Genomic DNA, 389,343 nt, shown 5'->3' on the forward strand with positions numbered 1-389,343 from the left:
TTAAATGATTTACCTTTTTTAAAGGGATTGTTAGATGAATTTCAGATAGAATTTGAAATACCAGAAGATGATTTTAAACGTATTCCTAAAGAAGGTCCGTTTATTACAATATCTAACCATCCTTTAGGAGGTATAGATGGAATTTTATTATTGCGATTGTTGGTAGAGCACAGACCAGATTATAAGATTATTGCTAATTTCTTGTTGCACAGAATAGAGCCGTTAAAACCTTATGTAATGCCAGTAAATCCTTTTGAAAACCATAAGGATGCAAAGTCTAGTGTTTCTGGTATTAAAAATGCATTATTACATTTACGAGAAGGGAAACCTTTAGGTATATTCCCAGCAGGTGAAGTTTCAACCTATAGAGATGGAAAACTAATGGTTGATAAAGAATGGGAAGAAGGAGCTGTAAAGTTAATTAAGAAAGCAAAAGTACCAGTAATTCCTATTTATTTTCATGCTAAAAATAGTCGTCTATTTTATTTCTTATCAAAAATTAGTGATACATTAAGAACAGCTAAACTTCCATCAGAATTATTATCTCAAAAGAAGCGAGTAATAAAAGTAAGAATTGGTAAGCCAATTTCAGTTAAAGATCAGGATACATACAAAGAAATACCTGCTTTCTACGAGTTTTTAAGAAAGAAAACTTACATGTTAGCGAATCCTTTTGAAACGAACCAGAGATTAATCTCTACACAAAAGCTAAAACTTCCTAAAAAAACAAAAAACATTAGTAATCAGAGAAATCCTGAATTATTTGTAAAAGAGATTGATAGCTTGAGAGATCATGGTAAACGGCTATTAATAAGTAAAGATTATGAGGTGTTCTTTACAGATACTAAAGAAATACCAAATATCTTACATGAAATAGGACGTTTACGTGAAATTACATTCAGAGAAGTAGGAGAAGGCACAAATAATGCGTTAGATTTAGATAAATTCGATAAATACTATCATCATTTATTATTGTGGGATAACAATGCAAAAAAAGTAGTTGGAGCTTACAGAATGGGATTAGGAAAAGAGATTTATAAACGTTATGGAATAAATGGTTTTTATATTCAAACATTATTTAAAATTGAACCCGAGTTGCACCCTATGATGGAAAATACCATTGAAATGGGGAGAGCTTTTATTACTAAAGAATATCAACAAAGACCAATGCCGTTATTTTTACTTTGGAAAGGAATTGTACACGTTACGTTACGTTATCCTAAGTATAAGTATTTAATGGGAGGAGTGAGTATTAGTAATCAATTTTCGGATTTTTCTAAATCATTAATGATTGAATTCATGAAATCACATTATTATGATCCTTATGTAGCACAGTATATTCATCCAAAGAAAGAGTTTAAGGTAAAGCTTAAGGATGGTGATAAAGATTTTGTTTTTGATGCAACACAATCAGACATGAATAAGTTTGATAAAATTATAGATGAAGTTGAACCAGGTGCTTTAAGAATTCCTGTTTTAATTAAAAAATATATCAAACAAAATGCTCGATTAGTTGCATTTAATGTAGATCCAAAATTTAATAATGCTATTGATGGTTTAATGTATATTAAAGTTGCAGATTTACCTGAAAGTACTGTAAAGCCAGTTTTAGAAGAGTTTCAAGCCGAGCTAGAACGTAAAGCTTTAGAAAATGCTAATAAATAAAGTGTGATGATATAAATTAGTATTTTGTCACATTAAACTTTATACAAATGCTACTCTTTTAAGAGTAGCATTTTTTATTTGTATAATATTTAGGTAAAGCTTCCGTTAAAGTAACAACCAATTAAATTTTAATAATGAGAAAAGCTATAATCCTCCTAGGTGTTTCTACATTAGCGTTTGCATCATGCGTTTCTAAGAAGAAATATGTAGAATTACAAAAACAGTATGAAGATACTAAAGGAAATCTTCAAAAAACTGCTTTCGAGAAGAAAGAGCTAGAAGCAAAATTTGCAAAAATTGAAAAGCGAGTTGATAACTACAATGAAAAAATTAATTCACTTAAAAATTATAATTCTTCATTAAAAGAAGAGAATAATGTAAAATTAGATATGGTGGGTAAAACTGCTGTAATGTCTAATTCTATGAAAAAGAAAATGAGAGAAACTTTAGCTAAAGTAGATCCTGCAGAGTTAGCAAATGCTAAAACATTAAAAGATTCTATGGATGTGGCTATAGCATATAACTTAAAGAAATCAATTAATACTTCTGAATTAGAAAACTCTGAAGATATTAATGTTGATATTGATCAAACAGTTGTTATGATTTCTGTTTCTGATGAGTTATTATTCAATACAGCAAGTTATAGAGTTAAGAAAAAAGCATATAAACTTATTGAACAGTTAGCAAATGTAATTAACTCAGAGCCAAGTATGGATGTTATGATTGAAGGACATACAGACTCTAGATCAATTAACAATGCAGTGATTCAAGATAACTGGGACTTAAGTGTGAAAAGAGCGACTTCTATAGTTCGTTTACTAGAGAAAAAATATAATGTAGATTCAAACAGGCTAATTGCTGCAGGAAGAGGAAGTTCAGTGCCTTTAGTGGATAATTCTACAGCTAAAAATAGAGCGAGAAACCGTAGAACAAGAATTGTTATTTTACCAAATTTAGATAAATTCTTCGGATTGTTAGCTCAAGAAGAAACAATTACTCCTTAGTAGTAATTTAACTTGGATAATCCCTAGACTTTGTAAAAACTAATCCTTGAAAAAGGATTAGTTTTTTGTTTTATTACTTTTTTCCAAATAATCTTTGAAATAGGTTTTTTGCTTTACCTTTTACTTCTCTTAATTCCTCAACAGCATCTTCAGCTAAATCTGCTGCTTTTTCTGCAGCGTCATCTAATGCCTCTTTAGCATCTCCAGCAAATTCACTAGCTTTAGTTTTTATGTTTTGTACTTCTTCACTGGCTAAGATTTCATTAACTTTTTCTTTCGCATTTCCTAGAGCTTCTTTAGCATCGTCGGCTAAATCAGCAAGTTTTTCACTAGCATCACCAGCAAAATCAGAAATTTTTTCTTCAGCAACCTTTGCATATTCACCTGCTTTTTCTGCAGCATCATTAAAAGCTTCTTTGGCTTCCCCAGCTAATTCAGTGGCCTTATCTGCTGCTTTATTAAATGCTTCTTTAGCAGATTCTTTGGTTTCGTTGGTTGTTTCTTCAGCAGTATTTTCAATGTTTTCTGTTGCTTCGTTTGTTTGGTCTTCTAAATTCTTATTCTCTTCAGACATTTTTATTGATTTAAAGTGAGTTACTTCTCAAATTTAAAAAAAATAAAAAGAAAACCCAGCAAAATTATGTTGCTGGGTTTTTTGATCAGCTATGTAACTAATCGAACTATCAAAACAAATCTTTCTGATTGTTCTTTTGATTTCTTTCGATAAAAGCAATGTCTCTTGTGTTTTTTTGAGCGGCAATTGCAGCATAAATACTTAACATAAATGATATTGCATAAAACCCTTTTTCACTTAATTCTAATTCGGCATTCCATAGTCCTATAATTAAAAGAAGTATAGAAATGATAGTAGTTGCCCAACTTATACTGTAATACATGTTAGTTACTTCTATTCCTTCTAGTTTATCTCTCACAGCTTTCTGAACGGAGATTACAGAGAATAATCCGAATAACAAAATAGTAAAGTAATATCCTTTTTCATTTAATAACATATCGGCATTCCATAAACCGATACAAAAAGCAATTGTTCCCACAAATAAAGATGCCCAAGATGCACCTACAAAAGCACTTGTTGGCTTTTGATCGTAAATTTTAATTTCTTTTCCTTTTTCTTTTTGGTTTGTAGCGTCTTTGTTTGTAATTGTTGTTTGATAATCCATAATAATTTATTTTAAATAATTACACTACAAAGATGAGAAGTGATCGAGAAGTATAGAAAACTAAATTTCATTAAAACTGATGATATATAAATTTAAATATTTTAATTAATTGTTATATTTATTGAGTTTTTATATTTAAAACTGACGATTAAAAATGAGTTTAAATGCAATTATTTCTTCGTTTTCTACGGAAGATTATACGCGGTTTATTAGTTTTTTAAGTAAAAAAAATAAAAGAACTGATGTGAAAAATATTCAACTTTTTAAGTTGATATATGCAAATGAACTCTCATCAGAAGAAATGTGTGAAACATTATATTCTGGTGGTAAAAAAGATGCGTATCATGCCCTTAGAAAACGGTTGTATGAAGCTTTAATAGAGTATTTAGCAGCTTTAAATTTAGAAGAAGAGAATTCAGAGAAAGTAGCTGTGATAAAATACATTTTAGTTTCACGTTCTTTTTTGCAGCAACAACAATATGCTTTAGGATTTAAATTATTACAAAAAGCAACTAAAATTGCTGAAGAATATCAATTATATCCTTACCTGAATGAAATTTATCATTTAAGAATTCAATTTTCACATGAGAATGAAAAAGAAAATTTAGAAGACTTAATTGAAGCGTTCAGAAAAAATAAAAAACAAGCAGAGTTAGAAGAAGAACTGAATATTGTATACGCAAAAGTAAGAGTAATCTTACATCAAATTTTTGCAAAAGGAGAAGTTATTGATTTTCAAAAAATTGTTTTAAAAATATTACATGAGCAAAATATAGATATTAATAAAACACTTTCTTTTAAATCGCTTTATCAGCTATTAACCATTGCTAGTATTTCTGCATTTGTAACTAAAGATTATTTAGAAATAGAGTCTTTTATGTTGGATATGTATGAGTTTTTAAAAGAGAAACCAAATAAAGAAAAAGAACGGTTTTATCATATTCATGTATTGTATATGATTGCTAATACCTTGTTTAGAACAAAACAATTTGAAAAATCTTTAAGTTTTTTAAAGATTATGGATACTGAAATTTTAAAAAATAAACGTAAGTATGAACGTACATTCAGATTAAAATATGAGTTGTTGTATACGCTAAATTTGAATTATATGAATAATCAAAATGAGGCTATTGAAAGATTAGAGTTTGTTTTAAAAAAGAAACATTCAGATGTGGTTGGAGCATTGGATCTTCATTTAAGTTTAGTGGTATTTTATTTTCAGAAAGGAGCAATAAAAGAGTCATATAAACTATTGACTAAATTATATCATACAGACAAATGGTATTTGGAAAAGGTTGGGAAAGAATGGGTGATTAAAAAGAGTTTAATTGAAATATTATTACTTGTTGAGTTGGATAATTTTGATGTTTTTGAAAATCGATTGTTAAGATTTAAAAGACAATACGGTATTTACTTAAAAGAAATAGGGCAGGAGCGTGTATTAATTTTCTTAAAATATGTAGCGCTTTATTATGATAATCCGAAAGAGATTGCTTCAGAAAAATTCTTTCAAACTGTAGAGAACTCTTTTGAGTGGATTGGAGCTAAACAAGAAGATATTTTTGTGATGAGTTTTTATGCTTGGTTAAAAAGTAAAATGATAAATGAACCAATTTTCGAAGTTACTTTAGGTTTAATAACTCAGGCTCAAGAATTATAAAAAAGCCTCGTCTATTGGTTCCCAAAGCTCAATTTTATTACCATCTAAATCAATAATCCAAGCAAACTTACCGTAGCTATATTCTTCAATTTCTCCAAGAATAGTTACACCTTCATTTTTAAGTTGTTCTAGTAAGTTTTCTAAATATTCAACTCTGTAATTAATCATAAATCCTTTTTTCGAAGGAAGAAAATGATCTGTATCTTTTTTAAACGGACTCCATTGTGTCGATGCTTTATTTCCATCATTATCTTTCCACCAAAATGTACATCCCCAATCATCTGTATTAAAGCCTAAATGTTTTTTATACCATTCTTTAGTTGAATTTACATCTTCAGTCTTAAAAAATACGCCGCCAATTCCTGTTACTTTACCTTTTTTCATTTCTTTACATTTTTTTCATAGGTTGAAATCCAATCTTCAACTGTTATTTTACTACATAATTCTCCAATTAATTCATACGGAATATCATCTAGCTTTTTAAAGCGAACACAACTTTTACCCATATCGAGTTTTTGTTTACAATGCTTCGGGTATTCACTTACAAACCAATCATGTATTTCTGGATTAGCGTAAATTCCACTATGATATAAATTCACAGAGTTTTTCTGAGAAGCGATATTCATAAAAGGTAAAGGTAATTTTGGATCACAATGATAACCGTCTGGATATATTGAATGTGGTACATAATATCCGATCATATTGTAATTAATACCTTCTTCAAAACCTTCAGGAAGATGTTTTTTAATAACGTCTCGTAATTGCTGAATAACAGATTGACGCTCTTCCGGAAGTTGATCTATATATTCTTGTGGAGTATTTGCTTCGTATTTCATTTTGAATAAAAATTGAAATTATGCTGAAACTAATATACAAAAAAGAGAAAAGCAAGTTCGTTTCTGATTGGTAGACTAGCTCTTTATAATTTTTTATGAAGATAAATGAATCGATTTTAAAAAGCATTGATTAGTTGAGGTTTTACTTATGTGCAAATGAATTATACTTTTAACGAAGTTATTATTTATAGTTGGAGCATTTTGTGTAAGTATGGGTTGTTTAAAAAATATAACTCAAATAAAACTTTCCTTCAGAATAAAAAAAGGAGGCTTAAAAGCCTCCTTAAATATAATTAACCTCTTCTATGTTTTTAGTATTGAGTGATTTACTTAGTTTAGTTTTTGATAAATTTTTTCATATAACGATTCGAATTTTCATCATACATTAAAATATAGTAAATACCTCTTTTTAAATTGTTTATGTGTATTTTTTCTTTAAAATCATTTTTTAGTATTACGCTACCGTTTAAATCTATAACTTCATAATAATCAATTTTAATGCTATTATTTTTTGATTTTATGTTTAAAAAATTAGTTGCTGGAATAGGGTAAACAAATAGATTTTTTTCAGAAAAATTAAGGTTTTCATTATTTGAAATTTCTCTAAAATTTATTCCTTCTTTAATTTCAATAGTATAATCCTCTACTTCTCCATAAGTAAAAGATTCACAAGAGTTTTGTTTGTTGTCGTATTTCATAGAAACTCTCATTCTTGTTTTTCCTTTTAAAGCATTATTAGGAATATTTATAGAATACTTTTGATTAGTATTGTTGTTGACAGAAGTGTCAATAATTCTTTCATTATCTTCAAACACTCCATTTTGATTATAATCTATCCAAGCACCAAGGTGTTCTTTATAGCTATAGTCATTATAACCTGCTCTAATAATAAGTTCATTAACGCTACCCAAATTAACTGTTGCTGTTTTGTTGGTAAAATCAGCATAACCATTATTATTCCCTGATGAATTACTCATTCCTCCAAAAGAAACAAAATCAATCCATTCATAATTTGTGTTATAACCTTTAGAATCACAATAACTTTGATTATTATTTTCTTCAACAATTATTTCAAAATTTTGTGTAGTTGTATTAATACCGTCTGTTAATTCTAATACAATTGAAGTTTTTCCTAAGCTTGATGTAGTTGGAGTTCCTTCTAATACAAAAACTCCTTTTTCTTTTTTATTAATAGATAACCAGTTAGAACCTTCTTTTATAGAAATGCTTAATTGATCATTTCTGTTTTCGTCGCTTACTTTGATTACATATTCATAAATTTGATTAATCTTAATATGATTTAATAAAGGTTTTGTTTCAAAAACAGGAGCTAAATTTGTTGGATATAAATCAACAATGGCTGAATTGTAATCAATCCAATTATATTTCCCACCATGAGTTATCATTTCAGTTAAGTAAAAGTATCCATTACTTCTTCCTGCCCAACCCCAATTAATATGGAAAAAATCACCTTGTTCTGTAACCTGATATCCATCCAATGCAAATAAATGGCCAGCACTCCCAGCGTTTGGATCTTGAAGATTTTTACTTCTTCCTGAATATAAAACTGGTCGTTTTAAATTTAACTCATTTTTTAATAATTGACTCCACTCTTGGTCTGAGTAATAATGTCTATACATCATTTTTGCGCCACTATTATATTTGAAGTTAGTTTTTAACGCCTTTAAAGCATTAGTGGTATATGCTCCAGATCCTCCATTTGCAGAAGTACCATAATTCATTTTTACTGCTACTCCAGTGTGGTATGAAAGCTTTGCATTTTCATTATCTGCTATTGTTTTAGACATGTTATCCCAATCATACAATTGATTTTCAAAATTAACACTTAAGGTACCATATTTCTGGTGTGTATAAGTAGTTTGAGATTTCCCAGTTTTAGGAAATTCCCAGTATCTCATTACTTGTGACATTGCGGTAGCCACACATCCAACAATCGCTTGACCATCATCATCACTAGGACAAAATCTTTCAAAACCATTTGATTGAGTGTATAAAATATCATCCATAAATGGTTCAACCGATTTTACTCTAAACTGTTTGGATGTTTTATTGTTTAAAATATTATCCCAAGCTCTTTTTGTAGCTTTTCTACTTTTATTTTTTTTAGTGAAAGAACTTTCATAAACAAAAGATTTATAAGCATCAAGTAAATTATTAGTAGGTAAATTTTCAGAAATAGCCTCAAAATTAGAAGTGTGAGAATAACCTAAAATTGGTTTAGTTGAGTCATCCGCTGAAACAATTACAAAACCACCTTGTTTAAAATTTATAATGTAATAAACAATTTTATTTTTGTACTTAACTTCATTAATGGATAAAGTTGTGACTTTTTGTTTTCTTAAAAAACTTTGTTTTCCTTGAATCCAATTACTAGCAACTGCTATTGCTTTTGCTTTGTCTACAGGGTTTGCAAAAATATCTTTTGCAAAAAATAATAAAAAGATACTTAAAAGGGTAATTTTTTTCATTTAATTGATTTTTAATATAGAGGTTAATTATTTTCGAATTCCACCTTTGATAAGGTGTTTTGTTTTTTAAAATCTGGTTAACCAGATTTTGTTTAAAGTTTCACAAAAGTATTTTAGCTCAATTAATTTTTAAGTCAATAAAAATTAAATTAAGGTTAATCTACTTTCGTTTTTTTAAGTTGTTATTTTGAATTAAAATAATTGATGTTTAAGGGGATAAATATGGAGCTTTTTTTATTCTTTAATTCTTGAGAAATAAACAAAAAACACATGTTAATAAAGTGTTATTTTTAAATAAAAATAATTTTTGAGTTGTATTTAGAAAATGGGGGTATAAAAGTAATTTTTATCAAATAAGATTTTTTAAATAGTTAAATCTATTAAAAGAAACTTAAGGATTAAGTTCTTTTATTTTGTCTACAATAGTTTGTGCCAATTTTATTTTGCTTTCTACAGTCCAACCAGCTACATGTGGTGATAGTAATACTTTGTCGGAATCAATTAAATATTGAAAAGCTTCTGGAATGTCGCTTTCAGTAAAAAGATTTTCAAAAGACTTTTTTTCGTATTCTAATACATCTAAACCTGCTCCTAAAATTTTACCGCTTTCTAAAGCGGAAACTAAATCTTTTGTAATAACAGATTTTCCTCTAGCTGTATTAATTAACCAGAATGTTTTTTTAAAGTTATTAATGAACTCTTCATTAACCATATTAATGGTTAATTCAGTTTGTGGCGTATGTAAACTCAATACATCAGCTTTTTTTTGAAGTTCTTGTAAAGAAACTTGTTTACAATTTTCATCACCAACTCCATCCTTAATGTCATAACAAAGTACCTCAACATCAAAACCACGAAGTTTTTTAGCAAAAGCTTTTCCCATGTTACCGTAACCAATAAGTCCGACTGTTTTACCATCGAGTTCTATTCCTCTATTTTCCTCACGAAGCCATTTTCCTGAACGTACTTCTTGATCGGCTTTATTTAGTTTATTAAATAAAGATAAAAGCATTCCTAAAGCATGTTCTCCTACAGCGTTTCGATTTCCTTCAGGAGCAGAAATAAGTTGAATACCTTTTGAAATGGCATATTCACAATCAATATTTTCCAACCCAGCTCCAACACGACCAATGAATTTTAGGTTCGTAGCTTTATCTAAAAACTGTTTGTCAATAGTAAAACGACTTCGAATTATAAAACCATCGTAATTATGAATTTTAGCTTCGATTTCTTCTTTAGAAGAAGTGTAATCTTCATGATTTTCGTAACCTAATTCGGTTAACTGTTGAATCATTAAATCGTGATTGGTATCTAAATGGAGTATTTTCATTTAAAAAGTCTAGTCAAAGGTTACAACAACAGAATTAATTACTAGTTTAATACTGCTCATTTTCATTAGGGAAATCTACACTTTTAACATCACTAATATATTGTTTAAAAGCATTGGTCATTTCCGTATGTAAATCTAAATATCTGCGTAAAAAACGAGGATTAAATTCATGTGTCATTCCCAACATATCGTGCATTACTAAAACTTGTCCATCTACACCGCTACCAGCGCCAATTCCAATTACAGGAATAGTTAAACTTTCAGCAACTTCTTGAGCTAATTTTGCAGGAACTTTCTCTAAAACTAAAGCGAAACAACCTAATTCCTCTAGTAATTTAGCATCCTCTTTTAGTTTTTTAGCTTCAGCTTCTTCTTTAGCTCTTACAGTATATGTTCCGAATTTATAAATAGATTGAGGAGTTAAACCTAAGTGACCCATTACAGGAATTCCAGCAGTTAATATTCTTGAAATTGACTCAGAAATTTCACTACCACCTTCAAGTTTCACTGCATGCCCACCAGTTTCTTTCATAATTCTAATAGCAGAATCTAATGCGTTTTTAGAATTTCCTTGATAAGTACCGAAAGGTAAATCAACTACAACTAAACAACGATCTATAGCACGAATTACAGAACTTGCATGGTAAATCATTTGATCTAAAGTGATAGGTAAAGTAGTTTCGTGTCCTGCCATAACATTAGAGGCAGAATCTCCAACTAAAATAACATCAATTCCAGCACCATCAACTATTTTGGCCATTGTATAATCGTAGGCAGTTAACATTGAAATTTTTTCATTGTTACTTTTCATTTCAATCAACGACTTCACCGTGATTCTTTTATATTGTTTTTTAGCTACAGACATGTGTGATTTGTTATAAATATGGAGTAAAAATATACAAAATACCGCAAACTCGTTAATATTGTGTTAATTTGATTTTGATAGTTTCTTTTTTGTTAGTTTTACATAAAATACAAATATGTATAAGTTTTCTTTTCTAGTTTTTTTATCATTTACTTCATTCACTGTTTTTGCTCAGGATAGTTCTGAAAATCAAAACATAAAACAAGTGATACAACTTTTTTTTGATGGATTGCATAAAGGTGATTCTAGTTTGGTGAATAAAACATTACATAAAGAAGTTAAAATTCAAACTACATTTACAAATAAAAAAGGGAAGAAAGTTTTAGTTGCAGAATCAAGAGAAAAATTATTAAAAGCTATAGCGTCGAAGAAAAAAGAAGATTCTTATTTTGAAAAATTATTATCCTATACTATTAAAGTTGATGGCAATTTAGCTTCAGTATGGACTCCTTATGAATTTTATTTAAATAGTAAGTTTAGCCATTGCGGAGCTAATTCATTTCAACTGTTTAATAACAATGGTTCTTGGGAAATTATATATTTAGTTGATATGAGAAGAAGGCAGAATTGTAAAATTAATCTAGAGAAAAATTAATGTATATTTGACCCTGTGGATAAAGTAAGTAAACATACCTTAAGTCCTGATAAATGGATAGATAACTATTCTGATTATTTGTATAATTATGCAGTAGTTAGAGTAAATAATAGTGATACGGCTAAAGATCTTGTACAAGAGACATTCTTTGCTGGTTTGCGTTCTGCTAAAAATTTCGAAGGTAAATCGACAGAAAGAACTTGGTTAATCTCTATCCTTAAAAGAAAAATAATTGATTATTACAGAAAAATCAATTCAAAAAAAGGACAAGCTGAGGTTAGGATGAGTTTTTATGAAGATGGTGAGAATGAGGGAAACTGGATTGAGGAAAGAGTACCACAATCATGGAATAGTGAAGCTGAGAAAAACATAGAAAATACTGAGCTTAAAAATCAAATAGATCTTTGTATTGATAGTTTACCAGAAAAGTACGCTATGGTTTTTAGAATGAAAACTATACAAGAGTTTGAAACAGAAGAAATTTGTAAGGAACTAGATATTACTCCGTCAAATTTATGGGTAATAATCCATAGAGCAAGAACTCAATTGAGAACTTGTATGGAGAAAAATTGGTTTAATAAATAAAAAGATGTTTAAATTTTTAAAAATTTCATGTCAAGAGGCTAATGAGATTTGTAATAAGTCTCAGTATAATGAGTCTACTTTCTCAGAAAGAATGAAGCTTCAGTTACATATAGCTTTTTGTAAGGCTTGTGCTTTATATACTAAACAAAATGTTAAGCTAACAGGTATGTTTAAGGCTAAGGCTATGGACTGTAGGAATGAATCACACTGCATGAGTGATAAAGACAAAGAGATACTTAAAGAAAAATTAAAGGAGCAAATGTCTTCATAAAGATTTCGGTTTTTATAAAACCGTTTTTTTGATTTTTTGTTAGATTGAACGGAATTTACATCAGTGTGGATTCCGTTTTTTATACTTTATAAAATAATTAAAATGCATTTTTTACCTGAAAAAATAGATAATTATGTAGTTGAACATTCTGAAAAAGAACCTCAACTATTACAGGAGTTAAGTAGAGAAACTTGGCAAAAAGTTTTAAATCCAAGAATGCTTAGTGGAGCTTTTCAAGGGAGAGTTTTGGCTATGATTTCTAAATTAATTAACCCAAATAAAATCTTAGAAATTGGAACTTATACAGGATATTCTGCTTTGTGCTTAGCTGAAGGGTTAGCAGAAAATGGGATGTTATACACCATTGATAAAAACGAAGAGTTAGAGGAATTACAATACAAGTATTTTCAAAAATCTGAATTTAGAGATCAAATCAAACAATATGTAGGAAATGCAATCGAAATAATTCCTACAATTAATGAGAAATTTGATTTGGTTTTTATTGATGCCGATAAATCTAATTATCCTAATTATTTCGAGCTGATTATAGAGAAAATGAACAAAGGCGGAGTAATCTTATCAGATAATGTTTTGTGGAGCGGTAAAGTTGTAGAAGAACTTAACCCGAAAGATATAGATACTAAAATGTTGTTAGAATATAATAAATTATTGGTTACAGATACTAGAGTAGAAACAGTCTTACTGCCAATAAGAGATGGATTAACAATAACTAGAGTGAAATAATTACATATTTCTTTTAATAGGACCTGTTAAGTCATCAATATTATCTTTAACATCATTAATTTCTTTATTGATGTCTGAAACTATTTCAGTGTCAATTCCTTGTTTTTGAGCGCTTTCGTTTATTTCACGCTTAATATCATTTGTTGCGTCTTTAACCTGACGAATACCTTTACCTAAACCTCTAGCGATTTCAGGAATTTTATCAGCACCAAAAACAACCACAACAAATAACATGATTACAAAAATTTCAGGTCCACCAATGAATAAAAAAGGTAATTTCATAACTGCAAAGATAACTAATAAACTGTTTCCTACTTTTTAATTCTAATGAGTTTTGTGTTAAAAACTAAAATTCGTAGTACAAATAATAGCATCGTTAGTAACAAAGGGCATAGGGATCATTTCTTCCGATCTTGGTTTTAAGTTAAATTTTTTATGCTCAAGAAGATCATTAGAAATTTCATTAATTGTAAAGTTTGGTTTTTGATCTTTACTAAAGGAAATTTCAATAGTTAAATTTTTGTCGATATTTGCCATATGAAAAATTAGTAAAGTTTCATTTTTTAATTCTTTTGTACTATTTATTATAACACCAGTATTTGCTTTTAAAAAATTTATAGATAGATTTTTATTATTAAAAATCTCATATTTACTAACTTTTCTGTTAGGAGTTAATTTAAACTTTACATTACGATTATTACCAATTATTGTATCTAAAAGTATATCTATTTTAGAAGTTTCTATAGCTTTAAATTCAGCTTTCTTGTGGTAATTAAATTTAGTGTTGTACTTGCTCTTAGTCTCTGCATTAGGTATCCCGCCTTCAATATAATCAGAATTAAAAATTTGTTTTGTATAGTTATCCAAAGTTTTATTATATGTTCCCCAAAACGCAGTTTTGTTTTTTGAATTTTGAACATAAACTAAACTATTAGGTCTTTTTTTCTCTGTAGAAAATCCATTATTAAAAGTAGCAAGCACAAAAAATAAAATAGATAAAAAACCTACTAAATATTGCCATAAATTTTTTCTTTTATGTTCTTGAAAAGCAGGAACTATTAATCCAACAACTAATACAGAAAAAATTGAAACTATAAATAAATTTTTTAGCCCTAATCCAACAGGAAACATTTTTATTAAAGGACTAAAAATATAAATAGTTGGTATAGATAAAATTGCAAATAATGTTGATTTGGGAGCTCTTTTTTTTCTGAAAATTAAAATAGTTAATCCTAATAATGCCATATAAACAGGAATAATCATAAAAGCAGCTCCTTGTAAATATGTATAAATTAAAATATTAATAATTATCCAGATAAAGATAGGAGCAACTAAAGAATCGAGAGGGTTATTGTTTTTAAATAAATTATAAACCTTAAAAACAATCCATAATGTTAAGAATGTAAAAGCGGCAATGTATTGATAACCATTATAAGTAAAGCCATGTAAAATATCTTGGTAATGAGGATGTACGAAGACCAATAATTTCCATAACCCTATTGATATAGCTACAGAAGAAGTAAAAGAAATTAAAAAAGGTAAAAAACCTGTGGCAATTCCTTTTATTGTTAATCTTTTTTTTCGAATTCCTACCGTAATAATCACTACAAAAAGAACTACAGCTATAACTAACATAGTCAGAATCCAGCTAAAAGGATAAATTAATAAACCAATAAAGGGAAAGTTCACATAAACAAAATCCTCATCACTATAAAAATCAGATAAATCAGCATTAGAAAAATAATTTAATCCGCTCATTAAATATTCTTTCTGATGTACTAGAGAGGCTCTGTCTAATCGATCAAAATTGTCTTGTACTGTATGGTAATCATAATGATCGCCAATAAAAGCAAAATTAAACCCATTAATGTTTCCATCTTCTCTAAAAACGGTTAAATCGGTATCATTAGGGAGCATTTTATAAACACTATACATTAATGAATTTGCAGCAGGATATTTAGGATTAGCTTTTAAAAAGCCTTTTAAGAGTTTACTGTTTTTACCATTAGTTTCCATTAGCATATAGCTTGGACCACCACTTCCTCTAGCCTCAAAATTCAAAACTAAACCAATATTTTTAGCTAATGGATGATGATTTACGAAAGCCTTAGCTCCTAATAAACCTAATTCTTCAGCATCAGAAAAAACAATTATAATGTCATTTTTAGGTTTCTGATTACTTTCTAAAAAAGTTCGAATTCCTTCAAGAATAGTTACAACTCCAGAACCAGCATCTGCTGCACCAATTGAAGAATGTGGATTACTATCATAATGACTTAATAAAACAAGTGATTTTCCATTAGAAGTTCCTTCAATTTTTGCAATAATATTTTCAACAGTTGTGCCCGAGGTCCATTTATCATTAAAGACTGTTTTTGTTTGAATTTCTGTATGTAAATCTAATTTTTTTAATTCTTTAACTAAATAATTTTGTACTTCTTTATGTGCTTTTCTGCCAACATTATGAGGTTTTTGAGAAATTACTTTCAGGTGTTTTAAAGCATTATTTATCGAAAATTCTTTTGAAGTATTTTCTTTTTTATTTTTAGAATAACTAGGAATCATATCCGAGAAACTCCAATAAACAGTAGTAATAATAATAAATAATGATAATAATTTGGTAGAGGTTTTCATGGCTAAATTTTACGATTCTAAAAATAGAAAATTTAATAGAATAATTGTGTTTTTATAATTAACTGAAAATCACTATATTTAAGGTTCTATAAATCAATCAATTATGGCGATAAAGAGTTTTCAAGGTAAAAGAACTGCAGTACTAAAGAAAGAAACGGAACCAATTTTAGTTTCTGATTATATGACGAAAAACTTAATAACATTTTCTAAAAGTCAATCTTTAGAAGATGTTATTGCGACATTAGTTGCTAATAGAATTTCTGGAGGTCCAGTTGTTAATGAGTTTAATGAATTAATAGGGATAATTTCTGAAGGAGATTGTATAAAGCATATTGCTGAAAGTAGATATTATAATTTACCTGTAGATAAAGATAATACTGTTGAAAAAGCAATGGCTACGGAAGTAGAAACTATAGATGGTAATATGAATATTTTCGACGCAGCTAATCAGTTTTTACACTCTAAAAGAAGACGATTTCCAATTTTAGAAAAAGGGAAATTAGTAGGACAAATAAGTCAAAAAGATATATTAAAGGCGGCCTTAAAAATGAAAGGTAACTCTTGGAAATAATATTACTTTCTTTTATTTATTCGCTCTTTAGGTAAATCGGTAATCAGCAATTGTTGATTATCGTTACTTTCTAGTGTTGCAATTTTAGAGTACATGTAACCTTCAATAGGTTCATTTAAAGTTTTCCATTTACCAATTCCAGCAACCGTTATTTCTTCACCAATTTCTACAATAGCTTCGCTATAACGTAAAGATTTATTAAAGCCTAAAAAAGCTTTACTTTTAATGTTATATCTATCTAATAGTTTTTGAAATTCTGGTGATGCACCATTAAAAGTATTAGTAGAATGTTTTTTGTCTACAACCAAATGAGCTTTAAAATTCTTTAAATCCTGTGAAGGTTGAACCATTACGAATTCACCATTTTTGTTTAAAAAGAAAGGTTCAATTTTTTCTTCTTTGGCTACAGTAACCCAAGTAGGAGTATTTCCATTATGTTTTTTCTGTTCTATTTTAATTCTATAAAATACACACTTACGTTTGCTAAAAGGAGCGATTAAAGGCTCGTTCACATGCAAAGCTTTACCAGTAATTTTAGTAAGCTGATTTGTTTTTAAATTGTTTACAGAGGAACTTGGTATTTCTTTTAATTTTCTAATTAAAACTTCTTTGTTACTGTAATGGTTAACTAAAAATATGATTAGAATGATTAAAGGAATTACAATAAAAAGAATATGCATAATATCAATTTTTTAACTATAAGTAGCACTAACTATCAAAATGTTACATGTTTTTTATAACTTAGTGATAATTAAGTTGCTTGCTAATAATCTTCGATGACTATGAAAAATTATATCATTCTTTTATGTTTTATATTTAATGTTTTTTGCATTAGTTCTCAATATAAGAGACAACATCAAGAACTTGAATCTCTGTATATTCAAACTAATAAAGACATTTATACTTCAGGAGAAGAAATAAAGTTTAAGGTAACTGTTTTAAATACTAAAACATTAAAGCCTTCTTACACAAGTAAAATCTTGTATTTACAAATTCTAAATATTAATAAAAAAGTTGAGTTTAGTCATAAGTTTCCTATTGATAGAGGAGTTTGTAAAGGAGTGTATAAATTAAAAGATAATTTTAAGAATGGTTTATATTTTTTGAATGTTATGACTGTACATTCCATAAATAAAAACTTGAATATACGTGCTCAAAAACCTTTTCATATAGAACAAAACTTTTACAAAAGATTACATATAGCTTACGATTTAGTGAGTGATAGTGTTTCTAATCAGTTACTTGCAAATTTTAAAGTATATGATAGAAAATATAAACCTTACAAGAAGTTAAAAACACAATTAGTTTACAAAACAAAATCAGGGAAAAATAAGAAACAAAGAATAAAAACAAATGATAAAGGAATTGCGGTTTTTAAGTTGAAAGATGTTGCTGATATTGATTTTAGTAGATTGGTATTTACAGTTTTTGATGATTCTGGGAAAAAGAGAAGAGATTATAAGTTTACCATCTCCAAATTTTAATAATAAATTCAATGTTCAGTTTTTTCCTGAAGGTGGACAATTATTTTCTGGAATAGAACAAAAAGTAGGTATAAAGATAATTAACGAATGGAATTAACCTGTAAAGAGTAAAGTGTTTTTATATGAAGAAGAAAAGAAACTTCAAGAACTAGATTTACAGGAGAAAGGAATCGCTGCATTCACTTATAATTTTAAAAGAGATAAAAAGTACTTTATAAAATCAAGAGTCAGCAATAAAGAATATAGTATTCCCTTTCCTGAGTTTACAAATGCTGGAGTGTATTTAAAGGTTACAGAAAAAGGCAAAACTTTAAAAGTTGATTTGTTTCCAATTAATTTGAGAAATGACAAAAGTTTTAAAGTAAAAGCGTATAATAATGGAGAAGAAATTCATGAAGAGATAATTACTTCATTACAAAATCTTGTAAGTTTTCCAATCCATGTACAAGATCTTTCATCTGGTGTTGTATTTGTTGAGTTGTTAGGTGTTAATAATAATGTTTTAGCTTCCAGAGATGTGTTTGTTAATCAACATAAAAAACTTTACGTTAAACCGCTAAAAACAATTAGAAGAAGGTATAAACCAAAAGAAAAAATCAAACTTAGATTTAAAGTCTCAGATCATCTTGAAAAAAATAAAAGAGCTGTTGCTACTATAAGAATTTCTAATGATAAAAGTGTTTTATTTGAGAACGGCATGGATCTATGTTCTTACTATCAATTGATAAAAAATTCGAATGAAAGAATTGTGTCATCAGGAAAATATTTTACACAAAAAAGACCTTGGGTTTTAGATGATTTAATGCTAACTAAAACCTATATTAGAAATGATTCTAATTATAAAAAGCATACGAAATCCTATCAAGAAAGTATTTTTGGAAAATTATACGGAAGAGGTTTAGCAAACAATTTAATTGCAGAAAGAAATAAAAGAATTCCTGTTATAGCTGGAGTAAATAATAACTCTATAATTGTAGACTCTCTGGGGAATTTTAAAATATCTCCATCAAAATTAGAACAAATAAACAGTGAATATTTTACAGTAGCTTACGGTAATAGTGATTCTCATTTATTTACGAAAAGTGATTTTCTTGTAGAATCTGAAGAGTTTCTAAAAAAGGACTTTATTAATATATCTAATAACATTTCTTTTTTAAGCAGAAAGAAAATTTCTAAAAAGTATTCTGAAGATTTTAGTTTCGATTACTCAAATTCACTGGATGAAGTTGTTGTGACAAAAAAAGTGAAAAATGTAGAAGCATTTGGAGTTAAAAAACTGCACGAAGGATCTTTTTTCGATTATGTTTGTTACGAGTATGATATTCTAAATTGTGTAAATCATAGACAAGGATATAAACCTGTAGAAGGAGGTGTTTATTTAATAAACGGAGGAGAAAAAATTGTTTACAAAGCACCAAAATCTAAAAGTAAAACAAAAGAAAAAGTAGAGAGTAATATATTAAAGCTAAAAGGTTTTTATAATTATAATAAAAAACAAAAAGTTGAAGGTTTTCAAGATTTACGAACGAATTTATATTGGAATCCGTATTTGTTGAATAACCAAAAAGGAGAGTTTGAGATTGAATTTACAACGAGTGAAGTAAGAGGGATTTACCAAGCAAGTATAGAGGTTAATAGTCAGGATGGATTGTTAGGAACCTATTTTTTTACATTCGAAGTAAAATAACTAATCATCTAGTTTAACTAATAAATACAATTCATTCTCTAACTCTAAATAAGCTTGATTGTAAACGTAATAATATGTATTACCAGTTTTGGTTTGATATAGCGAAGTAAACAGTTTAAAATCGAACCCTTTATCATACAATTTTGTACGAGATACTTTAGTTTTTCCTTTCGTGTTTAATTCAGAAAGTATTTTGTAATTTTTCTTAAGTCTGTTATTTATATTTCTAATTAAGTTTTTGGTATCCTTATCTACTTTATTATTATAAGAATTTCTACAATAATCAGAACAAAACTTTTGATCGGCTCTTCCTCTTAAAGGCTCAGAACATTCTAAACATTTTCTTGCTTCCATAAGTTTCAAAGATACAAATATATTCGAATGTAATCGACTACAAACGTTTACAATCGAAAGTAAATGTTTTGCAACCGAGTCTACCTTTAAATAGGTTGCATCTTTGCAGTGTCAGTTCACTAGAACGGCAAATTAGTCTTAACTGTTTAAAACAATAAATTAATAGAATGAACGCACTTAAAAATCGAGTACAGTTAATTGGTCACTTAGGAAACAAACCAGAAATCATTTATTTAGATTCTGGAAAAAAGCTAGCAAAATTTTCTATTGCTACCAACGAAACGTACAAAAATTCAGAAGGTCAGAAAGTAACAGACACGCAGTGGCATAATATAGTTGCTTGGAACAAAACTGCTGAGATTATCGAAAACTATTTAGATAAAGGAAGCGAAATAATGATTGAAGGAAAATTAACCTCTAGAAGTTATGAAACTAACCAAGGAGAGAAACGCTATGTAACTGAAGTTGTTTGTAACGAACTATTAATGTTAGGAAACAAGTAAGAGGGGAAATTTGCTATAAACGTATTGAATTGAAAAAGAAAAAAGTAAGAGTGTTCATATATATGAACACTCTTTTTTTAAATTTGTCGTACAAAAAATAAATTAAATCATGCTATGATTTTAGCTTTTGATACATTTTATTACGAGAGTAAAGCAAAGACAGTTTGTGTTAGTTTTAATAAGATAACAGACGAAACTTCTATAGCTATCACAGATGAAATTATTGATGGAGTATCAGAGTATGTTCCAGGAGAGTTTTATAAGAGAGAAATGCCATGTATTTTGAGTCTTTTAAAACAATTTGATCTTGAGGGAATAACATTGATTATTGTTGATGGATATGCAATTCTTAATAACGAAGGAAAATTAGGTTTAGGAGGTTATTTGTATGAAGCATTAGAGAAAAAAATTCCCATCATTGGAGTTGCAAAATCTCAATTTAATACTGAAAATAAGTATGCTAGAGAATTATTTAGAGGAGAAAGTAAAAAACCATTATATGTTTCTGCAATAGGTTTAAATTTAAATGAGGCTTATAATGCTATTAAAGATATGCATGGTAATTTTCGTATGCCAACATTGTTAAAAGTTTTAGATACTAAGACGAGGGAAAACACGAAATGAAAATAGATACAGAAACGCATCCAAAATGTAGATTAGAAGAAAAGATTTTTTTGGAGGAAGAATCTTACCTATCTGTTGAACCAATATTTGATTTTGATATATAACAAGAATTAACAGATATTGGATTTTCCGTTGAACTATTTAATAAGAAGATTTTATTTATAAAATCCAGGCTTTAATATTTTATCCATTAATTATTTTCTAGAATTTTAATCAATTTAAATGATTTCAATAGATGAAATAATCCAGGTATAATAATTAATCCACCAACGATTAAAGAAATCCCGAGTACTCGAATTACAGAGTCAGGTGCAACATCTTCAAGAAGACTCATGCTATCGTTTTCAATTAAGAGTAAATGTGGGAAATGAGGAATTAAAGCCACAGCAATAATCAGTATTACTTGGAATCCTGCATAAACTCTACTGTTAATTCTATTTCCTTTTTTTACTGAAAACCATAAAGGAATTAATCCTAAAGCAGAAAGAAGAATCATTCCTACACTAATAGGGTTTTTAATAATTCCATTTACAAAATAAGTATCAGTAACATATCCGTAAGCAATTGTAATGAAACCAAGTAAAACTACAACAATTGTAGCAATTTTAGCTTTTCTAACATATACAGGATATCCTTCTTGATCAGCTTCACCAATTAATAATACAGCAGATAAAAAAGCACACAAACTAGCAAAAAATAGCCCGACTAAGAACGAAAAGATATTAAGCCAAGGTGTAATATAAGCTTCAGCAAATGTTGGTAGAACTTCTCCAGTAGGAAGTACAATTTTACTAGAAATCATTCCTCCAAAAATCATCCCAAGGAAAATAGGCGTAACTAAACTAGAAACACGAAATAGCCAATTGTAAATACGTTGAGATTTATCTACATAAGCATCATAATGTCTAAAAATAAAAGCAACACCGCGTAAAGTAATCCCAATTAACATTAAAGTAATAGGTATGTGTAAAGAAGTAACCATAACTTTATAATATTGAGGAAAAGCAACCCAAAGAATTACAATTAAAATGATAATCCAAATATGATTTGCTTCCCAAACCGGTCCCATTACTCTATAAATTGTCTTTTTAGTGATTTTCTGATTATCTTCAGAAGAAAATAGTTCAATAATTCCAGCACCAAAGTCGGCGCCACCCAACAAAACATACAATAAAAGAGAAAAGGCTAAAAAGAATAAAACAACAGCTATCATACACTTAATTTAGGTGAGTTATTTAACGATTTAATTTGCCTGTTTAACAACCAAGCTACGGTTACAGTTAAAATAGAATACAAGAAAACATACAAATAAAAACTATACTGAATTCCAGGCATAGGAGTTACAGCATCTTTAGTTCTCATAATTTTGTGAATAATCCAAGGTTGTCTTCCAACTTCAGTAACAATCCAACCAGCTTCTAAAGCAATGAATCCAGCAGGAGCTAAAAAAGCAAATAATTTCCAGAACAGTTTTTTATCTAACCACTGTTTTTTCTTGCTGTTTACAAAGAAAAAGAAAACTCCAGCCATGAGTAAAAGTCCGCCTAAACCAACCATAATTTGAAATGCATAATGTACAATAGCTACATTCGGAATTTCATCTTCAGGAAAGTCGTTTAAACCTTTTACTTCAGCATCAAAATCACCAAAAGCTAAAAAAGACAAAGCTTTCGGAATTTCAATTTTATATTTTACTTCTTTTTTCTCCTGATCTACAATCCCACCGATATATAAAGGAACTCCTTTAGAAGTTTCGTAATGCGCTTCCATAGCAGCTAATTTTACAGGTTGGCGTTGCGCAACGTCTTTTGCAGAAATATCTCCGCTAATCGGTTGTAAAATTGCAGCAATTGCACCAAATGTAATGGCTATTTTAAAAGCTTTTTTATGAATTTCAGTTTGTTTGTTTTTTAAAATCTGAAAAGCATGAATACCAGCAACTGCAAATCCAGTTGCAGTAAAAGCAGCTAAAACCATATGTAAAGCTTGTGTGAACCATGCTGGATTAAGTAATGCCTTTACAGGATCAATATTTAAGAATTGTCCATCAACATAATCAAAACCAGATGGAGCGTTCATCCAGCCATTAGCAGAAACTACTAAAATTCCAGATGCAACACCTGCAATTCCAACAATAACTCCTGTAAACCAATGAAATTTTGGAGAGATTTTATCCCATCCATATAAATAAAAACCAAGAGCAATTGCTTCAACAAAAAAAGCCGCTCCTTCAAGAGAAAAGGGCATGCCGATTATTGGTCCGGCATGTTCCATAAATTCGGGCCATAAAAGTCCTAGTTCAAAGGAAAGTGCAGTACCCGAAACTGCACCAGTTACAAAGAAAATGGCAACACCTTTTTGCCATACTTTAGTTAATTTTAAATATACTGGATTTCCTGTATTCAACCACTTTTTGTGAGAGACAATCATAAAAAAAGGCATAACCATTCCGATACAGGCAAAAACAATATGAAAAATTAGCGTGAATGCCATTTGAAGTCTTGCTGCATCTATATTTTCCATAACGAAATGTTTAAAAGATAAGTCTCGTAAATTTACGAAATTCTCCTGTTTTTCGTTAGTATTTTAGTGCTGAAAGACCTTAAAAAATTAGCGTATTGCTACTGAGTTTTTTATAGCTTCTGTTTGGAAATTATTTCCATTCCAAGTAAGTGTTTTTTGAAGTGTAGATGTAGTTGAATTATTTTCAGGATTGTAAATAGATTCAGCCATTATAATCTTATTTTTTTGTCCATTTTTCTGATTAGGGAAAATATATTCTATCCAAGGTTCTGGTCCATCACAATGAGAATTTTCTAGTTGAGGTAGTTTTATAACATTTCCATTTGTTGTGATACACAAATAATGAGAAATTAAAGTGGAACAACATGCAGTATGAGAAGTAGTAATGCGAACAACTTGTTTTATATTATTAAAGTTATTGGTATTTAAAACATGAACTGAAGTTTCATCGTAAGACATTAAGTTTACAGATAATTCTAAGATGGTATTATTGTCTTTATCTTTTAAAAAGATTGGTAAGTTTTGATTTTCATGAGGAAATTTATCCCAATATTCTCTTCGAGTTGTTGAATCAATTTCAGTGATGTAAAAATCATCAGTTTTTTCAAATTGTTGACTAAAAGTATTTAGTCCTAAAAATAAAGCTAATACAATTACTAAATTTTTCATTTTATTATTTTTTAGTAAAAGTATTAGCCTTTAGTTTATTGTGAAATCAGTATTGAGTAATCCTGATCTTTTAATGAGTTAACATGATCACGTAGTTATTTTATTAGTTTTAATTGAATACGTTTTCTTTTAATATCTATTTCTAAAACTTGCACTTGTACTTGCTGTTGTAAGCTTACTATTTTGTTAATATCGTCAACGAAAGTATCAGATAAATTAGAAATATGAATTAGTCCGCTTTCTTTAATTCCTACATCTACAAAACAGCCAAAATTGGTAATGTTATTTACGATTCCTGGTAAAACCATTCCTGTGCGTAAATCGTCAATAGTTTTTACATTATCATCAAAAGAAAATGCTTTTGCTTTTTCTCTAGGGTCTAAACCAGGTTTTTCTAATTCTTTTACAATATCTTTTAAAGTAGGTAAACCGAATTCAGCAGTAACATAATTATTCAATTTAATTTCTTTTAACTGTTTTACGTTACCAATAAGATCTTCAGTTTTTAGTTTTAAATCTTTAGCTATATTTTTAACTAAAGTATAGCTCTCTGGGTGAACACTAGAATCATCTAATGGATTATTTCCTTGTTTAATGCGTAAGAAACCAGCAGATTGCTCAAAAGCTTTTCCTCCTAAACGAGCTACTTTTTTAATATCATTTCTTGTTTTAAAAACACCATGTTGATTTCTATGATTTACTATATTTTCAGCAAGTTTAGGCCCAATTCCAGAAACGTAACTTAATAAAGAAGCACTAGCTGTATTTACATTTACACCAACTTTATTTACACAAAGTTGTACTACAGTATCTAATGATTTTTTCAATTGATTTTGATCAACATCATGTTGGTATTGACCAACACCAATTGATTTAGGATCAATTTTTACTAATTCTGCTAAAGGATCAGCTAATCTACGTCCAATAGAAACAGCTCCACGAACAGTTACATCTTCTTTAGGAAATTCATCTCTGGCAATTTTTGATGCAGAATAAATAGAAGCTCCAGCTTCATTCACAACAAATACTTCCAAAGCTTTAGCAGCTCCAATATTTTTAATAAAACGCTCAGTTTCTCTCGATGCAGTTCCGTTACCAATAGAAATTGCTTCGATATTATATTTCTTAATTAAGTGTTCAATTGTAAATGCAGCTTCTGTAATTTTATTTTGAGGAGCGTTCGGATAAATAGCTGTATTATGTAATAATTCACCTTGTTCATTTAAACAAACTACTTTACAACCTGTTCTAAAACCAGGGTCTAAAGCTAAAATTCGTTTCTCACCTAATGGAGCTCCGAGTAATAATTGTTCAAGATTTTTCTTAAATACTGTAATTGCAGATTCGTCTGCTTTTTCTTTAGCAATATTCATTGCTTCAGTAGTTAAAGAAGGTAGCAATAAACGTTTATAAGAATCGTCAATAGCTAATTGAATCTCAGCACCACATTCATTATTATTTTTAATTAATTTTCGATCTACTTTTTCAAGAACCCTATCATCATCAATTGTAATTTTAACTCGAATAAAACCTTCTTTTTCTGCACGTAAAATGGCTAGTAAACGGTGAGATGGAATTCTACTTAAATTCTCAGACCAATCGAAGTAATCTTTAAATTTTTGAGCATTTTCGTCATCTTTTTTCGTTTTTACAACTTTAGTTTCAATTGTTGAAAAGCGTTCTAATTCTTTGCGGATTAAATTACGGATGTCTGTTCGTTCATTAATCCATTCAGCAATAATATGTCTAGCACCTTCTAAAGCTTTATCTTCATTTTCAACCTTGTCATTTACATATTTAGAAGCTATATAATCTAAATCATCAGATTTCTGACTCATGATGATTTTCGCTAATGGTTCTAATCCATTATTTCTTGCCGTATCGGCCTTTGTTTTACGCTTTTTCTTATACGGTAAATATATATCTTCCAGAGTTGTTAAATCTTGTGTATTTTCAACTTTTGATTGTAATTCTGGAGTAAGTACTTCTTGTTCTTCTAAGGCTTTAAGAATCGCTTTTTTTCTTTTCTCTAACGTTTCAAAAGCTTCTTTTAAAGCAACAATTTCTCCGATTTCAACTTCATCTAAATTCCCAGTTCGTTCCTTACGATAACGAGCAATAAACGGAATAGTACAATCTTCATTCAACAATTCAACGGTATTTTGAATACTTTTTTCTGAATATGAAGTTTTTGAGGCTATATATGAAATTAGCTGCATTGACAGTATGTATTTTTAAAATGAATTTAGAGTTACAAAGAAACGAAAATGCTATTTGATTTAGAAAAATATCTCCTGTACTAATCTATATGTATTGGCATGTGCTTCTACGATGATTTTAATATCTTGAGAATATCCACCGCCCATGCTGCACATCACAGGGATTTTTTGATCAAAGCAAGTTTGTAAAACAAATCGATCTCGTTCTTTACAACCTTCTGGAGAAACACTTAGTTTACCTAGTTTATCACTTTCTAAAATATCTACACCACATTGATAAAAGATAAAATCAGGTTGTTGCTCTTTAATAAGTTTTGGAAGTGTGTTTTTTAGTAAAGAAAGATATTCTTCGTCTTTAGTCTCATTATCTAAAGGAATATCTAAATCAGATTGTTCTTTGTGAAAAGGGTAATTTGTTTTTCCGTGCATAGAAAAGGTAAAAACAGAAGTATCATTTTTAAATATTTCGGCAGTTCCATTACCTTGATGTACATCTAAATCTACAATAAGAATTTTGTTCGCTAATTTTTTCTTTTGAAGATAACGAGCAGCAATTGCTTGATCATTTAACATGCAGAAACCTTCACCACTATTAGTAAATGCATGATGTGTTCCTCCAGCAATATTCATGGCAACTCCATGTTCTAAAGCATATTCAGAGGCTTTCATTGTTCCGTCAGCAATAATCATTTCTCGTGCAATCAATTGTTCGCTTAATGGAAATCCGATTTTACGTTCTTCTTTTTTCGACAATGTAATATTTAATAGATCAAAAAAATATTCAGGAGTATGAACTGTAAAAAAATGTTTGTTATTTGGAATTTCAGGTTCAAAGAAATTGTCTTTTGTACAAGTTCCTTCATACAAAAGTTGTTGTGGAATCAGATCGTATTTCTCCATCGGAAAACGATGTTTATCTGGTAACGGATGATTATAAATTTCGTGATGTGCGATTTTAAGCATTTAGAAAGCTAAAAATTTATAAGTATTTGATGGTTGATGATAATAACTATAAATCATTTCTCCATTGAATTCAAAAATATGACTGTTTTCTTGTTTGCCATTTTCTTGAACATAAGTGTTTATAGTATCGTATACGTTTTTTTCTATAGGAATATCAACAAGATTTAACTCAGTATCTAGTATTGCTTTAAAATATGTAGATTTCTTATTTCTAAAAATGTTAAGAATATATGAATGTGGATCTAAAAATCCCCTGTAATTATTCACAGCATAAATAGATACATTATCTCCCATTTTTAAGCTCATCATAGGATTGTGTAAGGTAGCAGGTTTTTTTCCGCCAACAGTAATTATAAAATTATCTTTTTGCTTTGATACAGTTATTCCCATATCACTATAGTATATTTTTTTTAAAAAAACTTTAGTTTCTTTTGTGTTTACTTTTTTGTATTCTTTACCTTGAATTATAATAGGAGCATTTTTTAAAGGTAAAGGTTTGTTGTTGCCAAAAGTAAATTCTTGAAGTTTTTTATCGGTTTTCAAATCATAAATTGCAATCCCAAGGTTTTTTTTAGAACAAGCAGAAGTGAATAAAAAGTCATTAAAAAGGAAAGAATTTGAAGCTTTGTTTCTACCAGAAACTGTAAATAGAGGTTTTTCTATTTTTTTTAATGTGTAAGTTCCTTTTTTTAAATTTAGAGTAAGAATTTGACTATAGAATTTATTTTTATCAAAAACAATTTTGATTAGATCGTTTTCAGCATAAAGTTTAGTGTACTCTGCTGTGGTTTCTATAGAAATAGGTTGAATTTTATTCGTTTTTTTTGTCCCATATTCAAAAGATTGAATCTTAGTTATGGTATAATCGTTATATAACGAATTATACAAAAGTTTTGTGAGAGAGGTTTTTCTGTTTTTTCCAATAAGTAATCTTTCATTCTTTAATTTAAAAGATTGATTTTTTGCCTCTTTATCGTTGGTGTAAGTTCTAACAATTAATTCAGAACTACTTTTGTTTAAAAAAAGTAAATGGGATTTATTTTCCTGATTGAAATTTTGAAGTAATGTAAGGCCCTTTGTGTTAAATATATCTTTATTAAAAACTACAGTATCATTTTTAAAATCAAAATCAATGATACCAAATTCAGAAACATTGGTGTTAGAAACAATAAAGGAAAAATTATTATTAGTATTGTAAATTTTGCCCACAACGCCTCTGTATTTTGAACTCTTTTTGAATTTAAGTTCCTTTTTTACTTTGAATGTATTATCAGTTAAATATGCGTAAATATATTTTCTATCACTAATAAAAGTAGCAATATCATTAGTCGATTTATTTACAACAGAGAAAGAGCTTTTAACGGTTCTGTTTTTGGTTCTTAAGGAATGATTGAATTCGCCAATACTTTTTTGACTTGTTAAAGTAAAGCTTAAGAATATAAAATAAAGGGAAATAACAGCACTCTTCATATACACATCACTTAATAAGCTAATTTAAGCAATCTTTATGAAGGTTTCAATAGTAAAAAAATAAAAGAGCTACATTTAGCAGCTCTTTTATATGATTAACAAACTTGTCCTCCGTTTTTTACTTTTTGTTGAGGTTCTACAAAAGCTAAAGAACCATCTTCAGCATCTGTCATTAAAATCATTCCTTGACTTTCAACACCTCTAATTTTTCGCGGAGCTAAATTACAAAGTACAGTTACTTGTTGTCCGACAATATCTTCTGGTGAAAAGCTCTCTGCAATTCCAGAAACAATAGTACGAACATCAATTCCAACGTCTACTTTTAATTTTAGTAATTTTTTAGTTTTTGCTACTTTTTCAGCTTCTAAAATAGTACCAATACGAATATCCATTTTAGTAAAATCATCGAACTCAATAATATCTTTTTGAGGTTCTACAACTTTATTAGCAGCTTCATTTGCTTTTTTAGTAGCTTCTAATTTTTCTAATTGATTTTCAATAGTTTTGTCTTCAATCGGATTGAATAAAAGTGGAGCTTTTCCTTCTTTAATCTTATGTCCTTCTGGTAATAAAGCATCTTTTTCTGCGATATCATTCCAACCTAAATTTGGATCGGTTTTTAAAATACCTTTTAATTTTTCAGAAGTAAATGGTAAAAATGGCTCAGATAAAACAGATAAAGCCGTTGCGATTTGTAAAGCAACATACATAATTGTTTTTACTCGCTCTTCATCAGTTTTAACTAATTTCCATGGTTCTTCATCCGCTAGATATTTATTTCCTAAACGGGCAACATTCATAAACTCTTGAGAAGCTTCTCTAAATCTATAACGTTGAATTGATTTTTCTATAATATCAGGGAATTGTTGTAATTGCTCTAAAACTTCTTCATCTAATTCTGTGAACTCATTAGGTGCAGGAACAACTCCATCATAATATTTATTCGTAAGAACAGCCACACGGTTAATAAAGTTTCCGAATACAGCTACTAATTCATTATTGTTTTTCGCTTGAAAATCTTTCCAAGTAAAATCATTATCCTTGTTTTCAGGAGCATTTGCAGTTAATGTATAACGTAATACATCTTGCTGTCCAGGAAATTCTTCTAAATATTCGTGTAACCAAACAGCCCAGTTTTTAGAAGTAGATAATTTGTTTCCCTCTAAATTTAAAAACTCATTTGCAGGAACGTTTTCTGGTAAAATATAATCTCCATGCGCTTTTAACATCGATGGGAAAATAATACAGTGGAATACAATATTATCTTTTCCAATAAAGTGCACTAATTTTGTGTCTTCATTCTTCCAATAATCTTCCCAGTTTTTACCTTCTCTTGCAGCCCATTCTTTTGTAGAAGAAATGTATCCGATAGGCGCATCAAACCAAACGTATAAAACTTTTCCTTCAGCACCTTCAACTGGAACAGGAATTCCCCAATCTAAATCACGAGTTACAGCACGCGGACGTAATCCATCATCAATCCAAGATTTCACTTGTCCTAATACATTGGCTTTCCAGTCATTTTTATGGCCTTCTAAAATCCACTCACGTAAAAACGGTTCGTGTTTATCTAAAGGTAAAAACCAGTGTTTCGTTTGCTTTAACACAGGAACATTTCCAGTAATTGCAGATTTAGGGTTAATTAAATCTGTTGCATTATGACTTGTTCCGCATTTTTCACACTGATCACCATAGCTTTCTTCATTTCCACATTTCGGACAAGTACCAATTACGAAACGATCAGCTAAGAACTGATCAGCTTCAGCATCGTATAATTGTTCAGAAACTTCTTCGATAAATTCACCATCAGCATACATCTTTTTGAAAAAATCAGAAGCTGTTTCATGATGAATTTTATTTGAAGTTCTAGAATAGTTATCAAAAGAAATTCCGAAGTCTTCAAAAGATTGTTTAATAATTGCATGATACTTATCAATAATCTCCGTTGGGGTTACGCCTTCTTTTTTAGCACGCATTGGTATGGCCACACCGTGCTCATCTGAACCACAGATATAAGCAACATCGTTACCTTTTAAACGTAAAAATCGAGAATAAATATCAGCAGGCACGTATACACCAGCTAAATGTCCAATATGAATTGGTCCATTAGTATAAGGCAATGCAGCTGTAATTGTATATCTTTTAGAAGAACTCATTATATCACTTTTTTGAAGTCACAAAAGTACAAAACCCACTGCTATTTTGTTACATTTACGAAAGATAGATTTTTTAGGTTTTTTAAATCATGAAATTAATTACACCACCGTATTTAAAAAGTGGCGACACTGTTGCTATAATTGCTCCTGCTGGTATATTAAAAGATAGAGAAGAAGTAATTAAAAAAGCAATTATACTACTTAATAATTGGGAATTAAATGTTGTTTTAGGAAATCATGTATTTACTCAGTCAAATCATTTTGCTGGTTCAGATGAAGAAAGAATCCAAGATTTTCAAAAAGCGTTAGATGATCCAAGTATTAAAGCAATTTGGTGCGCTAGAGGTGGCTATGGTTCTGTACGAATTATAGATCATTTAAATTTTGATCAATTTCTGAAACAGCCCAAATGGATTATAGGTTATTCTGATGTTACCGTTTTTCATAATCACATTCACAATTTAGGAGTTGAAACCTTACATGCGATTATGGGAACCAGTATGCAAGATGATATAGTTGTAATCAAAGAATCTGTAGAGACTTTTCGTAAAGCTATTTTTGGTGAAGATTTAGAGTATCGATTACCATCAAATCAAAATAATAGAGTAGGAGTAGTGACAGGACAATTAGTCGGAGGAAATTTAGCAATTTTAGCATCAATGTTAGGGTCAAAAAGTCAGCTTAATACAACAGATAAAATTCTATTTATTGAAGAAATTGGTGAGTATGAGTATGCAATTGATCGTATGTTGTTTAGCTTAAAACGAGCTGATTATTTTAAAAATGTTAAAGGTGTAATTATTGGAGATGTATCGAAGGTAAAAGAGAATTCAACAAAATGGGGAATGTCTATTGAAGATTTAATTTTAAATGTGTTGCCTGAAAACATTCCTGTACTTTTTGGTTTTCCTGCAGGACACGAACCAGACAATCGTGCGTTAGTAATGGGAAGAACGATTGAATTATCTATTCATAAAGATCAAGATTCTAAATTAATTTTCTTTAAATAAGAGTTGGTTATAATGGGCAAAAAAATAAAATTATTTATAATATAGCTCTTAACTCAAATTCTAAGTTTTCGATATCTTCAGATAATTGTTTAAATCTATATTTTCTGTTAGTTTGTTCTGCTTCTCGATATGCATAATCTCCACCAATCAACCACCAAAAGAATTTAGATTTTGAACGTTTATTACGATTGTTATTATTTAAGTTGAAATCAATAGAAAGAATTTTTCTTTTGATACTGTTGTTTAAATAATCACTTTTAGAGACGTAATTTATAAATCTATTTATTTCAATGTTTAATTGATTTATCTCGTCATCTGTGATTTCACTATCAGCATTATGTCTTTTACATTCTATAAGTAAGAATGATAAGTATTTAAAAAGTTTTTCTTGATCCATAGTTTAACAAAAATAAATATTTTTGTTAAAAAAGTTATGGCAAAACATAATGAATTAGGAAAAGAAGGAGAACTGCTAGCTTTAGAATTCTTAAAAGAAAAAGGCTATGAAATTCTTGAACAAAACTACAGATTAAGAAAAGCCGAAATAGATCTTATAATAACAAAAGAAAATTGGCTAATTGCTGTAGAAGTGAAAACAAGATCTACTGATTATTATGGTAATCCAGCTGATTTTGTAAATGCAAAGAAAAAGAAAATGTTAGTTGAAGCTATGAATTCTTATGTAATTGAGCACGATTTAGATGTTGAAGTACGATTTGATATTATTGCTGTTCTAAAGCAAAAAAATAATTTTAAAATAGAGCATATTGAAGATGCTTTTTTATTTTTTTAATGCCATGAATGAAAACAATTTTTAGATTGTTTAGCCTTTGGTGTTCGTGTTAATTTATTGCATTTAGAACAATAATTTAAAATGATATTGTTTGAATATTTATCAATAATAATTTTAGCAATTTTTTCTTTTTCTTGTTGAAGTTCTTTTTGATTTAAATAAGGATACTTTAATTTTTTTTAAATTCTAAAGGAACAAGGTGAATGTAATAGTTTATCAAATAATTTACTTTTTCTTTTTCCATTTTTATTTTCCTAATAATGTTTTCTCTACAGCTCTTTTTAAGTTTAGGAATTTTGATTTTTTCGTTCCATTATCAATATAGCTAAACGTACCTGTCTTATCTATAATGAAGTAAGAAGGATATACTTGTTTAGGGTTAAAAGTTAAGCTTGCATCAATAGCAGAATAAGCTGTTTTAAATTTAAAAACAGTTTTTTTAAGAAATGCTTTAACAATTTCTTTTCGATCTAATGCTGGAGCTATAAAAAGAATATCTTTTTTTCTTTATAAACATCAACTAAATCATTCAATAGACTAGTGTCTTCTAAACAGGATAAACAAGAGGTAAACCAAAACTTAAAAACGACAACCTTATTCTGGATGTCGTTTTTAGTAAGCTTACTACCGTTTGTAAGCCAGAATTTAAATTCTGGAACCTGATCTCCTGCTTTAAGATTCTCTTGTGAGAAAGTAATAGTAGAAGAAAAAATAATAATCCAGAATATAAAATATTTCATTAATTATTTAGAAGCTGCTTTCTCTTTGTTTAAGAACTCTTTAATGTCTTCAATAGCATTAGGAACAGCGATAATTTTTTTGTTTTTATCTAGTATAAAATATGTTGGCGTAGCATCAATTCTATATTTTTGAACTACTTCATTGTCAAATTTATAAGTAGGATGCGTACCTAGTACATTATGCCACTTGTATAATTTGTTTTTAGCCCATGAGTTAAAGTCAAGATCATTTTCTTCAATAGCGAAAGCAATTACAGAAGTGTTTTCATATTCTTTCATGAACTCATAAACTTCAGGAATCTCCTTAACACAGTGACTACATTGAGTACTCCAGAAAATCATTAAATAATAGTCTCCGTCGTTTAAAGTAGATAAAGAAAAATCTTTACCGTCTTCTTTCCAAGAAAAATCAGGAGCTGTACGGCCAACAGAAACACTTAATTCACCTAATTTTTTCTCTTTAAATTTAGCATCTTGCAATGCAGTAGGTAATTTATCATAGTATTTAGCAAAAACGTCATCTACAATTTCTGAATTTCTTTGAATTGTAAAACGTGTAATTAAATATTCTAGAATCTCTTTTTTAGTAGCATCATTTTTTACGATGTTCATAATTTTTTCGATAGATTCTTTGTATAATTTTTGTTGCAAGGTTTGACTCTCAGCTATGTTTAAATAAAATACATAGTTGGTGATCTTATCAACAATAAATGGTGAGTTATATAATGTTTTATTAGAAAAGTCAATGTTGTCAAAAAAGCTATTTAAAACATGATTCAAATATTCTTGAGTGTCGTCAAAAATATCGTCAGAGTTAGTTGCTTCAGAAGCTTTAATAAAAGTGTTTACTAACATTCCTTCAGATTTACCTTCGTAAATTTCTTGAACTTCTTCTTGTTCTTTATAAGCTTTTTTATAAGCTTTTTTAGTTTTCTTTTCGTCAGATTTTAAATACTCAACCTGTAAAGAATCTATTGCACGTTGTGTTAAAGATAAAGCATCTAAATACTCTCTGTAAACTTTATTTTCTCTAGATTTTGTAAATACAACAGATTCTTCTGGAAACTGAGGATTAAAAACAAATTCTACATTTTCTTTATTAAAAAAGAAATCAACAAAGCCAGCACCTGTATTTCTATAACTTACTCTGTAAGATCCAACTTTTGCGTCTGCTGGTAATTGTAATTCAAAACGACCAACTTTTTGCGTGCTTCCTCCTAAATCAACATCTTCAAATTTAATAGTCGAATTGCTAATGAATTTTTGTTTAGCACCATCAATTCTATATAATACAACCCAATCACTTTTTTCTGGAGGTGTCATTGTCCCTTTCACAGAAAATTGCGCGTTTGCAATTGAGGTAACAAAAATTAGTAAAACAAAAAATCTTTTCATCATTAATAAGGGATTTTATATTAAAATATATTTAAATTCTACTTCAAGTATTCCAATAAGCGTACCAAAATTACTATTTCTTATTTAATTTAAGTACTTTAGGTTTAAATTTATTGACCATAATGACTATAAAAAACAAAATAGTTTGGTTAACTGGAGCTTCATCTGGTATTGGAAAATCTCTAGCTATCTTACTTTCACGGCAAAATACAAAATTAATCTTATCTTCAAGAAGCGAATCGACTTTAAATGAGGTAAAAGCCTTATGTCTTTTTCCTGAAAATGTAAAAATATTGCCTTTAGATTTAGAAGATTATGAAAATTTATCTGAAAAAGTTAATACAGCAAAAATGTTTTTTGGTAAGATAGATATTTTAATTAATAATGGAGGAATTAGCCAAAGATCTTTAGCAAAAGATACAGGTGTTTTGGTTGATAAAAGGTTGATGGATATTAATTATTTAGGAACTGTGGCTTTAACGAAAGCGATATTACCACATTTCATAGATGAAAATTCTGGGCATTTTGTTGTAACAACAAGTATTGTTGGGAAAATTGGTACACCACTGAGATCTACCTATGCAGCAACAAAACATGCTCTTCATGGCTTTTTTGACAGTTTACGTGCTGAAGTTTTTAATAATAATATAAAAGTAACTTTGATTTGTCCTGGTTTTGTAGCGACGGATGTTTCTAAAAATGCTTTAACTGGTGACGGTTCTCCACAAAACACCATGGATAAGGCAACTAAAAATGGAATAGCCCCTGATCGTTTTGCTAAATTAATGTTAAAAGCTATAGAAGCCGAAAAAGAGGAAGTCTATATTGCTGGAGTTAAAGAAAAATTAGGTGTTTATGCTAAACGTTTTTTCCCTAGTTTGTTGTCAAAAATGATAAGGAAATTAAGTGTTACTTAAAAAAATTAATACTATCAAAGTAAGATATAATTGCCTCTTTCATTAACACAGTTTGTTCGCCTGGTTTTAAGTTCGGTAATTCTGTAAGTGTTTTATAGTGTGGCCAGCCTTCCTCGTCAAAAAAATCAAATTCATAATAACCATATGGTTCTAAAAGTTTACAAATTGCAATATGCATTAAATTAATTTTTTCGTCTTTTTTGAATCTTCTCTGGCCCTGACCTAATTCTTGCACACCAATAAGATATATTACAGCATCTATTGTTAATTCATCACCTTCAGCGAATTGATTAGTTAGTGTGTTTATTATAAAATCCCATTTTTCTTTCAAATTTATAGCCTTCTCCATCTGTATTTTATTTAGGAATGCAAAGATACAAACGAGATACTTATATTTGTTAAAATTCTTAAAACTATGAATACTTTAGATATTATTATCTCAGCATTACTTCTTTTTGGTTTTGTAAGAGGTTTAATGAAAGGTTTGTTTGTTGAAATAGCTTCTTTGGTTGCCTTAGTTGCTGGAGTATATGGTGCAATTCATTTTTCTTATTTTTTAGGAGATTGGTTAAAAGATAGTTTAGATTGGGATGAGAAATATATAACTTTAGTGGCTTTTGCAGGAACGTTTGTTGTTATAATTTTAGTTATTGCTTTATTGGGGAAAATTTTAACTAAAATAGCTGATTTTGCTTCTTTAGGTATCTTAAATAAGATTTTAGGAGGTGCTTTTGGAGCCTTAAAGATAGGTTTAATTTTAAGTGTTATTTTTATTTTTTTTGGTAAAATGAATGATACAATTCCTTTTGTAAAGAAAGAGAGTTTAGAAGAATCAATTTTATTTCATCCTGTAAAAAAAATTGCACCAATGATTTTTCCATCTATAATAAAAGCAGATGATGATGATGATAAAGTAAATGATGATGAAAAATTAATTTAGGTCGACTTTAAAATAAAAAATAAAGAGTGCTTAATTATAAAATTAAGCACTCTTTATTTTTTGAATAGAAGATATGTTTATAACATTGTTACTTTTCCTGTTTGTAAAGAATAAACTCCACCTACGATAGAAATCTCTCCGTTATCTTCCATTTCTTGTAAAATTTTACTTCTTTCACGAATTCTTTCTATGGTTAATTTCACATTATTTTCAACAGTTTTTGCTACAAAAGCAGGGTTAGAAGAATCTGCAACTCCGTCTACTTGTTCAGAAGCCATTTTAGCTGCTGGGGTAATGTTAGCTAGCATTTCAGTTATATTTCCTAACTCTACACCATCACATGCAGCTTTTACAGCACCACAACTTTCATGTCCTAATACAAATACTAATTTACTACCAGCTACAGCACATGAATATTCCATGCTTCCTAAAATATCAACATTTTCGAAGTTTCCAGCTACTCGAGCTACGAAAACATCTCCAATAGTTTGATCGAAAACTAACTCTACAGGTACTCGAGAATCGATACAAGATAAAATTACTGCTTTTGGAAATTGACCTCCAGTAGTTTGTTTAACTAAAGAGGTAACATCAGAAGCTGTTAAGCTATTAGAAACATAACGATTGTTTCCTTCTAATAATTCTTCTAAAACAGAATTTGGGGTTAATCCACCTTGTAATTCTTTTGTTAAAGCTGTATTTCTCATTTTAAATTCTTTTTAATGGTTATCTTTTATATTTTCTTTAACCCAATCTAAACAATCAGAAAAGGTTTTAAATGTATGTTCTTTTGATACTAAATCAGGAATTAATCCAATCTTTTCCATCATGTATCTAGGTTGTTCAAGTACATCTACAAATAATACTTGAACCCCATCTTTTTCTAAATCGATAAGAATATCTTCTAGAGCAAATAAACCAGATTGGTCTACATAAGGCATTTTTCCCATTCTAACAATTACTGTCTTAGCTGTATCTGGGATTTGTTTTGCTAACTGTTGAAAATTACTTGTTGATCCAAAAAATAAAGGCCCATCAATGTGTTTAATAAATACTTCCTCTGAAAGTTGATCTGGAAATTCAGCTTCATCTTCCCAAGCTTCCTCTTGGAGAGGTGAAACATCTGATCTTTTTGCTGAAACATCTCCGATTTTTTTCATAAAAATTAAAGAAGCAATTACTAAACCAATACCTACAGCATAAACTAAATCCCAAAATGTTGATAATAATAATACTACTAACATAATAATAAATTCAGAACTTAATTTTATTGGTCCTAATTTTACATCTTTAGGTAAGTTCGGTATAGCACGTAAACCTTTATAATCCATAACACCAATACCAACAGTGATTAATACTCCCGCTAATACGGCAGCTGGTATTTTAGAGGCTATTGGACCTAAACCTAATAATATGATTAATAGCATAACACCAGCAATCATACCAGAAAGTTTAGTTTTTCCTCCAGATTTAATATTTACAACGGTTCTAATTGTAGCACCTGCACCTGGAATACCACCAAAAATTGCAGCAATACTATTACCAATACCTTGACCAACTAATTCTTTATTTGGTTTATGTTTGGTTTTAGTCATGTTGTCTGCAACAACAGAAGTTAATAAAGAGTCTATAGCGCCCAGTAATGCCAGTGTAAAAGCTGTAAAAATATAAGGCTTTATACTGCCGAGATTAAATCCGGTGAAAATTTCTAGATTTGGAACTGGAAATCCACCTGGTATTTCTTCAATAGGTCTGTACTCTAAATTAAAAATTAGAGCAATAGCCGTCATGATAACTAATGCAACCAATGTGCTAGGTATTGCAGTAGTGATTTTTTTAAATCCGTAAATAATAATAATTGTTCCTAATGCTAAAAGTAGTTCTAAAAGATTGATTTTTTTTATCGCTCTTGGTAATACTTTTAACGCTCCAATTACTCCAGAAGATTCTTTTCCAGCTAAAGTTTTAGCTTCTTTTAAAATAGCTTCTTGAGTAATTTCACTAGAACGTTTAATTGTTTCTTTAAAATCTTCTAATACTAATATTCCTTCTCCAGATTCATCTTTTAAAATGTTTTGTAGAATTATTTCTTGCGCTTTAGGTTTAAATTGTTCCACAAAAGAATTATCTTCCTTAGCATAATACCCTATAGATGGTAAAATTTGAGTAAATAAAATAATGATACCTATAGCAGTCATAAATCCTGAAACTACAGGATAAGGTATATACCTTATATATTTACCGAAACCAAGTAATCCAAGCCCAATTTGTAAAAGACCAGCTAATAAAAAAACTGTAAGGATTGTTGGTAAAGCTTGGTTTATATTGCCATCATTTGCAGCTATAATTGTACCAATAACAACCATGCTTACAGCAGTCATTGGAGCTGTAGGGCCAGATATTTGAGTATCTGTACCGCCAAAAAGAGAAGCAAAAAAAGCGATGATTATTGCTCCGTAAAGTCCAGCTGTAGGTCCTAAGCCTGAAGAAACTCCAAAAGCTAACGCTAAAGGTAGTGCTACAATACCAGCTGTGATACCACCAAATAAATCGCCTTTAATATTAGAAAATAAACTTTTCATTTTCAGATAAATTGAATTTTTAGTTTTATTTTATATTACAAAAAATCATTTTACAAGAATCCGCTTAACTTAACTTAGGGTTAAGTTTAAAAAACTCAATATAACTTGGTGGGTTTTCAACAATACCTCTTTCTGAAATTAATTTGATATTAATATTTCTTTCTTTTGCTTTATATGCAAAGTCTTCTAAAATTTCTATAATATCATTATCTAAGTATCTTGTTTTAGTAACATCTAGTTCTAAAGCTGAATTTTCAGGTAAGCTGTCTAATTCTTTTAATATAGCTCCTTTGTTAAAGAAAGTAACTTCTTCAGCTAATGTCATTTTTATTTTTCCGTCATTAATATCTTCACCTTCTTTGTGTAAGAAGTGCGAGTTTTGAAAACTCTTAAATAAGATAACAAAAATCCCAACAGCTAATCCTAATCCGATTCCTAATAATAAATCACCAGTAATTGCCATTGGTAAAACTGTAGTCATAAATGGTAACCATTGTTTCCATCCTAACTTAAACATTGTTTTGAATGTTGATGGTTTTGCTAATTTAAAACCAACTACAAATAAAACAGCAGCAAGTACAGATAAAGGGATTTTATTTAATAAAGTTGGAATTAAAATAACAGATATTAATAACAAAAATCCATGCATTATAGCAGACATTTTACTTTTTCCTCCAGATTGAATATTTGCTGAACTTCTTACGATTACTTGAGTAATTGGTAATCCACCAATTAATCCAGAAATAATATTTCCAGTTCCTTGAGCTATTAACTCACGATTGGTAGGAGTTACATTTTTATCTGGATCTAATTTATCCGTGGCTTCAACACATAATAATGTTTCTAAACTTGCAACTATAGCGATAGTAAATGCTATTACCCAAACATCTTTATCTCCAATAGCTGAAAAATTTGGAAAACTAAATTGTGCTTTAAAACTATCGAAGCTATCAGGAACAGGTACAGATACTAATTGTTTTTGCAATAACTCTAAAGAACCTCCTTTAGTCATTACATAGAAAATGATTCCTACTACTACTGCAACTAATGGTCCTTGAATTAACTGGAATATTTTTCCTTTTTTTGATAAAATATTAGACCATAATAATAAAATTCCTAAAGCAATAAATCCAACAACTGTTGCTCCAATACTAATGTTACCACTAATTAATGCATTAATTGAATTTAATAACCCGGAAATTAAATTTTTCCATTCAACTTGAAGGAAGGAGTAATCTCCTGTTGGATTTTTCTCCATTCCAAAGAAATATGGAATTTGTTTTAAAATGATAATAATTCCAATACCGGTAAGCATTCCTTTAATTACTGAAGAAGGAAAGAAATATGCAATGATACCAGCTCTGGCAACTCCTAAAAGGATTTGAATAATTCCTCCTAAAACTACTGCAACTAAAAATTTTTCAAAACCTCCGTTTTCTAGCCCTCCTAAAGTTACTATTGCTGCTAATACAATAGCTGCTAAGCCAGCAGCAGGTCCACTTACACCTATACTTGATCCACTGATACTAGCTACTACAATACCTCCAACGATACCAGCTATTAATCCAGAAAATAATGGCGCTCCACTCGCCAAGGCAATTCCCAAACATAGAGGTAATGCCACAAAAAATACCACTATACTAGCGGGTATATCACTTTTTATTGTTTTAAACATGGTGAAATATATTTTTACAACCTGTACATACAAGTTGAGTATTTATAATTAATTTTTAATGTATTTTAAATGGGAAACAGATTAAATTAACTATAAATTTCTGGTGGAGGTGAGTCTAATTTTTTGAAAATAGAGTTATATCTAGTAGATATATAGATTATTGAGTTTTGAATTTTGTTTTTAGAAAAAGTGTTAAAAAGAGGTGAAGGATTCACAATTTTAACTTCAGAATCTTTGGTAACTTCTGTTTCTTCACCATCTTCATCTATATCAATTTCTATAGAAATTTCACAATTAAATTTTGTAATACTAATATAAGTAGGCAACACTATAGATGTTATTAGTACAAGTGAAAAAAAATATGTGTAAAACTGCCTAGTCATTAATATGAAAAAACCAAATATAAGAAACAAAACGTTAAAAATCTTGTTAAAAAAACTTAAATAAGGCTTAGTTCTTTTATAGATTTACTTTTTAACCAGCCTATTTTACCGTCAGCTAAGAGTATTTTTTTCCAATCATCTACTTCGTCAATAACAATTAATTTAGTTCCTTCATGAAGAGTAAAGATTTCATCACCATTTATAGTAGGTTCGTTTTTTACAGAAACTTCATCTGAAAATACAATAGCCTCAATAGTATTGTTATACTTATTATATTGATGATAAGTAATCGAAATAGAAAATATTAACGCAATAAAGCATAAAATGCTTGTAGCGAAAAATATTCTTTTTTTTGTTGGTTTACTCGAGAAGTAATATAAAATGAAAAATAGCGATGTCAAAATAGAAAACATTATTGCTACGACAGCCCAGTTGTTAAAACTGATTTTACTAATATAATTTTCATTAAATTTTTGTAAAACAGACTTTGGTAACTCTTCAATTCTGTCTAAAGTTAAGCGCTTAGCAAACACAAGGTTGTTTTTTGCATCTTTGTTTAAAGGATCTAGCAATAGAGCTTTTTCGTAATTATAAATCGAAGGACCTACTTTGTTAAGCTTATAATAACAATTACCAAGGTTATAAAATAATTCAGAAGAAACGTTTTTAGATTCTATTACACTTTTATATAACTCTACAGCTTGTTCATAAGAACCGTTTTTATATAAGTTATTAGCTTTGTTAAAAAGCTCATCGGAGTTCTGTGCGTTAGTAAAGTTGGTAGTTACAACTAAGGTAAGTAACCAAATTATTCTCTTCATCATAATTGTCTGTCTAATGAGGTTATTACTTGTTTAGCTTTATTATACTCTTCATTCATTTGAGTATTTGTTATTGGAGTGTATCTTGCAAAATCACATTGCTTTAATACATCAATAAAATCATCAATAATTGAAATTTGAACTTTTCTATTATCTAGTAATTCAGTTATTTTTTCTTTACTTATATCTGATGTTTCAACATTTAGTTTAGCTTTAAGGTAATTATGTAAAGCACGTTCTAAAGCTTCATAAAATTCTTCTTTATTACCTAATTGTTGACTAGCTTCGGATAAATATTTTTTTGCTAATTTATCTGCTTTACGTTGTTTGTTTCCTAATATATCAGCATCTCTCTTATTTTTCTTTTTACCAATAAAAATAGCAAATGGTATAGTTATTAAAGGAAGTAAAAGAAGGAAATAAAAAGGAATAGATTTGAAAAATTTAGATGTATCAATTACTCCTAACGATGTAGAAGTTTGTATAAATCTAAAGTTATTTCCTGTTACCTGCACATCTTGTTTTCTTACTTGATTTTCAGTAGTTGATACTAATTCTTTTCCTTCAGTTACATTAACAAATAAGTCATCTGTACTAATCGTATGATATTTATTGTCTTTAGGATTGAAATATGAAAACTCAGTACTAGGTATTTTATATTTTCCTTTATATTGAGGTACAACAGTGTATGTGTCTGTAACAGATCCTTTTAAACCAGAAGTAGAGATTTTTACATTCTCTTTTCTCTCGGGTTGATATACTTCAAGTTCTTTTGGTGTTTCAACCTTCGGAAGTTCAAATAATTTTAAATTCCCTAAACCAGAAACTTCCACTTTTAATTCTGAAGATTCATTAGCTTTTAATGTGTTTTTATTAGAAGTTAACGTATATTCAAAATTACCAACCGCTCCAGTAAAACTATCAGGTTTTCCTTCTTCAGGCAAAGCTTTAGCTTTAATTATTTTTTTTGCAGAGGCGTATTGTTTTCTAACTCTTCTTGTGATTGGGTTTCCAAAGAAGTCTGCTCTTCCTGTAGGAACTGCAACTAATATATCCATCTTCATAGGATCAATAGTTAAGTTCCCTGATTTTGTAGGAATTAATAAAGCCTTATGTAAAACAGCATATCTATATTGTTCACCATTGTACATAGCTGTTTTAAAATCGTAATTGTTGTTTTTTATTTCTTGATTCCAAAAACCAATATATTGTGGAGATTCTGTAATAGCATTGTCGTAAATACCAACATTATTACTAAAATACAGTCGGTATTCTACATAAATACCTTCTCCAACATAAGGCTTCCCTTTTGAGACTTCAGCTACTAAATGGATGTTTTGTTCAGCTATATAATCTGGATCATTAGGGTTTTTAGGTGTTTTTACAGCTGCAGTAACAATAATCTTTACAGGTTCAGATTTTAAAGTTATTCCATTTAGTTGAATACTTGCTGATGGAAGGTTAAATTCTCCTTTTCTTAAAGGTTGAATTATATAGGTATAAGATTGAGAGAATGTTGATTTACCATTAATCCACGATTGACTAACAGATTGACTTGGTCCTCCTACTATTTTAAAATTTTTAAAACTTGGTGGACTGAAATTATCTGCACCTTGTTTGTTTATAGCAAACTCAACTCGTAAGCGTTGATTCACTCCAAGTTTGTTTTTACTTACCGTAGCTGTTAATTTAGCATCTTGAGCAAAAACTGTTAGCGATACTAATGTTAGTATATATGTTATAAACTTCAATTTCATTTGTTATTCAAAAACGCACAAAAATAATTATTTTTCCGAAGTATAAATTAATTGATTTTTAAGATTTTGATCCTTAAAATTTTCTTAATTCTTACCAGTCTTTTTCTTGTTTTATTTTTCTACCTTTTGATTTTTTAACGTTCATTTTCTTTTGAGTCTTCTTTTCCTCGTTATTTAAGCTTTCTAATAGCTGTTTCATTTGTTCAGGTGTCATTTTACCTGGACGAGGTTTGGGTTTTTGTTTGTTCTTATCTTGTTTGTCTTTTTTCGGATCTTTCTGATCTTTATTATCCTTTTGATCTTTATTGTCGTCTTTTTTATCTTGATCTTTCTTATTCTGATCCTTTTGATCTTTGTTGTCCTTTTTCTGATCTTTATTATCCTTCTTGTCTTTTTTGTTCTTGTTCTTGTCGTTTTTATTTTGCTGTTGTTGCTTTTTTACTTGCTTTTGAGCAGCAGCTAAATTATAACGAGTTTCATCATCATTAGGATTATTTCGTAAAGCATTTTTATAAGCTTCTACAGCTTGTTCAAACTGTTTTTGCTCCATCATTGCATTTCCAATATTATGGAATGCTTCAGCCTTTTCTGCTTTAGATTTAGAAGTTTTCGTAGTGAGTTCGTATTGAGATACAGCTTCTTTAAAATTCTTTCCTTGATATAAAGAATTTCCATAGTTGTAACTCGCTTTATCGTATTTACTGTTTTTGCCTAAAGCTTTTCTGTATGCAATAGAAGCTTCATTGAATTTTTCTTTGTTGTATAACTCATTTCCTTCACGCAGTAAAGATCTGGCTTCACGTTGAAGTTTTAGTGTGTCTTGTTGAGCACCAATAAAAGTGCTTGTTAGTAATAAGAAAACAGTACAAAAATTAATAAACAATCTCATGGTTATGATTCCTTTTCGTTAAACAAGTCTACTTTTTTAATCCATTTTGTTTTTCTTTCAAAGAAAAACAAATCTATTACTAAGAATAGTATTCCAATACCGATGAACCATTGAAATTGATCTTTATAATCAGAAAATTGGGTGGTTTCAAACTCACTTTTTTGAGCATTTGAAATAATTTTCTCGATCATTTTTACAGGTTGTTCGGTTTTGTTTCCGTCAATATATTTTCCATTGGCTACACTTGCAATACTTTCTAAAACGTCTGCTTTACGTTTGGTAATTACAGTTTCACCTTGTCTGTTCTTTTTATAACCAATATGTCCGCCATTAAGTTCGATAGGAATCGGACCACCAGTTTCTGTTCCTACACCAATTGTGTATACTTTTACGCCTTCATTAGCTATATCTTGAGCTTTTTGTTTAGTTTCTTCTTGATGATCTTCTCCATCAGAAATAATTACTAGAAACTTATTAGTTTGTTCGTCGTTGTTATAATATGTTTTAGAAAGATCTAGAGCTTCATTAATTGCTGTTCCTTGGCTAGAAACCATATCAGGATTTGCATTTTGCAAGAACATTTTAGCTGCCGCATGATCGGTTGTGATCGGAAGTAAAGGATATGCATTTCCGGCATAAATGATTATTCCAACACGATCGCTTCCTAGCTTATCTATAATTTTAGAGATGATTTGTTTTGATTTCTCTAAACGGTTCGGAGCAATATCTTTAGCTAACATACTTTTTGAAACATCTAAAGCAAAAATAATATCAACTCCTTCGCGTTTTACAGTTTTGAGTTTAGTTCCCATTTTAGGGTTTACTAAAGAAATAATTAAAAAACTTAAACCGACTAATAAAAAGATAAGTTTTAAAATAGGTTTAAATGTAGAGGCATTAGGAGCCAATTTTGTCAATAGCTCTGTATTAGTAAACTTCTTTTGGGTATTTTTTTTCCACCATAAAACCAATAAAAAAATGATAATCATTACTGGAATGATAATGAAAAGGGTAAAATATATTGGTTCTTCTATTTTATACATGTTATATAAAGCTTTTAAATAACGTGTTTCTTAATATGAATTCTAAAATCAAGAATATTCCTGCTAAAATCACTAAAAGTCGATACTTTTCTGTGTAATTATAATATTTGAATTCTTCAATTTTAGTTTTCTCTAACTTGTCTATTTCATCGTAAATTTCTTTTAAAGAAGTATTGTCGGTTGCCCTGAAATACTCACCTTCAGTTTCATCGGCGATAAATTGTAATAATTTTTCGTCAATTTCAACTTTCTGATTTCTAAAAGATAATTTACCAGTTCTTGGGTCTTTTGCCCATGGGAATGGAGCCATACCATTAGTTCCTATACCAATAGTATATACTTTAATTCCTATTTCTTTTGCCAATTCTGTAGCAGTTTTCGGATCTACAAAACCAGCATTGTTTACACCATCTGTAAGTAAAATAATTACTTTACTTTTTGCCTTACTTTCTTTTAGTCTATTAACTGCAGAACCTAGTCCCATACCAATAGCTGTACCACCTTCTAATTGTCCCCATTTAATTTCTGAAATGGTTCTTTTTACGATAGATTTATCACTGGTTATTGGTGTTTGTGTAAAACTTTCTCCTGCATAAACTACAATACCTATTCTATCGTTTGGTCTTCTATTAACAAAATCGATAGCAACTCGTTTTAAAGCTTCAAGTCTGTTAGGTTTTAAATCTTTAGCTAACATACTAGCAGAAACATCTATTGCCATAACGATATCAATACCTCGATTTGTTTTTGTTTTTTTACTAACAGAAACATTTCTTGGTCTAGCTAAAGCAACAATTAAAGCGGCTAATGCTAAAAGTCGAAAAACATGTAAAAATGGTTTTAGTTTTGGTAGTAAAGAACCACTTGTGCCAAAACCTTTTAGGTTAGGTACTGAAAGTAATGTGTTCTCTTTTTTTCTGTTAGAAAAAAGCCACAAAGCTAAAAGTGGTACAATAATTAATAACCACAAAAATTCTGGATTATGGAATTCAAAATTATTGAACATTTGTTACTTGAGGTTTTAATGAGTTTAATTCTGGAGCTGATTTAGATACAGAGTAAATAATAACAGTTATTATTAAAAGTAATACGGTAATAGTAATTATTTTAACAAGTATAGATGGTTTCTTTACTATTGGTTTTTCAACAATAATAATAGGTTCTAAATCCACTTCAGTAGTTTCGGTATCTACACCATTAGGTTTTAAATTGTCAATTACATATTTAGCAATATTTCTATCAGCTTCAATCTCGTGAGCTAAAGGTTTAGATTTTGCGAACTTAACTAAGTCTGCTTGTTTTAGTAAACCGTTTAGTTTATCAATTGTTTCTTTTTCTGCTATAATTGAGTTTGAATCTTTGAAATCTGTTAGGCTTTCTATAAGTCCGTCAGAAGTCGTTTCTAAAGCAGGAATATGAAGTTCACGTTCAATAAAATTTCTAATAATGTGAGTTAATTCACTATAATGTTCTTTAATTTGATTGTTTTGCCACAATAATTTTCCATCAAGTACCTTTAAATTTTTTAAAGCTTCTTGATATGGAGATAAGAGTTGCTCTGAAGTTTGAATTTGATCATCATTAGTTCTTTTTAAAGCGAAATATAATACAGAACCTACTAAGAGAAATATGGCTAAAACCCAAAAAACAATATGCTTGTAATCACTGAAACGAAGAGGTTCTCCTTTAATTCCTTTAATAGCAAACATTTTTACTTGAGTTGTATCTACAGGTACTGTAGCTACATTAACTAATAAACTATCTGTAAAAAAAGTTTGGTTTCTAATAAATATTTGTTGTCTAGGGATATAAAAAGATCCACTATCAAAGCCAGTTAAAATATATTTCTGAACAAGTTTGTTTTTTAATGTATCTAGTTTAAGACTATCTATCATTTCTAAACCATTCAATTCTAGCTTAGGAATGATTACATTTTCTGTACCATCTATAGATAATTTATATTGAAACTGTTCACCTATACGAATATTCGTAGTATCCACTTCAGCCTGAACAGGACCAGTTTGCGAAATAGCTTGAATAGAAAGTAATAATACTATGTATAGTAATAAATTTTTCAAATTATGCCTTGTTTTTAAAGTAACTTAATAGTTTTTTGACGTAATTCTCGTCAACTCTTATGTTAATAGTTCCTAATCCACTTTTCTTAAAAGAAGTTTGGAATTCATCTTTTAAACGAAGTGCATTAGCTTTGTATTTATTTCGTAAAGATTTAGAACTGGTATTAATTAATCGTACTTCCTTGGTTTCATTATCTAACATTGGAACCATTCCTAGATTAGGAATTTCTTCATCAAACTTATCGTAAATTCGAATTCCTGTTAAATCATGTTTATTTCCAACAATTTTTAATGTTTTCATATAGTTTTCATCAATAAAGTCAGATAACATAAAAACAATAGCTTTTTTCTTCATTACACTAGATAAGAATTTTAAGGCTTCGTTTATATTTGTTTTTGAGCTTTTTGGAGAAAATTCTATAAGTTCACGGATAATTCTAAGTACATGGCTTTTTCCCTTTTTTGGAGGTATGAATAATTCAATTTGATCAGAAAACAAGATTAATCCAACTTTATCATTGTTTTGAATTGCTGAAAAAGCTAATGTAGCAGCAATTTCTGTTACAGTATCTCTTTTAAATTGAACTGATGTCCCGAAAGATTCTGATCCAGAAACATCTACCATGAGCATCATTGTAAGTTCGCGTTCTTCTTCAAAAACTTTAACATAAGGTTCGTTATATCGAGCAGTAACATTCCAATCTATCGCTCTAATATCGTCACCATATTGATACTGACGCACTTCGGAGAAAGTCATACCACGACCTTTAAAGGTTGAGTGGTATTCTCCTCCAAAAATGTGATTAGACAAACGTTTTGTCTTAATCTCTATCTTACGAACTTTTTTTAATAACTCTTTGGTATTCATATTAATTTAACCATTCTAATGGTAAAGGTGGTAATTGAATTTCAGTATCAATAGAATCTGATTTTACTGAAAATAAAGGTGCTTCTTGAATAGTAATATTTACATTATTCTTTTTAGCGATTTCTTTAATTACCTCCTTCATACTTCTTTTTTGACACAATACTAAATAGTTCATTTGAACATTTGATTCTGTTTTTAAATCGAAACAATCTACCCAAAACGATGGTTTATCATTTTGGTAAACTATGGCTTGTGTGTTTTTTTGTTGTTTAGTTTCTAAAATTTCTTTTTTTCCTGTTAGTGTTTTGTACGTTGTTAATTTGAAAGTCATTCTTAGCAAAAAATTTAAGGGATTAATTTAGTTTTGTTGAATGGCTAGTTTTGTTGATTTTTAGTTTGGTAATTTATGGAACTTGAACTTCGTTAATAATTGCATTAATAATATCTAAAGAAGTCATGTTTTCTGCTTCAGCTTCGTAAGTAATGCCAATTCTGTGACGTAATACATCTTTTGTCATGGCACGAACATCTTCAGGAATAACATATCCTCTTCGTTTGATAAAGGCATAACATTTAGCTGCTTTAGCTAATGCGATACTACCACGAGGAGAAGATCCAAAACTTATTAAAGGTTTAAGTTTTTCTAGATTATAGTTTTCTGGATAACGTGTAGCGAAAATTATATCTAAAATATATTTTTCTATTTTTTCATCCATGTAAACCTCATTTACAGCTTCTCTAGCCTTAAGAATTTGATCTAAAGAAATAACTGGGTTTACTTTACCAAAGCTATTGTTTAAGCTTTGTCTCATAATTAATTGTTCGTCTTGTAATTTAGGATAATCAATTACTGTTTTTAACATGAAACGATCAACCTGTGCTTCAGGTAACGGATAAGTACCTTCTTGTTCAACAGGGTTTTGAGTTGCCATTACTAAGAAAGGTTCGTCTAATTTAAAAGTCTCATCTCCAATAGTAATTTGTCTTTCTTGCATTGCTTCAAGTAATGCAGATTGAACTTTAGCAGGAGCTCTGTTAATCTCATCCGCTAATACAAAGTTGGCAAAAATAGGTCCTTTCTTAATTGAGAAATCATTATCTTTTATGTTATAAATCATAGTACCAATAACATCAGCAGGAAGTAAATCTGGTGTAAATTGAACTCTACTAAAACTACCTTGTACAGCTTTAGATAATGTATTAATAGCTAAAGTCTTTGCTAAACCTGGTACACCTTCAAGTAAAATGTGTCCATTTCCTAGTAAACCTATTAAAAGTCTTTCAATCATTGTTTTCTGACCTACTATAACTTTATTCATTTCATTGGTCAAAAGGTCAACAAAAGCACTCTCTCTCTCTATTTTTTCGTTAATCGCTCTAACATCTACGTCCATGTGATAAGAAATTATTAGTTATGATTTTAAGTGAACAAAGCTACAATATTAACAATTTTTTTCTTGTTAAAGTGAGGTTAAAGGTATTTGAAGATTTTAATAAATAAAACGATTGTTAATTAAGGGGTTGGAATAATTTTAACATTTTTTAATATTTTATTTTACTAAATTGAGGGCTTAACCGAATATTAATTAAAAACACTTCTTATCTATGAGAAAAAAATCATTAGAAAAAAATCTTTTTTTCTTTTTATTGACGTTTGTGAGTTTTAGCTTATCGTCACAAACTATAAAGGGGAAAGTAATCGAAGCTTCCGGGGAAAGCATTCCTTTTGCAGATGTAATTGAAAAAGGAACTACTAATGGAACTTCAACAAACGGGGACGGGGAATTCAGTATAACTGTAAAAAAAATACCAACTACAATAGTTATATCTTCTTTAGGTTTTGCAAACCAGGAAATTAAAATTACTTCTGCATCAAAATTTATTAACGTAACATTAAAAGAAGATTCAGATGTTTTAGAAGAAGTAGTAATTTCAGGATTAGCAACAACTACGAAAAGATCGAATTTAGCCAATACAGTTGCTAGTGTATCAGCAGCTCAATTAGCGCAAGTAACAAATCAATCTGGATTTGATAGTGCCTTGTCAGGAAAATTTACAGGAGCTGAAATTAGAGCAAATTCAGGAGCTCCTGGTGGAGGAATATCTATGAGGTTAAGAGGAGTAACTTCTGTTTTTGGAAACCAACAACCTTTATTTATTGTAGATGGAGTTTATGTGGATAACTCTTCAATTTCATCAGGTAATAATATAGTGAGTGAAGCAGCAGGAGGAGGAAATACCTCTACAAATCAAGATGACGCTTCAAACAGGATTGCAGATATTGATCCGGAGGATATTGAAAATGTTGAGATTTTAAAAGGAGCATCTGCAGCTGCACTTTATGGTTCAAGAGCAGCAGGAGGAGTTGTTATTATTACTACTAAAAGAGGAAAATCTGGTAAACCTAGAGTTTCTTTTTCTCAAACTGTAGGATTAAGAAGTCCAACAAGGTTGTTAGGTTTAAGAGATTGGGATCAGGCAGAAATAACTGCAGCAGGAGGGCCAGCAAATGCAACTTTGAATGATTATGAAGCAGAGCTTTTCGATCATACAAGAGTTTCTACAACATCAAGATTTACTACTTCTGGAGGAAATGATAAATCGGATTATTTCTTTGGAGTTACTCATAAAGATGAGCCTGGTTTGGTAGAAAATACAGGATATGAAAAAACTTCATTTAGATTAAATTTAGGTCAGAAATTAACAGATTGGTTAGATATTTATGTTACGTCTAATTACATTAATTCTGAGGCTGATAGAGGTTTTTTTAATAATGGTAATGCTAACAGAACTGTTGGTTACGCCTTGGCTTTTACATTCCCTTGGGAAGATTTATCTCCAGTTAATGGTGTTTTTCCAGCAGGAGCCGCTGGATCTAATGTTTTAGAAACTGTAGCGAATACTACAAATAGAGAAAACGTGAATCGTTTTATTGGAAGTGCTAAATCAAACTTACAGATTTTAGATTCTGATATGCATAGATTAAAGTTAACTTTAGAATTAGGTTTTGATCAATATACTTTAAGAACAACAAATATTTTTCCAAGAAGTTTATCATACTTTAGAGATCCAAGCACATTAAGAGGTGCTGCTATTTCTGGTACTACAGTAAATACCAACTATAACCTTTCTGCATTTTTGGTTTATAATTTAGATTTTGAAAATGGTTTAGGGTTTACAACTCAGGTAGGTACTTTCTTGCAAGATTTTGATCGTAATACTGTAATCACTGTTGGAACAGGGTTTAATGGTTCTTTAACTAACTTAGGGCTTGCGGAAAATTCTTCTGTTACTCAAGATATAAGATTACAAGAGGATACAGGTTTCTTTGTTCAAGAAGAAATTAATTATGCAGATAAAATTATTGGAACATTAGGTATTAGAGGTGATAAGTCTACAAATAATGGTAGTGCAGATGAAATTTTCTATTATCCTAAAGCGAGTTTAGCAGTTAATGTCCATAAATTAGGATTATTTGAGTCTGAAATTTTTTCAACAATTAAACCAAGAGTAGCCTATGGTGAGGCAGGAAGATTTCCTCCTTTTGGAAACAAGTTTACACTAACATCTGGACAATTTATTGATGGTAATTCTGGTTTAGCTCCTGGGACATTAAGAGGAAATCCAAATATCAAGCCAGAGCGTCAAAAAGAATTAGAGTACGGTTTAGATTTAGGACTATTTGATAATAGAGTTGTTTTAGAAACTACTTTTTATAACAAAGAAATCGAAGATTTAATTATTCAAGATCAAATTCCTACGTCAAGTGGACAAACAAGAGAGTCTAAAAACGCTGGTGCTTTAGCTAATAATGGTATCGAAATAGGTTTAAACGCGAACATAATAGAGAAAGAAGATTTTTCTTGGAGTGCTAATTTAAAATGGTGGAAAAATACTTCTGAAATCACTCGTTTAGATGTTCCTGCCTTTACAACAGGAGGATTTGCATCATCATTAGGAACTTTTTACATTCAAGAAGGATTTAGTGCTACACAAATTGTAGGTACATACGATAGTACTGGATTAACTCCAGAAGCTATAGCGCAAATAGATCCAGAAGGAGATGGATTTGCTGTGTATGGTAATGCAGAGCCAGATTTTCAAATGTCATGGCAAAACCAGATTAGTTATAAAAACTTTGATTTAACATTTTTGTGGCATTGGAAAAAAGGTGGAGATGGAATTAATTTAACAACTTTACTTTATGATTTAGCAGGTACTACTTGGGATTATGATGATACTGGTTTAGATCCTTTAGGAGTACAAACGAACGGAGAGTATAGATCTAGTTTGGCTTTCGTTAATCCAGCACCAGTAATTGAAGATGCAGGATATATTAGATTACGTGAAGTAGGTTTGTATTACACATTTGACGAAAATGTATTTAAAGGTTTTGAAAGAGTGAAAGTTGGAATTTCTGGTAGAAACTTAATTAATATTTTCGATTATAATAGTTACGATCCTGAGGTTTCTAACTTCGGAAATAATGTTTTAGCAAACAATGTAGAAGTAACTCCTTATCCAGCTTCTCAGTTTATTAACTTTCATTTAAATGTTAACTTCTAAAAAAAATACAATGCTTAAAAATAAAATTTCAATTTTAATATTAGTGTTCACAGCTGTTTTTTTTACAAGTTGTGAATTAGAAGATTTACCTAACGAAAATGCTCCTACTTTAGAGAGTTTTGCAGATGGAGCTTCTCAGGCTGATGTTCAATCTTTAGCAGTAGGATTAGAGGCAGTAATGAGAAATGATTTAGAGTTTCACTATCAGACAATTAGCTATATCGGTAGAGAGTATTATGATTTAACAGGAACAGATCCAAGATATACAGGAGAGTTGTTAAAAGGGCCTTTAGATAATAATGGATTTTTAACAACACGTGCTTATTCTGCTTGGTATAGAGTTGTAAAAGCAGCAAATGTTTTAGTAACTGCTGTTGAAAATTCTGAAGCAGGTTTTTCAGATGCGACTAAACGTTCTTATTATGGATATGCAAATACAATTAAAGCTTATGCGTTATTAATGGTTGCTAATCGTCAATTCAGTAATGGAATTAGAGTAGATGTTGCAGATCCAGATAATTTAGGTCCGTTTTTAGGATACCCAGAAGCTTTAACCGCAATTAGAAATTTATTGAATGATGCAAATTCAGATTTAACAAACGGTGGAGGAACTTTCGACTTTCCTATTAGTTCTGGTTATGATGGGTTTGCTACACCAGCAACATTTGCTACTTTCAATAGAGCTTTAGCGGCTAGAGTAGCATTATATCAAGGGAATAAATCAGATGCTTTATCATTATTAAGTAATTCGTTCTTTGATATTTCAGGAGCTTTAAATGTAGGAGTTGCTCATGTTTTTGGTGCTACAGGAAACGATGTTTTAAATGCTCAATTTTATGTTTTAGGTCAATCTGGTCAAGAGTATATGATTCATAATTCTTGGATTGCAGATGCTGAAGCTGGAGATACAAGAGTTGCAAATAAGTCATTTATGCTATCAACACCAAGAATGTTTGACGATTTAACAGCAACACATCAAATGGCTTTATATACGAGTAATACCGATCCTGTATATTTAATCAGAAATGAAGAGTTAATTTTAATTTATGCAGAAGCTAATATCGGAACTAATAATGCTGAAGCTGTAAATGCAATAAATGTGATTAGAAACGCTGCTGGATTAGCAAATTATTCTGGAGCTACAACAGATACTGCTTTGGAATTAGAGGTGCTAAACCAAAGAAGGTACTCTTTAATTGGAGAAGGACATAGGTGGATTGATTTAAGAAGAACAGGAAGATTAAATGATGTTAATTTCTTGCCTTTAGATAGAATGGGAGATAATGCTTTAGATGCTTTTCCAACTCCATTTAGTGAAAATGTGAATTAAAATAAAAACAGTAATAAAATGAAAAAGTAATCTCGTTTGAGATTACTTTTTTTATTGCTTAAATTTTGATTATGAGTTTAATAAATTTTATTTTTAATGAGTCGTATTGTTTTATCACCTTCAGTTGTACTTATTTTAGCAATGTAAATACCTGAATTTAATCCTTGAGAGTTTACCAAACTTTTTTGGGTGTTTAAGTTTTTATAAGATTTAACCTCTTTATTCAAAATCCTATCATTAAGTTATAAGTAGAAAAATAATAGAGGTAATTCTTTTAATCATATTCATGTTTTTAAGTGAAAATGTGTTATGCAATTTTCATGTTAAAAACAATAGTATGGTCTTGTTAGTTAGTTTTTTATGGGTGAAATCCCTTTTTGTTTTTAGTGAAAAAAGATTAAAAAATAGTTATTCGTATTTGTCGAGTGTAAATTTAGAACTAGCAAAAGTTCCATAAGTGAAATATTGAACCCAGTCACCAAGATTAAAGTATTTACTATTTTTGTTAAGTGTGATATCAAGAGGTAAATGTCGATGTCCGAATACAAAATAATCGTAATGTTTAGTTTCTAGCTTACGTTTGCAATACTGAACTAACCATTCTTTTTCTTCCCCTAAAAATTTAAAATCTTCATCTCCAGAAATCATTTTGTTTTTTACCGACATATATTGACCTAAGCGAACTCCTAAATCTGGATGTAACCATCTAAATAACCATTTAAAAAGAGGAAAAGTAAAAACTTTTTTCATTCTTTTATAACCAAGATCATGTGGACCTAAGCCATCTCCGTGTCCAATTAAAAAAATTTTGTTGTTGATTTTGAATTCTTTAGGCTTAAAGTAAACAGGGATATTTAATTCTGTTTCAAAGTAATCTTTCATCCATAGATCATGGTTTCCAACAAAAAAGTAAATCGGAATTCCATTATCTCTTAGTTGTGCTAACTTTCCTAAAACGCGAACAAATCCTTTAGGAACAACAGTTTTATATTCGAACCAAAAATCAAATAAATCACCTAAAAGGAAAATAGCTTCAGCATCTTTTTCTATTTCATTTAACCAGCTTAAAAACTTCTTTTCTCGAGGAAAGCTTTTTTCTCTTGTAGGTGCTCCTAAGTGTTGATCTGAGGCAAAATATACTTTTTTATCTGTTGGGATATCTATTGAAATCAAACCTAAAATTTTGGTAAAAATAACTATTTTATTTAGCTAACTTTGTAAAAAAGCACTTATATGAAGATTCTTGCTACAAATATTGGAGAACGTAAAGAAATAGATTGGAAAGGTAAAAAAGTTACTACTGGAATTTTTAAATATCCGGTTGAAGAACCTATTTTTTTAGATGTTGAAGATGTTAAAGGAGATACAATTTGTAATCGAGAAAAACATGGAGGTGTAGATCAGGCTGTTTATGCTTTTTCAGAAAAACATTATGCTCACTTTAAAAAAATATATCCAAATTTAGAATGGGAATTAGGAATGTTCGGAGAAAATCTTACGTTAAGTGATTTAGAAGAATCAGAAATTCATGTAGGAGATACTTATAAAGTTGGAGAAACACTTTTAGAAGTAACAAAACCAAGGCAACCTTGCATGAAATTAGGAGTTCGCTTTAATGACATGTCTGTAGTAAAAGAATTTTGGAATACAACAATGAGTGGAGTTTACTTCAAGGTACTGAAAACAGGATTTGTAAAAACAGGAGATGTTTTTGAAAAAATAGTATCAAAACCAGAAAATCCAACTATAGCAGAGGTATATTCAATGAAAAGAAAGAAGAAAATAGGATGAATGTATTCGATGATGCCTACTTCATGAGAAAAGCATTACAGGAAGCTGAATTGGCTTTTGATAAAGGTGAAGTTCCTGTTGGTGCAGTTATAGTTTTTAAAAATCAGATTATTGCGCGAGCTCATAATTTAACAGAACGATTGAACGATGTTACAGCTCATGCAGAAATGCAAGCTTTTACCTCAGCAGCAGATTTTTTAGGTGGCAAATATTTAAGAGATTGTACATTGTATGTAACTCTAGAACCTTGTCAAATGTGTGCTGGTGCAAGTTTTTGGACTCAGATAGGAAAAATCGTTTACGGAGCCAATGAGCCTAAATCTGGTTTTACAATTTTAGGAACAAAATTGCATCCAAAAACTAAGGTTGTGTCTGGTGTTTTAGAAAAAGAATGTGCTGAAATTATGAAGAAGTTTTTTATTCAAAAACGTAATTTGAATTAAACTGTAATTTTATTAAAACAAGCTTTGTTGTTTCGTTCCGTTTTCATGTTCTAAAAGCCATTTTTTTCGCCATACACCGCCTGCATATCCAGTTAAAGAACCGTCAGAACCTATAATTCTGTGGCACGGAATAATTACTGAAATCGGATTTTTACCATTTGCTGAGGCTACGGCTCTTATGGCCTTAATATCACCTAATGCTTTTGATTGTTCTAAATAACTCCTAGTTTTTCCAAAAGGAACTCTTAATAATTCATTCCAAACTTTTTCTTGGAACATGGTTCCTTTAGGAGCTAAAGTTAATTCAAATTCTTTACGGTTTCCAGAGAAATATTCGTCTAGTTGTTGAACACATTTTCTAATTTCTTTTGATGAAATATTTTCTGAGGCAGAATGTTCATCTTCTATGAAATAAATAGAGTGAATTGATTTATCATCTCCGGTTATTTCTACAATCCCAATAGGAGATGAATAATATGCTGTTTCTCTATTCACTTTAGTAGTTATTTAATCTCTTTTTTCTCTTTCAAGAAAGAAAATATTTTCTTATCAACTTCGGAAATAATGTCCATATGAGAAGAATCTAACCATTGTGTTTCTTCAATTTCGTTATCTGTTAGTATGGTTCCTGTAAATTTTGCTTTGTAGCAAGTCATTTTAACTAAGATTCCTTCTTTAGCACCGTCCGATTGCGCCTTAAAAGTTCCAAGATATTCTATAGTGTCTTTTATTATAGAAACACTTAACTCTTCTTTTATTTCACGAATAAGTGTTTCTTCATCAGATTCGTTATGTTCTCTTTTTCCTCCAGGAATATAAAATTTTTCTTTTCCTTTAGATCGAGTACTTAGAATTTTGCCATTCTTAGTTTCTATCCACGCAATTTTATCAATTTCTTTCATATTATATTTTGAAAATTTGTTTCGAGTTTTCTGTTGTAATTTCGGAAATTTCCTGAAATGATTTACCGTAAATATCAACTAATTTACCAACAACTTGAGTGATATAGCTGCTTTCGTTTCTTTTTCCTCTATATGGAGTAGGAGCTAAGTAAGGTGAGTCGGTTTCTAAAACTATATGTTGGATATCTATTTCATTTAAGAACTTATCGATTTTTCCGTTTTTAAAAGTTGCTACGCCGCCAATTCCTAACTTCATATTGTATGAAATTGCTTGTTGAGCCTGTTCAAAAGTTCCTGTAAAACAATGGAAAATTCCATGCAAATCATCTCCTTTTTCTTCCTCTAAAATTTCGAAAATTTCATCAAAAGCTTCTCTACAGTGAATTACAATTGGAAGTTGTTTCTCTTTTGCCCATTGTATTTGAGTTTTAAAAGCTTCTTGTTGTTGAGCTAAAAATGTTTTGTCCCAGTACAAATCAATTCCAATTTCTCCAATTCCATAAAAATCACGTTTGTCAATCCATTCTCTTACGTGAGCTAATTCCTCTTTATAATTTTCCTTAACAGAAGTTGGGTGAAGTCCCATCATTAAGAAAATATCATTGGGATAATTCTTTTCCAATTCGAACATGCTTTCTGTGTGTGAACTATCAATTGCTGGAATAAAAAAACGAGAAACACCAACATCTTTGGCTCTATTAATCATTTCATCTCTATCGTCATTAAATTGCTCTGAATATAAGTGCGTGTGTGTATCTGTAATCATGTGATTTTAACTGTATCTTTGTAGCGACAAAAGTACAAGAAATGGCAAGTTTGAAAAAAGTATTACGAAAAAAGAAATACGTTCGAATAAAGTTGAAAAAAATGAAAACAAATCACCTTGAGTTGAAAGCTGAAATCAACGGTGTAAAAGGTGTTTTTATTTTAGATACTGGAGCTTCAAACTCTTGTGTTGGATTACATTTAGTTGATCAATTTAAGTTGGTTTCTGAGGTTAGCGAAGTTAAGGCAGCTGGTGCAGGAGCAACTGATATGGAAACTTATAAATCTACTGGTAATCGATTAAGAATAGGAGATTGGAAATTGAAAAATTGTGATTTAGTTCTTTTTGACTTAAAACATGTAAATGCTGCATTAACGATGCATAATGCTAAAGAAGTACATGGAATAATTGGTGCTGATGTTTTAGAAAAAGGAAAAGCTCTTATCGATTATGATAAGAAAGTGTTGTACTTAAGAAAAATTAAAAAGAAAAAGCAACGAAATTTATCGTTGCCTTTTTAGAACTATTGAATTTATTTCGAAATCTCGTAGTTAAATTAAGATTTACAACTTTATTCCTTGTTCGATAAGTCTATTAGTTACTTCATCTTGATTATTAATTTCTGAAATATCAATATGAACATGATCATAAAATATTTTTCTGAGTTCTTTCATTAAATCTTCTTTAGAAGTTTCTGAAATATTTTCGAATGTAATAAAGTAACTTGAGCCTTCAGTATTTAAATATTGTCCTAAATAAATATTTTGATAAGTGTTTAAACCAATAACATTATTAATCGATTTGATAAAATCTTTTAAAATAGCTTTCGACGGGTGTTTAAATATTGTGTATAATTCTTCTATTTTTACTTTTCTAGCTTTTAAAGAGGTGTGGTCTAGATTAAGCATTATGTCCTTAGTTACATCAAGACCACCTTTGGAATTTGTTTTTAAACTTTTTAAAGTATTTGTAACTCCGTCTAAAGACCACCAACCAAAAATAAAGGATAATAAGTTGTATTTGAGTGTGTGTGTTTTTTGATCTTCTTTTTTTAGTAAATATGCAGATGATACAGTAAAAATATTACCTACAATTAAAGAGATACTGTATTGATAGACAATAAATCGATATCCGTCATCGATTCTTCGTCGTAAGCTTTGGATGGTTAAATTTTCAACGTTTTTTAATTTACAAACCAATTTATTCATTCTTTTTCGAGCTTTTAAAAACAAAAAACCTGATAATAATAAATCAGGTTTCTTGTTTTATGTTTTTAAGTGTTTATTAAGAAAACTAACTTAATACTTCTTTAATACGCTTTATAGCTTCACGTAATTGTAATTCTGAAGCGGCATAAGACATACGAATACAGTTTGGTGCACCAAAAGCATCGCCAGTTACTGTAGCTACATTTGCTTCTTCTAATAATAACATAGAGAAGTCAGAAGCATTGTTAATTTCTTTACCTTGTATTGTTTTTCCGAAGAAAGCAGAAATATCTGGGAAGATATAGAAAGCTCCTTCAGGAACGTTTAATTTAAAACCTTCGATTTTTCCTAATAAATCAAGTACAATGTCTCTTCTCGATTTAAACTCATCTACCATGTACTGAACAGCACTTGGGTTTGCAGATACAGCTGTAATTGCGGCTCTCTGTGCAATACAATTGGTTCCAGAAGTAACTTGTCCTTGCATTTTAGTACAAGCTTTAGCTATCCAAGCAGGAGCTCCTATATAACCAATTCTCCAACCTGTCATGGCAAAAGCTTTTGCTAATCCGTTTACGGTAATTGTTCTATCGTACATGCTTTCTATAGCGGCAAAACTAAAAGGCTTTGTTCCGTAATTAATATGCTCATAAATTTCATCAGACATCACGAAAATCTCTGGATACTTTTCTAATACTTTAGCTAAAGCTAAATACTCTTCTTTAGTGTAAATTGTACCACTCGGATTGTTTGGTGAGTTGAATAAAATTAATTTTGTTTTTGGTGTAATTGCAGCTTCTAATTGCTCTGGAGTAATTTTAAAGTTTGTTTCAATAGTTGATGGAATTTCAACAGAAACAGCTTCGCATAATGTTGCAATTGCAGAGTAACTTACCCAGTAAGGGCAAGGTAATAAAACTTCGTCTCCAGGGTTTAATAACACTTGCATTACATTTGTGATAGATTGCTTGGCTCCTGTAGAGACTACAACTTGATTTGGAGTATAGTTTAAATCATTATCACGTTTGAATTTTTTACAAATAGCTTCTTTTAATTCTACATATCCGTCTACTGGAGTGTATGAATTGTAATTTTGATTTACTGCTTCAATGGCAGCTTCTTTAATAAAATCAGGTGTGTTAAAATCAGGTTCTCCTAAACTTAAACTGATAATGTCTTTTCCTTGACTTTTTAATTCTCTGGCTTTAGCAGCCATGGCTAATGTTTGCGATACAGGTAAACTATTAATTCTGTTCGATAATGCTTCTGACATTGTTTTAGTTGATTATGCTAGTTGCGGTTTTTTTCCTAGTTCGGCAATATGTCTTAAGTGTTCTAATATTGCTCTTCGTGTTGTTTTATATTCGTGATAAGGTAAATTAAATTCCTTAGCAGTCTCTTTAACTATTTTCGCTATTTTACTGTAATGAATGTGCGAAATGTGAGGGAAAATATGGTGTTCTACTTGGTGGTTTAAACCACCTGTATAGAAATTAATGAACCAATTTTTTGGGGCAAAATTTGCTGTGGTATATAACTGATGAATTGCCCAAGTATTTTTCATATTACCATTTTCATCTGGCAAAGGAGTTTCTGTTGATGGTACGATGTGTGCTAATTGGAAAACAAAACTTAAAATAATTCCAGCAGTATAATGCATCACAAAGAAACCAATTAAAACTTTCCACCATGCAATGTCTAAAACTAATAATGGAAGAACTAACCACATTGCATAATAAATAATTTTAGTAACAATTAATTTAGTCCATTCCACTTTTGGATTAGGAAATTTTCCGTAAGATAATTTTCTCTTTAAATAACTATGCATTTGCTTGAAATCTGTAGTAATTGCCCAGTTTATAGTTAATAAACCATATAAAATTGGTGAGTAATATTTTTGAAATCTATGAAAAGGTCTCCATTCTGTATGTCTAGAAAAACGAATAATTCTACCAGCATCCATATCTTCATCATGATCTTGAATATTGGTATATGTATGATGTAAAACATTATGTTGTACTTTCCAATTATACACATTTCCTGCTAAAATATACATGCTGCTTCCCATAAGATTGTTGACCCATTTTTTACTTGAGAAAGATTCATGGTTACTATCGTGCATCACATTCATACCAACACCAGCCATACCAATTCCTATAACAATTGTTAATAGAAATCTAAGCCAGTTAGGCATGTCAACAGTTAATATAACTGCAAAAGGCGCTAAGAAAAGTGTAAACATGATAATTGCTTTTAAATACAATTTCCAGTTTCCTGTTCTTTTAATGTCATTTTCTTTAAAGTAATCGTTTACTCTTTTGTTTAAAGTTCTAAAGAACTTGGCTTTATCTATTCTTGAAAATTTAATCGAATTCATGTCGTAATTTAATGGGGTAAAAATAAGTGTTTTTCGCTCATGTTTATCTGATAACGAAAGTTTTTAACGATAATTATTGATTTGTAAAAATCTTAACTATATAAACAAATGTTATTACTTTTGTCACGCAAATATAATAGCATGGATATCATTTTAAAATACTTTCCTGATTTAACTGAAAATCAGTTACGCCAATTTACACTTTTACAGGAATTATATGAAGATTGGAACCTAAAAATTAATGTTGTTTCTAGAAAAGATATTGATGAACTGTATCTACGTCACGTATTACATTCTTTGGGTATAGCAAAAGTGATGGAGTTTCAACCTGGAACTAGTGTAATGGATGTAGGAACTGGTGGTGGTTTTCCTGGTGTGCCTTTAGCTATTTTATTTCCTGAAACTAATTTTCATTTAGTAGATTCTATTGGAAAAAAGATTAAAGTTGTAAATGAAGTTGTAGAAGGTTTAGGGGTAGAAAATGTAAAAACTACGCATGGAAGAGTAGAAGAAGTGGATGAAACTTATGATTTTATTGTAAGTAGAGCTGTTGCGCAAATGGAAACTTTTCATAGATGGGTGAAAAATAAAGTTCACAAGAAGCAAAATCATGAATTAAAAAATGGAATTTTATATTTAAAAGGTGGTGATTTAACAGAGGAATTAGCAAAGTTTCCTAAAGCTACTATTTATGATTTACCAGATTTTTTTGATGAAGATTTCTTTAAAACCAAAAAAGTAGTCCACTTACCAATAAAGTTTAAGGGCTAATTTTTAATAAAAATTATACTTTTATAAAGATTTTCTTTTTATACAGGATATAAGCAAATAGTATGTAAAAAAGAATAACAGTTATAGCATAAAGTAAAGAGGATGTTTTAAGGCTTATAATTTCTTGATTAATAAAGAAATTGTTAAACAGCCAATCATGAATGTTTGTTTTAGAATTAATTTTTAATAGATAAAAACATTTAGCAATAAACATTGATGAAAAATAAATAATTATTGGATTGGTTCCAACAGCAATAATTGCTGTGCCAAGATTAATCTTTCTTATGTCTAAAAAATAGTAGAAAAAGGAAAGAATTAGTGTCGCATATCCACTAGTTACTAAAGCGAAGCTACTTGTCCATAGGTTTTTATTAATAGGAAAGGTAAAACTCCAAAGATATCCTATAGATAATAAAATTATTCCTAGTAGTAGAAAAATACGTTGTTTGTTTTTTGTAGTGTGGAAAAATTCACCAATAATTACACCAATACAAGCCGTGGAAATTGATGGGATTGTACTTAAAATTCCTTCAGGGTCATAGTCTGGTAACCAGGTATGTCCTTTTAAAAAAAGCATATCTATGTACATAATCCAATTGTTAGGAACTTGTTCTAAGCTAACAGTTCCGAATTTTGGAATAGGAAGGTATGCGATCCAAAACCAATAGCCAATTAGACTGATTGTGGTTAAGATGTAAAAAGATTTTTTGTTGCAAATTAAATAAAACAATGAAGTGAAAAAGAATACAATTCCTATACGTTGTAAAACACCAGGAATTCGAATAGATTCTAAATTTGTAAAAAAAGGAAAATATGGGATAAATGCATTTAAGAATAATCCAATTAAAATTAGTTTAAAACTCCTAATAGTTATCTTTTTTAATACAGAGGAGTTTATTTTTTTGTTGTTAAATACTATGGATATGGATATTCCCATTATAAATAAAAAAAAAGGAAAAACAAGATCAGCGAAAGTTAATCCATTCCATTTAGCGTGTAGTAAAGGAGCGTAAACATGAGACCAACTACCTGGTGTGTTAACTAAAATCATTAGAATAACAGTAATACCTCTTAAAAAGTCTACAGAAGCTATTCGGTCTCGTTTCATTTTATTACGCTTTAAGAATCATGAGAAATGTATTAATTTTTTTTGAAAAAGAAAAGACTGGATTTTAATCCAGTCTTTAGTAAAAAAAAATATTTTTAAATTATCCTAAAAAAGGATATCTATAATCAGTTGGAGAAACAAAAGTTTCTTTGATTAATCTAGGAGAAACCCAACGTAATAAGTTTTGTGCAGAACCAGCTTTGTCGTTTGTTCCAGATGCTCTTGCTCCACCAAATGGTTGTTGTCCTACAACAGCTCCGGTTGGTTTATCGTTAATATAGAAATTACCAGCGCAGTTTTCTAATGCTTTTGTAGCTTCGGCAATAGCGTATCTATCTGTAGAGAAAATAGCTCCAGTTAAAGCGTATTCAGAAGTTCCGTCTACTAATTCTAATGTCTTAGCCCAGTCGGCATCTTCATAAATATAAATAGTAACTACAGGTCCGAATAATTCAGTACACATAGTAGTATATTTAGGGTTTTTTGCTAAAATAACAGTAGGTTCAATAAAATATCCTTTTGATTTATCGTAATTACCTCCAGCAATAATTTCAGCATCATTATCTGATTTAGCCTGATCAATATATTTAGCTAATTTGTCAAAAGATCCTTCATGAATTACAGCAGTGATAAAATTGCTCATGTCTTCTGGAGATCCCATTTTAAATGAAGCAATATCTTCTTTAACGTAATCTAAAACTTCGTTAGCAATAGATTTTGGTAAATAAACTCTAGAAGCAGCAGAGCATTTTTGTCCTTGGAATTCAAAAGCCCCACGAGAAATCCCAGTTGCAACTTGTTTTGGATTTGCAGAAGGGTGAGCTACAATAAAATCTTTACCGCCAGTTTCACCTACAATTCTTGGGTAAGTTTTGTATGTGTGGATGTTTTCTCCAATTTTTTTCCATAATTCTTTGAAAACAAAAGTAGATCCTGTAAAGTGTAAGCCAGCAAAATCTGGAGAAGATAATACAACCTCAGTAATTTCAACTGGATCACCATAAATTACATTAATAACTCCGTCAGGAACTCCAGCTTCTTTAAATATATCTACAATTACTTTTGCAGAAAATATTTGACTATCTGAAGGTTTCCATACTACAGTGTTACCCATCATAGCAGCAGAAGCAGGTAGATTTGCAGCAATAGCTGTGAAGTTAAAAGGGGTGATTGCGTATACAAAACCTTCTAATGGTCTGTATTCTACTCTGTTCCAAATTCCGTCGTCAGAATTTGGTTGTTCGTTGTAAATATCAGACATGTATTCTACGTTAAAACGTAAAAAATCTATTAATTCACATGCAGCATCAATTTCAGCTTGATGAATGGTTTTAGATTGGGCAATCATTGTTGCTGCATTAATTTTTGCACGGTAAGGCCCAGCAATTAACTCAGCAGCACGTAAAAAAATTGCAGCTCTTTGTTCCCATGGCATTTGAGCCCATTCTTTACGAGCTTCTAAAGCAGTGTCTATAGCTTTTTGCGCATGTGTTTTGTCTCCTATGTGGTATTGACCAACAACGTGTTGATGGTCATGTGGAGGGGTCATGTTTTTAGTGTTTCCTGTTCTAATTTCTTCACTCCCAATATACATTGGTACATCAATAGATCCATTGAAGTACTCTTTATATTGTGCAGATACGCTTTCTCTTTCTGGAGAACCAGGAATGTAAGCTTTTACAGGTTCGTTTACAGCTATAGGTACATTGAAAAATCCTTTTCCCATGGTTGTTTGTTTATTGAATTTATATATGATAATTTTGGTGTAACAAAGTTACAATTTTTAGATCTTTTTGTAATGATAGTTTTTATTATACTACTACAAAAGTGAATAATACGATTTTAAAAACGAATAATAAATGTGTACAGTTACTTACTTACCATTAGGGAATGATGATTTTATATTAACTTCTAATAGAGATGAAGATCCTAAAAGAGAAACTATAGAGCCTCGAAAATATGCCGAAGATAATGTGGATTTGTTTTATCCTAAAGATAAGTTCGCTGGTGGTACTTGGATTGGAGTTAGTGGGAAAGAAAGATTGATCTGTTTGTTAAATGGAGGTTTGGAAAATCATATAAAAAAAGATAAATACAGGTATAGTAGAGGGATTATTGTTAAAAGGTTGTTGAGTTCGGATAATGTTGTTAAAGATGTTGAAGATTATGATTTGTTAGAAATAGAGCCTTTTACAATTGTTTTGGTTGATTGGGGTGTTAATTTAGAATTGTATGAATTAATATGGACAGGAAAAGAAAAGTTTTTTGAAAAATTACCACAAAAACCACGAGTTTGGTCTAGTTCTACATTGTATAGTTCACAAATGAAAGCACAAAGGAAAGAATGGTTTGAAGATTGGTTAAGTGATAAGGAGGTTTTTAATCAAGTTGATATTTTGAATTTTCATCAAAACGAGCATTTAGGAGATACGACAACTTCAATAAAAATGAAAAGAAAAAATGTAGAAACAGTCTCAACAACTTCTGTATTAAAAAATAAAGAAACTGTTTCTTTGAAATATATTGATTATGTTTCTGAGGAGGTATCTCATGTGTTAATTAAGTAGAAATGTTATTAAGGTTAGAACAGACATTCCTAAACTTGCAAGCATCATAAAAGTTAAGTTTACAAAAAAGTACTTTATTAAAGTTTTAAAAAAACCTTGTTTATAAAACCTTTTCATTGCAATAAAAAGGTAAATCATAAAAATTAAAACTAGAATAGAAATTACTGTTGAGCCATTTGTTTCCATTTGTTCAGGTAATCCAATATCAAATAGTACAAACAAAATAAAAATGATAAAAAACACAGTTTGTATGTGGAAGATGAATACTAAATGTTCAACGTATGTAAATTTTCTTCTGATGTAAATTAGCTTAAAAAATAAAGCAAAGATTGGTAATAGTATAAAAAGAGCTACTGATGTTTTAGAGACTAAGTTGTCTATAAAAGATTTAACACCATCTTCATTGTTAATAAGAGAAGAGAATGTTTTTGCTTTAGAATATTTAAGACGGTTACTAAAGTTTTTTTCTACGTTTAAGCTGTCTAATGCTTCATCTGTAGATAATTTAGGGTTTTTAGTATTAAATTTTACGAAGTTATCAAAGCTATTGCCTTTTTTAATGCTATCGGTAGTGGAGCTAGAATCTTTTTTAATTCCATCTTTCATCCCGTTCTTCATTCCAGCTTGTAGGCCTTTTTTGAATCCTCTAAAATCTGTGTTTATGTATTGTTTTTTGCCTGTTTCAATTTCTTTTTTTATTGAATCGGAAACTTGTTTTACGGTTATTTTTTTCTCATTTTTTATATCTGTAGAAGATAATTCTCTATATTCCTTGATTGTATTATTTAAGCCGACAAGAAGAAAAAATAAAACAGAAGTGGTAAGATAAAAACGAAAAGGATTGCTGTATTTCACTCGCTTTCCTTCTATGTAATCTTTCGATACTCTTCCAGGTTTAAATAGTAAAGGTCTTAAGGTTCGCCAAAATTTAGCGTCCCAAGAAAAGAACCCTGCAAAAACCTCTTTAACAAAACTGCCAAAAGTTATTCTTTTATCTTTGTTTTTTTGTCCGCACACAGGACAAAATAGTTCATGTCCTTCGAATTCATAACCGCAATTTAAACAGTTAGTTTCGTTACTTTTAATTAGTTGTTTTTTTTTCGCCATTAATTAAGCGTCGGTGTCGTAGTTAGTTGAAAAGTTGGTATGTTTACTAAAAACTCTTCTTGAGTTTCGGTATTTATCATTTTGTATTTTCCTGTCATAGATCCTACAGAAGAAAGTAAAAAACAGTTAGATCTGTAATTGTATTCTTCGTTAGGTTTTATTATGGGCATCTGGCCAACAACTCCTTCTCCTTCTATGTATTCTTTATTGTTTAAAGCATCAAAAATAGTCCAAAAACGTTCAAGTAGTTGAACAGTTTCATTGGAATTATTTTTTATGGTAATAAAATAACTAAAGGCATAATGTTGCATGTATCCTCTGTAAATTGTACCGTTAAAAGCGGTTTTTACTGATATTTTAATTCCTTTCGTGACCTGTTGAAACATATATTAAATATAATGCTTTTTATTTACAATAGCAATTTCGTGCAAATTACCTGTTTTGATCAAAGTATCCAAGTCCAAGCCCAATTACTCTATCAAAAATACCACCAAAAGGTCTGTAATAAATTATAGCATTGTACACATTTTCTGTTTGAAAAAAAGATCCGTTAATTTCTGTAGGGTCTACTTTTCCATTAGAATCTACTGTGACATAAGTATAATTATAGAATCCCTGTTTTAAAAGGATTTTTGCTTCATAAATTCCTTTATCAAAATTATAGGTCATTTTATTTTCCTCTTCTAATTGAAAATCATTAAAAGCTCCGTACACGTAAACATCTTTATCATAAGGTTGGTATACTTCTAACGAAAAATGCATCATAGCATAATCGGCTTCTGAGGCTTCATCTTCTGCGTCTAAAGTTCTGATAGTAAATTGTCCGTTAATGTCTGGGTAATAAGTGTATGGCCTATCGTTTCTCTCGATATTTGTGTATAAGTAGTTGTGGAAAAGATCTCTTCTTTCTGTTTTTACAATATTTACATTAGTATTTCTTATGTATTTATTGTCAAAATTGAAATACTCATTTCCTCCCCAAAAATTAGTTTTTATGGTGTTGTTGTAAACTAGTTGATTGTTTCTGATAAAAAGAGGGGTTAAGTTAGTAACAGCAGTTTCCCATATGTTGTTTTGTAAAAGTTGAATTTTTACCTCTTGATTGGGGTTGTTAATGAATAAGTTTTCGTGATTTACAATAAATTGAACAGTTTGTTGGGTGTCTACAGTTTTTGTGTTTCTGCTTCTAATAACATTTACGCCTACAGTAGTTAAATCTTCATATAAAACAAATCTTCGCGTAAAAACAACTTCATCATAATCATTTAAAACAGATAATAGATAATTGCCGCTTTTTGTGATTGTGGTATTTTGATTTGGTATAGTTAATTTGTAATGAGTGTAATTTTGTAGCGTGTTAAATGAGTTTGTAACATCTATTATGTAATTTTGATCAAAGCCATTTATATATTGATTAGACTGAAGGTTGCTAGGCTTCCAGTCGTAAGTCATGTGTTGAATTTTATACTGATATTCTTTATTATCGGCTTCTAAGTCATCAAAAGATAATTCTAAAACAGAGCCTAATCTTGCAATTGGAACTGGGTTTTTATTTCCTCTAGGTTTTAGTTGTATGGTTTTAATTTCTTGACCTGCTGTATTAAAGCAGAAAAATAAAAATAGATTTAAAAAAACAATGATTTTTTTCATGCTTACAAAAATATCAAAATGTAAGCCAAAGAACAATCTTTTATTTAGAACAAGTATAAATAAGAGTGTGATTGTAAGATATACCACTAATTCACTACTTGGTCGATTTTAAAATAATTAAATTTGCGTGTTTTTTAAGAAAATCAAATACATTAGTTACTATGTCAAAAGACATCCGTATAAAAAAAGGGCTTGATATAAAGCTCGTTGGTGAGGCAAAGCAAGTAACTACCGAACTTCCATTAGGTAGTGTTTTTGCTGTAAGACCAGATGATTTTCACGGCGTTATCCCAAAAATTTTAGCAAAAGAAGGAACTGAAGTAAAGGCAGGTGAGGCACTTTTTTACGATAAAAGTGACGAGCGTATTTTATTTCCAAGTCCTGTAAGTGGTAAAGTGACAGAGGTTGTTCGTGGAGCTCGTAGAAAAGTTTTAGAGATAAAAATTACAACTAACGGAACGCAAGATCATAAAGACTTTGGTAAGGTAGATGTAGATGCAATGTCTGGTGAAGAGATAAAAAATCACCTGTTTGCTTCTGGATGCTGGCCTTTTATCAAACAACGTCCGTATGATGTTGTTGCTAATCCAAATCAAGCGCCAAAAGCAATCTTTGTGTCAGGGTATAACAGTGCGCCTTTAGCTGCAGATTATGATTATGTTTTAGAAGGTAAAGAGGCTGAATTAAACGCTGCTTTAACTGCGTTAACAAAATTAACTGAAGGTAAAGTTCATGTTTCTGTTGGTTCTGCTAAATCACCTCTAGCATCTGCTAAAGGAGTAGAGTTACATAATGTTAAAGGACCACATCCAGTAGGAAATGTAAGTACTCAAATTGCACAAGTTAATCCAATTAACAAAGGTGAGGTTGTATGGGTGGTTACTCCACAAGATTTAGTTGTAATAGGTGAGTTACTTTTAACAGGTAAGTTAAATATTACAAGAAAAGTTGCATTAACTGGTTCTAAAATAAACGAGCCTAAGTATGTTTCTGTAATCGCTGGAGCACAAATTTCTGATGTAGTAAAAGGAAACTTAAATAACGACAACACAAGAGTTATTAGTGGTAACGTTTTATCTGGTTTAGAAGTTAGCGAAGATGGATTTTTAGGTTTTTATGATAACCAAGTTACTGCTATTCCTGAAGGAGACGATTATGAATTTTTTGGTTGGAATAAACCAATATTTAATAAAATTTCTACTTCTAGAGCATTAACTTTCTCTTGGTTAACTCCTAAGAAAAAGTATGATTTAAATACTAATACTAACGGAGAACATAGAGCATTTGTAGTAACAGGAGCTTATGAGGAGGTTTTCCCGTTAGATATCTATCCGATGCAATTATTAAAAGCTTGTATGTACAAAGATCTTGATGAAATGGAAGGTCTAGGAGCTTATGAAGTTGCGCCAGAAGATTTTGCTTTAACAGAGTTTATTTGTGTATCAAAACAACCACATCAAAAGATTATTCGTGAAGGATTAGACTTGATGATGAAAGAATTAGGATAAGATTATGAGCTTAAAACAAAATTTACATAACTTAAAAGAAAAGTATAAAGGAAAAAAAATAGCACCACTATTTAATGGTTTCCATACTTTCTTATACTTGCCAAATGAGACTACTCACGGAGGAACTCACATTAAGGCAGCAGATGATTTAAAACGTACAATGAATACTGTAATCATGGCTTTAATCCCATGTTTATTATTCGGTATGTTAAATGCAGGTTACCAACATCACTTAGCTACTGGTGAAGTAGAAAGAGTTACAGGTTTTTTTAGTGGTAACTTTTGGAGTTTATCAAACTTATGGATAGGAGCAATTAAAGTATTACCACTTGTAATTGTATCTTATGTTGTAGGTTTAGCAATTGAATTCGTTTTCTGTATTATTAAAGGACACGAAATTGAAGAAGGTTATTTAGTAACAGGAATGTTAGTTCCGTTAATAGTACCAGTAGATTTACCATTATGGATGCTTGCGGTAGCAGTTGCTTTTGGAGTTGTTATTGGTAAAGAAGTATTTGGAGGAACTGGAATGAATATTTTAAACCCAGCGTTAACAATTCGTGCATTTTTATTCTTTGCATATCCAACTTGGATGTCTGGAGATAAAGTATGGGTTCACGATGCTGTAAATAGAGCAGGTACTGCAGATGCTATTTCTGGTGAAACTATTTTAGGTAGTTATGCACAAAATCAAGAAGTAGCATATTCAATGTTTGAGAAATTCTTCGGATTTATTCCAGGTTCTGTTGGAGAAACATCTACATTTTTAATCTTATTAGGAGCTGCATTCTTAATCTTTACGAAGATTGGTAGTTGGAGAATTATCGTTTCTACTTTCATTGGAGCTGCTGTAATGGGATTAATCTTTAATGCGGTTGCAAGTAATGGAATTATTGCAGATACAAGTAAGTTTTACGGATTAATGAGTGCTTCTTGGTATGATCATTTAATGATTGGAGGTTTAGCATTCGGAGCTGTATATATGGCAACAGACCCAGTAACGGCTTCACAAACTAATAAAGGAAAGTGGATTTATGGTTTCTTAATTGGTTTTATTTCGATTATGATTCGTGTATTCAATCCAGCTTACCCAGAAGGAGTATTCTTAGCGATTTTATTAATGAATGTATTTGCTCCAACAATCGATCATTACGTAGTGCAAGGTAATGTGAAGAAGAGATTAAAACGTGCTAAAGTTAAAACTGCTTAATTATGAGTAACAAGACAGATAGTAATTCATATACAGTACTATTCGCCATCGGAATGGTGTTAGTAGTAGGTGCGTTGTTGGCTTTTACAGCGTCATCGTTGCGTCCAATGATTGATGCTAATAAGAAAATAGAAAAACAACAAAACATCTTATACGCTATGGGTGTAAATGAAAACGAAGGAACTAGCGTAGCATTTATATCTAAAGATCAAGTAGAAGATGTATTTAAAAAGCATATCGAAAAGCAATTAGTTATTGAAGGAGATAAAATTTCTGAAAATAATGAAGCTTTCTTAATTGATATTAAAAAGGAACAAGCTGCTGCTAAAAGCGGTAAAGTAAGAAGATTACCATTGTTTATAGGTTCTAAAGATGGTAAAATGTCTTATATCGCTCCAATTAGAGGTAAAGGTCTTTGGGATGCGATTTGGGGATATGTTGCAATGGACAAAAATATGGTAGTTCAAGGAGTATTCTTCGATCATAAAGGAGAAACACCAGGTTTAGGAGCTAACATTAAGCAACGTTTCTTTATGGATGATTTTGCAGGAGAAGATTTAATGAGTAACGGTCAATTCAAAGGAATTGCAGTTTCTAAATCTAATGCAGATCCTAAGAATGAAGATAAAACTGATAATGAGGTAGATGCAATTGCAGGTGCTACAATTACTGGTGACGGTGTTGCAGCAATGATCAAGTCTGAGTTGAAATTGTACGTGCCTTACTTTAAAACATTAAAATAATATGGGACTTTTATCAAAGAAAGACGCAAAACTAATCACTGATCCGTTAGCGGATAATAACCCGATTACAATTCAGGTATTAGGTATTTGTTCTGCTTTAGCAATTACAGCAGAATTACAAGCTTCAATAGTAATGTCTATTTCTGTATTGTTTGTATTAGGAGTAGGTAACGTGGTAATCTCATTAATGAGAAATATTATTCCATCAAAAATTAGAATTATCGTACAGTTAATCGTAGTTGCTGCATTAGTAATTATTGTAGACCAAGTACTAAAAGCTTTTGCTTATGAGTTAAGTAAAACGCTATCGGTATTTGTTGGATTAATTATTACAAACTGTATTATTATGGGACGTTTCGAGGCATTTGCTTTAGGAAATGGACCATGGAGATCATTCTTAGATGGTATTGGAAATGCTTTAGGATATGCAGTAATCTTAATTATTGTAGGATTCTTTAGAGAGTTGTTAGGTTCTGGAACTTTATTAGGCTTCAAAGTTTTAGGAGATCCAATTGAAAAAACTGGTTTATATGCTATCGGTTACGAGAATAACGGATTTATGTTATTATCACCAATGGCTTTAATCGTAGTTGGAATCATTATTTGGGTACAACGTAGTAGAAATAAAGCATTAATCGAAGATTAGTCTAACACACATTAAAAGAAAAAATTATGTTAGAGTACATAGAATTATTTTTTAAGTCGATATTTATAGATAACATGGTATTTGCTACGTTCTTAGGAATGTGTTCTTACTTAGCAGTATCTAAAAAAGTATCAACAGCTGTAGGTTTAGGAGCAGCAGTTATTTTCGTATTAGCTGTAACGGTTCCTGTAAACTGGTTATTAGATCAATATTTATTACAACCAGGAGCTTTATCTTGGTTAGGTGAAGAATATGCAGGTTACGATTTAAGTTTCTTATCATTCATTATGTTTATCGCTACGATTGCAACTATGGTACAATTAGTAGAGATTATCGTTGAGAAATTTGCACCAGCATTATATAACTCTTTAGGTATTTTCTTACCATTAATCGCTGTAAACTGTGCGATTTTAGGAGGTTCTTTATTTATGCAGTCTCGTGAGATTCCAACTTTAGGATTATCTTTTGTTTACGGAATTGGTTCAGGAATCGGTTGGTTCTTAGCTATTTTAGCAATCGCTGCTATCCGTGAGAAAATCAGATATTCTCAAGTTCCAGGTCCATTAAGAGGATTGGGAATTACATTTATCATCACTGGTTTAATGGCTATCGGATTCATGAGTTTCGGTGGAATGTTAACTGGTGGAGATGATGCGCCAAAGAAAGAAGGAGCTACTACTAAAGCAGAAGTGAAGGTAGAGGTTAAAGAGGATGTAGATAAGAAAGCTGAAAAATTAGCAAATAACACTAAAGAAATTACAAAGTAATGATGTTTTTAGAAGTAAGTACAGGAGGAACAGTTGCAATAACCGTAGTCGCTTTTTTAGCAGTTACTTTGTTATTGGTAGCACTGTTATTATTTGTAAAGCAAAAATTAGCACCATCTGGTCCAGTTAAAATTACGATCAATGGTGAAAAAACTATCGAAGTACCATCAGGTGGAACGTTATTATCTACATTAGGTAATCAAAAGATTTTCTTACCATCTGCATGTGGTGGTGGTGGTTCTTGTGTCCAGTGTGAGTGTCATGTAAATTCTGGTGGAGGTGAAGCTTTACCAACAGAAACACCTCACTTTACGAGAAAAGAATTACAACACGGTATCCGTTTAGCTTGTCAGGTTAAGGTAAAGCAAGATATGGATATCTCTATTCCAGAAGAAATTTTTGGAATTAAGAAATGGGAGGCAGTTGTTGTAAGAAATTATAACGTAGCAACTTTTATTAAAGAATTTGTAGTTGAAATTCCTGAAGAAATGGACTACAAAGCGGGTGGATATATTCAGATAGAAATACCTCAATGTGAAGTAAAATATGAAGGTATGGATATTACTGCTCACCCAGATGATCATCCAGGTGAACCAGATAAATTCAAAGCAGATTGGGATAAATTTGGATTGTGGCCATTAGTAATGAAGAATGATGAGACTGTAGAAAGAGCATATTCTATGGCTTCTTACCCAGCAGAAGGAAGAGAAATTATGTTAAATGTTCGTATTGCAACTCCGCCATGGGATAGAGCTAAAAATGCATGGATGGATGTAAATCCTGGAGTAGCATCTTCTTATATTTTTAACCAAAAACCAGGTGATAAAGTAACGATTTCAGGACCTTATGGAGAATTCTTTATTAATGATTCTGAAGCAGAAATGTTATATGTAGGTGGTGGAGCTGGTATGGCACCAATGCGTTCTCACATTTATCATTTATTTAGAACTTTAAAAACTGGTAGAAAAGTAACATATTGGTATGGAGGTCGTTCTAAAGCAGAATTATTCTATATCCACTACTTTAGAGCATTAGAAAAAGATTTTCCAAACTTTAAGTTTTATTTAGCGTTATCTGAACCGTTAGAGAAAGATAACTGGAAAGTTAAAACAGATATTAACGATGAATCAGGTGACGGTTTTGTTGGTTTTATTCACCAAGTTGTAATAGATCAATATTTATCGAAACATGATAGTCCTGAAGATTTAGAATTATATTTCTGTGGACCACCATTAATGAACAAAGCAGTACAAAAAATGGGTGAAGATTTTGGTCTTGATGACGAAAATATCCGTTTTGATGACTTTGGAGGATAAGAAAAAATCACATACAATAAAAAAAACCAGCACGAATGCTGGTTTTTTTTTGTATTTAATACATAAATTTCTAAGAAAGCTATTTTTTTGTTTTTTTAATATCAATTTTAAAGGTCATACAGAAATTAGACTCTACCGTTAATTATGATGTTAAAAAGTGAAATTTGTACTTGATATAGCATCATTTATATAAAAAAGATAACGCTAAAGCTGAATGATATTAGTTACAAGCAGAGAAAATTAAAAAAAAGATGATCTAGTTAATAAAGTTGATGTTTTTAAAAAATAGGTTTGATTTATAGGAATTGTGAAAATTTTAATAAGAGTATGAAGTTTGGAATAGAGTCCAAAAAGCTTTATTATGATTTAAATAACACATTAAAAATAGCCGAGGCTATTCATAATTGAATAATAAATAAGCTGCTAGGCGATTATAAAACATCTGTAGTTATGTTTAAGAAGCACTATGATTAGCTTTATTCAAAAATGATAGTATTATTATCAGTACATCCTATAATGTATTATGAGGTAGCATATATAGGGTTAAAAAAATTGATTCTTCTTTTACTTTCTAACGTAAGGCTATTTCAATTTTCAAAGCAAAAAATGAAGAAAGAAAATGAAACGACTACAAGAGTAATAAAGCCTTAAAAATGCATTTAAAGTATTAAAAATTCAGATGATAAAATTAAGTGTTGCACCAGTATATTCAATTGTAGCTTCTAAGTGTTTTATGTAAAAAAACAGAATAAATCTTTACAATATAAACTGAAAGTTTGTTTTTTTCACTTCTAAATTTATCGATCAAAGTGATTGTGTTATTAAGAAACTCAAGTATAGACGAAATAATAGCTTTGAGGTATAGGATTAGAGGAGAAGTATAAATATCTGTAAGTCAATGATTAGTGTGTTTTATTCATGGTTTGTAAAAGTTTTGTCACTTTTTGTTACCATTAATTTCTTTGAAATTTGCTTACTTCTTATACATTTGTTTCTCAAATAGTTTTAAAACTACAGGGTAATTTCCCTATTTTAATAATCCCTAATTTAATTTGAATTAAATTGCCCAAATTTGTAGTATGCACCAGCAATATTATTGCTGGTTTTTTTTTGAAATTTGTTAAATGTTTAAGAAATATATCATAACAACTTTTTTGTTTGTAGCGTTTTAACTAATGCTCAGAACATAGATTCTACTTATTTAATAATCCGAAAAGATTTAGAAGGAATAAAAGAATATGATAATAAACTCAATTATTTAATTAAAAAAGGAGATTATTTTTTAGAAAAAGACTTAGATAAATCTATAATATATTTTAACGAAGCAAAAAGTTTAGTCTCAAATGAAGATTCTATTCAGCAAGCAAATATTTTACGATTCTTTGGTAGTATAGCTTATAGAAAAGGGAATTATACAGAAAGTTTAATGTATTTTATGAATGCAAAAAAAATATACAATAAACTACAAGATTCATTAAATGTTGCTGATTTATTTTTAAGAGAAGGTAGAGTACAAAAAAATTTGAATGAAAATAGAAGAGCTTTGCTAAGTTATAGAAAATCAGTTTCGTTAGCTTTGAAAATGAACGACTCTACATTGTTAGGTAGATGTTACACCAGTATGGGAGGATCTTTTAGGAGATTAAGACAAATAGATTCTTCATTATTTTATTATAATAAAGCCCTTACTATTTTTAAAAAAACTAATAACGAGCTTAGGTTAAGTAATGTAAACAATGATATGGCAATTCTTTATGCTTTTCAAAATCGTTATGATAAGTCATTAGAGGTTCATTTAAACAACATAGAATATATAAAAAACAATCATAGTAAAAGAAATGTAGCCATAACATATTTTAACATCGCGTATTCGTACTATAAATTAAAAGAATATGAAAAATCACTAAAGTACTTAGATTCTTCTGAAGCTATAGCTAAGAAAGATGGATTTAAATTTAGGTTATCTAAAGTGACAGATGTTAAAGGAAAAGTACTTTATCATTTAAAGCAATATGAAAAAGCATATCAGTACCAGGTTTTACACAAGAAATATTCTGATTCTATTTTTGATTTAAAAAAACAGAAGCAAATAAAAGAATTAGAGTTAAAAAGAGAGTTTGAAGTTAAAAAGAAAGATTTAGAAATATTAGCCAATAAAAAAGAATTAGAATTAAGATCATATGTTTTAATTGTAATTTTAATACTTTTTTTTACATTAATTATTGGTTTATTACTATGGCGAGATTATAAAACTAGAGCTAAAAGAATTAGAGATAAATTCGAAAAAGAAAAGTTAAAAAAAGAAATTTTATCACAGAAAATAAAAGTTTCAGAATCTGAATTAAAAAGTTTAATAGCAGATAATACAATGAGATTAGAGTTTATTAAACGTTTATCTAAACAAATTAAAGACGATAAAAATAAATCTACTTCAGATGATGTAAAGAATTATGCGAATGTGTTATTGCTAAAATTGCAAAATCAAATAGGAACAGAAAATAAGTTATCATCGTTACAAGATAAAATCAACGCAGTTAATCATGGTTTTGATCAAATTATTATTGATAAATTTCCAGAACTTACTAAAACAGAAAGAGAAGTCTGTACTTTTTTAAGGTTAAATTTGTCAATAAAAGAAATAGCATCAATTAGGAATTCAAGTATCGATTCGGTTAAATCATTACGCTATAGAATCCGTAAAAAAATGAAAGTGCCTAAAAATCAAGAATTAGAGAGGTTTATTCAAAGTTTATAGTGATTTGTCACTTTTTGTTACCTTAACTTTGTTTCGTTTTTTGAATTAAGAGGTTACTTTTGTAAAGTGAAGAGTTTTCAAAAACTACACGGGCGTGGTTTCCACCATTTAATAATCCCTAAATTAATTTGAATAAATTATCCCTAGATAAGTAGTTAATCTAAACCAGTAAATTTTTACTGGTTTTTTTATTGGAATAATATTGTGCTAAATTTAAAATATAAGAGAAAATTTTTGCTTTTAGGAATGCTTTTTTTCATGTTTTCTACTTTTGTTTTTAGCGTTTCAATAACAAAAGTAAACTGTTTTTTAACAAAAAAATCTTTGTATCTTTAACGTTTGTAACTTTAAAACAAATCTTATATAATGGATTACGGAAAAGAATTTGAAAAGTATGCTACTAAACACCACGGTATCAGTAGCACATATTATAATAAAATAACAAGTAGCTTAACTCCATATATCATTGAAGAGCGTCAATTAAATGTTGCACAAATGGACGTTTTTTCGCGTTTAATGATGGATCGTATTATTTTTTTAGGAACAGGAATAAACGATCAAATTGCAAATGTGATTCAAGCTCAGTTATTATTCTTAGAAAGTGTAGATTCAAACAAAGATATTTCAATATACATTAATTCTCCAGGAGGTGGAGTTTATGCTGGTTTAGGTATTTACGATACTATGCAATTTATTAAACCAGATGTAGCAACAATTTGTACTGGTATGGCAGCTTCAATGGGAGCAGTTTTAATGTGTGCAGGAGAAAAAGGTAAGCGTTCTGCATTACCACATTCAAGAATAATGATCCACCAACCTTTAGGCGGAGCTCAAGGTCAAGCTTCTGATATGGAAATTACTGTAAAGGAAATAGGAAAGTTAAAAACTGAACTTTACAACATTATTTCTAATCATTCAGGGCAACCTTTCGATAAAGTTCATGAAGATTCTGATCGTGATTATTGGATGAAAGCAGACGAAGCGAAAGAATACGGAATGATTGATGAAGTACTTAGCAGAAAGTAAGCTAAGATTATAATAGAAAATGTAGTAAATTAATATGTCACAAGATCAAAATTTAGAATGTTCGTTTTGTGGACGCAAAAAAGCGGAAACAGATTTATTAATTGCAGGTATGGATGCACATATTTGTGATCGTTGTATCGAGCAAGCACATGGAATAGTGGAGGAGGAAATTGCAGAAGCAAAAACAACAAGTCTCTCTAATGATCTAATCTTAAAAAAACCAATAGAAATAAAATCTTTCTTAGATGAATATATTGTAGGACAAGAGCAAACTAAAAAAGCAATGTCTGTTGCAGTATACAATCATTATAAAAGATTGCTACAATCTAAATCTCCAAACGATGGTGTTGAGATTGAAAAATCAAATATTGTATTAGTAGGAGAAACAGGTACAGGTAAAACATTAGTAGCTAGAACTATCGCTAAAATGCTAAATGTTCCTTTTGCTATTGTAGACGCTACAGTATTAACTCAAGCAGGATATGTTGGAGAAGATGTAGAAAGTATATTAAGCAGGCTATTGCAAGCTGCTGATTATGATGTAGAAAAAGCAGAAAGAGGAATTGTTTTTATAGATGAGATTGATAAGATTGCTCGTAAAGGGGATAATCCTTCTATAACTAGAGATGTCTCAGGAGAAGGTGTTCAACAAGCTTTGTTAAAGTTACTTGAAGGAGCAATTGTAAATGTAGCACCTAAAGGAGGAAGGAAACATCCAGAACAAAAATTTATACAAGTAGATACAAAAGATATCTTATTTGTAGCGGGTGGAGCATTCTCGGGTATAGACAGAATCATTAGTAAACGATTAAATATGCAAGCTGTAGGGTATAGTGCTTCTATAGATGAAGATAAAATTGATGAGGATAATTTACTTCAATATATCATACCTGCAGATTTAAAATCTTTTGGTTTAATACCAGAAATTATAGGTCGTTTACCAGTTTTAAGCTACATGAATCCTTTAGATGCAAAAACATTAAGAGCGATTCTTACAGAACCTAAAAATTCAATAGTAAAGCAATATACAAAGTTATTTTCTATGGATGATGTTGAGTTTTCTATGACAGAAGATGCTTTACAGTATATTGTAGATATGGCTGTTGAATATAAGTTAGGAGCTAGAGGTTTACGTTCATTATGTGAAGCAATTTTAACAGATGCGATGTTCGAATTACCAGGTTCAGAGATAAAAGAGTTTGAAGTAACAAGAGAATATGCAGAAGAAAAATTAACAAAGAAGGCTTTGCAGAAATTAAAAGCAGCATCTTAAAAAGTTTTTATTCAAAAAATAAGTCGTCCTAAATTAGGTTGACAGGTTTTTTAAAAAAAAATATTTAAAGCATTGAGTTTATCTCGATGCTTTTTTTGTTAAATATCTTTGAGACTGAGTTATAAAAGACTAAAAAATATTATTAAATAAGGTTTTATTAAATTTGATTGATTTAAATATTAGTTTTCATAGAAGAACAAAACTATATTTGCGCTTCAATTTTTATAGATGATTACCCAACAAACCATAGAAAAAGTTTTCGAAGCTGCTCGAGTAGAGGAGGTGATTGGAGAGTTTGTTCAATTGAAAAAAGCAGGAAGTAATTTTAAAGGGTTAAGCCCCTTTACAGATGAAAGAACTCCTTCTTTTATGGTGTCTCCTGTAAAACAAATATGGAAAGACTTTAGTACTGGAAAAGGAGGGAATTCGATTTCATTTTTAATGGAGCACGAACATTTTACCTATCCTGAAGCAATTCGATGGTTAGCGAAAAAGTACAATATAGAAATTGAAGAAACAGAACAAAGTGATGAGCAAAAAGAGCAAATGAATGAACGAGAAAGCATGTTTCTGGTTTCAAAATTTGCTAAAGATTACTTTCATGATGTTTTAATGAATACCCAAAAAGGTCGAGCAATAGGACTTTCGTATTTTAAAGAACGTGGTTTCAGAGAAGACACAATAGAAAAGTTTGACTTAGGTTATTGTAAAGATGAATGGGATAATTTTACAAAAGCAGCTCTAGCTAAAGGATACGATTTAAAGTATTTAAAATCTACAGGGTTAACTATTGTAAAAGAAGGTGGAGAAAAAGTAAGAACTTTCGATAGATTTAAAGGAAGAGTTATGTTTCCAATCCATAGTATGTCTGGTAGAATACTTGGTTTTGGAGGGAGAATTTTAACCAATGATAAAAAAGCTGCTAAGTATTTAAATTCTCCAGAAAGCGATATTTATCATAAGAGTAAAATTCTTTACGGATTGTACCATGCTAAGAAAGAGATTGCAAAGCAAGATAATTGTTTTCTTGTAGAAGGATATACCGATGTAATTTCTTTCCATCAATCAGGAATAGAAAATGTTGTAGCTTCTTCAGGAACAGCCTTAACTCCAGATCAAATCCGATTGATAAACCGTTTAACTAATAATATTACGGTACTTTTTGATGGAGATGCTGCCGGTATTCGAGCTTCTTTACGTGGTATAGATCTTATTCTAGAGCAAGGAATGAATGTAAAAGTAGTAACTTTTCCTGAAGGAGAAGATCCTGATAGTTTTGCAAAATCACATTCCGATGCAGAATTAAAAAAATATTTAGAAGAAACAGCTCAAGATTTTATCGATTTTAAAGTATCGTTATTAATTAAAGATGCTCAAAACGATCCGGTTAAAAAAGCAGGATTAATTCGAGATATTGTAACAAGTATTTCAAAAATCCCTGATGGAATTCAAAGAGAAGTGTATGTGCAAGAATGTGCTCGTATTATGGATATTTCCGAACGAGTACTTTTTAGCGAATTAGCACAGTTAATTAATAGGGGAGGTGGTGAAACTAGAGTAGAAAGAAATAGAAATCAAGCTTCTGCTAAACCACAAATGCAACCTGTAAGGGAAAGTTCTAAAAAACCAAAAGTAGATAGCCTTCTTTTGTTGGAAAAGGAAATAATTAGAATTTTATTATTGTATGGAAATGAGGAGGTTGGGTTTGTTAATTGGGTAAATGCACATGATAAACATGGAAGACCAATTTTAGAAAAAGAAGAATATATCAATACAGTTTCTAATGAGTTGTATTTAAATTTGCAAGAAGATGAAATAGAGTTTTCTAATGAAGTTTTTAGAGTGGTTTATTACGAAATTATACATCAGCTAAACCAAGATGAAAAAATCTCTATAGATAAGCTTATAGCAAATGAAAACCCTACAATCGCTGAAGTGGTAACAAATATATTGATGGACGAAGAGAGGTATCAGTTAAGTGATTGGAGTAGAAAGGATATTGTGATTACAGAAGTGGGTAAAATTTTACCAAAATTAGTAACAGATGCTATTCTTAATTTAAGGAGAGTTTTGGTAGAGAGAAAATTGCTGGATATAGTGAGTAAAGGTCAAGAATTATCAAAAACTTCATCTGATAAAGAAGATGAAACTGAAGATACAAATCTATATAATGAACTAAAAGAAGAAGTTGTAAACTACATTGAACTAAAAAAATTATTGTACGAAAAGCTTAGTAGGGTGATTTAACTTTTTGATTTTTAACATTTTTTTATATATTCGTAGTCCGAAAGAAAGAAACAGAAACAAAAAAGAATCAGAAATAAATCTAGAAACTATGAGAAAATTGCTCCAAATTGGTCAATTAATCGTGTTGTTCATTGAATTGCCATTTCAAATTTCAAATGGACACAAGAAAAAAGCATACAAAAAAATTAAACAATTAATGATTTCAGCGAACTTATTATAGTTCCTTTATCGCAAAAAAATAAAAACCATATATTTTTTATATGGTTTTTTATTTGTGTCTTAAGACAGTTTTATTTGTGTAGAAATGAATTCCTATTTTAAGTCATTTGGAATTTCACAAACTGGAATTGGAACCATCTTGTGTTGGTTAATTGTGTTTAATCGAATGTAAATACTAAATACTTCTTTTTCTCTACCAGAAAAATCATCAGCTTTTTTACCTGCATCTTGCATTTTCATTGCCCATTCTAATTCATCATAAGAAGCTCCTATTTGATCTTCATCTGTTCTGCTATCACCAAAAAGTCCATCTGTAGGTTGTGCTTTTTGGATAGATTCAGGTACTTTCAAATATTCACCTAAAGCATATACTTCAGATTTTACTAAATCAGCAATCGGACTTAAATCTACGCCACCATCACCATATTTCGTAAAGAAACCAACACCAAAATCCTCTACTTTATTCCCTGTTCCAGCTACTAGTAAACCATGTAAACCAGCAAAATAATATAAAGTAGTCATTCTTAAACGTGCTCGTGTATTTGCCAAAGCTAAATCTAATTGAGCAGATTGTTCCACTTCTGGAGTTACAGTTTTAAAATCTTCAAAAGTAGATGTTAAATTAACTCTAGCTTCAGAAACATTAGAAAAACGTTCTTTTAATTGTGCAATATGTTCTTGTGCGCGATTTACCTGGCTTTGCGCTTGGTGAATTGGCATTTCTACACATAAAGTTGGTAATCCTGTACTGGCACATAAAGAAGATGTAACAGCAGAGTCAATTCCTCCAGAAACTCCAACTACAAATCCTTTTACTTTCGCATTTTCAGCATAATCTTTTAACCAGTTTGTAATATGTTCAGCAACTTTAGGTGTATTCATGTTATACGATTTTAGTAAATTCGAAGTTTAATATTTAAACGTAAAGATAGCGATTTCATGCGTAAAATTATATGCCTCTTTATTGTAGGATTCATAATATTATCCTGTAAAAAAGAAGAAAAATTTAAAGTAGATGTGTCTAAAATTACAGTAGATTCTAAACTATATCGATTTGATATCGATTTTTATACAGCTACTGAAAAAACATTGCCAAAGGTTAAAGAAAAGTATCCATTACTTTTTCCTCATAATAACGATTCTGTTTGGGTAAATAAAATTCAAAATAAAGATGAACAAGAGCTTTTTACAGAAGTTCAAAAAAAATATACAGATTTTACAGCACAGGTTCAAAAATTAAAATCACTATTTCAGTATGTTACATATTACAACAAAAAGTTTGTAGCACCAGTGGTAATTACTATGCTAACAAATATAGATTATGATAATAGAGTTGTTTATAATGGTGATTTTATGTTGATTTCTTTAGATTGTTATTTAGGTGCATCGCATGAGTTTTATAATGATTATCCGCAGTATGTAAAACAAAATAATACAGAAGATCATATTATAGTAGATGCAGCAAATGCAATAGTTAATGTGCAGTTACCACCAAATACCGAGCGAAGTTTTATTAATAAAATGATTTATGAAGGTAAAAAGTTGTATTTGCTCGATAGATATTTGCCTAATATATCAGATAAAGAAAAAATAGGTTACGCATCTGAAAAGTTTGACTGGGCAGTAAATAGTGAAGAAGATATTTGGAAGTATTTTATAGAGCGAGATTTGTTATATAGTACTGATAGTAAATTGAACAAACGTTTTTTAGATATTGCTCCTTTTTCTAAATTTTATTTAGGAGAAGATAATTTATCTCCAGGCAGAATTGGAGCTTGGGTAGGATGGCAAATAGTTCGTTCTTACATGCGAAATAATGACGTATCTTTGCAGGAACTTTTATCAAAAAGAGGAGACGAAATTTTTAAAAAATCAAAGTACAAACCTAAGCGTAAATAAATGGCAATAGCACATACTTCTGAAATAAAATTTAAAATAGCATTAGATGAAAATAGAGTTCCTGAAGAAATCACATGGAATGCTGAAGATGGAGGCATAAAAGAAGCAGAATCTAAAGCTGTTATGTTGTCTGTATGGGATCATAAGAAAAAAGATACATTGCGTATGGATTTATGGACAAAAGATATGCCAGTAGATGAAATGAAGCAATTTTTTCACCAAACTTTAGTTTCTATGGCAGATACTTTTGAACGTGCTACAGACGATACTAAAATGAGCGCAACTATGCGTGATTTCTGTGATTATTTCGCAGAAAAATTAGAGCTGATTAAAAAGTAAGTCTCAGACTTAATTTTAAAGTATATAGTGCGGATAAACCACATTAAAAGTGTGGTTTACCCGCACTTTTGTTTTGTGATAAATTTATATTTTAGAAGTCTACAAGAGCAACAGCGAATCACAAGGATTTTATCACCCGAAGGCAATTAAGGGAGATATTCAAGCGTATAAAATTTTAAATTTTGGAGATAATTTTATAGAATTAAAAAATACTGAAGTAAATTTTAAACTAATAAAGAATAAGAATTAAAAATTATAGTTATAAAAAATATAAAGTATTATTTATTGATTATTTTAATTGGGTTTTGTTTCTCTTGTAAAAACGGTACAACAATACATGTTATTAATGAAAGTGGGAAAACTTTAGAAAATATTAGTATTGAAACAGGTTTTAGTTCAGAGTTGTTAGAGAAAATTAATGAAGGAGAATCACAAAGTTTTTTCATCGATTTTAATGAGCTTAAAACTAAAACTGATGGAATAATGGGGTTAAAAACTGATGAAACCTATTCTAATCAAATATATTCGTTTGGTTATTATTCCAATGGATTTCCTCCAAATAAAGATATTACAGTGATTCTTAAAAAAGATACGGTTGAGATTAAAGAATTCAATTAAGGACGGTGTTCCTTGATTTTTTTTATGATAGTTTTATAGTGTTCTTTATTTTGAACAAAGTCTAGCTCAGAAACATCTATCACTAAAATATTTAAATTTTGCTGTGTTTTTATAAAGTTACTGTAACCATCATGAATTTTCTCTAAATAAGAAGCTTCAATATTTTGCTCGTATTCACGCCCACGTTTTTCAATATTCTGTAATAATCGATCAGTGTTTTGGTATAAATACACATATACATCTGGCTTTACAATTTCCTTATACATTAAATCGAACATTTTTCGATATAATTTGTACTCATCATTTTGTAAAGTAACTTGAGCAAAAATCAATGATTTGAAAATGTAATAATCAGAAATTACAAAATTTTTAAACAAATCAAATTGTGCTAAATCATCAGAAAGTTGTTGATAGCGATCAGCCAAAAAACTCATTTCTAAAGGAAAAGCATAACGCTCCTGATCCTCGTAAAATTTTGGTAAAAACGGGTTATCAGCAAAACGTTCTAGAACGATTTTAGCATTAAAATCATTAGAAATCATAGTCGCTAAAGTCGTTTTTCCTGCACCAATATTTCCCTCAATAGCAATATAATTATATTGTTCAGAAATAGGAATTGGTCTTTCTAAAATGATATCTAACAGTTTAATTTCAGAAGTATCTGAACATTCTTGTAAACAATTCGCTATTTGTTTTTTAGCTATAGGGTGAATTACATTTTTAGCGATTTCAGCAAGTGGAGCTAAGGCAAATTTACGATCTAACATTCTTGGATGTGGAACAATTAATTCTTGAGTGAAAATAATTTCATCTTCAAATAATAATACATCCAAATCAATTAATCGATCAGCATAAGAATCAGAAGTTTTTCTAATTCTTCCCAACTCTTTTTCTATCCATAAAAGTTTCTGAATAAGTTGTTCAGGAGGTAAATAGGTGGAAACTTTAATACAAGTGTTATAAAAATTGTCGCTATTAAAACCCCAAGAAGCTGTTTCATAAATAGAAGCAATTTTTAAAACTGAACCAACTTCTTCTGCAATTAAATTAATTGCATTTTGAAGATTTTCTGCCTTATTTCCTTGGTTAGTACCTAATGATAAATATGTAATACGTTGTATTCTCAATGCCTTTATTTCAGTAGGCAAAGAAACAAAACCTTATAGGATTAATTTAAATTTTTAGGTTGTTTTTTTAAAAAGAGATAATGTTATTTATTAGATATGAATGAAACAAACAAAAAAACGTCAAGTATTTTTTACTTGACGTTTTTTTGTTATGAATAAAGAAGAGTTTTAAGATTGTTTCTTATCTTCTCTAGGTTTTCTTTCCTCCCTAGGTTTTTTGTCTTCTCTAGGAGGTCTAGGTAATAAAGCTTTTCTAGAAACTTTTTCCTTACGAGTTTTTGGATCAACACCAAAGTATTTTACATCTACTATATCTCCAATATTAACAACATCTGTAACATTGTTTGTACGTTCCCAAGCTAGCTCAGATATATGTAATAAAACTTCATTTCCAGGAGCTTCAGTATATTCTACTACAGCACCAAATTCTAAAACTTTTATAACTTTTGTTTCATAGATACTACCTTTTTCAGGTTTAAAAGTAATTGCTTTAATGCGTTCTAGTACTTTGTCTATTCCTTCTTGGCTTGTACCTAAAATTTCTACGATACCTTCTTCAGTAACTTCATCTTCATTAATTACAATAGTAGTTTCAGTTTCTTTTTGTAATTCTTGAATATGTTTACCTCCAGGTCCAATCATAGCACCAATATAATCTCCTGCAATACGAACAGTAACCATTTTTGGAGCGTGAGCTTTTACTGAAGCATTTGGAGTTGCGATTGTATCTGTTAATTTTTCTAAGATATGTAAACGACCATCACGAGCTTGTTTTAATGCATTTACTAAGATTTCATAAGATAATCCTTTAATCTTAATATCCATCTGACAAGCAGTAATTCCATCAGCCGTACCTGTTACTTTAAAATCCATATCACCTAAATGATCTTCGTCTCCTAAAATATCAGATAAAACTGCATAACGTTCTCCATCAGAGATTAATCCCATAGCAATACCTGAAACTGGTTTTTTAAGTTGAACACCAGCATCCATCAATGCCATTGTACCAGAACAAACTGTTGCCATAGAAGACGATCCGTTACTTTCTAAAACTTCAGAAACTACACGAACAGTATATGGACAATCTTCAGGAACCATACCTTTTAAAGCTCTTTGTGCTAAGTTTCCATGTCCTATTTCACGACGAGAAGTTCCACGAATTGGACGTGCTTCTCCTGTTGAAAATGGAGGGAAGTTATAGTGTAAGTAAAAACGTTCTTCGTCTTGAATTGTTGGAGAATCAATCATATTAGCATCTCTAGAAGTACCTAAAGTAACAGTTGCTAATGCTTGAGTTTCTCCACGTGTAAAGATAGATGAACCATGAGTTCTTGGTAAATAATCTACTTCACACCAAATTGGTCTTATATCTGTAGTTGTACGTCCATCTAAACGTAAACCTTCATTTAATGTTAAATCACGAACAGCTGCTTTATGAGCTTTGCTAAAATATTTAGAGATTAAATCTCCTTTTTCTTCTAATTCTTCTTCAGTAAATAAAGCTAAAACTTCATCTTTTACTTCAGAAAAAGCTTGACCTCTTTCTTTTTTAGAAGTTCCTTTTTTAGCGATTTCGTAACATTTATCGTAAGCTACAGCTTTAATTTTTTCTTCTAACTCTTCATCAGTAACAGCAGCCTCGTATTCACGAGTTTCTTTTTTACCTATTTGATTTACTAATGCTTCTTGCGCTTCACATTGTACTTTAATAGCGTCATGTGCTACACGAATTGCATCTGCCATTTCTTCTTCTGAAACTTCATCCATTTCACCTTCAACCATGGCAACGAAGTCTTTAGAAGCACCAACCATTAAGTCGATGTCAGCTTCCTTTAATTGAGCAGGGCTAGGGTTAATAATAAATTCTCCATTTACTCTTACAACTCTTACTTCAGAAATAGGAGCTTCAAAAGGAATATCAGATAACTGAATTGCAGTTGATGCAGCTAAACCAGCTAAAGCATCTGGCATAACTTCTGGGTCATGAGACATTAATTGCATCATTACCTGAGTTTCTGCATGATAATCTTTTGGGAATAATGGACGTAATACCCTGTCTACTAAACGCATTGTAAGGATTTCTTCGTTACTTGGTCTAGCTTCACGTTTCATAAAACCACCTGGGTATCTACCAGCAGCGGCAAATTTCTCTCTATAGTCTACAGTAAGTGGTAAAAAGTCAATTCCAGGATTAGCTTCTCTTGCCGAAACTACAGTAGCTAAAATCATGGTATCTCCCATACTTACAACAACTGAACCATCTGCCTGTTTTGCTAACTTTCCTGTTTCTAAGGTAATGGTTCTTCCATCTCCAAGTTCAATAACTTGGCTAAATACTTTTGGAATCATAAAGTGTTTTTTTCAAATAAATTACGTTGTTAGTTGTAGTTGTGTTGTGTGTGTTGTTGTTGTTTCAATGGAAGTTTATAAAGTTAAAAAACTTTCGCTAAGATAATAAAAAAAGAGGCTGAAAATTCCAGCCTCTTTTAGATAGGTATTATTTTCTAATTCCTAATTCTTTAATGATTGCACGATATCTGTTGATATCTTTCTTCTTTAAATAGTCAAGTAAGCTTCTACGCTTACCTACCATTTTCACTAGAGAGCGCTCTGTGTTAAAATCTTTACGATTTCTTTTTAAGTGCTCAGTTAAGTGGTTAATTCTGTGAGTAAATAACGCGATCTGTCCCTCTGCTGTTCCAGTATCTTTTCCGTCTTTACCATGCTTTGCAAAAATTTGCTCTTTTACTTCTTTAGTTAAATACATACCAATATTGTTTAAATGATTTTAATGTATCAAATTTTTCATTGAAGTGGCAAAAGTACAACTAATTTTCCTAAAAAAATAATTAAAGTTTATTAAACCTTTTTCTTAATGTTAAGTCCAAGAATCAGATTAACTTTTAAAAACTATTAATTATGACAGCGAAAGTTTTAAAATTTGGATTAATAATGTTGCTTGGAACCATGATTTTTATTTCATGTTCTGATGAAGAGGGAGTTACCATGAATGATTCAGTGGAATTAAGTACAGAAGATATTCAAGATGTAGTGATAGCAGATGATATTACTTCTGATATTGATAACATTTTAGAAGACGATGATATCGATTTTAATTTATTAAGTAGAAGTGCAGGTAGTTCAAGTAGTAGTGTGGCTGATTGTGTAACTAGAACTGTTGAAGCAGATACAACGTCAGAAACATTAACAATTACCCTAGATTTTGGAGATAATTGTATTGGGCCAAGAGGTAAAGAATTATCTGGTAAAATAGTTATTGTATATCAAAAAACAGATACAGGTTACTCAAAAGAAGTTAGTTTCGATAATTTCTCTGTTGATGGTAATGTAATTGAAGGGTCTAAGTCTGTAGTAAAAGTAAAAGATAATGGTAATGGAAATAAAGAAGCAACGCATACGGTAAATATTTCTGTAACATTAGCTACTGGAGAAACTGTAAGTTTAGAAGGAACTAGAGTAAGAGAAAAGATAGCTGGTGACGATACATTAACTAGAGGAGATGATGTGTATTTAATTTCAGGTAATTGGAAGTTTGTAAATAAATTAGGTAATGAATTTACAGGAAATATTACAGAAAAATTAAGAAGAGAGTACGCTTGTAAATTCATAGTAAGTGGAGTTACAGAAATTACAAAAAATGGAGTTGCTTATACTTTAGATTTTGGAGATGGTACTTGTGACAATATAGCTACAGTAACTAATAGTAGTGGAGAATCAAGAGAAATAATGCTAAGAAGAAGATAATTAGGATTTATTTAGGATAAAAAAAAGACCAGCATAACGCTGGTCTTTTTATTTTATTAAGCTCTTACAGGTTGATTTTGTATTAAATCTAAGTATAAATTAACTTGTTTCTTTAAATCTTTACGTTCGTAAATAGCGTCTAAGAAACCGTGTTCTAAAACAAATTCAGAACGTTGGAAACCTTCTGGTAATTCTTTACCAGTAGTATCTTTTACAACACGAGGACCAGCGAATGCAATTAAAGCATTTGGTTCAGCAATATTAATGTCTCCTAACATTGCAAAAGAAGCAGTCGTTCCACCAGTAGTTGGATCTGTACATAAAGATACATATGGAATTTTAGCGTCTGCTAATTGAGCTAACTTCGCGGATGTTTTTACTAATTGCATTAATGATAATGAAGCTTCCATCATACGAGCTCCACCAGATTTAGATACCATTAAGAAAGGAATGTTATTTTGGATAGAATAATCGATAGCGCGAGCTATTTTTTCTCCCACAACACTTCCCATAGAACCTCCAATAAAAGCAAAATCCATACAAGCGATAACTAAGTCTTTTCCTTGAGATTTACCAACTGCAGTTCTAACAGCATCTTTTAATCCTGTTTTATCTTGAGCGCTTTTTAATCTGTCTGGATATTTTTTAGTGTCCTCAAACTTTAAAGGATCTTTAGCAACTAACTTTTCATTAAGTTCTGTGAATTCATTGTTGTCAAAGAATAATTCGAAGTATTCTCTACTTCCAACTCTTACATGATAACCATCTTCTGGACTTACATATAAGTTTCTTTTTAATTCTTCAGTATCAATAATTTTACCGCTAGGCGTTTTATACCACAAGCCTTTTGGTGTGTCTTTCTTTTCTTCGGTAGGGGTATGAATCCCTTTATCTTTTCGTTTAAACCAAGCCATAATCTAGTTTTGTTTGTTTAGTGTCAGTTTAAATAACTCAGCCCTTATTTAGGGATAGGTTAGTTTACAAATGTAAAAGTTTTTTAATTACTGAGTATTCTTTTTAAATTAAAATTAATAATGGTTTGATTTTTAGTCTTTTATAAGGTAAAAAAGCCTCTTAAAATTTAAGAGACTCTTTTGTGTAAAGTTGGTTATAACTTATAAAAGCTACTATAAAGTATTTATGTTATTTAAATCTTCGAAAGCTTGCTTTAAACGAGTTTTGAAAGTTAATTCTCCTTCTCTAAGCCATTTACGAGGATCGTAGTATTTTTTGTTAGGAATATCATCTCCATCAGGATTACCAATTTGAGCAGCTAAATAATCGGCGTTTTTCTTCATATAATCACGAATCCCTTCATTAAAAGCATATTGTAAATCTGTATCGATATTCATTTTGATAACACCATAACCAATTGCTTCACGAATTTCTTCTAAAGTTGAACCTGATCCTCCGTGAAATACAAAATCGATTGTATTAGCTGGTACATTATATTTTTCAGAAATATATTCTTGAGAATTCTTTAAGATTTTTGGAGTTAATTTTACATTACCTGGTTTGTAAACTCCGTGTACATTTCCAAATGCAGCTGCAATTGTAAATTGATCACTTACTTTTAATAACTCTTCGTAAGCATATGCTACTTCTTCAGGTTGTGTATATAATTTAGAACTATCTACATCAGTATTATCTACTCCATCTTCTTCTCCTCCAGTAATTCCTAATTCTATTTCTAAAGTCATACCCATTTTACTCATACGAGCTAGATATTCTTTGCAAATTTCGATGTTTTCTTCTAATGGCTCTTCAGATAAATCAATCATATGAGAACTGAATAATGATTTACCAGTTTCTTCAAAATGTTTTTCACTTGCATCTAATAATCCATCTATCCAAGGTAATAGTTTCTTAGCAGCGTGATCTGTATGTAAAATTACAGGAACACCATAAGCTTCTGCCAATAAATGTATATGTTTTGCACCAGCTACAGCTCCAGCAATTGCAGCTTTTTGATCTTCATTTGATAACCCTTTTCCTGCATTAAATAATGCTCCTCCATTTGAGAATTGAATAATTACAGGAGAGTTAACTTCTTTAGCAGTTTCTAAAACAGCATTAATAGAATTAGACCCAACTACATTTACCGCAGGTAATGCGAATGCTTTTTCTTTTGCTAACTTAAAAATTTCTTGAACTTCGCGTCCAGTGGCTACTCCTGGTTTTATCATTTTTTTGTTTTTTAGTTTGTGTTGTAATTTCAATTGAAACAAAACTACATAATTTTTGTATTAAAAGAAGAAAAACAAAAGTTAGATTACGATTACGTTTTAGTTGTTTAATTTTAGAAAGGATAATTAATTCCAATATTAAATACAGAGTTTGCGAAATTGGTATTTTGAAACCACCTATTGTTTGTTAAGTAAGGTTCTCTTACTTTAAATCCAAGATCTAAACGTGCAACTAAAAATTTAAAGTCGTAGCGTAAACCAAAACCAGTTCCAACAGCCATATCTGTTAATGATTTAATTCCTTGGAATCTAGATTCAGTATCTACTCTAGAAGAATTAGTAATATCCCAAATATTTCCAAAATCTAAAAATATAGCACTTTTTAAACTTCCAGCAATATCAAAACGATATTCAAAAGAAGATAAAAACTTTAAACTACCAATATTATACTCTAATCCTGGAGTTCTTCTACCAGGTCCTAAATCATAAGTTTGCCATGCTCTAATATCATTAGATCCACCAGCGAAATAACTTCTAGAAAATGGAATACTAGAGTCATTATAAGTTAATATAGCTCCTAAAAATGTACGATGTGCTAGAATATTATTGTCTCCTAAATTCCAATATTTTTTGTATTCAATATCCGTTTTAAAGTATTCTGCAATTGGAATTTTAAAAACAGTGGTTTGTCCGTTTCTATTAGTTTGATTAGATAATACCCCCATTATATTTCCAGAATTTGCTAATCTTATTCGGAAGTAAGAAAAGTTAGAATCTTTGATGTTTTCTTGATTATTATATGTAAAAGTATAAGCAATTTCAGGGATTAAGAAATCTGAGGTAATAATGTTATATCTATTTAAGATATTTAAATTATCTCTGAAAGCTTCAGGGTTGTTTGTTCTGAAGTTTTCATCTATAGATATTTCTCTCATTTTGTTAACAATGAGATCATTATTTTCTGGAGCAGGTTGGGGTAAATTGAAAGTTGAATCGAAAATAGAAACAACTTCTTTAAGCTTATTGTATTCAGATCCATAAATATTGAAATAATTCCCAACATTTAAATTTCTAATATATTGAGCATTTAAAAGTTCTAATTGAATAGATTTTCTTTTGTTAAATTGCCATCTATAATCAACTCCTGCAGAAACATTTTGTTTATCTAAAGCAATGTTTTTTTGAATACTTAATCCAGTATTAAAAATGGTTCGGGGCTGCATACGTTTAGGAACGAGTTTATGGAAACCGAAAGGAGCCATAAAACGGGGAACTTCTAATGATAAATTTCCTCCGAATTCCCATCCAGGGCCATTGGCTGAGTTAAAAAAACCTCCTTGAAGAGAAAGTTGAAATATTTCAGCTCCTTTAAATGTATTTCTGTTTGTAATTGAAAACTTTCCAGAAATATCAAAATTTCTAATATTAGAACGAGATAATTCAGCATCAATTCCAATAGAATATTTTTCAATAGGAGTTAAGAAAATATTAGCCTCTAATTCATCATCACTAATAGAGTTATAACGAATAGATGTTGTTTTAAAGTTTTTTAAACCTCTTAAATGTAATTGAGTTAGTCTTCTTAAAGAATCAGTATATACCTGATTGGGCCTTATAAAAATTGATTGAGTTAAGTGTTTAGGATTATATTTTAGCTTATCGTGAGAAAGAAAATTAATTCCTTCGAATTTTGCTTTATTATAATAAGGCTCATTTCTTTTAGTGTAAGTATAGTCAGTGAAAATATTAATGTTCTTTATTTTCTGAATTTTAAAAGGTTTAGATACATATTTTCCATCTATTTCAACTAACTCGTCTTTAATTTCTATTTTAACGTCTGTTTTTTGATAGTTTTTTAAAGTATCTGGTTCAAATGATAAAGAATTTTCGTTGAATTTGTATACTCCTTTGTTTCTAAAAAGTTGCACAATTCTATTTGCCTCTTTGATAAAGTTTTCATCTTTGTATTGTTCTCCTTTTTTTAAGAAATTTTTCTGGGCATGTTTTTTATATATTGAATCTAAAACAGGAGACTTTATATCTGTATAAATTGAATCTAGAAAAGAAGGATTACCTTTTTCTATAAAATAAGTTAGGGTTCCTTTTTTTTGTCCTACTGTATCTTTTCTATAGGAAACTTTTGCTCTAAAATAACCTTCGGTAATGTAGTACGCCAATAACTTATTTGCTGTTCTTCTAGTTTTTTTATCATTAATTATTATTGGTGCTTGTCCATTATTTAAATACCAGTTATTTAATCCTATAAATGTATTAGCTACAGCTATACTTTGTTTTTCTGAAAAGATATTTTTAAAAAGATTATACCATTTTGGATGGTTTTTTTCCCATTCTTCAACATCTTTAGAGCCTTTTGGATTTCCTAAGTTGTAGAAATAAAGAGATAGAGGTAAGCCAATAGCTCTAGCATTTTTTTGTTGAAGCAGTAAACTATTTAAACGTTCGTCTTTTTGTTTAATACTATCAACAATTATTATGTTGTTTGTAAGTAGTAATTCATTTTCAGGAACGTGTTTAATTGTGCTACAAGCACCAAAAAATAAGAATAATAAAAAATAAAAGCTGTGTTTTTTCATTAACTTTACACGTCGAATTGAATTGTCAAAAATACCATTTTTACAATTAAGAGCTGTTAAAAAACTGCCAATGAGCTTGTCAAAAAACCAAATTAAGCTAATCAATAGTTTAAGACAAAAGAAATATAGAAAAATTAATCAACTTTTTATTGCTGAAGGAATAAAAGTAGTTAATGAATTGTTGCAATCTAGTTTAAAAGTAAATACAATTTTTGCTACAGAAGATTACCAATTGGATGAAAAATACGCAAAGATTACAACTATCATTTCTGAAAAAGAATTGAAGAAAATTACAACGTTAAAAACTCCTAATAAAGTTTTAGGTGTTTTTTATATTCCTGAAGAAAGTAAAATTGAAGATAGGGGTTTGGTAATTGCTTTAGATGCTATTAATGACCCAGGTAATTTGGGAACAATTATACGTTTATGTGATTGGTTTGGAGTTCAAAAATTAGTTTGTTCCATAGATACTGTTGATTGTTACAATCAAAAAGTAATTCAATCAACAATGGGGTCTATTAGTAGAGTAGATATTTCTTATGAAGACTTAGGGAATTATTTAGAAACAACTACTTTACCAACATTTATTGCTGATATGGATGGAGAAAATGTTTACAAAACTACTTTACCAAAAGAAGCTGTTTTAGTTATGGGTAATGAAGCAAATGGAGTTTCTGAGTCTATTCGAAAAATCATACAAAACAAACTAACAATACCTCGTTTTGGTGAAAGTAACCAAACGGAAAGTTTAAATGTAGCCACAGCAACATCAATATTAATAAGCGAATTTAAAAGAAATTTAGAATAAACCGTTGATTTGAGAGTCAATTCGATCAATAATATATCCTAAATCTTCAGGATTGTCAACGAAATCTAATTTATCTACTTCAATAATAAGTAATTTTCCTTTATTATAAGTGCTAATCCAAGCTTCATATCTTTCATTCAATCTGCTCAAATAATCGATACTAATTGAGCTTTCGTAATCACGACCTCTTTTGTGAATTTGTCCGACTAAAGTAGAAATATCAGCACGTAAATAAATTAATAAATCTGGTGGGTTTACTAAGTTTTCCATTAATTCAAATAGAGATGAATAGTTACTGAAATCTCTATTAGTCATTAATCCCATAGCATGTAAGTTCGGAGCAAATATATGTGCATCTTCGTAGATTGTTCTATCTTGAATTACATTTTTTCCAGTTTGTCTTAAATCTAAAATTTGTCTGAATCTACTATTTAAGAAATATACTTGTAAATTAAACGACCAACGTTCCATCTCTCCATAGAAATCATCAAGGTAAGGATTTTCATCTACAGATTCAAAGTGTGGTTGCCAATTGTAATGCTTTGCTAATAATTTGGTAAGTGTAGTTTTACCAGCTCCTATATTTCCTGCAATAGCTACATGCATACTATACTTGTTTTTTGATGGGGTCAAAATTACATATTATTCTTCGATTATTAGATATTAACAAGTTAATTTATATCCATAACCTCGAACATTAATAATTTCTACTGCTGGGTCTTTTTTGAGTCTTTTTCGTAGTTTAGAAATAAATACATCCATACTTCTAGCATTAAAAAAATCGTCGTCTCCCCATATTTTTTTTAATATAAATGAACGATCTAAGATTTCATTTTTCTTTTCTGTTAAGTAGTATAGCAATTCGCTTTCTCTATGAGTTAATAGTTCTGTTTCATTCTTAAAATATAATTTTTGCTTTTCGTAATTGAATGTATAATTACCAATAATTATTTTTTCTAGATTCTTTTTTAAGTTAATTCTATCTAACAAACTATGGACTCTAACGATTAATTCTTCCATCGAAAAAGGTTTCTTTAAATAATCATTTCCACCATGTTGAAAGCCATCGATAACATCTTTTGTTTGTGATTTTGCAGTGAGAAATATAATTGGAATACTGTTGTTTTCTTCTCTAATTTCTTTGGCTAAAGTAAAACCGTCTTTTTTAGGCATCATTACATCTAGAACCAAAATTTCGGGTGATTCTTTAGTATACATATCGTAGGCTTCTTCACCATTTACAGCGTGAAAAACTTCAAAATCTCTAGTCTCTAAGCTTTCTTTAACAATTTGACCTAAGCTAGGTTCGTCTTCTGCTAACAATAATTTTATCTTTTTACTCATAAGGCATAGTGATTTTAAATGTTGTTTTTCCAGGAATAGAGTGTAATTGAATGCTTCCGTTATGCTTTTCAATAATTTTTTTAGTGTAATATAAACCGATTCCAAAACCTTTTACATCGTGTGTATTTCCTTTAGGAACTCTATAGAATTTATCGAAGATTTTATCTTGTTGGTTTTTGTCGATTCCTTTTCCGTTATCAGATACAGTAATCTGAAGGTTTTTTGCAGAAGATTCAAATTCAAGATGAATTTCATCTCCTCCATATTTTATTGCATTATCAATTAAATTAGAAACAGCATTTTCTAAATGAAACTCATCAACTTTAATCACTAAATCGTCAGTGTTTGAAATGAAGTTTATTTTTTTATCAGTTGTAAATAGCTGATGTTTTCTACTTAATTTTTCTAATAAACTTACAATTTCAACAGCTTCTTCTTTTAATAATAATTTTTCGCTGTCGAGTGTAGCGGTTTCTAAAAGCTTTTCTACCATTACATGTAATTTCTTAATCTGACTTTCAGAAATAGAAACATACTTTTTAGTTTTCTCTTTATCATCAATAGCATTAAAGTTATTAATAGCTTCTAATGCAGTAGATACTGTAGTAATAGGTGTTTTAAACTCGTGAGTGATATTACTAATTAAATCATTTTTAATTTCTGCTAATTCTTTTTGATCATTAATGATTTTTAATAGATAGAATAAACTAAAAACAACAGCTAAGGATAATAATAAAGACAATAGAATTCCTGTAGAACTTCGTTTTAAAGCTTCAGAAGAAGGGTTGCTATACTTCATTTTGAATTTCTTATCAGGTCCAAGAAATGTTGATTTTGATTCTATAATAGTATACTCTTCTATTGGTTGAGGAGAAAAAATGGTATGAATAGTGTCTTGTTTGTAATATTCGAAAGCGTAGTCTACATTAATTTTTTTTTGACGAAGTTCATTTTTAAGAATAGTGTCAATTTTCCCATGATTCATAGTGTCATTTTGAATCGCAATAAAAAAAGTTTGAATTCCTTTAATTAATTTTAAACTATCTGCAGCCTTTTTTCCTCTAAAAACTCTAATGTCGTTTGCTTTGGTTAAGTTTTGATTTTGTTTACAGTTTATACTATCATAATGAGTATGATTTAAATTACAGTCATTATTTTTTTTAAAAAAATTATCTACTGTAAAAGCTGTATTGTTGTATTCATTCGAACTATCGGTAGTAATAACTAAAGATTGAATAGCTAAACTTGTACTGTCTTTTGATTCTTCTTTAGTTTTTTTACGACCCTTTTTTTTAGGACGATTATTAATGTTATCAATAGATAAAAAAATATCTTTCATAACATTTCTAACTTTTATAGATTTAGTAGAATCATTTTTTGGAGTGATAATTGAAAAATGATTAGCCTTCGTTAAATCTGTAAAATATTTCTCAATAGCATTATCTAAACTTATCTGAATTTCATTCATTACTCTTAGTTTGTTTTGTTGGTAATTTTTATAATTCCAATAAAACTGTACAGTTATAGTCGTGCATATTGTTATAACTATAAAATAAAGAATCCAATTATGTTTTTTAGTATTCATTCTCCAAAGGTACATTTCTAATTCTATAAAAATAAGTCGGTTAACACTCGTTAACACTCGTTAACTTAGAAATACAAATATTGAAAACATCTTTGTGCTGTGAAACAAAAAATTATTTCGTCATGAAAAAAGCAATACTAATAGTGTTATTAATAATAGTAGTAAAAACATTTTCTCAATCTGTTGATAGTGTAAAGATTAAAGCTTCATCATTAATTTATACAGTAGATTCTGTTAATGAACTTGAAACTATTAATTGGAACGAAGCTAAAGAGTTTTTTGAAGGAAATACGGAAGAAGAGGAAGTGACTTTAGGTATAAAAGTAAAAGGGTTAAATAAGAAAAAATCAAAAGTTAAAACAAAGCAAAGTTTTGAAATAAAAGGAAAGGTTAAAGATCTAGACAAGTTGATACATATTATGAAAAAGTATCAAGTAAAAACTACAGCAAAGACAAAACCTTTATCTCTAATTTATACAGTAGACTCTATTGAAGAGTTAAAAACAATTGACTGGGAAGAAGCAAGGACTTTTTTTAAAGATCATGATCAAGACCAAAAAATTACTTTAGGTTGTAAAGTAAAAAGAGTAAAAAAAGAAAAATCAAAATTAGATGTAAAGCAAAGTTTTATTGTTTCAGCTGAAGCAAAAGAGTTAGACAAATTAATTAAAATGATGATGAATTATACGTCATCTCAAGAAAAATAGAAGTAAAACAGTAATATAAAAATATAAAAATATAAAAAAATGAAAATTCAATTTCTATTCTTAGCCGTATTATGTTCATTAACTACAATAGCTCAAGATTTTCAAGGAAGAGCAGTTTATAAGACACATAGAAATGTAGATCTTAAAATAAGTACAGGTGATAAAGCACCAAATTCAGATCTTCAGAAACAGCTTCAAGAAAAAATGAAGAAAATGTTTCAAAAAACATACACTTTAAACTTTACCAAATCTACATCAACATATACTCAAAATAAAGAGTTAGAGCCAGCAGCTCAATCAGGAGGAGTTCAAATAATGATGTTCGGAAGTGGTGGAGGAAACGATATTCTTTATAAAAATACTACTGAAAAGAAGTATGTGAATAAAACAGAAGTGTTTAGTAAAGAATTTTTAATCAAAGACAAGTTGTCTGACGAAGCATGGGAAATGAGTGGAGAAACAAAAAAGATTGGAAAATATACGTGTTATAAGGCTACGAGAACTAGAGAAGAAGAACAAATAAGTCACATAATGACCGATGGTGAAACTGAGGAGAAAAAGCAAATGGTAACGATTAATACTGTGGCATGGTATACACCAGAGATTCCAGTGAGTAATGGACCAGATATGTTTTGGGGTTTACCAGGTTTAATTTTAGAAGTACATGAAGGTAAAAGAACCATAGTTTGTACCGAGATTGTTTTAAATCCTGCCGAGAAAGTAAAAATTAAAGAACCTAGGGGAGGAAAAAAAGTAAATCAAGAAGAATATGAAAAAATAGTGAAGGAAAAAGTTGCTGAAATGAATGAAAGATTTAAAAATAATCGTGGAAATGGAGAATCTATAAATATACAAATAGGAGGGTGATTTTTTTAAAGAAGCGATTTTAAACCTTTACAATTTTTTTAAGTCTTAGTAAAGATAACTAAGGTTATCTTTAACAAGAAAAGAATAAAATTAATCATGTAATTATGAAATCGCTTTTTACTTACCTCTTATTATTTTCAGTAGCATTTGGTTATGCTCAAAAAAACTTTCACGGAAAAGCTGTGTATAAATCGAAAACTTCTTTTGATATGAATCAATGGGGAAATCGTCAGTTATCCGAACAACAAAAGAAAAGAATCATGGAAAGAATGAAGAATATGTTAGAAAAAACATATACGCTTCATTTCAATAGAACTTCATCATTGTATGAAGAAGAAGAAAAATTAGAAGCACCAGGTGGAGGAAGAGGAGGTTTTCGTTTTGGAGGTTTTTCTAGTGGAATTCAATATAAAAATACACAAGACAAAAAGTTTTTAGAAGAGAGAGAGTTTTTTGGAAAGAAGTTTTTAATAGAAGATCCGTCTGAAATGCCAAAATGGGAAATGAGTGGAGAGCAAAAACAAATAGGAAACTATTTATGTTATAAAGCTACCATGGTAAAAAAAACTGATGAGTTCGATTGGCAAAATATGAGAAGAAGAGGAAGAGGTAGAAATAGAGATAAAGATAATAAGAAACCTGATAGTGCAAAAGTTAAAAAAGTTACTGAAGATTTAGAAATACCAAAAGAAATACTAGTTACGGCATGGTATACACCACAAATTCCTGTAAGTAATGGCCCTGGAGAATATTGGGGGTTACCAGGTTTAATTTTGGAAATAAATTCAGGAAAAACTACAATTTTATGTACAGAAGTAACTTTAAATCCTAAAGAAAAGAAAGAAATAGAGCCTTTAACTAAAGGAGACGAAGTTACAAGAGAAGAGTATAATGCTATAGTGAAAAAGAAGATGGAAGAAATGAGAGAAATGTGGAGAGGCAGAAGAAGAGGTAGGTCTTAGTAAGTTTTATGAATTAATCAAACTTTAATAATGAAAAAAATATTTTTTCTGGCGATCGTAATGGTTGCCTGTTATACTAGTGCCCAAATTAAACTGACAGGGATAGTAAAAGACAGCATTGGAAACCCGCTAGAAATGGCAAATATGTTGGCTATAAACCAAAAAGATAACAAAGTAGATTCTTACGGATTTACAGATGCTTTTGGTAATTATAAACTGAATTTGCAGAAAAATGCTAGCTATATCATTAAAGCGAGTTATGTAGGAATGAAAACAGGTGAGTTTAACGTTAGCACTAAAGAAAGTGATATTAAAAAAGATATTGTTTTACTTTTTGATAATACTTTAGATGAAGTAGAAATTATTTCTAAAATGCCTGTAACTGTAAAAGGTGATACAATTGTGTACAATGCAGATTCCTTTAAAAGCGGAACAGAAAAAAAGCTAGAAGACGTACTAAAAAAACTTCCTGGAGTAGAGGTAAACGATGAAGGAGAAATTCAAGTCGAAGGAAAAACAGTAAAAAAGGTAATGGTAGAAGGAAAAGATTTTTTTGATGGAGATTCTAAACTTGCTACTAAAAATATTCCAGCTAATGCGATTGATAAAGTTGAGGTCTTAAAAAATCATAGTGAAGTTAGTCAGATGAGTCGTGTTACTGATAATGAAGATAATATTGTTATAAATCTAAAACTAAAAGAAGGAAAGAAGAATTTTTGGTTTGGAGAGGTTTCTGCGGGAGTAGGAATGGCAACAGAAGATAGCCGATATATCGTACATCCAAAGCTATTTTATTACAGTCCGAAATATAGTTTAAACTTAATTACAGATTTTAATAATATTGGTGAGGTTCCATTTACACGTAGAGATTACTTTAAGTTTACTGGTGGATTTAGAGGAGCCGGAGGAAGAGGTACAGGTTTTAATGTAGCGTCATCTGATATAGGTTTCTTAACACTTCGAAACAACAGAGCTAAAGAAATCGAATCAAGATTCGGAGCAGTGAATTTTAGTTATTCTCCTAAAAAGAATTGGGATTTAAGTGGATTCGGAATTTACTCTGGATCAGAAGTAGATATGGAAGAAAATACAATAAGAAATTATATCAATGAAAATGTTGATGCTTCTGCTTTGCCGCCATTCAATGGAACAGATCCAAATTCGATTAGATTTATTAATACTGAAGAAATAAATAGTGTTTCTAAACAAAGGAGTGATTTAGGTTTACTAAAACTAAGTTCAAGTTATCGCCCAAATACCGATAATCAATTTGATTATGATGTTTTCGCTAAAATTTCAAATCAAGAAGAAATACAAAGTTTAAATTCTACACGTACCTATTTAAATGATGCAGATGAGTCTATTCCAATTCATCAACTATCTAGTCAAAATCCGTATTCAATTAGTCAAAATTTGAATTATTATTATACATTAAACGACAGTAATATATTTGCTTTAGAAGCTCAATATTTATGGCAAAATGAAGATCCTTTTTACAATGCTGAGTTAGAAAACTTATCTTTTTTCAATGTTCTAGGTTTAGTTGATGAAAGTCCTGTTCCTTTTGATGTTTCTCAGAATAAAAGAGTCAAAACAAATAAATTAGATGCTAAGTTAGATTACTTTTATGTGATTAACCCAAAGAGTAATTTAAATGTAACTTTAGGAACTACTGTAAGTGATCAGCAATTCAACTCTAATATTTTTCAAGTTTTAGAAAATGGAACAACGAATTCTATAAGTAATGTAAACTCAATTAATGATGTAAATTATACTTTCGATGATTATTATGCTGGTTTACATTATAAGTTTATTACAGGAATATTTACTTTTAATCAAGGATTTACAGCACATCAGTATTCAGCAAAAAACACACAACTAGGAAGTGTTTTTGATAATAGTTTTACAAAATTATTACCAGATGCTTCTATAAAAGTAGCACTTAAAAAGTCGGAAACTATACGATTAAATTATAGTCAACAAGTAAGTTTTACAGATATAAATAGAGTTGCAGAAGGTTTTGTATTTAATAATTACAATAGGTTGTACTCAGGAAATAGAGAATTAGAAAGTTCTTTATCACACAATGTAAACTTGAGTTATTTCAGTTTTAATATGTTTAATTACACAAACATTTTTGCTAGCGTAAATTACAGTAAACTTATAGATGCGGTAAAAGGATTAACTACGTTTAATGGAGTAGATCAAGTATCAACATCAATCAATTCTATATTCCCAGATGAAACAATTTCAGCGAATGCTAATTTTCAAAAGAGTTATCGAAAATTTAAAGTTACAGTCGGCGGAAATGTAGGTTATTCAGTTTCAAACAACCTGTTTTTTAATCGTTTTACAAATGAAAATGAGAATAGAGAGTCAAATTCATTTACTCAAGCTTATAGAACAAGGTTTAGTACAAACTTTAGAGAGTTTCCAAATTTTGATGTAGGTTATAATGTAAGTATTAATAGGTATGATCAAGGAGGAATTGTAAATACATTTACTACACACAGCCCGTTTATTAATTTCGATGCTTTTATCACCAGAGATTTAATATTTAATACAAAATACACCTATAATAACTACAGAAATCAATCTGAAACACTAAATGATTTTAGTTTTTGGGATGCAAATTTAACTTATCAAAAGAAAGATAGTAAGTGGGAATACAAAATGATGGTGACAAATATTTTAGATACAAAATCTTTAAATCAAGATAGTTCTAATACCATTTTTAATAGCTCTTCAGCTTACATAATCCAACCAAGATATATTACTTTTTCAGTAAAATATAATTTATAATTATTGTTTTAATCAACAAAAAGGACGAGGTATTCCTCGCCCTTTTTGATATATAAAATTAAGAATGCTATTTAATAATAACTTTTCTTACTTCTGTTTTATCATTTTTCACAACTTGTAATAAATATAACCCTGAAGTTATATTATTATAATTAAGTTGTTCAGCAAATTTGTTTGTAGTATTACTAAATTCTTTATTTCCTACTAATCTACCGCTTAAATCAAATAATTGAACTTTTACTGAACTTAAAGCTTCAATATCAAAGACTAAATTAAAAGTTTTGTTTTCTGAAGGGTTTGGGAAGATACTAAAATTTGCAAAGTCAATAACTTCTCCAGTTCCTGCATTCGGATTGTTAATAATTGTAAAATTTGTTGGATTTACATTGTAAAAGATATTATCCACAGCTTCAATCATTATTCTAGCCTCAGTCGTAGCCATATTAGGAATAATAACTGTTTCTATTCCATCATTAGGAGTATTATCAATAATCACAGTTGGAAAAGTAAGACCACCATCTGTAGATAATTTAATGCGTACATTTTTACAATTTATAGGAGCTTGATCTGTTGTAGATTTATCCCAAATAATAGTTTGAGCCGTTGCTCCATCCCAGCTAACCTCTGTGTTTGGAGATGTAACGGTAAAAGGTTTAGCATCTATAACTGTAACTTTCATGTCATCAAAAGCAACAGCTCCACCATTAGGTTGATTGTCTCTTACAGTTAATGTGAAATTCATTTCTCGAGCTACTTCAGGAATAACTTCCCAAAAAGAGAAAAATTCACCTGAAACAATAGTTTCTAATTTAGGTAAATATCTGTTAGGGATAGTTGTTGGAGTAAAAGATCTAAATGATGCCCCACCTGTACTTGTTGAAGAAGGAGGAGAGATGACAATTTCATTATCAACTTGTTCCCAGCAATATGTTAAGTTAGCAGAAGTGTTGTTATCAGATCCATTACCTCTTAATATTAAAGGTGTTCTTTTAGGTACTGTGTAATCTAAACCAGCATTAGCTGTAGGAGCGGTATTTCCCGTACTTGAATTCGAACTGCAAGGAGTGCTATTTTGAATAAAACCAAGCATCTCTTGAATACTTATTGTATGAAAATAGTCATCACTATTATTTTGAATATTATTAGGGTGACAGATGCCTGCGTATGCCATAATTGTAGAGCCACTTCCTGGTTCAATAGCAGTTTCATCATTTCTGTTTCCACCGATACAACTTCCAGTATTACCATTAAACGTATGATGCCCGCCAAATTGATGTCCTAATTCATGTGCAACAAAATCAATGTCAAAAGGATCATTTATAGGAGAATTTAACCCAGTCATAGCCCCAGCTTTAAAACCATTAACACAGACTGATCTAAAACGAGCAATTCCACCATCTCCAGTAGCAAATATATGTCCTAAATCATAATTTTCGGAACCAATGATGTTGTCACATAAATTTTGATTTTGATCGATAAGTGCAATAGAATCATCATTGTCTAAATTGTCAGAAACAGGGTCAAGATTGATTAAAGGATTAGTTCCACCAACTAAAACGATATTCATATGTACAGATAAATCTCTTTCGTAGATTCCGTTTACTCGAGCAATAGTTGTATTCATAGCAGATAAAACTGCTGCTTTTTGTTGAGTTTCAGTTCCTGAACTTAAACCTTGCTCATTTACATGGAATTGAGAATATTCACCAGTACAAGCTAAAGCCAATCTATATGTGCGTAATGTTCCATCATTTATTATTTTTTTATCAAAATAATGAATAGATTCTTGAATTTTGTTTTCTTCGAGCACTGTACACCCAGGATTAGAATTATTTTGATTTAAATCAGATCTATTAAACAGTATATAAACCGAATTGTCTTTTGTGTAAGGGTTTAGATAATATGTTGGTTTATCTAATTTATATAAAGTTATATGAACACCATCGCTACCAATACTTAATTTACCAGTGGTTTTTTTATCTAGTTTACTTATAATTGAATATGATTTGATAAAGTCAAATTCAGGGGCTAAAGATTCTGAAAAATTAGAGCTTTCTTTAATAAAGAATTCAGAAATATTATTATTAGTATCAGGAAGCAGAATTGTTTTTTCTGTCCCTCGACTTTTTAAATTCAGTTGGTTTTTAAAGTTATTAATATTTAATGAAAATAAACTGTACTTCTTAGGTAGATGATTAGTTTGTTTAGTTTTTTTTGTTAACAAACTAGAGTTATTTGGGTTTATTTTTTCCCAAGTATTCTGTGAGTTTACAACATAAATACTAATAAAAAGCAGTAATAGTGTTTTTTTCATGAAATTTTAATTTGAGTGTTTTACGATTTTAATTACTTGTTTTATGGTAAATAAATATAGGACTTTAACAAATGTATAAATAAAAACGCTGTATTGATAAAAATATTCTAGAAAGGAAAATTCAATTTAAATTATATAAAAAAGAGCGCCTTAAGCGCTCTTTTAAATTATTTTATAATTAGTTTTTTTGTTGTTTGTTGATTCCCGTTTTCAATTTGTAACAGATATAGACCAGAATTTAGTTTTTCAAGATCTAATTCTGTAGTAAACTTATTTGAAACATTTTTGTACGCAACATTTTCAACCAAACGTCCACTAAAATCGAAAACCCTAAGTTTTACTTCTTCTGTATTTAAAACATCAAAGGATACATTAAATTTACCATTAGAAGGGTTTGGGAATAAATTAAAATTATTGAAACTAAAATCTTCTACAGAAGCAGTATTGTTAATAACGTTAACTGTGTAATCTTCTGTTTCTCCCCATTCAGATGAATGATCTGTATCACAAGCACCATCAGTAAGAATAAAGGTATTATTGTCAAAGTACTGAATTATTACACGCATTCGAGTGTTTCCATTAATAGCATTTGAAGGAACTGTAATGTCTGCAGTTCTAGCTCCTGGACTTGTTAAACTTCCTAAGTCGTATCTTTCTGTACTTACATCGAAAATAAAATCTTGATTCCAATCAATAAAAACATAACAGTGATCTCTATATCCAGCAGGATCGAAAGATACACTTACAGAGTAATTATCACCTGCATTAATATCTGTTGAAATTGATGTATAGTCTATATATCCATCAACAGTATCATTACCACTAGTGTTATTAATTGTATTAAATGTAACATTAGTGATATGTTCATTTCCTCCAGCTTCATCAGTAAAAGTAGAAGTACAATATGAAGGATTGTTAGTTGTAAAGTTAAATGTACTTGTGTAATTTCCTTCTCCACATGCGTTTTTTCCTCGAACTCTCCAAAAATATTGTGTTAAACCATTTAAAGGAGGAGTAATAGAGAAAGAATTAGTTACAGAATTAATATTAAGTATAATATTATTAAATGCATTATCTGTAGCTACTTGTATGTCGTAAGATTCTGCTTCCGCAATATTTTCCCAAGATAAATTTGGAACTATACTAACATTAGTAGCTCCGTTAGATGGAGCAGTCAAATTAAAACTAGAAAAACTACCATCTGATATTTCTAATTCTGCATCAGTAGATTGATTAACAGATGTAGAAGTACCGTTAATCGTTAAATTGTAGCTATTAGGGGTTATCCCGTTTAAGTTAGTAATAGTCATTTTTACATTTCCGTCACTATTTATAGTATTTGGTGTAAAGGTAACAGAAGCTCCTGAAGGAACGTTACTAGCGTTAAATGAAACAGTTTCATTAAATCCATTAACAAAATCTAAATTTAGATCGTATTCTACTGTATTATTACCGGAATTACAAGTTATTTGTTTAGAAGTGGTATTGTTTAATACAAAAGTTGGAATATTAGAGACTATAGAGAAATTACTAGAATTAACATTATAAAAAATATTATCTATTGCTTCTACCATTATTCTAGCAGAATTAGTTACATTGTTAGGTACAGTTACATTGTGTGAGCCATCATTTGGAGTATTTTCTGCTAAAACTATAGGAAAAGTATTTCCTCCATCAGTTGATAGTTTGATTCTAACATTTTTACAGTTTACTGGAGCTTGGTCTGTTGTAGATTTATTCCATGTAATAGTTTGTGTGCTACCTGCATCCCAAGTTACTCCGGTGAGTTCTGAAGTTACAATAAATGGATCAGTATCAGATACTGTTATTTTCATATCATCCGATGCTGTAGCACCACCTCCAGTTTGGTTGTCTCTTACTGTTAAAGTAAAATCCATATCTCTTGCCACAGATGGCATTACTTCCCATTGATCAGATACAGCTCCTGATAAAACTATTTGCAATCTAGGTAGATACCTGTTTGGAGAACTTGTAGGTGAATATGAACGGAATGTTGCTCCTCCTATACTTGTAGATACCGGTGGTGAAACTACAATTTCATTATCAACTTGTTCCCAACAATATGTTAAACTAGCACCAGAATCAATATCAGAACCACTACCTCTTAGAATTAGTGGAGTACTTTTTGGAACAATATAATCTGCCCCTGCATTAGCTGTAGGAGCAGTGTTACCTGTATTTGTAGTGGAAGCACAAGTTCCTCCTGTTTGAATAGTATTCCAAATTTCTCCAATACTTATTGCATGAAAATAATCATCACTATTATTTTGTACATTCTTTGGAGTACAAATTCCTGCATAAGCCATAATGGTAGTTCCACTTCCAGGCTCTATAGCAGTAGTATTATTTCTATTAGCACCTGCACAACTACCTGTGTCACCATTAAAGGTATGATTAGCACCAAATTGATGTCCGAATTCATGAGCAACAAAGTCTACATCAAAAGAGTCTCCTGTAGGAGAAGATAAACCTGTAATACCCCTACCTTTTTCACCATTAAGACAAACACCTCCTAATGAAGCTAAACCACCACCACCAGTAGAAAAGTTATGTCCTATATCATAACCATTTCTACCAATTTCATTATCACACAGAGTTTGATTTTGATTTATTAATGTAGTAGCATTATTATTATCTAAATTGTCAGTAGCAGGATCTAAGTTAATTAATAAATTACTTCCAGCGATTAAAACAATATTCATGTGTACAGCTAAATCTCTTTCAAATAACCCATTAACTCTAGCCATAGTTGTATTCATAGCAGATAGTACAGCTGCTCTTTGTTGCGCTGCTGTAGCTGAAGATAAACCTTGTCTGTTTACATGAAACTGAGCGTATTCTCCAGTACACGATAAAGCTAATCTATATGACCTTAGGGTTCCATCATTAGGATTTCTAGTACTTAATTTATTTGAATAAGGAATTTTAACATCTTTTAATAAATTACATCCAAATCCTGAACTAGGTTTGTTAATATTAGCTCTACTGTAAGAAATATATGTTTTATTATTTTTGGTATAAGGATCTATGTAATGTGTAGGTCTTTTCCCTGAATATAGCGTAACATGAACACCATCTATTCCTATAGACAATTTACCAGTTTCGCTTTTGTCTTCATTGTTAACGATATTATAAGAGGTAATAAAACCATATTCTTTAGCTACTGGTTCTGTAAAGTTTGAAGATTCAATAATCTGATAATTTATAAGTTCGCCTTTGTGATTTGGTAGCTCAATAGTTTTATTTAATCCTCGAGATTTAAGATTTAATTCTTTTTTGAAATTCTCGAGATCTAAGCTAAAGAGGTCAAATTTAAGAGGGTTCGTATCTCTCTCTAATAATTGGTTACTTCTAAAAAATAACTTATCAGAATCTATTTTTTTCCAAGAACTCTGTGCGTTAGCTATACAAAAAGCTAAAAAAAGTAGAAGAAATGTAATTTTTCTCATGGGGTGAAATTTTTTAAAAAACAATAAAAAACAATAAAAAACAATAAAAAAACATACAGTAGTAATTTATTGATTCTTAAATAAAAAGGTTAATTAAAGAGCACTTAAAGCGCTCTTTTAAATTATTTTATAATTAGTTTTTTTGTTGTTTGTTGATTTCCGTTTTCAATTTGTAACAGATATAAACCTGAGTTTAATTTTTCAAAATCTAATTCTGTAGTAAACTTATTTGAAACATTTTTGTATGCTACATTTTCAACCAAACGTCCGCTAAAATCGAAAACCCTAAGTTTAACCTCTTCGGTATTTAAAACATCAAAAGATATATTAAATCTACCATTAGAAGGGTTCGGGAATAAACTAAAATTATTGAAACTAAAATCTTCTACAGAAGCAGTAGGATTATCTACAATAGTAAAGTTTGTAGAATTTACATTAAAAAATATATTATCAACGGCTTCAACCATAATTCTTGCTTGAGTTGTTGGTAAGTTAGGGATAACAACATCTTGAGAACCATCGTTAGGAGTACTGTCAATTAAAACGGTATCGAAAGTTAATCCTCCATCTGTTGAAAGTTTAATTCTAACATTCTGACAATTAATTGGTGCTTGATCTGTTGCAGATTTATCCCAAGTGATTGTTTGTGTAGTAGCTCCATTCCAACTCACAGCTGTACTAGGTGCTGTAACTTTGAAAGGTAGTACGTTAACTACTGTAACGACTACGTCATCTCTTGAAGTACCACCTCCGCCAAGATTGTTGTCTCTTACGACAAAAGCAAAATTAAATTCTCTAGCAAAAAAAGGTAAAACTTCCCATTTAGATTGAGTTTTACCTTGTAAAACAGTTTCTAATTTAGGAACGTATCTTGTTGGGGTACTAATAGGAGGGAAAGAACGAAATGCAGGTCCAGACGTACTGATATCTGATGGAGGAACAATTGTAGGTTCATTATCAGTTTGTTCCCATGTATAAGTTAATCCTGTGTTATTGGTGTCATTTGCTTCACCTCTTAAGGCAAAAGGTGTTAATTTAGGTATTGTATAATCGCTACCAGCATCTGCAGAAGGGACATTATTTGCTGTGCTTGTAAGATTAGCACAAGAAGTTGTCTCTATGAAACTCCAAATTAAGGACAAACTAACTGCATGAAAATAATCATCACCTCTATTTTGGACATTATGATTAGAAAACCTATCGTTACATCTACCTGCATAACTCATAATAGTTGAACCACTTCCTGGTTCCACAGCAGTAGCTTGTGATCTATTCGAATCATCACAAACTCCTGCATCTGCATTCCATGTATGAGGAGTCCCAAATTGATGTCCAAATTCATGAGCTAAAATTATATCAAACCCATCACCAGATGGAGTAATGTTTTCAGTAACTCCTCCAGCTTTAAAGTTTCTGTCACAGACTGAATTCAAGAAAGCAACTCCGCTACCTCCAGGGTTATCCGCTGCTAAAATATGGCCTACATCATAATTATTAGTTCCTATTAAGTTGTCACAAAGGGATTGGTTTTCAGTTAGTAAAGTGGAAGTGTTGTCGTTTGTTAAATTATCTCTACTAGGATCTAAAAAAATTAAAGGATTGTCGCCACTAATTAGTACTATTTCTAATTTTACACCTATTTCTCTTTCAAAAATTCCATTTATACGAGCAATTGAGGTATTCATTGCCGATAAAACAGCAGCTTTTTGTTCGTTTGTACTTCCTGTTGAAACACCTTGTTGATTAATATGAAATTGAGCGTACTCTCCAGTACAAGATAAAGCTAATTTATAAGTTCTTAAGTTACCATCATTCAAAGGGATAGATTTTCGTTTGTTGAAACTAACCCTTTCATTAAATTCACTTTCAACTTCATTTTTAACTTTACATGAAAAATTATCTTCTAAAATATTATTATTTTCTATTAGAAAACTAATATAAGTTTTGTTATCTTTTGTATAAGGATTAATTAATAAAGTAGAATGATTTCCAGATTTTAGTGAAATATTTATTCCATTAGAACCAACAGTTAATTTACCTGTTTCGGTTTTATCTTTAGTACTAATTATGTTGTAAGAGGTAATTAAACCATATTCTTTAGCTACTGGCTCTGTAAAGTTTGAAGATTCAATAATCTGATAATTTATAATTTCGCCTTTGTGGTTTGGTAGCTCAATAGTTTTATTTAATCCTCGAGATTTAAGTGTTAATTTTTTTTTGAAATTTGCAAGATCTAAGCTAAAGAGATCAAATTTAAGAGGATTTGTGTCTCTTTCTAATAATTGGTTACTTCTAAATGATAAGTTTTCAGAATCTAATTTTTTCCAAGAACTTTGAGCATTAACTATATTAAAAGTTAAAAAAAGTAAAAGAAATGTAATTTTTCTCATGGGGTTAAATTTATAAAAAACAATAAACGAAATAGTTAAGTTTTTGTTTACTACTTGTTTTGGGTTAAATCGGGAGGTCAATATTAGTGTATAAAAAAATAATAACACGTTTTTTTAACACTCCTATTGGTGTTTTTGATTATTCCTGGAAATTCTGATTGGTTAGGGATAGCATCTAAATTTTATAAATTAATTTTTTTCCACGAAATTTGCTCAAACTACACCAAACTAAAATAACTATAAAATGTTAAATATTTTATAACAGATTACAAAAATATGAATAAAAACATCTGTTTAGTAGATTTATCTCAAAAAGATTTCAAAGATACTTGGGATTTACAAACAAAAACCTTACAAAGTATAGTAGATTTAAAAATTAAAAATAGAAGAGAGGAATTAAATATTCCTACTTCAAACTATTTTTTATTTGTTGAACATCCTCATGTTTATACTCTTGGGAAAAGTGGAGATATAAAACACCTTCTGTTAAATGAAAAACAATTAGAAGAGAAAGAGATTTCTTTTTACAAAATTAATAGAGGAGGAGATATCACATATCATGGACCAGGGCAAATAGTCGGTTATCCAATTTTAGATCTAGAAAATTTTTTTACAGATATTCACAAATATCTACGTTTACTTGAGGAAGTAATTATTAAGGTTATTGGTGAGTATGGTTTAAAAGGGGAAAGAAGTCCTGGTGAAACAGGTGTTTGGTTAGATGTTGGAACTCCTTTTGCAAGAAAAATTTGTGCAATGGGAATCCGAACAAGTAGATGGGTAACGATGCATGGTTTTGCATTGAATGTAAATACCAATTTGGGCTATTTTGATCATATTATTCCTTGTGGAATTAATGATAAATCAGTTACTTCTATGGAAGTTGAGCTTGGTGAAAAGTTAAATATAAACGAGGTTAAAGAAAAAATACTCTTCTATTTTAAAGAACTTTTTGAAGTAAATGAGTTTATTAAAAAAGCGAGCTTATAATATGCTCGCTTTTTTAATATTAGCTATATTTATATAATTACTTTCTAGCTTTAATATCGAAAGAGAACTGGATAATATCGTTGATCGCTTTATCTTTTAAACTATCAAAGAACTTACCAGATGCATATTGTACTCCAAAATCAGTTCTATCAACTCCAAAAGTATCACTTTTTAAAGTAACATCGTTTCCATTTTCAGTTAACGTAGCAGGAATTGTAATACTTTTAGTAACCTCTTTAATGGTTAAGTTACCAGTAATGTGTAGTTTACCATCTTTAACCTCAGAACTAGCAACTACAAATTTTGCAGTAGGAAATTTTTCAGTATCGAAAAAATCAGCAGCCTTTAAATGTCCTTCTAATTTCTCTTTACCTTTTCCAGCTTCCAAATCCGAACAAGAAATAGAGTTCATATCTACTGTAAACTCACCAGCTTTTAAAAGACCAGCTTCAACATCAAATAAACCTTTTTCTAGTTTAATAGTACCGTTGTGTGCATCTCCAACTTTTTTATCTCCTTTCCATGTCATTGTAGATTCAGCAACATTTACATTGTAAGAATTGATAGGGTTAGTTATTTTTTTCTCAACTTTAACTTCTTCTTTAGTTTCTACTTTTTTTTCACTCTTACAAGATGTTAAAGCTATAGCTACTACTGCTAATGATAAGATTAGTTTTTTCATTTTTAGATTGTTTTATGTGTATTTAAAATTTATATTCCATGGCAAATATATTTATTATTTCTTGCCTGAAGAATTATTTTTTGTCTTTTGTGTCTATTACAATGGTTACTGGTCCGTCATTTAGTAATTCTACTTTCATGTCTGCTCCAAAGATTCCTGTTTGAACTTGTTTACCTAATTGATTTTCGAATTCTTTTACAAATTTCTCATACATAGGAATTGCGATATCTGGCTTAGAAGCTTTAATGTAGCTTGGTCTATTTCCTTTTTTTGTTGATGCATGTAAAGTAAATTGACTTACCACTATCGCTTCGCCATGTGTTTGTAATAACGAAGAGTTCATCACATTATTTTCATCATTAAAAATTCTTAGGTTAACTATTTTTTTTGCTAACCATAAAATATCTTCATCAGTATCTTCATCTTCAATACCAATTAATATTAACAATCCATTTTTAATGCTTGAAATAACTTTATTTTCTACAGTAACACTTGCTTTTGAAACTCTTTGAATTACAGTTCTCATAACTTAATTATTGTCTTCCAGATAAAATATCAGTTCTATAATTTTCTTCTTCACCTTCAATTATTTGTAAATAACTTTTGTAACGAGACCAAGAGATTTCTTCATTTTCTAAAGCATCTTTAACAGCGCAACGAGGCTCGTTTAAGTGAATACAGTTGTTAAATTTACAATCTTGTTTTAAAGCAAAAAATTCAGGAAAATAATCACCTAATTCATCTTTTTCCATATCAACTACTCCAAAACCTTTAATTCCAGGAGTATCAATAATAGAAGCATTAAAGCTTAAATCGAACATTTCTGCGAAAGTTGTAGTGTGTTGTCCTTGTTTATGCTGATCAGAAATTTCTTTTGTTTTTAAATTTAAAGAAGGTTCTATATAATTTACTAAAGTAGTTTTACCAACACCAGAATGTCCTGAGAACATACTTACCTTATCAATCATCATGTTTTTTATTAAATCAACATTTTTACCTGTAGTAGCAGAGGTTTCAATACATTTATAACCAATTGGTTCGTAAATATCTTTTAAGTATAAAATTTCTGCTTTTTGTTCAATTGTATATGTATCTATTTTATTAAAAATAAGAATAACATCTATAGAGTAAGCTTCTGCAGTAACTAAAAAACGATCGATAAACGTAGTGAATGTAGGAGGATTATCAATAGTAATTAGTAGAAAAACTTGATCTATATTTGAAGCAATTATATGAGTTTGTTTAGATAGATTTACAGATTTTCTAACGATATAATTTTTTCGTTCTAAAATATCTGTAATAATTCCTGTCTCCTCATTGTTTTTTGTTTCAATTGTAAATACAACGTGATCTCCTACAGCAATTGGGTTGGTACTTTTTATACCTTTTATTCTGAATTTTCCTTTGATACGACATTTATAAAAGGTGTTATCACTCTTAACCCAATACCAGCTTCCTGTTGATTTATATACCGTTCCTTTCATAAAACAAAGATGAGAATAAATTAGCGAATCTTAACTATAAGATTATACGGTTAAGTCATTTATTTTTTGAGGAATGCTTCCTTTTTCTCCTAATCGAATTATACCAAAAATAATGTTTGCAATAATTCCAGGATTTGTAATTAAAGAAGCTATTTCTGAAACATTATGATCTCTTTTAGTTATTAATATTTGAATTTGATTCTTTGGAGAATTAGCTAGATTCTCAGCAAAACCCCATGCACCATCTCTAGCTATTTCCATACTAAAATTAACCAAAAAGTTATCAAATTTACTAGTGAGTTTTAATATTTTTCTTAAAAAAGGCCAAATTGTAGCTAAGTCATTTTCAACATCCGATACCAAAGAAGAGAGAATTGTATTTATTTTATTGAAATCGTTTTTTAAGCTTTCAATGTTTTCTCCTTTAGTTACTTCGTAGGCAGCTATTCCTAAATCTAAATTAATGTGCGCATTCATTCCTATTAATAAATGCTGTAGTACAATCGGCCAAAATTTTTCAGATAAGTTAAATGCTTTTTCCCAAGATTGAGTTATAGGGATGTTTTTTTTAAAATTATAATAAGCATCAATATACCTTGTCGCAAAAATTACATCTAGTTTTTCCATTCTAGGTCCATCATCAAAGAATCCTTCGGCAATACCTTCTTTAACTTTTATAGTAACTTTTTTATAAAGAGCAGCAAAATAACCAAGAGTAGAAGAGGTTTGTTTAGATTCGGTAATGATGTTTTCTAGTGTGTTGATAACATCATCGATTGTATTGATGGTTCTCATAGTCGGTTGATTTAGATGACTAAAGAAAATAAAAAAAGCGCAAAACTGCGCTTTTTTTATCCGTTAATAATCTTTTTCTGATGATTAATACTTTCTTGGTGAATTGCTTTAAATATTTTTAAAACAAATTCTTCACTTAAATTATTTTCTTCACCTTCTAAAATCATTTTGCCTAATATTTCGTTCCAACGTTTTGTTTGCAAAATAGCGACATTTTTTTCTTTCTTTAAAGAACCTATTTTATCAGAAATTTTCATTCTTTTTCCCATCATTTCGATTAATTGGTGATCTACCACATCGATTTGAGTTCTTAAAGTATTTAGTGCATTTTTGTAATCGGCTTCAGTATCTGTTTCCTTTCTGATTTTTAAATCAATCATCATTTGGATAAGAGTAGCTGGTGTTATTTGTTGTTTTGCATCACTCCAAGCATTATCTGGATCATAGTGAGTTTCTACCATTAATCCATCAAAATTTAAATCTAAGGCAGTCTGACAAATATCAAAAATGATATCTCTTCTACCAGCAATATGAGAAGGATCGCAAATTAAAGGTAAATCTGGATAACGATTTTGTAATTCGATAGGAATTTGCCAGTTTGGATTGTTTCTATATCTCGTTTTCTCATAAGTAGAGAAACCTCTATGAATAGCTCCTAATTTAGTAATTCCAGCAGTATAAAAACGTTCAAAAGCTCCTAGCCATAAAGGTAAATCTGGATTTACAGGGTTTTTAATTAAAACGATCTTGTCAGTTCCTTCTAAAGCATCTGCAATCTCTTGAACGATGAAAGGACTTACTGTTGTTCTTGCTCCAATCCAAAGAATATCAACATCGTGTTTTAATGCTAATTCTACATGGTTTTTGTTGGCTACCTCTGTAGTTGTTAACATTCCAGTTTCTTTCTTGGCAGTTTCTAACCATTTTAATCCTAAAGCACCAACACCTTCAAAATTTCCAGGTCTAGTTCTTGGTTTCCAGATTCCAGCTCTTAAAACCGTAGCATCACTATCTTTTAATTCATGAGCAATTTTTAATACTTGATCTTCAGTTTCAGCACTACATGGACCTGCTATTACTAATGGATGATTAAGTTTGAAATCATCTAACCATGTTCTTAATTCTTTTTTGTTTTCCATTGTGAATCTCGTTTAATGAAGTTCTACTTCTTGTATTCCGTTTAAAATTTGTTTAATATGATTGGTATTTTCCATCTCAGTGTATATTGCTGAGAAATTATTCTTTTCTAATAATGATTTAAAATATTCTAAATTTTGAATGTATTCAGTTAAGGTTTCTATGACATTTTCTTTGTTTTGCTCGAAAATTGGAGTCCACATTGCAGGTGAACTTTTTGCCAAACGAACTGTAGAAGCAAATCCACTTCCTGCCATATCGAAAATATCTCGTTCGTTTTTTTCTTTTTCGATTACTGTTTTACCTAACATAAATGAACTTATGTGTGATAAATGTGATACATAAGCAATATGCTTATCGTGAGAAACAGGATCCATATATCGGATTCTCATTCCTAAGTTTGAAAAGATCTCTAAGGCTTTCTCTTGAAGTTTAAAAGCTGTTTTTTCAACTTCACAAATAATATTTGTTTTACCTCTGTATAAATTGTTTAAAGCTGCTGAAGGACCAGAAAATTCTGTTCCCGCAATTGGGTGCGTTGCTAAGAAATTTCTTCTTTTAGGATGTTCTTTAATTACTTCACAAACTTGTTCTTTGGTAGATCCTACATCAAAAACTAAACAGTTTTCAGAAACAATATCTAAAACTTTAGGAATTAAAGTCAAAGAAACATCTACAGGAACAGAAACAACAACAATATCTGCATTCTTTAATTCTTCAAAAGAAGCATCTTTATCAACTATACCTTTTTCAATAGCTTCATTAATATGAGCTTCATTATTGTCTACTCCAAATAGTACTGCTTCAGCATATTTCTCTCGAATATCTTTAGCTAAACTACCACCAATTAATCCAATTCCTATAATAAAAACATTCATAATTTTCTTAATTGTTATGATTTTCCAATCGGTTAATAGCTTCTTTAATTTGATCTTTATTTACGCATAAAGAGAAACGTATGTATCCTTCTCCTTGCGAACCAAAAATAGTTCCTGGTGCCGCGAAAATGTGATACTTATATAGCAATTCATTAATAAACTCTTCTGTTGTTTTTCCTGATGGAAGTTTTGCCCAAACAAAAAGCCCGCTTGTATTTTTATTAAAAGTGCAACCTATTTTTTCTGCTAATTGAAAAACAAGTTCTTTTCGTTCTTTATACAATTCGTTTTGTTGTTGAATCCAACTTTTAGAAGTTTTTAAAGCTTCTATAGCTCCTTTTTGTACTCCATAAAACATTCCTGAGTCCATTTGTGTTTTTACTTTGAGTACTTGGTTGAGAAAATTAGCGTTTCCTAACAACATTCCTACACGCCAACCCGCCATATTAAATGTTTTACTTAAAGAATTCAATTCTAAGGCCACATCTTTAGCTCCATCCAACTCTAAAATACTAGTTGGTTTTTCATTTAAAATGAAACTGTACGGGTTATCATTTACAATAAGAATACTATGTTTTTTTGCAAACTGAATTAGTTTTTCGTAGGTATTCTTTTTTGCATTTTCACCTGTTGGCATATGTGGGTAGTTAATCCACATTAACTTTACTTTAGAAAGATTTAAACTTTCTAATTCATCAAAATTAGGTTGGTATCCATTTTCTTCTGAAAGATTATAGTACACAGTTTCTGCACCAATAAGATTTGTAACAGAAGTATACGTTGGATATCCTGGATTTGGAATTAAAACTTGATCTCCTTCGTTTAATAAAGCTAAAGAGATATGCATAATTCCTTCTTTACTACCCATTAAGGGAAGCACTTCATTTGAAGGGTTTACAGTTGTGTTGTAGTGTGTTTTGTAAAATAATGAAATAGCTTCTCTTAATTCTGGGATTCCTTGGTAACTCTGATATTTATGAGCACCATTTTCGTTAATTCCATCTGTAATAGCTTTAATAACTTCTGAAGGTGGTTGTAAATCTGGACTTCCAATTCCAATATTAATAATTGGTTTTCCTTCAGCTATTAACTCTCTAACTTCTCTGAGTTTTCTTGAGAAGTAGTATTCTTGTACGGTATTTAAACGATCTGCAAATTGTATCATGATCTTCCGTTTTTATATTCTCCTAATATTTTAAAATCTGTAGCCATTATCTCTATAATTGCTTTGGCTTTAGCGTAATCGTCATAAGTATCGAAAGTAACATCAACGAAAAAAGCATATTTCCAAGGTGTTTCGATTTTTGGTAACGACTGAATTTTAGTTAAATTCAGTTTACAATCGCTCATTACATTTAACATTGCAGCTAAACTTCCTCGCTTATGATCTAATTCGAATTTTAACGATGCTTTATTAATGTTTTCTTTTCCGTTTTCTGGATTAGATGTCTGTAGAATTACAAAACGAGTAGCGTTATTTTTAATCGTTTGAATTTCATCTTCTAAAACTTCTAAATTGAAAATGTTTGCGGCCATTTTTGGAGCAATTGCAGCTACACCTTTTAATTGTTTATCAGCTATTCTACGAGCTATTGCAGATGTGTCTACATCCTCAACTAATCTGATATGACGATGTTTTTTAAAGAATTCTTTACATTGTAACAACGCCATTGGATGAGAACAAACTTCACGAATTTCTGTTATAGATTGATTCGGTAAAGCCATTAAATGATGATGAATAGGTAAGTAATATTCACCTGAAATATGCAAGTTGTATTTATCTATTAATGCATAGTTAGGTATAATTGAACCAGCAATGGTGTTTTCAATAGCCATTACTGCTTGTTCGGATTTTTGGCTCGTTAAACTTTCTACAAGAGCATCAAAAGATAAACATTTTTCTAAGATAATGTCTTCTTGATAAAACTTCTCTGCAACAATATGATGGTTGCTTCCTTCTATTCCTTGGATGGCTATTTTTTTCATTTTAATCCATAAAAAAAAGCCTCGAAAATCGAGGCTTTATAGTTTATATAATTTAATGTTATTTTTTAAATTTATGATACAAAGCCTCTCCTCTTACTAAAATAGTAAAAGTAAAAAAAGAAACCTTGCCATAAATTTTGTAACATATACTCTTAACTTAAATGTCTGAAACAAATCTATATATTAAAATGATAAAAACAAATAAATGATTTGTCAAAGTTTAATTTTTATGATTTTAATAAAAAAAGTTGTTTAATTTTTGAAAAGTGAAAAAAGTTTTGAGGTATTTATGTGTTTAATAAAAAATTAAATAAAATATTTACGTTCTTCTAAAGATAATAATCTACAACTTTTAGATATAAATTGATGTCGATATTTCGCAATTAGATCATAAACAGGATTACTAATGAAGTTTGGAACATATTTTAAGTAAGAAATGTAATACCATTTAGAGTTTAAATGACTTAAAATTTTTAAAAACCCATTTGCTTTAGTGTAAACTATTTGATTTTCAATTAAAAAAATAGAGTCTAATTGTTCATTAATATTAAACTGTAGCTTAATTTGTTTGCCAATATTAGATTGTTGAGAAATAAATCGTAATCTATCAGAAGGTTTTTTATTTAATATAAATAAGATAGATTGATTGCAAAATCCGCAAGTTCCATCATATAATACAATAACGTATTTTTCTAATAACTTTTTAGTTTCCATAAGTTTTATTTCGATATAGAAGTAAATATGATGCAATGAATAAAACTGAAACAATTATAGTCATTACAAATCCATAACTATAAGAACTATGTAATCCGCCAAAATAATCTAATTCTTTAACTTGGTTTAAGTTGCAGTACACTAAAAAGAAAAAGGTGATTTCAAAAGTTTTTTTAGATTTTGTAAAAGCTCCTAAAAAAACTGCAACTAGAACAATGAAGATAGCGCCAAGTAAAACATTTAATACACTACTAAAATTTAATTCTATTAAATACCTAATTAGTACAGGTAATGCAATAAATAATGAGATAGATAAGCCAGCTATAATTCTTGAAATAGTTAATCTTTTTAATGGATTATACGAAGAGTTGGTAAAGAAATGTGTTCTAAATGTTTGGTCCTTTGTAACTAAATCTGACCATACGGTTACTTGTAAAAACCATAAAATAGGTAATACATATAAATGAGCAATACTTAAAGGTATAAAAAACATACTTGTAAATCCGCATATAGTTAATATCCATAAATACGATGGGTTTTTACGAACAATCATTAATAACTCTGCTTCAATTAACGGAGCTAAGCTGTAAGACATTTCAATATCTTGATTTAAGTTTCCGAGCTTGAAATCAGCACTTTTATATTTAGTTTCTTCAGAAATAGTAATAGTTTTCCTAGGTGATTCCTTATAATTAAATCTATGAAAGAAAAAAGAAGCAATTACAGATACCAAAGCAGCAATTAAAATCCAAAACAACCTACTATATATGTACCAACTAGGAAAAAAAAGCGAGTTCATTTGAAATGTTTTTTCAGGATTTCTACTTCCAGAGACAAAACCAATAGATAATCCAATATCCTTTTTATTAAAAGTTTCTTGTACTTGATTTGCAACACTACTTGTTACATGTTGAATTCCAAAAATGTCTGAAGAAAAAACTGAAGTTTCATTATTAGTTGCTGAAAATAATGTAGCGAAGAATAAGAATAAAAACACTCCATATTGAAGCATTCGTTTAGTTGGAAAAAATATTTCTAATACTACAGCTAGATTAGCAATTAAAAACAATGTTGGAATAGCTATTAATACATAAGGTATAATAAAACTTAAAACATTGAAAGTATGGGTGTTTCCATACAAGAAAAATAATGCAATTCCAGTAATAAAAATTATAAGCAAAATGGTTAATAAAACTAAAAAATTACTTGCTATTTTAGAGAATATATAAGCAATATTTGAGATTTTAGTAGTTCCTATAATGTGACCAATTCTGGTTTCTATATCTTTTTTAATACTTCCATTAACTAAGAAGAATCCACATAAAGATAAAAATGTACTTGCTAAAATGGCTGTTACAAAACCGATCCATTCTGCTGTATAATCTCCAGTATATCCGCCAAAACTAACAGTGGTATAATTTGCTTCTTGAGAAGGCACAAAATTAAAAGCAATAAATAAACTAAAGGCTATAGTTATCAGAAAAGAATAACTTCTAATATATTGTAAATAATTTCCTTTAATAATATTGAAATATTGTAACATCATGGTTTTAGTTTTTAGTTAAATAGATATAGGCATCTTCTAGAGTAGGAGTAACCATTTCTCCAATTTGATTCACTGCATTTGAAATGTAACGTACTTTAAATTCGTCATTCATTCGATATGAACTAACTACGTTAAAATTGTTTTTGAAATTATTTATATTAGCTCTACTTATAGTAGTTTCATAAACTTTACCTTCTGCTAGTTTGGTAATTGAATCTTGTTTGTCTTTAATAATAAGATTACCTTTTTTCATGATCGCAACTTCATCTGCGATAGATTCTATATCAGAAACGATATGAGAAGATAGTATAACGATTCTATTTGTTGCTAAATCTGAAATTAAATCACGGAAACGCAATCTTTCTTCTGGATCTAAACCAACAGTTGGTTCATCAAAAATTAAGACTTTCGGGTCATTTAATAATGCTTGTGCAATTCCAATTCTCTGAATCATTCCTCCAGAGTATGTTTTTAGTTGGTTTTTAGCTGCATCAGTTAAATTAACCTCTTCTAATAATGTTTCAATTCTATAGTGTAAATTTTTTCCACCGACACCTTTCATAGCAGCCATATATGCTAAAAATTCGTAAGCATTTAAGTTAGGATATACTCCAAAATCTTGAGGTAAATAACCAAGTGTTTGACGCATATAATTAGGATGTTTCACCACATCATTTTCATTTAAGAAAATATCACCTTGCGTTGGTTTTGTAATGGTAGAAATCATTTTCATTAATGTTGATTTACCGGCACCATTCGGACCTAAAACTCCTAAGATTCCTGATGAAATATCAATAGAATAATCACTTAATCCTATTTTCTTTGAATTGTATTTTTTCGTAAGATTTTTTATCGTTAACTGCATGTTCTTTAATTTTTAAGGTGAATATTCTATTGATATTTTTGTTTTTTTATTGAAAGACTATCCTTTGCTAATCATACGTTGGAAGTTCTCTTTCTTAACATGTACTTGTGATAATGGAATAGATTTTTGAGTCTTATCTTTTTCGTCTACTTCTTTAAAACGATTGTTAAACTCTTTAGCTGTACAATAAGAAATTGTGTTTGTGTTTGTAGATTCGAATGGACTATTAGTTTCTAATACTAATCCTGGTAATCCGAAGAAAGTATGAGGTCCACCGTTTACTGGAATTTCTGGAGTAAACCAAACATAAATATCAGCATTTCCTTTTAAGTGAGCTTTTTTACATTGGTATCCGTTAATATCTTTTTGCTCATCAGTAAATTCCCACTTAATGTTGTTACTTTTTTCTTGGAAAAAGATGTCTTTACCCATAAAGTTTTCTTTTCCTTTAATTTCTCCTTTTTTGTTCTTTAAAACATAAAAAGTATATCCTGTTGTACTTAAATTTTTAACTTCAGAAACAGAATCTAAAACGAATAACGATTCTTTAGTTTTTGTGTTGATATAATATGTACTATGAACTTTGTAATCTCCCATCATCTTTAAAAAGTTTGATAATTTCTGAGGATCTTGAATTTGCTTTTTCATCATTCCAACCATAAAGTCAGATACACATCCACTGGTATAATTTACTTTAAGTACTTCTTTTTTATTTGATTGAGCGTTAGTGTTTAATGCGAAGATTGCACAAATGATTACTGCTAAAGTTTTAAATGTTTTCATGGTATTAAGTTTTAAAAGGTTATATTTTTTAATTTTTATAAATTGAATTTTATTCCTGCTATGAAATAGTTTAATGATTGGTTATTTACCAGCGTTGTGGTAATACCGTTTCTGATGATGAATTGTGAGTTATAAGCATCGTTTTCAAAGATGTTTAACAATTCTCCTAAGTGTCGTCCTTCTATACTATAAGTGATTTTACCTTTAGTATATTCAAATCCTAGATTAATGTTCTTTCTAGAAAAAGTAGTGTTGTTTATAATGTTATTATCGTATAAGAAACTAATGTTTCCTTTGTAAGATTTATCTTTAAATAAGATTGAAAAAGAACTGCTTGAGTATCTAGAATCGTAAGATAAATTTTCAACTTCATCAGTAATAAAAGATAATCTTGTAGAAAGACTAAAATTTATAAAACTGTCTGTTATTGTTTCTATATTTAATCTTGGAGCTATATTTTGTGTTGTAATATTTACATCTTGTTGCCCGATTTTAGACGGGTATTTAGCTCCAGAATATGATAGAGAAAGATCAACTTTTGTAGGAAACTTAATTGGCGCTACTGTTTTAGAGTAAAAAGTTTCTATAGAATAGTCTTGTGCTTTTTCGGCAATGAAAAAATCATATTCCGAAATACCGTTTTGTTGTTGTACAAAAGCTCTTCTTAAAGAATTATTCTGTGTTTCATAATTAAAAGAGATAGAGAATATTTCTGCATCAAAAAGATTATCGTAATTATAACTCGTGTAAAATTGATCTGAATAGTTAAAGCCTAAAGGAAAAATTGAATTTCCATTCCAGATACTATTAAAAGGTTGAATTGTATTTATACCAGATTCTATTTCGTTGAATTTTCTTTTTCTAGAATAACTAATGTAATATCTATGCATTTTACGATCATAATCTACCCAAAGTGACATTGGTATAAAAGTGTCATTCTGTTCAGTAATGTTGTTTAATGTGTTAGAAAAAACATCTGTTCCTAAAGAAAATTGATAATCTAATCCTTTTTTAATAACATCGTTACCTCTTACTTTTAAGTTTACTATGTAATTATTACGATCTCTTTCTATAAGATTTATACTATTATTTTTGTCGAAGATTTTTTCTTGAGTCCTGTAATAATCCAGTGTTAACCTTGGAATAAAGATTTCAGATACTTTTAATCGTAACCCTAAACCTCCAGAAAATTGATTCTTATTAAACTTATAATCTTGTTCATCGTTAATTGTAGATGAATTATCTGTAACGTTATAATCGTTCAAGAAATTTGTTCCTTCATGATATAATGCTGTATTTGCCTCTAAAATTAAATTCTTTCTAAGTTTACTTTTTAAATTTAATTGATGATATCCTGAGAAAACCTCATTTAAATTACTAGATGAAATATTGTTAGTGCCGCTTGCTGTTCCGTTAGTGAACAACTCATTTTCAATTGTACTTTTATTTGTATCATCTATATAATTTGCATTTAAATTGTAACTTAAAATTGTTTTGTCTGAAACTTTGTATGCTAAACCTAAAGCGCCTAAGAAAGATTGAGTTTTTGTTCTTGTATTATCTGTTGTATTTAATAAATTCTCATTGTTTAATGTGCTTGTGTTTTGTAAAACACTGCTAATTCTATCTGGAGCAAAGTGATAAAATACTCCTGAAGTTTTTAAACGTTGAGTTTGATTTCTTAAAGTTAAGTTTGTGCTTGAAAAGAAATCTTTTTGAAGGTTTTCGTTTGATGCAAATAACATTCCTAAACTCTGAGCCTGATATGGAGAGAAAGGTTGTCCTACACTAAATAATTTCTTTATTTCGTTTGATTTTATTGTTGTTTTACCAATGTTGTTGGTGTTTTGTGTTAAGAATGCGTTTAAAGATTGAGAGAATAAAAATCCTTTTGCACGTATTTCGTATTTGTTGTTGTAGCCGTACTTAGTCTCTAAAGAACCATTCATAATTGTTTGATTCTTATTTTTAGTGTCAATGTTTAATACACTTTCTTCTTCATCTTCAAAATCTAAAGAGAAATCATCACTATAGTTATTAATTACGCTAATTCCTTCTATGATTTTATTTTCAATATTTTCTAAAGCAATACTATTTTGATTTTCAAATGAAGGTTTTTTGTTAACTAAAATTTTATCTATGTTTTTTCCTTTATAAATAATAGTCCCATCATCAGAAAGTCTAAAGTTTGGTATTTTCTTTAGTATGTCTTTTAAATTGTCGTTATCATATAAGTTAAGTTTATCTAACTCTAACTTAACAGTGTCTTTTGCTTTTTTACTAGACACTAGAATTACTTCATCTAAAGAAGTTAGATTTTCTTCTAGTGTGAAATTTTTAATAATTGAGTTTTTGTTTAGATCTTCAGTTGTAAAGTTGTATTGTTTTTTAAGAAAAGCAATGTGAGATACTTCTAATGTATAACCCGAATTTACAGCAGCTTTAATTTCATAGTTTCCTTGTTCGTTGGTTACAGTGTACTCTATAATTTTCTTTTGAGTATTGTAAAGTATTACTGCTACACCTTCTATAGGAAGTTGATTTAAGTCTATCACTTTTCCTGAGATAACCTTACTTTGAGCAAAACCTAATAAGGTTTGCATTAAGAAAATAAGGATGATAATATGTTTACGATTTAAATTCATTTCAGTATGAGTTATACAATGTTGTTTTCATAACCATATACATTGTAAAGCTATGTATATGGTCAAAAAAATTATTCTTTCTTTCTTTTTCTTGTTGTTCTTAGCAGTATAGTTAAAAGAATATATAATGTTAATGCGCTAAAAAATACGGCAGGAATGAACCAATTACCTAGTATTTCTGTTACATTCTCATTTGTCTTTAACATTCCTAAGGCTACAAATTCTCCGTCTTTTAAGAATAAACCAGTATTTTCTGGATATCTAATTTTCAAGTACATTAAAATCCCAAAACCTAATAAAAGAATGTATAGAATAGCAAAAACACTATAAACAAATCCATTTTTTATATTTAAAAATATAGCTTCAAATATATGTTTAGGATTAAAAGTTCTTGTTGCTTGTTTTAATTTTTTGTCAGCAACTAAAGGTTTTAAAACTACCTCTGGATCTCCTAAATCTTGTGTTATTTTTAATATTTTTTCCACTTCGTTTGTGTTGCTATTATTTAATATACCTTCATATATATGGCTATTAAACTCCATTAATACATCTTGTTTATCGCTATCCGCTAACACAGAAATCGTTCTACGAATTCTTCCAAAATAATTATCGTAGATTTTTTGAGCCGATTTGTCTTTAAACTCTATGTTTTTCATTTTGTTAGCTTTTTAATTGATGTTTCAAGTGATTGCCAATACTCAATCATTTCGTCTAATGTTTCAACCCCAATAGCAGTAAGTTGATAATATTTTCTAGGAATTCCTGATTCTTGTTCTACCCATTTAGAAGTCACTAATCCTTCTTTTTTTAGTCGATTCATTAATGGATACAATGTACCTTCAGCAATTTCTATAGTTGTATATTTTTTTACCTGTTCAATAAGTTCGTAGCCATAAAACTCATTATCTCTTAGTACATTTAACAGGATAAAAGCTAATGTACCTTTCTTTACTTGCGACTGCCATTTTTGAACAAATTCTGAATTCATAATTCAAATATATAAAAAAATACATTGTAATGCTATGTATTGTGCTAAAAAATGTTAGACTGTTTGCGTTTTTAAAGACTTTTTATTGAATTTAATATTGATTTTTTCAATGAACTTCAATTTAAGATGTTGTCCGAATGCAATAAAATTTAATAATATCATTATCGAGCCAAAAGTGTAAAATTCCATAAATACCGCGATTCCTACGTGTAATAAAACAACTAACCACAATGTTACTTTTCTTGTGAATTTAGTGAACATTAAAATTGGGTATAGTAATTCTAAAATCACAGTTCCCCACCCCAGTATTTTAAAAAACATTGGATAAGCAATTAAAGGTAATGAGTTTTCAATTACACTATCAGAAGTGTAAGTGTTTATAACGAACCATATTGCATTTCCATCAATCCAATCTGTACCTAAAGCTTTTCCTAGTCCAGCAAAGAAATATACCAGACACAAATGAATTTGTAAAAATCGTATGATAAATGAATACAATGAACTTTGTATGTCTTTTTTAAATAATAAACTAGAACATATAGCTAGATTAATAAATAATGTAAACGACATGAAATAATCTGCTCCGTAAGAGAATAAGTAAGCTGAATTAATTAATGTAAAGTGAACAAACCAAGCTACAAAAGCAAATCCAGTTCTTTTAAAATTAGAAAGTATTGCTATTAAGCTACCAATATACATAAAGATAAACACTAGTAGCGTAGCATTAGCATTTAAGCCGATATAAGAAAAACTTTTAAAGAACCAATTTAGTACTGGTTGGTACCAAAAAGCATATCTTTGATTTACTTGGCTTTTAATAATGCCTTGATCGCTAAAAATATGAAATACATCTGGTAATACTGTAAGTATATTCACTAAAGCAAAAAGAGTAATAAGTTTAATCGCAAACTCTCTGTTTATACTTATAGAATTTTTAAAAATAAAAGATTCAATTTTAGTAATCATAATACTATTATTAATTGTTATTACTTGATTATTTTTTAGCTATTCTCTCCTTTTTTGTTGCAGAAAATCCTAATATACTTTTACGCTTAACACCGTAACCTAAATCTCTTGCTGTTTGTAGATCCATATATTTACTTAAGTGTAAATAAACATCTATTTTATCAATGGTTGGATTAGCAGAGAAAAGATAAGAAGATATGGAGCGCAGTATAACATCCCGTTCTTCCTCATTAAAAATATTAGATTTGAAATGCAAGTTTGCACATTCAAACTTTAATTTAGATTCTTGAGTAAGTAATGGTAAGTCAATTCGTTTTCCATCAGCAACAAAAGTGATATCTACTTTTGTCTCAGCTACATTTGGTGAAAAAAAGGAATATCCTCTGTTTGTTCCTGTAAAAATTGAATAAAAGTATATGAAATCGTTTACAGATTTAGAACATTCAAATATGCTGCTGAAATCAACAATTGATTGACCAACCGGATTTAATGTTTCGTACGATTTTTTGTCTTTAAACTCGGTAAAGCTTGTAAATCCAACAATCAACATAAAAGAAATATGAGTAATAAGGTATCCTAATAGTATGTATTTAAAAGTCTTCATAGAGTTTAATTTTAAAAAGTTTAAAAAAAGGAAAAGGTTACCGGTTGTAACCCTTCCTTATTTTTTAAAAGAATCTTAGTTCTCTGATTTATCAGGAGTAGCAGTTTCTTTAGATCCTTTGTAAACGAAATCTCTAGAAATAAAAGTCCAATCTTCTTTTTCAGCTACAAAAGCTTCAAAACTTTCAGCAGTATTGATGTTTACATCATTCATGTCTACTGGTTGAGCGTTTACAGTTGTAGTTAAAGATCCGATTACTAAAGCAGTTAAAGCGATTCCTCCGATTAATTTTGATACTAAATTTTTCATGTTTATAATATTTAAAAAAGGTTAATTAAAAACAATCATAGTTTTGAGACGTTAATTGATCATCGGTCTAACCTCTGGCCTTCGGTATTTGTTACACTTCAAAGGTAGTAACAATCTCTTCTTTCGATGCTACACAAAAGGGTAGTTGATGTTTAATCTATTGAAAACTACACTTTTGGGTAGTAATTGAGAGTTGTCCTCAGTAGTGTTTATTGTTACTAATGATTTATTTTTATTATAGAAGTCTATTAGTCCCTTATATGGTAATGCTACTGGTATAGTTTCTGACCCTAAATAGTGTATAGGTCTGCCTATTATTTCTGCTTTTATACCTAATAAACGCAATACTCTTAATAATTTACTATCACATTCTGCAAATGCAACATTATTTTCATGTTCACAAACTGGAGCTATGGCGCAAACCATTAATTTTTTAAATAAATTAATATCTCCAACATTTTTTTTGATTGCAAAACGACCAATATGAAATATGTTATTTATAGAGTCATTCTTAACTGCTAAAAATGGATTAATACCAAATATCTTTTGAATGGGTAAAATATCTTTAAAATTCCATTTTAAAACTCGAATAGCTCCGTTTATACTGCCTATGATATCTTTAGATACAAAAATTTCAGAATTATTATAATAGTTTAGTTCTTCATAATAGATAGAGTTGATGTCATCTGTATGATTTTCAGGTAGAGTTTCATTGGTGTGATGATTGTAGTTTTCATGAACAATAAACTCTGCTAATTCTATTATTTGATGTATTTCTAGTTTCTGTAAATAGTTTTTAGATGGTATCATAATTGAATATTTTACCTTAAAACTATCTAGAGATTGAAGCAGTTTTGTTACACTCAAGTGTAGTAATATGTTGATTTACTGAAAACTACACAAAAGTGTAGTTTTGAAAATTGTGAAATAAAAAAAAGATTTATATTTGGAAAATACTAACCAACCTTCTATATATGGCAAATGTTAATGATTTTTTTTACAGCAAAAATACCGTTAACGAAATTTCAGATGAAGATCAAAATCAAACGGTTGACTATCTGGAACCAGTAAAGGCTTTTGCTAGGACTACCTATAAAAGTATCTATATTATAGATTATGAAAAAAAAGGTTTTGAATATGTTTCAGATAATCCACTTTTTTTATGTGGACATACAGCAGAGGAAGTGGAAAAGATGGGGTACGCTTTTTATTTCAAGTATGTTACTGAACCAGATTTAGATCTCTTATTAAAGATTAATACTATAGGTTTCGATTTTTATGAGAAGCTACCGGTAGAGGAACGAAAGAATTATACTATTTCTTATGATTTTCATTTAAAGAATAACGAAGGGAAAATAATTTTGATTAATCAGAAATTAACTCCTTTGTTTTTAACTAATGATGGGAAAATATGGAAAGCTTTATGTATAATATCGTTATCGGCTGAACAAAACTCGGGGAATATTAAAGTTTACAAAAAAGGGGATAATAAAATTTTCAAATATGATCTTGAGGGAGACTTTTGGAAAACTACAGAGAAGATAAAATTAACTAGTAGAGAAAGTGAAATTTTAAGATATTCTATTAGGGGTTACACTATAAATGAGATTGCAGAAGCAATTTTTGTATCTCCAGATACTGTAAAATTTCATAGAAGAAAGTTATTTGACAAACTAGAAGTAGTTAATATCTCTGAAGCAATTGCTTATGCTACAAACAATAGATTAATCTAGTTATTCATAATTGTAGATAAATAAAACTCAGGAAATTCTTTGTGCTCTTTACCGGTTGCAATGTTAAATAAAAGATGTGTACACATTGCTGCTACTGTCCATGATGCTATAGAAAGCTGTGGTGGAGGTAAAGGCTCTTTTTCGTTAATGTATTTTTCAAGGATTTCTTCAATCCAATCGTGTGGGTTACCCCAAAATTTTAGATAACTAGTAGCGTATTTCACTACGTTAACTTCGTTAAAATCTTCATTTACACGTTTAAGGGTTTTTAAAGATAATCCTTTAGGAGATATCACAGTTACTAAACCGCCCCAACCTAAATTGTAAGGGTGAAGTACAGGTATGTTGTTTTCTTGACAAATTTCGTCAAATAATAAAGGGATGTCTGAAGAAAAGTCTAAAGCGTTAATCGCAATTTGATGACCTTCTATACATCCTTTTATATTATCTTCTGTAATAAATTCATTAAATACATTAATTTCAGCATTAGAGTTAATGCTTAATAATCTGTTTTTAATTGCTTCTACTTTGTCTATTGAAATATCTTTTTCCGTGTAATTTTGACGATTTAAATTAGAGTATTCTACTTGGTCTCCGTCTATAATGGTTATTTTCTCAAAACCTAATCGTAATGCACATTCGGCTATTACACTTCCTATCCCAGATCCACCAAGAATAACTGAACAATTTTTAATGATCTCTTGCTCTTGGCTATTTAAATATAATCTATTTCTAATGTATCGTTCATTCATTTTTACTGGGATTTAGGTCAAAAGTACTATCAATTAATAAGATGTTAACTACACAAAAGTTTAGTTGTTTAAAAAGTAAGTCAATTATTTTGAAAATATAAAAAAAGCTTCTCAGAATTGAGAAGCTTTTTGCGGTCTGGACGGGACTCGAACCCGCGACCCCATGCGTGACAGGCATGTATTCTAACCAGCTGAACTACCAGACCGTTGCCTTATTGCGGGTGCAAACTTACTATTTTTTTTTAAATTGATAAAGTATTTATGAAGAAATGTTTAGAGAAAAAATTTTAATGTATAAAAAAAGCTTCTCAAAATTGAGAAGCTTTTGCGGTCTGGACGGGACTCGAACCCGCGACCCCATGCGTGACAGGCATGTATTCTAACCAGCTGAACTACCAGACCGTTGCCTTATTGCGGGTGCAAATATATAATCTTTTTTCATTTCTGCAAAAACTTTTTTTAAAAAAATTACATTTTCTTTCTGCTAATTAAATAGCTTGTTAAAATAGAATTGTATCCATCATGAATATTAACAGGCACATAATTAATTTTATATTGCAAACATTCGTTTTTTAAATCATTAAAAAATAATTCCGTCTGTTTTTTATAATTGTCTTTAACTGTATCAGGATAAAGGTTTATTTCTTGATTAGTTTCTATATCAACAAACTTTTTAGGTCCATCTTCAAAATCAAAATCTAATTCTAACTTTTTATCGTAAGTATGAAATAACACAACTTCATGTTTGTTGTACTTTAAATGTCTCAGTGCATTAAATAATTCTTCTTGATTTTTATTGGTTTGAAACATATCAGTAAAAACAAAAATTAAAGACCTACGGTGAATCTTTTCTGCAATTTCATGAAGATATTTATATGTATCTGTTGACTTTGAATTAGTTTTTGAAGTTAATGTTTTTTCTAATTCATTAATAATGAGTTTTCTATGACGTTCGCTTCCTTTCTCAGGAGCGTAAAATTCATATGTGTCAGAGTAAATACTCAAGCCAACTGCATCTCTTTGTTTTTTTAAGATTTCAATTAATGAAGCAGCAGCCACACAAGAAAATCCAATTTTGTTAAGATCATCAAATTTTTGAACTTGCTTAATCGGATAATGCATCGATGAAGAGTTATCTATAATGATATGGCACCTTAAATTAGTTTCCTCTTCATATTTCTTAGTGTATAGTTTTTCTGTTTTAGCAAAAAGTTTCCAGTCAATATGTCTAGTGTTTTCTCCTTTGTTGTAAAGTTTATGTTCAGAGAATTCCACAGAGAAACCATGAAACGGACTTTTATGCATTCCTGTTATAAAACCTTCTACAACTTGTTTCGCAAGAAGTTCTAAATTTTTTATTTCTGAAGATTGAAGAGATGAAAGTTGTATACTCATAAGTTTTTAAAAATAAAAAAGGTTTGACGATCGTCAAACCTTTTTTATTTAATTTTTCTATAAAATTTATAGTGCAGCATCAATTTTGTCAGTATATGCTTTCTTAGGAGCAGCACCAACTTGCTTAGCTACAACTTCACCATTTTTAAAAACTAATACAGTAGGAATATTTCTAACTCCGTACTTAGCTGCAAATTCTTGGTTAGCATCTACATCTACTTTACCAACAACAGCTCTACCTTCATATTCGCTACTAATCTCATCTATGATAGGTCCAACCATTCTACATGGCCCACACCAAGTAGCCCAAAAATCAACTAAAACAGGTTTGTCAGATTTTAATACTACTTCTTCAAATGATGTATCTGTAATTTCTAATGCCATTCTTTTGTCTTTTATGTATTTATTAACTACAAATGTAATAATTTATTTCACTTTTTTCAATAGTGTTTAAATTGGTTTTTCTTATGTATCAATTGATTTTGTAAATATTAACGGAGATAAATTTTAAAAATGAATATATATATATTAAATTTGACGCTGATTTTTTTGAGGAAAGATTTGTTCTGATTGCGACCTCGTAAAAAAATGCTAAAACAGTAATGTTTGCTATATTTTACGACAACTTCCTCAGAAAAAGTTTATTAATTCAAAACGAAAAAAAGATAACATGCCATATTTTTTCACATCAGAGAGTGTATCTGAAGGACATCCAGATAAAGTTGCAGATCAAATTAGTGATGCATTAATTGATAATTTTTTAGCCTTCGATCCAGAATCTAAAGTTGCTTGTGAAACTTTAGTGACTACTGGTCAGGTAGTTTTAGCAGGTGAGGTGAAGTCTAATATTTATTTAGATGTTCAAAAAATCGCTAGAAATGTAATTAATAAGATTGGTTACACTAAGAGCGAATATATGTTCGATGGAAATTCTTGTGGAGTATTTTCTGCAATTCATGAACAGTCAGATGATATCAATAGAGGTGTAGATAGAGCTAAGAAAGAAGAGCAAGGTGCAGGAGATCAAGGTATGATGTTCGGTTATGCGACTAATGAAACTGAAAACTATATGCCTTTAGCTTTAGATTTATCTCACTTAATTTTAAAAGAATTAGCAGAGTTAAGAAGAGAAGGAAAAGATATTTCTTATTTAAGGCCAGATGCTAAAAGTCAGGTAACTATTGAGTATTCAGATGATAATGTGCCACAAAGAATTGAAGCAATTGTGGTTTCTACACAGCATGATGATTTTGGAGACGATGCTACAATGTTAGATAAGATTAGAGAGGATATCAAAAATATTTTAATTCCAAGAGTAATAGCTAAATTACCAGAGAGTATTCAAAAGTTATTTAACGATGATATCAAATATCATATTAATCCTACAGGAAAATTTGTTATTGGTGGACCTCATGGAGATACAGGTTTAACTGGAAGAAAAATTATCGTTGATACTTATGGAGGAAAAGGAGCTCACGGTGGTGGAGCTTTTTCAGGAAAAGATCCAAGTAAAGTAGATAGAAGTGCAGCTTATGCTACACGTCACATCGCTAAAAACTTAGTTGCTGCAGGAGTTGCAGATGAGGTTTTAGTTCAAGTTTCTTATGCGATTGGGGTTGTTGAGCCAATGGGGATTTTTGTAGATACTTATGGAACTTCAAAAGTAGATTTAAATGATGGTGAAATTGCGAATAAGGTATCTGAGATTTTTGATATGAGACCTCATGCAATTGAATCAAGGTTAAAGCTTAGAACTCCAATGTACAGTGAAACTGCTGCCTATGGTCATATGGGAAGAGTAAATGAAATAGTGTCTAAAACATTTGTTCAACCAAATGGTGAAGAAAAAACATTAGATGTAGAATTATTTACTTGGGAAAAATTAGATTATATAGATCAAGTAAAAAGAGCTTTTAGCTTATAAAAATAATTTGACATTACTATAACGTTAAAAGTCTAGATTACACAAAGTTTTCTAGACTTTTTTTGTTTATTTGTGTACCAATTATAAAATTATTAACTATGAAAAAAATCAATTATTTTTTATCGATTTTAACACTTTCTATTTTAGCTACAAGTTGTAGTAATTCAGTTTCTGATGATTTTGATGACATGAATCAAGATGTTGCAGAAAAAAGATTAAAGAAAATTTCATCGAATCAGAACGGAGAAGATATTTCTGTAAGTTTTTCATATGATGGAAACAATAAATTAACAGGAATTACAGGTGTGTCTAGAAATGAAACAAGCTCTATTCAATATACAAATACAGGTGATTTATTAAATGTTTCTGCTCAAGGACTTAATGAAACATTAAATCTAGAAGAATTGTTTCAATCACCATTTAATGCTTATGAATTAGGACAAGTTGTAAGTTATGATGATAATAGAAACCCTTCTCAAATTTCTTTTGAAGATCAGGTTTATAATTACAATACAGGGCAATATGAAACTATTAGTTTAACGGCAGAAATTATCTACGATGATGCTCCTAATATGTATTTTTATACTTTAAAAGCTGCTGGTATTATTGATATTTTAGATAAAGTTCAATTAGATTTTAGTATGAATGCTCAAGCTTCAGAAATTATTAAGGCAAGTCAGTTATTGCCTATGAACAATCCTGTAAAGTTTGTTTATAAGAATGAAAATGGAGGTGTAGAGGCTTCAATTGATATTAGTTATACTTATGATCAAGATAATTATCCGATTAATGCAATTGCAGTATTAAATGCGAGATCTTCTTCAGAAACAGTTGCGATTAATTTTTCCTACAATTAGAAAATATATTATAAACTATTTAAAAGGTGAGGAAATTAATTTTCTCACCTTTTTTTGTTTAAGTTAAATTCAAATCTTTAAAGATGTTACAAATAGAAGTCCTGAAACATCTAATATGTTGTTTATCAGTATTTTTTTGGGTTTTGTGTTGTGTTACAAATTTTAAACTCTCTGTTGTTTTGTTAATGTATTTTTGTAATAGAATTAATCAAAGGGGATTATAAAATTATAAAATCATGGGGAAAATTTTACTTATTAGAATTAGAGTATTTTATAGAATAGTTTTGAAAGCTTTAGCAGAGTCGGGGAAAGCTGCTAGTTATGCTATCAAACATTAAAATACTAAAAAAAAAGAAAAAGAGCTACATTAAATATGTAGCTCTTTTTGATTCTATTTTGTTTAAAAAAGAAAAAGACGTTTATTTTATGTTGATAATGTAAGGCATTCTAGCTTGAATTCCTTTTAAGTTTTTTAATTGGTTAATCTCATTAAATAAACGATAACTCTCATCTCCAAGTGCTTTTCTCAAAATTTCTTGTTTGTTTACTTTTCCAAAGGGAGAGAATTTAAACATTTCTTTATAGTCTGTTTTGTAGTTAGGGAAGTTTTTAATGCGATAACCTTTGTTTAACTCAGCTAGTTGGGCTGCAGCATTAATAGCATGATCTAATCCACCTAATTCATCAACTAAACCTTTTGAGATAGCTTCTTTTCCAGACCAAACTCTACCTTGTGCAACTGCGTCTACTTGTTCAAAAGTCATTTTTCTTCCTTGAGCTACTCTATTAACAAATGTCTTGTAAATTTGTTCAACACCTTCTTTGGTAACGTCGTAAAACTTTTTATTCATTGGTTCAAAAAGACTGTACTGAGCACTTTTATTAGTTGAAACTTGCTCTGCATTTATTCCCATTTTCTTAGAAAGTTCGTAAGCATTTGGTAGTGCGCCAAATACACCAATAGAGCCAGTAATAGTTGTAGGTTCTGCTACAATCAAATCTGCGTTACAAGCGATATAATATCCACCAGAAGCTGCTAAATTACCCATAGATACTACCAAAGGTTTTTCTTTTCTGGCTAATTCTAATTCTCTCCAAATTAAATCAGACGCTAATGCACTTCCACCAGGAGAGTTTACGCGTAAAACAATTGCCTTAACGTTTTTGTCTTTAACAGCTTTTTTGATAGCTTCATTAATAATTCCTTGACCAATAACATCTTCATTTCCTTGTCCGTACATAATTTGACCTTGAGCGTAAATAACAGCTATTCGGTCTTTTGCTAATGAAGTTTTTCTGCCTTTTCCAGACTTAATATAGTCTTGAATAGATATTGTAGCGTATTTACCATCTTCTACAGCAGCTTTTAACTTCTCTTCATACTCATCTTGATAAATAAAATTATCTATAAGTTTATTTGTTTTTGCTAATTCAGCATTTCTACCTTTAGAATTATCAGCTATACTGTTAACTTCTTCTTCAGTTATTTTTCTAGATTTACTAATATCTGCAGTGATTTCAGACCAAATAGACTTTAAGAAAGAAGTTGTTTGTTCACGGTTAGCTTCACTCATTTTGTTGTCTAAGTAAGGTTCAACAGCACTTTTATATTTACCATGTCTTATAACTTCCATTTTTACTCCGTACTTATCTTCAAAATCTTTATAATATAAAATTTCAGTAGATAAACCAGTGAAGTCTATTTGTCCAACAGGATTTAAATAAACACTATCGGCTACAGAACTTAAATAGTAGTTTTTTTGAGTATATACATCGTTATAAGCATAAATGAATTTTCCTGATTCTTTAAATTCTTCTAACTTTTTTCTCAAGGCTTGAGTTTGGGCAAAACCAGCATTTACAAAAGTTGAATTTAAACTGATTCCTTTAATGTTGTTGTCTAATTGGGCGTTGTCTAATGCGTTGAAGATTTTATTTAAAGCTAATTTAGTATTATCTAATTCTAAAGCCTCTAAAATTGGGTTCTTTTCGTCAGGAGCATAATCTTTAACAATAGAAGTTAAATCTAATTCTAAAATCGAATTTGGTTTAACAACTACAGTTTCTTGTTTTCCAGCTAAAGAAGCTATACCGATAAACAAAATAAAAATTAAAAATAGGCTAATAAAAAAACCTAAAATAGCGGCTAATAAGTTTCGTAAAAAATTCATTTTATTAATAATAATTGCGTGCAAATATACGCTTTTTAAGGTGGTTAATTATCTCAACGTCATGCGGTACTTTCGTTGAGCAAATTGAAAGTAATTAAAGAGTTTGTAATTTACGTCGTATCCATAATTAATATTTGCATTATAATCTATAATATTCTGATAAATATTAGGATTAAATCTCGTTGGATCTGAAACTCTAGAATTCCAAATTGGAACTAAAAAACGATTTCTGTTTTCTAAATAAGCTTGTGTATAATAACCAACAGGTTGAGCTATTGTATTTAAATATTGATTAAAACCGATATCAAGAATTATAATTTCATATTCTAAGCTATCATTTTTAATTACAACAGGTTCTTCCTTTATTTCTGAATTAGAAATTTTTTTTGGAGTATTACAATTACCTATAAAAAGAAAAATCGCTAGTCCTAAAAAGATATAATAGAATTTAGTTTTCATACAAAAATCAATTTACCTTATAAGATACGAAAATTAAGAAGATGTCTTTAATTTTTAATTCGTTAATATTTTGTTATTAGTTAAATTCTACTTGGTTAAATAAGTTATTTAATGTGTTTTTAGATTTCTCTTTTCCATCTTGTAACCAATTAAAGTATTCATCTTCGTTAGGTGTGTAGCCAACAGGTGTGTTTAAAATTTGTTTTCCATCAGAGCTTAATAAAACATAATAAGGTTGTGTATTAGTTTTAAAGAAAACAGTTTGAAAATGCGACCATTTATGCCCGTAGTTAGAAAGTTGTCTTGTACCTCCATTAACTCTATTCACTATAATTTGTTCTTCTTTAGGAAGTTCTTTTTTGTCATCAACATAAAGAGATATTAAAACATAGTCGTTTCGTAATACATTATCTATTTTTTCTGCAGGCCATACATGTTCTTCCATTTTTCTACAGTTTACACAGGCATAACCTGTAAAGTCTAACATGATAGGTTTATTTGTTTTTTTAGCGTAAGCTAAACCTTCTTTTAAATCTTTAAAACAAGTTAAATTATTAGGACACTCGTTAGGGTATATATAACTATAACCCACAGGTGGAGCTAAACCACTTAAAAGAGATAAAGACGAAAAAGTTTTTGTCTCTTTATTTACCATAAATCCTGAAGCTAAATAAACTGTAAAAGCAGCTACTAAAATTCCAAAAGTTATTCTAGAGAAACCAATTTTTTGAAAAGGAGAATCATGCGGAAATTTAATTAACCCAAATAGATATAAAGCTAAACCAGCGAAAATCAAGATCCATAAAATTAAGAAAGGTTCAATTTTTAAAATATTCCAGTGTGCTACTAAATCGGCATTAGATAAAAATTTAAATGCCAAGGCTAATTCTAAGAAACCTAAAACAACTTTAACAGTTGTCATCCAACCACCAGATTTAGGTAGTGATTTTAACATGTTCGGGAACATTGCAAAAAGAGTAAAAGGAAGTCCTAATGCAACTCCAAAACCAGCCATCCCGGAAGTTAATTGCCAAGCACCACCATCAGAAGATAAAGACCCTGCAAGTAAAGAACCTAAAATTGGCCCAGTACATGAAAATGAAACTATAGCTAAAGTTAAAGCCATAAAAAATATTCCTATTATTCCTCCAGAATTTTCTCCTTCAGTAGTTCTATTAGTCCAGCTACTAGGTAATGTAAGTTCATAAAAACCAAAAAATGATCCAGCAAAGAAGACAAATACAATAAAGAAGATAACGTTAAGCCAAACGTTAGTGGAAATTTCATTTAAAATATCAGGATTAATAGAGTCTAATAGATGGAAAGGAACACTTAGTAATAAGTATACGGCCAAAATAAAGAATCCATATAAAAGTGCTTTAGAAATTCCAGAGCTTTTAGAGCTGTCTTTTTTAGTGAAAAAGCTAACTGTAAGAGGAATCATAGGGAAAACACAAGGAGTTAATAATGCAAGTAAACCTCCTAAAAAACCTAAACCGAAAATACTAAATAAAGAAGAGTTGTCATTTTTTTTCTCAATAGTAGCATTCTCATTTGTTACTCCCACAGCATTTAAATCAACAGAAGGTTCTCTAATGTCTTTGCTAGATAAGCCGTATAGTATTGTGTTAGCTTCATCGTCACTTAAATCTGCTACTTTAGCTACTTTATTAACAGCAGAAGCTTTACTTTTTTCAGAAGTGAAGAAAGTTAAATCTTCAGATCGAGGGGGCAAACAACGAGTATCATTACAGACCATAAATTGAACATTAGCTTCAATTTTAGCGTCTTCTTTAAGTAAACGTATTTTTTGTTTGAATGTAGCTTTATTGGCAAAGTACTTAATTTGCATTTTAAACACTTTGTCATCTTCTGTAATACCTTTCTCTTCTGAAGTTTTTCCCATAAGTTCGTAACTATCGTTAGGAGTAAAAGAAAATATTGTTGGTCTTGGTCCTCCTTTAGGAATGTCTTGTGCGTATAAGTGCCATCCATCATCAATAGTGGCAGTAGAAATTAAATAGTATTCGTTATCAGATATTTTTTCAGTTTTAGTTTTCCATTTTACTGGATCTAGGATTTGCGAAAAACCAATATAACTAATTAATATAGTGAATAGAAAAAAGACTTTTTTCATTGTGTTTTAAATTTGTAGCTACGATTTGTAAAAATAACTTTTTTCAAATAATAGACTTGTTCCTGTTTTTGTTAAATTTAAAACAAATTTTAACAATGAAAAAACGTTGCTTTTGGGTTAGTAATGATCCATTATATATTGAATATCATGATAAAGAATGGGGGGGTCCTGTTTACGATGATGAAACATTATTTGAATTTTTACTTTTAGAGTCTTTTCAAGCGGGTTTAAGTTGGATTACCATTTTGAAAAAGAGAGAGAATTTTAGAGAAGCTTTTGATGGTTTTGATTATAAGAAAATAGCAAATTATAACGAAGATAAATTCAATGAATTAGTAGTAAATGAAGGGATCATAAGGAATAAATTAAAAATAAAAGCTGCAATAACTAATGCTAAAGCTTTTATGGAAGTTCAAAAGGAGTATGGTTCTTTTTCTAAATATATTTGGGCTTTTTTTAATGGAAAACCAATAAAAAATAATTTTAAAACTAGAGAAGAGGTTCCTGCAACCACACCTTTGTCAGATGAAATATCAAAAGCACTTAAAAAAAGAGGTTTTAAATTTGTAGGATCAACAATTATTTATGCTTTTATGCAAGCTACAGGTATGGTAAACGATCATACAACAGATTGTTTCAAGTATAATGAAGTTTAAAAGAATAATATGTTAAAGATAATGGCTAAAAAAACTAAAGATCCAGGATTTGGTTATAAATCAGCTAAAAATGTAAAAGGAACTATCAATAAAGATGGAAGTTCTAATATTATTCACATCAATCGTAAGTTTGGTGTTGATGATTTATATAGTTTTTTTATCAGTTTATCTTGGATTCAGTTTTCTATTATTGTGGTTCTAAGTTATACGATGCTAAATGTTTTTTTTGGAATAGTATATACATTAATTGGTATAGAACAAATAACTCCCTCTACAGGAAATGCATTTAGAGATTTTTTAAATGGTTTTTTCTTTAGTGCACAAACATTAACAACTGTTGGCTACGGAGGGATTGCTCCGAAAGGATTAACAGCTAATGTTATTGCTGCCTTTGAGGCTTTAATTGGTTTGGTGAGTTTCGCTTTTGTAACTGGATTACTTTATGGTCGATTTTCTAGGCCTAAAGCAGCTATTCGTTTCAGTAAGAATTTAATCGTTAGAGAGTTTAATGGAGGTAGAGCCTTAATGTTTCGATTAATGAATAGCCGAAAAACAATAATGATTGAACCAAAAGTAACTGTAACATTATCTTTAAATCATAAAGATGAAAGCGGTCAGTATAAAAGAAGTTTTTTCGCTTTAGATTTAGAACGCAATAAGATTATGTATTTGCCAACAGTGTGGACAGTAGTTCACATTATTGATAAAAAAAGTCCGTTATATGATTTATCTAACGAAGAAATTAAAAATTTAGACGCTGGTTTATATATATTAATTCAATATCACGAAGAATCATTTGGTCAAACAGTATATCAAGCAACATCTTACAAGTTTTCACAAGTAGAAATTGATGTGAAATACGCGCCCTCTTCAAGTTTTAATGAAGAAGGTTACACGGTTTTAGATCATGATAAATTAAGTGATGTGGAAAAACTCTAACCTTTCACTAAATATTTTGAAAGAAATAAAAGTCCTATGGTTACTATAATTCCAATAGCAACATAAATAGCAGCATTTTGATAATACTTTTTATTATTCTTAGCGTCTTTTTTATAACTAAAAATCATTAAGGCAGTAAATGCAATAAGGAAAAGTGAAGCAAAAATTATTCTGCCAGTTGTAAACATTTTAGAAGCTATAATTAGCATAAAATTATGTGTTAAATAGATTAGTGTGTACATTCTTTGTACATTTAACAAAAGTACTAAATAAATGAAAAAAGTAGTAATTTTTGGAGCAACATCAGGTATAGGTAAAGTTTTAGTCGATTTGTTTGTTAAAGAAGGCTGTAAAGTTGCAATTACTGGACGAAGATTGGTGAAGTTAGAAGAGATAAAAGCAAAGTACCCAGAAAAAATACTAATTAAACAAAATGATATTCAGGAAATAAATGAAGTAGAGAGAGTTTTTTTAGAAATTGTAAAGGAATTTGGTGCTATTGATATTGTAGTTCAATCTTCAGGAGTTGGTTATGTAAATCCAGATTTAGCATGGGATAAAGAACAGGAAACTATTTTAACTAATGTCTTAGGAGTTACAAAATTGTACGATTTAACTTATAATTTATTTAGAGAGCAAGGTTATGGGCATTTAGTAGGAATTTCTTCCATTGCTTCACTTAGAGGTAATCGAGCAGCGCCAGCATATTTTGCTTCAAAAGCATATCAAAAGGCATATTTAGAAAGTCTTTACATTAAAACCAAAACAATAAAAAGTAAACAAGTCTTTATAACAGATATTCGTCCTGGTTTTGTAGATACAGCTATGGCTTTAGGAGATGGAATATTTTGGATGGTATCTCTTGAAAAAGCCACAGAACAAATATTTCAAGCCATAAAAAGAAAGAAAAGAGTGGCTTATATTTCTAAACGTTGGCGTATTATTGCTTTCGCTTTAAAATTAACACCAAGTTGGTTACTTAAAAAAGTAATTTAAGAATGAAAAAAAAGAATTTAATTGTTTTTGATATCGATGATACATTAACAAGTAGTGAAAAAAAACATACAGATTCATTGCTTTTTGCTATGGATAATATGGGGATTAAAAATGTAGATACAGATTGGAGAAATTATGCTAATGCTACAGATAGTTATATCGTTAAAAAAAACTTTGAAAGAGTTTTTCAAAAAGATTTCTCTTTAGAATTACTTGAAGATTTCGAAAAAGTAATGACAGATCATTTTATTACTTATCAAGATTCGAAGGAGGTTTTAGGAGCAAAAAATATTGTAGATTTTTTTGAGAAAGAAACCGTTTACGGAGTTTGTTTTGCTACAGGATCATTGTTTCAGCCTGCATTATTAAAGTTAAAACAAGCAGGAATATTATTTTCTGAAGAAGTTTTAGAAACTTCAAACCAAATTTATACAAGAGAAGGAATTGTTTCTTCAGCAATAGATAAAGCAAAGAAATATTATGGGGTAACAAATTTCGATCACATTATATCTTTTGGTGATGGTTTATGGGATGTTACAACTGCAGAAAATTTAGGTTTACACTTTGTAGGAGTAAATAAGAGAAATGTTGAAGATTTTAGAAAACAAAATGTATTGTATCATGTTGAAGATTGGACAAGCTTCGATCTGAATAAAGCAGAAGAAATATTTAAAATAAACTAAAAACAAGAATCAAATTAAATGAAAAATAAAATTAAAGCAGTAAAAGAGTTTCATACAGCTTTTGGTTTAGGAATAAATGAAAGTCCCAAAGTTGATATTGGTGATGATAGAAAATTACTTCGTTTCAATTTAATGAAAGAAGAAAATGAAGAGTATTTAGAAGCTGTACAAAATAACAATTTAGTTGAAACCGCTGATGCTTTAGGCGATATGCTATATATTTTGTGTGGTACAATAATAGAGCACGGAATGCAATATAAAATTGATGAGGTTTTTAATGAGATTCAAAGAAGTAATATGAGTAAATTAGACAAAGAAGGAAACCCTATTTATAGAGAGGATGGAAAAGTAATGAAAGGACCAGATTATTTTAAACCAGATATTAAAGCTATTCTAGAAAAATAAAACAATTTAAAAGAAATTATTGATTTATTTCTTCATTAATATCAGGAGCTGACATTTTATTTAAGGTTTCTTTAAGTTCTGTTACACTACCAACCATTTTCTCAACATATCCTTCTTCGTCGATAATTAAATGTGTAGGAAAGTGAGAGATTTCCATTTTGTTTTCAATAAAATCTCTTTGGTTAGGTATTACAGGGTATCTAAATTCGTTTTTAATTAAAAAGTTTTTAAGGTTACTTGGAGTGTCAAAGGCTAAGCTTAAAAAAATTACATCTTCATAAGCTTCGTATTCATCATATAAATTATTTAACTCTTTAAATTCTTTTGTGCTGGCATTGTCGTCCATGTACCAGCATTTCATAATTATAATTTTCCCTTTGGTGTTTTCGCTTGAAAATTTAGTGCCATTTAAATCAGTAAAATTAAACTCAGGCAGTTTAGTTCCCTCTTTTGAATAGTATGAATATATTACTTCTGAAGTGTTTTTTATAATTTCAGAAATGTCTTTTTGAGAGTCGTTTAAACTATAAAGTTGGTACATTTCTTCACCTGACAGAAGTTTAACAGGTACATAGTCTCCGGAAGTTAAGTTAGATAAAAAATCACCTTTATCTATTTCTTCTCCTTCAGAATTTAACGCTATAAAATTACTTGATAAATCAATATTTTCGTTATAATAATCTTTCCAGTTTTTTTCAGAAGTAAGGTTGTTGTTAAAATCTTGAGGAAACATCTCGTTATCTATAATAGCTGTACTTGTATTATTAGAAGGAGTTTCGTCTATTTCTTTGTTATCATCTAGTGAACTTATAGAGTCATCGTTAATAATAGATGTTAAAGTATCATCTTTCTGAATGAAAACATTATCTAATACATAATAAGTAATGCCGAATCCAGCTGCTATGGTAACAATCGTAATGAGTAGATTTTTCATACTAATAACCCCTAATGCTTTTTAACAAATATATGAAAAGCGAAGGGAATGTTAAAAAATTGTTACTTAATAATCAGATGTTAACTAATTTTTAGTCTCCAATTATGTGGGTCTTCAGCTAGATTATATTGAATATTTGTTAGTTTTTCTTTAAAAAATGAAGCGTAAGTATTTTCAATTTTAGGTAAATCGAAAGATTCTCCTTTATGACTAAAACCAATAATTGGATTTATTACTGTTGCTGTACCAGTTCCAAAAATTTCTAATAAAGTTTTGTTTTTTGCAGCTTCTTTAATTTCGGCTACTGAAACTCTTCGTACTTCAATTTCTATATTATTATCTTCAGCTAATTGAATTACAGATTTACGAGTAATTCCATCTAAAATACGATCATTATTAGGTGCAGTAACTAGTTTATCGTTAATTCTAAAGAAAACATTCATAGTTCCTGCTTCTTCTAAATATTCATGAGTGTTAGCGTCTGTCCAAATAATTTGTTGAAACCCTTTTTCGTGAGCTAGTTTTGTTGGGTAAAATTGAGCTGCGTAATTTCCAGCAGCTTTAGCAAAACCAACTCCACCATCTGCAGCTCTACTATATTCTTCAGCTATTAAAACACGAACTTCACCTGCATAATATGCTTGAGCAGGAGAGAGTATAATCATAAATTTATATTCACTAGCTGGTGAAGCAGAAATAGCAGGCTGTGTAGCAATAACAAAAGGACGGATATACATAGAATTTCCTTTTCCTTTTTTTATCCAATCTTTTTCTAAGTTTAATAACTGAGTTAAACCATCCATAAAATACTCTTTCGGAAATTCTGGGATAGCTAAACGACTTGATGATTTATTTATACGGTTAAAGTTTTCCTCTGGTCTGAAAAGAAAAATATCTTCATTTTCATCTTTATATGCCTTCATACCTTCAAAAACAGCTTGCCCATAATGAAATACTCTTGCAGATGGAGCAACAGAAATATTACCATAAGGTTTTATTTCTGGAGTTTGCCATTCTCCATCTTTATATTCACATTCAAACATGTAATCAGTAAAAACAGTACCAAAAGATAAATTATTAAAATCTACACTATCAATTTTAGAATTTTGTATTGGGGTAATTTTAATGTTTGATGATGAACTCATAAATAAATTTTTAGATACGCTAAATTACAAAATAGAGCGCACTTAAATTCTAATTCAAGGAAGGAAAAAACACTCAAAATTGTATCTTTGTATTAAACTATGTTCAAATTATTGTAAATGAGAAACTTAATTATTGCTTTTTTTAGCGCGACTTTATTGTTAACATCTTGTAAAACAGAAAAAAAAGAAACTTCTAAAGAAGTTGAAAAAGAAGTAACTGTTGAAAAGAAGAAAAGTGAATATGCTTTATTTGGTGAAAAAATTTCTGCAGAAGGAGCTTCAACTTCAGAAGAAGCTTTAAAAAAATATCAAGATTTAAAAGTAGGGGATACAGTAACTATCAAGTTTGCTTCTAAGATTAATGAAGTGTGTACTAAAAAAGGATGTTGGATGAAATTACCATTGTCTCAAGATGAAGAGATTATGGTGCGTTTTAAAGATTACGGATTTTTTATGCCTTTAGATAGTCAAGGTAAAGATGTGATTGTTGAAGGAAAAGCTTTTGTGAAAATTACACCTGTAGATGAATTACGTCATTATGCAGAAGATGCTGGTAAATCTAAAGAAGAGATTGAAAAAATTACAGAACCTAAGCAAGAAATGGCATTCTTAGCTCATGGTGTATTATTAAAGTAAACTTGAAGAGAGAAATTATAATTACTTCGGATGGTTCTACAACTATCCATTTACCTGATTGGAATGAACAATACCATTCAAAACATGGTGCTATTCAAGAAGCATATCATGTGTTTATAAAGAATGGATTAGAATTATTCAAAGCAAAGCCAATTTCTATTTTAGAGATTGGCTTTGGTACAGGGTTAAATTGCTTTATTACTTATTTAGAACATACAGCAAAAATCGATTATGTTGGAGTAGAAGCTTATCCTGTAGCTAAAGAAGAGGTGAATAAATTGAATTATGTAAAAGAACTGAAAGCAGAAAAAAGAACTGAAAAATTTCAATTAATTCATGAGCTTGCTTGGGAAGTTAAAAATGAAATAGATTCAGATTTTTTATTAACGAAACGTGAACAGTTTTTTCAAGATATTGATGATGAAAATGCTTTCGATTTAGTTTACTTTGATGCTTTTGGAGCAAGAGTTCAGCCTGAATTATGGTCTGAAGTTATTTTCGAAAAAATGTATAAAGCAACTAAAAAAGAAGGGGTTTTAGTAACGTATTCTGCAAAAGGTAGTGTAAGAAGAGCTATGGAATCTGTTGGTTTTACTGTCGAAAGATTATCAGGTCCTCCTGGGAAAAGAGAAATGTTAAGAGCAATAAAGAAATAATTTTATTGAGATAAACACAAGATTAAAGATAAAGATAATAGTTCTTTATGTGATGGTTTCATTTTTCTTTTTTTACTTTTCAGTTGAAAATATTTTTTGGTTAAAAATCATATGTATTTCTGATACAAAAAAATATAGTTTGACTAATATTTTAAATTTAAGACGCGAATATCATAGAATGATTTTCATGCAGAAAAGTTAGTAATAACAATTAAAGAATATAAAACAATAAAGTATCTTGCAGCTTCCCAGAGAAGAAAAGATTGGAGATTATTTTTAAAGATTTAATAAGATAAAATGAAGTTTCAAAAACGATTTGGTAATAGAAAAAGAACAAATTCCAAAAGAGGATTGTTTTTAGTAATACTTTTAGCTTTAGCATTATACTTGTTTTTTAATGCAGATAAAATCTTATCTCGAATTCTATAATGAAACCATTCAAATTTAAAGAGTTTACAGTTCATCAAGATAAAGCAGCTATGAAAATTGGTACAGATGCTGTTTTATTAGGTGCGTGGAGTGATATTAATTTCTATCCTGATTCAATTTTAGATGTTGGCTCTGGTACAGGAGTCATTGCGCTAATGTTAGCACAAAGAACAGATGCAATGACTATAGATGCTATCGAAATTGAAGAAGAAGCATATGAACAATCTGTAGAAAATTTTGAACGTTCAGATTGGGGAGATCGTTTGTTTTGTTACCATGTATCTTTTCAGGAATTTGCTAACGAAATGCAAGAAGATGAAGAAACTTATGATCTAATTGTTTCTAATCCACCTTTTTACAATACAGATTATCATTCAGAAGATGAGTCAAGAAATAAAGCTAGATTTACAAAAAGTGCATTATCGTTTGAAAGTTTATTAAAAGGTGTAAGCCAACTTTTGAGTCAAGCAGGAGTTTTTAATGTTATAATTCCTTTTGAAGAAGAACAGAAGTTTATTCAACTAGCTCTTAATTATGATCTTTTTAATACTAAAGTTTGTCGTGTTAAAGGAAATGAAACTTCAGAAATAAAAAGAAGTTTACTTGCATTTTCTTTTGAAGAAAAAGAAGTAATTGAAGAGGAATTAATTATAGAAAAAGAAAGACACCAGTATACTGATGCCTATATCGATCTAACTAAAGATTTTTATTTAAAAATGTAGCTCTAAATTATACTGTTTTTTAAAAAGGGTAGGGTTTTTTTGAGGTAAAATGTTTAATAATTATAAAACTATTTTCAAATTAAACTTAACCTCTTTTAAAAAAAATGAATAGCAACTTTTTATACATTATTTTTGTGTCTGTTGCCTTATTTTTAACATCTTGTCAAAATACAGGAGATACAACTATAGTAACTACTCCAGTAAATTTGCAAGCTAATTTATCTGAATGTTTTTGGTCACCTTTTAGTCAGGGAGCAAATTTTATTTTATCTATTGATTTTTCTAATAATAACGTTGTTGTTTATAACAGTGATAAAGAAATGGTAGATAAGGGAAATTGGGCTTTTATAGAAGGGAAATTTGTATTATCAAACTTAGGATATGTCTTAGCTAATTACAATGGAGTATGGGAGATAATTATTAATAAAGAAACCTTTTTTGAATTGCAAAAAGAAGGAGTAAAGATAAATTTCGAACAAGATTGTAGTTCTAATAAAAAAAGTTATTAGGCTATTTAATTAAATAACCTAATAACAATTAAAAAGAAATTTTTTTAAACCAAAGAGAGTATATATTACCCCCTTATACTTTCTGGATTGTATCCTAAATAAGGTACATCTTTTTCAATGAAAATTACACCATAGTCTTCTAGTTCCTTTAAAATAGGCTCATACACTTCTTTATTTATTGGTAATTGAACCCCTGTGGTTGTAATTTTCTTGTTTAATATCTGTAAAGTAGCAATAGCTACAGGAAGTCCTACTGTTTTAGCCATGGCTGTGTAAGTTTGATCATCACCTTTTATAACCATACTACTTTCTATTTGATGCTTTCCTTTTTCATCTTCATAACCAAATTTATGATGCATAACTATCATGTCTTTGTCATCTGGTTGTAAAGTCCAAGAATCCATTAAGATTTTTTGAAGAATTTGAGCAGGGCTAGCATTTACTAAACCAATTTTTTTGTTAGGATTAAAAAGATCTAATTCTATAAATTTAGCCCACATTAAATCATCTTGATCAATTTTTAAATATGAACGAAACTTTAATTCTACAGAGTCGGAAGGAGAGTATGCTAAGAATAAGTTTGTAAAATCTCTGTAACTCATGTGTTCAGAATTTTCTATAGTATATGTGTCGTCCGTCATACCCAATTGCACAAAACTATTCCAAGCTCTAGAAAAACCAACTTTACGAATTGTACCCCTGTACATGGTTGGAATATTTTCTAAACCGTAAATACTTCGATACTTTAAAGAATCTCTATTAGCGTAAGCTTCAAATTTTCCACTTCCATTAATTGTTAAAAATTCAGTTCTTCTAAATAATTTATGGTAAGGAATATATTTATAAGTTCCTTCTTGAATAAACATAGAAGCGCCTCCCTGTCCAGCTAAAACAACATTTCTTGGATTCCAAGTAAATTTATAATTCCATAAGTTATCATCACTTTCAGGAGCAACTAAACCACCGCAAAAAGACTCAAAAAGCAACATTTTTGCTCCTTTTTCACGTATTTTATGAATTACTTGCATAGCACTCATATGATCTATTCCAGGATCTAAGCCAATTTCGTTCATAAAAATTAATCCATTATCCTTAACTTGTTGATCTAGTTCCTGCATTTCTTTGGAAATATATGAAGCAGTAACCATATGTTTTTTAAACTCTAAACAATTTTTAGCTACCTCTATATGTAAGTGTGCAGGCAACATTGAAATTACAATATCTGAATCTTTAATTGCAGCTATACGTTGTTCTTCATTAAAAACATCCAAAGTAATGGCTTTTCCATTAGGATGATTATTTATTTTCTTTTGAGCATTTTCAATAGAAATATCTCCAATCGTTATTTGTAAATTCTCAGAATTAGATTTGTCTAATAAGTATTTTATTAAAGAAGAACTAGATCTTCCAGCTCCAATAATTAATATTTTTCTCATAAAATAATGCAGTACTTTTGTAAAAAGAACTAAGTTTTTTAGTTGTTTAAAGTTTGAAATTTAACAAATATACTAAATATGTATAAAAATTTAACACTAACTTCAATTATTGGTGGATTAGCAGTCGTGTTAGGCGCTTTTGGAGCTCATATATTAAAAAATAAGTTGAATACAGAAGAGATGGCAAGTTTCGAAACAGCAGTACGATACCAAGTTTATCATGTAATAGTTTTACTTATAATTAATTTAAGTCATACTTTTTCATCAAAAGAAAAGAAAATTATGACTTATTTATTTTTATTAGGAATTTTGTTTTTTTCAGGTTCAATTTATGCGATTTACTTAGCAGAAATTTCTTCTAAAAAGATATGGTTTATAACTCCATTAGGAGGTTTAATATTAATATTAGGTTGGCTTTATTTAGGTATAATATTTTTTAAGAAATCAGCCTAAAATTAAAAAAACAATAAAAAAATAAATAGACTAACCTGTTTAAACAAAAAGGTTTATTTTTGTCACAAATTAAACACAACTTAAAATTACAGAGATGAATAATCTTGACACGAAAACGATTTCGTTAGAGTATCTTGGTATCAAGAGCAATAATGTTCGTTATCAATTAACTTCTGAGGAGTTACATAATTTAACTATAGAAAAAGAACAAGGAAAGGAAACTGTATTTGGGGCATTAGCTGTAAATACAGGTGAATTTACAGGTAGATCTCCTATGGATAGATTTATAGTTAAAGATGATATCACTAAAGATGAAATTTGGTGGGGAGATATCAATATTCCTTTTGAATCAAGTAAATTTGATAAACTATATGATAAAGTAACGACATATCTTTCAGATAAAGAAATCTTTGTTAGAGATAGTTATGCTTGTGCAGATGAAGATTATAAATTAAATATACGAGTTGTAAACGAGTATCCATGGAGTAACATGTTTGCTTACAATATGTTTTTACGACCTAGTCAAGAGGAATTAAATGGTTTTTCTCCTGAATGGACTGTAATAAATGCACCAGGTTTTATGGCTGATGCAGCTATTGATGGAACTCGCCAACATAATTTTGCAATTTTAAATTTTTCTAGAAAAGTAGCTTTAATAGGTGGGACTGGTTATACTGGAGAAATAAAGAAAGGAATTTTCTCTGCATTAAACTTTATTTTACCAGTAAATAAGAACACATTGCCTATGCATTGTTCTGCAAATGTTGGTAAAGATGGCGATACCGCAATTTTCTTCGGATTATCTGGAACAGGTAAAACGACTTTGTCTACAGATCCAAACAGAAGTTTAATCGGAGATGATGAACATGGATGGACTGCTGAAAATACAGTATTTAATTTTGAAGGAGGTTGTTATGCTAAAGTAATAGACCTTTCTCAAGAAAAAGAACCTGAAATTTATGGAGCTATTAAAAAAGGAGCAATCCTTGAGAATATCATCATGAACGATAAAGGGGAAGTAGATTTTGGAGATACCTCTATTACACAAAACACACGTGTAAGTTATCCGATTCATCATATTGAGAATATTAGAGTACCATCTACAGGAAAGAATCCAAAGAATATCTTTTTCTTAACTGCAGATGCATTTGGAGTGTTACCTCCAATATCTAAATTAACTCCAGCTCAAGCTGCTTACCACTTTATTTCTGGTTACACAGCTAAAGTTGCTGGAACTGAAGCAGGGGTTACTGAACCTATGCCAAGTTTCTCAGCGTGTTTTGGAGCTCCTTTCATGCCATTACATCCAACTCGTTATGCTGAAATGTTAAGTAAAAAAATGATTGAGGCAAATGTAAATGTTTGGTTGGTAAACACTGGATGGTCTGGTGGACAGTATGGAGTTGGTTCTAGAATTGCTTTAAAATATACAAGAGCCATGATTAGTGCTGTGTTAAATGGTGATTTAGGAGATTATACTTACGAAGATTATCATATCCATTCAGTATTTGGAGTAGCTCAACCTAGAACTTGCCCTGGAGTACCAGATAAGATTCTAAGCCCAAGAGCAACTTGGAATAATGATGAATTATATTATGAAACTGCATTTAAATTATCGAATGCATTCAGAGAAAATTTCAAAAAGTTTGAAGAATATGCTAATGAAGAAATCAGACGTGGAGGACCTCAACGTTATGGTTACTAACATATTTAGTAGTTGTTAAATATAAAAGCGGTTGTAGTAATACAATCGCTTTTGTATTTTATAATCTTAAACAGTGAAAAACTCATTTATTATTGTAATGATTAACGTATAATTATTACTTACTTTTATATTAAAATTCAATCAAATGGTTATTCAAGGAAATATTGTAGATATTTTAAATAAAAAGATTTTTAAAGGAGAAATTGTAGTTGAAGAAGGTAAAATAAAATCGATAACAGAAAGTAATCATAATGTAGAGAATTATATTTTACCAGGTTTTGTAGATGCACACATTCATATTGAAAGTTCAATGTTAGTACCTTCTGAATTTGCAAAAATTGCAGTAACTCATGGAACAATTGCAACTGTTTCAGATCCGCATGAAATTGCAAATGTTTTAGGAGTTACAGGAGTTGATTTTATGATTGAAAATGGGAAAAAAGTTCCTTTGAAATTTAATTTTGGAGCGCCATCATGTGTGCCAGCAACTTCTTTTGAAAGTGCTGGAGCAGTTATAGATTCTGGTGATATTAAAAAACTTTTAGAGAATCCTGATATTAAATATTTAGCTGAAATGATGAATTACCCGGGAGTAATTTATGAAGATGCAGAAGTCATGAAAAAAATAGAATGGGCAAAGCATTATAATAAACCGGTTGATGGTCATGCACCAGGGTTAAGAGGTGAAGATTTAACGAAATATATCTCCGCAGGAATTTATACAGATCACGAATGTTTTACTTATGATGAAGCTTTAGAAAAGCTACAAAAAGGAATGAAAGTAATTGTTCGTGAAGGTAGTGCGGCTAAAAACTTTGAAGCTTTAATTGATCTTTTACCAGAACATTATGAAAACATGATGTTTTGTTCAGATGATAAACACCCAGATGATTTATTATTAGGTCATATCAATCAATTGTGTGAAAGAGCTGTTGCGAAAGGAATTGATGTGTTTAAAGTTTTACAAGCTGCTTGTATAAATCCGGTATTTCATTATAATTTAGATGTAGGTTTATTAAAAGAAGGAGATGAAGCTGATTTTATTGTGGTTGAAAACTTAGAAAAATTTAAAGTGCTACAAACTTACATTGATGGAGAATTAGTAGCAGAAAACGGAAAATCCAATATTACTTCTGTAGATTTTGAGGTTTTAAATAACTTCGATACCGATAAAAAACAAATCACTGATTTCGAATTTCATTCAGCTTCAGAAAAAATAAGAGTTATTGAAGCCTTAGATGGAGAATTAGTAACAAATGAAATTGAAGAGAATTCTTTAATCAAGAATGGAAATCTAGTTTCAGATGTAGAAAATGATGTTTTGAAAATGACGGTTGTAAATCGTTATCAAAACTCAGAACCAGCTATTGCATTTATCAAAAACTTCGGACTAAAAGAAGGTGCTATTGCAAGTTCAGTAGGACACGATTCTCACAATATTATTGCTGTAGGAGTATCTGATGAAGCGATTTGTAAAGCTGTGAATTTAATTATCGAAAATAGAGGAGGAGTTTGTGCAGTTTCAAACACTGAAGCAAAAATAGTATCGCTTCCTGTAGCTGGGATTATGAGTGATTTGTCTGCTGAAGAAATCGGGAAATCTTATGCTGAATTAGATCAAATGGCTAAAGATTTAGGAAGTAAACTAAGAGCGCCTTATATGACTTTATCGTTTATGGCATTACTAGTAATCCCATCTTTAAAACTTTCTGATAAAGGGTTATTTGATGGTAATTCTTTTAAATATACTTCTGTGGAAATAAAATAAAAGAGAGCACTTTTTTAAAGTTAGCTCTCTCTTTATTTGTTAAATTTAAAAACACTTTTTTTTACAAGAGTTACCATGTAGCTATGGTTTTTGTATCTTTAAACACAACTTGACCATACTCGGTAATTTCAAATTTACATTCTAATGTAGAATTTTCAAAGTTAGCATTAAGCTCTCCGCTAAATTGTTGAATTCCTAAATTTTTCCATATAGTTTGGTTTGGGTTTTCAGGAGTCATAGTTCCACTTCCTAAATCAAGTCCATCAAAGTTTAATGAAGTTGTTATGTTGTAAGTAGTAGTGTCAATAGTATATGATATTTCAAGTCTCTCTATATGGCTAGTTCCTTTGATTAGGTTTGTTTGTACATTATTTGACATTGTTTTGATTTTTTACTGTTATTGAATTGTTGAAATTCTAAATTTTATTCAGCAGCCGAATCTAAATTGAAAGTCGAACCTTTTACAGGAACTTTCTCATCATGTTGTCCTTGAAAAGAAAACCCACCTTCACCACTCCAATCTGCTTTTAAAGCCATATTTGCTTCAAAAGGAAATTCTAATGGAGTTAATTTATTCTCAGAAGGAATATGTCCTTGTAAACTAATTACTCTTACAATATCGTTTAAACCAGTTGCATATACTGTTCCGCTTACTTTACCAGAGTATGATTTTTTATCTGTTCCTACGTTGATTTTTACAGTTCCACTTACAGTGTGTTTATCGGAATGAACTAATAATGAAAAATTAACGACTGTTGCTAAAAGGTTAGGAGCAAATCCCATTAATCCTTTGAAATAAACTGTTTTTGTTGCTAAAGCTGTAGTTGCCATAATTTTAAATTTTAAGTTTGGTTAGTATTAAATTTTAGGAGTATTAAATAGCGGCTAAGTTTCCGTGTAATCTTGGATTTAATATTCCTGCTGTTATTGTGTAGATATATCCTTCTGGACCTTTTTGAGCAAAACCAATAATTCCGTATTCACCTTTTTGATAGATTTGATTAACTCTTTCATCAAAAGGTTGAGTATCCCATCCGATTACATCAGATTCTTTTACTACAATTGTTGTTTTTGGATAATTGATGTCAGTAGGACAGAAGATTGTAATTTCAAAACTAGCATCTTTACCTTCTTCAGTTTCTAAAAACCAAGTTGGTGTAGCTGGAGCATCTTTTCCTTCTCCTGGAGGAATTGGTAATTTTACTTCTTCATTAATAGGAAATGATCCTGTTCTTAATGTTCCATTACTAATTGAAGTTACTTCACAGTATAATTTTGATCCGTCTGCAGCTCCTGGGTCGTTTTGACTTAAAGCTGATAATTGAAATGTGTTTTTTGAAGCCATAATAAGTTTTTTGTGGTTAGTAAATATTACATGAAACAAATATGCTAGCGTGTTATTTCTGATGTAAAATTACTGTGAACAAATAGGTTGCAGACTTTAAATGGAATGAAGGACGTTTTCTTTTCCATGTAAAAGGAAAAAAATGGAATAAAAAAATAAGTAGTATGAAGAATGAAGCAATCTATTTTTATAAATAGCTAAATCACTTCAGTAGAAAAAGAAAGAAAAATGTTATTTAAGAGTACGGACTTTTTTAATTAAGTCTTTATAGCGTTCGCTAAGCGTAACATGATGTTTTCCTTGTAATACAATAAGATTATCCGAAGGAACAATTTCAACGATCTTATTAATATTTACGATATAATTTCTGTGTGTTCTACAAAAAGAATTCGGGTCTAAAAGTTTTAAAATCTTAGTAAGGGAAATAAGAATTACGAATTTTTCTTTTTCAGTAATTATATTGCAGTATTTCTCTTCAACTTCAATGTAAATAATGTCTGTAAGTAATACTTTTTTTAAAGATTTTCCTTTTTTAATAAATAAACTATCTCCACTAATTACAGTATCTTCTTCTTCAGTGAAAAACACATCAGACTGATCGTAAAATTTTTCAATTGCCATTTCAATAGCATACAAAACCTCTAGTTCATTAAAAGGTTTTAATAAAAAACTATAAGGTTTGGTAAGTTTTGCACGCTCAAAAATTTGTCGATCTTTTGAGCTTGTTAGAAACACAAACGGTTTTGCAGCTTCCGGAACAGTAGTAATGGTTTCAGCAAAAGTAATCCCTTCAGGAACACCGTTTAAAAAAATGTCTACAATAAGAATATCAACCTTCACTTTATAAAATAAAGCTAGAGCTTCTTGAAAAGTTCTTGCAATTCCACTAACAGTATAATTATTTTCTTCTAAAAGTTTTACAAGCTTGTTGCTTTCTTCAACTGTATCTTCAATAATTAGTACGTTAATGTTATCCATTAGTAGTAGTTTTAGGTAAAGATACAATCATTTTCGTACCTTTTCCTAATATACTCTCAATATTGAATTTTCCATTGTTTTTTTGAATCATAGATTTCACTAAACTTAAACCCAATCCGGTTCCCAAAACATCTTCATGTTCTTTTTTATTAAGTAAAGCAGAATCTTTTAGTAATTCTAATCTAGTGGTTTCACTCATTCCTAAACCAGTATCTTCCACAATTAAATTCCAAAAATTACCAGATTCTTCTGCATAAATAGTTATCGCTCCTTTTGGTTTTGAGAACTTAATTGCATTATCAATTAAATTTCGTAATACAATTTTAATTGATTCTTGATCAATTGCTACAACAGCCTTTTTCGAAACGGTATTTTCAAAATGAATTGCTTTTTCTGAAAGTAAGGCTTTGTAATTATAAGCAACGTGTTCTACTATGATAAATAATCGATGTGTATCTACGTGAAAATAACCGCCATCGGTTTGAAGTAAAGCCCAATTTAATAAATTGTCTAATAAGCCATAGGCACCGTTTACAATACCACTGTTTTTTTGAAGTAAATGCTCTAAAGCATCTAAGTTTTTAGACTGTAAATTATCTAATAAAACAGCATTGCTCCATTTTAAAGCATTTACAGAAGAACGTAAATCATGACTCACAATTGAGAATAATTTGTCTTTAGTAGCATTTAATTCATCTAAGGTTTCTTTTTGTTGAGCAATAATTCTATTGGCTTTTACTTTTTCTCTAAATAAATAAGCACCAACACCTAAAAATGCTAGTAAACTAATAGCTGAGATTAAAAAGATATTTCGTTGTGTTTCCTTTAATTTGTTTTCTATTTGTAAAAGATCTACTTCTTGTTGTTTAGCTGCAACAGCAAATTCTTTTTCTTTTTTAGCAACCTCGTAAATTCTATTTTGATTGTTTAAAGAATCTACCCAGATTTCCATTTCTTTTCTATAAATCAATGCCTTTTCAAAATCCTTACGATTTTGTTCAACTACAGACATGTTTTGAGTAGTATTTTTTTTTAATGTAAAATCATTGGTCTGCTTAGCTAATAAATAAGCTTTTTCAAAATAAGGAATTGCGATGTCATCTTTATATTGCTCATAATAAAAATTTGCAATATCACTATACGAACCTACAAGTTCTGAAGTATCTTTTTTCTGTTCTTGGTATTGTAGACTCTGAATTAAATAAGGTTCAGCTTTACTGTATTTTTTTAGATGTAAATATGCAATTCCTAGATTGTGGATAAGAGATTCTTTATTTATAAACTCTCTTTCATCATCTTTTATGTTTAATACTTCATTAAAAAAAACAATTGCTTCGTTATATTTTTTTTGTTCTAAAGCTATTTCTCCTAAATAAGTTTTTGTTAAAAGGTATAATTTAAAATCTTTTGGTATAAGCAGGTATTCTTTTTTAGATTCTAAGAAGATTTTTTTCGTTTTAAAACTAAACCCTCTCATAAAACGAGTGTAGTTAATTATTTGAGGATCTATGTTTTTTGATAAAGTTTTCTGAGAATAAACTATAACTGAGTCCCATTTTTTTTTAATAAAAAAATTTAAAGTCTTTTCAAAATCTAGATCTTTTTTTGGGGAATTACTAATTAATAAAATCTCATTATCAATTTTTTCTTTGTATTTGTTTTGAGAATAAGTTAAGAAAATATGAAAGAGAAATAGTAGGCTTAATTTAATTTGAAAATTCATGTAACTACTAGTTAAGTTACAAACTTATAAAAAAAAAACCTACTTGATTTCTTAATGAGTTTTTTAATTACCTCCTGTAGTTTTAACAGTAGTAACAGTCCCTCTAGATAATTCAGGATCTAAATCCATTAAAAACGTATTAATAAAATTAATATCATTTAAAGTTGGAGGATTAGGGTTAGAATGAATAGGGTTAGGAGTATAACCATTTTCTCCCCAAACTGTAGTGAAATTAAACTGGTAAGCTTTAAATTTTTGCTTTTTTTTCGGTTTAGAGTCGTAAATAATATAAAAATTTAAAAAAGGATCGCCATTGTTATCATAACTTAAATATTGCTTAATATGAGTATTTTTCTTTTTAATCGTAACAGAGTTATCTATAAATACGATCGAACTTACGTTTAAATTACCTTTGTTGTCTACTTGTGTAGCATTTAGTGGTTGTAAAGGTTTTATAGAATTTCTCTGGAAGTCAAAACTTATTTCAGAATTTAATTCATTAACTGTAAAATCTGTTATACAAATTCCAGCAGGATTTGTGATATCACTGCATTGTCTTATTTTAGTATTTTCCATAATAAAATTGGTGTTTGGTTAAATATTTTTATGTTTAAAAACAAATCAACTAATAATTTAAAGATTTTAAAAATTAAAAAGGCACAAGTGTAGTTGTTTATTGGTACAAACGTTCTTTTTTTAGGAATGAAACTAAAACCGTATGGCAAGTTTTTTTAATAAGCGTAAAGTTTCAACATACAACCAAATTAAAGTGATTAACAATCCCCAAGTAGCTAACCATTCTCGTTCTTTAGGATAACGACCAACTTGTTTGTCTATATGATAGAAATCGAGTAATAAAGAGAATGAAGCTACAATTGCGGCTACTACATTAAAACCAATAGCAAACCACGAAGTCCCCCATAAAGGCAAAGCATCAATTTTTAAAAGCCATAACACCCAACCAATAAAATAGAATAAAAAAATAGTAACAGAAGCACTAATAATTATTGCTCTAAATTCTTTGGTAACTCTAATAATTTTTAAACGATATAAAAAAAGCATTACAAAGAATGTGGTAATTGTAACTGCAATAGCTTGAAAAGGTAAATTAGGAAAACGTTTGTGAGCATAAGCGCTAATGCCTCCTAAAAACATACCTTTTGCAATAGCATAAATTGGGAGTAGGTATTTTACAGTATTATGTTTAAAAGATATAAATAAACTACAGCATATAGCAACAAACATACCAATAGCAGTATACCATTTAATAATAACTCCAGAGAAAAAAAGATGCCAAGTATATGAGGCTGTAATTAGGACAATGATAAGCATAGCAAAAGACTTTATGATTATTCCACTAATACTCATTTTACTTTTGAAATACATCTTCTGTTTTCGCCAGAAATAACGATTAAAAGCTGGGTTAGAAGTTCGTAATCCAAATAAAGGCATTCGTTTTTTATTGATTAGTTTTGTGTTTGTACAAAGTACAATAAATTTGAAGACAGAAAAAATCATATTAGGTATAGATCCAGGAACTTCCATTATGGGATTTGGGATAATTAAGGTCGTAGGAAAGAAGATGGAGTTTGTTCAAATGAATGAATTAATCTTAAAAAAATATACTGATCATTACTTAAAGCTTAAACTCATTTTTGAACGCACTATTGAACTTATCGATACATATAAGCCAGATGAAATAGCCTTAGAAGCTCCATTTTTTGGTAAGAATGTGCAGTCGATGTTAAAATTAGGACGTGCACAAGGAGTTGCAATGGCTGCAGGATTGTCTCGTGAAATTCCTGTAACAGAATATGCACCATTAAAAATTAAAATGGCAATAACTGGTAATGGAAAAGCGAGTAAAGAGCAAGTAGCTTTAATGTTAAAATCATTATTGAATCTAAAAACCTTACCTAAAAATTTAGATGCAACAGATGGACTAGCAGCAGCAGTTTGTCATTTTTATAATTCTGGAACAAAAGTAGGAGGGAAGAACTACACTGGTTGGGCTGCTTTTGTGAAACAAAATCCTAATAAAATAAAATAATAACTACGCTTTTTTTACATTTGTTATTCAACCAATAAACTAAATTCTATGATGAAAAAACTAGCCTTATTTTGCTTAATTTTTATAGTGTTATCATGTAAAGAGAAAAATGAAAAAGAGACAAAAAAGTATTTATCTACAAATAAAAAAGAAATTCAAGCAATGTTTAACGGACAAAAGTTTCCGTTTTCTGTTGTTAATGAAGATCTTTTTTTTCCTTATACCGGAAAAACAAACGAAGTTGGATTTTACTCTGAAAATGATAGTGTAAAATTTAAATTAGCTCCAAAAGATAGTATTCCTTTAACTTTTGTTATTAATAAAAAGGATAGTATTTCTGTATTAGTAATAGGAAAATCTAATTCAGCAGAGTTTTCAGATGCATACATACAAAAGCAAAAAGGAAAATATAAAGTATATGCGCCAAAAGTCCATGAATTAGTAAATATTGCTATCGCATTAACGGAAGTTGGAGCTAAGGATAATAATATGATACCTAAAGGATTTGATTATTATGAGAGAGTAATGGCGTATTTCGAGCCATATAAATCACATCCCTTAATAGATAGTTTAAACAATCATATTACAGAGGCTTATGGAATGAGTGGTAAAACTTATGAGTATTACTACAATATTAGAATGAATGCAAATATATATTCGTATAAAGATGGTAAAATAGTTAATGATTCACCATATAAAAGAATGAGTTTTGGAGAAGATAATTATTTAAACAATTTATTACCTTTATTAGAAGATTTCTCTGAAAAATCTAAATTCAATGAGTTTTATAAAGCTAATGAAACCTATTATAAATCATTAATTGATGATTATTATAAGTTGGTTCCAGTAGATAAAATGTGGCAATGGATAGAGAATAAATTTTCAGTTAAACACGATTCGTATAAAATTTATTTTTCACCTTTAGTGGGAGGAGCTCATAGTACAAAAACATTTAAAGACAATGGTTTTTCGGAAACACTAATGTTTGTTAACGGACCTACATTACCAGATCAATATTCAGAAAAAGAAAAGGAAGCCATATTGTCTAGAATTGTTTTTACTGAAATAGATCATAACTATGTTAACCCAACAACAAATAAATATCCAGAAATTAATTCATTATTAAAACCTTTAAATTGTTGGAATAAAAGCGAACAAGGTTATGGTAGTAGCTATGCTACATTTAATGAATATATGACTTGGTCTGTTTTTACTTTATACTTATATGATAATTTTAATGAAGAAGTTTTTAATAAAAGAAACACAGCTTTAGAAAATTTCATGATGTCAAAAAGTAGAGGGTTTATAAAATTTAAATCATTTAACCGTTATGTGTTAGATTGGTACAAGAAAAACCCAAATGTATCTTTAGAAAAGTTATATCCAGAAGTAATTCAATGGATAAAAAAACAAGAGTGTAATAAATAATTGGCAGGAATATACATACATATCCCATTTTGTAAGCAAGCATGTTATTATTGCGATTTTCATTTTTCTACTTCTTTAAAAACAAAAGAAGATATGATCAAAGCATTAATCTCTGAGTTAAAAATGCGTAAGCATGAATTTGATAAAGAAGAGGTTAAAACAATTTATTTTGGAGGAGGAACACCAAGTGTGTTAAATCAAGTAGAAATTGATTGTATTATTAAAGAAGTTTACGATAATTATAAAGTTATTGCTAATCCAGAGATTACTTTGGAGGCCAATCCAGATGATTTAACTTCAGAGCGAATTGAAAACTTAGCAAGTTCTTCTGTAAATAGATTAAGTATAGGAATTCAATCTTTTTTTGAAAAGGATTTAAAACTAATGAATCGAGCGCATAATGCGGAAGAAGCAAAAAGAAGTTTATCTCATGCGATTCGTAAGTTTGATAATATTTCAATTGATTTAATTTATGGAATTCCAAATACTACAAATGAAGAGTGGCGAGAAAATATTCAAACAGCACTATCTTTTGGAGTTCCACATATTTCAAGTTATGCGTTAACAGTAGAGCCCAAAACTGCTTTAGAAAGTTTTATTAAAAAAGGAGTAATTGATAATGTTGATGATGAATTAGCTCAAGAGCAGTTTTTAATCTTAGTTGATGAATTAGATAAAGCAGGATTTCAACATTATGAATTGTCGAACTTTGGGAAAGAAGGTTTTTTTAGTCAGAATAATTCAGCATACTGGCAAGGGAAAAAATATTTAGGAATAGGCCCTTCTGCACATTCTTTCAATGGAAAACAACGTGGTTGGAATATAGCGAATAACGCTTTGTATATTAAAAAAATAACAAAAGGTGAATTGCCATCTGAAATAGAAAGTTTATCGATTACAGATCGTTATAATGAGTATGTAATGACTGGTTTACGAACGATTTGGGGAGTGTCTTTTCAAAAAATTCAAGAAGACTTTGGGGCTAAATATTTAACATATTTAAAAATGCAATCAGAGAAATTTATTCTTGAAGATTTATTGTATATTGAAAATGAAACACTAAAAACAACGCGAAAAGGAAAGTTTTTAACCGATGGTATAGCTTCCGATTTGTTTAAATTAAATTTATCTTGATTACAACAATTCAATACAACTCAAAAAAATATCAAATAGATTTACTTAATCCAATAGATATTTCTATTCCTATTGATATTTCCAAAGGAAATGTAAACGCATGGTATTTAGATGAACCCAAGATTTATGCAGAACAATTTGGTGATGAGGTAATAAAAGTTTCAGAAGGAGCACCAGTGAATTTTAATTCTATTCAATTTAATCCTCATGCACACATTACGCATACAGAGTGTGTTGGTCATATCACAGAGAAAGTACATTCTGTTAATGAAAATTTGAAACGTTTTTTCTTTTTAACCGAAGTAATTACTGTAGTTCCAGAAACATTAGGGGAAGATGAAGTAATTTCTAAAAAGCAATTACAAATTGCCTTAGGAAATAAAAAAAGAGAAGCAATAGTAATTAGAACTTTACCTAATTTAGAAAATGAAAAAAAATCAAAAAGATATTCAAATACTAACCCACCATATTTGTTAGAAGAAGCAGCTGTTTATTTAAGAGAAAAAGGAATAGAACATTTATTAATTGATTTGCCTTCTGTAGATAAAGAAAAAGATGATGGATTGTTACTTGCTCACAATGCTTTTTGGTTTACTAATGGAAAAGTACGATTAAATGCTACAATTACAGAGTTTATATTTGTAGCAAATACAATAGAGGATGGAGCTTACTTTTTAAATTTAATGATTGCACCTTTTGAAAATGACGCAACACCAAGCAAACCTATTTTATATAAAATTTTAAATTAAACTTTATAGGCTTCTATAGTGCAAGTTAGTTTTTCTGTAACTCCGTTATGTGTTCCATTAATTACTATTTCCCAATAAATTGAAGCGTCTTCAAACTCCATGCTTGCTAATCTTTTGTTTTCAGGGAATTGAAATTCTACTTCAGAACTCCCTCTACTTTTTAAAGGTTTTATGGGTGATTTAAATATAGCTTCTGTATATGTTGTAGAAGAAGTTCCTCTGTTATCTACTACTTTTTCTACAATACGATAGTGAATTTTAGCTTTATTCAAACTAAAATTTCGAGCAGGTTTTACATAGCAAATAAATCCATTTTCTCTATTAGAAGTTTTTAAAGAAATATCTCCAATTCTACTCTTTTTAATTTTGAATTGAACATAACTTATTATTGCAGTCGCAATAACTAGTAAAAAAATATGAAATCCATGAAAATTAAAATTTAAGCCAATCAAGAAAAATATATATAAAGCAGCAATAATTAAAGCAATAATTAATGCGCTCGAAAAGTTAAATGCTAATTTTAAATCACTATGACTTTCCCCGATTTTATATTGTTCTTCGTTATTGAACTTATTAAAATAACCAGATATTTTAGTGGAATAATCTGAAGTGAAAAAAGATTTCATTCTTGTTAACACACCTCGGTCTAATTTTTCTAAATCTTCTTCATTAACATGAATTTTGGCTTCACAACTATATGAAATACTAACATTTTTTCCGGTATAAGATTCAATATAATCCTCATCTAAGTTAAATGAAAAAGGAATTTCATAAGCTTCGTCTTTAGTTAAAACTATTCTGTCATCAATTTTAAAAGTTACCAATTGTTTTTTTACACTCGACATTCTTCCGCGAGCTTCCAAATATACAATTCCATCAATATGGTCGATTATTAAATCTTCTTTAGGATGAATATTTAAAACCCCATCATATACGTTAGATGTTATAGTGCCAAAAACGTTAATACTGGCATTTAATATAGAATTGCTCATTGGTATTTTTCGTATAAATGATTAATAATTCCTCGGTAATTATCTCCAAATTTTTTGATTAGCTTATTTACATCAGTAATGCTAAATAAAGTTTCAGGTGTATTAGAGCTAGAAGCTAACTTTAATCTTTCATTTAAAATAGCTTGAAGTTTTTCTGGCTCAATTCCTTTAAATCGTATAGAATGGTATTCTTTTTTAGCTAATAAACAATCAATTTTTCTTCGCCAATGTGTAGTGTAAATTACTACTTTTTTTTGTTTTAATAATTGAACTCTGTTTGAAAAACTTAAATGATGAATACTATCTACAAAAACAATTTCTGAAGTATTTTTCATAACATCAGAAACTGATGAAGTAGAGTTTAAAAGAAAAATAGGATATTCAGGTAATATATGTTGTAAATATCTTAAATGGCTAGTTTTTCCTCTTCCTTGTTTTCCGATAAACTCAATAGCTAAAGAATTAGAATTCTTAATCTTATGAATTATTTGGTTGATATCAATATTTGGCAGAATTACCTGAGGAATATCTTCATGCAAAACTCCAGAAAATGGATTAAAAAGGAAGTTCTCTTTCAATAGAAATTAATTTACACGAATTTACTGAATTATTGGTAATATAAAAACCTGTGATTATAAATGCTTAATTGTGGGTTGTTATTTGTTCTCAATATATTTTTTTGGAAAAATTAAACATTATAGATTATTTCAGACTAATGTTAAATAAAATTCTTAAGTAATTCTTTATGAAGTTTTTTAATGACAGAATAAAAAATGAGGAATTATAAAATCAAAAATAATTTTAGTATTCTTAACAATACTAAAATGTTTGTGACTTTCATTGTGAAAAATTGGTCTCAATTAATGATATAAACTTATATTTATCCTATGGAATTATTGTTTTTTGGATTGGCTTTAGGTGCTGTGGTTTCTTATTTTGTTTTTCAAAAGTTTTCTCATGTGAAAAGCAGGAACTTAACAGAAAATCAATCTGTAATTTTATTAGATAAGATAAAAAAGGTTACTAAGCTAATTACTGTTGAAGGAGATTTTGCAGAGATTTATCACCATGAAGATACGCAGGGAAAATTTTTAGGATTAATTTCTAGTAAGAAAAAAGCAATTATTTTAATTAACGCAAAAACACATATTGGTTTTGATTTTAGAAAGATTAAAATGGAAGCTGATACAAAAAATAAAACAATTAAATTATCTGAATTCCCTCAGCCAGAAGTGTTATCTGTAGAACCTAATATTCGTTTTTACGATATACAAGATGGTTTTTTAAATAAATTTAATTCAGAAGATTTAACAAAAGTTAATCAAGCTGCTAAAGAACATGTGCTTCAAAAAATCCCGAATAGTAATTTAATGCATGCTGCAAATCACGAAGCGCTAGAGGCAATTGCGTTGATGAAAAATTTAATAGAAGCTATTGGTTGGAAATTAGATTATTCATCTCTTGAATTACCAAGTGGAAACATGAAATTATTAGAATAATGCATATAGAACAACTTAGAGAATATTGTATTCGTAAAAAAGGAATTACTGAAGAATTTCCTTTTGATGAAGTTACTTTAGTGTTTAAAGTAATGGGAAAAATGTTTGCTTTAGTTGGACTTAATCACTGGGAAAAAGGCGAAGAGAAAATAAATCTAAAATGCGATCCCGAAAAATCAGAGGAACTAAGAAGCGAATATGAAGGAATTAATCCAGGATTTCATATGAATAAAAAACATTGGAACACAATAACTATAAATCAAGATGTTCCAGATAAACTAATCTTTGAGTTAATAGATCATTCATATGATTTGGTTGTGAAAGGACTAACAAAAAAATTAAAAGAAGAACTCAAAAAAAGTTAATGGTTTTTTCTATATTGAGAAGGAGTCATTTTTTTTACAGCTAAAAATTTTCGATTAAAATTAGATAAACTACTATAGCCACATTGGTAGGCTATTTCATTAATAGCTACTTCTCTATTTTCTAAAAGTAATTTACAAGCGTTTTCAACACGAAGTTCATTTAAGAAAGTAAAATAAGTTTTATTGGTTCTTTTTTTAAAATAATTACAAAAAGCATTCTTAGTCATGTTTGCTTTTTCAGCAATTGTATTTAAGTCAATATCAGAACTAAAATTATTCATAGTATAGTTCATAATAGCTTGCATTCTTCTACCATGATTCTCAGTATATTTTTTAGGATAAATAAATTTTGAAAGCGGTTTAGAGTTTACTTTATTAAACTCATCTAATAATTTAAAAAAAGCAATAAAGCGATTTAAATCAGAAGTGTTTTTTAGAGAATGAAACAACTGAGTTATAATGATGTTAGGTTTGCTTATTTTTAGTCCGTTAGCTGTTTTTTTTAGTAGGTGTTTTAGAGAGTTAAAATCATCTAAAGAAAAGAAATCTTTACCGAAAGACTCTTCAGTAAAAAAAAGAGAAATCATAAATGAATTGTCTGAAGTCGAAGGGTCACTTTTAAAAAGATGAGGTAAGTTGCTACCTACTATAAGTACATCATTAGTGTAATAATGATGAACAGTGTCTCCAACAACTAAAGTTCCTTTTCCATTTACAATGTATGAGATTTGTATTTCTTCATGTTGATGTAATTTATCATATAAGACACCTTTGTCTTCTTGGTAAATTAAACCTAGGTTTTTCGGTTTGGGAATTTTAAATGGTAACACTTTCATAATAAACAATAAAATACTGTTAAGTATAAAATTAATAGATTTTAACTAATTAAGAACAAAAATGATTAATATAGTATTAGTTTTGAGTAATTTTGATGATTTTACATTTCTAAACCTCTGATAATTTTGTCATAAAAAAAACAAACTATCATGTCAATAGAATGGAACGGAGTTATGCCAGCCGTAACTACAAAATTCACATCAGATGATCAATTAGATCTTAAAACTTTTGAGTTAAATATAAATGCTCAGTTAGACGCTGGTGTTCACGGAATTGTTTTAGGAGGGACTTTAGGAGAGGCGAGTACTTTATCTAATGAAGAAAAAAGCATTTTAACACAAACAACTGTAAATGTAGTTAACGGTAAAGTGCCTGTTTTAATAAATATTGCGGAACAAACAACTAAGTCAGCTATAGCAGCAGCAAAAAAAGCTGAACAAGATGGTGCTAAAGGATTAATGATGTTACCACCTATGCGATATAAGGCCGACGGAAGAGAGACTGTTGCTTATTTTAAAGCAGTTGCAGAAAATACTTCATTGCCAATTATGGTATATAATAATCCTGTAGATTATGGTATAGAAGTAACATTAAGTATGTTTGATGAATTATTGTCTTGTGATAATATAGAGGCTGTTAAAGAATCTACCCGTGACATATCTAACGTTACCAGAATTAAAAATAATTTTGGAGATAGATTAAAGATAATGACAGGTGTAGATACATTAGCTTTAGAAAGTTTATTAATGGGAGCAGATGGTTGGATTGCTGGTTTGGTTTGTGCATTTCCAAGAGAAACTGTGGCGATTTATGAGTTACAAAAAGCAGGGAGAATAAAAGAAGCGATTGAGATTTATAGATGGTTTTTACCATTGTTAGAGTTAGATATAAATTCTAAATTAGTTCAAAATATTAAATTAGCTGAAGTTGCTACAGGAATAGGAACTGAAACTGTAAGAGCTCCTCGATTACCATTAATAGGTGAGGAACGAAGTAAAGTGCTTCAAATTATTGAAGACGGACTTAAAAAAAGACCATCACTACCAAATTATAAAAGTTTATAAAACCATGATTACTGGAAAAAATCATATTGGAAATCAATTATCTTCTCAAGGAAATATCACATTTACAACAATTAATCCTGAATTAAATGCAGAGAATGAATATTCATTTGTTCAGGCTACTGAAGAGGAAGTAAATCAAGCTATAAATTTAGCTGAAGAAGCATTTCATAGTTATAAAAATTACTCAGGAAAGCGAAAAGCTGATTTTTTAAGAGCAATAGCCGATGAGATAGAAGCCTTGGGAGACGATTTAATTAATACTTATTGTTCAGAGACTGGTCTTCCAGAAGGAAGAGCTGCGGGAGAAAGAGGTAGGACAGTTTTTCAATTACGATCTTTTGCAGATTTAGTAGAGGAAGGTTCTTGGGTAGAAGCTTGTATAGATACAGGAATTCCAGATAGAACTCCTGTAGCAAAACCAGATTTGAGGAAAATGAATATTCCTTTAGGACCTGTAGTAGTTTTTGGAGCGAGTAATTTTCCGCTAGCATATTCAACTGCTGGGGGAGATACGGCTGCTGCTTTGGCTTCAGGTTGTCCAGTAATAGTGAAATCACATCCAATGCATGCAGGAACTGGTGAATTAATAGCTTCAGCAATTATAAAAGCTGTAGAAAAAACAGGAATGCCAAAAGGAGTTTTTTCAAATGTTAACTCTAAAGATTATGCAGTTGGTCAACAGTTGGTTAGCCACCCCAAAATAAAGGCTGTTGGTTTTACTGGAAGTATCAAAGGAGGAAGAGCTTTATTAGATATTGCGGCTAAACGAGAAGAGCCAATTCCTGTTTTCGCAGAAATGGGTAGTGTGAACCCTGTCGTAGTATTGCCAAAAGCATTGAAAAACAGAGGGAAAACTATTGCTCAAACTTTTGCAGGTTCTATCACTTTAGGAGCTGGGCAGTTTTGTACAAATCCAGGATTAATTTTAGGAGTTGCTGGAGAGGGATTATCTGGTTTTATTGAAGAATTAGGATCAAAAATTAAAGGAATAAATCCTTCGTGTATGTTACATCCTAATATTTATGAGGCTTACAAAAAAGGAAAATCAGAAGCAATAAGTCAAAACAAAGTTACAGTAATTGCAGATTTAGATGCTGATTTAAAAATAAATTATGGTTCTCAAGCTGTTGCTGTTGTGTCAGGAAAAACATTTATAGAAAACTCTACATTGCATCATGAAGTTTTTGGGCCATTTTCAATTGTAATTCAATGTGAAACCACAAATGAGTTAGAGCAAATTATTGAAAATTTAGAAGGTCAATTAACAGGAACTATAATTTCAGATGATAATGAAATATCAGAGTATCCTAGTTTAGTGGCTAAAATGCAAAACAGAGTAGGAAGATTAATTTTTAATGGAGTTCCAACTGGAGTTGAAGTTTGTCCTTCAATGGTCCATGGCGGACCTTATCCTGCATCAACAGATAGCCGTTTTACAGCTGTAGGAATTAACTCTATAAAACGTTGGGTTCGTCCGTTTAGTTTTCAAAACTGGCCTAATGAATTATTGCCAGACGAGTTAAAGGATGAGAATCCATTAGGTATAACAAGATTAGTAAACGGACAATTAAATCAATTTTAATAAGATGAAAAGTGTTTTTACGTGCATTGATGGTCATACATGTGGAAATCCCGTTCGAGTAGTAAAAGAAGGGGGACCAAATCTTATTGGTAATTCAATGAGTGAAAAACGTCAGCACTTTCTTAAAGAATACGATTGGATTCGTAAAGGTTTAATGTTTGAACCTCGTGGACATGATATGATGAGCGGAAGTATCTTGTATCCACCACAAAATCCAGAAAATGATTTTGGGATTTTATTTATAGAAACTTCTGGTTGTTTACCAATGTGTGGACATGGAACAATAGGTACTATTACAATAGCCGTTGAAGAGGGGTTAGTTCAGCCTAAAACTAAAGGGGTTATTAAAATGGAAGCTCCTGCTGGACTTGTCGAAATAGTTTATAAAGAAAATGAAGGTAAAGTTGAGTGGGTTAAATTAAAAAATGTAAAAAGTTATTTAGCAGCAGAAGGATTAACTGTAGATTGTCCTGAATTGGGAGAGTTAACTTTTGATGTAGCTTATGGAGGAAATTTTTATGCAATTATAGATCCTCAAAAAAACTTCTCAGGAATACAAGATTTTACTGCCTCTAAAATTATACAGTATTCTCAGGTTGTTCGTGATAGAATAAATATAAAATACCCGAATTATTTTGTGCATCCAGAAGATGATACCATTAGAGATGTATCTCATATGTTGTGGACAGGTAGTCCTTTAGATGAAAATTCTTCTGGTAGAAATGCTGTTTTTTACGGAGATAAGGCTATAGATAGAAGTCCTTGTGGAACAGGAACTTCTGCAAGAATGGCTCAATTATATGCTAAAGGAAAATTAAAACAAGGAGAAGATTTTGTACATGAGAGCTTTATAGGAAGCAAGTTTGTAGGTAAGATTGAAGAAGAAACTACAATAGATAATAAGAAAGCGATAATACCAAGTGTTCAAGGATGGGCTAAGATATATGGTTATAATACAATAATTATAGATGATGAAGATGATCCATATGCACATGGGTTTCAAGTGATATAAAAATGAAAAAAAGAGTAGTTATAATTGGAGGGGGAATAATTGGGCTATGCACAGCCTATTATTTACAAAAAGAAGCTGCTGAGATTATTGTGATTGATAAATCAGATTTTTCTTCAGGGGCTTCTTATGTAAATGCAGGTTTAATTACTCCAAGTCATATTATTTCTTTAGCCAGCCCAGGAATAATTACAAAAGGATTACAATGGATGTTTGATGCATCGAGTCCTTTTTATGTAAAGCCAAGGTTAAATTACGATTTCTTAAAATGGACTTGGTTATTTAAAAAATCAGCAACTTCTCAAAAAGTAACCACTTCTATACCTGTAATTAGAGATATTAATTTACTTAGTAGGAGGCTTTACGAAGAAATGATATCTGATAAAAGTTTTAGTTTTTTTTATAAACATAAAGGTTTATTGATGTTGTATAAAACAGACAAGGCTGGAGAAGAAGAATGGAATGTTGGTAAAAAAGCAATTGAATGTGGTTTAAAAGTGGAGCAAATTTCACAAAAACAGTTACAAGAAATAGAGCCAACAGTGAATTCTTCAGTTAAAGGAGCAGTGCACTATTTGTCCGATGCTCATATGACCCCACACCAATTTATGCAACAAATGAAAAGTTTTTTAACAGCTAAAGGAGTAATTTTTAAAGAACATACAGAAGTAGAAGATTTTGAAATACAATCTAATCTGGTTACAGGTGTAAAAACCAATCATGAATTAATAAAGCTTGACGAATTAGTTGTAGCAAGTGGTTCTTGGTCTCAAAATCTATTAAAGAAATTGAAAGTTAATGTTCCTATTCAAGCAGGTAAAGGGTACAGGATAGATGTGGTTAATCGAACCAAAATTAATATCCCGTCAATTTTATTGGAAGCAAAAGTGGCTGTAACTCCAATGGATAGTGTTACTCGTTTTGCTGGAACTATGGAGTTAGGAGGGATAAATCATACTGTAAATAATAAAAGAGTAAATGCCATAGCTAATGCTGCTGAAAGTTATTATAATGAGATTGAAATTAATGAAAAAGAAAAAACTTCAGCTAAATGTGGTTTAAGGCCATGTTCACCAGACGGACTTCCTTATATTGGAAGATTGACTAAATTGAAAAATGTTACAGTAGGTACTGGACACGCTATGATGGGGTGGAGTTTAGGTCCTGCCACAGGTAAGTTAATCACAGAAATTTTAAATGAAAAGAAAACAAGTATGGATATTACTCCTTTTCAAGTCGAGCGATTTTCTTAGTATTTTTGTAGTATGAATAAAAATGAGTTAAGAAAAATTTACAAACAGAAAAGAAATGAACTCTCTAGTGAAACAATACATTTATTAGAAAAAGATATTTACCAGCAGGTATTTGAATATGATTTTTCTACAGTTCATAATATTCATATATTTCTTCCGATAGAAAAACAAAAAGAAATCAATACTTATCCTATTATAGATTTCCTTAGAAATCAAGGGAAAAATATAATTATTAGTAAAAGTAATTTTACGGATGCTACACTAACACACTATCTCTTTGAAAAAGAGACAGTTTTAGAGCTCAATAAATATGGAATTCCAGAACCTAAAAATGCAAAAAGAGTAAGTGTAAAAGTAATAGATTTAGTTTTTGTTCCTTTATTAATTTCTGATGAAAAGCAATATAGAGTTGGTTATGGTAAGGGGTTTTATGATCGTTTTTTAAGTGATTGTAAAGAAAGTGTAAAAACTATTGGGTTAAACTATTATAAACCAATTCATTTTATAGATGATTTAAACGAGTTTGATTTTCCTTTACAAAAAGTAATATATCCTAAAAAGTAAAAATTTGGATAACTAACCATTATCCAAATTTTTATATTTTAGGGGTATCCCTCCATATTTAAACCTTATTTATCTGATATAACACTAAAATTGTACCTAAATTAGTTAATAAAAAGGCTTAATATAGTCCCTTACTCATAATGTAAAATTAAGGCAAATATCTTTTTTTAGTTTAAAGAATAGATGAGATACGATTAAAGTGTCGATAAAATTAACATATGTTAATTTTAATAGTGAGGTGATTTGCTCTAAATAAGTATAAAAACAAAGATTTGGATAATTGTAAATTATCCAAATCCATATGTCAATCGGGGGAATGTGACAATATATTTGAGCCTGTCTATTTAATGTAAAAATGTTAAAATCGCTCCCAAATTATTAAAATGCTTGTGACCAAATATTTGTCCCTTGCTTCTGTTATTAAAGATACTTTAAATGTGAGCTATTGTGCTAAAAGCTTAGATGAATAACCTAAATGTATCGATGAAACAGATGTATGAAAAGGTGAATGGAAATTAACATATGTTAATTAAATAAAAAAAATACCCATTAATGGGTATTTTTTTTATTTAATTTTATTGAAAACTAATACTAACCATTCATAGAAATTAAAAATTCATCGTTATTAATAGAAGTTTTTATTCTTTGTTGGATAAATTCCATAGCTTCTATAGGGTTCATATCGGCTAAATATTTTCTTAATACCCACATGCGTTGAACTGTTTTAGGGTCTAATAATAAGTCATCTCTACGAGTGCTTGATTTAATCAAATCAATTGCAGGGTAAATTCTTCTATTAGCAATATTACGCTCTAATTGAAGCTCCATATTACCAGTTCCTTTAAATTCTTCGAAGATTACTTCATCCATTTTAGAACCAGTTTCTGTTAACGCTGTAGCTATAATTGTTAACGAACCACCATTTTCAATGTTACGTGCCGCACCAAAGAAACGTTTTGGTTTGTGTAAAGCGTTAGCATCTATACCTCCCGATAAAATTTTACCAGAAGCAGGAGCTACTGTGTTATATGCACGAGCTAAACGAGTAATAGAATCTAAGAGAATAACTACATCATGTCCACATTCTACTAAACGTTTTGCTTTTTCTAACACGATATTAGCAACACGAACATGCTTATCAGCAGGCTCGTCAAACGTAGATGCAACAACTTCTCCACGAACACTACGTTTCATATCTGTTACTTCTTCTGGTCGCTCATCTATTAATAAAACGATTTGGTATACTTCAGGATGATTTGCAGCAATAGCATTAGCAACATCCTTTAATAACATGGTTTTACCAGTTTTTGGTTGTGCTACTAACATACCACGTTGTCCTTTACCAATAGGAGAAAATAAATCCATAATCCTTGTAGATAAAGAACTTCCTTTTTCTGCTAAATTGAATTTTTCATTAGCGAAAAGTGGTGTTAAATGCTCGAAAGAAACACGATCTCTAACAATATTTGGACTTAATCCATTAATTTTAGATACTCGAATTAGAGGGAAATATTTCTCTCCTTCTTTTGGTGGACGAACATTTCCTTTTACAGTATCTCCAGTTTTTAAACCGAATAATTTAATTTGAGATTGTGATACATAAATATCGTCAGGAGATGATAAATAATTATAATCAGAAGAACGTAAAAAACCATAACCATCTGGCATCATTTCTAGTACACCTTCGCTTTCAATAATTCCATCAAATTCAAAATCAGGATCGCGGTAACGGTTCCCGCTTTTATGTTTAGGTCCTTGATTTTTATTTTGATGCTTATTATTTTTATTCTGGTTGTTATTATTTCTGTTCTTCTGATGATTGTTTTGAGTTTTATTACTCTGATGATCTCCAGAAGAATTTTTTTGAGCTCTAGTGTTATTATTTTGATTGTTGTTCTGATTGTTATTACTAGTCTGTTGAGGCTTTTTCTGTTCGTTTTTCGTTGTGCTCGGAACAGCATTAGTCCCTTGCTTTACTGTACTTGCAGCTTGTTCAACAGATTTAGAAATACGTTTTCTTTTAGGTCTTTCAGTTTTAACCTCAGTAGTTGTAGGTTTTTCTACTTCTTTTTTCTCAGGAGTAGTCTTTGGTTTAGCCTCAGTAGTTGCAGGTTTTTCCTTTTTTTGCTCTTTAGAAGCCTCTGCTTGAGCATCTAAAATCCTGTAAATAAGATCAAGCTTTTTTAATTGGCTTGTTTTTTTTAAACCAATTTTTTTTGCAATTTCTTGTAATTCAACTAATTTTTTAGCTTTTAAATCCGAGATTTCGAACATTAGAATATTTTTAAATTAAATGTATCTTTTTGAAAATAAGGGGATGTAATTTAGGTCTTCGTTTTTTTGAATAGCTTACTTGTATTTAAGTAAGTAGTGTGAGGTATCCTTACCCGACAAATATATATAAATATTTTGATTTGCAAAGTTTCTTTTTAAAAAAAGAAAATGTAAATTTGCAATCCAATTTTTAAATATGATACAAAGAATTCAAACGTTATACCTTTTTTTAGCTGGAATAATTTCCGGAGGATTAACTTTTGTATTCAATTTATGGAGTACTCCTAAAGAGACAATATTTTCAATAGATTTATTGCAAACAGCATCTTTTTTACAAAAAAGTATTCCTGTATCATTCTTCTTATCGGCCTTATTATCTGTAGTAGCTATATTCTTATTTAAGAATAGACAATTACAATTTGTTATAGGTCGTCTTAATATTTTGACAAACCTTTTTTTATTAGGGGTGTTGGTATATTTATCTCTAACGTTATCTGGAGAAGCTTCGGTTTCTGAGAAAGGTATTGGGATGTTCATTCCTGTTATATCATTAGTTTTACTAGTGTTCGCAAACAAAGCCATTAAAAAGGATGAAGATCTTGTAAAATCAGTAGATAGATTACGATAAACCTAACATCTTAATATATTTAGTGCGAATAAACCGAGAATGATACTATTCTCGGTTTTTTTATGTTATAGTACTATTATGTTAAAATTTAAACCAAACTAGCTTTTTTTGCATTTTTTTTATGCTGAAAAGTAAAATTTTAATCCCTACTTTTGAAAAGCTAATACCAGATAAATAAAGGCCTCCGTAAGACTCATCTAAGGGAAAACCCTTAGGTACTCAGGGTAAACCCTGAGAGGGTTTTCAGGGTGTTTGTAATTTGGCTACATCGCATTAACCTTATAAATTTGTACATGTAACAATGATAAAGAAAATCAAAGTTCATATCGCAGACGATCACCAGATTATTATAGACGGAATATCTGCGTTAATAAAGACAGAAGATCAACTTGAGTTAGAAGGCTACTCACTTACGGGCAAAGATGTTGTTGAATGGGCTCGTAAAAATAAAGCCGACGTTCTTGTACTTGATATTAACATGCCAAAATTAGATGGTATAGGTGTTTTAAAAGCGTTTAAAAATAGAAACGTAGATCAAAAAACCATAATACTATCTGGTTTAAGCGACCCGAAACTTGTTCATGAAATGATAGCACTAGGAGCTAAAGGTTTCATAGAAAAAAGTTCGGCAAGCGACCACATAATTAAAGCTATTAAAGCTGTGCATCGAGGAGAAAAGTATTATAGTGATAATATAAAAGAAAGTTTATTCGACTTATATATTAACGATACTAAAACTGATGATGCTATTAAAAGCAGTTCTGTGACAGAACCGTTAACAGAGCGAGAAATAGAAGTATTAAAACTAATAACACAAGAATTAAGTACTTCTGAAATAGCAAAAAAATTAGACCTAACGGTTAAAACAATAGAAACTCACAGAAGAAACTTATATAAAAAGTTAAAAGTGAAAAATGTAGTAGGTTTGGCAATATATGCTGTTAAGAATAATATAGTTTAATCGACCTCCCTTCAATTTTTATATAGAGGTTCCCCGTCCTTATATATGTTCCCCCCCCAAAGAAGCTGTATTATCTGAAGTATTGTCAAGCCTACTACTTTTTCACTCTTTTTTATAAATAATGTAGTCCCCCCGAGCAACTACCTTTTTTTATAAAAAATTAATATAATCCAATATTCAAAAATTATAGTACGATGATAAAAAGATACTTACCTTTTTTAATGATAGTTGCTACATTAATTTCATCATGTAGCACAGAAGAAAATGATATAGTAAATGCTGAAGTAGAAGGAGTTAACGAATCTCTTTTACAATCACATAAAATAAGCAGAGATGCTTCAGGAAAATATACAATAGATTATACTTTAGCTAAAAATGCGCAAGCAAATTTAGTAAAAGATGATGCTACACAAACTACAAATTTACATGCTTTTGAAAGTAAAAATGCATTATCGTACAAAACTACAAGTAATATATCAGATATTGAATTACAGAATAATAAAATTAAACTAGGTGTTTTTGAAAATGGGGAAGAACGTAATTCGATAACAGTTGAAGATGAGAATATTATCTTAGCAAAAGGAGAAGTAAATATTAATTTTTTACAGACTTATAGTGTTGAAAGTTTTGGAGACGATCAATTCGTTCTTGATTTTACAGTAAGAGAAGGAATTCAAGTAGATTTTAAATATAACTCAGATGAAAATATTTACGAAGTGCATTTAAAAGAGGGTCCTTCTAATGGAACAGCTTTTACTAAATTGTACAAAAAAGCGGAACATTTACCATTAAAAATAGATTTTGTAAATTACATTAAGGTTGTTAGTGATAATGATAATCTAAAAGGAAAAAGCATTGCATACGTTGAAAGAAAAATTCCAAGATACGGGCAAGGTGAATAATAACTTAAAAGTGAAATTATTTTGATAAAAAACATAGTCCCCCTTGTTTTTATATTTTTATGTTTGAAACTAAAAGCTGAGTCTGCCCACTCGGCTTTTAGTTGTTACTATGATTATTATCAGTCAGATGTAAATTTAAGGGAACATAAAATATATGAAGTTGCAGAAATATTATTTGAACAGGCGGATTACATTAAATCTCTAAAAATGATTTTACCTCTTTCGGAAATGGATTTGAAAGACGAAATTTTAGAAGTTAAGGTTAATTTGTTGATTGGCAAGATCTTAAACAAGTATGTTGATTCTAGAGAAGCCAGTCAATTATACAAGCTTACAAAAGGAATTGAACACCATAAAGCATCTTATTATTTAGAAAAATCACTCGAGACACTTAAATCATTGAATGATTTAGAGTTAGGCGAAAATATAGAAAATAAGAGATTGTTAGCACAAAATTATTTATCATTATCTAAGTTTTATATTGGGGCTAAAAGAAAGGATAGTACAGAATATTATGCTAAAAAAGTAGTTGGTATTGAGAGTTTTGATAATGAAGTTTTGGATAAAAAAGCAAGAGCGTATCTTAACTTAGGAATAGTAAATGTTTCTAAAAGAGATTTGATAACAGCTGAAGAAATGTTTTTAAAATCTGTGGAAATTAATGAAAAACTACTAGATGAAGTCTCTTTAGTTAGAGCATTGAACAATTTAGCTAACATATATTTGGAAAAGCAAAATTATAAAGAAGCAAAAAAAATATATGCAAAAGCGATTAAATATTTAGAAAATCAAAGATCATTAGAAGCTGTTCAGAATAAAGAAATGATCTATGAGAATTTTGCTTGGACACTATATAAATTAAAAGATTACACAGCGTACGAGTTTGTAACCGAATCTTATGAAATTAGAGATAGTTTAAAAGAAAGAGAATTAAAAAAAGAAATAGACAGAGTATTGGCAGAGAATGATGTTAAAGTCGTTCAACAAAAAGCTGATCAAAACCAACTAAAACAAAAACAAAAAACTTGGGCTGTAGGTACAGCTGGTGTTGTAATATCTATATTACTATTGTATTTGGCAAACTTATATAAACTACGTCAACGTAACTTAAGTTTAAAACTATCACAAAACGAATTACGTCAGCAACGAAAATTAGAGCGTTTAAATTCACAAGCACAAGTGAAAATTTTAAATGCAACTTTAGATGGTAAAGAAACAGAGCGTAAACAAATTGCTGAAATTTTACACGATAACGTAAGTGCACTGTTATCTTCTGCAAATATGCATTTAGAAGCAACGCAAAAACAATACGGAGATAATATTCCAGAAGAATTACAAAAAACACAACAGATAATTACAGAAGCTTCAGAAAAAATTCGTGATTTATCACACAACTTGGTTTCATCTGTATTATTAAAATTCGGTTTAGAGTATGCAATAAAAGATGTAGCAAAGAAATTCTCTAACTCAGAAATAAAAATAAGCACAGCAATTAGTAATGTATATCGTTATTCTCAAGATTTTGAAATTAAAGTGTTTAATATTATTCAAGAGTTAATTAATAACATTTTAAAACATAGTAAGGCGAAAAACGCTTACATTATGCTAGAAGAAGAAGGAGAAATGATTAACCTTATTGTTAAAGACGATGGTATTGGTTTTGAGCAAGCAAAAGATGAGGATGTGGGTATTGGTTTAAACCAAATAAAAGCCAGAATTAATATGATGAATGGAAACTTTTTTATAGAGTCATCTAAAGGAAATGGAACAAAAGTAATTGCAAGTATTCCTTTAGTTCGCATAGTTCGAAAAAAAGAAATGGCATCGGCTTAAAAAGATCATTAATTTTTCGCTAATTCAATTACTTCCATATTTTCAATTTCACCAGCACGTAATTCAAAACGTATCATAGTGCGTACTTTATGAAAACCATGTTTACCTGCGGCTCCAGGATTAATGTGAAGTAAATTAAAATGTTTGTCGAATTGTACTTTTAAAATATGAGAATGACCACAAATAAAAATTTTAGGTCTATTTTTTTGAAGTTCTCCATAAACACGAGTTTTATATTTGCCGGGGTAGCCACCAATATGTGTCATCCAAACAGAAACACCTTCCACTTCAAAAGCATCATCTAAAGGAAATTCTGCACGAGCTTCGGCATCATCAATGTTTCCATAAACAGCACGTAAAGGTTTGTATTCTTTAATTGTATCTGTAACACGCAAGTTACCAATATCACCAGCATGCCAAACTTCATCAGCTTGTTGTACAAACTTTAAAATTTGATCATCAATATAACTGTGTGTATCCGATAATAATAAGATTTTCTTCACAAAACGAAAGTACAAATAACCAAATAAAATCCGTAGTTTAGCTCTTTAAAAAAAGGATTTCTTTGCGATATTTTTTAGAGCTAGCATACCACGGTAAAAACTATTATGGTTGGCAAGTGCAACCAGATGTAATTTCGGTTCAAGAAAAGCTAACCAAAGCTATTAGTACTATTTTAAGAAAAGAAATTAGTATTGTTGGTGCTGGTAGAACAGATACAGGAGTTCATGCTTCTCAAATGTATGCGCATTTTGATTTTGATAAGGTTTTAGATGAAAACTTTACCTATAAGTTAAATGCAATTTTACCGAATGATATTGTTATTTACAAAACCATTCTTGTAGCAAATGATGCTCATGCACGTTTTGACGCAACAAGCAGAAGTTATGAGTATAAAATATGGTTAGGTAGAAATCCATTTGTTTTAGATACCTCATGGCAGTTAAACTATAAAAATATAAATATTGAAGCCATGAATACAGCTGCGAAATTACTTTACGAGTATGAAGATTTTGAATGTTTTTCGAAAGTAAAAACAGATGTACATACGTTTAACTGTGAAGTAACCAATGCAGAGTGGGTTTTACAAGGAAATGAATTAACCTTTTTTATTTCTGCAAATCGTTTTTTAAGAAACATGGTTCGCGCAATTGTTGGAACTTTACTAGATGTTGGTTTAGGAAAAATAACAGTAAACGATTTTAAAGCAGTAATAGAAAGTAAGAACAGAAGTAAAGCAGGAGTGTCTGTACCTGCAAAAGCATTATTTTTAACAGAAGTAACATACGATTATATTTAAATTTTGAGTAAAAGTAGTTCAGGAAAAGCATTTGATATTAAGATTTTTGCACGCTTAATGAGTTTTGCAAAACAATATCGTTTTCAATTTTGGGTTGCAACAATATCTACCATTTTATTGGCAGTATTTGCAGCAGCTAGTCCAGTAGTATTATACAAAGCGATAGATGATTTTACAGTTAATAAAGACTTAGCAAAATTGTTGTTTTTTACAATGGTTATGTTTGGTGTGTTGTTAGTTCAAGTAATACTACAATTTTTATTTATTTACTATGCTAATTGGGTAGGTCAGCACATTATTAAAGATTTACGAGCTATAATTTTTAAAAATATTTTAGGTTTTAAAATGTCGTACTTTGATAACACTTCAGTAGGAAGATTAGTAACTAGAGTGGTTTCTGATATAGAAACTATTGCAAACTTTTTTTCGCAAGGTGTATTTATGATTGTGAGTGATGTGTTAAAAATGTTGGTAGTTGTAATTGTCATGTTTGTTATTAATTGGCAACTAGCTCTAATAGCGCTAGCAGTATTACCGATTTTAATTTATGCAACAAAATTATTTCAAATAGCAATTAAAAAAACATTTCAAGATGTTCGTAATCAGGTGGCAAATTTAAATGGATTTGTTCAAGAGCGTGTTACAGGAATGAAAATTGTACAATTGTTTAATAGAGAGAAAATAGAATACGAAAATTTTAAAGCTATTAATGAAAAGCATAAAAAAGCTCATGTTAAAACCGTATGGTATTATTCGATATTTTTTCCAATAGCAGAAATTTTGTCTTCTATAGCAATTGGTTTAATAGTTTGGTATGGAGGTTTGCAAGTAATAGCAAAAGATGCAATTACGGTTGGAGCAATTATTAGTTTTGTTCAAATGGCGCAAATGTTATTTAGACCACTACGTCAAATAGCAGATAAGTTTAATCAATTGCAAATGGGAATTGTATCAGGTGAACGTGTTTTTAAAGTAATAGATACAGAAAGTTATATCGATCAATCTGGAACAATCTCAGCTAATTATTTAAAAGGTAATATAGAGTTTAAAGACGTTCGCTTTAGTTATGTCGAAGGAGAAGAAGTGCTAAAAGGAATTTCTTTTCAAGCTAAAAAAGGAGAAACTATTGCAATAGTTGGTTCTACCGGAGCAGGAAAATCAACAATTATTAATTTAATTAGTCGTTTTTATGAAATAGATAGTGGTCAAATAAAAGTAGACGAAACACCTGTTGAAGATTATGATTTAGAAAGTTTACGAAATCAAGTAGCTGTAGTATTACAAGATGTATTCTTATTTTCAGATTCAATTTTAAATAATATTACGTTACGAGATAAAAATATTTCTTTAGAAGAAGTTGAAAAAGCTGCAAAACAAATAGGGATTCATAGTTTTATAGAAAGTTTACCAAACGGATATAACTATAATGTAAAAGAGAGAGGTGCTATGTTGTCTTCTGGTCAGCGTCAATTAATAGCTTTTTTAAGAGCTTATGTAAGTAATCCAAGTATTTTAATTTTAGATGAAGCAACTTCTTCTGTAGATACAGAGTCTGAACAAATGATTCAATATGCTACAGATAAAATTACTAAGGATAGAACATCAATAGTTATAGCACATCGATTGGCGACAATCAAAAAAGCAGATAAAATTATTGTAATGGATAAAGGAAAAATTGTTGAATTAGGTAGTCATCAACAACTTTTAGAGCAAGAAGGTTATTATAGAAATTTGTACGAAAAACAATTTAGTGCAGAAACTATGTAATTCTTAGTGTTAAACTTGTGTAATTCTATTAAAATATTACATTTGTTATTCAATCTTAAACTTAAAATCATAAAACGATGAAAAAAGTAATTTTATCAGTCTTTGTAGTTGGTTCTTTATTAGCTACTTCTTGTAAACAAGCTAAAGAAGCTAAGGAAGAGGTAAAGGAAGCTACTGAAACTGTAGTAGAAAAAACAGGAGATGCTGCAAATACTGTAGTTGAAGAAACTAAAGAAGTAGTTGAAGAAGCTAAAGAGGTAGTTGAGGAAGCAGTAAAAACTGTAGAGTCAGCTATTGAAGGAGTAACAATTCCTGAGTTCAAAGACCCTAAAGTTGGTGAGCATTTAAAAGCATATTCTGAGTATGCTAAAGAATATATCGCAGAAGGTAAAGATGCATATAAAAACGTAGCTTTAGTAAAAAAAGGAGCAGACTTATTAGCTAAGGGTAAAGAAATTGTTGGAGGTTTAGACGAGGAAGCTTCTAAGAAATTTAATAGTGTAATGACGGCTATTCAAGCAAAAATGGCTCCAGCGAAATAAGTATTATGAACTAAAATCTTTACAATAAGATAAAAGTTATAAAAACCTTTGAAATTAATTTCAAAGGTTTTTCTGTTTTTTAAAAGCAAAATTTAAACCGACATCTATTTTAGAATGTCGGTTTTTTATATAAAACCAATGTTGAATTTGTTTGAAAATTTACATGTTACAAGAAAAAAAACTATATTGCAACAATGTTGCATTAAAATAATAGATGTAATTTAAATTTTATAATCAATGATAACAAAAGAGCAAGTTTTAGAAGTACAGAAGAAATGGGGAGATGGAGTTGTTAAAATAGGTAGTTTAAAAGAAAACAGAAAAGCGTGTGAACATTTTACAAAAGATTTTATAGATGAGCGTTATGCTTATTTAAATGGTCCAGTAGTATTTAAACCTACAAAATGTGCTTTAGAGCAATTTAGATCAGAAAAAGAAGAAGCTGTATCGTATTTCATAGCAGGAGAAGATCGTAAATGTGATGAAGATAAAGGCTTTGCTTTGCAACCATGGAAAAAAGTAAGGTTTGAAAATTCAGGTATCATTTTAGAAGAGAAAAGAGCTATAGCAATGGGAAACTATTACTTTACAGATATTGAGGGGAACGAAGCAAAAGTAGAATTCACCTTTGGATATAAATTAGATAATGGAGAGTTAAAAATAGATGTTCATCATTCTTCTTTTCCTTATGTTTTAAATACAATTTCTTAATGTTTAATTGTTTGTGTTTTGTATGTCTTACAGATTTCCTAGAGTCTGTTATTAATAATGAAAGGCTAACTAATTTAAACTATTATTATACGTCTTTAGGGAATTCTGTTTGTTTTACAGAGAACAAAACTCAATACTTTCAAAAATTATAGAGAGAATAAACAAAAACTAAATTCTTAGGGAAGATAGTTTTAGGTCTAGATTAATTAGATAAATCTTGCTTTAAAATATTAGAAAGTTCTTCTTTGGTTTTGTATAAGACAAAACTACCATCTTTAACATATGATATTTCTCCTGTTTCTTCAGAAACAATAACACAAACAGCATCTGTTTTTTCAGTAATTCCAATCGCAGCTCTATGACGAAGACCAAATCTCGAAGGAATTTTAGTGTTATCTGAAACTGGTAAAATAACACGAGTTGCAATAATGTAATTATCTCTAATTATAGTTGCTCCATCATGTAATGGGCTATTCTTGTAAAAAATACTTTGAATAATTGCATCATTTATCTGAGCATTCATTTTATCTCCAGTACTAACTAAAAAATCAAGTTTATTAGTTCGTTCAATAACTAGTAAGGCACCAGTTTTAGATTTCGATAACGTACTACAAGATTTAATAATAGTATCTGTATCTGTTTCGGTATTAATTTCAGATTGTAAAAACTTTAATTGATTTAAAAATCCTCTTTTGTTAGTAAAGTTATTGGTTCCAACCATAAGTAAAAACTTTCGTATTTCTTGTTGAAAAACAATAATTAAAGCAATTACTCCACCAGAAAGTAAATACCCTAAAATTCCACTAAGCATTTCCATATGAAGTGCTTGAGTAGCTTTCCAGATTAAGAAAATTACAGTGATTCCAATAACAATATTAATAGCTACAGTTCCTTTTAATAATTTGTATGTATAGTAAAGAAGTACTGCTACTAAAATGATATCTAATACATCTAAAAAAGAAAAATCTAAAAAATCTAGCATCTAACTATTTGTATTTGCGTAAATGTACTAATAATTTACGTCTCTTTAATTTGTATGGAAGTATAACTTCAGTAAGAAAAATAAAAAACATTAACTAGAGAGTATTAACAAAACTTTAGAGTTTTAGCTGTAGATGTTCTCGATGAGAATTTCGTATTTTAATGAAGTTAAATACAATTAATCATTTTTAATTTAAAACCTTACTATTATGAAAAATCAAATTTCAAGTTTAGGAAAAGCACTTTCTAAAAACGATCAAAAAAACATCAAAGGAGGATTTTTTGGATGTCAGCCACAATTACTTCAATGTGATTCTCACAGAGATTGTCCTCCATGTAGTAGTGGGTGCGGAATTACTATTGACAATAATGGAACTCCATTGTTTATTTCTGGTATTTGTGCATTTTAAAGCTAAATAGAAATAATAAAAATAAAACCAGTTACAAGAAGTAACTGGTTTTATTCTTTAATAAAGATGCAGATTGAGATTATTTTTGAGCCATAGTAGTTTCAATATCTCCAATTAAAAGAGGGTATTTGCTACGAATAAATTTAATTTTCCCAAAAATTTCTTCATCCTTTGTTCGTCTAAATTCTTCTTCCATAGTAGTAAAACTTGTGTTGTAAAGTTTTAAGGCTAGTTTATTACGAAGTTGATTATAAGAGCGGTTTACGTTGTTTAAAACCTTAATATAAGTTTCGTAAGTGGTATTTCTATCGGCAGTAATTGTGATTAAAGCTTTAGAAGGATGATCTGATAAATCTGCTCTTTTTTCACCATCACACCAATCACAAACTTGACCATTAATGTCTTTACCACCACCATTATCAATAAATTTTATGGCTAAATCGGTAATTTCATTAATGTCAACAATAGTATCACCTATTAATACTTCATTGTTTAAATTGATATTAATCTCGAAGAGATTTCTTTTGTGGATATCAATAGGAGGTGGATTATCATTTTTTTCGGCCATTTTTCTAAAAATACCTTTGTCTACATCCATAGTAGTTGTGACAAGGAAAAAAATGAGTAATAAAAATGCGATATCAGCCATAGATCCAGCATTAATTTCAGGAATAGTTCCTCTTTTCATAATTAGTAGTTTTTAAAAATTAATAAATAGTTTAAAAGTTTGGCTACTAGGCAATTTTTGGTATGAAGAGCTATTCGCAAAAACGATGCCGAAGAATAAAAAAGAAAGGTAAGTGCTAGTTTAAAGTTATTATTTAAATTCTTAGATCTTGGTTTTTTTATAAAACTTGTTCTACAATTTTTATAGCTTCTATGGCTTCTTTTACATCGTGAACACGAAGGATATTTGTACCATTTAACAAAGCGATAGTATTAGCAACGGTAGTAGCGTTTAAAGCTTCTTTTGGAGTGATGTTTAAAAGTTTGTATAACATCGATTTTCTAGATACTCCTGTTAAAATTGGAACGTCTAAGTTCTTAAAAAGATCAAGGTCTTTTAAAAGTTGATAGTTATGATCAATTGTTTTTCCAAAACCAAAACCAACATCAATAATAACATCATTGAGTTTTAGTTTACGGAGTTCAAAAATCTTTTCAGCAAAAAAAGAAATTAAATCAGTAATTATATTCTCATATGAAGGGTTTTTCTGCATATTTTGAGGTGTACCTTGCATGTGCATTAAAATGTAAGGCACTTGTAATTTGCCTACTATGCTGTACATTTTGTTATCCATATTTCCTCCAGAAATATCGTTGATAAGACTAGCTCCAGTTACAATTGTTTCTTCTGCAACTTTGCTTCTAAAAGTATCAACGGAAATAGTAATTTCAGGGAAATTTTTTAGTAACAATTCAATTATAGGAACTATACGTTTTAACTCTTCTTCTTCTGAAATATGTTGAGCTCCAGGTCTAGAAGAATATGCACCAATATCAATAAAAGTAGCTCCGTCTGTAAGCATTTTATCTGTTTGATTTAAAATACTTACATCACTTTTATATTTCCCTCCATCATAGAATGAATCTGGAGTAATATTTAAGATTCCCATTACTTTAGGAGAAGATAAATCGATAAGTGTGCCTTTGCAATTAATTGTCATTAATACCTTTTTACTGGTTACTGGTACAAATTTCTATGTAAAAATAACTGAAAACCTAATTGATTTGCTATTTTTACGTAGTTTTTTCTGAATATATAAAATGCATAATACCTCAGAGCAGTACGATTCGGTTGTAAATGAATGCCGAAATTTATTTATAAATAAGATGAAAGATTATGGTAGCGCATGGAGAATTTTACGCTTACCATCGTTAACAGATCAAATTTTTATTAAAGCGCAACGTATTCGTCAGTTGCAAGAAAATGAAGTTAGAAAGGTAGATGAAGGTGAAAGATCTGAGTTTATTGGAATAATAAATTATTCTGTTATGGCTTTAGTTCAGTTAGATTTGGGAGTAGTAGAACAACCAGATTTGTCAACAGAAGAAGCAACTGTCTTGTACGATAAGTATGTTAAAATAACGAAGGAATTAATGGAGAAGAAAAACCATGATTATGGTGAAGCGTGGCGAGATATGCGAGTTTCTTCTTTAACAGATTTAATTTTACAAAAGTTATTACGAGTAAAACAAATAGAAGATAATAAAGGTAAAACATTAGTTTCTGAAGGAATTGATGCAAATTATCAGGATATGATAAATTATGCTGTATTTGCCATGATTCATTTCAATGAAGAGACATCATAAAATCCCTATAATCATGTTAAAAATACTTACACACATTTCAAGAGTTCTTGTTGGATTATTATTTATTTATTCTGGATTTGTAAAATTAGTAGATCCTGTAGGTTCTAAATACAAATTTGAAGAATACTTTAATGCAGATGTATTAAATCTTGAGTTTTTAATACCAGTAGCCTTAGGTTTTTCAATATTATTAATCATCACAGAACTGGTATTGGGTGTAATGCTTTTAGTAGGATATAAACCAAAATTTACTGTTTGGAGCTTGTTTGGTATTAATTTAATTTTCCTGTTTTTAACATGGTATTCTTATGCGTATAATAAAGTAACTGATTGTGGTTGCTTTGGAGATGCAATTAAATTAACACCTAAAGAAACTTTTTATAAGAATATTATTTTTATGGTATTCATAGTAATTTTAATTTTAGGAGTAAGATACATTAAGCCTTTAATTTCAGATAAAATTGCTTCATATACTACGGTTGGATCTTTAGTTATTTCTTCATTAATAGCTTATTATGTATTACAGCATTTGCCTATAATCGATTTTAGAGCTTATGCAATTGGAACTAATATTGCAGACGGAATGGCTTTCGGTCCAAATGGAGAAGATCCTAAAATTCATGATTTCGAAATTAGTACTTCAGAAGGAGATGTTTTAGAAGAGATGCTTAATAAAGATAAAGCAATGCTTATTCTAATGACAACTCTTGAAAAAGTTAATAAAGAAGGTTTAAAAGCTGTTTCTGAAACTGCAGCTAAGGCAAAACAAAATGGGTATGAAGTTTATGTCTTAACTTCAGATATAATGATGGCTGATGTTATTTATGAAGATAACACTGAAAAATTAGATGCTTTTACTAAAGAATATAATTTACCTTATACTTTTGGTAGTTGTGATGAAAAGGCAATTAAAACTGCTATTAGAGCCAATCCGGGTATTATTATTGTAGAAAAAGGGGTAATTAAGAATAAGAAGAAATGGAGAGATGTAGATGAAATAAAGTTTTAATTATCAGTTTAATTCCTATATTTAGGAACTGTTAATCAAAACCTTATACTATGAAAGTCTTAAAATACATCTTGTTACTTATACTAGCTTTAGTGTTAATTGGTTTGCTGTATGTTACAGTTCAGCCGTCAGATTATGATGTAAATCGATCTAAAGTTATAAATCAACCGGTTAGTAAAATTTTCAATACAGTTAACGACCTTAAAACTTGGGAAAAATGGGGGCCTTGGCATGATGAAGATTCTACCATAGTAGTAACTTATGGAGAAAAAACTGTTGGAGTTGGGGCAAGTGATAGTTGGACTAGTAAAGATGGTCCTGGAAGTATGAAAACAATTGCTTTAGAATCTAATAAATCGATTACACAAGAAATTAAGTTTGGAGATAATGAACCTGGAGAAATTCTTTGGAATTTTGAAGAGGTAAAGGATGGTACCAAGGTAACTTGGACTATGAAAGATGATAAGGCACCATTTATTTTTAAAATATTTTCTGCAATTAGTGGAGGTTGGGATAGTATGTTAGGTCCAATGTTAGAAAATGGATTAAATAATTTAGATGAAGTAGTTACATTAACACCAGACCCTTTCCGTTTAGGAGAAATCAGAACTATAGAGCACGAAGATAAATCATTCATTGGTTATCATTATAAATTGAAGATTGATCAAGATGCAATGGAAAAAGCTTTTATGGAAGCATTACCGAAAGCAGGAATCTATGCTGCAAAGTCTGGTTTAAAAGAAGGAGATTATGTTCCTGGAGGTTTATATCATAAATGGGATGAAAAAACAGGAGAAGCAGATTTTCATATTGGTTTATTATTAAATAAAGATATTCCTGCGGCTGATGGAATGGATAAAATTACAGTCTCTGGAGGGAAATATGTGACATTAACCAAATGTGGAGCTTACGGAATTGGTGATGTAGAAGCACATAATAAAATAGGAACTTACATTAAAGATAATAAGTTAACACCTAAATTTCCACTTTATGAATTGTATGTTAATGATCCTTCTAAAGTAAAAGAGCATGACATTCAAACAGATATTTATTATTTAGTAGAATAAAAGATCTTAAAATAAATAGAAGAAGAACCTCACAAAAATGTGAGGTTTTCTTATTTTCGTGATTCATGAAACAGTTATTCTTAGTATTTATTGGAGGAGGTTTTGGAAGTGTTTTACGATTTCTTTTAGGTAAAGCTTTAAATAATTCAGAAACAGGTATTCCTTTGGGTACTTTTTTAGCTAATATTTTAGGAAGCTTACTTATAGGTTTTATTTTAGGTTTAGCTGCAAAAAATGAAATATTAACTCAAAATCACTCATTATTATTAGCCACCGGTTTTTGTGGGGGATTTACAACATTTTCAACTTTCGCTTATGAAAATCATGTGTTTTTAAAATCAGGAGACTTTATGTCTTTTGCGTTATATACGATATCTAGTTTCGTGTTAGGCTTTTTAGCTGTTTTTTTAGGAATTTATTTAATAAAATATATCATATGAGTAATGTAGTACACTATAGTACAGAAGCAAATTATGCGATTTTAAAAATTGTAAATGGAAAAGTAAATGCGATTTCTCATGAAGTTATCGATGAGTTAAATACTTATTTAGATAAAGCAGAACAAGAAGAAAGAGTAGTTATTATTGCTGGGCAAGATGGTATTTTATCTGGTGGTTTTGATTTAAAAGTAATGACTAAATCTCCTGATGCTGCAAAAGAATTAGTAACAAAAGGTTCTAAACTTTCACTTCGATTATTGTCTTTTCCTTATCCTGTTATTATGGCTTGTGGAGGTCATGCGGTAGCAAAAGGAGCTTTCTTATTACTGTCTGCTGATTATAGATTAGGAGTTGCGGGAGATTTTAAAATCGGATTAAATGAAGTAATGATCGGAATGACGATGCACAACGCTGGTGTTGAAATAGCTAGAGGAAAATTAACTCCAGTATATTTCCAAAGAAGTGTAGCTAATGCAGAAATGTATAATCCTGAAGATGCTGTTACAGCAGGATTCTTAGATAAAATTGTGTCTCAAGAACATTTATTACCAACAGCAACTAAAGTTGCGCAAATGTTCGGCCAACTAAATAAAAAAGCACATAGAGATACAAAACTAAAAGTTCGTAAAGAATCTTTAGAAAGATTAGAGAAAGCAATAGAAGAAGATATCGCTCAAGAATTATCTTTTGATGCTTAAAAAAACAAACCCCATTTTTAAATAAGTGGGGTTTTGTGTTGTTTTTTTAAAAATATTCTAAATGATAATTCATCTATTTTATTCTTTTAAGATTTTCTAGTTTATAAATTAAAGATAAAGAAGGGTTAACTAATTTTTGTTTATCATTATAAAATTTCCATTTTTTAGTGTCAATTTTAGAATATTTATAAGGATAAAAACAACCACCATGACCTTTAATTGTATCTGTTAAAACATCAAATGTTCCTTCGGCAACCAATTGCTTTTCTTTGTTTAAGAATTTCCAATCTCCTTTTTTATACCAGTATTTTACAGAATCAGCTTCAAGTCCACAAAAAAGATAAGTGTGTTTTTTAAATTGTCCAATTCCATAAAAATCTCCAAACTTTTTATATTCATTAGCTTCACTACCAAGAAAATTTAAAGAAAAAATTTCTTCGTAATGGATATTTTTAATAAGTCTTACATGTTTGTTTTCCTTAGTTAAATATTCAATTCCTAATTTTTCATAATTAAGACTAAGTTTAAAACTATCGCTTATAATAGTATATTTTGGTTGAAAATTAATGCTGTTAGTAGTTTTTAAACTATCTAATTCTGAAATATATTTTTCTAACTCTTTATAGCTCTTAGAGTTTTTTAGTATGATTTTATTCTCTTTTCTTCCCATTTGTTCAAGACCGAAAGAATAGAATTCTAAATTCTCTTTTGGAAGTTTTAGTTGTGTATATTCATCTTTATTACAAGATGTTAAGGAATACAAACAAATAATTAAAAGTGTAAGCCGATAGAATTTCATAAACTATTTTTTATAATCCATCACTCCAGCTTCAATAGCAATAGCTAAAGAATTATTTCTTGGTGTAATCGGGCAAGAATATCTATCACTGTAAGCACAATAAGGATTGTATGCTGTATTAAAATCTATAGTAACCGTTCCATCTTCTTTAATATCTGTAGTTAAAACATCAATAAAACGACCACCACCATAAGAACCTTTTCCGTTAGTTTCATCTAAAAAAGGAAGGAACAAGTGATTTATATAATCAGGCTCAGGGTTGGGGTCTTTATAAATATCTAATTCAAAACTTTGTCCGTCTATAGAAAAATTAATAATACCATATTTTTTATATTTAGCTATTCTTGATGTGGTAGTAGGAAAATTAAATGTTTTAGCTTCTGGAGTTTTAGTAAGTTGAGCAATTACTTTAAACTTATTATTAATAGGGAAAAAGTCTAATCCTTTAAAATTTTTCAATCCACTCTTGGTTAATGGAGAGGTTGAAGCATCTTTAAATTTGGCGTTCATTTCACGTTGAAATTCAGATTTTCCTTGAGGTATTCTTTTTCCAGAATTACATGATATAATAAGTGTATAAACAAAAAGAAATATAATAATTTTCTTCATAAATGAATTTAATAAAAATTGAGATGTGATTAATTTAATTTAAATTTTCGTTCTTCTTCAGTTAAAAAACCTAAAGAACCACTACTGTAAGTAGAACCAAAGGTTCTTACGCTAGAATAAAGTTGAGATAGTGCATCTATTATTTGATGTTCTGTTAGTTCTTTTAATGGATGAATAAAAGCTGACCATAAAATATTGTCTGAGATAGCATAACGAACATCTAATGTTGTGTGAAAATTAGCTTCCATACATTTTTTTAATTGCACACCTGTTAAGTCGCTTGCTTCAGAAATCGGAGCAATGATTCTCATTCTGTTATGAAGCTTATCGGTTAAACACATAAATGTAATTTCATTAATTTGAAAACTCCAATATCCTTTGTCTCCTTCTATTTGATCTGCATAATGTTTCAGAATGCTTAAGAGTTTTTCATTATTCATAACATTGTTAACTTTAGTTGCTATCATAATAAATTATGGTAGTAACGAAATTACTCGAAATAGAATTAAAAACAAAATAAGTGTTTCATATACAACCTATTTGTTTTTTTTCTATGTTTGTACGGTAATTAAAAAGTAAACATGAAAAACATTTGTACATATAAGCAGTGGACGTCGGTTGTAAGACCATCGTCATGTCGGGCTATTTATGTGTAAATGTTATATTAATATAAAAATATACAATTGCAAAAGTCCGGCTATTTAGCCGGACTTTTTATTTTTTATTACGTCAACTTAAAACAAACAATTATGAAAAAGTTATTTAGAAATTACTTAGCAACTTTCAAAGGACTCTCTAAAGAGGTTTGGTGGTTATCTTTAATTACGCTCATTAACAGAGCCGGAACAATGGTAATTCCATTTTTATCATTGTATCTAAAAGAAGGATTAGGTTTTACCTTTTCTGATGTGGGATTAATTATGGTTTTTTTCGGACTAGGTTCTGTGGCTGGATCAAAATTAGGGGGATATTTAACCGATAAAATCGGGTATTATAAAGTAATGCTCGTAAGCTTGTTTTTTACAGGGGTATTATTTGTTTTACTACAATATGTAACAACATTATTTGGCTTTTGTATTTCAATTTTTGTGTTAATGACAGTAGCAGATACATTTCGTCCAGCAATGTTCGTAGCTTTAAGTTCTTATAGCAAACCAGAAAATAAAACAAGGTCGGTAACATTAATCCGTTTAGCAATTAATTTAGGGTTTTCTGCTGGACCAGCGCTAGGTGGTTTAATTATTACAACATTAGGATACCAAGGATTATTTTGGGTAGATGGTGTTACTTGTGTTTTAGCAACAATTTTATTGGTAAATGTTTTGCACCCTAAAAAGGCAAGAGTATTGGATAAGATAGAGAATGAAAATCCCGTTTCTATATATACTGATAAATTATTTTGGGTGTTTTTTGTAGCTATGGCATTATTTGGAATTGTGTTTTTACAATATTTCTCTACAATTCCTTTATATTATAGAGATGTGCATCATTTGTCAGAATTAGAAATTGGTTTGTTGCTAGGAGCAAATGGATTTATTATTTTTTTATTAGAGATGCCCTTAGTTAAATGGTTAGAAGATTCTAAACAAACTAAAATTACTCTTATGTTAGTTGGTGGGGTTTTAGTCACTTTGAGTTTTATTGTGTTGAATATGACTAGCTGGGTTGGAATTTTACTTGTTGGAATGTTTTTTATGACAATTGGAGAAATGGTAATGTTCCCTTTTTCTAATGCTTACGCAATGGAAAGAGCAAAAAAAGGAAATCAAGGGCAATATATGTCTTGGTACAGCATTTCATTTTCTTTAGCTCATGTTTTTGGACATTTTTCAGGAATGCATTTAATTGATAAAATAGGTTTCGATAATACTTGGTATATCATATTTGGTTTGTCTTTACTAAGTGGAGTATTTTTATTAGTATTACATTATAAAACCAAACAAATAGATAAAATATAGAAGTTATTCTTTCATAACAAAGTTTTTTAAATATTAAATTAAATAGTTGATATAAATCTAAAGTGAAGATTTATTTTTAATGATAAGTATAGTATTTTTGAAAGTGAAAATTCAATATAAATATGAATATACAAGACGCTCAAAAACAAGTAGACGATTGGATTAAAAATCACGGAGTTCGTTATTTTAATGAATTAACGAATATGGCTCAGCTAACAGAAGAAGTAGGAGAGGTAGCTAGAATTATTGCTCGTAGATATGGAGAACAAAGTGAAAAGGAAAGCGATAAACAAAAAGATCTTGGTGAAGAGTTAGCAGATGTAGTTTTTGTAGTATTGTGTTTGGCGAATCAAACAGGTGTTAATTTACAAGAAGCATTTGATAAGAAATTAGATATAAAAACAAAACGAGATCACGATCGTCATCATAATAATGAAAAACTAAAATAATGGGAGTTGTAGATAAATTAAAGAATCCATTATTTTGGAAAAATGTAGTTAAAGTTGCTATTCCTTTTTTCATTTTTGTAATTATTTTTTCACTGCTTTTTTATAACGGGAAATTGGTTTTTTCAGGAGATTTCGATGCAGTATTGGAAAAAGAGTTTAAAAATGGAAAATGGATCAATTTTTTAGTACCAAGGCTTATTATAAGTTTTGGGTATGGTATGTATACTACGATGAAAAAAATGAAATAATTTTCAAAAAAAATAGTATTAATTTAAAGAAGCAGACTCTTTTAGGGTCTGCTTCTTTATTTTTTTTGATAAAATTTATGTTTTTTAAATTGAAATATATTTTGATTTTAACTTAATATTTTGATTTATATGTATGTTTAAGGTTAAAAATATGTGTAATAACTCATTAATAGTCTATTGTTTTGGTAGATTAATAATTATTCAATAAAAAAGGTATTTTAATGAGAATAATTTATTGTTTTTGTATTTTTAGTGCTTTAATTATTAAAAATTAAGAAAATAGTTAAAATATTTTCTTATTGAAGTTAATCGCTAAAAACCCTTTATTACAATGAAAAGTAACTTTAAACTTTTAATTGGAGGTTTGTCATTATCATTAATTGCTACTTTAGGTTATAAGAGATATGAATCTTATAAAGCTGAAGAAGAGATTGAGAATAAAAGACAAACTCATGCAAAATTCTTAAACAAAAGCCCATTTAATGAAAGATTACAATGGGATAAAAAAACAAGAAAATTAAATGGACTTCCACCTAATAAGTATTTCGAGCAAATGTGGGAGTTAACAATTAACCCAGCAACGGGAAGATTGGAAAATGAAAATGTAATTAAACTTCGTGAAGAATTAACGGCTCAACGTATAGCTCGTAGAGTGCCTGGGGATAATAATTCGCCTTGGGTAGAAAGAGGACCTAATAACGTTGGAGGTAGAACTAGAGCGATGTTATTCGATCCCAACGATGCAAATAACAGACGTGTTTATGCAGGAGGAGTTAGTGGTGGTTTATGGGTAAATAACGATATAACTAACGCAAATTCACAATGGCAACGAGTACAAAATGTTCCAGGAAATTTATCAGTAACTTCAATCACAGTTGATCCTAGAAATTCAAATAATTGGTATTTAGGTACAGGAGAACAATATACTGCTGGAGATGTTGTAGGTAATGGTGTATATAGAAGTACAGATGGTGGTACAACATGGGCTGCTGTTAATATTCCTGCTGCAGGAGCTGCTACATTCGATTTTAATGCAAATAATGTTTTTTTATCAGGAATCAACTATGTAAACGATATTTTAGCTTGGGATAATGGAAACTCTACAGAGTTATTTGTGGGAGTTGGAGCTAATGTGTATGCAGATGCTAGTTCTCCTACAAACTGGTTAGGGTTACAATCTGCCGGATTATATCGTTCTACAGATAATGGAAATACTTGGAATAGAGTAGAAAATGCAGGTATGAGTTTTGAGTTTAGCGGAGCTAATTATTATTTTATTCCTAACGATTTAGAAATTGGATCTGATAACAGGTTATGGATGGGAACAATTACTACTCCTGGTTTAGGACAAGGTGGAGGAAGGGTATTTAGTTCTACAAATGGTGCTACTTGGACAGAAGCTGCTGCTTCTCCTTTAGTAGAGTCTAATAGAGTAGAATTAGAGCCTTCAAGTTCAAATCCCAATCGATTATATGCTTTAGCACAAGGAACAACAAATGCAACACCAGTGCGTATTTTTGAAACTACAAACGGATTTAATACAGTGACAACTTTGAATCTTCCCAATGATGCTGATAGAGATATTCCTGCAAATGATTTTACAAGAGGACAAGCGTTCTATGATTTAGTTATTGAAACAGATCCTAATGATGATGATGTTCTTTATGTTGGAGGTATCGATTTGTTTAGAAGTAATAATGGTGGTGGAACTTGGACACAAATATCTCAATGGAGAAATTTAGGACTTAGAAATGCAAGCATAGTACATGCTGATCATCATGCAATTGTTTTTGCTGGTAATTCTTCAACTAGAATGTTATTTGGTAACGATGGAGGTGTGTATTTTTCAGATAATGGTGGAGGAACAATAAGTGTAAGAAACAGAGGGTATAATGTTACTCAGTTTGTAAAAGCAGGAATTGGCCCTGATGGTGCTGGAGATATTGATGGGATTTTTACGGCTGGGGCTCAAGATAACGGAACTCAGGTGTTTAGAAATGCTAATGCAGGAATAAATAGTTCTACTGAATTGAGCGATGGAGATGGATTCTACACGTTTGTTGATAAAGATGGTCAATTTATGATCTCGACATTTACAAATAACGTAATTTATCGTTTTGATTTGCCATGGAATGGTAGAAGTAGATTGCAAGGTGGTGCAACAACTTTATCAAATAGTCGTACTACAGGTGATTTTGTGAATCCTATGGATTATGATAGTGATGCTAATCGCTTATTATCGAATAACTCAACTCGAGCTACAAGTACTACACCTGCTGCTTTTTCAATTTTAAGTATTAATGTAGCTGCAAATTCTAGAGGAACATTAACAAATGATTTGTTAAATACATCTCCTACAGCATTTAGAGCTTCTCCTTTCACAAACAACAGATGGTTTGTTGGTTTAGCTAATGGTAGATTATTAAGACTTTCTGGAGTAAATAATAGTAATGCAACATTCACTCAAATAAATACACCTTTCGTAGGTTCTATTTCTTCTGTAAGATTTGGTGCTACCGAGAATGATATTTTTGTAACAATGCATAATTACGGAGTTGTGAGTGTTTGGGTTACTACAGATGGTGGAACAAATTGGATAAATAAAGAAGGAAATTTACCAAATATTCCTGTTAGAGATATCTTACAAAATCCATTAGATAGAGATGAAGCAATTTTAGCTACGCAGTTAGGAGTTTGGTCAACTTCAAATTTTAATGATGCTGCTCCAAATTGGACGCAAGCTTATAATGGAATGAGTGATGTTAGTGTTACTGCTTTTGATTACTGGAATATTAATGGAAACCATACAGAAAATAAAATTATTGCATCTACCTACGGTAGAGGAGTGTTTACAGGAGAGTTTACAGCAAATGTTGTAGCAGATACTCAAGCACCAAGTAGCCCAAATAATGTTACAGTTTCTAATATAACCTCTACTTCATTAACTTTAAGTTGGGGTGCTTCAACAGATAATGTCGGAGTAACTGGGTATGATGTGTATCAAGGATCAACCTTAATAGGAACTACAGCAACAACTTCTACAAATATTACAGGTTTAACTGCAAATACAGCTTACACATTTACAGTGATAGCAAAAGATGCAGCTAATAACGAATCTAACGCAAGTGCTGCTGTGAATGTAACTACGTCTGGAGGAGCTAGTTCATCATGTACTTCAACAGTTGCTTCTTTCCCATACAGTGAAAGTTTTGAAACGAATGATGGATGGACTCAAGTTACTGGTGATGATGGAAACTGGTTAAGAGATAGTGGAGGAACTCCTTCAAATGGAACTGGACCAAGTAATGGAGCTGATAGAAGTTTTTATTTATTCTTAGAAGCATCAACAAATAATAGTGTTGGACAAATAGGGAATAATGCTACAGCAATCTTACAAAGTCCTTGTTTTGATCTTTCTGGAGAATCTTCTGCAAGTTTTTCTTTCAGTAATCATATGTTTGGAACAAGTGTAGGTTCTTTAACTTTACAAGCGTCTACAGATGGGACTTCTTGGGTGAATTTATGGACAGATTCTGGTAACCAAGGAAACCAATGGAATGATGTATCTGTAGATTTAGCGGCTTACTTAGGAGGAACGGTTAGTTTACGTTTTGTAGGAGTTACAGGAACAAGCTGGTCTAGTGATATTGCAATTGATAATCTAGCTTTAACTACTGGAGGAGATTCAGGAACTCCAACAAATCCTGCTTGTGAGGCTTTAGATTTTAATAATTTTACAGTGTCTAGTTTTTCAAATCAGGATAATGCAGGGAATTTCTCTGTAAGTACTGATGGTTCTTCTATAACATTAACAAACAATACTTGGAAATCTATTCCTTTAGATTATACAGTAACAGCTAATACAGTAATAGAGTTCGAATTTAGCAGTACTTCTGAAGGTGAAATTCACGGAATTGGTTTTGAAACTGATAATAACCTATCGGCTAATAACTATTTCAAACTTCATGGAACCCAAAATTATGGTATTACTAATTTTGATAATTATGCTGGAGGAACTCGTACGTATGCAATTACTGTTGGAGCTTCTTACACAGGAGCTATGAATAGATTAGTTTTTATTAACGATAATGATGGAGGTTCAGGAAATACTTCTACGTTTACTAACGTAAGAATTTACGAAGGATCTTGTTCGTCTGCTGCTGCTGTGGTTTCAGCTCAAGATTTTGATGTAAGAAATGATCTTTTAGGAGATGAAGATGAAGATTTATTAGCTTCAGTTAAAATAGGACCAAATCCTGTTGTGAAAGGAAATGTTTTAAGAATAATTTCTTCTAAAGAGTTAACAAACACTTCTTACACAATCTTTAATACATTCGGACAAGCATTAAAAACCGGAAGATTAGAGAATTCAGAAATAGCTACGGATAATTTAGCTACAGGAGTTTATTTATTAAACTTAAGCAATGATTATTCGAAAATTACAAAGCAAATTATAGTTAAGTAATTATATAAATAATCCTTAAATAAAAAGGCTGTTTAAAATATTTTAAACAGCCTTTTTTATAGGTTAAAAGTTTTTTTTAATCTAATTGAATGAAATCAATTTGACTAGCTTTAACTTTTTGATTTAGATCTTTCACTTTGTTATTGAAAATATCGTATAACTTATTTAATTCTATGTCTATTTGCTTAGTGATTTCATTTTTAAATGCTACAGCTTGATCTGTGGGTTTATAATCACCAATACGAGATAAAGAATTTAAATGTCCTAATTTGTTGTTTAACTTAATAGGAAAGTTTAAAGGATCTTGATTACTCTTGCTTTTTGTTTGATATAAGTTGTTTTCAACAACAGTCATATCTTTTACCAATTGATTCGCAAAATCTAATAAGTCTTTATGTTTCTTTTTATCTTTAATAGATTTCTTTAAAGTATTTACTTGAGCTCTAATTTTCTTCACATTCTTTAATGCTTTATGAATTTCAGTCATTTTAGAATTGATACTATTAATAAAATCAAATTGCGCTTTTAAGTCAGCTGGAGTTGATTCAGAGTTTGGCTTATTTTTAATAGTAAAGTTTTCAGATTTAACTTTTCCATTTACCGTTAAATCAACTCTATATTCACCAGGTAAAGCCATTGGTCCACTTAAAGAAGCCCACCATAAAATCATGCCTTTCACTCGGTCTGCTCCAGTATACATCATATCCCAGTAAAATACATTATCACCTTGTTTTACTTTTAATTTTCCTTCTTTTTGTTTTTTGTCAGGATGGGTACTAAATACACGAATCAAATTTTTAGAACTATCATAAAACTTAAGAGAAACAGTATCTTTTTTGGTGTAATTTTTAACATAAAAGTTCACAGGAATACCTCCATGATAGTTAGTTCCATTTCTTCTAGATTTAGCTCCGTTTCCACCACCCATTCTATAACTTTCTTTTGGTTTATAAACAAAGAAATCTTGGTTTGTAAGTTTGCTGTTTAATTGATGTAGTGGGGTTAAATCATCAATAATCCATAAAGAACGACCTTGAGTAGCTGCAATTAAGTTATTTTCCTTAATAGCTAAATCTGTAATAGGAACTAAAGGTAAATTCAATTGGAATTTTTGCCAGTTTTTACCATCGTTAAAAGAAATATACATTCCTCTTTCTGTACCAGCATATAATAATCCTTTTCTTTTAGGATCAGCACGTAAAGCCCTTGTGAAATCCTCATTACCAATTCCAGAAGTTATTTTTCTCCAAGACTTTCCGTAGTCTTCCGTTTTATAAATATAAGGTTGATAATCTCCTGTTTTATATTTTGTTCCTACAATATATGCACCACCTTTTGTATAAGGATCAATTTCAATACAATTAATCATCATCCATTCTGGCATTTTTTTAGGAGTAATGTTTGTCCAATTTTTTCCGCCATCTTTAGTAATATGAACTAAACCATCATCTGAACCAGTATAAATAACTCCATCTTCACCAGGAACTTCAGCAACTGCGAAAATAGTTCCATAGTATTCAACACCAGTGTTGTCTTTAGTAATTGGTCCTCCTGAAGGTCCTAAAGTTTTAGGATCATTTCTTGTTAAATCTGGACTAATAATATCCCATGACTGCCCTTCATTCGTAGTTGCATGCAAATGATTTGAAGCAGCGTATAATTTCTTTTTGTTGTTAGGAGAAAATAATACAGGGAAATTCCATTGGAAACGATATTTGAAATCTTCTGCTCCATGTCCCATAGGATCATCTGGCCAAACATTAATTGCTCTAAATGCACCAGTTTTATGATCAACACGTGTTAATAATCCACCATAACTTCCACCATAAGCGATATCATTATTTAAAGGATCTACAGCGATGTGAGCACTTTCTCCACCTGCAGTAGATTCCCAATCTTGTGAAGTAATATATCTTCCTTCTGTTCTATGCGCAATTCTAATAGTAGAATTATCTTGTTGAGCTACATAAATTCTATATGGAAAATGATTGTCTGTAGTAACGCGATAAAATTGAGAAGTAGGCTGGTTTAAATAAGTAGACCAGTTTTCACCAGCGTCAAAAGATATTTGTCCTCCTCCGTCATCAGCAATAATCATACGCTGATTATCTTCCGGCGCAATCCATAAATCATGATGGTCTCCATGTGGAGCGTTGTATGTTTTGTAGGTTTTTCCACCATCAGTAGATTTATGATAACGTACATTCATAACATATACAATGTCTTCATCTTTTGTGTCTGCATAAATTCTTGTGTAATACCAAGCTCTTTGACGAAGTTTACGCTCGCTATTAATTAATCGCCAAGTTTTTCCACCATTTAAAGATTTGTACACACCACCTTTTTCATTTTCTATAAGTGCGTAAACAATTTCAGAGTTTACAGGAGAAACAGCTAAACCAGAAATTCCCCAAATACCTTTCGGTAATCCAGAGTTTTTAGAAATGTTTGTCCATGTTTCACCTTCATCGGTACTTTTCCAAATTCCAGAACCTTCACCGCCACTAGATAAACTATAAGGAGTTCTTCTTACATTCCAAGTAGAAGCATATAAAGTTCTAGGATTATTTGGATCGATAACTAAATCTACTGCTCCAGCATCTGCATTGCTGTATAAAACTTTTTTCCAAGTTTTTCCTCCATCGGTAGATTTGTAAACACCTCTTTCTGTGGTAGACTTATATAAATCTCCTAAAACGGCAGCATAAACAATATCTGGGTTTTTAGGATGAATACGCATTCTAGGAATATGTCTAGAATTTGGTAGTCCCATATGTTTCCATGTTTTACCAGCATCTTCAGATTTCCAAACACCGTCACCAGAAGAAACATTACCACGAACAGTTTTTTCTCCCATTCCAACATAAATAATGTTATTGTCCCATTCGCTAACAGCTATAGAACCTACAGAACCACCAAAAAATCCATCAGAAATATTCTGCCAAGTATTTCCAGCATCAATCGTTTTCCATATACCACCACCAGTAGTTCCCATGTAGAATAAATTCGGTTTTTTTGGAACTCCAGTTACAGCACAACTTCTCCCTCCACGGTGTGGACCAATGTTTCTCCAATCGATTGCGTTAAAATATTCTTCAGAAAATTGGCTATTGTTATTTTGAGCATTAACTTTGATACTCAAGAAAAGGAGCAGTATTACTCCTCCAAAAAGTAGTTTTTTCATTTGATTTAGTTGATTAAGAAGCTAAATATAAAATTTTGTTAATGGACTTATTGTTAAAGATTCCTAAAAATCAATTATTTAAAAATAGTATAGTGATCTCAGGTTCTAAAAGTGAATCGAATAGATTGTTAATTCTTCAGCAGTTATTCCCAGAATTGGTTATTGAAAACCTTTCTAGTTCGGATGACTCTGTACATATGCAAAATGCCTTAAATAGTAATGAAGAAGTTGCAGATATAGGACACGCAGGAACAACAATGCGATTTTTAACAGCACTTTTTGCCTCGCAAGAAGGAACTACAAAAGTTTTACAGGGATCTGAAAGAATGCATAACAGACCAATTAAAATTTTAGTAGATGCGTTACAAGATTTAGGAGCAGATATTACCTATTTAGAAAAAGAAGGATATCCTCCGCTAAAAATAAAAGGGAAAGCTTTTACAAAAGATCATGTTGCTATTGCAGGAAATGTGAGTAGTCAATATATTTCAGCTTTACTGTTAATTGCACCAAGTTTACCTAATGGATTAAAGTTAGAATTAACTGGAGAAATTACATCTATTCCTTATATCAAAATGACTTTAAGCTTATTGAATCAGCTTGGAATTGAAACAAAGTTTGAAGGAAATACAATAGAAGTTTTCAATAAAAAAAGTGTTTCCTCAAAAAATATTATTGTTGAGGCAGATTGGAGTTCGGCTTCGTATTACTATTCTTTGGTTGCTTTAAGTGAAGTAGGTACAGAAATTACGTTGTCTTCATACAAAAAAGAAAGTTTGCAAGGAGATAGTTGTTTGGCTTCAATTTATGAACATTTTGGAGTAACTACCGAATTCAATAATCATACAATTACGCTAAAGAAAGAAAGATTAGGAAGTAAAGATAAATTAGTATTAGATTTAGTAAAAGCACCAGATATTGCTCAAACTATTACTGTTACTTGTTTTGCTTTAAAAGTTCCTTGTGATTTAAAAGGATTGCACACCTTAAAAATAAAAGAAACAGATCGTTTAGAAGCGTTAAAAGAAGAAATTACTAAATTAGGAGGTGATATTTCTGTAACGAATGAAGAGTTATTTTTAAATACTTCAAATTCAATACAAGAAAATGTAACTATAAAGACGTATCACGATCATAGAATGGCAATGGCTTTTGCTCCATTAGCCTTAAAAGTTCCAATAAAAATAGCAGATGCTACCGTTGTAACAAAGTCATACCAAGATTTTTGGTCTGATTTTGAAAAGGTTGGAATTGAACAAGAAGTCTTAAAATAAAAGATGAAACGCTTGACAAGCCCTATGTTGAAATCGTATATTTGCCGCCATTAATAAATAACTATAATGAAATTATCTCAATTTAACTTTGATTTACCTAGTGAATTATTAGCAGAATATCCTTCTGAGCACAGAGACGAAGCTCGTTTGATGGTATTAAATCGTAAAGAGCAAACTATTGAACATAAGTTGTTTAAAGATTTAATTAATTACTTTGATGAAGGAGATGTAATGATGTTGAATAACACCAAAGTATTTCCTGCTCGTATGTACGGTAATAAAGAAAAAACTGGAGCAAGAATCGAGGTTTTTTTATTAAGAGAGTTAAATGCAGAGCATAGATTATGGGATGTTTTAGTTGATCCAGCTCGTAAAATTCGTATCGGAAATAAATTGTTTTTCGGTGATGATGAAAGTTTAGTAGCAGAGGTAATCGATAATACAACTTCTAGAGGTAGAACATTACGTTTCTTGTTTGATGGTTCTTACGATGAGTTTAGAAGAAAGCTTATCGAATTAGGTCAAACACCATTACCAAAATATATTAAGAGAGATGTAGAGCCAGAAGATGAAGAGCGTTATCAAACTATTTTCGCAAAGCATGAAGGAGCTGTAGCTGCACCAACTGCTGGACTTCATTTTTCTAAACACTTAATGAAGCGTTTAGAAATTAAAGGTGTTGATTTTGCAGAAATGACTTTACACGTTGGTTTAGGTACTTTTAATCCAGTAGAGGTAGAAGATCTGTCAAAGCATAAAATGGATTCTGAACAAATAATTATTCCACAGGAATCTTGTGATACTGTAAATAAAGCTTTAGATCAAAAAAGAAGAGTATGTGCTGTTGGTACAACCGTAATGAGAACAGTAGAATCTTCTGTTTCTGCTAGCAAAAGATTAAATGCTTATGAAGGGTGGACGAATAAATTTATTTTTCCTCCATATGATTTCAGTATAGCAAACTGTATGGTTACTAATTTTCATACACCAAAATCTACATTATTAATGATGATAGCTGCTTTTGCTGGGCATGATTTTGTAATGGAAGCATATCATGAAGCAATAAAAGAAAAATATAAATTTTACTCGTACGGAGATGCGATGTTAATTATATAAAAAGTAAAGAAAGTATTGTTCGTTCTTTTGTGAAAAAACAGCTCATTAATTGAAATGAGCTGTTTTTTTATTTTAGGTGTTTAATTATTTTTAAACTTTTAGGATGAGTTGTTGAATAAAAATAATCAATTAAATTTCCTTGTTCATCAACTAAATACTTTTGAAAATTCCATCGAACTTTTGAGTTTTTTTTTCCGTTTAAATTTTTAGATGTAAGCCAGTTGTATAAAGGATGTTGTTGACTACCTTTTACTTTTATTTTCTCTGTTAACGGAAAAGTAACACCAAAATTGATATCACAGAATTCTTGAATTTGCGTTTCGTTTCCTGGTTCTTGACTTCCAAATTGATTGCAAGGTAAACCAATTACAGTAAGTTGATCTTTATAGGTTTCACTTAATTCTTGTAATTCTTTATACTGTTTTGTAAATCCACATTTTGAAGCAACATTTACAAATAATATTTTCTTTCCTTTAAACTCTGAAAGTGAAATAGGTTGATTACGAATATCGTTAATCTGAATATCATAAATAGATTGTTTTTTTACTTCAGAAGCAGATGAAAATAATTTTGCCTTGTTTAAGATTTTCATATTCAGATGTTTTAAAGTTGTTGTTAATACTTTTGAAATATAAATTTAATTGTTTTTTGTGTTATGAAAATATTTTGAATTGTTATTTCAACTATTTTGAAATATTCTAAGTATTAGTTTTTCTAAAGATTTTGGCTTTAGAATCAATACTGTATTTTTGCAGAGATGAAATCACAGAAAAAAGACATTAGGGCGCTTACGAAAGAACAACTTAGAAATTTCTTTGTTGAAAATGGAGATAAAGCTTTTAGAGGAAATCAAGTATACGAATGGTTGTGGAATAAAGCTGCACATTCTTTCGATGATATGACCAACCTTTCTAAAGCTACACGAGAAATGTTAGATACAAATTTCGTGATTAATCATATCGAAGTCGATACTATGCAACGTAGTAACGATGGTACCATTAAAAACGCGATTAAACTTCACGATGGTTTAATTGTAGAATCTGTTTTAATTCCAACAGAAAAAAGAACCACAGCTTGTGTTTCTAGTCAGGTTGGTTGTAGTTTAGATTGTAAATTTTGTGCAACAGCTCGTTTAAAACGTATGCGTAATTTAAATGCAGATGAAATTTACGATCAGGTGGTAGCAATCGATCAACAAAGTAGATTGTATCATAATCATAAATTAACAAATATTGTTTTTATGGGAATGGGAGAGCCGCTGATGAATTATAATAACGTAATCAAAGCAATAGATAAAATTACATCTCCTGAAGGTTTAGGAATGTCTGCAAAACGTATTACTTTATCAACTTCTGGTGTACCAAAAATGATTAAAAAAATGGCTGATGATGAGGTAAAGTTTAATTTAGCAGTTTCGTTACATTCAGCTATTGATGAAGTTCGAACGTCAATAATGCCATTTAATTCTACATTTCCATTAGAAGATTTAAGAGAAGCATTAGAATATTGGTATGAGAAAACAAACAGAAAAATAACCTATGAATATGTTGTTTGGCAAGGGATTAATGATAGAAAAGAAGATATTGATGCTTTAGTGAAGTTCTGTAAATATGTGCCTGCAAAAGTGAATCTGATTGAATATAATCCAATTGACGATGGTGAATTTCAACAAGCTTCTCAAAATGCATTAAACAATTATATTTCAAATTTAGAGATGCATGATATTGTTGTAAATGTTCGAAGATCTAGAGGAAAAGATATAGACGCAGCATGCGGACAATTAGCCAATAAATCGTAAATGAATCTTTCTAAAACATTATTTGGGCAAACTATTCAGTCTATTGGATGGTTAATTTTTATCATCTTTTTAGGACTGTTTTTGGATAGTAAATATTTTGAAGAAGAAATATATCATAAAGGTCAATTGCTAAATACAATTTTAGTAATTGGAGTTTATATTTATCTTTTTAAAACAGGAACATCAAGGGTAAGAGAACAATTAGTTTACGCTTTTATAATTGGAGTAATTGGAGAATATATCTTTTCAATTGGTCTAGGAATGTATACTTATAGACATCATAATATACCACATTATATTCCTTTTGGGCATGCTGTTGTGTTTTTAGGCGTATATTTCTTTTCTAGAAAATCTAAAGTAAAAGAGTTTAGAAAACAAATAGAGTTATTCTTTACAATTAGTATTGTAGCTTATGCATTTATATTCTTATTGTTTAAAAATGATGTTTTTGGTTTTGTGTTAACAGGTTTAGTTTTTTATTCGTTAAGAAAGTATCCAAAGGAAAGATTATTCTATTTAGCAATGTATTTTATTGTTGGAATTATTGAGATTGTAGGAACATCTTTAGATTGTTGGTTTTGGCCCTCTAAAGCTTTTGATTTTTTCGAATTTTTACCGAGTGCAAATCCTCCTTCTGGAATTTGTTTCTTTTATTACGGATTAGATAGAGGAACACTTTCAATATATAAAAGAAGAAATAAACAAGTCTGGACTAGGTTTAAAACTATTCGAAACTTAACTCAATAAATATTTGTACTTTTAATAGATTTTAAAAATCTATTATGAAAAGTAAAAGCGTATTATTCTTACTGTTATTCAGTATTGTAAAATTAAGTGCTCAAAATAAAAATATTGATAGTGTTTACGTGAAATATTTTCAATATGAAAGAGAAATTCCTTATTTACATTTAAATAAAATAAGTTTTGCCGTTGGTGAAGAGGTTTGGTTTAAAGCTTATGTTTTAAATACAAATACACAAAAACTACATCCGTATACTACAAATTTACATTGCACAATTTATGATGATCAAGGTGTTTTTAAAAAAACAGATTTGATTTATATAAAAGATGGTGTGGGTAATGGGAGCTTTAAAATTGACTCTACATTTACAGGAAAAAGTTACTATATAAAAGCCTCTACAAACTACATGAAAAATTTTGAGGAAAATCAATCTTTTGTTCAAAAAATAACTATTGTAGATGGTAAAGAAGAAACCGTAAAACCTGTAAATAAAGAAAAGGAATATGATTTACAGATTTTACCTGAAGGTGGACATTTACTAGCAAATACAACAAATTCTTTAGGGATTATTTTAAAAGATGCTACAGGGAATCCGATAGGTTTTAAAAAAGGAGAACTTGTCGATCAATTTGGAAAAGTGATTAAAGAGTTTGTTTTAAACCAGTTTGGAATGGTTAAAGTATCTGTTTTTATTTCACAAAAGGATCAGTTAAAAGTTCGAGTTAAAAGAAGTGAAAGTCAAATAATAGAAACTTTTTTGCCTCCAAAAGAATTACAAGGAGTCTCTTTAGCTTTTGAAAACATTAGTAGTAATATGGTTAAGGTTATTGTGAAAACAAATCCGGAAACAATTAAAAACCTACAAGGAAAGAAATATTATGTCTTGATTCATAATACAAACGCTTTTCTAAAAAGGGAAATAGAGTTTAAACCTGAACTGTTAACCTATTCTTTATACTTAAATAAAAAACTATTTAAAGCAGGAACAAATATTGTTACCTTATTTACAGATGCAGATAAACCTATTGGTGAACGAGTTTTTTTTAACTATCAAAAATCATTATTTGATGCAGTTGAAGTAGAGTTTAAACAAAAAAAAGACAGTGTTTCTTTAATCATAGGCAAAGAAGAATTATCAAATGAATATCGATTAAGTGTATCGATTTTACCTGCTCAAACAAAAGCTTATAAGCCTTCACAAAATATTTATTCTAAATTTCTTATTCAACCCTATATTAAAGGGAATATAAATGATGGGGCTTATTTTTTTAAGGATATAACTAGAAAAAAACTATGGGAGTTAGACTTGTTATTATTAACTCAAGGATGGTCTAAGTACAATTGGTATGATGTATTTAATAATCCACCAATTGAACGGTTTCCTTTTGAAACTGGAATACATGTAAAAGGTACTTTAAATGTTTCGGGATTAGGAAAATCAGTAGATGTTTATATTAGAAGTGATCAAAATAAGTTGTTTGTAAATGAAAAGACTGTTAATAATAAATTTGAATTTAAAAATTTAAAGCTGAAAAATAATTCTTCAATTTTCATCTCATATACAAATAAAAAAGGGGAGTTTATATCTCCAAATCTTTATGTTAGTTCATATCCAGATTTCGATAAATCGAATATCAAATTACCCCTTAAAAAAGAACAAGAAGTAGGGAGAACCAAGGAAGTTCAAAAAATATTTTTAACTGAAACAGAGGAAGTTTTAGATGAGGTAGAAGTGAAGGGGAAAATTAAGTTTAATCACACGCCTTTAATAGGAGATAGAACACGAGGATATAAGGTTAGTGAAGATTATTCGGTTCATCAAAATTTATTAAGTTTTCTTAGAAATCAAGGATTAGAAGTTCGTTCAACTCTTGAAACGTTAGAAATTAGAAGGATCAGACAGAGTGCATTTAATTTTCGACCAAACCAGAGAGAAATACTTGTTTCTAAGACAAGAGTTTTTTTAGATAATCAAGAAATAACAAGAGATAATCATCGATTATTGAATTTAAAATTCACAAAATTAGGGGAGTATGAAGAGATTTTTATTACAGATGTTTTCGATCTTCAAATTTACTTATACAGTAAAGATAAAGCTGAGTTTATAGATAATTCAAACGGCTTTTATGAATATAAAATACCTTTAGGATTTCATGTTTCAAAAGAATATTATCACCCCAAATATTTATCAACAACAAGTGACACCTTTAAAAGCTATGGAGCTATTTATTGGGAACCTAATGTTAACTTAGATGAGAATAATAAAAAACAAATATTTACTTTTCCTAGTTTAAAACAAAATGAGATTACAGTATTCCTAGAAGGTATAACTAAAGAAGGAAAACTAATAGCTATAGAAAAGCTTATAAAAATTCAAAAATATTAGAAGAATAGTTGTGTTTGTATAGTAGTCAGTGTGTTAGTTTGTTTTTTGTATCTTTAGATAGACCAAAAATTCTAATATGAAAATTAAAAAATTGTTGCTGCTATTTATTAGCTCTGTTTACACATTGTTAGCTCAGGATAAGGTTCTTGATAGTGCTTATGTTAAGTACTTTGGATATGAGAGAGAAATCCCCTATTTACATTTAAATAAAACAACTTTTGTGCAAGGAGAAGAAATATGGTTTAAAGCTTATGTATTAAACACAAATACACAAAAATTGCATCAATCTACATCTAATTTATATTGCTCTATTTACGATGATAAAGGAGTTTTTAAAAAAACAAAACTCATTTATTTAAATGACGGGGTAGGTAATGGTAGCTTTAAAGTAGATTCAACTTTTGCGGGGAAGAATTTTTACATAAAAGCTTCAACAAATTATATGCAGAATTTTCAGGAGAATCAGTCTTTTATTCAGAAAATAAAAATTATAAATAAGGAACAAACAAAAGAATCTACTATTACTAATCAAACAAAATATGATTTGCAAGTTTTACCTGAAGGAGGACATTTACTTGCCAATTCAACAAATAGTGTAGGGATTATTTTAAAAGATCAACACGGAAATATCCCTGAGGTTGAAAAAGGACAAATTATTGATAGTAAAAATGAAGTGATAAAAGACTTTACTTTAAATCGATTCGGAATGGTTAAAATTCCTGTTTATATTAATTTAGAGGAAGATTATAAAGCAGAAATAAAACTTAGAAATGGAGAAAAAATAACAACTAAATTTCCAGTAAAAAACAATAGAGGAGTTTCTTTGGCTTTCGAGAATATTAGTAGTAATATGACTAAAGTGATTGTTTCAACAAATAAGGAAACAATAGATGAATTAGTAGATAGAAAATATTATGTTTTAATTCATAACACGAATTCATTTCTAAGAAGAGATATAGAATTTAAAGAGAATTTATTAACCTATTCTCTATTTATAAGTAAAAAACTTTTCAAGCCAGGAACAAATATTGTTACTTTATTTACAGATGATGATCAGCCTATTGCAGAACGTTTATTTTTTAATTATCAAAAGTCATTATTTGATAATGTGATAATCAATCTTAATGAAGGAAAAGATAGTGTGTCATTAAATGTTAAGAGTACAAATAATTTAGGAGAATATAAATTAAGTGCATCTGTTTTACCATATGATACTAAGGCATATAAACCTTATCAAAATATTTATTCTAAATTTCTTTTAGCACCTTATATTAAAGGGAGCATTAAAAATGGAGATTATTTCTTTACAGATATAAATAGAAAAAAATTATGGGAGTTAGATTTATTGCTTCTAACTCAAGGATGGTCTAAATACAGTTGGTATAATATTTTTAATAATCCACCTACAGAAAGGTTCGATTTTGAAAGAGGAATTAAAGTAAAAGGAACTTTTAATATGACTGGCTTAGGTAATGATGTAGATGTATTTATTAGAAGTGGACAAAACAAGTTGTTTACGAGTAGAAAATTGAAAGGAAATAAATTTGAGTTTAATAACTTATTTATTAAAGATAACTCTAAAGTATATATATCATATTCAGATAAAAAAGGGAAGTTTAAGATGCCGAATTTATATGTTCAGCCGTCTCAAATAATAAATAAAGGAAAAATTAAAATTCCAGAACAACAAGATCAAATAGAAAAGCGAGACGAAGGCCAAGATTTAGCAGCTCTTTTAACAGAAACAGAAGAAGTATTGAATGAAATTGAAATTAAAGGCAAATTAAAATTTAATCATACTCCATTAATAGGTGATAGAGCTAGAGGTTATAAAGTAAGTGAAGATTATTCTAAACATCAAGCTTTGTTTAGTTTTTTAAGATCTGTTGGTCTTGATATTTTAACAAACCCAGAAACAGTTCGAATAAGAAGATCTAGACAAAGAGCATTTAGTTTAAGAAATAATCCTGCTGATGAAGGCATTGTTGCACGATCTGGAGCTAGTGATTTTGGAGTGAATATGACTAAAGAAAGAGCTTTTGATTCAACTGCAGATCAAAGAGAGATTTTAGAATCAAAAACTAGAGTGTTTTTAGATAATCAAGATATTACTTTAGATCCTAAAAGACTTTTAAATCTTAGGCATACAAAGTTAGGTGAGTATGATGAAATCTTTATTACAGACGTTTTTGATTTACGCATTTACTTATACACTAAAGACAGGGTTAAAACTGAAAACTATGTTAATGCTTTTTATGAATACAAAGTTCCAATAGGTTTTCATGTTCAAAAAGAATATTATCAACCAAAATATTTAAATACTAATAGTGATAGTTTTAAGAGGTTCGGAGCAGTACATTGGGAACCTAATATTTATTTAGATGAAAATAAAAAAGAACATTCAATTACTTTTCCAAAGCTAAAACAAGAATCTGTTCGAGTATTTATAGAAGGAATTTCAAAAGATGGGAAATTGATTTCAATGGAAAAAGTGTTTAAAATTAATTATAAAAACAATTAATTTTTTTTGCTTAAGGTCGCTTTTTGAAATACATTTATTGGGTAACCAAAAACTTTTGGAATTTCCTTAGATGTTCCGCCAGTAATTGTTTTACTCTCTAGGCGAGAAAATAAAATTTCAAATTCTACCTGATTTAAATTAAAAGCTAATCGTGTACTTAAAATATTTCCTTGTACTTCAAAAATGCTATGAAGCACATTTTTATGAAAAGATGCAGGGAGAATGATACCATTATTTTCATCAATTTGATAAATTCCTTTTTCTACATCAACTATTTTTAAAAAATAATTACGAGGTGATTTGTTGTAAACAATAGTGTAGTTATAAGTGGAATCTTTTTCGGCTTTAGTGAGATGAAATTCCATTGGGATTTTTTGTGTCCCTTTTTTAGAGAATATCTCAAGTGTACCACTGTATTTACCTAAAAATGAATTAGGAAAAGTCTCTTTTTTCTTTTGTGATATAGCCAAAATAGAAGAGAGAAATATTAAAATAGAAATGACTCTTTTCATTAATTAAACTTTATAATCAAATATAAGCATCTTAATTTATTTCTTTATTTTTGACGAGTATAAGGAAGGCTTAATGAAACCTGTTGAACAAATCAAAATTCCAATAGCAAAGGAGATGGAACTATTTGAATCTAAGTTTAAAGATTCAATGCTTTCTAAAGTTCCATTATTAAATAGAATTACATATTACATCGTAAGAAGAAAAGGGAAACAAATGCGTCCGATGTTTGTTTTTTTAGTTGCAAAAATGGTTTCTAATGGAGGCTTCGATGAAAGAACATATAGAGGAGCTTCCATTGTAGAGCTTATTCATACGGCAACATTAGTTCATGATGATGTTGTAGATGATAGTAATAGAAGAAGAGGTTTCTTTTCTATAAATGCGCTTTGGAAAAATAAAATTGCAGTACTTGTTGGTGATTTTTTATTGTCAAAAGGCTTGTTATTATCTATTGATAATGAAGATTTCGATCTATTAAAACTCATTTCAATAGCAGTTAGAGAAATGAGTGAAGGAGAATTACTTCAAATTGAAAAGGCAAGAAAATTAGATATCACTGAAGATGTATATTTTGAAATTATTCGCCAAAAAACAGCAACTTTAATTGCAGCATGTTGTGGAATTGGTGCAGCATCTGTAGGTTGTAGTAACGAAGTTGTTCAACAAATGAGAAAATTTGGAGAATATATAGGAATAGCTTTTCAAATTAAAGATGATTTATTTGATTATACTGAAGAAAAAATAGGAAAACCTACAGGTATAGACATTAAAGAGCAAAAAATGACTTTACCTCTAATTTATACATTGAACAATTGTAGTGAGAAGGATAGAAAATGGTTAATTAACTCTGTGAAAAAACATAATAAAAATAAAAAAAGAGTTAAAGAAGTTATAACATTTGTAAAAGAAAATGGAGGTATAGATTATACTATAAATAAAATGCATGATTATAAAAACAAAGCATTAAAAATTTTAGAAAATTATCCAGACTCAGAATACAAAGAATCGTTATTAATGATGATTGATTATGTTGTTGAAAGAAAGATTTAATCTTAAACTTCCAATAATAACCACTTACCGATTAAATCATACTATTCAACATTATTTAGTTACCAAAATGTTAATGTTGTAAGATTATTATTAGAACTTTTATATTTTTGTATAGCATAATGAAAATAGTATTTTCTAAAATATCATCAACCTTATTAGCACTATTAGTGTTGTTCTCTACATTTTCTTTTACTGTAGAAAAACACTATTGTGGTGAGTTTTTAGTTAGTATATCTTATTTTGGAAATTCAGTAAATTGTGGAGACGAAGAAGGAGAAGAAGATTGTGATGACCCACAAGTAATAAAGAAAAAAAAATGTTGTAAAGATGAAATTCAACAAATTCAGGGTCAAGATGATTTAAAAAATTCTTTCGAGAAATTTGATATCCAAAAGCAACAGTTTGTTGTAGCATTTCTCTCTTCATATTATAATTTGTTTGCAGATTTTAACAAACAAATTAATTTAAATGAATTCTATACACCGCCAAATCTAAATCTAGATTTACAAGTTTTATATGAGGTATATATAATATGATTTATGAATCTTTTTTAATGACTTTAAGTCAATAGATAAGAAGAAGTAAAACATATAAATTATATACAAAAATCATGAATTTTAAAATGTTGATTTGTGTGCTTATATTAATAAGTTCACAAGTCTCTGCACAGCAAACATTTAAAGGTATGATTATGGATAAAAATAATCCAAAAGATAACCTAGGAGTGTTTGGAGCCAATGTGCATTGGTTAAATACAAAAATTGGAACCACTACAAATGAAAAAGGATGGTTCGAAATACCTTATAAAAAAGAATATAAAAAGTTAATTGTAAGTTTTGTAGGATATAAAACAGATACGCTAACAATCAATACTACAAAGCCAATTCATCATTTTCTAACAGAACAAACTACATTAGATGAAGTTTCTATTTCTGTAAAAAAACAAGCGACTGCTAAATCGTTTTTACAAACAGAAAATGTATTTACTGTAAATAGCGAAGAATTGTTAAAAGCGGCCTGTTGTAATTTGGCAGAGAGCTTTGAAACAAATCCATCTATAGATGTGAATTTTTCAGACGCATTAACTGGAACTCGACAAATTCAAATGTTAGGACTTAATAGTCCTTATTTATTAATTGCTCAAGAGAATATTCCGATGGTAAGAGGAGCATCTCAAGTTTATGGATTAACATTTACTCCTGGTACTTGGGTAGAAAGTATTCAAATTACAAAAGGAGCAGGTAGTGTTGTAAACGGTTTTGAAAGTATATCAGGTCAAATTAATGCAGAGTTAGTAAAGCCATCAACAGATAAAAAAATATTTGTTAATGGATATGGTAATTTAAATGGAAGATTAGAATTAAATACGCATTTTAATCAAAAAGTTAGTGATAAATGGCAAACAGGTTTGTACTTACATGGTAATTTAAGATCTCAAAAGTTTGATAATAATAATGATAACTTTATAGATGCACCATTAGCAGAACAAATTAATGTAATGAATCGTTGGCAGTATGTAAATAATGAAACTGGATGGGTGAGTTTTTTGAATTTTAGATATTTAAATGATAGAAAACAAACTGGTGAACTTAATTTTAATCCTGATATAGATAAGAAAACAACAAATGCTTGGGGAAGTGAAATTAAAACATCTCGATTTGATTTTTCTGGTAAATTAGGCTATGTTTTTCCAGAACTCCCGTATCAAAATATGGGATTACAATTAGCGTATAGTAATCACGATCAAGAATCATATTTTGGTTTAAGAGATTATAATATTGAACATCAAAGTGTGTATTCAAATTTCATTTTCAATTCTATAATTGGAGATACAAGACATAAATTTAAAACAGGCTTAAGTTTTACTTATGATGATTATAAAGAGCTGGTTGAAGTAAGAGATTTTAGTAGAGATGAGAATTCATTAGGAGCTTTTTTCGAATACGCTTATGATAATACAGAAGATTTTAGTTTAACAGCAGGTTTAAGGGTTGATTTTCACAATTTATTAGGAACATTTTTAACACCTCGCTTGCATTTGCGTTATGTACCGTGGGAGAAAGGTGTGCTAAGAGGTTCAATAGGGAGAGGAAAAAGAAGTGCTAATATTTTTGCTGAAAACCAACAACTATTCGCTTCTTCTAGGCAAATAAATATTAATAGTATAGGAGGTAATATTTATGGTTTAAACCCTGAGATTGCTTGGAATTATGGAGTTTCTTTTTTACAAGGATTTAAATTATTGGGGAAAAGAGGCGATGTGACTTTTGATTATTATATTACTGATTTTGAAAATCAAGCGGTTGTAGACTGGGAAAATCCAAGAGAGATTTCATTCTATAATTTAGAAGGAAAAAGTATTGCTAATAGTTTTCAAGTAGAAGTTAATTATAATTTAATGAAGCATTTTAACTTAAGAACAGCTTACAAGTTTTTTGATGTGTCTACAGATTATATTTCAGGCAATTTAACAAAGCCTTTACAAGCTAAGCATCGTTTTTTTGCAAATATATCATATGAAACACATAAGAAAACTAATGGAGCACAATGGAAATTTGATGTAACTTATAATTCTATAGGTAAACAAAGATTACCAAATACTAACATTAACCCTGTTCAAGATCGTTTACCTAGTTATTCTAATGGATTTAATTTATTAAACACTCAAATAACAAAGGTGTTTTCTAAAAAAATAGAAATGTATATAGGAGGAGAGAATATTACAAATGTGAAACAAAGGAATCCGATCTTAGGTAGTGATAATCCTTTTGGAGCTAATTTTGATAGTACAATAGTGTATGCACCTATTTTTGGTAGTGCTTATTACGCTGGATTTAGATTTAAAATAGATTAAAATAATAAAAATAAAAAAAATGAAAAAAATTATATCATTATTATGTTTACTAGTTGTAGTAACAACTTATAGTCAACAAAAAAAGAAAAAAAATGCAAAGTTATCTTTTGAAGTAGATGGTGTTTGCGTGATGTGTAAAAAACGTATAGAAAAAGCTGCTTTAAATACAAAAGGAGTGAAATTTGCCAATTGGAATGTAGATACACATCAGTTAATGGTAATTATCGATGAACGAAAAACAGACAAGAAAAAAGTTTGTCAGAGTGTAGCTAACGTAGGTCACGATAGTAAAGAAATTAAAGCCACTCAAGAAGTTTATGATAATTTACACGGATGTTGTAAGTATCGAGATGAAGAAGTAAAAGAAGATCATAAAAAGAAGCAAAAATCATAAATAAAGAAAACTCAGGAATTATTCCTGAGTTTTTTGTTTTTCTAATAGTTTTTTGAATATTAATATGTGTAAAAATATTATAGTAGCTGGTGCAAAAGCAGGAATCCAACTAAAAGGAAAAACACCTAATTCTAAAATGCCATTTTCATTATTTTTTAAAGCTATTTTTGTTAAATAGATAGCTATTGATATAACTAAGGTAATATCAATAAAACTAATTATATTCCATATCCAAGCAAGTGTTTTAGCAAAACTTAATTTTCTTTTTATAGCGTATATAACAGGAACTGCTAAAACTGCTGTAAGAATATCTCCAATTCCTCCAACTTGAGCAAAAAAATCAGGTAATGATCCATAATAATTAATTATAAAAAAGAAAACACCTACTAGTCTAAATATATGTATAAAGACTAATTGTTCGGTTTTTACATGTTTAAAAACGATTTGGAACCATTTTTTTTTGGAAACATATAATAAATAAAAAAGAAATAAAGGCAGTGTAGTAATTATAATAATTCTAGGAGGGAAAGTGTTTACTGAAAATACTCCTAACAAAGAAATAATAGCTACAACAATAAAAAAAAACCAATAAAATACTAAAATGTTTTTTTTAATTTCTTTACTATTTAATCCCCCTGATAATTTTATAGCTGTTTTTGCAGTATTAGCAATCATTAACGGTGGAATAATAAAAAAAATAATTGTAAATAAAGCAGATAACCAAATAGGAATAGAAGAGATAGATAAATCCATAATAACTTATTTTTTATACAAAGTAAGTTTAGATTAATAACAAAAAAGTTGCTGTATGACAACTTTTGAGAATCAGGTAAAAAATTAAGTAATTTTCTTTCTTATTCTGCTTAAAGAAAATTTAGTGATACCTAAATAAGATGCAATTATTTTTAAAGGGATTTTTTGAATAATTTCAGGATGTGATTTTAGTAAATTTTCATAGCGTTGTTGAGCAGAATATTTATGGAAAGAAATCATGTGCTTATGCATTTTTACATAATTTAAAGTTAATAACATACGTCCCCATTCTCTAAACTCTGAAATATTATGAAAACAAAATTGAACATTTTTATGGTTAATGCTCCAAACATTACAATCAGTTAGAGCTTCATAATTTTCTTCACTTGGTTCTTGCTTAAAGAAAGATAAATAATCATTTAAAAAATCTGGAGCAGAATAGAATCTTGTAGTAACTTCATTTCCATTTAAATCAAAAATAAAGCAGCGAATAATACCGATTTGGAGAAAATAAGATTTTTTACTTGTTTTCCCTTCTTTAATTATTAATTCACCTTTTTTAATTGTTTCTTGTTTAAAGAAAGAAGCTATTTCATCTGCATCTTTATCAGGCATTGGCTTCAACTTTTTAAGATAATCCTGTAATAACATAAATGTTAAATTTTATTGGTTGATAGCACTATAAATTTACTAATAAATATAAACAAGATGTGATACTAAAAGTGTGTTTGTTTTTTAAACAAACGTTTTAAAAACTTTTGTTATTTTAAGGGTGTATTTCTATATAATAAGGCTCCTTGTGGATAGCAATTAAAAAGATTTTAATATGAAATAGAGTTGTTAGGTTTTTCTGAATCTTTCATAAATAAGTCAAATTTGTGTCAACTTATTTCAGGACGAGACAATAAATACAAAAAAAGCAACCTTTTTAAGATTGCTTTTTAAATTTTATGATTGAGTTTTTATTACATCATTCCTGGCATTCCACCACCCATTGGAGGCATTCCTGCACCAGCACCGCCTTCTTCTTTAATATCTACTAAAGCACACTCGGTAGTTAAGATCATACCAGCAACAGAAGCAGCATTTTCTAAGGCAACACGAGTCACTTTTTTAGGATCAATAATACCAGCTTCTAACATATCTACATACTGTTCAGTTTTAGCATCATATCCGAAATTACTCTCACCTTCTAATACTTTATTGATTACTACAGAGCCTTCGCCTCCAGCATTTTCTACGATAGTGCGTAAAGGAGCTTCAATTGCACGGTTTACAATTTGAATACCTGTAGTCTCATCTAAATTTTCAGTAGTTAAAGTTTCTAATACTTTTTTAGCACGAACTAAAGCAACACCACCACCAGCAACAATACCTTCTTCTACAGCTGCACGAGTAGCATGTAAAGCATCATCTACACGATCTTTCTTTTCTTTCATTTCTACCTCAGAGGCAGCACCAACATATAATACAGCAACTCCACCAGCTAACTTAGCTAAACGCTCTTGTAACTTCTCACGATCGTAATCAGAAGTTGTAGTTTCGATTTGTGCTTTAATTTGGTTTACACGAGCTTTAATTTGCTCTTCATCACCAGCACCATTAACAACAGTTGTATTATCTTTATCGATAGTTACTGTTTCAGCAGTTCCTAATAAATCTAATGTTGCATTTTCTAATGAAAAACCTCTTTCTTCAGAAATTACAGTACCACCAGTTAAGATTGCAATATCTTCTAACATTGCTTTTCTTCTATCACCAAATCCTGGAGCTTTAACAGCAGCAATTTTTAATCCACCTCTTAACTTATTTACTACTAAAGTAGCTAACGCTTGTCCGTCTACATCTTCAGCAATAATTAATAAAGGACGGCCAGATTGAGCAACTGGCTCTAAGATTGGTAAAATCTCTTGTAGGTTAGAAATCTTCTTATCGAATAATAAGATATACGGGTTTTCTAACTCAGCGATCATTTTATCAGCATTTGTTACGAAGTAAGGAGATAAATAACCTCTGTCAAACTGCATTCCCTCTACAACATCTACATAAGTGTCTGTCCCTTTAGCTTCTTCAACAGTAATAACCCCTTCTTTACCAACTTTACCAAAAGCTGTAGCGATTAAATCACCAATTACTTTGTCATTATTTGCAGAAATAGAAGCAACTTGTTGGATTTTTTCTGAAGAATCACCAACTTCTTTAGATTGCTTTGCTAAATCTTCAGTTAAAGCTGTTACAGCCTTGTCGATTCCTCTTTTTAAATCCATTGGATTTGCACCAGCAGCAACGTTTTTTAACCCTTCTTTAACGATAGCTTGAGCTAAAACAGTTGCAGTAGTAGTACCGTCACCAGCTAAATCGTTAGTTTTAGAAGCAACTTCTTTTACCATTTGTGCTCCCATGTTTTCAAGAGCGTCTTCTAATTCTACTTCTTTTGCTACAGAAACTCCGTCTTTAGTTACATGAGGAGCTCCAAAAGATTTAGAGATGATTACGTTACGACCTTTTGGTCCTAAGGTTACTTTTACAGCATTTGCTAATGCATCTACACCACGTTTTAATCCGTCTCGAGCTTCAATATCAAATTTTATATCTTTTGCCATTTTGTGTTTTGTTTTTAATAGATTAATTGATTGTTTAGATGATCGCTAAAATGTCCGATTCTCTCATCATTAAGTAATCTTTTCCTTCAAATTTAAGTTCAGTTCCAGAGAACTTACCGTATAAAACCGTATCGCCAACTTTTACAGTTAAAGGCTCATCTTTTTTACCATTTCCAACCGCTACAACAGTTCCTTTTTGAGGTTTTTCTTTTGCATTATCAGGTATGATAATTCCTGAAGCGGTAGTAGTTTCAGCTGCAGCTGGTTCTACAAGAACTCTATCTGCTAAAGGTTTGATGTTTAATCCCATTTTATTTAAAAATTATTGATTAATCTTAATTTATATTCTCCATTCTAATTGACAGAAATTGTGCCATTGAAACAAAACTGACAATTTTACTGAGGAGGATTCTTTTCTTAAAAAAATATAAAAAAAAATGCCAACGTGTCATCGTTAGCATTTTTGTTTTTTTGTATAAAATTTACTACTGTACAGAATCTTTAGTTGCTGGAGGTGTTGTTTCAGCAGGAGCTGTAGTTTCAATACCTTCTAACGATTCTTTAAGATCAGGTGTGTTTGTGCTGTTGGCTCTAGGTATAGCAAAGTTAGCTAATAAGATTAAAGCGAACATAGCAATGGCTAAAGTCCAAGTAGTACGATCTAAAAAGTTGTTTGTGTTTTGTACACCTCCGATGTTCATACCACCGCCACCGCCGAAAGAAGATGATAATCCTCCTCCTTTAGGGTTTTGAACCATTACGATTAAAATTAAAGCTACTGCAACAATTAAGATTAATATTAAAAGTAAATTATACGTTGTCATTATTTTATATTTTGTAAAATTCTTATTTTTTTAATCTGGTCTGCAAAGAAACCACTTTTTTCTGGATATTTCAAACTTAATATTTCATAAGCTTTTATTGCGTTGTCGTATTTCTTTTGTTCAAGGTAAATTCTAGCTAAAGTTTCGGTCATTAATGTAGGTTCTTGGCTTACTACATTTTGCTTTGAAGGAACTGAAGCGTTCTTGTTAATTCTTGAAATTTTAGGGTTGTTGTTAATAAAACGTTCAATAATATCTTCTTGAATATTCCTTTCTTTTTTCTCTAGTTTTTTTTGGGGTGTATTAGGGATATCTGAAGATAATTGCAACCATTGATTGAAAGAAAAAGCTTCATTTTTAGTAAAAGTTAACGGTTTTCCTATGTTAAGTTCTTCTTCAATGCTTTCTTTTTCGTTCTTTTTAGTGTCACTATTGAGGTTATTGTTTTCTTGAGATTTACTAGTGATTTTTGACTCTTTAAAAATGTCTGAAGTAATGAAGTTAAATAAAATAACTCTGTCTAAAGTATGTGCAGCAGTTAATTTTAATTCATTATTGTATCGAAAACTTTTTTGATCTTTTAAAGCTTTTAAATGTAATACTCTAGCAGATTGAAAATACGGATATTTATCTACAATAGATTTCAAATTATTTGAGTTTATATCCTTGATTTTTTCAGGATGATTAAGGATTTCTATGTAGTTTTCTTTTACCATTTAGCTACAGAAGCATTAAAAATATCTTGGTGTATTCTAGTTAAAATTTCATCTAAGGCAGCTTCTAAAACTGATCCAGATAATTGTTGAGCTGCACCGTAATCTGAATAAAAAGAAAACTGTTTTTCGAAGTCGTCTTCTTCCTTCTTTGAATTTGTGTATCTAACATTAACTACAACAGTTAATCTGTTTTGAGCAGCAGTTTGATTTCCTTGGCTAGAAGTAGCACTCATTGGTGTAATTCTATAATCAACTATCTCTCCTTCAAAACGTAAATCACCACCAGCTCTTACTAAAGTTAAGTTTGTTTGTCTAGTAAATAAATCTTGTAAGTCTTGAGTGAATCGTTGACTTAAACTTGGTTCTACTAAAGGAGCTTGATTTGGGAAGAAATCTATTTGAATAGTTTCTGCATCACCAATATCACCTTTTCCTGTAAAAGAATAAACTCCGCATCCCATTAAAATAACAAGACTAAAACTGTAGAAAAATATAAGTATGCTTTTTTTCATTTTTTGGTAGGCTTTGCTTTCGATTTATAAATCGTATTGTTTTATCTTTCTATATAGAGTTCGCTCAGAAATCCCTAATTCTTTAGCGGCCAGTTTACGTTTTCCTTTATTGCGTTCTAGTGATTTTTTTATCATCTCAACCTCTTTTTCTTGTAAAGATAAACTTTCGTGTTCTTCTATAGTCTCAATGAAATCATAATTATTCTGAGAAGTTATTTCAGGAATTTCAACTACTTCTACATTATGTGTAGGTGTTTCTTCGTTGTAAATACGTTGAATTAAATTTCTGTTTTCTTCTTGAACCTCAGTACTATTTCCATTTTGCATTAAATCTAAAGTAAGTTTCTTTAAATCGTTAATGTCATTACGCATATCGAACAAAATCTTATACATAATGTCTCTTTCATTTGCAAAATCATTTTTCGAAGAGTTGGAATTTCCAACAACCATTGGTAAGTTACCAGAGATATTTGGAAGATATTGCGAAATAATTTCCGATGAAATTATTCTGTTTTCTTCCATAATTGATATTTGTTCAGCAATATTTTTAAGTTGCCTAATATTTCCAGGAAAATGATAATTTAATAATAAATTGCTAGCATTTTCATCTAAACGAATTACAGGAATTCTATTCTTTTGGGCAAAATCTGAAGCAAACTTTCTAAATAATAATTGAATATCTGTTCCTCTTTCTCTTAAAGGGGGAAGTCCGATTTCTATAGTACTTAAACGATAATATAAATCTTCTCTGAATTTTCCTTTTTTTATGGCTTCATGCATATTAACATTGGTTGCAGCCACAATTCGAACATTTGTTTTTTGTACTTGAGAAGATCCTACTTTAATAAATTCACCATTTTCTAAAACACGAAGTAAGCGAACTTGAGTTGTTAATGGTAATTCTCCAACTTCATCTAAGAAAATTGTTCCACCATCTGCAACTTCGAAATATCCTTTTCTTGTTTGGGTAGCTCCTGTAAAAGCTCCTTTTTCATGACCGAAAAGTTCACTGTCGATAGTTCCTTCAGGAATTGCACCACAGTTTACAGCAATGTATTTTGCATGCTTTCTGTGAGATAACTGATGAATAATTTTAGGAATGCTTTCTTTTCCAACACCGCTTTCTCCAATAACTAACGCAGAAATATCTGTAGGAGCAACACGAACTGCTTTTTCGATAGCTCTATTTAACTGAGTATCGTTACCAATAATTCCGAATCGTTGTTTTACAGCTTGTAAACTTTCCATTTTCAAATTTATTTTTTCAACTACTAGGCTTTTAAATTGATGTTTTTTATCAGCTTTTTGAAATCAGTTATTTGTTCTTTTAGATCATTTTTTCTAATAATCATAGCATTACTTTTTTTTATGTAAACTAAAAACCAATCTCTTTTTTCTTCAATCTTAATAACATTCTTCCAGTAATGCTTTACTGAAAAGGTGTCTCCTTTTTCTTCAAAATATTCTTGATTAAAAATGAAATATATATCTTCTTTTAATCTTGGATTTTCGCTTATTAGTTTTTTTGATTTTTTGTAAAGTGATAAGAAAAAAAATAAAACACAGATTACTAAAGCTAAACTTTTAAGGGCTACTGTATTTATGGGGTCATTAAGGCTTTTGATTATAAAAAAGTAAATTAAAAAAAATAAAAGAGCCCATGTTTTCCAGCTTTTGGACATCAAGTAAACATTCACTTTAAAAATTTCCCTTACTAAGAATGTTGGTTTTATTTTAATTTCTTTTATCACTTATTTAATTATTTTCAGAATACCCTACAGCAGTTCCTTTTAATGTGGTAGAAGTACAATCTTCTATTTTTACATTTACAAAATCACCAATTTTATAGTGTTCTTTAGGGAATACAACAACAGTATTTTGGGTATTTCTACCTTTCCATTCATTTTCACTCTTTTTAGAAGTTCCTTCAATTAAAACTTCTTGAACTTTTCCAACATGTTCTTTAGCTCTATATAAACTATGTTCTTGTTGTAAGTTTATAATTTCTTGTAATCTTCTTTTTTTGATAGCTAAAGGAATGTCATCTTCCATTTTTTTAGCTGCAAGCGTTCCTGGTCTTTCAGAATAAGCAAACATAAAACCAAAGCTATACTTTACTTTTTCCATTAAATCTAAAGTGTCTTGATGATCTTCTTCTGTTTCTCCACAGAAACCAGCAATCATATCTTGACTTAAATTCATTTCAGGAATGATTTTATAAATATTTTCTACTAACTCTAAATATTCTTCACGAGTATGTAATCTGTTCATGGCTTTTAACATTGTGTTACTTCCACTTTGAATAGGTAAGTGAATGTATTTACAGATATTTTTGTGTTTAGCCATAATATGAATCACATCTAAAGTCATGTCTTGTGGATTCGATGTAGAAAAACGAAAACGCATTTTAGGAAATTCAGTAGCGCACATATCTAAAAGTTGTGCGAAATTTACAGCAGTTGCCTGAGCCATTTCAGAAGCTTTATGGAAATCTTTCTTTAATCCTCCACCATACCATAAATATGAATCAACATTCTGTCCAAGTAAAGTGATTTCTTTAAAGTTTTGTTCGTGCATCGAACGAATTTCTTCAATAATACTTTGCGGATCTCTACTTCGTTCTCTACCTCTGGTAAAAGGAACTACACAAAAAGTACACATATTATCGCATCCTCTAGTAATAGATACAAATGCAGAAACTCCATTAGAATTTAAACGAACAGGAGAAACATCAGCATAAGTTTCTTCTTTGGATAGAATTACATTTACAGCATCTCTACCAGCTTCTACTTCTTCTACTAAATTAGGTAAATCACGATAAGCATCAGGTCCAACAACTAAATCAACTATTTTTTCTTCTTCTAGAAATTTAGCTTTTAAACGCTCTGCCATACAACCTAAAACTCCAACTTTCATTTTAGGATTGTGCTTTTTAGCATGATTGTATTTTTGTAGTCTATTACGAACAGTTTGTTCTGCTTTTTCTCTAATAGAGCAAGTATTTACTAAAACTAAATCAGCTTCATTAATATCGCTAGTAGTATTAAATCCTTGTTCAGCAAGAATTGCTGCAACAATTTCACTGTCGTTCATGTTCATTTGACAGCCATAACTTTCAATAAAAAGTTTTTTGCTGTTGCCTTCTTTCTGCTCTGTTAATAAAGGTTTTCCTTGTTTTTTTTCGTCTATAACTTTTTCAACCTGATCCATAATCTTATCTCTTGTAAGTAGAGGGCAAATATACAACCAATTTTATGATTGCGTGACAAATTGTCATTAAATAATACGTCGTTTCAAATTTAAATTAGCGTTAATTCTTTCAAAACAATTCCTAATAAAAAAAAACTGTATACTTTTGCAATTTAAAATACACTATATATATGGTGTAACAAAAAATCTATAAGAAAAGATACATGGCAAAGAATTTAGTAATTGTAGAGTCTCCTGCAAAAGCAAAAACAATTGAGAAATTTTTAGGTAAAGATTTTCAAGTTGAGTCAAGTTATGGGCATATTGCTGATTTACCATCTAAAGAATTAGGTGTTAATGTCGATGGAGATTTTAAACCTAAGTATATTGTTTCTTCAGATAAGAAATCGGTAGTGAAAAAATTAAAGGATTTAGCTAAGAAAGCAGAAATGGTTTGGTTAGCGTCCGATGAAGATCGAGAGGGAGAAGCTATTGCATGGCACTTAGCGGAGCAATTAAAGTTAAATAAAGACAATACAAAACGTATCGTATTTAACTCAATTACTAAAAATGCTATTTTAAAAGCTATAGAAAATCCAAGAACTATTAATTATGATTTAGTAGATGCTCAACAAGCAAGGCGCGTATTAGATAGGATCGTAGGATATGAATTATCTCCTGTGCTATGGAGAAAAGTAAAAGCAGGTTTATCTGCGGGTAGAGTTCAGTCTGTAGCTGTGCGTTTAATTGTAGAACGTGAACGCGATATAGAAAACTTTAAACCTGTAGCTTCTTATAGAGTAGATGCTGAGTTTACTAATACAGAAGGTAAAAAATTTAAGGCAAAATTACCGAAGAATTTTTCCACTAAAGAAGAAGCAGAAGCTTTTTTAAATTCATGTTTGTCTGCAGATTTTTCAGTTTCAGATTTACAAACAAAGCCAGCTAAGAAATCACCAGCTGCACCTTTTACAACATCAACATTACAACAAGAGGCTTCTCGTAAGTTAGGTTTTCCTGTTGCAAAAACGATGTTAATGGCGCAACGTTTATATGAAGCTGGATTGATTACTTATATGAGAACTGATAGCGTGAATTTATCTTCTGAAGCAGTTAATGCAGCAGCAGAAGAAATTAAAGCTTCGTATGGTAAAGAATATAGTAAGCCTAGAAGTTTTTCTACAAAATCTAAAGGAGCTCAAGAAGCTCACGAAGCTGTTCGACCTACTAATATGGCGGTTCATACTGTTTCTGTAGATTATGATCAAGATAGATTGTATAGTTTAATTTGGAAAAGAACTATTGCTTCTCAGATGAGTGAAGCACAGTTAGAAAGAACTAATGTTAAAATTTCTAACAATAAAAATGATAAAGATTTTTCTGCAAATGGAGAGGTAATTACATTCGAAGGTTTCTTAAAAGTATATTTAGAAGGAACAGATAATGAAGAGGAAGAACAAGCAGGAATGTTGCCAAAAATGAAAGTAGGAGAAGAGTTAAATAACGAATATATTACAACGACGCAACGTTATACTCGTCCTCCTGCAAGATATACAGAAGCTTCTTTAGTGAAGCATTTGGAAGAGTTAGGTATAGGTAGACCTTCTACTTATGCACCAACAATTTCTACGGTACAAAGAAGAGGTTATGTAGAAAAAGGAACTGCAGAAGGAGTTGAACGTGAATACATTCAATTAGTATTAAAATCAGATTCAATTAAAGAGCAGGTTTTAATAGAAAAAGTTGGTTCAGATAAAGGAAAAATGATGCCAACAGATATTGGTAACATTGTAAATGACTTTTTAGTTGAGAATTTTTCAAGTATTCTAGATTACGGATTTACAGCTAAAGTAGAAAGTGATTTTGATAATATTGCAGGAGGAAAAGAAGATTGGACTTCAGTAATTAAAGATTTTTATAAAGACTTTCATCCAACAGTTAAAGATGTTGCGGAAAATGCGGAAAGAGCTAGCGGACAAAGGTTGTTAGGAGTCGATCCGGATTCTGGGAAGAACGTATACGTTCGTTTAGGTAGGTTTGGTGCTATGGTTCAAATTGGAGAGGCTACAGATGAAGAAAAACCTAAGTTTGCAAGTTTACAAGGTGATCAAACGATGAGTTCAATTACTTATGAAGAAGCTATGGATTTGTTTAAATTACCTAAAACCCTTGGGAATTACGAAGAAAAAGAAGTTGTTGTTGCTAATGGAAGGTTTGGTCCATATATAAAATTTGATGGAAAATATGTTTCTTTAGATAAAGATGAAAATCCAATGTCTGTTGACATGGATAGAGCAATTGAACTTATCGAAGCAAAAAGAAAAGCAGATGCTCCAATAGGAGAATATGAAGGTTTTCCAATTCAAAAAGGTGTTGGGAGATTTGGGCCTTTTATAAAGTGGAATTCTATTTTTATTAATGTGAATAAAAAATATGATTTCGATAACTTAACTCAATCAGACTTAGAAGAATTAATAGAAGATAAAAAGAGAAAAGAAAGAGAGAAATTAATTCATAATTGGGAAGATGTAGGTATTCGAGTAGAGAAAGCAAGATGGGGTAGGTTTAATGTTATTAAGGGTAAAACTAAAATAGAGTTACCTAAAACTACCGAGATTGAAAAATTCACAAAAGAAGATGCGGTTAAGTTAGTTGATTCTAAAAAAACAACTAAAAAAACAACTAGAAAGACTTCTAAAAAGAAATAAATTTATATATTGCTCAGCATTCACTAATCCCCAAATTAATGAATACAGATTTTTTGTCTCCTGTTAATGAAAGAGTAGTCGCTCAATTAGAAGAGCAATCACCAGATACTTTAGGGAGAAATATAAAGATTTACTCATCTCAAAATGATTTTCCAGATTTAGAAGATGTGGGTGTAGCTCTTATAGGGGTTAAAGAGGGAAGAAACGGAATAGATAACCTAGGATGTGGAGAAGACCTAACAAAAATTCGAGAAGCATTTTACAAGTTGTTTATTGGGGATTGGAATTTAACTATAGCTGATTTAGGTAATATTCAGCAAGGAAGTGCGGTTAAAGACACATATTTTGCTGTAGCTGAAGTGGTTTCTGATTTAGTAAAAAAAAATATAGTAGTAGTTTTATTGGGAGGGAGTCAAGATATTACTTATGCTAATTATAGAGCTTATGACGTATTAGAACAAACTATTAATTTAGTATCTGTTGATAGTCATTTTAACTTAGGAGCATTAGAAGACGAATTAAATTCTGAATCTTTTTTGAGTAAAATAATAATGGAAGAACCTAATAATTTGTTTAATTACAGTAATATTGGGTATCAAACCTATTTAAACTCTCAACAAGAAGTGAAATTGCTGCAAAATTTGTATTTTGATACATATAGGTTAGGAGAAGTGGTGAGAGAAATTCAATTAGTTGAACCTATTTTAAGAGATGCAGATATAGTAAGTATAGATATAGGAAGTGTTAAACAAAGTGATGCACCAGCAAATAATAATGCGAACCCTAATGGTTTCTTTGGAGATCAGTTATGTTCAATAGCTAGATACGCAGGAATAAGTGACAAAGTAACTTCTTTTGGTGTCTATGAATATAACAGTATGTTAGATGGTAATAAACAAACATCTAACTTAATAGCACAAGCGTTATGGTATTTTGTAGAAGGAGTTAACTTTAGAGCTAAGGATTATCCGTTTTCAAGTAAAGAAAGTTATCAAAAATTTAGTGTAATTTTAGAAGACGATGATCCAATAAATTTTTATAAAAGCGATAAAAGTGGTCGTTGGTGGATGGAGATTAATCTGATTACAGATAATAAATATAGAAGACACGCGTTAATACCATGTGCATACGAAGATTATTTGAAGGCTATAGAACAAAAAATTCCTGAAAGATGGTACAAAGCACAGCAAAAACTTACATAAAAAAGTTATATTTGCGTTCCTTGATAGAAAATGTTGAATAAAATTATAAAAAAGTTACAAACTCTTTAATAAGAAAAATATGAAGAAAGTAGCACTGTTTACCCTAATTATAGCACTTGTTTACAGTTGTGGATCTAACAACGATAGAGGAGAGCTTACTGGTGTTAAATCGAAGAGAAAATGGTTCGCGGAAAAACCATACGGAATGGTTTTTATTAAAGGTGGTTCGTTTACTATGGGTAAGCAAGATGAAGACCCGTTAGGCGCTATGAATGCCCCAACAAGAACGGTTACCGTACAACCGTTTTATATGGATGAATCTGAAATTACAAATAGTGAGTATAAGCAGTTCGTTAATTGGGTACGAGATTCTGTTGTAAGAACTAAATTAGCTTACCAAGCAGAATTTGCTTCTGGAGGTGATGAGCTTTCAGATGGTAAAAATAAACCGCAAGGGATTCAATTGTATGCTTTTGCTTCAAAAGATACGGCCAACGAATCTCCATATCAAAAATATATGAGAGAAAATTATTACGAAGTTGGTGAAGGTATAGACTCTATTAAACCATTAAATTGGGAAGAAGAATTGATTTGGAATAAAGAAGATTATCCAGATGAAGATTATGTAGAGGTTATGGATTCTTTATATCTTAAGAAAGATGAAGCTTTAAATGGAATTCGTACATTTAATACAAAGTTGTTAAACTACAGATACTTCTGGTTTGATAACGAAGAAGCTGCAAGAACTGGAAAAAACAGAAAAGATTTCTTAAAAGATGAAACTTTAAATATTTATCCTGATACCACAGTATGGATTAAAGATTTCAACTATTCATATAATGATCCAATGCACCAAGAGTATTTTGCTCATAAAGCATTTGAAGACTATCCTGTAGTTGGAATTAGTTGGCATCAAGCTAGAGCTTTCTGTCATTGGAGAACAAAAAACAAAAATTCTTATCAAAGGTCTAAGAAGAACTTAGGTTTAGTTCCTGCTTTCAGATTACCAACAGAAGCAGAGTGGGAATATGCAGCACGTGGAGGTTTAGATTTTGCTAAATACCCTTGGGGAGGACCAAGTACTACAAGTGATAGAGGGTGTTTCTTAGCAAACTTCAAACCAGTTCGTGGAGATTATGCTGCTGATGGTGCTTTATATACTGTTGAAGCTATTTCGTACAACCCAAATGGGTTCGGATTATACAACATGGCTGGAAATGTTTCTGAATGGACTAATACAGCTTACAACCAAATGTCTTATTATATGGGGTCTACAATGAACCCAAATGTTGAAAACAGAGAAAATGAACGTAAAATTGTACGTGGAGGTTCTTGGAAAGATGTAGCTTATTTCTTAGAAGTAGGTTCTCGTGACTGGGAATATGCTGATACTGCAAGAAGTTACATTGGTTTTAGAACAGTTCAAGATTATCTTGGTACAAAAAAACAGTAAATAAATAAACATAATAAATAATATCCCTAATTAATAAAAATCAAGAATTATGGCACAATCAAAATCAACAAAAAAGATGTTTAACATGGCTTACGGTTTAGGAGCTGCGGTAGTAATCTTAGGAGCATTATTCAAAATTATGCACTTTAAGATTGGGCCATTAACCGGTGGAGTTATGTTAACGATTGGTATGGCTGTAGAAGCTATCGTTTTCGCTTTATCTGCGTTTGAACCAGTAGAAGACGAATTAGATTGGACTAAAGTTTACCCAGAATTAGCTGATGCAAGTGGTTCGGGTAGAAAAAAGAAAGAAAAAGAAGCTACTCCAGAAGAAGCTCAATCATTATTATCTCAGAAATTAGATAACATTTTAAAAGAAGCTAAATTAGATGCTCAATTAGTATCTAGATTAGGTGATAGCATCAAAGGGTTTCAAGGTGCTGTTGAGCCATTAGCACAAGCTTCTCAAGCTATTTCTGCTACAAATAGCTATAACGAGCAAGTTTCTAAAGCAGCTTCTCAAATGGCTTCTTTAAATAGCTTATACCAAACTCAAGTAGAAAATGCTTCAAGACAAACTGAGTTAAACTCAGCAATGGTAGAAAATAGCCAACGTTTACAAGAGCAAATGCAATCTTTAGCAACTAACTTATCTTCATTAAACGGAGTATATGGTGGTATGTTAACTGCTATGAGTACAAAATAATTTAATATTAACTAAGCAAACTAATTTTAAATTATGGCAGGCGGAAAACAATCTCCAAGACAGAAGATGATTAACCTTATGTATCTTATCTTCATTGCAATGTTAGCAATGAATATGAGTAAAGAGGTATTATCAGCTTTTGGATTGATGAACGAAAAATTATCAGATGCTAATGTTAGAGCAACTGATTCAAATAATAGAGCTTACGCAAATTTAGCAACAAAAGCTGTAGAGCAACCTTTACAATTTGAGAAGGCTAAAGAAAAAACAGATGCTCTTAAAGCTCAAGCAGATTCTTTTTATGCATATTTAGAAGATTTAAAAGGAAAAATGACTTCTGATCTTAAAGATAAAAAGGATTACGAAACAATGGATAAATCTAAGTTTTTAGATGAATTGTTTTTTGTAAGTGGAACAATCACACCTGCAGGAAAAGAATTCGTGTCTAAAATGGATGAGTTTAAAAAAGCTTCATTAGAGGTTTTAGGAGAAACAGAATTATCTGGAGTTGTATCTAGTCGTTTTAGTACAGATCCTGTAAAAAATAAAGATGGCAAACAATTAAATTGGTTAAACTATCATTATGAAGGTTTCCCTTTAATTGCTTCTTTAACAAAATTAACTCAAATTCAGGCAGATATTAAAGCAACTGAATCTGATGCATTGTCTACTTTATTACAAGGTGAATTAGAAAGTGCAGTTTCTTTGAAGAATTATGAAGCAATGGTTGTATTCGAAAAGAATGCATACTATCCTGGTGAAAAGTTATCTGGAAAAATTGTATTAGGTAAAAACGATCCAAATTTAACAGCAGAGAAAGTAACTATCAATGGTAAAGATTGGCCAGAAGATAAAATTAAAGCTGGTCAGGTTATTTTAGATGGACCTGCTGGTTCTGTTGGAGACAGATCAATTAAGGGAACATTTACTTTCAAAGAGAATGACTCTTTAGTTGAAATTCCAATTAATGGTGGTTATTCAGTAATTCCAAGACCAAATGAAGCTGTTATTTCTGCTGATAAAATGAATGCTGTATACCGCGGATTAGTAAATCCAATGACGATTTCTATGCCAGGTGTACCTTCTAATAAAGTTATCGCTAACGCTCCAGGTTTAAAAAGAACTAAAGGAGATAGTTATAACATGAGACCTGGTAAAGGAAATGAAGTAACAATTCGTGTTACTGGAACATTACCAGATGGAAAAAAAGTAAGTTCTAATAAGAAATTTAGAATAAAAGACATACCTCCAGCGTTAGGTATGGTAAGAGGTCAATACGGAACAGTTTCTATGCCTAAAGCAAGTATTGGAAGAACTACAATAGGAGCAGGTTTACCTGATTTCTTATTTGATTTAACATTAAAAGTTCAAAGCTTTAAAGTAAAAGTACCAGGGCAGCCTGCTGTACCAGTTACAGGTACTAAAATGAGCGGAAGAGCTAAACAAGCTATAGCTAAAGCCAGAAGAGGTGAAATTATAGCAATTTTTGATATTAAAGCTACTGTTGCTGGTTCTGGTGTTCCAGTTAAGAGAGTTGGTGGTGTTAATATCAAAGTTTCGAATTAATAATTAAAATAAAGAAAGTATGAATTGGAAGCGTTTTAATTTGGTGATTATAGCATTGTCTATAACCAGTGTAACTTTTGCACAGGCCAATCTATTAAATGCTAAAAAAGTAGAGGAGATTGGAGTGAAGAGTCAAGAACAAATTGATTCTGATGATGATAAACCGCTACCGTATGGTTACATAAGCGATCGAGACGTATTATGGTCTAAAGTAGTGTGGGAGTTTATAGACTTAAACCAAAAGATCAACTTACCTTACTATTACCCAATTGATACAGCAAGTACCTCTAATAATAGACGTTCGTTGTTCGATACTTTAATGAAAGGTATTAAAGAAGGTAAAATTAAAGAGGTGTATAACGATTCTTATTTTACTTCTAAGATAGGAATGAAGGAGATAGATGAAAAAACCTATAATTTGAGAGAAGTTGATGGAGGTGAAGAAAATGGAGGTTATTCAGATCCTTATTATGTTAAATCTCAAGATATTAAAGGGTATCGAATTAAGGGGATTTGGTATTTTGATAAGCGTCAAGGTGAATTAAAATACAGAATGTTAGCAATTGCACCTATGGGGCCAGATGTTCAGGTAATGGGAGTTGAAGATGTTGAAGATGATGAAATTTATGAGCTTTTCTGGGTATTCTTTCCAGATGCACGTGAAGTGTTGCATGAGTCTAAAGTATTTAATCCTAAGAATTCTGCTCATCCTATTTCTTATGATAACCTTTTAAATGCTCGTCGTTTTAATTCAACAGTAATTAAAGAAGAAAACTTATATGGTGACCGTCAAATTAGTGACTATATCCGTGGAAATTCTTTATTCCAGTTGTTAGAAGCTAATAGAATTAAAGAAGGAATACGTGACCGTGAAATGGACATGTGGAATTATTAATTCTTTTGAAGATATAATTTGAAAGCGCTCTGAGTAATCAGGGCGCTTTTTTTTCGTATTATTACATAAAAAAAGCTAAAGTCCGAATCAATACTTCTTATTATGAAAGAAATTTTAAATCAAATTTTTGATATAGAACAAAAGTCAGAGAAAAATGAATTACATGTTTTCGATAGAAATATCAGACGTTTATATCATGAAATTGAGGGTTTAGGTTTTGAAATTAAAAACCCTTTAGGAGAAAAATATTCATTAGAGAGAACAGATATAGAAGCAACTTTAATGAATGATTTTCATAGTAAAATGAAAATAACAAAGGTGTTAAAACCTATTATTTATAAGTCAGAAAACGGACATATGACTTTAGTGCAAAGAGGAGTAGTAATAGTTGAGTAAATACAGTAATGAAAACAGTAAATTTTGGTATAGATTTAGGAACTACAAATAGTTTGATATCTAAATATGAAAACGGAACGTTAGAAGTGTTTAAAAATCCGTTAGGATTAAAACAAACATTATCTTCTGCAGTAGCATACAGAAAAAATAAAATTATTGTTGGAGACAAAGCAAGAGAGTTATTAGAACGTGATGCTATGAATGTATTTACTTGCTTTAAAAGAAAAATGGGAACTTCAGAATCTTATTTTGTACCTAATTTAAATAAGAAGGTTACACCTGTTGAATTATCAACATTAGTATTACAAGAACTGAAGAACTTTATTCATACAGGAGAAACTGTAGATGAAATTGTAATTACTATTCCATCTTCTTTTGATACAATTCAGTCTAATGCTACTAAAATTGCTGGAGAAAAAGCAGGTTTTAACAAAGTGTACCTTTTACAAGAACCTATTGCAGCCAGTTTAGCATTTGCTAATCAAGGTAAATTAAATATAGAAGAAAAGAAAAAATGGTTAATCTACGATTTTGGAGGAGGAACTTTTGATGTTGCTTTAATTGAGATTGATGATAGAGAGATTAATGTTATAGACAATGAAGGGGATAATTTCTTAGGAGGATTAGATATCGATAATTTAATTATTGAAAAAATTATTGTCCCTTTTCTTGAGAAAGAAATAAACGAAGAAAACCTTTGGCAGCAATTTAAAGAAACTGGCAATGCATATCAAAAATTATATTATGAATTGTTATTTAAAGCAGAAGAAGCTAAGAAAGAACTTACAATTTTTGAAAATGTAGAGATAGAAATAGATTACCCTGAAAAAGATATTTATGAGACTGTAGAAATTTCAAGAAATCAATTTAATGCTTTAATCAGTCCATTATTAAATAGAACAATAGCTTTTTCTAAGCAGGTTTTAACTAATAATAATTTACATAGTTCAGATATCGAACGAATTATAATGGTTGGTGGAACAACACTAATACCATACGTTAGAGAAAAAGTAAGAACAGAAACACAAATTACTGTAGATACAAATGTAGATCCAACAGCCGCTGTAGGAATTGGAGCTGCTTTTTATGCTGGATCTAAACCTAAAACAATCACTAGCTCAGAAGAAAAAGAAACTATAGATAATAAAGTAGATCAAAATATAGGAGATCAATTTCAAATTTTCTATGAAAAAAGTTCTAATGACGATGAAGAACTTATTAATGTAAAGAATGTTTTAAAAGCTTCAGGTTATTATCGAATTACACGATTAGATGGAGGTTTCGATACAGGAACTATAGCTTTTGATAAAGATATATTCTGTTATGTAGATTTATTAAAAGGCACAGTAAATAGTTTTGAATTTAGAATATTTGATGAAAATCAAACCGAGGTTTTTAGTACTCGAGATATTAAAATTTCTCAAGGAAAATATAATGTAAAAGGACAATTATTACCTCAAGCGATTTGCTTAGAAATTGATGATATAGAATTTGGAGAAACTAGATTAGAAGCTATTTTTACTAAAAATAGTATTCTTCCTTTAAAGAAAGTAATCTACAAAACAGCTTCTAAAACAATTGTAAAGGGAAGTGATGATTTATTGCAAATAAACATTGTAGAAGGAGATGATAATGGACTACCAAGTTCAGGGTTAACAATTGGTTTTATAGAAGTTTCTGGTAAAGATTTAACCGAAGATTTAATTAAAGGAACAGATATAGAAATAGAAATTAAAATGTCTGAATCTAGAGATATTCATGTGAATGTCTTTTTATCATTAACAGAACAAGAATTCAAAAATACATTTACACCTACAGAGCGTTATATTAGCAGAGCTAAAATTGATAAAGATTTATATTTAGTAATAGAAAATTTAGATAAAGAGTTGCAAAATCACGGAGACGATTATGAATTGTTAGCTAAATTTAAATCGATTCGTGATAATTTAATTGAATTACAAATTGAGTTAACTTTATTATCAGATAATGATACTACAGATAAAAAGTTCAGTATCGATAATAAAAAACGAGAACTTATCAATCAATATGATTTGTTAACACGACATGTTATTTTAGATGAAGAGATAAGTAATTACAAGAGAATTGTCGATGATATTAAATATGATATAGAAACAGATGAATTACCTCAGTTTACAGATCGACTAAATACTATCATTAAAGACGAGAAAAAGCTTCTAAATTCTGGAAATAAATACCTTTTAAAATCAAAGATAAAGGAATTAGAAACCTTGCAGAATGTAATCTTTAATGCAAAAGATGAAAATTACGTTTATGCTTTCATGAATTATAAATTTAATCCAGAAGTTTTTACTAATACCAGAAAAGCTGAAAAATTGTTTAAAGAAGGAGACAAAGCCATGGAAAAACAAGACTATAAAGCTCTAAAGTTTATTGTGATTAATTTATATAACTTATTACCACCTGAAATGAGAGATAAAAAGCAACAAATGGATAATAAAAATAAAACAGGATTACAATAGTTTAGTATTGTAATCCAACAATTTTAGTTATTTTCTCATTTACCTCAATAAAAGGATTTTCACCTTTAACAGATTTGATGATAACAGGTTTGCTAAATAATTGAATATCTGATAAATCTCGTTTTAAAATAGGTGTGCCTTTATAAGTGTAAAAATATTTTCCTTTGTAGAAATATAAAGAATCACCAGTATCGTATAAAAAAACTTTTAATTCTTCATGAGGTTTTATATAAGTTGTAAAATCTCTTTTTGATGCTAAATTTCTATTAAAAATAACTAAATGTTTATCAGTGTGGTTTTTTATAGATACAGGATATCCACTAACATCAACATGAGAATAATTTCTAAAGAAATCTGGATAAAGATTTTGTCCGGTTACAAAAGTATCTGGAATTATTTGTTTCTTTTTGTTGGCTATATCTTTTATTAATCTTTTAAAAAATAATTTTTTAGACTTATTCCAATTTGTGGATGTTCTTTTGTAATCATCGTATGCGATTTCTTTTTCAGGAGCAGTTATTTCAGTTGAAGTATCGTATTTTCTTTTATAAATATAATCTGGATTTTCAGAAGTTTTTACTTCTAATTTGTGATAAATAATACTATCGTTGGTTATTAGAATATGGCTAGTACTATCTTTTTTGTTATAGATTTTATTTATTTTTAAAAGATTTTCAGTGTCTTTAGGATCTATTTTAGAAAAAAGTTTTTCAGTTTTATTCCTAATTTTTGCTTCAGAAAAATTTTCCCCTAAATAATAGATTAACCTTAAATAGTTTTGATAAGCAATTTTTAATGAATCTTTACTATTTATAAAAACGGTACTCATTAATTTTTCACCTTTGTATTTAGTAAACAATACCAATGACTTATCGCTTTTGTTTTTTATTGTAATAGAATCTAACAGATGTGTGACTTTAAAACTTTTTTTAAAATTTGAAGTATAATAAAAATCAAACCTAGTTTTAAAAGCTTTGTCTCCTGTTTTTAAACTTATTTTTCTAAAACTTTTAGAAGCTTTTAAAGAAGAATCTTTCGCTCGAAAATATAAATTCCAAATAAAATCTTTTTGTGTTTTTTTATAAATATGGGTAAGATTTTCACTTATTTCAGAATTATTATAAATCTTAGTTGTATCAAAAGTATAGTTAGAAGAACTATTATTACTAGCAAATCTGGCAATTCCAACAAATACAGCTATTAAAAAAGCAAAAACTCTAAATGCTTCGAAGTTATTACTTCCACTTCCTTGAAGTCCATTATCTTGATATCCTAAAGAGGCTAAATCTTTAAATTGATCTTCAACAAAAGAATCACTTGTTGATAGTTTTGCAAATAAACGATAGGCTTTTTTAATCTTATTATATTCTTTATTGTTGATTCTAGATTTATTATAATAATCAACCAAAGCATTTACATAATCTAATTTTAGATCATCTGAAATTCCATAGGGTAATAAATTTAATAAATCGGTATGAGTATCATAAGTTACTTGTGGGCATTTTTCATAGAGTGTTTTAGCTTTTGTAATTTTAATTGTCTCTATTAAAATAATGGTTTGTTGCTCTAAATATTTGTAACAGCGTAATAAAAGATCACTACTGAAAATTTCTTCATAATTTAAAGCTTCAATGATAGTGTCGTATTTTTTAGCTTGATAATCTCTTTTTAAAAGAGGAAAAAAATAGGTGTCTAAATACGGAGCTAGAAAATCAGAATATTGAGATAAGTTTTTAATGAATTCTTCTTCGAAAAAAAAAGTGCTTGGTCCATCATCATTTCCAGAACTTATAAATTCTTTAAATTTAGGGTGTTTTTCAATGAAAATAATCGACTTACGTTTTTCTGAATCTTTCAACTGTTCTATAAGCAAGTGCATTTCATCAAGGTTGTAAAACTCATCTTGATTTTGAAGTCTTAATACTTTTAAGCGTTTCTCCAAACGAATAATATTTTTCTTGTCAATTTGTTCTAAATCCTCTAAGGAGATGTCTAAAATGTCAATTGGAGAGATATACATGGAAAAAGGCAATTTTTATTTACTATCAAAAATAAAGAAATTTCATTTTTATATTGTAGTAAAAATCAATCTTTATACTTTTACTTTATGAAAGTTGATTATATCGTTGTTGGTTTAGGATTAGCAGGTTTAGCCTTTTGCGAAGAATTAATTCAGGCAAATAAAAGCTTCATGGTTTTTGAAGATAATTCTCAAAATTCATCAAGTGTAGCAAGTGGTACTTATAATCCTGTAATTTTAAAACGTTTCACTCCAGTTTGGAATGGGCATCAACAACTAAAATTAGCGCTTCCTTTTTATCAAAGAGTTTCAGAAAAATTAGGAAAAGAATTTGATACAAAATTTGCCACCAAAAAAGTATTCAATTCCATAGGAGATGAAAATAATTGGTTTATTGCTTCAGATAAACCAATGTTAGCTCAATATATGAAGCCAGAAATATCTAAAGATAAAATAGAAGGAGTTATTGGAAATTTTGGCTTTGGTGAATTGTTAGGAACTGGAAGAATTGCAACCAAAAATTTACTGGTTAATTACAGAGGTTACCTAAAAAGAGCCAATAAATTACAAGCTGTTTCTTTTAATTACGATGAGTTAATTATAGGAGATGAAAAAGTTTTTTACCATGAACTAGAAGCTTCTAAGATTGTTTTTTGTGAAGGTTTTGGATTAAAAAAGAACCCTTATTTTAATCATTTACCTTTAAATGGAACAAAAGGAGAAATCATAACAATTCACGCTCCAGAATTAAATATAGATTTTCTTTTAAAGTCTTCTGTTTTTGTATTGCCTTTAGGAAATGACCTCTATAAAGTAGGAGCAACGTTTAATTGGACAGATAAAACTTTAGATCCTACAGAAGAAGGAAAGAAAGAATTAGTAGACAAATTAGAAAAAACAATTTCTGTTCCATATGAAATTATAGATCAAACTGCAGGAATTCGCCCTACAGTTAAAGATCGAAGGCCTTTAGTTGGGGTAAACAGAGAACATTCAAATATGGCTGTTTTAAATGGTTTAGGAACTAGAGGTGTAATGATTGCTCCAACTGTTGCTAAAAATTTATTTAATCATTTAGAAAGAGGAGAGGAATTAGATCCCGAAATCAATATTAATAGATTCTTGAAAAAATAAATTATTCATTTTATATAAAAAGAGGTTGTTTTTTAGAAAAACAACCTCCATAAATACTCGAAATTACAAATTCCCCCATTTGTTTCTTTATATTATTTCAAATTAAAGTAAAATTAAGAAGCTGATAATAGGTGTTAATACCCAAAATTAAATATTCTTAAAAAGAAAAAGCAGTCTGTTCTTAAAGAATTAGACTGCTTGCTGTAAATGTTAAAAATTTAAAATCCCTAAATTATAATTATCTCTACAAATTATAATTATCTATCTGCAAATTAAAGTTTAATTTGAAATCTAATATTGGGTATTAATACCCAATATTACTTTTAGTAAATATATGTTTGTTTTTTTGAGTCCACTGAAGTAAAGCGCCTGTTTTTGGAGGTAAATCTAATTTTAAAATAATTTTACTTCTATGTTTTTCAATTGTTCTAGGTGAAAGGAATAAAAGTCTTCCAATTTCTTTATTAGTTTTGTGCTGAGAAACTAACATTAATATTCTTCTTTCAGCCATAGAAAATTGATTTAAAATTTTACAATCTTCTTCAGAAAAATTTAAAACTTCTCTAATCTTAGAGCTAAAAAAAGGAGTGTTGTTAAGAACAGATTCAATACAACATTGTATTTCTTCTATGGCAAATTCTTTTAATAAGTAGCCATAAATATTCAATTTTTTAGCTTGTAGGTATAATTCTATTTCTTTATGAAGAGTAATAAGAATAATTTTAGTACCTACTTTTTCTTTTAAACACTTTTTTGCTATTTCTATGCCAGATAATTTAGGCATATCTATATCTAGTATAGCAATTTCAGGAGTATTTTTTAAAATGAAATTTAGAGCAGTTGTGCCGTCATATCCAGTTCCTATGACATTGAATTTTTTCTCTTTTAAAAATTCTTCCAAACCTTTAACTAAAATAGGATGATCATCTGCTATGTATATACTAGATTTCATTTTGAGGGATTTTTATATTAATAGTTGTGCCTTGGTTTTTTAGAGATGATATTTTTAAAATACCCTTTATTAGCTGAACTCTGGTTTTCAAATTTTTTAAACCAATACTTTTTACATTTTTATATTTTTCTTGAAAGTTAAAACCAATTCCATTATCTACTATAGTAAGAATAATATGGTTGTTTTTATAATAAATACTAACTTTAGATGAATCTGCTTTGGAGTGTTTTAAAATATTATTTAAACATTCTTGAATAATTCTATACAAATTAACTTCGTCATTATAAGATAATAATTTATCAATATTTCGAATATCTCCAAAGAGTAAAATATTGGTTGAAGATTGATTTAAATTATGGATTAGATTTTTTATGGATTTTGTAATTCCAATTTGTTGTATTTGAACAGGTTGTAGGTTTTTTGATATGATTCTAATTTCATCTATAGCTTCATCAATTAAATCATTTTTATTGGCTATATCATAATGTTTTATCAGTAATAATTTATGACCAAGACTATCATGTATATCTTTAGCGATTCTTTTTCTTTCTTCATCAATATTTAACAATAAATTTTGAGAATAAATGGTCTGTAATTTTTTCTTCCTTTTTAAATAGAAACGATTTAATAAAAGGTAAATGAGAATTATTAAAAAAAATGAAGATGTAAGAAGGATTATTAATAAAAGACGTTTGTTTTTTTGATCTCTAATTAAAATATCAATGTTTACTTGTTGTTGTGTTATTTTTCTCTCTTTTAAAGTAGCTTCGTGTAAAGATTGATAATAAGAAAGTATATTTAACTTTTTAATATTAAATATAGAATCTTTTAATCGATTGTAAATTTTATTGTGATTATTAGCTTTAGAATAATTTCCCTTTATTTCATAGATGTCAGATATTAGTTTATTAATATCTATAATAAACTGTGTTGAATTTTGCTCCTCAGCCTTTTTTAATGTGTTAAATAAAACGGGAAATGCTTCGTTTAATTTTTGATTTTTAAATAGATAATATCCTTTTAAATGGTTGAAATAAAAAGAATTGTAGTTTTCTGAACCACTTACAGATTCTTTAGCTAGTTGATAGTATTTGTCTGCTTCGTTTAAATTATTATGTTCTAAATAGTATCTACATAAATTAGCATAAATCAAAGAAATATTATTTAAAGCATTATTTTCTTCTTTCGCTCTTTTTATGGCAAGAAAAAGAGCATTTTCTTGTTCTTTATATTGTTTCTTTTTTTTTAAATCCTGAGCTAAGTTCGAGTAGTCAGAAGATAAACCTACTGTTATGTCTGATTTTATTTTATCTGCAATAAGTTGCTTACGTTCTTTTATAGATTTTTCAACAAAATCATTAGCTCCATAAATGTTAATGATATCAGATCTTGTATAAAAAACGTAAGTCCAATCTTTCAGTTTAGTGTAAAACTCTAAAGCTATTTCAAAATCTTTTAAAGCTTTAAAAAAGTTATTAGTAGAAAAATAAACTTGTCCTCTAAAAAAATAAGAATCAGCTTTAAATATTGAGTCTTTCTCTGTAAAATTAGTAATAGACTTTGTATAAGAATCTATGGCTTTTGAATAATCTTTACCATTAAAAAATACACCTCCTTGTTTTAAATAAAACCGACCAATTAAACTAGAGTCATTAATTTGATCAATTAAAAACTCTAATTTTTTTAATAGAGAAAGAGCTTTTTCCCTTTCTCCTAATGTCTGATTTATATCATGAATTACACCTAAAGTTTGTTGAAAAGCTTCTACATATTTTTTGTTTTTTACAGCAACATTTATATACTTTTCAGTATACAAAAAAAGTGAGTCATTAGGTGGTGATTTAAAAACCTTTATTAAACTATCAAGCTTATTTAGAGGTTCAAGCTCTTTTTTTTGAGAGTTGCCTAATAAAAAAAAGAAAAAAATAAAAACTAAAGAATAATTTAAAGAATTCATTAAAATTATCTATCAATATTATTCAATGTATAATTTAATAAAAATAAATTAATAATAGATTTTATAAATAACTATAGTACAATAAAAGAAGGAGTAATCATTAATATTTCTTGTCGTAATGTACGAATAAATTAATCCAAATTATTCTTGATAACCTTAGTGTAAAAGGAGTCAGTAATAAAGAGATAATAACAACAGCAATAAAGCTTGTTAAAATGGTTTGTTGTAAAAATACTTTCGAAATAATAAAAATAGCAACAAATAAAGCTACAGCTAAAGCGTAATTTACATACATGGCGCCAAAAAAGAAAGAAGGCTCCATCATGTATTTTAAATTACAATTCGAACAGTTTTCATGTATTGTTGTTACTTTATTAATATTAAACGATGCTTTGTGTTTAAAAAAATCACCTTTTTGACATCTTGGACATTTATTGTTTAAAATGCTATTTAATTTAGAACCTTTGCCTAGCATATTGTAGTAATTTTGGGATGTTGTACGAATACAGTTTTGTAAGTTTGTACAAATTTCCGAAAAATAAATAGGACTTAATAGTTATTCATATAAAATATACTTATTAAGAAATTATAATTACTAATATAAATGCTAAACGTACATAATTTAACCGTTTCTTTTATGGGAACAGATCTGTTCTCAGGTATTACTTTTAAATTGATAAAAGGAGATAGAGTAGGACTCATTGGTAAAAATGGAGCAGGAAAATCAACATTATTAAAAGTACTTGCTAAAGATATTGAAAGTAGTGGAGGAACTTTAGCTTTTGATAAAGATATTAGTATTGGTTTTCTACGTCAAGATATTGATTTTGTTCAAGGAAGAACAATTTTAGAAGAAGCATATCAAGCTTTTGAAGAAATTAAGGAAATAGAAGGTAAATTAGAAAGAATTAATGAACAATTAGCAGAGCGTACAGATTACGAAAGTGAAAGTTATAATCAATTAATTATTGATTTAAATGAACTCACTGAACGTTACGAACTTATTGGAGGGTATAATTATCAAGGAGATACAGAAAAAATTCTTCAAGGTTTAGGATTTCAAAGAGAAGATTTTGATAAACTTACGGATACATTTTCTGGAGGTTGGAGAATGCGTATTGAGTTAGCAAAGTTATTATTGCAGAATAATGATATTTTATTGTTAGATGAGCCAACAAACCATTTAGATATAGAATCGATCATTTGGCTAGAAGATTTCTTGAAAAGTTATGCAGGAGCAATAGTAACTGTATCTCACGATAAAATGTTTTTAGATAATGTTACAAACAGAACTATTGAAATTTCTTTAGGACAGATTTACGATTACAAAAAAGCATATTCTAAATATTTAGAACAAAGAGCAGATATTAAAGAAAAACAATTACAAGCTCAGAAAAATCAAGAGAAAGAAATCAAGAGAACAGAGCAACTCATAGAAAAATTTAGAGCAAAAGCTAGTAAAGCATCTATGGCGCAATCTTTGATAAAAAAATTAGATAAAGTTGAGCGTATAGAAGTAGATCAAGATGAAAATGCAGTAATGAATGTTCGTTTTGAAGTTTCTAAAGAGCCAGGTAAAATTGTTGTAGAAGCTGAAGGTGTTAGTAAAAGTTATGGCGACAAGCATGTACTCTCTGATGTAAATTTAATGATTGAAAGAAATGCAAAAGTTGCTTTTGTAGGACAAAACGGACAAGGGAAATCAACTTTAGCAAAAATGATTGTTGGTGAAATTCCTTTTGAAGGAAGTTTGAAGTTAGGACATAATGTTGAAGTTGGATATTTTGCTCAGAATCAATCTGAATATTTACCTCCAGAAAAAACAGTTTTAGAAATTGTTGAAGAAGCAGCTAACGATACCAACAGAATAAAAGTTAGAGATATGCTAGGAGCTTTTCTATTCGGAGGAGAAGCGGTAGATAAAAAAGCAAAGGTGCTATCTGGAGGAGAAAGAAACCGATTAGCATTATGTAGGTTGTTAATGACACCTTTTAATGTTTTAATAATGGATGAGCCAACAAACCACCTAGATATTGCTTCTAAAAATGTTCTTAAGAAAGCTCTGAAGAATTTTAAAGGAACCTTAATTTTAGTATCGCACGATCGTGATTTTCTTCAAGGTTTAGCAACGAATGTTTATGGTTTCAAGGATAAAGAAATTAAAAAATATTTAGGAGGAATTGATTATTTCTTAGAACAACATAAAATGGAAAGCTTACGTGAAGCTGAAAAGAAAACAGTTGTAAAAGAAGAGAAATCGACAAGTAAAAAAGAAGCGTATAAATTATCTAAAGAAGAAGAGAAAGAACTGAGAAAATTAAAAAATAGATCATCTAAAGTAGAAAATTTAATAGCTGATTTAGAAGCTGAAATTGAAGCAATAGATTTAGAGTTAGCACAGAATTACGATGAAGTTTCTGCAAGACCAAATTTCTTTGAAGAATATAAAGCAAAGAAAAATAAACTAGATGATTTAATGATAGAATGGGAAGAAGTTGAAGAGAAGATATCTGATTTTTAAACTAAATTAAATAAATAGAACTATGAGAAAGATTATTTTAATTTTATTGTTATGCACATTTGCTGTTAGTGCACAGGAAGGAGATGATTTTAAAAAATTAATGGAAGTTGGAATTGCTAATCACGATAAAGGAAAATATAAAGAAGCCATTGAGTTTTATGAAAAAGCATTGGAACTTCAACCCAAATCTGAATTAGCGCTTTATGAGATTTCACTTTCATATTTTAGTTTAAAAGATTATAAAAACACTGTAAAGTATTGTAATAAAATTTTAAAGAAAGGAAAGAAACATCTTTTACCAGCTTACATTAATAAAGGAAATGCTTTAGATATGATGGGTAAAAGTAAAAAATCGATAAAGGTTTTTGAAGAAGCAATAGAAAAACTAGGAGATCATTATTTATTACATTTCAATTTAGCTATTAACCATTTAAAAATGAATGAAACTGATAAGGCAGAAGTACATTTTAAAGAAGCTGTGCAGAATAACCCTTTTCATGGTTCAAGCCATTTTTATTTAGCAAAAATTAACCACTTCAATCAAAAAAGAATTCCAACGTTATTAGCTAGTTATTATTTTTTATTAGTTGAACCAGAAACAATAAGAGCTAGTGAGATTTACGATATTTTAAAAGAAAATTTAAAGAGTGGTGTTAAAAAAAGTGATAACGGAAAAGATGTAACAATTAACTTAAATCCGAATTTAAATTCAGAATTTAGTGCTATTGAGTTAATGATTTCTATGATGGAAGCTTCTAAAAATTTAGAAGAAAACAAAAGTAAAAGTGAAAGCGAGTTATTTGTAGAAAATACCGAAAGTTTATTTAAAATGTTAGGTGAGTTTGCCGACAAGAAGAATAAAGAAAGTGTTTGGTGGAATTTTTATGTTCCTATGTTTAGTAAGATTGGTAATAGTGAGCATATAGAAACTTATTGTAAGTTTATTACTCAATTAGATACGAAATCTAAAATTTGGTTAGATAATAACGAGGAAAAAATGAAATCATTTATAGAATGGTTAGAAAAAGAGTTTGAATAATATGTTCGATAAAGAGTTTATTACTGAAAATCAGCAAGTATTTCTTGAAGAATTAAAAAATACTGATGTTGAATTATGGATGAAAAGAGAAGATAAAATTCATCAATATGTATCAGGAAATAAATTCAGAAAATTAAAATATAACATTTTAGAAGCTAAGCGTTTGCAAAAGAAAACTATTGTAACTTTTGGAGGCGCTTATTCTAATCATATTGTAGCTACAGCAGTTGCAGGTAATTTAAGTAATATTAAAACTATTGGGATTATTAGAGGGCAAGAGTTAGCTGATAATCTCAATAAAGTATTAAAAGAGAATAAAACCTTACATGTAGCTTATACTAACAGAATGCAATTCGAGTTTATTACTAGAGAAGCTTACAGAAATAAAAACGATGCAAGTTTTATAGATAATTTAAAAGAAAAGTATGGTGATTTTTATTTAGTTCCTGAAGGAGGAACTAACAGTTTGGCAGTGAAAGGTTGTGAAGAAATATTGTCAACTGAAGATCAAAAAATCGACTATATTTGTACAGCTGTTGGTACAGGAGGAACAATTGCAGGTTTGATAAATGCAGCAAATAAAAATCAAAAGATAATAGGATTTCCGGCTTTAAAAGGTGATTTTTTGAAAAACGAAATTGTTAAGTTTACAAAAAGTAACTGTTGGAGTTTAAATACTGATTATCATTTTGGTGGATATGGTAAATTCAATAAAGAATTAATAAACTTTATAAATCGATTTAAATTAGAAACCGAAATTCCTTTAGATCCTATTTATACAGGAAAAATGCTTTACGGAATTGTTGATATGATTACAAAAAATAAATTTGAAAAAGGAAGTAAAATTTTAGTAATTCATACAGGAGGTTTACAAGGGATTGATGGATTTAATAAGAAACTACAAAAGAAAAATATAGATTTAATAAAGGTGTAAATGAAGTTGAGATTTTTTTTACTGTGTATAACAATATTCATGTTGTCTAGTTGTGGGTCGAAAAAACAAGTTATAAATAGAACTCCACAAAAGCCTGTTGTAGTAGAAGATCATGAGATAAATAATCGTACAGGTATACCTACGGTAACGCCAAACAAAGAGAAAAAAAAATCTTACGAAAGTATTGTTAAAACGACTAAAGATTATGTAGCAAAATTTGCTCCAATAGCAGTAAGAGAAATGCACAAATATAAAATTCCTGCAAGTATAACTCTAGCTCAAGGAATTCTAGAATCTGGTAGTGGAAGAAGTAATTTAGCAATACGTTCTAATAATCATTTTGGAATTAAATGTCACCGTGGTTGGAAAGGAAAAAGTGTAACTCACGATGATGATAGAATAGCAGAATGTTTTAGAAAATATGTACATCCGGAAAAATCTTATGAGGATCATTCTAAATTTTTAACATCAAGAAAACGATATTCAAAATTATTCAAATTAAGAACTACAGATTACAAAGGTTGGGCTTACGGATTGAAAAGAGCAGGTTATGCAACGGATAAAAAGTATCCTCAGAAATTAATTGCATTAATTAAAAAGTACGATCTAACAAAATACGATAGAGAGACGTATAAACCTATTAAACCGATTGAAAATAAGGTGGATACAACTACAATAGTTCAAGATGATACCAATACTCGATTTTTTTATAAAGTGATAAAAGGAGATACTTTATATTCTATTGCTAGAAAGTTTAAAACATCTGTAAAGTCTTTAAAAGAATTAAACGGCTTAAAAGGGAATTCATTAAGTATTGGACAAGAATTAATTTTAAAGAAATAAAAAAAAGAGTAACAATTGCTACTCTTTATACGTCACTTTTTCCCCTCATTTATTTGATTTCAAATTTTACATATATGCTAGATGAAATCTTAATATTTTGAAATTGAATATTTCCTTGTTTCATTTTTACGTCTCTAGACATTAACTTGTTTTGTTTATATGCCACATTCGCGAATGAAAAATTATTAATTTGTTGATTTCCTACATCTCTTACAATTAAAGACTTTCCAGTGTTTTCACCAATAGCATTTAATAAATAATCGGCTTTTTCTTTAGCTGCCTTTATAGCCGAAATCCGAACTTCTTTTCTGATCTTTTCAATTTTATCATGAGAAGCTTTAGTTATTCTTGCGTTTTTTATTTTTAAACGCTCGAATATTTCAAAAAGATCTTTTAGTATATTAGCGTCATTAATTTTCAACTCATAATCAGCGGTAGCTAATATTTCTTTATTCCACCATCCTGTTTTTACAAGTTTTGAGTTTAAATTGGAAATCGATAAATTTTCCTCTGGAATTCCACAAGATTGTAATCCTTTTTTTAATTCAGTCTCAATTTCTTGAATAGTGATTTTCTTTCCTTTCTCAATGCGTTCTTCAACTGGCACATCTAAATAAATTTCATTAGGAATTACTTCTTTTTCAGCAACTCCAGTAACTTCAATAAAAGGTTTAACTTCATTATTGGATTGAGAAAAACTAATAGAAGAAACAAAAATTAAAACAATAAATAATACTCTTTTCATAACTCATTAAATTCTGTAGCCAAAATTAGAAGCAACATTTTTCGAAAAAAAATGAATATGAGTAAAATGTCGTTTTTGTTTAGTGAATGGTTTCATAAATTGAGTAAAGCTTACTTTTTAGGTTGTTTTAAGTGTAAAATGCAACTTAGTCCATTTTTTTTATTGATTTTTTGGTGATAAGTTTACATACTATTTATTAAGAGGAATTGAAAGTGAAATTAAAATATTATATAGCATTTATCATATTAACGCTAAGTGCCTTGAAAGTAAAATCTCAGGGACCAGTATTGGATAAAGGAGGCGGGTTTGAATTAAGAGTAAGAATTTTCGATACTGAAAATAATGAATACATAAGAAATGCTCAAGTTAGTATAAATGCATTTACGACTTCTATAAGCGACATCAATGGGTATTACCGTTTAAAAGCTAGAATTAAAGATGAACTAGTTGTAAGGCATCCAGATTTTGAAACAGTTCGAAAAACTATAGATGTAAAAGATGATATTACTATAGAGGTTAGAGATAATCCTCGTTATTCTAAAAGAGAGAAAACGAAATATAGTTCGCGAAAATTTTTAAAAAGAAAAGCGATATCAAAAGATTACAAACAAATCATGGATTCTGCGCTGTATTATAAAGAGAAAAACTTAGATAGAAGTATTTCTTTTATTGAAGAGGCTTTAGAAGCAAATGAATCTAAAAAGAGAAATGCAAACACGTATAAAGTTTTAGGAGATATTTATTTTTTTTGGAAACAGTACGATATTGCAATAAGTAATTACAAAATATCATTACAAATTTTTGATAAACTCGAAACAAGGTTGCAATTAGCAAAAACTCAGTTTTTAGCTAAAAAGTATGAAGATAGTGAAACATCATATAAATTACTAGAAAATGAAAACTTAAGTAATTACGATAAAATTCAGGTTTTAGAAGGATTGGGAGATGCATTAGCTCAACAGAATAAAGATAAAGAGGCAAAGAAGTATTATGAAAGAGCTTTAGAATTAGCTAAAAATAAATCTATAGATAATGAAACGTTAGATTTGAATACTAAATTGGCAAATATTTACGCTAAAGAAGGGAATTTAAGAGAAGCTAATACAATAACATTAAATACGCTTAGAGAAGCATCAGACCTTCCTAAAGAACCTGCGTTAAAAATACAGCAAGAAGTTGCAGATTTTTATAATGAAACTAGGCAGTATGACAATGAAATTAAGTTAAGAAAAGAATTGTTAAAAAGTGTAGATAAAGCTAATTTTAAAGGTAGAGCAGATGATTTAGGTAGTTTATCATTTTCTATACCTAAAGGAGATGAAAAAAACGAAGAGAATACAGATTCACTAACTTCTCAAAAACTGAATTATAAAATAGGTAATGCTTATGTTCAAAAAGAAAATTATACAGAAGCTATTGAATATTTAGAAAAGAGTGTTGAAGAAGCTGGTAAAAAAGAAGACCTAGAAGTTCAAAAACATGCAACTAGAAAGTTGTCAGAAGTATACGCTACAGTTGGTCAACATGTAAAAGCAATTCAAACCTATAGAAATTATGTTGATATTGTAGATTCATTATATATTAGAAAAGAGCAAGAAATTTATCAGGCAAAAAGATTAACTAAAAAAATTTCTGATTATCAAAGTAGAATAACAGTGCTAGAAAGAAATAATGAGCTTTCAGATAATAAAGTAAGTTTAGCAATAAAAGAGGAACAATTAACTAAAGCCAAAAGTAAAACACAGTTAATTGTAATTTATTCCTTAGTGGGAAGTTTAATTTTAATGACTTTATTAACTTTTTATAAGCATAGAGCAAATCAAAAACAACAGTTAGCAAATAACTTATTGGCTTTAAAATCCATGCGTTCACAAATGAATCCACATTTTATATTTAATGCATTAAATTCTGTAAATAGTTTTATAGCAGTAAATGATGAGAGAAATGCGAACAGATATTTGTCAGAATTTTCAGCTTTAATGCGTTCCGTATTAGAGAATTCAGATGAAGATTTTATCCCTTTTACAAAGGAAATAGAATTATTAGAGCTTTATGTAAAATTAGAACACAATCGATTTAGAGATAAATTCGATTATACAATAAATGTTGATAAAGCAATAAATTTAGAAGAATTTCAAATACCACCAATGTTATTACAACCTTACATAGAAAATGCAATATGGCATGGTTTACGTTATAAAAAAGAGAAAGGAAATTTAACTATAGCAATTAAAAAGAAAGATTATAATTCAGTTACTATTGTTATTGAAGATGATGGAATAGGAAGGAAAAGATCCTTAGAAATGAAGACGAAAAATCAATTAAAACAAAAATCTAAAGGAATGAGTACAATTAAAAATAGAATAGCTATTTTAAATGATATGTACCAAGATAAAGTAGATGTAATTATAACAGATCTTTTAGAAGACGGAAGTGGAACTAAAGTAGAACTAACCCTAAAAAAATAAGTTATGAAATTAAAAACTATTATTGTTGAAGATGAGCAAATCAGTAGAGAAATTCTTAAGAATTATGTAAAAAAATATTGCCCAAGTATCGAGTTAATGGGAGAGGCGAGTAATATTGAAGAAGCCTATGAATTGATTCAACAACATGAATTAGATCTTGTTTTTTTAGACGTTGAAATGCCTTTTGGTAATGGTTTTGATTTGTTAGAGAAGGTAGAAGATAAAACTTTCGAAACTATTTTTGTAACTGCTTACGACCATTATGCAATTGAAGCATTAAATAATCAAGCAACATATTATTTACTAAAACCAATTTCTATTGATGAGTTAATTAAATCTGTGAATTTAGTATTAGAAATAAAAGAAAAAGAAAATCAATTACAGAATAAAATTTTAACTCCAACTACAACAATAAAAGGAAAAATTACCATTCCACTTCAAGATGGTTTTGAAGTAATTAATGTAGAAGATATTATTTTTTGTAAAGCAGATGATAACTACACAGAAATTCATTTTTCAAACTCTAAGAAAATAGTTAGTAAAACTTTAAAACATTTCGAAGAAGTTTTAAAAGAATATCCTTTCGCTAGAATTCATAAATCTTATATGGTAAACATAAATCATATCACAAAGTATAAAAAAGGAAAAGGAGGAAGTGTAGAGTTAATTAACGGAAAGGAAGTGTTAGTTTCTGCTTCTAAGAAAGGAAATTTATTAGCGTATTTTAAATGATTAAAATAAGTACACTATTTATTTTATTAACGGTTTTTTTCTGTGAATCTCAAGAGCTAGATTCATTAAAAGTTTTAACAGGAAAAGACTGGAAAATCTCTCATTGGTTTGAAAATGATTCAATTTATTTTTTGCCTAAGGAAAAGCCGGATATTAATTACGAAGGGTTAAGTGAATCTAAAATTTTAAAAAAGAAGAAAAAGAATTTATTTGGAGAAAAAATAAGGTTTAAAAAGAATGGTATAGTTTTATATACAAATAACGTATTCTGTCCTGTTGGTGAACCTAAAAAAAGAGTTCATAGTTATAAATTAGAAAGAAATTTAATAACAATTGATTTTGAAATCACTAAATGGCCATGGAGAGAGAATAAAGTTGTCAGAGAGAAGAAAAAGTTTAAAATAGTTGAATGGAATAATAATAAGCTTAAGATTATAAAATGCCAATAATAAAATCCGTAAGAGGTAAAGAGCCTCAAATACCAAAAGATTGTTTTGTAGCAGAAAATGCAACTATTGTAGGAGAAGTAACAATGGGAGAACAATGTAGTGTTTGGTTTAATGCCGTAATTAGAGGAGATGTTCACTTTATAAAAATGGGAAATAAAGTGAATGTTCAAGACGGAGCAGTAATTCACGCAACATATGAAAAATCTCCAACAACAATTGGAAATAATGTATCTATAGGACATAATGCAATTGTACATGGTTGTACAATTCATGATAATGTTTTAGTAGGTATGGGAAGTATTATTATGGATGACTGTGTAATAGAAAGTAATACTATTATTGCAGCCGGTGCAGTAGTTACTAAAAACACCCACGTAAAAAGCGGAAGTATTTACGCTGGAGTTCCTGCGAAAAAAGTAAAAGATATTTCTCCGGAATTAACTTCGGATGAAGTAGATAGAATTGCTAACAATTATGTGAAATATGCAAGTTGGTTCAAAGAATAGAAAATAATAAATTCTGCATTGTACTTTTTCTTATCTTACAGAAAATAATCAGTAAACAATTAAATAACAGCAATGGGGATTTTTAAAAAGCTATTCGGAAAGAAAAACGAAAAAGAAAAAGTAGTTCTAGAAAGAGAAGATCAACCAGATGTTCATTACATAGCAGATGAAGATGATAGAATGAATTGGGCAATGGAAAAAGCAAGATTAACACTTCATTATTTTAAATCTTCTATAACTGAACCAAGAGAAGATCAATTATATTTTTCAGTAAAAGCTAAGATCGAAGAGAATGGTATTATCGAACATATTTGGTTAGGTGAACCTAGTTATGATGATGATGGAAATATTTACGGTGTTGTAGGAAATGAACCTGCAGATATTTCTAATGTTTCTTTAGGGCAAAAAATTGGAGTTGCTGAAAATGAAGTTTCAGATTGGATGATTATTGAGAATGCTCGTTTAATTGGAGGTTATACAATTAGAGCAATTCGTGATGGACTTTCAGAAGAGGAGCTTCCTGATTTTGATCAAAGTTTAGGAATGATTATAGATGAAGGCGAAGATCATTTTCCAGTAGATTTTAATACTCCTGAAGGGGCGATTTTATCTATTGAAGAAGCTTATAATGAAAATAATTTATCTAAAGCTTTAACTTGTAAGAACTTTAGAAAAGAAGCTGAGTTTATGTTAGGTAATATGACAAATCTTCCAATGGATGACGAAATTTTAGATAAAACAGCTGAAGTTATAGAATTGTCTTTTGTACAGCATATGCAAGAAAACGGAATGCCAGATTTTAATAATGTTAAAAGAGCATTTAGAAGAGAATTTAAATCAGACGATCACTGTTTAGTAACTGAGTATTGTACTTTCCCTGATGGTAGAAGAACCTTAGATAAAGTAAATACATATCGAGAAAATGGTGAATGGAAAGTCTTAAATGGAGAAAGTTAAAAAACAAACCCCAATTCAGTAATGAATTGGGGTTTTACTAAAAACCAATTATCAAACTACTATGCTCTTTCAGGAGCATTCATTTGCTTTTCATGCCTTTTTCTTTTTTTCATCTTCATTTTTCTCTTCATTTTATGAGCTCGTCTACCATTCATCTTTTCAAATCGCTCATATTGTTTACTGTTTAAGATTTCTTTCATTGAATTTTTAAAAGCAATTTTACTATCTAAATGAGCCATTTTTCTTTCATAACGTTCTTCTTTGCTTAGTTTTGTAGCTTCTTTTCTTCTTTTTTTATGTTGTTTTTTAAACTCCATACGTTTAGAAATCTTCTTAGCTAAAATTGGTCGGATTTTATTTTGTTGACGTTCAGATAAATCCAGTCGTAAAGTCATCTCTTTTAGGGCTAATTCTGTTTTTTGTTCAACAGAAAAATCATCACCTCTTCTTTTTTTCTTTTGAGCATAACTAGTTAATATTAAACCAAAAACTAGTGCTAGTGTTATTGCTTTCTTCATATCTTTTTAAGAAAATTATTAATACTTTTATGACTAACCTTTTTTAAAAAGGTTTAATCCTAGAGTAAAAAAACTTTATATGTATATTAGTCGTCCTTTATAAGAAACAAGATGAGTAAACCAATTTATAAAAGAGTAATTTCAGTATTAGTAAAAATATTAACGGTATTGTTAATATTATTTGTAGTTTTTTACTTCTGGGGTTCTAGTGCTTCTTTAAACAAAGAAGATTATGAGAAGCTACTGACAAATACTTATGAAACCAAATTTGAAAATGATTCAATACACAGTATAATTACATATAATATTGGTTATTTAAGTGGAATGACTAATAACAAACCAATAGCAAAAACAAAGGATTTTTTTACTCAAAATTTAAATAAAGCAGTACAAGAGTTTAAAAATTTGAATCCAGATATTATAGCTTTTCAAGAAATTGATTATAATTCAGGTCGTTCTTTTAGAGTAAATCAAGAAGAAGAGATAGCTAAATTAGGATACAAATACATTGCAAGAGCTATAAATTGGGATAAAAATTACGTTCCTTTTCCTTATGGTTTACCAAGTGTAAATTTCGGGAAAGTATTGTCTGGTCAATCAATTTTAAGTAAAAATAAATTGAAAAACTACTCAAGAATTGTTTTGGAAAGAGTACCTAATAACCCATTTTATAGAGATGCTTTTTATTTAGATAGGCTTGTACAAGTAGTAACTGCAGAAATTAAAGGAAAAGAAGTTGTCATTTTAAATGTTCATCTAGAAGCTTTTGATAAAGACACACGTGTTAATCATATGAAAAAAGTTGTAGAATTATTTAAAAAATACGCTGAGAATTATCCAACAATTTTACTTGGAGATTTCAATAGTGATCCAAGTTTTAAAGATGCAGCTATAAATGATATTTTAAATATACCTAATATAGGAAATGCAGCTTTTTCTGATGAAAATTATGAATTTACTTTTGATAGTGATAAACCAACCAAAAGATTAGATTATATTTTTTATACTTCAAAAAATATAATTCCTTTAGAAGCTAGAGTTTTAAAGGAATTCGGACAAGTTTCAGATCACCTGCCGTTGCTTATGAAATTTAAACTAAAATAGTTTTTTTGTAAAAAAGTATTAAAAAATTTGGATTTTAAGTTTTTATGATTGAATATTTGCAAACGTAAAGTTCAAACACTTATCGATAATGTTATCAAGAAAGGTGGAGGGAATAGACCCTGTGAAACCTTAGCAACCCTTTGTTCAATCAAAGAAGGTGCTAAATTCTACCCAAAAATATCGGGATAGATAACAAAAATAGAGTTTCTACTAACTTAATGAAACTTCTTATTTTTTCTTAATAACATTTTTCTATATGCGGCATCGTAAAACGATGTGGTTTGACTTTTTAGATTAATTTTTTATTAACTCAAAAAAGTAGGAAAAATGAGTACATTACAATTCGAAACAAATGCATTACATGCCGGGCATGATGTAACACAAACAGGAGGAACAAGAGCAGTTCCTATTTATCAAACCACTTCATATGTGTTTAATAATGCAGATCATGCAGCTAATTTATTTTCATTAAAAGAATTAGGGTTTATTTATACACGGTTAAATAATCCAACTAATCAAATTTTACAAGAACGTTTAGCAGCTTTAGAAGGCGGAGTAGGTGCAGTTGTTTTTGCTTCGGGGACAGCAGCAATCTCAACAGGATTATTAACGTTATTAAGAGCTGGAGATCATATTGTAGCTTCAAGTAGTTTGTATGGAGGAACCTATAATTTACTGAAAGTAACTTTACCAAGATTAGGAATTACAACCACTTTTGTAGATCCGTCAGATCCTGAAAATTTTGGAAAAGCAGTACAAGAAAATACAAGAGCATTTTTTGCTGAATCGTTAGGAAATCCGAAGTTAGATGTATTAGATCTAGAAAATATTGCTTCTGAAGCTAAAAAGGCAAAAGTTCCTTTTATTGTTGATAATACTGTAGCTACACCATCTTTACTGAATCCAATTGAATACGGTGCAAACATTGTTATTCATTCTTTAACAAAATACATTGGCGGACAAGGAAATTCTCTTGGTGGAGTAATTGTTGATGCAGGAAATTTTGATTGGGATAATGGTAAGTTTCCAGAATTTACAGAGCCTTCAGCAGGTTATCACGGATTAAAGTATTACGAGACTTTAGGAGCTGCATCATTTACATTCAAATTAATTTTAGAAGGATTACGTGATTTTGGAGGAGCTTTAAGTCCAACCAATGCATTTCAAATTATTCAAGGTTTAGAAACTTTACCTGTAAGAATTCAAAAGCATAGTGAAAATGCATTAGAATTAGCAAAATGGTTACAAGAACAAGATGAAGTAGCTTGGGTAAATTATCCAGGTCTAGAAGGAAATAAATACAAAGCTTTAGCTGATAAATATTTGCCAAAAGGTCAAAGTGGAATTGTAACATTCGGAGCTAAAAAAGGATACGAAGCTGCAAAGACTATAGCAGATAACACGAAGTTATTCTCATTATTAGCAAATATTGGAGATACAAAGTCTTTAATAATTCATCCAGCAAGTACAACACATCAGCAGTTGAATGATGATGAACAAGAAGCAACAGGAGTAACACAAGATTTAATTCGACTTTCAGTAGGATTAGAAAATGTAGAAGATTTAAAATCTGATTTAAAAGAAGCTTTTAAAGCTGTAAATCAGTTAGTAGTTCAAGAATAATTTGTTTCTAAGTTCATAGTACAATGCACACATTAGGCCATATTAATTTACCTAGTTATATCACAGAAAGTGGTAAGACAATACCAATTCGTTTGTCTTACCAGCTTTTTGGACAATCACTTCATGAAGCACCAGTGATTTTAGTAAATCATGCGTTAACAGGAAATAGTAATGTTGCTGGAGAAGACGGTTGGTGGAAAGACATAATTGGTGAGCATAAAATTATTGATACAAATAAGTATACCATTTTATGTTTCAATATTCCAGGTAATGGCTATGACGATTTTTTAATTGATGAGTATAAAAGTTTTATAGCAAGAGATGTCGCTCAAATCTTTATTCAAGGTTTAAAAGAGTTGAATATAGAAAAACTTTTTGCTCTAATTGGGGGGTCTTTAGGAGGTGGAATTGCTTGGGAAATGGCAGTTTTACAACCAGAAATAACAGAACATTTAATTCCTATAGCAACAGATTGGAAATCTACAGATTGGTTAATTGCCAATTGTCAAATTCAAGAATTGTTTTTAACCAATTCTAAAAACCCAGTTCACGATGCTAGAATTCATGCGATGTTATGTTATCGAACACCAGCCTCGTTTAAACAACGATTTCAAAGAAGTAAAAACGAGAGTTTACAAATTTTTAATGTAGAAAGTTGGTTGTTACATCATGGGAAAAAATTACAAGAGCGTTATCAATTGGCTTCATATAAATTAATGAATCAGTTGTTAAAAACGATTGATGTAACTCAAGGTAAAAACACAGAAGATATTTTAGAAAACATTAAAGCTAATATTCACATTATTGGAGTGGATTCTGATTTGTTTTTTACTGCGGAAGAAAATAGAGAAACGCATAAAAAGTTAGCACAAAAACATCCTAATGTAACGTACAATGAAATTAATTCAGTACACGGACACGATGCGTTTTTAATTGAATATGAACAGCTAGAAAAAATATTCGGATCAATTTTTAAAGAAAGTTCTAAAGCTAAAAAGATGAAAGTTTTAAAATTTGGAGGGAAATCATTATCAAATCAAGGAATTGATAATGTCATCAATATTATAGAAAATAAAATAAATAAAGGAGAGCATATCGCTGTTGTTGTTTCTGCTAGAGGAAATGCTACAAATGAGTTAGAATCAATTCTTGAAAGTGCCTCAAAAAGTGAAACCTATCAAGAGCAATTAGAAGCTTTTAAATACGAACAAACTAAAATTACACCATTATTAGATTTTTCTAACGAGTTTCAAAAATTAGAAAAATTGTTTGAAGGTGTAAGCTTATTAGGTGATTACAGTAACAAAACAAAAGACGAGGTTTTAGCACAAGGTGAGTTAATTTCTATAAAAACAGTAACAGAATTATTACAGCAAAGAGGAATTCCAGCTCATGCAACAGATGCTAGAATTTTACTAAAAACTGATGAAAGTTTCGGAAATGCACAACCTATAGATACACTTTCTAAAGAGAATGTTGTAAATCATTTCAAAGAACATAATGGAAGTACAGTAAATATTGTTTCTGGTTTTATCGCGTCAAACTTAAAGAATGAAACTACTACTTTAGGTAGAAATGGAAGTAATTATACAGCGTCTTTATTGGCAAATTATTTAGATGCAGAAGAGTTACAGAATTATACTCATGTTGATGGAATTTTTACGGCAAATCCAGATTTGGTTAGTGAAGCTAAAAAGATTGAAGAACTTTCATTTTCTGAAGCTAATGAGTTAGCAAATTTCGGAGCGAATATTCTGCATGCAAAAACAATTATTCCGTTAATAGAAAAGAATATAAATCTTAGAATTTTAAATACGTTTAATCCTAAGGATGATGGGACTTTAATTACTTCAAAGAGTAAGACTAAAGGAATAAAGTCAATTTCAGTATTAGAAAATGTAGCTTTAATAAATTTTGAAGGAAGAGGTTTGTTAGGTAAAATCGGAGTTGATGCACGTATTTTTAAATCTTTAGGAAATCATGGAATAAGCGTTAGTATTATTTCTCAAGGTTCTTCCGAAAGAGGAATTGGATTGGTGGTTGATAAAGAAAAATCAGAATTAGCAGTTAAAGCTTTAGAACAAGAATTTGCACAAGACTTAATTACTAAAGATGTTAATCAAATCACAATAGTGAATAATGTTGCTGTTATTTCAATTATTGGTCAAGATCTTAGTGAATTCCATTTACCATACAATGCTTTAATTCAGAATCAAATTGTTCCATTATTATTCAATAATACAATCTCTGGGAAGAATGTGAGTTTGGTAGTAAAAAAGGAAGAATTGCACAAAGCTGTTAATGTAATTCACGGTCAAGTTTTCGGAGTAGCAAAGAAAATAAATATTGCAATTTTTGGAAAAGGTTTAGTTGGTGGAACCTTAATTGAACAAATTTTAGCAAGCGCAAAAAACATCTTAGAAAGAAGAAAAGTTCAGTTAAATATTTTTGCTGTAGCCAATTCTAAAAATGTATTGTTAAGTAAAAATGGAGTAGATAAAAACTGGAAAGATAATCTGGATAATAGCGATACAAGTAACAATATAGAAGAAGTAATAAACTTTGCAAAAGCACATCATTTAGAAAACTTAATCGCTGTTGATAATACGGCCAGTAAAGATTTTGTACACAATTATATTCCTCTAGTAAAAGCAGGTTTCGATTTGGTTTCATCCAACAAAATAGCAAATACAGTTGCACATTCTTTCTATAAAGAATTACGAGATGTTTTAGAAGAAAACAAAAAAACATATCTCTACGAAACAAATGTAGGAGCAGGGTTGCCATTAATTGATACAATAAAATTATTACACGATTCAGGAGAAAATATAACGAGAATTAGAGGAGTTTTCTCAGGGTCATTAAGTTTTATTTTTAATACATTTTCTGAAGAAGAAACTACATTTTCAGAAGTATTATCCGAAGCTATTAAAAATGGATATACTGAGCCAGATCCTAGAGAAGATTTATGTGGTAATGATGTAGCCCGAAAGCTTTTAATTCTAGCTAGAGAATTAGATTTAGAAAATGAGTTTGAAGATATTCAAATTCAGAATTTAATTCCAGAAGAACTAAGATCTGGAAGTGTTGAAGATTTCTTATCAAATACTACAAAGTTAGATCCGTATTACACTGAAGAAAAGTTAGATCAAAAAGAAAATCATGTGTTAAGATACATCGGAGATTTACATGGAGACTTACAACAAAATAAAGGAAAATTAGATGTGAAATTAGTTTCTGTAGCTAAAGATACGCCACTTGGAAGCTTAAAAGGATCTGATGCTATATTTGAAATTTATACAGAATCTTATGGAGATCAACCGTTGGTTATTCAAGGAGCTGGAGCTGGAGCAGAAGTTACAGCACGTGGTGTATTCGGAGATATTTTACGATTAACAAAAAAATAAAACAAATGAACATTCAACTAAAAAATTATAACAAACACCTATTATTTGAAGCAAAAAATCAAACGGGTTATTCATTATTAGTAGGACAAACTCAAGATGAAACTTCAGTAAACGCTATTCGTCCTATGGAATTAATGTTGGTAAGTCTGGCAAGTTGCAGTAGCATAGATGTCGTAAAGATTCTAAACAAACAAAAGGTTTACGATTTCGATTATAATGTTTCAATAGATGCTACTCGTAAAGAAGATGAAATACCAGCAATTTTTCAAGATATCACAATTACATATAATTTTAACGGAACAGTGAGTAGTGCAAAAGTAAAAAAAGCAACAAGTTTGGCTGTAGAAAAATACTGTTCTGTAGCTAAAATTATAGAAAAAACAGCTAAAATAAATTATAAAATTATTTTGAATAACGAAGAGATATGAGTAAGAATTTTGAAACACAAGCAGTAAGAATTCAAACAGAACGTTCACAGTTTTCAGAACATTCTACACCATTATATTTAACATCGAGTTTTGTTTTTGATGATGCAGAAGATATGCGAGCTTCTTTTGCAGAAGAGAAGCAGCGAAATCTATACAGTAGATTTTCTAACCCGAATACTACAGAGTTTGTAGATAAAATTGTTGCAATGGAAAGAGCAGAGGCAGGTTATGCATTTGCTACAGGAATGGGAGCTGTGTTTTCAACATTCGCAGCATTATTAAATGCTGGAGATCATATTGTTTCTTCTCGTTCTGTTTTTGGTTCTACACATAGTTTATTTACGAAGTATTTACCAAAATGGAATATAGAGACTAGTTATTTTAAAGTAAATGAATTAGATAAAGTTGAAAGTTTAATTCAACCGAATACTAAAATATTATATGCAGAATCACCTACAAATCCAGCAGTAGATGTTTTGGATTTAGAGGCTTTATCTCAAATTGCTAAAAAGCATAATTTGTTATTGGTGATAGATAATTGTTTTGCAACACCATATTTACAAAACCCGATAAAATTCGGAGCAGATTTGGTAATTCATTCAGCGACAAAATTAATTGACGGACAAGGTAGAGTTTTAGGTGGAGTTACAGTAGGAAAAGCAGAACTGATTAAAGAAATTTATTTATTTGCTAGAAATACTGGTCCTGCTATGTCACCATTTAACGCTTGGGTTTTATCTAAAAGTCTAGAAACTTTAGCTGTTCGAGTAGATAAACATTGTGAAAATGCATTAAAAGTTGCTCAATTTTTAGAAGCGCATCCAGCAGTAAATTTTGTGAAATATCCTTTTTTACCATCACATCCTCAATATGAAGTAGCTAAAAAGCAGATGAGATTAGGAGGTAATATTGTAGCTTTTGAAATTAAAGGAGGAATCGAAGCTGGAAGAAAGTTTTTAAATAAAATTAAACTATGTTCTTTATCTGCAAATTTAGGAGATTCAAGAACAATTGTAACACATCCTGCTTCTACAACTCACAGTAAATTAAGCGAAAAAGATCGACTAGAAGTTGGAATTACAGATGGATTGGTACGCAGTTCTATTGGTTTAGAATTTGTAGATGATGTTATAGAAGATCTAAAACAAGCTTTAGATGGATAAAAATTTATAAAAAGTATATATTTGTAATATGCTTTCTAAGAAAACAAAATATGGGATTAAAGCTTTAACTTTTATAGCGAAGCAAGAAAAAGGAGAAAAGGTTCAGATTGCAACAATTTCTGAAAGTGAAAATATATCTCATAAATTTTTAGAAAGTATATTACTTACCTTAAGAAAAGCAGGTGTGCTTGGGGCCAAAAAAGGAAAAGGTGGAGGATATTATATGATAAAAGACCCTTCTGAAGTTAAAATGACAGAAGTAATCCGAACTCTTGAAGGTCCAATTGCAATGGTACCATGTGTAAGCTTGAATTTTTATGAAAAATGCGATGATTGTCCAGATGAAGAGGCATGCGCTGTACATAAATTAATGATTCAAGTGCGTGATAATACATTACATGTATTAAGAAACACTACACTTGCTGATTTAGTTTAGTTAAACAAATATTACTAAAGTGTTAATTTTTTGATTTTTACTTTGATATTAGTGAATCATATGTATATTTGCCTCATAAACCTACCATCCCGATAGGGTAAATGTGTTTTAAAATGATATTTGAACAAATAATAGAAGATAAATCAAATTTTAAGGAAGATAGATACTCTGAGAAACCATTAAGAAGTGTTGTTAAATCATTTAGTTGGAGGGCGGTAGGGACGATAGATACAATAGTTATTTCATGGTTAATTACAGGAGAAATAGATACAGCATTATCAATTGGAGGAATTGAATTAGTAACTAAAATGCTATTGTATTTTTTTCATGAAAGAGTTTGGAATAGTATAAAATGGGGTAGAAAATGAATATAGAAAACATAAACAAAGAATTAAAAGGGAAATCTCCTCAAGAGATTGTGAATTGGGCGTTGTCAGTAGCTAAAAGGCCAGTAGTAACAACTAATTTTAGACCATACGAAAGTGCAATTTTACATTTAGTGGTGACCGAGCAAAAAGATATTCCTGTTGTATGGTGTGATACAGGTTATAATACACCTCAAACTTATAAGCACGCAGAAGAACTTATAGAAAAGTTAAGTTTAAATGTAAAGTTATACGTGCCAAAGCAAACAGTTGCACACAGAAATATCGTCTTAGGATTACCTAGTGTAGATGATCCTAATCATGCTGTTTTTACAGAACAAGTTAAGTTAGAGCCTTTTAAGAGAGCAATGAACGAACATCAACCAGATGTATGGTTTACTAATTTAAGGAAAGGACAAACTGCTTTTAGAGATAGTATTGATACTGTTTCTGTCAGTAAAGATGGAGTACTAAAAGTAAGTCCTTTTTATAATTTTTCTGACGAAGAGTTAGATCAATATTTGGCTGAGTTCGATTTACCTAACGAGTTTAAATATTTCGATCCAACTAAAGTAGAGAGTAATAGAGAATGTGGTTTACATATTTAAAAAACATGATTATGAATACGAATGTAATTAGAGTAGGAGCATTAGAGAGCGAAGCAATTTATATCATAAGAGAAGTAGCAGCTCAGTTTGAAAAACCTGTACTATTGTTTTCTGGAGGAAAAGATAGTATTACCTTGGTAAGATTAGCTCAAAAAGCTTTTTACCCAGCAAAAATTCCATTCCCTTTAATGCATATCGATACAGGCCATAATTTTCCTGAAACTATTGAGTTTCGAGATCGATTAGTTGAAGAATTAGGAGTTGAGTTAATTGTTCGTAATGTTCAAGATAATATAGATGCTGGTAAAGTAAAAGAAGAGACTGGTAAGTATGCTAGTCGAAATATTTTACAGACAGAAACTCTATTAGATGCAATTGAAGAATTCGGATTCGATGCATGTATCGGTGGTGCAAGAAGAGATGAAGAAAAAGCAAGAGCAAAAGAAAGAATTTTCTCAGTTCGTGATGATTTCGGTCAGTGGGATGAAAAAAATCAAAGACCAGAATTATTCGATATGTTAAATGGAAGAATAGATTTAGGTCAGAATGTTCGTGTGTTTCCTATTTCAAATTGGACAGAGTTAGATGTGTGGTCATATATCCAAAAGGAAGCCATTGAAATTCCTTCTATATACTTTGCGCATCAGCGTGAAACTTTTTTAAGAGACGGACTTATTTGGTCTGCAAATGATGGAGTTGTATATCGAGATGAAGATGAAAAAGTAGAGCAAAGAATGGTTCGCTTTAGAACAGTTGGAGATATGAGTTGTACTGCCGCAGTTTTATCTGATGCTGTAGATATCGCATCTGTAGTTGCAGAGATTAGAGATTCTAAAATTTCAGAACGTGGTGCTAGAATTGATGATAAACGATCTGAAGCTGCAATGGAAAAAAGAAAACAACAAGGATATTTTTAAAAGATTACAAAATTTATGGGGTGAAAGACTGTAAGTGATTATTGTTTTGGGGATTATTTATAAAATTCTTACAGTCTAAAGCTCTCTATCAATAAAAAAAAATGAACGTACTAAAAATAGCAACAGCAGGAAGTGTAGATGACGGAAAGAGCACGTTAATAGGACGAATTTTATACGATACAAATTCATTGACTGAAGATAAACTTCAAGCAATTGAAGATAAAAGTAAACAGCGTGGATTTGATTATCTAGATTTTTCATTAGCTACTGATGGTTTAGTAGCAGAAAGAGAACAAGGAATTACAATCGATGTAGCACATATTTATTTTTCTACACCAAGAACTAGTTTTATTGTAGCCGATAGTCCTGGGCATATCGAATATACCAGAAATATGGTTACTGGAGCGTCAAATTCTCAAGCGTCTATAATTTTAGTAGATGCTAGAAATGGAGTGGTAGAGCAAACATATCGTCATTTCTTTATCAATAATCTACTCAGAGTGAAAGAAGTTGTTATCGCAGTAAATAAAATGGACTTGGTAGATTATTCTGAAGAGAAATTCAATCAGATTAAAGGTGAAATAGAATATTTGTCTCAAAAAAGTGATTATCAAGATCAAAATTTAACATTTGTGCCAATATCAGCTTTACATGGAGATAATGTAGTTTCAACTTCTAATAATATTCCTTGGTATACAGGTAAAAGTTTATTAGACCATCTAGAAGGTTTGAATGTTAAAAGTGAATTGAATGTAGAATCTAAGGTTCGTTTTCCTGTTCAAACCGTAATTCGTCCTAAAACAGATGAATATCATGATTATCGAGGTTATGCTGGTAAATTATATGGAGGAGATTTAGCAGTTGGTGATGAAGTTACAGTATTGCCTTCTGAAACAAAATCTAAAGTAAAGAGTATCCAGTTTTTCGATCAAGAATTCGAACAAGCTAAAAGTGGAAGTTCTGTAAGCATAACATTAGAAGACAATGTGAATGTAAGTAGAGGTGATATGTTAGTGAAAACTGGTCAAGAACCTAAAATTGTAAAACAATTAGAAGCTACGATTTGTTGGATGGATAGTACGCCATTACGAGCTTCAGAAAAATATTATATCAAGCACGGAGTAAATGATGCGCAAGCTAAAATTACCAGTCTAAATACAATTATTAACACTGACTTTTCGGGCGAACATGAAAACCCTTCAAAACTTTCCCTGAATGAAATAGGGAAAGTTAGCCTGAAAGTAAGTAAACCATTGTTTGTGGATAGTTATAAAAAAAATAAAGCGAATGGAGCTTTTATCTTAATTAATCCGAAAACAAATAATACTTCGGGTGTAGGTTTCATCAATTAAAAAAACAGGAAATGGCAATTATTATAACAGACGAATGTATCAATTGTGGTGCCTGTGAGCCAGAGTGCCCGAATACAGCAATTTATGAAGGAGCTGAAGATTGGAATTACGGTCAAGGAACTTCTTTAGAAGGAGATATTGAATTGTTGAATGGAATTAAGCTGAATGCTGAAGATGATCAAGAAGCAATATCTGATGAATACTATTTCATTGTACCAGATAAATGTACAGAATGTAAAGGGTTTCACGAAGAGCCACAATGTGCAGCAGTTTGTCCTGTAGATTGTTGTGTTCCTGATGAGAATCATGTAGAAACCGAAGAAGAATTATTAAACAAGCAGCAATTTTTGCATAATTAAACCCTATTACCATGCAAAGTTTTAGAAGCGAAATAGAAAATCCAGTTGTTGAAAAAGACATATTGGAATTAGAAAGAAAAATTAGACTTTTTAAAGAAGGAAAAATAGATGAAGAACGTTTTAGAAGTCTGCGTTTAGCTCGTGGTGTATATGGGCAAAGACAGCTAGGAGTTCAAATGATACGAATAAAACTTCCTTACGGAAAAGTAACAAGTGAGCAATTACATCGTATTTCTGATGTATCTGATGAATATTCTAGAGGAAGATTACATATTACAACACGACAAGATATTCAAATTCATTATGTGAGTTTAGATAGAACCCCTGAACTTTGGGCACAATTAGAAAAAGATGATATAACTTTAAGGGAAGCTTGTGGAAATGCAGTAAGAAATGTAACAGCATCAGAAACCGCAGGAATAGATCCTAAAGAACCGTTTGATGTAACACCATACGCACATGCAACATTTCAATTCTTTCTAAGAAATCCTGTTTGTCAAGAAATGGGGAGAAAATTTAAAATGTCTTTTTCTGCGACAGATGATGATACTGCATTAAGTTTTATTCACGATTTAGGTTTTATTGCTAAAACTAAAAAGATCGGAGATCAAGAAATTCATGGATTTAAAGTTGTACTTGCAGGTGGATTAGGTTCTCAACCAAGACATGCAGATGTAATGTATGATTTCTTAGCTACAGATTTATTAATTCCAACTATTGAAGGTGTTTTAAGAGTTTTCGATCGTTACGGAGAAAGAACTAAAAGAGCAAAAGCGCGTTTAAAATTCTTAGTTAAAGATTTAGGTTTAGATGGATTTTTAAATTTAGTAGATAAAGAGAAAAGAGCTTTAGCATATCAATCTTATCCTATTGATACGACTGATTTTGAGAATGAAATTGTTTTTGAAACATCAGAAGTTCCTTCAGTAACTATTGAAGATCAAGAAGCATATGATTTATGGAAATCTACAAATGTAATTCCACAAAAACAAGATGACTTATTTGCTATTGGAATAAAAGTACATTTAGGTGATTTTTATACCGATAAAGCTAGAAAGTTAGCCGATTTAATCAAGAAATACGGAGCAAACGAGTTACGATTTACATTACGTCAGAATATTTTAATTCGTCATGTAAGAGAAGCTTTTTTACCATTTTTCTATACAGAATTAAATAAACTTGGTTTTACTGAAGCAGGATATAATAGTGTATTTGATATCACAGCTTGTCCTGGAACAGATACATGTAATTTAGGTATTTCTAGTAGTACAGGTATTTCTGCTGAACTAGAGCGTGTTTTAAAAAGTGAGTATCCACAATATGTAAATAATAAAGATATTACAATCAAAATTAGTGGTTGTATGAATGCTTGTGGTCAACATAATATGGCTCATATTGGTTTCCAAGGAATGTCAATAAAAACAGGAAATTTAGTTGCACCAGCATTGCAGATTTTATTAGGAGGAGGTGTTTTAGGAGATGGAAAAGGAAGATTTGCAGATAAAGTAATTAAAATACCTAGTAAAAGAGGACCAGAATCATTACGTGTTTTATTAAATGATTTTAAAAATAATCAAACTAAAAATGAAAGTTTTTTAGATTATTACGATAAACAAGGAAAAACATATTTCTATGATTTATTAAAGCACTTATCAAGTACTGATAATTTAACAGAAGATGATTTTGTGGATTGGGGGCATGATAGAAAATATGTTAAAGCTATTGGTGTAGGAGAATGTGCAGGAGTTGTGATCGATTTAGTAGCTACATTATTATTTGAAAGCGAAGAGAAAATAGAAAATGCCGAATTATCTATTCAAGAAGAAAAGTGGGCAGATAGTATTTATCATTCTTATGCATCTATTATAAACACGGCAAAAGCATTATTAACAGTTGAAGGAGCTAAAACAAACACTCAAGCTTCTATAGTAGCAAATTTTGAAGAGGTTTTTGTAAAGACTAATCGAATAGTTTTAGAAAGTTCTTTTGCAGATTTTGTTTATGCAATAAATAAAAATGAACCATCAGAAGAATTTGCTAAAAATTATGTAAAAAAAGCAAAGAGTTTTTATCATAAAGTAGATGCATACAGAAAGTTAGAAGTTGAAGTAAAATAAAGATGATGAATGCAATTCCTAAATTAACAGTTGTAGGTGCTGGTCCTGGTGATCCAGAACTAATTACGGTAAAAGCTATTAAAGCGTTAAAAAATGCAGATGTTATTTTATACGATGCTCTGGTAAATGCTGAATTATTAGATTATGTGAATCCAAATGCTGAATTAATTTTTGTTGGAAAAAGACGAGGATGTTATCGTTATCAACAGCAACAAATTAACGAACTTATTGTATCTAGAGGATATTCTCATGGACATGTAGTGCGTTTAAAAGGAGGAGATCCTTTTATTTTCGGAAGAGGAGCTGAAGAAATGGAATATGCTGCTAAATATGGATTACAAGTAGCGATGGTACCCGGAATTTCATCATCAATAGCAGTTCCAGCATATCAAAATGTACCATTAACAAAAAGAGGTAGTGCAGAAAGTTTCTGGGTAATTACAGGAACAACAAAACAACATAAACTTTCTGAAGATGTTGCGTTAGCAGCAAAATCAAAAGCAACAGTTGTGATATTAATGGGAATGGGGAAACTTTCGCAAATAACTACATTATTTCGATTAGAAGGAAAACATGATTTACCTGTGGCAATTATTCAAGAAGGAACTACTCCAAGAGAAAAAGTTGGAATTGGTACTATTGCTTCTATTGAAAATATTGTTAAAGAACAACAATTAAGTAATCCTGCAATTATCGTAATTGGAGAAGTAGTAAAACATAGAGAAACTCTTCAAGGAATAGTTAATGAAACAAGTTTAGAAATGGTAGGTAATGAATGAAGAAAGAAATAATTTATATCCTGTTTTTCTTAAAGTGAAAAATCTACAGGTATTAATTGTCGGTGGTGGTTTTGTTGCAGAAGAAAAACTTACGTTTTTGTTGAAATCGAGTCCAGATGCAAAAGTTACTATTGTGTCACCAATGTTTAGAACAGGAACAAAAGCTTTAGCAGAAAAATACGACGTTACACTAATTAACGATGTATACAAAACTTCGTATTTAGATGGAAAACATATTGTGATTGCAACCACAGATATTCCAGAAATAAATGTTGAGGTTTACAAAGATTGTAGAGCGCAAAGTAAGTTGGTAAATGTAGCAGATAATCCACCGTATTGCGATTTCTATATGGGAGGAATTGTAACGAAAGGAAATGTGAAAATTGCAATTTCTACCAATGGAAAATCACCTACAACAGCAAAAAGATTACGACAATTTTTTGAAGAAGTAATTCCAGATAAAATAGATGACCTCGTGCAGAATTTAAACGAGTATAGAAAAACAATTAAAGGAAATTTTGAACAAAAAGTAGAAACATTAAACGAGTTTACTAAAGGTTTAGTAGAAAAGATAGAAAAATGATAGAAACAGATATATTAATAATAGGAGCAGGACCAACAGGGTTATTTACAGTTTTTGAAGCAGGATTATTAAAATTACGTTGTCATTTAATAGATGCATTAGCACAACCAGGTGGACAATGTTCAGAGATTTATCCGAAAAAACCAATTTACGATATACCAGCTTATCCTGAGATTTTAGCAGGTGATTTAACGGAGAAGTTATTAGAGCAAGGAAAGCAGTTTCAGCCAGGTTTTACTTTAGGAGAACGTGCAGAAACAATCGATAAACAAGACGATGGAACATTTATCGTTACAACAAATAAAGGAACAAAACATAAAGCACCAGTAGTGGCAATTGCTGGAGGTTTAGGAAGTTTTGAGCCAAGAAAACCTAAGATTGATAATTTAGCTAAATTCGAAGATAACGGAGTTGAATACATGATTAAAGAACCAGAATTATATCGTGATAAAGATGTGGTTATTGCAGGTGGTGGAGATTCTGCTTTAGACTGGTCAATCTTCTTAACAGATGTTGCAAAATCAGTAACATTAATTCATAGAAGAAATGAATTTAGAGGAGCTTTAGACTCAGTAGAAAAAGTTCAAGAATTAAAGAACTTAGGCAAGATTAATTTAATTACTCCTGCTGAAGTAAAAGGAATTCTTGGAGACGATAAAGTCACAGGTGTTGTTGTAGAACAAAAAGATAAAGAGCCTTTTATAATCGATACAGATCATTTCATTCCTTTATTCGGATTAGCCCCAAAACTTGGTCCGATTGGAAATTGGGGATTAGAAATTGAAAAGAATGCTATTAAAGTTGACAATTCTTTAGATTATCAAACAAATATTCCAGGAATTTATGCTATTGGAGATGTTAATACATATCCAGGTAAATTAAAATTAATTTTATGTGGTTTCCATGAAGCTACTTTAATGTGTCAGAGTGCATATAAGAGAATTTTTCCAGACAAAAAGTATGTAATGAAATATACAACTGTAGGAGGAGTAGAAGGTTTTGACGGAACTAAAAAAGAGGCACCAAAAGCAGTAGTAAAAGCTATCAATTAGCGTTAAGTATTAAGTCTGAAGGTCAAAGTACTCAGGACTTAATACTAATTTCTTAATACTGAAAGAAATGGATATTAATATAAAAATAAAAGATAGAGAAGGTGTAATTCATGATGTAGTTGCTCCGACAGATATGGCAATGAATTTAATGGAAGTTGTTCGTTCTTACGAATTAGCTCCAGAAGGAACCATAGGAATCTGTGGAGGAATGGCCATGTGTGCTTCTTGTCAATGTTATGTTACATCTAGCCACGAGCTTCCAGAAATGTCAGATGATGAAGATGCGATGTTAGCAGAAGCTTTCGATGTAGAAGATAATAGTAGATTGGGGTGTCAAATTCGAATGACTCCAGAATTAGAAGGTTTAGAAGTAGAGTTAGCTCCAGAAAGTTAATTATATTTATATAAAAAAATAAAATGCAATTCAGTAATTACAACTTATCACTAAAAGACGATGTAGAATATTTTACAAAACAACTATTTTATGCATTGTTTGAAGATGTTTGTCAGGAAAAAGCCAATCATTTAAAAAGTAAGTTTGTAAAAATCTTAAAAGGATTATCTGTAGAAAAACACGAAGAAATTTGGATGTATTATCAAACATCATTCTGCGATATCCGAAAGAAATTAGATTTAGATGCAAAAGCTTTTGAAAATAAAGATCCAGCTTGTAAAAGTTTAGGTGAGGTATATTTAGCGTATCCAGGTTTTCACGCCATTGCGATATATCGTTTAAGTCATGAATTGTATAAAATTAATGTCCCAATTTTACCGCGAATGATGAGTGAATATGCACATAGTTTAACCGGTGTAGATATTCATCCAGGAGCAACAATTGGAGAAGCTTTCTTTATCGATCATGCAACAGGTGTCGTAATAGGTGAAACTACAATTATCGAAAATAATGTTAGTATTTATCAAGGAGTAACTTTAGGTGGAATTCAAGTAAAAAAAGAATTAGCTGAAGTTAAAAGACATCCAACGATAGAAAGTAATGTAACCATTTATGCAAATGCTACAATTTTAGGAAATATTGTGGTTGGAGCAAATACAGTTATCGGAGCAAATGTTTGCATAACAAAGTCTATAGAGCCAAATTCAACTGTGATTTATAAATCACAAAATAGTATTTATAACTAGTATATGAACGCAAAAAATATTACAGATTTTGTAGGAAATACGCCTTTAGTAGAAGCTACAAATATTATAAATAAAGAAAATGTTCGTCTGTTTTTAAAGTTAGAAGGACATAATCCAGGAGGAAGTGTAAAAGATAGAGCAGCGTATTACATGATTTCTGAAGCTTTGAAAAAGAATAACATTAAAAAAGGAGATACTTTAGTAGAAGCAACAAGTGGAAATACAGGAATTGCACTTGCATTAATGGCAAAAGTTTTAGGATTAAATATGGTATTGGTAATGCCAGAACATGCCACTATAGAACGTGTAAAAACAATGCGAGCTTACGGAGCAGAAGTAATCTTAACACCTTCTGAAGTTGGTATGGAAGGAGCTATTGATCATGCTTTAGAATTAAAATACAAAAAGGGATATTTTAGATTAAATCAGTTCGATAATTTAGATAATCCAAAAGCACATTATAGTACAACCGGACCAGAAATTTGGAGAGATACTGAAGGAAAAGTAACTCATTTCGTTTCTGCTATGGGAACTACAGGAACAATTACAGGAGTTTCAGATTATTTAAAAGAGCAAAATAAAGATATTACTATTGTTGGTGTTCAGCCAAAAGAAGGAGCTCGCATTCCAGGAATTCGTAAATGGCCAGAAGAATATTTACCAGCAATTTTTAAAAGAGAAAAAATTGATAAAGTTTTAGAGGTAAATCAAGAAGAAGCAAAAGCAATGACCATTCGTTTAGCTCGTGAAGAAGGAATTTTCTCAGGAATGAGTAGTGGTGGAGCAGTAGCTTCAGCTTTAAAATTAGCGGAAACACTAGACGAAGGCATTATTGTTGCAATTATCTGTGATCGAGGAGATCGTTATTTATCTTCAGATATTTTTGTATAGAGAATTTTAGTTCGATTGTCGTCGAAAATTTATAATTAAAAAGCCTTTTCATTTTTGAAAAGGCTTTTTAATTATAAAGTGTAGCTTAATTTTTCTGTAAAAAAAGAGTTAGTTTCTGTTACATCTTTTGAAGACATATTTGAAAAACAAATTGATATCCATAGTATTTCATTTTTACTGAAAATATAATCTGTTTTATCCATTTCCATTGATAATTTAATTTCTGTTTCCCAACCTAAATCACCTCCGTATATCGTGGCAGTTTGATTTTTTTGATCACCAATGAAGATAAATTGTTCTATATAGTTATTTTCATAATAACCTAAATATTTTCCTTCCATATCAATTTTCGGAAATTTACCATTACCTTTTATGTGATTATTTTCTACTGTAAAATATTTTGAAATTCTTTATAATGATCTAAAACTAGATTAGTCAGTTGGTCTATATCTATAATGGTTAGGTTTTTATCACTGAAGTATTCTTTGATTTTATCTTGAGCATTAATAGTAATTTTATTGTTAGTTATAAACCATACATTATCTAATGAAATTCTTTTTTGTCCATTAAAAATAGTTTTAGGCATTCTAAAAGATTCATTTATTTGACGTTCAATATTTTCAATGTCTGACTGTGAATTTTTTGACTTTTGACAACTACACCTGTATATTTTTCTTTGAGCAATGTTTGATCTTCTTGTATTAAGACAAAATTAGAACCGTATTCTCTGTTTCCATGAGTGTATTCTATATGTTTAATATAAGGTAGGTGAGTAAAGAAGTTTTTTAAAAAAGGATGTAGATCTTTAACTTCATCTTTATAAGATTGAATTTTCTGTTTAACTTTTTCAATATCCATTTTGGAGGTTATAAATAATAATTCTAAATATAAAAACAATCTATTATTGTGTAATAAAAAATAAACCAATAACTTTGCAATTCAGTTCATAAACATTTTATAGTTATCAAGAAAGGTGGAGGGAATAGACCCTTTGAAACCTTAGCAACCCTTTGTGTAAACAAAGAAGGTGCTAAATTCTACTTCAATATTTTAAATATTGTGGAGAGATAACCCAAAGAATACTTCTTCTTTTCCTGATAGCATACAAAATTTAACATCAGGAATGTCACATAACATTTTTACAGAAATACAAAAAAGAATCCTTGTACTCGATGGTGCAATGGGAACTATGCTTCAAGAATTTAAATTCACTGAAGAAGATTTTTGTGGAGAAAGATTTACTTCACATCATATTCCTTTAAAAGGAAATAATGATTTATTATCAATCACACAGCCAGAAGCTGTAAAATCAGTACATAGAAAATATTTAGAGGCTGGAGCAGATATTATTGAAACCAATACTTTTTCTGGAACAACAATAGCTATGGCAGATTATGATATGGAAGATTTGGTATACGAACTAAATTTTCAGTCTGCAAAAATTGCTAAAGAAGTAGCTAACGAATTTACAGCCAAAAATCCAGATCAACCACGTTTTGTAGCTGGCTCTATTGGACCTACAAACAGAACTGCAAGTTTATCTCCAGATGTAAATAGACCGGAATATAGAGCTGTTACTTTCGATGATTTACGTGTAGCTTACAAACAGCAAGTAGAAGCTTTAATGGATGGTGGTTCAGATGTGTTGTTGGTAGAAACAATATTTGATACATTAAATGCAAAAGCGGCAATTTTCGCAATTGAGGAAGTAAAAGAAGAACGGGGAATCGATATTCCAGTAATGATTTCAGGAACGATTACAGATGCAAGTGGAAGAACATTATCAGGACAAACAGTTGAGGCTTTCTTAATTTCTATATCTCATATTCCTTTATTAAGTGTAGGGTTTAATTGTGCTCTAGGTGCAGAGCAACTAGAGCCTTATTTAAAACGATTGTCTCATAATACAGAGTTTTTTACTTCGGCACATCCCAATGCTGGATTACCCAATGCTTTTGGCGAATATGATCAAACTCCAGAAGAAATGAGAGATCTAATTGAGAACTTTTTAAAAGATGGATTAATTAATATTATTGGAGGTTGTTGTGGAACTTCTCCAGAGCACATTAAAGCAATTGCAGATGTGGCTAAAAATTATAAACCAAGAAAAGTTTTGGTAGCAGAGAATGAGTAGTAGATATTTAAAATTATCAGGATTAGAACCGTTAATTGTTACTCCAGAAAGTAACTTTATTAATGTTGGTGAACGAACAAATGTTACAGGTTCTCGACGATTTTTACGGTTAATTAAAGAAGAAAAATATCAAGAAGCACTAGCAGTTGCAAGAGATCAAGTAGAAGGTGGTGCTCAAATTCTTGATGTCAATATGGATGAAGGAATGTTAGATGGTGTACATGCCATGGTAACATTTTTAAACTTGATTGCTTCTGAACCAGATATTGCTCGAATTCCAATTATGATCGATAGTTCTAAATGGGAAATCATAGAGGCTGGATTGCAAGTAGCACAAGGGAAATGTGTAGTGAATTCTATTTCTTTAAAAGAAGGAGAAGAGAATTTTATTCGTCAAGCAAAACTGATTAAAAGATACGGAGCAGCTACAATTGTTATGGCTTTTGATGAAAAAGGTCAAGCCGATAATTACGAAAGAAGAATTGAAATTTGTGAACGTTCCTATCGAATTTTAGTTGATAAAGTAAAGTTTGCTCCAGAAGACATTATTTTCGATCCAAATATTTTTCCGGTAGCAACTGGAATGGAAGAGCATCGAAAAAATGCAGTAGATTTTTTTGAAGCTACAAAATGGATTCGAACAAACTTGCCTTATGCAAGTGTTTCTGGTGGAGTAAGTAATGTGTCTTTTTCTTTCCGCGGAAATAATACGGTTCGTGAAGCAATGCATTCAGCTTTCTTGTATCATGCGATTCAACATGGAATGAACATGGGAATTGTAAATCCTACCATGTTGGAAGTGTACGATGATATCCCTAAAGATTTGTTAGAGCATGTTGAAGATGTACTTTTAGATCGTAGAGACGATGCAACTGAACGTTTATTAGAGTTTGCAGAGACTGTAAAAGGAATTAAAAAAGAAGATCCAGCAAAACAGCAAGCTTGGCGAGAAAAAGATTTACAAGATCGAATTACACATAGTCTGGTAAAAGGAGTTGATGCTTTTATTGAAGAAGATGTAGAAGAAGCTCGTCAAAGTGTTAAGAGACCTATTGAAGTTATCGAAGGTCATTTAATGGCCGGAATGAATGTAGTTGGAGATTTATTCGGAAGTGGAAAAATGTTCTTACCCCAAGTAGTAAAATCGGCTCGTGTAATGAAAAGAGCTGTAGCATATTTACAACCTTTTATCGAAGAATCTAAAGATAGTAGCACATCTTCTGCTGGAAAAATCTTAATGGCAACTGTAAAAGGAGATGTACACGATATTGGTAAAAATATAGTGAGTGTAGTTTTAGGTTGTAATAATTATGAAATTGTTGATCTAGGCGTAATGGTTCCGCCAGAAAAAATAATTGAAGCAGCTAAAAAAGAGCAAGTAGATGTTATTGGTTTAAGCGGATTAATTACACCGTCCTTAGATGAAATGGTGTATTTGGCCAACGAAATGGAGAAAGAACAAATGAATATTCCATTATTAATCGGAGGAGCGACAACATCTAAAGCACATACAGCTGTAAAAATTGCTCCAAAATATGCAAATGCAGTTGTGCATGTTAACGATGCATCTAGAGCAGTTACCGTTGTAGGTGATTTGTTACAAGAAAACAATAAAATTTATAAAGAACAGATACGTGAAGAATACGATAAATTTCGAGATCAGTTTTTAAATAGAACAAAGCAGAAGAATTACATCTCATTAGCTGAAGCAAGAGAAAATAAATTCAAAATAGATTGGGAAAATTCAGAAATTAAAGAACCTAATTTTTTAGGAATTCAAGTTATTGAAAACCTAGATTTAAAAGTGTTGTTAGATTATATCGATTGGAGTCCGTTTTTCAGATCGTGGGATTTACATGGAAAGTTTCCAAATATTTTAACTGATGAAATTGTAGGAGAGCAAGCCACGGAATTATATAAAGATGCACAAGTTTTATTACAAAAAGTAATAGATGAACAATTACTAAAAGCGAAAGCAGTTTTTGGTCTATTCCCATCGAATACAGTAAATGAAGATGATATTGAAGTATATAATGAAAAGGGAGAAACTCAGGCTACTTTCGTAACACTTCGTCAGCAATTAAAGAAAAAATCAGGCGTGCCCAATATTGCTTTAGCAGATTTTGTGGCGCCAAAAACAACTGGAAAGAAAGATTATATAGGTTGTTTTTGTGTATCAGCAGGTTTCGGAACTCAAGAATTAGCAGCAGCATTCGAAAAAGATAACGACGATTATAATTCAATTATGATTAAAGCTATCGCAGATCGTTTGGCAGAAGCTTTTGCAGAATACTTACATAAAGAAGTACGAACGAAACATTGGGGATATGCGAATCAAGAAAACTTATCTAACGAAGAATTAATTAAAGAAAGCTATAAAGGAATTCGTCCAGCTCCAGGATATCCAGCTTGCCCAGATCATTTAGAAAAGAATATCATTTGGGATGTTTTAAAAGTTGAAGAAAAAATAGGAGTTAAACTTACCGAAAGTTTAGCAATGTGGCCAGCAGCAAGTGTGTCTGGTTATTATTTTGGAAACCCAGAATCTAAATATTTTGGTTTAGGGAAAATAAAAGAAGATCAGTTAAAAGATTATGTAAACCGAAGAGGAAATTCTTTAGAACATGCAAAAAAATGGTTGAACCCAGTACTTGCAGATTAAAAAATATTAGGAATGTATAATGATAAGTTCACATGAACCTGAACTTGTTTCAGTTTCTCATAACGAATTGTTTAATGATATAATTAGATTCAGAAATGAATTCGGAATGACGTTAGAACACAGACATTCAATTAAAATAAAATGAGTAAAAGATTTATAGAATTAAAGTTAGGAAGTCATCAAATTGTTCATGGTTTCGATGATCAAAATAAAGAAATAATTGAAGAAGTAACTGTCGATGGCTTTAATAAAAAGTTAGTCAATTTAGATAGGATAAAATCCGTTAGTGAAAAGTTTATTCTTACAGATTATGCCCATGGAAGATGGATTTATTGGGAATATGAAGGAGATATTAATGAAATTCAAGAACAGTTGCTTTAATAGATAGAAATTAAGGATGAAGGTTACAGAACATATTAAAAAGGCAAAGGGGAAAACATTATTTTCATTTGAAATTGTTCCTCCTCAAAAAGGACAAAACATACAAGAATTATATAATAATATTGATCCATTGATGGAATTTAAACCTCCATTTATAGATGTTACAACATCTAGAGAGGAATATATTTATATTGAAAAAGATAATGGGCTCTTAGAGAAGAAAATAACAAGAATGCGACCAGGAACGGTTGGTATTTGTGCTTCATTAAAATATAAATATGATGTTGATGCTATTCCACATGTATTATGCGGAGGATTCACCAAAGAAGAAACAGAGTATGTTTTAGTTGATTGTCACTATTTAGGAATAGATAATATAATGGCACTACGTGGTGATGCAAGAAAAGATCAGCAATATTTTAAAGCTTCTAATGGAGGAAATAAATACGCTTCAGATTTAGTAAAACAAATTAGTGATTTAAATAAAGGAAAGTATTTGCATGAAATCATTGAAACACCTTATAAGTCAGATTTCTGTGTAGGAGTTGCTGGTTATCCTGAAAAGCATTTAGAAGCGCCAAGTATCGAATCAGATTTAAAACGATTAAAAGAAAAGGTAGATTCGGGTGCAGATTATGTAGTTACTCAAATGTTTTTCGATAATCAGAAATATTTCAATTTCGTTAAAAAAGCTAGAGAAGCAGGAATTAATGTGCCTATTATTCCAGGAATAAAACCAATTGCAGTAAAACGACATCTGCATATTTTACCTCAAGTGTTTCGTTTAGATTTACCTCAAGACCTTGTTGAACAAATAGAAGCTTGTAAAGACAATAAACAAATACGTGAAGTTGGTATTAAATGGGCAATTCAACAAAGTAAAGAATTAATTAAAGCAGGTGTTCCTGTATTGCATTATTATTCAATGGGAAAATCAGATAATATCAAGAAAATAGCTAAAGAAGTTTTTTAAAAATAGAAACTGTTTGTAACAATTTGTGAGGTGAGTCTACTAACTACTATAAAGTCAGATTAAAAACCTAAAACAAATTCAAATGAAAAAAAACAGCCATCTATTAACACTTTTACTTTTTATAGTTAGTGTTACTGTAGGAAGTGCTCAAAAAATTACAGGTTCTTGGAAAGGAACATTAAAAGTTCAAGGTATGGAAATGCCTTTAGTTTTTAATATTTCTGAAAAGGATGGAGCATTTTCTTCAACAATGGATAGTCCATCTCAAGGAGCGACAGGAATTCCAATGGACACAACTACGTTTACAGATAATACATTAACAATTGTATTTAAAAAAGCAGGAATTAATTATTCAGCAAAATTAGAAGAAAAAGAGTTCAAAGGAACTTTTAAACAAGGAGGTATGGAAATTCCATTATCATTGAAAAAAACAGAAAAAACGGTTCCGGGAAATCCAACATTAGTTTCTTCAGAGCAAGATTTAAATAAGCTTTCAGCTTTAGAAAAAGGAACGTATAAATATTCTGTTGAAGATTATTTTGCGAATCCAAAAGGTAGTGCATTTCGTTTTTCACCTGATGGAAAATATTTATCATACAAAGAAAGTGATGCTAATGGAAAGCAACATGTATATGTGAAAAATACTCAAACAGGAAAAGCTAGAAGAGTTATTGAACAAAAAGAAGAATTAATCAGAGGATACGGATGGTTAAATTCTAATCGCCTTTTTTATACTATGGATAAAGGAGGAAATGAAAATTATCATATTTACGCTGTAAATTTAGACGGAAGCAATAATAAAGATTTAACTCCTTTCGAAGGTGTTAGAGCTAATTTCGAATCTTTATTAAGAGAAGATAAAGATCATATCATTGTTCAATTAAACAAAAACAATCCACAAATTTTTGAGCCTTATAAACTGAACGTAATAACAGGTGATATCAAGCAATTATTTGTGAATAAAGACGCTAGTAATCCAATTGCAGGATATCAGTTCGATAAAGACGGAAATTTAAGAGGTTACACTAAGTTGAAAGATGGTGTAAATATGGAGGTGTATTATGAAGACGGAAAAGGAGGATATGAATTATGGAAACAATTAAATTGGAAAGATAGTTTCGGTATTATTTCATTCAACTATGCTACAGAGTATCCACACGATGCTTATGTATTAAGTAATCTAGAAACAGATAAAGCCGAAATTTTATTATATGATTTAAAGAAGAAAAAAACAATTAAGAAAATTTTCTCAAACGAAAAGTACGATGTTAGAGGTTTAGGATTATCTAAAAAGAACAACTACGCTATCGATTATTTATCGTACGAAGGAGAAAAGAATATTTTAATTCCTGTAAGTAAAACCTACAAGAAATTAGATAAAGCCGTAAAGAAGAAGCTTCCTGGAATGCAATATTATGTTACAGGAAAAACTGATGATGAAACTAAATTTATGTTATACATCACTAGTGATAAAGTATATGGTATTTATTACATCTACGATTTAGAGAAAAATGAATTAAAAGAGATTTATAATACAATGCCTCAGTTAAATCCAGAAGACATGGCTGAGATGCGTCCAATTACATTTAAAAGTAGAGATGGTTTAACAATTCATGGATATATCACTTTACCTAAAGCAGCTTTAAATGGAGAAAAAGTTCCTGTTATTGTAAATCCACACGGAGGTCCACAAGGAATTAGAGATTCTTGGGGATTCAATCCAGAATCACAATTATTTGCAAGTAGAGGTTATGCTACGTTACAAGTTAACTTTAGAATTTCTGGTGGATATGGAAGGAAATTCTTAGAATCAGGATTTAAAGAAATTGGTAGAAAAGCAATGGATGATGTAGAAGATGGATTAAAATATGTTACCGAAAAAGGTTGGGTAGATGCAAAAAAAGCTGCAATTTATGGAGGAAGTCATGGTGGTTATGCTGTATTAAGAGGTTTAACTAAAACTCCAGATTTATATGCTTGTGGTGTAGATTATGTTGGCGTATCTAACTTATTCACATTTATGAAAACTATTCCTCCTTATTGGAAACCTTATTTAAAAATTATCAAAGAAATTTGGTACGACGAAGATGTGGCAGCTGAAAAAGCAATTATGAACGAAGTTTCACCAGTTTTCCATATTGATAAAATTAAGAAACCTTTATTTGTAGTTCAAGGAGCAAACGATCCTAGAGTAAATATAGATGAGTCAGATCAAATTGTAGAAGGACTTAGAGCTAAAGGTGTAGATGTTCCTTACATGGTAAGATATGATGAAGGACATGGTTTCGGAAAAGAAGAAAATAGAATAGCATTATATAAATCAATGATGGGATTCTATGCAAAACACCTTAAGGGAAAAGTGCAAAATCCAATTAAACATTAATTTTATTTAATTTTGAGTCGTCCTAAAATAGGTTGACAGATTTATAAAAATTTATTTAAACCTTTGAAGTTAACTTCAAAGGTTTTTTGTTGTGTATAAGATTAGGTGTTTTATAATTAAGACTCAAATGTGGTTTTTTTTATAAAATCAATTTTGAAACTCAATATAATCTAACTTTTCTCAAAAAAATTAAAAAACTATTATAGATCTAGGTTTTTTTATTATTAGATTTTTTTCTTCTAATTTTCTAAGGCTTCTAGATATTGCTTCTCTTGAAAAATTTAAATCTTCTGAAATTTCAGATAATGGAATTTTAATTTCATTATCATCATAAAAAGAAGTTTTATACTTAAGGTATTTTATCAATCGATCTTCTAAAGAAAAACTACTTATGTTCTTCATTTCATTAAGAATATTTAGAAATATATATCTAAGGCCTTCTTTAATGAGAAAATCAAATTCAGTAAATCTTATAGCCCATTCAATAATAAAGTTATGAGGAATAAAAATAACGTCACAATTTATTAAGGAAGTGATTGAAAAGTTTATATCAGTAATTTTATTTAAATCAGAACAAAATAATAATTTGGGAGACTCAGGATTAGCTTCAACACAATATAAATGGGTTTTTTTATTGTTTAAGACTGTAGCTGTTTTACAAGCTCCAGAAAGTAATATTACGGAAGTATCAATAAGACTATGACTATCTCCTAGTATTAAATCCCCTTTTTTAAAAGTTTGAATAGTAGTTTTTTTTTGAATTAAATCAATTAAATCTCTTGGAAAAGGTAAGTTTTGTAGCATGTTTTGAAAGGTTAATTTAAAAATAAACAAATACAATTCATTCAAGTTTATGAATAAACGTTACTAATTTTAGAGATAATTATAAAAGAGATTTTAGAGATTAGACAACAAGTATTTTAAATAACTTGTTGCAGTATTTTTTACCATTTACAGTTTACAATTTACAAAAAAAATAATTTACACTAATTGTATAGAGCGAGTTCTGTTAATTAGCTTTTTTCTATACTCTAGTTTTTTTAATGCTCTAGAGATAGAAGGTAATGGAACTTTTAAATCTAACGATATTTCAGTTCTTGAAATTTGAAGTTTTTTAGTACTGTAAATATGATGTTTTTCATATAAATAGTTATATAAACGATCTTCTAAAGTAAGAGTAGTACGATTACTTATTCTCGATGTAATTTTACTAATGTTATATAAAGTACTTTTTATTTTACTATTTCTTAGAAAACTATATTCCTTTTCCCATTCTTCTAGTTTGTCATTATTAATCCATAATAAAGAACAATCTTCAATAGCTGTTATTGAAATAGGAGAAATAGATGTTTGAGTTATCACCAAAGGACAAATGAATGGATTTTCGGAAGGTGAAATATAATACAGTAAAGAATTATTATCGTCTTCATCTAAATGGGCTTTTAATACTCCTTTAGTAAGAAGAGCTGTTCTATGAAATGGAGCATCTTTCAAAACAATAAGATCTCCAGTATTGTATTTTTTTTCTATTGCTTGAGAAAATATTAATTCACATATATTTTCATTTAAGGTATCTAACATCGGGGGTAAAATCATAATTGTTTAATGTCTGTTTTTTAGGTTAAAATATTTAATAAAATTCATGATTGTTAATATAAAACAGATAAAAACAAGGAAAACCTACCTTTTTTATGAAAATAATTAATTAACAGTGAAAATGTGATGTTTATGAAATTGTGATCTATGTTAAATAATGACCTATGTGAAATAGTGATTCATGCTAAAAAAAGTAAAAAAACTAACATCAAATTTGCTGCTGAATTAATTATAAAAATTAAATAAAGATCATGAAAAAAACAATTTTTTTATTAGGTGCAGTTTTAGTTAGTAGTTTTACTACAGTAAGCGCTCAGTATGTTATAGATAGTCAAAGATCTATTAATATAAGTTCAGACACAGATAGCGCAGGAGGAAATGAAGGTATAAGTTTATTGGCTAGAAATTCAACACTAGCTTGGTTTACACCTGATAACATAACCCATAGAGTACGAACTTTTTTTGAAGCTAGAAGTAATTTTCAAAGTTCTGCACATTTTAATAGTACTACACACTTTAATGGAATTCCATATTTTAACAAAGAAGCTAAATTTGGTCAATTAGTAGACTTCAGAAACGGATACAAAGTAACTTCGGGATCTGTAGATTTTAATATAGGTACTTTTTCTTCAAAAAGTTCAGCTTCATTCATTGCTCATATAGATAAAAATAGTAACGATCCAAATGTAGATACATTTAAAGTTTTATACGGGACAAATGCAACCAAAATATTAGATGTAGGTATTGGTAAAACTCAATTAGCTTCAAGGGAGTTTGAATCTACAAATGATGGAAGTTTTACTGTAAATGTTGATGTTAACAATAATTCTCAAGTAGATAAATTTAAGGTGTTATACGGTAGTGAAAAAAAGGAAGTGCTGTCTGCAGGAAAAGAAGATGTTATTATTAGTACCAAACTTGTAACAAAAAATGATATTTCAACAAAAAATATTGCTGCAGAAGATATTGTAGCTAATAAAGTTACCTTAAGAGTTGGCTCTTTTCCAGATTATGTTTTTGCAAACGACTATGAATTAATGCCTTTAAATGAAGTAGATAGTTTTATTAGAAAGTATAAGCATTTACCTAATATGAAATCGGAAAAAGAAGTAGTAAAAGAAGGGATGGAGTTGAAAGAGTTGACTTTAAAATTAGTGGAAAAAGTAGAGGAGTTAACCTTGTATACTATTCAACAACAAAAATTAATTGAAAATTTACAAGCAAAATTAACCACACTTAAAAAATAATCACCAATGAAAAAAGTAAGTATAGCCATACTGTTTTTACTACTGGGATTAGTCGTAAAAGCACAAGAAGATATAACTTTATTTAGGTTTTTAAGTAAAAAGCAAGAAAACGGGAAAATTTATGTGTTAACGCCTGAAATAAAAAATGGGCATTTATTGGCAAAAGAAATAACGAATGAAGATTTTAATTTAAAAACAGGCTACTTAGATGCATTTATAGTAATGCCGCATCCAAATTTGAAAAAAGGAGAGGTTTTAATTGTTTCAGCAAGAGATAAAAAAAGTTTTTTAAAATTAGATTATTCAGCATCAAAACTTGAGCTAGGGAATTATTTTACTGATACACATAGGGCCAAAGATTATTTCTATAGATGGCATTTAAATTATGCAGGAGGAAATAATGAAGTTTATTTTCAAGGCCCTCTAGATAATACTACAAGTGGAGCGTTAACATTTGATAATGGTGTTTTTAAATTACAAAGGATAGAAGATACAAAAGGGATAAAAACTCCAACAGATGGAAGTGGTGTGCCTAAGGGAGAAAGAATAGCGGATAAACAAGTTATCATTATTCAAAAACTAAAAAACTCAATTTAATTTATTAGAAAATGCAAATAAATACAATAAAAATAAAGTGTAAACTACTTCTTGCTTTTTCACTAGTAGTTTTATGGAGTTCATTTACTTTATTACATGCGCAAACCAATGATTTGGCTGTAATGCATATAAAAAGTAAAGGAAAATATAATAGAGTGTTTACGCCACAAACTAATTTAAAAAAACTAGTAGACAAAGGAGGTAATAATGCGGCTACAATAGAGTTTTGGGCAATGCATAATACTGAAGGTAGTTTAGCTAGTGATCCTGTACATTGGTATTTAACTAACTTTGAGAATAATACTAAGTCTTTTTCGTTAGATGTAAATACAAATAAGGTAGAGTTACAAGTAGCAAATCAAAAATTAAACGCAAATCTGTTATTAGGAGATCAATTATTTAAAGATACCTGGTATCATTTTGCTATTACAATCGATAAAAATGCTCAAGAATTACGTGTTTATATTAATGGGCAAGAAAAAATTTTTATAAATGCACCTAATTTTGATATTCAAGATTTATATCTAGTAAGTGATACTAAAACAGATTTATTTTTAGCAGAATATAGAGCGTGGTCTACTGCCAAAACTAAAGAGGAAATTGAATTTCAAAAATTTCAAAGTTTTTATAAGGAAACACAAAATAAATTAACCGAATTAAAAGGTACTGGTTTAGAGATTGTTTATACGACCAATAATATTAGTAGTTACGAGAATTTTGGAAGTAATGCATTTGTGAGTTCATCGTGGAAAAATTTGATGTATAGTTTTTTTCCTAATGATAATTTAGTAGAAAAAGCAGAGTTTGTAACTTCATATAAAAATACTGCAATAGCTAAAATAAGTACAGATATTAATCATCCTATTTTAGGTTTAGATAAAATTATAGTAAAAGCAAGCGATGGAGATGGAGTAAATCATGCATTATTATCTGGAACAAATGGAATAGTTATAAGTTGGTTACATGCAAAAGAAACCGATGAATATGAGGTGTTAAGAAGAAATATCCGTTCAGGAACTATAAGTCGAGTGATACATACAGAGCGTAATGTTGCTGATAAAAAAGTTTCAGAAGAGTTAACGTATGAAGATAGAGGGGTTTTACCAAATGAGTTATATGAGTATACGATACAAGCTAAAAAGGCTGGTGCACCAACAAAAGTAGGAAAAGATATTGGCTTTGTGTTACCTAATGGTAAAGTTAGTGGAACTATACAAACATCTTCTAGTGTACCAACTAAGAATGCTAAAGTAGAAGCTGTTGTAGGTACTAATCCAGGTGGAGCTTTACATATAGAGCAAGGAGCAAAACCTATTTTCGTGAAAAATGTTGAAGGATTTAGGAAAACAGAAGGAGGAGCATCATTAGAGTTTTGGTATAAAACTCCTGTTGTAGGTGATGGAGAGAATAAAATTCTAATAGTAGGTAATGCAGAATTAATTGTCAAAAAAAATACGATTAAAGTAACATTAGATGGAAATACTTATTTAGAAGCTACAAGAACCTCAGATACATCATGGCATCAATATGCATTTACTTTCGGTGCAAATGGCGGGCAATTATATGAAGATGGAGAGGTTATGGAAAATGGAGCTACTAAGAATTTATTTAGGGTAAATCTTTTAGGGAGTAGTTATTTTAGTATAGCTAATACAACAAGTTTATCATTTTATTTAGATGAAGTACGTTTTTGGAATGTAGAGAGAACACCTGAACAAATCAGACAATATGCAAATCATATCATTGGAGGAAAGGTAGATGATTTATTTGCGTATTATCGTTTTGATTTTAATCATTCACATAAGTTATTTAATTTTTCTTCAACAAGAAGAGGTCAGTATTTAGCTGAAAGTGAAGAAGAATTAAAACATTTACCAGCAGCAGAACAACCACAAATTACTTATGCTACATATACAGATGAAGTAGGGAATTATGAGTTTACGACATTAAATACAGGAATTCAAGGAGTAACTAATAATGACACTAAGTTAGAATTTACTATTCTACCATCGAAGCCTCGATTTGAGTTTTTACCTAAGACAAAAGTAGTTGGTGTTCCAAGAAAATTGAATGGAACAGAGGTGGTTGATGTGGATTTTACAGATGTATCAAGTTTACCAATAACAGGTGTAATTACTTATAGAGTTGGAAATGATTTATTCCCAGTACTTAAAGGAACATCTTTAAAAGTAGACGGAACTGTAATTCAAAGTGTAGAAGATGCTAAAGTTACTACAGATAATACAGGAAGTTATGCAATTAAGGCAGCTCCAGGAAAACATATTATTACACCTAATACGAGACCAAACTTAACAAACTTAGAGCGTTTAAATGAAGCGAGTTTACGTTTCGATGGGACAACAGGGTATGCGGAGTCAAATCAAGTTGTTGATAATGAAGGAGGAAGTTTTACTTGGTCAGGTTTTGTTAAGCCTTATTTAAAAAAGAAAGATACAGATGTTGTGCCAACTACCCAAACAATTTTACAATGGGGAGATATTTCGTTAAAATTAATTAATAACACAACATTTAAAGTCTTTTCAGGAACTGAAGAAAAATTGTCTGAAGCTATTTCTACAACTGAACAGAATCAATTCGTATTCTTTGGAATAAGTTATAATAAAGAGAGTGGTATTATGACCCTTTATATTAACAATAGAAAAAAGAATACAGCAGTAAGTACCTTGGCTATAAATGATAAGTTAATTGTAGGTAGTGAAAAGATAAACAATAAGTTTACTAATTACTCTAAATCACATTTAGATATATTAGAATACAGAACAACGGCTCTTGTTGAGACAGATATTACCAAATTAAGGGAAGGAAAATATATTACTCCAGAAAGATCTAAATTAGTATTGTCTTATTCGTTTGATCAAAAATATGGAACTAAAGTAATCAATTTAGCGAATTTAACTCATAATGAAAATAATTATTTAGAAATTACTGAAGGTTGTAGTTTTGATAATACGGTACGAAAACAATATTTAAGAGAAGTTGAATATTCTTACAAGGCAACTAATCCAAAATTTAATCCTAAAGGAGAAAATTATGAATTGGTAATTGAAGAGCCGCTACAGAATATAAATTTTGAGAACATAACTAGATATAGTTTTGTAGGAAATATAGCAGTTCCTTGTAATTATAATGTAGGAGCATGGACAGGTAAAATAGTGCGTACAGATATTGAACATCCTAAGTTTGAGAAAATAATTAAAGCAGAAAATTTTAATATTGATAATACTATTTTTACAGTTAACGATTTGTTACCAGGTAGGTATCGTGTAGAAATCACGAATACTAGTTCTGGTAAAACAGAAGAAACACCGATAATAGATTTACGAGCTGGTAATGTAGTGTATGATTTTGAGTACAGAAATCCTCTTAAAGCTGAAATAGTTGAGATTCGTAATTTTAATCTAGAAGGTATCGGGAATTTAAAACAGGCAAATAAATATGTAGGAGATGAGATTAACTCTTCGTGTAGTGATTTACTTGTGTTAAAAGGAGGGCAAGGAATTGTTATGTCTGTAGCTGTTTTTGAAGAATATGGAACAAACAAATGCTATATAAACAATGCAGAAGTTTCTCTTGGAGGTGATGCTATAATTGTAGCTAATGGTTTAAAAAGAAAATCAAATAATTTAGGTCGTTCAAATTTTATAACACAGGTATCAGGTCCAAATTTTGTTGGGGATTTATCAAGGAAATTTTTAATATCTGTTAATCATGAAGGAAGGGTGTTTCAGTTTGATAAAAAAGCAATAATGGAAGGAACAACTCAAAGTAATTCAGATTTTACATTATTAAATCCTCAAGTTGGTTTTGTTTTGCATGATCCTCCAGGTGATAATAGTTTTTCTACCTTAGCTAAAGGGTCTACTTTTTCTTTTAGTTCTTCTTCTGAAAATGGAACAGATATTTCAATTGCAACAAATACAGGTGCTACAGTTAGTACAGAAGTTACAAGTATTGCTTTAAATATTTCAGCACCAATGGGTGTTGGAGCTGCTGTTGGTTTTGGAACACCTGTAGCTCAAAGCACTTCTACATTAGCGGGGCAAATAGGAGGAGATTATTCTCATAGAACAATTAGTGGTTCAGGTTACTCGGTTACTTTAGAAAAAAGTATTTCAACTCCTTCAGATCCAACTTATGTAGGAGAGGATGCAGATGTTTTTGTAGGGGTTTCTAATGTGCTTTCTATTGGAACAGGTAGAGAAGTAAAAGTAACTAATTGTGTACCAGTTGTTGAGAGTAAGAATGAAACCTTGCTTTCTAAGGATCTTATTCCTTTTGCGTATACAAAACAAAGTTTAATTGATGTTGTAATTCCAAATTTAAGAAGACAAATTATAACTAAATATGATGCGAATAATAATATAGTAACACCTCCAAAAGATAGAGATCATTTAGATTTAGAAAAAACAGTGTCCGAATTATTAAAAGCTTCACCTAAAGATGCTCAAGATAAAGATATAGCAAATTATGTGCATCAAGTGTCTGTTTGGGAGGATATTATAAAAACTAATAGTGACAAACTAAAAAAAGAGAATTTTAGTAAAGGACTTGATTTTAGTAGTACAACAGAAAAACTTACTCAAGTTCAATCTGGAGATGTAGATTTAGGATCTGGTCCAGGGTTAAATCCTTCAGTTTTAGATAGGCGAATTACTTTTGATGCTTTAACGGAAATAAGTTATAGTTTATCTAGGAGTAATAATTCAGATTCAGGATCTACTAACGGAGGAGGTTTTTCTACAGGTTTTTCTAAAGATTTAAGTTTTAAGGCATTTGGTATTGGGCTTACAACCAATATAACAACTAGTATTTCAGGAGTTTTCAGTAGTACTACATCTAATACAAATGATAATAGTAGAGTAGATAGCTTTACTTTAAATGATGATGATGCGGGAGATCAGTTTGATGTTTCTATAAGGAGAGATCCTCAGTATGATACACCAATGTTTTTAACCAATGCGGGTCGAAGCTCTTGTCCTTTTGAATCAGGAACAGTGCCTAGAGAAGGAGTGGAATTAATTGTAGATAAAGTAGTAGGCTATGGAACAGGAGATGAATCGATATTGTTTAACCTTACTTTAAGAAATACTCAAATAGCGAAAGATGCAACTAGGAAAACATATATTGTAGGGATGGATGGAGCATCAAATTCTTTAGGAGCAGTTGTGAATTTAAATGAATCACCTATTTTTGAACCAACAACTTCATCTAAATTTGTTTTTGGTTTAGATCCAAGTTCTCCAACTGGGGTTCAGCAAGAAATAAAAGCACAATTGCGTATAGCTAGAGGAACCGATGCTCCTTCAGTAATTTCTTATGAAAATATTAAAATTCAAATGTATTCAGAATGTGAGCAGAGTGGAGATCGCTATCGTTCATATGGAGTTGATGAATATAATGAGGTTGGTGTTAAGCCTTTATCTGAAATTTTAGTAACAGCTCATTTTACAGGTGCATGTATTGAAGAAATTACGGCAGATGCTCCTCAAAATGATTGGATAGTTAATGGATCTGATAAGAAAAAATTAGATTTTAAGTTCAGAATTCCAGAATTAAAAGATAAGCCAGATACAGATGATTTTTCGGTTGATTTGGAATACACTATTCAAGGAAATAATACTCCTAGAATATTAAAAAAATTAGATTTAAAAACTCTAAAAGCAAATCTAGATGCTAATACAGATCAAGTAACGTATAGTGCAGATGTTTCTGGCTTAACAGATGGTGAGTATAGTTTTAGAATTGTTCCTGTTTGTGGTGATGGAGGATCCGATAATCCTAATAATAGGAAAAATCCAACAGCTTTTGTAAAAGGTAAAATAGCACGAAATGCTCCTAAATTAGTGTTAACAACACCAGACAATGGAGGAATTCATACAACAGGAACAATTTCAGCTAAATTTTCGGCGCCAATTAATCCTGCAACAGTAAACTTGAATTCATTGGCAATGCGTGGTATTTTAGGAGGAATTCCTAAGCCATTAACAGCTGTTAAATTAGATAATATTAATGATGTAATTAGTATTCCACATAATAGCAGATTTAATTTTGATCAAGAAGCAACAATTGAAATGTGGGTAAACCCTGCAAAATTCCCTGCTACTGGTAGTGTGCCTATAATACATAAAGGTAATAATTTTGGTGTTCTTCTAACTTCAAATGGAAAAATAGAAGTAGGAGACGGTGTTATGTCTTCTGTAGGATTACAACCTTTTACATGGACTCATGTAGCTGTAGTTGCAGATAAAGTAAATGGAAATGCTACTATTTATTTCAATGGAAATCCTGTAGGTTCAGGAAGAATTTCAACAGTTTTAAAAACTAATGAAAATCCAATCTTAATTGCTCCTGTAGTTAATAGTGATGCTTTTGTTGGTTCTTTAGATGAAATTCGTTTATGGAGATCACAACGAACACCAGCAGAAATTGTTAGTCATATGAAAAATCAATTGCTTGGTAATGAAGATACTTTAGAAGCATATTTTGTGTTTAATAATAATACTTTGGCTAAACAAGGTATTAATGGAGAACCAGATGAAGCAATCCAAGATTTTACAGGAAATGCTCAAGGTACTACAGCAACAGGAATTGATTTCGTTACTAATGAAGAAGCCGCTCCTTTAGATATAACAAAAACTGTAGAGGATATTCAGTTTACAACTACAATGTCTGAGAATAATACAATCATCAACTTTAATATGAAAATTGAAGATTTAGAGTTTGTTGAAGGAGCGCAATTAACAGTGTTTGTAAAAGATAAGAAGTTAGAGGATCCATTGGGTAATAAAGTTGATAAGGCATCATGGAGTTTTATAGTAGATCGAAGCAAATTGAAATGGAGTCAGAATAATATTTCTATAGCTCAAAATCAAGGAGAATCTACTACTATTGAAAATATTGATTTAATTAATCAAGATGGAGGTGTAGATGTTGATTATACTTTTGAAAACTTGCCTGTATGGTTTGAGGTTAAATCAGGCGCTAGCGCTGCAGAAGGAGCAACAAATACTATTAGAGCTAGAGAAACCAATAGTGATTTAGTGTTTGAGGTAAAAAGCTTTTTGAATCCTGGTGTACATAGTGCAAATATTTATATCAAAACAAGTAATAAAAATACAGGTGTTAAATTAGGGGTAGAAAGTTTTAGAGTTGAGGTTACTGTAACTTGTCCAGAGCCAGTAGTTTCTCAGAGTTTTAAAAATGATTACCCTTTTACTATGGATTTTAAAGGGAATTTAATAATAAATAACCAAAAATCATTAGATGTAGATGATTCTATAACTGCTTTTATTGGAGATATCCCAAGAGGTTATGCGAAAGTAACAAGTAACGGAATAGTTAATTTAACAGTATTTGGTAATATAGGAGAAACACGTGCTTTAAACTTTAAAATTTGGGACGCTTCTGAATGTACAGAGTTCGAAGGTATATTAGAAAATTATAATTTCCTTTCTACTACTTCTCAGGGAACAAACCAAATGCCAGTTACTTTCACAGTGGGGCAAAAAGTAAAAAGAAGAATTCCTGTTACTAGAGGTTTTCAAGAGTTGAGTTTTAATTTAAAAGACACTAAAACATCTAACAGTTTATCGTTATCAGCTATAAAAGGACTGCCATATAATTCTCAGATATTTGAAATAGCTAATCCAACAATAAGTGCACTTGTAGGAGTAGATGGTAATTTTACAGGGACGTTAACTGAAATTGATGTTAAAAAATCTTATCTAGTTAATGTAACAACAGATGATGTTAAGTTTATTGAGATTGTAGGATTACCCGTAGACTTAAATACCAACCTTTCTGTTTTAGGAGGTAAAGTAGTAAATGCAATTCCATTCTATCCTAATAATTTAGAGCGTACAAATTATGCATTACGATCATTTACTTCTACAAATGTTAGTGATGGTGATAGAATTGAAAGAAGAGGTTTGTTTGCAGAATACTCAGCGTCTGAAGGATGGAGAGGTAGCTTAACACATTTAACACCAGGTTTAGGTTATATATTTAAATCTACTAAATCAGGAGCTATTAACTATTCTGGTATTGTAAGTGCTACATCTAATAGATTACTTTCACGAAATTCTGATTCTAATTTCTATGATGCTAATTCTACTGAATTAGAAGAAACACCTTCTTACAAAGATCTAGACTTAACAATTAATGTTAATAAGTATATTAATTTTATGTATATAAATGGTATTGTTAATAATCAAGATCTAGAGTTTAAAGCAAATACAATCTTAGCTTTTGTGGGTGAAGAATTAAGAGGAGTTTCTAAAGTTGAATTTATTAACGGAGAATATCATTATTATATTGGTATAGGTAGTAATGAAATTGAAGAAGTTCAATTTAAACTTTATGACGGTGTTGATCTTGTAGATTTAGAAAATGTTGAAACATTTTCAGCATACAAAACAATGGGTAGTTTGAGTAATCCTTATCGTTTTACTCTAAAGAAAAACTCATTAGATTCTGGAGAGTTATTATCATTATCTCAAAATGTTCCAAACCCAATGGAGAATCATACAGAGATAAGTTTTAGTATTCCTGAAGATGCGTTAGTAGATATTAGTATATATAATACTATAGGTCAAAAAATTCATACTTTAATTCATAAAGAAGTAAAAGGAAAAACAAAACACAAAATAAGATGGAACGGTTTAGTACGTGGAAGTCAATTAGAGAAAGGTGTGTATATTTATGAATTAAGAACAAGTGGGCAAAGATTGCAACGTAAGTTAATAATGAAATAAATTAGTAATTAACTAATTTTAATTAAAGAGGCTGTCTGAAAAAGACAGTCTTTTTTTTCTCAATTTGTTTGAAAAACTAATAATTATAAAAACAAAAAACCCTGAAATATTCAGGGTTTTTTTGTGGTACCTCCAGGAATCGAACCAGGGACACAAGGATTTTCAGTCCTTTGCTCTACCAACTGAGCTAAGGTACCAGCTCATAAGCGGGTGCGAATATATAATTTAAAATTTAATATCTGTGCTAAATTTTGTAGTTTATTTTTATTTTTTGCTTAGAAAAATATTTATAATACTTAATCTTTTGATAAAGAGCTAGAAAGTTAAAATAGATTATTTGATGTTTTCTAAATTAAAAATTAAACTTAATTAAGCATGTGGTATCTTGTTTTAGTAGAGCAAGACTTTTATAAAAACAAAATAATATAGTCTTAAAAGTATAAAAATAAAAAAGCCCTGAAAAAATCAGGGCTTTGTAAGTGGTACCTCCAGGAATCGAACCAGGGACACAAGGATTTTCAGTCCTTTGCTCTACCAACTGAGCTAAGGTACCAGCTTGCTAGCGGATGCAAATATATAATAGTTTTTTTAATTGAGCCAAATAAAAATATGAAAAATCTATTATAAATTTGTTGCCACTATAAAATTAAAGCATGGATTTAATCATAGATGTTGGTAATACAAGAGCGAAAGTTGCTGTTTTTGAAAAAGATAAGTTGAAGGAGTTGTTTGTTTTTAATAAAGAAGGAATTATCACAGAAATAAAAAAAATTTCAAAAAAGTATTCAATTCAAGGAGCAATTATTTCTGCTGTATCTAAACTTACAACTCAAGAATTTGAAAAATTACACAAGTTTTTAAATCTAATAGAGCTTAATAGTGAAACAAAAGTTCCTTTTAAAAATAATTATGAAACCCCAAAAACTTTAGGAGTCGATAGAATTGCTTTAGCGGCTTATGCAGTAAGTAATTATCCAAATAAAAATGTTTTAGTTATAGATGCAGGTACATGTATAACGTTTGATTTTGTTAATGAAAATGCTGAATATTTAGGCGGAGCAATATCCCCTGGATTAAAAATGAGATATCAATCGTTAAATAATTATACATCTAAACTTCCATTGTTAAAATCAAAAGAACCAAATAATTTTATAGGAAAAAATACTCAAGAATCAATTCATTCAGGTGTAGTTAACGGAATAAGTAGAGAAATTGATGGTGTAATTACACAATATAAAAATAAATTTGAAGATTTAACAGTACTTTTAACAGGAGGAGATACAAATTTTTTGGCCAAACAATTAAAAAATTACATATTTGCCAATCCAAATTTGGTTTTGGAGGGATTATATCAAATATTGACTTATAACAGAGCGGATGATTAAGAGATTTTTTATTGTAGTATTAGTACTAATTTCAATAAAGATAACGGGGCAAAGAAATAGTTCTTCACCTTATTCTTTTTTCGGTATAGGAGAAGAAGTGAGTAGAACAACGGTAGAACAAGCCTCGATGGGGGGAATAGGTGTTGCGCTTAAAGATATTTACCATCTTAACTTTATTAACCCTGCAGCAAATGCAGATTTAAGACTTGCTACTTATGGTATTGGAGGAGAGCTTTCTCTTTTAAATGTAAGTAGTAATACTGGAAGTGAATCTAATAATACAACAAGTTTAAGATACATAGCATTAGGTTTGCCAATTGGTGAAAAGGCTGGTTTTATGGCTGGTTTGCAACCAGTTTCTAATGTGGGTTATGCTTTGTTAACAAATACTTTCGATGGAGATGATAATGTAACTGAAGCTACAAGATTCACAGGAAATGGCGGAACAAACAGATTGTTTGGTGCTTTTGGAATTAATGTTTACAAAGGACTTGCTTTAGGTATTGAAGCAGGTTTTGTTTTTGGAAATATTGATAACAATACGATTAATCAACAGGCTAACGTGGCTTTAGCGACTAAATACCAAAGAAATGCCATCGTAAGGGGAGGTCAATTTAAATTAGGTGCTCAATATAAACAGAAATACAAAGGATTAGATGTTATTGCTGGTGCTGCTTTACAATTAGAAAACGATTTTACCTTGTCAGGTAGAGAACGTATTTATTCTTTTTCTTTTGCATCCAATGGAAGAGAAATTCCTAGAGATACTTTGTATGATAGAAGAGTGTCTGGGAAATTATCAGTGCCTTTAAAAACTATTTTAGGTATTGGTGTAGGGAAAGAAAATAAGTGGTATGCTGGAGTAGATTATGAAACTCAGGCCGCTTTCGAAAATGAAGGGAACCTAATTCAAGGGTCTACATATAGATTTGATTCTTCAAATAGATTGTCTATAGGTGGTTACTATATACCAAAAATAAACTCTATTTCAAGTTACTGGGATAGAATAACATATAGAGCTGGTTTAAGGTTTGAAGATACTGGTTTATTAGTAGATGGAACAGGAACAGGAAATAATTTTACTTCAATATCCGATTTTGGCATAAATGTTGGTTTTGGTTTACCATTACCAAAGCAAGTTTCTAATCTTAATATAGGATTAGAATACGGACAGAAAGGTTCAACAGCTAATAACTTGATAAAAGAAAGTTATTTTAATGTAAGATTAAGCCTTTCACTAAATGGAAGAAATTGGTTAAAGAAGAGACAAATAGATTAATTTAACGATAATTATGAAAAAAATTACGTATTTATTCACAGTATTATTCCTATTAACAATAGGACTTAAAGCACAGGGAGGACAAGAGTGTAATATCAAATACAACTTGTTTAAAGGAAATGTTACAACTAAGAAATATGCAGAGGCAAAGCCAGATTTAAATTGGTTAATGGAAAATTGTCCTACACTTTCTGTTAATATTTATAAGTATGGAGCAAAAGTAGCAGACAAAACTAAAGATGCTGTTTTAGCAAAAAGAGTTTATGAAGGTAGGTTAGCTAATTTCCCAAATAAAAATGTAGCTAAAGCTCATAGTGATTATGCATCTTTTTTAATTAAAAATAATTTAGGTTCTGATGATGAAATCTTTGGTATTTTAGAAAAAGCATATAAGATTTCTCCTAAAGATATGGGAGTAAAAAATATTTTTAGATATTTTAAAGGTATTGTTTCTAGATTTAAAGATGTTAATCCTCAAAAAGTTTTCGATACTTATGATGATGTAATGGAGTCAGTTGAAGAAAAATTAGATGATTACAATAAAAAATTAAGTCCTTTATTAGAAAAAGATTCTTCAGGAACTTTAGATAAAAAAGAGAAAAAAAACTTGAAAATTTATTCTACAAACTCTAAAGCTTTAGGTCAAGTAGAAGGAGGGTTAGATGCTATTTTATCTCAAATAGCTACATGTGAAAGATTAATTCCAATTTATTCTAGAGATTACGAAGCTAACAAAACTAATGGAGTTTGGTTAAAAAGAGCAGTGTCTAGAATGTATAATAAAGAATGTCAAGAAGATCCATTATTTGAAAAGTTAGTAACTTCTTATGCGGAGGTAACTCAATCTGCAGATGCAATTAATTTTGCTGCTGGTGTTTTAGAGAAAAATGGAGATACAAAAGGAGCTGCTGAAATGAGAAAAAAAGCTTTCGACTTAGAAACAGATCCTTTAAAGAAAGCTAGGTTAAAATTAAGAGAAGCTCAAGGTACATCTAATAAGTCTAGAGCAAGAGCATTAGCGTATGAAGCACTAAAATACAATCCTAATATGGGGAAAGCATATTTATTTATAGCAAGTTTATATGCTAAGAGTGCAAACACTTGTGGTAGTGATGTTTTTGAAAAGAAAATGACTTATGTTGCGGCATTAAATAAGGCAATGAAAGCACAAAGAGTAGATCCAGGTTCTGGAGCTGGTAGATATATTCAGAGTTACAAAAAGAATGTGCCTTCAAAGAAAGATATATTCAATAAAGGTATAGCACCAGGAAGTTCTTTTAGAGTTAAGTGTTGGATTGGTGAATCAGTTCGTGTACCAAACTAATGAGAGCATCACAAAAAAAAATATTTCTAAACATTGCTGCCATTTTCATGGTGGCAATGTTTTTTTCATGTACAAACGATACTAAAAAAGTTAGAGATTTTTTAGCAGATAAAAACTTACCTATTGCAACCGGAAAGCATGTTTTTCATGTATATAAAGATTCAGGAAAGGTTACATCTAAACTTATTGCTCCGATTTTAAAAGATTTTACAAACAAAGGACATCCATATAACGAATTTCCAAAAGGAATTAAAATTGTCACCTACGATAATGATGGAAGAGATTCAACTACTATAACAGGTAATTATGCATTGTCTTACACATCAACTAGAGTTTCAGAAATTAAAGGAAATGTAATCGTTTTTAATCATACCAATCAGAGAAGATTAGAAACAAATCAATTATTTTGGGATCAAAGAGAAGAATATTTTTTTACAGAAGATGGTTTTAGAGTAACCAGTATAAAAGATACCATTAATGGTTTTGGTTTTGAATCTAAACAAGATTTATCAAAATGGTTATTGAAAGATATTACAGGTGAAGTTGAAGTTCAAAAAGAAGGATTATAAATGAATACAATTTGGAAGTACACACAGTACGGTTATTTAGTAGTAGGAATAATATTCTTAATAGAAGGTGTTTTAAAATGGAATTCGGATAGAGCACAAGCTTTTTTAATGTTTGGATTTGCTATATTTATCACAATTATTTTCTTTTTCAAAAGGAATTTTAGAAAGAAAGTTGAGCAGAGGAATAAGCAACAAAAATGAATTATGAAATCTTAATCATACTAGGTTCTATAGTTTTTTCAGCCTTTTTTTCAGGTATGGAGATTGCTTTTGTATCAGCAAATAAACTTCATATAGAATTAGAAAAAAAGGGAGATGGTATATTGTCAAAAATATTGTCTAAAATCACCAGTAATTCTTCTCGTTTTATTACTTCTATGCTAGTAGGAAATAACATAGCATTAGTAATTTACAGTTACTTTATGGGAGAATTATTAATGCGGTGGTTTCAAAATTTTTTACCATCAGATTTTATAATTATAAATACATTATTTAAAGAATTAGAATTATTAACACAGACAGTAATTTCTACATTAATAATTCTTGTAACTGCTGAGTTTCTTCCAAAAGCACTTTTTAGAGTATACGCAAATGAAGCATTAAAATTATTTGCTTTACCAGCGTATTTTTTTTACATACTGTTCTATTTTTTAGCTGGATTGATTTCTAGAATTTCCGATTTCTTTTTACGTGTGTTTTTCAAAGCAGAGAAAGATGAAGTTCAAACGGAGTTTAGTAAAGAAGAGCTAGGGAACTATATTTCTGAACAGTTAGAAACAAATAAAGAAAATGAAGAAGTAGATTCTGAAATTCAAATATTTCAAAATGCTCTAGAATTTCATAAAGTAAAGGCGAGAGAAATTATGGTGCCTAGAACAGAAATTATAGCTGTAGATCTTCATGAATCCGTTACGAATTTAAAAAATACATTTATTGGAACAGGATTCTCTAAAATATTAGTTTATAAGAATTCTTTAGACGACATAATAGGTTATGTGAACGCTTTTGAATTGTTTAAAAAACCTAGAACCATAAAATCGATATTATTACCAGTTGAATTTGTTCCAGAATCTATGATTATTAATGATGTTTTAAATGCGTTAATAAAAAAGAGAAAAAGTATAGCTGTTGTTGTTGATGAATATGGAGGAACATCAGGGATAATAACTGTAGAAGATGTTGTAGAAGAGTTGTTTGGAGAAATTGAAGACGAACATGATAATCAAGAATTGTTAGAAGATAAGATTAATGATAATGAATTTCATTTTTCAGCACGATTAGAAGTTGATTATTTAAATGATGAATATAATTTAGAAATTCCTAAAGAAGAGGCTTATGAAACTTTAGGAGGATTTATAATTAATCATACAGAAACGATACCAGAACAAGATCAAGAATTGTTTATAGAGAACTATAAAATTATCATTACAAAAGTGAGTTCAGCAAAGATTGATACAATTTACTTTAAACTACTAGATAAAGAAAGTCGTAGTTCTTAAAATAATTCCTTAAAATTCTATAGCTAAAAGCATTAAAAACATTGCATTATTAAATGCGAAATTGTATTTTCGCAAACTGTATATAAAATAAAATTAAAATGGCAATTTTATCGAAAATTAGAGAACGCTCATTGTTCTTGATTCTTGTAATAGGTTTAGCATTATTTGCTTTTGTATTAGATCCTTCAACATTAAAGGATTTTTTCAATTCTCAGAAGATTAATGAGGTAGGACAAGTTAATGGAGAGTCAATTTCTCGTCAAGAATTTGCACAAGCTTTAGATAACTATAGAGCTCAAACAGGAAATAGAGTTTCTGAAATGCAAGCAGCAAAGAATGTTTGGGAAAACTTAGTGCGTCAAAAAATTTACGATAGCCAATTAGCTGAAGCTGGAATTACTGTTGGAGAAGCGGATATTTTAAATGATCTTTATGAGAAAGATTTCATTAAAAACGATCCAAAATACCAAACTTCAGGAGTTTTCGATAAAGAAAAGTTTAAAGAATTTTTAGCAACTATTAGAGAAGAAAACGGAGATCAGTGGAAAGCATGGAGAGAATACATGAGTAATGTAAAAAGCGCTTTACAAAAAACTACTTATGATAATTTAGTAGCTGCTGGTTTAGGAGCTTCTTTAGAAGAAGGGAAAACTGAATACTATAACGAAAACACTAAAATTAGTGGAGAATTAGTGTATTTACCATATACTAGTGTTTCAGATTCTTTAGTTCAAATTACCAAAGGAGATGTAAAAAAGTATATCGAAAATCATGCTTCTGAATTTGAAGTAGAAGCATCAAGAGATATTAGTTATGTAAAGTTCGATATTAAAGCTAGCGCTCAAGATGAGAATGATATTAAAGCTGATGTAGCTAAATTAATTAACGATAGTGATTCTGGTGTTGGTTTAAAAAATACTACTGATTATCTAGCCTTTTTAGAAGCTACAAAATCTGATTTACCATATAATGATAACATTCAATTTAAAGTTCAAGTTCCACAAGTAATTGCTGACACTTTATTTAAAGGGAATGTTGGAGATGTTTACGGACCATATAAAGATCAAAACTATTTCAAATTATCTAAAATTACTGAAGTTTTAGAGATTCCAGATTCTGTAAAAGCAAGACACATTTTAATCCCATTTATTGGATCTAATTCTGCTACACCAGAAACTAAAGAAACAGAAGAGCAAGCAAAAGCAAAGGCAGATAGTATTGCTACTTTAGTTAAGAAAAACAGTTCTAAATTTGTTGAATTAGCTAAAGAACTTTCAGCAGATAAATCTAATGCTGATAAAGGTGGAGATTTAGATTGGTTTTCATATACAAGAATGGTTCCTGAGTTTAGAGATTATTCTTTTAATAATAAAAAAGGTGATATTGGAGTTGTAAAAACTGTTTTCGGATTCCATGTAATCGAAATACAAGATCAAAAGAACTTCCAAAAAGCATTAAAATTAGCTACTTATGCTCGTAAGATAGAAGCTTCTGAAGCTACAGAAAATGAAGTATACCAAAATGCAGAATCTTTTGCTCAAGAAATTTCTAACGGAGGAAAAATTGATGCAATAGCTAAAGATAAAAACTTAACAGTTTCACCTGCTGTAGGTTTAAAGGCCTTAGATGAAAATATTGCTGCTTTAGGAAATGAAAGACAAATTGTTTCTTGGGCTTTTGGTAAAGATTTAAAAGTGGGAGATTTTAAGCGTTTTGATATAGATGGAGGTTATGTGGTTGCTACTTTAACAGGAGTTACAGAAGAAGGCTTAATGCCTGTTGATCAGGCTATTTCTAGAGTTCGTCCAATTTTAACGAATGAAAAGAAGGCTGAAATCTTAAATGCAAAGTTGCAAGGAACTACATTAACTGATATAGCAACTTCAACTAAACAATCTGTAAGAAAATTTAGTGATATAAACTTAAAATCACCAACAATTACAGGTATTGGATATGAACCAAAAGTTGTTGGAGCTATGTTAAGTGCTAAAGAAAACGAAATAAAGAAAAATATAGTAGGTGATAGAGGAGTTTATGCTTTTGTTGTTACTGCTAGAGTTTTACCAACAGATTTACCTAATTATGATACTTATAGAAAACGTATTGCTAATCAGAGAAAAAATCAAACTTACAATATGTATCAGGCAGTTAAAAAAGCATCTGATATAGAGAATGAAGTTGGAAGTACTTACTACGGAGTTGGTAGATAAAAAATATATTAATAGAAAGCCGAGTTATTAAAAACTCGGCTTTTTTTATTTAAAATAGCTATGATTACTAAAACAAATTTTTCAGATTTTAGTTTAGGTCTTTTTGTACTTCAGTTCTTAATCCTTTTCTTAATTATCTTTTCTCTGTATTTTATGTTTCGTATAATCACTTACATTAATTTGAGAATTAAGCAGATGAAAAACAATAATTAATTACTTTTTTAAGATTTTAAAACTCTTTTTTAAATTGTTTTTCTCTACAGTAAGAATATACAAACCTTTAGCTAAGGAATTTATGTTTTTAGTTATGGTGTAATTCTCATTAGAATTAAACTTTTCTATTATTTGTAATTGACCATTTAAATCAAATATTGAAACTTTAATATTTTGATTATCTTTTTTTGTAGAGATAATTTCAACGTAATCAACAATTATATTTGATTTTAAACTAATGTTAAAACTTTTGTTTTTATCAACGATATCTTCTTGAATATTTTCTGAAGAAAGCCTACCTTTTACAAAACCTGAAGCAATTGAACGTATGAAATCAGAGTGTTTACCAGTAATATGAATACTGTAAACTCCATCTTCAAAACCTGAAGTGTCTAAGTTGAATTCATTACCATTTAAAGAAAAAGAATAAACATAAGAATCTCCATGTATCGTTTTTCCATATAAATCACTTGTTTTTGTAATAACAGCATCAACTTTTATGCTTTCTAATGGAACTGAAACATTATTAAATTGAATAGAAATACGATTATCATTTTTTTGTTCATTTATATACCTCATTTTTGGCCCTTCTGGAAAATGAACAAATGCAGCGAATTTAGAATTCGCAGTTAATTGTTCTGAAGATTTAATCTTATATGAACTATTGTAACTGTTGATGCTTTTACGATTTTGATTTGTAATGACAGGAGACAATTGTTTAGAATTTCCGTATAATTTAAAATCTTCAATTGGTTTTTCGTGAAAGATGTCAACGTTTACAGTTGATGAATTACTCGGAGAAATAATTTTATCATAGTAGTTTTCTGAGTTAATAATCTGATAATCGCTTACAATATCATTATAATTAAATTCAGTTGATTCAAAAGTTTTTTTGTTACTAAAATTATCGTTTAAATATGGTTTTATTGTATTCCATACATATTGACCTAAAGCTACATCTACATGATCTAATTTAGCTTCTCCTTTGTCGAAAACATAGGTTCCTCCTGGACGCAAAGAACTACTATATGGAGTTACACCATCATTTGTGCCTTGAGCTAAATATAAGATTCCACCGCTAGTAAACATTAAAGGAGCTAAAAGTGTATGCCCGTTTTTAAAACCCGAAGCTCCAAGTATAATAAATTTTTCAGGTTGATTATTAGTAGCATTATCAAAAAGTGGCCTAACTACATTTCTACAATAATAAGTAGTTGATGTAGCTGCACCTTCGTTTAAACCAGTATTTTTCCAAATCCAGTTAAACCACCATTGTTGAGAAATATCAGCTAAATAAGTTCCCCAATACGGAGTTCCTAAAGCGATTACTCTTTTTACTTTGTCTCTTTTATTGTATGAAAACATAGCGGCTTCTGCGGCTTTTCCACCATTACTATGAGCTATTATAATAAGATCATTCACTTGATATTTATTAGTTATAATATCTATTGACTCAGCAAGTAATTTTCCGTTTTCCCAAAGGCCTTTACCTCTAGTTGTAGCAACAAAAACTACTTGATAACCTTCGTTATAAGCATTTTGATAAAAAGTATTATTAGTAAAAAATAATTGATTTAAATCTATATAACCATGATTGAATAATAAAACTTTACCATTGTAATTTGCTGGCCGTTCTCCGTAATGAATTGTAGATTTTATTAATGGACCAATAAAAAATGAACTTAGTTTACTCGGAGAGGGGAGTTGTTTTTCGATAAAATTTTGAGAAAATAAAAAAAACGGGAGGAGTAGCGCTAAGAATAGCACTTTAATTTTAGATTTCATAAATAAGGGTTTATTTGTTAACGTTTTTAAATATAGTTAAAAAATTAACATAAAAACTGAATTAACCTTATTTTTGAGTTGTTGTGTGTTTGAAATGATAAATAAAAAAGCAACCTAAATGATTAGATTGCTTTTAAATATTTTTTTAAATGTTGTATTAAGCATTCAAAGGTTTTCCATCCCAAGCAGCTTTAGCAGCTTCTTTAACGGCTTCAGAGTATGTTGGATGTCCGTGGCAAATACGAGCAATATCTTCTGCAGATGCTCTAAACTCCATTGCTACAGCCATTTCCATGATTAAATCAGCAACACGAGCACCAACCATATGAACTCCTAAAATTTCATCAGTGTTTTTGTCAGCTAATACTTTTACAAAGCCATCGATGTCTCCACTAGCACGAGATCTTCCTAGTGCACGCATAGAGAATTTACCAGACTTGTAATCTACATTTGAATCCTTTAATTCTTGTTCAGTTTTACCTACAGCAGCAACTTCTGGCCAAGTATAAATAATTCCAGGAATTAAATTATAATCAATATGTGGTTTTTCACCAGCTAAATATTCAGCAACTACAACACCTTCTTCTTCAGCTTTATGAGCTAACATTGCACCACGAACTACATCTCCAATAGCATAAATATTAGAAACATTTGTTTGCAAATGATCGTTTACATCTATTTGTCCTCTTTCAGTAACTTTAACACCAGCATTTTCTAAACCTAAACCATCAGTATAAGGTCTACGTCCAACCGCAACTAAACAGTAATCACCAGTAAAAGTTACTTCTTCTCCTTTTTTATTTGTAGCAGTTACAACAACTTCATCACCTTTTCTTTCAACAGCGGTAACACCATGACTAACGTTAAACTTAACTCCTTGTTTCTTTAATACTTTAGTAAGTTCTTTAGAAACATCTTTATCCATTGTTGGCGTAATTGTTGGCGCATATTCAACTACAGAAACATCTGCTCCTAAACGTTTGTAAACAGAGCCTAATTCTAATCCGATAACACCTCCACCAATTACAATTAAGTGTTTAGGTACTTCTTTAAGCTTCAAAGCTTCAGTAGAAGTTATAATACGTTCTTTATCAATAGAAATGAAAGGTAAAGTAGATGGTTTAGATCCTGTAGCTATAATAATGTTAGTTCCTTCAATAACTTCAGAACTTCCATCGTTTTTGGTAATTTTAACGTGAGTTGCATTTTCAAAAGATCCTAAACCTTCATAAACATCAATATTATTTTTATCCATTAAAAACTTAATACCTCCCGTAGTCTGCTCTACAACTTTAGCTTTACGATCAATCATTTTTGAAAAATCAAACTTTGGATTTTCAACAGAAATTCCGTGCTCCTCAAAATGATGAACAGCATCGTAATAATGATGAGAAGAATCTAATAAAGCTTTTGAAGGAATACATCCAACATTCAAACATGTACCACCAAGGGTAGAATATTTTTCAATAATGGCTACTTTTTTTCCTAATTGAGAAGCTCTAACCGCAGCAATATATCCACCAGGTCCAGAACCTATAACGATGATATCGTATTTCATGAGTTGTTTTATTTTAATACAAAATTACAATTATTTGCGAATTAAAAGAGAGTATTAGTTATTATTACTATTTTTAAAACAGATAAGAAGTATTTGTATGAAAATATTAAAAAAAATAGGTTGGATTGCGCTTGTAGTTTTACTAGTAATTCAATTTATCCCCACAAAAAAAAATAATGGAGAGTTTTCATCTCTAGATGTTTTTTTAAACGAAACAAATCCCTCAGTTAAAGTACAAACAATTTTAAAAAATGCTTGCTTCGATTGTCATAGTAATGTAACTGAATATCCTTGGTATCATGCAATAGCACCAGTTAATTTCTGGATAAACCATCATGTAGAAGAAGGTAAAGAACATTTAAATTTTTCAAAATGGGCAACTTATTCTTCAAGAAAAAAAGAACATAAAATGGAAGAGCTTTGGGAAGAAGTAGAGGAAAAACACATGCCTTTAGATTCTTATACATGGACTCATAGTGATGCTCGATTAAGTGAGGATGATATCAATTTAGTTGTGACATGGGCAAAAGAGATAGAGAAGGAGTATAAATACCAACAACAACGATAATTGAATACTACTGTTTTATTTATAGGTTATGTTTGGGTTGAACCAAATTCTTCTGCTGCTGGAAGTAGAATGATGCAATTAATAGAATTGTTTTTAAGCGAAAATTATAATGTAACTTTTGCTAGTCCGGCACAAAAAGGAGAAAATGCAGTACAACTAATTGAATATGGAGTTGAAGAAATTGTAATTGAGTTAAATTCATCTTCGTTCGATTCCTTTATTAAAGACTTAAATCCTCAAATTGTTGTTTTCGATCGATTTATGATGGAAGAACAGTTCGGTTGGAGAGTAGCTAAATGTTGTCCTAATGCAGTTCGTATTTTAGATACAGAAGATTTACATTTTTTAAGAAAAGTAAGATATGAGCAATTAAAAAAAGGAGAAGAATTTTCAAATCAAGCGTTATTACAATCAGATGAAACAAAAAGAGAAATAGCCTCTATTTTGAGATGTGATTTAAGTCTGATTATTTCTTCTTATGAAATGAAATTATTAAAAGAAGTATTTAAAATAGACGATAGTATTTTATTATATCTACCTTTTCTTTTAGATACAATTGAAGAAACAGATCAAGAGAACTGGTTACCTTTCGAAGAAAGAGAAGATTTTGTATTTGTTGGTAATTTTTTTCACAAACCAAATGTAGATGCTGTTTTAGAACTAAAAAGAATGTGGAGAAGTATTCGAGACCAATTACCCAAAGTAAATATTCATATTTATGGAGCTTATGTTAGTCAGCAAATTCAGCAATTACACAAACCAGATCAAGGATTTTTATTACATGGTTATACTCCCGATGCTATTGAAAAAGTAAGTAAAGCCAGAATAGTTTTGGCTCCTTTAAGATTCGGAGCAGGAATTAAAGGGAAGTTAACAGAAGCTATGGTGTGTGGAACACCAAGTGTAACAACTTCAATAGGAGCAGAAGGAATGCGTGATGAGTTTCCCTGGAATGGTTTTGTTGAAGACGATTTAAACGTGTTTTCCGATTTAGCTGTTAAACTTTACTCAGAAAAAAAAATTTGGCTTCAAGCTCAAAATAATGGGATAAAAATTATTAATTCCATTTATGATAAAAATGTTTTGAGTCGTGTTTTTTTACAGAAAATATCTCAACTTGTAGAGGATTTAAATTCTCATCGAACATCAAATTTCCTTGGAAGTTTACTACAACACCAAACTTTACAAGCAACAAAATATATGAGTAAATGGATAGAAGAGAAGAACAAAAAATAATTGAAAATTAATCAATAAAATTTCTTAGTTTTAATAGCCAAACGATATAAAATGCTAAGAAAAATTATTATCCTCCTTTTTTGTTACTGTAATTTTTATGCTCAACAAAATACTGTAGTAGATGAAGTTGTAGATTCATATGTGAATCATTTTAAATATTCAAAAGAAAATTTTTATTTCCATTTTAATAAATCTACATATTTTCCTGGCGAAGAAATTTGGTTTAAAGTTTTTGTGGTAGATAATAAAAATCTAAAGTTATTTCATCAAACGAAAACAGCTAAATTGTACTTTAATGATAATAAAGGAAATTTTCTAGGTAAACTTACACTTAAATTTAATGAAGGTTCTGCCAGCGGAGTTTTTAAAATACCTTCAGATTTTAATGACTGTATTATTCATTATAGAATTATAACAAATTGGTCTAAAAATTTTAAAGAAGAAGTGAAAAAAAAGAATTTTATTAAAATAAAAGGATGCGAAGTAAAAAGATTTACTAAGGACGTACAAAAGGTAAAATTCTATAACAATACAAAAAGTTTACTTTCAAATGTTGTAAATGCTGTAGAAGTAAAGCTACCTAAAAAAGATATAGGTATAAAAGAGGCAATATTAAAAGATGATTTAGGGGATGATATTTTTTTTGTGAAATTTAATGATCGTGGATTAGGGAAGTTTTATTTAAAACCTGAACATGATAGAAGATATTATTTAGAATATATAAATTCAGAAGGAAAAAAAGTAGAAGAATTACCAAATCATACCAAGGAAGGAATTACATTAAACTTAGTAGATAAAGGGGAGGAAATTTACTTAAGTTCAAGTATAAGTAAAAACTACTTAAATGAAAAAGATGTTGTTTTTTATTTAATTCATCGTAATGGGAAAATTGCTGAAGGAGCACGTTTAAATTATAAAAACAATAAGAGTTATAGATATATAGATAAATCTACTTTACTGAATGGAATTAATACTATTTCTCTATTTAAAAATAAAGAACTCATTGCAGAGCAAACTTTTTTTAATGCACACAAATTACATGATTTAGAAAAAGAAATTACACAAACAGTAAGAAGAATTAATAAAGATTCCGTAGAGTTTTCTATCTATAAACATACTAAAGATTCTGTAATTGATATGTCTATATCTATTTTGCCAAAAGAGAATGAAGATATATCCCAATTAGATTTATTTCAAAAATTTTATAACGTTACTTTTTTAGATAATGAGCAATTAGATTCTAAGAAATTTCTAAACCGTTTTCAAAAAGCTAAAGATTTATTTCCTATTAAAACAAGTAAAATCTATAACTGGGATTCTATTTTAAAACAAAAGAAAAAAGAGGTAAGTCATTTTTTTGAATCAGGAATAACAGTAAAAGGAAAACTTAGTGGAGAAAAATCTGCTCATTTAAAAGTAAATTATATTACAAAGAAAGAAATTGGTTATGTAGAAACAAATGCTAAAGGTTTTTTTGAAATTAAAAATTTAGAGGTTCATAAAGATGAGATTATAAAAATTCAGCCAGTATTACCATCAAAGAAAGATGTTGTGTTTTGTGATCATATAATAATTGATAAAGATGAGTTTTATTATCCGAATGTAAATTCAAAGAACAGTTCTGCTGTTGTAGAAAGTATTGTGAATCCTTTTTTTAATGATGATAGCAATCTTTTAGATGAAATTGAAATAAAAGGGAAAATTAAAAAAGAAAAAAAAGAGAAATTTATTAACCCTATTGATAATTCAACTTTTGTGAAAACTTTTGCTGTTTCTGGAGAAAATGTAAATCGATATAGAACTGTTTTAGAATATTTAATAGCGCAATCTGGTTTAATAATAGATAACAAAAATGGATATGTACAAATAAAGTCAGAACGAACAGCCAGACAAACAATAATTTCTGGGACTATAAACGGAGGTAATATAAGTACGAGTATGAATGTTTATGTAAATACTCAAAAGTTGAGAGAACAAGATTTTGAAATGCTCAAGGAAATTACCATGGAACAAGTAAAAAGTATTCGTGTAAATAAATCAGGGATTAATTCTGGAGGAACAGATCCTTTTGGATATGTAAGAATCTATTTAAATAAAAAAGCGGTTTATAAAAAGCAAAAATCAAGTGATAAGAAAAGAAATAAAAACTTATTTGAATTTAAGATTTCTTATGGATATGAACCTCAAAAGAAGTTTAAAAAACCAGAATATATTTATCAAGAAGGCGATAGTGAATATTTAAAATATGCGATACTACATTGGGAACCTCATGTAAAACTTTCTACGACTAAAAGTTGGACTAATTTTAAAGCTGCTATTCCCGAAGGAGTTACCGATTTAATTTTATCGATAAAAGGAATTACAAGTTCTGGAAATTTAATAGACATAAAAAGAGAGTTAATTTTAAAAAACTAACTCTCGTATAAATATTATTCTGTTGGTGGTTTATAATCTAAAGGAAGTGCGTTAGCAAACAATTCGTAAGACCAATAGCCTTCAACTAAACGATTGTTTTGATCTGCAATTTGCCCGATTGGTAATATTTCTTCATTGTTTTTAAATAATAAGAAATGAGATACTTGTACTCCAAGTCTTTTTTTAACATCTTTCTTGTAGTTGAATTCTTCTTTTTCATTCTGATAAGTTACTTTTAAAAATCCATCGAATTTTAAAAAAACTTTTCCTTCTACTCTATAGCTTACATCATTATATGTAACATTTCGTTTATGAGGAACATCTATAATTTTAGGGTATTTTAATTCTTTTTGATGAATAACAATTGCGCTATCTAATTTCGATTGTGGTTTTAGAATAATTTTATTAAAGTTAATCGCAATACCTTTTTGATCTTGAATATTAAAAATTCGTCTAGAAAAATTTAATTCATTATCCGTTGGGTGTAATTCGTTTCTTTTACGATTCATAATATCAATTTTAAAACCTTCTTCTTTTGTACTTGCCGTAATAAAGGTTTTTAAGAAATGACGTAAAGAACCATTGTAAGCTTTAAGTCTGTTTTTTTTCCACTTCTTTTGCTTTCGATTATTCCCTTCTAATTCTTCATATTTAGAGTATCCGAAGTAACTAATAATTCGATCTTTAATTTGAAATTTTTCTAGATTATAAGAAATTTTATAACCTAAGTCTCTATTGAGAATAATAATAGGTTCTTTAGCCTCTACACTAAAAGTATTTGTAGCTTCATCAAAGTAATATTTTAAGGCTTTTTTATTATCTATTTTACATTTTTCAGCAAAGTCTGTACGTCCTAAAAAAGCTTCACGAAACACTAAAAAATCTTCATATTTAGGTTTCTTAGACTTTATCTTTTTTTTTCCTCCAATAACAACTTCATTTAAAACATTGTCAGCTTCTTCTAGCGTAAAATTTAAATCATCTAAAGGTGTGTTTTTATCAATTTCTACTTCACGTTCTACAGTTTTATACCCTAAATAGGAAGCAACAAGTTTATATTTTCCTTCAGGAACACTTAATTTATATTCTCCATTAGCATCTGTAATGGTAGCAATAGTTGTACTGTTAAAAAACACTGCAGCACCTTCTAAAGGTTGATTGGATTTTGAGGTAACTTTTCCTTTTACATAAATCTGACCAAAAGCAATGGATAGAAAAAAGGACAAAGCAATTGTTAGTTTTAGTTTCATTTTTTAGTTTGGATATGTGATTTAATTAATTTGAAGCTATTTTGGGTTCTTCAGGAGGTTGATAGTTTAAAGGAAGTGCTACTGCAAATTTTTCATAAGACCAATAACCTTCAACAAGGTGATTTGTTGGATCGGCTAATTGTCCGATAGGTAATATTTCTTGCGGAGTATTAAGTAAAATAAATTTAGAAACTTGTTTTCCCGACCAAGTTTTATAATCGTTTTTATATTCAAATTCTTCTTTTTCGTTATTGTAAGTCACTTTTAAAAGACCATTAAACGCCATAAAAGCTTTACCACTTAATCGATAAGTAACATCACTGTATCTAATATCTTTTCGAATAATAGTATCTCTAATTTTTTTATACTTTAATTCTCTTCTATGGATTAAAATAGCACTATCTATTCTAGTTTCAGGAACGACTATCGTTTTTGCGTAATCCACAGGAATATCATATCGATTTAAATCTCTAAATAATTTTTTAGAGAATCGTAATTCTTTTTCAGTAGGATAGTTGATGTTAGGAATTCTAATCATTAAATCCATGTCAAATCCTTCTTCTTTTGTGTTTACACGAATTAACGATCTTAGAAAATGCATTATTGAGCCTTTGTAAGCTATTAATCGATTTCTCTTCCATCGTTTTTGTTTTCTTTTACTTCCTTCTAATTCTTCATATCTAGAATAACCAACATAACCAATAACAAGAGCTTTTTGTTCGTATTTAATAAGGTCGTAATGTACTTTATAACCTAAATCTTTATTAATAACAACAATTGGTTCTTTAGCAGTAACAATAAAATGATCTGTTTGAGGAACGTAATAATAACTTAAAGTTTCTCTGTTTACAATTTTGCATCTATTGGCAAAAGTAGATCGTCCTAAAAAACCTTCTCGGAATTTTTGAAAATCAGAATATCTCGATCTTGTAGATTCTATAAGTTTTAATTTGTTTTCTCCATCTGTTGAATTGATGACTACTTCATTTAAAGTATTGTCTTGTTCTTCTAAATGGAACTCTAAAGTTTGTTCAATGTTTTTATTTTCAATTACTATTTCTTTTCGAATTGTTTTGTGTCCCAAATAAGAAACAATTAGTGTATGTTTTCCTTCTTCAATATAAAGTTTAAATTTTCCTTTCCAATCGGTGAAAGTAGCAATAGTAGTATTGTTTAGATATACGGCAGCACCTTCTAAAGGAGTATTGTTTTTAGATAATACAGTTCCTCTGATATTTACCTGACCATATGAAATAAGCGTAACTAGAAATAATAAGAAGATTAATTTCGTTTTCATAATTCATTTTTCACCAAATAAATATAATAAAAAATGATGAAAATAGAGAACTATGTTTTTGTTAAATAGCCTATTAAAACTATTTTTTTGAAGGTTGATAATTTAAAGGAAGCATATTAGCAAAAGATTCAAAACTCCAATAACCTTCATTAAAAACAGCGTTAGGATTAATCATAATTCCTATTTTATCAATCTCCGATTTTCCTTGTAGTAAAACTAAATGAGAAGTTTGAACATCGCTTTGTTTTCTTTTCTTACCAAATATTCCTTGAACATAATTTTCTTCTTCAGGTTCTTTGGTGTAAATGATCATTAAATAATCAGTAAAATCTAAAAAAGGAGTAGTTTTTTGAAAAGAAATCATTTCGTTTACAGGAACATCTCTCTTGTATAAATAATCACGGTATTTTGGTAACCGAGCTTTGTTGGCTATTACAATAGCGCTATCTAAAGTAGTTTTTGGTTCTTCTATTTTTCTAGAATAATTAATACGATTACCATGCAGTTTTAAATATTTTCTAGCAAATCGAATTTTTTCTTCGGAAGGTCTTTCTTTGTTGGCAACTCTTCTGAACTTATTAATAACAAAACCATCTTCTTTTAATTCTTTATTTAATAAACTTCTTAGAAAATGCATTCGAGAACCATTATAAGCTATATTTCTGTTTTTCTTCCATTTTTTTCGGATAGATTTTCTTAGGTTTTTATATTGAGCATAACCACTAAAGAATAACGTTTTGCTTCCAAGTTCAAAATTAATTAAATCATATTCAATCAAATAACCTAGTCCGTTGTGTTTTATTTTTAAGGGCTTTCTAGCAGTTGCAGATAAAGTATTTGTTTTATAATTAAAATCGAAGAATAGATCTTTTTCATTTAAAATTTTACAGGTTGAAGCCAGTTTAGTTTTCCCAAGAAAAGCTTGTTTAAACCGAGCTAAATTATATTTCCATTCATCATCGTATACTATTTTTTTGATTTCAACTTCATCTAAAAACTCATTATCCTCTTCTAAAGAAATAGTAATTTCAATCTTCTTTTGATTTATGGTATTTATTGATTTTTGATAAGTTTTATAACCTAAAAAAGAAACGACAAGCGTATAATTTCCTTCTTTAAAATTTAATTCAAAGGCTCCTTTTTCGTCAGTAATAGTTCCAATAGTAGTATTGTTTAAATAAACAGAAGCACCTTCTAAAGGAATATTTTTAGATGTAATAATACCATTGATATTAGTCTGAGAAAAACTATACAAAACAATAAAGAAGGAGAAAAAAGTAAATTTCAGATTCATTTAGAACAATTTATAAGATTTATAAAAATAAAAAAATCCCTTTCTTAGAAAGAGATTTTTAGATATGATTAACATTTTAAACTTAAAAGCAATAATTTTTTAAAGAAGAAATTATCGATTAACTAAAAGTAATGATTTCTCCATCTTTAGGAATGAAAGTTTTTTGTAAAAGCCCTTTTTGAGTTAAAATCGATTTAAGTTTAACTCTTGTTGTAGGACAATGATTAACAGCTTCCATATGATTTGCTATGACTTTATGAGGAGCATTTTTAATAAATTTTACAATATCATCTATAGTCATCAGTAAAGGTTTAAAAATATCAAATTGAGCAGAACCAGCGGCTACAATACTAATTTCCGGATTGTATTTTTTTAGTACAGTATCAACATCATCAGTGTAAATCGTATCTGAACTAATGTAAATACTAGGCTTTTTAGGTAGTTTAATAAAAAAACCCATCACATTACCAGCAGGTTTGGCTACAAAACCATAACCATGTTTCGCAGGAATTCCTTCAATAGTTCCTCCTAAAAAAGGTGATTTCTTCCAATAATTAATTGTTTGAATTACATTCAAGCCTTTTTTACGAAACGTTTTTTCATCTAACACACTACAAATTACAGGTATGTTTCTTTCAGTAAGAAACTTTTCAGCTGCGCTATCAATATGATCGGGGTGATTGTGAGTGATCAAACAATGAGTAACTTTTTTAAGTGTTGATTTACAGTTTTCAGGTAAAGGAACAGTTGGGTTTTTCTTCATTTTAAATCTAAAGAAAGAAAAAGGAGGTAGTGTTCCTACTTTACCAAGCATTGGATCTACTAAAATTACTTTATCGTCAGCTTCAATAATTAAAGATGCATTTCTTAAATGTTGAATTTTCATTGATATTACTTTTTTAGACAAAGGAATAACCAATGGAACTGAATTGCATTGATTCAAATCAAGAAATACGTTTTCGTATTCTGCTTAGTGTTTCTGGTGTAATATTTAAATAGGAAGCAATATGATATTGAGGAATTTTTTCTAACCAATTAGGTTTGTAAATAAACAACTCTTGGTACAACTCTTCTGGGGTTTTAGTAATTCTATTGAATTCTAATAGTTCTTTTTGTTTTAAAAGTTTTTGAAATGAAAGTTCAATAAATGATTTACCACATTCATATCTTTGTAAAAGTTCTCGAAATTGTTGTTTTTCAATAGATAATATCTCAAGATCAGAAATTGCTTCTTGATTTTTATTTGTTTTTAAATCTTTGCTGAAAGAGAATAAATCAGAAATGAACTGAGGTTTGGTATAAAAGTTAATGTTAGTTTCTTTATCTGCTGTTGCGTAAAGTTCACGAACAGTTCCACAATTTAAGAAACGTAACTCTCTTTCTAAATGATTTGCTTTTAAAATAGCTGTTCCCTTTTTTATAGTTTTCAATTGGAATAATGATAAAAGTTCATCAATTCCATGTTGATTTAAAGGATATTCTGTTTCAAAAAAAGTAACTATTTTTTCGTGCATTTTTTAACAAATAAAAGAACTACGAAAAATCGTAGTTCTTAGTATTATTTTTTAGTTTAAAAGTCCAGCTCTTTTTAATAAAGCTTCAGGTTTTGGTTCTTGACCTCTAAAACGTTTGTATAGTTCCATTGGTTTTTCTGTTCCTCCTTTGGAAAGAACATGATCTTTGAATTTAGTAGCGATTTCTTTATTAAAAATACCTTCTTCTTTAAAGTATTCAAAAGCATCTGCATCTAAAACTTCAGCCCATTTGTACGAATAATATCCAGCAGAATATCCTCCTTGAAAAATATGAGAAAAAGCCGTGCTCATACAATTTTCATTAACATCAGGGTATAGTTTGGTGTTTTCAAAAGCTTTTAATTCAAAATCTTTTACGGAAGAAATGTTTTCGGTATTTCCAGAATGCCAGCTCATGTCTAATAATCCAAAACTTAATTGACGTAAAGTTTGCATTCCTTCATGAAAAGCAGCAGATTCTTTAATTTTCAGAACAAATTCCATAGGAATTGTTTCTCCAGTTTCGTAATGTTTTGCAAATAACTCTAAAGCTTCTTTTTCGTAACACCAGTTTTCTAAAACTTGACTTGGTAATTCTACAAAATCCCAAGAAACAGAAGTTCCTGATAAGCTTTTATATGTAGTATTCGCTAACATTCCATGTAAAGCATGACCAAATTCATGAAATAAAGTTGTAACCTCGTTAAAAGTTAATAAAGAAGGTTTGGTTTCAGTAGGTTTTGTGAAATTACAAACAATAGAAACTTGAGGTCTATCATTTAAATCATTTTTAATTTGCTGTGATTTGTAAGATGTCATCCAAGCTCCATTTCTTTTTCCAGGTCTCGGATGGAAATCTGCATAAAAATGAGAAATAAAATCACCTTTCGAATTGGTAACTTTATAGGTTTTTACATCTTCGTGATATTTATCGATAGTATTAATTTCTTCAAAATTTAAATCAAATAATCGATTAGAAATTTCAAAAACACCGTTAATTACATTTTCTAATTTAAAATAAGGTTTTAAAGCTTCTTGATCTAAATCGAAAAGTTCTTTCTTTAATTTTTCTGAATAATAAGAACCATCCCATTTTTCTAAACGATCAATGTTATCTAATTTCTTAGCATAATTCTCTAAGTTTTTAAATTCACGTTCAGCAGCAGGTTTCGCTTTTTCTAGTAAGTCATTTAAAAAAGACAATACTTTTTCAGGAGATTCAGCCATACGTTCTTCTAAAACAAAATGTGCATGAGAATCATAACCTAATAAATGTGCTCTTTTATGGCGAAGTTCAACAATTTCTAAAACAATTTTTTCATTATTGTTTTTATTGTCTTGAAATCCTTTTTTACCCATAGCAATAGAAAGTTTTTTTCTAAGTTCTCTATTGTCTGCATATGTCATAAAAGGAATATAACTAGGATAATCTAATGTAAATAGCCATCCTTCTTTCTCTTTTTGTTGTGCCATTAATTTAGCAGCTTCTTTGGCTCCATCAGGAAGGCCTGCTAAATCTTTTTCGTCTGTAATTAGCATTTCGAAAGCATTCGTGTCTGCTAGTACATTTTCTCCAAATTGTAGCGAAAGTTTAGATAATTCAGTATCTAGTTTTCGTAAGTCATTTTTCTGCTCATCATTTAAATTAGCTCCATTTCTAGAAAAACCTTTGTATTGTTTTTCTAATAACATACTTTGTTCTGGACTAAGTGTTAATGTGTCTTTTTGATCGTAAACAGTTTTTACTCTTTTGAATAAATCGGCGTTTAAAATCATGTCATTTTTAAATTCACTTAACCAAGGAGAAATTTCTTTTGCAATTTGTTGAATTTCCTCATTAGTTTCAGCAGAGTTTAAATTGAAAAATATAGAAGTGATACGATCTAATTTTTCTCCTGTATTATCTAAAGCAACAATAGTATTCTCAAAAGTTGGGGTATAAGTTGCATTGGCAATTGCATTAATTTCTTCTTTGGCAATCTCTATAGCTTCTTTTAAAGCTAATTTATAGTGTTCCTCTTTTATCGATTGAAAAGGAGGAGTATCAAATTCTTGTAATAATGGATTTTTAGTCATTTCAATTTAGTTTTTAAAACTTAAAAACCTCACAAATAAACAATCTGTGAGGTTTTATGTTTTCATAGTACTAAGATACTTATTTTTTTACTCGTTCAGAAGCCTTTTCAACTTTTAGTTTTAAGCCTTCTTTGTAAGCGATTATTTTATCTAAAACACATTTATCTGATGCTCCTATAATTTGTGCAGCTAAAATTCCTGCATTTTTTGCTCCATCTAAAGCAACTGTTGCAACAGGAACACCTCCAGGCATTTGTAAAATTGACAAAACAGAATCCCATCCATCAATTGAGTTTCTACTTTTTACAGGAACTCCAATAACAGGTAATGGACTCATACTTGCTACCATTCCAGGTAAGTGAGCTGCTCCACCAGCACCAGCAATAATTACTTGTACTCCTCTTTTGTGAGCATTTGTAGCGTAATCGAATAGTTTTTCTGGAGTTCTGTGAGCTGAAACAATATCCACCTCTATTTGAATATCCATACTTTCTAATACATCAATTGCATCTTGCATGATTGGAAGATCCGAATCACTTCCCATTATAATTCCTACCATAATTTTATGTTGTTGTTCAAGTTCTTTTAGAACTTTTAAAGTTTTGTTTACTAATTTTTATTTTGAAATAACTCGTACAGTTTCTTTTACTTTTTGAGCTACTTCTCTAGCTTTATTTACATCTTGATTTACAATAGTAACATGGCCCATTTTACGGAAAGGTTTTGTCGTTTTTTTACCGTATATATGAGGGGTTACTCCATCAATATTCATTATTTCTTGAATATTTTCATAAATAACTTCACCAGTATGACCTTCAGCTCCAACTAAGTTTACCATAATTCCAGCTAATTTACTATCGGTATTTCCTAGAGGGAAATCTAGAATACTACGCAAATGTTGTTCAAATTGATTGGTATAACTTGCTTCAATACTATAATGACCAGAATTATGAGTTCTTGGAGCAACTTCATTTACTAAAATTTCATCATCTTGTGTTTGAAACATTTCAACAGCTAACAAACCAACAAAATCAAAAGCATCAGCTACTTTTAAAGCTACTTCTCTAGCTTTTTTAGCAACAGTTTCATCAATTCTTGCTGGGCAGATCACATATTCTACTTGGTTTGCTTCTGGGTGAAATTCCATTTCAACTACAGGATAGGTTACCAAATCACCTTTCGGGTTTCTGGCAACTATAACCGCTAATTCATTTTTAAAAGGAATCATTTGTTCAGCGATACATTCACCTTCAGGTAGTGTTTCTAAATCACTATAGTTTTTAACTACTTTTACTCCATTTCCATCATAACCAAATCGGGCAGATTTCCAAACAAAAGGAAATTTCACCAATCCATTTTCATAAGAATGTTTTAACTCGTCAACAAAAGCATAATGATTAAAATCAGCAGTAGGAATTTGATTTTCCTTATAAAACTTTTTTTGCTGCGCTTTGTTTTGAATAATTCTTAAGTTACTTGGTTTAGGATATATAGGTAATCCTTCACTCTCTAATTTATCTAAGGCATCGATATTTACATTTTCAATTTCTATAGTAAGTAAGTCTACTTTTTTACCGAAATTATAAACAGTATCAAAATCTAGTAAATCACCTTGATGAAATTCGTTACATATTTGTGCGCAAGGAGCATCTGCAGATTTATCTAAGATAACAGTATGAATATCTAATTTTTGAGTTTCAGATAATAACATTCTACCTAACTGTCCGCCTCCTAATACACCTAATTTAAAGTGAGAAGAAAAATAGTTTTGCACGATTATTTTTTTGTGTTGTTGCCACAAAAATACTAATCTTAAATTGGGTGATAAAATTATTTTTATCTGCTTATTTGCAGTGCAGTATTACTTACTTGAATTACATTATACTCTAAAGCAAAACAACCTTCACCGTCTATAGGAGAACCATTTAAAGAATTATATTCTTTACCACTACATGGACAGATTAATTTTAAACCGTCAAAAGTCATTGGAGAAGTGCAATCTCTTTCAGGGCATTGTAAATCGAAAACTTTAAAACTGCTGGTATTATTTCTAATAATAATTAAGTTTCGTCCACCAATATTAGCAATTGTGTGGCCACCCGGAACTTGAATGTTTATGAATTGAGGATTCGATAAATTTATCGTTTCGTTTAAAACTACACCAAGAAAGCAATTGTTATTATCATCAGTATCAGTACAGTTGTACAAAAGAACAGCGAATAGGATAATAATAATTTTCTTCATAAGAATATCTTTGTTTATAAGCTAACGTGGCTAATTTACAAATATTTTGTACATTTGTTAGACGATCTCATTCCTAACGGACTGGGATTTTTTAAATTTTAGAGTTATGAGTGAAGTTTCATATTATAGTCCTGAAGGCTTAAAAAAGCTAAAGGATGAATTAGCGCATTTAGAGCAAGTTGAGCGACCAAGAGTTTCTCAAGAAATTGCTGATGCACGTGATAAAGGTGATTTAAGTGAGAATGCAGAATATCATGCAGCTAAAGAAGAACAATCGCTACTAGAAACTAAAATAGCTAAATTAAAGAATGTAGTTGCTAATGCAAGGATTTTAGATGAAAGTCAATTAGATACATCTAAAGTTCTAATCCATTCTATAGTAAAGTTAAAAAATATTACTAACGGAATGGAGTTTACATATACTTTAGTAGCAGATAGTGAAAGTGATGTTCGTAATGGTAAATTATCTGTTAATTCGCCAATTGGTAAAGGATTATTAGGTAATAAAGTTGGAGATATAGCTGAAATTCAGGTTCCAAACGGATTAATGAAGTTTGAAATATTAGATATTTCTCGATAACCACTTTTAACTACAAAAAATATTTATCGGGTTTAGATATGGTCTAAATCCGATTTTTTTATTTTTACCAAACAGATCAATTTAAAATTAAAATGGCTTCAATATTTACAAAAATAGTTCAAGGAGAAATTCCTTCATATAAAATAGCAGAAGATGAAAAGCATTTTGCTTTTTTAGATATAAATCCCAATGCTAAAGGACACACATTAGTAATTCCTAAGAAAGAGGAGAATAAAATCTTTGATTTATCTCCAGAAGAATATAAAGACTTAATGAACTTTAGTTATAGAGTTGCTAAGGCTTTAGAAAAAACAATATCATGTGAGCGAATTGGGATGAGTGTAATTGGTTTAGAAGTACCACATGTACATGTACATTTAGTGCCTTTACAAGCAATGGAAGATATCCAATTTATAAAGAAAGAAAAGTTATCTCAAGAAGAGTTTATTTCACTAGCAGAAAATATTGCTAATAATTTTGAATAAAAATTAAAATCTAATTTAGGAATTGGTTGCTACTTTGTTGAGTTGAATTTCAAAAGTTGTGCCTTTTCCTAATTCAGATTTTTGAACAAAAATTTTCCCTTTGTGGTAATCTTCAATAATACGTTTCGAGAGAGAAAGTCCTAATCCCCAACCTCTTTTCTTAGAGGTGAAACCAGGTTTAAATACTACATGAAATTTCGATTTAGGAATTCCTTTTCCAGTATCTGAAATTAATATTTTAATATGATCTTCAGTGTTTTTAATCGTTAGATCTATACTTCCTTTTCCTTCCATTGCATCAATAGCATTTTTAATTAAATTCTCTATAACCCAACCATACAATTCATTATTCAAATTTGTTTGAATATTTTCATCAGTAGTATTAAAAGTAAAAGAAGTTTGTTTCGGACTTCTTGATTCTAAATAATCGAAAGTTTTTTTAGTTATACTAACTATATTTTCAGTTTCAAGTTTAGGAAGAGATCCAATTTTAGAAAAACGATTGGCTATGGTGCTTAATCTTTGAACATCATTTTCAATTTCATCAACATAATCTTGGTCAATATTTTCTTCTCTAAGAATAGTCACCCAACCTAAAAGAGAAGACAAAGGTGTTCCTATTTGATGGGCAGTTTCTTTAGCCATTCCTGTCCATAATTTATTCTGTTCAGCAATTTTACTAGAGTTAAAAAACAAATAAATTACAGCTAAAAAAAGGCCTAAAATTAAAATTAGAGTAATAGGGTAATAGGTAAGTTTAGTAAGTAAATCAGAGTTTCTGTAATAAATGTACTCTCTTCTTCCAAGGTAATTAATTTCTATAGGTTTATTCTGATTTTTCATAGTTCTTAACTGATCTGTTAGATATAGAATATCAGAAGATCTTTTAGGATCTAAATTATGATGCTCTCTAATTGTACCATTAGAGCTTGTTAAAATACATGGAATATTCATGTTGTCAGAAGCTTTAAGTTCTAAACTCATGTCAGCATCTAAATCAGCAGTGTTTCCAAATCTTTCAATAGACATGGCGAACAATTCCATTTTTACTCTTTCATCTGTTTTAAACTTTTTAAAGAAAGAATATGTGTTCCATAAAATCAAAGAAACAATAGCAAAACAAATGAATATTATAAATCGTTTTATCCAGAAGATATTTTTAAGAAAACCCATTAGTCAAATATAAACTATTCTAAGAGTATAACTTTATAACTTAATCCGTAGTATATTTACAGGACAGTATTCAAAATAAAAATTCATGTTAACGATAAATCCTAAAGAAGTATCTACAGGAAAATTACATCAATATTTATTAGGTGCAGTAGCGCCTAGACCCATAGCTTTTGCTAGTACTATCGACGAAGAAGGAAATCCAAATCTTTCTCCATTTAGTTTTTTTAATGTTTTTGGAGCTAATCCTCCAATTATGATTTTTTCTCCAGCAAGAAGTGTTAGAAATAATACGACTAAGCATACGTTAGACAATGTAGAGAAAATAAAAGAAGTAGTAATCAATATTGTTAATTACGATATTGTTCAGCAAATGTCGTTAAGTAGTACAATGTATCCTAAAGGAGTAAACGAATTTGTAAAAGCAGGATTAACGATGTTGCCTTCAGAAGAAGTAAAACCGTTTAGAGTTGCAGAGTCTCCTGTTCAATTTGAATGTAAAGTAAACGATATTATTTATACAGGAAATGAAGGTGGCGCTGGAAACTTAATCGTTTGTGAAGTAGTTAAAGTTCATATTAAAGAAGAGGTTTTAAATGAAGAAGGTTTAATAGATCAGTATAAAATAGATCTAGTATCTAGAGCAGGAGGAAGCTTTTATTCTAGAGCAAGAGATGGTTTCTTTGAAATACCTAAACCGTTATCTACTTTAGGGGTTGGTGTAGATCAAATTCCTGATCCAATTCGAAATAGTACTGTTTTAACAGGGAATAATTTAGGTGTTTTAGCTAATGTAGAAGCTTTGCCAAATGCTGAGGTTGTTGATAACTTTGCTCAAGAACATCCTGAATATTTGGGGTTGTCAGAAGAAAAAAAGCATACATTTGCACAACAATATTTAGACAAAAATGATGTAGAAAGTGCTTGGAAGGTACTTTTGATAAATAGGTAAGATTATGGAAGTTATAGGTAAAATTAAAATTATTAACGAGACTCAAACTTTTGGAAGTAATGGATTCAGAAAGAGAGAACTTGTTGTAACTACAGACGAGCAGTATCCGCAAATGATACTTATTGAATTTATCCAAGATAAATGTGATTTATTAAACTCTTTTCAAGTTGGACAGGATGTAAAAGTTTCAATTAACTTAAGAGGTAGAGAATGGATTAATCCAGAAGGTGTAGCTAAGTATTTTAATTCAATCCAAGGATGGAGAATTGAAAGTTTACAACAAGCTGCTGCAGGACAAAATGTACCGCCAGTAGATCAGTTTCAACCAGCTCCAGACTTAACAGATAATGAGCCAGACGATTTACCTTTTTAATCTTTTAAAAAGTAATATGGTATATATAAAAAAGAGAACTAAATATTATTTAGTTCTCTTTTTTATTTGGTTTTCGGAGGCATTGGACCTCTTAAATGTATAATCAATCCATTTAAAAAATTCCTAAGAATTTGATCTCCGCATTCCATATATTTTGGATGGTCTTCTTTTCTGAAAAACGCTCCTAATTCTCCTTTTGAGACTTTGAAATCCACTAAGGCACATATTTCAATAATGTCGGTATCTCGTAGTTTGTGTGCTACTCTCAATTTTTTAAAAATATCATTATTTGTTAATGCCATTTAGTAAAGGGTTAAGTTATATAATATTGTAATGTATGTTTTTAAATTCTTAAAACTGAAATTTTATAATGAAAGTTGAATTAATTTACTACTGAAAAAATAGCCCAGCCATAAATTGCAAATCGTAAAAAACGGAATAAACCAAATATAATTACATTTTTTATAGGGTATTTAATCATACCAGCAGTCAAACAACTTATTGCAAATGGTAATGGTAATAATGCTCCTACTAGAATTAAAAAACCTCCCCATTTTTTTGTGTTTTTTAAATGCTTAGCCATTTTTACTTCTAAGTATTCTTTTACTGCATTTATTTTTAAAGAAGCTTTACCTAAATAGTAAGCAACAATTCCTCCAGCATATGAAAGGGTTGCTAGTAAAGCTAAATTAACTACAGGTGTTGGAGTTTTTTTACACCAAGCGATAAAGATTTCTGGTGGAATTAAACCTAAAATAGTTTCAGAAACAAAAAAAGTAACTAATAAGCTTGTTCTAGAAAATGTTTCTGTCATGGATTGTAAACCTTCATTGATATTATATACATATTTGTTAAAAACAAATAAACCTATAACAACAAGAACAATTGGAATAAAAGCTTTTTTTAAACTTTCCCAAATAAACATATAAAAACCTGTACGCTGATAATAATTGTGTAAGCGTTTTACATGAGCATCTTTATTCTTTTTACCGACTTTTTTTTTCATTTGCGTCTCCATCAAACATTTAAGAGCGCAAAAATAGTGAGCTTTTTCAGACTAGAAAAGTTAAATCTTCCTATTTTTAACTTCCAATTTAAACTATTATGAAGATTACTAAAATTATTGAAAATATTTTCAAAAAGTATATTCCTTCTCCTTTTACTATTGCTGTATTACTCACCTTTTTAACTTTAATATTAGCATTGTTGTTTACTAAACCAGAAACTACAAATACAGTTGCTTATTTTTTTGATGTTTTAAGTTTTTGGGAAAAAGGATTATGGAGTAATAATCTTTTGGTATTTGCTTACCAAATGATGTTGATTTTAGTACTTGGGCATGTATTGGTTTTGAGTAAACCTATGAGTAATTTAATAGCTAAACTAACACAATATTGTACAAATACAGCTAATAGTGCTTTTATAGTAAGTACTGCAACAATGTTAGTTTCTTTTTTTAATTGGGGATTAGGATTAATATTTGGTGCTTTATTAGCAAGAAGAGTTGCGGAAGATGCTCAACAAAAAGGTTTGGATTTAAATTACCCTTTAATAGGAGCGGCTGGTTATGTAGGGTTAATGGTTTGGCACGGAGGAATTTCTGGTTCAGCACCAATAAAAATCAATGAAGAAGGACATTTAAGAAGTATGGTAAGTCCAGAAAATCTACACTTAACTAAAATTCCAGAAGTAATTAGTTATAATCAAACTGTGTTTAGCTGGTGGAATTTATTGTTGTTTTTTGTGGTCATGTTAAGTGTGGCTTCAGTTTTTTATTTTATTGGGAAAAAGGTTAAACCAACGACTTTTAATTTAGAAATTTATCAATTAGAAACGGAAGACGAAGTGAATACAAAAGCAGAAAAGTTAGATAATTCAAAGCTTTTAGGTATTGTATTTGGAGTAATAATTCTAATAGCTTTCGGATTTAGATATTTTTCTGATATTAAGAGTTTAAAAATAACGCCCAATCTTATTAATCTTTTTATGTTAGGTTTGGCTATTATTCTACATGGTAATTTTAAACAATTTATAAAAGCTATTGGTGTTGCTATTTCAGATGTATCTGGAATTTTAATTCAGTTTCCTTTGTATTTTGGAATTATGGGAATTATGAATAGTACAGGGATGGTTACTTTAGTTTCAGATTTTTTTGTTTCTATATCTACAGAAACAACCCTTCCAATATTTACTTTTTTTAGCGCAGGATTAGTAAATATCTTTGTCCCAAGTGGAGGTGGACAATGGATTGTACAAGGGCCAATAGTTTTACAAAGTGCTTTAGAATTAGGTGTGCCTTTGCCCAAAGCGATTATGGCATTGGCTTATGGTGATCAAATTACCAATATGTTACAGCCATTTTGGGCTTTACCTTTATTAGGAATAACAAAACTAAAAGCAAAAGAGATTTTACCATATACGTTAATAGCCATGTTGGTTGGATCTGTTATTTATATTTTAGGCTTAATTATATTATAATGTATTATTGGATTGGAGAAGAGTTAGAATTTCCTGCACATGAATTTGCTTCAGAAGAAGGGGTTTTGGCTTTAGGAGGAGATTTATCTGTAGAGCGTTTAATTTTCGCATATAGTAATGGAATTTTTCCTTGGTTTAATGAAGGTGAACCTATAGTTTGGTATTCACCTTTAGAAAGAATGGTGTTGTTTCCTAATGAGTTGAAAGTGTCTAAATCGATGCGACAAGTATTAAGAAAAGAGGACTTTAAAATTACTACAAATACTAATTTTGAAGCTGTTATTTCTAATTGTAAAAATATTTCGAGAAAAGATCAAGATGGAACTTGGATTACAAATGATATGAAAAGAGCTTATTTGAATCTTTTTCAAGCTGGTTTTGCAAAATCTATTGAGGTATGGAAAGACGAAATATTAGTTGGTGGTTTGTATGGAATAGATTTAGGAAATGGAATTTTCTGTGGAGAAAGTATGTTTAGTAAAGCAAGTAATATGAGTAAGGTTGCTTTTATTTATTTGGTTAAAGAATGTGGCTATAAACTTATAGATTGTCAGGTGCATAACAGTCATTTAGAAAGTTTGGGGGCTAGAGAAATACCTCGAAATATTTTTCTAAAATATTTAAAAGGGGCATAAAGCCCCTTTGTTTAGTAGTAGTAATTAAATTACTATGATGTTGAAAAGACTTAATTACTAATGAATTTCAAATATACATTTTTGTTCCATTACCTGAAATTATTAGTAATTACTCCTTCTTATTTTTTACATGATTCAATGTAAATGAAATTTATGCTAATTAGAAGCGACAAAGAAAGGGGCTAAATTTACTTTTGCATTTCCTCTTGCACCATAATAGTCTGTGTAACTTTTGTTTTTTTCTATAGTATAAAATGAATCTACATAATCGTCATTATTTGTATACCATTGATCAGGCATCGCCTGAATAATTGCACCAGCTACCTGACCAAGAGCATTAACCCACGGTTGTGTAGAGATTGTTCCAATGATTTGAAATACTCCGTTGACAATTGTAGACGTTAACTCTTTATAATTTATATTATCATCTTTTTCAAATAACTGAATATTTGCAGCTTGATATTTGTAATCGTCCCAGAATAATAAAATTTGATTAGGGTAGTAATTGGTGTCATCATGATCTAGATAATACATAGGTATTACTTTTATCTCTGGAGAATTATCACTATCCTTTATACCAGAAGTAATTGCGTAAATTTCAGCAGCCCCGCTAATCCATGGTTCTTCGTCATCGTTTAAGCGGATTTTATTCAGCTTGGTAGTTTCCAATCCTTGATTTCTACTCATTTTAGCCAATGAGTTAAAGTTATTTCCAATTTTATCAAATCTAGAATTTTGAACACCTTCTAACCTTAATTGTTTGTTCATTAATTCAACTTCTTTTTTTAAAGTTTCGAAACCATTAGTTTCAATAACTATTACTGGTTGGTTAGGAGGGGTTTTAGCATCTAAATGAACTATTTTTTTATCTATAGTATATGCTTCAATTACAGACCAATCTTTTTCTTCACCATCCGGAGCAAATGAAAATAAAACATTTGAAAAGTCAGAGGTTTCATTAGAATTATGCATCCAAACTTCTAAAACTTCAATTTTTTCAGGCATTTCGTTTTCTGAAAAAGTTTCCGATTTGGTGGCTTCTGAAACTAAATTACTGTAAGTTTTTTTTTGACTAACAAATTCGGAATTTTCGTTTAAAATTTTTGACAGCAGAACACTTGGTTCTTGATTTTTTAATAAGCTAATTGTTTTGTTTTTAAAGTTTTGATTTTGCATCAAGTCAATAAACTCTAGAGTTATTTCTCTTTTTTTTGTTAAAGAGGAAGATTCAAAACCTAAAGTGTCTGGTTCGGGGTTTAAATCATTAGAGTTGTTGCAATTAGTTAATAGAGCAGAGGCAATAACAGCCTTAATTAAAATTCGGGGGAATTTCATGTTTTTTTAATTTTGAGGTTAATAATAATTTCCTCAAATATATAAAATGACTATTAAAATTAGTTCTTTTTGTTAAAAAAATAAATAAAATTCATTGTTTTATGATTTTTTAACAGAAATATGATTGTTTGTGTGAGTTTAAATTAAAAGTCTAATAGATAATTATTTTCTGAATACACATTTCTAGTATCTTAGTTTATTGTAATTCATAAGGTACTTATCTGGTCTATAATTAAAGATAATATCGAAAAAAAACAAAGATTGTTGTTTGGGAATAACAGATTATTTGTTATTCAATGCTCTGCTGGATATTTTTCATTGAAAAACAAGATGTAGCTTTAAAGAAAATAGAGGGATTTAAATAATTGAAAAAAATATTTTTAGTTTAAATAGAGACGATATAAAGCAAGATAGATGTTTTAATTGGTGGTTAAGTTGAAAAAAAAACTCAGGTTTAGTTTTAAGCTATTTTTTAGCCGATTTAAGAGGTTTTGTCTTTTTTTTATATTGTTGATAAGTTAGTGATAAAAATGCTTTAAAAATTGATTTTGAGTTTTAAAAAATGTAAATTTGTAGGCTATCGTTTGAAATTAGTACGATGGTGTAGGGGAACTTTTCTAATCAATAAAAATTAATAATTAATTGAATTTTAGCAGTTAATTAAGTTTTTAATGTTCCTAAATGTAAAATTAAGAAATATAATAAACTCAAAATATGAGCGAAGAAAAAAAGCACAATTATTCTGCCGATAGTATCCAGGCTCTAGAAGGAATGGAGCATGTTCGTATGCGTCCTTCTATGTATATCGGAGATGTAGGTGTTCGTGGTTTACATCACTTAGTATATGAAGTAGTAGATAACTCTATTGATGAGGCTTTGGCTGGGCATTGTGATGTGATTTCTGTTGACATAAATGAAGATAATTCTATTACTGTTAGAGATAATGGTAGAGGTATTCCTGTAGGTTTACATAAGAAAGAAGGTGTTTCTGCTTTAGAAGTAGTAATGACTAAAATTGGAGCAGGAGGAAAGTTTGATAAAGATTCTTATAAAGTTTCTGGAGGTTTACATGGGGTTGGTGTATCTTGTGTGAATGCACTTTCTGATCATTTAAAAGCTACAGTTCATAGGGAAGGTAAGATTTGGCAACAAGAATATGAACGAGGAAAAACATTATATCCTGTTAAAACAGTTGGAGAAACTGATATAACTGGTACAGAAGTAACCTTTTCACCAGATAAAAGTATTTTTCAGCAGACTACAGAATATAACTACGATACTCTAGCAACACGTATGCGTGAGTTAGCGTATTTAAATAAAGGAATTACAATTACCTTAACAGATAAGCGTAATAAAGATGATGAAGGAAATGATATTGTTGAAACTTTTCATAGTAATGAAGGTTTATCTGAGTTTGTAAAGTATTTAGATAGTACACGTACACCTGTTATTCAGCATGTAATTTCAATGGAAGGAGAAAAGAATGGAATTCCTGTTGAAGTAGCAATGATTTATAACGATTCATATGCAGAAAATCTACATTCCTATGTAAATAATATTAATACACATGAAGGAGGAACGCATTTATCTGGATTTAGAAGAGGTTTAACAGGAACCTTAAAAAAATATGCAGATACTTCTGGATTGTTGAAGAATGTTAAGTTTGAAATTTCAGGAGATGATTTCCGTGAGGGTTTAACAGCAATTGTATCTGTAAAAGTAGCAGAACCTCAATTCGAAGGGCAAACTAAAACAAAGTTAGGAAATAGAGAGGTTACTTCAGCAGTATCTCAGGCAGTTTCAGAAATGTTAACTGATTATTTAGAAGAAAATCCTAACGATGCTAAAACGATTGTACAAAAAGTAATCCTTGCAGCTCAAGCTCGCCATGCGGCTCGTAAAGCAAGAGAAATGGTACAGCGTAAAACAGTTATGAGTATTGGAGGTTTACCTGGTAAATTATCTGATTGTTCTGAAACTGACCCAGCAGTTTGTGAGATATTCTTAGTAGAGGGAGATTCGGCAGGTGGAACAGCAAAACAAGGTCGTGACCGTAATTTCCAAGCAATTTTACCATTACGTGGTAAGATTCTTAATGTAGAAAAAGCAATGCAACATAAAGTTTTTGAGAATGAAGAGATCAAAAACATGTTTACAGCTTTAGGAATTACAATTGGAACTGAAGAAGATCCAAGAGCATTAAACTTATCAAAATTAAGATATCATAAAGTAGTAATTATGTGTGATGCCGATGTAGATGGTTCGCATATTGCTACATTAATTTTAACATTCTTCTTCCGCTACATGAGAGAAATGGTTGAGCAAGGATATATTTATATTGCTACACCACCTTTATATTTAGTGAAAAAAGGACAGAAGAGAGAGTATGCTTGGGATGATAATCAACGAGATTTAATTAACCAAAAGATGGGAGGAGGAGCTTCTATTCAACGTTATAAAGGTCTTGGAGAGATGAATGCTGAACAATTATGGGATACAACAATGAATCCTGAGTTCAGAACATTACGTCAAGTTACAATTGAAAATATGGCAGAAGCTGATAGAATTTTCTCTATGTTAATGGGAGATGAAGTTCCTCCACGTAGAGATTTTATAGAAAGAAATGCGAAATATGCTAATATAGATGCATAGTCAATTATTTAATACTAAGTTCAAAAAAAACCTCAAGATTTATCTTGAGGTTTTTTATTTGTAATAATTTTATTTTAAAATCCAGTTCCTGGATCTTCAGGAGAAGCAGCTTGTGCTTTTTTTGGATTTAAAATTAAATAAGTTCCTAATGCTGTTAAAGCAGTGTACTTACCATAATTTCCTATTTTTTTAAGAGCCTCTTTTCGAGTGATCTCTTGCTTATTTTCTTTGTTGTTAGTCATGATTACTTCGTTTAGAGGATTAAATTATTCTAATATTATTTTCTTAGTTAGTTTACCTAAATCAGAAGAAAGTCTAACTATATAAACTCCTGAAGATAACTTTGGTAAGTTAATTTTACTTTTTCCATTAGAATTAATAATAGTATTGTTAATTTCTTTCCCTAAGATAGAAAATACTTTAACCGAAGCTTTACCTTGTAATCCTGTTACAGTAAGTTCTTGCGAAGCAGATTTATAAATACTAACATTATTGAAATTATTTGTAATTTCTTCATTACTTAACCTAGAAGAAGTAGCATGAATATAATATTGTCCTGTACCGTTAGACGCTTCTTTTAAAGTTACTTTGTGGTTATTTTCTGAAAGATTTACAAAAGTATTATTTACTCTATCTTCTAAATAAATATTTATACCAGAAAGTAAATTGTTTTCTTTGATTGAGAATATAATTTCTTCTCCAGCTTCAGCAGTTAAACCAACAGGAATAATCATTGTTTCATGATTGTTGTTTGGTAAAGTTTGAATAGCAAGCTTTCTTCCATCATTATTATTTAGTAATTCTGTAAATACTGCAAATTTTTGATTTACACCTTCGAATATTCTAGAGTCATAACCGTTATCAAAACCTTTGGTTTTTCCATCTATGTAAAATACTTTAGTTGAACCTTCAGTTTCACCATTATTCACAAATAACTCAAAAGAAGATTTTGGAGTTTGACGTAAAAAAGTATCAGTTGAGTTATGAGAAAGCATAGCTGGATTTAAAGCTACATTAGTGTTAATAGCTGCTCTAATAAAAAAAGCTTGAGTTGGAGCAATTTTTATAGACTCTGCCAAGTTTTTTGTTACATATTGTGTTCCATCCCATAACCAAATAGTTTGCTCTGCAAGTGCAGGTGTGTTGGTTATGTTGGTTAAAAAAGCATTAGAATCTAAATAGGCAGTGTATCTATTTCCAATTAAATTAAAATCAGTTCTGCTACCAGTAGTAATTGGAATTAAATCAGAGCCTGTATACATATTTCCTTTGAAAACCATTGGAGAGGTGTTTAACTTTACAGAAATTCCTGTACCGCTAGTTAATGCCCCTGTAGAGGAATTATTTTGATATTGCCATGGTGTGGTTGCGTTATTATTATCATATAAACCTATACCAATATTGGTGCTAGTACCTGTTGAAAAATCGTTATTACTAATTAAGTTATTAATAGTTTCATTATCAATAGGTGAAGCAACTAAGTGCCAGTTAGAAGTTACATTTCTGTTGTAAGTTATTTGTCCATTTACAAAAGAATTGAATAATAAAGATGTTCCAGATTCGAATGTAATACTGTTTACAAAAATAAAACTAGATGCAGTCGGATAATTAGTTAACCCAGCAGGTATAATAACATCAGAGCTACCAGAAGGAACAACTCCTCCTAACCAATTCGTAGCGGTATTCCAGTCATTGTTTGTAACTCCTGTCCACTTAATAGAAGAAGAAAAAGGTGTGTTATCTGTATTGTCTCTACCTGGAGAAAATAATACAGGGTTGCTAACAATATTTGAGTGTTGAATGAATGTTCCTACAAGGTCATCATTTCTGGCAATTGATTGATTATTTCCACCTTCACTGCCATAAGATTCGGAAATTATTGTGATTCCAGTATCATTTTTAATTATTATTGAATCTCCTCCGTTGTTTAACCCTAGTGTGCTACTGCTTGAAGTTTGAACTAAACCTGGTACTGTTACTGGTGTTCCTCCTCCAAATACAACAATAGATTCATTAGCCGGTATTATAGTATTAGATGGGAAAGTATGTCTGTCATTAACTGCGTCTGCGACAACCCACCCAGAAATATCTAAGTCACTACCGGAAATATTATAAATTTCAATAAACTCATCTTGAGAAGTATTTACAGTTCCATCACCATTTGCATCACCATTTGTAGCATCAGGATCTGCGTGTATTTCGTTTATCACTAAAGGTATGTCATCATCATTTATAGTTACAGTATGTTGAGATGTTATGATGTCTGCAGAACCACTACTAACAGTTAAGTTTAATATTACTGTTTCGTTGATAAAATCTGCATCATTATTTATGTCTAAGGAAATATTTTGAGTTCCGTTTCCAGTAAATGATAAAGAATTTGTGTTAAGTGTATAATCACCAGCTTGAGCACTACTAGAAGGGTCAACCGTAATTCCAACAGTAACGTCAGAAGAGTAGTTGTTAAACGTAACTGGGATTAACGTGTTTACAGTGCTGTTAGTTTCGTTAATATTACTAGTACTGTTATCGAAAGAGACTGAAGGATTAGTTGAGGCTTCAGTGATTCTAAAATTATCTACTCCTGCATAATCAGTTCCTCCATTTTGACTAGCAATAATTGTTACTCTAACATTATTAACAGTATCAGGTACAGAGGCTGTAAACTCAGTCCAAGTGTCAGTATTTTTATTTAAATCTGTTACTCCTTGAGAAACATCATCATGGAAAATTTCAACACTAATATTATCTGTTGAATCAAAGCCGTCTGTAATGTAATAAAAAGAGATGTTAACTCCAGTAGAAGATGATATGTCTACATTATCAAATGCTATGGTGTGATTAAAACTACCTCCACCATTAGTATTATCTAAATCTCTCATTCCCCAAAATATGCTGCCATCTTGTGGTCCGTTTACTGATCCTCCTAAAGAAGATACTAAAGCCCATACATCACCGGAAATATTGTAAGTAGCAGGGGTTATTGTGTAGTTCCAGTCATCAGATCCACTTTCGAAACTTTGGAACTTTACCGTAGTCTGACTATTAGATATCAGTGGTGTAATAAAAAGTATTAGATAAATAAAAAAGTAATTTTTTCTCATTTTTATAATTTTTAGGGCGTGCAAATTACTAAAAATCAGAACTTGAAGCTATTTGAATTGTTTTTTTTATTAAAAAATAACAATTTAGTAACGAGAAGAATGAAAAAACCTCAAGGTTGCCTTGAGGTTTTTAGGTGTTTTTTTATTCTTTAAAATCCACTTCCTGGTGGTTCAGGAGAAGCTGCTTGTGCTTTTTTAGGGTTTAAAATTAAATAAGTTCCTAGTGCAGTTAAAGCAGTATATTTTCCATAATGACCTATTTTCTTAAGAGCCTCTTTTCGAGTGATCTCTTTCTTATTATCTTTATTAATCATGATTACTTCGTTTAGAGGATTAAACTATTCTAAAATTATTTTTTTTGTAAGTTTACCTAAATCAGATGTTAGTTTAACTATATACACACCTGATGGTAATTCTGGTAAATTAATTTTGCTATTTCCGTTAGAATTAATAACAGTTTTATTCACTTCTTTACCTAGGATAGAGAATACTTTAATAGAAGCTTTACCTTGTAAACCGTTTATTGTAAGTTCTTGTGAAGCAGATTTATATATGTTAATGTTACTAAAGTTGTTTAAGATTTCTTCATTGCTTAATCTTTTAGCTGTCGTGTGAATGTAAAATCTACCAGTACTATTAGAAGAAGATTTTAAAGTTAAAGTATGATCTCCTTCAGTTAGGTTTACAATACTGTTATTTAGTTTGTCTTCTAAATAAATTTCGATTCCTGTTGGTAAGTTTTTACCATTAACAGAGAATGTGATTTGTTCATTAGCATTTGCAATAACACCAACAGGTACAATCATGGTGTCATAATTAGAGTTTGGTAATGTTTGAATAGCTAATTTTTTTCCTTGGTTGTTTTCTAATAATTCAGTAAATACACCAAAGTTTACGTTTACACCGCTAAACATTTTAGAGTCGTAACCATTGTCAAATCCTTTAGTTTTGTTGTCAACATAAAATACTTTAGTTGATTTTTTATCTGTAGCATTTTCTACAAATAATTCAAAAGAAGGATGAGAAATTTGTCTCATAAAAGTGTCTGAAGTTTGATGACTTTGATTTGTTGTTGAAAATGTTATATTTCCAGAGCCATTAGCTTCTACGAAGAAAGCTTGAGATGGAGCAAGTTCAATAGGACTTATAACATTATAAGTTACATATTGAGACCCATCCCATAACCAAACTGTTTCTTCACTTAATAATCCAGTGTTATCGGCTGTGAAATTACTAGAGTTAACAAAAGCAGTAAAAGGATTACCAATTAAATTAAAATTATTTCTGGTTCCTGTAGCAATAGGGAAACTAACATTTGAAGAGTTAATAGTACCTGTAATAGATACATTACCAGCTGTAGCTAATTTCATTGAAACCCCAGCTCCAGAAACTAATGGGCCAGTAGTTGATGTTGTTGCATAAGTCCATGGTGCTGCACCATTATTCGTATAAGCTCCAATACCAATATTACTTCCAGATCCGGAAGCAAATGTATGATTTGCTATAACATCTTGTTGTGTTTCACCTGAAACAGGTGAAGAAACTAAATACCAATTTGTTGTTGGTAAGTTTCTTGTGTATGTAGTGCTACCGGTTACTGAAGCATTTGCAATTAATGATGCTCCGGAAGCAATATTAATAGAGTTTACAGTTACTGCTGATGTTATAGTTGGGTAATTTGTTAAGCTATTAGGTATAGTTACTTCAGAGCTAGTTACTGGGATACTATTAGTATTCCAATTGGAAGCAGTGTTCCAGTCGTTATTTGTAGCTCCTGTCCAAGTAATTGAAGCAGTAGTGATGTCAGCAGATAAAGTAGGTTGAGTTAACGAATAATTTCCACTGTCTGTTCCCGAAATAGAATATCCAGATGTGTTAATTGTTATTCCAGTTCCTACATTTGAACTTGCAAAAGTGAATACAGGACTACCTCCTAAAGTAACGTCGTCACCAGTTTCAACACCTACTAAGGTTGCTGTTCCGGTAGCTGAAGCAATGGTAGTTCCATCAAAAACTTTATTATCACCAGTAAGTCCAGTTATAGTTAATTCCTTGGTAGTAATGTCAGCAGACAAGGTTGGTTGTGTTAATGTATAATTTCCACTATCAGTTCCAGAAATATTATATCCAGTAGTGTTGATTGTAATTCCTGTTCCTACATTTGAACTTGCAAAAGTGAATACAGGACTACCTCCAATATTTACAACATCAGGTCCTAAAATCCCCGCTAGTACTGCAGTTCCAGATGCGCTTGCAGCAGTAGAGTTGTCATATACTTTATTGTCACCAGTAAGTCCTACTACAGTTAGTTCTGCTTGATTAATATTTCCAGATAATGTTGGTTGTGTTAACGTATAATTTCCACTATCAGTTCCAGAAATAGTGTATCCAGTAGTGTTAATAGTGATAGCTGCTCCCGCATTTGCAGATGCAAAAGTAAATGTTGGACTACCACCTAAAGATACATCGTCACCAATTTCTACACCAACTAAAGTAGCAGTTCCAGATGCGCTTGCAGCAGTAGAGTCATCATATGTTTTATTGCCTCCTGTAAGTCCGGTAATAGTTAATTCTTTAGTTGTTATGTTTCCAGATAAAGTAGGTTGTGTTAAGGTATATTTACCACTATCAGTCCCAGAAATAGTATATCCGGTAGTATTAATTGTAATACCAGTTCCCACATTTACAGAAGCAAAAGTAAACGTTGGACTACCACCTAAAGACACATCATCACCAATTTCTACACCGACCAAAGTAGCAGTTCCAGATGCACTAGCAGCAGTAGAGTTATCATATTCTTTATTACCTCCTGTAAGACCTGTTATGGTTAATTGAATAGGAGCATTTACCAATATACTTGTAGTATTGCCGATACTGTTTAATGTTAAGTTAGCGTTTGTGCCAATTCCATTTTGTAAAGTACCTCCATTGGCTGATAAACTTCCAACTGTAATACCATCAGAATCAACATCACCAGATTGAACTGTATATCTGAATGCTAAATTTGAAGAACCAGATCCTCCAACATAATTAGCTTGACGAAGAGTAGAGCCAATTGTTAATGCTAATTGTGGAGTACCTCCTGTTGTGTTTACTATTATATTTTCATCAAAATTTATTGTAAAATCTAAGTTTTGACTTGCAATATATGTTCCGTTAAAAGGAACGTTTACACTTGTAGTGTTAGGAACTGTGCTAACACTAACTGTTCTTGTGTCATTAGCTGTACCAGCATTAGTGTCGTTAGCTGTAATAGTTATTGTTCTATTAGATGTTCCAGGGCTAGTTGAAGTCGTTCTGTATCGTAAAGATTGTAATACTTCTTGAACGTTAGTATTGGTAGCATCACTGTCGAAAGTAATAGTAAGAATAGTCCCGTTTGTTACTATTCCTCCACTAGTGCTTAAATCACCAATATCTGTTCCGTTGGCTAAGATATTTGTACCGCTAACTGTAATAGCAGTTCCGTCGCCATCAGTATCAGAAATACTAATTTCATCTGTAGCTTCAGCATTAGCTGTTATTTGAGCTGTTAAGGTACCACCATTCCAGTCTGCATCACCATCAGCATCATTAATTGTACCTAAAGCGTCTATTTGTGTAGCTGTATTTCCTTCTATGTAGCTCAAAATTGAGTTATCAATAGAAATTGTAGGATCTGTATTAGAAACAGCAGCAACAATTACCATTTCATCAACTGAAAAACCACCAACAATTGGTGATGCAGGTAAAATTACAATCTCATCTATATCAGCAAAAGAACCAGTAGTAGGATTGGTAAAATCAATATTGATTTCTGTATTATGTGCAGGAGAAGATAGAAGAATTGTACCAACAATACTATTATCTTTTTTTCCTTGAATAGTAAAATCTAATAAAGAAGGAGTAGATGAAAATTCATAAGCAAATTCCATTGCTGTAATACCAAATTCAGATCCGTCATTAGAACTCATTGTCCCAGATGTGAACGTCCCTAAAGAATCACCAGTCCAAACTAAAACGTGATCTCCAGCATCTCCAATGGCACTGGTACCACCTCCATTTCCAGTATTAGCGAAAGCGATGAAACGAGAGTTACTAGATACACCTGAAACATCAAAGTTATTTAATAAAGGATCGAAAGAAGAATCTACTGATGGATTTGTAGAATTAGATAAAACAGTTAAAGTCCCTCCAAATTCCATTGTACCTGGTGAGGGAGCTTGCGAAAATAAATTTTGAAAACCCAGTAATAGTGTAAAACAGAACAAAATTTGCATTGGCTGTTTTAGGTAGTTTTTTTTCATTTTTTAAGTTTTAGTTAGTGATCTAAATATAAGGAAAATGTTTGCTGATTACAAGAGGTTTATATTCGTGAAAAAAAACTCTAATATTTTAATACTAGAGTTTTTTTGTAAAAAATGTTGTTAGCTTCTTGAAGGATAAACACCTTGTAAGCATATAATATAACGTACAATTGTGTATGGTTGTCTATTTTCGTAAGGTTGAGAAGCTCCTGTGAAGCCTATTGTTACATTACCACCAGAAACTGTTTGTCCGTTTACAGTATTTGTAGGTGGTCCATAAGCTTTTACTTGAGTTGCACTTAATCCACTTCCGAATTGAGCTGAAGCAGGAACATCTCCAGCTTGAGGAGTACTTCTTTGAGCAGAATCTGTACTTAATAATATATTTCCACCGCCACCGCTTACACTTGCTGTGTGATTATGTTGAGGCATTTGTAATGTTGATAATGTAGGAGATTCAATACCTCCTCTTTGTCCTACTCTGTAGTTATAAGAAGACCCAGGGTGTAATCCAGCACTCATAGGTACCCTTCCTCGTAAATCAGGTAAAGCGAAAGTTGTTCTACCATCACCACCATACATAGTTCCCAATAATGAAAATAAAGCATTATTTGAAGAAATAGCTAATAGCTGACCGTCACAAAAAGCCCAGCCTCTAGGAGCGAAGTTTCCTGCGAACATTCTAATTTCTCCTAAATAAGCTTCTTGAGCTTCTGCTTTAATTGATCCAGAAAGAGAAAATACTATAAATAGTAACCCGATAATTTTTTTCGTTGAATTCATAATAGTTTTAGTTTTAGTTAGTAAAAATTTATATATGTTCTTATTTTAATCCAAAACAAATGTACCATCAAACGATGCTTAGAATTCTCTAAAAAGTATTGAGCGTGTAGTTTTTAGTAATAAGTGTAATTAAAATAGATATATATGTTTCCCATTGTAAATATATGTTTTTTTTAACACTAATTAATGTTAAAGGGTTTTTAATGAGGTTTTTGAAAAAAGAAAGGTGAAGTTATTTTCTAATTCTTTTTCCAGAAAAAAGGTGTGAATAAAATTAATACAGTGAAAAGCTCTAAGCGACCTATTAACATTAGAAAGGAGCAAAATAACTTTGCGCTAACCGATAGGTGTGAAAAATTATCTACTGGACTAACACTACCAATTGCTGGGCCAATATTACCTAAGGATGAAGCACAAGCACCAAGAGCAGATTTAATGTCTAATCCCATTAAAGCTAAAACAACAGCACCAACGATAAAAATTAGCATGTATAAAATGAAGAATGAAAGAATATTAAATACAATAGTTTGTTTTACAGCTTTTCCGTCATAACGAACAGGAATAATAGCGTTAGGATGTAGAGATTTTTTAAATTCTAAAAAGCTATTTTTAAGCATGATAATGTGACGTACAATTTTAACTCCGCCAGAAGTAGATCCAGCAGATCCCCCCACGAAAAATAAAGCAAAGAAAATACCAGTTACAAAGTGACTCCACATAGTAAAATCGGCAGATACAAAACCTGTAGTAGTAACTACAGAAATCACAGAAAATAAGGAATGACGAAAAGAACTTTCAACTTTGCCTAAAACCATAGGGTGTTCTATAGTAGTTTTTAAAGAATCATCTTGGAAGAAAACAATAGAGAGTGTAACTAAAATAGTTACTAAGAAAATTCCTAATCCATAATATTTAAACTCTTCACTTTGTATTACTTTTCTTAGTTTACCTTTTAAAGCAAAATAAGTTAATACAAAATTTGTTCCAGCAACAAACATGAAAAAAATAATAATATATTGTATTAAAGGCATACCGTTCCAATGCGCTACGCTGGCATTTTTAGTAGAGAATCCTCCAGTACTAACAGTGGCCATAGCATGATTTATTGCGTCATACCAAGTCATTCCTGCAACTTTTAATAAAAGAAACTCAACAATAGTTAACCCTACATAAATTAACCAAAGCCGTTTAGCAGTGTCAGTAATTCTAGGATGTAATTTATCAGCAGAAGGTCCTGGAGCTTCTGCTAAAAATAACTGCATTCCTCCAATTCCTAATAATGGTAAAATAGCAATTGTAAGTACAATTATTCCCATTCCGCCAATCCAATGTGTGGCACTTCGCCAAAAAAGTATTCCTTTAGGCATACTTTCAATATCTGTTAAAATAGAAGAACCAGTAGTGGAATATCCTGAAATAGTTTCAAAAAGTGCATTTGGAATAGAAGGTATACTTCCAGTTAATAAATAGGGTAACATTCCTGTTAATGTTAAAATTACCCACCCTAAAGTAACTATAAGATATCCTTCTTTTTTTAAGAGGTTTTTATTTGTTGGTTTGTTAAAAAAAAATAAAAGCAGTCCTATAGAGATAGTAATTATACCAGAGTTTAAAATTCCTAAGAGAACATCAGTTTCTTTATAATACAAACTAAAAGGGATAGCAAGCCACATAAAAAAACCATTAAGAATTGCAGTAATTCCTAAAAAACGAAAGATTAATTTAAGATTTAAATTTTCCATTAGTTGAATAAATCTTCTACTGTTGAAATAGCTTCAGGAAGACAGAATACGATTACATAATCTCCTGCAAGAATTTGCATATCACCAAATGACATTAATGCTTTTCCGTTTCTAATAATTCCTCCAAATACAGCTTCTCTAGGAAAACGAAGCTCTCTAATAGGTTTTTCAGTTACTTTAGCACCATGCTGTACTTCAAATTCAAAAACTTCAGCATCAATATTGTGTAAGTTTGCAAGTGCTAAAATTTCACCTTTGCGAATATGCCTAAAAATATTACTTGCAGCAATAAGTTTTTTGTTAATAAGTGTGTCGATACCGATAGTTTGAGAAATATTGATATAATCCATATTCTCTACTAAAGCTACTGTTTTTTTTACGCCTTTAGATTTAGCTACTAAACAAGACATGATGTTCGTTTCAGAATCACCAGTTACAGCGATAAAAGCGTCCATGTCTCTAATGTTTTCTTCTTCAAGCAGTTCTAATTCTCTACCATCTCCATTAATAACTAAAGTAGTTCTTAAATCTTCAGCAAGAGTTAATGCTTTATCTCTATTTTTTTCAATAAGTTTTACTTTGAAATTATCTTTACAAAGATTTCTGGCAGTTTTTTTACCGATACTACTTCCACCAAGTATCATTACATTTTTTATATCTAAATGTTCTTTTCCGATAATTGGATATAATTTTTCAATACTATAATTTGGAACAGAGAAATAAACTTGATCGTTCATTTTATACTCAGTATCTCCTCTAGGGATAATTGTTTGAGCAATTCCTTCTCTTTTTATAGCGATGGTAATAAAATCTACCATGTTAAATTTGTCCTTAGCTTCTTTAACAGAAAGATTTACAATAGGTGATTTATAACCTAAAGTAGTTCCCATTACGTTAAATAAACCATTTTCAAAGGCTACAGTATCATTAAAAGAAGATTGATGTAATAATAATTTGATCTCTTCAGCAGCTAATTCTTCAGGAGAAATCATAAAATCAACACCAAAATCTTTAAAGTCTATTGCTTCACTACTTAAAAATTCAGGGTTTTTTATTCTAGCAATTGTTTTGTTCACTCCTAAAGCCTTTCCAATTACAGCAATCGTAAAATTTGTATTTTGATTTTCTGTAACAGCTAAAAGTAAATCGGCATTTCCAATTCCTATTTCTTTTAAAAGTTTTATTGAAGTAGCATCTCCTTTTTTAGTAATAACGTCCAAGTGATTATTAATATAATTCAGCTTATCGCCATCTAAATCGACAATATAAGTGTCTTGAGATTCGTATGATAGGAGTTTAGCCAGATGAAATCCAACATCACCAGCTCCGGCTATTATAATTTTCATATTAAAAATTAACGAATAGGGTACAAAGATACATTTTTGAAATGAAAAGATTTAGCAAAAAATGAGATTAAATTTAGCTACACTATGTTTTAATTATATTTGTGAAAAAGAAAAGAAATGAAAAAGTTAAGTATAAAATCTTGGGCTATAGATGATAGGCCAAGAGAAAAATTGTTGAATCATGGAAAAACTATTGTAACTAATGCCGAGTTAATTGCGATTCTCATAGGTTCGGGAAATCGTACAGAAAGTGCTGTAGAATTATCGAAACGAATTTTATCTTCTGTAAATAATAATCTAAATGATTTAGCGAAACTCTCAATTCAAGAGTTGATGAGGTTTAAAGGAATTGGAGAAGCAAAAGCTATAAGTATTATTACAGCCTTAGAATTAGGTAAACGACGTCATTTTGAAGAAGGTAAAGATGTGTTTAAAATAAAATCCTCTAATAATGTTTTTAATTTAATGCAATCTATTGTAGGTGATTTACCACATGAAGAATTTTGGGTTGTGTATTTAAATAACTCGAATACAGTGTTAGATAAATATCAAATTAGTAAAGGAGGATTGGTAAGTGCTTTAGTAGATATTCGATTAATTTATAAAAAAGCGTTAGAACTAGCAGCTGTAGGAATTATTTTAATTCATAATCATCCATCTGGAAAATTATCTCCGAGTACCTCAGATATCCAACTTACAGAGAAAATAAAAAAAGCTGGAGTTGCATTAGATATAAAAGTTCTCGATCATTTAATTATAACTGAAAAAGATTACTTTAGCTTTGCAGATGAAGGAATGCTGTAATCAGTAAATTATTATTAACTTATTAAGGAGTAAAGTTTACTGATTATCGATAATTGAACATAGAAACTTGATACTAGTTTATACACATAAAGTTACTCCACGAGTACGCTATATATTTAAACATATTTTTACGCGTATTTTGCAGATAGATATCGATTTTACTTCTAAAGTAGAAGATTTCGTGGCTTTTGCTGGACCAAAAATTTCATACACGAAAGTACCTTTAGGGAATGAGTTTTTTATAAAAAGTACCAGTCTTTTATTTGAACAAGGTGTTAGTGATGTTGAAATTGATGTGTCTAAATGGGAAGATGTGCCATGTTTCTTTTTTCAGGGTCAGAAATCAACAATACCATTCGATATTTTTTCGGCAAGTTTTTTTCTCATTACAAGATATGAAGAGTATTTGCCGCATATTAAAGATAAATATGATCGATTTCCTGCAAATCAAAGTTTAGCTTTTCAGAATGGTTTTTTAGAAAAACCGGTTATCGATATTTGGGCTTATAAACTTTTAACCAAGTTAAAAGAACGATTTCCAGATTACGAATATAAAGAAAGAGAGTATCAATTCATTTCTACTATCGATGTTGATCATGCCTATGCTTACAAATACAAAAGTTCAATTCGTGCCATAGGAGGTTTTATAAAAGATGTTTATAAACTGAATTTTTTACACGCTATCGATCGCATTGCTGTTAGGTTCAATTTAAGAAAAGATCCATATAATACTTTCGAGCAAATTATTTCACTAAAGAAAAAATACAATGTTAGAACAATTTTCTTTTTTCTAATAGGAGATTATTCTACATACGATACTAATATTTCTGCATCAAAAAATAAATTTCGTCTATTAATTAAAGACATGGTAGATTATGCTAGGGTTGGATTGCATCCTTCTTTTTATACCATGAACAATTTTGAAAAGTTAAAAACTGAAAAAGAGCGTTTAGAAGGAATTACTAATATGCCAATTTTTAGGTCGAGACAACATTATTTACGATTTGCTTTACCAGATACATTTCAAAAATTAATCGATTTAGAAATTCATGAAGATTATTCTATGGGATATGCAAGTCATGTCGGATTTCGTGCAAGTACATGTACTCCTTTTTATTTTTATGATTTAGATTTTGAAATCCAAACACCATTACGAGTATTTCCTTTTGCATTAATGGATACAACCTTAAATGATTATATGAAGCTTACACCTAAGCAATCTCTGGGGAAAATAAATGATTTAAATAAGCAAGTTAAAAAAGTAAATGGAACTTTTATTACATTATTTCATAATGAAAGTTTAAGTGGTTATATGCGTTGGAAAGGCTGGGGAAGAGTTTATGAATCGATGTTAAAAATTATCGCGAATTCATGATCAAATTGATATCTAGAAAAAATCTAGAAGTAGATAAGTATAATGATTGTATTGAAAACTCTATACAGTCAAATGTTTTTGGTTTTTCATGGTATTTAGATAAGGTTGCTGAAAAATGGAGTGTTTTAGTATTAAATGACTATGAAGCTGTAATGCCAATTCCTTGGCGAAGAAAATTATTTATTAAATATGTTTATCAACCTTTTTGGACTATTCAATTAGGAATTTTTTCTAAAGAGATTGAAGATGAAAATGAATTTTTAATTGAGTTATTTTCTGAGTTTAAATATGTGAGTATTCGTATGAATATGCAAAACTCGTTAAATATGTTTCAAGATTATGGACTTCAAAAAGAATTGCAAGTAATTCCTTTTACAAAAGAGTATTCTAAAATTTTTAAGGACTATAATAGAAATAGGAAAAGAGAATTAAAGAAAGCTAAGCAAGCAGATTTAATTGAAAAATGGGATGATTCACCAAAAGTATTAATAGAGCTTTTCCAGTCGAATGTAGGAAAGAGAGTTCAGAAAATTAAAGATCAAGATTATTTGAAACTTTATAAGTTGATGAATGTTTGTATTCAAAATAAAGTAGGAGAATTACTAACAATTTACGATAAAAACAATCAATTAATTTCAGGTGCTTTTTTCTTAAAACATAAAGGAAGAGTAACAGAATTGGTTTGCTCTTCAGATTTTAAAAATAGAAATAATGGCGCTAATACTTTTATGAATGATAGAGCAATATTTAAATATGAACGTAATTTTGATTTGTTCGATTTTGGTGGTTCATCAATGAAAAATATCGCAAAATATTATCATAGTTTTGGCGCAAAAGATGAACATTACTACCAATTACATTACAATAAATTGCCTTTTTTATTACGCTTATTTAAGAAATAGAATTCTTTTTTCTGTAGTATAATAAGAAGAAGATTAAAGAAACAATTCCTGTAAACCATTGCAAACTAGCTGAAGTTATTGCAGCGCCTTTAATTCCGTATTCGGGAATTAGTTTTTGGTTACTTACATAGTTAATAATTAAAGCTGTTAAAGTAATGTAGAAATTAATGTGTACTAGTCCTAAAGAAGAAAGTAGATTACCAAAAAGACCTCTTAAGATTAAGATTCCACATATTCCTAAATTTAGGATGAAAAAACTTTCTTTATAATCAACGAAAGATGCATCTAATATGTTTAAGAAAAAATCATCAAAAGCATAAAAAAAAGAAACGTAAATTATACTAATAACTAAGAATAATTTACAGTAATTTATACAATAGTTTTTTATAAAATTAATATCGTTAATTTTTTCTGTAAGCGTTACAAAGTCAGTTGTAATAAATACTCTTGGTAAGAATAAAATACTAAATGGTAATAATGAGATATATCTGTATACTGTAACTTTTTCAGGTTCTTGCAAAATGTTTCCTATTAAAAGAATATCGATAGCAAAGAGTAATATAGTGGCTACATTTGAAAGTCCGCCAAATACACCATATTTCCAAAAATTGATATCAATAATATTTAATTTAGGACGTGTTAATAATTGTAAAACTCCTTTAAATTCCTTGAAATAAAACGCAACACAAATCGTGGGAGATAATAATAATGCTATTATGTAACCAATTTCTTGAAATGTAAAACTTAAAATAGTAACAAGAGTTACCATGATAAGAGAATAAGAAATATCTATAAAAGCGTGTTTTTTGTTCTTGTGGAATAATCGAGTTTTTATTTTTAAGATTTCAAACAAGAAAAAAGGAACAAATATTAATGAGAAAATAGCTAAATATCTTCCTGAGTTATCTATTGAAAAATGAAAGCTAAATCCAAAAAGAGCAACAAAAAAACTCATGATTAGTGATATAAAAACACCTCTTTTTAAAACATAAAATAGCAATTGCTCTTTATCTTTTTTCGATTTTAATAAAGCTCCGTATCGAATGTAACTTTGGTGCAAACCCAGCCCAACTAACGGAAGTATAAATGTTATAATATTCCAAGCGTAAAGAACTTCTCCTAAAGTTTTTTTAGAAATTAATTGTAAAGCGATCCAAGAGGTAACAAAAGATAATCCTCTAGCTATTATTGTTGCGCTTAAAACAAAACCTCCAGACCGGTTAAAAAAATCTTTTATGTAATTTATAAATTTATTCAAGATATACAGGTTTTGTAAAGTTCAGAAAAGCGTTTGCCAATCGTTTCGTAGCTAAAGTTTTGTTTCGTATAGTTGTGTAAAACAGTACTGTTAATTTTTTCTTTGTTATGATAAATGTCAACTAATGCTTTAACAAGTTGATCTTCATTTTTCGAATCAATTAAAATTCCATAATCTTTCGGGAAAAATTCAGAAATACCTCCAACATTAGTGCTAATTACAGGTGTTCCACAAGCAAAACTTTCTAAGATAACACAAGGTTGATTTTCATAATTGCTAAAAAGCACAAAAACATCAGCCTGTTGCATTTGTCTTTTAACTTCTTTATGTGATATATGATCTATGAATTTAATTTGATTGGTAATTTTTAATTTATCTGAAATGAATTGATATTTTTTAGAGTTTTCTCCAACCAAAATAAGTTCAAATGGAATGTTTTGTTGTTCAAAATTTTTAATAGCTCGAATAATTCCTGAAACATTTTTATGAGAATCTACCATATTAGAAATATGGAGTATGGTGAATTTTTTGTTAGATTTTACATTAGGTTGAAAAATATTGGTGTTTACTACATTTGGAATGATAGTATAATTCCCTTTCAATCCTAATTCTTCCATAGATAATTGAAGATCTTTGGAAACCGGACAAATATATTGAGCTTGTTTAGCAATTAATTTAGAAAGTTTTAATGCCGTATGAGAAATTTTTTCAGATAAAGGTTTATGATAACCTGTCCAATGTTCAGAAATGATAAAATTCTTCTTTTTAAACCATTTCAAATACAGAGCTAATATTCCAAAGGGAAATAATTCATTTAAATGCACACTATCAAAATGATCAATCTTTTGTAGCAATAATTTAAAGGCTCGATAAAAATGAAATGCCTTTAAAACTTTATTTTTTGAAGGCTTTATATATGCTATATGAACATTTTCATTACTAACAATTTCTATACTCTTTTTACAGTTTGAATCTGTTATAATATGAATTACAGAAACGTTGTGATATAATTGAACAGCTTCTGCATGTCTCTCAATAAAATCACCATTATTGGGTAATACCCGAGACGGATACCAACCACAAAGAAAAAGAATATGTTGTTTTTTAGAGTCCAAAATATGGGCTCTAAAATACTAATAAAGGCGTTGTTTACACAACGCCTTTAAAAGAGTTTTTCAATTTGCAATTTTCCCGCTATTTAATTTTCATTACTTCTTCTAAAAAAGAAGGTAAGCCACTGGATCCAGTAGGATCACTCTCCCAATGACTAAGTACACAACTCATATAATTATCTCTTACTTTACAGGCAACATAGTATACAATTAATTTTTTTCCACCAGATAAACCTAAAAAAAGAGAAGTGCCTCCAGTAAACTCATATGTCATTTTTGTTGCTTTTGTAGAAGTTCCTTCAAATTCAATCGCAATTTCTTCTTCAGAAATGACTTTCATTTTTTTAGATTTTGTAATTGTTAATTGAAAATCAATGGCTTTTTTAGCACTTTCTATTTCTTTATGAATAGACCAATTCATTTGTCCTCTACCAGGACATTGAATACTGTTAATATCTCTCCAATCACATTTTTTCCCAAGTTTTATCTGTCTGCCTCCAAAATCAACAATTCTTAATTCAGGTCTAGCAAATCTGTCTTGCGGAATTTTATTTTCCAAAGCTAGAGGTATGAATTCTTGTTCTAGTTTAGTGTCTCTTAAATGAGCGCTAAAAAATATGACCGAAATTTGCTTCTTTTTATTTTCTACAAAATAGATTGAGTTTTTCTGAGTCAGTTTTTCATTAATTTTTTGTTCAGAAGTAATTAAAAAATGATTGTATTTAATAATAGCATCTGTTTTTCTAATTTCCTTTTTTCTAATTCGGTATTTTCTGTACACTTTTTTTAAGCCTTTTTGATTAAAGGAATACGGAAAATCTTGTCGAGTAATTCTAATACCATCAATATTGTAAAAAACAAGGCCTCCATTTTCAATAGCTTGAAGTCTGTCAAAAGATATTTTATTTTGGCTATTTATTCCATATAAAATGAAATAGATAATAAAGTATAATTTTAATTTCATTTTTTAGATGTTGAATTGAACGAAGACTCCCATTTTTCTAATAATTTCAATATTATTAATGTTAAAGCCTAATTGAATACCTAAAGAAAATAAAGGTCCGGTTTGAAGACGTAATTTCCCATGAAAAGGAAATCCTATACCGCTACCATAAAGAGATTCAGAATATTTTATGTCATAATAATTTCCTTGAACATGTCCTAATCCAGCAAAAACATCTAAAAATACTATCTCTGTTATTTCAAATTCTCTACCATATAAAACATTAAATTCAGTAAATGATTTCTTCCGATGAGAAGAATCAAACAAGATGTCTAAAAAATCAACTTCCCATATACGGGTTAATTCTAGTTTTATTGCATTTTTATCAAGGTTGAAACTAATATCAGCTCCAAATGCGAGTCCGCTAAACTTTTCTGAAGTATTTACAGAAGTAATAATAGAAACACTCCCTGTTTTTTCTGTAAGTTGAGGTATTTCATTTTCTATTTTTTTTTGATCTAGTTTATTATTGATATTTTGACTATTCACATTAATTGTTATCAATGTAAAAAGTAAGAAGGTTATAATATTTTTCATTTTTAAAATTTTAAAAGTTCCAATTAATTAAAGCTGAGTTTCTTTTTTGATTTTTATTCCATAATCCGATTTGTAAGCCTTTTAAATCACTACATTCATTAACTATTCCTATTTGAATTCCTCTACATTTAGAGCTTTTGTTTCTCAAAACTCCGATTCCAAGACCGTTTATTTTATAATGATTATTAACTAATCCAATAGATAATCCGTTAGAAAAGGAACCGAAATTACCCGAAAGATTTACCTCTAGTCCATTAACTTTTGTTCTTTCAGAATTAAACAAACTCAAGTCAATTCCGTTAACAATATTGAATTGAGTAATATCATTTGGTATGCTATCATAATCTTCATCACTTATTTCATAAGCGTGTATAGCCATTAGAAAAGGCATAAAAATTGTAAATGGATCTACTCCTAATCGAATCCCATTTACATCGCAATCTGTATCAGCAGAATCAAACATCGTTTCAGAATATTTAATACCTATTCCGTTTATTAAATAAATATCCGAAGGAATAAAACCTATGTTAGCAGAATCATTTTTTAAAGAAAATAAGTTGATGTTTTGTGCATAAACATGTGCTTTAAAAAATGAAATGAAAAAAATGGTAAAACATAAATTTTTCAGAACTGAAAATTTTGAAGAATTCTTCATAATAAAAAGATTTAAAAAGTTTCTTCAAAAGTATTTTTAGCTCGTGTTTTCTTAGTCCAACATTAAGGTTTATGCTAGAAATAGGACAAGTTTGATGATTTTTGGATACTCAGTTTTAGGAGTTTTGATCTCTAAAACTTGAAGGAGTAATACCAGTATGCTTTTTAAAAGCATTGTAAAAAGTAGACTTAGAATTAAAGCCAGATTCTAAAGCTATAGAAGTAATTGTGTAATTATTATATTCTGGATCGATTAATAATTTTTTAGAAAAATCTACTCTGTAGGTGTTAATTAAATAGTTGAAATTTTGAGAAGTTTCTTCATTAATAACTTTCGATAATTGACTACTACTTATTTGTAATTCGTTAGCCAAAGTTTCTAAACTAAGAAGATTGTCTAAAAAGCGTCTATTATCTTTTATATAAGTAGTAATTTTTATAAATTTCTTAGATAAGTTTTCTTTTTCTTCTTTAGGCTTCGCAACAATTTTTTCCCGTATAGATTTTCTTTCGTTTACTTGTTTTAATACGAAAACCAATTCATATCCTAACCAGTAAATAAGAACAGTGGTCATTATTCTTAAAGGGTAATAGAAAACAATAAAATTATCAAAGTTTAAATAAAATTTTATACTTAAGGCTGTAATCCATAAAATGTAAGTTATACCAGCTAAATAAATAAAAGTATTCAGCCATTTTAAATTATCAAAACTTAATATCTCCTTAAATAAGTGAGACTTATTTTTTAAAATATTATAACAATAAAAAAATAAAGTAAGAGAAATTAATAAGCTTATTGCCTCTTCTACAGCAGTGTATTTTTCATAGAATAATAGATAATTGCCATCATTACTAATATCATTTACAAAAGATAAATTCACTACTTGTAAAATAATGCTGATAAAGAAAATAGGAATTACAATCTTTAAAACATTAAAAAAGTTTTCCTTAATATGTAAGTAATGAATTAAAAATGTGTAAAAAAGTGGAGCAACTAAAAAATGCCAAGGAATTTGAATATATTTTAAAACAAAGAAGTCTTTAATTAAGAACCACGATTGTAAATTATTTAAAGCAATAACTAAAATCATCAAGTTTATAAATAATATTCCTTTATTTTTAATATTCTTCTTGATTAAGAAAAAATTGAAAGCAAAACCGTGAATAGCGCTAATAATTAAAAATAAATTAAAAAATTCTGATAATTGCAATTGTACTTTTTTTAGGAGTACCAAGATATATTTTTTTAACAATTAAATTAAATCTTAGCTGAATTATATCCTTACTTTTGGTTTATGACAGAGATTGAACATATTTTTTTTGATTTAGATCACACTTTATGGGATTTTGAAAAGAATTCGGCATTAACATTTCAACAAATTTTTAAAGAACAAGAGATAACACTTGATTTTGATAAGTTTTTAGAAGTTTATATTCCGTTAAATCTTAAATATTGGAGATTATTTAGAGAAGATAAAATTTCTAAAGAAGAACTTCGATATCGAAGATTACACGATGTTTTTGAAAAACTAAATTATTCAGTAACAGATGAATTAATTCATAAAATATCAGAAGATTATATTAAGTATCTTTCTGATTATAATTTCTTAATCGAAGGAGCATTAGAAATATTAGAATATTTAAAGCTAAAATATCAACTTCATATTATTACAAATGGTTTTAAAGAAGTTCAACATAAAAAAATAATTAAATCAGGAATTAGGGATTTTTTCAACTTAGTAGTAACATCTGAAAGTGTAGGATTAAAGAAACCAAATCCGAAAATATTTGATTTTGCGTTACAAGAGGTTAACGCAGAGCCAGAAAAATGTGTAATGATAGGTGATAGTTTAGAAGCTGATGTAAAAGGAGCTATAGATATGAAAATGCAAGCTATTTTTTACAATCCTAACAAGGAAATAGGAATTCCTAATGTTCAAAGTATTTCTTCTTTGTTAGAAATTAAACAATTTCTCTAGAGATTTTACGTTCAGAATTAAAAATAAATAGAATGAAGTTATTTTTTAAAATTATCTTATGCAGTATTTTGTTGATGATGAATTCTTGTGTTGAAGATATTAATTTTAACCAAGCAGAAGATTTAGAAATTACCCCAGCAGTTTTAGCATCTTTGGTAAATGCTACAATTACTCAAAATGATTTAGTTGTTGGTGGTTTAGAAGTAAGTGCTCCGATTGAACAAACTTCTCTTTTCACTATTTTTAATAATCAACAGTCAAATGATAATTTAGAACGTGTTGTTTTGCAATTTGCAATAAATAATCAATTTAATAGAGGTTTTAGAATAGACTTCTTTTTTTTAGATAATGCAGATAATTCAACATACGACCCAATAACTTTAAATATAGCTCCAAATCAATCAGATTTTACACAAGAAGAAGAAATTCTTTTAACTAACGAACCAACTTTTACTAATACGAGAAAAGTTAGAGTAAGAGTAGAATTATTACCAAGTACCGATGGTTCAATAATTGATGCTAATGTACCAGCTTCATTAAATTTTAGGTCAGCAGGAACCTTATATTTTAGAGTAAATTAAATTTATGAATAAAATCTTTTTATTTTTCTTCTTTGTATATACAAGCTTAAGTTTTAGTCAAAATAAACAAGTTTTATATGGTTTTGATAAAATTCCGCAAGGATTATTATTAAACCCTGGGGCAGAAACAGATTATAAATATCATGTAGGAGTTCCTGTATTATCAGGAATTTCAATGAGTGTAAATACATCAGGCTTTACCGTTGCTGATTTATTTAGAGATGATAATATCGATTTTACCACCAAATTCAATAATGTAGTTAATAATTTAGGTAGTAACGACTATGCTTACATTAATTCTCAGATAGAAGTAATTAATGCAGGGTATCAATTAAATAAAAAAGATTATATAAGTGTAGGTTATTATACAGAAGTAGATGCTTTTTTAAAAATACCTAAAGAGTTTTTAGAGTTAATAAAAGATGGAAATGCCCCTTTTATAAATAGAAGTTTTTTGTTCTCTGATTTAGCTACAAAAGCAGATGTATTAGGAGTTATTCATGCAGGGATTACTAGAAAACTTAATGATAAGTTCATAGCAGGTGCCAGATTAAAGATTTATTCAGGAGCTATAAATATTACATCTACAGGTAATAGAGGGAGTTTTACTACTCGTTTAGGAACTTCTAGTTTGTATGAACATGCATTAAATAATGTAAATATTAATGGTTATAGCTCTGGGTTATATAATGAAAATGATGAATTTGATCTTCAAGCTGAAGATATTACAGGAAATATTTTTTTAGGAAGTAACTTAGGTTTAGGATTCGATTTAGGTTTCACTTATGTGGTAGATGATCAAACCGAACTATCGGCAAGTTTATTAGATATTGGTTTTATAAGTTATTCGAATAAAGTTAGAAATGGAAATGTTACAGGAGATTATATATTTAGTGGAATTGATTTTAGGTTTGATAATACAAATCCAGATTATTGGCAAGATTTAAATGATCAAATAAATGATAGAATTCCAAGAAGTGAAAATGCAGAATCCTATTCTGTAATGAGACCTTTAAAATTAAATTTAGCCGGTAAATATAGTTTTGGTAAATCAAGACGAGAAGAAAGTTGTTCCGATATGTCATTTAACGATTACTATAATAATACAGTTGGAGGACAAATCTTTTCTGTTCTGACACCAATAGGACCAAAATTTGCTTTAACTGGTTTTTTTGAAAGAAAAATATCTAATAGATTTAATACTAAAATTACATATACAGTTGATGATTTTTCAAACTCAAATATTGGTTTAGGAATATCAGCGAATGTATGGAAACTTAATATTTATACAGCAGTAGATAATGTATTTCAACTTTCAGATGTAGCAGCAGCGAATAGTGCATCTTTCCAGTTTGGAATTAATTTTGTTTCTAGATAAACAATATTGTAATAGCTTTAAAAGCTTTTTTACTATCTTGTCGTTTTTGATATAAATTTATTAATGATGAAAAAAGTACTTATTCTTCTATTCTTAACCACAACAGCTGTTTTTGCTCAGAAAGATGTAAATAATTATAAATATATTTTAGTACCTAAACAATTTGATGGTTTTAAAAAAGCAGATCAATACCAAACTAGTTCATTAATTAAGTTTTTATTAGAAAAAAGTAATTTTACTGTTTTTTTAGAGGATGAATCTTTACCTACAGATTTAGCAACTGATAGATGTAAGGCATTAACAGCAAATTTACTCAATGATTCAGGAATTTTTAGCACCAAAGTTCAAATTGAATTTAAAGATTGTTTTAATAAAACAATATACACCTCCGTATTAGGAAAAAATAAATTAAAAGATTATAAGAGAGCTTATCATAAGGCAATAAGAGATGCTTTTAAGTCAATTCAACAACTAAATTATAAATATATTCCTGAAGCAAATGAAAAACCTATTGCTGTTAATAATAGTGTTTCTTCTACAAAGGTAGCTGTAAATAAGGTAGAGAATACAGTTAAACAGGCTGATGTTAATGTTGAAGAGAAAGTCAATGAAGCAGTCTCAGGAATTCTTTATGCACAGCCTAAAGATTACGGATTTCAATTAATTAATGATATTCCAGAAGTTGTTTTTAAACTTTTAAAAACTAAAAATCCGAATACATTTATTATAAAAGATAAAAATGGAACATTTACAAAGAAACAAGGTAATATTTGGTCTGCCGAATTTTATGAAAATGATAAACTAGTTACTAAACTTTATAGTGTAAAGTTTTAGTAATTGTATTTCTCTTTCCAGCGTTTTCTTAATGTTTCTCGGAAACTGTTTTCTCTAGCATTGTTTCCAGGTTCATAAAGTTTTGTATTAGAAATTTCTTCGGGAAGGTATTCTTGATTTACAAAGTTGTTTTCATAATTATGAGAGTACAAATAATCTTTTCCGTAATCTAAATCTTTCATCAATTTAGTTGGAGCATTTCTTAAATGTAAAGGAATAGATAAATCGCCAGTTTTTCTAACTAAATCTTGAGCTTTACCTATGGCCATATAAGAAGCATTACTTTTTGGGGAGTTAGCCAAATAAACAGCACATTGACTTAATATTATTCTAGATTCTGGATATCCAATTACAGATACAGCCTGAAAAGTATTATTAGCTAAAATTAAAGCAGTAGGATTAGCATTACCAATATCTTCTGAAGCAGAAATTAATAATCTTCTAGCAATAAATTTTACATCCTCACCGCCTTCAATCATTCTAGCTAACCAATACACAGCTCCATTAGGATCACTTCCTCTAATTGATTTAATAAAGGCAGAAATAATATCGTAATGTTGCTCACCTGTCTTATCATATCTAACAGTGTTTTTCTGTACTTTTTCTAAAACAAGTTTATTGGTAACTTCTATTTCATTTTCAGAAGCTACTATTAGTTCAAATACATTTAAAAGTTTTCTAGCATCACCTCCAGAAATTTGTAACAAAGCATCTGTTTCTTTTAATGTTATTTTTTTAGAAGATAAAATCTCATCCTTTTTAATCGCTCTATTTAAAAGTGCAATTAAATCATCTTTATCAAAAGAATTTAAAATGTATACTTGACAACGAGACAAAAGTGCTGGAATAACTTCAAAACTTGGATTTTCAGTAGTTGCACCAACTAATGTTACCCATCCTTTTTCTACAGCACCAAGTAAAGAGTCTTGTTGTGATTTGCTAAATCGGTGAATTTCATCAATAAATAAGATTGGATTTTTTTGAGTGAATAATCCTCCACTTTTTTTGGCTTTCTCAATTACTTCTCTAACATCTTTTACGCCAGAACTTATTGCACTTAGTGTGTAAAATGGTCTATCGGACTCTTTGGCAATAATATTAGCTAAGGTTGTTTTTCCTATTCCAGGAGGTCCCCAAAAAATTAATGAAGGAATAATTCCATGTTTAATATGATTGGTTAAAATACCATTTTTACCAACTAAGTGTTGTTGACTAATATAATCGTCTAAAGATTTGGGTCTAATTCTTTCTGCCAAAGGTGCACTCATAAAGTAAAAATAGGAAACATTTATGACAGATTAACAAGAAATATAAAATGGTTTTCTTTTTGATAACTATATAAAATATGGAACAAGAGGAACAATTTCAGTTTAAGAATAATATAATAGTGATTCCTTTATTATTTGTTTTCGCTATATGGTTCGTTTATTGGGTAGAAATTAAATTTGGTTTTAATTTTAACAAACTTGGCGTATTACCAAGAACATTAAAAGGTTTTAAAGGTGTTTTTTTGTCTCATTTCATACATATCGACACAAAACATTTGTTTAATAATTCAGTTCCTCTGACAGTGCTTTTAATGGCTTTATTTTATTTTTATAAAGAGGTAGGAGGGAAGTTGCTAATTATTGGTGGTCTACTAACAGGTTTTCTTACCTGGATTATAGGTAGAGAAGCTTATCATTTTGGAGCAAGTGGTGTTGTTTATTTATTATTCAGTTTTATTTTTTTTAGTGGAATTATTAGAAAACATTTTCGTTTGGTTGCTATGTCTTTAATTGTAATTTTTCTTTATGGAAGTATGATTTGGTATTTATTTCCTATAGAAAAAGGAATTTCTTGGGAAGGGCATTTGTCAGGTTTTTTAATTGGGTTAATTTTTGCTATTTACTATAGAAAAGTGGGTATAGTTAAAGAGAAATTTGTGTTTTCTAAAACGGAGTTTGATGAAATGTTTGATGAAGAAGGGAATTATGTACCTCCTGTTTTAGAAGAAGAACAAAACTTTGAAGAAATTAATTACAGATATATTTATATACCTAATGTTAAAGAGGAGGAAGAATAAAAAAAAGGAGCTTTAAAGCTCCTTTTTTTTATGATTTTATTCTTTGTCTTATGGTTTCATATAAAAAAGCACCACAAGCTACAGATACATTTAATGATTCTATTTCTCCTAATAAAGGTAATTTTGCTTTGTAATCAGCCATTTTCAAAACTGAATTACTAACTCCTTTATGTTCAGATCCCATTATGATTGCCGTAGGTTGATTTAAGTCTACATCATAAATTGAATCTTCTGTTTTTTCAGTAGCAGCTACTAATTTAATATCTGCTGCTTGAAATTGAAATATAGCGTCTTTTATATGATCTACTTTACAGATAGGAACTTTAAACGCAGCACCGGCAGAGGTTTTTATAGTTTCTGCATTTACTGGAGCACTACCACTTTTCTGAATAATTATCCCATCTACACCTGTACATTCAGCAGTCCTTATAATTGCACCAAAATTCCTAACATCAGATAGTTGATCTAAAATAATAAATAGAGGTGTTTTATCGGAATTTAAAGTTTTCTCCATTAATATATCTAATTCATAAAAAGTAATGGGAGATATTTTAGCAACAGCTCCTTGGTGATTATTATGTTTAGATAGCCTGTTTAATTTTTCTACAGGAACAACACTTGTAGATATTTTATTTTTTTTAATAAGTTTTTCTAATTCAAAGTAAAGTTCTCCTCTTAAACCTTTTTGAAGATATACTTTGTCTATTGTCGAATTACTTTCAATAGCTTCTATAATAGCTCTAATACCAAAAATTGTTGTAGTCTGTTCCATGTTGCAAAGGTATAATAAGTATAATAAAAAAACCATCTCTTTAAGAGATGGTTTTTAAATACTATGAAATAAAGTTTATTGCTTCGTTAATTTAAACTCATAAGCTCCAAAGTTACCTAAAGAACCATTTGTAGAAATTGAGAAACCACCTTCGTTGTAAGCTGTTTCACTAATTGTTAGGTTAGCAAAAGCAGCAATGTTTAAAGGATCATTGCTATAAGAAACTTTAGCATTACATGTATCAAAAGTAATTACTGTTCCGTTTGGTAAATAAGTATTGAAACCAGCAGAATTTGTAACTACTAACTTAATACCATCAGTATCAGTAGGATCTAAAGCTAACTCAATTTGATAAGATTCACCAAAAGCACCTGCTAAAGTTAAACCAGCATTAGTACCACCAGCACTAAATACCTCAGCAACAGTATATGTTCCTACCCAATCATTGATTGAAATAGGACAATCATCATCAATTAAAGTTAAATTTTGAGTTACGTTATTAACGCCTCCTACTAAACCTACAGGAGCAGAACTATCTGATGTTAATGTTACAGCTATCTTTAAATCTCCGTCAGTAGCAGCGTTGTTTACTGGTGCTATAACAATTTTACCAGAAAACTCACCAGCAGGAATCTCTAAAGTTCCTCCAGTTACATCTACATATCTAGAAGGATCTTCAGAAGTAACTGTATATTTAACAGTAACACCGTTTTGATTTGATTTTGCACCATATAAAACGTCTATTTCAACATTTGTAGCACCTTCAGATACAGTTCCTGTTTCAGAAGCTAGCTGAATAAAACCAGCTTCAGGAATATCAGTGATAATATTCTCAGTTGGATCACATCCTGCTAAAACCAATACAGCAAGAATGAATATATATGAACTTATTTTTTTAATCATAATTATTAAATTTTAATTACTAATTAGTAACCAGGGTTTTGTACTAAATTAGGATTAGCGTTTATTTCAGATGCAGGAATAGGTAAAGTAAATCTTTGATCTGCAGGAGTTAATGTGCAAGCATTATCTAATGATGCACAATCTTCAGAAGCTCTGTTAAGTCCTTTACCTAATCTACCTAAATCAAACCATCTATGGCCTTCATAAGCTAATTCAATTCTTCTTTCATTAAAGATAAAATCTAAAGCATCATTTAAGTTAACATAAGTTGGTTGAGTAGTATTAGAACCAAAACGAGCATCTCTTAATCCTTTTATTGTCATCTGTGATGCAGCGTAGTTTCCAGCTCTAGCTTCAGCTTCAGCCTTAATTAAATGCATTTCAGAAACTCTAAATACTTTAACATCAGCTAAAAATTCTAAAGCAGTACCTGGGTATTTGTTGATTAAGTGTGAGTTAGCTCCAGGGTCACTATCAGCAACATTTAAATTAGTAGAATATCTAATATCTGCTGGATCTAATTGATTAAAGAATGAATTAGACATTTCAATAAATGGTCCACCTCCTGAAAAGTGCCAAATAAATCCTGGTCTAGCATCTCCTTGTATTCTTGCAGCTTTAAAAATAACCTCTGTATTATCTTGATCTAAGAACATTGCTCTATATTGAGCTTGATCAGCTAAAGGGTATTTTGCGATTAATTGGTTCGCTAAACTTAAAGCAGTAGTATATTCACCAGTAAATAATGCAATTCTAGCTCTTAAAGCAGTGATAAAATCTGCAGTAACAAAACGATTATCAGTTTGTGTAGCATCTAATAAACCACTTGCAGCAGTAAGATCAGCTTGAATAGCTTGAAGTACTTCTGAAACAGTATTTCTTGTCAAATTTTCTGTTGTAACAACAAAATCTACAGCAGGAACACTTAGTCCATTAGGATCTAAATAATCTGGAGTAAAGTATTGAAATAACTCGAAATGAGCAAAAGCACGTAAAGCACGAGCTTGACCTAATATGTGATTTGCAGCAGTTTCTTGTCCTGCTTTATCTACTGTAGGGAATGCTTGAATAACTCTCGAAGCATAGTTAATCATTCTATATCTAGTAATCCAAATAGTTTGAGCGATACCAGTGTTTGGATTCATAACTAAACCGTGTAAGTTTAATTGCTGACCACCATTATCAACACCAACTTTTGTGTTATCTGTAAAAATAGAATTTAAAGTAATAGAACTATTATCATACTGACTATAAGCAGCATTAAGTCCATTTTGTAAATCTGTTACATTCTGAAAAGCTGTTTCAGGAAGTAAAGAGTCGTTAGGTAAAATGTCTAACTGCTCATCACACGAAATAAATAATGTTGATGAAGCTAGAGCTAATCCTAAAAATATTTTTTTAATTGCTTTCATTTTTTTTAAAGTTTTAAATCAACACCTAATGTTATAATACGTGAGTTCGGGAATGAGAAGAAATCATTAGAAGCAAAAGGATCAAATTCTGGATCGAATCCTCTCCATGCAGACCAAGTTAATAAGTTCTCTCCTTGTAAATACACTTTCATTGAACTAAAAGGACTTTTCTTAACTAAAGAGTTTGTTAATTCATATCCAATAGCGATGTTTTTTAATCTTAAATAAGAAGCATCTTCTAAGTATCTGTCAGAAAGTAAGTTTCTAGTTGAACCAGAGTTTAAAGATGGGATACCAGTGATATCACCTGGTTGTTGCCAAGCATCTAATAAGTTAGTAGTAGCATTAATTATACCAATTAAACCTGGATCTTCAGCTACACCTAATGTACCATTGTATCTGTAAACGTCTGCAGCAAATGTAAATTGAGCATCTAAAGAGAATCCTTTGTGGTAGAAAGAAGTACTAAATCCTCCTTGGTAAGTTGGTATAGTAGACTTTCCAGTAAATACTCTGTTTGCTGGGTCATATTGTTCAGTAATGTTTCCATCTCTATCTAAATAAAGAGGTCTACCATTTGCAGGGTTTACACCAGCCCATCTAACTGCGTAATATTCATTAAATTTATGTCCTACAGCTTCAGGAGCTCTTTGACCTGGATTTAATATAATATCTCCATTAGCATCAGCTTCAACACCTTCTAATCTTGTAATTTCGTTTTTGTTTAAAGATCCATTAACATTAACAGTCCATGAAGTATTTTCGTTTGAAATTAATTTATAATTTAAAACTGCTTCTAAACCTCTGTTTTCCATGTCTCCAATATTACCTGGAACTTGAGTAAATCCAGTTAAGTTACTTACTAAGTTAGTACCAAATAAATCTGTAGTTTTATTAATATATGCATCGAAAGATCCAGTAAGTTTGTTGTTTAATAATCTAAAATCAACTCCTACGTTTGCTTTTGCAGTTTCTTCCCATTTAATATTAGGGTTACCTAATTGACTAGGGAATAAACCAACACTACCATTATAACCACCTCCAGTATTAAACTGATCAAAAGGCACGTCTAAACCGCCATAGTAACCACCTAATAATCTATCGTTACCAGTGATACCATAACTACCTCTTAACTTGATGTCGTTTACGATATCTGAAGGTTCAAATAAAGATTTTGTTAAGTTGGCAAAACCTCCAACAGCCCAGAATAAACCAAATCTATTGTCTCCAACAAAACGAGAAGAACCATCACGACGTAAAGTAACATCAAATCCAGCAATCTTATCATAGTCGTAAGTAGCTTTTCCAACTAAAGAGAACTGAGATACTTTATTTTTAAAAGAACCTACTCCAGGTATATAGAAATAATCATCTACACCATCATTGTTAGGGTCTTCAGTAGTAGTACCAGCTACGAAACCAGCTCCAACTCCTTCTAAACCTGGTATTAAACCAGTTTGCGCATAGCTGAATCCGTTAATTTGTGAATATAAAAATTCCGTAATACCTATAACAGAGTAATTATGTTTCTCGTTAATAGTGTCATCGTAACTTAATCTGAAATCAGAAATAGTTCTTGTGTCTCTGTTGTAGTTTTGACTTTGAGATCCTTGGAATTGTGCATTAGGGTCATTTGCATTTCTACCTCTAATACTATGTGTTGGTTGTAATTGGAAGTTTTCACTTTCAATCATATCCACACCAAATCCAATATGTCCTCTTAATTTATCTGTAAAGTTATAATCAGCAGTTAAAGATCCAGTAATTCTTAATTCTGTAGTTCTGTTTGTATCAAATCTAGCAACATTTTGAGCGATATATGGAGTGTTTAAGAATCCATCATCGTCATCAGGGTCAGTGTTACCTTCTACATTTAAAGTTCCATCAGCATTATAAGCTGGTAAATATGGTTTAGCAACAAAAGGAACGATAAAAGGGTTACTTAAAGATCCACTTCCAGTTCCTGTTCCAACACCACCTGCAAAATCAGATCTACTAAATCCAATACCAATAGTTGAGTTGAATGTAAATTTGTTAGCTTTATAAGTAGTGTTATTTCTAACAGTCATTCTCTGTAATCCAGAACGTAAAGTAATACCTTCTTGATCAAAATATCCTAAAGAAGTATATGAATTAATGTTTTCTGAACCAGAAGAAAAAGAAAGATCATGAGAAGTAAAATTACCTACTCTTAATAAAATATCTTGCCAGCTTGTGTTAGTTTGAGAAGCTGTAGCAATTTGTGCATCAGTTAAAGGAATTGGTGCAGCTCCAGCAGCTCTTACAGGTAATCCTGTAACTGAAGCAATGTAGTCATCATAAGCACCACTACCAACACCAACACCAGCTTGTCTTTCAATTTCTAAAATTTGTCTAGAGTTTGCTAATGTGAAGTTAGGGTTTTGTTTGAATGTAAATCCACTTCTTCCTGAATAACGAATTTGTAATTTTTGACCTGATTTACCTTTTTTAGTTGTAACTAAAATAACACCACCAGTTGCTCTGTTACCATAAATAGCTGTTGCAGATGCATCTTTTAATACTGTTACCGAAGCAATATCATTTTGGTTGATAGATCTAAAGTTATCTTCATCTACAGGAACTCCATCAATAACAAATAATGGCTCAGAGTTACCAGATAAAGAGTTAATACCTCTTAATAAAATAACACTGTTTCCACCTGGTTGACCGTTACCTGTAGCAATATTTAAACCTGGTGATTGAGATTGTAAAGCTTGTACTAAAGATGCAGTAGGTCTTCCTTCTACGTCCTCTGCACTTAATACAGTTACAGAAGAAGAAACCGTTTCTCTACTTTCTGTACCATAACCAGTAACTACAACTTCTTCTAAAACATTATCTCCTTCCATAGTGAAACTGATATTGTTTGAAGCACCAACTACTTTTTCTACAGTTTTCATACCAACAAAACTAAAAACTAAAACATCTCCAGTTTTTGCTTTAATTGAATACTTTCCGTCAAAGTCAGTTTCAGTACCAGAAGTGGTACCTTTTTTTAATACACTAACTCCAGGTAAAGGCCCGGTTTCATCCGAAACAGTTCCTGAAATTGTTCTGTCTTGCGCAAATGATATTTGCACAACCAACGCCAAAAGGAGCGTTAAAATCCCATTAAACTTTGTTTTCATTGTATAATTGTTTGAATTAATCAATCGCTAAAATCTTAATTTTATCTTAAATAAACAATTTTTTAACAAAAAAAAGAAAAAGCTAACCTGTAAAGGTTAGCTTCTCTATATTTATGATAAATCTTTAAAAAATTTATATCTATAAATTTATTGGTGTTGCATCAAATAAACCAGGTAATGGGTTTGGTGTATTTGGATTGTTGTCAACTTCTACTTGTGGATATAAGAATCTTTGAGGGATTTGACTTCCTGTTTTTGCAGGAATACCTAATATGTTGTTTGTTCTTCTGATATCATGGAAAGGTTGTAATTGACCAATTAAAGTGATATACTTCTCTTCTATAATTTCTCTTAATAAAGCATCTCCAGAAGAAGTAGAGTGAGGGAAACTGGAACTAAAACTTATTGTGCCAGTTTGACAAGAAATAGGTGAAGCTTTTAAGTCGCATATTTCGTATGTTAAATTATCTACTCCTGAAAATTGAATATCTTGTTCGTTTATGATAACTTCTACATAATCATCAATTAAGTTATCACTAGTTCCATTATTATTTACGCTAGCTATACCATTTATTGGTTGGTTATTTATAGAGATCCTTACACTATCTGAAAATGTGGTAGGATAGTTTACTTCAAATTTTCTTGTTTTGTAATCTAAAGCAAGCTTGTCTCTAACAGCATTAAAAGCTGTAATATCTCCAGCATCTCCTGTTCTATTAGCAGCTTCAGCTTCAATTAATTTTACTTCTTCATATGAAATTAAAGGGAAAGATTGAGTCTGTCCAAATACACCAGTAGCAGTTGTGTTTGGATCTGTTCCAGTAAAGTAATATGCATGTCTTTGTGCTTCACCAGGAGTATTGATTAATCTGTTTACAGAAGTGTTTCCTAAATCAATTAGTTGTTCTAAATAAGAACCAGTAGCTCCTAAGTATCCTTCTCTTTCATCAACCATGAATTGATAATATAGGTTTCTATTTTCTGGAGAAGTGCCGTGTAAAGATACTAAACTTCCAGCAGGAGAATCTATTCCTAATCTAGCACTAGTTAAAGCATTAGCATAATCTTTAGCCAATAAATAATATCTAGCTTTTAAAGAGTGAGCGATTTGCGCCCAAGTAGCTGAACTAGACATTCTATTTCCAGCGTATAATGATGCAGGAGCTGAACCTATATTTGTAATTGCTTGATCTAAAAGATTCTGTACTCCTGCTAAAACAGAAGCTTGAGAATCGTATTCTGGAGCAAAGTTGTTGTCTGCGTCACTTGCTTGATTAAATGGTATGTCTCCAAAAAGAGCTGCTAATTCTCCAAAAAGAACAGCTTCTGTAATTTGAGCAACCCCTGCAAGTTGTGTGTTCCCGTCTTCTAAAGCTAATTTTTTAGTTAATTTAGCTTGAGTAATACCTTCCACATAGGCATCATCCCATAGATCATCAAATTCACCAGCTGTTATAGAGTAAGCTTCTACAGTTAAATATTGACGATCTTCTCCAGAAAATTGATTCATAAAGATACCAGCATATCTAGCACCATTACTTTCTGCTAATTGCATCCAACTTAGTTGAGCTTGTCCTATAATAAGTTCAGGAGCAGCAGAACTAAAGTTATTTGGGTCAGTATTTAAGCCTTCAGTAAAATCTTTACATGAAGCTAAAATAACTAAGGATAATATAAAATATTTTATGTTCTTCATTTTTTAAGTTTTTAGAATGATAATCTTAGAGTTGTGATAAAAGATCTAGTTCCTGGGTTGCTAAAGTATTCTAAACCACGACCTTTAGAAGCACCAGTTAAATTGTTGTCTGGATCGAATCCTTCGATATCAGTCCATATAAATAAGTTTCTTCCAGTTACACCGATTTGTAGACTTTCAATACCAAGTTTATCAGTAACATTTTTATCGAAATCGTAGAATAAAGAAACTTCTCTTAATCTTGTCCAAGATGCATCTTCAATAAATGGCTCAGAAACATCTCCAAATCCTCCTCCATTTGTTGTCCACCATGCATAGTCAACAGCAACAGGACCTCCACCAAAATCTACTTCATATCCTCTGAAAGCAGTTCCAGCAGCAATAAGATCACCGTCTGCGTTTAATAAATCCTGAGAAGCAATAGTTTCGTTAGCTGTGTCTGGGTGTATACCGAAGAAGTTTAGTACTCCTCTTGTACCATTCCATACATCATTTCCTTGAGAAGTTTCAACTTGAGCAGATAAAGTAATACCTTTATAAGAAACAGTTGTACCTAAACCACCTCTCCAATCAGGGTTTGGGTCACCAATAAATTCGTTAGTAGCAGCCGCTGTAGGGAATCCATTTGCGTTTAATACAAGGTCGCCATTAGCATCTCTGTCATAAACTCCACCTCTAAGTACTGCGAAAGGTTGATTTTCAGCAACACCAGAAGAAGTTGAAGTAAATCCATTTAAAGTGAAGTAACCTGCTCCTGCCATGTTTTCAACTAAACTTCTGTTTTGAGTGAAGTTAATATTAGCATTCCAAGTAAAGTTTTCGTTTTGAATAATCTTACCAGATAAATCAATTTCAATACCTTTATTTGAGATTGTAGCAGCATTTCTAAGCTCTTGAGAGAAACCGTTAGAAGGAGGTGTTGGTAAAGAAAGTAAAACATCCTCCGAAGTTCTGTTATAGTAAGTAGCAGATAAGCTTAATCTGTTATTGAAGAATCTTGTATCGAAACCAACTTCAAATTCTTTAATACGCTCTTCTTTTAAGTCTGGGTTACCACGTGTAGCTGATTGAGTTAATGGGTTTCCATATAAAGATCCATCAAAACCGTCTCCCCAAGAAGAAGTGATTCCTCCTGTTGTAATTACTGTTCTTGTTGAATAAGGTACTGGCTCAATACCAACTTCACCATAAGAAGCTCTAATTTTACCAAAAGAAACAAAAGAGTCTTTTACATAATCAGAGAAGTTCCATCCTAAAGATGCACTTGGGTAAAAGATAAAATCGCCAGGAATAGTTGATACATATTCACCTCTACCTGTTAATTCAACTAATAATTGATCCCATAGATCAAAGTTTAATACTGCAAAACCACCTGATTTTCTTGTGTTTTGGATAAAGTCAGAAGGATTAGAGTTTTCAGAAGTAGCATTACCTAAATTTAAAAATACTTCATCAGGGTTTGTAAAGTTAGTTTCAGTACCGCTTAATCTTTTGAATTTGTTTTCAAACATTTGGATACCAGTAGTGAAGTTGAACTTTACATCATTAGTTAAGTTATAGTTACCAGAAAGGAAGAAGTTGTAGTTTTGGTTACTTTCAGTAATTCTATCTTCGCTAAATAAACCTTGACTACCGTCTCCAGCAGATCCAGCAGGCCAAAAGTTAATTCTGTTGTCTTGATAGTAATCTAAACTATATCTACCTGTAAAAGCTAAATTGTCATTTATCTTATAAGTGAATTCTGGTGCTATAATAAAACGATCAACTTCGTTTAAGTTTTTTTGCTCGTTTAAAGTCCAAAGTGGATTGTTATATGTTGGAGCAGAATATTGGAAAGTACCAGTTTCAGCATCAAATGTTCTAGTTGAACCTAAATATCTTCTATATCCTCTATGAGAGTTAGGAGTAGGGATTCCTGAAGCTGAAAAATTTGTTCCTTTATAATCTCTAATGTCAAAATCAGCTGGAGTTCTTAAATAACCTAAGTAAAGACCATTTAAGTTAGATCCAGTTTGGATTCTGTTAGAGCTAATGTCAACATAAGTAGTAGATAATTTTACAGTAAAATTGTCTGAAATATCTGTATCGTTATTTAATTTAATTGAAGTTCTTTTGTAGTCAGAAGCTCCTCTATAGATACCTTCTTGATCCCAGTTAGATAAACTTACAAAAGTTCTTGAATTATCTCCAGCATAACTAAAACTTACATTGTTGTCAAAAACAATACCGTTTGTAAAAACAGCATCTCTGTTTTCTTGATTAAATGTTTGTCTTGAATTTTTTTGTGTAATTGGATAGTAAATTGTACCATCGTCAGCTACGAAGTATTGACCAGTAGTGTCTACTGAATCAGCACCACCTGCTCTGGTCGAAATTTTAGCACCATAAGAAGTAGATGCAGTAGGTAAATCAACTCCTGTAAATCCAGGTTGACCTAACCAAGCATTAGGGAAACCTTGACCATATTGATCTTGTTTAGCCCATTCTCTGTTTACTTCATCAATAGAAAGAGCAGACTTTACATTTACTTGCCATCTTTTTCCTCCTTTAGATCCTCTTTTGGTTTTAATTACGATTACACCATTTGCAGCACCTGTACCGTAAATAGCAGCAGCAGATGCTCCTTTTAATACAGAGATAGATTCGATGTCTTCTGGGTTAATGTCGTTAAGACGAGACTGTTGTACTACACCAGCAGTACCACCACCAACTGCGCTATTAGAAATAATTGCACCATCTAATACAATTAAAGGACTACTATCTCCTAAAATTGTGTTTTGACCCCTAATCTGAATGTAAGCTCCAGCTCCAGGATCTCCAGAGTTTCTTGTTATGTTAACTCCGGAAGTTTTACCAGATAAACCTTGTAATACCCCTGCTTCTCCAGACTTTTGTAATTGGTCTACTTTTACAATACTAGTAGAACTTAAATCATTGTCTTTTTTCTTCTCTGTACCAAGAGCAGTAAGTACAATTTCTTCAAGAAGGTTATCTGTAGCTAGGGTAACATCCATTTTGTTTGAATTACCAACAGTTTTTTCAACTGTTTTCATACCAACAAAACTAAAAATAAGAACATCTCCTGTTTTTGCTTTGATCGTGTATTTACCATCAAAGTTAGTTTCTGTTCCTGTTGTCGTTCCCTTTTTTAATACACTAACTCCAGGTAATGGATCAAATCCATCTGTAACAATACCGGAAATAGTTCTGTCTTGTGCAAAGGAAACATGCACAAGCAACGCCAAAATAAACGTCAAAATTCCATTAAATTTTGTTTTCATTATGTAATTATTTGAATTAATGTGTGCTAAAATCTTAAATAAAACTTAAAAAAACAACAAAAAGAGTTAATAAAATGTAAATATCTAATTATGGGTGTTAAAAAAGGTTGGTTTTTGTTTTTAAAGGTAGTTTTTAAATATGATTGATAAATTATATGGGGTGTTGTTGCGAATCTTTGAAATTCCACTAGATATAGATAGATTAATTGAGGAATTTTTTCTTTTAAATGCATACCCGATTCCATAACCCAAGATGTGAAAATTGTTTTTATTGATATCTTGGAATACTCCTGGGTCAATAAAACTATAAATGTAATTTTTTTTTGATGTAGAATATCTGTAGTCTAAATTTATGTAGGAGAAATTCTGAGTAAAAATACTTTGAGGTTCGAAACCTCTTATGGATTTAATTCCTCCAATTCTGTATAGTTCGTTTAGGTAATAATTAGGAGAAAAAAGTAGACCTGTTTTGTTTTTTATATGTACTGAATTTTTTTGATTAATGTCAATCGTTAACGAAACTTCTATTTCTGTTTTTATTTGTTTTGAAGAGTTGTTGTTTGTTTTTCTTTTTCCAATAAGAGGAGTGAAGTTGAAAGTGAATTTGGGTGAAAGATTTTTGTCTAAGTTCAAACTTTGGTAATAGAAATTTAAACCAAAGAAATATGATGAAAAATTAGGAGTATTAAAGTTGTTTGTTGAAGTTTCGTTGGATTCTTGATTTTCAAATTGAATTCCTGTTTTTATTTTGCTGTTAATGTCATATAAGAAGGATGTTTTGAAGTTCGAATTTAAAAAAGTGCTGTCTTGGCGATATATTTCAAAAGAGCTTTGGTTAGATATTGGGGAGTTGAAAAGATATGGTGTAAAGATTTTCAAAATTAAATTTTGTCTATCATTACCGTTGGCATTCCAGTTAAGATGTAGTTTTTCTCCTGTGTTTAAAAGGTTGTTTAGCTCTAGATTTATATTTCCATTAATTTCTAGTCTTTCGGTATTTTCAGAATTGAAATTTATAAGGCCGTCAAAATTGCTGTTTTTTGCTTTTTCTACATATATATATATAATAGTAGAGTCTTTGCTGAATAAGAGTTCTGGTTCTTTTTTTTGTTTTATAAAAGGAATAGCATTAATTCGATTAGATACTTGTTTTATTAAGTTTTTGTTGATGGTTGATTTCGGTTTTATTTTTACGAAATGCTTTAGATAAGATTTAGGAAATTTATCATACCCTTTAATTAAGATTTTATCTAGAGTTCTTTTTCTTGATTCTTTAATATTTAAGGTAGCGTAAATTTTATTATCTATTAATTTGATTTCTTCTAAATGAGATTTAGAGAAAGGTTTGCCTTGAGATTCAAGCTTTGAATTAATTTCTTTCAAGGTTTCAAGTAGTTCTTCAGTACGGATTTCTTTTTTGATTCTTGAAGAGGCGATTTTGGTGTCGGGTGTAGTTAAGATTATGGAGTCAATTTTTTTTCCAAAATGGAGGTAAACAAGTTTTTGGTTTTTATTGTCTACTGTAGAGTCAATTCTGTTGTAGAAATATCCTTTTAATTTTAACACATAAGAAATTGAGTCTAAAGTTTTTTTGAATGACTTATTTGGTTTTATTTGATTGAGTTTGTTAAGTTGTATGTTTTTTTCTTCAGAAGCATTTCTAAAAATAAATTTCAATTTTCTTTCCTGAGAAAAAAGTAAAGAATTGATTAAAAGTAGTATGTATGCTAGTAAAAATAGTGTTTGCTTCACAATTTGAAATTAAATGCTAAAGTATATTAAAATCAGTAGATTCCCCTTCTTTTGTTGTGTTGATGTAAAAATAACTTACTGATATTTGAATAATTAGAAATTAATCGTACATTTGCACACTCTTAAAAATAGAGATTAATATTAATAAGTACAAACGAAAACAAGTAATTAATTAGTATGCCAACTATTCAACAATTAGTTCGTAAAGGAAGAACCAAAATAACTAAGAAGAGTAAATCGGCTGCATTGACGGCATGTCCTCAAAGACGTGGAGTTTGTACGCGTGTATACACTACAACACCAAAGAAACCTAACTCAGCTATGCGTAAAGTAGCTCGTGTTAGATTAACAAATGGTAATGAAATTAACGCGTATATCCCAGGAGAAGGGCACAACTTACAAGAGCACTCGATAGTATTAGTTAGAGGTGGAAGGGTAAAAGATTTACCAGGGGTTAAATATCACATCGTACGTGGTGCATTAGATACTGCAGGTGTTGAAGGGAGAACTCAACGTAGGTCTAAATATGGAGCAAAACGCCCTAAAGACAAAAAGTAATTATTCAGTAACTTTTTTAATGTAAAGACATGAGAAAAAGAAGAGCGAAAAAAAGGATTTTATTACCAGATCCAAGATTTAATGATCAATTAGTAACACGTTTTGTAAATAACTTAATGTGGGATGGTAAGAAGTCTGTAGCGTTCAAAGTGTTTTACGATGCAATTGATATCGTAGACCAAAAGAAAACTGACGAAGAGAAGTCAGCTTTAGAAGTATGGAAAGATGGTTTGTCAAATGTAATGCCTCACGTAGAAGTTCGTTCACGTCGTGTGGGAGGTGCTACATTCCAAATACCAATGCAAATCCGACCAGATCGTAAAGTGTCAATGGCGATCAAGTGGATGATAAGTTATGCACGTAAGCGTAATGAAAAAACTATGGCACAACGTTTAGCAGCTGAGATTTTAGCAGCAGCTAAAGAAGAAGGAGCTGCAGTTAAAAAGAGAGTTGATACTCACAAGATGGCTGAAGCTAACAAGGCATTCTCACACTTTAGATTTTAATAAAAATGGCTAGAGATTTAAAATTTACGCGAAACATTGGTATTGCTGCTCATATTGATGCAGGTAAAACTACAACAACAGAACGTATCCTCTATTATACAGGGGTTTCTCACAAAATTGGAGAAGTACATGATGGTGCTGCTACAATGGACTGGATGGAGCAAGAGCAAGAAAGAGGTATTACAATTACTTCGGCTGCTACTACTTGTACATGGAACTTCCCAACTGAAAACGGAAAGGCAGTTTCAGATACAAAAGGTTACCACTTCAATATTATTGATACTCCGGGTCACGTTGACTTTACAGTAGAGGTAAACCGTTCTTTACGTGTGTTAGATGGTTTAGTTTTCTTATTCTCTGCAGTTGACGGTGTTGAGCCTCAGTCAGAAACTAACTGGCGTTTAGCTGATAACTATAAAGTGCCTCGTATCGGTTTTGTTAACAAAATGGATCGTCAAGGTTCTAACTTTATGGCGGTATGTCAGCAAGTTAAAGATATGTTAGGGTCTAATGCAGTGCCAATTGTAATGAATATTGGTGATGAAGCTGATTTTAAAGGTATTGTAGATTTAGTAAAAAACCGTGCTATTGTATGGCATGATGAAACTCAAGGGTCTACTTTTGATGTTATCGATATTCCAGAAGATTTAAAAGAAGAAGCAGCAGAATTAAGAGGTAAACTTATTGAGGAAGTTGCAGCTTACGATGAAAATCTTTTAGAGAAATTCATGGAGGACGAAAATTCTATTACTGAAGAAGAAGTGCATGCTGCTCTTCGTGCTGCTGTAATGGACATGTCTATCATTCCTATGATTTGTGGATCGGCGTTTAAAAACAAAGGAGTTCAGTTTTTATTAGATGCAGTATGTCGTTATTTACCTTCACCAGTGGATAAAGATGCTATTGTAGGAACTGATCCAAACACTGGTGATGAGATTACTCGTAAGCCAGATGCAAAAGAGCCTTTTTCAGCATTAGCATTTAAAATTGCTACAGATCCTTTCGTAGGTCGTTTAGCTTTCTTCCGTGCTTATTCTGGTCGTTTAGATGCAGGTTCTTATGTTTTAAATAACCGTTCAGGTAAAAAAGAACGTATTTCACGTATCTATCAAATGCATTCTAATAAGCAAAATGCAATTGAGTATATTGAAGCTGGAGATATTGGAGCTGCTGTAGGATTTAAATCTATCAAAACTGGTGATACCTTATCTGATGAGAAGAATCCAATCGTTCTAGAATCAATGGACTTCCCTGATCCAGTAATTGGTATCGCAGTAGAACCTAAGACTAAGGCAGATGTTGATAAATTAGGAATAGCTTTAGGGAAATTAGCTGAAGAAGATCCAACTTTTACAGTAAGAACAGATGAAGCTTCAGGTCAAACAATTATATCTGGAATGGGTGAGTTACACTTAGATATTATTGTAGATCGTTTAAAGCGTGAGTTTAAAGTAGAAGTTAATGAGGGACAACCTCAAGTAGAATATAAAGAAGCGATTACAGCTACTGCTGAACACAGAGAAGTTTATAAAAAACAATCTGGTGGACGTGGTAAGTTTGCTGATATCGTATTTACTATGGAACCAGCTGAAGAGGGAACTCAAGGTTTAGTTTTCGAATCTGTTATTAAAGGTGGAAACGTACCGAAAGAATTTGTTCCTTCAGTAGAGAAAGGTTTCAAAGAAGCAATGAAGAATGGTCCTTTAGCAGGATACGAGATGGATTCGATGAAGGTAACTTTAACGGATGGATCTTTCCACCCTGTAGATTCTGATCAATTATCATTCGAACTAGCTGCTAAAATGGGTTACAAAGCTGCTGCAAAAGCTGCAAAAGCTAAGATTATGGAGCCTATAATGAAGTTAGAAGTGTTAACTCCTGAAGAAAACATGGGAGATATCGTAGGAGATTTAAATAGAAGACGTGGACAAGTATCAGATATGTCTGATAGAGCAGGTTCAAAAGTTGTAAAAGCTACTGTGCCATTATCTGAAATGTTCGGTTATGTAACAGCTTTAAGAACTATGTCTTCAGGTAGAGCTACTTCTACAATGGAATTTTCACACTATGCTGAGACTCCTTCTAATATTTCAGAAGAAGTTATCGCTAATGCAAAAGGTTAATTAAGATGAGTCAAAAAATTAGAATAAAATTAAAATCTTACGATTATAATTTAGTTGATAAATCAGCTGAGAAAATCGTTAAGACAGTAAAAAGTACAGGTGCGGTAGTAAACGGACCAATCCCTTTACCTACTCATAAAAAGATTTTTACAGTATTACGTTCACCACACGTAAACAAAAAATCGAGAGAGCAATTTCAATTATCTGCTTACAAGCGTTTATTAGACATTTATAGTTCTTCTTCTAAGACTATTGATGCTTTAATGAAACTTGAATTACCTAGCGGAGTTGAGGTAGAGATCAAAGTATAAGTACATTTAGTATTTAACGAAAGAATGGCTTTTGCAATTATGTAAAAGCCTTTTTTGCTGTTTAAGGTTTTTGACTATAGAGATTAAATTTGATGATTTTGAAATTTGTTTTACTGCATAAATTGATTTACTGATTAAGTGATAAAAGAAAAGGTAACTTAACTATCATGAAATCATTTAAATAATTGAAATTATTTTGGTTATGTGTTTGTTTTTTTATACTTTCGCAGTCCGAAATTGAGTGTTAATCAGTTTTTTACACACAATTTCAACAACATGTCCGGAGGGTTTCGCAAAGGAAAAATGGTAAAACACAGTAAGTTAAGAGCTAAAAACGTGTTTTACGCTCTTTTTTTTTGAGTGAAATTTTAAAGACGTAGAAACTTTTGTTTCAAATAAATATTTATGAATAGACGCGCTGGATAAATTAAAAATCTAATCGTCTTAAAATTAACAGATATGTCTGGGTTAATAGGAAAAAAAATCGGAATGACCAGCTTATTCGACGAGAATGGGAAGAATATCCCATGTACTGTGATCGAAGCAGGTCCTTGCGTAGTTACCCAAGTCAGAGCCGAAGAGGTTGATGGCTACAATGCTTTACAACTTGGTTTCGATGACAAAAAGGCAAAAAGCTCTAATAAAGCTTTAGACGGTCACTTTCAAAAAGCAGGTACCGTAGCTAAGAAAAAAGTCGTTGAGTTCCAAGGTTTCGAAGGAGAGTTTAAATTGGGTGACTCAATTACAGTTGAGCACTTTGCTGAAGGAGAGTTCGTGGATGTTTCAGGAACTTCTAAAGGTAAAGGTTTTCAAGGGGTTGTTAAGCGTCACGGATTTGGTGGTGTTGGACAAGCAACTCACGGTCAACATAACCGTTTAAGAGCACCAGGTTCTATTGGTGCAGCTTCTTATCCTGCAAGAGTATTCAAAGGAATGCGTATGGCAGGACGTATGGGAGGCGATAAAGTTAAAGTTCAAAATTTAAGAGTATTAAAAGTAGTTCCAGAAAAGAATCTTTTAGTAATAAAAGGTGCTATTCCAGGTCACAAAAACTCTTATGTAATTATTGAGAAGTAATGAAGGTAGCAGTATTAGATATTACAGGAAAAGATACTGGTAGAAAAGTTGAACTTTCTAACGAAGTATTCGGAATAGAGCCAAATGATCATGCAATCTACTTAGATGTAAAGCAATATTTGGCTAATCAAAGACAAGGTACTCACAAATCTAAAGAGAGAGGTGAGATTGCTGGAAGTACAAGAAAGATTAAAAAACAAAAAGGAACAGGTACAGCTCGTGCTGGTAGTATCAAGTCTCCTGTGTTTAGAGGGGGAGGACGTATCTTCGGGCCAAGACCAAGAAATTATTCTTTCAAATTAAACAAAAACTTAAAGCGTTTAGCTCGTAAATCAGCTTTAAGTATTCAAGCAAAAGATAGCAATTTAGTAGTGGTTGAAGATTTCAATTTTGAAACTCCAAAGACTAAAGAATTTGTTAATGTATTAAAAGCTTTAGAATTAGATACAAAAAAATCTTTATTCGTGTTAGGAGCCGAAAGTAAAAATGTTTACTTATCATCTCGTAACTTAAAGAATTCTAAAGTAGTAAGTGCTACAGGAATAAATACTTACAACGTGTTAAACGCGGGTAAAGTAGTTATCGCTGAAAGTACTTTAGAAGGAATTGAATCTAACTTAAGTAAATAGGATTTTCAGATATGAGTATTTTAATAAAACCTATTATTACGGAAAAAGCAACAAATGATAGCGAAAGATTCAATCGTTACACTTTTGTTGTAAACAAGAAAGCTAACAAAATTCAAATTAAAGATGCTGTTGAAGCTGCTTACGGAGTAACAGTTGAAAAGGTGAGAACTTTAAATCACCCAGCATTAAGAAAAACTAAGTATACTAAAAAAGGCTTAGTTTCTGGTTTAACAAGCGGTTATAAAAAAGCGGTTGTTCAGTTAGCAGAAGGCGAAATTGATTTTTATAACAATCTATAAGAATAAGCAAGACAAATGTCAGTTAGAAAATTAAAACCAATAACACCAGGTCAGCGTTTTAGAGTTGTGAATGGGTTCGACACCATCACTACTGATAAGCCGGAAAAGTCATTATTGGCACCGAGAAAAAGAACTGGAGGTCGAAACAATCAGGGTCGTATGACTACTCCTAACAGAGGTGGAGGTCATAAGAGAAGATATCGTATTATCGATTTCAAAAGAAATAGATATAACGATCCTGCAACAGTATTAACTATCGAGTACGATCCAAACCGTACAGCGTTTATCGCGTTAGTTCAATATGCTGATGGAGAAAAGCGTTATGTGATTGCACAAAACGGATTAAAAGTAGGACAAACTATCGTTTCAGGAAAAGAAGCTACACCAGATGTTGGTAATGCTATGTTCTTAAGTGATATTCCTTTAGGAACAACTATTTCTTGTATCGAATTACGTCCAGGTCAAGGAGCTGTTATGGCTCGTTCTGCTGGATCTTTTGCTCAGTTAATGGCAAGAGATGGAAAATATGCTACAGTTAAGTTACCTTCTGGAGAAACAAGATTAATCTTACAAACTTGTTTAGCTACTATTGGAGTTGTATCTAATTCAGATCATCAGTTAATCGTTTCTGGTAAAGCTGGTAGATCTAGATGGTTAGGTAGAAGACCAAGAACTAATGCAGTTAGAAAGAACCCAGTTGATCACCCAATGGGAGGTGGTGAAGGACGTTCTTCTGGAGGACATCCAAGATCTAAGAATGGTATCCCAGCTAAAGGATATAAGACTAGATCTAAGACTAAGGCTAGTAATAAGTATATTATCGAACGTAGAAAGAAATAATAAATCATGGCAAGATCATTAAAAAAAGGACCTTACGTTCACTATAAATTAGAAAGAAAAGTGTTAGCTAACGTTGAATCAGGTAAGAAATCTGTAATCAAAACTTGGTCTAGAGCTAGTATGATTACTCCTGATTTTGTTGGACAAACGATTGCTGTTCATAACGGACGTCAGTTTGTACCTGTTTACGTTACTGAAAACATGGTAGGTCATAAGTTAGGCGAATTTTCACCAACACGTTCATTCCGTGGACACGCTGGTGCTAAAAATAAAGGAAAAAAATAGTAGGATATTATGGGAAGTCGTAAAAAAAACATGGCAACACAGTTAAAAGAAGCTAAAAAGCAAAAAGCTTTTGCTAAGCTTACTAACTGTCCTACGTCACCAAGAAAAATGCGCTTAGTAGCGGATCAAGTTAGAGGAGTAGAAGTTGAAAAAGCTTTACAAATCTTAAAATTCAGTCCAAAAGAAGCATCTCGTAACTTAGAAAAGTTATTATTATCTGCAATTGCTAACTGGCAAGCAAAGAATGAAGATGCTAGTATCGAAGACGCTGGATTATTCGTGAAATCTATTTATGTAGATAGCGCTGGAATGTTAAAGAGATTAAGACCAGCTCCACAAGGACGTGCTCACAGAATTCGTAAGCGTTCTAACCACGTAACTTTAGAGTTAGGAACTAAAAATAACAGTAATTAATCATTAGTAGAAATGGGACAAAAGACAAATCCAATAGGAAATCGTTTAGGAATCATCAGAGGATGGGAATCTAACTGGTATGGTGGAAATGACTACGGTGATAAAATTGCTGAAGATGATAAGATAAGAAGGTATTTAAAAGCCAGATTATCTAAAGCAAGTGTTTCTCGTATCATCATCGAGCGTACTTTAAAGCTTGTAACCGTTACTATCACAACTGCACGTCCTGGTATTATTATCGGTAAAGGAGGTCAAGAGGTAGACAAGTTAAAAGAAGAGCTTAAGAAGATTACAGGAAAAGAAGTTCAAATTAACATTTTCGAAATTAAGCGTCCAGAATTAGATGCAAACTTAGTTGCAGCTAGTATTGCTCGTCAAATCGAAAATAGAATTTCATACAAGCGTGCTACTAAAATGGCTATCGCGGCTGCAATGCGTATGAACGCAGAAGGTATTAAAGTACAACTTTCTGGTCGTTTAAACGGAGCTGAAATGGCGCGTTCTGAACACTATAAAGAAGGAAGAATTCCTTTATCTACTTTTAGAGCAGATATCGATTATTCACTTGTTGAAGCGCATACTACATACGGAAGAATCGGTGTGAAAGTATGGATCATGAAAGGTGAGGTTTATGGAAAACGTGAATTATCTCCGTTAGTTGGATTATCTAAGCAAAAAGGTAATTCAAATAACAAAGGTGGAGGTGGTAGACGTCAACCTCGCAGAAGAAAATAATTTTTAAAAGAAATTTGAGATGTTACAGCCAAAAAGAGTAAAATTTCGTAGAGTTCAGAAGGGTAAAGGTAATATGAGTGGAAACTCTGGAAGAGGAACTCAATTATCAAACGGAATGTTTGGTATCAAATCCTTAGACCAGAACTTACTTACTTCTCGTCAAATAGAAGCTGCTCGTATCGCGGCAACTCGTTACATGAAAAGAGAGGGACAACTTTGGATTAAAATTTTCCCAGACAAGCCAATAACAAAGAAACCGTTAGAGGTACGTATGGGTAAAGGTAAAGGTGCACCTGATCATTTTGTTGCTGTTGTTAAGCCAGGAAGAATATTATTTGAAGTTGGTGGAGTGCCAATGGAAGTAGCTAAAGAAGCATTACGTTTAGCTGCACAAAAACTTCCAGTGAAAACAAAGTTTATTATTGCAAGAGATTTTGATTATAACGCTTAATTCTAATATATCATGAAACAATCAGAAGTAAAAGAATTATCAACAGCTGACTTACAAGGTAAGCTTGGAGCGTTGAAGAAAAACTATACTGATCTTAAGATGGCTCACGCTATAACTCCATTGGAAAATCCTTTGCAGTTAAAAACCTTAAGAAGAACTGTAGCAAGAATTGCTACAGAGTTAACTAAAAGAGAATTACAATAAATTCTAGTCAGTTTTAAAGATGGAAAAAAGAAATCTTAGAAAAGAGAGAATAGGTGTAGTATCTAGCAACAAGATGGAGAAGTCTATCGTAGTTAGCGAGGTAAAAAGAGTAAAGCACCCAATGTACGGAAAGTTCGTATTAAAGACTAAGAAGTACGTTGCACATGACGAGAATAACGATTGCAACATTGGAGATACAGTTAAAATAATGGAAACTCGTCCATTAAGTAAATCTAAGCGTTGGAGATTAGTAGAAATCCTAGAAAGAGCTAAATAATATGTTACAAACAGAATCAAGATTAAAAGTAGCAGACAACACTGGAGCTAAAGAGGTTTTAGTGATTAGAGTTTTAGGAGGAACAAAAAAGCGTTACGCTAGCGTTGGAGATAAAATAGTTGTTACTGTTAAGTCTGCAACTCCAAACGGAACTGTAAAGAAAGGACAAGTTTCTCGTGCAGTTGTTGTTCGTACTAAGAAAGAAGTTAGACGTAAAGACGGATCATATATCAGATTTGATGACAATGCTTGTGTACTTTTAAATCCTTCTGAGGAAATGAGAGGAACACGTGTATTCGGTCCTGTGGCTCGTGAATTACGTGAGAAACAATTTATGAAAATAGTATCATTAGCACCTGAGGTGTTATAAAATCAGATTTTAAGATGAAGAAATTTAAAATTAAATCAGGAGATACTGTTAAAGTTATCGCAGGAGATCACAAAGGATCTGAAGGAAAAGTTTTACGTATCTTAAAAGATAAGGATAGAGTAGTAGTAGAAGGTGTAAATATGGTTTCTAAGCATACCAAACCAAATGCTGCTAATCCTCAAGGAGGTATCGTAAAACAAGAAGCTCCATTACACATTTCAAACGTTGCTTTAGTAGAGAACGGAGAAGCTGTAAGAGTAGGTTATAAAGTTGAAGGAGATGCTAAAACTAGAATCTCTAAAAAAACTAAAAAAGCAATATAATCATGAGTTACGTACCAAGATTAAAAGAGGAATACAAAGCTAGGGTGATAAAAGCTCTAACTGATGAGTTCGGATATAAAAACGTAATGCAAGTACCTAAGTTACAAAAGATAGTTGTAAGTAAAGGTGTAGGTGCTGCTATTGCTGATAAGAAATTAATTGATTATGCAATTGAAGAATTAACTTCAATCACAGGTCAAAAAGCAGTTCCAACAATATCTAAGAAAGATGTTGCAAACTTCAAATTGCGTAAAGGAATGCCAATCGGAGCAAAAGTTACGTTAAGAGGAGATATAATGTACGAGTTTTTAGATCGCTTAGTTACTGCATCTTTACCTCGTGTAAGAGATTTTAATGGAATAAAAGCAAATGGTTTTGATGGTAGAGGTAATTACAATTTAGGTATTACTGAGCAAATCATCTACCCAGAGATTAATATTGATCAAGTGAAGAAAATTAGTGGTATGGATATTACTTTTGTAACATCTGCACAAACTGATAAAGAAGCTAAATCATTATTAGGAGAATTAGGTTTACCATTTAAAAAGAATTAAAAGATGGCTAAAGAATCAATGAAAGCGCGTGAGCGTAAAAGAGCTAAAACTGTAGCTAAGTATGCTGAAAAAAGAAAGGCTTTAAAAGAAGCTGGAGATTACGAGGCATTACAAAAGTTACCTAAAAACGCTTCACCAGTTAGAAAACACAATCGTTGTAAATTAACTGGACGTCCAAAAGGTTATATGCGTCAGTTTGGTATTTCACGTGTTACTTTCCGTGAAATGGCTAACCAAGGTTTAATTCCTGGAGTTAAAAAAGCAAGCTGGTAGAATTATCAGTTTATTAAATAATAAAAAGGTACACAACTTATTTAAGTTTGTGTGCCTTTTTTTATTTTGCATAAAAAATATATTGAGAAAATATTTCAACCTTTCTTACCCATTCTATTATGATATAAAAACTTCTATCATAATATCAATACTAGTTTTTATTCTGTCTACTTTATTTTCAATTTTATTTGAACCTTTTGAAGTAAATTATAAAGAATTAAAGTTTAGTTTTTTATTTATATCAATTATTCACTCAGTAGTATCATTCATTGTTTTTATGTTCTCGGTTTTTGTGTTAAATGTTTTTAGAGATAATAAGAATGAATGGAAACTCAAAAATGAATTCTCTTTTCTCTTTTTAGTTTTATTAATTATTGGTGTTTCTCAGTTTTTAATCAGAGATTTTATTTACTTAAAAGATGATAATTGGTCATTTAAATATTTAGTTGAAGAAATTAGGAATACTATTTTAGTAGGCGGACTCTTAATTTTTGTTATAACTTCAATAAATATTGAAAGACTAAAAAATATCTATATAAAAAAAGGCAAAGATTTAGATTCAACTTTAAATGCAACTCTAAATAAAGTTGAGAAACATATTGAAATAAAAACTCAGGTCATATCAGATGATTTTTCTCTTAATCTGAATAATTTTCTTTATGCAAAATCAGATAAAAATTATCTAGAAATCTATCTAGAAGATAATCTAGTGTTATTAAAAAGGATCACAATTAAAAGTTTTGAAGAGCAATTGTCTGATTGTGCTAATATTTGTCGTGTTCACAGATCATATATCATTAACTTAAAAGTTATAAAAAAAGTGATAGGTAATTCTCAAGGGTTACAGCTTTGGATTAATGATAAAGATTATATACCAGTGTCAAGAAAATTAATACCCGAATTCGAATACAAGTTTAAAAACCAAAATCTATAAGTTATTGATAACATTTACTATGTTACTCGTCCCAAACTCCTAATAATTAATCAATAATTGTTTTCTTGAAATTAGTTTCGTGAAAAATTAAACGACTAATAATGACAAAACAAAGACGATACGATTTAGATTGGTTACGAGTTATTTCTGTTTTTGCAGTTTTTCTTCATCACGTTCTAATGCCTTTCAATGGAGATAATTTCCATATTATGAATAATACTCATAGTAAATTGTTAGATGATATTATGGTGTATTTTGAACAATTCAGATTACCTCTTTTATTTTTTATCTCAGGAGTAGGAACCGTATTTGCTTTTTCAAAGAGAAATTGGATTTCTTTTATCAAAGAAAGAATGCTTAGGCTTTTAATTCCTTTAGTCTTTGGAGTTTTATTTTTAATACCGCCTCAAACGTTTTTTGAAAACACTTCAAGATATAAAAGTTATTTTTCTTCTTACCCTGTTTTGGTATCAAAACTAAAAGTTAATCATTTATGGTTTATAGAAAATCTTTTATTGATGTCGATTTTTTTTATTCCTTTCGTGATTTTTATAAAATCTAGTAAGAGTAAAAACTTTAAAAAATGGATAAGAATTAAAACCGATAAGTATGGTATGATGTTTTGGGGGATATTTTTAATTGCTATTAGAATAATAACAAAAGAGTTTTTCCCAAGTGATTCTAAAAGTTTTTTTAACTTATCTACTACATTTTACTTTGGTTTCTTTTTTTTCAGTGGCATTCTAATTTCTAATGTAGATCAATTATGGAGTTTATTATTAAACAAAAGAAAATTAAACTTCAAACTCACTATAATTTTCTCATTATTATTTTACGCATATTACTTTTTACCTAGTGAACTTATAAAGCCTTATATTACTTTATCTAACAGATGGAGACTGTGGTATCTGGTTTGTGCTTTGTTATCTTGGTCTATGATTACAACTATATTAGGATATAGTCAAGTATTACTTAGTAAAAAAAGTAACTTACTAGTGAAACTTAATGAAGGAATTTATCCATTTTATATGCTTCATCAAACTATCATTGTTGTTTTAGCTTACTATATTGTAAAAATAAATCTGTCTATTGCAACTAAAATAGTTCTATTATTAATAAGTTCTTTTCTTTTAATACTGTTTTGTTATGTGTTTTTAATACGTCCTTTTAAGTTTGTCCGTATTTTATTCGGAATGAAAAGTAAGAATATTTAATTTCAATAAATTTTTATTTTGAATACAAAGTGTTGACTATTTGATAGTTGTTTTTTTATTGTGATTTTTTTTATTTTTTTTTGTTGTAAAAGTTTGTGTAGATTAAAAAGAGTGTGTAGTTTTGCACCCGCAAACGGAGAAACGCAGTTTAGAAGTTTGCAGAAGTTCATAAACAGAGTGTAGATAGTTGGTAAAATTAAGGTTAAAAAATAATTAAAATTTTACTTGCGGAATTAGAATTAAAGTTTCTATATTTGCAGTCCGTTTTTGAGGCGTGAGTTCATTGATTTTTTGGTGCAAGATTAGGTTTAAAATTAATCGAAAAAAATTTCAAAAAAAGTTTTGTCAGATTAAAAAAAGGTTATAGTTTTGCATCCGCTTTCGGAAATGAAAGCAACGATCACAGAGATTTTGGAATAACAAATAATAGTGTTAATCAGTTCGATTCTGGTGTCTTTACAAAGATTAGATTAGTTGAAGTTTCGGTTGAAACAGATTGAGTGCTGAGATTAATTAAGTTCATTGATAATATTGAAATTGACAGCGTAAATATAGAGAGTAAAGTAACATAGCTTTAACAAAGTTAAATTCTTTTGAAACTTATTCATAAATAATATTAAAGATTATACAATGAAGAGTTTGATCCTGGCTCAGGATGAACGCTAGCGGCAGGCTTAACACATGCAAGTCGAGGGGCAGCATCAATTGCTTGCAATTGGATGGCGACCGGCGCACGGGTGCGTAACGCGTATAGAATCTGCCTTGTACAGGAGGATAGCCTTTAGAAATGAAGATTAATACTCCATAATACTGGTGAGTGGCATCGCTTATTAGTTAAAGATTTATCGGTACAAGATGACTATGCGTCCTATTAGCTAGATGGTAAGGTAACGGCTTACCATGGCTACGATAGGTAGGGGGTCTGAGAGGATTATCCCCCACACTGGTACTGAGACACGGACCAGACTCCTACGGGAGGCAGCAGTGAGGAATATTGGTCAATGGGCGCAAGCCTGAACCAGCCATGCCGCGTGTAGGAAGACTGCCCTATGGGTTGTAAACTACTTTTATATGGGAAGAAACCCCTCTACGTGTAGAGGCTTGACGGTACCATAAGAATAAGCACCGGCTAACTCCGTGCCAGCAGCCGCGGTAATACGGAGGGTGCAAGCGTTATCCGGAATCATTGGGTTTAAAGGGTCCGCAGGCGGTTAATTAAGTCAGAGGTGAAATCCTACAGCTTAACTGTAGAACTGCCTTTGATACTGGTTGACTTGAGTTATACGGAAGTAGGTAGAATAAGTAGTGTAGCGGTGAAATGCATAGATATTACTTAGAATACCGATTGCGAAGGCAGCCTACTACGTGTATACTGACGCTCATGGACGAAAGCGTGGGGAGCGAACAGGATTAGATACCCTGGTAGTCCACGCCGTAAACGATGGACACTAGTTGTTGGATTATTTCAGTGACTAAGCGAAAGTAATAAGTGTCCCACCTGGGGAGTACGATCGCAAGATTGAAACTCAAAGGAATTGACGGGGGCCCGCACAAGCGGTGGAGCATGTGGTTTAATTCGATGATACGCGAGGAACCTTACCAGGGCTTAAATGTAGAGTGACAGGTCTAGAGATAGATTTTTCTTCGGACACTTTACAAGGTGCTGCATGGTTGTCGTCAGCTCGTGCCGTGAGGTGTCAGGTTAAGTCCTATAACGAGCGCAACCCCTATCGTTAGTTGCTAGCAGGTAATGCTGAGGACTCTAGCGAGACTGCCGGTGCAAACCGTGAGGAAGGTGGGGATGACGTCAAATCATCACGGCCCTTACGTCCTGGGCTACACACGTGCTACAATGGTATGGACAATGAGCAGCCACTATGCGAATAGGAGCGAATCTATAAACCATATCACAGTTCGGATCGGAGTCTGCAACTCGACTCCGTGAAGCTGGAATCGCTAGTAATCGGATATCAGCCATGATCCGGTGAATACGTTCCCGGGCCTTGTACACACCGCCCGTCAAGCCATGGAAGCTGGGGGTGCCTGAAGTCGGTGACCGCAAGGAGCTGCCTAGGGTAAAACTGGTAACTAGGGCTAAGTCGTAACAAGGTAGCCGTACCGGAAGGTGCGGCTGGAACACCTCCTTTCTAGAGAAAGATGGTGAGTTACAAGAGTAATTGTGTGTTATTTTACTACTCTGCTGTTAATTTTATACTAAAGACTAAGATCTTAAAATAGTCTCGTAGCTCAGCTGGTTAGAGCGCTACACTGATAATGTAGAGGTCGGCAGTTCGAGTCTGCCCGAGACTACTATTTAAAGATTAGGAAATTCTAGAAGTTGAGGATGTAGTTGTTAGAAACTACTAACTGCTATGTACTAACTACTAGTATATGGGGGATTAGCTCAGCTGGCTAGAGCGCTTGCCTTGCACGCAAGAGGTCACCGGTTCGACTCCGGTATTCTCCACAAAGAGTTATATAGGTTTAGTTTCCTGTGATGACTCATAACAAGTTCATTGACATATTGGTAAAATGATATCGTAAAGAATCAAGATAGAGAGTTAGAGGTTATACTCTAACAAAAATATTTTTATAAAGAATTATAAAGAGCTCGTTTTGACGTAAGTCAAAGCAAAAAGTACAATAAGCTAAATAAGGGCGTATGGCGGATGCCTAGGCTTTCAGAGGCGATGAAGGACGTGATAAGCTGCGATAAGCTACGGGGAGGGGCACATACCTTATAATCCGTAGATTTCCGAATGGGGCAACCCACTATACTGAAGGTATAGTACCGAAAGGGGCAAACCCGGTGAACTGAAACATCTAAGTAACCGGAGGAAGAGAAAACAATAGTGATTCCGTTAGTAGTGGCGAGCGAACGCGGATTAGCCCAAACCAATGTTGTTACGGCAATATTGGGGTTGTAGGGCTGCGACATTAGAATCTTAGTGAACTAGAATCGTTTGGAAAGACGAACCATAGAGAGTGATAGTCTCGTATAGGTAAGCGAAGATGATATAGCAGTACCCTGAGTAGTGCGGGACACGTGTAATCCTGTATGAATCTACCGGGACCATCCGGTAAGGCTAAATACTCCTGAAAGACCGATAGTGAACTAGTACCGTGAGGGAAAGGTGAAAAGAACCCTAAGTAAGGGAGTGAAATAGAACCTGAAACCGTACGCCTACAAGCGGTCGGAGCCCATTAACTGGGTGACGGCGTGCCTTTTGCATAATGAGCCTACGAGTTACTGTTGCTAGCAAGGTTAAGGATTTAAGGTCCGGAGCCGAAGCGAAAGCGAGTCTGAATAGGGCGTATAGTTAGTAGTAGTAGACGCGAAACCGAGTGATCTATCCATGGGCAGGTTGAAGCTGTGGTAACACATAGTGGAGGACCGAACCAGTTGACGTTGAAAAGTCTTTGGATGACCTGTGGATAGGGGTGAAAGGCCAATCAAACTCGGAAATAGCTCGTACTCCCCGAAATGCATTTAGGTGCAGCGTTGAGTAAAAGTTTTATAGAGGTAGAGCTACTGATTGGATGCGGGGGCTTCACCGCCTACCAATTCCTGACAAACTCCGAATGCTATAAAATGTTTCTCAGCAGTGAGGGCATGGGTGCTAAGGTCCATGTCCGAGAGGGAAAGAACCCAGACCATCAGCTAAGGTCCCCAAATGTATACTAAGTTGAATAAACGAGGTGAAACTGCTTAGACAGCTAGGATGTTGGCTTGGAAGCAGCCATTCATTTAAAGAGTGCGTAACAGCTCACTAGTCGAGCGGTTTTGCATGGATAATAATCGGGCATAAGTATACTACCGAAGCTATGGACGAGAGTGGTAGGGGAGCATTCTATATGTGTTGAAGGTGTGCTGTGAGGCATGCTGGAACGTATAGAAAAGAAAATGTAGGCATAAGTAACGATAAAGGGGGCGAGAAACCCCCTCACCGAAAGACTAAGGTTTCCTCAGCGATGCTAATCAGCTGAGGGTTAGTCGGGACCTAAGGCGAACCCGAAAGGGGTAGTCGATGGACAACAGGTTAATATTCCTGTACCTGCTCACATTAAAAGTGACGGATCTCCCAGGTGCTTACGGGGTGACGGAAGTCCCCGTTGAGCCTAGGCTTCGGCCAAAGCGAAAGCAAGTAAGAGGTTCCAAGAAAAGCGAGTGAAGCAGCCCGTACCGTAAACCGACACAGGTAGTTGGGATGAGAATTCTAAGGTGCTCGAGAGATTCATGGCTAAGGAACTAGGCAAAATCGACCTGTAACTTCGGGAGAAAGGTCGCCTACTTCGGTAGGCCGCAGTGAAAAGATCCAGGCGACTGTTTATCAAAAACACAGGGCTTTGCTAAATTGAAAGATGATGTATAAGGCCTGACACCTGCCCGGTGCTGGAAGGTTAAGTGGAGGGTTTAGCTTCGGCGAAGATCTAAAATGAAGCCCCAGTAAACGGCGGCCGTAACTATAACGGTCCTAAGGTAGCGAAATTCCTTGTCGGGTAAGTTCCGACCTGCACGAATGGTGCAACGATCTGGATACTGTCTCAGCCATGAGCTCGGTGAAATTGTAGTATCGGTGAAGATGCCGATTACCCGCAGCGGGACGAAAAGACCCCGTGAACCTTTACTATAGCTTCGTATTGACTTTGGATAAGTAATGTGTAGGATAGGTCGGAGACTTTGAAGCAGTGTCGCTAGGCGCTGTGGAGTCAACCTTGAAATACGACCCTTTGCTTATCTAGAGCCTAACTCAGCGATGAGAACAGTGCGTGGTGGGTAGTTTGACTGGGGTGGTCGCCTCCAAAAGAGTAACGGAGGCTTCTAAAGGTTCCCTCAGCACGCTTGGTAACCGTGCGTAGAGTGCAATGGCATAAGGGAGCTTGACTGAGAGACATACAGGTCGATCAGGTACGAAAGTAGAGCATAGTGATCCGGTGGTTCCGCATGGAAGGGCCATCGCTCAAAGGATAAAAGGTACTCCGGGGATAACAGGCTGATCTCCCCCAAGAGCTCACATCGACGGGGGGGTTTGGCACCTCGATGTCGGCTCGTCACATCCTGGGGCTGGAGAAGGTCCCAAGGGTTGGGCTGTTCGCCCATTAAAGTGGCACGCGAGCTGGGTTCAGAACGTCGTGAGACAGTTCGGTCTCTATCTGCTGTGGGCGTTAGAAATTTGAGTGGATCTGACTTTAGTACGAGAGGACCGAGTTGGACGAACCTCTAGTGTATCTGTTGTCTCGCCAGGGGCACTGCAGAGTAGCTACGTTCGGAAGGGATAAGCGCTGAAAGCATATAAGCGCGAAACCCACCACAAGATGAGATTTCTTTAAAGGGTCGTTGAAGATGACAACGTTGATAGGCTATAAGTGTAAGTGCAGTAATGTATGTAGCTGAGTAGTACTAATAACCCATAGGCTTATGTACGTACTTCCCCTCTTAATGAGGGGAAGACAACTCTTTTGATTATTTAAAATACCATTTTACTAATATGTTAACTTATACAGTTGAAATATACTGAAACAACTTAAGGTGATTATAGCAATGGGGCTCACCTCTTACCATTCCGAACAGAGAAGTTAAGCCCATTAGCGCCGATGGTACTGCCACTGGTGGGAGAGTAGGTCGTCGCCTTTCTTTTAAACAAAAATCCGATTAGTTTTTTACTAATCGGATTTTTTGTTTTTTAATATTTATTATAAATATTAAAATAGATATTATTAAATTTTTCCTAGTTTATAAATATGGTATTAAGCTTATTTATCTGATCTTTTAAGAAAATATAATAAAGAATCTATAAAATATGATTAAGCTGAGTGTAACAGTTTTTGAAAGCTATTGTAGATATATAACTTGTGATTGATATTATTAATGGCTAATCTAGGATAATTATTTAGTTTTCTTGATAAAACCTTTGGTTGTTTGTAATTGCTTGTTATTTAGCTGCTTGTATAGTGTCTTATTAAATTGTTGTTTAATCTATAAAACCATTTTTAATAAGCTTTATAAGTAGCAATAAATTAATAGTCAAACTGATAATTAAAAATTCTCTTTTTTTTAGAAAACTTTATGTATAATTCTTTTCTACAAAAGCAAAAGTTAAAAGAAATTAGTAAAGGCAAAATAGAGCTTAACGATAAAAGTTATAAGATACCAAAGTTTAGTTATAAGAAAATAGCTTTTGAGTTGTATGTTATTCAAATTGATAACCTGTTAGATACTGAAGCTGTTTATGGTTATAAAGATGAAACTAAAAGATATATTGGGTTTCATTAAGAAAATGTGTAGGTTTTAAAAGAAGTGATAGTTTTAGATGACATCCACATGTTTA

At 30.1% G+C, this 389,343-nt stretch carries 357 protein-coding genes, 6 tRNA genes, 3 rRNA genes and 2 riboswitches (1 of these 368 running past the window's edge); of the genes, 194 read left to right on the forward strand and 172 right to left on the reverse strand.

The annotated features are described in order from the left end of the window. On the forward strand, nucleotides 1-1,665 hold the 3' portion of the coding sequence (locus tag ACSIGC_RS12570) for a GNAT family N-acyltransferase (RefSeq protein ID WP_442265164.1). It extends 141 nt beyond the left edge of the window; 1,665 of the gene's 1,806 nt are visible here — the last part of the coding sequence; its start codon lies beyond the left edge, outside the window; it ends in the stop codon at nucleotides 1,663-1,665. A gap of 134 nt (nucleotides 1,666-1,799) precedes the next feature. Next, nucleotides 1,800-2,669 (forward strand): OmpA family protein, encoded by an 870-nt coding sequence (locus ACSIGC_RS12575; protein ID WP_442265165.1) that lies wholly within the window; start codon nucleotides 1,800-1,802, stop codon nucleotides 2,667-2,669. A 73-nt stretch (nucleotides 2,670-2,742) separates the two neighbouring features. Here ACSIGC_RS12575 and ACSIGC_RS12580 read toward each other — a convergent pair whose 3' ends face one another. Continuing rightward, the gene (locus ACSIGC_RS12580; RefSeq protein ID WP_442265166.1) at nucleotides 2,743-3,243 is read right to left on the reverse strand and encodes a hypothetical protein; all 501 of its coding nucleotides are present in this window, start codon (nucleotides 3,241-3,243) and stop codon (nucleotides 2,743-2,745) included. A 109-nt stretch (nucleotides 3,244-3,352) separates the two neighbouring features. Then, nucleotides 3,353-3,847 (reverse strand): inner membrane protein YiaA, encoded by a 495-nt coding sequence (gene yiaA, locus ACSIGC_RS12585; protein ID WP_442265167.1) that lies wholly within the window; start codon nucleotides 3,845-3,847, stop codon nucleotides 3,353-3,355. A gap of 154 nt (nucleotides 3,848-4,001) precedes the next feature. Between yiaA and ACSIGC_RS12590 the strand changes: the two genes are divergently transcribed. Next, nucleotides 4,002-5,507 carry a hypothetical protein gene (locus tag ACSIGC_RS12590; protein WP_442265168.1) on the forward strand — a complete coding sequence of 502 codons (1,506 nt, stop codon included), beginning with the start codon at nucleotides 4,002-4,004 and terminating at the stop codon, nucleotides 5,505-5,507. On the opposite strand, the gene ACSIGC_RS12595 is transcribed toward ACSIGC_RS12590, so the two are convergent. The 5 genes from ACSIGC_RS12595 to panB form a co-directional block, all read right to left on the reverse strand. Further along, nucleotides 5,502-5,891: a VOC family protein gene (locus ACSIGC_RS12595; protein WP_442265169.1), complete on the reverse strand. Its 390-nt coding sequence runs from the start codon at nucleotides 5,889-5,891 to the stop codon at nucleotides 5,502-5,504. The genes ACSIGC_RS12590 and ACSIGC_RS12595 overlap by 6 nt on opposite strands. Beyond that, on the reverse strand, nucleotides 5,888-6,343 hold the full coding sequence (locus tag ACSIGC_RS12600) for a DUF1801 domain-containing protein (RefSeq protein WP_442265170.1): 456 nt from the start codon (nucleotides 6,341-6,343) through the stop codon (nucleotides 5,888-5,890). The genes ACSIGC_RS12595 and ACSIGC_RS12600 overlap by 4 nt, the downstream gene beginning before the upstream one ends. Before the next feature lie 335 nt (nucleotides 6,344-6,678). Next, nucleotides 6,679-8,832 carry a C10 family peptidase gene (locus tag ACSIGC_RS12605; RefSeq protein WP_442265171.1) on the reverse strand — a complete coding sequence of 718 codons (2,154 nt, stop codon included), beginning with the start codon at nucleotides 8,830-8,832 and terminating at the stop codon, nucleotides 6,679-6,681. Between the two features lie 391 nt (nucleotides 8,833-9,223). Next, nucleotides 9,224-10,162, reverse strand: a complete 939-nt coding sequence (locus ACSIGC_RS12610) for a 2-hydroxyacid dehydrogenase (protein WP_442265172.1) — start codon at nucleotides 10,160-10,162, stop codon at nucleotides 9,224-9,226. A 46-nt stretch (nucleotides 10,163-10,208) separates the two neighbouring features. Further along, entirely contained in the window at nucleotides 10,209-11,027 is an 819-nt protein-coding gene (panB, locus tag ACSIGC_RS12615) for a 3-methyl-2-oxobutanoate hydroxymethyltransferase (protein ID WP_442265173.1), read from the reverse strand. A 115-nt stretch (nucleotides 11,028-11,142) separates the two neighbouring features. On the opposite strand from panB, the gene ACSIGC_RS12620 reads away from it, so the two are divergent. The 4 genes from ACSIGC_RS12620 (at nucleotide 11,143) to ACSIGC_RS12635 (ending at nucleotide 13,222) form a co-directional block, all read left to right on the forward strand. Continuing rightward, nucleotides 11,143-11,622, forward strand: a complete 480-nt coding sequence (locus ACSIGC_RS12620; RefSeq protein WP_442265174.1) for a nuclear transport factor 2 family protein — start codon at nucleotides 11,143-11,145, stop codon at nucleotides 11,620-11,622. A 15-nt stretch (nucleotides 11,623-11,637) separates the two neighbouring features. Further along, the gene (locus tag ACSIGC_RS12625) at nucleotides 11,638-12,207 is read left to right on the forward strand and encodes a sigma-70 family RNA polymerase sigma factor (protein ID WP_442265175.1); all 570 of its coding nucleotides are present in this window, start codon (nucleotides 11,638-11,640) and stop codon (nucleotides 12,205-12,207) included. A 4-nt stretch (nucleotides 12,208-12,211) separates the two neighbouring features. Beyond that, nucleotides 12,212-12,478 (forward strand): hypothetical protein, encoded by a 267-nt coding sequence (locus ACSIGC_RS12630; protein WP_442265176.1) that lies wholly within the window; start codon nucleotides 12,212-12,214, stop codon nucleotides 12,476-12,478. Between the two features lie 102 nt (nucleotides 12,479-12,580). Next, the gene (locus ACSIGC_RS12635; protein WP_442265177.1) at nucleotides 12,581-13,222 is read left to right on the forward strand and encodes an O-methyltransferase; all 642 of its coding nucleotides are present in this window, start codon (nucleotides 12,581-12,583) and stop codon (nucleotides 13,220-13,222) included. Here ACSIGC_RS12635 and ACSIGC_RS12640 read toward each other — a convergent pair whose 3' ends face one another. After that, complete coding sequence (locus ACSIGC_RS12640; protein ID WP_442265178.1) at nucleotides 13,223-13,504, reverse strand: Sec-independent protein translocase subunit TatA/TatB; 282 nt, start codon at nucleotides 13,502-13,504, stop codon at nucleotides 13,223-13,225. Between the two features lie 57 nt (nucleotides 13,505-13,561). Continuing rightward, nucleotides 13,562-15,856: a M20/M25/M40 family metallo-hydrolase gene (locus ACSIGC_RS12645; RefSeq protein ID WP_442265179.1), complete on the reverse strand. Its 2,295-nt coding sequence runs from the start codon at nucleotides 15,854-15,856 to the stop codon at nucleotides 13,562-13,564. A gap of 103 nt (nucleotides 15,857-15,959) precedes the next feature. Here ACSIGC_RS12645 and ACSIGC_RS12650 point away from each other — a divergent pair, with 103 nt between their 5' ends. Next, nucleotides 15,960-16,427 carry a CBS domain-containing protein gene (locus ACSIGC_RS12650; protein WP_442265180.1) on the forward strand — a complete coding sequence of 156 codons (468 nt, stop codon included), beginning with the start codon at nucleotides 15,960-15,962 and terminating at the stop codon, nucleotides 16,425-16,427. Nucleotides 16,428-16,429: 2 nt separating this feature from the next. On the opposite strand, the gene ACSIGC_RS12655 is transcribed toward ACSIGC_RS12650, so the two are convergent. Then, nucleotides 16,430-17,107: a hypothetical protein gene (locus ACSIGC_RS12655; protein WP_442265181.1), complete on the reverse strand. Its 678-nt coding sequence runs from the start codon at nucleotides 17,105-17,107 to the stop codon at nucleotides 16,430-16,432. Between the two features lie 102 nt (nucleotides 17,108-17,209). Between ACSIGC_RS12655 and ACSIGC_RS12660 the strand changes: the two genes are divergently transcribed. Both ACSIGC_RS12660 and ACSIGC_RS12665 read left to right on the forward strand, forming a co-directional pair. After that, nucleotides 17,210-17,911 carry a hypothetical protein gene (locus ACSIGC_RS12660; RefSeq protein WP_442265182.1) on the forward strand — a complete coding sequence of 234 codons (702 nt, stop codon included), beginning with the start codon at nucleotides 17,210-17,212 and terminating at the stop codon, nucleotides 17,909-17,911. 112 nt (nucleotides 17,912-18,023) lie between these two features. After that, a complete protein-coding gene (locus ACSIGC_RS12665) occupies nucleotides 18,024-19,598 on the forward strand; it encodes a hypothetical protein (protein ID WP_442265183.1) in 1,575 nt (524 codons plus the stop codon). On the opposite strand, the gene ACSIGC_RS12670 is transcribed toward ACSIGC_RS12665, so the two are convergent. After that, nucleotides 19,599-19,952: a hypothetical protein gene (locus tag ACSIGC_RS12670; protein WP_299673169.1), complete on the reverse strand. Its 354-nt coding sequence runs from the start codon at nucleotides 19,950-19,952 to the stop codon at nucleotides 19,599-19,601. Between the two features lie 167 nt (nucleotides 19,953-20,119). On the opposite strand from ACSIGC_RS12670, the gene ACSIGC_RS12675 reads away from it, so the two are divergent. Both ACSIGC_RS12675 and ACSIGC_RS12680 read left to right on the forward strand, forming a co-directional pair. Next, nucleotides 20,120-20,455 carry a single-stranded DNA-binding protein gene (locus ACSIGC_RS12675; protein ID WP_299673171.1) on the forward strand — a complete coding sequence of 112 codons (336 nt, stop codon included), beginning with the start codon at nucleotides 20,120-20,122 and terminating at the stop codon, nucleotides 20,453-20,455. 114 nt (nucleotides 20,456-20,569) lie between these two features. Then, nucleotides 20,570-21,079: an endonuclease V gene (locus ACSIGC_RS12680; RefSeq protein WP_442265184.1), complete on the forward strand. Its 510-nt coding sequence runs from the start codon at nucleotides 20,570-20,572 to the stop codon at nucleotides 21,077-21,079. A gap of 190 nt (nucleotides 21,080-21,269) precedes the next feature. Here ACSIGC_RS12680 and ACSIGC_RS12685 read toward each other — a convergent pair whose 3' ends face one another. From ACSIGC_RS12685 to metG, 7 genes are all read right to left on the reverse strand, one after another. Further along, nucleotides 21,270-22,292, reverse strand: a complete 1,023-nt coding sequence (locus tag ACSIGC_RS12685; protein WP_442265185.1) for a cytochrome d ubiquinol oxidase subunit II — start codon at nucleotides 22,290-22,292, stop codon at nucleotides 21,270-21,272. Continuing rightward, on the reverse strand, nucleotides 22,289-23,602 hold the full coding sequence (locus ACSIGC_RS12690) for a cytochrome ubiquinol oxidase subunit I (RefSeq protein WP_442265186.1): 1,314 nt from the start codon (nucleotides 23,600-23,602) through the stop codon (nucleotides 22,289-22,291). The genes ACSIGC_RS12685 and ACSIGC_RS12690 overlap by 4 nt, the downstream gene beginning before the upstream one ends. An 87-nt stretch (nucleotides 23,603-23,689) precedes the next feature. Then, nucleotides 23,690-24,271 carry a hypothetical protein gene (locus tag ACSIGC_RS12695; protein WP_442265187.1) on the reverse strand — a complete coding sequence of 194 codons (582 nt, stop codon included), beginning with the start codon at nucleotides 24,269-24,271 and terminating at the stop codon, nucleotides 23,690-23,692. A gap of 95 nt (nucleotides 24,272-24,366) precedes the next feature. Beyond that, nucleotides 24,367-26,490 carry a Tex family protein gene (locus ACSIGC_RS12700; protein ID WP_442265188.1) on the reverse strand — a complete coding sequence of 708 codons (2,124 nt, stop codon included), beginning with the start codon at nucleotides 26,488-26,490 and terminating at the stop codon, nucleotides 24,367-24,369. A gap of 60 nt (nucleotides 26,491-26,550) precedes the next feature. Beyond that, nucleotides 26,551-27,453 (reverse strand): histone deacetylase family protein, encoded by a 903-nt coding sequence (locus tag ACSIGC_RS12705; RefSeq protein ID WP_442265189.1) that lies wholly within the window; start codon nucleotides 27,451-27,453, stop codon nucleotides 26,551-26,553. Beyond that, complete coding sequence (locus ACSIGC_RS12710; RefSeq protein ID WP_442265190.1) at nucleotides 27,454-28,923, reverse strand: hypothetical protein; 1,470 nt, start codon at nucleotides 28,921-28,923, stop codon at nucleotides 27,454-27,456. Nucleotides 28,924-29,018: 95 nt separating this feature from the next. After that, nucleotides 29,019-31,079: a methionine--tRNA ligase gene (gene metG, locus ACSIGC_RS12715; protein WP_442265191.1), complete on the reverse strand. Its 2,061-nt coding sequence runs from the start codon at nucleotides 31,077-31,079 to the stop codon at nucleotides 29,019-29,021. An 89-nt stretch (nucleotides 31,080-31,168) separates the two neighbouring features. On the opposite strand from metG, the gene ACSIGC_RS12720 reads away from it, so the two are divergent. Then, the gene (locus ACSIGC_RS12720; protein WP_442265192.1) at nucleotides 31,169-32,089 is read left to right on the forward strand and encodes a S66 peptidase family protein; all 921 of its coding nucleotides are present in this window, start codon (nucleotides 31,169-31,171) and stop codon (nucleotides 32,087-32,089) included. A gap of 34 nt (nucleotides 32,090-32,123) precedes the next feature. On the opposite strand, the gene ACSIGC_RS12725 is transcribed toward ACSIGC_RS12720, so the two are convergent. After that, entirely contained in the window at nucleotides 32,124-32,486 is a 363-nt protein-coding gene (locus ACSIGC_RS12725) for a hypothetical protein (RefSeq protein ID WP_442265193.1), read from the reverse strand. 36 nt (nucleotides 32,487-32,522) lie between these two features. Between ACSIGC_RS12725 and ACSIGC_RS12730 the strand changes: the two genes are divergently transcribed. Further along, a complete protein-coding gene (locus ACSIGC_RS12730) occupies nucleotides 32,523-32,882 on the forward strand; it encodes a YraN family protein (protein ID WP_442265194.1) in 360 nt (119 codons plus the stop codon). A 482-nt stretch (nucleotides 32,883-33,364) separates the two neighbouring features. On the opposite strand, the gene ACSIGC_RS12735 is transcribed toward ACSIGC_RS12730, so the two are convergent. Both ACSIGC_RS12735 and ACSIGC_RS12740 read right to left on the reverse strand, forming a co-directional pair. Beyond that, nucleotides 33,365-33,622 (reverse strand): TlpA family protein disulfide reductase, encoded by a 258-nt coding sequence (locus tag ACSIGC_RS12735; protein WP_442265195.1) that lies wholly within the window; start codon nucleotides 33,620-33,622, stop codon nucleotides 33,365-33,367. Between the two features lie 3 nt (nucleotides 33,623-33,625). Continuing rightward, a complete protein-coding gene (locus tag ACSIGC_RS12740) occupies nucleotides 33,626-35,020 on the reverse strand; it encodes a TlpA family protein disulfide reductase (RefSeq protein ID WP_442265196.1) in 1,395 nt (464 codons plus the stop codon). A 119-nt stretch (nucleotides 35,021-35,139) separates the two neighbouring features. On the opposite strand from ACSIGC_RS12740, the gene ACSIGC_RS12745 reads away from it, so the two are divergent. Continuing rightward, a complete protein-coding gene (locus tag ACSIGC_RS12745; protein ID WP_442265197.1) occupies nucleotides 35,140-35,934 on the forward strand; it encodes an SDR family oxidoreductase in 795 nt (264 codons plus the stop codon). On the opposite strand, the gene ACSIGC_RS12750 is transcribed toward ACSIGC_RS12745, so the two are convergent. Continuing rightward, entirely contained in the window at nucleotides 35,927-36,283 is a 357-nt protein-coding gene (locus ACSIGC_RS12750) for a hypothetical protein (protein ID WP_442265198.1), read from the reverse strand. The genes ACSIGC_RS12745 and ACSIGC_RS12750 overlap by 8 nt on opposite strands. Before the next feature lie 66 nt (nucleotides 36,284-36,349). Between ACSIGC_RS12750 and ACSIGC_RS12755 the strand changes: the two genes are divergently transcribed. Then, nucleotides 36,350-36,874 (forward strand): CvpA family protein, encoded by a 525-nt coding sequence (locus ACSIGC_RS12755; RefSeq protein ID WP_442265199.1) that lies wholly within the window; start codon nucleotides 36,350-36,352, stop codon nucleotides 36,872-36,874. Nucleotides 36,875-36,951: 77 nt separating this feature from the next. Here the strand turns inward: ACSIGC_RS12755 and ACSIGC_RS12760 are convergent, their stop codons facing one another. The 13 genes from ACSIGC_RS12760 to ACSIGC_RS12820 all read right to left on the reverse strand — a co-directional run bounded on the left by ACSIGC_RS12760 (nucleotide 36,952) and on the right by ACSIGC_RS12820 (nucleotide 50,364). Continuing rightward, complete coding sequence (locus ACSIGC_RS12760) at nucleotides 36,952-37,581, reverse strand: carbonic anhydrase family protein (RefSeq protein WP_442265200.1); 630 nt, start codon at nucleotides 37,579-37,581, stop codon at nucleotides 36,952-36,954. 12 nt (nucleotides 37,582-37,593) lie between these two features. Then, entirely contained in the window at nucleotides 37,594-39,456 is a 1,863-nt protein-coding gene (locus ACSIGC_RS12765; protein ID WP_442265201.1) for a SulP family inorganic anion transporter, read from the reverse strand. Between the two features lie 64 nt (nucleotides 39,457-39,520). After that, on the reverse strand, nucleotides 39,521-41,131 hold the full coding sequence (locus ACSIGC_RS12770; RefSeq protein ID WP_442265202.1) for a SulP family inorganic anion transporter: 1,611 nt from the start codon (nucleotides 41,129-41,131) through the stop codon (nucleotides 39,521-39,523). Between the two features lie 86 nt (nucleotides 41,132-41,217). Further along, the gene (locus tag ACSIGC_RS12775) at nucleotides 41,218-41,457 is read right to left on the reverse strand and encodes a hypothetical protein (protein ID WP_442265203.1); all 240 of its coding nucleotides are present in this window, start codon (nucleotides 41,455-41,457) and stop codon (nucleotides 41,218-41,220) included. Nucleotides 41,458-41,570: 113 nt separating this feature from the next. Continuing rightward, entirely contained in the window at nucleotides 41,571-42,338 is a 768-nt protein-coding gene (locus ACSIGC_RS12780) for a tetratricopeptide repeat protein (RefSeq protein WP_442265204.1), read from the reverse strand. After that, nucleotides 42,335-44,092, reverse strand: coding sequence for a BatD family protein (locus tag ACSIGC_RS12785; RefSeq protein ID WP_442265205.1), 1,758 nt, complete (start codon nucleotides 44,090-44,092; stop codon nucleotides 42,335-42,337). The genes ACSIGC_RS12780 and ACSIGC_RS12785 overlap by 4 nt, the downstream gene beginning before the upstream one ends. A 91-nt stretch (nucleotides 44,093-44,183) precedes the next feature. Next, nucleotides 44,184-44,981 (reverse strand): tetratricopeptide repeat protein, encoded by a 798-nt coding sequence (locus ACSIGC_RS12790; protein WP_442265206.1) that lies wholly within the window; start codon nucleotides 44,979-44,981, stop codon nucleotides 44,184-44,186. A gap of 2 nt (nucleotides 44,982-44,983) precedes the next feature. Beyond that, nucleotides 44,984-46,024, reverse strand: coding sequence for a VWA domain-containing protein (locus ACSIGC_RS12795; protein ID WP_442265207.1), 1,041 nt, complete (start codon nucleotides 46,022-46,024; stop codon nucleotides 44,984-44,986). A 1-nt stretch (nucleotide 46,025) separates the two neighbouring features. Continuing rightward, nucleotides 46,026-47,030: a vWA domain-containing protein gene (locus ACSIGC_RS12800; RefSeq protein ID WP_442265208.1), complete on the reverse strand. Its 1,005-nt coding sequence runs from the start codon at nucleotides 47,028-47,030 to the stop codon at nucleotides 46,026-46,028. Continuing rightward, nucleotides 47,020-48,102, reverse strand: a complete 1,083-nt coding sequence (locus ACSIGC_RS12805) for a hypothetical protein (RefSeq protein ID WP_442265209.1) — start codon at nucleotides 48,100-48,102, stop codon at nucleotides 47,020-47,022. The genes ACSIGC_RS12800 and ACSIGC_RS12805 overlap by 11 nt, the downstream gene beginning before the upstream one ends. Before the next feature lies 1 nt (nucleotide 48,103). Next, nucleotides 48,104-48,970, reverse strand: a complete 867-nt coding sequence (locus tag ACSIGC_RS12810; protein ID WP_442265210.1) for a DUF58 domain-containing protein — start codon at nucleotides 48,968-48,970, stop codon at nucleotides 48,104-48,106. Nucleotide 48,971: 1 nt separating this feature from the next. Beyond that, nucleotides 48,972-49,301, reverse strand: a complete 330-nt coding sequence (locus tag ACSIGC_RS12815) for a hypothetical protein (protein WP_442265211.1) — start codon at nucleotides 49,299-49,301, stop codon at nucleotides 48,972-48,974. A gap of 73 nt (nucleotides 49,302-49,374) precedes the next feature. Then, nucleotides 49,375-50,364 (reverse strand): AAA family ATPase, encoded by a 990-nt coding sequence (locus ACSIGC_RS12820; protein ID WP_442265212.1) that lies wholly within the window; start codon nucleotides 50,362-50,364, stop codon nucleotides 49,375-49,377. Nucleotides 50,365-50,575: 211 nt separating this feature from the next. Between ACSIGC_RS12820 and ACSIGC_RS12825 the strand changes: the two genes are divergently transcribed. Next, a complete protein-coding gene (locus tag ACSIGC_RS12825) occupies nucleotides 50,576-53,536 on the forward strand; it encodes a SusC/RagA family TonB-linked outer membrane protein (protein ID WP_442265213.1) in 2,961 nt (986 codons plus the stop codon). Nucleotides 53,537-53,546: 10 nt separating this feature from the next. After that, nucleotides 53,547-54,866, forward strand: coding sequence for a RagB/SusD family nutrient uptake outer membrane protein (locus ACSIGC_RS12830; RefSeq protein WP_442265214.1), 1,320 nt, complete (start codon nucleotides 53,547-53,549; stop codon nucleotides 54,864-54,866). A 77-nt stretch (nucleotides 54,867-54,943) separates the two neighbouring features. Here ACSIGC_RS12830 and ACSIGC_RS12835 read toward each other — a convergent pair whose 3' ends face one another. Next, nucleotides 54,944-55,093 carry a T9SS type A sorting domain-containing protein gene (locus tag ACSIGC_RS12835; protein ID WP_442265215.1) on the reverse strand — a complete coding sequence of 50 codons (150 nt, stop codon included), beginning with the start codon at nucleotides 55,091-55,093 and terminating at the stop codon, nucleotides 54,944-54,946. Between the two features lie 181 nt (nucleotides 55,094-55,274). After that, nucleotides 55,275-56,030: a UDP-2,3-diacylglucosamine diphosphatase gene (locus tag ACSIGC_RS12840; RefSeq protein ID WP_442267765.1), complete on the reverse strand. Its 756-nt coding sequence runs from the start codon at nucleotides 56,028-56,030 to the stop codon at nucleotides 55,275-55,277. 69 nt (nucleotides 56,031-56,099) lie between these two features. Between ACSIGC_RS12840 and ACSIGC_RS12845 the strand changes: the two genes are divergently transcribed. Then, a complete protein-coding gene (locus tag ACSIGC_RS12845; RefSeq protein WP_442265216.1) occupies nucleotides 56,100-56,657 on the forward strand; it encodes an MOSC domain-containing protein in 558 nt (185 codons plus the stop codon). After that, entirely contained in the window at nucleotides 56,654-57,100 is a 447-nt protein-coding gene (locus ACSIGC_RS12850; protein ID WP_442265217.1) for a nucleoside deaminase, read from the forward strand. The genes ACSIGC_RS12845 and ACSIGC_RS12850 overlap by 4 nt, the downstream gene beginning before the upstream one ends. A gap of 12 nt (nucleotides 57,101-57,112) precedes the next feature. On the opposite strand, the gene ACSIGC_RS12855 is transcribed toward ACSIGC_RS12850, so the two are convergent. Genes ACSIGC_RS12855 through ACSIGC_RS12865 form a run of 3 tightly spaced genes read right to left on the reverse strand, consistent with a single transcriptional unit; the run spans nucleotide 57,113 to nucleotide 58,768 of the window. Continuing rightward, nucleotides 57,113-57,595 carry a methylated-DNA--[protein]-cysteine S-methyltransferase gene (locus tag ACSIGC_RS12855; protein WP_442265218.1) on the reverse strand — a complete coding sequence of 161 codons (483 nt, stop codon included), beginning with the start codon at nucleotides 57,593-57,595 and terminating at the stop codon, nucleotides 57,113-57,115. A gap of 8 nt (nucleotides 57,596-57,603) precedes the next feature. Further along, nucleotides 57,604-58,002 (reverse strand): NUDIX hydrolase, encoded by a 399-nt coding sequence (locus tag ACSIGC_RS12860; protein ID WP_442265219.1) that lies wholly within the window; start codon nucleotides 58,000-58,002, stop codon nucleotides 57,604-57,606. A 1-nt stretch (nucleotide 58,003) separates the two neighbouring features. Then, complete coding sequence (locus ACSIGC_RS12865) at nucleotides 58,004-58,768, reverse strand: TatD family hydrolase (RefSeq protein ID WP_442265220.1); 765 nt, start codon at nucleotides 58,766-58,768, stop codon at nucleotides 58,004-58,006. Between the two features lie 41 nt (nucleotides 58,769-58,809). Between ACSIGC_RS12865 and ACSIGC_RS12870 the strand changes: the two genes are divergently transcribed. Beyond that, nucleotides 58,810-59,289 (forward strand): retropepsin-like aspartic protease, encoded by a 480-nt coding sequence (locus ACSIGC_RS12870; protein ID WP_442265221.1) that lies wholly within the window; start codon nucleotides 58,810-58,812, stop codon nucleotides 59,287-59,289. 42 nt (nucleotides 59,290-59,331) lie between these two features. Here the strand turns inward: ACSIGC_RS12870 and ACSIGC_RS12875 are convergent, their stop codons facing one another. The 3 genes from ACSIGC_RS12875 to ACSIGC_RS12885 all read right to left on the reverse strand — a co-directional run bounded on the left by ACSIGC_RS12875 (nucleotide 59,332) and on the right by ACSIGC_RS12885 (nucleotide 62,353). Further along, the gene (locus ACSIGC_RS12875) at nucleotides 59,332-59,976 is read right to left on the reverse strand and encodes a hypothetical protein (protein ID WP_442265222.1); all 645 of its coding nucleotides are present in this window, start codon (nucleotides 59,974-59,976) and stop codon (nucleotides 59,332-59,334) included. Nucleotides 59,977-60,061: 85 nt separating this feature from the next. Continuing rightward, nucleotides 60,062-61,249: a pyridoxal phosphate-dependent aminotransferase gene (locus ACSIGC_RS12880; RefSeq protein WP_442265223.1), complete on the reverse strand. Its 1,188-nt coding sequence runs from the start codon at nucleotides 61,247-61,249 to the stop codon at nucleotides 60,062-60,064. Between the two features lie 12 nt (nucleotides 61,250-61,261). After that, nucleotides 61,262-62,353 carry a fatty acid desaturase family protein gene (locus ACSIGC_RS12885; RefSeq protein WP_442265224.1) on the reverse strand — a complete coding sequence of 364 codons (1,092 nt, stop codon included), beginning with the start codon at nucleotides 62,351-62,353 and terminating at the stop codon, nucleotides 61,262-61,264. A gap of 141 nt (nucleotides 62,354-62,494) precedes the next feature. On the opposite strand from ACSIGC_RS12885, the gene rsmG reads away from it, so the two are divergent. Next, nucleotides 62,495-63,124: a 16S rRNA (guanine(527)-N(7))-methyltransferase RsmG gene (rsmG, locus tag ACSIGC_RS12890; protein ID WP_442265225.1), complete on the forward strand. Its 630-nt coding sequence runs from the start codon at nucleotides 62,495-62,497 to the stop codon at nucleotides 63,122-63,124. Between the two features lie 13 nt (nucleotides 63,125-63,137). Here the strand turns inward: rsmG and ACSIGC_RS12895 are convergent, their stop codons facing one another. After that, nucleotides 63,138-64,232, reverse strand: coding sequence for an acyltransferase family protein (locus tag ACSIGC_RS12895; RefSeq protein WP_442265226.1), 1,095 nt, complete (start codon nucleotides 64,230-64,232; stop codon nucleotides 63,138-63,140). A gap of 100 nt (nucleotides 64,233-64,332) precedes the next feature. Further along, entirely contained in the window at nucleotides 64,333-65,958 is a 1,626-nt protein-coding gene (pruA, locus tag ACSIGC_RS12900; RefSeq protein ID WP_442265227.1) for an L-glutamate gamma-semialdehyde dehydrogenase, read from the reverse strand. A 133-nt stretch (nucleotides 65,959-66,091) separates the two neighbouring features. Between pruA and ACSIGC_RS12905 the strand changes: the two genes are divergently transcribed. Next, entirely contained in the window at nucleotides 66,092-66,799 is a 708-nt protein-coding gene (locus ACSIGC_RS12905; protein WP_442265228.1) for an NRDE family protein, read from the forward strand. Here the strand turns inward: ACSIGC_RS12905 and ACSIGC_RS12910 are convergent. Genes ACSIGC_RS12910 through ACSIGC_RS12920 form a run of 3 tightly spaced genes read right to left on the reverse strand, consistent with a single transcriptional unit; the run spans nucleotide 66,788 to nucleotide 69,556 of the window. Then, the gene (locus tag ACSIGC_RS12910) at nucleotides 66,788-67,906 is read right to left on the reverse strand and encodes a DUF3667 domain-containing protein (RefSeq protein WP_442265229.1); all 1,119 of its coding nucleotides are present in this window, start codon (nucleotides 67,904-67,906) and stop codon (nucleotides 66,788-66,790) included. The genes ACSIGC_RS12905 and ACSIGC_RS12910 overlap by 12 nt on opposite strands. Next, the gene (gene apaG / locus ACSIGC_RS12915) at nucleotides 67,906-68,292 is read right to left on the reverse strand and encodes a Co2+/Mg2+ efflux protein ApaG (RefSeq protein WP_442265230.1); all 387 of its coding nucleotides are present in this window, start codon (nucleotides 68,290-68,292) and stop codon (nucleotides 67,906-67,908) included. Before apaG ends, ACSIGC_RS12910 begins: the two co-directional genes overlap by 1 nt. A gap of 46 nt (nucleotides 68,293-68,338) precedes the next feature. After that, a complete protein-coding gene (locus ACSIGC_RS12920; RefSeq protein WP_442265231.1) occupies nucleotides 68,339-69,556 on the reverse strand; it encodes a DUF5103 domain-containing protein in 1,218 nt (405 codons plus the stop codon). Between the two features lie 161 nt (nucleotides 69,557-69,717). Here ACSIGC_RS12920 and ACSIGC_RS12925 point away from each other — a divergent pair, with 161 nt between their 5' ends. The 11 genes from ACSIGC_RS12925 to dnaG all read left to right on the forward strand — a co-directional run bounded on the left by ACSIGC_RS12925 (nucleotide 69,718) and on the right by dnaG (nucleotide 83,047). After that, nucleotides 69,718-71,064, forward strand: a complete 1,347-nt coding sequence (locus ACSIGC_RS12925) for a Na(+)-translocating NADH-quinone reductase subunit A (protein WP_442265232.1) — start codon at nucleotides 69,718-69,720, stop codon at nucleotides 71,062-71,064. Nucleotides 71,065-71,068: 4 nt separating this feature from the next. Then, nucleotides 71,069-72,274, forward strand: coding sequence for an NADH:ubiquinone reductase (Na(+)-transporting) subunit B (locus ACSIGC_RS12930; protein WP_442265233.1), 1,206 nt, complete (start codon nucleotides 71,069-71,071; stop codon nucleotides 72,272-72,274). Between the two features lie 2 nt (nucleotides 72,275-72,276). Beyond that, nucleotides 72,277-73,017: a Na(+)-translocating NADH-quinone reductase subunit C gene (locus ACSIGC_RS12935; RefSeq protein WP_442265234.1), complete on the forward strand. Its 741-nt coding sequence runs from the start codon at nucleotides 72,277-72,279 to the stop codon at nucleotides 73,015-73,017. A 1-nt stretch (nucleotide 73,018) separates the two neighbouring features. Then, on the forward strand, nucleotides 73,019-73,663 hold the full coding sequence (locus ACSIGC_RS12940; RefSeq protein WP_095074484.1) for an NADH:ubiquinone reductase (Na(+)-transporting) subunit D: 645 nt from the start codon (nucleotides 73,019-73,021) through the stop codon (nucleotides 73,661-73,663). Nucleotides 73,664-73,689: 26 nt separating this feature from the next. Beyond that, a complete protein-coding gene (gene nqrE / locus ACSIGC_RS12945) occupies nucleotides 73,690-74,430 on the forward strand; it encodes an NADH:ubiquinone reductase (Na(+)-transporting) subunit E (protein WP_299677412.1) in 741 nt (246 codons plus the stop codon). A gap of 2 nt (nucleotides 74,431-74,432) precedes the next feature. Then, complete coding sequence (nqrF, locus tag ACSIGC_RS12950; protein ID WP_442267766.1) at nucleotides 74,433-75,746, forward strand: NADH:ubiquinone reductase (Na(+)-transporting) subunit F; 1,314 nt, start codon at nucleotides 74,433-74,435, stop codon at nucleotides 75,744-75,746. A gap of 486 nt (nucleotides 75,747-76,232) precedes the next feature. Further along, nucleotides 76,233-76,397, forward strand: coding sequence for a hypothetical protein (locus ACSIGC_RS12955; protein ID WP_442265235.1), 165 nt, complete (start codon nucleotides 76,233-76,235; stop codon nucleotides 76,395-76,397). 784 nt (nucleotides 76,398-77,181) lie between these two features. Then, nucleotides 77,182-78,501: a tetratricopeptide repeat protein gene (locus ACSIGC_RS12960; RefSeq protein WP_442265236.1), complete on the forward strand. Its 1,320-nt coding sequence runs from the start codon at nucleotides 77,182-77,184 to the stop codon at nucleotides 78,499-78,501. Nucleotides 78,502-78,867: 366 nt separating this feature from the next. Further along, nucleotides 78,868-79,527: an ATP-dependent Clp endopeptidase proteolytic subunit ClpP gene (gene clpP, locus ACSIGC_RS12965; RefSeq protein WP_299677428.1), complete on the forward strand. Its 660-nt coding sequence runs from the start codon at nucleotides 78,868-78,870 to the stop codon at nucleotides 79,525-79,527. Between the two features lie 34 nt (nucleotides 79,528-79,561). Next, nucleotides 79,562-80,800, forward strand: coding sequence for an ATP-dependent Clp protease ATP-binding subunit ClpX (gene clpX, locus ACSIGC_RS12970; RefSeq protein WP_442265237.1), 1,239 nt, complete (start codon nucleotides 79,562-79,564; stop codon nucleotides 80,798-80,800). Between the two features lie 228 nt (nucleotides 80,801-81,028). After that, nucleotides 81,029-83,047: a DNA primase gene (gene dnaG / locus ACSIGC_RS12975; protein ID WP_442265238.1), complete on the forward strand. Its 2,019-nt coding sequence runs from the start codon at nucleotides 81,029-81,031 to the stop codon at nucleotides 83,045-83,047. 312 nt (nucleotides 83,048-83,359) lie between these two features. On the opposite strand, the gene nadE is transcribed toward dnaG, so the two are convergent. After that, on the reverse strand, nucleotides 83,360-84,148 hold the full coding sequence (nadE, locus tag ACSIGC_RS12980) for an NAD(+) synthase (protein ID WP_442265239.1): 789 nt from the start codon (nucleotides 84,146-84,148) through the stop codon (nucleotides 83,360-83,362). A 57-nt stretch (nucleotides 84,149-84,205) separates the two neighbouring features. Between nadE and gldB the strand changes: the two genes are divergently transcribed. The 3 genes from gldB to ACSIGC_RS12995 all read left to right on the forward strand — a co-directional run bounded on the left by gldB (nucleotide 84,206) and on the right by ACSIGC_RS12995 (nucleotide 86,122). Next, a complete protein-coding gene (gldB, locus tag ACSIGC_RS12985; protein ID WP_442265240.1) occupies nucleotides 84,206-85,165 on the forward strand; it encodes a gliding motility lipoprotein GldB in 960 nt (319 codons plus the stop codon). Then, complete coding sequence (gldC, locus tag ACSIGC_RS12990; protein WP_442265241.1) at nucleotides 85,166-85,504, forward strand: gliding motility protein GldC; 339 nt, start codon at nucleotides 85,166-85,168, stop codon at nucleotides 85,502-85,504. Nucleotides 85,505-85,789: 285 nt separating this feature from the next. Next, nucleotides 85,790-86,122 (forward strand): hypothetical protein, encoded by a 333-nt coding sequence (locus tag ACSIGC_RS12995; RefSeq protein ID WP_442265242.1) that lies wholly within the window; start codon nucleotides 85,790-85,792, stop codon nucleotides 86,120-86,122. On the opposite strand, the gene folK is transcribed toward ACSIGC_RS12995, so the two are convergent. The 3 genes from folK to rpsO form a co-directional block, all read right to left on the reverse strand. Continuing rightward, entirely contained in the window at nucleotides 86,119-87,249 is a 1,131-nt protein-coding gene (gene folK, locus ACSIGC_RS13000) for a 2-amino-4-hydroxy-6-hydroxymethyldihydropteridine diphosphokinase (RefSeq protein WP_442265243.1), read from the reverse strand. The two genes, ACSIGC_RS12995 and folK, sit on opposite strands and share 4 nt — an antisense overlap. 168 nt (nucleotides 87,250-87,417) lie before the next feature. Further along, entirely contained in the window at nucleotides 87,418-89,598 is a 2,181-nt protein-coding gene (locus tag ACSIGC_RS13005; protein ID WP_442265244.1) for a polyribonucleotide nucleotidyltransferase, read from the reverse strand. A 148-nt stretch (nucleotides 89,599-89,746) separates the two neighbouring features. Then, nucleotides 89,747-90,016, reverse strand: a complete 270-nt coding sequence (rpsO, locus tag ACSIGC_RS13010; RefSeq protein WP_075341725.1) for a 30S ribosomal protein S15 — start codon at nucleotides 90,014-90,016, stop codon at nucleotides 89,747-89,749. Nucleotides 90,017-90,168: 152 nt separating this feature from the next. Here rpsO and ACSIGC_RS13015 point away from each other — a divergent pair, with 152 nt between their 5' ends. Further along, nucleotides 90,169-91,014, forward strand: a complete 846-nt coding sequence (locus ACSIGC_RS13015) for a hypothetical protein (protein ID WP_442265245.1) — start codon at nucleotides 90,169-90,171, stop codon at nucleotides 91,012-91,014. A gap of 56 nt (nucleotides 91,015-91,070) precedes the next feature. Here the strand turns inward: ACSIGC_RS13015 and accD are convergent, their stop codons facing one another. From accD to tamL, 3 genes are all read right to left on the reverse strand, one after another. Beyond that, nucleotides 91,071-91,928 carry an acetyl-CoA carboxylase, carboxyltransferase subunit beta gene (gene accD, locus ACSIGC_RS13020; RefSeq protein WP_442265246.1) on the reverse strand — a complete coding sequence of 286 codons (858 nt, stop codon included), beginning with the start codon at nucleotides 91,926-91,928 and terminating at the stop codon, nucleotides 91,071-91,073. A gap of 213 nt (nucleotides 91,929-92,141) precedes the next feature. Next, nucleotides 92,142-93,200 carry a class II fructose-bisphosphate aldolase gene (fbaA, locus tag ACSIGC_RS13025; RefSeq protein WP_442265247.1) on the reverse strand — a complete coding sequence of 353 codons (1,059 nt, stop codon included), beginning with the start codon at nucleotides 93,198-93,200 and terminating at the stop codon, nucleotides 92,142-92,144. A gap of 113 nt (nucleotides 93,201-93,313) precedes the next feature. Next, a complete protein-coding gene (gene tamL, locus ACSIGC_RS13030; protein ID WP_442265248.1) occupies nucleotides 93,314-95,794 on the reverse strand; it encodes a translocation and assembly module lipoprotein TamL in 2,481 nt (826 codons plus the stop codon). 70 nt (nucleotides 95,795-95,864) lie between these two features. Between tamL and ACSIGC_RS13035 the strand changes: the two genes are divergently transcribed. Then, entirely contained in the window at nucleotides 95,865-96,602 is a 738-nt protein-coding gene (locus ACSIGC_RS13035; protein ID WP_442265249.1) for a TrmH family RNA methyltransferase, read from the forward strand. On the opposite strand, the gene ACSIGC_RS13040 is transcribed toward ACSIGC_RS13035, so the two are convergent. The 3 genes from ACSIGC_RS13040 to ACSIGC_RS13050 are packed head-to-tail and all read right to left on the reverse strand — an operon-like array spanning nucleotide 96,594 to nucleotide 99,531. Then, nucleotides 96,594-97,208: a deoxynucleoside kinase gene (locus tag ACSIGC_RS13040; protein WP_442265250.1), complete on the reverse strand. Its 615-nt coding sequence runs from the start codon at nucleotides 97,206-97,208 to the stop codon at nucleotides 96,594-96,596. The two genes, ACSIGC_RS13035 and ACSIGC_RS13040, sit on opposite strands and share 9 nt — an antisense overlap. A 57-nt stretch (nucleotides 97,209-97,265) precedes the next feature. Then, nucleotides 97,266-97,946 (reverse strand): response regulator transcription factor, encoded by a 681-nt coding sequence (locus tag ACSIGC_RS13045; protein ID WP_442265251.1) that lies wholly within the window; start codon nucleotides 97,944-97,946, stop codon nucleotides 97,266-97,268. Next, a complete protein-coding gene (locus ACSIGC_RS13050; protein WP_442265252.1) occupies nucleotides 97,939-99,531 on the reverse strand; it encodes a sensor histidine kinase in 1,593 nt (530 codons plus the stop codon). Before ACSIGC_RS13050 ends, ACSIGC_RS13045 begins: the two co-directional genes overlap by 8 nt. Nucleotides 99,532-99,653: 122 nt before the next feature. On the opposite strand from ACSIGC_RS13050, the gene ACSIGC_RS13055 reads away from it, so the two are divergent. The 4 genes from ACSIGC_RS13055 to ACSIGC_RS13070 all read left to right on the forward strand — a co-directional run bounded on the left by ACSIGC_RS13055 (nucleotide 99,654) and on the right by ACSIGC_RS13070 (nucleotide 104,869). Then, nucleotides 99,654-100,238 carry a hypothetical protein gene (locus tag ACSIGC_RS13055; protein ID WP_442265253.1) on the forward strand — a complete coding sequence of 195 codons (585 nt, stop codon included), beginning with the start codon at nucleotides 99,654-99,656 and terminating at the stop codon, nucleotides 100,236-100,238. A 39-nt stretch (nucleotides 100,239-100,277) separates the two neighbouring features. Continuing rightward, nucleotides 100,278-101,105 (forward strand): GLPGLI family protein, encoded by an 828-nt coding sequence (locus tag ACSIGC_RS13060; protein WP_442265254.1) that lies wholly within the window; start codon nucleotides 100,278-100,280, stop codon nucleotides 101,103-101,105. Nucleotides 101,106-101,209: 104 nt separating this feature from the next. Beyond that, nucleotides 101,210-102,067, forward strand: a complete 858-nt coding sequence (locus tag ACSIGC_RS13065) for a GLPGLI family protein (protein WP_442265255.1) — start codon at nucleotides 101,210-101,212, stop codon at nucleotides 102,065-102,067. Between the two features lie 30 nt (nucleotides 102,068-102,097). After that, a complete protein-coding gene (locus ACSIGC_RS13070) occupies nucleotides 102,098-104,869 on the forward strand; it encodes a TonB-dependent receptor (RefSeq protein WP_442265256.1) in 2,772 nt (923 codons plus the stop codon). 67 nt (nucleotides 104,870-104,936) lie between these two features. Here the strand turns inward: ACSIGC_RS13070 and ACSIGC_RS13075 are convergent, their stop codons facing one another. From ACSIGC_RS13075 to ACSIGC_RS13085, 3 genes are all read right to left on the reverse strand, one after another. After that, nucleotides 104,937-107,183 carry a reprolysin-like metallopeptidase gene (locus ACSIGC_RS13075; RefSeq protein ID WP_442265257.1) on the reverse strand — a complete coding sequence of 749 codons (2,247 nt, stop codon included), beginning with the start codon at nucleotides 107,181-107,183 and terminating at the stop codon, nucleotides 104,937-104,939. 167 nt (nucleotides 107,184-107,350) lie between these two features. Next, complete coding sequence (locus ACSIGC_RS13080) at nucleotides 107,351-110,653, reverse strand: reprolysin-like metallopeptidase (protein ID WP_442265258.1); 3,303 nt, start codon at nucleotides 110,651-110,653, stop codon at nucleotides 107,351-107,353. Nucleotides 110,654-110,775: 122 nt separating this feature from the next. Then, nucleotides 110,776-113,043: a reprolysin-like metallopeptidase gene (locus ACSIGC_RS13085; RefSeq protein ID WP_442265259.1), complete on the reverse strand. Its 2,268-nt coding sequence runs from the start codon at nucleotides 113,041-113,043 to the stop codon at nucleotides 110,776-110,778. A 276-nt stretch (nucleotides 113,044-113,319) separates the two neighbouring features. On the opposite strand from ACSIGC_RS13085, the gene lipB reads away from it, so the two are divergent. After that, the gene (lipB, locus tag ACSIGC_RS13090) at nucleotides 113,320-114,033 is read left to right on the forward strand and encodes a lipoyl(octanoyl) transferase LipB (protein WP_442265260.1); all 714 of its coding nucleotides are present in this window, start codon (nucleotides 113,320-113,322) and stop codon (nucleotides 114,031-114,033) included. Nucleotides 114,034-114,070: 37 nt separating this feature from the next. On the opposite strand, the gene ACSIGC_RS13095 is transcribed toward lipB, so the two are convergent. The 19 genes from ACSIGC_RS13095 to ACSIGC_RS13185 form a co-directional block, all read right to left on the reverse strand. Then, a complete protein-coding gene (locus ACSIGC_RS13095; protein WP_442265261.1) occupies nucleotides 114,071-114,715 on the reverse strand; it encodes a YceI family protein in 645 nt (214 codons plus the stop codon). Between the two features lie 73 nt (nucleotides 114,716-114,788). Next, nucleotides 114,789-115,241 carry a D-aminoacyl-tRNA deacylase gene (gene dtd / locus ACSIGC_RS13100; RefSeq protein WP_442265262.1) on the reverse strand — a complete coding sequence of 151 codons (453 nt, stop codon included), beginning with the start codon at nucleotides 115,239-115,241 and terminating at the stop codon, nucleotides 114,789-114,791. Between the two features lie 7 nt (nucleotides 115,242-115,248). Next, nucleotides 115,249-116,199 carry a ribosome small subunit-dependent GTPase A gene (rsgA, locus tag ACSIGC_RS13105; RefSeq protein ID WP_442265263.1) on the reverse strand — a complete coding sequence of 317 codons (951 nt, stop codon included), beginning with the start codon at nucleotides 116,197-116,199 and terminating at the stop codon, nucleotides 115,249-115,251. A gap of 42 nt (nucleotides 116,200-116,241) precedes the next feature. Next, nucleotides 116,242-116,994, reverse strand: a complete 753-nt coding sequence (locus ACSIGC_RS13110; protein WP_442265264.1) for a DUF5995 family protein — start codon at nucleotides 116,992-116,994, stop codon at nucleotides 116,242-116,244. Between the two features lie 56 nt (nucleotides 116,995-117,050). Next, a complete protein-coding gene (locus ACSIGC_RS13115; RefSeq protein ID WP_442265265.1) occupies nucleotides 117,051-118,133 on the reverse strand; it encodes a chorismate mutase in 1,083 nt (360 codons plus the stop codon). Between the two features lie 12 nt (nucleotides 118,134-118,145). Then, nucleotides 118,146-119,009 (reverse strand): prephenate dehydrogenase, encoded by an 864-nt coding sequence (locus ACSIGC_RS13120; RefSeq protein WP_442265266.1) that lies wholly within the window; start codon nucleotides 119,007-119,009, stop codon nucleotides 118,146-118,148. Between the two features lie 7 nt (nucleotides 119,010-119,016). Continuing rightward, nucleotides 119,017-120,174 carry a pyridoxal phosphate-dependent aminotransferase gene (locus ACSIGC_RS13125; RefSeq protein ID WP_442265267.1) on the reverse strand — a complete coding sequence of 386 codons (1,158 nt, stop codon included), beginning with the start codon at nucleotides 120,172-120,174 and terminating at the stop codon, nucleotides 119,017-119,019. Beyond that, nucleotides 120,171-120,995, reverse strand: coding sequence for a prephenate dehydratase (locus ACSIGC_RS13130; protein ID WP_442265268.1), 825 nt, complete (start codon nucleotides 120,993-120,995; stop codon nucleotides 120,171-120,173). Before ACSIGC_RS13130 ends, ACSIGC_RS13125 begins: the two co-directional genes overlap by 4 nt. A 306-nt stretch (nucleotides 120,996-121,301) precedes the next feature. Beyond that, the gene (locus tag ACSIGC_RS13135) at nucleotides 121,302-121,709 is read right to left on the reverse strand and encodes a thiol-disulfide oxidoreductase DCC family protein (RefSeq protein ID WP_442265269.1); all 408 of its coding nucleotides are present in this window, start codon (nucleotides 121,707-121,709) and stop codon (nucleotides 121,302-121,304) included. Continuing rightward, nucleotides 121,699-123,255 (reverse strand): hypothetical protein, encoded by a 1,557-nt coding sequence (locus ACSIGC_RS13140; protein WP_442265270.1) that lies wholly within the window; start codon nucleotides 123,253-123,255, stop codon nucleotides 121,699-121,701. Before ACSIGC_RS13140 ends, ACSIGC_RS13135 begins: the two co-directional genes overlap by 11 nt. Before the next feature lie 4 nt (nucleotides 123,256-123,259). After that, nucleotides 123,260-124,120 carry an ABC transporter ATP-binding protein gene (locus ACSIGC_RS13145; RefSeq protein ID WP_442265271.1) on the reverse strand — a complete coding sequence of 287 codons (861 nt, stop codon included), beginning with the start codon at nucleotides 124,118-124,120 and terminating at the stop codon, nucleotides 123,260-123,262. 57 nt (nucleotides 124,121-124,177) lie between these two features. Next, nucleotides 124,178-124,903 (reverse strand): GLPGLI family protein, encoded by a 726-nt coding sequence (locus ACSIGC_RS13150; protein WP_442265272.1) that lies wholly within the window; start codon nucleotides 124,901-124,903, stop codon nucleotides 124,178-124,180. 35 nt (nucleotides 124,904-124,938) lie between these two features. Further along, nucleotides 124,939-127,548 (reverse strand): carboxypeptidase-like regulatory domain-containing protein, encoded by a 2,610-nt coding sequence (locus ACSIGC_RS13155; protein ID WP_442265273.1) that lies wholly within the window; start codon nucleotides 127,546-127,548, stop codon nucleotides 124,939-124,941. Nucleotides 127,549-127,619: 71 nt separating this feature from the next. Then, nucleotides 127,620-128,204, reverse strand: coding sequence for a hypothetical protein (locus ACSIGC_RS13160; protein ID WP_442265274.1), 585 nt, complete (start codon nucleotides 128,202-128,204; stop codon nucleotides 127,620-127,622). Beyond that, entirely contained in the window at nucleotides 128,201-128,536 is a 336-nt protein-coding gene (locus ACSIGC_RS13165; protein ID WP_299677561.1) for a PadR family transcriptional regulator, read from the reverse strand. The genes ACSIGC_RS13160 and ACSIGC_RS13165 overlap by 4 nt, the downstream gene beginning before the upstream one ends. 54 nt (nucleotides 128,537-128,590) lie before the next feature. Then, entirely contained in the window at nucleotides 128,591-129,502 is a 912-nt protein-coding gene (locus tag ACSIGC_RS13170; RefSeq protein WP_442265275.1) for a hypothetical protein, read from the reverse strand. 28 nt (nucleotides 129,503-129,530) lie between these two features. Then, entirely contained in the window at nucleotides 129,531-130,106 is a 576-nt protein-coding gene (locus ACSIGC_RS13175) for a hypothetical protein (protein WP_442265276.1), read from the reverse strand. A gap of 75 nt (nucleotides 130,107-130,181) precedes the next feature. Beyond that, a complete protein-coding gene (locus ACSIGC_RS13180; RefSeq protein ID WP_442265277.1) occupies nucleotides 130,182-130,415 on the reverse strand; it encodes a hypothetical protein in 234 nt (77 codons plus the stop codon). A 129-nt stretch (nucleotides 130,416-130,544) separates the two neighbouring features. After that, nucleotides 130,545-131,225, reverse strand: coding sequence for a hypothetical protein (locus ACSIGC_RS13185; protein WP_442265278.1), 681 nt, complete (start codon nucleotides 131,223-131,225; stop codon nucleotides 130,545-130,547). A gap of 164 nt (nucleotides 131,226-131,389) precedes the next feature. Here ACSIGC_RS13185 and ACSIGC_RS13190 point away from each other — a divergent pair, with 164 nt between their 5' ends. Continuing rightward, nucleotides 131,390-132,148: a response regulator transcription factor gene (locus ACSIGC_RS13190; RefSeq protein ID WP_442265279.1), complete on the forward strand. Its 759-nt coding sequence runs from the start codon at nucleotides 131,390-131,392 to the stop codon at nucleotides 132,146-132,148. Here the strand turns inward: ACSIGC_RS13190 and ACSIGC_RS13195 are convergent. From ACSIGC_RS13195 to trxA, 5 genes are all read right to left on the reverse strand, one after another. Next, nucleotides 132,145-132,900, reverse strand: a complete 756-nt coding sequence (locus tag ACSIGC_RS13195; protein ID WP_442265280.1) for a ThiF family adenylyltransferase — start codon at nucleotides 132,898-132,900, stop codon at nucleotides 132,145-132,147. The two genes, ACSIGC_RS13190 and ACSIGC_RS13195, sit on opposite strands and share 4 nt — an antisense overlap. 132 nt (nucleotides 132,901-133,032) lie before the next feature. After that, nucleotides 133,033-133,106, reverse strand: a tRNA-Asp gene (locus ACSIGC_RS13200). A 122-nt stretch (nucleotides 133,107-133,228) separates the two neighbouring features. Further along, nucleotides 133,229-133,302: transfer RNA gene (locus ACSIGC_RS13205), tRNA-Asp, on the reverse strand. A 66-nt stretch (nucleotides 133,303-133,368) separates the two neighbouring features. After that, nucleotides 133,369-134,295, reverse strand: coding sequence for a DUF58 domain-containing protein (locus ACSIGC_RS13210; RefSeq protein ID WP_442265281.1), 927 nt, complete (start codon nucleotides 134,293-134,295; stop codon nucleotides 133,369-133,371). Between the two features lie 66 nt (nucleotides 134,296-134,361). Continuing rightward, nucleotides 134,362-134,679 (reverse strand): thioredoxin, encoded by a 318-nt coding sequence (gene trxA / locus ACSIGC_RS13215; RefSeq protein ID WP_299677588.1) that lies wholly within the window; start codon nucleotides 134,677-134,679, stop codon nucleotides 134,362-134,364. 286 nt (nucleotides 134,680-134,965) lie between these two features. Between trxA and metK the strand changes: the two genes are divergently transcribed. Further along, the gene (metK, locus tag ACSIGC_RS13220) at nucleotides 134,966-136,219 is read left to right on the forward strand and encodes a methionine adenosyltransferase (RefSeq protein WP_442265282.1); all 1,254 of its coding nucleotides are present in this window, start codon (nucleotides 134,966-134,968) and stop codon (nucleotides 136,217-136,219) included. A 98-nt stretch (nucleotides 136,220-136,317) separates the two neighbouring features. Then, nucleotides 136,318-137,076: a hypothetical protein gene (locus tag ACSIGC_RS13225; protein WP_442265283.1), complete on the forward strand. Its 759-nt coding sequence runs from the start codon at nucleotides 136,318-136,320 to the stop codon at nucleotides 137,074-137,076. Nucleotides 137,077-137,495: 419 nt separating this feature from the next. On the opposite strand, the gene sppA is transcribed toward ACSIGC_RS13225, so the two are convergent. From sppA to ACSIGC_RS13240, 3 genes are all read right to left on the reverse strand, one after another. Continuing rightward, complete coding sequence (sppA, locus tag ACSIGC_RS13230) at nucleotides 137,496-139,247, reverse strand: signal peptide peptidase SppA (RefSeq protein WP_442265284.1); 1,752 nt, start codon at nucleotides 139,245-139,247, stop codon at nucleotides 137,496-137,498. Nucleotides 139,248-139,295: 48 nt separating this feature from the next. Beyond that, nucleotides 139,296-139,706, reverse strand: coding sequence for a DUF6146 family protein (locus tag ACSIGC_RS13235; RefSeq protein WP_442265285.1), 411 nt, complete (start codon nucleotides 139,704-139,706; stop codon nucleotides 139,296-139,298). A 76-nt stretch (nucleotides 139,707-139,782) separates the two neighbouring features. Beyond that, the gene (locus tag ACSIGC_RS13240; protein WP_442265286.1) at nucleotides 139,783-141,843 is read right to left on the reverse strand and encodes a cytochrome c biogenesis protein CcdA; all 2,061 of its coding nucleotides are present in this window, start codon (nucleotides 141,841-141,843) and stop codon (nucleotides 139,783-139,785) included. 95 nt (nucleotides 141,844-141,938) lie between these two features. On the opposite strand from ACSIGC_RS13240, the gene ACSIGC_RS13245 reads away from it, so the two are divergent. Then, the gene (locus tag ACSIGC_RS13245; protein WP_442265287.1) at nucleotides 141,939-142,499 is read left to right on the forward strand and encodes a DNA-3-methyladenine glycosylase I; all 561 of its coding nucleotides are present in this window, start codon (nucleotides 141,939-141,941) and stop codon (nucleotides 142,497-142,499) included. Nucleotides 142,500-142,508: 9 nt separating this feature from the next. Next, complete coding sequence (locus tag ACSIGC_RS13250; protein WP_442265288.1) at nucleotides 142,509-143,438, forward strand: ion channel; 930 nt, start codon at nucleotides 142,509-142,511, stop codon at nucleotides 143,436-143,438. Here ACSIGC_RS13250 and ACSIGC_RS13255 read toward each other — a convergent pair. Next, entirely contained in the window at nucleotides 143,435-143,680 is a 246-nt protein-coding gene (locus tag ACSIGC_RS13255) for a hypothetical protein (RefSeq protein ID WP_442265289.1), read from the reverse strand. The genes ACSIGC_RS13250 and ACSIGC_RS13255 overlap by 4 nt on opposite strands. Nucleotides 143,681-143,711: 31 nt before the next feature. Here ACSIGC_RS13255 and ACSIGC_RS13260 point away from each other — a divergent pair, with 31 nt between their 5' ends. Genes ACSIGC_RS13260 through ACSIGC_RS13270 form a run of 3 tightly spaced genes read left to right on the forward strand, consistent with a single transcriptional unit; the run spans nucleotide 143,712 to nucleotide 145,522 of the window. After that, nucleotides 143,712-144,434 (forward strand): SDR family NAD(P)-dependent oxidoreductase, encoded by a 723-nt coding sequence (locus ACSIGC_RS13260; RefSeq protein ID WP_442265290.1) that lies wholly within the window; start codon nucleotides 143,712-143,714, stop codon nucleotides 144,432-144,434. A gap of 2 nt (nucleotides 144,435-144,436) precedes the next feature. Beyond that, nucleotides 144,437-145,117 carry an HAD family hydrolase gene (locus ACSIGC_RS13265; protein ID WP_442265291.1) on the forward strand — a complete coding sequence of 227 codons (681 nt, stop codon included), beginning with the start codon at nucleotides 144,437-144,439 and terminating at the stop codon, nucleotides 145,115-145,117. 18 nt (nucleotides 145,118-145,135) lie between these two features. Beyond that, a complete protein-coding gene (locus tag ACSIGC_RS13270) occupies nucleotides 145,136-145,522 on the forward strand; it encodes a hypothetical protein (RefSeq protein ID WP_442265292.1) in 387 nt (128 codons plus the stop codon). Between the two features lie 16 nt (nucleotides 145,523-145,538). Here ACSIGC_RS13270 and ACSIGC_RS13275 read toward each other — a convergent pair whose 3' ends face one another. Both ACSIGC_RS13275 and ACSIGC_RS13280 read right to left on the reverse strand, forming a co-directional pair. Beyond that, nucleotides 145,539-146,456 carry a TlpA family protein disulfide reductase gene (locus tag ACSIGC_RS13275; protein WP_442265293.1) on the reverse strand — a complete coding sequence of 306 codons (918 nt, stop codon included), beginning with the start codon at nucleotides 146,454-146,456 and terminating at the stop codon, nucleotides 145,539-145,541. Between the two features lie 80 nt (nucleotides 146,457-146,536). Beyond that, entirely contained in the window at nucleotides 146,537-147,601 is a 1,065-nt protein-coding gene (locus ACSIGC_RS13280) for a branched-chain amino acid aminotransferase (protein WP_442265294.1), read from the reverse strand. Between the two features lie 117 nt (nucleotides 147,602-147,718). Between ACSIGC_RS13280 and ACSIGC_RS13285 the strand changes: the two genes are divergently transcribed. The 5 genes from ACSIGC_RS13285 (at nucleotide 147,719) to ACSIGC_RS13305 (ending at nucleotide 150,553) form a co-directional block, all read left to right on the forward strand. Next, nucleotides 147,719-148,237 (forward strand): DUF4920 domain-containing protein, encoded by a 519-nt coding sequence (locus ACSIGC_RS13285; protein ID WP_442265295.1) that lies wholly within the window; start codon nucleotides 147,719-147,721, stop codon nucleotides 148,235-148,237. A 2-nt stretch (nucleotides 148,238-148,239) separates the two neighbouring features. Next, nucleotides 148,240-148,893: a tRNA (5-methylaminomethyl-2-thiouridine)(34)-methyltransferase MnmD gene (gene mnmD, locus ACSIGC_RS13290; protein ID WP_442265296.1), complete on the forward strand. Its 654-nt coding sequence runs from the start codon at nucleotides 148,240-148,242 to the stop codon at nucleotides 148,891-148,893. Between the two features lie 297 nt (nucleotides 148,894-149,190). After that, on the forward strand, nucleotides 149,191-149,322 hold the full coding sequence (locus ACSIGC_RS13295; protein WP_442265297.1) for a hypothetical protein: 132 nt from the start codon (nucleotides 149,191-149,193) through the stop codon (nucleotides 149,320-149,322). Continuing rightward, nucleotides 149,322-150,044, forward strand: a complete 723-nt coding sequence (locus tag ACSIGC_RS13300; RefSeq protein WP_442265298.1) for a tRNA1(Val) (adenine(37)-N6)-methyltransferase — start codon at nucleotides 149,322-149,324, stop codon at nucleotides 150,042-150,044. Before ACSIGC_RS13295 ends, ACSIGC_RS13300 begins: the two co-directional genes overlap by 1 nt. 104 nt (nucleotides 150,045-150,148) lie before the next feature. Next, nucleotides 150,149-150,553 (forward strand): hypothetical protein, encoded by a 405-nt coding sequence (locus ACSIGC_RS13305; RefSeq protein ID WP_442265299.1) that lies wholly within the window; start codon nucleotides 150,149-150,151, stop codon nucleotides 150,551-150,553. Between the two features lie 65 nt (nucleotides 150,554-150,618). Here the strand turns inward: ACSIGC_RS13305 and ACSIGC_RS13310 are convergent, their stop codons facing one another. Beyond that, complete coding sequence (locus ACSIGC_RS13310; RefSeq protein ID WP_442265300.1) at nucleotides 150,619-151,989, reverse strand: saccharopine dehydrogenase family protein; 1,371 nt, start codon at nucleotides 151,987-151,989, stop codon at nucleotides 150,619-150,621. A gap of 78 nt (nucleotides 151,990-152,067) precedes the next feature. Here ACSIGC_RS13310 and ACSIGC_RS13315 point away from each other — a divergent pair, with 78 nt between their 5' ends. The 3 genes from ACSIGC_RS13315 (at nucleotide 152,068) to ade (ending at nucleotide 155,915) form a co-directional block, all read left to right on the forward strand. Continuing rightward, nucleotides 152,068-152,442, forward strand: a complete 375-nt coding sequence (locus ACSIGC_RS13315; RefSeq protein WP_442265301.1) for a DUF423 domain-containing protein — start codon at nucleotides 152,068-152,070, stop codon at nucleotides 152,440-152,442. 94 nt (nucleotides 152,443-152,536) lie between these two features. After that, the gene (gene pckA / locus ACSIGC_RS13320; RefSeq protein WP_442265302.1) at nucleotides 152,537-154,147 is read left to right on the forward strand and encodes a phosphoenolpyruvate carboxykinase (ATP); all 1,611 of its coding nucleotides are present in this window, start codon (nucleotides 152,537-152,539) and stop codon (nucleotides 154,145-154,147) included. A 145-nt stretch (nucleotides 154,148-154,292) separates the two neighbouring features. Next, nucleotides 154,293-155,915, forward strand: coding sequence for an adenine deaminase (ade, locus tag ACSIGC_RS13325; RefSeq protein ID WP_442265303.1), 1,623 nt, complete (start codon nucleotides 154,293-154,295; stop codon nucleotides 155,913-155,915). A gap of 70 nt (nucleotides 155,916-155,985) precedes the next feature. Here the strand turns inward: ade and ACSIGC_RS13330 are convergent, their stop codons facing one another. From ACSIGC_RS13330 to ACSIGC_RS13360, 7 genes are all read right to left on the reverse strand, one after another. After that, nucleotides 155,986-156,294 (reverse strand): hypothetical protein, encoded by a 309-nt coding sequence (locus ACSIGC_RS13330; RefSeq protein WP_442265304.1) that lies wholly within the window; start codon nucleotides 156,292-156,294, stop codon nucleotides 155,986-155,988. A gap of 44 nt (nucleotides 156,295-156,338) precedes the next feature. After that, a complete protein-coding gene (locus ACSIGC_RS13335) occupies nucleotides 156,339-156,746 on the reverse strand; it encodes a DUF1842 domain-containing protein (protein WP_442265305.1) in 408 nt (135 codons plus the stop codon). A gap of 43 nt (nucleotides 156,747-156,789) precedes the next feature. Then, the gene (locus ACSIGC_RS13340) at nucleotides 156,790-157,260 is read right to left on the reverse strand and encodes a hypothetical protein (protein ID WP_442265306.1); all 471 of its coding nucleotides are present in this window, start codon (nucleotides 157,258-157,260) and stop codon (nucleotides 156,790-156,792) included. A gap of 231 nt (nucleotides 157,261-157,491) precedes the next feature. Continuing rightward, on the reverse strand, nucleotides 157,492-158,238 hold the full coding sequence (locus ACSIGC_RS13345) for a LytR/AlgR family response regulator transcription factor (protein ID WP_299617500.1): 747 nt from the start codon (nucleotides 158,236-158,238) through the stop codon (nucleotides 157,492-157,494). Continuing rightward, a complete protein-coding gene (locus tag ACSIGC_RS13350; protein WP_442265307.1) occupies nucleotides 158,231-159,715 on the reverse strand; it encodes a tetratricopeptide repeat-containing sensor histidine kinase in 1,485 nt (494 codons plus the stop codon). The genes ACSIGC_RS13345 and ACSIGC_RS13350 overlap by 8 nt, the downstream gene beginning before the upstream one ends. 309 nt (nucleotides 159,716-160,024) lie before the next feature. Continuing rightward, nucleotides 160,025-160,537, reverse strand: coding sequence for a hypothetical protein (locus tag ACSIGC_RS13355; protein ID WP_442265308.1), 513 nt, complete (start codon nucleotides 160,535-160,537; stop codon nucleotides 160,025-160,027). 132 nt (nucleotides 160,538-160,669) lie between these two features. Next, nucleotides 160,670-161,413, reverse strand: a complete 744-nt coding sequence (locus ACSIGC_RS13360) for a Bax inhibitor-1/YccA family protein (RefSeq protein WP_442265309.1) — start codon at nucleotides 161,411-161,413, stop codon at nucleotides 160,670-160,672. Between the two features lie 46 nt (nucleotides 161,414-161,459). On the opposite strand from ACSIGC_RS13360, the gene ruvC reads away from it, so the two are divergent. The 4 genes from ruvC to ACSIGC_RS13380 are packed head-to-tail and all read left to right on the forward strand — an operon-like array spanning nucleotide 161,460 to nucleotide 165,322. Further along, nucleotides 161,460-162,011 carry a crossover junction endodeoxyribonuclease RuvC gene (ruvC, locus tag ACSIGC_RS13365; RefSeq protein WP_442265310.1) on the forward strand — a complete coding sequence of 184 codons (552 nt, stop codon included), beginning with the start codon at nucleotides 161,460-161,462 and terminating at the stop codon, nucleotides 162,009-162,011. Between the two features lie 48 nt (nucleotides 162,012-162,059). Further along, the gene (locus ACSIGC_RS13370) at nucleotides 162,060-163,439 is read left to right on the forward strand and encodes a DUF4932 domain-containing protein (protein ID WP_442265311.1); all 1,380 of its coding nucleotides are present in this window, start codon (nucleotides 162,060-162,062) and stop codon (nucleotides 163,437-163,439) included. After that, nucleotides 163,440-164,573 carry a radical SAM family heme chaperone HemW gene (gene hemW, locus ACSIGC_RS13375; protein ID WP_442265312.1) on the forward strand — a complete coding sequence of 378 codons (1,134 nt, stop codon included), beginning with the start codon at nucleotides 163,440-163,442 and terminating at the stop codon, nucleotides 164,571-164,573. After that, nucleotides 164,570-165,322, forward strand: coding sequence for a cyclase family protein (locus tag ACSIGC_RS13380; protein ID WP_442265313.1), 753 nt, complete (start codon nucleotides 164,570-164,572; stop codon nucleotides 165,320-165,322). Before hemW ends, ACSIGC_RS13380 begins: the two co-directional genes overlap by 4 nt. Here ACSIGC_RS13380 and ACSIGC_RS13385 read toward each other — a convergent pair. Together ACSIGC_RS13385 and ACSIGC_RS13390 are read right to left on the reverse strand one after the other, a co-directional pair. Next, nucleotides 165,319-166,314 carry a hypothetical protein gene (locus tag ACSIGC_RS13385; protein WP_442265314.1) on the reverse strand — a complete coding sequence of 332 codons (996 nt, stop codon included), beginning with the start codon at nucleotides 166,312-166,314 and terminating at the stop codon, nucleotides 165,319-165,321. The two genes, ACSIGC_RS13380 and ACSIGC_RS13385, sit on opposite strands and share 4 nt — an antisense overlap. Further along, complete coding sequence (locus tag ACSIGC_RS13390) at nucleotides 166,311-166,892, reverse strand: hypothetical protein (protein WP_442265315.1); 582 nt, start codon at nucleotides 166,890-166,892, stop codon at nucleotides 166,311-166,313. The genes ACSIGC_RS13385 and ACSIGC_RS13390 overlap by 4 nt, the downstream gene beginning before the upstream one ends. A gap of 309 nt (nucleotides 166,893-167,201) precedes the next feature. Here ACSIGC_RS13390 and ACSIGC_RS13395 point away from each other — a divergent pair, with 309 nt between their 5' ends. Then, the gene (locus tag ACSIGC_RS13395) at nucleotides 167,202-167,813 is read left to right on the forward strand and encodes a DUF4230 domain-containing protein (RefSeq protein ID WP_442265316.1); all 612 of its coding nucleotides are present in this window, start codon (nucleotides 167,202-167,204) and stop codon (nucleotides 167,811-167,813) included. Next, complete coding sequence (locus ACSIGC_RS13400) at nucleotides 167,813-168,178, forward strand: MmcQ/YjbR family DNA-binding protein (RefSeq protein WP_442265317.1); 366 nt, start codon at nucleotides 167,813-167,815, stop codon at nucleotides 168,176-168,178. The genes ACSIGC_RS13395 and ACSIGC_RS13400 overlap by 1 nt, the downstream gene beginning before the upstream one ends. On the opposite strand, the gene ACSIGC_RS13405 is transcribed toward ACSIGC_RS13400, so the two are convergent. Then, a complete protein-coding gene (locus ACSIGC_RS13405; RefSeq protein ID WP_442265318.1) occupies nucleotides 168,175-169,014 on the reverse strand; it encodes an AraC family transcriptional regulator in 840 nt (279 codons plus the stop codon). The genes ACSIGC_RS13400 and ACSIGC_RS13405 overlap by 4 nt on opposite strands. A 150-nt stretch (nucleotides 169,015-169,164) precedes the next feature. Between ACSIGC_RS13405 and ACSIGC_RS13410 the strand changes: the two genes are divergently transcribed. Genes ACSIGC_RS13410 through ACSIGC_RS13430 form a run of 5 tightly spaced genes read left to right on the forward strand, consistent with a single transcriptional unit; the run spans nucleotide 169,165 to nucleotide 174,487 of the window. Then, complete coding sequence (locus ACSIGC_RS13410; RefSeq protein WP_442265319.1) at nucleotides 169,165-170,079, forward strand: dihydrodipicolinate synthase family protein; 915 nt, start codon at nucleotides 169,165-169,167, stop codon at nucleotides 170,077-170,079. A 4-nt stretch (nucleotides 170,080-170,083) separates the two neighbouring features. Then, nucleotides 170,084-171,661 (forward strand): aldehyde dehydrogenase (NADP(+)), encoded by a 1,578-nt coding sequence (locus tag ACSIGC_RS13415; protein WP_442265320.1) that lies wholly within the window; start codon nucleotides 170,084-170,086, stop codon nucleotides 171,659-171,661. 4 nt (nucleotides 171,662-171,665) lie between these two features. Then, nucleotides 171,666-172,673 carry a 4-hydroxyproline epimerase gene (locus ACSIGC_RS13420; RefSeq protein WP_442265321.1) on the forward strand — a complete coding sequence of 336 codons (1,008 nt, stop codon included), beginning with the start codon at nucleotides 171,666-171,668 and terminating at the stop codon, nucleotides 172,671-172,673. Between the two features lie 2 nt (nucleotides 172,674-172,675). Further along, nucleotides 172,676-173,923, forward strand: coding sequence for an NAD(P)/FAD-dependent oxidoreductase (locus tag ACSIGC_RS13425; protein WP_442265322.1), 1,248 nt, complete (start codon nucleotides 172,676-172,678; stop codon nucleotides 173,921-173,923). 12 nt (nucleotides 173,924-173,935) lie between these two features. Further along, a complete protein-coding gene (locus ACSIGC_RS13430; RefSeq protein ID WP_442265323.1) occupies nucleotides 173,936-174,487 on the forward strand; it encodes a 5-formyltetrahydrofolate cyclo-ligase in 552 nt (183 codons plus the stop codon). A gap of 591 nt (nucleotides 174,488-175,078) precedes the next feature. Here ACSIGC_RS13430 and rho read toward each other — a convergent pair. After that, nucleotides 175,079-176,761, reverse strand: coding sequence for a transcription termination factor Rho (gene rho, locus ACSIGC_RS13435; protein ID WP_442265324.1), 1,683 nt, complete (start codon nucleotides 176,759-176,761; stop codon nucleotides 175,079-175,081). A 196-nt stretch (nucleotides 176,762-176,957) separates the two neighbouring features. Between rho and ACSIGC_RS13440 the strand changes: the two genes are divergently transcribed. The 4 genes from ACSIGC_RS13440 (at nucleotide 176,958) to ACSIGC_RS13455 (ending at nucleotide 181,085) form a co-directional block, all read left to right on the forward strand. Beyond that, nucleotides 176,958-177,389, forward strand: a complete 432-nt coding sequence (locus ACSIGC_RS13440; protein WP_442265325.1) for a DUF4293 domain-containing protein — start codon at nucleotides 176,958-176,960, stop codon at nucleotides 177,387-177,389. 301 nt (nucleotides 177,390-177,690) lie between these two features. Then, complete coding sequence (locus tag ACSIGC_RS13445) at nucleotides 177,691-178,350, forward strand: response regulator (protein ID WP_299674091.1); 660 nt, start codon at nucleotides 177,691-177,693, stop codon at nucleotides 178,348-178,350. Nucleotides 178,351-178,544: 194 nt separating this feature from the next. After that, complete coding sequence (locus ACSIGC_RS13450) at nucleotides 178,545-179,252, forward strand: hypothetical protein (RefSeq protein WP_442265326.1); 708 nt, start codon at nucleotides 178,545-178,547, stop codon at nucleotides 179,250-179,252. Between the two features lie 207 nt (nucleotides 179,253-179,459). Next, the gene (locus ACSIGC_RS13455) at nucleotides 179,460-181,085 is read left to right on the forward strand and encodes an ATP-binding protein (protein ID WP_442265327.1); all 1,626 of its coding nucleotides are present in this window, start codon (nucleotides 179,460-179,462) and stop codon (nucleotides 181,083-181,085) included. An 8-nt stretch (nucleotides 181,086-181,093) separates the two neighbouring features. On the opposite strand, the gene ACSIGC_RS13460 is transcribed toward ACSIGC_RS13455, so the two are convergent. Then, a complete protein-coding gene (locus ACSIGC_RS13460; protein WP_442265328.1) occupies nucleotides 181,094-181,588 on the reverse strand; it encodes a metallophosphoesterase family protein in 495 nt (164 codons plus the stop codon). 62 nt (nucleotides 181,589-181,650) lie between these two features. Here ACSIGC_RS13460 and truA point away from each other — a divergent pair, with 62 nt between their 5' ends. From truA to ACSIGC_RS13480, 4 genes are all read left to right on the forward strand, one after another. Beyond that, nucleotides 181,651-182,385, forward strand: a complete 735-nt coding sequence (gene truA / locus ACSIGC_RS13465; protein ID WP_442265329.1) for a tRNA pseudouridine(38-40) synthase TruA — start codon at nucleotides 181,651-181,653, stop codon at nucleotides 182,383-182,385. A 57-nt stretch (nucleotides 182,386-182,442) separates the two neighbouring features. Beyond that, nucleotides 182,443-184,152 (forward strand): ABC transporter ATP-binding protein, encoded by a 1,710-nt coding sequence (locus tag ACSIGC_RS13470; RefSeq protein ID WP_442267767.1) that lies wholly within the window; start codon nucleotides 182,443-182,445, stop codon nucleotides 184,150-184,152. A 77-nt stretch (nucleotides 184,153-184,229) separates the two neighbouring features. Further along, the gene (locus tag ACSIGC_RS13475; RefSeq protein ID WP_442265330.1) at nucleotides 184,230-184,694 is read left to right on the forward strand and encodes a hypothetical protein; all 465 of its coding nucleotides are present in this window, start codon (nucleotides 184,230-184,232) and stop codon (nucleotides 184,692-184,694) included. A 237-nt stretch (nucleotides 184,695-184,931) separates the two neighbouring features. Next, nucleotides 184,932-185,405 (forward strand): hypothetical protein, encoded by a 474-nt coding sequence (locus ACSIGC_RS13480; RefSeq protein ID WP_442265331.1) that lies wholly within the window; start codon nucleotides 184,932-184,934, stop codon nucleotides 185,403-185,405. Between the two features lie 202 nt (nucleotides 185,406-185,607). Here the strand turns inward: ACSIGC_RS13480 and cdaA are convergent, their stop codons facing one another. Then, on the reverse strand, nucleotides 185,608-186,387 hold the full coding sequence (gene cdaA, locus ACSIGC_RS13485; RefSeq protein WP_442265332.1) for a diadenylate cyclase CdaA: 780 nt from the start codon (nucleotides 186,385-186,387) through the stop codon (nucleotides 185,608-185,610). A gap of 208 nt (nucleotides 186,388-186,595) precedes the next feature. On the opposite strand from cdaA, the gene ACSIGC_RS13490 reads away from it, so the two are divergent. Then, the gene (locus ACSIGC_RS13490; RefSeq protein ID WP_442265333.1) at nucleotides 186,596-186,796 is read left to right on the forward strand and encodes a hypothetical protein; all 201 of its coding nucleotides are present in this window, start codon (nucleotides 186,596-186,598) and stop codon (nucleotides 186,794-186,796) included. A gap of 79 nt (nucleotides 186,797-186,875) precedes the next feature. On the opposite strand, the gene ACSIGC_RS13495 is transcribed toward ACSIGC_RS13490, so the two are convergent. Both ACSIGC_RS13495 and folP read right to left on the reverse strand, forming a co-directional pair. Then, the gene (locus ACSIGC_RS13495) at nucleotides 186,876-187,484 is read right to left on the reverse strand and encodes an ExbD/TolR family protein (RefSeq protein ID WP_442265334.1); all 609 of its coding nucleotides are present in this window, start codon (nucleotides 187,482-187,484) and stop codon (nucleotides 186,876-186,878) included. Nucleotides 187,485-187,641: 157 nt separating this feature from the next. Continuing rightward, nucleotides 187,642-188,463 (reverse strand): dihydropteroate synthase, encoded by an 822-nt coding sequence (gene folP / locus ACSIGC_RS13500; RefSeq protein ID WP_442265335.1) that lies wholly within the window; start codon nucleotides 188,461-188,463, stop codon nucleotides 187,642-187,644. A gap of 100 nt (nucleotides 188,464-188,563) precedes the next feature. On the opposite strand from folP, the gene ACSIGC_RS13505 reads away from it, so the two are divergent. From ACSIGC_RS13505 to ACSIGC_RS13525, 5 genes are all read left to right on the forward strand, one after another. Continuing rightward, nucleotides 188,564-189,109, forward strand: coding sequence for a DUF1599 domain-containing protein (locus tag ACSIGC_RS13505; RefSeq protein ID WP_442265336.1), 546 nt, complete (start codon nucleotides 188,564-188,566; stop codon nucleotides 189,107-189,109). A 13-nt stretch (nucleotides 189,110-189,122) separates the two neighbouring features. After that, a complete protein-coding gene (locus tag ACSIGC_RS13510) occupies nucleotides 189,123-190,118 on the forward strand; it encodes a DoxX family protein (RefSeq protein ID WP_442265337.1) in 996 nt (331 codons plus the stop codon). Nucleotides 190,119-190,168: 50 nt separating this feature from the next. Continuing rightward, entirely contained in the window at nucleotides 190,169-191,185 is a 1,017-nt protein-coding gene (locus tag ACSIGC_RS13515; protein ID WP_442265338.1) for an SRPBCC family protein, read from the forward strand. Between the two features lie 65 nt (nucleotides 191,186-191,250). Further along, entirely contained in the window at nucleotides 191,251-191,625 is a 375-nt protein-coding gene (gene crcB / locus ACSIGC_RS13520; protein ID WP_442265339.1) for a fluoride efflux transporter CrcB, read from the forward strand. After that, nucleotides 191,622-192,323, forward strand: coding sequence for a crotonase/enoyl-CoA hydratase family protein (locus ACSIGC_RS13525; RefSeq protein ID WP_442265340.1), 702 nt, complete (start codon nucleotides 191,622-191,624; stop codon nucleotides 192,321-192,323). The genes crcB and ACSIGC_RS13525 overlap by 4 nt, the downstream gene beginning before the upstream one ends. Before the next feature lie 73 nt (nucleotides 192,324-192,396). Here the strand turns inward: ACSIGC_RS13525 and ACSIGC_RS13530 are convergent, their stop codons facing one another. From ACSIGC_RS13530 to ACSIGC_RS13540, 3 genes are read right to left on the reverse strand one after another with little or no spacing between them, the layout of a single operon-like run. Next, the gene (locus ACSIGC_RS13530; protein WP_442265341.1) at nucleotides 192,397-193,122 is read right to left on the reverse strand and encodes a hypothetical protein; all 726 of its coding nucleotides are present in this window, start codon (nucleotides 193,120-193,122) and stop codon (nucleotides 192,397-192,399) included. Between the two features lie 3 nt (nucleotides 193,123-193,125). Beyond that, nucleotides 193,126-193,731, reverse strand: coding sequence for a DUF1684 domain-containing protein (locus ACSIGC_RS13535; RefSeq protein WP_442265342.1), 606 nt, complete (start codon nucleotides 193,729-193,731; stop codon nucleotides 193,126-193,128). Nucleotides 193,732-193,760: 29 nt separating this feature from the next. Next, the gene (locus tag ACSIGC_RS13540; RefSeq protein ID WP_442265343.1) at nucleotides 193,761-194,198 is read right to left on the reverse strand and encodes a hypothetical protein; all 438 of its coding nucleotides are present in this window, start codon (nucleotides 194,196-194,198) and stop codon (nucleotides 193,761-193,763) included. 282 nt (nucleotides 194,199-194,480) lie between these two features. Between ACSIGC_RS13540 and ACSIGC_RS13545 the strand changes: the two genes are divergently transcribed. From ACSIGC_RS13545 to ACSIGC_RS13560, 4 genes are all read left to right on the forward strand, one after another. Further along, nucleotides 194,481-195,689: an MDR family MFS transporter gene (locus ACSIGC_RS13545; protein WP_442265344.1), complete on the forward strand. Its 1,209-nt coding sequence runs from the start codon at nucleotides 194,481-194,483 to the stop codon at nucleotides 195,687-195,689. A 122-nt stretch (nucleotides 195,690-195,811) separates the two neighbouring features. After that, complete coding sequence (locus tag ACSIGC_RS13550) at nucleotides 195,812-196,138, forward strand: nucleotide pyrophosphohydrolase (protein ID WP_299109156.1); 327 nt, start codon at nucleotides 195,812-195,814, stop codon at nucleotides 196,136-196,138. Beyond that, nucleotides 196,138-196,386 (forward strand): hypothetical protein, encoded by a 249-nt coding sequence (locus ACSIGC_RS13555; protein ID WP_442265345.1) that lies wholly within the window; start codon nucleotides 196,138-196,140, stop codon nucleotides 196,384-196,386. Before ACSIGC_RS13550 ends, ACSIGC_RS13555 begins: the two co-directional genes overlap by 1 nt. A 331-nt stretch (nucleotides 196,387-196,717) precedes the next feature. Beyond that, nucleotides 196,718-200,851: a fibronectin type III domain-containing protein gene (locus tag ACSIGC_RS13560; protein WP_442265346.1), complete on the forward strand. Its 4,134-nt coding sequence runs from the start codon at nucleotides 196,718-196,720 to the stop codon at nucleotides 200,849-200,851. Between the two features lie 76 nt (nucleotides 200,852-200,927). On the opposite strand, the gene ACSIGC_RS13565 is transcribed toward ACSIGC_RS13560, so the two are convergent. After that, nucleotides 200,928-204,035 (reverse strand): VPS10 domain-containing protein, encoded by a 3,108-nt coding sequence (locus tag ACSIGC_RS13565; RefSeq protein WP_442265347.1) that lies wholly within the window; start codon nucleotides 204,033-204,035, stop codon nucleotides 200,928-200,930. 41 nt (nucleotides 204,036-204,076) lie between these two features. Here ACSIGC_RS13565 and ACSIGC_RS13570 point away from each other — a divergent pair, with 41 nt between their 5' ends. Then, nucleotides 204,077-205,309: a 3-phosphoshikimate 1-carboxyvinyltransferase gene (locus ACSIGC_RS13570; RefSeq protein ID WP_442265348.1), complete on the forward strand. Its 1,233-nt coding sequence runs from the start codon at nucleotides 204,077-204,079 to the stop codon at nucleotides 205,307-205,309. Between the two features lie 66 nt (nucleotides 205,310-205,375). Beyond that, nucleotides 205,376-206,425, forward strand: coding sequence for a tRNA preQ1(34) S-adenosylmethionine ribosyltransferase-isomerase QueA (queA, locus tag ACSIGC_RS13575; RefSeq protein WP_442265349.1), 1,050 nt, complete (start codon nucleotides 205,376-205,378; stop codon nucleotides 206,423-206,425). A 67-nt stretch (nucleotides 206,426-206,492) separates the two neighbouring features. Here queA and ACSIGC_RS13580 read toward each other — a convergent pair whose 3' ends face one another. Continuing rightward, complete coding sequence (locus tag ACSIGC_RS13580) at nucleotides 206,493-207,017, reverse strand: glutathione peroxidase (protein WP_442265350.1); 525 nt, start codon at nucleotides 207,015-207,017, stop codon at nucleotides 206,493-206,495. Between the two features lie 165 nt (nucleotides 207,018-207,182). Here ACSIGC_RS13580 and rlmN point away from each other — a divergent pair, with 165 nt between their 5' ends. The 4 genes from rlmN to ACSIGC_RS13600 all read left to right on the forward strand — a co-directional run bounded on the left by rlmN (nucleotide 207,183) and on the right by ACSIGC_RS13600 (nucleotide 213,872). Continuing rightward, a complete protein-coding gene (gene rlmN, locus ACSIGC_RS13585) occupies nucleotides 207,183-208,223 on the forward strand; it encodes a 23S rRNA (adenine(2503)-C(2))-methyltransferase RlmN (RefSeq protein WP_442265351.1) in 1,041 nt (346 codons plus the stop codon). Then, a complete protein-coding gene (locus ACSIGC_RS13590) occupies nucleotides 208,224-208,970 on the forward strand; it encodes a hypothetical protein (RefSeq protein WP_442265352.1) in 747 nt (248 codons plus the stop codon). A gap of 35 nt (nucleotides 208,971-209,005) precedes the next feature. Next, nucleotides 209,006-211,351, forward strand: a complete 2,346-nt coding sequence (locus ACSIGC_RS13595) for a hypothetical protein (protein ID WP_442265353.1) — start codon at nucleotides 209,006-209,008, stop codon at nucleotides 211,349-211,351. 76 nt (nucleotides 211,352-211,427) lie between these two features. Then, a complete protein-coding gene (locus ACSIGC_RS13600) occupies nucleotides 211,428-213,872 on the forward strand; it encodes a hypothetical protein (RefSeq protein ID WP_442265354.1) in 2,445 nt (814 codons plus the stop codon). Here the strand turns inward: ACSIGC_RS13600 and ACSIGC_RS13605 are convergent. Beyond that, nucleotides 213,869-214,384 (reverse strand): hypothetical protein, encoded by a 516-nt coding sequence (locus ACSIGC_RS13605; protein ID WP_442265355.1) that lies wholly within the window; start codon nucleotides 214,382-214,384, stop codon nucleotides 213,869-213,871. The two genes, ACSIGC_RS13600 and ACSIGC_RS13605, sit on opposite strands and share 4 nt — an antisense overlap. Nucleotides 214,385-214,457: 73 nt before the next feature. Here ACSIGC_RS13605 and ACSIGC_RS13610 point away from each other — a divergent pair, with 73 nt between their 5' ends. From ACSIGC_RS13610 to ACSIGC_RS13625, 4 genes are all read left to right on the forward strand, one after another. Beyond that, on the forward strand, nucleotides 214,458-215,435 hold the full coding sequence (locus ACSIGC_RS13610) for a polyprenyl synthetase family protein (RefSeq protein WP_442265356.1): 978 nt from the start codon (nucleotides 214,458-214,460) through the stop codon (nucleotides 215,433-215,435). 119 nt (nucleotides 215,436-215,554) lie between these two features. Next, complete coding sequence (locus ACSIGC_RS13615; RefSeq protein ID WP_442265357.1) at nucleotides 215,555-215,971, forward strand: HYC_CC_PP family protein; 417 nt, start codon at nucleotides 215,555-215,557, stop codon at nucleotides 215,969-215,971. An 86-nt stretch (nucleotides 215,972-216,057) separates the two neighbouring features. Then, nucleotides 216,058-218,289, forward strand: coding sequence for a TonB-dependent receptor (locus tag ACSIGC_RS13620; RefSeq protein WP_442267768.1), 2,232 nt, complete (start codon nucleotides 216,058-216,060; stop codon nucleotides 218,287-218,289). Between the two features lie 19 nt (nucleotides 218,290-218,308). Then, on the forward strand, nucleotides 218,309-218,683 hold the full coding sequence (locus ACSIGC_RS13625; RefSeq protein WP_442265358.1) for a heavy-metal-associated domain-containing protein: 375 nt from the start codon (nucleotides 218,309-218,311) through the stop codon (nucleotides 218,681-218,683). An 18-nt stretch (nucleotides 218,684-218,701) separates the two neighbouring features. On the opposite strand, the gene ACSIGC_RS13630 is transcribed toward ACSIGC_RS13625, so the two are convergent. From ACSIGC_RS13630 to miaB, 10 genes are all read right to left on the reverse strand, one after another. Continuing rightward, nucleotides 218,702-219,436 (reverse strand): hypothetical protein, encoded by a 735-nt coding sequence (locus ACSIGC_RS13630; protein WP_442265359.1) that lies wholly within the window; start codon nucleotides 219,434-219,436, stop codon nucleotides 218,702-218,704. A gap of 84 nt (nucleotides 219,437-219,520) precedes the next feature. Continuing rightward, nucleotides 219,521-220,087, reverse strand: a complete 567-nt coding sequence (locus tag ACSIGC_RS13635; protein ID WP_442265360.1) for a Crp/Fnr family transcriptional regulator — start codon at nucleotides 220,085-220,087, stop codon at nucleotides 219,521-219,523. 314 nt (nucleotides 220,088-220,401) lie between these two features. Then, nucleotides 220,402-222,039 carry a chaperonin GroEL gene (groL, locus tag ACSIGC_RS13640; protein WP_442265361.1) on the reverse strand — a complete coding sequence of 546 codons (1,638 nt, stop codon included), beginning with the start codon at nucleotides 222,037-222,039 and terminating at the stop codon, nucleotides 220,402-220,404. 34 nt (nucleotides 222,040-222,073) lie between these two features. Then, complete coding sequence (locus tag ACSIGC_RS13645; RefSeq protein WP_095074248.1) at nucleotides 222,074-222,349, reverse strand: co-chaperone GroES; 276 nt, start codon at nucleotides 222,347-222,349, stop codon at nucleotides 222,074-222,076. A 175-nt stretch (nucleotides 222,350-222,524) separates the two neighbouring features. Then, nucleotides 222,525-222,863: a preprotein translocase subunit SecG gene (gene secG / locus ACSIGC_RS13650; protein ID WP_442265362.1), complete on the reverse strand. Its 339-nt coding sequence runs from the start codon at nucleotides 222,861-222,863 to the stop codon at nucleotides 222,525-222,527. Further along, nucleotides 222,863-223,579, reverse strand: coding sequence for a tetratricopeptide repeat protein (locus tag ACSIGC_RS13655; protein WP_442265363.1), 717 nt, complete (start codon nucleotides 223,577-223,579; stop codon nucleotides 222,863-222,865). The genes secG and ACSIGC_RS13655 overlap by 1 nt, the downstream gene beginning before the upstream one ends. Continuing rightward, nucleotides 223,573-224,091, reverse strand: coding sequence for an LptE family protein (locus ACSIGC_RS13660; RefSeq protein WP_442265364.1), 519 nt, complete (start codon nucleotides 224,089-224,091; stop codon nucleotides 223,573-223,575). The genes ACSIGC_RS13655 and ACSIGC_RS13660 overlap by 7 nt, the downstream gene beginning before the upstream one ends. 24 nt (nucleotides 224,092-224,115) lie before the next feature. Then, complete coding sequence (locus ACSIGC_RS13665) at nucleotides 224,116-225,339, reverse strand: sigma 54-interacting transcriptional regulator (RefSeq protein ID WP_442265365.1); 1,224 nt, start codon at nucleotides 225,337-225,339, stop codon at nucleotides 224,116-224,118. Between the two features lie 23 nt (nucleotides 225,340-225,362). Beyond that, nucleotides 225,363-225,842 carry a YcxB family protein gene (locus ACSIGC_RS13670; protein ID WP_442265366.1) on the reverse strand — a complete coding sequence of 160 codons (480 nt, stop codon included), beginning with the start codon at nucleotides 225,840-225,842 and terminating at the stop codon, nucleotides 225,363-225,365. Nucleotides 225,843-225,846: 4 nt separating this feature from the next. Continuing rightward, nucleotides 225,847-227,301 carry a tRNA (N6-isopentenyl adenosine(37)-C2)-methylthiotransferase MiaB gene (gene miaB / locus ACSIGC_RS13675; protein ID WP_442265367.1) on the reverse strand — a complete coding sequence of 485 codons (1,455 nt, stop codon included), beginning with the start codon at nucleotides 227,299-227,301 and terminating at the stop codon, nucleotides 225,847-225,849. Nucleotides 227,302-227,504: 203 nt separating this feature from the next. On the opposite strand from miaB, the gene topA reads away from it, so the two are divergent. From topA to ACSIGC_RS13715, 8 genes are all read left to right on the forward strand, one after another. After that, the gene (gene topA / locus ACSIGC_RS13680; RefSeq protein ID WP_442265368.1) at nucleotides 227,505-229,988 is read left to right on the forward strand and encodes a type I DNA topoisomerase; all 2,484 of its coding nucleotides are present in this window, start codon (nucleotides 227,505-227,507) and stop codon (nucleotides 229,986-229,988) included. A gap of 38 nt (nucleotides 229,989-230,026) precedes the next feature. Next, a complete protein-coding gene (locus ACSIGC_RS13685) occupies nucleotides 230,027-231,190 on the forward strand; it encodes a formimidoylglutamase (RefSeq protein ID WP_442265369.1) in 1,164 nt (387 codons plus the stop codon). 79 nt (nucleotides 231,191-231,269) lie between these two features. Then, the gene (gene gldK / locus ACSIGC_RS13690) at nucleotides 231,270-232,643 is read left to right on the forward strand and encodes a gliding motility lipoprotein GldK (protein WP_442265370.1); all 1,374 of its coding nucleotides are present in this window, start codon (nucleotides 231,270-231,272) and stop codon (nucleotides 232,641-232,643) included. 49 nt (nucleotides 232,644-232,692) lie between these two features. After that, entirely contained in the window at nucleotides 232,693-233,349 is a 657-nt protein-coding gene (gene gldL, locus ACSIGC_RS13695; protein ID WP_442265371.1) for a gliding motility protein GldL, read from the forward strand. A gap of 33 nt (nucleotides 233,350-233,382) precedes the next feature. Next, entirely contained in the window at nucleotides 233,383-234,915 is a 1,533-nt protein-coding gene (gene gldM, locus ACSIGC_RS13700; RefSeq protein ID WP_442265372.1) for a gliding motility protein GldM, read from the forward strand. Nucleotides 234,916-234,934: 19 nt separating this feature from the next. Beyond that, nucleotides 234,935-235,810, forward strand: coding sequence for a gliding motility protein GldN (gene gldN / locus ACSIGC_RS13705; protein ID WP_442265373.1), 876 nt, complete (start codon nucleotides 234,935-234,937; stop codon nucleotides 235,808-235,810). A gap of 102 nt (nucleotides 235,811-235,912) precedes the next feature. Then, nucleotides 235,913-236,206, forward strand: coding sequence for a hypothetical protein (locus ACSIGC_RS13710; RefSeq protein ID WP_442265374.1), 294 nt, complete (start codon nucleotides 235,913-235,915; stop codon nucleotides 236,204-236,206). A gap of 8 nt (nucleotides 236,207-236,214) precedes the next feature. Then, nucleotides 236,215-238,707, forward strand: coding sequence for an Hsp70 family protein (locus ACSIGC_RS13715; RefSeq protein WP_442265375.1), 2,493 nt, complete (start codon nucleotides 236,215-236,217; stop codon nucleotides 238,705-238,707). A gap of 1 nt (nucleotide 238,708) precedes the next feature. On the opposite strand, the gene ACSIGC_RS13720 is transcribed toward ACSIGC_RS13715, so the two are convergent. Next, a complete protein-coding gene (locus ACSIGC_RS13720) occupies nucleotides 238,709-240,727 on the reverse strand; it encodes a hypothetical protein (protein WP_442265376.1) in 2,019 nt (672 codons plus the stop codon). Nucleotides 240,728-240,814: 87 nt separating this feature from the next. Here ACSIGC_RS13720 and ACSIGC_RS13725 point away from each other — a divergent pair, with 87 nt between their 5' ends. Then, on the forward strand, nucleotides 240,815-241,861 hold the full coding sequence (locus ACSIGC_RS13725; protein WP_442265377.1) for an NAD(P)/FAD-dependent oxidoreductase: 1,047 nt from the start codon (nucleotides 240,815-240,817) through the stop codon (nucleotides 241,859-241,861). Between the two features lie 304 nt (nucleotides 241,862-242,165). Here the strand turns inward: ACSIGC_RS13725 and ACSIGC_RS13730 are convergent, their stop codons facing one another. From ACSIGC_RS13730 to ACSIGC_RS13740, 3 genes are all read right to left on the reverse strand, one after another. Further along, a complete protein-coding gene (locus tag ACSIGC_RS13730) occupies nucleotides 242,166-242,813 on the reverse strand; it encodes a response regulator (protein WP_442265378.1) in 648 nt (215 codons plus the stop codon). Then, nucleotides 242,803-244,629: an ATP-binding protein gene (locus ACSIGC_RS13735; protein ID WP_442265379.1), complete on the reverse strand. Its 1,827-nt coding sequence runs from the start codon at nucleotides 244,627-244,629 to the stop codon at nucleotides 242,803-242,805. Before ACSIGC_RS13735 ends, ACSIGC_RS13730 begins: the two co-directional genes overlap by 11 nt. Before the next feature lie 241 nt (nucleotides 244,630-244,870). Continuing rightward, nucleotides 244,871-245,245 (reverse strand): DUF983 domain-containing protein, encoded by a 375-nt coding sequence (locus ACSIGC_RS13740; RefSeq protein ID WP_442265380.1) that lies wholly within the window; start codon nucleotides 245,243-245,245, stop codon nucleotides 244,871-244,873. A 129-nt stretch (nucleotides 245,246-245,374) separates the two neighbouring features. Here ACSIGC_RS13740 and ACSIGC_RS13745 point away from each other — a divergent pair, with 129 nt between their 5' ends. The 4 genes from ACSIGC_RS13745 to ACSIGC_RS13760 are packed head-to-tail and all read left to right on the forward strand — an operon-like array spanning nucleotide 245,375 to nucleotide 250,107. Continuing rightward, entirely contained in the window at nucleotides 245,375-247,291 is a 1,917-nt protein-coding gene (locus ACSIGC_RS13745; RefSeq protein WP_442265381.1) for an ABC-F family ATP-binding cassette domain-containing protein, read from the forward strand. Nucleotides 247,292-247,313: 22 nt separating this feature from the next. Continuing rightward, nucleotides 247,314-248,330, forward strand: coding sequence for a tetratricopeptide repeat protein (locus ACSIGC_RS13750; protein WP_442265382.1), 1,017 nt, complete (start codon nucleotides 247,314-247,316; stop codon nucleotides 248,328-248,330). Between the two features lies 1 nt (nucleotide 248,331). Further along, entirely contained in the window at nucleotides 248,332-249,264 is a 933-nt protein-coding gene (locus tag ACSIGC_RS13755) for a 1-aminocyclopropane-1-carboxylate deaminase/D-cysteine desulfhydrase (RefSeq protein WP_442265383.1), read from the forward strand. 39 nt (nucleotides 249,265-249,303) lie between these two features. Next, nucleotides 249,304-250,107 (forward strand): glucosaminidase domain-containing protein, encoded by an 804-nt coding sequence (locus ACSIGC_RS13760; RefSeq protein WP_442265384.1) that lies wholly within the window; start codon nucleotides 249,304-249,306, stop codon nucleotides 250,105-250,107. Nucleotides 250,108-250,156: 49 nt separating this feature from the next. On the opposite strand, the gene ACSIGC_RS13765 is transcribed toward ACSIGC_RS13760, so the two are convergent. Further along, nucleotides 250,157-250,852 (reverse strand): SIMPL domain-containing protein, encoded by a 696-nt coding sequence (locus tag ACSIGC_RS13765; RefSeq protein WP_442265385.1) that lies wholly within the window; start codon nucleotides 250,850-250,852, stop codon nucleotides 250,157-250,159. 260 nt (nucleotides 250,853-251,112) lie between these two features. Between ACSIGC_RS13765 and ACSIGC_RS13770 the strand changes: the two genes are divergently transcribed. From ACSIGC_RS13770 to ACSIGC_RS13790, 5 genes are all read left to right on the forward strand, one after another. Continuing rightward, entirely contained in the window at nucleotides 251,113-253,320 is a 2,208-nt protein-coding gene (locus ACSIGC_RS13770) for a histidine kinase (RefSeq protein WP_442265386.1), read from the forward strand. 3 nt (nucleotides 253,321-253,323) lie between these two features. Then, entirely contained in the window at nucleotides 253,324-254,052 is a 729-nt protein-coding gene (locus tag ACSIGC_RS13775) for a LytR/AlgR family response regulator transcription factor (RefSeq protein ID WP_442265387.1), read from the forward strand. Further along, nucleotides 254,049-254,501, forward strand: a complete 453-nt coding sequence (locus tag ACSIGC_RS13780; protein ID WP_442265388.1) for a hypothetical protein — start codon at nucleotides 254,049-254,051, stop codon at nucleotides 254,499-254,501. Before ACSIGC_RS13775 ends, ACSIGC_RS13780 begins: the two co-directional genes overlap by 4 nt. Beyond that, nucleotides 254,492-255,007, forward strand: coding sequence for a gamma carbonic anhydrase family protein (locus ACSIGC_RS13785; RefSeq protein WP_442265389.1), 516 nt, complete (start codon nucleotides 254,492-254,494; stop codon nucleotides 255,005-255,007). Before ACSIGC_RS13780 ends, ACSIGC_RS13785 begins: the two co-directional genes overlap by 10 nt. A gap of 72 nt (nucleotides 255,008-255,079) precedes the next feature. Next, nucleotides 255,080-255,964, forward strand: a complete 885-nt coding sequence (locus tag ACSIGC_RS13790; RefSeq protein WP_442265390.1) for a YegJ family protein — start codon at nucleotides 255,080-255,082, stop codon at nucleotides 255,962-255,964. 59 nt (nucleotides 255,965-256,023) lie between these two features. On the opposite strand, the gene ACSIGC_RS13795 is transcribed toward ACSIGC_RS13790, so the two are convergent. Continuing rightward, complete coding sequence (locus ACSIGC_RS13795) at nucleotides 256,024-256,482, reverse strand: hypothetical protein (protein ID WP_442265391.1); 459 nt, start codon at nucleotides 256,480-256,482, stop codon at nucleotides 256,024-256,026. 111 nt (nucleotides 256,483-256,593) lie between these two features. On the opposite strand from ACSIGC_RS13795, the gene ACSIGC_RS13800 reads away from it, so the two are divergent. The 18 genes from ACSIGC_RS13800 to cysM all read left to right on the forward strand — a co-directional run bounded on the left by ACSIGC_RS13800 (nucleotide 256,594) and on the right by cysM (nucleotide 274,806). Next, on the forward strand, nucleotides 256,594-257,586 hold the full coding sequence (locus ACSIGC_RS13800; RefSeq protein ID WP_442265392.1) for an endonuclease/exonuclease/phosphatase family protein: 993 nt from the start codon (nucleotides 256,594-256,596) through the stop codon (nucleotides 257,584-257,586). Nucleotides 257,587-257,674: 88 nt separating this feature from the next. Beyond that, a riboswitch (SAM riboswitch) is annotated at nucleotides 257,675-257,782 on the forward strand. A 131-nt stretch (nucleotides 257,783-257,913) separates the two neighbouring features. Next, nucleotides 257,914-259,209: an O-acetylhomoserine aminocarboxypropyltransferase/cysteine synthase family protein gene (locus ACSIGC_RS13805; protein WP_442265393.1), complete on the forward strand. Its 1,296-nt coding sequence runs from the start codon at nucleotides 257,914-257,916 to the stop codon at nucleotides 259,207-259,209. 23 nt (nucleotides 259,210-259,232) lie between these two features. Beyond that, entirely contained in the window at nucleotides 259,233-262,616 is a 3,384-nt protein-coding gene (gene thrA / locus ACSIGC_RS13810) for a bifunctional aspartate kinase/homoserine dehydrogenase I (RefSeq protein ID WP_442265394.1), read from the forward strand. 5 nt (nucleotides 262,617-262,621) lie between these two features. Beyond that, nucleotides 262,622-263,044, forward strand: coding sequence for an OsmC family protein (locus ACSIGC_RS13815; protein ID WP_442265395.1), 423 nt, complete (start codon nucleotides 262,622-262,624; stop codon nucleotides 263,042-263,044). Continuing rightward, nucleotides 263,041-264,207 (forward strand): trans-sulfuration enzyme family protein, encoded by a 1,167-nt coding sequence (locus tag ACSIGC_RS13820; protein ID WP_442265396.1) that lies wholly within the window; start codon nucleotides 263,041-263,043, stop codon nucleotides 264,205-264,207. The genes ACSIGC_RS13815 and ACSIGC_RS13820 overlap by 4 nt, the downstream gene beginning before the upstream one ends. A gap of 28 nt (nucleotides 264,208-264,235) precedes the next feature. After that, nucleotides 264,236-264,643: an RrF2 family transcriptional regulator gene (locus ACSIGC_RS13825; RefSeq protein WP_442265397.1), complete on the forward strand. Its 408-nt coding sequence runs from the start codon at nucleotides 264,236-264,238 to the stop codon at nucleotides 264,641-264,643. Between the two features lie 113 nt (nucleotides 264,644-264,756). Further along, nucleotides 264,757-265,011, forward strand: a complete 255-nt coding sequence (locus ACSIGC_RS13830; protein WP_442265398.1) for a DUF2061 domain-containing protein — start codon at nucleotides 264,757-264,759, stop codon at nucleotides 265,009-265,011. Continuing rightward, nucleotides 265,008-265,616: a phosphoadenosine phosphosulfate reductase domain-containing protein gene (locus tag ACSIGC_RS13835; protein ID WP_442265399.1), complete on the forward strand. Its 609-nt coding sequence runs from the start codon at nucleotides 265,008-265,010 to the stop codon at nucleotides 265,614-265,616. Before ACSIGC_RS13830 ends, ACSIGC_RS13835 begins: the two co-directional genes overlap by 4 nt. Continuing rightward, on the forward strand, nucleotides 265,598-266,533 hold the full coding sequence (gene cysD / locus ACSIGC_RS13840; RefSeq protein WP_442265400.1) for a sulfate adenylyltransferase subunit CysD: 936 nt from the start codon (nucleotides 265,598-265,600) through the stop codon (nucleotides 266,531-266,533). The genes ACSIGC_RS13835 and cysD overlap by 19 nt, the downstream gene beginning before the upstream one ends. 101 nt (nucleotides 266,534-266,634) lie before the next feature. Then, the gene (locus ACSIGC_RS13845; protein WP_442265401.1) at nucleotides 266,635-267,885 is read left to right on the forward strand and encodes a sulfate adenylyltransferase subunit 1; all 1,251 of its coding nucleotides are present in this window, start codon (nucleotides 266,635-266,637) and stop codon (nucleotides 267,883-267,885) included. Between the two features lie 11 nt (nucleotides 267,886-267,896). Next, nucleotides 267,897-268,244, forward strand: coding sequence for a 4Fe-4S dicluster domain-containing protein (locus tag ACSIGC_RS13850; RefSeq protein WP_095074191.1), 348 nt, complete (start codon nucleotides 267,897-267,899; stop codon nucleotides 268,242-268,244). A gap of 11 nt (nucleotides 268,245-268,255) precedes the next feature. Then, nucleotides 268,256-270,361 (forward strand): nitrite reductase, encoded by a 2,106-nt coding sequence (locus ACSIGC_RS13855; RefSeq protein ID WP_442265402.1) that lies wholly within the window; start codon nucleotides 268,256-268,258, stop codon nucleotides 270,359-270,361. Between the two features lie 2 nt (nucleotides 270,362-270,363). After that, entirely contained in the window at nucleotides 270,364-271,140 is a 777-nt protein-coding gene (cobA, locus tag ACSIGC_RS13860; protein WP_442265403.1) for a uroporphyrinogen-III C-methyltransferase, read from the forward strand. Next, the gene (locus tag ACSIGC_RS13865) at nucleotides 271,133-271,723 is read left to right on the forward strand and encodes a precorrin-2 dehydrogenase/sirohydrochlorin ferrochelatase family protein (RefSeq protein WP_442265404.1); all 591 of its coding nucleotides are present in this window, start codon (nucleotides 271,133-271,135) and stop codon (nucleotides 271,721-271,723) included. Before cobA ends, ACSIGC_RS13865 begins: the two co-directional genes overlap by 8 nt. Then, a complete protein-coding gene (locus ACSIGC_RS13870) occupies nucleotides 271,720-272,775 on the forward strand; it encodes an NAD(P)/FAD-dependent oxidoreductase (RefSeq protein WP_442265405.1) in 1,056 nt (351 codons plus the stop codon). The genes ACSIGC_RS13865 and ACSIGC_RS13870 overlap by 4 nt, the downstream gene beginning before the upstream one ends. Nucleotides 272,776-272,842: 67 nt before the next feature. Further along, nucleotides 272,843-273,169, forward strand: a complete 327-nt coding sequence (locus ACSIGC_RS13875) for a 2Fe-2S iron-sulfur cluster-binding protein (RefSeq protein ID WP_442265406.1) — start codon at nucleotides 272,843-272,845, stop codon at nucleotides 273,167-273,169. 23 nt (nucleotides 273,170-273,192) lie between these two features. Further along, entirely contained in the window at nucleotides 273,193-273,915 is a 723-nt protein-coding gene (gene epsC / locus ACSIGC_RS13880; protein WP_442265407.1) for a serine O-acetyltransferase EpsC, read from the forward strand. A 3-nt stretch (nucleotides 273,916-273,918) separates the two neighbouring features. Then, on the forward strand, nucleotides 273,919-274,806 hold the full coding sequence (cysM, locus tag ACSIGC_RS13885; protein ID WP_442265408.1) for a cysteine synthase CysM: 888 nt from the start codon (nucleotides 273,919-273,921) through the stop codon (nucleotides 274,804-274,806). 71 nt (nucleotides 274,807-274,877) lie between these two features. Here the strand turns inward: cysM and ACSIGC_RS13890 are convergent, their stop codons facing one another. The 3 genes from ACSIGC_RS13890 to ACSIGC_RS13900 are packed head-to-tail and all read right to left on the reverse strand — an operon-like array spanning nucleotide 274,878 to nucleotide 275,664. Continuing rightward, the gene (locus ACSIGC_RS13890; RefSeq protein ID WP_442265409.1) at nucleotides 274,878-275,147 is read right to left on the reverse strand and encodes a hypothetical protein; all 270 of its coding nucleotides are present in this window, start codon (nucleotides 275,145-275,147) and stop codon (nucleotides 274,878-274,880) included. Nucleotides 275,148-275,191: 44 nt separating this feature from the next. Beyond that, on the reverse strand, nucleotides 275,192-275,392 hold the full coding sequence (locus ACSIGC_RS13895) for a hypothetical protein (RefSeq protein WP_442265410.1): 201 nt from the start codon (nucleotides 275,390-275,392) through the stop codon (nucleotides 275,192-275,194). 14 nt (nucleotides 275,393-275,406) lie between these two features. Then, complete coding sequence (locus ACSIGC_RS13900) at nucleotides 275,407-275,664, reverse strand: hypothetical protein (protein WP_442265411.1); 258 nt, start codon at nucleotides 275,662-275,664, stop codon at nucleotides 275,407-275,409. A 100-nt stretch (nucleotides 275,665-275,764) separates the two neighbouring features. Further along, a riboswitch (SAM riboswitch) is annotated at nucleotides 275,765-275,880 on the forward strand. Between the two features lie 49 nt (nucleotides 275,881-275,929). Between ACSIGC_RS13900 and ACSIGC_RS13905 the strand changes: the two genes are divergently transcribed. From ACSIGC_RS13905 to ACSIGC_RS13925, 5 genes are all read left to right on the forward strand, one after another. Then, nucleotides 275,930-276,940 carry a homocysteine S-methyltransferase family protein gene (locus ACSIGC_RS13905; protein ID WP_442265412.1) on the forward strand — a complete coding sequence of 337 codons (1,011 nt, stop codon included), beginning with the start codon at nucleotides 275,930-275,932 and terminating at the stop codon, nucleotides 276,938-276,940. Continuing rightward, nucleotides 276,933-279,602 (forward strand): methionine synthase, encoded by a 2,670-nt coding sequence (gene metH / locus ACSIGC_RS13910; protein ID WP_442265413.1) that lies wholly within the window; start codon nucleotides 276,933-276,935, stop codon nucleotides 279,600-279,602. Before ACSIGC_RS13905 ends, metH begins: the two co-directional genes overlap by 8 nt. 141 nt (nucleotides 279,603-279,743) lie before the next feature. After that, complete coding sequence (locus tag ACSIGC_RS13915) at nucleotides 279,744-279,983, forward strand: hypothetical protein (RefSeq protein ID WP_442265414.1); 240 nt, start codon at nucleotides 279,744-279,746, stop codon at nucleotides 279,981-279,983. A gap of 16 nt (nucleotides 279,984-279,999) precedes the next feature. Beyond that, nucleotides 280,000-280,956 (forward strand): methylenetetrahydrofolate reductase [NAD(P)H], encoded by a 957-nt coding sequence (gene metF, locus ACSIGC_RS13920; RefSeq protein WP_442265415.1) that lies wholly within the window; start codon nucleotides 280,000-280,002, stop codon nucleotides 280,954-280,956. Nucleotides 280,957-281,038: 82 nt separating this feature from the next. Beyond that, a complete protein-coding gene (locus ACSIGC_RS13925) occupies nucleotides 281,039-283,339 on the forward strand; it encodes a S9 family peptidase (protein ID WP_442265416.1) in 2,301 nt (766 codons plus the stop codon). 189 nt (nucleotides 283,340-283,528) lie between these two features. On the opposite strand, the gene ACSIGC_RS13930 is transcribed toward ACSIGC_RS13925, so the two are convergent. Together ACSIGC_RS13930 and ACSIGC_RS13935 are read right to left on the reverse strand one after the other, a co-directional pair. Next, nucleotides 283,529-284,143 (reverse strand): Crp/Fnr family transcriptional regulator, encoded by a 615-nt coding sequence (locus ACSIGC_RS13930; RefSeq protein WP_442265417.1) that lies wholly within the window; start codon nucleotides 284,141-284,143, stop codon nucleotides 283,529-283,531. A 177-nt stretch (nucleotides 284,144-284,320) separates the two neighbouring features. Then, the gene (locus ACSIGC_RS13935) at nucleotides 284,321-284,935 is read right to left on the reverse strand and encodes a Crp/Fnr family transcriptional regulator (protein WP_442265418.1); all 615 of its coding nucleotides are present in this window, start codon (nucleotides 284,933-284,935) and stop codon (nucleotides 284,321-284,323) included. 251 nt (nucleotides 284,936-285,186) lie between these two features. On the opposite strand from ACSIGC_RS13935, the gene ACSIGC_RS13940 reads away from it, so the two are divergent. From ACSIGC_RS13940 to ACSIGC_RS13950, 3 genes are read left to right on the forward strand one after another with little or no spacing between them, the layout of a single operon-like run. Further along, complete coding sequence (locus ACSIGC_RS13940) at nucleotides 285,187-286,182, forward strand: hypothetical protein (protein WP_442265419.1); 996 nt, start codon at nucleotides 285,187-285,189, stop codon at nucleotides 286,180-286,182. A gap of 6 nt (nucleotides 286,183-286,188) precedes the next feature. Beyond that, on the forward strand, nucleotides 286,189-286,779 hold the full coding sequence (locus tag ACSIGC_RS13945) for a hypothetical protein (RefSeq protein ID WP_442265420.1): 591 nt from the start codon (nucleotides 286,189-286,191) through the stop codon (nucleotides 286,777-286,779). 11 nt (nucleotides 286,780-286,790) lie between these two features. Beyond that, on the forward strand, nucleotides 286,791-295,553 hold the full coding sequence (locus ACSIGC_RS13950; protein WP_442265421.1) for a LamG-like jellyroll fold domain-containing protein: 8,763 nt from the start codon (nucleotides 286,791-286,793) through the stop codon (nucleotides 295,551-295,553). Between the two features lie 124 nt (nucleotides 295,554-295,677). Here the strand turns inward: ACSIGC_RS13950 and ACSIGC_RS13955 are convergent. After that, nucleotides 295,678-295,750: transfer RNA gene (locus ACSIGC_RS13955), tRNA-Phe, on the reverse strand. 283 nt (nucleotides 295,751-296,033) lie between these two features. Further along, nucleotides 296,034-296,106: transfer RNA gene (locus tag ACSIGC_RS13960), tRNA-Phe, on the reverse strand. Nucleotides 296,107-296,206: 100 nt separating this feature from the next. Here ACSIGC_RS13960 and ACSIGC_RS13965 point away from each other — a divergent pair. The 7 genes from ACSIGC_RS13965 to ACSIGC_RS13995 all read left to right on the forward strand — a co-directional run bounded on the left by ACSIGC_RS13965 (nucleotide 296,207) and on the right by ACSIGC_RS13995 (nucleotide 303,819). After that, a complete protein-coding gene (locus tag ACSIGC_RS13965; protein WP_442265422.1) occupies nucleotides 296,207-296,938 on the forward strand; it encodes a type III pantothenate kinase in 732 nt (243 codons plus the stop codon). Further along, the gene (locus ACSIGC_RS13970) at nucleotides 296,931-298,217 is read left to right on the forward strand and encodes a hypothetical protein (RefSeq protein WP_442265423.1); all 1,287 of its coding nucleotides are present in this window, start codon (nucleotides 296,931-296,933) and stop codon (nucleotides 298,215-298,217) included. Before ACSIGC_RS13965 ends, ACSIGC_RS13970 begins: the two co-directional genes overlap by 8 nt. Nucleotides 298,218-298,230: 13 nt before the next feature. Then, on the forward strand, nucleotides 298,231-299,541 hold the full coding sequence (locus tag ACSIGC_RS13975) for a hypothetical protein (RefSeq protein WP_442265424.1): 1,311 nt from the start codon (nucleotides 298,231-298,233) through the stop codon (nucleotides 299,539-299,541). Next, entirely contained in the window at nucleotides 299,541-300,110 is a 570-nt protein-coding gene (gene lptC, locus ACSIGC_RS13980; RefSeq protein WP_442265425.1) for an LPS export ABC transporter periplasmic protein LptC, read from the forward strand. Before ACSIGC_RS13975 ends, lptC begins: the two co-directional genes overlap by 1 nt. Beyond that, nucleotides 300,111-300,311 carry a hypothetical protein gene (locus ACSIGC_RS13985; RefSeq protein WP_442265426.1) on the forward strand — a complete coding sequence of 67 codons (201 nt, stop codon included), beginning with the start codon at nucleotides 300,111-300,113 and terminating at the stop codon, nucleotides 300,309-300,311. Continuing rightward, nucleotides 300,308-301,609: a hemolysin family protein gene (locus ACSIGC_RS13990; RefSeq protein WP_442265427.1), complete on the forward strand. Its 1,302-nt coding sequence runs from the start codon at nucleotides 300,308-300,310 to the stop codon at nucleotides 301,607-301,609. The genes ACSIGC_RS13985 and ACSIGC_RS13990 overlap by 4 nt, the downstream gene beginning before the upstream one ends. A gap of 98 nt (nucleotides 301,610-301,707) precedes the next feature. Further along, nucleotides 301,708-303,819, forward strand: a complete 2,112-nt coding sequence (locus ACSIGC_RS13995; protein ID WP_442265428.1) for a peptidylprolyl isomerase — start codon at nucleotides 301,708-301,710, stop codon at nucleotides 303,817-303,819. Between the two features lie 213 nt (nucleotides 303,820-304,032). Here the strand turns inward: ACSIGC_RS13995 and ACSIGC_RS14000 are convergent, their stop codons facing one another. Together ACSIGC_RS14000 and lpdA are read right to left on the reverse strand one after the other, a co-directional pair. Next, entirely contained in the window at nucleotides 304,033-305,817 is a 1,785-nt protein-coding gene (locus tag ACSIGC_RS14000) for a T9SS type A sorting domain-containing protein (protein WP_442265429.1), read from the reverse strand. A 157-nt stretch (nucleotides 305,818-305,974) separates the two neighbouring features. After that, nucleotides 305,975-307,375 carry a dihydrolipoyl dehydrogenase gene (lpdA, locus tag ACSIGC_RS14005; RefSeq protein WP_442265430.1) on the reverse strand — a complete coding sequence of 467 codons (1,401 nt, stop codon included), beginning with the start codon at nucleotides 307,373-307,375 and terminating at the stop codon, nucleotides 305,975-305,977. 97 nt (nucleotides 307,376-307,472) lie between these two features. Here lpdA and ACSIGC_RS14010 point away from each other — a divergent pair, with 97 nt between their 5' ends. Genes ACSIGC_RS14010 through ACSIGC_RS14020 form a run of 3 tightly spaced genes read left to right on the forward strand, consistent with a single transcriptional unit; the run spans nucleotide 307,473 to nucleotide 311,594 of the window. Then, nucleotides 307,473-307,943: a heme-binding domain-containing protein gene (locus ACSIGC_RS14010; RefSeq protein WP_442265431.1), complete on the forward strand. Its 471-nt coding sequence runs from the start codon at nucleotides 307,473-307,475 to the stop codon at nucleotides 307,941-307,943. Continuing rightward, on the forward strand, nucleotides 307,944-309,179 hold the full coding sequence (locus tag ACSIGC_RS14015; protein WP_442265432.1) for a glycosyltransferase: 1,236 nt from the start codon (nucleotides 307,944-307,946) through the stop codon (nucleotides 309,177-309,179). It abuts the gene before it with no gap. A gap of 51 nt (nucleotides 309,180-309,230) precedes the next feature. Further along, a complete protein-coding gene (locus tag ACSIGC_RS14020; RefSeq protein ID WP_442265433.1) occupies nucleotides 309,231-311,594 on the forward strand; it encodes a hypothetical protein in 2,364 nt (787 codons plus the stop codon). A gap of 14 nt (nucleotides 311,595-311,608) precedes the next feature. On the opposite strand, the gene ACSIGC_RS14025 is transcribed toward ACSIGC_RS14020, so the two are convergent. The 9 genes from ACSIGC_RS14025 to ACSIGC_RS14065 all read right to left on the reverse strand — a co-directional run bounded on the left by ACSIGC_RS14025 (nucleotide 311,609) and on the right by ACSIGC_RS14065 (nucleotide 321,269). Continuing rightward, nucleotides 311,609-312,844 carry a carboxypeptidase-like regulatory domain-containing protein gene (locus tag ACSIGC_RS14025; protein ID WP_442265434.1) on the reverse strand — a complete coding sequence of 412 codons (1,236 nt, stop codon included), beginning with the start codon at nucleotides 312,842-312,844 and terminating at the stop codon, nucleotides 311,609-311,611. A 25-nt stretch (nucleotides 312,845-312,869) separates the two neighbouring features. Beyond that, nucleotides 312,870-314,141, reverse strand: coding sequence for a carboxypeptidase-like regulatory domain-containing protein (locus tag ACSIGC_RS14030; RefSeq protein WP_442265435.1), 1,272 nt, complete (start codon nucleotides 314,139-314,141; stop codon nucleotides 312,870-312,872). Between the two features lie 79 nt (nucleotides 314,142-314,220). Further along, nucleotides 314,221-315,435: a carboxypeptidase-like regulatory domain-containing protein gene (locus tag ACSIGC_RS14035; RefSeq protein ID WP_442265436.1), complete on the reverse strand. Its 1,215-nt coding sequence runs from the start codon at nucleotides 315,433-315,435 to the stop codon at nucleotides 314,221-314,223. A gap of 118 nt (nucleotides 315,436-315,553) precedes the next feature. Continuing rightward, entirely contained in the window at nucleotides 315,554-316,321 is a 768-nt protein-coding gene (locus ACSIGC_RS14040) for an MBL fold metallo-hydrolase (protein WP_442265437.1), read from the reverse strand. A gap of 58 nt (nucleotides 316,322-316,379) precedes the next feature. Next, complete coding sequence (locus tag ACSIGC_RS14045) at nucleotides 316,380-316,949, reverse strand: Crp/Fnr family transcriptional regulator (protein WP_442265438.1); 570 nt, start codon at nucleotides 316,947-316,949, stop codon at nucleotides 316,380-316,382. A gap of 51 nt (nucleotides 316,950-317,000) precedes the next feature. Next, a complete protein-coding gene (locus tag ACSIGC_RS14050) occupies nucleotides 317,001-319,025 on the reverse strand; it encodes a M3 family metallopeptidase (protein WP_442265439.1) in 2,025 nt (674 codons plus the stop codon). Between the two features lie 79 nt (nucleotides 319,026-319,104). Then, nucleotides 319,105-319,584: a 5-(carboxyamino)imidazole ribonucleotide mutase gene (gene purE, locus ACSIGC_RS14055; RefSeq protein ID WP_299617229.1), complete on the reverse strand. Its 480-nt coding sequence runs from the start codon at nucleotides 319,582-319,584 to the stop codon at nucleotides 319,105-319,107. Nucleotides 319,585-319,641: 57 nt separating this feature from the next. Next, entirely contained in the window at nucleotides 319,642-320,799 is a 1,158-nt protein-coding gene (locus tag ACSIGC_RS14060) for a 5-(carboxyamino)imidazole ribonucleotide synthase (RefSeq protein WP_442265440.1), read from the reverse strand. 62 nt (nucleotides 320,800-320,861) lie between these two features. Then, nucleotides 320,862-321,269, reverse strand: a complete 408-nt coding sequence (locus ACSIGC_RS14065) for a Rieske (2Fe-2S) protein (protein WP_442265441.1) — start codon at nucleotides 321,267-321,269, stop codon at nucleotides 320,862-320,864. Between the two features lie 106 nt (nucleotides 321,270-321,375). Here ACSIGC_RS14065 and greA point away from each other — a divergent pair, with 106 nt between their 5' ends. Continuing rightward, a complete protein-coding gene (greA, locus tag ACSIGC_RS14070; RefSeq protein ID WP_442265442.1) occupies nucleotides 321,376-321,849 on the forward strand; it encodes a transcription elongation factor GreA in 474 nt (157 codons plus the stop codon). A gap of 92 nt (nucleotides 321,850-321,941) precedes the next feature. Further along, on the forward strand, nucleotides 321,942-322,334 hold the full coding sequence (locus ACSIGC_RS14075; RefSeq protein ID WP_442265443.1) for an HIT family protein: 393 nt from the start codon (nucleotides 321,942-321,944) through the stop codon (nucleotides 322,332-322,334). A 15-nt stretch (nucleotides 322,335-322,349) separates the two neighbouring features. Here the strand turns inward: ACSIGC_RS14075 and ACSIGC_RS14080 are convergent, their stop codons facing one another. Beyond that, entirely contained in the window at nucleotides 322,350-323,507 is a 1,158-nt protein-coding gene (locus tag ACSIGC_RS14080) for a sensor histidine kinase (RefSeq protein ID WP_442265444.1), read from the reverse strand. Between the two features lie 85 nt (nucleotides 323,508-323,592). Between ACSIGC_RS14080 and ACSIGC_RS14085 the strand changes: the two genes are divergently transcribed. Both ACSIGC_RS14085 and ACSIGC_RS14090 read left to right on the forward strand, forming a co-directional pair. Beyond that, nucleotides 323,593-324,456, forward strand: a complete 864-nt coding sequence (locus tag ACSIGC_RS14085; protein ID WP_442265445.1) for a flavin reductase family protein — start codon at nucleotides 323,593-323,595, stop codon at nucleotides 324,454-324,456. Nucleotides 324,457-324,460: 4 nt separating this feature from the next. Beyond that, nucleotides 324,461-324,829 carry a DUF3127 domain-containing protein gene (locus ACSIGC_RS14090; protein ID WP_095074117.1) on the forward strand — a complete coding sequence of 123 codons (369 nt, stop codon included), beginning with the start codon at nucleotides 324,461-324,463 and terminating at the stop codon, nucleotides 324,827-324,829. A gap of 62 nt (nucleotides 324,830-324,891) precedes the next feature. Here the strand turns inward: ACSIGC_RS14090 and ACSIGC_RS14095 are convergent, their stop codons facing one another. Then, the gene (locus ACSIGC_RS14095) at nucleotides 324,892-325,131 is read right to left on the reverse strand and encodes a DUF1456 family protein (RefSeq protein ID WP_442265446.1); all 240 of its coding nucleotides are present in this window, start codon (nucleotides 325,129-325,131) and stop codon (nucleotides 324,892-324,894) included. An 80-nt stretch (nucleotides 325,132-325,211) separates the two neighbouring features. Continuing rightward, complete coding sequence (locus ACSIGC_RS14100) at nucleotides 325,212-325,835, reverse strand: YqaA family protein (protein WP_442265447.1); 624 nt, start codon at nucleotides 325,833-325,835, stop codon at nucleotides 325,212-325,214. Nucleotides 325,836-325,933: 98 nt separating this feature from the next. On the opposite strand from ACSIGC_RS14100, the gene ACSIGC_RS14105 reads away from it, so the two are divergent. Both ACSIGC_RS14105 and aat read left to right on the forward strand, forming a co-directional pair. After that, nucleotides 325,934-327,307 carry a short-chain fatty acid transporter gene (locus ACSIGC_RS14105; protein ID WP_442265448.1) on the forward strand — a complete coding sequence of 458 codons (1,374 nt, stop codon included), beginning with the start codon at nucleotides 325,934-325,936 and terminating at the stop codon, nucleotides 327,305-327,307. After that, nucleotides 327,307-327,942 (forward strand): leucyl/phenylalanyl-tRNA--protein transferase, encoded by a 636-nt coding sequence (gene aat / locus ACSIGC_RS14110; protein WP_442265449.1) that lies wholly within the window; start codon nucleotides 327,307-327,309, stop codon nucleotides 327,940-327,942. The genes ACSIGC_RS14105 and aat overlap by 1 nt, the downstream gene beginning before the upstream one ends. A 156-nt stretch (nucleotides 327,943-328,098) precedes the next feature. Here aat and ACSIGC_RS14115 read toward each other — a convergent pair whose 3' ends face one another. Then, nucleotides 328,099-329,277, reverse strand: a complete 1,179-nt coding sequence (locus ACSIGC_RS14115) for a DUF3103 family protein (RefSeq protein WP_442265450.1) — start codon at nucleotides 329,275-329,277, stop codon at nucleotides 328,099-328,101. Nucleotides 329,278-329,991: 714 nt separating this feature from the next. Between ACSIGC_RS14115 and gyrB the strand changes: the two genes are divergently transcribed. Beyond that, the gene (gyrB, locus tag ACSIGC_RS14120; RefSeq protein WP_442265451.1) at nucleotides 329,992-331,929 is read left to right on the forward strand and encodes a DNA topoisomerase (ATP-hydrolyzing) subunit B; all 1,938 of its coding nucleotides are present in this window, start codon (nucleotides 329,992-329,994) and stop codon (nucleotides 331,927-331,929) included. A gap of 74 nt (nucleotides 331,930-332,003) precedes the next feature. Here gyrB and ACSIGC_RS14125 read toward each other — a convergent pair whose 3' ends face one another. The 7 genes from ACSIGC_RS14125 to trkA form a co-directional block, all read right to left on the reverse strand. Beyond that, nucleotides 332,004-332,171, reverse strand: a complete 168-nt coding sequence (locus ACSIGC_RS14125) for a hypothetical protein (RefSeq protein ID WP_299673837.1) — start codon at nucleotides 332,169-332,171, stop codon at nucleotides 332,004-332,006. A 24-nt stretch (nucleotides 332,172-332,195) separates the two neighbouring features. Then, entirely contained in the window at nucleotides 332,196-335,033 is a 2,838-nt protein-coding gene (locus ACSIGC_RS14130) for a lamin tail domain-containing protein (RefSeq protein WP_442265452.1), read from the reverse strand. A gap of 149 nt (nucleotides 335,034-335,182) precedes the next feature. Then, entirely contained in the window at nucleotides 335,183-335,347 is a 165-nt protein-coding gene (locus ACSIGC_RS14135) for a hypothetical protein (protein ID WP_442265453.1), read from the reverse strand. Nucleotides 335,348-335,371: 24 nt separating this feature from the next. Beyond that, a complete protein-coding gene (locus ACSIGC_RS14140) occupies nucleotides 335,372-339,319 on the reverse strand; it encodes a YDG domain-containing protein (protein WP_442265454.1) in 3,948 nt (1,315 codons plus the stop codon). Between the two features lie 120 nt (nucleotides 339,320-339,439). Then, nucleotides 339,440-340,102: a phage tail protein gene (locus ACSIGC_RS14145; RefSeq protein WP_442265455.1), complete on the reverse strand. Its 663-nt coding sequence runs from the start codon at nucleotides 340,100-340,102 to the stop codon at nucleotides 339,440-339,442. Nucleotides 340,103-340,341: 239 nt separating this feature from the next. Next, nucleotides 340,342-341,844: a TrkH family potassium uptake protein gene (locus ACSIGC_RS14150; RefSeq protein ID WP_442265456.1), complete on the reverse strand. Its 1,503-nt coding sequence runs from the start codon at nucleotides 341,842-341,844 to the stop codon at nucleotides 340,342-340,344. After that, a complete protein-coding gene (trkA, locus tag ACSIGC_RS14155; protein ID WP_442265457.1) occupies nucleotides 341,844-343,190 on the reverse strand; it encodes a Trk system potassium transporter TrkA in 1,347 nt (448 codons plus the stop codon). The genes ACSIGC_RS14150 and trkA overlap by 1 nt, the downstream gene beginning before the upstream one ends. A gap of 117 nt (nucleotides 343,191-343,307) precedes the next feature. Here trkA and radC point away from each other — a divergent pair, with 117 nt between their 5' ends. The 3 genes from radC to ACSIGC_RS14170 all read left to right on the forward strand — a co-directional run bounded on the left by radC (nucleotide 343,308) and on the right by ACSIGC_RS14170 (nucleotide 346,271). Beyond that, nucleotides 343,308-343,994: a RadC family protein gene (radC, locus tag ACSIGC_RS14160; protein WP_442265458.1), complete on the forward strand. Its 687-nt coding sequence runs from the start codon at nucleotides 343,308-343,310 to the stop codon at nucleotides 343,992-343,994. 139 nt (nucleotides 343,995-344,133) lie between these two features. After that, nucleotides 344,134-345,369 (forward strand): polysaccharide deacetylase family protein, encoded by a 1,236-nt coding sequence (locus tag ACSIGC_RS14165; RefSeq protein WP_442265459.1) that lies wholly within the window; start codon nucleotides 344,134-344,136, stop codon nucleotides 345,367-345,369. Further along, nucleotides 345,366-346,271: a hypothetical protein gene (locus ACSIGC_RS14170; RefSeq protein WP_442265460.1), complete on the forward strand. Its 906-nt coding sequence runs from the start codon at nucleotides 345,366-345,368 to the stop codon at nucleotides 346,269-346,271. Before ACSIGC_RS14165 ends, ACSIGC_RS14170 begins: the two co-directional genes overlap by 4 nt. On the opposite strand, the gene ACSIGC_RS14175 is transcribed toward ACSIGC_RS14170, so the two are convergent. The 6 genes from ACSIGC_RS14175 to ACSIGC_RS14200 form a co-directional block, all read right to left on the reverse strand. Continuing rightward, nucleotides 346,261-347,529, reverse strand: coding sequence for a hypothetical protein (locus tag ACSIGC_RS14175; RefSeq protein WP_442265461.1), 1,269 nt, complete (start codon nucleotides 347,527-347,529; stop codon nucleotides 346,261-346,263). The two genes, ACSIGC_RS14170 and ACSIGC_RS14175, sit on opposite strands and share 11 nt — an antisense overlap. After that, nucleotides 347,526-348,644 (reverse strand): glycosyltransferase, encoded by a 1,119-nt coding sequence (locus ACSIGC_RS14180; RefSeq protein WP_442265462.1) that lies wholly within the window; start codon nucleotides 348,642-348,644, stop codon nucleotides 347,526-347,528. Before ACSIGC_RS14180 ends, ACSIGC_RS14175 begins: the two co-directional genes overlap by 4 nt. A gap of 79 nt (nucleotides 348,645-348,723) precedes the next feature. Further along, nucleotides 348,724-349,605 carry a hypothetical protein gene (locus tag ACSIGC_RS14185; RefSeq protein ID WP_442265463.1) on the reverse strand — a complete coding sequence of 294 codons (882 nt, stop codon included), beginning with the start codon at nucleotides 349,603-349,605 and terminating at the stop codon, nucleotides 348,724-348,726. 3 nt (nucleotides 349,606-349,608) lie between these two features. Next, nucleotides 349,609-350,181, reverse strand: coding sequence for a hypothetical protein (locus ACSIGC_RS14190; protein WP_442265464.1), 573 nt, complete (start codon nucleotides 350,179-350,181; stop codon nucleotides 349,609-349,611). Between the two features lie 10 nt (nucleotides 350,182-350,191). Further along, on the reverse strand, nucleotides 350,192-350,836 hold the full coding sequence (locus ACSIGC_RS14195; protein WP_442265465.1) for an LA_2272 family surface repeat-containing protein: 645 nt from the start codon (nucleotides 350,834-350,836) through the stop codon (nucleotides 350,192-350,194). A gap of 115 nt (nucleotides 350,837-350,951) precedes the next feature. Then, entirely contained in the window at nucleotides 350,952-352,046 is a 1,095-nt protein-coding gene (locus tag ACSIGC_RS14200; protein ID WP_442265466.1) for a helix-turn-helix domain-containing protein, read from the reverse strand. Nucleotides 352,047-352,130: 84 nt separating this feature from the next. Here ACSIGC_RS14200 and ACSIGC_RS14205 point away from each other — a divergent pair, with 84 nt between their 5' ends. From ACSIGC_RS14205 to ACSIGC_RS14220, 4 genes are all read left to right on the forward strand, one after another. Beyond that, on the forward strand, nucleotides 352,131-352,814 hold the full coding sequence (locus ACSIGC_RS14205) for a YjjG family noncanonical pyrimidine nucleotidase (RefSeq protein WP_442265467.1): 684 nt from the start codon (nucleotides 352,131-352,133) through the stop codon (nucleotides 352,812-352,814). A 32-nt stretch (nucleotides 352,815-352,846) separates the two neighbouring features. Continuing rightward, nucleotides 352,847-353,395: a hypothetical protein gene (locus tag ACSIGC_RS14210; RefSeq protein ID WP_442265468.1), complete on the forward strand. Its 549-nt coding sequence runs from the start codon at nucleotides 352,847-352,849 to the stop codon at nucleotides 353,393-353,395. Nucleotides 353,396-353,399: 4 nt separating this feature from the next. Next, entirely contained in the window at nucleotides 353,400-354,773 is a 1,374-nt protein-coding gene (locus tag ACSIGC_RS14215) for a DUF5723 family protein (RefSeq protein WP_442265469.1), read from the forward strand. Nucleotides 354,774-354,839: 66 nt separating this feature from the next. Further along, nucleotides 354,840-355,607 (forward strand): hypothetical protein, encoded by a 768-nt coding sequence (locus ACSIGC_RS14220; RefSeq protein ID WP_442265470.1) that lies wholly within the window; start codon nucleotides 354,840-354,842, stop codon nucleotides 355,605-355,607. On the opposite strand, the gene ACSIGC_RS14225 is transcribed toward ACSIGC_RS14220, so the two are convergent. Beyond that, on the reverse strand, nucleotides 355,604-356,875 hold the full coding sequence (locus ACSIGC_RS14225; protein ID WP_442265471.1) for a replication-associated recombination protein A: 1,272 nt from the start codon (nucleotides 356,873-356,875) through the stop codon (nucleotides 355,604-355,606). The genes ACSIGC_RS14220 and ACSIGC_RS14225 overlap by 4 nt on opposite strands. A 77-nt stretch (nucleotides 356,876-356,952) precedes the next feature. Here ACSIGC_RS14225 and ACSIGC_RS14230 point away from each other — a divergent pair, with 77 nt between their 5' ends. After that, nucleotides 356,953-357,672: a rhomboid family intramembrane serine protease gene (locus ACSIGC_RS14230; RefSeq protein ID WP_442265472.1), complete on the forward strand. Its 720-nt coding sequence runs from the start codon at nucleotides 356,953-356,955 to the stop codon at nucleotides 357,670-357,672. A gap of 28 nt (nucleotides 357,673-357,700) precedes the next feature. On the opposite strand, the gene rlmB is transcribed toward ACSIGC_RS14230, so the two are convergent. The 7 genes from rlmB to ACSIGC_RS14265 form a co-directional block, all read right to left on the reverse strand. Beyond that, nucleotides 357,701-358,444, reverse strand: coding sequence for a 23S rRNA (guanosine(2251)-2'-O)-methyltransferase RlmB (rlmB, locus tag ACSIGC_RS14235; RefSeq protein ID WP_442265473.1), 744 nt, complete (start codon nucleotides 358,442-358,444; stop codon nucleotides 357,701-357,703). 75 nt (nucleotides 358,445-358,519) lie between these two features. Beyond that, nucleotides 358,520-359,347: a hypothetical protein gene (locus tag ACSIGC_RS14240; protein ID WP_442265474.1), complete on the reverse strand. Its 828-nt coding sequence runs from the start codon at nucleotides 359,345-359,347 to the stop codon at nucleotides 358,520-358,522. A gap of 23 nt (nucleotides 359,348-359,370) precedes the next feature. After that, the gene (locus ACSIGC_RS14245; RefSeq protein ID WP_442265475.1) at nucleotides 359,371-360,759 is read right to left on the reverse strand and encodes a RagB/SusD family nutrient uptake outer membrane protein; all 1,389 of its coding nucleotides are present in this window, start codon (nucleotides 360,757-360,759) and stop codon (nucleotides 359,371-359,373) included. Nucleotides 360,760-360,764: 5 nt separating this feature from the next. Next, on the reverse strand, nucleotides 360,765-363,908 hold the full coding sequence (locus ACSIGC_RS14250; RefSeq protein WP_442265476.1) for a SusC/RagA family TonB-linked outer membrane protein: 3,144 nt from the start codon (nucleotides 363,906-363,908) through the stop codon (nucleotides 360,765-360,767). 139 nt (nucleotides 363,909-364,047) lie between these two features. Continuing rightward, nucleotides 364,048-365,604, reverse strand: a complete 1,557-nt coding sequence (locus ACSIGC_RS14255; RefSeq protein WP_442265477.1) for a SusD/RagB family nutrient-binding outer membrane lipoprotein — start codon at nucleotides 365,602-365,604, stop codon at nucleotides 364,048-364,050. Nucleotides 365,605-365,615: 11 nt separating this feature from the next. Next, nucleotides 365,616-368,885, reverse strand: coding sequence for a SusC/RagA family TonB-linked outer membrane protein (locus ACSIGC_RS14260; protein ID WP_442265478.1), 3,270 nt, complete (start codon nucleotides 368,883-368,885; stop codon nucleotides 365,616-365,618). 120 nt (nucleotides 368,886-369,005) lie between these two features. Next, the gene (locus tag ACSIGC_RS14265; RefSeq protein ID WP_442265479.1) at nucleotides 369,006-370,637 is read right to left on the reverse strand and encodes a hypothetical protein; all 1,632 of its coding nucleotides are present in this window, start codon (nucleotides 370,635-370,637) and stop codon (nucleotides 369,006-369,008) included. A 177-nt stretch (nucleotides 370,638-370,814) separates the two neighbouring features. On the opposite strand from ACSIGC_RS14265, the gene rpsL reads away from it, so the two are divergent. From rpsL to ACSIGC_RS14395, 26 genes are all read left to right on the forward strand, one after another. Beyond that, nucleotides 370,815-371,195, forward strand: a complete 381-nt coding sequence (rpsL, locus tag ACSIGC_RS14270) for a 30S ribosomal protein S12 (RefSeq protein ID WP_075342596.1) — start codon at nucleotides 370,815-370,817, stop codon at nucleotides 371,193-371,195. A gap of 29 nt (nucleotides 371,196-371,224) precedes the next feature. Beyond that, a complete protein-coding gene (rpsG, locus tag ACSIGC_RS14275) occupies nucleotides 371,225-371,701 on the forward strand; it encodes a 30S ribosomal protein S7 (protein WP_095074036.1) in 477 nt (158 codons plus the stop codon). 5 nt (nucleotides 371,702-371,706) lie between these two features. Continuing rightward, nucleotides 371,707-373,824 (forward strand): elongation factor G, encoded by a 2,118-nt coding sequence (gene fusA / locus ACSIGC_RS14280; RefSeq protein WP_442265480.1) that lies wholly within the window; start codon nucleotides 371,707-371,709, stop codon nucleotides 373,822-373,824. Nucleotides 373,825-373,829: 5 nt separating this feature from the next. Then, on the forward strand, nucleotides 373,830-374,135 hold the full coding sequence (gene rpsJ / locus ACSIGC_RS14285) for a 30S ribosomal protein S10 (protein WP_075342599.1): 306 nt from the start codon (nucleotides 373,830-373,832) through the stop codon (nucleotides 374,133-374,135). Between the two features lie 459 nt (nucleotides 374,136-374,594). Then, complete coding sequence (gene rplC / locus ACSIGC_RS14290) at nucleotides 374,595-375,212, forward strand: 50S ribosomal protein L3 (protein WP_442265481.1); 618 nt, start codon at nucleotides 374,595-374,597, stop codon at nucleotides 375,210-375,212. Next, nucleotides 375,212-375,841 (forward strand): 50S ribosomal protein L4, encoded by a 630-nt coding sequence (gene rplD / locus ACSIGC_RS14295; RefSeq protein ID WP_442265482.1) that lies wholly within the window; start codon nucleotides 375,212-375,214, stop codon nucleotides 375,839-375,841. Before rplC ends, rplD begins: the two co-directional genes overlap by 1 nt. A gap of 11 nt (nucleotides 375,842-375,852) precedes the next feature. Beyond that, a complete protein-coding gene (rplW, locus tag ACSIGC_RS14300) occupies nucleotides 375,853-376,140 on the forward strand; it encodes a 50S ribosomal protein L23 (RefSeq protein ID WP_095074030.1) in 288 nt (95 codons plus the stop codon). A 15-nt stretch (nucleotides 376,141-376,155) separates the two neighbouring features. Next, complete coding sequence (rplB, locus tag ACSIGC_RS14305; protein WP_095074029.1) at nucleotides 376,156-376,980, forward strand: 50S ribosomal protein L2; 825 nt, start codon at nucleotides 376,156-376,158, stop codon at nucleotides 376,978-376,980. Between the two features lie 6 nt (nucleotides 376,981-376,986). After that, entirely contained in the window at nucleotides 376,987-377,265 is a 279-nt protein-coding gene (gene rpsS / locus ACSIGC_RS14310) for a 30S ribosomal protein S19 (RefSeq protein WP_075342604.1), read from the forward strand. A 9-nt stretch (nucleotides 377,266-377,274) separates the two neighbouring features. After that, nucleotides 377,275-377,679 (forward strand): 50S ribosomal protein L22, encoded by a 405-nt coding sequence (gene rplV / locus ACSIGC_RS14315; RefSeq protein ID WP_442265483.1) that lies wholly within the window; start codon nucleotides 377,275-377,277, stop codon nucleotides 377,677-377,679. A gap of 12 nt (nucleotides 377,680-377,691) precedes the next feature. Continuing rightward, on the forward strand, nucleotides 377,692-378,414 hold the full coding sequence (rpsC, locus tag ACSIGC_RS14320; RefSeq protein WP_095074026.1) for a 30S ribosomal protein S3: 723 nt from the start codon (nucleotides 377,692-377,694) through the stop codon (nucleotides 378,412-378,414). Nucleotides 378,415-378,433: 19 nt separating this feature from the next. After that, on the forward strand, nucleotides 378,434-378,865 hold the full coding sequence (gene rplP / locus ACSIGC_RS14325; RefSeq protein ID WP_075342607.1) for a 50S ribosomal protein L16: 432 nt from the start codon (nucleotides 378,434-378,436) through the stop codon (nucleotides 378,863-378,865). Nucleotides 378,866-378,877: 12 nt separating this feature from the next. Beyond that, the gene (gene rpmC, locus ACSIGC_RS14330; protein WP_095074025.1) at nucleotides 378,878-379,069 is read left to right on the forward strand and encodes a 50S ribosomal protein L29; all 192 of its coding nucleotides are present in this window, start codon (nucleotides 378,878-378,880) and stop codon (nucleotides 379,067-379,069) included. 19 nt (nucleotides 379,070-379,088) lie between these two features. After that, a complete protein-coding gene (gene rpsQ, locus ACSIGC_RS14335) occupies nucleotides 379,089-379,346 on the forward strand; it encodes a 30S ribosomal protein S17 (RefSeq protein ID WP_075342609.1) in 258 nt (85 codons plus the stop codon). A gap of 1 nt (nucleotide 379,347) precedes the next feature. Next, nucleotides 379,348-379,716 carry a 50S ribosomal protein L14 gene (gene rplN / locus ACSIGC_RS14340; RefSeq protein WP_028890735.1) on the forward strand — a complete coding sequence of 123 codons (369 nt, stop codon included), beginning with the start codon at nucleotides 379,348-379,350 and terminating at the stop codon, nucleotides 379,714-379,716. A gap of 14 nt (nucleotides 379,717-379,730) precedes the next feature. After that, nucleotides 379,731-380,039, forward strand: coding sequence for a 50S ribosomal protein L24 (gene rplX, locus ACSIGC_RS14345; RefSeq protein ID WP_442265484.1), 309 nt, complete (start codon nucleotides 379,731-379,733; stop codon nucleotides 380,037-380,039). A 2-nt stretch (nucleotides 380,040-380,041) separates the two neighbouring features. Continuing rightward, a complete protein-coding gene (gene rplE, locus ACSIGC_RS14350) occupies nucleotides 380,042-380,593 on the forward strand; it encodes a 50S ribosomal protein L5 (protein WP_442265485.1) in 552 nt (183 codons plus the stop codon). Nucleotides 380,594-380,596: 3 nt separating this feature from the next. Continuing rightward, nucleotides 380,597-380,866, forward strand: a complete 270-nt coding sequence (gene rpsN / locus ACSIGC_RS14355; protein ID WP_442265486.1) for a 30S ribosomal protein S14 — start codon at nucleotides 380,597-380,599, stop codon at nucleotides 380,864-380,866. Nucleotides 380,867-380,948: 82 nt separating this feature from the next. Then, nucleotides 380,949-381,800, forward strand: a complete 852-nt coding sequence (locus tag ACSIGC_RS14360) for a LytR/AlgR family response regulator transcription factor (protein WP_442265487.1) — start codon at nucleotides 380,949-380,951, stop codon at nucleotides 381,798-381,800. Nucleotides 381,801-381,901: 101 nt separating this feature from the next. Beyond that, the gene (locus tag ACSIGC_RS14365) at nucleotides 381,902-383,014 is read left to right on the forward strand and encodes an acyltransferase family protein (protein WP_442265488.1); all 1,113 of its coding nucleotides are present in this window, start codon (nucleotides 381,902-381,904) and stop codon (nucleotides 383,012-383,014) included. A 627-nt stretch (nucleotides 383,015-383,641) separates the two neighbouring features. Then, nucleotides 383,642-385,161: ribosomal RNA gene (locus ACSIGC_RS14370) — 16S ribosomal RNA — on the forward strand. 89 nt (nucleotides 385,162-385,250) lie between these two features. Then, nucleotides 385,251-385,324, forward strand: a tRNA-Ile gene (locus ACSIGC_RS14375). A gap of 83 nt (nucleotides 385,325-385,407) precedes the next feature. Continuing rightward, a tRNA-Ala gene (locus tag ACSIGC_RS14380) sits at nucleotides 385,408-385,481 on the forward strand. A gap of 174 nt (nucleotides 385,482-385,655) precedes the next feature. Beyond that, a 23S ribosomal RNA gene (locus ACSIGC_RS14385) occupies nucleotides 385,656-388,439 on the forward strand. A 101-nt stretch (nucleotides 388,440-388,540) separates the two neighbouring features. Continuing rightward, nucleotides 388,541-388,649 (forward strand): 5S ribosomal RNA (rrf, locus tag ACSIGC_RS14390). The 16S, 23S and 5S rRNA genes sit together here with 2 tRNA genes alongside, the layout of an rRNA operon. A gap of 432 nt (nucleotides 388,650-389,081) precedes the next feature. Further along, complete coding sequence (locus tag ACSIGC_RS14395; RefSeq protein WP_442265489.1) at nucleotides 389,082-389,288, forward strand: hypothetical protein; 207 nt, start codon at nucleotides 389,082-389,084, stop codon at nucleotides 389,286-389,288. Nucleotides 389,289-389,343 lie beyond the last annotated feature (55 nt).

Source organism: Tenacibaculum aquaeponti, from assembly GCF_052084715.1.
Taxonomy (GTDB): domain Bacteria; phylum Bacteroidota; class Bacteroidia; order Flavobacteriales; family Flavobacteriaceae; genus Polaribacter.

Coding starts and splice junctions, on each gene's coding strand:
- ACSIGC_RS12575 (WP_442265165.1), top strand. CDS start 1,800: ATGAGAAAAGCTATAATCCTCCTAGGTGTTTCTACATTAGCGTTTGCA.
- ACSIGC_RS12580 (WP_442265166.1), bottom strand. CDS start 3,243: ATGTCTGAAGAGAATAAGAATTTAGAAGACCAAACAAACGAAGCAACA.
- yiaA (WP_442265167.1), bottom strand. CDS start 3,847: ATGGATTATCAAACAACAATTACAAACAAAGACGCTACAAACCAAAAA.
- ACSIGC_RS12590 (WP_442265168.1), top strand. CDS start 4,002: ATGAGTTTAAATGCAATTATTTCTTCGTTTTCTACGGAAGATTATACG.
- ACSIGC_RS12595 (WP_442265169.1), bottom strand. CDS start 5,891: ATGAAAAAAGGTAAAGTAACAGGAATTGGCGGCGTATTTTTTAAGACT.
- ACSIGC_RS12600 (WP_442265170.1), bottom strand. CDS start 6,343: ATGAAATACGAAGCAAATACTCCACAAGAATATATAGATCAACTTCCG.
- ACSIGC_RS12605 (WP_442265171.1), bottom strand. CDS start 8,832: ATGAAAAAAATTACCCTTTTAAGTATCTTTTTATTATTTTTTGCAAAA.
- ACSIGC_RS12610 (WP_442265172.1), bottom strand. CDS start 10,162: ATGAAAATACTCCATTTAGATACCAATCACGATTTAATGATTCAACAG.
- panB (WP_442265173.1), bottom strand. CDS start 11,027: ATGTCTGTAGCTAAAAAACAATATAAAAGAATCACGGTGAAGTCGTTG.
- ACSIGC_RS12620 (WP_442265174.1), top strand. CDS start 11,143: ATGTATAAGTTTTCTTTTCTAGTTTTTTTATCATTTACTTCATTCACT.
- ACSIGC_RS12630 (WP_442265176.1), top strand. CDS start 12,212: ATGTTTAAATTTTTAAAAATTTCATGTCAAGAGGCTAATGAGATTTGT.
- ACSIGC_RS12635 (WP_442265177.1), top strand. CDS start 12,581: ATGCATTTTTTACCTGAAAAAATAGATAATTATGTAGTTGAACATTCT.
- ACSIGC_RS12640 (WP_442265178.1), bottom strand. CDS start 13,504: ATGAAATTACCTTTTTTATTCATTGGTGGACCTGAAATTTTTGTAATC.
- ACSIGC_RS12645 (WP_442265179.1), bottom strand. CDS start 15,856: ATGAAAACCTCTACCAAATTATTATCATTATTTATTATTATTACTACT.
- ACSIGC_RS12650 (WP_442265180.1), top strand. CDS start 15,960: ATGGCGATAAAGAGTTTTCAAGGTAAAAGAACTGCAGTACTAAAGAAA.
- ACSIGC_RS12655 (WP_442265181.1), bottom strand. CDS start 17,107: ATGCATATTCTTTTTATTGTAATTCCTTTAATCATTCTAATCATATTT.
- ACSIGC_RS12660 (WP_442265182.1), top strand. CDS start 17,210: ATGAAAAATTATATCATTCTTTTATGTTTTATATTTAATGTTTTTTGC.
- ACSIGC_RS12670 (WP_299673169.1), bottom strand. CDS start 19,952: ATGGAAGCAAGAAAATGTTTAGAATGTTCTGAGCCTTTAAGAGGAAGA.
- ACSIGC_RS12675 (WP_299673171.1), top strand. CDS start 20,120: ATGAACGCACTTAAAAATCGAGTACAGTTAATTGGTCACTTAGGAAAC.
- ACSIGC_RS12680 (WP_442265184.1), top strand. CDS start 20,570: ATGATTTTAGCTTTTGATACATTTTATTACGAGAGTAAAGCAAAGACA.
- ACSIGC_RS12685 (WP_442265185.1), bottom strand. CDS start 22,292: ATGATAGCTGTTGTTTTATTCTTTTTAGCCTTTTCTCTTTTATTGTAT.
- ACSIGC_RS12690 (WP_442265186.1), bottom strand. CDS start 23,602: ATGGAAAATATAGATGCAGCAAGACTTCAAATGGCATTCACGCTAATT.
- ACSIGC_RS12695 (WP_442265187.1), bottom strand. CDS start 24,271: ATGAAAAATTTAGTAATTGTATTAGCTTTATTTTTAGGACTAAATACT.
- ACSIGC_RS12700 (WP_442265188.1), bottom strand. CDS start 26,490: ATGCAGCTAATTTCATATATAGCCTCAAAAACTTCATATTCAGAAAAA.
- ACSIGC_RS12705 (WP_442265189.1), bottom strand. CDS start 27,453: ATGCTTAAAATCGCACATCACGAAATTTATAATCATCCGTTACCAGAT.
- ACSIGC_RS12710 (WP_442265190.1), bottom strand. CDS start 28,923: ATGAAGAGTGCTGTTATTTCCCTTTATTTTATATTCTTAAGCTTTACT.
- metG (WP_442265191.1), bottom strand. CDS start 31,079: ATGAGTTCTTCTAAAAGATATACAATTACAGCTGCATTGCCTTATACT.
- ACSIGC_RS12720 (WP_442265192.1), top strand. CDS start 31,169: ATGAAATTAATTACACCACCGTATTTAAAAAGTGGCGACACTGTTGCT.
- ACSIGC_RS12725 (WP_442265193.1), bottom strand. CDS start 32,486: ATGGATCAAGAAAAACTTTTTAAATACTTATCATTCTTACTTATAGAA.
- ACSIGC_RS12730 (WP_442265194.1), top strand. CDS start 32,523: ATGGCAAAACATAATGAATTAGGAAAAGAAGGAGAACTGCTAGCTTTA.
- ACSIGC_RS12735 (WP_442265195.1), bottom strand. CDS start 33,622: ATGAAATATTTTATATTCTGGATTATTATTTTTTCTTCTACTATTACT.
- ACSIGC_RS12740 (WP_442265196.1), bottom strand. CDS start 35,020: ATGATGAAAAGATTTTTTGTTTTACTAATTTTTGTTACCTCAATTGCA.
- ACSIGC_RS12745 (WP_442265197.1), top strand. CDS start 35,140: ATGACTATAAAAAACAAAATAGTTTGGTTAACTGGAGCTTCATCTGGT.
- ACSIGC_RS12750 (WP_442265198.1), bottom strand. CDS start 36,283: ATGGAGAAGGCTATAAATTTGAAAGAAAAATGGGATTTTATAATAAAC.
- ACSIGC_RS12755 (WP_442265199.1), top strand. CDS start 36,350: ATGAATACTTTAGATATTATTATCTCAGCATTACTTCTTTTTGGTTTT.
- ACSIGC_RS12760 (WP_442265200.1), bottom strand. CDS start 37,581: ATGAGAAATACAGCTTTAACAAAAGAATTACAAGGTGGATTAACCCCA.
- ACSIGC_RS12765 (WP_442265201.1), bottom strand. CDS start 39,456: ATGAAAAGTTTATTTTCTAATATTAAAGGCGATTTATTTGGTGGTATC.
- ACSIGC_RS12770 (WP_442265202.1), bottom strand. CDS start 41,131: ATGTTTAAAACAATAAAAAGTGATATACCCGCTAGTATAGTGGTATTT.
- ACSIGC_RS12780 (WP_442265204.1), bottom strand. CDS start 42,338: ATGATGAAGAGAATAATTTGGTTACTTACCTTAGTTGTAACTACCAAC.
- ACSIGC_RS12785 (WP_442265205.1), bottom strand. CDS start 44,092: ATGAAATTGAAGTTTATAACATATATACTAACATTAGTATCGCTAACA.
- ACSIGC_RS12790 (WP_442265206.1), bottom strand. CDS start 44,981: ATGAGATTGTTTATTAATTTTTGTACTGTTTTCTTATTACTAACAAGC.
- ACSIGC_RS12795 (WP_442265207.1), bottom strand. CDS start 46,024: ATGTATAAAATAGAAGAACCAATATATTTTACCCTTTTCATTATCATT.
- ACSIGC_RS12800 (WP_442265208.1), bottom strand. CDS start 47,030: ATGTTCAATAATTTTGAATTCCATAATCCAGAATTTTTGTGGTTATTA.
- ACSIGC_RS12810 (WP_442265210.1), bottom strand. CDS start 48,970: ATGAATACCAAAGAGTTATTAAAAAAAGTTCGTAAGATAGAGATTAAG.
- ACSIGC_RS12815 (WP_442265211.1), bottom strand. CDS start 49,301: ATGACTTTCAAATTAACAACGTACAAAACACTAACAGGAAAAAAAGAA.
- ACSIGC_RS12820 (WP_442265212.1), bottom strand. CDS start 50,364: ATGGACGTAGATGTTAGAGCGATTAACGAAAAAATAGAGAGAGAGAGT.
- ACSIGC_RS12825 (WP_442265213.1), top strand. CDS start 50,576: ATGAGAAAAAAATCATTAGAAAAAAATCTTTTTTTCTTTTTATTGACG.
- ACSIGC_RS12830 (WP_442265214.1), top strand. CDS start 53,547: ATGCTTAAAAATAAAATTTCAATTTTAATATTAGTGTTCACAGCTGTT.
- ACSIGC_RS12845 (WP_442265216.1), top strand. CDS start 56,100: ATGAAGATTCTTGCTACAAATATTGGAGAACGTAAAGAAATAGATTGG.
- ACSIGC_RS12850 (WP_442265217.1), top strand. CDS start 56,654: ATGAATGTATTCGATGATGCCTACTTCATGAGAAAAGCATTACAGGAA.
- ACSIGC_RS12860 (WP_442265219.1), bottom strand. CDS start 58,002: ATGAAAGAAATTGATAAAATTGCGTGGATAGAAACTAAGAATGGCAAA.
- ACSIGC_RS12865 (WP_442265220.1), bottom strand. CDS start 58,768: ATGATTACAGATACACACACGCACTTATATTCAGAGCAATTTAATGAC.
- ACSIGC_RS12870 (WP_442265221.1), top strand. CDS start 58,810: ATGGCAAGTTTGAAAAAAGTATTACGAAAAAAGAAATACGTTCGAATA.
- ACSIGC_RS12875 (WP_442265222.1), bottom strand. CDS start 59,976: ATGAATAAATTGGTTTGTAAATTAAAAAACGTTGAAAATTTAACCATC.
- ACSIGC_RS12880 (WP_442265223.1), bottom strand. CDS start 61,249: ATGTCAGAAGCATTATCGAACAGAATTAATAGTTTACCTGTATCGCAA.
- ACSIGC_RS12885 (WP_442265224.1), bottom strand. CDS start 62,353: ATGAATTCGATTAAATTTTCAAGAATAGATAAAGCCAAGTTCTTTAGA.
- rsmG (WP_442265225.1), top strand. CDS start 62,495: ATGGATATCATTTTAAAATACTTTCCTGATTTAACTGAAAATCAGTTA.
- ACSIGC_RS12895 (WP_442265226.1), bottom strand. CDS start 64,232: ATGAAACGAGACCGAATAGCTTCTGTAGACTTTTTAAGAGGTATTACT.
- pruA (WP_442265227.1), bottom strand. CDS start 65,958: ATGGGAAAAGGATTTTTCAATGTACCTATAGCTGTAAACGAACCTGTA.
- ACSIGC_RS12905 (WP_442265228.1), top strand. CDS start 66,092: ATGTGTACAGTTACTTACTTACCATTAGGGAATGATGATTTTATATTA.
- ACSIGC_RS12910 (WP_442265229.1), bottom strand. CDS start 67,906: ATGGCGAAAAAAAAACAACTAATTAAAAGTAACGAAACTAACTGTTTA.
- apaG (WP_442265230.1), bottom strand. CDS start 68,292: ATGTTTCAACAGGTCACGAAAGGAATTAAAATATCAGTAAAAACCGCT.
- ACSIGC_RS12920 (WP_442265231.1), bottom strand. CDS start 69,556: ATGAAAAAAATCATTGTTTTTTTAAATCTATTTTTATTTTTCTGCTTT.
- ACSIGC_RS12925 (WP_442265232.1), top strand. CDS start 69,718: ATGTCAAAAGACATCCGTATAAAAAAAGGGCTTGATATAAAGCTCGTT.
- ACSIGC_RS12930 (WP_442265233.1), top strand. CDS start 71,069: ATGAGCTTAAAACAAAATTTACATAACTTAAAAGAAAAGTATAAAGGA.
- ACSIGC_RS12935 (WP_442265234.1), top strand. CDS start 72,277: ATGAGTAACAAGACAGATAGTAATTCATATACAGTACTATTCGCCATC.
- ACSIGC_RS12940 (WP_095074484.1), top strand. CDS start 73,019: ATGGGACTTTTATCAAAGAAAGACGCAAAACTAATCACTGATCCGTTA.
- nqrE (WP_299677412.1), top strand. CDS start 73,690: ATGTTAGAGTACATAGAATTATTTTTTAAGTCGATATTTATAGATAAC.
- nqrF (WP_442267766.1), top strand. CDS start 74,433: ATGTTTTTAGAAGTAAGTACAGGAGGAACAGTTGCAATAACCGTAGTC.
- ACSIGC_RS12955 (WP_442265235.1), top strand. CDS start 76,233: ATGATAGTATTATTATCAGTACATCCTATAATGTATTATGAGGTAGCA.
- ACSIGC_RS12960 (WP_442265236.1), top strand. CDS start 77,182: ATGAATGCAAAAAAAATATACAATAAACTACAAGATTCATTAAATGTT.
- clpP (WP_299677428.1), top strand. CDS start 78,868: ATGGATTACGGAAAAGAATTTGAAAAGTATGCTACTAAACACCACGGT.
- clpX (WP_442265237.1), top strand. CDS start 79,562: ATGTCACAAGATCAAAATTTAGAATGTTCGTTTTGTGGACGCAAAAAA.
- dnaG (WP_442265238.1), top strand. CDS start 81,029: ATGATTACCCAACAAACCATAGAAAAAGTTTTCGAAGCTGCTCGAGTA.
- nadE (WP_442265239.1), bottom strand. CDS start 84,148: ATGAATACACCTAAAGTTGCTGAACATATTACAAACTGGTTAAAAGAT.
- gldB (WP_442265240.1), top strand. CDS start 84,206: ATGCGTAAAATTATATGCCTCTTTATTGTAGGATTCATAATATTATCC.
- gldC (WP_442265241.1), top strand. CDS start 85,166: ATGGCAATAGCACATACTTCTGAAATAAAATTTAAAATAGCATTAGAT.
- ACSIGC_RS13005 (WP_442265244.1), bottom strand. CDS start 89,598: ATGATTCCAAAAGTATTTAGCCAAGTTATTGAACTTGGAGATGGAAGA.
- rpsO (WP_075341725.1), bottom strand. CDS start 90,016: ATGTATTTAACTAAAGAAGTAAAAGAGCAAATTTTTGCAAAGCATGGT.
- ACSIGC_RS13015 (WP_442265245.1), top strand. CDS start 90,169: ATGACAGCGAAAGTTTTAAAATTTGGATTAATAATGTTGCTTGGAACC.
- accD (WP_442265246.1), bottom strand. CDS start 91,928: ATGGCTTGGTTTAAACGAAAAGATAAAGGGATTCATACCCCTACCGAA.
- fbaA (WP_442265247.1), bottom strand. CDS start 93,200: ATGATAAAACCAGGAGTAGCCACTGGACGCGAAGTTCAAGAAATTTTT.
- tamL (WP_442265248.1), bottom strand. CDS start 95,794: ATGAAAAAACACAGCTTTTATTTTTTATTATTCTTATTTTTTGGTGCT.
- ACSIGC_RS13035 (WP_442265249.1), top strand. CDS start 95,865: ATGAGCTTGTCAAAAAACCAAATTAAGCTAATCAATAGTTTAAGACAA.
- ACSIGC_RS13040 (WP_442265250.1), bottom strand. CDS start 97,208: ATGCATGTAGCTATTGCAGGAAATATAGGAGCTGGTAAAACTACACTT.
- ACSIGC_RS13045 (WP_442265251.1), bottom strand. CDS start 97,946: ATGAGTAAAAAGATAAAATTATTGTTAGCAGAAGACGAACCTAGCTTA.
- ACSIGC_RS13050 (WP_442265252.1), bottom strand. CDS start 99,531: ATGAATACTAAAAAACATAATTGGATTCTTTATTTTATAGTTATAACA.
- ACSIGC_RS13055 (WP_442265253.1), top strand. CDS start 99,654: ATGAAAAAAGCAATACTAATAGTGTTATTAATAATAGTAGTAAAAACA.
- ACSIGC_RS13060 (WP_442265254.1), top strand. CDS start 100,278: ATGAAAATTCAATTTCTATTCTTAGCCGTATTATGTTCATTAACTACA.
- ACSIGC_RS13065 (WP_442265255.1), top strand. CDS start 101,210: ATGAAATCGCTTTTTACTTACCTCTTATTATTTTCAGTAGCATTTGGT.
- ACSIGC_RS13070 (WP_442265256.1), top strand. CDS start 102,098: ATGAAAAAAATATTTTTTCTGGCGATCGTAATGGTTGCCTGTTATACT.
- ACSIGC_RS13075 (WP_442265257.1), bottom strand. CDS start 107,183: ATGAAAAAAACACTATTACTGCTTTTTATTAGTATTTATGTTGTAAAC.
- ACSIGC_RS13080 (WP_442265258.1), bottom strand. CDS start 110,653: ATGAGAAAAATTACATTTCTTCTACTTTTTTTAGCTTTTTGTATAGCT.
- ACSIGC_RS13085 (WP_442265259.1), bottom strand. CDS start 113,043: ATGAGAAAAATTACATTTCTTTTACTTTTTTTAACTTTTAATATAGTT.
- lipB (WP_442265260.1), top strand. CDS start 113,320: ATGAATAAAAACATCTGTTTAGTAGATTTATCTCAAAAAGATTTCAAA.
- ACSIGC_RS13095 (WP_442265261.1), bottom strand. CDS start 114,715: ATGAAAAAACTAATCTTATCATTAGCAGTAGTAGCTATAGCTTTAACA.
- dtd (WP_442265262.1), bottom strand. CDS start 115,241: ATGAGAACTGTAATTCAAAGAGTTTCAAAAGCAAGTGTTACTGTAGAA.
- rsgA (WP_442265263.1), bottom strand. CDS start 116,199: ATGAAAGGAACGGTATATAAATCAACAGGAAGCTGGTATTGGGTTAAG.
- ACSIGC_RS13110 (WP_442265264.1), bottom strand. CDS start 116,994: ATGAGAACCATCAATACAATCGATGATGTTATCAACACACTAGAAAAC.
- ACSIGC_RS13115 (WP_442265265.1), bottom strand. CDS start 118,133: ATGGAAAACAAAAAAGAATTAAGAACATGGTTAGATGATTTCAAACTT.
- ACSIGC_RS13120 (WP_442265266.1), bottom strand. CDS start 119,009: ATGAATGTTTTTATTATAGGAATTGGATTAATTGGTGGTAGTTTAGCT.
- ACSIGC_RS13125 (WP_442265267.1), bottom strand. CDS start 120,174: ATGATACAATTTGCAGATCGTTTAAATACCGTACAAGAATACTACTTC.
- ACSIGC_RS13130 (WP_442265268.1), bottom strand. CDS start 120,995: ATGAAAAAAATAGCCATCCAAGGAATAGAAGGAAGCAACCATCATATT.
- ACSIGC_RS13135 (WP_442265269.1), bottom strand. CDS start 121,709: ATGGAAACTAAAAAGTTATTAGAAAAATACGTTATTGTATTATATGAT.
- ACSIGC_RS13140 (WP_442265270.1), bottom strand. CDS start 123,255: ATGATGTTACAATATTTCAATATTATTAAAGGAAATTATTTACAATAT.
- ACSIGC_RS13145 (WP_442265271.1), bottom strand. CDS start 124,120: ATGCAGTTAACGATAAAAAATCTTACGAAAAAATACAATTCAAAGAAA.
- ACSIGC_RS13150 (WP_442265272.1), bottom strand. CDS start 124,903: ATGAAAACATTTAAAACTTTAGCAGTAATCATTTGTGCAATCTTCGCA.
- ACSIGC_RS13155 (WP_442265273.1), bottom strand. CDS start 127,548: ATGAATTTAAATCGTAAACATATTATCATCCTTATTTTCTTAATGCAA.
- ACSIGC_RS13160 (WP_442265274.1), bottom strand. CDS start 128,204: ATGAAAAACATAGAGTTTAAAGACAAATCGGCTCAAAAAATCTACGAT.
- ACSIGC_RS13165 (WP_299677561.1), bottom strand. CDS start 128,536: ATGAATTCAGAATTTGTTCAAAAATGGCAGTCGCAAGTAAAGAAAGGT.
- ACSIGC_RS13170 (WP_442265275.1), bottom strand. CDS start 129,502: ATGATTACTAAAATTGAATCTTTTATTTTTAAAAATTCTATAAGTATA.
- ACSIGC_RS13175 (WP_442265276.1), bottom strand. CDS start 130,106: ATGAAGACTTTTAAATACATACTATTAGGATACCTTATTACTCATATT.
- ACSIGC_RS13180 (WP_442265277.1), bottom strand. CDS start 130,415: ATGAAAAATTTAGTATCAAAATTAATCGGAGGAATCGCTTTAACTGCT.
- ACSIGC_RS13185 (WP_442265278.1), bottom strand. CDS start 131,225: ATGATACCATCTAAAAACTATTTACAGAAACTAGAAATACATCAAATA.
- ACSIGC_RS13190 (WP_442265279.1), top strand. CDS start 131,390: ATGGCAAATGTTAATGATTTTTTTTACAGCAAAAATACCGTTAACGAA.
- ACSIGC_RS13195 (WP_442265280.1), bottom strand. CDS start 132,900: ATGAATGAACGATACATTAGAAATAGATTATATTTAAATAGCCAAGAG.
- ACSIGC_RS13210 (WP_442265281.1), bottom strand. CDS start 134,295: ATGAGTATACAACTTTCATCTCTTCAATCTTCAGAAATAAAAAATTTA.
- trxA (WP_299677588.1), bottom strand. CDS start 134,679: ATGGCATTAGAAATTACAGATACATCATTTGAAGAAGTAGTATTAAAA.
- metK (WP_442265282.1), top strand. CDS start 134,966: ATGCCATATTTTTTCACATCAGAGAGTGTATCTGAAGGACATCCAGAT.
- ACSIGC_RS13225 (WP_442265283.1), top strand. CDS start 136,318: ATGAAAAAAATCAATTATTTTTTATCGATTTTAACACTTTCTATTTTA.
- sppA (WP_442265284.1), bottom strand. CDS start 139,247: ATGAATTTTTTACGAAACTTATTAGCCGCTATTTTAGGTTTTTTTATT.
- ACSIGC_RS13235 (WP_442265285.1), bottom strand. CDS start 139,706: ATGAAAACTAAATTCTATTATATCTTTTTAGGACTAGCGATTTTTCTT.
- ACSIGC_RS13240 (WP_442265286.1), bottom strand. CDS start 141,843: ATGAAAAAAGTCTTTTTTCTATTCACTATATTAATTAGTTATATTGGT.
- ACSIGC_RS13245 (WP_442265287.1), top strand. CDS start 141,939: ATGAAAAAACGTTGCTTTTGGGTTAGTAATGATCCATTATATATTGAA.
- ACSIGC_RS13250 (WP_442265288.1), top strand. CDS start 142,509: ATGTTAAAGATAATGGCTAAAAAAACTAAAGATCCAGGATTTGGTTAT.
- ACSIGC_RS13255 (WP_442265289.1), bottom strand. CDS start 143,680: ATGTACACACTAATCTATTTAACACATAATTTTATGCTAATTATAGCT.
- ACSIGC_RS13260 (WP_442265290.1), top strand. CDS start 143,712: ATGAAAAAAGTAGTAATTTTTGGAGCAACATCAGGTATAGGTAAAGTT.
- ACSIGC_RS13265 (WP_442265291.1), top strand. CDS start 144,437: ATGAAAAAAAAGAATTTAATTGTTTTTGATATCGATGATACATTAACA.
- ACSIGC_RS13270 (WP_442265292.1), top strand. CDS start 145,136: ATGAAAAATAAAATTAAAGCAGTAAAAGAGTTTCATACAGCTTTTGGT.
- ACSIGC_RS13275 (WP_442265293.1), bottom strand. CDS start 146,456: ATGAAAAATCTACTCATTACGATTGTTACCATAGCAGCTGGATTCGGC.
- ACSIGC_RS13280 (WP_442265294.1), bottom strand. CDS start 147,601: ATGAGTTCATCATCAAACATTAAAATTACCCCAATACAAAATTCTAAA.
- ACSIGC_RS13285 (WP_442265295.1), top strand. CDS start 147,719: ATGAGAAACTTAATTATTGCTTTTTTTAGCGCGACTTTATTGTTAACA.
- ACSIGC_RS13295 (WP_442265297.1), top strand. CDS start 149,191: ATGAAGTTTCAAAAACGATTTGGTAATAGAAAAAGAACAAATTCCAAA.
- ACSIGC_RS13300 (WP_442265298.1), top strand. CDS start 149,322: ATGAAACCATTCAAATTTAAAGAGTTTACAGTTCATCAAGATAAAGCA.
- ACSIGC_RS13305 (WP_442265299.1), top strand. CDS start 150,149: ATGAATAGCAACTTTTTATACATTATTTTTGTGTCTGTTGCCTTATTT.
- ACSIGC_RS13310 (WP_442265300.1), bottom strand. CDS start 151,989: ATGAGAAAAATATTAATTATTGGAGCTGGAAGATCTAGTTCTTCTTTA.
- ACSIGC_RS13315 (WP_442265301.1), top strand. CDS start 152,068: ATGTATAAAAATTTAACACTAACTTCAATTATTGGTGGATTAGCAGTC.
- pckA (WP_442265302.1), top strand. CDS start 152,537: ATGAATAATCTTGACACGAAAACGATTTCGTTAGAGTATCTTGGTATC.
- ade (WP_442265303.1), top strand. CDS start 154,293: ATGGTTATTCAAGGAAATATTGTAGATATTTTAAATAAAAAGATTTTT.
- ACSIGC_RS13330 (WP_442265304.1), bottom strand. CDS start 156,294: ATGTCAAATAATGTACAAACAAACCTAATCAAAGGAACTAGCCATATA.
- ACSIGC_RS13335 (WP_442265305.1), bottom strand. CDS start 156,746: ATGGCAACTACAGCTTTAGCAACAAAAACAGTTTATTTCAAAGGATTA.
- ACSIGC_RS13340 (WP_442265306.1), bottom strand. CDS start 157,260: ATGGCTTCAAAAAACACATTTCAATTATCAGCTTTAAGTCAAAACGAC.
- ACSIGC_RS13345 (WP_299617500.1), bottom strand. CDS start 158,238: ATGGATAACATTAACGTACTAATTATTGAAGATACAGTTGAAGAAAGC.
- ACSIGC_RS13350 (WP_442265307.1), bottom strand. CDS start 159,715: ATGAGAGGGTTTAGTTTTAAAACGAAAAAAATCTTCTTAGAATCTAAA.
- ACSIGC_RS13355 (WP_442265308.1), bottom strand. CDS start 160,537: ATGGAAAATACTAAAATAAGACAATGCAGTGATATCACAAATCCTGCT.
- ACSIGC_RS13360 (WP_442265309.1), bottom strand. CDS start 161,413: ATGCCTTTATTTGGATTACGAACTTCTAACCCAGCTTTTAATCGTTAT.
- ACSIGC_RS13370 (WP_442265311.1), top strand. CDS start 162,060: ATGATGAAAAAACTAGCCTTATTTTGCTTAATTTTTATAGTGTTATCA.
- ACSIGC_RS13385 (WP_442265314.1), bottom strand. CDS start 166,314: ATGAGCAATTCTATATTAAATGCCAGTATTAACGTTTTTGGCACTATA.
- ACSIGC_RS13395 (WP_442265316.1), top strand. CDS start 167,202: ATGGAATTATTGTTTTTTGGATTGGCTTTAGGTGCTGTGGTTTCTTAT.
- ACSIGC_RS13400 (WP_442265317.1), top strand. CDS start 167,813: ATGCATATAGAACAACTTAGAGAATATTGTATTCGTAAAAAAGGAATT.
- ACSIGC_RS13405 (WP_442265318.1), bottom strand. CDS start 169,014: ATGAAAGTGTTACCATTTAAAATTCCCAAACCGAAAAACCTAGGTTTA.
- ACSIGC_RS13410 (WP_442265319.1), top strand. CDS start 169,165: ATGTCAATAGAATGGAACGGAGTTATGCCAGCCGTAACTACAAAATTC.
- ACSIGC_RS13415 (WP_442265320.1), top strand. CDS start 170,084: ATGATTACTGGAAAAAATCATATTGGAAATCAATTATCTTCTCAAGGA.
- ACSIGC_RS13420 (WP_442265321.1), top strand. CDS start 171,666: ATGAAAAGTGTTTTTACGTGCATTGATGGTCATACATGTGGAAATCCC.
- ACSIGC_RS13425 (WP_442265322.1), top strand. CDS start 172,676: ATGAAAAAAAGAGTAGTTATAATTGGAGGGGGAATAATTGGGCTATGC.
- ACSIGC_RS13430 (WP_442265323.1), top strand. CDS start 173,936: ATGAATAAAAATGAGTTAAGAAAAATTTACAAACAGAAAAGAAATGAA.
- rho (WP_442265324.1), bottom strand. CDS start 176,761: ATGTTCGAAATCTCGGATTTAAAAGCTAAAAAATTAGTTGAATTACAA.
- ACSIGC_RS13440 (WP_442265325.1), top strand. CDS start 176,958: ATGATACAAAGAATTCAAACGTTATACCTTTTTTTAGCTGGAATAATT.
- ACSIGC_RS13445 (WP_299674091.1), top strand. CDS start 177,691: ATGATAAAGAAAATCAAAGTTCATATCGCAGACGATCACCAGATTATT.
- ACSIGC_RS13450 (WP_442265326.1), top strand. CDS start 178,545: ATGATAAAAAGATACTTACCTTTTTTAATGATAGTTGCTACATTAATT.
- ACSIGC_RS13455 (WP_442265327.1), top strand. CDS start 179,460: ATGATTTTACCTCTTTCGGAAATGGATTTGAAAGACGAAATTTTAGAA.
- ACSIGC_RS13470 (WP_442267767.1), top strand. CDS start 182,443: ATGAGTTTTGCAAAACAATATCGTTTTCAATTTTGGGTTGCAACAATA.
- ACSIGC_RS13475 (WP_442265330.1), top strand. CDS start 184,230: ATGAAAAAAGTAATTTTATCAGTCTTTGTAGTTGGTTCTTTATTAGCT.
- ACSIGC_RS13480 (WP_442265331.1), top strand. CDS start 184,932: ATGATAACAAAAGAGCAAGTTTTAGAAGTACAGAAGAAATGGGGAGAT.
- cdaA (WP_442265332.1), bottom strand. CDS start 186,387: ATGCTAGATTTTTTAGATTTTTCTTTTTTAGATGTATTAGATATCATT.
- ACSIGC_RS13490 (WP_442265333.1), top strand. CDS start 186,596: ATGAAAAATCAAATTTCAAGTTTAGGAAAAGCACTTTCTAAAAACGAT.
- ACSIGC_RS13495 (WP_442265334.1), bottom strand. CDS start 187,484: ATGAAAAGAGGAACTATTCCTGAAATTAATGCTGGATCTATGGCTGAT.
- folP (WP_442265335.1), bottom strand. CDS start 188,463: ATGACAATTAATTGCAAAGGCACACTTATCGATTTATCTTCTCCTAAA.
- ACSIGC_RS13505 (WP_442265336.1), top strand. CDS start 188,564: ATGCATAATACCTCAGAGCAGTACGATTCGGTTGTAAATGAATGCCGA.
- ACSIGC_RS13510 (WP_442265337.1), top strand. CDS start 189,123: ATGTTAAAAATACTTACACACATTTCAAGAGTTCTTGTTGGATTATTA.
- ACSIGC_RS13515 (WP_442265338.1), top strand. CDS start 190,169: ATGAAAGTCTTAAAATACATCTTGTTACTTATACTAGCTTTAGTGTTA.
- crcB (WP_442265339.1), top strand. CDS start 191,251: ATGAAACAGTTATTCTTAGTATTTATTGGAGGAGGTTTTGGAAGTGTT.
- ACSIGC_RS13525 (WP_442265340.1), top strand. CDS start 191,622: ATGAGTAATGTAGTACACTATAGTACAGAAGCAAATTATGCGATTTTA.
- ACSIGC_RS13530 (WP_442265341.1), bottom strand. CDS start 193,122: ATGAAATTCTATCGGCTTACACTTTTAATTATTTGTTTGTATTCCTTA.
- ACSIGC_RS13535 (WP_442265342.1), bottom strand. CDS start 193,731: ATGAAGAAAATTATTATATTTCTTTTTGTTTATACACTTATTATATCA.
- ACSIGC_RS13540 (WP_442265343.1), bottom strand. CDS start 194,198: ATGATAGCAACTAAAGTTAACAATGTTATGAATAATGAAAAACTCTTA.
- ACSIGC_RS13545 (WP_442265344.1), top strand. CDS start 194,481: ATGAAAAAGTTATTTAGAAATTACTTAGCAACTTTCAAAGGACTCTCT.
- ACSIGC_RS13550 (WP_299109156.1), top strand. CDS start 195,812: ATGAATATACAAGACGCTCAAAAACAAGTAGACGATTGGATTAAAAAT.
- ACSIGC_RS13555 (WP_442265345.1), top strand. CDS start 196,138: ATGGGAGTTGTAGATAAATTAAAGAATCCATTATTTTGGAAAAATGTA.
- ACSIGC_RS13560 (WP_442265346.1), top strand. CDS start 196,718: ATGAAAAGTAACTTTAAACTTTTAATTGGAGGTTTGTCATTATCATTA.
- ACSIGC_RS13565 (WP_442265347.1), bottom strand. CDS start 204,035: ATGAAAAAACTACTTTTTGGAGGAGTAATACTGCTCCTTTTCTTGAGT.
- ACSIGC_RS13570 (WP_442265348.1), top strand. CDS start 204,077: ATGGACTTATTGTTAAAGATTCCTAAAAATCAATTATTTAAAAATAGT.
- queA (WP_442265349.1), top strand. CDS start 205,376: ATGAAATTATCTCAATTTAACTTTGATTTACCTAGTGAATTATTAGCA.
- ACSIGC_RS13580 (WP_442265350.1), bottom strand. CDS start 207,017: ATGAAAATCTTAAACAAGGCAAAATTATTTTCATCTGCTTCTGAAGTA.
- rlmN (WP_442265351.1), top strand. CDS start 207,183: ATGAAATCACAGAAAAAAGACATTAGGGCGCTTACGAAAGAACAACTT.
- ACSIGC_RS13590 (WP_442265352.1), top strand. CDS start 208,224: ATGAATCTTTCTAAAACATTATTTGGGCAAACTATTCAGTCTATTGGA.
- ACSIGC_RS13595 (WP_442265353.1), top strand. CDS start 209,006: ATGAAAAGTAAAAGCGTATTATTCTTACTGTTATTCAGTATTGTAAAA.
- ACSIGC_RS13600 (WP_442265354.1), top strand. CDS start 211,428: ATGAAAATTAAAAAATTGTTGCTGCTATTTATTAGCTCTGTTTACACA.
- ACSIGC_RS13605 (WP_442265355.1), bottom strand. CDS start 214,384: ATGAAAAGAGTCATTTCTATTTTAATATTTCTCTCTTCTATTTTGGCT.
- ACSIGC_RS13610 (WP_442265356.1), top strand. CDS start 214,458: ATGAAACCTGTTGAACAAATCAAAATTCCAATAGCAAAGGAGATGGAA.
- ACSIGC_RS13615 (WP_442265357.1), top strand. CDS start 215,555: ATGAAAATAGTATTTTCTAAAATATCATCAACCTTATTAGCACTATTA.
- ACSIGC_RS13620 (WP_442267768.1), top strand. CDS start 216,058: ATGTTGATTTGTGTGCTTATATTAATAAGTTCACAAGTCTCTGCACAG.
- ACSIGC_RS13625 (WP_442265358.1), top strand. CDS start 218,309: ATGAAAAAAATTATATCATTATTATGTTTACTAGTTGTAGTAACAACT.
- ACSIGC_RS13630 (WP_442265359.1), bottom strand. CDS start 219,436: ATGGATTTATCTATCTCTTCTATTCCTATTTGGTTATCTGCTTTATTT.
- ACSIGC_RS13635 (WP_442265360.1), bottom strand. CDS start 220,087: ATGTTATTACAGGATTATCTTAAAAAGTTGAAGCCAATGCCTGATAAA.
- groL (WP_442265361.1), bottom strand. CDS start 222,039: ATGGCAAAAGATATAAAATTTGATATTGAAGCTCGAGACGGATTAAAA.
- ACSIGC_RS13645 (WP_095074248.1), bottom strand. CDS start 222,349: ATGGGATTAAACATCAAACCTTTAGCAGATAGAGTTCTTGTAGAACCA.
- secG (WP_442265362.1), bottom strand. CDS start 222,863: ATGACAACGTATAATTTACTTTTAATATTAATCTTAATTGTTGCAGTA.
- ACSIGC_RS13655 (WP_442265363.1), bottom strand. CDS start 223,579: ATGGTAAAAGAAAACTACATAGAAATCCTTAATCATCCTGAAAAAATC.
- ACSIGC_RS13660 (WP_442265364.1), bottom strand. CDS start 224,091: ATGAAAAAAAGCATACTTATATTTTTCTACAGTTTTAGTCTTGTTATT.
- ACSIGC_RS13665 (WP_442265365.1), bottom strand. CDS start 225,339: ATGGAAAGTTTACAAGCTGTAAAACAACGATTCGGAATTATTGGTAAC.
- miaB (WP_442265367.1), bottom strand. CDS start 227,301: ATGGATCAGGTTGAAAAAGTTATAGACGAAAAAAAACAAGGAAAACCT.
- topA (WP_442265368.1), top strand. CDS start 227,505: ATGGCAAAGAATTTAGTAATTGTAGAGTCTCCTGCAAAAGCAAAAACA.
- ACSIGC_RS13685 (WP_442265369.1), top strand. CDS start 230,027: ATGAATACAGATTTTTTGTCTCCTGTTAATGAAAGAGTAGTCGCTCAA.
- gldK (WP_442265370.1), top strand. CDS start 231,270: ATGAAGAAAGTAGCACTGTTTACCCTAATTATAGCACTTGTTTACAGT.
- gldL (WP_442265371.1), top strand. CDS start 232,693: ATGGCACAATCAAAATCAACAAAAAAGATGTTTAACATGGCTTACGGT.
- gldM (WP_442265372.1), top strand. CDS start 233,383: ATGGCAGGCGGAAAACAATCTCCAAGACAGAAGATGATTAACCTTATG.
- gldN (WP_442265373.1), top strand. CDS start 234,935: ATGAATTGGAAGCGTTTTAATTTGGTGATTATAGCATTGTCTATAACC.
- ACSIGC_RS13710 (WP_442265374.1), top strand. CDS start 235,913: ATGAAAGAAATTTTAAATCAAATTTTTGATATAGAACAAAAGTCAGAG.
- ACSIGC_RS13715 (WP_442265375.1), top strand. CDS start 236,215: ATGAAAACAGTAAATTTTGGTATAGATTTAGGAACTACAAATAGTTTG.
- ACSIGC_RS13720 (WP_442265376.1), bottom strand. CDS start 240,727: ATGTATATCTCTCCAATTGACATTTTAGACATCTCCTTAGAGGATTTA.
- ACSIGC_RS13725 (WP_442265377.1), top strand. CDS start 240,815: ATGAAAGTTGATTATATCGTTGTTGGTTTAGGATTAGCAGGTTTAGCC.
- ACSIGC_RS13730 (WP_442265378.1), bottom strand. CDS start 242,813: ATGAAATCTAGTATATACATAGCAGATGATCATCCTATTTTAGTTAAA.
- ACSIGC_RS13740 (WP_442265380.1), bottom strand. CDS start 245,245: ATGCTAGGCAAAGGTTCTAAATTAAATAGCATTTTAAACAATAAATGT.
- ACSIGC_RS13745 (WP_442265381.1), top strand. CDS start 245,375: ATGCTAAACGTACATAATTTAACCGTTTCTTTTATGGGAACAGATCTG.
- ACSIGC_RS13750 (WP_442265382.1), top strand. CDS start 247,314: ATGAGAAAGATTATTTTAATTTTATTGTTATGCACATTTGCTGTTAGT.
- ACSIGC_RS13755 (WP_442265383.1), top strand. CDS start 248,332: ATGTTCGATAAAGAGTTTATTACTGAAAATCAGCAAGTATTTCTTGAA.
- ACSIGC_RS13760 (WP_442265384.1), top strand. CDS start 249,304: ATGTTGTCTAGTTGTGGGTCGAAAAAACAAGTTATAAATAGAACTCCA.
- ACSIGC_RS13765 (WP_442265385.1), bottom strand. CDS start 250,852: ATGAAAAGAGTATTATTTATTGTTTTAATTTTTGTTTCTTCTATTAGT.
- ACSIGC_RS13775 (WP_442265387.1), top strand. CDS start 253,324: ATGAAATTAAAAACTATTATTGTTGAAGATGAGCAAATCAGTAGAGAA.
- ACSIGC_RS13780 (WP_442265388.1), top strand. CDS start 254,049: ATGATTAAAATAAGTACACTATTTATTTTATTAACGGTTTTTTTCTGT.
- ACSIGC_RS13785 (WP_442265389.1), top strand. CDS start 254,492: ATGCCAATAATAAAATCCGTAAGAGGTAAAGAGCCTCAAATACCAAAA.
- ACSIGC_RS13790 (WP_442265390.1), top strand. CDS start 255,080: ATGGGGATTTTTAAAAAGCTATTCGGAAAGAAAAACGAAAAAGAAAAA.
- ACSIGC_RS13795 (WP_442265391.1), bottom strand. CDS start 256,482: ATGAAGAAAGCAATAACACTAGCACTAGTTTTTGGTTTAATATTAACT.
- ACSIGC_RS13800 (WP_442265392.1), top strand. CDS start 256,594: ATGAGTAAACCAATTTATAAAAGAGTAATTTCAGTATTAGTAAAAATA.
- ACSIGC_RS13805 (WP_442265393.1), top strand. CDS start 257,914: ATGAGTACATTACAATTCGAAACAAATGCATTACATGCCGGGCATGAT.
- thrA (WP_442265394.1), top strand. CDS start 259,233: ATGCACACATTAGGCCATATTAATTTACCTAGTTATATCACAGAAAGT.
- ACSIGC_RS13815 (WP_442265395.1), top strand. CDS start 262,622: ATGAACATTCAACTAAAAAATTATAACAAACACCTATTATTTGAAGCA.
- ACSIGC_RS13820 (WP_442265396.1), top strand. CDS start 263,041: ATGAGTAAGAATTTTGAAACACAAGCAGTAAGAATTCAAACAGAACGT.
- ACSIGC_RS13825 (WP_442265397.1), top strand. CDS start 264,236: ATGCTTTCTAAGAAAACAAAATATGGGATTAAAGCTTTAACTTTTATA.
- ACSIGC_RS13830 (WP_442265398.1), top strand. CDS start 264,757: ATGATATTTGAACAAATAATAGAAGATAAATCAAATTTTAAGGAAGAT.
- ACSIGC_RS13835 (WP_442265399.1), top strand. CDS start 265,008: ATGAATATAGAAAACATAAACAAAGAATTAAAAGGGAAATCTCCTCAA.
- cysD (WP_442265400.1), top strand. CDS start 265,598: ATGTGGTTTACATATTTAAAAAACATGATTATGAATACGAATGTAATT.
- ACSIGC_RS13845 (WP_442265401.1), top strand. CDS start 266,635: ATGAACGTACTAAAAATAGCAACAGCAGGAAGTGTAGATGACGGAAAG.
- ACSIGC_RS13850 (WP_095074191.1), top strand. CDS start 267,897: ATGGCAATTATTATAACAGACGAATGTATCAATTGTGGTGCCTGTGAG.
- ACSIGC_RS13855 (WP_442265402.1), top strand. CDS start 268,256: ATGCAAAGTTTTAGAAGCGAAATAGAAAATCCAGTTGTTGAAAAAGAC.
- cobA (WP_442265403.1), top strand. CDS start 270,364: ATGATGAATGCAATTCCTAAATTAACAGTTGTAGGTGCTGGTCCTGGT.
- ACSIGC_RS13865 (WP_442265404.1), top strand. CDS start 271,133: ATGAATGAAGAAAGAAATAATTTATATCCTGTTTTTCTTAAAGTGAAA.
- ACSIGC_RS13870 (WP_442265405.1), top strand. CDS start 271,720: ATGATAGAAACAGATATATTAATAATAGGAGCAGGACCAACAGGGTTA.
- ACSIGC_RS13875 (WP_442265406.1), top strand. CDS start 272,843: ATGGATATTAATATAAAAATAAAAGATAGAGAAGGTGTAATTCATGAT.
- epsC (WP_442265407.1), top strand. CDS start 273,193: ATGCAATTCAGTAATTACAACTTATCACTAAAAGACGATGTAGAATAT.
- cysM (WP_442265408.1), top strand. CDS start 273,919: ATGAACGCAAAAAATATTACAGATTTTGTAGGAAATACGCCTTTAGTA.
- ACSIGC_RS13890 (WP_442265409.1), bottom strand. CDS start 275,147: ATGGAAGGAAAATATTTAGGTTATTATGAAAATAACTATATAGAACAA.
- ACSIGC_RS13895 (WP_442265410.1), bottom strand. CDS start 275,392: ATGCCTAAAACTATTTTTAATGGACAAAAAAGAATTTCATTAGATAAT.
- ACSIGC_RS13900 (WP_442265411.1), bottom strand. CDS start 275,664: ATGGATATTGAAAAAGTTAAACAGAAAATTCAATCTTATAAAGATGAA.
- ACSIGC_RS13905 (WP_442265412.1), top strand. CDS start 275,930: ATGTCACATAACATTTTTACAGAAATACAAAAAAGAATCCTTGTACTC.
- metH (WP_442265413.1), top strand. CDS start 276,933: ATGAGTAGTAGATATTTAAAATTATCAGGATTAGAACCGTTAATTGTT.
- ACSIGC_RS13915 (WP_442265414.1), top strand. CDS start 279,744: ATGAGTAAAAGATTTATAGAATTAAAGTTAGGAAGTCATCAAATTGTT.
- metF (WP_442265415.1), top strand. CDS start 280,000: ATGAAGGTTACAGAACATATTAAAAAGGCAAAGGGGAAAACATTATTT.
- ACSIGC_RS13925 (WP_442265416.1), top strand. CDS start 281,039: ATGAAAAAAAACAGCCATCTATTAACACTTTTACTTTTTATAGTTAGT.
- ACSIGC_RS13930 (WP_442265417.1), bottom strand. CDS start 284,143: ATGCTACAAAACTTACCTTTTCCAAGAGATTTAATTGATTTAATTCAA.
- ACSIGC_RS13935 (WP_442265418.1), bottom strand. CDS start 284,935: ATGATTTTACCCCCGATGTTAGATACCTTAAATGAAAATATATGTGAA.
- ACSIGC_RS13940 (WP_442265419.1), top strand. CDS start 285,187: ATGAAAAAAACAATTTTTTTATTAGGTGCAGTTTTAGTTAGTAGTTTT.
- ACSIGC_RS13945 (WP_442265420.1), top strand. CDS start 286,189: ATGAAAAAAGTAAGTATAGCCATACTGTTTTTACTACTGGGATTAGTC.
- ACSIGC_RS13950 (WP_442265421.1), top strand. CDS start 286,791: ATGCAAATAAATACAATAAAAATAAAGTGTAAACTACTTCTTGCTTTT.
- ACSIGC_RS13965 (WP_442265422.1), top strand. CDS start 296,207: ATGGATTTAATCATAGATGTTGGTAATACAAGAGCGAAAGTTGCTGTT.
- ACSIGC_RS13970 (WP_442265423.1), top strand. CDS start 296,931: ATGATTAAGAGATTTTTTATTGTAGTATTAGTACTAATTTCAATAAAG.
- ACSIGC_RS13975 (WP_442265424.1), top strand. CDS start 298,231: ATGAAAAAAATTACGTATTTATTCACAGTATTATTCCTATTAACAATA.
- lptC (WP_442265425.1), top strand. CDS start 299,541: ATGAGAGCATCACAAAAAAAAATATTTCTAAACATTGCTGCCATTTTC.
- ACSIGC_RS13985 (WP_442265426.1), top strand. CDS start 300,111: ATGAATACAATTTGGAAGTACACACAGTACGGTTATTTAGTAGTAGGA.
- ACSIGC_RS13990 (WP_442265427.1), top strand. CDS start 300,308: ATGAATTATGAAATCTTAATCATACTAGGTTCTATAGTTTTTTCAGCC.
- ACSIGC_RS13995 (WP_442265428.1), top strand. CDS start 301,708: ATGGCAATTTTATCGAAAATTAGAGAACGCTCATTGTTCTTGATTCTT.
- ACSIGC_RS14000 (WP_442265429.1), bottom strand. CDS start 305,817: ATGAAATCTAAAATTAAAGTGCTATTCTTAGCGCTACTCCTCCCGTTT.
- lpdA (WP_442265430.1), bottom strand. CDS start 307,375: ATGAAATACGATATCATCGTTATAGGTTCTGGACCTGGTGGATATATT.
- ACSIGC_RS14010 (WP_442265431.1), top strand. CDS start 307,473: ATGAAAATATTAAAAAAAATAGGTTGGATTGCGCTTGTAGTTTTACTA.
- ACSIGC_RS14020 (WP_442265433.1), top strand. CDS start 309,231: ATGCTAAGAAAAATTATTATCCTCCTTTTTTGTTACTGTAATTTTTAT.
- ACSIGC_RS14025 (WP_442265434.1), bottom strand. CDS start 312,844: ATGAAACTAAAACTAACAATTGCTTTGTCCTTTTTTCTATCCATTGCT.
- ACSIGC_RS14030 (WP_442265435.1), bottom strand. CDS start 314,141: ATGAAAACGAAATTAATCTTCTTATTATTTCTAGTTACGCTTATTTCA.
- ACSIGC_RS14035 (WP_442265436.1), bottom strand. CDS start 315,435: ATGAATCTGAAATTTACTTTTTTCTCCTTCTTTATTGTTTTGTATAGT.
- ACSIGC_RS14040 (WP_442265437.1), bottom strand. CDS start 316,321: ATGAAAATTCAACATTTAAGAAATGCATCTTTAATTATTGAAGCTGAC.
- ACSIGC_RS14045 (WP_442265438.1), bottom strand. CDS start 316,949: ATGCACGAAAAAATAGTTACTTTTTTTGAAACAGAATATCCTTTAAAT.
- ACSIGC_RS14050 (WP_442265439.1), bottom strand. CDS start 319,025: ATGACTAAAAATCCATTATTACAAGAATTTGATACTCCTCCTTTTCAA.
- purE (WP_299617229.1), bottom strand. CDS start 319,584: ATGGTAGGAATTATAATGGGAAGTGATTCGGATCTTCCAATCATGCAA.
- ACSIGC_RS14065 (WP_442265441.1), bottom strand. CDS start 321,269: ATGAAGAAAATTATTATTATCCTATTCGCTGTTCTTTTGTACAACTGT.
- greA (WP_442265442.1), top strand. CDS start 321,376: ATGAGTGAAGTTTCATATTATAGTCCTGAAGGCTTAAAAAAGCTAAAG.
- ACSIGC_RS14075 (WP_442265443.1), top strand. CDS start 321,942: ATGGCTTCAATATTTACAAAAATAGTTCAAGGAGAAATTCCTTCATAT.
- ACSIGC_RS14080 (WP_442265444.1), bottom strand. CDS start 323,507: ATGGGTTTTCTTAAAAATATCTTCTGGATAAAACGATTTATAATATTC.
- ACSIGC_RS14085 (WP_442265445.1), top strand. CDS start 323,593: ATGTTAACGATAAATCCTAAAGAAGTATCTACAGGAAAATTACATCAA.
- ACSIGC_RS14090 (WP_095074117.1), top strand. CDS start 324,461: ATGGAAGTTATAGGTAAAATTAAAATTATTAACGAGACTCAAACTTTT.
- ACSIGC_RS14095 (WP_442265446.1), bottom strand. CDS start 325,131: ATGGCATTAACAAATAATGATATTTTTAAAAAATTGAGAGTAGCACAC.
- ACSIGC_RS14100 (WP_442265447.1), bottom strand. CDS start 325,835: ATGAAAAAAAAAGTCGGTAAAAAGAATAAAGATGCTCATGTAAAACGC.
- ACSIGC_RS14105 (WP_442265448.1), top strand. CDS start 325,934: ATGAAGATTACTAAAATTATTGAAAATATTTTCAAAAAGTATATTCCT.
- aat (WP_442265449.1), top strand. CDS start 327,307: ATGTATTATTGGATTGGAGAAGAGTTAGAATTTCCTGCACATGAATTT.
- ACSIGC_RS14115 (WP_442265450.1), bottom strand. CDS start 329,277: ATGAAATTCCCCCGAATTTTAATTAAGGCTGTTATTGCCTCTGCTCTA.
- gyrB (WP_442265451.1), top strand. CDS start 329,992: ATGAGCGAAGAAAAAAAGCACAATTATTCTGCCGATAGTATCCAGGCT.
- ACSIGC_RS14125 (WP_299673837.1), bottom strand. CDS start 332,171: ATGACTAACAACAAAGAAAATAAGCAAGAGATCACTCGAAAAGAGGCT.
- ACSIGC_RS14130 (WP_442265452.1), bottom strand. CDS start 335,033: ATGAGAAAAAATTACTTTTTTATTTATCTAATACTTTTTATTACACCA.
- ACSIGC_RS14135 (WP_442265453.1), bottom strand. CDS start 335,347: ATGATTAATAAAGATAATAAGAAAGAGATCACTCGAAAAGAGGCTCTT.
- ACSIGC_RS14140 (WP_442265454.1), bottom strand. CDS start 339,319: ATGAAAAAAAACTACCTAAAACAGCCAATGCAAATTTTGTTCTGTTTT.
- ACSIGC_RS14145 (WP_442265455.1), bottom strand. CDS start 340,102: ATGAATTCAACGAAAAAAATTATCGGGTTACTATTTATAGTATTTTCT.
- ACSIGC_RS14150 (WP_442265456.1), bottom strand. CDS start 341,844: ATGGAAAATTTAAATCTTAAATTAATCTTTCGTTTTTTAGGAATTACT.
- trkA (WP_442265457.1), bottom strand. CDS start 343,190: ATGAAAATTATAATAGCCGGAGCTGGTGATGTTGGATTTCATCTGGCT.
- radC (WP_442265458.1), top strand. CDS start 343,308: ATGAAAAAGTTAAGTATAAAATCTTGGGCTATAGATGATAGGCCAAGA.
- ACSIGC_RS14170 (WP_442265460.1), top strand. CDS start 345,366: ATGATCAAATTGATATCTAGAAAAAATCTAGAAGTAGATAAGTATAAT.
- ACSIGC_RS14185 (WP_442265463.1), bottom strand. CDS start 349,605: ATGAAATTAAAATTATACTTTATTATCTATTTCATTTTATATGGAATA.
- ACSIGC_RS14190 (WP_442265464.1), bottom strand. CDS start 350,181: ATGAAAAATATTATAACCTTCTTACTTTTTACATTGATAACAATTAAT.
- ACSIGC_RS14195 (WP_442265465.1), bottom strand. CDS start 350,836: ATGAAGAATTCTTCAAAATTTTCAGTTCTGAAAAATTTATGTTTTACC.
- ACSIGC_RS14205 (WP_442265467.1), top strand. CDS start 352,131: ATGACAGAGATTGAACATATTTTTTTTGATTTAGATCACACTTTATGG.
- ACSIGC_RS14210 (WP_442265468.1), top strand. CDS start 352,847: ATGAAGTTATTTTTTAAAATTATCTTATGCAGTATTTTGTTGATGATG.
- ACSIGC_RS14215 (WP_442265469.1), top strand. CDS start 353,400: ATGAATAAAATCTTTTTATTTTTCTTCTTTGTATATACAAGCTTAAGT.
- ACSIGC_RS14220 (WP_442265470.1), top strand. CDS start 354,840: ATGAAAAAAGTACTTATTCTTCTATTCTTAACCACAACAGCTGTTTTT.
- ACSIGC_RS14225 (WP_442265471.1), bottom strand. CDS start 356,875: ATGAGTGCACCTTTGGCAGAAAGAATTAGACCCAAATCTTTAGACGAT.
- ACSIGC_RS14230 (WP_442265472.1), top strand. CDS start 356,953: ATGGAACAAGAGGAACAATTTCAGTTTAAGAATAATATAATAGTGATT.
- rlmB (WP_442265473.1), bottom strand. CDS start 358,444: ATGGAACAGACTACAACAATTTTTGGTATTAGAGCTATTATAGAAGCT.
- ACSIGC_RS14240 (WP_442265474.1), bottom strand. CDS start 359,347: ATGATTAAAAAAATAAGTTCATATATATTCATTCTTGCTGTATTGGTT.
- ACSIGC_RS14245 (WP_442265475.1), bottom strand. CDS start 360,759: ATGAAAGCAATTAAAAAAATATTTTTAGGATTAGCTCTAGCTTCATCA.
- ACSIGC_RS14250 (WP_442265476.1), bottom strand. CDS start 363,908: ATGAAAACAAAGTTTAATGGGATTTTAACGCTCCTTTTGGCGTTGGTT.
- ACSIGC_RS14255 (WP_442265477.1), bottom strand. CDS start 365,604: ATGAAGAACATAAAATATTTTATATTATCCTTAGTTATTTTAGCTTCA.
- ACSIGC_RS14260 (WP_442265478.1), bottom strand. CDS start 368,885: ATGAAAACAAAATTTAATGGAATTTTGACGTTTATTTTGGCGTTGCTT.
- rpsL (WP_075342596.1), top strand. CDS start 370,815: ATGCCAACTATTCAACAATTAGTTCGTAAAGGAAGAACCAAAATAACT.
- rpsG (WP_095074036.1), top strand. CDS start 371,225: ATGAGAAAAAGAAGAGCGAAAAAAAGGATTTTATTACCAGATCCAAGA.
- fusA (WP_442265480.1), top strand. CDS start 371,707: ATGGCTAGAGATTTAAAATTTACGCGAAACATTGGTATTGCTGCTCAT.
- rpsJ (WP_075342599.1), top strand. CDS start 373,830: ATGAGTCAAAAAATTAGAATAAAATTAAAATCTTACGATTATAATTTA.
- rplC (WP_442265481.1), top strand. CDS start 374,595: ATGTCTGGGTTAATAGGAAAAAAAATCGGAATGACCAGCTTATTCGAC.
- rplD (WP_442265482.1), top strand. CDS start 375,212: ATGAAGGTAGCAGTATTAGATATTACAGGAAAAGATACTGGTAGAAAA.
- rplW (WP_095074030.1), top strand. CDS start 375,853: ATGAGTATTTTAATAAAACCTATTATTACGGAAAAAGCAACAAATGAT.
- rplB (WP_095074029.1), top strand. CDS start 376,156: ATGTCAGTTAGAAAATTAAAACCAATAACACCAGGTCAGCGTTTTAGA.
- rpsS (WP_075342604.1), top strand. CDS start 376,987: ATGGCAAGATCATTAAAAAAAGGACCTTACGTTCACTATAAATTAGAA.
- rplV (WP_442265483.1), top strand. CDS start 377,275: ATGGGAAGTCGTAAAAAAAACATGGCAACACAGTTAAAAGAAGCTAAA.
- rpsC (WP_095074026.1), top strand. CDS start 377,692: ATGGGACAAAAGACAAATCCAATAGGAAATCGTTTAGGAATCATCAGA.
- rplP (WP_075342607.1), top strand. CDS start 378,434: ATGTTACAGCCAAAAAGAGTAAAATTTCGTAGAGTTCAGAAGGGTAAA.
- rpmC (WP_095074025.1), top strand. CDS start 378,878: ATGAAACAATCAGAAGTAAAAGAATTATCAACAGCTGACTTACAAGGT.
- rpsQ (WP_075342609.1), top strand. CDS start 379,089: ATGGAAAAAAGAAATCTTAGAAAAGAGAGAATAGGTGTAGTATCTAGC.
- rplN (WP_028890735.1), top strand. CDS start 379,348: ATGTTACAAACAGAATCAAGATTAAAAGTAGCAGACAACACTGGAGCT.
- rplX (WP_442265484.1), top strand. CDS start 379,731: ATGAAGAAATTTAAAATTAAATCAGGAGATACTGTTAAAGTTATCGCA.
- rplE (WP_442265485.1), top strand. CDS start 380,042: ATGAGTTACGTACCAAGATTAAAAGAGGAATACAAAGCTAGGGTGATA.
- rpsN (WP_442265486.1), top strand. CDS start 380,597: ATGGCTAAAGAATCAATGAAAGCGCGTGAGCGTAAAAGAGCTAAAACT.
- ACSIGC_RS14365 (WP_442265488.1), top strand. CDS start 381,902: ATGACAAAACAAAGACGATACGATTTAGATTGGTTACGAGTTATTTCT.
- ACSIGC_RS14395 (WP_442265489.1), top strand. CDS start 389,082: ATGTATAATTCTTTTCTACAAAAGCAAAAGTTAAAAGAAATTAGTAAA.